At 72.1% G+C, this 447,795-nt stretch carries 426 protein-coding genes and 8 pseudogenes (2 of these 434 running past the window's edge); 180 read left to right on the plus strand and 254 right to left on the minus strand.

Features of this window, described 5'->3' with window-relative positions; genetic code table 11:
* A protein-coding gene (locus B4N89_RS00280; RefSeq protein ID WP_078973854.1) for a dihydrofolate reductase family protein crosses the window boundary here: on the plus strand, positions 1-546 show its 3' portion. The gene continues 60 nt to the left of window position 1, outside the view; 546 of the gene's 606 nt are visible here — the last part of the coding sequence; the start codon falls outside the window, past its left edge; its stop codon occupies positions 544-546.
* A 19-nt stretch (positions 547-565) separates the two neighbouring features.
* Here the strand turns inward: B4N89_RS00280 and B4N89_RS00285 are convergent, their stop codons facing one another.
* Positions 566-2,083, minus strand: coding sequence for a carboxylesterase/lipase family protein (locus B4N89_RS00285; protein WP_078973855.1), 1,518 nt, complete (start codon positions 2,081-2,083; stop codon positions 566-568).
* Between the two features lie 282 nt (positions 2,084-2,365).
* On the opposite strand from B4N89_RS00285, the gene B4N89_RS00290 reads away from it, so the two are divergent.
* Positions 2,366-3,712 (plus strand): salicylate synthase, encoded by a 1,347-nt coding sequence (locus tag B4N89_RS00290; protein WP_078973856.1) that lies wholly within the window; start codon positions 2,366-2,368, stop codon positions 3,710-3,712.
* An 80-nt stretch (positions 3,713-3,792) separates the two neighbouring features.
* Here B4N89_RS00290 and B4N89_RS00295 read toward each other — a convergent pair whose 3' ends face one another.
* The 10 genes from B4N89_RS00295 to B4N89_RS00340 all read right to left on the minus strand — a co-directional run bounded on the left by B4N89_RS00295 (position 3,793) and on the right by B4N89_RS00340 (position 13,806).
* Positions 3,793-4,854, minus strand: coding sequence for a methyltransferase (locus B4N89_RS00295; RefSeq protein ID WP_078973857.1), 1,062 nt, complete (start codon positions 4,852-4,854; stop codon positions 3,793-3,795).
* Between the two features lie 52 nt (positions 4,855-4,906).
* Positions 4,907-5,767, minus strand: a complete 861-nt coding sequence (locus B4N89_RS00300; RefSeq protein WP_078973858.1) for a tryptophan 2,3-dioxygenase — start codon at positions 5,765-5,767, stop codon at positions 4,907-4,909.
* Complete coding sequence (locus B4N89_RS00305; RefSeq protein ID WP_078973859.1) at positions 5,764-7,320, minus strand: amidohydrolase family protein; 1,557 nt, start codon at positions 7,318-7,320, stop codon at positions 5,764-5,766. Before B4N89_RS00305 ends, B4N89_RS00300 begins: the two co-directional genes overlap by 4 nt.
* Entirely contained in the window at positions 7,317-7,634 is a 318-nt protein-coding gene (locus B4N89_RS00310; RefSeq protein WP_078973860.1) for a phosphopantetheine-binding protein, read from the minus strand. Before B4N89_RS00310 ends, B4N89_RS00305 begins: the two co-directional genes overlap by 4 nt.
* Positions 7,635-7,717: 83 nt before the next feature.
* A complete protein-coding gene (locus B4N89_RS00315) occupies positions 7,718-9,307 on the minus strand; it encodes a (2,3-dihydroxybenzoyl)adenylate synthase (protein WP_078979014.1) in 1,590 nt (529 codons plus the stop codon).
* Positions 9,307-10,344 (minus strand): ketoacyl-ACP synthase III family protein, encoded by a 1,038-nt coding sequence (locus B4N89_RS00320; protein WP_078973861.1) that lies wholly within the window; start codon positions 10,342-10,344, stop codon positions 9,307-9,309. The genes B4N89_RS00315 and B4N89_RS00320 overlap by 1 nt, the downstream gene beginning before the upstream one ends.
* A 22-nt stretch (positions 10,345-10,366) precedes the next feature.
* On the minus strand, positions 10,367-11,032 hold the full coding sequence (locus tag B4N89_RS00325; RefSeq protein ID WP_078973862.1) for a DUF6875 domain-containing protein: 666 nt from the start codon (positions 11,030-11,032) through the stop codon (positions 10,367-10,369).
* Positions 11,029-11,622: a hypothetical protein gene (locus B4N89_RS00330; RefSeq protein WP_078973863.1), complete on the minus strand. Its 594-nt coding sequence runs from the start codon at positions 11,620-11,622 to the stop codon at positions 11,029-11,031. Before B4N89_RS00330 ends, B4N89_RS00325 begins: the two co-directional genes overlap by 4 nt.
* A 1-nt stretch (position 11,623) precedes the next feature.
* On the minus strand, positions 11,624-12,685 hold the full coding sequence (gene aroF / locus B4N89_RS00335; protein WP_235618405.1) for a 3-deoxy-7-phosphoheptulonate synthase: 1,062 nt from the start codon (positions 12,683-12,685) through the stop codon (positions 11,624-11,626).
* A gap of 233 nt (positions 12,686-12,918) precedes the next feature.
* On the minus strand, positions 12,919-13,806 hold the full coding sequence (locus B4N89_RS00340) for an SAM-dependent methyltransferase (RefSeq protein WP_078973865.1): 888 nt from the start codon (positions 13,804-13,806) through the stop codon (positions 12,919-12,921).
* 159 nt (positions 13,807-13,965) lie between these two features.
* Between B4N89_RS00340 and B4N89_RS00345 the strand changes: the two genes are divergently transcribed.
* Positions 13,966-14,976, plus strand: coding sequence for an Lrp/AsnC family transcriptional regulator (locus tag B4N89_RS00345; RefSeq protein ID WP_078973866.1), 1,011 nt, complete (start codon positions 13,966-13,968; stop codon positions 14,974-14,976).
* A gap of 224 nt (positions 14,977-15,200) precedes the next feature.
* The gene (locus B4N89_RS00350; protein ID WP_078973867.1) at positions 15,201-16,736 is read left to right on the plus strand and encodes an MFS transporter; all 1,536 of its coding nucleotides are present in this window, start codon (positions 15,201-15,203) and stop codon (positions 16,734-16,736) included.
* 138 nt (positions 16,737-16,874) lie between these two features.
* On the opposite strand, the gene B4N89_RS00355 is transcribed toward B4N89_RS00350, so the two are convergent.
* The 8 genes from B4N89_RS00355 to B4N89_RS00390 form a co-directional block, all read right to left on the minus strand.
* Entirely contained in the window at positions 16,875-17,738 is an 864-nt protein-coding gene (locus B4N89_RS00355; RefSeq protein ID WP_078973868.1) for an alpha/beta hydrolase, read from the minus strand.
* Between the two features lie 77 nt (positions 17,739-17,815).
* Complete coding sequence (locus B4N89_RS00360) at positions 17,816-21,199, minus strand: AfsR/SARP family transcriptional regulator (protein WP_143657791.1); 3,384 nt, start codon at positions 21,197-21,199, stop codon at positions 17,816-17,818.
* A 114-nt stretch (positions 21,200-21,313) separates the two neighbouring features.
* Complete coding sequence (locus tag B4N89_RS00365; RefSeq protein ID WP_078973870.1) at positions 21,314-22,846, minus strand: tryptophan halogenase family protein; 1,533 nt, start codon at positions 22,844-22,846, stop codon at positions 21,314-21,316.
* Entirely contained in the window at positions 22,764-24,332 is a 1,569-nt protein-coding gene (locus B4N89_RS00370; RefSeq protein ID WP_078973871.1) for a cation:proton antiporter, read from the minus strand. Before B4N89_RS00370 ends, B4N89_RS00365 begins: the two co-directional genes overlap by 83 nt.
* 95 nt (positions 24,333-24,427) lie before the next feature.
* Complete coding sequence (locus B4N89_RS00375; protein WP_235618406.1) at positions 24,428-24,979, minus strand: flavin reductase family protein; 552 nt, start codon at positions 24,977-24,979, stop codon at positions 24,428-24,430.
* 31 nt (positions 24,980-25,010) lie between these two features.
* Positions 25,011-26,600 (minus strand): tryptophan halogenase family protein, encoded by a 1,590-nt coding sequence (locus tag B4N89_RS00380; protein WP_078973872.1) that lies wholly within the window; start codon positions 26,598-26,600, stop codon positions 25,011-25,013.
* A 137-nt stretch (positions 26,601-26,737) separates the two neighbouring features.
* Positions 26,738-27,973, minus strand: a complete 1,236-nt coding sequence (locus tag B4N89_RS00385) for a kynureninase (protein WP_078973873.1) — start codon at positions 27,971-27,973, stop codon at positions 26,738-26,740.
* Complete coding sequence (locus B4N89_RS00390; protein ID WP_078973874.1) at positions 27,948-30,203, minus strand: AfsR/SARP family transcriptional regulator; 2,256 nt, start codon at positions 30,201-30,203, stop codon at positions 27,948-27,950. The genes B4N89_RS00385 and B4N89_RS00390 overlap by 26 nt, the downstream gene beginning before the upstream one ends.
* Before the next feature lie 610 nt (positions 30,204-30,813).
* Between B4N89_RS00390 and B4N89_RS00395 the strand changes: the two genes are divergently transcribed.
* Positions 30,814-31,119: a hypothetical protein gene (locus B4N89_RS00395; protein ID WP_143657792.1), complete on the plus strand. Its 306-nt coding sequence runs from the start codon at positions 30,814-30,816 to the stop codon at positions 31,117-31,119.
* A 947-nt stretch (positions 31,120-32,066) separates the two neighbouring features.
* On the opposite strand, the gene B4N89_RS50590 is transcribed toward B4N89_RS00395, so the two are convergent.
* The 3 genes from B4N89_RS50590 to B4N89_RS00410 all read right to left on the minus strand — a co-directional run bounded on the left by B4N89_RS50590 (position 32,067) and on the right by B4N89_RS00410 (position 33,749).
* Positions 32,067-32,312: a flavodoxin gene (locus B4N89_RS50590; RefSeq protein ID WP_268812534.1), complete on the minus strand. Its 246-nt coding sequence runs from the start codon at positions 32,310-32,312 to the stop codon at positions 32,067-32,069.
* Positions 32,313-32,333: 21 nt separating this feature from the next.
* Positions 32,334-32,669, minus strand: a complete 336-nt coding sequence (locus B4N89_RS50595) for a hypothetical protein (protein WP_201260762.1) — start codon at positions 32,667-32,669, stop codon at positions 32,334-32,336.
* 216 nt (positions 32,670-32,885) lie between these two features.
* Positions 32,886-33,749: an aldo/keto reductase gene (locus B4N89_RS00410; RefSeq protein ID WP_201260763.1), complete on the minus strand. Its 864-nt coding sequence runs from the start codon at positions 33,747-33,749 to the stop codon at positions 32,886-32,888.
* Between the two features lie 190 nt (positions 33,750-33,939).
* Here B4N89_RS00410 and B4N89_RS00415 point away from each other — a divergent pair.
* A pseudogene (locus tag B4N89_RS00415) lies at positions 33,940-34,113 on the plus strand (transcriptional regulator); the annotation flags it as partial.
* A gap of 42 nt (positions 34,114-34,155) precedes the next feature.
* Here the strand turns inward: B4N89_RS00415 and B4N89_RS00420 are convergent.
* The 4 genes from B4N89_RS00420 to B4N89_RS00435 all read right to left on the minus strand — a co-directional run bounded on the left by B4N89_RS00420 (position 34,156) and on the right by B4N89_RS00435 (position 38,498).
* Complete coding sequence (locus B4N89_RS00420; protein ID WP_078973877.1) at positions 34,156-34,848, minus strand: hypothetical protein; 693 nt, start codon at positions 34,846-34,848, stop codon at positions 34,156-34,158.
* 126 nt (positions 34,849-34,974) lie between these two features.
* On the minus strand, positions 34,975-35,733 hold the full coding sequence (locus B4N89_RS00425; protein WP_078973878.1) for a DUF6193 family natural product biosynthesis protein: 759 nt from the start codon (positions 35,731-35,733) through the stop codon (positions 34,975-34,977).
* Positions 35,730-36,323, minus strand: coding sequence for a hypothetical protein (locus B4N89_RS00430; RefSeq protein WP_235618408.1), 594 nt, complete (start codon positions 36,321-36,323; stop codon positions 35,730-35,732). The genes B4N89_RS00425 and B4N89_RS00430 overlap by 4 nt, the downstream gene beginning before the upstream one ends.
* A gap of 507 nt (positions 36,324-36,830) precedes the next feature.
* Positions 36,831-38,498, minus strand: a complete 1,668-nt coding sequence (locus tag B4N89_RS00435) for a carboxylesterase/lipase family protein (protein WP_078973879.1) — start codon at positions 38,496-38,498, stop codon at positions 36,831-36,833.
* A gap of 124 nt (positions 38,499-38,622) precedes the next feature.
* Between B4N89_RS00435 and B4N89_RS00440 the strand changes: the two genes are divergently transcribed.
* Positions 38,623-39,411, plus strand: a complete 789-nt coding sequence (locus B4N89_RS00440) for a TetR/AcrR family transcriptional regulator (protein WP_078973880.1) — start codon at positions 38,623-38,625, stop codon at positions 39,409-39,411.
* A gap of 130 nt (positions 39,412-39,541) precedes the next feature.
* Here the strand turns inward: B4N89_RS00440 and B4N89_RS00445 are convergent, their stop codons facing one another.
* The 4 genes from B4N89_RS00445 to B4N89_RS00460 all read right to left on the minus strand — a co-directional run bounded on the left by B4N89_RS00445 (position 39,542) and on the right by B4N89_RS00460 (position 42,695).
* Complete coding sequence (locus tag B4N89_RS00445; protein WP_078973881.1) at positions 39,542-40,267, minus strand: hypothetical protein; 726 nt, start codon at positions 40,265-40,267, stop codon at positions 39,542-39,544.
* Positions 40,264-40,806, minus strand: coding sequence for a SigE family RNA polymerase sigma factor (locus B4N89_RS00450; protein ID WP_235618409.1), 543 nt, complete (start codon positions 40,804-40,806; stop codon positions 40,264-40,266). The genes B4N89_RS00445 and B4N89_RS00450 overlap by 4 nt, the downstream gene beginning before the upstream one ends.
* 571 nt (positions 40,807-41,377) lie before the next feature.
* Complete coding sequence (locus B4N89_RS00455; RefSeq protein WP_235618410.1) at positions 41,378-41,764, minus strand: recombinase family protein; 387 nt, start codon at positions 41,762-41,764, stop codon at positions 41,378-41,380.
* Between the two features lie 82 nt (positions 41,765-41,846).
* On the minus strand, positions 41,847-42,695 hold the full coding sequence (locus B4N89_RS00460; RefSeq protein WP_078973883.1) for a helix-turn-helix transcriptional regulator: 849 nt from the start codon (positions 42,693-42,695) through the stop codon (positions 41,847-41,849).
* Between the two features lie 139 nt (positions 42,696-42,834).
* On the opposite strand from B4N89_RS00460, the gene B4N89_RS00465 reads away from it, so the two are divergent.
* The 3 genes from B4N89_RS00465 (at position 42,835) to B4N89_RS00475 (ending at position 44,904) form a co-directional block, all read left to right on the plus strand.
* Entirely contained in the window at positions 42,835-43,101 is a 267-nt protein-coding gene (locus B4N89_RS00465) for an Atu4866 domain-containing protein (RefSeq protein WP_078973884.1), read from the plus strand.
* 118 nt (positions 43,102-43,219) lie between these two features.
* Complete coding sequence (locus B4N89_RS00470) at positions 43,220-43,978, plus strand: SDR family NAD(P)-dependent oxidoreductase (RefSeq protein WP_078973885.1); 759 nt, start codon at positions 43,220-43,222, stop codon at positions 43,976-43,978.
* 149 nt (positions 43,979-44,127) lie between these two features.
* The gene (locus tag B4N89_RS00475; RefSeq protein ID WP_078973886.1) at positions 44,128-44,904 is read left to right on the plus strand and encodes an SDR family NAD(P)-dependent oxidoreductase; all 777 of its coding nucleotides are present in this window, start codon (positions 44,128-44,130) and stop codon (positions 44,902-44,904) included.
* A gap of 160 nt (positions 44,905-45,064) precedes the next feature.
* Here B4N89_RS00475 and B4N89_RS00480 read toward each other — a convergent pair.
* From B4N89_RS00480 to B4N89_RS49515, 4 genes and pseudogenes are all read right to left on the minus strand, one after another.
* Positions 45,065-45,743, minus strand: a pseudogene (locus B4N89_RS00480) (Tn3 family transposase).
* Positions 45,744-46,007: 264 nt separating this feature from the next.
* Positions 46,008-46,403: a hypothetical protein gene (locus tag B4N89_RS00485; protein ID WP_235618411.1), complete on the minus strand. Its 396-nt coding sequence runs from the start codon at positions 46,401-46,403 to the stop codon at positions 46,008-46,010.
* A gap of 117 nt (positions 46,404-46,520) precedes the next feature.
* Complete coding sequence (locus B4N89_RS00490; protein WP_143657793.1) at positions 46,521-46,928, minus strand: hypothetical protein; 408 nt, start codon at positions 46,926-46,928, stop codon at positions 46,521-46,523.
* Between the two features lie 355 nt (positions 46,929-47,283).
* A complete protein-coding gene (locus B4N89_RS49515; protein ID WP_161500576.1) occupies positions 47,284-47,454 on the minus strand; it encodes a hypothetical protein in 171 nt (56 codons plus the stop codon).
* Between the two features lie 272 nt (positions 47,455-47,726).
* Here B4N89_RS49515 and B4N89_RS00495 point away from each other — a divergent pair, with 272 nt between their 5' ends.
* The 4 genes from B4N89_RS00495 to B4N89_RS00510 all read left to right on the plus strand — a co-directional run bounded on the left by B4N89_RS00495 (position 47,727) and on the right by B4N89_RS00510 (position 50,247).
* A complete protein-coding gene (locus B4N89_RS00495; protein ID WP_078973888.1) occupies positions 47,727-48,068 on the plus strand; it encodes an ArsR/SmtB family transcription factor in 342 nt (113 codons plus the stop codon).
* A 3-nt stretch (positions 48,069-48,071) separates the two neighbouring features.
* Entirely contained in the window at positions 48,072-48,578 is a 507-nt protein-coding gene (locus B4N89_RS00500; RefSeq protein ID WP_078973889.1) for an SRPBCC family protein, read from the plus strand.
* Positions 48,578-49,198 (plus strand): dihydrofolate reductase family protein, encoded by a 621-nt coding sequence (locus tag B4N89_RS00505; protein ID WP_078973890.1) that lies wholly within the window; start codon positions 48,578-48,580, stop codon positions 49,196-49,198. The genes B4N89_RS00500 and B4N89_RS00505 overlap by 1 nt, the downstream gene beginning before the upstream one ends.
* Positions 49,199-49,335: 137 nt before the next feature.
* Positions 49,336-50,247 (plus strand): phenylalanine 4-monooxygenase, encoded by a 912-nt coding sequence (locus B4N89_RS00510; protein WP_078979017.1) that lies wholly within the window; start codon positions 49,336-49,338, stop codon positions 50,245-50,247.
* A 126-nt stretch (positions 50,248-50,373) separates the two neighbouring features.
* On the opposite strand, the gene B4N89_RS00515 is transcribed toward B4N89_RS00510, so the two are convergent.
* From B4N89_RS00515 to B4N89_RS00535, 5 genes are read right to left on the minus strand one after another with little or no spacing between them, the layout of a single operon-like run.
* Positions 50,374-51,303, minus strand: coding sequence for a PDR/VanB family oxidoreductase (locus tag B4N89_RS00515; RefSeq protein ID WP_078973891.1), 930 nt, complete (start codon positions 51,301-51,303; stop codon positions 50,374-50,376).
* 36 nt (positions 51,304-51,339) lie between these two features.
* A complete protein-coding gene (locus B4N89_RS00520; protein ID WP_078973892.1) occupies positions 51,340-52,206 on the minus strand; it encodes an alpha/beta fold hydrolase in 867 nt (288 codons plus the stop codon).
* Between the two features lie 50 nt (positions 52,207-52,256).
* Positions 52,257-53,132 carry a VOC family protein gene (locus tag B4N89_RS00525; protein WP_078973893.1) on the minus strand — a complete coding sequence of 292 codons (876 nt, stop codon included), beginning with the start codon at positions 53,130-53,132 and terminating at the stop codon, positions 52,257-52,259.
* Between the two features lie 21 nt (positions 53,133-53,153).
* Positions 53,154-53,690, minus strand: a complete 537-nt coding sequence (locus B4N89_RS00530) for an aromatic-ring-hydroxylating dioxygenase subunit beta (protein ID WP_078973894.1) — start codon at positions 53,688-53,690, stop codon at positions 53,154-53,156.
* Positions 53,683-54,981 carry an aromatic ring-hydroxylating oxygenase subunit alpha gene (locus B4N89_RS00535; protein WP_078973895.1) on the minus strand — a complete coding sequence of 433 codons (1,299 nt, stop codon included), beginning with the start codon at positions 54,979-54,981 and terminating at the stop codon, positions 53,683-53,685. The genes B4N89_RS00530 and B4N89_RS00535 overlap by 8 nt, the downstream gene beginning before the upstream one ends.
* Before the next feature lie 339 nt (positions 54,982-55,320).
* On the opposite strand from B4N89_RS00535, the gene B4N89_RS49520 reads away from it, so the two are divergent.
* A complete protein-coding gene (locus B4N89_RS49520; RefSeq protein ID WP_161500577.1) occupies positions 55,321-56,184 on the plus strand; it encodes a helix-turn-helix transcriptional regulator in 864 nt (287 codons plus the stop codon).
* 98 nt (positions 56,185-56,282) lie between these two features.
* On the opposite strand, the gene B4N89_RS00545 is transcribed toward B4N89_RS49520, so the two are convergent.
* Positions 56,283-57,176 carry a DUF4437 domain-containing protein gene (locus tag B4N89_RS00545; protein ID WP_078973897.1) on the minus strand — a complete coding sequence of 298 codons (894 nt, stop codon included), beginning with the start codon at positions 57,174-57,176 and terminating at the stop codon, positions 56,283-56,285.
* 79 nt (positions 57,177-57,255) lie between these two features.
* Here B4N89_RS00545 and B4N89_RS00550 point away from each other — a divergent pair, with 79 nt between their 5' ends.
* A complete protein-coding gene (locus B4N89_RS00550; protein WP_078973898.1) occupies positions 57,256-57,816 on the plus strand; it encodes a TetR/AcrR family transcriptional regulator C-terminal ligand-binding domain-containing protein in 561 nt (186 codons plus the stop codon).
* On the plus strand, positions 57,813-58,556 hold the full coding sequence (locus B4N89_RS00555; protein ID WP_078973899.1) for a maleate cis-trans isomerase family protein: 744 nt from the start codon (positions 57,813-57,815) through the stop codon (positions 58,554-58,556). Before B4N89_RS00550 ends, B4N89_RS00555 begins: the two co-directional genes overlap by 4 nt.
* Positions 58,557-58,638: 82 nt before the next feature.
* On the opposite strand, the gene B4N89_RS00560 is transcribed toward B4N89_RS00555, so the two are convergent.
* From B4N89_RS00560 to B4N89_RS00600, 9 genes are all read right to left on the minus strand, one after another.
* The gene (locus B4N89_RS00560) at positions 58,639-59,382 is read right to left on the minus strand and encodes an ABC transporter ATP-binding protein (protein WP_078973900.1); all 744 of its coding nucleotides are present in this window, start codon (positions 59,380-59,382) and stop codon (positions 58,639-58,641) included.
* Positions 59,379-61,304 (minus strand): ABC transporter permease subunit, encoded by a 1,926-nt coding sequence (locus B4N89_RS00565; protein WP_078973901.1) that lies wholly within the window; start codon positions 61,302-61,304, stop codon positions 59,379-59,381. The genes B4N89_RS00560 and B4N89_RS00565 overlap by 4 nt, the downstream gene beginning before the upstream one ends.
* Positions 61,304-62,158: a branched-chain amino acid ABC transporter permease gene (locus tag B4N89_RS00570; protein ID WP_078973902.1), complete on the minus strand. Its 855-nt coding sequence runs from the start codon at positions 62,156-62,158 to the stop codon at positions 61,304-61,306. Before B4N89_RS00570 ends, B4N89_RS00565 begins: the two co-directional genes overlap by 1 nt.
* A gap of 49 nt (positions 62,159-62,207) precedes the next feature.
* Positions 62,208-63,470 (minus strand): ABC transporter substrate-binding protein, encoded by a 1,263-nt coding sequence (locus B4N89_RS00575; protein ID WP_078973903.1) that lies wholly within the window; start codon positions 63,468-63,470, stop codon positions 62,208-62,210.
* A 192-nt stretch (positions 63,471-63,662) separates the two neighbouring features.
* Positions 63,663-64,286: an isochorismatase family protein gene (locus B4N89_RS00580; RefSeq protein ID WP_078973904.1), complete on the minus strand. Its 624-nt coding sequence runs from the start codon at positions 64,284-64,286 to the stop codon at positions 63,663-63,665.
* Positions 64,283-66,169, minus strand: coding sequence for a hydantoinase B/oxoprolinase family protein (locus tag B4N89_RS51100; protein ID WP_078979018.1), 1,887 nt, complete (start codon positions 66,167-66,169; stop codon positions 64,283-64,285). The genes B4N89_RS00580 and B4N89_RS51100 overlap by 4 nt, the downstream gene beginning before the upstream one ends.
* A 3-nt stretch (positions 66,170-66,172) precedes the next feature.
* Positions 66,173-68,272, minus strand: coding sequence for a hydantoinase/oxoprolinase family protein (locus B4N89_RS00590; RefSeq protein ID WP_078973905.1), 2,100 nt, complete (start codon positions 68,270-68,272; stop codon positions 66,173-66,175).
* 42 nt (positions 68,273-68,314) lie between these two features.
* Positions 68,315-69,547, minus strand: a complete 1,233-nt coding sequence (locus B4N89_RS00595; protein ID WP_078973906.1) for a CaiB/BaiF CoA transferase family protein — start codon at positions 69,545-69,547, stop codon at positions 68,315-68,317.
* A 51-nt stretch (positions 69,548-69,598) separates the two neighbouring features.
* Entirely contained in the window at positions 69,599-70,246 is a 648-nt protein-coding gene (locus tag B4N89_RS00600) for a GntR family transcriptional regulator (protein ID WP_078973907.1), read from the minus strand.
* 126 nt (positions 70,247-70,372) lie between these two features.
* Between B4N89_RS00600 and B4N89_RS00605 the strand changes: the two genes are divergently transcribed.
* Positions 70,373-71,263, plus strand: a complete 891-nt coding sequence (locus tag B4N89_RS00605) for a hydroxymethylglutaryl-CoA lyase (RefSeq protein ID WP_078973908.1) — start codon at positions 70,373-70,375, stop codon at positions 71,261-71,263.
* Positions 71,264-71,310: 47 nt separating this feature from the next.
* Here the strand turns inward: B4N89_RS00605 and B4N89_RS00610 are convergent, their stop codons facing one another.
* Complete coding sequence (locus B4N89_RS00610; protein ID WP_235618412.1) at positions 71,311-71,988, minus strand: GntR family transcriptional regulator; 678 nt, start codon at positions 71,986-71,988, stop codon at positions 71,311-71,313.
* A 339-nt stretch (positions 71,989-72,327) separates the two neighbouring features.
* On the opposite strand from B4N89_RS00610, the gene B4N89_RS00615 reads away from it, so the two are divergent.
* Together B4N89_RS00615 and B4N89_RS00620 are read left to right on the plus strand one after the other, a co-directional pair.
* Positions 72,328-73,368: a DUF1838 family protein gene (locus tag B4N89_RS00615; RefSeq protein ID WP_078973910.1), complete on the plus strand. Its 1,041-nt coding sequence runs from the start codon at positions 72,328-72,330 to the stop codon at positions 73,366-73,368.
* 97 nt (positions 73,369-73,465) lie between these two features.
* Positions 73,466-74,434, plus strand: coding sequence for a GlxA family transcriptional regulator (locus B4N89_RS00620; protein WP_078973911.1), 969 nt, complete (start codon positions 73,466-73,468; stop codon positions 74,432-74,434).
* Between the two features lie 65 nt (positions 74,435-74,499).
* Here B4N89_RS00620 and B4N89_RS00625 read toward each other — a convergent pair whose 3' ends face one another.
* The 3 genes from B4N89_RS00625 to B4N89_RS00635 all read right to left on the minus strand — a co-directional run bounded on the left by B4N89_RS00625 (position 74,500) and on the right by B4N89_RS00635 (position 77,249).
* On the minus strand, positions 74,500-75,948 hold the full coding sequence (locus B4N89_RS00625) for a dihydroorotase (RefSeq protein WP_078973912.1): 1,449 nt from the start codon (positions 75,946-75,948) through the stop codon (positions 74,500-74,502).
* A gap of 82 nt (positions 75,949-76,030) precedes the next feature.
* A complete protein-coding gene (locus B4N89_RS00630; RefSeq protein ID WP_235618413.1) occupies positions 76,031-76,912 on the minus strand; it encodes an IclR family transcriptional regulator in 882 nt (293 codons plus the stop codon).
* Positions 76,902-77,249 (minus strand): hypothetical protein, encoded by a 348-nt coding sequence (locus tag B4N89_RS00635; protein ID WP_078979020.1) that lies wholly within the window; start codon positions 77,247-77,249, stop codon positions 76,902-76,904. Before B4N89_RS00635 ends, B4N89_RS00630 begins: the two co-directional genes overlap by 11 nt.
* A gap of 194 nt (positions 77,250-77,443) precedes the next feature.
* Between B4N89_RS00635 and B4N89_RS00640 the strand changes: the two genes are divergently transcribed.
* The 3 genes from B4N89_RS00640 to B4N89_RS00650 all read left to right on the plus strand — a co-directional run bounded on the left by B4N89_RS00640 (position 77,444) and on the right by B4N89_RS00650 (position 80,883).
* A complete protein-coding gene (locus B4N89_RS00640; RefSeq protein WP_078973913.1) occupies positions 77,444-78,640 on the plus strand; it encodes a CaiB/BaiF CoA transferase family protein in 1,197 nt (398 codons plus the stop codon).
* Positions 78,641-78,740: 100 nt separating this feature from the next.
* Positions 78,741-79,445 (plus strand): cyclase family protein, encoded by a 705-nt coding sequence (locus tag B4N89_RS00645; RefSeq protein WP_235618414.1) that lies wholly within the window; start codon positions 78,741-78,743, stop codon positions 79,443-79,445.
* The gene (locus B4N89_RS00650; RefSeq protein WP_078973914.1) at positions 79,438-80,883 is read left to right on the plus strand and encodes an MmgE/PrpD family protein; all 1,446 of its coding nucleotides are present in this window, start codon (positions 79,438-79,440) and stop codon (positions 80,881-80,883) included. The genes B4N89_RS00645 and B4N89_RS00650 overlap by 8 nt, the downstream gene beginning before the upstream one ends.
* Before the next feature lie 89 nt (positions 80,884-80,972).
* Here B4N89_RS00650 and B4N89_RS00655 read toward each other — a convergent pair whose 3' ends face one another.
* Positions 80,973-81,833: an HpcH/HpaI aldolase/citrate lyase family protein gene (locus B4N89_RS00655; RefSeq protein WP_101896957.1), complete on the minus strand. Its 861-nt coding sequence runs from the start codon at positions 81,831-81,833 to the stop codon at positions 80,973-80,975.
* A 381-nt stretch (positions 81,834-82,214) separates the two neighbouring features.
* On the opposite strand from B4N89_RS00655, the gene B4N89_RS00665 reads away from it, so the two are divergent.
* The 3 genes from B4N89_RS00665 to B4N89_RS00675 all read left to right on the plus strand — a co-directional run bounded on the left by B4N89_RS00665 (position 82,215) and on the right by B4N89_RS00675 (position 85,240).
* Entirely contained in the window at positions 82,215-83,258 is a 1,044-nt protein-coding gene (locus tag B4N89_RS00665; protein WP_078973916.1) for a nitrilase-related carbon-nitrogen hydrolase, read from the plus strand.
* A complete protein-coding gene (locus tag B4N89_RS00670) occupies positions 83,255-84,712 on the plus strand; it encodes an aldehyde dehydrogenase family protein (RefSeq protein ID WP_078973917.1) in 1,458 nt (485 codons plus the stop codon). The genes B4N89_RS00665 and B4N89_RS00670 overlap by 4 nt, the downstream gene beginning before the upstream one ends.
* Before the next feature lie 81 nt (positions 84,713-84,793).
* Complete coding sequence (locus B4N89_RS00675; protein WP_078973918.1) at positions 84,794-85,240, plus strand: DUF3598 domain-containing protein; 447 nt, start codon at positions 84,794-84,796, stop codon at positions 85,238-85,240.
* Positions 85,241-85,448: 208 nt separating this feature from the next.
* On the opposite strand, the gene B4N89_RS00680 is transcribed toward B4N89_RS00675, so the two are convergent.
* Together B4N89_RS00680 and B4N89_RS00685 are read right to left on the minus strand one after the other, a co-directional pair.
* Positions 85,449-86,807 (minus strand): MFS transporter, encoded by a 1,359-nt coding sequence (locus B4N89_RS00680; protein WP_078973919.1) that lies wholly within the window; start codon positions 86,805-86,807, stop codon positions 85,449-85,451.
* 59 nt (positions 86,808-86,866) lie between these two features.
* Entirely contained in the window at positions 86,867-87,847 is a 981-nt protein-coding gene (locus B4N89_RS00685; protein ID WP_078973920.1) for an alpha/beta hydrolase family protein, read from the minus strand.
* A 255-nt stretch (positions 87,848-88,102) separates the two neighbouring features.
* Between B4N89_RS00685 and B4N89_RS00690 the strand changes: the two genes are divergently transcribed.
* Positions 88,103-89,950 carry a neocarzinostatin apoprotein domain-containing protein gene (locus B4N89_RS00690; RefSeq protein ID WP_078973921.1) on the plus strand — a complete coding sequence of 616 codons (1,848 nt, stop codon included), beginning with the start codon at positions 88,103-88,105 and terminating at the stop codon, positions 89,948-89,950.
* Between the two features lie 58 nt (positions 89,951-90,008).
* The gene (locus tag B4N89_RS00695; protein ID WP_078973922.1) at positions 90,009-90,701 is read left to right on the plus strand and encodes a hypothetical protein; all 693 of its coding nucleotides are present in this window, start codon (positions 90,009-90,011) and stop codon (positions 90,699-90,701) included.
* 75 nt (positions 90,702-90,776) lie between these two features.
* On the opposite strand, the gene B4N89_RS00700 is transcribed toward B4N89_RS00695, so the two are convergent.
* The 16 genes from B4N89_RS00700 to B4N89_RS00780 form a co-directional block, all read right to left on the minus strand.
* Positions 90,777-91,586, minus strand: coding sequence for an IclR family transcriptional regulator (locus B4N89_RS00700; protein ID WP_201260766.1), 810 nt, complete (start codon positions 91,584-91,586; stop codon positions 90,777-90,779).
* A gap of 137 nt (positions 91,587-91,723) precedes the next feature.
* The gene (locus tag B4N89_RS00705; protein WP_078973924.1) at positions 91,724-92,386 is read right to left on the minus strand and encodes an LPXTG cell wall anchor domain-containing protein; all 663 of its coding nucleotides are present in this window, start codon (positions 92,384-92,386) and stop codon (positions 91,724-91,726) included.
* 72 nt (positions 92,387-92,458) lie between these two features.
* Positions 92,459-93,202, minus strand: coding sequence for a maleate cis-trans isomerase family protein (locus B4N89_RS00710; RefSeq protein WP_078973925.1), 744 nt, complete (start codon positions 93,200-93,202; stop codon positions 92,459-92,461).
* Positions 93,199-93,939, minus strand: a complete 741-nt coding sequence (locus B4N89_RS00715; protein WP_078973926.1) for a hypothetical protein — start codon at positions 93,937-93,939, stop codon at positions 93,199-93,201. Before B4N89_RS00715 ends, B4N89_RS00710 begins: the two co-directional genes overlap by 4 nt.
* A complete protein-coding gene (locus B4N89_RS00720) occupies positions 93,936-94,781 on the minus strand; it encodes an SDR family oxidoreductase (protein ID WP_078973927.1) in 846 nt (281 codons plus the stop codon). Before B4N89_RS00720 ends, B4N89_RS00715 begins: the two co-directional genes overlap by 4 nt.
* The gene (locus B4N89_RS00725; protein ID WP_078973928.1) at positions 94,778-95,767 is read right to left on the minus strand and encodes a hypothetical protein; all 990 of its coding nucleotides are present in this window, start codon (positions 95,765-95,767) and stop codon (positions 94,778-94,780) included. Before B4N89_RS00725 ends, B4N89_RS00720 begins: the two co-directional genes overlap by 4 nt.
* The gene (locus B4N89_RS00730; protein WP_101896958.1) at positions 95,764-96,573 is read right to left on the minus strand and encodes a hypothetical protein; all 810 of its coding nucleotides are present in this window, start codon (positions 96,571-96,573) and stop codon (positions 95,764-95,766) included. Before B4N89_RS00730 ends, B4N89_RS00725 begins: the two co-directional genes overlap by 4 nt.
* Entirely contained in the window at positions 96,570-97,805 is a 1,236-nt protein-coding gene (locus B4N89_RS00735; RefSeq protein ID WP_078973929.1) for an aromatic ring-hydroxylating oxygenase subunit alpha, read from the minus strand. The genes B4N89_RS00730 and B4N89_RS00735 overlap by 4 nt, the downstream gene beginning before the upstream one ends.
* 72 nt (positions 97,806-97,877) lie before the next feature.
* A complete protein-coding gene (locus B4N89_RS00740; protein ID WP_078973930.1) occupies positions 97,878-98,891 on the minus strand; it encodes an alpha/beta hydrolase family protein in 1,014 nt (337 codons plus the stop codon).
* Positions 98,888-99,700: an oxidoreductase gene (locus B4N89_RS00745; RefSeq protein ID WP_078973931.1), complete on the minus strand. Its 813-nt coding sequence runs from the start codon at positions 99,698-99,700 to the stop codon at positions 98,888-98,890. Before B4N89_RS00745 ends, B4N89_RS00740 begins: the two co-directional genes overlap by 4 nt.
* Positions 99,697-101,481: a carbon-nitrogen hydrolase family protein gene (locus tag B4N89_RS00750; protein WP_078973932.1), complete on the minus strand. Its 1,785-nt coding sequence runs from the start codon at positions 101,479-101,481 to the stop codon at positions 99,697-99,699. The genes B4N89_RS00745 and B4N89_RS00750 overlap by 4 nt, the downstream gene beginning before the upstream one ends.
* A gap of 446 nt (positions 101,482-101,927) precedes the next feature.
* The gene (locus B4N89_RS00760; RefSeq protein WP_078973934.1) at positions 101,928-103,403 is read right to left on the minus strand and encodes an aldehyde dehydrogenase family protein; all 1,476 of its coding nucleotides are present in this window, start codon (positions 103,401-103,403) and stop codon (positions 101,928-101,930) included.
* The gene (locus B4N89_RS00765; RefSeq protein ID WP_078973935.1) at positions 103,400-104,578 is read right to left on the minus strand and encodes an FAD-dependent oxidoreductase; all 1,179 of its coding nucleotides are present in this window, start codon (positions 104,576-104,578) and stop codon (positions 103,400-103,402) included. Before B4N89_RS00765 ends, B4N89_RS00760 begins: the two co-directional genes overlap by 4 nt.
* The gene (locus tag B4N89_RS00770) at positions 104,575-106,119 is read right to left on the minus strand and encodes an aldehyde dehydrogenase family protein (RefSeq protein WP_078973936.1); all 1,545 of its coding nucleotides are present in this window, start codon (positions 106,117-106,119) and stop codon (positions 104,575-104,577) included. Before B4N89_RS00770 ends, B4N89_RS00765 begins: the two co-directional genes overlap by 4 nt.
* Complete coding sequence (locus tag B4N89_RS52505; protein ID WP_078973937.1) at positions 106,116-107,462, minus strand: acyl-CoA dehydrogenase family protein; 1,347 nt, start codon at positions 107,460-107,462, stop codon at positions 106,116-106,118. The genes B4N89_RS00770 and B4N89_RS52505 overlap by 4 nt, the downstream gene beginning before the upstream one ends.
* 33 nt (positions 107,463-107,495) lie before the next feature.
* The gene (locus B4N89_RS00780; RefSeq protein ID WP_078973938.1) at positions 107,496-108,788 is read right to left on the minus strand and encodes a flavin reductase; all 1,293 of its coding nucleotides are present in this window, start codon (positions 108,786-108,788) and stop codon (positions 107,496-107,498) included.
* A 303-nt stretch (positions 108,789-109,091) separates the two neighbouring features.
* On the opposite strand from B4N89_RS00780, the gene B4N89_RS00785 reads away from it, so the two are divergent.
* Both B4N89_RS00785 and B4N89_RS51115 read left to right on the plus strand, forming a co-directional pair.
* A complete protein-coding gene (locus B4N89_RS00785) occupies positions 109,092-110,093 on the plus strand; it encodes an alpha/beta hydrolase (RefSeq protein ID WP_078973939.1) in 1,002 nt (333 codons plus the stop codon).
* 44 nt (positions 110,094-110,137) lie between these two features.
* Positions 110,138-110,611: pseudogene (locus B4N89_RS51115) on the plus strand (alcohol dehydrogenase catalytic domain-containing protein); the annotation flags it as partial.
* A gap of 266 nt (positions 110,612-110,877) precedes the next feature.
* Here B4N89_RS51115 and B4N89_RS47460 read toward each other — a convergent pair.
* The 3 genes from B4N89_RS47460 to B4N89_RS00805 all read right to left on the minus strand — a co-directional run bounded on the left by B4N89_RS47460 (position 110,878) and on the right by B4N89_RS00805 (position 113,757).
* On the minus strand, positions 110,878-111,558 hold the full coding sequence (locus tag B4N89_RS47460) for a hypothetical protein (RefSeq protein ID WP_101896959.1): 681 nt from the start codon (positions 111,556-111,558) through the stop codon (positions 110,878-110,880).
* Between the two features lie 511 nt (positions 111,559-112,069).
* Positions 112,070-112,582 (minus strand): GNAT family N-acetyltransferase, encoded by a 513-nt coding sequence (locus tag B4N89_RS00800; RefSeq protein WP_078979022.1) that lies wholly within the window; start codon positions 112,580-112,582, stop codon positions 112,070-112,072.
* A gap of 218 nt (positions 112,583-112,800) precedes the next feature.
* Positions 112,801-113,757 carry a TIGR03557 family F420-dependent LLM class oxidoreductase gene (locus tag B4N89_RS00805; protein ID WP_078973941.1) on the minus strand — a complete coding sequence of 319 codons (957 nt, stop codon included), beginning with the start codon at positions 113,755-113,757 and terminating at the stop codon, positions 112,801-112,803.
* Positions 113,758-114,108: 351 nt separating this feature from the next.
* Between B4N89_RS00805 and B4N89_RS00810 the strand changes: the two genes are divergently transcribed.
* Positions 114,109-115,413, plus strand: a complete 1,305-nt coding sequence (locus B4N89_RS00810; RefSeq protein WP_201260767.1) for a cytochrome P450 — start codon at positions 114,109-114,111, stop codon at positions 115,411-115,413.
* Between the two features lie 45 nt (positions 115,414-115,458).
* Here the strand turns inward: B4N89_RS00810 and B4N89_RS00815 are convergent, their stop codons facing one another.
* A complete protein-coding gene (locus B4N89_RS00815) occupies positions 115,459-116,064 on the minus strand; it encodes a flavodoxin family protein (protein WP_078973943.1) in 606 nt (201 codons plus the stop codon).
* A 293-nt stretch (positions 116,065-116,357) separates the two neighbouring features.
* On the opposite strand from B4N89_RS00815, the gene B4N89_RS00820 reads away from it, so the two are divergent.
* Both B4N89_RS00820 and B4N89_RS00825 read left to right on the plus strand, forming a co-directional pair.
* Entirely contained in the window at positions 116,358-118,826 is a 2,469-nt protein-coding gene (locus tag B4N89_RS00820) for a molybdopterin oxidoreductase family protein (protein WP_078973944.1), read from the plus strand.
* The gene (locus B4N89_RS00825) at positions 118,823-119,305 is read left to right on the plus strand and encodes a hypothetical protein (protein WP_078973945.1); all 483 of its coding nucleotides are present in this window, start codon (positions 118,823-118,825) and stop codon (positions 119,303-119,305) included. The genes B4N89_RS00820 and B4N89_RS00825 overlap by 4 nt, the downstream gene beginning before the upstream one ends.
* A 99-nt stretch (positions 119,306-119,404) precedes the next feature.
* Here the strand turns inward: B4N89_RS00825 and B4N89_RS00830 are convergent, their stop codons facing one another.
* On the minus strand, positions 119,405-120,022 hold the full coding sequence (locus B4N89_RS00830; RefSeq protein WP_078973946.1) for an acetoacetate decarboxylase family protein: 618 nt from the start codon (positions 120,020-120,022) through the stop codon (positions 119,405-119,407).
* Between the two features lie 556 nt (positions 120,023-120,578).
* On the opposite strand from B4N89_RS00830, the gene B4N89_RS00835 reads away from it, so the two are divergent.
* The 4 genes from B4N89_RS00835 (at position 120,579) to B4N89_RS00850 (ending at position 124,790) form a co-directional block, all read left to right on the plus strand.
* On the plus strand, positions 120,579-121,388 hold the full coding sequence (locus B4N89_RS00835; RefSeq protein WP_161500578.1) for a sigma-70 family RNA polymerase sigma factor: 810 nt from the start codon (positions 120,579-120,581) through the stop codon (positions 121,386-121,388).
* Between the two features lie 135 nt (positions 121,389-121,523).
* Positions 121,524-122,468, plus strand: coding sequence for an RNA polymerase sigma factor SigJ (gene sigJ / locus B4N89_RS00840; protein ID WP_078973948.1), 945 nt, complete (start codon positions 121,524-121,526; stop codon positions 122,466-122,468).
* An 86-nt stretch (positions 122,469-122,554) separates the two neighbouring features.
* On the plus strand, positions 122,555-123,769 hold the full coding sequence (locus B4N89_RS00845; RefSeq protein ID WP_078973949.1) for an NAD(P)/FAD-dependent oxidoreductase: 1,215 nt from the start codon (positions 122,555-122,557) through the stop codon (positions 123,767-123,769).
* A gap of 280 nt (positions 123,770-124,049) precedes the next feature.
* Positions 124,050-124,790: a class I SAM-dependent methyltransferase gene (locus B4N89_RS00850; RefSeq protein WP_078973950.1), complete on the plus strand. Its 741-nt coding sequence runs from the start codon at positions 124,050-124,052 to the stop codon at positions 124,788-124,790.
* A gap of 177 nt (positions 124,791-124,967) precedes the next feature.
* On the opposite strand, the gene B4N89_RS00855 is transcribed toward B4N89_RS00850, so the two are convergent.
* Complete coding sequence (locus tag B4N89_RS00855; protein WP_078973951.1) at positions 124,968-125,462, minus strand: hemerythrin domain-containing protein; 495 nt, start codon at positions 125,460-125,462, stop codon at positions 124,968-124,970.
* A 151-nt stretch (positions 125,463-125,613) separates the two neighbouring features.
* Between B4N89_RS00855 and B4N89_RS00860 the strand changes: the two genes are divergently transcribed.
* Positions 125,614-126,219 carry a hypothetical protein gene (locus B4N89_RS00860; protein ID WP_143657794.1) on the plus strand — a complete coding sequence of 202 codons (606 nt, stop codon included), beginning with the start codon at positions 125,614-125,616 and terminating at the stop codon, positions 126,217-126,219.
* 121 nt (positions 126,220-126,340) lie between these two features.
* Here B4N89_RS00860 and B4N89_RS51120 read toward each other — a convergent pair whose 3' ends face one another.
* A complete protein-coding gene (locus B4N89_RS51120; RefSeq protein WP_235618415.1) occupies positions 126,341-129,313 on the minus strand; it encodes a hypothetical protein in 2,973 nt (990 codons plus the stop codon).
* Here B4N89_RS51120 and B4N89_RS50605 point away from each other — a divergent pair.
* Positions 129,306-129,461 carry a hypothetical protein gene (locus B4N89_RS50605; protein ID WP_201261028.1) on the plus strand — a complete coding sequence of 52 codons (156 nt, stop codon included), beginning with the start codon at positions 129,306-129,308 and terminating at the stop codon, positions 129,459-129,461. The genes B4N89_RS51120 and B4N89_RS50605 overlap by 8 nt on opposite strands.
* A 158-nt stretch (positions 129,462-129,619) precedes the next feature.
* On the opposite strand, the gene B4N89_RS52940 is transcribed toward B4N89_RS50605, so the two are convergent.
* Both B4N89_RS52940 and ctaD read right to left on the minus strand, forming a co-directional pair.
* Complete coding sequence (locus B4N89_RS52940) at positions 129,620-130,567, minus strand: MSMEG_6728 family protein (RefSeq protein WP_201260768.1); 948 nt, start codon at positions 130,565-130,567, stop codon at positions 129,620-129,622.
* Positions 130,568-130,709: 142 nt separating this feature from the next.
* On the minus strand, positions 130,710-132,395 hold the full coding sequence (ctaD, locus tag B4N89_RS00875; protein WP_235618866.1) for a cytochrome c oxidase subunit I: 1,686 nt from the start codon (positions 132,393-132,395) through the stop codon (positions 130,710-130,712).
* Positions 132,396-133,219: 824 nt separating this feature from the next.
* On the opposite strand from ctaD, the gene B4N89_RS00880 reads away from it, so the two are divergent.
* Complete coding sequence (locus B4N89_RS00880) at positions 133,220-134,470, plus strand: MFS transporter (RefSeq protein ID WP_078979023.1); 1,251 nt, start codon at positions 133,220-133,222, stop codon at positions 134,468-134,470.
* Between the two features lie 17 nt (positions 134,471-134,487).
* Here B4N89_RS00880 and B4N89_RS00885 read toward each other — a convergent pair whose 3' ends face one another.
* From B4N89_RS00885 to B4N89_RS00920, 9 genes are read right to left on the minus strand one after another with little or no spacing between them, the layout of a single operon-like run.
* Positions 134,488-135,498 (minus strand): glycosyltransferase family 9 protein, encoded by a 1,011-nt coding sequence (locus B4N89_RS00885; RefSeq protein WP_078973954.1) that lies wholly within the window; start codon positions 135,496-135,498, stop codon positions 134,488-134,490.
* A complete protein-coding gene (rfaE2, locus tag B4N89_RS47470; protein ID WP_235618416.1) occupies positions 135,495-136,880 on the minus strand; it encodes a D-glycero-beta-D-manno-heptose 1-phosphate adenylyltransferase in 1,386 nt (461 codons plus the stop codon). Before rfaE2 ends, B4N89_RS00885 begins: the two co-directional genes overlap by 4 nt.
* 44 nt (positions 136,881-136,924) lie before the next feature.
* On the minus strand, positions 136,925-137,704 hold the full coding sequence (locus B4N89_RS47475; protein WP_101896961.1) for a D-sedoheptulose-7-phosphate isomerase: 780 nt from the start codon (positions 137,702-137,704) through the stop codon (positions 136,925-136,927).
* Positions 137,701-138,918 carry a glycosyltransferase gene (locus B4N89_RS00895; protein WP_078973956.1) on the minus strand — a complete coding sequence of 406 codons (1,218 nt, stop codon included), beginning with the start codon at positions 138,916-138,918 and terminating at the stop codon, positions 137,701-137,703. Before B4N89_RS00895 ends, B4N89_RS47475 begins: the two co-directional genes overlap by 4 nt.
* On the minus strand, positions 138,915-139,880 hold the full coding sequence (locus B4N89_RS00900) for a glycosyltransferase (RefSeq protein ID WP_078973957.1): 966 nt from the start codon (positions 139,878-139,880) through the stop codon (positions 138,915-138,917). Before B4N89_RS00900 ends, B4N89_RS00895 begins: the two co-directional genes overlap by 4 nt.
* Positions 139,877-140,911 carry a glycosyltransferase family 9 protein gene (locus B4N89_RS00905; protein ID WP_078973958.1) on the minus strand — a complete coding sequence of 345 codons (1,035 nt, stop codon included), beginning with the start codon at positions 140,909-140,911 and terminating at the stop codon, positions 139,877-139,879. Before B4N89_RS00905 ends, B4N89_RS00900 begins: the two co-directional genes overlap by 4 nt.
* Positions 140,908-142,434, minus strand: a complete 1,527-nt coding sequence (locus B4N89_RS52945; RefSeq protein ID WP_321170669.1) for an HAD-IIIA family hydrolase — start codon at positions 142,432-142,434, stop codon at positions 140,908-140,910. Before B4N89_RS52945 ends, B4N89_RS00905 begins: the two co-directional genes overlap by 4 nt.
* Positions 142,431-144,089: a carbamoyltransferase family protein gene (locus tag B4N89_RS00915; protein WP_078973959.1), complete on the minus strand. Its 1,659-nt coding sequence runs from the start codon at positions 144,087-144,089 to the stop codon at positions 142,431-142,433. The genes B4N89_RS52945 and B4N89_RS00915 overlap by 4 nt, the downstream gene beginning before the upstream one ends.
* A 58-nt stretch (positions 144,090-144,147) precedes the next feature.
* Positions 144,148-145,155, minus strand: coding sequence for a UDP-glucuronic acid decarboxylase family protein (locus B4N89_RS00920; RefSeq protein WP_078973960.1), 1,008 nt, complete (start codon positions 145,153-145,155; stop codon positions 144,148-144,150).
* Positions 145,156-145,605: 450 nt separating this feature from the next.
* Between B4N89_RS00920 and B4N89_RS00925 the strand changes: the two genes are divergently transcribed.
* The 3 genes from B4N89_RS00925 to B4N89_RS00935 all read left to right on the plus strand — a co-directional run bounded on the left by B4N89_RS00925 (position 145,606) and on the right by B4N89_RS00935 (position 148,861).
* A complete protein-coding gene (locus B4N89_RS00925) occupies positions 145,606-145,923 on the plus strand; it encodes a DUF2795 domain-containing protein (RefSeq protein WP_078973961.1) in 318 nt (105 codons plus the stop codon).
* Positions 145,924-146,067: 144 nt separating this feature from the next.
* Positions 146,068-147,723 (plus strand): phytoene desaturase family protein, encoded by a 1,656-nt coding sequence (locus B4N89_RS00930; protein ID WP_078973962.1) that lies wholly within the window; start codon positions 146,068-146,070, stop codon positions 147,721-147,723.
* Positions 147,724-148,063: 340 nt separating this feature from the next.
* Positions 148,064-148,861: a sigma-70 family RNA polymerase sigma factor gene (locus B4N89_RS00935; RefSeq protein ID WP_078973963.1), complete on the plus strand. Its 798-nt coding sequence runs from the start codon at positions 148,064-148,066 to the stop codon at positions 148,859-148,861.
* Between the two features lie 50 nt (positions 148,862-148,911).
* Here the strand turns inward: B4N89_RS00935 and B4N89_RS00940 are convergent, their stop codons facing one another.
* The 3 genes from B4N89_RS00940 to B4N89_RS00955 form a co-directional block, all read right to left on the minus strand.
* Positions 148,912-149,829: an SDR family NAD(P)-dependent oxidoreductase gene (locus B4N89_RS00940; protein WP_078979025.1), complete on the minus strand. Its 918-nt coding sequence runs from the start codon at positions 149,827-149,829 to the stop codon at positions 148,912-148,914.
* A gap of 774 nt (positions 149,830-150,603) precedes the next feature.
* Positions 150,604-150,915, minus strand: coding sequence for a chaplin (locus B4N89_RS00950; protein ID WP_078973964.1), 312 nt, complete (start codon positions 150,913-150,915; stop codon positions 150,604-150,606).
* 245 nt (positions 150,916-151,160) lie between these two features.
* Positions 151,161-153,419 carry a catalase gene (locus B4N89_RS00955; protein ID WP_078973965.1) on the minus strand — a complete coding sequence of 753 codons (2,259 nt, stop codon included), beginning with the start codon at positions 153,417-153,419 and terminating at the stop codon, positions 151,161-151,163.
* Positions 153,420-153,805: 386 nt separating this feature from the next.
* Between B4N89_RS00955 and B4N89_RS00960 the strand changes: the two genes are divergently transcribed.
* From B4N89_RS00960 to B4N89_RS00975, 4 genes are all read left to right on the plus strand, one after another.
* Positions 153,806-154,678: an SDR family oxidoreductase gene (locus tag B4N89_RS00960; protein ID WP_201260769.1), complete on the plus strand. Its 873-nt coding sequence runs from the start codon at positions 153,806-153,808 to the stop codon at positions 154,676-154,678.
* A 213-nt stretch (positions 154,679-154,891) separates the two neighbouring features.
* Positions 154,892-155,821 (plus strand): SDR family NAD(P)-dependent oxidoreductase, encoded by a 930-nt coding sequence (locus tag B4N89_RS00965; RefSeq protein WP_235618417.1) that lies wholly within the window; start codon positions 154,892-154,894, stop codon positions 155,819-155,821.
* A 170-nt stretch (positions 155,822-155,991) separates the two neighbouring features.
* Positions 155,992-157,173 (plus strand): zinc-dependent alcohol dehydrogenase, encoded by a 1,182-nt coding sequence (locus B4N89_RS00970; protein ID WP_078973967.1) that lies wholly within the window; start codon positions 155,992-155,994, stop codon positions 157,171-157,173.
* Positions 157,174-157,425: 252 nt separating this feature from the next.
* Entirely contained in the window at positions 157,426-158,268 is an 843-nt protein-coding gene (locus B4N89_RS00975) for a carbohydrate-binding protein (protein ID WP_078979027.1), read from the plus strand.
* A 92-nt stretch (positions 158,269-158,360) separates the two neighbouring features.
* Here B4N89_RS00975 and B4N89_RS51140 read toward each other — a convergent pair.
* The 8 genes and pseudogenes from B4N89_RS51140 to B4N89_RS52950 all read right to left on the minus strand — a co-directional run.
* A pseudogene (locus tag B4N89_RS51140) lies at positions 158,361-158,507 on the minus strand (VOC family protein); the annotation flags it as partial.
* Positions 158,508-158,528: 21 nt separating this feature from the next.
* Positions 158,529-159,146, minus strand: coding sequence for a TOPRIM nucleotidyl transferase/hydrolase domain-containing protein (locus B4N89_RS00985; protein ID WP_078973968.1), 618 nt, complete (start codon positions 159,144-159,146; stop codon positions 158,529-158,531).
* 331 nt (positions 159,147-159,477) lie between these two features.
* Positions 159,478-161,148, minus strand: a complete 1,671-nt coding sequence (locus tag B4N89_RS00990; protein ID WP_078973969.1) for an N-acyl-D-amino-acid deacylase family protein — start codon at positions 161,146-161,148, stop codon at positions 159,478-159,480.
* A 257-nt stretch (positions 161,149-161,405) separates the two neighbouring features.
* Positions 161,406-162,023, minus strand: coding sequence for a TetR family transcriptional regulator (locus tag B4N89_RS00995; protein ID WP_078973970.1), 618 nt, complete (start codon positions 162,021-162,023; stop codon positions 161,406-161,408).
* On the minus strand, positions 161,948-162,478 hold the full coding sequence (locus B4N89_RS53285) for a nuclear transport factor 2 family protein (protein ID WP_143657795.1): 531 nt from the start codon (positions 162,476-162,478) through the stop codon (positions 161,948-161,950). The genes B4N89_RS00995 and B4N89_RS53285 overlap by 76 nt, the downstream gene beginning before the upstream one ends.
* 232 nt (positions 162,479-162,710) lie before the next feature.
* Positions 162,711-162,872, minus strand: coding sequence for a CstA-like transporter-associated (seleno)protein (locus B4N89_RS01000; RefSeq protein WP_201260770.1), 162 nt, complete (start codon positions 162,870-162,872; stop codon positions 162,711-162,713).
* Between the two features lie 50 nt (positions 162,873-162,922).
* On the minus strand, positions 162,923-165,037 hold the full coding sequence (locus B4N89_RS01005) for a carbon starvation CstA family protein (protein WP_201260947.1): 2,115 nt from the start codon (positions 165,035-165,037) through the stop codon (positions 162,923-162,925).
* A 149-nt stretch (positions 165,038-165,186) separates the two neighbouring features.
* Positions 165,187-165,504: a DUF3311 domain-containing protein gene (locus B4N89_RS52950; protein WP_078973973.1), complete on the minus strand. Its 318-nt coding sequence runs from the start codon at positions 165,502-165,504 to the stop codon at positions 165,187-165,189.
* A 111-nt stretch (positions 165,505-165,615) separates the two neighbouring features.
* Between B4N89_RS52950 and B4N89_RS01015 the strand changes: the two genes are divergently transcribed.
* The 6 genes from B4N89_RS01015 (at position 165,616) to B4N89_RS01040 (ending at position 172,279) form a co-directional block, all read left to right on the plus strand.
* A complete protein-coding gene (locus B4N89_RS01015; protein ID WP_078973974.1) occupies positions 165,616-167,190 on the plus strand; it encodes a sodium:solute symporter family protein in 1,575 nt (524 codons plus the stop codon).
* Positions 167,187-167,828 (plus strand): sigma-70 family RNA polymerase sigma factor, encoded by a 642-nt coding sequence (locus tag B4N89_RS01020; RefSeq protein WP_078979028.1) that lies wholly within the window; start codon positions 167,187-167,189, stop codon positions 167,826-167,828. The genes B4N89_RS01015 and B4N89_RS01020 overlap by 4 nt, the downstream gene beginning before the upstream one ends.
* Positions 167,825-168,106, plus strand: coding sequence for a hypothetical protein (locus tag B4N89_RS01025; RefSeq protein WP_078973975.1), 282 nt, complete (start codon positions 167,825-167,827; stop codon positions 168,104-168,106). The genes B4N89_RS01020 and B4N89_RS01025 overlap by 4 nt, the downstream gene beginning before the upstream one ends.
* Before the next feature lie 248 nt (positions 168,107-168,354).
* Positions 168,355-170,001 (plus strand): discoidin domain-containing protein, encoded by a 1,647-nt coding sequence (locus B4N89_RS01030; RefSeq protein WP_101896962.1) that lies wholly within the window; start codon positions 168,355-168,357, stop codon positions 169,999-170,001.
* 29 nt (positions 170,002-170,030) lie between these two features.
* Positions 170,031-171,323 (plus strand): MFS transporter, encoded by a 1,293-nt coding sequence (locus B4N89_RS01035; protein ID WP_078973977.1) that lies wholly within the window; start codon positions 170,031-170,033, stop codon positions 171,321-171,323.
* Positions 171,320-172,279: a hypothetical protein gene (locus tag B4N89_RS01040; RefSeq protein WP_078973978.1), complete on the plus strand. Its 960-nt coding sequence runs from the start codon at positions 171,320-171,322 to the stop codon at positions 172,277-172,279. Before B4N89_RS01035 ends, B4N89_RS01040 begins: the two co-directional genes overlap by 4 nt.
* A gap of 17 nt (positions 172,280-172,296) precedes the next feature.
* Here B4N89_RS01040 and B4N89_RS01045 read toward each other — a convergent pair whose 3' ends face one another.
* On the minus strand, positions 172,297-172,977 hold the full coding sequence (locus tag B4N89_RS01045) for a class I SAM-dependent methyltransferase (RefSeq protein WP_235618872.1): 681 nt from the start codon (positions 172,975-172,977) through the stop codon (positions 172,297-172,299).
* A gap of 82 nt (positions 172,978-173,059) precedes the next feature.
* A complete protein-coding gene (locus B4N89_RS01050; protein ID WP_078973980.1) occupies positions 173,060-174,049 on the minus strand; it encodes an ArsR/SmtB family transcription factor in 990 nt (329 codons plus the stop codon).
* A gap of 181 nt (positions 174,050-174,230) precedes the next feature.
* Here B4N89_RS01050 and B4N89_RS01055 point away from each other — a divergent pair, with 181 nt between their 5' ends.
* Positions 174,231-175,487, plus strand: coding sequence for an alpha/beta hydrolase (locus B4N89_RS01055; protein ID WP_078973981.1), 1,257 nt, complete (start codon positions 174,231-174,233; stop codon positions 175,485-175,487).
* Between the two features lie 170 nt (positions 175,488-175,657).
* Here B4N89_RS01055 and glpK read toward each other — a convergent pair whose 3' ends face one another.
* Both glpK and B4N89_RS01065 read right to left on the minus strand, forming a co-directional pair.
* The gene (gene glpK, locus B4N89_RS01060; RefSeq protein WP_078973982.1) at positions 175,658-177,184 is read right to left on the minus strand and encodes a glycerol kinase GlpK; all 1,527 of its coding nucleotides are present in this window, start codon (positions 177,182-177,184) and stop codon (positions 175,658-175,660) included.
* Between the two features lie 59 nt (positions 177,185-177,243).
* Entirely contained in the window at positions 177,244-177,954 is a 711-nt protein-coding gene (locus B4N89_RS01065; protein WP_078973983.1) for an MIP/aquaporin family protein, read from the minus strand.
* A gap of 401 nt (positions 177,955-178,355) precedes the next feature.
* Between B4N89_RS01065 and B4N89_RS01070 the strand changes: the two genes are divergently transcribed.
* The 3 genes from B4N89_RS01070 to B4N89_RS01080 all read left to right on the plus strand — a co-directional run bounded on the left by B4N89_RS01070 (position 178,356) and on the right by B4N89_RS01080 (position 181,336).
* Entirely contained in the window at positions 178,356-179,123 is a 768-nt protein-coding gene (locus B4N89_RS01070) for an IclR family transcriptional regulator (protein ID WP_078973984.1), read from the plus strand.
* A gap of 200 nt (positions 179,124-179,323) precedes the next feature.
* Complete coding sequence (locus B4N89_RS01075; protein ID WP_101896963.1) at positions 179,324-180,898, plus strand: glycerol-3-phosphate dehydrogenase/oxidase; 1,575 nt, start codon at positions 179,324-179,326, stop codon at positions 180,896-180,898.
* Positions 180,899-180,922: 24 nt separating this feature from the next.
* A complete protein-coding gene (locus B4N89_RS01080) occupies positions 180,923-181,336 on the plus strand; it encodes a CAP domain-containing protein (RefSeq protein WP_078973986.1) in 414 nt (137 codons plus the stop codon).
* A gap of 33 nt (positions 181,337-181,369) precedes the next feature.
* Here the strand turns inward: B4N89_RS01080 and B4N89_RS01085 are convergent, their stop codons facing one another.
* Complete coding sequence (locus B4N89_RS01085) at positions 181,370-181,981, minus strand: TetR/AcrR family transcriptional regulator (protein ID WP_078973987.1); 612 nt, start codon at positions 181,979-181,981, stop codon at positions 181,370-181,372.
* Positions 181,982-182,072: 91 nt separating this feature from the next.
* Between B4N89_RS01085 and B4N89_RS01090 the strand changes: the two genes are divergently transcribed.
* The 3 genes from B4N89_RS01090 (at position 182,073) to B4N89_RS01100 (ending at position 184,686) form a co-directional block, all read left to right on the plus strand.
* A complete protein-coding gene (locus B4N89_RS01090; RefSeq protein WP_101896964.1) occupies positions 182,073-183,314 on the plus strand; it encodes an MFS transporter in 1,242 nt (413 codons plus the stop codon).
* A gap of 80 nt (positions 183,315-183,394) precedes the next feature.
* Positions 183,395-183,583: a DUF1059 domain-containing protein gene (locus tag B4N89_RS01095; RefSeq protein ID WP_078973989.1), complete on the plus strand. Its 189-nt coding sequence runs from the start codon at positions 183,395-183,397 to the stop codon at positions 183,581-183,583.
* 59 nt (positions 183,584-183,642) lie between these two features.
* Positions 183,643-184,686 (plus strand): PHP domain-containing protein, encoded by a 1,044-nt coding sequence (locus B4N89_RS01100; RefSeq protein ID WP_078973990.1) that lies wholly within the window; start codon positions 183,643-183,645, stop codon positions 184,684-184,686.
* Positions 184,687-184,690: 4 nt separating this feature from the next.
* Here B4N89_RS01100 and B4N89_RS01105 read toward each other — a convergent pair whose 3' ends face one another.
* Together B4N89_RS01105 and ligD are read right to left on the minus strand one after the other, a co-directional pair.
* Positions 184,691-185,278, minus strand: a complete 588-nt coding sequence (locus tag B4N89_RS01105) for a DoxX family protein (RefSeq protein ID WP_078973991.1) — start codon at positions 185,276-185,278, stop codon at positions 184,691-184,693.
* Between the two features lie 94 nt (positions 185,279-185,372).
* Entirely contained in the window at positions 185,373-186,380 is a 1,008-nt protein-coding gene (gene ligD, locus B4N89_RS01110) for a non-homologous end-joining DNA ligase (protein WP_078973992.1), read from the minus strand.
* A gap of 135 nt (positions 186,381-186,515) precedes the next feature.
* Here ligD and B4N89_RS01115 point away from each other — a divergent pair, with 135 nt between their 5' ends.
* Positions 186,516-187,580, plus strand: coding sequence for an ATP-dependent DNA ligase (locus B4N89_RS01115; protein WP_078979029.1), 1,065 nt, complete (start codon positions 186,516-186,518; stop codon positions 187,578-187,580).
* A gap of 26 nt (positions 187,581-187,606) precedes the next feature.
* Here B4N89_RS01115 and B4N89_RS01120 read toward each other — a convergent pair whose 3' ends face one another.
* A complete protein-coding gene (locus B4N89_RS01120) occupies positions 187,607-190,327 on the minus strand; it encodes a helix-turn-helix transcriptional regulator (RefSeq protein WP_078973993.1) in 2,721 nt (906 codons plus the stop codon).
* 231 nt (positions 190,328-190,558) lie between these two features.
* Between B4N89_RS01120 and B4N89_RS01125 the strand changes: the two genes are divergently transcribed.
* Together B4N89_RS01125 and B4N89_RS01130 are read left to right on the plus strand one after the other, a co-directional pair.
* Positions 190,559-191,134, plus strand: coding sequence for a hypothetical protein (locus tag B4N89_RS01125; protein WP_078973994.1), 576 nt, complete (start codon positions 190,559-190,561; stop codon positions 191,132-191,134).
* A gap of 12 nt (positions 191,135-191,146) precedes the next feature.
* On the plus strand, positions 191,147-191,800 hold the full coding sequence (locus B4N89_RS01130) for a hypothetical protein (protein ID WP_078973995.1): 654 nt from the start codon (positions 191,147-191,149) through the stop codon (positions 191,798-191,800).
* Positions 191,801-191,872: 72 nt separating this feature from the next.
* On the opposite strand, the gene B4N89_RS01135 is transcribed toward B4N89_RS01130, so the two are convergent.
* From B4N89_RS01135 to B4N89_RS01175, 9 genes are all read right to left on the minus strand, one after another.
* Positions 191,873-193,495, minus strand: coding sequence for an amylo-alpha-1,6-glucosidase (locus B4N89_RS01135; RefSeq protein ID WP_078973996.1), 1,623 nt, complete (start codon positions 193,493-193,495; stop codon positions 191,873-191,875).
* 1 nt (position 193,496) lies between these two features.
* Positions 193,497-194,336, minus strand: coding sequence for a carbohydrate ABC transporter permease (locus tag B4N89_RS01140; protein ID WP_078973997.1), 840 nt, complete (start codon positions 194,334-194,336; stop codon positions 193,497-193,499).
* 15 nt (positions 194,337-194,351) lie between these two features.
* A complete protein-coding gene (locus B4N89_RS01145; RefSeq protein ID WP_078973998.1) occupies positions 194,352-195,314 on the minus strand; it encodes a carbohydrate ABC transporter permease in 963 nt (320 codons plus the stop codon).
* Positions 195,315-195,326: 12 nt separating this feature from the next.
* Positions 195,327-196,613, minus strand: a complete 1,287-nt coding sequence (locus B4N89_RS01150) for an ABC transporter substrate-binding protein (protein WP_235618418.1) — start codon at positions 196,611-196,613, stop codon at positions 195,327-195,329.
* A gap of 81 nt (positions 196,614-196,694) precedes the next feature.
* A complete protein-coding gene (locus B4N89_RS01155; protein ID WP_078973999.1) occupies positions 196,695-197,462 on the minus strand; it encodes an SDR family NAD(P)-dependent oxidoreductase in 768 nt (255 codons plus the stop codon).
* Entirely contained in the window at positions 197,459-198,565 is a 1,107-nt protein-coding gene (locus tag B4N89_RS01160) for an ATP-NAD kinase family protein (protein ID WP_078974000.1), read from the minus strand. The genes B4N89_RS01155 and B4N89_RS01160 overlap by 4 nt, the downstream gene beginning before the upstream one ends.
* Positions 198,562-200,118, minus strand: coding sequence for an aminomethyl-transferring glycine dehydrogenase subunit GcvPB (gene gcvPB, locus B4N89_RS01165; protein ID WP_078974001.1), 1,557 nt, complete (start codon positions 200,116-200,118; stop codon positions 198,562-198,564). Before gcvPB ends, B4N89_RS01160 begins: the two co-directional genes overlap by 4 nt.
* Positions 200,118-201,452, minus strand: a complete 1,335-nt coding sequence (gene gcvPA / locus B4N89_RS01170; RefSeq protein ID WP_078974002.1) for an aminomethyl-transferring glycine dehydrogenase subunit GcvPA — start codon at positions 201,450-201,452, stop codon at positions 200,118-200,120. Before gcvPA ends, gcvPB begins: the two co-directional genes overlap by 1 nt.
* Positions 201,449-203,437, minus strand: coding sequence for a beta-galactosidase (locus B4N89_RS01175; protein ID WP_235618419.1), 1,989 nt, complete (start codon positions 203,435-203,437; stop codon positions 201,449-201,451). Before B4N89_RS01175 ends, gcvPA begins: the two co-directional genes overlap by 4 nt.
* Positions 203,438-203,542: 105 nt before the next feature.
* Between B4N89_RS01175 and B4N89_RS01180 the strand changes: the two genes are divergently transcribed.
* Complete coding sequence (locus B4N89_RS01180) at positions 203,543-204,199, plus strand: GntR family transcriptional regulator (protein WP_078974004.1); 657 nt, start codon at positions 203,543-203,545, stop codon at positions 204,197-204,199.
* Positions 204,200-204,480: 281 nt separating this feature from the next.
* Here B4N89_RS01180 and B4N89_RS48835 read toward each other — a convergent pair whose 3' ends face one another.
* Positions 204,481-205,410, minus strand: coding sequence for a hypothetical protein (locus B4N89_RS48835; protein ID WP_143657796.1), 930 nt, complete (start codon positions 205,408-205,410; stop codon positions 204,481-204,483).
* 261 nt (positions 205,411-205,671) lie between these two features.
* Between B4N89_RS48835 and B4N89_RS01195 the strand changes: the two genes are divergently transcribed.
* Both B4N89_RS01195 and B4N89_RS01200 read left to right on the plus strand, forming a co-directional pair.
* Positions 205,672-205,974: a hypothetical protein gene (locus B4N89_RS01195; RefSeq protein ID WP_078974007.1), complete on the plus strand. Its 303-nt coding sequence runs from the start codon at positions 205,672-205,674 to the stop codon at positions 205,972-205,974.
* Between the two features lie 347 nt (positions 205,975-206,321).
* On the plus strand, positions 206,322-207,941 hold the full coding sequence (locus B4N89_RS01200; RefSeq protein ID WP_078974008.1) for a PQQ-binding-like beta-propeller repeat protein: 1,620 nt from the start codon (positions 206,322-206,324) through the stop codon (positions 207,939-207,941).
* Positions 207,942-208,503: 562 nt separating this feature from the next.
* Here B4N89_RS01200 and B4N89_RS01205 read toward each other — a convergent pair.
* The 5 genes from B4N89_RS01205 to B4N89_RS01225 all read right to left on the minus strand — a co-directional run bounded on the left by B4N89_RS01205 (position 208,504) and on the right by B4N89_RS01225 (position 214,557).
* A complete protein-coding gene (locus B4N89_RS01205; protein WP_143657797.1) occupies positions 208,504-209,487 on the minus strand; it encodes a hypothetical protein in 984 nt (327 codons plus the stop codon).
* A gap of 103 nt (positions 209,488-209,590) precedes the next feature.
* Positions 209,591-210,625, minus strand: a complete 1,035-nt coding sequence (locus B4N89_RS01210; RefSeq protein WP_078974011.1) for an MsnO8 family LLM class oxidoreductase — start codon at positions 210,623-210,625, stop codon at positions 209,591-209,593.
* Positions 210,626-210,892: 267 nt separating this feature from the next.
* Complete coding sequence (locus tag B4N89_RS01215) at positions 210,893-211,912, minus strand: acetamidase/formamidase family protein (RefSeq protein ID WP_078974013.1); 1,020 nt, start codon at positions 211,910-211,912, stop codon at positions 210,893-210,895.
* Positions 211,909-213,363 (minus strand): APC family permease, encoded by a 1,455-nt coding sequence (locus tag B4N89_RS01220; RefSeq protein ID WP_201260771.1) that lies wholly within the window; start codon positions 213,361-213,363, stop codon positions 211,909-211,911. The genes B4N89_RS01215 and B4N89_RS01220 overlap by 4 nt, the downstream gene beginning before the upstream one ends.
* Positions 213,364-213,417: 54 nt before the next feature.
* On the minus strand, positions 213,418-214,557 hold the full coding sequence (locus B4N89_RS01225; RefSeq protein WP_078974014.1) for a substrate-binding domain-containing protein: 1,140 nt from the start codon (positions 214,555-214,557) through the stop codon (positions 213,418-213,420).
* 50 nt (positions 214,558-214,607) lie between these two features.
* On the opposite strand from B4N89_RS01225, the gene B4N89_RS01230 reads away from it, so the two are divergent.
* Positions 214,608-215,048: a MarR family winged helix-turn-helix transcriptional regulator gene (locus B4N89_RS01230; protein ID WP_235618420.1), complete on the plus strand. Its 441-nt coding sequence runs from the start codon at positions 214,608-214,610 to the stop codon at positions 215,046-215,048.
* A 43-nt stretch (positions 215,049-215,091) separates the two neighbouring features.
* On the opposite strand, the gene B4N89_RS01235 is transcribed toward B4N89_RS01230, so the two are convergent.
* Positions 215,092-217,506, minus strand: a complete 2,415-nt coding sequence (locus tag B4N89_RS01235; protein WP_078974015.1) for an excinuclease ABC subunit UvrA — start codon at positions 217,504-217,506, stop codon at positions 215,092-215,094.
* Between the two features lie 164 nt (positions 217,507-217,670).
* Between B4N89_RS01235 and B4N89_RS01240 the strand changes: the two genes are divergently transcribed.
* The 3 genes from B4N89_RS01240 (at position 217,671) to B4N89_RS01255 (ending at position 220,087) form a co-directional block, all read left to right on the plus strand.
* On the plus strand, positions 217,671-219,137 hold the full coding sequence (locus B4N89_RS01240) for a hypothetical protein (protein ID WP_078974016.1): 1,467 nt from the start codon (positions 217,671-217,673) through the stop codon (positions 219,135-219,137).
* A 384-nt stretch (positions 219,138-219,521) separates the two neighbouring features.
* Positions 219,522-219,842 (plus strand): DUF6247 family protein, encoded by a 321-nt coding sequence (locus B4N89_RS01250; protein ID WP_078974018.1) that lies wholly within the window; start codon positions 219,522-219,524, stop codon positions 219,840-219,842.
* Positions 219,839-220,087 carry a hypothetical protein gene (locus B4N89_RS01255; RefSeq protein ID WP_078974019.1) on the plus strand — a complete coding sequence of 83 codons (249 nt, stop codon included), beginning with the start codon at positions 219,839-219,841 and terminating at the stop codon, positions 220,085-220,087. The genes B4N89_RS01250 and B4N89_RS01255 overlap by 4 nt, the downstream gene beginning before the upstream one ends.
* A 57-nt stretch (positions 220,088-220,144) precedes the next feature.
* Here B4N89_RS01255 and B4N89_RS01260 read toward each other — a convergent pair whose 3' ends face one another.
* Complete coding sequence (locus B4N89_RS01260; RefSeq protein WP_078974020.1) at positions 220,145-221,359, minus strand: acyl-CoA dehydrogenase family protein; 1,215 nt, start codon at positions 221,357-221,359, stop codon at positions 220,145-220,147.
* A 143-nt stretch (positions 221,360-221,502) separates the two neighbouring features.
* Positions 221,503-221,898 (minus strand): VOC family protein, encoded by a 396-nt coding sequence (locus B4N89_RS01265; protein ID WP_078974021.1) that lies wholly within the window; start codon positions 221,896-221,898, stop codon positions 221,503-221,505.
* Positions 221,899-223,035: 1,137 nt separating this feature from the next.
* On the opposite strand from B4N89_RS01265, the gene B4N89_RS01270 reads away from it, so the two are divergent.
* From B4N89_RS01270 to B4N89_RS01310, 9 genes are all read left to right on the plus strand, one after another.
* Complete coding sequence (locus B4N89_RS01270) at positions 223,036-224,055, plus strand: ADP-ribosylglycohydrolase family protein (protein ID WP_078974022.1); 1,020 nt, start codon at positions 223,036-223,038, stop codon at positions 224,053-224,055.
* Between the two features lie 80 nt (positions 224,056-224,135).
* Positions 224,136-225,623, plus strand: a complete 1,488-nt coding sequence (locus B4N89_RS01275) for a phosphatase PAP2 family protein (protein ID WP_078974023.1) — start codon at positions 224,136-224,138, stop codon at positions 225,621-225,623.
* A gap of 269 nt (positions 225,624-225,892) precedes the next feature.
* Positions 225,893-226,324, plus strand: a complete 432-nt coding sequence (locus tag B4N89_RS01280) for a hypothetical protein (protein ID WP_078974024.1) — start codon at positions 225,893-225,895, stop codon at positions 226,322-226,324.
* 153 nt (positions 226,325-226,477) lie between these two features.
* Positions 226,478-226,852, plus strand: coding sequence for a VOC family protein (locus B4N89_RS01285; RefSeq protein WP_078974025.1), 375 nt, complete (start codon positions 226,478-226,480; stop codon positions 226,850-226,852).
* 125 nt (positions 226,853-226,977) lie between these two features.
* Entirely contained in the window at positions 226,978-227,169 is a 192-nt protein-coding gene (locus tag B4N89_RS01290) for a hypothetical protein (protein WP_161500579.1), read from the plus strand.
* A gap of 251 nt (positions 227,170-227,420) precedes the next feature.
* On the plus strand, positions 227,421-227,708 hold the full coding sequence (locus B4N89_RS01295; RefSeq protein ID WP_078974027.1) for a hypothetical protein: 288 nt from the start codon (positions 227,421-227,423) through the stop codon (positions 227,706-227,708).
* Positions 227,709-227,807: 99 nt separating this feature from the next.
* A complete protein-coding gene (locus tag B4N89_RS01300; protein ID WP_078974028.1) occupies positions 227,808-228,488 on the plus strand; it encodes a uracil-DNA glycosylase in 681 nt (226 codons plus the stop codon).
* A gap of 269 nt (positions 228,489-228,757) precedes the next feature.
* On the plus strand, positions 228,758-230,047 hold the full coding sequence (locus tag B4N89_RS01305; RefSeq protein WP_078974029.1) for a MurT ligase domain-containing protein: 1,290 nt from the start codon (positions 228,758-228,760) through the stop codon (positions 230,045-230,047).
* A complete protein-coding gene (locus B4N89_RS01310) occupies positions 230,047-230,781 on the plus strand; it encodes a type 1 glutamine amidotransferase (RefSeq protein ID WP_078979033.1) in 735 nt (244 codons plus the stop codon). The genes B4N89_RS01305 and B4N89_RS01310 overlap by 1 nt, the downstream gene beginning before the upstream one ends.
* A gap of 79 nt (positions 230,782-230,860) precedes the next feature.
* On the opposite strand, the gene B4N89_RS01315 is transcribed toward B4N89_RS01310, so the two are convergent.
* Positions 230,861-231,928, minus strand: a complete 1,068-nt coding sequence (locus B4N89_RS01315; protein ID WP_078974030.1) for a cation diffusion facilitator family transporter — start codon at positions 231,926-231,928, stop codon at positions 230,861-230,863.
* Positions 231,925-232,311, minus strand: a complete 387-nt coding sequence (locus B4N89_RS01320) for an ArsR/SmtB family transcription factor (RefSeq protein ID WP_078974031.1) — start codon at positions 232,309-232,311, stop codon at positions 231,925-231,927. The genes B4N89_RS01315 and B4N89_RS01320 overlap by 4 nt, the downstream gene beginning before the upstream one ends.
* A gap of 294 nt (positions 232,312-232,605) precedes the next feature.
* Between B4N89_RS01320 and B4N89_RS01325 the strand changes: the two genes are divergently transcribed.
* The 3 genes from B4N89_RS01325 (at position 232,606) to B4N89_RS01335 (ending at position 236,029) form a co-directional block, all read left to right on the plus strand.
* The gene (locus tag B4N89_RS01325; protein ID WP_078974032.1) at positions 232,606-234,030 is read left to right on the plus strand and encodes a S41 family peptidase; all 1,425 of its coding nucleotides are present in this window, start codon (positions 232,606-232,608) and stop codon (positions 234,028-234,030) included.
* Positions 234,031-234,192: 162 nt separating this feature from the next.
* Entirely contained in the window at positions 234,193-234,948 is a 756-nt protein-coding gene (locus tag B4N89_RS01330) for a VOC family protein (protein WP_078974033.1), read from the plus strand.
* A gap of 10 nt (positions 234,949-234,958) precedes the next feature.
* Positions 234,959-236,029 carry a hypothetical protein gene (locus B4N89_RS01335; protein ID WP_078974034.1) on the plus strand — a complete coding sequence of 357 codons (1,071 nt, stop codon included), beginning with the start codon at positions 234,959-234,961 and terminating at the stop codon, positions 236,027-236,029.
* Between the two features lie 36 nt (positions 236,030-236,065).
* On the opposite strand, the gene B4N89_RS01340 is transcribed toward B4N89_RS01335, so the two are convergent.
* A complete protein-coding gene (locus B4N89_RS01340; protein WP_078974035.1) occupies positions 236,066-236,980 on the minus strand; it encodes a PaaX family transcriptional regulator C-terminal domain-containing protein in 915 nt (304 codons plus the stop codon).
* A 65-nt stretch (positions 236,981-237,045) separates the two neighbouring features.
* Between B4N89_RS01340 and B4N89_RS01345 the strand changes: the two genes are divergently transcribed.
* From B4N89_RS01345 to B4N89_RS01360, 4 genes are all read left to right on the plus strand, one after another.
* Positions 237,046-238,212, plus strand: a complete 1,167-nt coding sequence (locus B4N89_RS01345) for an LLM class flavin-dependent oxidoreductase (RefSeq protein ID WP_078974036.1) — start codon at positions 237,046-237,048, stop codon at positions 238,210-238,212.
* Between the two features lie 73 nt (positions 238,213-238,285).
* On the plus strand, positions 238,286-239,350 hold the full coding sequence (locus B4N89_RS01350) for a zinc-binding dehydrogenase (RefSeq protein ID WP_078974037.1): 1,065 nt from the start codon (positions 238,286-238,288) through the stop codon (positions 239,348-239,350).
* A 352-nt stretch (positions 239,351-239,702) separates the two neighbouring features.
* Positions 239,703-240,131, plus strand: coding sequence for an ATP-binding protein (locus B4N89_RS49525; RefSeq protein WP_161500580.1), 429 nt, complete (start codon positions 239,703-239,705; stop codon positions 240,129-240,131).
* A 110-nt stretch (positions 240,132-240,241) separates the two neighbouring features.
* Positions 240,242-241,117, plus strand: coding sequence for a sigma-70 family RNA polymerase sigma factor (locus B4N89_RS01360; RefSeq protein WP_078974039.1), 876 nt, complete (start codon positions 240,242-240,244; stop codon positions 241,115-241,117).
* A 277-nt stretch (positions 241,118-241,394) separates the two neighbouring features.
* On the opposite strand, the gene B4N89_RS01365 is transcribed toward B4N89_RS01360, so the two are convergent.
* Both B4N89_RS01365 and B4N89_RS01370 read right to left on the minus strand, forming a co-directional pair.
* Entirely contained in the window at positions 241,395-241,637 is a 243-nt protein-coding gene (locus B4N89_RS01365) for a hypothetical protein (protein ID WP_078974040.1), read from the minus strand.
* The gene (locus tag B4N89_RS01370; RefSeq protein ID WP_235618421.1) at positions 241,634-241,927 is read right to left on the minus strand and encodes a hypothetical protein; all 294 of its coding nucleotides are present in this window, start codon (positions 241,925-241,927) and stop codon (positions 241,634-241,636) included. The genes B4N89_RS01365 and B4N89_RS01370 overlap by 4 nt, the downstream gene beginning before the upstream one ends.
* Positions 241,928-242,041: 114 nt before the next feature.
* Between B4N89_RS01370 and B4N89_RS49530 the strand changes: the two genes are divergently transcribed.
* Positions 242,042-242,200, plus strand: a complete 159-nt coding sequence (locus B4N89_RS49530) for a hypothetical protein (RefSeq protein ID WP_161500581.1) — start codon at positions 242,042-242,044, stop codon at positions 242,198-242,200.
* 81 nt (positions 242,201-242,281) lie between these two features.
* Positions 242,282-242,731 carry an RICIN domain-containing protein gene (locus tag B4N89_RS01380; RefSeq protein WP_235618422.1) on the plus strand — a complete coding sequence of 150 codons (450 nt, stop codon included), beginning with the start codon at positions 242,282-242,284 and terminating at the stop codon, positions 242,729-242,731.
* Between the two features lie 17 nt (positions 242,732-242,748).
* On the opposite strand, the gene B4N89_RS01385 is transcribed toward B4N89_RS01380, so the two are convergent.
* On the minus strand, positions 242,749-243,261 hold the full coding sequence (locus tag B4N89_RS01385) for a GtrA family protein (protein ID WP_101896967.1): 513 nt from the start codon (positions 243,259-243,261) through the stop codon (positions 242,749-242,751).
* Positions 243,262-243,491: 230 nt separating this feature from the next.
* Positions 243,492-244,715: a beta-ketoacyl-[acyl-carrier-protein] synthase family protein gene (locus B4N89_RS01390; protein WP_078974043.1), complete on the minus strand. Its 1,224-nt coding sequence runs from the start codon at positions 244,713-244,715 to the stop codon at positions 243,492-243,494.
* A 420-nt stretch (positions 244,716-245,135) separates the two neighbouring features.
* Here B4N89_RS01390 and B4N89_RS01395 point away from each other — a divergent pair, with 420 nt between their 5' ends.
* Complete coding sequence (locus B4N89_RS01395; RefSeq protein WP_101896968.1) at positions 245,136-245,975, plus strand: N-acetylmuramoyl-L-alanine amidase; 840 nt, start codon at positions 245,136-245,138, stop codon at positions 245,973-245,975.
* An 87-nt stretch (positions 245,976-246,062) separates the two neighbouring features.
* On the opposite strand, the gene B4N89_RS49535 is transcribed toward B4N89_RS01395, so the two are convergent.
* The 3 genes from B4N89_RS49535 to B4N89_RS01410 all read right to left on the minus strand — a co-directional run bounded on the left by B4N89_RS49535 (position 246,063) and on the right by B4N89_RS01410 (position 247,598).
* Positions 246,063-246,236: a hypothetical protein gene (locus tag B4N89_RS49535; protein ID WP_160161587.1), complete on the minus strand. Its 174-nt coding sequence runs from the start codon at positions 246,234-246,236 to the stop codon at positions 246,063-246,065.
* 136 nt (positions 246,237-246,372) lie between these two features.
* Positions 246,373-246,765 carry a DUF3037 domain-containing protein gene (locus B4N89_RS01405; RefSeq protein WP_078974045.1) on the minus strand — a complete coding sequence of 131 codons (393 nt, stop codon included), beginning with the start codon at positions 246,763-246,765 and terminating at the stop codon, positions 246,373-246,375.
* On the minus strand, positions 246,765-247,598 hold the full coding sequence (locus B4N89_RS01410) for a HipA family kinase (protein ID WP_235618423.1): 834 nt from the start codon (positions 247,596-247,598) through the stop codon (positions 246,765-246,767). The genes B4N89_RS01405 and B4N89_RS01410 overlap by 1 nt, the downstream gene beginning before the upstream one ends.
* 74 nt (positions 247,599-247,672) lie before the next feature.
* Between B4N89_RS01410 and B4N89_RS01415 the strand changes: the two genes are divergently transcribed.
* The 6 genes and pseudogenes from B4N89_RS01415 (at position 247,673) to B4N89_RS49540 (ending at position 251,022) form a co-directional block, all read left to right on the plus strand.
* Positions 247,673-248,476, plus strand: coding sequence for an ATP-grasp domain-containing protein (locus B4N89_RS01415; protein ID WP_078974047.1), 804 nt, complete (start codon positions 247,673-247,675; stop codon positions 248,474-248,476).
* Between the two features lie 109 nt (positions 248,477-248,585).
* Complete coding sequence (locus B4N89_RS01420) at positions 248,586-249,080, plus strand: MarR family winged helix-turn-helix transcriptional regulator (protein WP_101896969.1); 495 nt, start codon at positions 248,586-248,588, stop codon at positions 249,078-249,080.
* Between the two features lie 78 nt (positions 249,081-249,158).
* Positions 249,159-250,144, plus strand: a pseudogene (locus tag B4N89_RS01425) (SDR family oxidoreductase).
* A 155-nt stretch (positions 250,145-250,299) separates the two neighbouring features.
* The gene (locus B4N89_RS01430) at positions 250,300-250,554 is read left to right on the plus strand and encodes a hypothetical protein (protein ID WP_078974049.1); all 255 of its coding nucleotides are present in this window, start codon (positions 250,300-250,302) and stop codon (positions 250,552-250,554) included.
* Between the two features lie 16 nt (positions 250,555-250,570).
* Positions 250,571-250,849 (plus strand): hypothetical protein, encoded by a 279-nt coding sequence (locus B4N89_RS01435; RefSeq protein ID WP_078974050.1) that lies wholly within the window; start codon positions 250,571-250,573, stop codon positions 250,847-250,849.
* The gene (locus B4N89_RS49540) at positions 250,846-251,022 is read left to right on the plus strand and encodes a hypothetical protein (RefSeq protein WP_161500582.1); all 177 of its coding nucleotides are present in this window, start codon (positions 250,846-250,848) and stop codon (positions 251,020-251,022) included. Before B4N89_RS01435 ends, B4N89_RS49540 begins: the two co-directional genes overlap by 4 nt.
* A 263-nt stretch (positions 251,023-251,285) precedes the next feature.
* Here B4N89_RS49540 and B4N89_RS01440 read toward each other — a convergent pair whose 3' ends face one another.
* Together B4N89_RS01440 and B4N89_RS01445 are read right to left on the minus strand one after the other, a co-directional pair.
* Positions 251,286-252,524 (minus strand): cytochrome P450, encoded by a 1,239-nt coding sequence (locus tag B4N89_RS01440; protein WP_078974051.1) that lies wholly within the window; start codon positions 252,522-252,524, stop codon positions 251,286-251,288.
* A 167-nt stretch (positions 252,525-252,691) separates the two neighbouring features.
* Positions 252,692-253,270, minus strand: a complete 579-nt coding sequence (locus B4N89_RS01445) for a TetR/AcrR family transcriptional regulator (protein ID WP_078974052.1) — start codon at positions 253,268-253,270, stop codon at positions 252,692-252,694.
* Positions 253,271-253,513: 243 nt separating this feature from the next.
* Here B4N89_RS01445 and B4N89_RS01450 point away from each other — a divergent pair, with 243 nt between their 5' ends.
* Positions 253,514-254,101 (plus strand): hypothetical protein, encoded by a 588-nt coding sequence (locus tag B4N89_RS01450; RefSeq protein WP_078974053.1) that lies wholly within the window; start codon positions 253,514-253,516, stop codon positions 254,099-254,101.
* A 16-nt stretch (positions 254,102-254,117) separates the two neighbouring features.
* Here the strand turns inward: B4N89_RS01450 and B4N89_RS01455 are convergent, their stop codons facing one another.
* Both B4N89_RS01455 and B4N89_RS01460 read right to left on the minus strand, forming a co-directional pair.
* Positions 254,118-254,600 carry an NUDIX domain-containing protein gene (locus B4N89_RS01455; protein WP_078974054.1) on the minus strand — a complete coding sequence of 161 codons (483 nt, stop codon included), beginning with the start codon at positions 254,598-254,600 and terminating at the stop codon, positions 254,118-254,120.
* Between the two features lie 55 nt (positions 254,601-254,655).
* Positions 254,656-255,222 (minus strand): TetR/AcrR family transcriptional regulator, encoded by a 567-nt coding sequence (locus B4N89_RS01460; RefSeq protein ID WP_078974055.1) that lies wholly within the window; start codon positions 255,220-255,222, stop codon positions 254,656-254,658.
* A gap of 182 nt (positions 255,223-255,404) precedes the next feature.
* Between B4N89_RS01460 and B4N89_RS01465 the strand changes: the two genes are divergently transcribed.
* Positions 255,405-256,319, plus strand: coding sequence for a TIGR03620 family F420-dependent LLM class oxidoreductase (locus B4N89_RS01465; RefSeq protein ID WP_078974056.1), 915 nt, complete (start codon positions 255,405-255,407; stop codon positions 256,317-256,319).
* Between the two features lie 30 nt (positions 256,320-256,349).
* Here B4N89_RS01465 and B4N89_RS01470 read toward each other — a convergent pair whose 3' ends face one another.
* On the minus strand, positions 256,350-256,865 hold the full coding sequence (locus tag B4N89_RS01470) for a twin-arginine translocation pathway signal protein (RefSeq protein ID WP_078974057.1): 516 nt from the start codon (positions 256,863-256,865) through the stop codon (positions 256,350-256,352).
* Positions 256,866-257,195: 330 nt separating this feature from the next.
* Here B4N89_RS01470 and B4N89_RS49545 point away from each other — a divergent pair, with 330 nt between their 5' ends.
* On the plus strand, positions 257,196-257,369 hold the full coding sequence (locus tag B4N89_RS49545) for a hypothetical protein (RefSeq protein WP_161500583.1): 174 nt from the start codon (positions 257,196-257,198) through the stop codon (positions 257,367-257,369).
* Positions 257,370-257,556: 187 nt separating this feature from the next.
* Here B4N89_RS49545 and B4N89_RS01485 read toward each other — a convergent pair whose 3' ends face one another.
* Complete coding sequence (locus tag B4N89_RS01485) at positions 257,557-258,273, minus strand: 2OG-Fe(II) oxygenase (protein WP_078974059.1); 717 nt, start codon at positions 258,271-258,273, stop codon at positions 257,557-257,559.
* Positions 258,270-258,776 (minus strand): methylated-DNA--[protein]-cysteine S-methyltransferase, encoded by a 507-nt coding sequence (locus B4N89_RS01490; RefSeq protein WP_078979036.1) that lies wholly within the window; start codon positions 258,774-258,776, stop codon positions 258,270-258,272. The genes B4N89_RS01485 and B4N89_RS01490 overlap by 4 nt, the downstream gene beginning before the upstream one ends.
* A 271-nt stretch (positions 258,777-259,047) precedes the next feature.
* On the opposite strand from B4N89_RS01490, the gene B4N89_RS01495 reads away from it, so the two are divergent.
* Positions 259,048-259,599, plus strand: coding sequence for a GNAT family N-acetyltransferase (locus B4N89_RS01495; RefSeq protein WP_078974060.1), 552 nt, complete (start codon positions 259,048-259,050; stop codon positions 259,597-259,599).
* A 113-nt stretch (positions 259,600-259,712) separates the two neighbouring features.
* Here B4N89_RS01495 and B4N89_RS01500 read toward each other — a convergent pair whose 3' ends face one another.
* Entirely contained in the window at positions 259,713-260,048 is a 336-nt protein-coding gene (locus B4N89_RS01500; protein ID WP_078974061.1) for a VOC family protein, read from the minus strand.
* 486 nt (positions 260,049-260,534) lie between these two features.
* On the opposite strand from B4N89_RS01500, the gene B4N89_RS01505 reads away from it, so the two are divergent.
* Complete coding sequence (locus B4N89_RS01505; protein WP_078974062.1) at positions 260,535-260,918, plus strand: DUF488 domain-containing protein; 384 nt, start codon at positions 260,535-260,537, stop codon at positions 260,916-260,918.
* Positions 260,919-260,928: 10 nt separating this feature from the next.
* Here the strand turns inward: B4N89_RS01505 and B4N89_RS01510 are convergent, their stop codons facing one another.
* Complete coding sequence (locus B4N89_RS01510) at positions 260,929-262,119, minus strand: amidohydrolase family protein (protein ID WP_078979037.1); 1,191 nt, start codon at positions 262,117-262,119, stop codon at positions 260,929-260,931.
* A 103-nt stretch (positions 262,120-262,222) separates the two neighbouring features.
* Positions 262,223-262,852, minus strand: coding sequence for an NADPH-dependent F420 reductase (locus B4N89_RS01515; RefSeq protein ID WP_078974063.1), 630 nt, complete (start codon positions 262,850-262,852; stop codon positions 262,223-262,225).
* A 128-nt stretch (positions 262,853-262,980) separates the two neighbouring features.
* Here B4N89_RS01515 and B4N89_RS01520 point away from each other — a divergent pair, with 128 nt between their 5' ends.
* Positions 262,981-263,352 (plus strand): winged helix-turn-helix transcriptional regulator, encoded by a 372-nt coding sequence (locus tag B4N89_RS01520; protein ID WP_078974064.1) that lies wholly within the window; start codon positions 262,981-262,983, stop codon positions 263,350-263,352.
* Between the two features lie 65 nt (positions 263,353-263,417).
* Here the strand turns inward: B4N89_RS01520 and B4N89_RS01525 are convergent, their stop codons facing one another.
* A complete protein-coding gene (locus tag B4N89_RS01525; protein ID WP_078974065.1) occupies positions 263,418-264,794 on the minus strand; it encodes an MFS transporter in 1,377 nt (458 codons plus the stop codon).
* A gap of 101 nt (positions 264,795-264,895) precedes the next feature.
* Here B4N89_RS01525 and B4N89_RS01530 point away from each other — a divergent pair, with 101 nt between their 5' ends.
* Positions 264,896-265,852, plus strand: coding sequence for a helix-turn-helix transcriptional regulator (locus B4N89_RS01530; protein ID WP_078974066.1), 957 nt, complete (start codon positions 264,896-264,898; stop codon positions 265,850-265,852).
* A 63-nt stretch (positions 265,853-265,915) separates the two neighbouring features.
* Here B4N89_RS01530 and B4N89_RS01535 read toward each other — a convergent pair whose 3' ends face one another.
* Both B4N89_RS01535 and B4N89_RS01540 read right to left on the minus strand, forming a co-directional pair.
* The gene (locus tag B4N89_RS01535) at positions 265,916-266,713 is read right to left on the minus strand and encodes an exodeoxyribonuclease III (protein ID WP_078974067.1); all 798 of its coding nucleotides are present in this window, start codon (positions 266,711-266,713) and stop codon (positions 265,916-265,918) included.
* Between the two features lie 113 nt (positions 266,714-266,826).
* Positions 266,827-267,342 (minus strand): NUDIX hydrolase, encoded by a 516-nt coding sequence (locus tag B4N89_RS01540; RefSeq protein ID WP_078979038.1) that lies wholly within the window; start codon positions 267,340-267,342, stop codon positions 266,827-266,829.
* 114 nt (positions 267,343-267,456) lie between these two features.
* Between B4N89_RS01540 and B4N89_RS01545 the strand changes: the two genes are divergently transcribed.
* From B4N89_RS01545 to B4N89_RS01555, 3 genes are all read left to right on the plus strand, one after another.
* Positions 267,457-268,758, plus strand: a complete 1,302-nt coding sequence (locus B4N89_RS01545) for a VWA domain-containing protein (RefSeq protein WP_161500584.1) — start codon at positions 267,457-267,459, stop codon at positions 268,756-268,758.
* A 264-nt stretch (positions 268,759-269,022) separates the two neighbouring features.
* Positions 269,023-269,229 (plus strand): hypothetical protein, encoded by a 207-nt coding sequence (locus B4N89_RS01550; RefSeq protein ID WP_078974069.1) that lies wholly within the window; start codon positions 269,023-269,025, stop codon positions 269,227-269,229.
* A gap of 274 nt (positions 269,230-269,503) precedes the next feature.
* Positions 269,504-270,496 carry an asparaginase gene (locus B4N89_RS01555; protein WP_078979039.1) on the plus strand — a complete coding sequence of 331 codons (993 nt, stop codon included), beginning with the start codon at positions 269,504-269,506 and terminating at the stop codon, positions 270,494-270,496.
* A 56-nt stretch (positions 270,497-270,552) separates the two neighbouring features.
* On the opposite strand, the gene B4N89_RS01560 is transcribed toward B4N89_RS01555, so the two are convergent.
* The 3 genes and pseudogenes from B4N89_RS01560 to B4N89_RS01570 all read right to left on the minus strand — a co-directional run bounded on the left by B4N89_RS01560 (position 270,553) and on the right by B4N89_RS01570 (position 273,591).
* A complete protein-coding gene (locus tag B4N89_RS01560; protein ID WP_235618425.1) occupies positions 270,553-271,068 on the minus strand; it encodes a DUF6228 family protein in 516 nt (171 codons plus the stop codon).
* Between the two features lie 133 nt (positions 271,069-271,201).
* Positions 271,202-271,705: pseudogene (locus tag B4N89_RS01565) on the minus strand (S1 RNA-binding domain-containing protein); the annotation flags it as partial.
* A 200-nt stretch (positions 271,706-271,905) separates the two neighbouring features.
* Positions 271,906-273,591 (minus strand): ABC-F family ATP-binding cassette domain-containing protein, encoded by a 1,686-nt coding sequence (locus tag B4N89_RS01570; protein ID WP_078974071.1) that lies wholly within the window; start codon positions 273,589-273,591, stop codon positions 271,906-271,908.
* Between the two features lie 337 nt (positions 273,592-273,928).
* Here B4N89_RS01570 and B4N89_RS01575 point away from each other — a divergent pair, with 337 nt between their 5' ends.
* Positions 273,929-275,140: an LLM class flavin-dependent oxidoreductase gene (locus B4N89_RS01575; RefSeq protein ID WP_078974072.1), complete on the plus strand. Its 1,212-nt coding sequence runs from the start codon at positions 273,929-273,931 to the stop codon at positions 275,138-275,140.
* A complete protein-coding gene (locus B4N89_RS01580; protein ID WP_078974073.1) occupies positions 275,137-275,970 on the plus strand; it encodes an SDR family NAD(P)-dependent oxidoreductase in 834 nt (277 codons plus the stop codon). Before B4N89_RS01575 ends, B4N89_RS01580 begins: the two co-directional genes overlap by 4 nt.
* Before the next feature lie 450 nt (positions 275,971-276,420).
* On the opposite strand, the gene B4N89_RS01585 is transcribed toward B4N89_RS01580, so the two are convergent.
* Together B4N89_RS01585 and B4N89_RS01590 are read right to left on the minus strand one after the other, a co-directional pair.
* Positions 276,421-277,914: an MFS transporter gene (locus tag B4N89_RS01585; RefSeq protein WP_161500585.1), complete on the minus strand. Its 1,494-nt coding sequence runs from the start codon at positions 277,912-277,914 to the stop codon at positions 276,421-276,423.
* 206 nt (positions 277,915-278,120) lie between these two features.
* Entirely contained in the window at positions 278,121-278,951 is an 831-nt protein-coding gene (locus B4N89_RS01590) for a histidine phosphatase family protein (RefSeq protein ID WP_101896972.1), read from the minus strand.
* A 207-nt stretch (positions 278,952-279,158) separates the two neighbouring features.
* On the opposite strand from B4N89_RS01590, the gene B4N89_RS01595 reads away from it, so the two are divergent.
* From B4N89_RS01595 to B4N89_RS01605, 3 genes are all read left to right on the plus strand, one after another.
* On the plus strand, positions 279,159-280,034 hold the full coding sequence (locus tag B4N89_RS01595; RefSeq protein WP_078974075.1) for an ATP-grasp domain-containing protein: 876 nt from the start codon (positions 279,159-279,161) through the stop codon (positions 280,032-280,034).
* A gap of 153 nt (positions 280,035-280,187) precedes the next feature.
* Positions 280,188-280,562, plus strand: a complete 375-nt coding sequence (locus B4N89_RS01600; RefSeq protein WP_078974076.1) for a hypothetical protein — start codon at positions 280,188-280,190, stop codon at positions 280,560-280,562.
* An 82-nt stretch (positions 280,563-280,644) separates the two neighbouring features.
* Positions 280,645-281,466, plus strand: coding sequence for a hypothetical protein (locus B4N89_RS01605; protein ID WP_078974077.1), 822 nt, complete (start codon positions 280,645-280,647; stop codon positions 281,464-281,466).
* 45 nt (positions 281,467-281,511) lie between these two features.
* Here B4N89_RS01605 and B4N89_RS01610 read toward each other — a convergent pair whose 3' ends face one another.
* The 3 genes from B4N89_RS01610 to B4N89_RS01620 form a co-directional block, all read right to left on the minus strand.
* A complete protein-coding gene (locus B4N89_RS01610; RefSeq protein ID WP_078974078.1) occupies positions 281,512-282,090 on the minus strand; it encodes a dihydrofolate reductase family protein in 579 nt (192 codons plus the stop codon).
* Positions 282,091-282,198: 108 nt separating this feature from the next.
* Positions 282,199-283,242, minus strand: coding sequence for a phosphotransferase (locus tag B4N89_RS01615; protein ID WP_078974079.1), 1,044 nt, complete (start codon positions 283,240-283,242; stop codon positions 282,199-282,201).
* Between the two features lie 62 nt (positions 283,243-283,304).
* Positions 283,305-283,799: a hypothetical protein gene (locus B4N89_RS01620; RefSeq protein WP_078974080.1), complete on the minus strand. Its 495-nt coding sequence runs from the start codon at positions 283,797-283,799 to the stop codon at positions 283,305-283,307.
* 254 nt (positions 283,800-284,053) lie between these two features.
* Between B4N89_RS01620 and B4N89_RS01625 the strand changes: the two genes are divergently transcribed.
* Positions 284,054-285,349 carry an MFS transporter gene (locus tag B4N89_RS01625; RefSeq protein ID WP_078974081.1) on the plus strand — a complete coding sequence of 432 codons (1,296 nt, stop codon included), beginning with the start codon at positions 284,054-284,056 and terminating at the stop codon, positions 285,347-285,349.
* A 179-nt stretch (positions 285,350-285,528) separates the two neighbouring features.
* Positions 285,529-286,884 (plus strand): NAD(P)/FAD-dependent oxidoreductase, encoded by a 1,356-nt coding sequence (locus tag B4N89_RS01630; protein ID WP_078974082.1) that lies wholly within the window; start codon positions 285,529-285,531, stop codon positions 286,882-286,884.
* A gap of 36 nt (positions 286,885-286,920) precedes the next feature.
* Here B4N89_RS01630 and B4N89_RS01635 read toward each other — a convergent pair whose 3' ends face one another.
* Complete coding sequence (locus B4N89_RS01635; protein ID WP_078979042.1) at positions 286,921-287,340, minus strand: SRPBCC family protein; 420 nt, start codon at positions 287,338-287,340, stop codon at positions 286,921-286,923.
* Positions 287,341-287,506: 166 nt separating this feature from the next.
* On the opposite strand from B4N89_RS01635, the gene B4N89_RS01640 reads away from it, so the two are divergent.
* A complete protein-coding gene (locus tag B4N89_RS01640; protein ID WP_161500586.1) occupies positions 287,507-288,643 on the plus strand; it encodes a methyltransferase domain-containing protein in 1,137 nt (378 codons plus the stop codon).
* A gap of 35 nt (positions 288,644-288,678) precedes the next feature.
* On the opposite strand, the gene B4N89_RS01645 is transcribed toward B4N89_RS01640, so the two are convergent.
* Positions 288,679-289,377 carry a hypothetical protein gene (locus B4N89_RS01645; protein WP_078974084.1) on the minus strand — a complete coding sequence of 233 codons (699 nt, stop codon included), beginning with the start codon at positions 289,375-289,377 and terminating at the stop codon, positions 288,679-288,681.
* Between the two features lie 246 nt (positions 289,378-289,623).
* Complete coding sequence (locus B4N89_RS01650; protein WP_078974085.1) at positions 289,624-290,391, minus strand: SDR family oxidoreductase; 768 nt, start codon at positions 290,389-290,391, stop codon at positions 289,624-289,626.
* Between the two features lie 163 nt (positions 290,392-290,554).
* On the opposite strand from B4N89_RS01650, the gene B4N89_RS01655 reads away from it, so the two are divergent.
* Positions 290,555-291,397: a helix-turn-helix transcriptional regulator gene (locus B4N89_RS01655; RefSeq protein WP_078974086.1), complete on the plus strand. Its 843-nt coding sequence runs from the start codon at positions 290,555-290,557 to the stop codon at positions 291,395-291,397.
* Between the two features lie 46 nt (positions 291,398-291,443).
* Here B4N89_RS01655 and B4N89_RS01660 read toward each other — a convergent pair whose 3' ends face one another.
* Positions 291,444-292,613 carry a winged helix DNA-binding domain-containing protein gene (locus B4N89_RS01660; RefSeq protein ID WP_078974087.1) on the minus strand — a complete coding sequence of 390 codons (1,170 nt, stop codon included), beginning with the start codon at positions 292,611-292,613 and terminating at the stop codon, positions 291,444-291,446.
* A gap of 255 nt (positions 292,614-292,868) precedes the next feature.
* Here B4N89_RS01660 and B4N89_RS01665 point away from each other — a divergent pair, with 255 nt between their 5' ends.
* On the plus strand, positions 292,869-293,309 hold the full coding sequence (locus B4N89_RS01665) for a hypothetical protein (protein WP_078974088.1): 441 nt from the start codon (positions 292,869-292,871) through the stop codon (positions 293,307-293,309).
* Here the strand turns inward: B4N89_RS01665 and B4N89_RS01670 are convergent.
* The 4 genes from B4N89_RS01670 to B4N89_RS01685 all read right to left on the minus strand — a co-directional run bounded on the left by B4N89_RS01670 (position 293,246) and on the right by B4N89_RS01685 (position 298,219).
* Positions 293,246-294,619 (minus strand): acyltransferase, encoded by a 1,374-nt coding sequence (locus B4N89_RS01670; RefSeq protein WP_078974089.1) that lies wholly within the window; start codon positions 294,617-294,619, stop codon positions 293,246-293,248. The two genes, B4N89_RS01665 and B4N89_RS01670, sit on opposite strands and share 64 nt — an antisense overlap.
* Positions 294,620-294,918: 299 nt before the next feature.
* Positions 294,919-295,968 (minus strand): terpene synthase family protein, encoded by a 1,050-nt coding sequence (locus B4N89_RS01675; protein WP_078974090.1) that lies wholly within the window; start codon positions 295,966-295,968, stop codon positions 294,919-294,921.
* Complete coding sequence (locus tag B4N89_RS01680) at positions 295,965-297,659, minus strand: prenyltransferase/squalene oxidase repeat-containing protein (RefSeq protein WP_101896973.1); 1,695 nt, start codon at positions 297,657-297,659, stop codon at positions 295,965-295,967. The genes B4N89_RS01675 and B4N89_RS01680 overlap by 4 nt, the downstream gene beginning before the upstream one ends.
* 266 nt (positions 297,660-297,925) lie before the next feature.
* Entirely contained in the window at positions 297,926-298,219 is a 294-nt protein-coding gene (locus B4N89_RS01685; RefSeq protein WP_078979043.1) for a YciI family protein, read from the minus strand.
* Positions 298,220-298,755: 536 nt separating this feature from the next.
* On the opposite strand from B4N89_RS01685, the gene B4N89_RS01690 reads away from it, so the two are divergent.
* The gene (locus tag B4N89_RS01690; protein WP_143657800.1) at positions 298,756-299,028 is read left to right on the plus strand and encodes a hypothetical protein; all 273 of its coding nucleotides are present in this window, start codon (positions 298,756-298,758) and stop codon (positions 299,026-299,028) included.
* Between the two features lie 131 nt (positions 299,029-299,159).
* Positions 299,160-299,693 (plus strand): DinB family protein, encoded by a 534-nt coding sequence (locus B4N89_RS01695; RefSeq protein ID WP_078974092.1) that lies wholly within the window; start codon positions 299,160-299,162, stop codon positions 299,691-299,693.
* On the opposite strand, the gene lipB is transcribed toward B4N89_RS01695, so the two are convergent.
* Positions 299,671-300,453, minus strand: coding sequence for a lipoyl(octanoyl) transferase LipB (gene lipB, locus B4N89_RS01700; RefSeq protein ID WP_235618426.1), 783 nt, complete (start codon positions 300,451-300,453; stop codon positions 299,671-299,673). The two genes, B4N89_RS01695 and lipB, sit on opposite strands and share 23 nt — an antisense overlap.
* Before the next feature lie 16 nt (positions 300,454-300,469).
* Complete coding sequence (locus B4N89_RS01705) at positions 300,470-301,183, minus strand: class I SAM-dependent methyltransferase (RefSeq protein WP_161500587.1); 714 nt, start codon at positions 301,181-301,183, stop codon at positions 300,470-300,472.
* Between the two features lie 282 nt (positions 301,184-301,465).
* Between B4N89_RS01705 and B4N89_RS01710 the strand changes: the two genes are divergently transcribed.
* The 6 genes from B4N89_RS01710 to B4N89_RS01735 all read left to right on the plus strand — a co-directional run bounded on the left by B4N89_RS01710 (position 301,466) and on the right by B4N89_RS01735 (position 310,154).
* Positions 301,466-302,269, plus strand: coding sequence for an enoyl-CoA hydratase (locus B4N89_RS01710; protein WP_078974094.1), 804 nt, complete (start codon positions 301,466-301,468; stop codon positions 302,267-302,269).
* A 268-nt stretch (positions 302,270-302,537) separates the two neighbouring features.
* Positions 302,538-305,555, plus strand: a complete 3,018-nt coding sequence (locus B4N89_RS01715; RefSeq protein ID WP_161500588.1) for an AAA family ATPase — start codon at positions 302,538-302,540, stop codon at positions 305,553-305,555.
* Between the two features lie 599 nt (positions 305,556-306,154).
* The gene (locus B4N89_RS50615) at positions 306,155-307,057 is read left to right on the plus strand and encodes a hypothetical protein (protein ID WP_201260772.1); all 903 of its coding nucleotides are present in this window, start codon (positions 306,155-306,157) and stop codon (positions 307,055-307,057) included.
* Positions 307,058-307,320: 263 nt separating this feature from the next.
* Positions 307,321-308,064 carry a response regulator transcription factor gene (locus tag B4N89_RS01725; protein ID WP_078974096.1) on the plus strand — a complete coding sequence of 248 codons (744 nt, stop codon included), beginning with the start codon at positions 307,321-307,323 and terminating at the stop codon, positions 308,062-308,064.
* Complete coding sequence (locus tag B4N89_RS01730) at positions 308,061-309,644, plus strand: sensor histidine kinase (protein ID WP_078974097.1); 1,584 nt, start codon at positions 308,061-308,063, stop codon at positions 309,642-309,644. Before B4N89_RS01725 ends, B4N89_RS01730 begins: the two co-directional genes overlap by 4 nt.
* A gap of 264 nt (positions 309,645-309,908) precedes the next feature.
* Complete coding sequence (locus B4N89_RS01735) at positions 309,909-310,154, plus strand: hypothetical protein (protein ID WP_078974098.1); 246 nt, start codon at positions 309,909-309,911, stop codon at positions 310,152-310,154.
* A 115-nt stretch (positions 310,155-310,269) separates the two neighbouring features.
* On the opposite strand, the gene B4N89_RS01740 is transcribed toward B4N89_RS01735, so the two are convergent.
* From B4N89_RS01740 to B4N89_RS01750, 3 genes are all read right to left on the minus strand, one after another.
* Positions 310,270-310,914 carry a response regulator transcription factor gene (locus B4N89_RS01740; RefSeq protein ID WP_078974099.1) on the minus strand — a complete coding sequence of 215 codons (645 nt, stop codon included), beginning with the start codon at positions 310,912-310,914 and terminating at the stop codon, positions 310,270-310,272.
* A 44-nt stretch (positions 310,915-310,958) separates the two neighbouring features.
* A complete protein-coding gene (locus B4N89_RS01745; protein ID WP_235618427.1) occupies positions 310,959-312,251 on the minus strand; it encodes a sensor histidine kinase in 1,293 nt (430 codons plus the stop codon).
* Positions 312,252-312,445: 194 nt separating this feature from the next.
* Entirely contained in the window at positions 312,446-313,753 is a 1,308-nt protein-coding gene (locus B4N89_RS01750) for an aminotransferase class I/II-fold pyridoxal phosphate-dependent enzyme (protein WP_078974101.1), read from the minus strand.
* A 119-nt stretch (positions 313,754-313,872) separates the two neighbouring features.
* Here B4N89_RS01750 and B4N89_RS01755 point away from each other — a divergent pair, with 119 nt between their 5' ends.
* Entirely contained in the window at positions 313,873-314,532 is a 660-nt protein-coding gene (locus B4N89_RS01755; RefSeq protein WP_078974102.1) for a pyridoxamine 5'-phosphate oxidase family protein, read from the plus strand.
* A gap of 40 nt (positions 314,533-314,572) precedes the next feature.
* On the opposite strand, the gene B4N89_RS01760 is transcribed toward B4N89_RS01755, so the two are convergent.
* The 7 genes and pseudogenes from B4N89_RS01760 to B4N89_RS01785 form a co-directional block, all read right to left on the minus strand.
* On the minus strand, positions 314,573-315,250 hold the full coding sequence (locus tag B4N89_RS01760; RefSeq protein ID WP_078974103.1) for a hypothetical protein: 678 nt from the start codon (positions 315,248-315,250) through the stop codon (positions 314,573-314,575).
* Complete coding sequence (locus B4N89_RS01765) at positions 315,247-316,074, minus strand: ATP-binding cassette domain-containing protein (RefSeq protein WP_078974104.1); 828 nt, start codon at positions 316,072-316,074, stop codon at positions 315,247-315,249. The genes B4N89_RS01760 and B4N89_RS01765 overlap by 4 nt, the downstream gene beginning before the upstream one ends.
* Positions 316,075-316,249: 175 nt before the next feature.
* Positions 316,250-317,644: an alpha/beta hydrolase gene (locus B4N89_RS01770; RefSeq protein ID WP_414646403.1), complete on the minus strand. Its 1,395-nt coding sequence runs from the start codon at positions 317,642-317,644 to the stop codon at positions 316,250-316,252.
* 510 nt (positions 317,645-318,154) lie between these two features.
* Positions 318,155-318,916 (minus strand): group II truncated hemoglobin, encoded by a 762-nt coding sequence (locus B4N89_RS01775; protein ID WP_078974106.1) that lies wholly within the window; start codon positions 318,914-318,916, stop codon positions 318,155-318,157.
* A 425-nt stretch (positions 318,917-319,341) separates the two neighbouring features.
* Positions 319,342-319,737, minus strand: coding sequence for a dienelactone hydrolase family protein (locus B4N89_RS51150; protein ID WP_268812536.1), 396 nt, complete (start codon positions 319,735-319,737; stop codon positions 319,342-319,344).
* A gap of 144 nt (positions 319,738-319,881) precedes the next feature.
* Positions 319,882-321,564: pseudogene (locus B4N89_RS01780) on the minus strand (amidohydrolase); the annotation flags it as partial.
* Positions 321,561-323,102 (minus strand): APC family permease, encoded by a 1,542-nt coding sequence (locus B4N89_RS01785; protein ID WP_078974108.1) that lies wholly within the window; start codon positions 323,100-323,102, stop codon positions 321,561-321,563. The gene B4N89_RS01785 and the pseudogene B4N89_RS01780, both read right to left, overlap by 4 nt.
* A gap of 262 nt (positions 323,103-323,364) precedes the next feature.
* On the opposite strand from B4N89_RS01785, the gene B4N89_RS01790 reads away from it, so the two are divergent.
* Together B4N89_RS01790 and B4N89_RS01795 are read left to right on the plus strand one after the other, a co-directional pair.
* Positions 323,365-323,991: a TetR/AcrR family transcriptional regulator gene (locus B4N89_RS01790; protein ID WP_321170671.1), complete on the plus strand. Its 627-nt coding sequence runs from the start codon at positions 323,365-323,367 to the stop codon at positions 323,989-323,991.
* Between the two features lie 200 nt (positions 323,992-324,191).
* Entirely contained in the window at positions 324,192-324,866 is a 675-nt protein-coding gene (locus B4N89_RS01795) for a lysophospholipid acyltransferase family protein (protein ID WP_235618428.1), read from the plus strand.
* Between the two features lie 81 nt (positions 324,867-324,947).
* Here the strand turns inward: B4N89_RS01795 and B4N89_RS01800 are convergent, their stop codons facing one another.
* Positions 324,948-325,565 carry a hypothetical protein gene (locus B4N89_RS01800; protein ID WP_078979046.1) on the minus strand — a complete coding sequence of 206 codons (618 nt, stop codon included), beginning with the start codon at positions 325,563-325,565 and terminating at the stop codon, positions 324,948-324,950.
* 59 nt (positions 325,566-325,624) lie between these two features.
* Positions 325,625-326,521: an NAD(P)-dependent oxidoreductase gene (locus B4N89_RS01805; protein WP_349679006.1), complete on the minus strand. Its 897-nt coding sequence runs from the start codon at positions 326,519-326,521 to the stop codon at positions 325,625-325,627.
* A gap of 237 nt (positions 326,522-326,758) precedes the next feature.
* On the opposite strand from B4N89_RS01805, the gene B4N89_RS01810 reads away from it, so the two are divergent.
* A complete protein-coding gene (locus B4N89_RS01810) occupies positions 326,759-327,742 on the plus strand; it encodes a GlxA family transcriptional regulator (protein WP_414646404.1) in 984 nt (327 codons plus the stop codon).
* 66 nt (positions 327,743-327,808) lie between these two features.
* On the opposite strand, the gene B4N89_RS01815 is transcribed toward B4N89_RS01810, so the two are convergent.
* On the minus strand, positions 327,809-328,681 hold the full coding sequence (locus B4N89_RS01815; RefSeq protein WP_078974112.1) for a spermidine synthase: 873 nt from the start codon (positions 328,679-328,681) through the stop codon (positions 327,809-327,811).
* A 155-nt stretch (positions 328,682-328,836) separates the two neighbouring features.
* On the opposite strand from B4N89_RS01815, the gene B4N89_RS01820 reads away from it, so the two are divergent.
* From B4N89_RS01820 to B4N89_RS01830, 3 genes are all read left to right on the plus strand, one after another.
* Positions 328,837-329,493: an MBL fold metallo-hydrolase gene (locus tag B4N89_RS01820; RefSeq protein ID WP_078974113.1), complete on the plus strand. Its 657-nt coding sequence runs from the start codon at positions 328,837-328,839 to the stop codon at positions 329,491-329,493.
* 83 nt (positions 329,494-329,576) lie between these two features.
* Positions 329,577-329,966, plus strand: coding sequence for a hypothetical protein (locus tag B4N89_RS01825; protein WP_078974114.1), 390 nt, complete (start codon positions 329,577-329,579; stop codon positions 329,964-329,966).
* 96 nt (positions 329,967-330,062) lie between these two features.
* Positions 330,063-331,055, plus strand: coding sequence for a hypothetical protein (locus B4N89_RS01830; protein WP_078974115.1), 993 nt, complete (start codon positions 330,063-330,065; stop codon positions 331,053-331,055).
* On the opposite strand, the gene B4N89_RS01835 is transcribed toward B4N89_RS01830, so the two are convergent.
* Positions 331,021-332,163, minus strand: a complete 1,143-nt coding sequence (locus B4N89_RS01835; RefSeq protein WP_078974116.1) for a winged helix DNA-binding domain-containing protein — start codon at positions 332,161-332,163, stop codon at positions 331,021-331,023. The genes B4N89_RS01830 and B4N89_RS01835 overlap by 35 nt on opposite strands.
* A 115-nt stretch (positions 332,164-332,278) precedes the next feature.
* Here B4N89_RS01835 and B4N89_RS01840 point away from each other — a divergent pair, with 115 nt between their 5' ends.
* The 3 genes from B4N89_RS01840 (at position 332,279) to B4N89_RS01850 (ending at position 335,332) form a co-directional block, all read left to right on the plus strand.
* On the plus strand, positions 332,279-332,863 hold the full coding sequence (locus B4N89_RS01840; RefSeq protein ID WP_078974117.1) for a TetR/AcrR family transcriptional regulator: 585 nt from the start codon (positions 332,279-332,281) through the stop codon (positions 332,861-332,863).
* 137 nt (positions 332,864-333,000) lie between these two features.
* The gene (locus B4N89_RS01845) at positions 333,001-334,500 is read left to right on the plus strand and encodes an MFS transporter (RefSeq protein WP_078974118.1); all 1,500 of its coding nucleotides are present in this window, start codon (positions 333,001-333,003) and stop codon (positions 334,498-334,500) included.
* Positions 334,501-334,570: 70 nt separating this feature from the next.
* Positions 334,571-335,332 (plus strand): SDR family NAD(P)-dependent oxidoreductase, encoded by a 762-nt coding sequence (locus tag B4N89_RS01850; RefSeq protein ID WP_078974119.1) that lies wholly within the window; start codon positions 334,571-334,573, stop codon positions 335,330-335,332.
* 94 nt (positions 335,333-335,426) lie between these two features.
* On the opposite strand, the gene B4N89_RS01855 is transcribed toward B4N89_RS01850, so the two are convergent.
* A complete protein-coding gene (locus tag B4N89_RS01855; protein ID WP_078974120.1) occupies positions 335,427-336,047 on the minus strand; it encodes a TetR/AcrR family transcriptional regulator in 621 nt (206 codons plus the stop codon).
* A 132-nt stretch (positions 336,048-336,179) separates the two neighbouring features.
* On the opposite strand from B4N89_RS01855, the gene B4N89_RS01860 reads away from it, so the two are divergent.
* Positions 336,180-337,130, plus strand: coding sequence for a zinc-binding dehydrogenase (locus B4N89_RS01860; RefSeq protein ID WP_078974121.1), 951 nt, complete (start codon positions 336,180-336,182; stop codon positions 337,128-337,130).
* 90 nt (positions 337,131-337,220) lie between these two features.
* Here B4N89_RS01860 and B4N89_RS01865 read toward each other — a convergent pair whose 3' ends face one another.
* Positions 337,221-338,033 carry an alpha/beta fold hydrolase gene (locus tag B4N89_RS01865; RefSeq protein WP_078974122.1) on the minus strand — a complete coding sequence of 271 codons (813 nt, stop codon included), beginning with the start codon at positions 338,031-338,033 and terminating at the stop codon, positions 337,221-337,223.
* Positions 338,034-338,060: 27 nt separating this feature from the next.
* Positions 338,061-338,924, minus strand: a complete 864-nt coding sequence (locus B4N89_RS01870; protein WP_078974123.1) for a helix-turn-helix transcriptional regulator — start codon at positions 338,922-338,924, stop codon at positions 338,061-338,063.
* A gap of 145 nt (positions 338,925-339,069) precedes the next feature.
* Between B4N89_RS01870 and B4N89_RS01875 the strand changes: the two genes are divergently transcribed.
* Positions 339,070-339,546, plus strand: coding sequence for a VOC family protein (locus B4N89_RS01875; protein ID WP_235618429.1), 477 nt, complete (start codon positions 339,070-339,072; stop codon positions 339,544-339,546).
* Between the two features lie 8 nt (positions 339,547-339,554).
* On the opposite strand, the gene B4N89_RS01880 is transcribed toward B4N89_RS01875, so the two are convergent.
* Positions 339,555-340,088, minus strand: a complete 534-nt coding sequence (locus tag B4N89_RS01880) for a DUF6817 domain-containing protein (protein ID WP_078974124.1) — start codon at positions 340,086-340,088, stop codon at positions 339,555-339,557.
* Between the two features lie 247 nt (positions 340,089-340,335).
* Between B4N89_RS01880 and B4N89_RS01885 the strand changes: the two genes are divergently transcribed.
* Positions 340,336-340,881 carry a hypothetical protein gene (locus B4N89_RS01885; protein WP_321170672.1) on the plus strand — a complete coding sequence of 182 codons (546 nt, stop codon included), beginning with the start codon at positions 340,336-340,338 and terminating at the stop codon, positions 340,879-340,881.
* 40 nt (positions 340,882-340,921) lie between these two features.
* Here B4N89_RS01885 and B4N89_RS01890 read toward each other — a convergent pair whose 3' ends face one another.
* The 3 genes from B4N89_RS01890 to B4N89_RS01900 all read right to left on the minus strand — a co-directional run bounded on the left by B4N89_RS01890 (position 340,922) and on the right by B4N89_RS01900 (position 343,446).
* A complete protein-coding gene (locus B4N89_RS01890; RefSeq protein WP_143657801.1) occupies positions 340,922-341,344 on the minus strand; it encodes a hypothetical protein in 423 nt (140 codons plus the stop codon).
* A 171-nt stretch (positions 341,345-341,515) separates the two neighbouring features.
* Complete coding sequence (locus tag B4N89_RS01895; protein WP_078974126.1) at positions 341,516-342,187, minus strand: response regulator; 672 nt, start codon at positions 342,185-342,187, stop codon at positions 341,516-341,518.
* Complete coding sequence (locus B4N89_RS01900; protein ID WP_235618430.1) at positions 342,184-343,446, minus strand: sensor histidine kinase; 1,263 nt, start codon at positions 343,444-343,446, stop codon at positions 342,184-342,186. Before B4N89_RS01900 ends, B4N89_RS01895 begins: the two co-directional genes overlap by 4 nt.
* Before the next feature lie 328 nt (positions 343,447-343,774).
* Here B4N89_RS01900 and B4N89_RS49550 point away from each other — a divergent pair, with 328 nt between their 5' ends.
* Complete coding sequence (locus B4N89_RS49550) at positions 343,775-344,092, plus strand: type II toxin-antitoxin system PemK/MazF family toxin (protein ID WP_078974127.1); 318 nt, start codon at positions 343,775-343,777, stop codon at positions 344,090-344,092.
* Positions 344,093-344,180: 88 nt separating this feature from the next.
* Here the strand turns inward: B4N89_RS49550 and B4N89_RS01910 are convergent, their stop codons facing one another.
* A complete protein-coding gene (locus B4N89_RS01910; protein WP_078974128.1) occupies positions 344,181-345,071 on the minus strand; it encodes a helix-turn-helix domain-containing protein in 891 nt (296 codons plus the stop codon).
* A 128-nt stretch (positions 345,072-345,199) separates the two neighbouring features.
* On the opposite strand from B4N89_RS01910, the gene B4N89_RS01915 reads away from it, so the two are divergent.
* Entirely contained in the window at positions 345,200-346,537 is a 1,338-nt protein-coding gene (locus B4N89_RS01915; protein WP_078974129.1) for a cytochrome P450, read from the plus strand.
* Here the strand turns inward: B4N89_RS01915 and B4N89_RS01920 are convergent.
* A complete protein-coding gene (locus B4N89_RS01920) occupies positions 346,521-347,939 on the minus strand; it encodes an ATP-binding protein (protein WP_078974130.1) in 1,419 nt (472 codons plus the stop codon). The two genes, B4N89_RS01915 and B4N89_RS01920, sit on opposite strands and share 17 nt — an antisense overlap.
* Positions 347,936-349,684, minus strand: a complete 1,749-nt coding sequence (locus B4N89_RS01925) for an FAD-dependent oxidoreductase (protein WP_414646350.1) — start codon at positions 349,682-349,684, stop codon at positions 347,936-347,938. Before B4N89_RS01925 ends, B4N89_RS01920 begins: the two co-directional genes overlap by 4 nt.
* Before the next feature lie 208 nt (positions 349,685-349,892).
* Between B4N89_RS01925 and B4N89_RS01930 the strand changes: the two genes are divergently transcribed.
* The 3 genes from B4N89_RS01930 to B4N89_RS01940 all read left to right on the plus strand — a co-directional run bounded on the left by B4N89_RS01930 (position 349,893) and on the right by B4N89_RS01940 (position 352,147).
* Entirely contained in the window at positions 349,893-350,090 is a 198-nt protein-coding gene (locus tag B4N89_RS01930) for a hypothetical protein (RefSeq protein WP_078974131.1), read from the plus strand.
* Positions 350,091-350,195: 105 nt separating this feature from the next.
* A complete protein-coding gene (locus B4N89_RS01935; protein ID WP_235618431.1) occupies positions 350,196-350,870 on the plus strand; it encodes an ArsR/SmtB family transcription factor in 675 nt (224 codons plus the stop codon).
* A complete protein-coding gene (locus B4N89_RS01940; protein ID WP_078974132.1) occupies positions 350,867-352,147 on the plus strand; it encodes an MFS transporter in 1,281 nt (426 codons plus the stop codon). The genes B4N89_RS01935 and B4N89_RS01940 overlap by 4 nt, the downstream gene beginning before the upstream one ends.
* An 80-nt stretch (positions 352,148-352,227) precedes the next feature.
* On the opposite strand, the gene B4N89_RS01945 is transcribed toward B4N89_RS01940, so the two are convergent.
* Entirely contained in the window at positions 352,228-353,538 is a 1,311-nt protein-coding gene (locus B4N89_RS01945; RefSeq protein WP_078974133.1) for a nitrate/nitrite transporter, read from the minus strand.
* A 319-nt stretch (positions 353,539-353,857) separates the two neighbouring features.
* Between B4N89_RS01945 and B4N89_RS01950 the strand changes: the two genes are divergently transcribed.
* Positions 353,858-355,285: an FAD-binding oxidoreductase gene (locus B4N89_RS01950; protein ID WP_235618432.1), complete on the plus strand. Its 1,428-nt coding sequence runs from the start codon at positions 353,858-353,860 to the stop codon at positions 355,283-355,285.
* 52 nt (positions 355,286-355,337) lie between these two features.
* On the opposite strand, the gene nirD is transcribed toward B4N89_RS01950, so the two are convergent.
* Complete coding sequence (gene nirD / locus B4N89_RS01955; protein WP_078979052.1) at positions 355,338-355,709, minus strand: nitrite reductase small subunit NirD; 372 nt, start codon at positions 355,707-355,709, stop codon at positions 355,338-355,340.
* 79 nt (positions 355,710-355,788) lie between these two features.
* On the minus strand, positions 355,789-358,299 hold the full coding sequence (gene nirB / locus B4N89_RS01960) for a nitrite reductase large subunit NirB (RefSeq protein WP_101897229.1): 2,511 nt from the start codon (positions 358,297-358,299) through the stop codon (positions 355,789-355,791).
* Between the two features lie 279 nt (positions 358,300-358,578).
* On the opposite strand from nirB, the gene B4N89_RS01965 reads away from it, so the two are divergent.
* Both B4N89_RS01965 and B4N89_RS01970 read left to right on the plus strand, forming a co-directional pair.
* Positions 358,579-359,706 carry a uroporphyrinogen-III synthase gene (locus B4N89_RS01965; RefSeq protein WP_078974135.1) on the plus strand — a complete coding sequence of 376 codons (1,128 nt, stop codon included), beginning with the start codon at positions 358,579-358,581 and terminating at the stop codon, positions 359,704-359,706.
* A gap of 273 nt (positions 359,707-359,979) precedes the next feature.
* Positions 359,980-361,620: a helix-turn-helix domain-containing protein gene (locus B4N89_RS01970; RefSeq protein WP_161500589.1), complete on the plus strand. Its 1,641-nt coding sequence runs from the start codon at positions 359,980-359,982 to the stop codon at positions 361,618-361,620.
* Positions 361,621-361,649: 29 nt separating this feature from the next.
* Here the strand turns inward: B4N89_RS01970 and B4N89_RS01975 are convergent, their stop codons facing one another.
* The 3 genes from B4N89_RS01975 to B4N89_RS01985 all read right to left on the minus strand — a co-directional run bounded on the left by B4N89_RS01975 (position 361,650) and on the right by B4N89_RS01985 (position 363,881).
* On the minus strand, positions 361,650-361,874 hold the full coding sequence (locus B4N89_RS01975) for a hypothetical protein (protein ID WP_078974137.1): 225 nt from the start codon (positions 361,872-361,874) through the stop codon (positions 361,650-361,652).
* 400 nt (positions 361,875-362,274) lie between these two features.
* Positions 362,275-363,120: a DUF4097 family beta strand repeat-containing protein gene (locus B4N89_RS01980; RefSeq protein ID WP_078974138.1), complete on the minus strand. Its 846-nt coding sequence runs from the start codon at positions 363,118-363,120 to the stop codon at positions 362,275-362,277.
* Between the two features lie 218 nt (positions 363,121-363,338).
* Positions 363,339-363,881, minus strand: coding sequence for a hypothetical protein (locus tag B4N89_RS01985; protein WP_078974139.1), 543 nt, complete (start codon positions 363,879-363,881; stop codon positions 363,339-363,341).
* A gap of 1,871 nt (positions 363,882-365,752) precedes the next feature.
* On the opposite strand from B4N89_RS01985, the gene B4N89_RS01990 reads away from it, so the two are divergent.
* Positions 365,753-366,601: a helix-turn-helix domain-containing protein gene (locus B4N89_RS01990; protein WP_078974140.1), complete on the plus strand. Its 849-nt coding sequence runs from the start codon at positions 365,753-365,755 to the stop codon at positions 366,599-366,601.
* A 48-nt stretch (positions 366,602-366,649) separates the two neighbouring features.
* On the opposite strand, the gene B4N89_RS01995 is transcribed toward B4N89_RS01990, so the two are convergent.
* The 3 genes from B4N89_RS01995 to B4N89_RS02005 form a co-directional block, all read right to left on the minus strand.
* Positions 366,650-367,333 carry a L,D-transpeptidase family protein gene (locus B4N89_RS01995; protein ID WP_078974141.1) on the minus strand — a complete coding sequence of 228 codons (684 nt, stop codon included), beginning with the start codon at positions 367,331-367,333 and terminating at the stop codon, positions 366,650-366,652.
* A 201-nt stretch (positions 367,334-367,534) separates the two neighbouring features.
* Positions 367,535-368,974 carry an MFS transporter gene (locus tag B4N89_RS02000; protein WP_078974142.1) on the minus strand — a complete coding sequence of 480 codons (1,440 nt, stop codon included), beginning with the start codon at positions 368,972-368,974 and terminating at the stop codon, positions 367,535-367,537.
* Between the two features lie 47 nt (positions 368,975-369,021).
* The gene (locus tag B4N89_RS02005; RefSeq protein WP_078974143.1) at positions 369,022-369,423 is read right to left on the minus strand and encodes a cupin domain-containing protein; all 402 of its coding nucleotides are present in this window, start codon (positions 369,421-369,423) and stop codon (positions 369,022-369,024) included.
* Positions 369,424-369,546: 123 nt separating this feature from the next.
* Between B4N89_RS02005 and B4N89_RS02010 the strand changes: the two genes are divergently transcribed.
* The 3 genes from B4N89_RS02010 (at position 369,547) to B4N89_RS02020 (ending at position 373,488) form a co-directional block, all read left to right on the plus strand.
* A complete protein-coding gene (locus tag B4N89_RS02010; protein ID WP_078974144.1) occupies positions 369,547-370,251 on the plus strand; it encodes a TetR/AcrR family transcriptional regulator in 705 nt (234 codons plus the stop codon).
* A 466-nt stretch (positions 370,252-370,717) separates the two neighbouring features.
* Positions 370,718-372,490 (plus strand): LCP family protein, encoded by a 1,773-nt coding sequence (locus tag B4N89_RS02015; RefSeq protein ID WP_078974145.1) that lies wholly within the window; start codon positions 370,718-370,720, stop codon positions 372,488-372,490.
* Between the two features lie 614 nt (positions 372,491-373,104).
* Positions 373,105-373,488 (plus strand): CBS domain-containing protein, encoded by a 384-nt coding sequence (locus B4N89_RS02020; protein WP_078974146.1) that lies wholly within the window; start codon positions 373,105-373,107, stop codon positions 373,486-373,488.
* A gap of 187 nt (positions 373,489-373,675) precedes the next feature.
* Here the strand turns inward: B4N89_RS02020 and B4N89_RS02025 are convergent.
* The 3 genes from B4N89_RS02025 to B4N89_RS02035 all read right to left on the minus strand — a co-directional run bounded on the left by B4N89_RS02025 (position 373,676) and on the right by B4N89_RS02035 (position 376,243).
* A protein-coding gene (locus tag B4N89_RS02025; RefSeq protein ID WP_414646351.1) for an IS5 family transposase occupies positions 373,676-374,580 on the minus strand; the annotation gives its coding sequence in 2 pieces (ribosomal slippage) (positions 373,676-374,233 and positions 374,236-374,580; 903 coding nt in all).
* A gap of 24 nt (positions 374,581-374,604) precedes the next feature.
* Positions 374,605-375,720: an alkene reductase gene (locus B4N89_RS02030; protein WP_078974147.1), complete on the minus strand. Its 1,116-nt coding sequence runs from the start codon at positions 375,718-375,720 to the stop codon at positions 374,605-374,607.
* Between the two features lie 49 nt (positions 375,721-375,769).
* Positions 375,770-376,243 (minus strand): RidA family protein, encoded by a 474-nt coding sequence (locus tag B4N89_RS02035; RefSeq protein WP_235618435.1) that lies wholly within the window; start codon positions 376,241-376,243, stop codon positions 375,770-375,772.
* Positions 376,244-376,375: 132 nt separating this feature from the next.
* Here B4N89_RS02035 and B4N89_RS02040 point away from each other — a divergent pair, with 132 nt between their 5' ends.
* Positions 376,376-376,801 carry a MarR family winged helix-turn-helix transcriptional regulator gene (locus B4N89_RS02040; RefSeq protein ID WP_078974149.1) on the plus strand — a complete coding sequence of 142 codons (426 nt, stop codon included), beginning with the start codon at positions 376,376-376,378 and terminating at the stop codon, positions 376,799-376,801.
* A gap of 87 nt (positions 376,802-376,888) precedes the next feature.
* On the opposite strand, the gene B4N89_RS02045 is transcribed toward B4N89_RS02040, so the two are convergent.
* Positions 376,889-377,929 (minus strand): alpha/beta hydrolase family protein, encoded by a 1,041-nt coding sequence (locus B4N89_RS02045; RefSeq protein ID WP_078974150.1) that lies wholly within the window; start codon positions 377,927-377,929, stop codon positions 376,889-376,891.
* 163 nt (positions 377,930-378,092) lie between these two features.
* On the opposite strand from B4N89_RS02045, the gene B4N89_RS02050 reads away from it, so the two are divergent.
* The 8 genes from B4N89_RS02050 to B4N89_RS02085 all read left to right on the plus strand — a co-directional run bounded on the left by B4N89_RS02050 (position 378,093) and on the right by B4N89_RS02085 (position 387,379).
* Complete coding sequence (locus B4N89_RS02050) at positions 378,093-378,770, plus strand: GNAT family N-acetyltransferase (RefSeq protein WP_078974151.1); 678 nt, start codon at positions 378,093-378,095, stop codon at positions 378,768-378,770.
* Positions 378,771-378,808: 38 nt separating this feature from the next.
* The gene (locus tag B4N89_RS02055) at positions 378,809-379,678 is read left to right on the plus strand and encodes a PaaX family transcriptional regulator C-terminal domain-containing protein (protein WP_078974152.1); all 870 of its coding nucleotides are present in this window, start codon (positions 378,809-378,811) and stop codon (positions 379,676-379,678) included.
* Positions 379,679-379,780: 102 nt separating this feature from the next.
* On the plus strand, positions 379,781-380,353 hold the full coding sequence (locus B4N89_RS02060) for a GNAT family N-acetyltransferase (protein WP_078979053.1): 573 nt from the start codon (positions 379,781-379,783) through the stop codon (positions 380,351-380,353).
* A 27-nt stretch (positions 380,354-380,380) separates the two neighbouring features.
* Positions 380,381-381,763: a PLP-dependent aminotransferase family protein gene (locus B4N89_RS02065; RefSeq protein ID WP_143657802.1), complete on the plus strand. Its 1,383-nt coding sequence runs from the start codon at positions 380,381-380,383 to the stop codon at positions 381,761-381,763.
* Between the two features lie 244 nt (positions 381,764-382,007).
* A complete protein-coding gene (locus tag B4N89_RS02070) occupies positions 382,008-382,925 on the plus strand; it encodes a branched-chain amino acid transaminase (RefSeq protein ID WP_078974154.1) in 918 nt (305 codons plus the stop codon).
* Positions 382,926-383,048: 123 nt separating this feature from the next.
* Positions 383,049-383,252: a hypothetical protein gene (locus B4N89_RS02075; RefSeq protein WP_078974155.1), complete on the plus strand. Its 204-nt coding sequence runs from the start codon at positions 383,049-383,051 to the stop codon at positions 383,250-383,252.
* 477 nt (positions 383,253-383,729) lie between these two features.
* Complete coding sequence (locus B4N89_RS02080; RefSeq protein ID WP_161500590.1) at positions 383,730-385,463, plus strand: ABC transporter ATP-binding protein; 1,734 nt, start codon at positions 383,730-383,732, stop codon at positions 385,461-385,463.
* The gene (locus tag B4N89_RS02085; protein ID WP_078974156.1) at positions 385,460-387,379 is read left to right on the plus strand and encodes an ABC transporter ATP-binding protein; all 1,920 of its coding nucleotides are present in this window, start codon (positions 385,460-385,462) and stop codon (positions 387,377-387,379) included. Before B4N89_RS02080 ends, B4N89_RS02085 begins: the two co-directional genes overlap by 4 nt.
* A gap of 27 nt (positions 387,380-387,406) precedes the next feature.
* Here B4N89_RS02085 and B4N89_RS02090 read toward each other — a convergent pair whose 3' ends face one another.
* Positions 387,407-388,684: an MFS transporter gene (locus B4N89_RS02090; RefSeq protein WP_161500591.1), complete on the minus strand. Its 1,278-nt coding sequence runs from the start codon at positions 388,682-388,684 to the stop codon at positions 387,407-387,409.
* A gap of 161 nt (positions 388,685-388,845) precedes the next feature.
* Here B4N89_RS02090 and B4N89_RS02095 point away from each other — a divergent pair, with 161 nt between their 5' ends.
* Positions 388,846-389,586: a FadR/GntR family transcriptional regulator gene (locus B4N89_RS02095; protein ID WP_078974158.1), complete on the plus strand. Its 741-nt coding sequence runs from the start codon at positions 388,846-388,848 to the stop codon at positions 389,584-389,586.
* A gap of 11 nt (positions 389,587-389,597) precedes the next feature.
* On the plus strand, positions 389,598-390,839 hold the full coding sequence (locus tag B4N89_RS02100) for a threonine synthase (RefSeq protein WP_078974159.1): 1,242 nt from the start codon (positions 389,598-389,600) through the stop codon (positions 390,837-390,839).
* A 22-nt stretch (positions 390,840-390,861) separates the two neighbouring features.
* On the opposite strand, the gene B4N89_RS02105 is transcribed toward B4N89_RS02100, so the two are convergent.
* The 3 genes from B4N89_RS02105 to B4N89_RS02115 form a co-directional block, all read right to left on the minus strand.
* Positions 390,862-391,476 carry a DJ-1/PfpI family protein gene (locus tag B4N89_RS02105; RefSeq protein ID WP_078974160.1) on the minus strand — a complete coding sequence of 205 codons (615 nt, stop codon included), beginning with the start codon at positions 391,474-391,476 and terminating at the stop codon, positions 390,862-390,864.
* 106 nt (positions 391,477-391,582) lie between these two features.
* Positions 391,583-391,984 (minus strand): pyridoxamine 5'-phosphate oxidase family protein, encoded by a 402-nt coding sequence (locus B4N89_RS02110; RefSeq protein ID WP_078979055.1) that lies wholly within the window; start codon positions 391,982-391,984, stop codon positions 391,583-391,585.
* Between the two features lie 129 nt (positions 391,985-392,113).
* The gene (locus B4N89_RS02115; protein WP_078974161.1) at positions 392,114-392,941 is read right to left on the minus strand and encodes an isocitrate lyase/PEP mutase family protein; all 828 of its coding nucleotides are present in this window, start codon (positions 392,939-392,941) and stop codon (positions 392,114-392,116) included.
* 210 nt (positions 392,942-393,151) lie between these two features.
* Between B4N89_RS02115 and B4N89_RS02120 the strand changes: the two genes are divergently transcribed.
* Positions 393,152-394,765 carry a class I adenylate-forming enzyme family protein gene (locus B4N89_RS02120; RefSeq protein ID WP_078974162.1) on the plus strand — a complete coding sequence of 538 codons (1,614 nt, stop codon included), beginning with the start codon at positions 393,152-393,154 and terminating at the stop codon, positions 394,763-394,765.
* A 1-nt stretch (position 394,766) separates the two neighbouring features.
* Here the strand turns inward: B4N89_RS02120 and B4N89_RS02125 are convergent, their stop codons facing one another.
* Both B4N89_RS02125 and B4N89_RS02130 read right to left on the minus strand, forming a co-directional pair.
* Entirely contained in the window at positions 394,767-395,468 is a 702-nt protein-coding gene (locus B4N89_RS02125; protein WP_078974163.1) for a helix-turn-helix transcriptional regulator, read from the minus strand.
* Between the two features lie 107 nt (positions 395,469-395,575).
* Positions 395,576-396,184, minus strand: a complete 609-nt coding sequence (locus tag B4N89_RS02130) for a superoxide dismutase (protein ID WP_078974164.1) — start codon at positions 396,182-396,184, stop codon at positions 395,576-395,578.
* Between the two features lie 138 nt (positions 396,185-396,322).
* On the opposite strand from B4N89_RS02130, the gene B4N89_RS02135 reads away from it, so the two are divergent.
* The 3 genes from B4N89_RS02135 to B4N89_RS02145 all read left to right on the plus strand — a co-directional run bounded on the left by B4N89_RS02135 (position 396,323) and on the right by B4N89_RS02145 (position 398,574).
* Complete coding sequence (locus tag B4N89_RS02135) at positions 396,323-397,372, plus strand: questin oxidase family protein (RefSeq protein WP_078974165.1); 1,050 nt, start codon at positions 396,323-396,325, stop codon at positions 397,370-397,372.
* 131 nt (positions 397,373-397,503) lie between these two features.
* Entirely contained in the window at positions 397,504-397,782 is a 279-nt protein-coding gene (locus B4N89_RS02140; RefSeq protein WP_078974166.1) for a hypothetical protein, read from the plus strand.
* A 150-nt stretch (positions 397,783-397,932) separates the two neighbouring features.
* Positions 397,933-398,574, plus strand: coding sequence for a uridine kinase (locus B4N89_RS02145; RefSeq protein ID WP_078974167.1), 642 nt, complete (start codon positions 397,933-397,935; stop codon positions 398,572-398,574).
* Between the two features lie 28 nt (positions 398,575-398,602).
* Here the strand turns inward: B4N89_RS02145 and B4N89_RS02150 are convergent, their stop codons facing one another.
* Both B4N89_RS02150 and B4N89_RS02155 read right to left on the minus strand, forming a co-directional pair.
* The gene (locus tag B4N89_RS02150; protein ID WP_078974168.1) at positions 398,603-399,436 is read right to left on the minus strand and encodes an aldo/keto reductase; all 834 of its coding nucleotides are present in this window, start codon (positions 399,434-399,436) and stop codon (positions 398,603-398,605) included.
* Between the two features lie 53 nt (positions 399,437-399,489).
* On the minus strand, positions 399,490-400,761 hold the full coding sequence (locus tag B4N89_RS02155) for an MFS transporter (protein WP_078974169.1): 1,272 nt from the start codon (positions 400,759-400,761) through the stop codon (positions 399,490-399,492).
* A gap of 141 nt (positions 400,762-400,902) precedes the next feature.
* Between B4N89_RS02155 and B4N89_RS02160 the strand changes: the two genes are divergently transcribed.
* On the plus strand, positions 400,903-401,349 hold the full coding sequence (locus B4N89_RS02160) for a MarR family winged helix-turn-helix transcriptional regulator (RefSeq protein ID WP_078974170.1): 447 nt from the start codon (positions 400,903-400,905) through the stop codon (positions 401,347-401,349).
* Between the two features lie 97 nt (positions 401,350-401,446).
* Here the strand turns inward: B4N89_RS02160 and B4N89_RS02165 are convergent, their stop codons facing one another.
* Together B4N89_RS02165 and B4N89_RS02170 are read right to left on the minus strand one after the other, a co-directional pair.
* Positions 401,447-402,496: a lactonase family protein gene (locus tag B4N89_RS02165; protein WP_161500592.1), complete on the minus strand. Its 1,050-nt coding sequence runs from the start codon at positions 402,494-402,496 to the stop codon at positions 401,447-401,449.
* Positions 402,497-402,673: 177 nt separating this feature from the next.
* The gene (locus B4N89_RS02170; RefSeq protein ID WP_078974172.1) at positions 402,674-403,330 is read right to left on the minus strand and encodes a TetR/AcrR family transcriptional regulator; all 657 of its coding nucleotides are present in this window, start codon (positions 403,328-403,330) and stop codon (positions 402,674-402,676) included.
* A gap of 79 nt (positions 403,331-403,409) precedes the next feature.
* Between B4N89_RS02170 and B4N89_RS02175 the strand changes: the two genes are divergently transcribed.
* Both B4N89_RS02175 and B4N89_RS02180 read left to right on the plus strand, forming a co-directional pair.
* Positions 403,410-404,195 carry an ABC transporter ATP-binding protein gene (locus tag B4N89_RS02175; protein ID WP_078974173.1) on the plus strand — a complete coding sequence of 262 codons (786 nt, stop codon included), beginning with the start codon at positions 403,410-403,412 and terminating at the stop codon, positions 404,193-404,195.
* Positions 404,196-404,210: 15 nt separating this feature from the next.
* Positions 404,211-405,041, plus strand: coding sequence for an ABC transporter permease (locus B4N89_RS02180; RefSeq protein ID WP_078979056.1), 831 nt, complete (start codon positions 404,211-404,213; stop codon positions 405,039-405,041).
* A gap of 42 nt (positions 405,042-405,083) precedes the next feature.
* Here B4N89_RS02180 and B4N89_RS02185 read toward each other — a convergent pair whose 3' ends face one another.
* The gene (locus B4N89_RS02185) at positions 405,084-406,061 is read right to left on the minus strand and encodes a helix-turn-helix transcriptional regulator (RefSeq protein WP_078974174.1); all 978 of its coding nucleotides are present in this window, start codon (positions 406,059-406,061) and stop codon (positions 405,084-405,086) included.
* A 169-nt stretch (positions 406,062-406,230) separates the two neighbouring features.
* On the opposite strand from B4N89_RS02185, the gene B4N89_RS02190 reads away from it, so the two are divergent.
* A complete protein-coding gene (locus B4N89_RS02190; protein ID WP_078974175.1) occupies positions 406,231-406,464 on the plus strand; it encodes a hypothetical protein in 234 nt (77 codons plus the stop codon).
* Positions 406,465-406,554: 90 nt separating this feature from the next.
* Here the strand turns inward: B4N89_RS02190 and B4N89_RS02195 are convergent, their stop codons facing one another.
* Positions 406,555-407,295 (minus strand): DedA family protein, encoded by a 741-nt coding sequence (locus tag B4N89_RS02195; protein ID WP_161500593.1) that lies wholly within the window; start codon positions 407,293-407,295, stop codon positions 406,555-406,557.
* 189 nt (positions 407,296-407,484) lie between these two features.
* Between B4N89_RS02195 and B4N89_RS02200 the strand changes: the two genes are divergently transcribed.
* Complete coding sequence (locus tag B4N89_RS02200; protein WP_078974177.1) at positions 407,485-407,958, plus strand: GNAT family N-acetyltransferase; 474 nt, start codon at positions 407,485-407,487, stop codon at positions 407,956-407,958.
* Between the two features lie 802 nt (positions 407,959-408,760).
* Here B4N89_RS02200 and B4N89_RS02205 read toward each other — a convergent pair.
* Positions 408,761-409,165 (minus strand): PPOX class F420-dependent oxidoreductase, encoded by a 405-nt coding sequence (locus B4N89_RS02205; protein WP_078979057.1) that lies wholly within the window; start codon positions 409,163-409,165, stop codon positions 408,761-408,763.
* Between the two features lie 114 nt (positions 409,166-409,279).
* On the opposite strand from B4N89_RS02205, the gene B4N89_RS02210 reads away from it, so the two are divergent.
* The gene (locus tag B4N89_RS02210; RefSeq protein WP_078974178.1) at positions 409,280-409,795 is read left to right on the plus strand and encodes a GNAT family N-acetyltransferase; all 516 of its coding nucleotides are present in this window, start codon (positions 409,280-409,282) and stop codon (positions 409,793-409,795) included.
* Here the strand turns inward: B4N89_RS02210 and B4N89_RS02215 are convergent.
* Positions 409,779-410,450 carry an SDR family oxidoreductase gene (locus tag B4N89_RS02215; RefSeq protein WP_078974179.1) on the minus strand — a complete coding sequence of 224 codons (672 nt, stop codon included), beginning with the start codon at positions 410,448-410,450 and terminating at the stop codon, positions 409,779-409,781. The two genes, B4N89_RS02210 and B4N89_RS02215, sit on opposite strands and share 17 nt — an antisense overlap.
* A gap of 98 nt (positions 410,451-410,548) precedes the next feature.
* Here B4N89_RS02215 and B4N89_RS02220 point away from each other — a divergent pair, with 98 nt between their 5' ends.
* Positions 410,549-411,052: a GNAT family N-acetyltransferase gene (locus B4N89_RS02220; protein WP_078974180.1), complete on the plus strand. Its 504-nt coding sequence runs from the start codon at positions 410,549-410,551 to the stop codon at positions 411,050-411,052.
* A gap of 245 nt (positions 411,053-411,297) precedes the next feature.
* Positions 411,298-412,620 (plus strand): hypothetical protein, encoded by a 1,323-nt coding sequence (locus B4N89_RS02225; RefSeq protein WP_078974181.1) that lies wholly within the window; start codon positions 411,298-411,300, stop codon positions 412,618-412,620.
* A 41-nt stretch (positions 412,621-412,661) separates the two neighbouring features.
* Here the strand turns inward: B4N89_RS02225 and B4N89_RS02230 are convergent, their stop codons facing one another.
* Positions 412,662-413,984, minus strand: coding sequence for a bifunctional folylpolyglutamate synthase/dihydrofolate synthase (locus tag B4N89_RS02230; protein ID WP_078974182.1), 1,323 nt, complete (start codon positions 413,982-413,984; stop codon positions 412,662-412,664).
* A 978-nt stretch (positions 413,985-414,962) separates the two neighbouring features.
* On the opposite strand from B4N89_RS02230, the gene B4N89_RS02235 reads away from it, so the two are divergent.
* From B4N89_RS02235 to B4N89_RS02245, 3 genes are read left to right on the plus strand one after another with little or no spacing between them, the layout of a single operon-like run.
* A complete protein-coding gene (locus B4N89_RS02235; RefSeq protein ID WP_078974183.1) occupies positions 414,963-415,211 on the plus strand; it encodes a hypothetical protein in 249 nt (82 codons plus the stop codon).
* Positions 415,208-416,089: a polyprenol monophosphomannose synthase gene (locus B4N89_RS02240; RefSeq protein ID WP_078974184.1), complete on the plus strand. Its 882-nt coding sequence runs from the start codon at positions 415,208-415,210 to the stop codon at positions 416,087-416,089. The genes B4N89_RS02235 and B4N89_RS02240 overlap by 4 nt, the downstream gene beginning before the upstream one ends.
* Before the next feature lie 4 nt (positions 416,090-416,093).
* The gene (locus B4N89_RS02245) at positions 416,094-416,654 is read left to right on the plus strand and encodes an FxsA family protein (RefSeq protein ID WP_161500594.1); all 561 of its coding nucleotides are present in this window, start codon (positions 416,094-416,096) and stop codon (positions 416,652-416,654) included.
* A 144-nt stretch (positions 416,655-416,798) separates the two neighbouring features.
* On the opposite strand, the gene B4N89_RS02250 is transcribed toward B4N89_RS02245, so the two are convergent.
* The 5 genes from B4N89_RS02250 to B4N89_RS02270 all read right to left on the minus strand — a co-directional run bounded on the left by B4N89_RS02250 (position 416,799) and on the right by B4N89_RS02270 (position 422,539).
* Entirely contained in the window at positions 416,799-417,173 is a 375-nt protein-coding gene (locus tag B4N89_RS02250; protein WP_078979058.1) for an RNA polymerase-binding protein RbpA, read from the minus strand.
* A gap of 266 nt (positions 417,174-417,439) precedes the next feature.
* A complete protein-coding gene (locus tag B4N89_RS02255; protein ID WP_078974186.1) occupies positions 417,440-419,959 on the minus strand; it encodes an ATP-binding SpoIIE family protein phosphatase in 2,520 nt (839 codons plus the stop codon).
* Between the two features lie 183 nt (positions 419,960-420,142).
* Positions 420,143-421,726 carry an ATP-binding protein gene (locus B4N89_RS02260; RefSeq protein WP_078974187.1) on the minus strand — a complete coding sequence of 528 codons (1,584 nt, stop codon included), beginning with the start codon at positions 421,724-421,726 and terminating at the stop codon, positions 420,143-420,145.
* Positions 421,727-421,949: 223 nt separating this feature from the next.
* The gene (locus B4N89_RS02265; protein WP_078974188.1) at positions 421,950-422,144 is read right to left on the minus strand and encodes a DUF2304 domain-containing protein; all 195 of its coding nucleotides are present in this window, start codon (positions 422,142-422,144) and stop codon (positions 421,950-421,952) included.
* A 23-nt stretch (positions 422,145-422,167) separates the two neighbouring features.
* Positions 422,168-422,539, minus strand: coding sequence for a hypothetical protein (locus B4N89_RS02270; protein WP_078974189.1), 372 nt, complete (start codon positions 422,537-422,539; stop codon positions 422,168-422,170).
* Positions 422,540-422,774: 235 nt separating this feature from the next.
* Between B4N89_RS02270 and B4N89_RS02275 the strand changes: the two are divergent.
* From B4N89_RS02275 to B4N89_RS02295, 5 genes and pseudogenes are all read left to right on the plus strand, one after another.
* Positions 422,775-422,999 (plus strand): annotated as a pseudogene (locus B4N89_RS02275) (flavodoxin family protein); the annotation flags it as partial.
* Positions 423,000-423,309: 310 nt separating this feature from the next.
* A complete protein-coding gene (locus B4N89_RS02280) occupies positions 423,310-424,512 on the plus strand; it encodes a helix-turn-helix domain-containing protein (protein WP_161500595.1) in 1,203 nt (400 codons plus the stop codon).
* Positions 424,513-424,599: 87 nt separating this feature from the next.
* Positions 424,600-424,788: a hypothetical protein gene (locus B4N89_RS02285; RefSeq protein WP_078974191.1), complete on the plus strand. Its 189-nt coding sequence runs from the start codon at positions 424,600-424,602 to the stop codon at positions 424,786-424,788.
* 117 nt (positions 424,789-424,905) lie between these two features.
* Complete coding sequence (locus B4N89_RS02290) at positions 424,906-425,502, plus strand: hypothetical protein (protein ID WP_078974192.1); 597 nt, start codon at positions 424,906-424,908, stop codon at positions 425,500-425,502.
* Positions 425,503-425,513: 11 nt separating this feature from the next.
* Complete coding sequence (locus B4N89_RS02295) at positions 425,514-426,206, plus strand: hypothetical protein (RefSeq protein ID WP_143657803.1); 693 nt, start codon at positions 425,514-425,516, stop codon at positions 426,204-426,206.
* Positions 426,207-426,260: 54 nt separating this feature from the next.
* On the opposite strand, the gene B4N89_RS02300 is transcribed toward B4N89_RS02295, so the two are convergent.
* The 23 genes from B4N89_RS02300 to B4N89_RS02405 all read right to left on the minus strand — a co-directional run bounded on the left by B4N89_RS02300 (position 426,261) and on the right by B4N89_RS02405 (position 444,424).
* A complete protein-coding gene (locus tag B4N89_RS02300) occupies positions 426,261-426,956 on the minus strand; it encodes a collagen-like protein (protein WP_143657804.1) in 696 nt (231 codons plus the stop codon).
* A complete protein-coding gene (locus tag B4N89_RS02305; RefSeq protein WP_078974194.1) occupies positions 426,953-427,240 on the minus strand; it encodes a hypothetical protein in 288 nt (95 codons plus the stop codon). The genes B4N89_RS02300 and B4N89_RS02305 overlap by 4 nt, the downstream gene beginning before the upstream one ends.
* Before the next feature lie 30 nt (positions 427,241-427,270).
* Positions 427,271-427,522 (minus strand): hypothetical protein, encoded by a 252-nt coding sequence (locus B4N89_RS02310; RefSeq protein ID WP_078974195.1) that lies wholly within the window; start codon positions 427,520-427,522, stop codon positions 427,271-427,273.
* On the minus strand, positions 427,522-428,247 hold the full coding sequence (locus B4N89_RS02315; protein WP_078974196.1) for a peptidoglycan recognition protein family protein: 726 nt from the start codon (positions 428,245-428,247) through the stop codon (positions 427,522-427,524). Before B4N89_RS02315 ends, B4N89_RS02310 begins: the two co-directional genes overlap by 1 nt.
* Positions 428,248-428,404: 157 nt before the next feature.
* On the minus strand, positions 428,405-429,130 hold the full coding sequence (locus B4N89_RS02320; protein WP_078974197.1) for a hypothetical protein: 726 nt from the start codon (positions 429,128-429,130) through the stop codon (positions 428,405-428,407).
* On the minus strand, positions 429,130-430,218 hold the full coding sequence (locus B4N89_RS02325; protein ID WP_078974198.1) for a hypothetical protein: 1,089 nt from the start codon (positions 430,216-430,218) through the stop codon (positions 429,130-429,132). The genes B4N89_RS02320 and B4N89_RS02325 overlap by 1 nt, the downstream gene beginning before the upstream one ends.
* Entirely contained in the window at positions 430,215-431,315 is a 1,101-nt protein-coding gene (locus B4N89_RS02330) for a hypothetical protein (RefSeq protein WP_078974199.1), read from the minus strand. The genes B4N89_RS02325 and B4N89_RS02330 overlap by 4 nt, the downstream gene beginning before the upstream one ends.
* A gap of 13 nt (positions 431,316-431,328) precedes the next feature.
* Positions 431,329-432,210, minus strand: coding sequence for a phage distal tail protein (locus B4N89_RS02335; protein ID WP_078974200.1), 882 nt, complete (start codon positions 432,208-432,210; stop codon positions 431,329-431,331).
* A 4-nt stretch (positions 432,211-432,214) separates the two neighbouring features.
* Positions 432,215-434,053: a hypothetical protein gene (locus tag B4N89_RS02340; protein WP_161500596.1), complete on the minus strand. Its 1,839-nt coding sequence runs from the start codon at positions 434,051-434,053 to the stop codon at positions 432,215-432,217.
* A gap of 244 nt (positions 434,054-434,297) precedes the next feature.
* Positions 434,298-434,423 (minus strand): hypothetical protein, encoded by a 126-nt coding sequence (locus B4N89_RS52510; RefSeq protein ID WP_268812456.1) that lies wholly within the window; start codon positions 434,421-434,423, stop codon positions 434,298-434,300.
* A gap of 14 nt (positions 434,424-434,437) precedes the next feature.
* Positions 434,438-435,022: a hypothetical protein gene (locus B4N89_RS02345; RefSeq protein ID WP_078974202.1), complete on the minus strand. Its 585-nt coding sequence runs from the start codon at positions 435,020-435,022 to the stop codon at positions 434,438-434,440.
* 83 nt (positions 435,023-435,105) lie between these two features.
* Positions 435,106-435,684, minus strand: coding sequence for a phage tail protein (locus B4N89_RS02350; protein WP_078974203.1), 579 nt, complete (start codon positions 435,682-435,684; stop codon positions 435,106-435,108).
* A gap of 21 nt (positions 435,685-435,705) precedes the next feature.
* Positions 435,706-436,134: a hypothetical protein gene (locus tag B4N89_RS02355; protein ID WP_078974204.1), complete on the minus strand. Its 429-nt coding sequence runs from the start codon at positions 436,132-436,134 to the stop codon at positions 435,706-435,708.
* Positions 436,134-436,565, minus strand: coding sequence for an HK97-gp10 family putative phage morphogenesis protein (locus tag B4N89_RS02360; protein ID WP_078979060.1), 432 nt, complete (start codon positions 436,563-436,565; stop codon positions 436,134-436,136). The genes B4N89_RS02355 and B4N89_RS02360 overlap by 1 nt, the downstream gene beginning before the upstream one ends.
* Before the next feature lie 10 nt (positions 436,566-436,575).
* On the minus strand, positions 436,576-437,277 hold the full coding sequence (locus B4N89_RS02365) for a hypothetical protein (protein ID WP_078974205.1): 702 nt from the start codon (positions 437,275-437,277) through the stop codon (positions 436,576-436,578).
* Position 437,278: 1 nt separating this feature from the next.
* Positions 437,279-437,563 carry a hypothetical protein gene (locus B4N89_RS02370; RefSeq protein WP_078974206.1) on the minus strand — a complete coding sequence of 95 codons (285 nt, stop codon included), beginning with the start codon at positions 437,561-437,563 and terminating at the stop codon, positions 437,279-437,281.
* Positions 437,563-437,790, minus strand: a complete 228-nt coding sequence (locus tag B4N89_RS02375) for a hypothetical protein (RefSeq protein ID WP_078974207.1) — start codon at positions 437,788-437,790, stop codon at positions 437,563-437,565. Before B4N89_RS02375 ends, B4N89_RS02370 begins: the two co-directional genes overlap by 1 nt.
* Before the next feature lie 12 nt (positions 437,791-437,802).
* Positions 437,803-439,026 (minus strand): phage major capsid protein, encoded by a 1,224-nt coding sequence (locus B4N89_RS02380; protein ID WP_201260774.1) that lies wholly within the window; start codon positions 439,024-439,026, stop codon positions 437,803-437,805.
* Between the two features lie 189 nt (positions 439,027-439,215).
* Entirely contained in the window at positions 439,216-439,863 is a 648-nt protein-coding gene (locus tag B4N89_RS02385; RefSeq protein ID WP_161500597.1) for an HK97 family phage prohead protease, read from the minus strand.
* Positions 439,864-439,945: 82 nt separating this feature from the next.
* The gene (locus B4N89_RS02390) at positions 439,946-440,305 is read right to left on the minus strand and encodes a hypothetical protein (protein WP_078974210.1); all 360 of its coding nucleotides are present in this window, start codon (positions 440,303-440,305) and stop codon (positions 439,946-439,948) included.
* Positions 440,302-442,626 (minus strand): phage portal protein, encoded by a 2,325-nt coding sequence (locus tag B4N89_RS02395; RefSeq protein WP_078974211.1) that lies wholly within the window; start codon positions 442,624-442,626, stop codon positions 440,302-440,304. The genes B4N89_RS02390 and B4N89_RS02395 overlap by 4 nt, the downstream gene beginning before the upstream one ends.
* A gap of 11 nt (positions 442,627-442,637) precedes the next feature.
* The gene (locus B4N89_RS02400; RefSeq protein ID WP_078974212.1) at positions 442,638-443,987 is read right to left on the minus strand and encodes a terminase large subunit domain-containing protein; all 1,350 of its coding nucleotides are present in this window, start codon (positions 443,985-443,987) and stop codon (positions 442,638-442,640) included.
* Positions 443,984-444,424: a hypothetical protein gene (locus B4N89_RS02405; RefSeq protein WP_143657805.1), complete on the minus strand. Its 441-nt coding sequence runs from the start codon at positions 444,422-444,424 to the stop codon at positions 443,984-443,986. Before B4N89_RS02405 ends, B4N89_RS02400 begins: the two co-directional genes overlap by 4 nt.
* Before the next feature lie 83 nt (positions 444,425-444,507).
* On the opposite strand from B4N89_RS02405, the gene B4N89_RS02410 reads away from it, so the two are divergent.
* On the plus strand, positions 444,508-444,702 hold the full coding sequence (locus B4N89_RS02410) for a hypothetical protein (RefSeq protein ID WP_078974214.1): 195 nt from the start codon (positions 444,508-444,510) through the stop codon (positions 444,700-444,702).
* A 98-nt stretch (positions 444,703-444,800) separates the two neighbouring features.
* Here the strand turns inward: B4N89_RS02410 and B4N89_RS02415 are convergent, their stop codons facing one another.
* The 6 genes from B4N89_RS02415 to B4N89_RS02440 all read right to left on the minus strand — a co-directional run.
* A complete protein-coding gene (locus B4N89_RS02415; RefSeq protein ID WP_078974215.1) occupies positions 444,801-445,229 on the minus strand; it encodes a hypothetical protein in 429 nt (142 codons plus the stop codon).
* A gap of 93 nt (positions 445,230-445,322) precedes the next feature.
* Positions 445,323-446,117: a DUF2637 domain-containing protein gene (locus B4N89_RS02420; protein ID WP_078974216.1), complete on the minus strand. Its 795-nt coding sequence runs from the start codon at positions 446,115-446,117 to the stop codon at positions 445,323-445,325.
* A 190-nt stretch (positions 446,118-446,307) separates the two neighbouring features.
* Entirely contained in the window at positions 446,308-446,535 is a 228-nt protein-coding gene (locus tag B4N89_RS02425; RefSeq protein ID WP_078974217.1) for a hypothetical protein, read from the minus strand.
* Between the two features lie 38 nt (positions 446,536-446,573).
* The gene (locus B4N89_RS02430) at positions 446,574-447,056 is read right to left on the minus strand and encodes a DUF4429 domain-containing protein (protein WP_078974218.1); all 483 of its coding nucleotides are present in this window, start codon (positions 447,054-447,056) and stop codon (positions 446,574-446,576) included.
* Between the two features lie 298 nt (positions 447,057-447,354).
* Positions 447,355-447,774: a hypothetical protein gene (locus B4N89_RS02435; protein WP_078974219.1), complete on the minus strand. Its 420-nt coding sequence runs from the start codon at positions 447,772-447,774 to the stop codon at positions 447,355-447,357.
* Positions 447,771-447,795 carry the 3' portion of a hypothetical protein gene (locus B4N89_RS02440; RefSeq protein ID WP_078974220.1) on the minus strand. 188 nt of this gene lie beyond the right edge of the window, so the window shows 25 of its 213 coding nt (coding positions 189-213); its start codon lies off the right edge, out of view; it ends in the stop codon at positions 447,771-447,773. Before B4N89_RS02440 ends, B4N89_RS02435 begins: the two co-directional genes overlap by 4 nt.

Raw genomic sequence — 447,795 nt, forward strand, 5'->3', positions numbered from 1 at the left:
TGGCCCGGGTTCTGGGGTCTGGAGGGCCCGGAGTACCTCGCTTGGCTCGGTGAGCAGCCCGAGGTCACCTACCTGATGGGCGCGAACACCTATCGCCTGATGTCGGGCTTCGCCGCAGGCGCGGTCCCGAACGGCCAGGACGGGTTCAGGCCCGAGGAAGAGGCGTCCGTCGACGAACTCACGCGGGCGGCCAAGGTGGTGTTCTCCTCCTCGCTCGAGGAGCCGCTGACGTGGGCCAACTCCACGCTCGTCCGCGACGACGCCGTCGAGACGGTCCGCGCGATGAAGTCGAGCGGCTCGGGGCTTCTCGGAACGATCGGCAGCCTGAGCCTGTGTCGGTCCCTGCTGCGCGCCGGACTCGTCGACCGCTTCCGGGTCGTGATGTTCCCGGTGATCACCGGGGCCACGGGCGAAGAACGCATCTACGACGGCTACCCGGACGTCGCCCTCGAGATGATCGAGCACCGCACCTTCGACGGCCGCATCCAACTGGTCGAGTACAAGCCCCGCGTGCTCGAACATCCGCCGCTCGGCGCCCCCGCGTGACGTCGGGGTGGGGGCGCGGTCACCTGAAGAACATCGTTTCCGCGCTCTTGGGGCTGTGGGGACTCCAGGTGGGCAGGCCGGGCCCGTTCGGCGACCCGGTCGCCACGAAGGCGGCCAGTGCCCCGCCGAACGTGGCGAACAGTTCGGTGGCGGCCGCCCGGTCCACGCCGCGCAGCATCAGGCTTTCCGCGAAGGCGTCGAACGTGCCGAACAGGTACGGAAGTTCGGCGCAGTGCGGTGCGCCCAGACCGAGCTCGGGGGCGGCGATCGGCCGGTCGAAGCGATACAGGTAGGCCGGGTGGCCCTGCCAGGCGCGGGCCCGGGCCACGTCGTGCGTACCGGCGTGAAAGATCCGATCGCTCATCACCTCGGTGAACACCTGCCCCGGGGTGGCCTCGGGGCGACGCGTCGCGTATCGCTCGTAGACGCGTCCGCCTTCGTCGCGCATCATCCGCAGCACGTCCACCCGACCGGCCTCGCGTACCGCCGGGTTGAGCCCGAAGAACGCCGCGGCCTCCTCCCTGGTGGTACCGATCAGGACGTCCTTGTCGGCCAGGGCACCTTCGCGCACCGATTCGCGCAGCCCCCGGCGCACGCCGAAGCCGCCGAGGACCGGATACATCGGCGGGGCCACGCTCGCGGTCGCCGCCATGTCCCGGCCCAGGCCCGCGTACGTGCGCAACAGGTGCTCCACCGGAAGCGCGCGCAGGCCCCCGGCGGGGTCGTCGCCGGGAATCAGCCCGAGCAGGGCCAGGTAGTGCACCGCCGCGGCGCGTGCGGCGTCCCGGGTCTGTTCCGGCAGGCCCAACGGCGCGCTCTGCACCAGCACCCGGCGGATCAGCGGCCCGGTCTCCGGGTCGACCGCGAGCAGCAGCGCGGTCCAGGCACCCGCCGATTGCCCGCCCACCGTGATCGTGCGCGGGTCGCCGCCGAAGGCCGCGATGTTGTCGTGCACCCACCGCAGTACCGCGCCCTGGTCCCGCAGGCCGAGGTTGTCCGCGCCCATCTCGGGCCGGTACAGGAAGCCCAGCGGGCCGAGCCGGTAGTTGGCGGTGACCACCACGATGTCGCCGAGCAGGGCGAGTCGGGCGCCGTCGTACCAGTCCCAGCCGCCGCATCCGCTGGTGAAGCCGCCACCGTGGAACCACACGAGCACCGGTCGCGGAGCGCCGCTCGTGCGCGGGGCCCACACGTTGAGGGTCAGGCAGTTCGCCTCGGACCAGTCGGGCGTGCGCGGCCCCACCAGACGTTCGAGCCGTGCGGGGCCCTGCGGCACCGACGGGCCGGAGCGCACGGTGTCGCGGATGCCCGCCCAGTACGGGTGCGGCCGAGGCGGCGCGAAGCGCAGATCGCCCACCGGCGAGGCGGCGTACGGGATGCCCCGGAAGGATCGCACCGGGCCCTCGTCCTCGCCCCGGATCCGCCCGCGATCCGTGGTCACCACGGTCGAGCGGTGGGGCTGGGTACCCGGCCCGGCGCCTTCGGTGGGCCGGCCGTGCTCGCGGCGACGGTTGTCATCGTTCCACTCGTTGCTCATCGACGTTCCCCCTGGAGGCGGTTCGGGAAAGGGTGCGCGCACGGATGGCTCATGCCTGCCAGTGGTTGTACGACCCGTGCGAACGACTCACCAGTCAGCGGCCCTGAACTGCCGGAACACCACGTCGGGAAGCGGCGGATTGCCGATCTGCGTCACCTGTGGCGGTGACGCAATGGGAGCGAAAGCGCGGCGCAAGACACGGCTGCGAGGGTGGCCCGCCGGTGTCGGAGCGGCCGACTGCTCCGGTACCCACAGGCCCGATTCCCGGTCGAAAGGGAAGCCATGGCACAGCGTCAGTATCCGCACGAGCTGAGAATCCATACCGCTGTCGATCCCCCCGCCGCCGCCGCGTGCCTGGCCCGCTCGGCCACGTTCGGCAGCTTCGTCGTCTACGAGCGGCACGGAGTGTGGACGTTCGCCGGCGGCGCCGCCGGTGAGGTGATCCTGGATCGGGCCGGCTTTCGGGTGCGCTGGGGCGCCTACGAGCGGTTGTTGCCGGTAGGCCACGATCCCAGTCGCGACCTGGCAAAAATCATGGCCGACGCCCCGGTGGAGGACTGGAGCCTGTACGGCTGGGCCGGTTTCGAATTCGCGTACGCGCAGGCGGGCATGCGCGATCTGCTCGACGACGGGACGCTGCTGCACATGGTGGTGCCCCAGGTCGAGATCAAGATGTCGGCGAACCACGTGGTGTTGCGGGGCAGCGACCACCGACTGTTGCAGATCCTCGCCGACGTGGTGCAGAACGCGCCCGCCGACCCGTATCCCGAGCCGTCGCCGGTATCGGTCGAGGAGATCGGCGCCGACGCCTACCGGGAGGCGGTCGCCTCCGTGGTGCGCGACATCGACGACGGCAAGCTGCGCAAGGCGATCGTCTCGCGCACGGTGCCCGTCGCGTTCGATGTGGACCTGGTCGCGACCTATCTGGTGGGGCGCCGGCACAACACGCCCTCGCGCTCGTTCCTGCTGCGTCTGGGCGAGCTGACGGCGGCCGGGTTCAGCCCGGAAACCGTGGTCGAGGTGGACCCGGACGGCGCGGTGCGCAGCCACCCGTTGGCCGGTACGCGCGCGTTTTTCCCCCTCGACCGGGCCCGCACCGCCCGGCTCAGGGCCGACCTGCTGGGCGATCCCAAGGAGGTGTTCGAACACGCGATCTCGGTTCAGCTCGCCTGCGAGGAGTTGGCCCGGATCTGCGCTCCGGGCTCGGTGCGGGTCGAGGAGTTCATGAACGTTCTCGAACGCGGCTCGGTCCAGCATCTGGCCTCGGCGGTGGGCGGTCGTCTGGCGGTCGGCATGGACTCCTGGGACGCGTTCGCCGCGTTGTTCCCGGCGGTGACCGCCTCCGGGATCCCCAAGCGCGCGGCGTTCGAGGCGATCCACCGGTACGAACCGGGTCCGCGGGGCCTGTACAGCGGGACGGTCCTGACCGCGGACGCGCGGGGCGGCCTGGACGCAGCGCTCGTTTTGCGAACGGTCTTCCAGCGCGAGGGCCGTACCTGGCTGCAGGCGGGCGCGGGCATCGTGGCGGGATCCACGCCGGACCGCGAACTGGAGGAGACCTGCGAGAAGATGCGCAGCGTCGCCCGGTTCCTGGTGCCCGAGTCGGCCACCGCGATGGCGGCCGGCTGATCTCTCCCGGCATGCGCGAAGTCCCCCGCATCGCGAGGATGTGGGGGATTTCGCGCGTCGTGACGGGGCGGGCTCGCGGATCAGTCGGACGGGGTGGCCGCGGTGGGATACGCCTCGACGACTCCGTGCGGTGTCCAGCCGCCGATGGTGATCCGGCGGTGCGCCGCGTAGCCGCACTCGTCGAGCCAGCCCTCGTAGGCCCGCCAGGGATAGATCGTGCTGCTCTCGAAGGGGAGCGTGGTGAAGTACACCCCGTCCAGGGCCGTGTACAGCGGTCCGGCGCCGTCGTCGTCGGAGAACGCGTTGAAGATCAGCACTCGGCCGGTGGGGTCGACCGCGCGCAACGCCTTGGCCAGCAGTGCCCGGTTCTGCGCGGCGGACCAGATCACCAACTGGTGGGCGAACAACACGCAGTCGTAGCCAGGCGGGTACTCGTCGTCGAAGATGTCGGCCGCGTGGGTGTCGATGCGATCCGTCAGGCCGGCTTCGCGAATGTTGTGTTCGGCCACTTCCAGGGCTCCCGGCCGGTCCAGCACGGTGACCCGCAGGTGCGGGTGTGCGGTGACCAGTGCGATGGCGTTCAGGCCGCCTCCGCCGCCGATGTCCAGGATGCGGCGGACGCCGCCGTAGTCGACGCCGTCGATCAGCACCGGGTTGGAGATTCGCGACCAGGAGTTCATCCCCTTGTAGAACAGCTCTTCCAGGCCGGGCGTACCCGCCAGGCGGCTGTACAGATCGCGGGTTCGCCCCGGGAAGTGCCGCAGTCCCAGGTTCTCCCCCGCGCGCAGCGACGCGGTGTACTCGGCGGCGGGCGCGTAGGCGATCCGGGCCTGGAACTCGACGATGTCGCGCAGGTGGGTCCAGGTTCCGTCGTCGAAGGCGGCCTCCACGACGAAGGCGTTGGCGTATCCGTCGCCCTGTTTGACGGTCAGCCGCAGCGACGTGGTGCCCAGCAGGAGCACGGCCGCCGAGCGCTCGGGCAGTTCCAGTTCCTTGGCGATCTCCTCCCGGGTGCTGCCCGGTCGTTCGTGCAGGAGTTCGGGAAGTCGCAGCTCGCAGGCCGCGTTCAGCTGCTGGAACGCGGCGTGGCCGAAGAGCAGCGGCACCAGGTCGGCCATGGTCAGGTGCGGGGTCGCGGTCATGGGGTACCTCCGGTCGACGGCGGATCAAGCCTGGCGGGGCCGGGCGCACGTGTCACAACAGCGTGCGCACCGACCACAGTTCGGGGAAGAACCGGTGCTCGTTGATGGTGCGCAGCCACTCCAGGCCGGTGGTGCCCCCGGTGCCCGACTTGCCGCCGAGCATGCGTTCCACCACCAGCAGGTGGGTGGAGCGCCAGACCGAGAAGCGGAACGAGACGTCGCTCAGCGCCTCGGCGAGGCGGTGCTCCACGGGTCGGCCCGCCGGGTCGAGGTAGATCTCCAACCAGGCCTGCTCCACCAGCGGGTGCGGCTCGTGACGTCGTGTCACGTCCCGTTCCAGGAGTTCCGCGGGCAGCTCCGCGCCCTGTCGGGCCAGGTATCGAATCGCCTCGTCGTACACGCTCGGCGCCCGCAACTCGGCCCGGAGCATGGGGTATCGCTCCAGTTCGGCCTTCCAGGCCCGGACCGTGTCCGGGTCCTTGTTGCCCATCGTGAACTCGAGTGCGCGGTACATGAACGACTGGGTGCCGGATGCCTCGCCCAGGATGTCGCGGAACTCCAGGAACTCGTCGGGGGCCATCGCGCTGAGCACTTCCCAGGACGTCAGCAGCGCCTGTTGGGACCGGGTCGCTCGTTGCAGATGCTCGCAGGCGACGGAGATCTCGTCCTGCCGGATCGCGGTCCGGGCCTGGTCCAGTTCGATGTGGATGGTGCGGAACAGGATCTCCTTGACGTGGCTGATCAGGATGAAGGTCAGCTCGCACGGCGAATCGGTGAGCGGTCGGGCCAGTTCGTGCAGCTCGTCCATGCGCGCGTAGGACACGTACGGGGCGGGCCCGCCCCGGTCGGCACCCGCGCCGAATGGGCAGCGCGCGGGGGGCGGGACGGTGTCGGCGGCCGACTGGTCCCTCATCGAAGCCTCCTCGTGGGGTGTGCGCCGCGAGCGCGGCGCAGTCGGGGGTTGTCGTCCAGAAGTGGGCGCAGCACCTTCTCGTCGATGCCCAACCGGCGGGCGGAGAAGGAGTGCAACGCGTCGAGGTAGTCCTCCAGGAGCTGCCGCTCGTCCAGCAGTTCGGCCTGCCCGGCGCGGACCAGGACGCGGCCGGCCACGATGACGGTGTCGACGTCGATGGAGCCGCCCAGGTGCAGGAACGCCTCCAGGGGGCGGGGGTTGAGCACGTAGCGCCAGTCGTCGGTGGACACCAGCACCAGGTCGGCTCGTTTGCCCGTCTCCAGGCTGCCGATCTCGTCGTCCCAGCGCAGCCCGCGCGCCGGTAGCCGGGTGGCCATGGCCAGCACGTCGGTGGGCGGCAGGAAGCTCTGGTCGGCCGAGAGTTCGTTGTGCGCCTGCCAGGCCGCGCGCATGTTCTCCGCCATGCCGCCGAGCGGGTAGACGACGCCGTCGGTGGACACCGACACGTCCAGACCGGCGCGGATCAGTTCGGTGATCAGCCGGGTCTCGGTCAGCGCGGATTCGCCGGTGCTGCCGTACTTGGCGGGCGAGTGGCTGATGTGCACGCGGTTGTCGATCAGCAGGGACCGCTCGTACTCGTCGGCGAACGCACAGTGCACCGCCATCAACCGGTCGTCGAGCAGGCCGAGTTCGTGCAGGCGGCGCAGCGGTGTGGTGTCGAAGCACGCGCGCGTCGCCCGGTCCTCGTGCCGCAGCGCCCCCACGTGGGTGGCGAAGGTCGTGTCGTATCGCTTGGTCAACTCGGCCAGCCCGCGCCCGAGTTCGTCAGACATGTTGCCCGGGTACACGGCCGTGGGCCGGCCGCGCAGCAGGCCGCTGCGGTCCTGGGCACAGCGGCGCAGCACGTCCTCCAGCGGGCCCAGTACGGCTTCCGGCTCACGGGTGCGTCGAAAGGCGTTCTGCTCGGGGACGGCGACTCCGTCGGTGGCCCAGGTGCCGAGTACGCAGCGCAGTCCGATCCGCAGTGCGGCGTCGGCGAGCGAGTGCGGCAGCGTGAACGATCCGACGTCGGCGATGGTGGTGGTGCCGGATCGCAGTTGGGTCCACAGCGAGTAGGCGGCGATCGCCTCGGCCTCGTCGGGGGCGAGTTGCCCGGCGAGGTCGTGGAACGAGTCGAACATGGTGGAGATCCGGGCCATGTCTCCGCCGCAGGCCATGAATCCGGGTTCGTCGGCCCGGTCGTCGGCGGACCGCAGCGCGCCCTTGAACGGGATGCGCATCGCGTACATTTCGTGCCAGTGCGCGTTGACGAAGCCGGGCAGCACCATCATCGAGCGCGCGTCGACGGTGCGCAGGGCGGCTCGCACGGCCGGCTCGCAGGCGGCGACCGCCTCGTCCACGTCGGCGGCGGCGCCGACCGCGACGATCGTGTCGCCGACGACGAGCACCGACCCCGGGTCGTACACCCGTGCGTCGGCGGCCGCGCTGTAGACCACGCCGTCCCGGATCAGCAGCCCGGTGGGCGCGGGGGCGTTCGCGCTCGCGCCGGTCATCGCCCGGCCTCGCGGTCCGCGGGGTGGGTGTCCTCGGTGGCGGCGCGTTGGGCGGCGTCGATCCGTTGCCACCAGGCGTCGAGTGTGGGTCGGGCGGCCAGGTCCTGGAACGCGACGCGCAGGCCGAGCCGACGCCATTGGTTGACCAGTCGCATCATCTCCAGTGATCCGAGTCCGAGCAGGACCAGGTTCTGGTCGCCTCGGAGGTTGTCGGGGTCGGTGCCGATCACGGCGGCGACGGCTTCCCGCAGTCGCGGTGGGGTCAGTGAGGCGGCCGCCGCGTCGGCGGCATCCGGGTCGGTGCGCGGTTCCATCCTCGGTTTCCTTCCTGCTGGGTGACCCCGGGACCGGCCCGGAGGGTTTCGGGTCCGGTCCCGGGTGTCCGTCGCCGATGTGGTCAGGAGAACCGGGCGACCAGTGCCTTCTTGTCGACCTTGCCCAGGGGGGTGCGCGGCAGGTCGGCGAGGATCTCCAGGCGATCCGGGAGCTTGTAGTCGGCCAGTCCCTCGTCCTGCAGTGCCGTGCGCAGGTCGAGCAGTTCGGGCGCGTGGCCGTGCGCGACCACGCACGCGCAGGTGCGCTCGCCGAGGATCGGGTCGGGGACCCCGATCAGGGCGACCTGGTGAACCCCCGGCAGGGCGAGCAGGTGTTCCTCGATCTCGGGTGCGGAGATCTTGTCGCCGCCGCGGATGACCACGTCCTTGATCCGGCCCTCGATCACCAGGTGACCGTCGGGGGTGCGGGTGACCACGTCCCCGGTGCGGTAGAAGCCGTCCTCGGTGAAGGCCCGCTCGTTGTGTTCGGGGGCGCGGTAGTAGCCGCGCAGTGTGTACGGCCCGCGCACGAGCATCTCGCCGGCCGCGCCGGGGGCCACCGGATCGCCGTGCTCGTCGACGATCCGCACCTCGTCCGCCGGGGACAGGGGCAGGCCCTGGGTGGTGTACGCGGTCTCCTCGTCGTCGTCTTCGCGGACGTAGGACAACATGCCTTCGGCCATTCCGAAGACCTGTTGCAGTCGGCAGCCGAACGCGGGCGGGATGCGGCGGGCCGTCTCCGCCGGCAGTTTGGCCCCGCCGACCTGGACGAAGCGCAGACTCGACAGGTCGTGTGCGCTCCACTCCACCTCTTCCAGCCACAGATGCGCGATGGCGGGCACCAGCGAGGTGAAGGTCACCCGTTCCCGGGCGATCAGCGCGAAACACTCGTCGGCGCCGGCGTCCGCGGCCAGTACGACCGTGCCGCCGGCGGAGAGGGTGCCGAGTACGCCGGGACATCCCCAGGGGAAGTTGAACTCGATCGGGAGCACCACGAGGTACACGTCCTGCCGGGTGAGTCGGCACAGTTCGCTGCCGGCGCGCACCTGGTAGGCGTAGTCGTCGTGGGTGCGCGGGATCAGTTTGGGCAGCGCGGTGGTTCCGCCGGAGAGCAGGAAGAAGGCGACGTCGGCCGGGTCCACCCGGACCGGTTCGAGGCCACGCTCGGATGTGCCCGGGTCGGTGAAGTCGTCCGGGCCGCCCACGACCAGGATCGTGCGCAGGGTGGGTACGTCGGCCTGGATCCGTTTGGCCAGCGCCGGGTAGTCGTAGCCGACCCGGCCGTCGGGCACGATGTAGGCGACCGCCTCGGAGATGCGGCACAGGTGCCGGATCTCGTTGCCGCGATGCGCGGCGAGGGCGAACACCGGGTGGGCGCCGAGTCGAAACAGCGCGAAACATACGGCGACGAACTCGGGGATGTTCGGCAGGTGCACCACGACCCGGTCGCCCGCGGTGATGCCTTCGGCGTTCAGCCGGATCGCCACCCGGTCGGCCCACAGGTCGAGTTCGCGGTAGCTCAGCCGGCGTTCCCGGTGCACCAGTGCGACGCGGTCGTCGTATCGGCGCGCCCAGTCGTGCAGGAGGTCGCCCAGGGTGCGGCCCTGCCAGTATCCCGATTCGCGGTAGCGCTCGGCCCATTCGTCGGGCCAGGGGGTGCAGCCGGCGAGCATCATCGGCCTCCGGCCGCGTCCGCGGTGATCCGCACGATCGCGCAGGCCACCTCGAAGCCCGGGGTGCCGCCGAGCAGGAGCACGTGGTCGCCGGTGCGAACCGCGCCGGTGGTCCACAGGTGTTCGAGCCCCGCGACGTGGTCGGAGGGGCCGGCGTGCCCGGTGCGCCGGACGAACTCCCAGGTGCCGCGCGCCTCGTCGATCCCGATCGGGTCCAGGAAGGTGTCCCGCAGCGCGTCTTGGGCGAAGCTGACGTGGGCGACCCGGGTGATGTCGTCCATGGTGAGTTCGGCCTCGGCCACCGTCTCGTGCACCACCTCGGCCACCAGGTCGCCGAGGTGCCCCATCGGCGGCGGGCTGCCGGCGGCCCACTGCTGGGCCCAGTAGGTGCGCCGGCGTTCCAGGTCGAGCGGTTCGCCGCGGGTGATGCCCGGCGGGAACATCTGCTCGCCGCCGCGGTGCAGTTCCTCCATGCGCGGGATGGACCGGGCGCCGGTGGCCACGAGTCGGGCGAATCCGGGTCGGGTGGACAACACGATCGCGCCGGCCCCGTCGGCGAGTACGAACAGTTTGGAGACCGTCCAGCGGTCGACCGTGGGGGTGTTGAAGTTGTCCGCGGTGGTCAGCAGGACGGCGGTCCGGCTCGGGTCGGCCAGCAGGTGGTTGGCGCCCAGTTCCAGCGATTCGATGATGCCCAGGCAACCGTGCCGGACCTCGATCGCCGAGATCGGCTGGTCGACGGTGTTGCGCACGATGTAGTGCGGCGCGGACCACACGTCCGGTCCCTGGTAGTGCACGGTGCTGTGGAACAGCTTGCAGATCTCGGCGGCCTCGTGGTCGGCCTGCTTGAGCGCCGCGTTCGCGGCGCGGATCGCCATGTCGGGGGCGGGCAGGTCGCCGGCGTCGCCGATCGACAGCAGCCCGCTGCTCTCGCGTTCGGCCGCGGGGTAGCGGCCGGCCGCGACCGCGTCCTCGGTGCTCACCCGGTCCGGCAGGTGGGTGCCGATACCGGCCAGGTGGATTCCGTCGAATCTCATGGTTGCTCTCCTCGGCGCCGGATTATCGGGACCGGTCGGCACGACCGGACAGGACGGGGACGGCGTGCTCGTCCGCCGCGCGCACGGCGGATGCGTACAGGCCGGCGAACCGCGGGTCGATCCGGGCGCCGCTGTCGTAGTAACGCGCGTACCGTTCGCGGTAGTTGGAGAACCAGCCGGGGTGGTCGTGCAGGAAGAGGATGTCGTGGAAGGCCATGTTCCTGATCGCGATCATCGGCCAGGGGGCCCGGTTGACGGGGAACAGCGGGTTGCGCGCCGCCGGGGCCCGGCAGTCCGGGTGGAACTGGCCGAGCATCAAACCCTCGGCCACCGCCCGGTCCTTGGTCGCCCGATGGCCCTCGTCGATCAGCCACCAGCCCTCCTCGGGCAGGTCGGTGACCAGCACGACGAGCGCGTGCAGTTGGGGATTGCGCGCCTTCCAGTCGATGGACCGGAACATCCGGGTGGCGTCCTCGATCATCCGCACCATCCGGGGCAGGTGCGGTGGGCCCTCCCAGCGATGGCCCACCGCGATCAGCGAATCGGCGCGCAACGAGGGTTCGACGAAGGGGCAGACCGGGCCGTCGCGGCCGAGTTCGGGGTGCGGTTGGGCGATGTAGTCGCCGAGCCAGGTGTGCAACTCCCGGTCGTGCTCGGCGTCCAGGGTGACGAACGGATATTTCCTCATCGGATGCCCTCGTCCCGGATCACGGAGCAGTTCGTGGCGCGAGGCGGCCAGTACGCGCCGGGCGCGGAACACTCCAGGGTGGCGGTTTGGCTGAGCGGAATCGGGTCCGCGGTGCTCGCGGAGAGCGTGCGGCGGATCTGCCGGGGGGCGCCGCCGGTGCGGATGCCGCTCTCCCACGAGGGACGCGGGTACGCCGCTGCCTCCTGACGGGCGAGTTCGGCGGCGGCGGGGTCGGCGCCCGCGTGTGGTCGGCCCCGGGGCTCGGCCCAGCGCCACGTCTGGGCGTCGAGCGCGGCCCAGGTGCGCACACCCTCGGCGCCGAAGCACTGGGCGAAGTAGCCCCGGATGAGCGTCAACGCGCGCAGGCACACGCAGCGCCAACCCTCGGTGTCGGTCTCGTCGGGCTCGGGTCGGCCGTCGTCCAGTCGGGACAGGATCGCCGTCCACGCGTCGTAGCCGCCGGCGCCCAGTTGTTCGAGCGCGTTGGCCATGCTCACTTCGGCGGCGAAGAGTCGATGCCGCCAGACCGTCGCGTCGTCGCCGTCGGTGTCGGGACCGCCGTTGCGGGGTCCCTCTGCGGGAGAGGTCACATCAGACCCCTTCCGTCGCCAGCGCGCGCGGACGTGCCGGCATCGGACGCGGCGGCGGCACCGCCAGGACCCGACCCGTCGCGGTCAGCAACCGGCCGAGATCGGCGGTCAGTTCGGCCAGTTCCTTGGGATGCAGCGCCTGCCCCGCGTCGCACAGCGCGGTGGCCGCGTCGGGGTGGATGTCGATCATGATGCCGTCGGCGCCGACCGCGGCGGCGGCCAGTGCGAGCGGCCGGACCAGGTCGGTGCGCCCGGCCGCGTGGCTGGGGTCGACGATCACCGGCAGGTGGCTGATCCGTCGCACCGCGGCGACGGCGGACAGGTCGAGGGTGAAGCGGGTCGCCGGCTCGAACGTGCGGATGCCGCGTTCGCACAACACCACGTCGGGGTTGCCCTCGGACAGGATGTACTCGGCCGCGAGCAGCCATTCCTCGATCGTGGCCGCCATCCCGCGTTTGAGCAGCACCGGCCGGCCGCTGCGCCCGATCGCGCGCAGCAGGGTCGCGTTGCTCATGTTCCGGGTGCCGACCTGGAGGATGTCCGCGACCTCCAGGACGTCGTCCAGGTCGGCGACGTCGAGCACCTCGGTGATGATCGGCAACCCGGTGACCTCGCGCTGTTCGGCGAGCAGGCGCAGTCCGGCGCGTCCCAGGCCCTGGAAGCTGTACGGCGAGGTCCGGGGCTTGTAGGCACCACCGCGCAGGATGGCGCCCCCGGCGAGCGCGACGCCGTGCGCGGAGTCGCCCATCTGGGCCCGGTTCTCCACCGCGCACGGGCCCGCGACGACCACGAACGCCGGGCCGCCGATCGGCACTCCGGCCACGTCGACGACGGTGTCGGCGCGTTGGTAGGCGCGTCCGGTGAAGCGCAATGCGTCCTCGGTGTCGACCACCGATTCCACACCGGGCAACGGTCGGATGCGTTCGGCCAGGCCCCGCGGAGCGGTCCCGGTCGAGATCAGGTGGGCGCGGCCGTGGCATCGGCTGCGCAGTACCTGCATGTCCTCCGCACGAAGCGCCGCAGCCACGTCTTCGGCAAGCTCCGGAGCGGAAGTCTGATCCATCACCACGATCATCGGCGTAGTCCCCCAGCGTCCTGATGGCGCGACCCGAACCCCCGTCCAGGCCGAATCGGACACTGGCAGGGCGCACTTGCGCACCCCTGTCGTGTCTCTTGCGTGCGCGGGGCGGGAGTCGGGCGGGGCGTGGAGGGCGACGAAAGGCTGCGTCCGGCGGGTCCGGGCCGGGCATTGGTGCGACCGGTTCGCCCGCTCGCACCGGGCGCTCGGCCCCCTTTTCAGCGTCGCGCCGAGACCAGCCACAGGCGTTGGGCCAACCGCTGGTCGGCGGCGAGCACGGGCGGTACCGGCCGGCCCAGGCCGGCGGCGTACGACTCGACGTCGACCAGAGTGGCCTGCCAGCCGAAGCCGGCCAGCCACTGCAGCGGGTCGTCGATCGAGGACCGCCAGGCCACCCCGACCCGGGCGAGCTCGTGCGCCATGTGGGCGAACTCCTCGGTCTGCATCATCGCCGCGTTGACGTGGTCCAGAACCAGCCGGCTGCCCGGCTGCGACAGTGCGCCGACGCGCGCGAGCAGCCCGTCGCAGTCGGCCCGACCGAGGTAGAGCAGCAATCCCTCGGCCACCCACACGGTGGGCAGCGTGGGGTCGAATCCGGCCGAACACAGCGCCGCCGCCCACTCGTCGGCGAGGTCGACCGGCACCGGCACGCGGTGACATCGCGCCCGCGCCCGCGCCCGCGCCAGCACCTCCGCCTTGTAACGCAGCACGTCCTGTCGGTCGAGCTCGAACACCCGCACCCCCGCCGGCCAGGGCAGCCGGAAGGCGCGGGTGTCCAGTCCGGCCCCGAGCAGCACCATCTGGCGCCCGCCGACGCGGGCGGCGGCGAGCAGTTCGTCGTCGAACAGGCGGGTGCGCAGCCCGATGAATCCGTGCATCCCGGACCAGCGTGCGCCCAGCGACCTCCTCGGCCGGAATCCGGCCGGCGGCGCCGCGCGGGACGCGTCCAGTGGGGCCAGGAAGGCCGCCGCGAGGTGGTCGTCGAAGAGTCGATCGGGACGACGGCTCTCCAGGTTGCGTTCGGCGGCGATGCTCAACGCGGTCAGGCCGGCTCCCGACAGCGGGAAATCCTGGTGGTCGCGGGGTTGGTGGCTCGGCTCGGTCATCACTGTCCCTCCCACTCCGACGACGATCCCGGCACCTTCGGGCACCGTGCGTCGTCGGGCGATTACGGTTCGCTGTCACCACATTGCCGGGGGGCGAAACGGAAATACCAGCCAGTTGTCCTCTGGCGCCGGATATCGGCTTTCAAGTAGCGTCGTGGGGTGGATTCCACCAGGCTCGACCGGCTGGAACGGCAATTGGTACATGCGCTCCAGATCGACGGGCGCGCGCCTTTGAGTCGAGTGGCCGCGGTCCTGGACGTATCCGATCAGACCGTGGCCCGCCGCTATCGCAAGCTGCATAACTCCGGTGCCATGCGGGTGCTGGGCCTGCCCGACGTCAGCCGCTTCGGTCAGGTCGAGTGGCTGGTCCGGATCCAGTGCAGCCCCGACGCGGCGGCCGGCGTCGCCGCCGCCCTGGCCCGGCGCGACGACACCTCCTGGGTCAGCCTGACCGCCGGCGGCACCGAGATCGTCTGCGTCACCCGCAGCGGGCCGCGTACCGACGGCGATTCGCTGCTCCTGCAGAAGTTACCGCGCACTCCACGCGTGGTCGGGGTCACCGCGCACAACATCCTGCACGCGTTCTCCGGCGGCCCGACCGGCTGGCACGGCAAGGCCGACTCGCTGACCCCCGACCAGATCCGCGAACTCGACGCGGGGCTGGGCGATCCCCCCACGCGGCGCGAGCGACTGGAGATGTTCGAGGGCGACGGCAAACTCCTGGCCATGCTCGCCCTGGACGGTCGGGCCGGCTACGCCAAACTGGCCGAGGTGACCGGCTGGTCCGAATCGACCGCCAAGCGCCGGTTGGAGCGGCTGCGCCGGGCCCGGGCGCTGTTCTTCGACGTGGAGATCGATTCGGCGCTGCTCGGCTACGAGGCCGAGATGATGTTGTGGCTCTCCGTGCCCCCGGCGGCCCTGGTCGCGGTCGGTGAGGCGCTGGCCGAGCATCACGAGGTCGCCTTCGCCGCCGCCGTCACCGGCTCGGCGAATCTGGTCGCGATGGTCGCCTGCCACGACACCGACGACTTCTACCACTACCTGACCACGCGGATCGCCACCTTGACCCAGGTGGTGGCGATGGAGACGGCTCCGGTCATCCGCTCGGTCAAGCGCGCCGGCAGCGTACCCAAGTCGTTGTCCGCCGGGAGCGGTCCGCCCCGGCGCTGACGGACCCCGCGCGTTCGTCGACGGTGGGACCACGCACGCCCGCGTCGGCGGTGGAACCGTCGGCCGTCTCGTCCGGCGCGTCTCGACGATTTCCCACCTCGTCGGCGGTCGTGATGTCGAAAACAAGCAATGCGGGCCCCCTGCGTGGCGCGGTCCGGCCGATCGCCACGAAGGTTTCGGTGACCGGGTTCTCGACATCGACCCCCGCCGCCGAGAGGAAACTCATGCGTAAGTGGCCGCCCCTTGTGGCGATCTGCCTGGGTACGTTCATGCTGCTCGTGGACGTGACCATCGTGACCGTGGCCCTGCCGGACATGGCTACCGATCTGGACACCGAGCTGTCCGATCTGGAGTGGGTCGTCGACATCTACGCGCTGGCGCTGGCCGCGCTGCTGCTCGGCATCGGATCGACCGCGGACCTCCTGGGTCGCAAGGCCACCTACCTGGTCGGCCTGGTGGTCTTCGCGATCGCCTCACTGGTGTGTGCGCTGGCCCCCGACGCCGGCGTGCTGATCGCGGCCCGCGGTGTCCAGGGCATCGGCGCGGCCGGCATGTTCGGCACCACCATCGCCCTGTTGGGCTCGCACTACCGGGGCAAGGACCGCGCCGTCGCGTTCGCCGTGTGGGGTGCCACGAACGCGGTGGCCGCGGCGGCGGGACCGGTGGTCGGCGGTCTGTTGACCGAATACCTGGACTGGCGTTGGATCTTCTACGTCAACCTGCCGGTGAGCGTGATCGCGGTCGTGCTGAGCGTGCGGGTGCTCGAGGAGGAGCGCCCCGCGGAGCGCCACCGCATCGACCTCCCGGGCATCGTCGCGTTCACCGTCGCCGCCGGGTCGGTCACCTTCGCGCTGATCCGGGCCCACGTCGACGGCTGGACGTCGGTGAACACGCTGGGCATGCTCGGGCTCGGCCTGGTCGCGCTGATCGTGTTCATCGTGGTGGAGCGCCGGCACCCGTACCCGATCCTGGACCTCACGCTCTTTCGGAGCCGGGCGTTCGTGGGCATCATGTCGGCCGGCCTGTTGATGCAGGCCGCGGCGTTCGCCTATCTGCTGTTCACGTCCCTGTGGTTGCAGACCGTTCTGGGCTACGGGCCGATCAAGGCGGGCCTGTACATCCTGCCGCTGAGCATCTCGGCGTTCGTACTCTCCGCCCTGGTGGGCCGACTGGGACCGTGGGCCCCCAAACCCGCGATCGGCATCGGCATGCTCTTCATCGCGGCGGGCGCGGCGTTGCAGGCGTTCGTCGAGGCCGGCTCGTCGGGCACGGTGATCATCGGCGGCCTGCTGGTGGCCGGCGTCGGGGTGGGTCTGGTCACGCCGACCCTGTCCGGTGCCGCGTTGGCCTCGGTTCCGGCGGCTCGTGGCGGCATGGCCGGCGGTGCGGTCAACACCTTCCGCCAACTCGGCTTCGCCCTGGGCATCGCCGTGTTCGGCGTCATCTTCCAGGCCCGGGTCCAGGACGTGCTCACCGACAAGGGCCGGTTGGCCAACGCCCACGACGTGGCCGGGGCCCTGACCGGCGGTCAGGCGCAGGGCGTGATCGCCCGCACCCCCGAACCCGAGCGGGCCTCGATGGATCATCTGGTCCGGGAAGCCTTCGCCTCGGGCCTGAATGTGACGCTGTGGGTCGCCGCGGGCATGGCCGTCCTGGCCGCGCTCGTGGTCTTCGTCCTGGTCGACACGCCCGCGTCCCGGGAATCGAGCGACGAGGAGCCCGACTCGGCGGAGGCGACCTCGGCGGTGGGACACGTGTGACCTCCCGCCCGGCGACCCTCCCGGGACCGGCCCGCCCGGTGCCGTCGTCGGGCCACGGGGCGCGCCGGTCGGGTCCTGCCACACACACGCGCCGGTCGGACCGAAGCCTGCGGTCCGACCGGCGCGCGCGTGTGGTGTTCAGGGCCGGGCGGCGGGTGGCGACAGGCCCATCTGTGCCAGCACCGCGTCACCGACCGAGGTCCCGACCCGACCGAGATCGAACGGCAGGTCGAAGTGATTGCGTCCGACCACCACCAGATCGCGAACCGGGTGCCCCCCGCCCCGCAGCATCTGGACGAACTCCCTTTGCTGCCGGGCGTATTCGAAGGTCTCGTCGGCTCCTCGGGCGATGATCACCGATCGTGCGGCGAGGGTTCCCGCCCGCAGCGGACTGTAGCGCTCCGCGGTTTCCCGATCCAGTCCCAGCGCGTCGTTGACGTAGCTCGACCGGATCGGTTGCAGGTCGTACACCCCGCTGAGCAGGCACACCCCGGGCACTCGCGGCCCCGCCTCGGGTCCGCTGAGCGCCGCCGCGACGAGATGGGCGCCGGCCGAACTCCCGCCCGCGTACACCGCGTCGCCCGCGTGTCCGAGCGCGTCGGCGTGCTCGCACAACCAGCGCAGCGCGCGCCGCACCGACGCGACCATCTCGGCCAGCGAGTTGCCCGGCGCCAGTCCGTATCCCAGCGCCGCGAACGCCGCCCCGGAACTCACGAACCGGGGTGCGGCGAAGGCGGATTCCTCCTTGCTGCACTGCTGCCAGTGGCCGCCGTGGACGAACACGAACAGCGGTGCGCCGGGCCGGGTCGCGGGGAAGTAGTCGAGCCGCTCGGCCGGATCGGGTCCGTATCGCACGTCCGGGCGGCAGGCCAGGTCGGCGCGTGCCTGCCGGCTGCGATCCGCGGCCTGGTCCAGGGTCCGCAGAAAGTCGGGCGCGCGGGAACTCGGCGAGTACTCCCGGTCGAGCGCGGCTCGATCGAACGCGCCGTAGACGATGGTCATGGGTCCTCCACATTCGGTCGACGCCGCGGCACCGGCGTTCGATGTTCGACGGTTGCGGGGTTCGTCGGCGACGCGTCTCAGGCGCTGTCCTCCAGCGCCTCCCGCTCCCCCGTCTCGCGCCGGGTGGCATCGCGACACGTTCGCCTCGTGCGCCCCGGCCCGATCAACGCGGGCGCCGACGCCTCCTGTTGCCGAAACGCGGGCGGTGCGGGCAGTCTGCGCGGCGGGGCCGGCTCCGTCCTGTCCGCCTGCACCACGAACACGCATGCGCGCGAGACCGTTTCGGCGCGCCGCGGCCGGGTTGCGCCCGTCGCGCTCGACGCCGTCGAGACCGCGTGCAGGGTGTGGCAGGCACGCGCGTAGATCAGCGGGTGACCGGCACGGACGGCCGTGCCGACCGCCGCCCGGGCGTGCCACCTCGCCGGCCGGAGCAGACGCGCGTCGCGTTCCGCGAGCAGCACCAGCACCAGACCGGTCCGGGCCTCGCATTCGCCCCGCGTCGAGCCGACCCGGCGGGCCAGCCTCAGCGCGACCGTGTGATGCCGAAACGCGAGGTCGCGTTGCCCCTGCGCCCGGGCTATCTCGCCGAGCACGTTCAAGGCGTGTGCCCGACACCGCGCGTCGCCGCCGGCACACGCCAGCCGCAGGGCCTCGCCGCCGTGCCGGGCCGCGGTGCCCAGTCCCCCGCGTTCGAGGTAGGTCCGGGCCAACACGGCCTCGATCGCGGCCTGGTCGTGGGCCGTACCGCCGGATGCCAACGCCTGGGCGAGGTAGCTGACGGCCCGCTCGGCCCGGCCCTGGTCGTGCGAGACCAGGCCCAGCCGCCACAACGTTCGGGCGATACCGGGGCCGGATTCGCCCGGCTCGACGAGGCGGGCGTCGCGCAGCGCGACCAGCAACTCCTCGCGGGCCTCGTCCAGCCGGCCCGCCCGGTGCAACTCGGCCGCCAGATCCCGTCGCACGCACGCCGCCGCCCGCAGTCCGCCGAGCCGGTCGGCCAGGTCGCGCGCGGTGGTCAGCACCTCGACGGCCCTCGCGCCGTGCCGCTCCACGCCGATCGCGAGCCCGAGGCCGCGCAGGGCGGCCAACCGTTGCCAGGGCTCGCTCGTCGCGATGTCGCGTTCGAGCGCCCGGGTGAAGTACAGCCGTGCCCGGGTCGAACGCCCCAGGCCCAGATGGGCGAAACCAAGCCCGATCAAGGTGGCCGCGGACCACCCGCGCCCGGCGCGTTGTTCGGCCGCCCGTGCGGCCAGGGCGCAGCGCAGCGCCTGCTCGTGGTGTCCGCCGTCGGTCAGGTAGGGACCGAGCAACGCGGCCAACTCGATCGCCGGGCATTCGGTGTCACCGGCCTCCACCAGGGCCACCAGTGTCGCCCGCTCGGCGTCGAGCCAGGCCGAGGCGGCGCGGGCCTCGGCGAAACGCGCCGGCGCGTCGCCCGATCCGGGGAGCTCCGGGAAGGTGCCCAGGCCGAGCCGGCGCACCGCCTCCCGCACGCCCGCGAACAGCCATTCGTTCATGCGGCGCGCGGCCCGGGTCCGCTCGTCCGGGGCATCCGCGGTGCGCGACAACTCGGTGGCGTACGCGCGCGTGAGTCCGCGCAGCCGGAACCGGCCGGGGCCGCTGGGGGCGACCAGGTGGCCGGCGGCGAGCCGGTCGAGGATCTCCTGGGCCCGTCCGTCGTCGGCCAGGCCCGCCAACACCCGGACGGTGGCGGTGCCGAAATCGGGTCCGGGAGTCAGCGGCAACAGCCGATACACCCGCGCGGCCTGGGGCGAGAGCAGCGCGGCCGCGGCCCGGAAGGCGTCGCGCACGCCGGCCCGGGGGCCGTGTCCCAGGGTGAGCCGACTCAGCGGGTCCCCCTCGCGCAACCGGGCCACGTAGTCCGCGACGCGGCACCGGGGATCGGCGGCGAGCGTCGCCGCGGCGATCCGCAGGGCCAGCGGCAGGCGGTCGCACAGCCTTGCCAACTCCGCCGCGGCCTCGGGCTCCGCGGCGAGCCGGGCCCTACCCAGCACGCCTTCGAGCAGGGCGGCCGATTCGCTCTCGGTCAGTTCGTCCGACAGCGCGAACAGTCGGGCACCGCAGGACGCGCTCAGTTCCGGAAGCTCCACGCGGCTGGTCACCAGGACCGTCGAGCCCGCGGTGCCCGGCAGCAGCAGCGTGACCTGCTCGGCGCGGGTGACGTCGTCGAGGAGCAACAGCACGCGGCGGTCCGCCAGTTGGGCGCGCAGCGCGGCCGCCCGTGCCTCCAGGCCGGGCGGCACCCGGCAGGAACCGCACGCGCTCAGGAGTTCCGCCAACACCTCGGCCGGATCGCGGGGGCTGTCGTCGGTGCCGCTGAGCCGCACGTACCACTGGCCGTCCGGAAACTGTCCGCGCAACCGGTGCGCGGCCCGCAGCGCGGTCGCCGTCTTCCCCGCTCCCGGGCCGCCCGAGAGCACCACGACCGGCGACGCGGGCAGCCCGTGGTGCGGCGTGGCGGCCTCGACGATGCATCCGAGTACCGCCTCGCGCCCCACGAAATCGCGCTCGTCCCTGGGCAGTTGGTACAGCGAGGTCCACGAGCCGCGGGTGTCGGCCGGCGCCGTGCGGTGTTTGGCGGCGGACTCGGCGGGCAGGGCCGGCGCACCGCTGAGGATCGCCCGTTGCAGACGCACCAGCCGTTCACCGGGATCGATGCCCAGTTCCTCGTTCAGCCGGTCGCGGACCTCGGCGTAGGCGGCCAGCGCCTCCGCCTGCCTGTCGCAGCGGTACAGCGTGAGGATCAGCTGGTACCAGAACCGTTCGCGGTAGGGGTGTTCGGCGGTCATCTCGCGCAGCGGGGCCAGGATCCGGTCCTGCCGGCCCAGGAAGAGGCCGACGTCGAAGTATCGTTCGGCGGCGCGCAACCGGCGTTCGGTCAGCACGGGCACCGCCTCCCGTTGCAGGGCCTCCGCGGGTACGTCGTCCAGCGCGGGGCCGCGCCACAGGGCCAGGGCGGCGGCGAGCAGATCCGCCTCCTCCCGGGGCCGATCGGCCTGACGCGCCCGTTCGGCGCGCTCGACCAGGTCGTCGAAGCGGTTCAGGTCCAGCGCCGACGCGGCGATCGAGATGCGATACCCCTCGGGCACGGTGTGGATCAGCCGTTCACCGCCCGCCCGTTCCAATGTCTGGCGCAGCCGGTTCATGTGCACGTGCAGGGCGTTGCGGCCGCTGGCCGGAGGGTTTCCCTCCCAGAGGTGGCCGAGCAGCTTCTCGACCCCCACCGTTTGTCCGGCGTGCAGCAACAGGCAGGCCAGCAGGCTGCGTTGTTTGGGCGCCCGGAGGGGAACGGACCGATGGTCGACGACCACTTCCAGGGGTCCGAGGATCAGGAAGTCCGCGCGATCGGGTGAGCCGCGGTCCGGGTCGGGCGACGTCGCACCGTCTCCGCCCCCGCGGACCGCCGGTGAGCGGTACACCGGAAAGGATGCTGTGGTCACTGGTTTCTCCAAGAACAGGGGATACCGGTCGCCGATCGGCGACCGGTATCCGCGAATGCCGCCGACCCGGCGGCGATCCCGGGCCCGGGGCGGGTCCGGCGGACGGGCCCCGGGTCAGCCGTGCAGTCGGCTCACGTACTCCCGGCAGCTGGGCAGTTCGGCGACGAGTCGTTCGGCCTGCCTGCGGATCGCCGCGAACTCGGCCATCGCGCCGCTGGGGTCCAGGCCGGCCAGGGCCGGTCGGGGCCGGGCGGGCGCCTTGCCGAGCCCGATCAGCATCACCTTCCAGTTGTAGGCCTCGAAGCCGTGGAAGCGCGGGTAGATGGTGTCCGGCTCGGGCAGCAGTGTGCGCCAGGACTCCAGCCGCTCGGCCAACCCCTCGGGCAGCGCGCGGGACTTGGCCGCCTTCCAGTACGGGGTGTCCTCGCGTCCGGCCGCGCAGTAGTGCAGGACCAGGAACTCCTTCACGCCGTCGATCACCTCGGCGACGCTGCGGTTGTAGCGCACCGCCAGTGCCGGGTCCCAATCGCGGTCGGGGAAGTAGTTCACCAACTGCTCGATGCCGTGCTGGATGAAGAAGATCCCGGTCGACTCGAGCGGCTCGACGAAGCCGCTGGACAGGCCGATCGCCACGCAGTTCTTCACCCAGGAGTTGCGGTTGCGACCGATCCGCATCCGGATGTGGTTCGCCTCCAGATCGGGCCGATCGGGTGCGGCGAATCGGCGCAGCGTGCGCTCGGCCTCGGCCGGGTCGCAGAACTCGTCCGAGTAGACGTACCCGGTACCGACGCGCTCGTACAGCGGGATGGTCCAGATCCACCCGGCCTCGGCCGCGGTGGCGGAGGTGTAGGGCGCCATCTCGCGCCCGGGGTCGGCGGGCACCCGCAGGGCCACCGCGCGGTTGTTGGGCAGCACGTCCTCGAACGACTCGAACGGCTCCTCCAGCACCCCGTTGATCAGCAGCCCGCGGAAGCCGGTGCAGTCGACGAACAGATCGCCGGGGATGTCGCCGTGTTCGGTGGTGACCAGGTGATCGATCCAGCCGCGCTCGTCGCGGCGCACCTCGACCACGTCGTCCACCACGTGGCGCACGCCGCGTTCGACGCCGAACGTGGTCAGGAACTTGGCGAGCAGGTCGGCGTCGAAGTGGTAGGCGTAGGGGAACTGGGTGCGCTGCTCGTTGGCGTTGCCGATCTCGCGATCGAGGAGCGTGGTGAACAGGCTGCCGTCGAGCAGGCGCGGCGAGCGGTTCGCCTCGCACAACGCGGACAGCAGCAGGCAGGACGTGTCGAAGTTCTCCACGTCGCCGTCCAGGTGCAACCACCAGTCGTCCAGGGTGAATCCGTCGAGTACCGGGAGCCGCTCGAAGGGGTGGTAGAAGTAGGTGCCGACCTCGCGCCAGTTGGCGTACCGGATACCGAGCTTGTACGAGCCGGCGCAGCTCGGCATCCAATCCCGCTCCTCGAGGCCGAGATAGGCGAAGAAGTGGCGGATGGTGCTGAACGTCGCCTCGCCGACGCCGACGGTGCCCACTCGCTCCGACTCCACGACGGTGACGGACACCTCATCCCTGAAGGTCTGCTTCAGGTAGGTGGCGGTCATCCAGCCCGCCGTGCCGCCGCCCACGATCACCACGTTGCGGATCATTGTCGTCCTTTCGGTTGCGTCGGGAGTTCGCCAGGCGATCGATCAGGGTGAGGACCGGCGAGGTCATCACGGTGGAAACGAGTGCCATGGTCACGAACATCGTGAAGAGAGTGGGTGTGATCACCTTGAGGTCCAGACCCACGTTGAGCACGATCAACTCGGTCAGGCCGCGGCAGTTCATCAGCGTGCCCAGGGCCAGCGCCTCGCCGCCGGGGATGCCCAGGCCGCGGGCGGCCGCGACGGTGCTGCCCCACTTGCCGATCACGGCCACCGCGGTGATGGTCACACACCAGGACCACAACCGCAGGTCGGAGCCGAACAGGCCGAACTCGGTGCGCAGGCCGGAGTACACGAAGAACAGCGGCAGCAGCAGCGTGACGGTCAGGTCCCGCATCCGTGCCGAGGCGACCTCGACCGTGACCGAACCGCGCGGGGCGATCACTCCCAGCAGGAAGGCGCCGAAGATCGCGTGGATGCCGATCCGGTCGGTGGCCAGCGCGGCGAGCATGATCGCCGCGAGCAGTGCGGGCAGGACCGCCGCGTCCGAGAGCCTGCGTGGTCGCGACTCGCGCCCGGCGCCTTCGAGGCGGGCCAACGCGGGACGAATTCCGCCCCACATCACCGCGCTGAACACGAGGGTGCTGAGCAGGGTTCGGGCCACTCCGAAGCCGGAGGAGTGACCGGTGGTGGCCACCACGACCGTCAGCAGACACCACGCGGTGACATCGCCGACCGCGGCGCAGGCCAGCGCCAGCGCGCCGAGGCGGGTACGTTCCATCCGGCGGTCGATCAGGATGCGGGCCAGCACCGGGAAGGCGGTGATGCTCATGGACACCGCGAAGAACAGCGCGAAGGGCACGAATCCCACACCGCGGGGAGCCAGCGAGGAGTATCCGACCAGGGCCAGCAGCACGCCGCTGAGCATCGGTACCGCGATTCCCACGTGGCTGATCATCAATACGATCCGGCCGCGACCGCGCACCTGGCGCAGGTCCAGTTCGTAGCCGACCAGGAACATGAAGAAGATCAGACCCAGTTGGGCCAGCACGTTGATCGACCCGTTGAGCGATTCGGGCAACAGCCAGTGGTATCCGGTGGGCCACGACAGGCCGAGCAGGGATGGTCCGAGCAGGATGCCCACGCAGATCTCGCCGATCACCCCGGGCTGCGCCATGCGTTGGAACAGCCGGGACATCAGGTGGCACAGCAGCAATACGATCGGCAGCGCCAACAGCAGGTGGGCGAAGGTGTCCGCGGCGGTCGTTCGCACACCGCCGGTGGTGTGCGTGGCGTGTCCGCCGTAGTGGCGCACGCCCGACCACAGGCCCGCCAGGATGAGCGCCGCCGACAGCCCGACGACGACCGCGTAGAGCAGGATCTGTCTGCCGCGGGACACCGGCGGGTCGGCTGCGGGCGGGTTCTCGCGCTCGAGGACCGGCCGCGGGTCGGTCCCGCTCCCTGTCGGTGGGTTCTCACGGATGGACATCGCGACCTCCTCTGGGCGGGGCGAGCACGGCGCCGGCGTGGACGTGGGGACCGCGGCGCGCCGCCGACGGGGGGCGGCCGGCGCACCGCGGGGTCTCAGGGCTGCCCCGGCCAGGCGGCATAGCCACGCAGGCCGTACAGCAGCGGATCGGGCAGTGAGCGATGGGCCGTGCCCAGCACTTCGCCGAAGATCACCGCGTGATCGCCGACGACGTCGTCGCGCACCACCTTGCAGTCGGCGACCCCGTGCGCGGCCTCGGCCAGATGCGGGCCGCCGGCGCCGGCGGGCAGACACCAGGGGGTGCGCGCGAACCGGTCGGGAGCGCCGGAGGCGAACAACTCGGCCGTGCTCCTGGCGTGTCCGCTCAGCAGGTTGAGCGCGAAGGTGCCGCCGGCCCGGACCGCTTCCAGCGTGGGACTGCCCTGGCGCAGGCAGACCAGGAGGGTGGGCGGCGACAGCGTCACGCAGCTGATCGAGGTGCAGGTCATGCCCCACGGGTGGTTTCCCGCGTCGAGCGTGGTGAGCACGCCGACACCGGTGGGAAAGCCGGCCATGAAGGCTCGCAGTCGGTCGGCCCGGTCGGTCGGCTCCGCGGGGTGGTCGACCCGGACGTCGTCGTGTACGTCGGCGCGGACGGAATGCGTCACGAATTACTCCAGAAGTCCCGGTCGAGCGAGGTCATTTACCGTGGAGTTGGCGCAGGAATTCGTACGTGGTGGGCAGCTCGGCCAGCAGGTGTCGCCGCCGGGACTCGACCTCGGCGAACAGGTTCTCGACACTTTCGATGGAGGCCGGCTTGTATTCCAGGGCGGGCAACACACGATCCGGGAGGTGGCCGAGGCCGGCAAAGATGCACCAGTAGTTGGTGTTGTTCCAGAAATTCTTGTTGTCCACTTCGGAATTGCCGTAGTACACTCGCTCGCCGGCCTGCGAGGTGTTCACCGGGAATCCGGCCCGATACAGCGAGATCTTCTCCCGGACGTCGTCGCCGAGCGGAAGCTCCTTGTTGGCCCGCCAAAACTCCGTGTCCGTGCGCGGCGAGAAGTAGAAGTGCGTCTGGATGAAGTCGCGGGTGAAGTCGAACATGCTCTCCACCTCGCGATTGAAGTGGTCGACCAGGGTCGGGTCGAAGCGCTTGTCCGGAAAGTGCTTGGCGAGTTGGTGCACCGCGGAGTAGATGAAGTAGATGCCGGTCGACTCGAGCGGTTCGACGAAGCACGAGGCGAGTCCGATGCTCACCACGTTGCGCACCCAGGCCCGACGGTTGCGGCCGACCCGGAAGCGTACGTGGTTGAACGGGGTGCGGTCGGGGTTCAGACCCCACAGGTCGCAGAACTCGCGCGTGGCCTCGTCCTGGCCGGTGAACTTGCTCGAGTAGACGTAGCCGGTGCCGAAGCGGGTCAGCATCGGGATCTTCCAGGTCCAGCCGGAACTCATCGCGATCGCCGAGGTGAACGGCTCGACGCCGTTGGCGGCGTCGTCGTGCGGGACCGCGGTCGCCACGGCGCTGTCGCACAGCAGTTGGTCGGACATGTCCAGGAACGGCTCTTCCATCGCCTGGTTGATCAACAGGCCGCGGAAGCCCGAGCAGTCCACGAACAGGTCGCCTTCGAGGAGTCGGCCCTCCTTCGTGCGCAGCGCGGTGATGTGGCCCCGCTCGTCGAGGACCGCCTCGGTCATCTCGTCCTGGACGTGCCGCACACCCTGCTTCTCGGTGGCGAACCGGCGCAGGAAGTCCGCGACCAGGTTGGCGTCGAAGTGCCAGGCGTAGCCGGTGGCCTGGCTGCCGTCGCGGTAGCGCGGGCCCTTCTTGGCGTCGAGCACCTCGGCTTCGGCGAAACACGCGTAGTCGAAGGGCACGTCGGTCTCGCCCCGCAGGGTGCGCAGGTGCCAGTAGTGCGAGAGCGGGATCCCGTCGTGCTCGGGGAGGTTGGCGAAGTGATGGTAGAAGTGGTCGACGCCGCCGTCGAGCGCGCGTGGTTGTGCCGCGCCGTTGCCGGGGGTGCGCCAGTTGACGAACCGGATGCCCGCCTTGAAGCTCGCGTTGCACTCGCGCATCCATTCGTCCTCGGGAATACCGAGGTAGTCGAAGAACGCGGACTGCAGGTTCGGCACGGTGGCTTCGCCGACACCTATTCGGGGAATGGTGGGCGCCTCCAGGACCGTGATGTCCACGGCACCCTGGAGGGCCTTCCCCAGATACGAGGCGGTCATCCACCCCGCCGTCCCGCCGCCGAGAACGACCAGCCTCTTGATGCGATGGTCCACGAGTCTCTCCTTCGGCCTGCGGCCGCGGGGTTCGATCCCCGCGGCCGACCCTGGAGAGCATCCTGGGAGACGGCTCTATATTTTTCCTATGAGCCGGCCCGGGCCGATGTGCGATCGCTCACCGACGAGGCAATTGGCTAACCGTAGGCGCTGGTTCGGGCGAATCGTGGATCGGTGTACTGTTTGGTTTCCGCGACCCGCCACAAGCGTTCGACGCTTTCCCGGACGTCTTGATGCGAGACATATAGCGGATGGAATCCGAAACGGAGCAGATCCGGCGGCCTACTGTCCGCGACGACGCCCTGCGGCATCAGGGCGCGAATCATCCCGTAGGCGTGTTCGTGCCGCAGCGAGACGTGCCCACCGCGTCGTTCGGCGGCACGTGGGGTGACCACCTCGAACGCCGGTTCGTCCGGTAGTTCGTCCACACAGCGGACGAAGAACGCGGTGAGCGAGAGGCTCTTGTCGCGCAGTTGCTCGACCGTGACGTCGCGATACACGTCCAGCGCGGCGTCCAGGGCGACCAACGACAGGATCGCGGGTGTCCCGACCACGGCCCGGGCGATGCCGGGGGCCGGCAGGTACGGGCCACCGGTGGCGAACGGGGTGACGTGTCCGAGCCAGCCGGCCAGCGGCAGGTCCAGGGCTTCGTGGTGGCGTTCGGCGACGTACACGAAGGCCGGTGAACCGGGGCCGCCGGACAGGTACTTGTAGGTACAACCCACCGCCAGGTCGACGTCGTGGCGCTCCAATTCGAGCGGCAGCACGCCCACGCCGTGACAGACGTCCCACAGGACGACCGCGCCCGCGTCGTGCGCCGCCGCGGTGATGCCCGCGATGTCCCACAGCTCGCCGGTGCGGTAGTCCACCACCGGGTACGCGGCCACCGCCACGTCGCGGCCGTTTCGGGCCAACCACCCGGCCGCCTCCCCCGCGGGCACCTCGACCACCCGCAGGCCCAGCAGCCTGGCCGCCGACTCGGCCATGTAGCGGTCGGTGGGAAAGTGTCGCGGATCGGTCAACAGCATCTGCCGGCCCGGCCGCAGGCGGGCCGCCCCGATCAGCGTGTTGAACAACTGCACCGAGGTGGAGTCGCCCACCGCGACCTGTCCCGGGCCGACCCCGAGCAGGGCGCCGATCCGATCCCCCACCCGGGTGGGCAGTTCCATCCAGTCCACCCAGGAGCGCACCAGGTCCTCGCGCCATTGTCGATGGATGGTCTCGTGCACCGCGGGGGCGACCGAGGTCGGCAGCGGCCCGAGCGAGTTTCCGTCCAGGTAGATCAACCCCGGCGGCAGCGCGAACCGCTCCCGGACGCCGGCCAACACGTCTTTTGCGTCCAAGCGTTCAGCGTCGGTGCGCGTCGTGGACATGTGCCTGCCTCCGTCGATTCCGGGGTGCGATGCGTACCGCGCCCAGTGCCGGTGCGACCGGGAGCACCCGGTCCTCGGAATAGGCGCAGCGGTCCAGGAAACGGGCCATGTTCTGGCCCAACTCCCAGGCGCAGGAAGATTTTCCGGCCCCTCGTGCCTGTCGGAACAGGGCGATCAGGGCGCTCTTCTCGTCCTCCAACCAGTGTTCGCCCTCGCGCACGGGGGCGGCTTGCGCCGCGTACCCGCGGTGCACCCAGGCGGTCAACGCCCGGTCCAGGACGGCGGTGAGCTCCGGCGCGGTGGCCACTTCGAGGTCGCCGGCCTCACGGCCGAATATCCGCACCAGACGGTGCAGCCGATAGCGCGTCGTGGTCCCGCCCGCGCCGGGGACGAAGGACAGCAGTCGGGCGTCCACCAACGTCTCCAGGACGTCCTCGACCTGGTCGTGGGGCAGCCGCAGGATCTCGGCGGCGGCCCACGACGGGAAGTCGGGCACGTCCAGGTGGGAGAGCAGGCACAGGGCCCGCCGCGCGTGCGGAGGCAGCCCGCGATAGCTCTGCCGGATCCCCGATCGAACGTCCAGGTCCGATGTGCGCAACTCGTCCAGCCGGCCGCGCTCCGCGGCCAGCCGGACCACGAGCGAGGCCACTTGCCAGTGCGGTCTCGCGTGCAGGCGAACGGCCGCGATCCGCACCGCGAGTGGCAGACCGCCGCACAACTCGACCAGTCGTCGGGCCATTTCGCGCTCGGCCCGGATCCGGGCCCGCCCCGAGACCCGGGACAGCAGTTCCAGTCCCTCGTCCACGGACAGCGGGCCCGGTTCGATCAGGCTGACTCCGTCCAGGGCGGTCGGCGAGTGACGACTGGTGATCAGTACCCGGCAGCCGGTGGCGCCGGGTAACAGTGGTCGGATCTGGCTCTCGTCCCGCGCGTTGTCGAGCAGGATCAGCATCCGTCGGCCGGCGAGCCTGCTGCGGTAGAGCTGGACGCGTTCCTCGATCGAATCGGGGATCGCCCAGTCGTCGATGCGCAGCGCCCGCAGGAACCAGCCGAGAACCTGCCTCGGATCCTTGGGGCGTTCGTCGAGACCGCCGAGATCCACTTGGAGTTGACCGTCGGGGAAGAGGTCCAGGCACCGGTAGGCGGCCCGCATCGCGAGCGCGGTCTTGCCGATGCCGGCCATCCCGGTGATCGCCACCGGTCTGCTCGGCGCACGGGCCGTCCGGTGCGCGTGGTCCGACTCCCCGGAGGCCGCGGAGCCCGGGGAACCCGCTCGCAACAGGGCCTCGATCACTTGGAGTTCGCTGTTTCGGCCGGTGAAGTCGGCGATGTCGGGCGCCAGCATGGCGGGCCGCAGCCGACTCCACGCGCTGGTGGTGACCACCCGTGCGCCGGCCCCGCCCGCGGCGCGCCCGAGTGTGGGATCGCCGTCCAGAATCCCCCGAAAGACGGTGTTCATCGCTTGGCCCGGGTCCACCCCGAGTTGCTCGGCCAGCACGTGCCGGCCCTGCTGGTAGATCTCCAGTGCGTCGGCCTGTCGATCGCTGCGGTAGAGCGCGATCATCAGGTAGGTGCGCATGCGCTCGCGCACCGGATGGCCCTCCACCAGTGCGGTCAGCTCGGGCACGAGCCGCGCGTGCAGGCCGAGTTCGATGTCGGCCTCGATCCGGGCCTCCAGCGCCCGCATCCGTGCCTCTTCCAGCCACGGGCCGTCGTTGGCGGCCAGGAACTCGGTCACGTTCGCCAGGGCCGGGCCGCGCCACAGCCGCAAGGCGGCCGACAGATGCCGTGAGGCGTCCTCGAACCGCCGGTCGGTCAGGGCCGCTTGGCCCACTCGGCTCAGTCGCTCGAACTCCTCGTGGTCGCAGCGGGCCGGACCCAGCGAAAGCGCGTAGCCGGGTTGGCGCCGCACGATGTAGGTACCGGCCGGGCCGAGCAGTTTGCGCAGCCGCGAGATGTACGTGTAGATCTGTGAACTCGCGGTGGCGGGCGGTCGGTCGCCCCAGAGGTAGCTGCTCATCCGGGCGTCGGACAGCACCGTCCCGTGGGCCAGGAGCAGGGCCGCCAAAGCGGTGCTGGGTTTGGTTCCGTCGAACGTGGTCTCGATTCCCCCCCTGTACATCGTCACCGGCCCGAGGATTCGAATTTCCATCCGGTCCTCGGGGTCGCATCCCGTGCTGTGCGAGATCGTCCCCGTCGTCTCGTAATAATTCTTCGAGAGATCAAGCATGCCTAGCCTCCCCGCAGACTTTCAGCGTCAGCAGCTTGGCACGCTATGGACGGGACCCCCGGCGCACCAGTCGATATTCGCCGACTGACCGATTTCGACACGGCCGCCGGCCCCGACGACGGATAGCACTCAAACGCCTTGGAGTTTCCGTGACAAAATGAAAATCAGGTTCATTCACCCACAAATATCAACGAACCACCCGACCCTCGCATGGCGAATTTCCCCCACGGATCCCACCGGTTCACCCTGCGGCATCGCGAATCTCCAACCTGCCAGGGGGAGTTACCACCTCTTCCCACCCCCGGCCGGCCGACTTCATCCGGGCCCTCCGCACCGCCACCGGTATGCCCCCGGCGCCAACCGCGCCGCCGCACCAGGGCTGCGTGCGGTTGAGTATGTCCGCCGATTCGCATGTTCGCCGTCGGGCAGTGCGCCCCGTGCCAACAACAGGGCGTTCCCCGCCAACGACTCGCGCGGGACGAGGTACCAGTGTGGGAGGCGGCCCACACCGAAGGCGTCGTCGAAAGCGCCGCCAGGGCCATCGATCGGCTTCCAACCATCGGAATCAACGATGAGCACCAGCAACCGACGACAGAAAAAGGGACACATCATGCGCACTCGACGTGCACTGGTCGGCTTGACCCTGGGCGCCACGCTCGCCCTCCTGGGCATGGGCGCGACGGCCCAGGCGGCGGAACCCGCCGACTCGGCGACCACCTACGCCACCTCGGCGCCGGTGACCCGCCCCATCGGCGCCGACCAGCAACAGGTCAAGGCAAGCTGGCACTTCTACCACGCCTACTGGACGAAAGGCACGTGCGCCGGCGTGGGCATCGATTCCGGCAAGGATTGGCTGTGCCAGTACAAGAAGGGAAACGACGGCAAGATGAAGTGGTTCCTGTACCTCTGGTACTGATCCCACGAGTCGTGGATCGCACGGCCGGCGAGGCGGTCCACGGAACGCCGCCGTCCATCCGGGTGAGCCCCGGGTACGCGCCCCCGGATACCTCGGGTCGTTGAGGAATCGAGCGCCGGCGGCTTCGGTGGGTTCGAAGCCGCCGGCGCTCGACGCGTACCGCACGTGTGGGCGATCCGGGTTCTGCCACTCAGGGCCGGGGGGCACAAGGTGGCGTAGTCGTCCTCGCCGGGGGCGTCGAGGTGGATGCCGGCGGCTGCCGCGACGCCGGCGGTGGTGAGGGGCTCGTCGTCGGGACGGCCTCGACGAACACGCGTCGCCCACCGCGATGGTGCGCGGGTCATCCGGCTGCCGGGGAGGCGTCGGCGTGCCGCCCGTCGCCGACCGGCGGTCAGGACCCGTGGTTCTCCGGGGCCGGGTCGTGGCGTTGCAGGAGCTCAACCCAATAGCAGGTCCATCGGTGGAGCAGGTCGAGCATGGGGCCTCCCCCGGAGTGCCGGGTCGCTGCCGGGGATGGCGGCGACCGGGCGTTGATCGTTGCGCCAAGTCTCCCATGTCCGGGCCGGGCAAGGGACCCTGCGTGGGCGGGAGTTGGTCAGCCTCCGTAGGGCGATGTGACGACGACGCCATATACAGCCTGGTAATGGTGAAATCTGATGGGCTCTCGTGTTGTTCAACCGTCGTCGGTTCCCCGGGGAACCCGGCCCGCCGATCACCATGTGTGATCTCCGGTGGCGTATCGGCTCGGGTTCCGCCGGTCTCTTCTCCGTGATTCGCTCGCGGGGAGCCACGAAAACCTCGCCGCCGACTCCCCCGCCTCGGCGCGCCTTCATTACATCCTTAACTGCACCAAGAGGAGTACGTCCAGTGCTATCGCCTCGTGCTCGCTGATGTCCTTCGTGCGCCTTCAGGGAGACTCGGAAGCGCTGAACACGACGGCGGGAGTGTCAGGCGGGGGTGAGTTCGATGTGGCGTAGCCAGGCCTCGACGGCGGTGTCGGCGTCGGCGACTTCTTCGCCGCGTACGGCGAGTCCTTCGGCGATGGTGGCGCCGGGGCAGGATGCGGTGTAGTCGCGTTCGGTGATGCCCAGGCCGCTCATGGCGGGGCTGGTGACCGGGTGCACGGTCTTGCCGCGGAAGTCAAGGGCTTCGGTGAACGTCGTCATGATCATGGGTGCGCGGACGTTCCAGATGGGTTGCCCAGCAGCACGGTGTCATACCCGTCGAGGGACGGCAGGGCGGCCGGCGATGGCCGGGCGTGCGTTGGCGTCCTGTTCGCGGACGTTGCGCTGAACGGTCTCCTCGTAGTCCTCCGGGTAGGGGTCGGCGGCGAGGATGCGGTGGACGTCGCAGGCGGTACGGTCGGCGATTTTCCCGGCCAGGACTGCAGTGTTTCCGGCGGTGCGGGTTGTGCGTCCGCCGTAGTGGTGGTTCTCGCCCGGTCGGGAGAAGTAGGCCGGCGGGACCGACGCCTCGCGCCGGCCGCCGCTCGCGGCAGGCGCGAGGGAGGCTCCGGGATTGGACCCGTCTCGTGTGGGTGGCCGCGCCACCACCGCCGGACGTGCATCCGGCCGCGGTCAGGACGGCGATTCCCGCCGCGAGCGTGCCGCGAAGTACGGTGCGACGCCCCACCCCGGTGTGCATTGCGGCTTGGAGCTTCATGGTCTCGCCTTCGGCTCGGGCCGCCCCGGCCACTGCGGTCTGGCGGCGCTGTGTGAGGAGGGGTGCCACGCCATCGGGCGCGGCGCCCCCCGGGCGGCCGCGGGTCAGTTCTCCAGGCGCCGTTTGGCGAGCCAGGCGACCATTTTTTCGGGCTCGTGGTGGTCGAAGAACAGCGTGGTGCCGGTGTCGAGGGCGGCGATCTCGGCCATCTGGTCGTCGGTGAGTGCGAAGTCGAAGACGTCGATGTTCTCGGCCATGCGTTCGGCGCGGACGGATTTCGGGATGGTGACGATGTCGCGCTGAACGAGCCAGCGCAGCACGACTTGGGCGACGGACTTGCCGTGCTGCGCGCCGATGGCGGCCAGTACGGGGTGGGTGAACAGGTTGTTCTTGCCTTCGGCGGTCGGCTCCAAGCGGTCGGCGGCGGTGTTCTCCTCGACGCGGTGGACGCGCTTGGTGCCGGGGATGGCACGATGTCGTCGCCCTGGGCGAGCAGCCAGGCGAGCGCGACCTGCGCGGGCGTGGCGCCGGCCTGGTCGGCGGCGACTGCGTCGGCGATGCGCAGGTTGCGTTGGAAGTTCTCGCCGGTGAAGCGCGGGTTGCCGTGCAGATAGTCGCCTTCCTCGAACGCGGTTTCGTCGCGGACCTTCGACGGCGGTACGGATGTTGGCCGGAGTGCTGTCGAGGTTCCACGGCCCACCACCGGCGTGTGAGGCCAGGCCGAACTTCGTCGCCAGGACCACCCGGTCCCGGCGGCCCTTGAGGGCCCGGCCGAGCAGTTCCTCGTTCGTGTAGGGCCCGTAGATCTCGGCGTTGTCGATGAACGTGACACCCGGCTCAAGAGCCCGGTGCAGAGTCCGGACCGACCCTTCCCCATCGGTCCCCGAGTCGGTGTAGCCGTGGAACATCCCCATCGCCCCGAGCCCGATCCGGGACGCCTCCAGGTCACCCGGCCTGACGTAGCGCATGGTCCTCCGTTGCGTCCCCGAGACGAGTGAATCCGCAGGCACCCGCGGGACGGCCGACCGCGGCTGTCCCGGGTGCCGTCATCCACCGTCGCGCGGTTCGCGCCCGTGTGGCAGGGCGGGCTCTTCGGGGGTAACGGCAGCGCCCCTCACCGTGCTGCCGTGCAGGTCAGCGCGGTGTGACACTGAAGGCATGGCACCTGAGCACGCCCCGGGCGACAGCACCGGCCAGGAACTGGGCCGGTTCCTGCGCGCCCAACGCACCCAGACCAGCCCCGAACAGGTCGGCCTCACCGTCGGCACCGGCCTGCGCCGCACCCCGGGGCTGCGCCGCGAGGAACTGGCGACGCCGGCCGGCGGCTCCGTCAGGGCGGATGGTCGTTCGTCGCTTGACGCTCAGGTCTTGCTTTCAGGCGCGGGCCAGGGCCGGTGACAGTTGCAGCGGGTCGATGCCGGACGACAGTTCCTCGATCCGCGCCCAGAAGAGTCCCGCGAGGGTGCGCGAGATCGCGTCGAGGATGGCGAAGTCCAGCGATGGCTGCCGTTCGCGCAGGTGCTCCACGAGCAGGTCCCGGATCGCGCGGCGGCGGATCGGGTAGCGGTCCACCAGTTCTTCGATGCTGAGCCGGCCAAGGGCCTGTTCGCATGCGCGGATCGTTGCGGGGACGTCTTCGGGGAACGTTCCCAGGGCCCGAAGGCGCGGGTAGAAGTCGACCTTGTGCTGCCCGCCGCGGACATGGACTCGGCGCTGGGTGTCGAACGGTTCCACGCAGTCCCCGACGGTGATGTCACGGATGAGCCCACCTTCGCAGGCCGGCACCGTCGCAATCCGGGTCGCGGCAATCTGAGCATCTTTCCCCGAATGCGTCTGGGAGACGGCCAGTTCGGCCAGTCGGGCGAATCCTTCCGGGTCTCGGGCCTCGGCCGCGACCGATGCCGCACAACGATGGGTTCGGGTGAGCACCCACGGCGGGCCGGGGCGGATCACATCTCCGCAGATCAGCATGAGCAGCCCGGAGGACAAGTCGGTGCGCTCATGCGACGGCGGCTCGGGCTGGTGGCGCGTGCGCAGGGGAAGCTCGGTCCATCCGGCGCCGGGCACTTCCTCGGCGCTGCCGGCCTTCCACCGTTCCTGCCATGCGACGCGCCGGATCCAGCGGGAACGGGTTGAGCAGCGGCCCGGTTCCGGCGTCGTGATGCAGGTCGTAGAACCTGCGCAGCACCGCCTTCATGTGGAATCTGAGTCGTCAAGGTCTTCGGCGGTGCCGACAACCGCCGGCCCACAGTTGTGGGGCAGATGGGCGACGACCAAGGCGACGGCGTCGTCAGGGGTGTCGGCGTCTCCGATCCCCGCCGGTCCGTGCGGTGACCGGGTGTGCCACCAGGTCACTCGGTAGCTTCCGTTCGCGGGGGTGATCACCGGGATGTCGTGGGTGTAGGGGAATCCGGTGCAGCGGCTGAAGTTCAGCGTCCGATGGCTGTGGAAAGGAAAAAGGGCTCGCAGCTGCGGCTGGGCGTATGCAGCCTCGATGAGTTCATGGTCGACGTGCCGTGCCGTGGTGCGCCGGTAGCTCGTCCATTTGGCCTCGACGGCGTCACCACGCTCGTGGGCCTCGGCGAGCGGGCTGTAGTCGACGAATGGGCATGCGGACTTCAGGCGTGCCAAGGTGGCGCCGGACAGCCAAGCGCCGATTGCCGACACAACCGCGTCCAAGCTGGTCGTCGTGCCTTTGGCCATCGTGACGCCGCGTTCCCGGAAGTTCACGATGAAGACGCGCTCAGCGATGCCGAGGAGGACGTTGGTCGTCCGACTGTCACCCTCTGCTCGGGCTCCGCAGCGCCACCAGCCCGGGGCGCGTTCAGGGAGCACATCCAGCCCGTATCCAGCTTGGTGAACGGCTGTCTGCAGGATGTCCTGGAGCGTTTGGTTCAGGCCGAGTTCGGGATAGAGGCCGGCCAGGTCGTCCGTGGCGGGGTCAGGCGTCACGATTCCCCCTCTTGCCGACGCACTTCGGGTGTGGTCGGCCCTTTGACACTTCCCGACCGCGGCTCGCCGCGTCGGACTACGACGAGAGGAAGCAGCGTGGAGTGTGCTGGTATTCCGAGCCGGCGGGGCGTCGGGCCCGCCGAGGTGGGGGTGTGGGCAATGTGGTCGAGGAGCTTGTCCAAGGCGGTTTGGCCGTCATCGACGGCATGGCGTTCGTCGTCGGTCAGCGGGATGGTGGCGAGCATGCGCCGAAGGTTGCCTTTGGCCTCCGAGATCGGGCTCTCGGTGGAATCCTTCGGGGTGTAGGAGTCGCATTTGGCGCAGGCCATGCGGTGCCGGCACTGCTCGGAGAAGGTGTAGGTGCAGTAGCCGTGGCCGAGGTCGTAGTACTGCCACGGCTCGCTGGCGGCTGCGGCGCCGGAGGCGACCGCGTCGCGGTCGACGAGCACTTCGATGGTGCGGACGTTGCGGGCGAAGTAGCCGGCGTCGTTGTATGCCTTCGCCAGGGTGGTCGGCGCGATCTTGGCGTAGTGCCGAGTGGCCGCTGGAGATCGGTGGCCGAGCCAGGCCTGCAGCTCGAAGAGCGTCATCGGCTCCTTCGCGTTGTAGAGCTTCGATCGGGTGCAGGCGACCGATGGGCTGGGCGTAGACGTCGGCGTGCTCGACGTTCAGGCCCGCCCGCAGCAGCTTGGCCCAGACGTCGTCGGCGATCACGCGTGATCCACGCCGCCACCGGCCCCACGGGCTCACCAGCAGCGCCAAGGAGGATGTACGGCTGGTTCTCCAGGTCGGTACCGACAACGCGGCCGACGCGTAGCGGGTCAACACGTCCTGACAGCAACTCACTTCGATCGACAAGCACGCGTTGGAGCCTTCCGCATCGGCCACCGCACCACGGCCTACCGACGGGTTGGTGCAGTCAACCAACCAGCACCGCGTCGGGGTGTCGGCCGGGGTCACCGTGCCGGCGTATGTGCCCGGCGGGTGGGTCGGGCGGGCGCCGCGACGGCTGCCGTCGGGAGGGCAACGGGCAATCGCCGTCCGCCGTGGGCACTTCGCGGCATCCTCTGGTCAATCGACGTCAGGGGCTCGTCGGGTCATGGATCGATGGTCTTCCAGAAGGCGCACTGGTGTTCCGCGTTGCGGTCGGTCGGGCCGATCGTGGTGGTTGCGAGTGATTGCACCCAACCGTCGCCCCGGAACGGCATCCAGCGGGGTTGTCCGCTGCTGTTGGGGTTTCCGGTGGCGGCGAATCGGGTCCAGTAGCTGATCATGGTCGTGGACAGTTGTGGCTGGGCAGGTGTCTGCGGGCCGGGGAGTTGCTTGTCGTCGAACAGGTATTGCAGTTCGGCTCCGTGGAACGCGCCGGTGGGGAAGTCGGGTCTGGGCAGGGTGGCGAACCACGGCGCCGTCTCGTCCGCGAACTCGTAGGCGTAGACCGGAGTGTGCGCGGCGAGTGCGCGGTCCCGGTCCTGGGCGGTGCATCCCCAGGCCCAGTCCGTCACGACCTCGGACAGTGCCTCGCCTGGGGAGTGGAACTCGGCGACCGGATACCGGGCCAGGACTCGCTGCAGGTCGGCCGGGCCGAACACGGCGGCAAGTTGCTCGCGATAGCTGTCCGCAGTGGTGACCTCTCCGGTGGCGACCTCGATCGCCGCGGTGAACAGGCGGTGTTCGTCCCGAGTGGTTCCCTGCATGACGGGGACACGATTGAAGCGACCGGTCGCGAAGGCGCGCTCCGGGCCGAGTGGCAGGAAACCCCCGCCGACGGTGGGACCCGACCCGATGCCGACGTCGGACCACTTGGCCAGTTCGCCGGCGGGCTTGGCGCGCAGGCAGGCTGCGGCGGTCGCCGGGTTGGCGCAGCCGACGTTGGCCGCCACCTCGAGACCGTTCTTCCGACGGTCGGCGCGGGGCAGCGGGAACCAGGTCGCGGGCCCCGGCGACCACTTCTCACCGGTGCACTGCGCGCTCTGCACGATCGCCCGATGGAACAGTCCCGCCGATGACGGCGCGGCGAGTTGGGCGCAGACGCTGGTCCCACCCGCGGACTCGCCGAAGATCGTGACGTTGCCGGGGTCACCGCCGAACGCCGCGGCGTTGCGCTGCACCCAGCGCAGTGCGGCCTGCTGGTCTTCGAGACCGAAGTTCCCGGACAGGTTCCGGGCCTTGCCGTGGTCGAGTGCCGGGTGGGCCAGGAATCCGAAGACTCCGAGCCGGTAGTTCGGGCTGACCACGATCACGTCGCCGTCGGCGGCCATCCGCTGCGCGCCGTACAGGGCGGCGGCGCCGCTGATGAACCCGTTGCCGTGGATCCAGACCATCACCGGCAGTTTGCGTTTGCCGGTGGCGCGCGGCGTGGTGACGTTGAGGAAGAGGCAGTCCTCGGTCGTGCTGGGCTCGTCGATCAGCCCGGCGGCCTGGGCGCAGCGGTTGCCGGGCTTGCCGGCGTCTCGCACTCCCCGCCACGGCTCGGCCCGTTGCGGCGAGGCCCAGCGCAGGTCGCCCACCGGTGGCGCGGCGTACGGGATCCCCTGGAACACCCTGGCGGTCGAATCGGCCCTGCCGCGGACGGCGCCGGCGTCGGTTCGAACCACGGTGGCGGAGGCTGCGGGGCTGTTGTCGCCGCGGTCCGGTGACAGCGCGCCGGCCGTCCCGCCACCGACGATCGACGTCGAGAGTAACGCCGCGATCAGCAGCACGACCAGACCGACGAGCCGTCTGGTGCGCCTGCTCGACGCGTGGCGTGGATGCAGCGGTCCCATGTCGCACTCCCTCTGCCGATCATTATTTGTGTGTGGGTCACACGAATCTAAGTGTGGGGCATACACGAAGTCAAGGTAGAGTCGGCCGCACAGGGATCCCCGCTCGAGCAGAGGAGGCCACCGGATGCCGATCGGGGAGGACTCCGAACTGCCGCCGGGACTGGCCTTGGCGTGGCGCCTCCCCGTCAAGACGACCAGGCTCGGACGTAAGCCGTCCCAGAGCATCGAGCAGATCGTCGGCGCGGCCGTCGAACTGGCCGACGCGGACGGATTCGATGCCCTGTCGATGCCCAAGATCGCCCAGCGGCTCGGGCTGACCGCCAACGCGATCTACCGGTATGTGAGGTCCCGGGACGAGTTGCTGGTTCTGGTCGCCGAGGCCGCCTGGGGCACCGCGCCGGACCTGGCGTCCGGGGTGGGCCTGGCGTCCGGGGCGGGAGACTGGCGCGATGCGGCGAACATGTGGACGCGGGCGATGATCGACCGGTGCGACGTCCACCCCTGGCTGTGCGATCTCCCCGTCCGCGGAGCCCCGGTGACGCCGAACCTGCTGGACTGGACGGAGGCGATCCTGAAAGTGCTGACCGGTGCCGGACTGACCTCCACCGAGGCCTTGAGGTGCGCGTTCGTACTGGACGGCTATGCGCGGCAGATCGGCGGCATGCGTCGCGACCTGCGGTACAGCACCGCGACTCCGACGCAGTCGGACACCGTGACCAGATTCCTCCTGCCCCGGCTGCACGAACGCGGTCACTCGGTCCTGGCGTCCATGATGAACGGCAACGACTACACCGACGACGTCGACGACGATGACGTGACCTTCGGGCTCGACCGGATCCTGGACGGGATCGACGTACTGGTCACCGCGAAACGTGCCGCGGACGCGCGTCGGGTGCTCGACGGCGGCGCGTGAGGCGGAGCAGCCTCGAACCCCCACCGTCCGACGGCGCGACGTGGTTCCGGTCGACCCGCCGCCGGAGGGAACCGGTGAGCGGGGCCCGGCTTGTACCAGGCCCCGCCGATGGGGCACGCGACGGCGGGCGTTACTCGGGTGGGTCGATGCTCCCGAACGGCAGCCCGTTGGCGTCCAACGGGACCAGTTCGAACTTCGGCGATCCCGCCTCCGCGGTGATCATCGCGGAGAAGGCGTTCTTGTCCTTCGTCATCGGCGCCGCAGTCAGCATGACGGGTTCCCTGGCGCCCTTCCAGGTCAGCCGCACCCGGGCGACGTCGGCAGCCGTGGTGCCCATGACCTCGTACGACCAGGTGCCGTCGTGGTTGTCGGTACTGATTCCGGACCAGTTGACCTTGAGCACGTCGGGGACGACCACGCCGTCGCGCATCGGCGGACCGGCACAGGCACCCGCACCTGGCGCGTTGGTGACCGGGTCCAGGTCGAGGTGGCAGACCTTTCCGTCGGGGTGGACCTCGGTGCGGGTGCGCCAGACCTGTCCCCGGGTGACACCCTCGATGATTACGACGCCGGGTTCGGCGCCGGGTACTGGTCGGCCCGCGTCCACCGCGATGATCGCGGACGACTCGCCGTCCTCGTCCAGCACCGACGACGCGATCACCGTGCCCCCGCCGGCAACCGCCAGCACGAACGCGGTGGCGGACACGCCCAAGGTGAATCTGCGGCGACGCTTGGACCCGGCCCCACGCACCACCTCCTCGACGCTCGGCGGGGTCATCTCCGTTTCCTGGATCTCCTTCATGAAAATCTCCTTCAAAGCGGCCGTCTCGTACGCGGTGTCGTCTTCGTCGATCACGACCGTGCCTCCGTCGTCCGCTGTGCGGGAGCCGGTCGACGCGTGATCAGATCGGCCATGTGCGGGTCCTCGCGCAGCCGTGCCAGTCCCCGCGCGGCCCGACTGCGGACCGTGCCGACCGGTTTGCCGAGGATCTGTGCGACCTCGACATCCGGGCGGCCCTCCCAATACCGCAGCACCACCACGGTCCGCTGCGTGATCGGCAGGCGGGCCAGTGCGGCCATCAGCACACTGCGGCCGGCGAGCGCCGCGGTGGAGTCGAGCCCGGCCCGGTCCGGCAGACGGTCCGTCAGGAACTCGGACACCCGCCGTCTCCGGGCGCGCGAGTGATGGGTGTTCACGAGTACCCGGCGTACGTACCCGTCGGGGTTGTCCGCCTCGCTCACGCGACCCCACGCGGTGTAGACCTTGATCAGCGTCGCCTGCGTAAGGTCCTCGGCGTCGTGGCGGTCCCCGCACAGCAGATACGCGGTACGCAGCAGTGCGCCGCGTCGGTCCTCGACGAACGCCCGGAAGCGTGCCTCGTCCTGGGTTCGCAATTGGCCCCCTCTCACCCGACAAGACGCCGGCGAGAGCGGCCCGCTATCCATTCCGCTCGAACGCCTTTGCGCCGGGCGGGGTATCGACCGATTTGCCGGCGGATGGGTAAGCGGAACCCGGACCGGGAGGCCGACTGGCAATCGATCGACCGGCCAGGGCGCCCGCGGAAGGCGGAAGGCGCGCCGGGTGGGTCATGCCGCGTCGTGCCGTGCGGAGGGGCTCTGCGTGCCGGGGCGGGTTGCGAGTGTGCAACGAACGCCTACCCGGGCGGAGTTGCGGGCCACGATGGGCGCAACAAGCCGAAGCCCGCGCCGGGACCCGTCGACGCGGCCGGCGACTCCGGCCCAACGCGCGCGCTGCGCCCCGGGTCGGATCGAACGCGAAATTCCTGCCGTGGCGGTCGCGCTGCTCGACGACATCGGCAAGGGCGCCCCGTCACAACGAACGTGGCGGCACCCGGCATCCGAGTTCCCCACCATTGCCCTCGCCGGAGCCGCCCGCGCTTCGCGGGCCGCGTGGTGAAGGCCCCGGAGTCCTGGCTCAGACACCAGCGGCAAACCGGCCCGATGATCACGCGCTCGCCGCCGTGGCGGCCTGTTCGTCGCGTTCGCGCAGCATCCGCATGACGGTGGCGGGTAAGGGGTGCCGGCCCTTCTTCGCGCCCGTGGTGATGACGAGACGCTTGGCGATGTCGCGCAGACTCGTCTCCTGGCTACGCAGGTGGAGAGCCATGGAGAGCATGGACTCGTCGGTGACGCCGGCGCCGCCGATGGTCTTGCCTCGCCTGCGGGCGGACTCTTGACCTTCGAGGGTGCGGTCGCGCATGTACTCGCGCTCCATGCCGGGCATCGCGGCGAGCACGGCGAACACGATGCCGGGCGGGTCGTGCGAGCCCTTCAGCTCCCCGGTGAGGAACTCCAGGCCGACGCCGCTCGCCTTCAGTTCCTCGGCGAGCATGGCGAGCGACCACCTATGAAACACGCGGGGGCGAAATCGACCGGGCACTATTGCCGACCTATTCCCATGTTCCGTCGGCTGATCAGCGGTGGGGGCGGGGGTCGGGCCGGCGCCGGGTGGCGTGGAGGGAACCGAGCAGATTGAGGGAGTGGGCACTGGGGCTGCCTGGTTCGGCGTGGTAGATGACGAGTTGCCGGCCGGGGGCGTCGCGTACGTCGAAAGCCTGGTAGGTGAGGGTGAGGGGGCCGACGTCCGGGTGGAGGAAGTTCTTGGCGTCCTGGGTCTTGCCGCGCACGGCGTGGGCGTTCCAGAGGCGGGTGAAGTCCGCGCTGTGCTCGGTGAGGGTGCGGACGAGTTCGCGCAGCCGTGGGTTGTCCGGGTCGAATCCGGTTGCCTCGCGAAGGTTGGCGACGGTGGCCTGTGCTGCCCGGTCCCAGTCCGTGTAGAAGGTGCGGCCCGCGGGGTCGAGGAAGGTCATGCGGGCCAGGTTGTCCGCCGGCTCGAACGGGGCGTAGAGGGCATCGGCCAGGGCGTTGACGGCGAGGAGGTCCAGGGTCCGGCTCATGACGAACGCTGGAGTGTTCGGGTAGCCGTCCATGAGCTGTCGCAGCGAGGGGCTGACCCGCTCGTCGGCGTGGACGGAGGGCCGGTCGTTCGGTGTGGCCCCGGCCAGCCGGTACAAGTGCGCGCGTGCGTCCGCGTCGAGGCGCAGCGCGCGGCTGAGCGCGTCGACCACCTGGGGTGAGGGGTTGCGCTCGCGGCCCTGTTCCAGGCGGGTGTAGTAGTCGGCGTTCACTCCGGCCAGGACGGCGACCTCCTCGCGGCGCAGTCCGGCGACCCTGCGGGCCCCGTAGCTCGCCATGCCGACGTCCTCCGGCCGCAGGCCGGCGCGGCGTGCGCGCAGGAAGTCTCCCAGGTGGTTGTCGTTCATGTGGTCAGGCTAGGCGGCGGCCCGGTGTGTTGCCTGGGTGTGCCGCACCCAGGCAGTGCGCGTCCTGGTTGATGGGCGCTGACCTGCCCAGACTCGGTGCAGCGGGAAGGACCACACCATTCGAGGAGAGGAGTCCGCCATGGCCGGGACCGTTGAGGGCGACCACGTTGACGTGGTGGGGATGTGGGTGACCGCGGATGGTCACATCCGTCAGGAGCTGCTGCCCGACGGCCGCTACGACGAAGCCCGCGGCGGGCGGCGCGGCGCGTACACCGGCCGGTACACGGTGACCGGCAGCCACCTGGACTACGTCGACGACACCGGGTTCACCGCCACGGGCGACATCCGGGACGGAGTGCTCTATCACGAGCACCTCGTGCTCTACCGGGAGCAGAAGTCGTCGTAGAGAGGCCGGGCCACGGCCGCCCTGGCACCGGGGGCGAATCCGCCGTCGGCGGACCAAGAAATCCCGGCACAGCAGTCAGCCAGTCAGCCGGCAGCAACGAGAATCAAGGACCATACCCATGACAGGACAACGACTTGCCGGCAAGGTCGCGCTGATCACGGGCGCCACCGGCGGCCTCGGCACAGCGACCGCCGAACTCTTCGCCCGCGAAGGCGCCCGGCTGGTGATCACCGATATCGCCGACGGCCCCCTGCGGGAGCTGTCCCACCGGATCGGGGCACAAGGCGCGGAGGTCGTCGCTGCCCGCCTCGATGTCTCCTCCGCGCGGGAGTGGGACGAAGTGATCACCGTCGTACGCGACCGGTTCGGAACGCTGGACGTGCTCGTGAACCTCGCCGGCATCCTGGACTGGCCAGGTATCGAGGACACGCGGGAAGAGGCGTGGGACCGCGTCATCGACGTGAACCAGAAGGGCACATGGCTCGGCATGAAGGCGGCGATGCCGCTCCTGCGCGCGAGCGGCAACGCGTCGGTGATCAATACGTCGTCGGTACTCGGCCTGGTGGGAAGCGGTGCCGCTGCCGCCTACCAGGCGTCCAAGGGGGCCGTGCGCCTGTTGAGCAAGACCGCCGCGGTCGAGTACGCCCGGCAGGGAGTACGGATCAACTCGGTGCATCCCGGCGTGATCGCCACGCCGATGATCCAGGACCTCCTGGACGACCAGGGCAACCAGCAGCCGGACGTCCAACGCACCCCCATGCGCCGAGCCGGCCGCGCCGACGAGGTCGCACCCGCGATCCTCTTCCTGGCCTGCGACGACTCCTCGTTCGTCACCGGCGCGGAACTGGTGGTCGACGGCGGGCTCACCGCGCACTGAACAACCCAGCCGTACGACGTCCACGTGGGCCTGCCGTGGATGCGTCGACGGCGCGGCCCACCCGGTCCGCGCACCGCACCACCGCACAGCACTTCAGGTGCCCTGCACCGGCGCCCGCAGTCACACTCACCTTCTCCAGGGACCGCACCATGACACCTGCAACCGCATCCGCCGCAACATCCGAATCCACCGAGTTCGCTGGGAAGATCGCCCTCGTCACCGGAGCCGCGCGAGGGGTGGGCCGGGAGACCGTGGCGCTCCTCCACGCCCGCGGCGCCCGGGTCGTCGCCCTCGACCTCCGCCCCGACGTCACGAACCTGGCGGAAGAGTTTCCCGGCGTCGTCGCGACAAACGGTGACATCACCCATGAGGAGACCGCCCACCACGCGGTGGCAACGGCCCTGGACGCCTTCGGCGGACTGGACATCCTCGTGAACAATGCCGGGCGCACCCGGAACAAACCCGTCACCGAAACCACGGCCGAGGACTGGGACACCGTGATGGCGGTCAACGCCCGCGGCTCCTTCTTCTGCGCCCGCGAGGCGTTCCGGGCCATGAGGAGCCGCGGCGGCGGCGCCATCGTCAGCACCGGCTCGTACGCCTCCACCGTCGCCCTGCCCGAAGGCGTCGCCTACAGTGCGTCGAAGGGCGCTCTGGCCCAACTGACCAAGGTGCTCGCCGTCGAGGGCGGCCCGCTGGGCATCCGCGCCAACCTCGTGGCCGCGGGCGTCATCGAGACGGACTTCCTCGACACGATCCGCCCCGACAGCCGCGCCTACTTGGCCTCCTTCGCCGCCGCGCAGCCCCTGGGACGTGTGGCGCAGCCCGAGGAGATCGCCGAAGTCCTGTGCTTCCTCGTCTCGCCCCGCTCCAGCTTCGTCACGGGAGCCGTGGTCGCCGCTGACGGCGGTTTCACCGCAATCTAGCGACGCATCAGACAGCACATGTCCGTCGACCACGGCCCGCAGGCCCTGGTCGACGGCACTTCCACCGGATGATGTAACCGGGAGGTGCCCGAGTCGCGCAACGCCATAGTCGGGCGCCCTGACCGTAGCCGTCGGCTCCGGCACTCCACGACAGGGATCGCTACCGGCGGTATCGCGCACCGTTTTCCGCTGTCGCGTCTTCGCGGCCGAGCGGTCGGCCGTATCCGCTGCTGTGCGGGGGCGAGGCACGGCTGCGGCGGCTGACGCCAGGTCGAGGCGCTTTTTCCATGTCCAGGCGAAAGGTGCCGTACGGGTTGACGTTCGACCAGAACAGCGCGGACTGGAGCAGGTGCAGGGCGAGCATCGACGTCTCGGCGTGCTCCTTGTCGGGGCCGGTCAGAGCACCGTCCTTGCCGTAGTGGAGCACGGTGTTCGCGCTGTTCCGGTTCTCCACGACCTGGAGCCCGCCGTGGATCTCGCGGCGCAGGCTGGGGCCGGCCAGGTAGTCGCATGCGAAGATCGTGCGCTCGGCCCGGCCGAGTTCTTCGAGGGCCTGGTAGGTGGGGTGCTTGGGGCCACCCCGGGTGAAGCGCCGCAGCACCTGCTCCGCCTCCGCCGTCCCGAGCCGAAGCGCGGTCGCGTACTTCACCATCTGGCCGTACCGTTGCTCGACCAGCTCCCGGCGGATCGGCCGCGTCAGCAAGGCACCGAGCGCCGGCCGGCCGGTACAAGCGGATGCTGCCGATGTTCTTCAACCGGGGCAGCAGCCGGAAGTTGAGCAGCTCGGTAAAGGCGAACCCGACGACGCTTGCGCCGTGGGTGTCGACGTAGGCCGACACGATCTCGGCGTCCGTGCGGTGCCGCAGCAGGCCCTCGATCAGCGCGGGACGGGCCTACGGCGAGGGTATCGCCACGATGGATCCACGCACCGAGGTCGGGGAGTTTCCCGGCTCGCGTCGGGCCCGGACATTCGGGCGCTGTATTCGCACTGAAGCACGACCCGGCCTCGGCCCCGGACCCGGTGGGAGCCGATGATTCGGCGCCCCGGGCACGCTGTGTCGCGTTGTCGGCCCACCGATGAAAGGGTTCCACCGCAGGCGTTGTCAGGTCTGGTAGGGATAGAGGGCGACGCTGTCCACTGCGACGCTGATTTCCACCCAGGGGCCGTCGGTGCCCGCCGGGATTGGTGATGCAAGATCGAACAGAATCGGTGAGTCGCCCATGTGAAGGTACGCGGCATCGTCCTCGGTCACATGGAGCCGCCCGCGCATGACCACCCGGTCGCCCTCCTGCCGGAGCCCTGGCTCGGTACGTGAAGTCGGCCGCGTGTTCTGCCCCCAGAGGATGTCCTCATCGACGGTCCACTCGACGAGGTGGTGGCCATCGGCCATTTGCGGATCACCCTGCCAGAGCGCCTCGGCAACTCCGACGGGTGTGTGGACCCGAACTCTCGTCGGCCGCCGCGGAATCGGCGGCATCTTCTCCGTGCGCACCAGCATCCCCCCATCATCCAGGACGCCGCCCATGACGAAGCCGGGCCCACTGCCCTGCGGCTGCGGCAGTATGGTCGACCTGCTCGCGCGGGACAGAGGGAAGTTGGCGGCGCGCCTTTGGGGTCAGGTGCGGGAGGCCACGACGATTCCTATCACCGCGAGCACGAAGGCGACGATGAAGCCTGTCAGTTGCTTTTGAATGGAGTCGGTGGACAGGTCGGCTTGGGCAATGATGCTTCCGATCGCGATGCCGGACAGGCCGGCGGGTACAAAGAGGAGTTGGGCCAGGCGGCCGCCGTCGCCGTCGCCCTTCAGCAACCACCATCCGTTGCGCAACATCGCCACGCCGAGCGCGATGACGAAGGGGCACAGGAGGGCGAGCCAGCCCACCTCGCCGAAGTCGCCGATCCCCCACAGCATCCCGGCCACCCCGGCGCCGCCGATGATCAACCCGTAGGTGAATCCGAGCACTCCCGCAGCCGTTTCGGTGCCGGAGCGGGACCGCGGGGGGCGACGGTACGGCTGCGGCATGGCGGAACCTCCGGTGCTGAGAAAGCGTTTGGCGGGTCCCGCAAGGTATCCGCCGCCACCCGGCAATAACCGAGGGACTTGCCCCACGCTTCGCGGGCGTGGCGGGGTCGAGGCGCGGTCATGCTTCCATCATGCGGGGCGGCTCGGGACGAAACCGTGTCGGCGAGCCACGCCTACCCGCGGCGGACGTGCCCGTGCCGTGCGGGCCTGTGGCCCAGTACGCGAATGTCATCCGAGCCGGGGTCGTCGATGCGCGGCTCGGTCCCGGATCCATGGCCCCCGCGTCGCGCCGTTCGTGGGCGGCGGCGGGGGGCTTTGTTGCGTTCGGGTTCGGTCGGTGGTGGCCCGACGGATGTCAGAAGCTGCGGATTATCAGCCAGATGGCAAGCACCAGCACCGCCAAGTACCCGCCGACGGAGATTGTCTTACCAATGCCTTCACGCCCGGAGTTCTCGATCACTCGGCCGGCGACACCGACCAGCGGTGCCCCGAAAACGATCAGGATGATGCCGATCAAGAAGTCCATGAGTTTCCCCCCTCGGGATCACTCCCCATGATCCAAAGGGGCAATCCTAGGTCACGGGGGTGGGCCCGGCTGACCGCCATGCTCTCCTCACGGGCCGCCCGATCCTCCACCCGTGCGGGGTCTGTCCGAGGCGGTGGGCTTTCGCCGACCGACACACCCGCCACGTCGAGAGCTCCAGTCTCGGAGCCCCCGAACGCCGGCGGCCGCGGCCTGCGGCCGTCATTCCTTGGCGCCCGGCTTGACGTATGCCGATATCGGCATACGATCGATTCATGGCACGAGCAGCGACGACGTCGGACGTCTTCAACGCGATCGCCGAGCCGCAGCGCCGGGAGATCCTGGTACTGCTGCGGGCGGGTGAGCGGTCGGTGACGGAGTTGGCCCAGGAGTTGGAGATGACCCAGCCGGGGGCGTCCAAACACCTGCGGGTGCTCCGGGAGGTCGGGTTGGTGCGCGACCGCAAGGCCGGCAAGCAGCGTCTGTACGGCCTTGACGCCGGCGCGCTGCGGTCCGTCCACGAGTGGACCGGCGGTTTCGAGCGGTTCTGGAACGAGAGCTTCGACCGACTGGACGCCTACGTGCAGGACCTGAAGCAGACAAGGAAAGCGGAGTAACCGATGAGCACGACAGAACGAGGAACGTCGGCGCGGTCGGCGACGGCCGACCGCGAGATCGTCATCTCCCGGATCATCGACGCCCCACGGGAGCTGGTGTTCGAGGCGTTCACCGACGTCCGACACCTGTCGGGATGGTGGGGGCCGGAAGGGTTCACCACTACCACCCGGGCGTTCGATTTCCGCGTCGGCGGGGCGTGGGACTTCGTGATGCACGGACCGGACGGGACGGACTACCAGGAGTGGATCACCTGGACCGAACTCGTCCCGCCGGCACGGATCGCGATGCTCCACGGTGAAAGGCGCGACGACCCGAACGCCTTCGAGTCGGTCCTGACGTTCGAGCCCGACGGCACGGCGACCCGGATCGAGATGCACACGCTGTTCCCCACCAGGGAGCAGCGTGACGAGGCGGTCGAGAAGTACCACGCGATCGAGGCCGGCCGGCAGACGCTGAACAACCTGGCCGCGTATGTCACCGAGATGGTTCGCAAGGGAGCGGAGGACTGATGGCCGGCAAGGTGTTCTTCAGCGTGTCGATGTCGTTGGACGGGTTCATCGCACCCGAGTCCTCCGAGGACTTGATGGGGCGGCAGTGGATGGAACTGCAGCAGTGGGTCTTCCCGCTGCGGTTCTTCCGGGAGAACCTGAAGCTCGGCGGGGGTGGCAAGGAAGGACGCGACAACGACATCGTGCGGGAGACGTTCGAGCGCACCGGCGCGAGCGTGATGGGCAAGCGCATGTTCGACGCCGGCGAGAGGATGTGGCCGGAGGAGGCGCCGTTCCATACGCCGGTGTTCGTCGTGACGCACGAGAAGCGTGACCCCTGGGAGCGGCCCGGCGGGACCACCTTCCACTTCGTCGACGACGGCATCGAGAGCGCGCTCGACCAGGCCCGCGAGGCCGCCGGTGACCGCGACGTCCGTATCGCGGGCGGCGGCGCGACGATCCTGGAGTACGTGAACGCGGGCCTGGTCGACGAGTTCTCGATCGCGCTGTCACCCGTGCTGTTCGGCGCCGGGATCCGTCTGTTCGAGGGTGTGGACGCGGGCCGCGTGGCTCTGGAGCAGGTCCGCGCGGAGACCTCCGCGAACGTGACGCACCTGACCTACGCCGTCCGGGAGCGGTAGCCGTCCCGAGCTCGGCGCGTTCTCACCGAAGTTGGTCCACCGTCTCCGGCCCGCCGAGCCCGAGCCGCCCGTGCGCTCTCGCCCGTGTGGGCGAGGGGCAGGTGTGGTCGGCTCCCGTCCGGTGCACGATCTGGTTCATGATCGATTGGACGAGCCTGACTCCGCTGGACCCGGGCGGGGTCACGGTGGGCCCGGCCGAGGCGCATCCCGCGTTCGCGGACCCGGACTACGTCCGCCGCAGGAACCTGATCGCCGACCGGGCGCGCGGTCACCGGGTGGGCGAGCCGTCTCCCCCGGTGCGCTATACCGAGGCCGAGCACGCCACCTGGCGGAAGGTGCACCGCACGTTGCTGCGGGCGCAGGACGGCCGCATCTGCCCGCAGCTCCTGCGCGCCCGGGAGGCGGCGCCGATTCCCACCGACGGCGTGCCCCAGCATGAGGAGGTCTCCGACGCGCTCCAGGGCCTGACCGGGTTCCGATTCACCCTGGCGGGCGGAATCGTACCGAACGAGCGCTTCCTCGGCACGATGGCCGAGGGGTACTTCCACGCCGTGCAGTACGTGCGGCATCCCTCGATGCCGCTCTACACTCCCGAACCCGACGTCCTGCACGACGTGTTCGGGCACGGAATCCACCTCACGGACCCGTCCCTCGCCGACCTGTACCGTACGGTGGGCCGGGCCGCGACCCGCGTGCACAGCGCCGACGCGCTCGACCTGATCAGCCGCGTGTACTGGTTCACCCTCGAATACGGCACCGTCCTCGCCCGCCGCGGACCCATGGCGTACGGAGCGGCCCTGCTGTCGTCCTTCGGCGAACTCGCCCGCTTCGCCCACGCGGAACTGCGCCCGTTCGACCTCGCCGACATGGCCCGCATGCCCTACCAGGTCGCCGGCTACCAACCGGTCCTGTTCACCGTCGACTCCCTGGCCCACCTCGCCGACCTCCTCCACGCCTTCCTCGACGACTTCGACGAGGACACCCGCGACCGCCACCACCTCCCCGCCCTCGACGAACGGGGCTCCCTGGCCCACCCGCCTCGGCCATGACGCCGCCCGAGTCGTCCGACACGTCGCGACCGGCCGCGGTCGGGTAGCCGAAGTGGCGCCCGGGCCACAGGCGTTCCGGCGTACCACACCGGTCCGGAGCGGGCGGCGTGGCCGATGGGTTCGATCTCAGATGTCGAGGACGATCCGTGGGGTGCAGGCGCGCGAGACGCAGATCATGATGTACTCGCCGCCTGCTTTTTCCTCTTCCGTGAGGACGTGATCGCGGTGATCGGGCCTGCCCTCCACCACGAGCGTCTCGCAAGCCCCGCATATCCCTTCGGAGCAGGAGCTCAGCGTGCTCACGCCGGCGTCGTCGAGTGCCTTGAGGATCGTCCCGTCGGCGGGCACCGTCACCGTGACACCGCTGCGTTTGGCCACGACCTCGAACGGTACGTCGCCGGCTACGGGCACGGTGGCCGGCGGAGCCGAAAAGCGCTCCAGGTGGAGCGTGCCCTGCGGCCAGGAGGAGGCTCGCTCCTGGATGGCGTCGAGGAGCGAGCCCGGGCCGCAGGTGTAGACCGCGGTGTCCTGGCAGGGGTCACCGAGTGCCGTGTCGAGGTCGATCGGCCCGGCCTCGTCGGCGGCATGCACACGTACCCGCGAGGAGTCGAGTTCGTCGAGAAACGCCATCGAGGCCCGGCTGCGACCGCCGTAGGTGAGCTTCCAGTCCAGTCCTCGGTACTCCGCTTCCCGAATCATCGGTATCAGCGGGGTGATGCCGATGCCGCCGGCCACGAAGCGGACGCGGGAAGGCGGGTCGAACGGGAAGTGGTTGCGGGGGCCCGCGACGTCGATCAGTGCGCCGACGCGCAACCGGTCGTGGATGAACCGGGAACCGCCTCGGCCGTCGGCCTCCCGCAGGACGCCGATGCGATAGGACTTCCGGTCGTCCGGGTCACCGCACAGCGAATACTGCCGGACCGAGCCGTCGCCGACCGTCAGGTCGATGTGGGCCCCGGGTCGCCATCCGGGCAGGTCCTGCCCGATCGGATCCACCAGGATGAGGGAGACGACTCCCGCGGCCTCCCATCGCACCTGTCTCACCAGCAACTGCATGGATTGTTCCTCCTCGGGAACCGTCGAGCGCGGTGGTCAGGCGCGGAGGAAGTCGGTGACGAGCGAGTCGTGCTCCTCGGGCTTCTCCCACTGGGGCCAGTGACCGGCGTCCGCGATGCAGGAGTACTGCGCATCGGGGATGAGGGAGGCGAGCTTGCGGCCGAACTGCGGACCGGTGCCGGGGTTGTGGTCGCTCCAGAGCACCAGGGTCGGCTGTCGGATCCGGCCGAGCATCTGCGGGGTGATGCGGTGTGGCGAGTCGGACCGAAAGCTGTTCCGCATGACGTTGACAAGGCTGTCGCGGGTCTCGGGGCGCCGGTAGAAGAACTGCCGCAGCGTGACGAGTTCCTCGGTGACGCGGTCCGGCTCGGCCATCAGCCACTCGAGCCGTTTGCGGACCGTCTCCCGGGTCGGGTCGCCGATCGCGGCGAGCGAGCGCTCCCGAAGGCTGTCGCCGGCCGCGAGTTGCTCCGGCGTGACGTGCCCTTCCTCGACCACGGCACCGGCGGTGGTGTTGAGGATGATCCTGCCGACGCGGTCGGGATGGTGCAGTGCCGTCCACATGCTCACCCAGCCGCCCAGGGACTCGCCCTCGAGGTGGGCGGTGTCGGCGCCGATCGAGTCCATCAGGTCGACGACCTGTTCGGCGTAGGTCGGCACCATCTCGGTGGTGAACGGTCGGCCCGAGGAGAAGCCGTGCCACAGCAGGTCGATGGCGATGACGTGGAAATGCCTGCTCAACCGCATGATGTTGCGGCTGTACGCCTCGGCGTGGCCGCCGTTCCCGTGCATCAGGATGAGCGGCTCCCCCTCGCCGGCCTCGATGACGCGGGTCTTGAACTCGGTGCCCCGGTACCCGACCGAGGCACCGACGAGATCGTTCCAGATGCTGTTCACGGACATCGGTCCGCCTCCCTTGCTGCGAGAATTCGGTGATCGACGCGCCGAGTCGGTCAGTAGCGCTGGTGTCCCCACACCTTGTCGCCCGTGTGGTTGGTGGCGATGTGCGTCGCGGGGTCGATCAGCAGGCCGCCGGCGCCGTACTCGAGCCTGAAGCCGGACGGCGTGTCGAGGTAGCAGGAGATCATCCGGTCGTTGACGTGCCGACCGAGTCCCACCGGCGGCTGGGCACCCGAGGCGTGTACGCGATCCATCGCTCGGCCGACCATGTCGACGTGCGTCGGCTCGAGCATCAGGTGGCTGACCGAGGGCGCGGCGGGGTCACCCTGGATCAGGGCGAGACTGTGATGACGCTCGTTGACGTGCAGAAAGTTGATCAGCCGCGGCGGCATGATCAGGTAGTCACTGAGCCCGAATCCGAGGACGTCGCGGTAGAACTCGTTGCAGGCATCGAACTCGACGGTGCGGAGCACGATGTGGCCCACCCCGAGCGCGCCGGCGACGAACTCCACTCCCGCGGGCGAGTGGAACGGATTCGGATCGGCGCTCGGACCCCAGTAGAACTCCATCCGGTTGCCGTCCGGGTCGTGGCTGCTGTAAAGCTCCGCGACCCCACGCTGCCGGGCCGAATTCGGCGGCTCCTCGACCACGTCGAAGCCGTGCCTCGTGAGGTGGTCGACCAGCGCCGCGAGTGCGTCGGGTGACGCGGTCTCCCAGCCGAGGTACGCGAGCCCCTCCTCGGCGCCCGCCGCGACGGCGATCCGCCACGAGCGCTCGTCCATGCGCAGGCGCAGTTCCGTCTCCGCCGCGTCGGCGGTGGATACGTCCTGGAGTCCGAGAATGCCTGTTCCGAATGTTCGCCAGTCCTCGAGTCGGGCACTGGTGAATCCCACGTAACCGAGCGCGCGGATATACCGGTCCTGTTTCATGACGAGTCCCCTATCCAGCGATCAGACGATGTCGGTCATGTCATAGGGCTGCACATCGGCGTCGAGCACCACCGCATGGCGGAGAATCTCGAAGCCCTCGCCCTTCCCGGCCAAGAGGTCGTCGTATGTGCCCGCGGCGTGGACCTCGGAGTGTCCGTCGAGGCCGGTGCGAACCAACACCGCACTCGCCTTCACGTTGAGCGTGCCGTCGCTCTCGACGAAGACGCGCAGGTTGCCGATGAGATGGACCCGGGGCTTGCGCTGCATGCGCCAGTATCCGGAGAGGTAGGCCGCACGCACCTGAAGCGCGACGATCCCTCGCTCCTTCGTCAGGTACAGGCCCGTGTCGGCGTTCTCCCGATCCGTCACGGAGTACTCGGCGTCCTTGTGGAAAAAGCCCAGCCAATCGCGGTAGCGGTCCTCGTCCAGGCACGCCGCCCAATCGGCGTAGAAGGCGCGCACCCGCTCCATGAGGGCCGGATCGTATGTGCGGGTTCCACTGGTCGGCGCCGTCCGCTGCTGCACGACCTCGTGCTCGAATACGTGCTGCTCACTCATGAACGAGCCCCTTCTCCAACACGATCGGCTCTTCGTTGATGTAGGAATTCCAGAGCTTGTGGAAGCACCGCAGCGAGTATTCGTCGAACTTGTCGCCGACCTTGCCCGGCTTGAGACCGCGACCCATGTGGGAGGTGGCGAGGCTGGTGCCCCGCAGTCCGCTCTGGGCACGTACCGACGCCTCGAGGTCGTCGGCGGTGATCTTGCCCCAGGAGCCCTGGGAATCGGCGCCGGTCTCCAGGCGCCGCTTGCGCTCCGCCGCCGACTCGCCGACCTTGCCCAGGATGATGAGTTCCACGACCGTGCGATCCAGGTCGAGGGGCGTCGCGACCTCCAGGAAGATGCTGGTGCCGTCCGCGTCGTATTGCAGGTCGAAGTTCGGGAAGACCGCGAAGATGGTGTTGCCGTGACGGACGTCGCGCTCCCACGCCGCGAGTCGGGCTTCCTGTTCCTGCGCGGTATGGCCGCGACTGGCGGAGTCCTCGACCGTCAGCGTGAGGTTCTCGCCCAGCTCTGCGGAGAGGCCGGCGGCGTACTTCTCGATGTTGAACCCGCCGTACGCCGGGAACGTCAGCATCGAGTGGCCGCTGGCCAGTTCGTAGTTCCTGCCGGGTTGCATGCCGCCGCGGCCGTCGGCGATCATCCGGTGCAGGAACTGCGGGTGGTAGTTGTCCCGGAAGTTGTCGGTCCAGAGCTTCCAATTGCCCGGGTAGTCCCATCGGGCGCGACCGATCACCTCGGTATCGGCCATGAATTCCCGCAGGTATCGCGCCGCCTCGCCCAGGTAGTCCTCGAAGTTCTCGACGGCCGGGTCGATGGCGGCGAAAACGAGGCCGGCGAACTCCGCGACCTTCACCGGCGTCAAGCCGTACTCGGATTTGTCGAGGCCCTCACCATAGGCCCGCGGGAACGGCACCCCGATGAGGTCGCCTTTGTCGCTGAAGGCCCAGGCGTGGTACATGCACTTCACCGAACCCGGACACGTGCCCTTGGCGCCGAGGAGTACCTCGACTCCGCGGTGCGTGCACGCGTTGTGGAAACCGCGGATGACCCCGTCGGTGCCGCGCCACACCGCAACCGGTTCTCCGGCGATCCTGGCCGTTCGGTAGCTGCCCGCCTCGGGGAGTTCGGAGGTATGGCAGACGAGTTGCCAGGTACGCCGGAAGATCTTGACCCGCTCCTCCTCGTAGAGGCCGGGATCGGTGTAGTTCCTCCGGGGCACCAGCATGGGCGAGGTGCGCGTGTGCTCGTCGCGGGACGGCGTCGGAGGTTCTTCTGCCTGCGCGGTCATCGGTTTGTCTCCCTTCGAGACACTCGCATCGGGACGTGTACTCACTTCGAGATCGCGCTCGGCGAATACGTGCTGTTTCCTTGCGCCGAAAATCCGGGATGGCTTCGATCGTTGTGCGGATTGCGTGGACCTCGGTCGGCGCCCGGATCTCGCACGCAGAGGGATGTCGTCGGCTCGGGTTTCGAGGCGGTTGGAATTGCCGCACCGGAATCACCGGGAACCGGGTGGATTCAGTGTGCGGGAATTGCCCGCCCCCGCGGCAGAGCCGGTCGATACGCGGTCCAGGTAACGCGTACCGGCAGTACGTGTCGGGCCGTCCCGGGCGTACAGTTTCGGACCATGGCACCTGAAGACAATGAGCTGGGAGATTTCCTCCGCTCTCGCCGTGCACGCGTGAACCCGACGAGCTTCGGCGGCGCGCCCGGCATCGGGCGGCGCGTACCCGGCCTTCGGCGGGAAGAGGTGGCCGCGCTCGCCGGCATCAGCGTCGAGTACTACGCCCGCCTCGAACGCGGTCGGAAAGTGCGTGTCTCCGAGACGGTGTTGGGCGCCATCGCCCGCGCCCTGGGCCTGAACGATCTCGAGACCGCGCACCTGCGCGACCTCGCGCACTCCGTGGAGAAGGTTCCGCCGGCCGCCGAGGCGCGTGATCATGCCGGCGATGCCGTACGCCCGGAGCTACAGGTGATCACCGATGCGCTCGGTCCACTGCCGGCGTGGATCACCAACTACCGGATGGACTTCCTTGCCGGGAACCGCGAGGCCCGCGCAATCTACGCGCCCCTCCTCGCCAACCCCGAAGACAGGGGCAACCGGGCGCGCTTCCTCTTCCTCAACCCGGCCGGCAGGGCCTTCGAGTGCCGATGGGAGCGTGTCGCCGACGAGGCGGTGGGCGCGCTCCGGTGGTACGCCACACGTCATCCCGACGATCGCGAACTCTCCAGGCTCATCCTCGATCTCAACGCGCGCAGCGCGGAGTTCAGGTCCCGCTGGGGCGATCACAACATCAGTCACCATCGCTCGGGCGACGTGCACGTGAACCATCCGACCATCGGCGAACTCGACCTGCCCTACGAGCGCCTCGACGTCACTCACGACCCGGGCTTGAGCCTGTTCATCCACGTGGTGGAACCCGGTTCGACTCTCGCGCGCAGGCTAGCCGCCCTGGTCGCCGACGGCTCCTCGGCGACCCCGCGGGTGTAGGTCGCGGACACGGGAGCGCGGCCGGGCCGGCGGCCGTGTTCGGGTCGTTGCCCGCCCGCGCCGTCGTCGCTCGACGGCGTGGGCGAGGCGATGGGCGGCTACTGGTAGGACGGGTCCTGCCAGGGGCCGATGCTGCGGGAGCGGACGGGTTCGACGAAGCGGGGCCCGACGGTGTTGGGGTGGTCCGGGCCCCAGTTGGTGGCCTCGCCCTGCATGACCACGCGCGCGTTGTCGGTGTACCAGTCGACGAGGTCGCTGTCGGAGCGCAGCAGCCAGGTGCAGCCGTGTTCGGGGTCGGCGGTGAAGTCGCCGTGGCGGATGAGGGCGGGGCGCCAGAAGTAGGTGCCGGGCCACATCTTTCCGTAGTTGTAGTCGAAGGCGCCGTCGAGGCAGTAGGACTCCTCGGTGCAGGGGTGGTGCGCCATCGGCTCCTCCCGCCAGCCGGGCTTGGCCTTGATCAGGCGGGTGTAGAAGCCGGTCTTGGCGTCGCGGTGCAGCAGTTTGATGTAGAGGCCGGGGACGGGTGTGCCACCGAGGTCGAAGCGCATCGGGCTGCCGTCCTTGACGTCGATCCACGGCATGGCGGACGAGTCGAGGACCACGAGTTTCTGGTCTTCGCGGACGGTGGGCCGGTCGCGGTCGCCGGGTTCGAAGGTCCAGTCGCCGTATTCGCGGAACAGGAGGATCTCCGTACCGGCGGTGACGGTGACGGGTGGCGTCAGTACGCCGGCGGGGGTGGTCCAGTAGCCCTCGGGGCCCAGGGTGGTGTCCCCGATGGTGACGGAGCCGGACAGGACGTACCACTCGGTGTCGGCCTGGTGGGTGCCGGCGGGTCGGGTCCAGTCGCTGGTGAAGCGGACCTTGAGGGAGGCGGAGCCGTCTTCCTCGTCGTAGCTGAGGTTGAGCTGTTCGGCGGTGCCGGTCGCGTGTCGGAACTCGGCGGGGTGCCAGATGAGGTCGCGTTCGTCGATGAGTTCTACGTGGGGTCGCACGGTGTCTCCTCCGCATCGATTTTCCGATGCAGAATGTATCTCTTACTTAAACCCAGGACAAGATGTATCGTTAATTGTCGTGACCAGACCCGGCCGCCCTGCGGGGCCCACCGACGACACCACGACGGTCGTGCTGACCGCCGCACTGGAACTCCTGTTGACCGAGGGCGCGGTGGCGCTGACCCCCCAACGGCTGCACGCCGTGACGGGGGTCTCGCGCTCGACCGTGTATCGGCACTGGCCCACCCCTCGCGACTTCCTCGAGGCCCTCATCGCCGTCGCGCCGCTGCCGCCGCGCACGTCGAGCGGAGACCTCGCCCGAGACCTGCACACCGAGGTCGACCTGCTGTGCAACCGCCTGCGGGACAAGCCCGTCGGCGGATTCCTCCAGGCGCTGGTGGCGGCGGCGTCCGCCGACCCCTCCACCGCCGACCTGCGGCGCCGCTACGTCGGGGACCTGCTCGCCCCCTTCCACGACACCCTGCGGACCGCGGGCGTCAAGGCGAGCGCGCGCGAGGACGCGGTCGCGGCGATCGTCTCCCCCCTGCTGGTGGACGCCCTCCTGTTGGATCGACCCACCGCACGGGCACGGGCCCACCGCACCGTGGACGAGACGGTCGCGAGGGTGGTGCGGGCATGACGAACGCCGTCGGGCCGCGGGCCGTGTTCGGGGTGGTCGTCCCGAGCACCAACACCGTGGTGGAACACGACTATTGGAAGGCCGGGGTGGACGGCGTCGCCTTCCGCGCCGGGTCGATGCACATCACCGATCCGGCCATCGCCGACGATCGCGACTTCGAGGCCCTGTTGGTCCAGATCCGCGCCTCGATCGACACCGCGGTGCGCGACGTGCTCACCGCGGAGCCGGACCGCCTGGTGATGGGGATGTCGGCGGAGACGTTCTGGGGCGGCGTGGCGGGCAACGCGGCGTTCGAGCGGCGGCTGCGCGAGCGCACCGGCCTGCCGGTGACCACCGGCGCCGCCTCCTGCCGGGCGGCACTAAAGGAGTTGGGCTGCCGGCGCATCGTGGTCTTCTCCCCGTACCAGCCGATCGCCGACCGCGAGGTGGGCCGGTTCTTCACCGAGGCGGGCTTCGACGTCGCCGCGATCACGGGCCTGCGCTGTCCGACCGCGATGGACATCGCCCGGGTGCCCGACGAGCGACTGCGAGATGTCGTGGCCGAGTTGGACGCGCCGGATGTCGACGCCGTCGTCCAGGTGGGCACGAATCTGTCGTTCGTGGCCCTGGCCGGCGAGCTCGAGGCGGAGTTGGGGAAGCCGGTGATCGCCATCAACACCGCGACACTGTGGCACGCGTTGCGCGAGCACGGGATCGACGATCGGTTCCCGGACGCGGGCGTGCTGCTGCGCGAGCACTGAGTGGTCGCCCTCCCCCGAGGGAGGGCGACCACGTGCCGACGGCGGCCGTACTCCGGCCGCCGTCGCGTGTGTCCGCGTGGTTCTACACCGCGTCCGCCGACGCGGGCGCGCCCAGGTAGGCGTGCCGCACCCTGGGGTCGGCGGCCAGTTCCGCCGCCGTGCCGGCCAGGGCCACCGTGCCCCGGTCCAGCACCCAACCCCGGTCGGCGTACGCGAGCGCGACCCGTGCCTGCTGCTCCACGAGCAGCACGGTCAATCCCTGCTCACGGTGCAGTCGCGCGAGGTATTCGAACATCTCGGCGACGCGACGCGGGTCCAGGCCCAGGCTGGGCTCGTCCAGCATGAGCAGGCGGGGTCGGCTCATCAACGCCCGTGCCACGGCGAGGGCTTGGGCCTCCCCACCCGACAGGGTGCCCGCCCGCTGGGTGCGGCGTTCCCCCAGTCGTGGGAACAGGTCGTACATCTCGCGCAGGCTCGCCCGCACGCCCGAGCGGTCGCGTCGCCGGGCGAAGGCGCCGAGGAGCAGGTTCTCCTCGACGGTGTGCTCGGGCAGGATGCGTCGACCCTCGGGCACATGGCCGACACCGCGGGCGGTGCGGCGTGCGGGTGTCGCCCGGGTGATGTCGCCGCCGTCGAGTTCGATCCGGCCCGATGCGGGGCGGACGAGGCCGGACACCGCACGCAGGGTCGTGGTCTTGCCCGCGCCGTTGGCGCCGAGCAGGACCGCGAACTCCCCCTGCCGTATGGACAGCGACAGTTCCGCGCACGCGGTCACGGCGCCGTACCGAACGGTGAGCGCTTCGATTCGCAGGACGGTCGGATTCATCCGGGGTTCTCCGTGTGTTCGGCCGGGCGTGCGGTATCCGGGGCTCCGACTCTCGCGGCGACGCGGTCGTCGTGGCCGGGCGGCATGTCGCCGAGGTAGGCGCGCAGGACCGCCGGGTCGTCGCGGACCTGCGCGGGGGTGCCCTCGGCGATGACCCGGCCGCCGTCCAGGACGGTGATCACGTCGCACACGCGCATGACGAACTCGACGTTGTGCTCGATCAGTACGACGGCCAACCCCCGCTCCCGCAGCGCCCGCACCAGGCGGGCGAGCGCGTCCACCTCGACGGCCGTCAGTCCGGTCGCCGGCTCGTCCAGGATGAGCACCCGGGGGCGGGTGGCGACCGCGCGGGCCACCTCCAGCAGGCGTTTTTGGCCGTGGGAGAGCGCGTCGGCGGGCCAGTCCGCGCGGCCGCCGAGCCCGGCGAACGCCAGCAGGTCACGGGCCTCTTCGCGCTGCGTCCGGTCCTCGCGTCGATGGCCGGGGGTACGGGCCACCGCGGCCGCCCACGTGTGCCGGCTGCGCAGGTACATGCCCGTGAGCACGTTGTCCAGCGCGGAGACCTGGGCGAACAGGTGGGGTATCTGGAAGACGCGGGTGACGCCCGCCGCGGCGACCGCGGCCGGGGTGCGCGGCGCGGGCCGGCCGTCGACGAGCACCGTGCCCTCGTCGGCGCGCAGGTGGTGGGTCAGGCACGACATCAGGGTGGACTTCCCGGAACCGTTCGGCCCCATCACGCCGTGCACGGTGCCCGCGCGCACGGCCAGGTCCACCCCGGCCAGGGCCGTCAGGCCGCCGAACCGCTTGACGATCCCGCGCGCGGCGAGCACGGGCCCCTCCCCCGGCTCGGGTCCGGCCCCCGGGTCGGCGAGCCCGGGCACCTCGTCGGGTACGGGCACGTCGTCGGGTTCGCCCACCACCTCGCGTCCCAACGGCGTGACCCGCCAGGTGCCGACGATTCCGCGCGGCATGACCATCATCGCGACCAGGAGCACACAGCCCATGATCAACGTGCGGTAGGTGCCCTGGTCGCGGGTGTAGTAGTCGATGGTCTGGGCGAGGGCGACCCCGAGGATGGGCCCGCTGAGGGTGCCGATGCCGCCGAGCATGAGTCCGACGAACAGGACCAGCCCGTTGTCCATGGCGCCCACGCCCGGGCTGACGAAGGTGTTCTGCACGGCGTACAGACCGCCCGCGAACCCGCCCAGGGCACCGGCGAGGGTGAACACCCGCAGCTTCGCCGCCCACGGCCGGATGCCGAGCGCGGACGCGGTCTCCGCGGACTCCCGCACCGCCATGGTGGCCCGTCCGGCGCCGCTGCGCACGAAGTTGCGCTGGACGACGTACGCCAGCGCGACCGCGCCCAGCGCGACGTAGTAGAAGGTGTCGGTGGACACGTCCGAGGGGGCGGGGATGTCGGTGATGCCGTTGACGCCGCCGGTGACCGAGTCCCACTGTCCGGCGATCTCGATCAGCAGCAGGTTCGCGGCGAGGGTGATCATCCCGAAGTACAGTGCCGTGGCTCTGAGGCTGACCAGGACCACCAGCGCCGCCGAGGCCGCTCCGGTGCAGATCGCCAGGACCAGGCCGATCCACGGGCTCCATCCGGCCTCGACGGCCGCGGCTCCGACCGCGTAGGCGCCCACCGCGAGCAGGCCGGTGTGCATCATGGACATCAGTCCGCCGTAGCCCATGCACAGGTTGAGGGACACGACGAGCACGGCGCTGACCGCGGCGCCGGTGAAGAGTTTGACGTAGTACTCGGATTGCCACGAGTAGAACGCGATCACGTGCGGCCAGGCGAGCAGGAAGAGCACGCCGAGCAGCGTCAGCGCGGCCATCGCGTAGGGGCGGGCCGTGTACCAGGCGGCGAGTGTGCCCTTGCCGGGCCGCGTGGTGGACGCGGGGGTGGGGTCGGCCATCAGTGTCCCTCCATCGGCTTGCCGAACAGCCCTGCGGGAAAGGCGACGAGGATCGCGCCCAGCGCCAGGTAGACGACGATGCTGCCGGTGGCGGCGCCGACGTTGGCGGCCACGAGCGAGTCGAGCAGCCCCACCACCAGGCCGCCGGCGAGCGCTCCGCGCGGCGAGCCGATCCCGCCGATGACCGCGGCGATGAAGCCCTTGACGGCGAACAGCAGGCCGTCGGCGGGGCCGACGAACAGCACGGGCGCGGCGATGAGCCCCGCGACGGTGGTGATGCAGCACGAGATGGCGAAGCTCGCGACGACGACGCGGCGCACCGGGATCGCCAACAGGGAGGCGGTGTCCGGGTCGTGGGCCGCGGCCCGGATCGCCCGCCCGTGCCAGGTGCGGTGCAGGAAGAGGTCGTAGCCCGCGACGATGGCGAGCGCGACGGCGATGACGAGGATCTTCTGCCATGCCACGCCGTGCACGGACCCGGAGATCATCGCCGCGGGTCGGAGCACGTCCCCGGAGAAGTTGATCAGGTACAACGACTGGGCGACCATGGCGACGGCCAGGGTGGCGATGATCCACGCGAAGCGGGATCCGGACAGCCGCACCGGGAGCATGATCAGGCGCTCCTGGGCCACGCCCATCGCCAGGCCCGCGACGGCGGCCAGCACGAGTGCCGCGGCCCATCCCCAGCCCTGGACGGACAGCACCTCGTAGCCCACGATCGCGCCGAGGACCAGGGCCTCGCCCTGGGCGAAGTTCACCACGCGCGTGGGTTGGTGGACGATGGCCAGGCCCAGGGCGATCAGGGCGTAGACGGAGCCCGCGTACAGCCCGTCGGTCCACGTGGTCAGATCCATGGCGCACCCGCCTCCGTGGCAAAGACGGCGAAGACGGCGACGACGGCTGTCACTTCTGGTCCTCGGTGACGTCGGTGGTGTACCAGCCCTGCGCGTCCTTGTTCCAGCGGTACAGGCGCACGTCCTCGGGCCGGTACATCTCGTGGGCGGGGGTGACGGCTATGCGGTTGCCGGAAGGTGTGCGGTCGGCGGGCACGTCCAGGCGGGACCAGGCGGCGGCGACGGCGTCGGGGTCGACGCTGCGGGCCTGTCCGGCCGCGGTGGTGTAGGCGAAGACGCAGTCGGCGGCCATCGCGACGCCCTTGGGCGAGGTGGCGCCGACGGCGCGTTGTCCGGTGTTGCGCCCGTAGCGCTGGACCACCAGGTCGGTGTGCGCGCGGTAGCCGGGCTGCCAGCCCGCGGGGTCGGTGCGGCCGGGGAAGGGGTAGTACATGTCGGCGAACACCGCGCCGTTCGCGGCGTCTTCGCTCGCCTCCAGGAATCCGATGTTCTGCAGTCCGGAGCCGGAGACGACCTTGCCGGTGTATCCGGCCTCCTTGATCGCGGCGAGGCTCTTGGGGCCGCCCGGGACGTTGCTGGAGATCCACAGCGCGCCCGCGTCGCGGACGTTGTTGACGTAGGGCAGGTGTGTCTGGTCGTCGGGGCGGGTGAACTGCGCGCCCCGGTACTGGAGTCCGTACTCGGGGGCGAGCCGCTTGAGGGCGGTGTCGAGCGATTTCCCGGTGTCGTCCTGCTCGTAGACGGTGGCGATGGACGTCACGCCCTGTCTGCGCAGCCAACCCAGGTTCGCCCGGGCGTCGGCCTCGTAGGAGTCCTGGCCGCGGAAGGCGTACTTCTGGTCGGCGAAACTGCCTCCGGCCACGCCGGGTTGGCAGTTGAGCTTCTTGTTGGTGTCCAGGGTCTTCTTGGCGGCGTCCCAGAACGCGGTCAGGGACGGGCCCACGACCAGGCGCACAGAGGGGTCCGTGGCGAGTTCCTGGGTGGCCTGGACCGCTTTGGCGGGGTCCAACGCCGAGTCGCGGGCGACCAGTTCGAGTTGGGCGCCGCCCACGCCGCCGGCGGCGTTGACTCTGTCGATCTCCACGCGCAGCGAGTTCTGCTGGGATTGGCCCAGGATGGCGAAGGGGCCCGTGAGCGGCGCGATCAGGCCGACCTTGATCTTGTTGGTTCCGGCGCTCCAGCCGCCTCCGGCGCCCTGGGAGGTGGTCGAGGACGAGGGTCGCGCGCCCTTGCCGGAACAGCCCGTCGCGGCGACCAGCGCCAGCAGCACGGATCCGGCTGCGGCGAACGATCGAAGGGTGCAATTGCGCATGGCGCCTCCACGGCACGAGGGGAATCGGAGGATCCGTCGGGGCGGGAGCGCGGCCGACGGTCGTAGCCGATGAAAGGGGGCGGCCCCGGGACAGGGGGCCGGACATCACGAAACGGAATATTCGATTCCGCTTTGATCACACGCGTCGACGAAGCGGGATCGACGCGGGGGTACGCCCGGCGGCGTCGCGGATCAGGAACGGCGCAGGTGCGCCTCGGCGTCGGCGAGGTCGATCACATCGGCGTATTTCGCCTCCAGGTCGAGCAGGTTGGCGTTGTGGACCCGGGAGTTGCGGTCGCCGCACGCGTCGGCGACGACGAGCGGTCGGAAGCCGTGTTGCAGGGCGTCGGTCGCCGAGGCGCGTACGCAGCCGCTGGTGGTGAGTCCGCAGATGTAGAGGGTGTCGACGTCCAGGCCGCGCAGCGTGGAGGCGAGCGAGGTGCCGAAGAAGGCGCTGGCGTACTGCTTGACCACCACGATGTCGCCGTCGACGGGTGCGGGGTGCTCGACGAACGCCCCGAGGGGGTTGCCCGGTTCGAACGCCGCGAGTGCCGGGACCTTGCGTCGGAACAGTCCGGCGTCGACACCTCCGGGGGCCAGGCGCACCGTGGTGAACACCACCGGTACTCCCCCGGCGCGGGCGCCGGCGACCAGGCGCGCCGCGGCGGCCACGGCGTCCTCCACCGGTGCCCGCAGCGGCGACGCGTCGTCCAGGTAGGCGCGGACGAGGTCGATGGCCAGCACCGCCGGGCTGCGTCCCGGGCCCAGTCGGACGCCGAATCCGGCCGAGCGGTATTCCTCGCGCAGGTCGTTCACGGCGCCGCCTTTCGCACGTCGACCGGCGGGGTGGGGGCGGGCAGGCCGGTTTCGGCTTCGCACCGTCGCAGGATGGTGGCCAGGGGCGGGCCCATGTCGAAGACGGGGACCTCCCCGCGTTCGGCGATCCGGTGTGCCCGCAGGTGGGCGGTCGCCGGTCCGTCGACGGCGCCCTGGTCGTCGCACACGACGCCGTAGCCCGCGCGGGCGCCGTCGGCGCTGACCAGGCCGCGCCGCACCTCCAGGCCGACGAGTTCGGGGTCGCGCCGGTAGGGGTCGCCCCATCCGCCGCCGCCCCAGGTGACGAAGTGCAGTACGTCGCCGGGTTCCACCGGCACGTCGTGGCACTTGCTCGGCAGCACCTGGGTCTCGCCGTCGGCGCGGTCGATCCATTTGCGGCCCCGGGCGCCGGGCCTGCCGCCGTTGACGCCCCACGGGTAGGTGAGCCAGCGGTCGTCGTGGATGGCGATGGTGCCCGCCTCCCCGAAGCGGTAGGCCACGTCGACGGCGTTGCCGCCGCGGTGCAGGCCGGGGCCGCCCGAGTCGGTGACGGTTTCCCAGCGTTCGACGCGCAGGGGGTAGTAGGACTCCAGGTATTCGCAGGGGATGTTGACGAACGAGGGCCACAGCGAGTGGCCGTCGGGGCCGTCGCCGATCGGGCGGCCGGGGATTCCGCCGAATCCGATCGAGTAGAGCTGGAACCACTCGCCGGCGCGCTCTCCCGAGGTGTGGTGGCCGGAGTACATGAAGTGCGGCGACGAGGAGAATCCGGCCGCGTTGAGGATGTCGGGGTTCTTTTGCCCGAGCAGGCCGCCGAAGAGGTCGAAGACGCGGCCGATGCCGTGGTTGCGGGCGTTGAGCGCCGCGGGGCGGCGCGGCTTCCAGAAGGAGTCCTCCGGGATGGTGACGTCGATGAGCGGGTAGAACCCGTCGTTCCACAGGATCTGCGGGTCGGCCACGGTGATCACGTAGATGCCGAAGAACATCCGGACGAGGTTCTCGTTGATGTAGTAGTTCACGGGACCGACCGCCTGCGGGGCGGCCCGGCCGAAGTCCAGGTGGATCTTGTCGCCGCGGCGGGTCAGCGACACGCTCAGCTCGTACGGCCCGTAGCCGCAACCGTCGTCGCAGATCCAGTCGGTGAACTCGAGGGTCTCGCCGTCCTCGAACAAGGTGGCCAGCAGCGCCTTCATCGCCCGGTGATTGCGCTCCAACAGGGCGTCGAGCGCCGACAGGTACACGGCGACGCCGAAGCGGTCGCACAGTTCCCCGATGCGTCGTGCGGCGGTGCGGCAGGCGGCCACGAGACCGTTGAGGTCGGCCCGGTTCCAGTCCGGCATGCGGACCTGGTTGAGGATGATGTCGAGCGCGTCCCGGTTGAGCACGCCCTGGTCGTAGAGCTTGAAGGGCGGGATCACCACGCCCTCCTCGTAGATGGTGCGCGCGTCCGAGGGCATCGAGGACGGCGTCTTGCCGCCGACGTCGGACATGTGGCCGAACATCGAGGCCCAGCCCACAAGTCGACCGGCGTGGAAGATCGGGAGCACGATCAGCCAGTCGTTGGCGTGGCTGATCGCGGCGCCGCACGCGTACGGGTCGGACGTCAGCAGGACGTCGCCCTCGCGGATGGTGCCCGCGAAGCCGGCCAGGAAGTCGGGCACCGACAGGCCGAACTGTCCGACGACCATCCTGCCGTCGGGGTCGGCGATCAGCGGGAACTCGTCGTGCTGCTCGCGGATGCCCGGGGACAGCGCGCTGCGGAAGAGGACTTCGTCCATCTCGTGGCGGGCGTTGCGCAGGGCGTTCTCGATGATGTCGAGCGTCACGGGATCCACGCTCGTCCGGGCGACGGGCGTCGGGTCGCTTTGCAGGATGCGGGCCATCACTCACTCCGGGGTGTCGGCGGGGTCTGCGGGATCGAAGCGGTGGTCCGCGCGCGGCCGGATCAGCAGGCACCCGCCGGCGTCGACGGTGGCGGCGTGGCCGGGCAGGACGAGGGTCGTGGAGTCCATTTCGGTGATCACCGCCGGTCCGACGACGACGTCTTCGGCGAGGAGCCGGTCGCGGTCGTAGATGGCCGCGTCGGCGAACGCCCCGTCGACCCAGATCTCGGTGCGCCGCACCAGCGCGTGACGAGGCGAGCCGGTGCCGACGGGCAGTGTCCGGGCGGCCACCCGGGGCCGGGGGCCGGTGACGGTCGCGCGCAGGTTGATGATCTCCTTCTCGTTGGTCAGCAGGAAGGAGAACAACCGCTGGTGCTCGGCGTCGAACGCCGCCCCCAGCAACCCGAGCGGATCCTCGTCCGCCAAGGTCTCGGGGCTCACCGTGATCGGGATCTCGAAGCCCTGGCCGTGGTAGCGGATGTCGACCTCGTAGCGGGTCTCCTGCGTCGCGGCGTCGACGCCTTCGGCGACCAGGCGCTCCCGGGCGCCGGCGGCGAGTTCGTCCAGCATCGCGCGCAGGTCGTCGGCGTCGATCAGGGCGAAGCGGCGGGCGAGGGTGCGGGCGCTCTCGTCGCGCGCGCTGGTGGTGGCGTCCCCGTACGCGCACAGCACGCCCGGCGACGGCGGCACGATCACCGGCCACGCGCCGGTCAGTCGGCCCAGCGCGTTCGCGTGCAGCGGGCCCGCGCCGCCGAACGCCACCAGGGCGAAGTCCCGGGGATCGAAGCCTTGTTGCACGCTCACCAGGCGCAGCGCGCCGAACATGTTCTCGTTGACGATGTCGACGATTCCGGCGGCGGCCTCCTGCGCGCTGCCCAGTCCCATGGCCTTGGCGATCGTGTCGACCGCGGCGTGCGCGGCGGCGCGGTCGAGGCGGATCTCGCCGCCGGCGAGTGCGTCGGGGAGGTAGCCGAGGACGACGTTGGCGTCGGTGACGGTCGGTGCGATGCCGCCGTGCCCGTAGGCGGCGGGCCCGGGTCGCGCTCCGGCGGATTGTGGGCCGACCCGCAGGGCCTTGGTGAGTTCGGGGACGTGGGCGATGGAGCCGCCGCCCGCACCGACCGTGCGCACGTCCACGCTGGAGGCGCGCACGGTGAGGTCGGCGACGGTGGTCTCGCGGCCGATGCGCGGTGTCCCGTCGAGGACGAGGGCGACGTCGGTGGAGGTTCCGCCCATGTCGAAGGTCAGCAGGTCGGTGTGTCCGGCCTGGCCGGCGAACCACACCGCGCCGGTGACGCCGCCGGCGGGTCCGGACAGCAGCAGCGACACCGGGTTCTCGGCGGCCTTGTCGGCCGAGGTCAGGCCGCCGTCGCTGCGCAGGATCGACAGGGGTGCGCGCAGGTGGTGGCCGCGCAGGGTGTCGTCGAGGTTGCGGACGTAGCGGGCGACCTCGGGCTGTACGTAGCTGTTGGCGACGGTGGTGACGGTGCGTTCGTACTCGCGCATCTCGGGCAGGACGCGGCTGGAGAGCGAGATGGGAATGCCCGGGAGCTCCTCGGCGGCCAGCGCGCCGAGCGCGACCTCGTGGGCGTCGTTGGCGTACGCGTTGATGAGCGCGATGGTCAGTGCCTGGACGTCGTTGTCCGCGAGTCGGCGCAGGGCGGTTCGGGCGGCATCGGGGTCGAGGGGTTCGACCTCGCTGCCGTCGGCGGCGATGCGCCCGCCGACCTCGACGGTGTTCTCCAGTGCGGCCAGGGGTTCCGGCTTGGGCCAGATGATCCAGCCGGCGAGGCCACCGGGCACGTAGGAGCGGGCGATCTGCAGGACCTGCCGAAAGCCGGTGGTGGTCACCAGTCCGACGCGGGCGCCGCGGCCCTCCAGGATGGCGTTGGTGGCGACGGTCGTTCCGTGCAGGACCCGGTCGATCTCGGACAGGTCGATGCCGGCCTCGAGGCACACCTTGCGCACGCCGGCGAGGACGCCGAGCGACTGGTCGTGGGGGGTGGACGGCGTCTTGGCGCGGTGCGTCGCGCCGCTGTCCTGGTCGACGAGCAGCACGTCGGTGAACGTGCCGCCGACGTCGACGCCGAGGCGGTATCCCATCGTGGTCCTCCGGGATGTGGGAGCGGGTCGGTGGAGGCGGGGTCAGACGACGCCGCGCGCGGCGAGGTCGTCGATCCGATCGCGGGTGAGGCCGAGGAGGTCGCGGTAGACCTCGGTGTTGTGTTCGCCCAGTTCCGGACCGAGCCGGCGGACCGCGCCGGGGGTGGCGCTGAGTTTGGGGAAGACGTTGTGCATCGGGAACGCGCCCAGTTCGGGGTGGGCGAGGGTGACGATCGCCTCGCGCGCGGCGAAGTGCGGGTCGGCGAACATGTCGCGGGCGGTGTAGATGCGGCCGGCCGGCACCCCGGCGTCGTTGAGGCTGTGCAGCAGGTCGGCGGCGGGCAGGTTCGCGGTCCACCGCGCGATCACGTCGTCGAGTTCGGCCATGTGCGCGCCGCGCGCGGCGTGGGTGGCGTAGCGCGCGTCCTGGGCGAGGTCGGGGCGGTTCATCGCGGTTGCCAGACGGTGGAAGACGGTGTCCTGGTTGGCGGCGATCAGGACCATGTCCGCGTCCTTGGTGGGGTACACGTTGCTCGGTGAGACGTTGGGCAGGACGGGGCCGGTGCGTTCGCGCTGGTATCCGCCGACCGCCCATTCGGGGAGCAGGGATTCCATCATCGCCAGGACCGCCTCGTAGATCGCGGAGTCGACGACCTGCCCGTTCCCGGTGCGTTGGCGGTGGTGCAGTGCGGCCAGCGCGCCGATGGTGGCGAATACGGCGGCGAGGGAGTCGCCGATGGAGATTCCGGTGCGTGAGGGGTTCTTGTCCGGGTCGCCGGTGACGTGTCGCAGGCCGCCCATGGCCTCTCCGATGGACCCGTATCCGGCCTGGGGGGCGTAGGGGCCGGTCTGGCCGAATCCGGTGACGCGGACGACGATCAGGCCGGGGTTGGTGCGTGCCAGGTCCTTGGGGTCCAGTCCCCAGCGTTCCAGGGTGCCGGGGCGGAAGTTCTCCACGAGGATGTCGGCGCGGTCGATGATCTCCCGGGCGAGCCGTTGGCCCTCGGGGTCGCGCAGGTTGCAGGTCACCGACTTCTTGTTGCGGGCGACGACCGGCCACCACAGGGATTTGCCGTAGGGGCGTTCGCGGCCCCACTGGCGCATCGGGTCGCCGGTGCCCGGCGGTTCCAGTTTGATCACCTCGGCACCGAAGTCGCCCATGAGTTGGCCGCAGAACGGTCCCGCGAGGAGTTGGCCCATCTCGACCACGCGCAGTCCGGCCAGCGGTCCGGCGGTGGGCGCCGTGTCGCCGGCATTGTTCTCGTGGATGGTCATCAAGACTCCCGGGGTCCGTTGGTCGAAGGTGGTCTCGGCGGGCGGTGCGCGTCACGTCCGGGGGCGGACGTCACGCAGGAGGGCGGCCTTGGCCGCGGCGACGTGCGAACTCATCACCGCTCGGGCCCAGGGGCCGTCGCGGGCGCGCAGCGCGTCGACGAGTTCGCGGTGGTGGGCCGCGCTGCGAACGAGGTCCGCGGGGCCGTAGCGGTGGTAGGTGCTCATCACCAGGGGCGTGTGCACGACGGAGGCGAACAGTGCCGCGAGCCGCGGTCCGGTGGCCGCGCCGCGGACGCGGCCGTGGAATTCGGCGTTGAGCCGCGCCACGTGCTCCAGGTCCGGTCGGCGGCGCCGGACGGCCTCCTCCATCCGGGTCGCCAGTTCGGCCATCGCGCACAGGTCGGTGTGTCCCATGCGCGTGGCCGCGCGTTCGGCGGTGAACGCCTCCAGTTCGCGGCGGAGCTCGTAGATCTGTTCGAGATCCTCCGGTGTCCAACTGGCGACGCGGGCGCCCTTGTGAGGCGCGGTCTCCACCAGCCCTTCCGCCGCGAGGCGGCGCAGCGCCTCCCGGATCGGGGTCCGGCTCGCCCCCAGTTCCTCGGCGATCTCGGCTTCCGCCAGGCGGGTTCCACCGCGACGGGTGCCGTCGAGGATCGCGGTCCGCAGCGCCTCGTACGCACGATCCGCTGTGCGGGCCATGAGGCGATCCCCTCGTCAAGTTGTATGCAATCTAGGCGGGCGTGATCGCTTGACACAAGACTTGTGGCGGGTAAACCTCAAATCACCACGAGTAAGCGACCTTCATTGCATACGATCGGAGTCGGTATGGAGATCCTTGAGGTGGGTCCGCGCGACGGCCTGCAGAACGAGTCCGCGATCGTGTCGACCCCCGACAAGGTCCGGTTGATCACCCGCGCGGTACAGGCGGGTGTGCGGCGCGTGGAGGCGGTCAGCTTCGTCAATCCGCGCCTGGTGCCGCAGATGGCCGACGCCGCCGAGGTCATGGAGCGGGTGCCTCGCGTCGAGGGGGTCGCCTACGCCGGGCTGGTCCTGAACCGTCGCGGCCTCGAACGCGCCGTCGCCGCCGGGGTCGACGAGGTGAACGTGGTCGTCGTCGCGAGCGAGACGTTCAGTCGCCGCAACCAGAACTGCGGGATCGACGACATGCTCGACACGTGGGGTGCGATCGCCGCGGACGCCCGCTCCGCGGGCCTGCGCACCACGGTGACCATCGCGGCGGCCTTCGGATGCCCCTTCGAGGGCGAGGTCGCGCCCGACCGCGTCGAGGAGATCGCCCGCCGCGCCGCCGCACACGGCCCGGACGAGATCGCCCTCGCCGACACCATCGGCGTCGGCACCCCCGACCGGGTCGAGGTCCTGCTCGACGCCCTGACCCGGGCGGCGCCGGGTGCGCGCCGTCGCTGCCACTTCCACAACACGCGCAACACCGGATACGCCAACGCGCTGGCCGCGGTGGCGGCGGGCGTGGACACGCTCGACGCGAGCGTCGGCGGATTCGGCGGCTGTCCCTTCGCCCCCGCCGCGACCGGCAACATCGCCACCGAGGACCTGATCTACGCCCTCGACCGCATGGGCGTGCCCACCGGCGTCGACCTGGCGTCGATCATCGACGCGGCGAACTGGCTGGCGGTGCGCCTGGACAAGCCGGTACCCGCGCTGCTGGGCCGGGCCGGCATCTTTCCCGGGACGCCGTGACCCCGACGCCCGCGCGGCGGCGCGAGCGCGCGGCCGCGCTCGGCGCGTCAGTCCCGCTGGGCGCTCTCGTCCCGCGCCGGGGTCGCGAACGACGCCAGCAGGACCGCCTTCGCCGCCGCGACGTGGGAACGCATCACCGCCTGGGCCCACTGGCCGTCGCGGGCCCGCAGGGCGTCGACGAGCTCGCGGTGATGGCCGGCGCTGCGCACCAGGTCGTCCGGGCTGTAGCGGTGGAACGTGCTCAACACCAGGGGCATCTGCACCACGGCGTTGAGCATGGTCAACAACCGCGAACTGGCCGAGGCCGCGCGGATGACGACGTGGAACTCGGTGTTCAGTTCGGCCAGTCGCTCCAGGTTCTGTCCCGGGCCCGGACGTGCGGCGGCCTCCATGGCGTCGCACAGCTTCCGGAGGTGTTCCACGTCGGCGTCGCTCACCCTGGTGGCCGCGCGCTGTGCCGCGAAGGACTCCAGGACCAGCCGCAGGTCGTAGATCTCCTCGACGTCGGCGCGGGACCACTGGGTCACCCGGGCCCCGCGGTGCGGTGCGACCTCGACCAGGCCCTCGACCTCGAGTCGGCGCAGCGCCTCGCGCACCGGGGTGCGGCTGCCGCCGATCGTCTCGGCGAGTTCCGCCTCGCCCAGGCGCTCGCCCGGTCGGTAGTGTCCCTCGAGGATGCCTGCCCGCAACATCTCGTACGCACGGTCCGCGGCGCGTGCCCTCACTCGCCCACCTCCTACCCGCATGCTACGGACCCCGGCCGCGGTGGTCGTCGACGGGACGCGTCGATGCCGTGCGAAGGTCTCGCACGAGGGCCGGGGCCGGGGCGGTTTGCCGGATGCGACGAGCCCGAGCGCGGTCGCGCCGCTCGATCCCGCCCGTGGCCGCCGGTACCCGGGGCCGGGCCCCGCCGCGACCGCCGTCGGCGCGGTGACGGTTTCGGCAGGTCCGCCCCTCGGCCCGTGTTCCGCCTCGTGGAATGTCGTTGACACTGAAGGAACACGGGCCCGACGCTGCGGGGGCTCGGGTTCGAAGGGCTCGGCCCCGTCGGAAGGACACGCACCATGGCGCGTAAACCCCGTTCCACCGTTCGTGCGGCTCTGGCCGCTTCCGTGGCGACGCTCGCCGTCGCGGCCACACTGTCCGGCTCCGCCCAGGCGCACCCGGCGCCAGCACCGACCGATCCGGGGTCGCTGTTCGCGTCGCTCTCCGACCCGAACGCGCGACTGTTCCTGCAGACCCTGGGACGCCCCGACGGGCGGGACATGGTGTTCCGGATCAGCGGAAGCGTCCTCGACCAGGTCTCGGGCAACGCCTACGGCGCGGCCCTGCCGCACGGCGCCAAGCTGTTCGGGTTCGAGGGTTACAACATCCGGCGCCTGTACCGGCAGCCGGGTACCGACGACGTCTACCAGTTGTCCCGGGAGATCGTCTTCTACACCGACCCGGTCACCGGCAAGCGCCTGACCGAGTGGACGAATCCCCTCGACGGCCGCACCCGGCCACTGCCGCCGGTGAACAACGAGCACGTCAACGGCCATTACCGGATCAAGGGCGGCAAGCTCTACTCGGTCCTGGGTACCGCCGAGGTCCCGCTCGACACCGCGGTCGTGCCCAAAACGATCCACGACCAGCTCGTGTGGACCACCGACGCCGCGCCGCTGTACGACCTGCGTACGCGCTACCGGATCCCCGAGACGTTCGGCCTGGTCGACAACACCTATGCCTCGTGGGAACTGTTCGACTTCTACGTGGACCGCGACGAGGCGCGTGCCCGCGACAACGCCCGCCAGGTCCCCAAGGGGGCGATGGAGGTCACCAACTCCTGGACCCGCAACGGCCCCTACATCCCCGCGATGTGCATCGCGGAGACCGGCAGCCCCGGCAATCTCGTCTACCATGCCCGCAGTTGGTCGCTGGACTCGTTCGACGCGCTCGAGCCGTGGCTCAAGGACATCGTCCGCGCCGAGTACCCGCTGTACCGGCACGCCCCGGACGCGGTGGACCCGGCGCCCAACGACACCACGTGGACGTCGTTCTACCGGCAGGAGTTGGCCCCGAAGAATGTGACCTGGAAGCAGTGGTGCGACAACGGCGGCCGGTAGGCATCGCCCGCCGGCCTCGTGCCGGGGCCTGACGGAGTGACCTGGGGTGTCCGGCGGCACGAGCGGCCGGACACCCCAGGTGTGGAAGGGAAATGCCATGACGTCGACCGTCGTCCTCGCGCCGCCCCGCGCGTTGGCCTCCAGCGTGGTCACCGCTCGCGATCTGCTGTGGGCCGCGGCCCGGGGCGGGCGTGGCGGCGCGGGTCACCGGGTGCTGACCGTCAGCCTGGACGGGCGCCCCGTGGCGTGCCAGGGCGGGGTGGTCATCGACGCGGACGCCGCCCTGGTCGACGTGCGCGCGTGTGAGTTGGCGTTCGTGGCGGCGTTCACCGGGGACGCGGACGAGGCCGTCGCCGCGTGCGCGCCGATGTTGCGCCGGCTCGGCGAATTCCACCGCGACGGCACGCTGTTGGCCTCCGGCGGCACCGGGTCGATGCTGCTGGCCGCGTCCGGGGTCGTGGACGGCGGCGAGGTGACCACGTTCCCGCCGTACGCCGTCGAGTTCCGCCGGATGTTCCCGCGGGTGCGGCTGCATCCCACCCGCGCGATCGTACGCTGCGGACGCGTCGCCTCGGCGCACGGTCTGGTCTCCAGCATGGAGTTGCTGGCCGAACTGGCCGGACGGGTGTACGGCGGGCCGTCCGCCGCGCGCGTGGCGAGTCGGTTCGTGTTCGACGTGCCCGAGGAGCGGCGGGCCCTGCCGGCCGAGGCCGCGCACGTCGGCGACGGCCGCCGGGCGCCGGCGCCCGCCACCGATCCGGTGGTGGTGGCCGCGCAGTTCTGGCTGGAGGAACACCTCGCGGAGGCAGTGACGGTGTCCGAACTGTCGCGTCACCTCGGGATGACCGCCCGAACCGTCGAGCGCCGTTTCCTCGCCGCGTTGGGCATCGGTCCCCGCCGCTACCTTCGCCAGGTACGGATGGCCCAGGCGGAACTGCTATTGGCCGAATCGACGGCGAGCATCGCCGAGGTGGCCGGGCGGGTGGGCTACGGCGACGTCTCCGCGTTCCACCGCGCGTTCGCCGCCACGACCGGCCGCCGCCCCGGCGACGCGCGTCGCCGCTGAATCCCGTCGCACGCACGCAAGGGCCGCCGCGAGTGTTCGCGGCGGCCCCCGCGCGTGCGGTGTGCTCAGCCGCGGGGGACGTACCTGCCCGACGGTTCGCCGACGACCTCGCCGTCACGGTAGGCCACGCGCCCGCCGACGACGGTCGTCCGGGGCCAGCCTCGCAGTTCCACGCCCTCGAAGGGGCAGTGGTCCTGGCCGGACAGCAGCAGGTCGGTGGACACCGTCTGGCGCCGGTCGGGGTCGATCACCACGAGGTCGGCGTCCGCGCCGACCATCAGCGACCCCTTGCGGCCGAGGCCGTAGGCGCGGGCGGGGTTGGCCGAGACCAACTCGGCCACCCGCCGCAGGGACAGTCCGCGACGGTGGTGCCCCTCCGACAGCAGCACCGGATACAGCAGTGCCGTGCCGCCGAACCCGGGCAGTGCCGGCCACAGTTCGTCGCCCTTGTGCTCCTCCATGCAGCACGCGTGATCCGAGGCGATCCAGTCGACGCTGCCGTCCAGCACGCCGGCCCACAGCGCCTCGTTGTCGGCACGCGTGCGGATCGGCGGGTTGACCTTGGCGCCCAAGCCGGCGCCGGCGGCGTCCAGGGACTCGTGGTCCAGGCACAGGTGATGCAGGGTGACCTCGGCGCGGACGTCGAGTTCGGGGTGGTTGCGGCGGGCCGCGTTGGCCGCGTCCAGCGCGTCCGCGCTGGACAGGTGCAACAGGTTGACCGAGCAGCGGGCCGCCTGGGCCAGGGTCGTCGCCTCCCCGATCGCGACGCGTTCGGTCAGCGGGGGCCTGCCGCGGTGGTACGCCTCCAGGGTCTGCGGATCGCCGTTTTTGCGCACCCGGTCGATGAACAACCGCATCAGTTCGGACTGCTCGCAGTGCAGCGACAGCGAGATGCGCCGGTCCGGGTCGGCCGCGTTCGCCGCCGCGACGCCTTCCATCAGCTCGAACAGGTGGCCCAGGTCGTATTCCTGGCCGTCCTCGGCCATCCGGAACGCCTTGGTGTCGCGGGAACTGGCGGCCAGGTTGAAGCCCTTGTAGAACATGTAGTACTTGAACGAGGTGACGCCGTGGTCGGCGATCAGCGCCGGGATCTCGCCGATCTGGTCGGTCGTCATCGGGGCCAGGTGGAATCCGTAGTCGGTGAACGCGCGCCCGGCCACTGCGTTCAGGACCTCCGGGAAGATCTTCTCGTACGGACCGGTGCGGTTGAGGTAGTGCTCGCCGGTGCGGAAGTAGGACAGCACCGTGGTGACGCCGCCGACGAGCGAGGAGCGGGTCTCCTCGTAGGCGTCCAGGGCCAGGTCGCGGTAGATGCCGAGGTGGTAGTGGGCGTCCACGGCGCCGGGCAGGACCACCTGTCCGGCGGCGTCGAGGACTTCGTCGGCGTCGGCGGCCGGCAGGTTCTCGCCCAGGGCCGCGATGACGCCGTCCTTGACGGCGAGGTCGGCGCGGATCTCGCCGACGTAGGGCTGTACGAGTGTGCCGTTCTTGACGATCAGGTCGTAGCGTGCCATGTGTTCGGGCCGCCGTACGGAGGCCCGCACCCCCTTCGGTGCGTGGTTCGGGAGAATCGGTCGGGGCGCCCTCGACAAGGGCTCAGCGATGGGACGGCGTGGGGGAACGCGCGGGCGGCGCACCCATACATTCGGACAGGCGCCGGCCGGCGCGCAGCAGGTGTGCCAGGCAGTCTTCGGCGACCCCGGAGAAACGTTCGGCGGGCCCGCACACGCTGATCACGGCGATGGGCCGGCCCTCGTGGTCGAACACGGGGACGGCGACCGAGCCCGCCCCCGCCTGGCGTTCGCCCGACGAGCGCGCCCATCCGCGGGCGCGGATCTCGGCCAGTTCCTCGGTCATCCGGCGCACCGCGGGGCCGGGTTCGGCCGGTGCCGCCCGACCGCGTCCCTCGCCCGCGCGGGCCGGGCCGTCCGCCAGCAGGCGGGCCAGGGCACGGACGTCCCGCGCCTCCGGCAGGAAGGCCAGGAGCGCCTTGGAGGAGGCGCCCACGCACAGCGGGTAGGGCGCGCCGAGCGTCACGGACATGATCACCTCGCGGTGGGGGGTGACCTGGTCGACGTAGACGCGGGTGTCGCCCACGCGCACCGACAAGGTGGCCGTCTCCCCGGTGTCCGCGGACAACCCGTGCAGTTCGGGTGCCGCGGCGACGCGCACGTCGAGCCGGTCCAGGTAGGCCAGTCCCAGGCGCATCGCCCCCGGCCCCAGGCGGTAGCGCCGGGTGTCGGGGTCGAGGTCGACCAGGCCGCGGGTGCGCAGCGAGGCCAGCAGTCGGTGCACCACGGCCTTCGACATGCCCAGGGCTTCGGAGATCTCGGTGATGCCCAGGTCGGGTCGGTGCGCGTCGCAGAAGTACATCAGGACGTCGGCGGCGCGTTCCACCGTGGCGACGGTCTGTCCGCCCGGCGGGCTCGCGCGCGCCGTGGGGACGGGAGCCTCGGACGGCACGGCGTCAGTCGGCACGGCGCAGTCCCACGCGCACCGGTGGATCGGCGACGATGCGGGTGTCCAGGAACTCCCACCAGTCGTCCTGCGACACGCGCCGATGCTCCCAGTCGCGGTCGCCCTTGAGGCCGGCCAGTGCCTTGCGGTAGGCGCCCCACGCGGCCTCGTCCTCGAAGGCCGCCCAGTTCTCCAGGGTGTACACGTCGCCGATCACGCTGTAGTACCAGCGCACTTCCCGGACCATCGGCAGGTCGCGGTAGAACCAACTCTCGCGGTCCTCGAGCCACGTCCAGAACGCCTTCTGGTCGCGTCGGGAGCGCTCGGTGAGTTTCATGCGGTAGACGAGGTAGATCACGGGATTCCTCTCGAACGACGCGAGGCGATCGCGGTGTCCGGCACGCCGGCCGACACCGCCCCGGCCCCCGGAAGACTGTTCCACAGGAACAAACAATGTTTCACTTCCGAGCGGGGATGCCTCATGCTAACTTCCGGGATCGTGTTCCACAACGAGGAACAACATTTCATCCCGTGGAATCGAGAGGCGGCATCATGCCCGACGAACCCCTACGGGGCGTCACCGTGCTCGACTGCGCGACACTCTTCGCCGGCCCCCTGGCCGCGACCATCCTCGGCGACTTCGGCGCCGAGGTCGTCAAGATCGAACACCCTCGCAAACCCGACCCGGCGCGCACCCACGGCCCCGCCAAGGACGGCGTCGGCCTGTGGTGGAAGATGCTCGGCCGCAACAAGCACACCGTCACCGCCGACCTCGGCCGGCCCGGCGGGGCGGACCTGCTGCTGCGCATGGTCGAGGAAGCCGACGTGCTCATCGAGAACTTCCGCCCCGGCACGCTGGAGCGCTGGGGCCTGGGTCCGGAGGTGCTGCATCGGGTCAACCCGCGACTGGTGCTCGCCCGCGTCACCGGATTCGGCCAGTTCGGCCCGTACGCCAACCGGCCCGGGTTCGGCACCCTCGCCGAGTCGATGAGCGGCTTCGCGGCGGTCACGGGCGAACCCGACGGCCCGCCCACACTGCCCCCGTTCGGCCTCGCCGACGGCGTCGCCGCACTCACCCTGGCCGGCGCCGTACAGACCGCGCTCTACCACCGCGACGTGCACGGCGCGCCCGGCCAGGTCGTGGACCTGGCCATCATCGAACCGCTGCTGACCCTGCTCGGCCCCCAGGCCACCGCCTACGACCAGTTGGGCCTGGTACCCGAGCGCACCGGGAACCGCTCGGTCAACAACGCCCCGCGCAACACCTACCGCACCCGGGACGGCAGATGGCTGGCCGTCAGCACCTCCGCCCAGTCCGTCGCCGAGCGTGTCATGACCCTCGTCGGCCGGCCCGAGGTGATCGACGAACCCTGGTTCGCCACCGGATCGGGCCGGGCCGAGCACGCCGACCTCCTCGACGAGCAGGTCGGCGGTTGGATCGCGGCCCGCGACCATGCCGAGGTGATCCGGGAGTTCGAGAACGCCCAGGCCGCCGTCGCCCCCGTGTACGACATCCGCGACATCTTCGCCGACCCCCAGTACCGGGCCCTCGACTCGCTCACCACCGTCGAGGACGCCGACCTGGGCCCCATCCGCATGCAGAACGTCCTCTTCCGCCTCTCCGGCTCCCCCGGCGCGATCCGTTGGACCGGACGCGCCCACGGCGCGGACACCGAGGCGATCCTGTCCGGTCGTTTCGGCCTGAGCGCCGACGACCTGGCCGCACTCCGCGAGGAAGGTGCCATTTGACCAGCCCCCTGTGGGAGACGACCGCCCGCGCCGACGTGTTCGACCTGGCGCAGCCGATGCGACGCGGCATGCCGCAATCGCCCAACCACCCCCGTACCGCATGCTGTTGGAACGCCGCCACGGCGACATGGTCCGCGCCGACGGCGGCTCGGCGGCCAACGAACTCATCGTCACCGGCGGCCACGTCGGCACGCACGTCGATGCCCTCGCCCACGTGTCCCACGACGGGCGCGTGCACGGGGGCGCTCCGGCCGCGTCCCTGCAGAGCCACAACGGGTTCAGTGCCCTGGGCATCGACACGTTCACGCCCTACGTGGGGCGGGCCGTCCTGCTCGACGTCGCCCGACTGCACGGCGTCGCAACGCTGCCGGCCGGACACGAGGTCACCGCCGACGAACTGCGCGCGGCCGAACGCGACTCCGCCCCGGTGCGCGCCGGCGACGCCGTCCTCGTCGGCACCGGCTGGTCCCGCCACTGGCACGACCCCGACACCTTCGTCGGGGCCACCGACGGAGCACCCGGACCGGGTGAGGACGCCGCACACTGGCTGGTCGAACGCGGCGTACGCGTCGCCGGCGGCGAGACCATCGCCTTCGAGCGCATCGCACCCGGGCGGGGCCACGCCACCCTGCCCGTACACCGCATCCTCCTGGTCGAGGAGGGCATCCACATCGTCGAGACGATGCGCCTGAACGAACTCGCCGACGCGGGTGCCACCGAGTTCCTGCTCGTCCTCGCCCCGCTGCCGCTGGTGGGCGCCACCGGCGCCCCCGCCCGACCGCTCGCGGTGGTGGACCGTGGCTGAACCGCCCGGCACCGACGCCCCCTACGCACACCGACTCGCGGCGTTCGCCGCGGCGTGCCGCGACCGCCCCCTGCCCGAGGTCGTCCTCGACGACGTCACCGGCCGGATCCTGGACACCGTCGGCAACTGCCTCGCGGCCCTCGACCTCGACGACCCCGCCGAGCCGCATGTCGCGATCGCCCGCATCGCACACCGCTCGGGCGGGGCCCGCGAGGCGTCCATTCCGGGATCCGCCGACCGGCTGCCGGCCGATCGCGCCGCGCTGATCACCGGGACGCTCGCGCACGCCCTGGACTTCGACGACACCCACCTGCCGTCGGTGCTCCACCCCTCGGCGTCCGTCGTGCCCGCCGCGCTCGCCGCCGGCGAGGCCGCCGGCGCCGACGGCGCGGCCCTGCTGGCGGCGGTGGCGGCGGGCAACGAGGTGTGCGTGCGGTTGGGCGCCGCCTCGTACGACCCGGCGCTGCGCAATTCGGTCTTCTTCGAGAAGGGTTTCCACGCCACCTCGATCTGCGGCACCGTCGGCTCCGCCGTCGCCGCGGGGATCCTGTACGGCCTGACCGAGCGGCAACTCGCCGATGCGATCGGAATCGCCTGCTCCATGGGCGCCGGCGTCATCGAGGCGAACCGCACCGGGGGAACCGTCAAACGTATCCACTGCGGATGGGCGGCCCACGCCGGGATCTCCGCCGCCCAGCTCGCCGCCGAGGGCGTCACCGGGCCCCCGACGGTCCTCGAAGGCAGGTTCGGATTCCTGCGCGCCTACCTGGACGACGCCTGGCACGCCGACCCGCTGCTGGCGGGCCTCGACCGCATGGACGACCCGGACCACTGGGAACTGCTGCGGACCGTCTACAAGCCGTACCCCTCCAACCACTTCACCCACCCCGGGATCGACTGCGCCCTCGCCCTGCGGGCCGACGGACTCGACCCCGACACCGTGGAATCCGCGGAACTGGGCGTGGCGGCCGCGCCGCTGCGCACCATCGGCGAACCGCGCGAGCACAAGATCAGACCCACGACGCCCTATCACGCGAAGTTCTCCGGGCCCTACACGGTGGCCTCCGCGCTGCTGGGCGGCGGCGGCCTGGGGCTGCACCTGGACGACTTCTCCCCGACGGCGTTCGCCGACCCGCGGCGCCTGGCCCTGGCCGCCAGGGTCACCGTCGTGCCGGACGCGGTGTGCGACGACGAATTCCCCCGCGCGTTCAGCGCGGTCCTGCGGGTGCGGACCCGGGACGGCGCACGGCTGGAGCATCGGGTCCACTCGTCCAGGGGCGGCCCGGGACGGCCCCTGAGTCTGGAGGAGTTGGAGACCAAGTACCGGCTCAACGCGACCCGGGTCCTGTCCGGCGCCGACGCCGACGCCCTCGCCGCGCGCATCCGGGGCCTGCGCGACCGCCCCGCGCTCACCGGGCTGCTGCCCGGTATCCGGTAGCCGATCGGGTGCGGCCCGCCCTCGGGGAGCGGGCCCCACCCCTGTCACGACGCGCCGCCCCTACACGCGGCGAACGGCCGGTGGCCGGCTCAGGTCGCGCCGGCCGCGGCCAGGATCCGGCGGGCGTTGCGGACCACCGCCTCGTCGATCATCCTGCCGTCCTCGTCGGTGCCCACCGCCTGTCCCGCGGCCAGCCCCGCCTCGAAGCGCGCGACCAGCCGTCGGGCACGCTCGACGGACGCCGCCGACGGCGTGAAGACGTCGTGCACGACATCGAGTTGATCGGGATGGATGCACGCGCGCGAGCGATAGCCCAGGCGGCGCAACCGCTCCGTGGAACGCCGCAGCGACACCTGATCACGGTAGTCGGTACACACCGGCCCCACGGGGGGATCCAGGCCGGCGGCCGCCGACGCCAGTACCAACCGGGTGCGGATCGCCAGGAGTTCCGTCTCGTCGTCGCCGGGTTCGATGCCCAGTTCCGCGCACAGGTCCGCCTCGCCGATCTGGAGCTGCACCACCCGGGGCGCTCGCGCGATGGCGGGTGCGTCGAGGATGGCGGCCGCGCTTTCCAACAGCGGGGACACGCGGGTGTGCCCCACCTCGACTCCGGCCTCCTGTTCCCGCTCGGTGAGCACGCCGTGCAGGGTGAGCAGGTCGTCGGGGCCCTCGCACTTGGCCCGGCACACCCCGCGCAGGGCGGGCGCGACGACGGCGCGGGCGTCCGCCAGGCCCGGTGCGCCCGGGTTGACGCGGACCCAGATGGCGCAGTCGCCGTCCGGATCCTGCCCGGCCACCCATCGTGCGACCCGGTCCCGGGCGGCGGATTTGGCCGCCATCGGCACGGCGTCCTCGAGGTCCACGATGACGGCGTCCGCGCCGCGGGACAGCGCCTTGTCGAGCATCGCGGGCCGGTCGCCGGGAACGTACAGCCAGGAGCGGGCGCTCACGCGTGCCCCCGGTCCGCGCGTGCGGCGCCCCGCTCGCGACGATCCGTGGCCGGGACGACGCCACGGGTTGCCGGGATGGTGCCGATGACTTCCATGTGACTCCTCGATGCGCCCGTCGCGGGCGCGGTGCGCGGTCGTGGGGCGGGATGCCTCGTCACCCTAGGCGCGGCCGCCGGCGGGATCAAGATTTCGTTTCGCTGTGCGTACCCACGTTTCGTTTCGAGCGCTCTTCGGCGCGGCAGATATGGCCGAACGCGACAACGACGAGGTCGGAACGTCGCGTTCGGCACCTGCACCAACCCGGGGAACGCTGTTAATTTCCTGGGGCGGAACGCCGTTCCGACTGATGGCGCCGGATGGCCCGAGGAACCGGGAGAGCGGATGAACCGAGACGAACAGGCGCCCGCCTACCGGGCGTTGGCCCTGCAAACCGCGTGCCGGGCGGTCAACGCGCTGAACGACACCGACGCGCGGACCGCGATCATGGGCGCGATCGACCGCATCGACGCGCAGATCGGCGCAAGCATCGCGTTCCTGGGGCCGGACGTGCGCCTGGTCGTGCTGCCCGAGTACGTCCTCACCGGATTCCCGATGGGCGAACCGGTCGACGCCTGGGCCCGCAAAGCGGCACTCGCGCCCGACGGCGCCGAATACACCGCGCTCGCGGCCGTCGCCTCCCGCCACGGGATCTTCCTGGCGGCCAGCGCCTACGAGAGCGACCCGCACTTCCCCGGCCTGTACTTCCAGGCGAGCACCGTGCACGACCCGTCGGGAACGTGCGTGCTGCGCTACCGCCGACTCCACTCGCTGTACTCCCCCACCCCGTACGACGTATGGGACCGCTATCTGGAGGTCCACGGACCGGACGCCGTCCTGCCCGTGGCCCGCACCGCCATCGGCGCCCTCGCCGCGATCGCCTCCGAGGAGATCCTGTACCCGGAACTCGCCCGCGCGCTCGCCCTGCGCGGGGCCGAGGTCTTCGTACACTCCTCCGCGGAGGCCGGCAGTCCCCTGGCCACGCCCAAGGACATCGCCAAATCCGCCCGCGCGATCGAGAACCTCGCCTACGTCGTCTCGGCGAACACCGGCGGCCACACCGGAACCGCGATCCCGGCCGCCTCCACGGACGGCCTGTCCAAGATCGTCGCGTTCACCGGGCAGGTCCTGGCCGCCGCCGGGCCGGGCGAATCGATGGTCGCCAACGCCGAGATCGACCTCGCCGCGCTGCGCCGATACCGGGCACGCCCGGGCATGGGAAACCTGCTCGCCCGCGTCAAGTGCGGCCTGTGGGCCGCCGAGTACGCACGCCACGACGTCGAACGCCCGCGCGACCTGGGCGGCGCGATCCCCGACCGCGGGTACTTCGCCGAGCGCCATCGCGAGAGCCTGGACCGCCTGCGCGAGGCGGGAGTCGTGCCCCGATGACGCCCACCCCGCGCGGCGCGGACAACCGGGTCCCGCTCGATGCCGCCGCACCCGTACGCAACCCGCGCACCGGCGAGTTCGACCACGTCCTCGCCGCCCCGACGCACGACGAACTCGCCGCGTCCTGTGCGCGTCTGCGCACGGCCCAGCCGGCCTGGCTGGCACGCGGCCCGGCCGGACGGGCATCGGTCCTCGAACGCTTCGCCGACCGGCTCGAAGCACACCGCGACTCGATCGTCGACGCGCTCACCGTCGACACCGGCCGGGTCGTGGAGTCCCGCCTCGAAGTCGAGATCACCGTCGCCGGACTGCGGCGGTGGGCGGCCCAGGCCCCGGCACTCCTGGAGCCGGGTCCTTCGCGCCGTTCGCAGGTCCCGTGGATCGCCATCCGCCCCGCCCACCGGCCCCATCCGCTCGTGGGTGTGATCAGCCCCTGGAACTTTCCGCTGCTGCTCGCGCTCATCGACGCGATCCCGGCGCTGGCGGCCGGCTGCGCCGTGCTCGTCAAACCCAGTGAGGTCACCCCTCGGTTCGTCGCCGCCACCCGCGCCGTGCTGAGCCTGGAACCGGAACTGGCGAGCGTCCTGGAGATCGTCGAGGGCGCCGCCGGAACCGGTCAGGCAGTCATCGCACAGGTCGACGCCGTCGCGTTCACCGGCAGCGTGCCCACCGGACGCGTCGTCGCCCACGCCGCGGCGGAGCGGCTGATCCCCGCGTTCCTCGAACTCGGCGGCAAGGACGCGGCGGTGGTCTGCGCCGACGCGGACCTCGACCACGCCACGTCCGCGATCCTGTGGGGCGGGACGGCGAACGCCGGGCAGTCGTGCCTGTCCATCGAACGCGTCTACGTCCAGCGTGGGGTCTTCGACGCGTTCACCGCGCTGCTCGCCGACAAGGCCCGCCGGGTGGGACTGGCCCACCCGGACCCGTCCGCCGGCGGCCTCGGGCCGATCATCGACCCCGCGCAGGCCGACATCATCGACGCCCACCTCGCGGACGCCTACGCCAGGGGCGCCACGGCCCTGACCGGCGGGGCGTTCGAAACCCACGACGGAGGCACCTACCTCCGCGCGACCGTGCTGACCGACGTGGATCACCGCATGCGCGTGATGACCGAGGAGACCTTCGGCCCCGTCCTGCCGGTGATGCCGTTCGACACCGTCGAGGACGCCGTGGCCCTCGCCGACGACAGCCCCTACGGCCTGTCGGCCGCCGTGTTCGCCGCCGACGTCGACGCCGCCGCGGCCCTGGGCGGCCGACTCGCGGCGGGAGCGATCAGCGTCAACGACGCCGCGCTCACCGCCGTGCTGCACGAAGGCGAGAAAAACGCGTTCAAGCAGTCCGGCGTGGGCGGCTCGCGCATGGGACCGGCCTCCATCGACCGTTTCCTGCGCCGCCAGTCACTGCTCGTGCACGAACCCACGACGGTCGATCCCTGGTGGCACTCCCTCTGATCGGCAGGCGACGCTCCGCGGTCCGCGGCGCCGTACCACGTACCCGCAACTCATCCAGCTCCGAGAAAGGACCACGTTCGCATGGGAATCCGCGAAGAGATGACCACCCTCGTCCGACACGAGGGCGAGTGGGAAGGCACCTACGTCTACATCGACGAGGACGGCACCGTGACCGACCGGCATCACGCGCACCTGACGTGCGCGTTCCCCGGGGAAGGGGCCTACCCGTACATGCAGACGAACCGCTATCGCTGGGACGACGGCCGTCGAGAGGAGTTCCGGTTCCCGGCCTCCTACGCGGACGGGCGGATCCTGTTCGACACGGAACGCATGAGCGGCCACGCGTGGGACGTGGACGAGCGGATCACCGTGCTGACGTGGACGTACAAGCACGACCCCTCGGGCTACTTCTACGAGATGATCCACCTCTCCGAGGACGGCAACGCGCGTTGTCGCACCTGGCACTTCATCCAGGACGGTCGATGCACCCGACGCGTCGTCATCAACGAACGCCGCGTGCCCGCCTGAACGACGGCGATCCATCCACCTCCCGGCGCGGGCCCGGGCGACGGGGCGGCCGGCGATGAGTGCGACCGCTTCGAGCACTGCGATGGTGCGGCCGGCATCGACGGTATGGAAGTAACTGCCCCTGCTCAAAAGGTGGTTCTCCTTCTCGGCTGCGAAGGCGGCGGACGCGCGCTGCCGTTCGCACGCGAAGAAGGCGGTGGTCGCGGCACTACGTGTGGTCGGGGGCTTGGGCGACGTCGACGGTGGTCTCCTCGCGCGGGACGACGCGGCGGCGCACGAGTACGCCGAACACACACGCGGCCAGTCCGAACGATCCGACGAGGGCGAAGGGCGCCGCCGGACGCCAGTGGTCGTACAGGTAGCCGCCCGCGAGGGACACGACCAGGATTCCGGAGCTGCCGCAGAACGCGAAGACGCCGTAGGCCGAACCGCGTACGTCGCGCGGCGCCTGTTGGGCGAGCAGAGGGCCGCTCGCGGTGATGCCGGCGACCTCGCCCAGGCCGATGGCGATCGCGACGGGGATCATGCCGGGTCCGAGCGGGTCGTGGATCGACAGGGCGCTCAGATAGGCGGTACCGGACATCCCCAACGCCAGGATCACGGCGTCCTGGCGGCGCAGGCGGTCGCTGACGCGGCCGAACACCGGGGCGCCGATCAGCGCGGCGGTCTGCGCGATGGCCACGACCAGGCCCGCTCGTGCCACCGCGTCCGCGCTGCTCATCCCGCGAGCCTGCTCGGCGTGGTCGCTCACCCACAGGGCCAGGAAACTTCCGACGATCGCCAGGTCGGCCCGGGAGACGAAGGCGGCCGCGTAGGCGAGCGCGACTCCCGGGTCCCTGCCCGCCTTCACCCCTTCGCGGATGAGAACCGTCAGGGGCACATGCCTGCCGACGCGGCTGACCCGCCGTGGCGACAGTCGACGGTGCAAGACCGCGGCCAAGGCGAGGATGAGACCCGCGACGAGCGCGAAGGCGACGCGGGTGGCGGCGACGGGGGAAAGACCGGTGTGCTCGAGGATGCTCGGAAGACGGACCAGCAGCAGCACCGAGCACAGGGCGCCGAGACCGTTCATGACGCCGTTGAGCCCTCCCGCCCGGCCGCGGAACGCCGGCGCCGCGTAGTCCGCGACGATGATGCCGATCATCCCGGTGAGCCCCGCGGCGCCGAGCGCGAACACGATGCGAAACGCCAGCAGTACGCCGAACGATCCGGCGAAGGGCATCAGGACCAGTCCGACCGCGCACACGACGAATCCGGCCACCAGGACGGGGCGCCGACCCCGGCGATCGGCGACTGCTCCGTAGACGGTCATCGTGGCGAGCAGCACCGCTTCGGCGGCGACGTTCAGCCAACCGACGACCGAGCCGCGGTCGTCGTCCGCGTATCCCAGCAACTCGGTGAGCAGGTGGGGGGTGATCGCGGGCACGAAGGTGAGGGTGGCCACGACCGCCAACGAGGCCAGGAAGCAGGCGGCCATGTGGGCGCGGGTGATGCCTTCGGCGAGGACCAGGCCCCCGTATCGGGGTGGGCGGGTGTCGTGGTCGTCGGCGGGGGGCGCTGGTTCCATGGACACGATGCCTCCGATGGGTGGGCGGAGTCGCCGCGGGGCGGCCCGCGGCGACGGGGTCAACCGCCGTGCTGGAGACGGACGTTCGCATCGACGAGGTCGCCGACCACGTAGACGTAGAAACCGGCCGCGGCGTCGCCGAGGCGGGCGCGCAGCCACATGGCGCTCCACTTGGCGGCCGTGTCGACGGACACCTCCTGGGGCAGGGTGGGGATGTTGGCGTCCGGCAGCGCGCCGACGGGGTTCTGCGTGTCGGTCACGCCGTAGTGGTTCGCGCCGTCGAGCACGATCAACGCCTTGCCTCCGCCGCTCATCGCGTCGTAGGTGGCCTGCCCGGCCGCGAGGGAGGCGCGTCCGTCCAGGGAACCCTGGATCAGGGCGACGGGTACGCCGGCGGTCTCGATCGGGTCCGCGCCGGGCACACCCGGGGCGGCGGAGTTGGTCCCGTACAACGCGGCCGCGCGCAGTTGCGGGGGCCTAGCGTCGGTGGGGTCGACGCAGAACGGCGGTTTGCACGTGCCCTCGACGGCGTACAGCGCGGCGACGCCGCCCGCCGAGTGGCCCAGCAGAACCAGATTCGCGGTGTCGACGCCGCCGGCGACGGGTGAGCCCGCCCGCCCGTCCTCCGCCGCCATCCACGCCGCCGCGTCGTCGACCTGCCTCTCCTCGGCGAACAGCATCGGTCGGCCGAAGACGATGCGTTCGTGGTCGGGCACGACCACGATGAAGCCGTACGAGGCCACGGTTCTCGCATAGCGGGCGTATGCGGCGCGCGGGACGTCGGCGCCCTGCAGCAGCAGGGCGACCGGATATCGGCGGCCTCGGGTGTGCTGCGGGTGGTAGACCGTGGCGGGGTCGCCCGCCACGGTCGCCTCGTATTCCCCGACGACGTCGACGCGTTCCACGACGGCGGCGGGTGGGTTCGCGGCCCGGGCGGGCGCGACGCCGGCGGTGGCCGGAGCGGCGGCGAGCGCGCCGGCGGTGACGACGGAGGCGAGACAGACGACGAGCGCGTGTCTCGCGCGAAGACGCAGTGCCATGGAGTCCTCCCGGCGACGGCGGAACGAGGCCACGACGAGCGGGCCATGATGTTTCCCCTATGGAGACATTGTTCCGCTTTCAATCAGGAGTATTAAGCGCCCGTCGACGGCGTGCGTCAAGGCCGCCGGCCGGGAATCGACAGTGCCGACTCTTGTTTCGGCATGTACCACACAGTAAAACTGTGTTTCCCTCTCGGGAATACGTGAGGCGCAGGCGGAGCTGCCGAACCAGCAGTGCCGGAAGGGCGGTTGGTCATGATCCATCCCGTCGAACCCCCGCACGACCCCATGCACGACGACGCCGGGCGGCCGGGACCGCCTGCAGTCGAGACCGGGCCGGCCGTCGAGACCGCGGGGACGGTCGCCGCACCGGTGATCGCCGCGTTCGCCGCGGGGCTGCCCGTCGGTGCCCTGGTCCTGCTGGGCGACGCCCTGGGCGGTGTCGTCGGCATGCCCGTCAAGGCGGTGCGCTACATGCTGCTGACGACCGTGCTGCTCACGGCGCTCGCCGCGGCGGCATCCCACCGTTGGCCGCGTGCCGGGGATGCGCGCCGTCCCGGCACGGTCTCCGGCGTCCTCGCGTGCGCCCTCCTGGTCGTCGCGGCGCTGGTGCCCACCGTGACCGTGTTCGGTGCGGCGCTGCTCGCGGTCGGACTGCCGGCCGGCCGCGCGGTGGCCGCGGCTCGGCGATCCCCCGTTCTCGGCGGGCGGGCCGCGACGTGGTGGTACGTGGCCGTCCTGTCGGGTCTCGCGTCCGCCGGTGTGGTGTGCGCGCTGTTGCCCGACGATCCCGAGAGCGCGCTCGCGATCTGCGCGGGCGTCGCGGGAGCGCTGCACCTGCTCGTCGCCGTCGGCGGAACCGGGCGGCGGACGACATCGACGCTCGCCGCCGGCGTGGTGTCCCCTCGTCGGAGGGCGGCCGTCCCCCGCACGCTTGCGGCCGGCTACGCGGGCGCGGCGTTCGCGTTCGTCGGGGCGAGCGTCGTCCTGACGGACCTGCTCCTGTTTCGATGGACGATCCTGGGACCGGGCGTTCCGTGGCGGTACACGGCAGCCCTGACCGCCGCCGCCCTCGTGCTCGCCCTGTCGACCGTGGGCGCTCGCCGCCCATCCGCCGCGGGGAGCGCGCCGGTTCTCCTGATGGCGGCCTCGACCGGCCCCGTCCTGGTCGCCACCGCCCCCGGGGACCTGACGTCGGTGGCGGGCCTGACCGTCGCGGCCGCGGCGAGCGCGCTCGCGGCGATCGGCCTCGACTCTCGGATCCGGGCACTCGATCCCGACATGCGCGGAGCCGGTCCCATCTCCTGGGCGTTCCTCGGCGCGGTCGCCGCCGTCGTCTGCCGTTGGGGACTGAGCCGCCTGCTGTCCGCCGAGGACGCCTCGGTGCTGCTCGCCGCGCCCGTCGCGATGGCGGCCGTGGCCACCGCGTACGGCATGCGCTCCACTCGCGGGCGGACGGCCGCCGTCGGTATCCGCGCGTCCGGGAAGAGCGCGGCGATCGTGGTCGGCGCCGCCGTACTCGCAACCGGCCTCCTCGGCCCGGGAAGTGCCCCGATCGCCCACGCGGCCGAGGTACCCACCGTCGAGGTCACCGCGACCAACGCGCTGAGCGCGGGGCAGAAGGTGACCGTCACCGGACACGGATTCCGGGCCGGTCTCAGGGCCGTCGCGGTCGGGCAGTGCTCCGAGGGCTACACCGGTCCCCACCAGTGCGCCCTGACCGCGGGCGCGACCTTCGTCAACGTCGACTCGCACGGCCGGCTGCCCAAGGTCGTGCTGACGATGGTGACTTCCGTACACGAGGTCGACTGCCTCACCCGCCAGTGCGTGATCGGCGTGGGCCCCCTGCCCGGTTCGAATCCGCGGGCACTGGTGGACGCCAACACGGTCGACGTCCGTCTCGGGTTCACCGGCGGCGCCGTCCAGGGCGACACCCGCACGAGCATCCCCTCCGCCGGCGGCACCGCCGCGACCGAACCTGCGGGCACCGGCGACATCTCTCCCCTGCTCTGGTCACTCACGCTCGGGTTCCTCGTCGTGTGCCTCGGAGTCGTCCTGCGGCTCCACCACGCCCGACCCACCCGGTCCACCGACACCGCGTGACCACCGTCCGTCCACCGCACGACACGGCCGCCGGCGCGGCCGGAAAGGGATCGAATCCATGGGTTCTCACGAACACGGCTGGTGGATCCTCCTGCACGTGGTGCTGTTCGTCTTCTGGCTCGGCGGTGACCTGGGAGTGTTCTGGTCGAGCCGCTACGTCCTGCGATCGGAGCTGACCCCCGCGGCGCGGCACACCGCGCTGCAGATCATGCTCGGCCTCGACCTCGCCCCACGCGTCTGCCTCGTCCTGTTCCTGCCGAGCGGAGTCACCCTCATGGCGCTGGAACCGCACGGGGCGGACGTGTTCACGTGGTGGAACGTCACGCTCGTGTGGTTGTTCGCCCTCTTGTGGCTAGCGCTCACCGTGCACGAGCACGTACGCCACGGCAGCCGGCCCCTCGTCCCGCGCGTCGACCGCTGGATCAGATTCGCCGTCGTGGGCGCCATGTTCGCCGCCGGTCTGTACACCGTCGCCGCGCACGAACCCTTCGGCGTCACCACCGATCCGCGCTGGCTCGGCGCCAAGGTCATGCTGTACGCCACCGCGATCGCCTGCGGCCTCGGCATCCGGATGCGACTGCGCCCCTTCGGCCCCGCCTTCGCGGAACTGATGTCCAAGGGTTCGAACATCGACGTCGAACGACGCCTCGAACGATCGATCGAGGGCTGCCTGCCGTTCGTGTTCGGCATCTGGATCTCGATCCTGGCCGCCGCGGCCCTCGGCATCCTCAAGCCGGGTGCACACCTCTGACGCGCGAGCCCGCATGGGCGCCCGTACCCGGATCCGAGCCGACACCCGGTTCGGATCACCCGCCCACGCGTCGTTTCAGGCGCCGGGGTCGTAGCCGAACTCGGCCGACAGGCGTGTGGCGGCGGCCACGACCGCGGGGGCGCAGTCGCCCAGTCGGGTGCGGAAGCGGGTTTGCGGACCGGCGACGCTCAGGGAGGCGATGACGACCCCGTCGTGGTCGAGCACGGGGGCGGCCACGGCCACCGCGCCGTCCTGGCGTTCGCCCACCGACATCGCGTATCCGCGCTTGCGGATCGCGGCAAGCTCCCTGCGGAGTTTGTCCACCTGCGTGATGGTCTTGGCGGTCAGTGCCTCGAGTTCGCGCTGTGCGAGGTATCCGTCGATCTCGCCGTCGCTCAGGAACGCCAGCATCGCCTTGGAGGAGGCTCCCGCGTGCAGCGGGTAAGGGGTGCCCAGGATGACCTCGATGCGCAACTCCTGTGCGGGAACCACCTGATCGACGTACAACCGCGCGTCGCCTCGACGCACCGACAGCGTCGCGGTCTCGCCGCACTCGTCCGCCAGGCCGCGGAGTTCGGGGGCGGCGAGCAGGCGCAGGTCGGTGCGGGCCAGATAGGCGCGGCCCAGCGCGACCGCCGCGGGCCCGAGGGCGTAGCGCCGGGTGGTGGGGTCGGCGCTGATCAGGCGACGGGTGCGCAGGGCGGTGAGGATCCGATGGACGGCGGCCTTCGTCAGGTTGAGTTCGGTGGCGATCTCCGTGATGCCGAGGTCGGGCCTTCCGCTGCGCCCGAACAGGAGCAGGACGTCCATCGCGCGTTCGACGGCGGCGATGGATCTGCTGCTCGCTTCCTCGACGTCCAGGGTTGTCGTCGAACGGCCGTCCACGCTTTCCTCCTTCGAACCGGATGTCGAGTGTACCGCGTGGCGTCGCATGGTTTCCCCATGTGGAACGCCGTACGTATTCGGGGGCGATTCGTCCCGGGGCAGGCGAATGCCCCGCTCCGGCGGAGCGGGGCACGGCGTCAGGATGTGGCGTGGGTGCGTCGTCGTCGCCATGCCAGGAACCCGGCGCCCGTGACGACCACCACGGCACCCGCCGCGCCCAGCACGATCGCCGTCGTGTGGCCGGTGCCGTCGCCTTGCGCCTCGGTGTTCGTGCCGCCCAGGACGAGGACCGTGGCCGGGTCGCGGGGTTCGCACGGCACCTGGATCGTGCGTCCCTTGTAGGCGACGTCGAGGACGAAACGCCCGGGGGTGACGGTGGTGCGTCCGGTGGCGGTGAGGGTGGTCCTGCCGGTCATCTCGCCGATGGGCACGGGACTGCCGGGCGCGACGGCGGGGTTCTTGCGGGGGCTGGTCATGGTGACCGTGCCGTTGTGGGCTCCGGCGAGGGCGAGGGTGCCGGTGGTCTGCATGGAGTCGGTGTCGTAGGGGGCCGGTCCGGCGAGTTGCGGTACGGGTTCGGAGGTCCAGGTGAACGTCACCTCCTGTCCGGTGGCGGGTGCCTCGGGGGTGGCGGTGAGGGAGAGGGTCACCGGGGCGGGCGTGTCGCCGGCGAAGGGGACCTGGCAGGTGTATTGGACGGTGCCGTGGGCGGCGTGGGCGGAGGGTGCGGTCGCGAGTGTGATCCCGAGGCCGGCGAGGGCGCACAGTGTCGTGGCGGCGAGGGTGGGTCGAGGTCTCATGGCGGCTCCCGGGGAGCGGCCGGCCGGTGGGCCGGGCGTGGGGACGTCGAGGGCGCGAGCTGGTGTCGGGGTTCAGTGGTCGCGCAGGAGGCTTCCGGCGCCGTGGACGGTGTCGGTGATGCCGTTGCTGCGCAGGGCCAGCCACCAGGTGGCGGCGTTGATGGCGATGACGGGTTTGCCGAGCCAACGTTCGGCTTCGTCGGCGAGGCGGATCATGGACAGGTTGGTGCCGCATTGCACGATGGCGTCCACGTCCGGGGCGTTCACCGTGATGAGGGCGGTGCGCAGGGTGTCCTCGTCCACGTGGGCGATGGATACGGCGGTGGGACAGCGCAGGCCGTGGACGCCGACCACGTCGAAGCCGAGTTCGGTGAAGAACTGGTACACGTTCGCGTCGCCGACCGGCTGGTACGGGGTGACGACGGCGATGCGCTTGGCTTCGTGGAGTTCCAGTGCCCGCCGGCAGGCCTCGGCGCCGGTGGTGACCGGCAGGCCGGTGATCCGGGAGATGTGGTCGACGAAGGCGCGGTTGCCTTCGACGCCGCCCCAGAACGTCTCGGCGGACATGCCCATAACGACGGCGTCCGGCTCGCAGGTGAGGACACGTTCGCAGGCCGCGGCGATGCCGGCGCGGATCTGTTCGAGGAGGTGGTTCATGCCCTCGTCGCCGTTCATGTCCTGGTCGTGGATGTGGATGCGGCCGAAGTGCGCGGTGACACCGGGCACGGACATGGCGTGGAAGTCGGGTTCCACGATGGTGTTGGTACTCGGGGCGATCACCGCCAGTTTGCGGCGCCAACCGAGCGCGTCGGTCATGTCGTCGACTTCCTCTCGGTGCGCGTGCCGGTGCGGCGGGACGATCCTGCGAAGGGCGCCTTCGGATGCGCGTCGGTGCGGCGGTGTCGGCGGGCCAGGCGCGCGCAGGCCCAGGCGAAGGCCGCCTGCGTGAGGGTGTTGCAGGACTGTTCGATCCATTGGAGGGTCACGGACTGGTCCGGCCGGGAGGCCAGGGGGCCGAGGGCGAACATGCCCAGGAGCCAGGTGCCCAGGAGGGCCGCCGAGGGGATGTCGTCGTCGGCACGGGCCAGGATGATCAGGCGCACGGCCGTCAGCGCGCTCATGGCCACCGTCAGCAGCAGGAGCGGCCAGGTGCCGCGCACGGCGGCCGCGGCCGCGCCGGCGACTGCGGCCGGGGCGAGGAACGCCCACAGTGGCGGCGGCCGGGAGGCGACCTCCTCGGTGCGGGTGGACGGTGTTCCCGGGTTGGCCCGTGCCGTGAGCGCGGCATGCGCGAGCAGGGCGAATCCGACGCCCAGGCAGGGGAACAACGCCTTCTCCAGCCAGCGCAGATCCGGGCCGTCGAGGGCGACGGTCAGTTTCCAGCCGGCCTTGGCCAGCCCGCCCGCGAAGATCAGGCACGTCCCCGTCGCGGCGCGTTGGGCGGCCCGGGGTGCGCGGTGCGCGAGGTAGGGCACCAGGAGCGCCGCTCCGCCCGCGGTCAGCAGTACCGGGACGAAGTCCTCCACGGCGAGCGAGAGGGGGTAGTCGGTCATGGGCGGCCTCCGGTGCCGGCGTCGACGCCGGCGGCCGGCGCGGTGAAGGGGTCGCGCCGGCGGATCGGTGCCAGGGCGAATCGGCCGAGCGCCTTGCGGCGGGTCAGCCAGGCGACCCGGCCGCCGTTGGGGACGTCGGCGAGCACACGGTCGGCCAGCCAGGGGGCGACGGTCTCCACGCGGTCGGCGAGCAGCGACAAGACCTTGCGTGAGCGGGCGAGTTCGCGGTCGGTGTAGCCGTGGGTGAGGAGGTCGGTGACGACCATGCCGGGTGACAGGTGGGCCACGCGGACGTCGCCGAGATCGGCGGCGGCCACTTCCTCGGCGAGTGCGTCGGTGAGGTAGGTGACGGCGCGTTTGCTCGCCCCGTAGCCGCTCAGGCCCGGCATGCGGCGGCCGTCGGAGCCGAAGCCCTCCATGTTCCACAGCCGGCCCGACCGCTGTTCGGCGAAGCCCGCCAGGGCGACGGCGGATCCGTGCGCGACGCCGAGGAGGTTGACGGTGACGACCGTGTCGATCTCGGCGGCGGGCAGGTCCCACAGCGGTCGACGGTGGGTCGTGGTGCCCGCGTTGTTGATCCACACGTCGACGGTGCCGAAGGTGTCGGCCGTGCGGTCCCACAGGCCCTGGATCCGGGTACGGTCGGCCACGTCCGCGGTCACGGCGAGCAGGCGTTCGGGAGGCGCGGACAGGGCCCGCGCGGCGTCGGCGGTGGATGCGGTGCCGCGCCCGCACAGCGCCACGCGGCAGCCCCGGTCCAGGAATGCGCGGGCGAGTCCGAGGCCGATGCCCCGGGTGCCGCCGGTCACGACGACGACCGGCCCCGCGGGGCCTGATGTCACGGGGTGTCCTCGCGGGTGAGGGTGCCGTGCAGGACGCCGGTGAGTCGGTTGCCGTCGAAGAGTTCGTAGGCGACGGCGAGGACGCGGCCGGCGTTCATGCCGGGTCGGGTGTCGATGACGAACTCGCGGCCCTTGACCTCGGTCGCGCTGTGGGTGAAGTGCCAGCGGGAGAAGCTCGCCCGGCCGAACGCCTGGGCGTTGCCCCAGGCGTCGGGACCCTCGATGAAGGAGCGGGTGCCGTCGCGGCGGCGTTCGACGGTGAACCGCCGGTCCACCGCCCCGGACCACGTGGTGTGCAGGCGGCTGCGCAGCAGGTCCAGCGGTTCGACGTCGATGCCCACCCGCACGTCGCCGACGAACTCCTGCCGCGCCGACCACAGTTGGCACTCGCCGGCGTAGCGGGTGGCCTCCTTGGTGGGCAGGATGAAGGACACCGGGCCGTTGGTGGTCTCCTCGTCGAGGAAGGCGGCGACGGCGGTACGCGTCACGCTGTTGGTGTCGAAGTCGTCGGTGCGCCGGTAGACGCCGTTGAAGCAGCCGACCACGGCCCAGCCCTGGTAGAGGACCGAGGAGTAGACCTGGGTGTCGCCGTCGGCCAGGACCTGGTTCCAGGTGTTGAGCGCGACCTGCCAGCCGGGTCCGTAGTAGCGGGCGTCGACGAAGGATCCGTACGGTTGACCGCTGCCGTGGAAGTCGGGTCCGGTGTAGAGGCGGTCGGCGTCGGAGTCGACGACGCCGAACGCGAAGGGGGCGCCCAGGCGCAGGCGGCCGGCCAGCGGGCCGCCCGCGGTGAGGCTGCCGTCCATGAGGTAGGTGGTGGTGCCGTCCTCGTGGACGGAGGAGCGTCGGGTGTCCTCGTAGCCGCACCAGGTTCCGTCTGCGTCGAACAGGGAGGGGCGGCCGTGCCATTCGCCGGTGATCCGGCGTTGCCACACGCTCGGGCCGGGGGTGTCGGCGGTCGTGGGTGCGGTGTCGGTGGTGGTCATGGGCGGGGGTCCTCCGCTCGGTGGGGTGGCTCGTGGTCGGGTCCGTACCGGAGCAGGCGGCGCACGAGGTGGGCGTCGTGGTCGCCGACGAGTCGGGCGACCTGGTGCCATACGGGGTCGACGTCGGGGTCGAACAGGGCGGCGCGCAGCGCGTGGTCGCGGGCGATCGGGTCGGTGTCGGCGAGGGTGGCCGCCACGGGGGCGGGCAGGTCGGCGTCGACGAGGTGCAGCCAGTGGTCGAGGTACGCGTGGACGATCGGGTCCAGGGCGCGGAAGGCGTCCTCGGTGGCGCGGTGGACGAGCATCCACGGGGACATCAGGGCGCGTTGACGCGGTCCGATGGCGGCCTCGCTCAGGCCGGGGATGGCGCGGCCGCGTTCGAACCATGGCATCAGCGGCGCGTGGGTGTGGTCCATGTAGGTCAGGTGCGCGGCCAGGTCGACGCGCGGGACGAGGTCGAGGTGGAAGGCGTACCTGCCCTCTGCGGCGACGGAATCCAGGGTGAAATGCGGCAGGGCGGTCGCGGCCGGGCCGAACGCGAAGACCATGTGGCTGTCCAGGCCGATCGCCGGGGCGGTGAGGCCGATGTAGACGGCGTGCGCCACACGGGTGCCGCGGAACACGCGTACGGTGCCCACCGGTTCGGGGAAGGCGGGGCTGTACAGGATGTGCGGGGGGTGCCCCGGCGTGGTGTCGGGTGTCGTGGCTTCGGTGAGGTCGGTGGCCTCGACCAGGCGCCGCAGCACGTCCAGGCACAGGCGGGCGGTGAGTGTGGGCGCGGTGGCGGTGTGGCGGTCGGCGCTCATGTGCGCTCCGTGAGGTGGTCGGAGTCCGGGGTGCGCGGCGCGTCGGCCGTCGCCGGCGGGTCGGCGGGGCCGGTCTCGTCGCCGGTCGCCGGCAGGGCGTCGGGGCGTTTGCGGGCCCATGCGCGGCCCAACTCCGGGACCTGTCGGCGTCCGGGTGAGGGGATGACGGTGGCCGTGGTGCGCGCGTGGTCGTCGCCGACGACGGTGTCCTCGGGACCGACGAGCCAACCCTTGGCGGCGAGTTCGCGGCGTCTGCGTCGGTAGGCGACGGAGACCAGGTCGGATTTGAGGTGGAGTTCGGCGCCGAGGTCGGCGGGCAGCAGTTCGGGGCGGACGGCGTCGACGACGGGCGCGTCCTCGCCGAAGATGCGCATGACGCGTTTGCGGGCGTTGTTGTCCGCCCACGTGCCGGTGAAGAAGTCCCGCAGGGCGATGAACTTCACCAGGGTGGTGGTCTCGTCCACGGGGATGTTGGTGTCGTAGATGATCATGTTGCCGAGCGGCAGTCGCACGTGGAGCTTGATCAGGTTGGGCAGCATCCAGCCGGCGGTGACCGCGACGGGCGGTCGTTCGGCGAGGTCGGCGGAGCGTTTGTACAGCCGCGACCACAGGCCCTTGGCGGCGGGCGGGTGCAGGTTCACGGTGGCGAACGCGGACCATTCGTCGGGTTCTTCGAGGGTGTACTCCTCGACGTCCGGGCGTTGCGGGTTGCCGAAGGACCCGGCGTGCACGAAGGGGGTGTGGGCGATGTCGCAGCCGTTTTCGAGGATCCGCTCGTAGTTGCTGTGCCACAGGAACTCGCCGTGGACGGCGCGGAATCGTCCGCCGCCCTGGACGAGGTCGTCGAATTCGGGCCAGTGCGGGATGGGCGGGCGCTCCTGCTCGGGGAGGTCGCCGAGGAAGACCCACAGCAGTCCGTAGCGTTCGACGGTGGGGTACGCGTCGACGCGCGCCTTGGGCGGGATGCCGCGGCCGGGCTGGTTCGCGGGGATCCTGGTGGTGGCGCCGTCGGGTCGGTACTCCCAGCCGTGGTAGGGGCAGACCACGCAGTCCCCCGCGAGCCATCCGCCGGACAGGGCGGCGCCGCGGTGTGCGCACAGGTCGGACAGGCATACCGGCCGGCCGGCCGTGTCGCGGTAGATCACCAGGCGCTGGCCCAGGCACACGATCCGTCGTGGTGCGCGGTCGACGCGGTCGGTGAACTCGACCGCGTACCAGAAGTTCTTGAACACCGGTTGCCTCCTCGGCTCGGGTGCGGTCGCGGGGCCGCGCGGCGGCCTTTTCCGTCGTGTGTGGTGGGGGGTTCAGCGGCGGCCGGCCACGCGGACGTGGGCGTGCCACGCGGGATCGGCGGGCGCGTGGAGGCGGGCCCGCGCCCGGGCGTCGTCGCGCAGGTGTGCCAGACAGAAGGTGCCGATCAGGGCGGCGAGCGGGGCGCGGATCGCGGCGGGGTCGACGTCGGTTCGCGGGGTTTCCAGGAAGCCCCGTGCGGTGGTGTCGTCGTCCGAGTCGGTGATGGCGAAGTGTCCGGCGCCGCGCACGACCGCGTACATGTGCTCGCCGGCGGCGTCGGTCAGGGAGTGGGCGAAGGTGGCGGCCACCGGGTCGGGCAGCGACCCGGCGTAGCGGTCCGCGCTGGCGGCGATGACGTCGTCGTGTTCGCCGGCGATCAGCAGGACCGGGGCGTCGGTGTGCGCGGGCAGGAGCGTGTCGGGGGGCCAACCCAGGATCGCGGCGGGCCGCAGGTGTGCGCCGTAGGCGACGACCGCGCGTATCCCGGGCAGGAACCGCGCGGATTGCAGGGCCAGCGTGCCTCCGGCGGAGTGTCCCGCCAGGGCGATGCGGTCGAGGTCGAGGCGGCCGGCCAGTGGGGTGGCGGAGTCCGCCGCCGCGATCTTGCGCAGCGCGTGCAGCAGTGCGCCGGGCAGCGGGGTGGTGGGGCCGTGGCCGTAGCCGCCGGGCACGATCGACGCGGGGTCGAGGCCGGGCCCGGTGCCGTGGCTTCCTCCGGGTAACACGCCGACGAAGTCGGCGGTCACCGCGACGAGTCCGTCCTGTGCCAGGCGGGTCGCGAGCCATCGGTAGGCGTCCTGGGCGACGTTGACGCCGGACAGGAGGATCACGACCGGGTACGGGGCGCCGGCGGGGTCGGCGGGGAGGATGTTGGTGCGGCGTTCGGTGTCGTCGTCGCGCGGCGACGCGGGGTAGTAGACGCGCAGGTGTGCGGTGTCCAGGGGCGGGGTCGCGCCCGGCACCCGGACGGCGTCCCACAGCGACCGCACCGGGCCGGGGGTCGGCGGTGCGTCGGAGGTGTTCATGTGCCGGGCCGGCGCAGTCGGCGATCCCCGCCCCACAGGGCGCGGACCAGGCGGTCGGTGGTGTCCTGGCCGAAGTAGCGCACTCCCATGACGTTGGCGGGGTCGCGCTCGGCGATGTTGCGGCGCATGGCCAGGTCCCGGGCGGCGAGTTCGGCGCGTTCGCCGTCGGGTACGCGCGGTGCCCGGTCCACCCAGCCGAGCCAGCGGTCGACGTGTGCGTGGGTGAGTCGGGACACCAGGTCGATGTGCTCGGGGGTGGTGGGCATCGAGTAGCAGTAGGCGGTGGGCGACAGGCTCGTGCGGATGAATCCGGCGCGGCTGGTGAACCAGCTCAGGTGCGCGTACTCGTCGCGGACCTTGAGCCACTCGTCCTCGAGCGGGGCGTAGTAGCGGTCGAAGTAGTCGCCGTCGGCGACGAGTTGGGTGCGCGGGAGGGAGTCGAGGTAGAACCAGCCCTGGGGCCAGACCAGCAGCGCGATGCCCAGGTGGGGGACGCGGATGTGGGGTCCGAGCCATACGGTCAGGTGCAGGTTGGCGAATCCCTGGGTCGGGTTGCCGAGCCACGAGTGCACCATCCAGTCCACGTAGGGGCCGGTGTAGGCGGCGATGCTGCCACCGGGCCCGTCGGGGGGATTCCCGTAGGTTTCCAGGTCGAGGGTGGAGGGGTCGCGGACGAGGGTGAAGCGGGCGTCGATCTTGGCCTTGAGTTCGTCCAGGAGTGCCTTCCACACCAGGAACGTCTCCGTCACGTCCACGACGGGCGAGTCGTCCAGCATGTCCTCGACGCGGCGTACCGTCTCGGGCGTCATCGCGGGGATCCTTTCTCGACGCGTGCGGGGTGTGCGTTCGACGGCGGGGTCACCAGCGCGTTCAGGAGGTGTCGGGGGCGGCCGTCGACCAGGTCGGTGCCGCGGGAGACCAGGCGGTGGGCGGCGAGCGCGGGCCGGATCTCGGCGGTGGTGGCTCGCCCGGTCTGCGGCGTGACGACGGGGTGGCTGATCCGGCCGGTGAACGGTTCGGTGCGGGTGGTCCACAGGCCGAAGTCGGGTGGGAGGGCGAAGATTGCGCCGGGTGGCGTCGGCAGGGCGGGTCGCTCGCGTCCGGCGGCGACGAGGTTGATCCGGTTCTCGGCGGCGCGTTCGGGCAGGCCGAGGGTGAACTCCCAGGGCAGCGCGGGCGTGTACGGCGCGGCGACGACCTCGGCGCCGGCGATGGCGGCCAGGCGGGCGGTCTCGGGGTAGAGCAGGTCGTCCCCGACGAGTACGGCCAGTCGGCCGAACGGAAGGTCGACGACGCCGAGGGTGTCGCCGGGCTCGCGGGTGGTCCAGGTCCGGTGGCGGGCGCTGTGGTGCAACCGGGGTTGGATGTGGACGCTCCCCTCGGGGCCGATGACGTGACCCAGGTGTGCGTCGCCCTCGGGTGCGGGGAGGCTGAGGACGGCGTGCGTACGGCCCCCGCGCAGGGCCCGGGTGACGGTCGTGCGGGCGAACGCCGCGAGGGCCGTGGCGCGGGCGGGCGTGCCGGTCGCGACGGGGTCGTCGTCGGGTGGGGGAAGGAAGAAGAGTTCGGGCAGGACCACCAGGTCGATGCCGTCGGCGACGGCTTCGCGCAGCAGTTCGGCGGCGTCGGTCACGGCTTCGCGGCCGGTGCCGGCCGGGTGGATGATCCGGGCGAGCGCGCGGTCGGCACCGGGCGTTCGGTGAGTGTGGGGGCCGCCGGCGGCGAGCGGGGCGTACACCCGGGGCCGCCGGGTGGCGAACACGTCGGTGCCGTCGGGGCGGCGCTTGTCGTCGGCCAGGGCGAGGTCGATGTGCGCGACGATCACCGCGGCGCCGGTCGCGGGGGCGCGGGCCACCACGCTCCCGTCGGGTGCCACGATCCGGCTCTCGCCGGCGCCGTGGAGGCGGTCGCGGGGGATGCCGAGTCCGGCGGCGACGGCGGCGGCCGTGTCGGCGGGGACGAGCGGGCCGATCTTGTTGGCGGCGACCACCCACACGCGGTTCTCCGCGGCGCGCACGGGCACGTGCAGCGATGCCTCGTCGGTGGCGAAGGAGTTGAGGCTGTTGAGGAGCAGGCGGGCTCCGCGCACGGCGAGGCAGCGGGCGGGTTCGGTGATGACGCCTTCCATGCAGGCGTACAGGCCCACCGGCCCGTAGGGGGTGGGGACGACGGGGGACGGGGTGACGGCGGGGTCGAGGAAGTCGTTCTCGGAGCCCATGAGGATCTGCTTGTCCGCGAGGGCCAGGACGCGGCCGTCCGGTCCGTGCAGGACGCCGGTTCCGCAGGTGCGGCCGTCGGGGTGCGCGTAGGTGACACCGGTCTTGACGTACATGGCGTGGCGGGCGGCGCGTTCGGCGAGCGCGGTGAGGAACGCGTCTCCTTCGCGGCAGGCGAGTCGCCGGGCCGCGGCCCGGTCGGGGTACCAGGACAGGTGGTTGCAGAACTCGGGGAGCACGACGATGCGCGCGCCTCGCCCGGCGGCCTCGTCGATGGCGCGCAGGCAGGCTTTCAGGTTCTCCTCCCGGTCCGTGCCGACCGCGAACTGGGCGGCCGCGACGGTGACCGTGGATGCCGTGCCGTGCTCGTGCATGGAGCCCCCTGGCTGGCGTTCCGAACCGGATCCGGCCGGTTCCTCTGGCGAAACAGTGTTTCCCGAAGTTTTCCGAACATACACTCGCGGCCGTCCGGCGCAACAGACCGCCGGGGACTTGCGAGAAGGAATCGCGAGGATCGTCCACACCGTGCCGATCCGGCTCGCCGACCCACAGGACGCCGAAGCCGACCGGCAGTTGCTCGTGGACATGGCCGGGCGCGTCGAGCCCATCGACGCGATGAGGGTCGCCGTGAACCGCTCGACCCGCGACGGCGCGGACGCGCCGCCGCCCACCCATCTGCGGATGACCCTCACCGCGGGGGCCGACCGGCTACCGCGAGGACCTGGCGCACCGCGTCGTCGGTGCGTGGCCGTGTGGCCGTGGGGCCGCGCCCGAGGTCGACCGACCGCGCGGTCGTCGCGGCGCGAACGCTGACGCGCCCTCAGCCGGCCGGCGTCGCCGATGTCGGCGGATACGCGTTCGCCGGCGCGCCGCAGCCCCCCGGGCGAAACGCGGCGGCCGCGTACACGGCGCACGTCCGGGTGTACTCGACCAGGCCCTCGTCGCCGTACTCCCGGCCGTGGCCGCTGCGTTTGACGCCGCCGAACGGCACCGACAGCGACAGCCCGGTGCGATTGTGCGTGTTGACGAAGACGAATCCGGCCTCGAGACGGCGACCGAACGCGAACGCCCGCTCCTCGTCCGCGCTCCACACCGACGCGCCCAGCCCCAACTCCCCCGCGTTCGCCCGCGCGAGGACCTCCTCCTCCCCGTCGTACGCCAGCACCGGAACCGTCGGTCCGAACTGCTCCTCGACCACCACCGGCGCCCGCTCCCCGGCGCCCGAGACCAGGGTGGGGGTCACGAAGTAGCCCGCGTCCGGGTCCGCGTCCGGATGCACGCGGCCCAGCGGGAGCACCTCGGCGCCGCCGCGTCGGGCGTCGCGGACCAGGCTCTCGATCCGGTCCCGGGCGGCGGCGGTGGCCACCGGGCCGAGGGTGACGCCGGCCGTCAGCGGATCTCCGAGCACCAGGGTGCGCCGGGCGGCGTCGACGTAGGCCGCGGTGAACTCCGCGAGTCGCGCCCGGGGCACGTACAGGCGCTTGGCGGCCATGCAGACCTGCCCGGACGTGGCGAAACTCGCCATGACGAGCCGGTTGAAGTCGGCCGGGGCGAGCGCGGCGTCGTCGAGCAGGACCACGGGGTCGTTGCCGCCCAGTTCCATCAGGGTCGGCGTCAACGCGCCGCCGGCCGCCCGACCGACCGCGCGGCCGGCGGCGTCTCCCCCGGTGAACGCCACCTTGGCGACGAGGGGGTGGGAGACGAGACACGCGGTGGTGTCCGCGCCGCCGTGCAGCACCCCGAGCACGTGCGCGGGCAGATGGGACGCGAGAGACGCGACCCACCCGTCCACGACCGCCGGCGCCAGCGGCGAGGGTTTCACCAGCACGGTATTGCCCGCGACCAGCGCCGGGGCGACCTTGAGGGCGGCGAGCACCACGGGGGCGTTCCACGGTGTGACCGCCGCCACCACCCCGAAGGGCGCGCGGCGCAGCAGCAGTCGCCCCTCGACATCGTCGCGGCCGGCGTCCGCGAGCACGACCGGCGCGCGGTCGGCGTACCACCGCAACACGGCCGCCGCGAAGCCCAGTTCGCCGTGGGCGTCGGCGAGGACCTTGCCGGTCTCGCGGCTGAGCAGCACGGCGAGGGCCTGGTGTTCGGCCTCGACGGCGTCGGCCGCACGGCGCAGCGCCGCGCACCGGTCCGCGACCGGGACGAGCCGCCAGTGCCGCCAGGCGTCGTGGGCCCGACGGGCGGCGGCGTCGACGGACGCGGCGTCGGCGGCGGGGACCCGGGAGACGATCTCGCGATGGCGCGCCGGATTCTCCCGCACGATCTCCGCGCGCCGGGCGCTCACGCCGACTCCCTCAGTGACGCGATCATGGACGTGTGCAGGAGGTGGGCGCGGGCGCGTTCGGGATCGGCCGCCAGGGCACGCAGCTCGGCGTGGTGTTCGGCCCGCCGCAACGGGTCGGTGGTGCGCAGTCGTTCGCGGTTGCGGTGCGCGCTCTCGCCCACGAATCGGGTCGCGATGATGCGGCGGCGTTCGGCCGCCCGGTCCAGCACCGTTTCCGGTTCGCCGTCGAGCAGCCGGGTCAGTGCCGACGTCAGGGCGATGGCATCGTGGATGCCGCTGTTCATGCCCAGGCCGCCCAGGGGGTTGTTGACGTGGGCGGCGTCGCCCGCGAACAGGACGCGATCGGCGCGAAATCGCGACGCGACGCGTTGGTGGACCGGGTACACACCGGTGTCCACGACGCGCCACTCGCGGCCGAGGTCCGCGACGCCGCGCAGGCGTTCCCGGACCCATGCCGCGTCCGGATCGGGCCGCCCCCGCGGGTGGTCGGTGGTGCCGGGGAGGGGGACGAGCACCCGCCAGTGGTCGGGGGTGCGCAGGAGGACGAGCCATTCGACCGGGTCCATGACGTAGGTGACGCACGCGAGGTCGGGCAGGGCGGCGGTGAGGTCCTCGTCGACCGAGACCACCAGGAACCGCTCGGGATAGGTGCGGCCCTCGAACGGCAGGCGCAGGGAGTGTCGGACGGCGGAGTGCGCGCCGTCGGCGGCGATCAGCCAGTCGGCGCTCACGCGTGCGCCGTCGGCCAGGTGGACGTGTACGCCGCCGGGCACGGGTGTGACGCCGGTGACGCGGTGGTCGAAGCGCATATCCGTGCCCGGGAGTCGGCCGAGCGCGTCGAGCAGGAGTGGGGTGAGCTTGCTCTGTTCGCACTGGAGTCGGTACGGGTAGGGCGTGTCGTCGGCGAGCAGGCCGAGGTCGAGGTTCGCGACCATTCCCTCGGTCCGGTCCCGGTATTGGAACACCGGTGCCCGCAGGCCGCGTTCGTGCAGGGCGTCGGCGACGCCGAGGTCGGCGAGCATCTCCAGGGTCGGCGGGTGGAAGGTGGACGCGCGGGACTGGGCGGACAGCGTCGGTCCGGCCTCCAGCACGGTGACGGGTATGCCGCGTCGGGCCAGCGCGAGCGCCGCGGTGAGCCCGACGGGGCCGGCCCCGACGATCGAGATCGGCCTCATGGTCGCCCTCCCGTGGTCGGGCCGCGCCGGTGCAGCGCGTGGCCGCCCTCGACGCCGACGACCTGTGCGCCGGTGAAGAACAGCAGGGTCTCGTCGGTGCCCTCGTCGCCGAGTCCGGACCGGCCCCACGCCGGGCGCGGGGCGTCGGGGTGCAGGCTCAGCACGCTCGATCCGTTGACCTTGGTCTCGCCGGTGCGGATCTCGCGAGCCGCGGACAGCGCCCATGGTTCGTCGGTGCCCCACACATACCCTTCAAGCCCGTAAGGCCCGGCGTCGGCCAGCGCGATGCCGTGTGCCGTCGACGCGCGGTCCCCCGGGCCCGTGCAGGGATAGGTGTGGACGGTGGCGACCGGACCGAAGACCTCCCGGAGTGCGGCTTCGGACGGCACGCCGGTGATCAGCGTCGGCGCCAGGTGGTTGCCGTGCTCGGGCACCTCGGTCCAGCTGTGCGCGGTGCCGCCGGCGTCGGTCAGCCCCGCGATGGCGGCGCGGAGCCGGTCGCGGTGGGCGCTGTGCACGAGCGGTCCGAAGTCGGTGTCCGTGTCGAGCGGCGCGCCGACACGCAGGCCCGCGAGTTCGTCGGCCACGGCCCGCATCAGGGGCCCGTCCAGGTGGCTGGGCACGATCAGGCGCCCCAGGGCCCGGCACCACTGGCCGTTGAGCGTCGTCAACAGGTCGACGACCGCGCGGGCGGCGGCGTCGACGTCGGCGTCCGGCATGATCAACAGCGGGTTGCAGCCGCCCAGTTCGAGCTGGGCGGGGGCAAAGCGGCCCGCGCACGCGGTGGCGACGCTGCGCCCGGCGGCCGTGCCGCCGGTGAAGGACACGGCGGCGACGCGCGCGTCCTCGGCCAGGGCGGCGCCGGTGCGCGCGTCGCCGTGCAGCAGTTGGAACGTCGCGGGCGGCGCGCCGTGGTCGGCGAGGACACCGGCCAGCACCTCGGCGAGCAACTGGGTCCCGTACGGCGCGAATTCGCTCGGTTTCACCATCACGGGGCAGCCCGCCCCGAGCGCGCTCGCGGCCTTGTGGGCCGCCATCGGCGCGGGCGCGTTCCACGGCACCAGGCACAGCGCCGGCCCCCGGGGTCTGCGGTGGATCTCGACGGCGCGCCCGGCGGGCCCGGGGTGTTCGCCGCGCAGGACGCCCGCGCGCAGGCGGGCGGCGGCCAGCCGGAAGGAGCCGGTGACGATCATGCCCAGCGGCGTGGTCTGGGTGATGGGCACGCCGGTGGCGAACGCCTCAAGGGCCGTGATCTCGGGCAGCGCCGGCTCCAGCGCGTCGGCGACGGCGTCCAGGATGTCCGCTCGTGTCCCGGCGGCGGCCCACTCCCCCGTCGAGGCGAGCGCGGCGGCAGCGGCGAGCGCGTCCTCGACGCGTTCGGGGCTGCTGCCGCGCGCCGGCCGCAGCGGTCGCCCGGTCGCCGGGTCCTCCAGTACGAGGTCGATGTCGCCGGTGCAGGCGCGCCAGGCTCCGGCGACCAGGTCACGTGTCGGCGCGGGGGTCGACCCGAGGTCGGATGCGCCGTGGCCGGGGCCGGTCACGGGGCGACCACTGCGAACAGGTCGTTCTCCGCCGCGGTGGTCACCATTCGGGCCGCCTCCAGGCGTCCGCGTTCGGCGGGGAAGGTCATGACCAGGCCCATGGCCAGGTCGCGGAAGGTGCGGCCGATGACGCCGTCGAGGGTGGCGCCGGAGGTTCCGCACGCCTTGAGCGCGCCCAGCGCGACCGCGAACGCGGACTCGCACACGGTGCCCTTGCCGAGTCGCCATTGGCGGTGCTCCTCGGCCTTGGTGCGCAGCGGTGGTTCGGAGGTCTCCAGTTCGAGTTGGCGGCGCACCCACAGGTAGGCGGTCTCCAGGTGCTGCGTCATGTCGCCGATGATCACCTGGTGCATGGGGCTGGAGGCGACCGGGCGGCCGCTGTCGGCGAAGGTCTTGGTCGTGGTGCGGCGCAGCGTCTCGTCGTAGACGCTCTGGGCGGCGCCCACGTAGACGGCGGAGATGGCGAGTTGGTTGCCGACGAAGCTGCCTCGGCCGACGCGCAGCATGCGGGTGAACGCGCCGGGGACGGTGAGGGCTTCGTCGGCGGGCACGAACGCGTCGCGCAGGGTGATGCCGTGGTTGGCCGAGCCGCGCATGCCCAGGCCGTTCCACGGGGGGCGGGCACTGACGCCGGGGGTGTCGCGGGGGACGAGGAACAGGGCGAGGCCGTCGGCGGTTTCGTCGCCGGCGATGCGCGCGGTGACCAGGTAGGTGTCGGCGACGCCGGTGGCGCAGCCGAAGGACTTCTCGCCGCTCAACTGCCAACCGCCGGCGACGGGACGGGCGGTGGTGGCGATGGCGATGTTGGCGCCGGCGCTCTTGGCGGACTCGCTGGCGAAATTGGCCAGCCAGGTGCCGGCGGCCATGCGGGTGAGGATCTTGCCGGCGAACGCCGCGACGGCGGGCGCCTCGTCGTCGGTGAAGTGGCCCGCGTCGATGGCCGCCAGCGGCAACAGGCCGCGCGAGGCGCTGGTGTTGTGGAAGAAGAACGCGAGTGCGGTGGCCGGGCAGGCGGTACCCATGGCGAAGGTGGCGGCGGCCAGGTCGCGCAGTGTTCCGCCGAGGCCGCCGTGGGCGCGCGGCACGACCAGGCCGAGCAGTCCGGCGTCGCGCAGGAAGTCGACGTGCCCGACGGGGAAGGCGCCGGTGGCGTCGGCGCGGGCCGCCGCGTCCCGCAGCGCGGGCAGGACGGCCTCGACGCGGGTGGCGCGTTCACGTTCGTCGGGCGAGAGGGTGTCGATCAGGAGTTCGGCGGTCAGTACGGGCGGCGAGGCCTGCGAAATCTGCGAGGTCTGCGGGGTCTGCGCGGCCTGCGACACGGGGGGCGTCTGTGGGTGGGACATCGCGTGGGGTTCCTTCCGTGGGCGGGCGCGCGGTCAGCAGGCGGTGCGGTAGGTGCGTGCGGGTAGCTCCGTGCCCCACACCCGCTCCAGGTCGGCGGCGGCCTCCAGCAGCGCGGGCCGGTCGGCCGGGGCGGGTACGTCCAGGCGGTGTGCCAGGTAGAGGAGGTCTTCGGCGGACAGCCGTCCGTCGATGCCGCCCAGGGTGGTGTCGAACAGGCGGACGCCGCTCTTCATCGCGGTCAGGGCGTTGACCAGTCCGAGCCCGTGCTGTTCGCGCAGCCCCACCCGCACGGCGGCCGGGCCCGCCGCACCGAGCGCCTCCTGGAGGAGCAGGCGCACGACCACGGGAGAGGCGGGGTGCCGGCCCTCGTCGAGGCACACCTCCTCGCAGCCCAGCGACGCGGCGCGCGCCACGTGGGCCAGGACGGCGCCGCGCGCCGAGGGAGCGAACGCGTCGGCGGCACGCAGGGCCACCGCCAGTCCCCGCGTGTGGGCGGCGTCGGCGATGTCCGCGAGGGTGCGGTCGCTCTCGCGCGGGGTTTCCCGTCCTCGGAACGGCACTTCGACGGTCCCGGCGTCGCGTCGCGCGGCGGCGGCGACCTGGTCGGGGGCGTCGACCAGGACGGACGTGGTCTCGCGCAGGCGTGCCGCCGCATCGCTCGCCCGGGGTCCGCCCGGGGTCGTGCGTCGGCCGTCGGGCGGATGCGGCGCGAGCCGGACCCGCACCCCCGCCTCGCACAGGGCGCGGGTGAGGCGGGTGATGTCCGCCTCGCCGGTACCACTCGCCGCCAGTCGGTCGGCGAGGCCGACGTCCGCGAGTTCGATCCGCTCGGGCAGGCGGTCCGCCAACTGGCCCCAGTCCCGGGAGTGGTACAGCAGCGGAGGGACGGGGCGCGGTGTGGCGCACGCGTGGATCCGGCCGACGAAGATCGTGTGGTCCCCGCCGGGATAGGCGTGTTCGATGGTGCAGTCGAGCCAGGCGACGCAGTCGGCCAGCACCGGCGCGCCGGTGGCGGCGACCACCCAGTCCGCGCCGAGGAAGCGATCCGCGACGCGCCGTCCCATACCGGCGAAGCGTCTCCCGAGCAGCACCTGGTCACGGCCGAGCACGTTGACCGCGAACACGCCGCCGGCGCGGACCATGTGATGGCTGTGCAACGCGGTGCCCAGACACACCGACACCAGCGGGGGATCCAGGCTCACGCTCGTGACCGAACTGGCGGTCATGCCGTGGCGTGCCCCGTCGACGACGGTGGTGACCACGGCGACCCCACTGGGCCACTGGGCGAACACCCGCCGCAGTTCCTCGATCTCGACGCCGTGCACAAGGCCCCCTCATGCGGTCCGACGAACCGATCCGACTCTTCGATAGGTGTTTCATGGAAGGAAACTTCGTTTCGTTGAATGTAACGACGCGGTCGAAGTGATGTCAACGGCGCACGACGACGCGGGCCCCCGGATCCCGGCGAATCGGCCGCCCCCATCCTCTTGACGCCGGGACCTCGTGGACCCATCAATATGCGTAGACGAAACTCCGTTCGCTCCAGAGAAACTCGATCGACCGACTCCTCCGGTACGTGCGCAGCCCTCAGTCGCCTCCCGGCGCCCGCCGCCCCACCAGGAGCCCCAGTGAACATCACCGCACGGTTGCGCACCCGCGTCCTCCACACCGTCACCGCCGCCGCCGTCGCGGCGACCGCGGGAGTCCTCGCCGCGCCGCACGCCGCCGCCGACGACCTGCCCCCGGGTGTCACCAAGGTCGCCAACAGCGTCGACGTACGATGCGCCGCGTTCGTCTACCACCGCAGCAGCGACTGGTACTTCCCCACCGGCGCCGCCAAGGGCCTGGTCTGGCTCCAACACGGCTTCAGCCGCTCCAACGGCCAACTGGGCGACCTCGCCGGGCGATACGCCGCGGCGGGCTTCTTGGTCTTCGCCCCCACCCTGCCCTCGGCCGACCTGTTCGGCTGTACCGTCTCCAACCTCGGCAACAACACCGCGTTCCTGGACCACGTCGCCGACCTGTTCGGCAAGGCGAGCGACCCCGCCGACAAGCTCGCCCGCAGCTTCGCCGACGCCCGCACCCGCGCGGGCCGCCCCGATCTGGCGCTGCCGGAGGGATTCGTCTTCGCCGGCCACTCCGCGGGCGGCGAGGCCGTCGCCTACACGGCCAACCGCCTGCGCACCACCTATCCCGCCGCGTTCGCGAGGCTGCGCGGACTCGTACTGCTCGACCCCGTCAACTCCTTCACCGGCCTGAACATGGCCAACGCCCTCAACGGCCTCGCCCCCACCCCCCTGCCCATGACGGCGATCTCCTCGCCCCCCTACACCGCGAACGGCAACGCCTCGGGGACCGTCGAACTGACCACCGACGTACACCGCCCCTTCCTCGGCGTGCGCCTGACCACCGGCTCGCACTGCGACGCCGAGGGCGGCAGCACCGACAGTCTGTGCACGCTGCTCAACGGCACGCCGCAGGCACGCAACGTCGCCACGCTGCAGACCCTCGCCGTGCGGTGGGCCCTCGACGACGTCGACGGCACACACACCGCGTCCCACTACCCCGGCGGCTCCGTCTACGAGGCGCTCCGCACGGACGGGGTCGTCCAAACGCTGACCGGAAGCTGAAAGCACGTCGATCGACCCACGTCCCCCGGGGAGGCGAGACAACGATGCGGATACGGGGAGCGGTACTGACGACGACGGGCGGCCCGGTGCCGTACCGCGACCGCGAGCCGCGGGTGGTCGAAGAGCTCGAACTCGCCGAGCCCGGGCCGACCGAGCTGCTGGTACGGATCGAGGCGGCGGGCGTCTGTCACTCGGACCTGTCGGTCGTCGACGGGAGCCGCCCGCGCCCGCTCCCGATGCTGCTCGGACACGAGGCCACCGGCCGGGTCCTGGCCGGCGGCGACGCCGAGGGCCGGGCGCTCGTCGGACACCGCGTGGTGACGACGTTCCTGCCGCGGTGCGGGCGGTGTCCGGCGTGTGCCACCGACGGCCGGCTGCCGTGCGCGCGGGGCTCGGCCGCCAACACGGCGGGCGAACTGCTGTCCGGTGCCGGCAGGCTCTCCCGAGCCGACGTCGAAGTCGCCCACCACCTGGGCGTGTCGGCGTTCGCCACCCACGCGGTCGTCGACCGCCGCTCGGTCGTACCCATGGGCGACGACGTACCCGCCGACGTCGCGGCCCTGCTCGGCTGTGCGGTCCTCACCGGCGGCGGGGCGGTGCTGAACGCCGCACGTCCCACCGCAGGCCAGACCCTCGCGATCGTCGGTCTCGGCGGTGTCGGAATGGCGGCCCTCCTCGTCGCCGGGAGCGTCCCGGACGTACCCGGCGGATCGACTCGGCGTCGCACGCCGGGTACGACGCCGACTCCGGCACACGACCGGCCGCCTCGGCGCCGTCCCGGGGGTCAGCGGCGGTCGCCCTTCTCCTCGATCCAACCGTGGTCGAGCGATTCGGCGTCGTCGAAGACGACGAACTCCCGCTCGATCGAGACGATGTGCCGCCCGCTCGCCGTCAACGCCTCGGTGAGCGAGGCGAGTTCGCGGGCGGCCGTGCCGTCGCCGACGCCGCGGCAGCGCTGGGTGACGAAGCGCTCCAGTCGGCCGTCGTCCCGGCGCCGGCGCGCGTTGTGCGACAGGTGCGCGTCGTGCCGCGTGGCAAGGGCGACGAGGCCGGCCGGCGCTGCGCCGTCGGGGCCCGGATCGAGCAGGAGCTTGACGTGGTGCTCGAAGTAGTAGGTATCGCCCAGTGCGGCGGCGGCCGCGTCGGTGCTCGGCACGGCGTCGTGCCACGGCGCCGCCTCGATCTTGACGCGCACGGCCCGGAAGCCGCGTGCTCCCGCCGCCGTCGCGAGCCGCGCGGCCGCCGTGCGGGCGGCGCCGAGCGTCGTACGGGCGCTCAGCGTCAACATCGGCTGCGAGGGCGTACGCCCGCGGCCGAGCACGATGTGCGTCATGCCGGCACCGCGCTCGCGGCCCCAGGCCGTCAACGCGTCGATGTCGGCATCGGCGCAGCGGAAGGTCACGTGCGTCTCGAAGTCCCCGGGGGCATCCTCGGGGAAGTGGACATGGGGGGTGGTCGTCGGCACACGCCGAGCGTTCCAGACGACGCCGACAGCCCGGATCCCGGGTCCCGCGTACGCGCGGTGTGCGGCCCGGCAGTGCGGTGGCCGCCGCCCGGCCGCGTTCGCGATTGCGACGACCAGGTGCCGGCCCCATGGGTCGCGAACAGTGCGGATCGGGCCGGAAACATCTCATACCGGATGGATGAGTGACATGTGAGACTCGGGTCAAGGCATGCGGGGCAGTTCGCCCTCATGGGTACCGAGGCCGGATACAGGGGGCGAATGGTGACCAGCGACGGCGGACCGGCACGGTGCGTTCGCCGAGTACGTGGCGGTTCCCGCCGGCGTGGTGCACCGACTGCCGGATCGGCTGTCGTTCCGGGCCGGAGCCCGGCGTCACCTACAGCGCCAACTGAAGTAGCACAACGCCAACCGCCCCACGGATTGCCGGAGGCCATATCGCCGACGGCTCGCGGGGCTCGGGCAAACGAGTCCCCGCCGAGGGTGTTCCGGCCTCGGGGCACCGCGGGAGGGGTCAGACGCCGAACGCGGCGGGGTACCGGATGGTGCCGGCGGGGACCGTGCGGGTGTTGTCGAGGGCCAGGGCCATCATGGCCTCGTCCGGTACCTCGAAGGGTGCGCGGATATCGAAGCGGGAGGCCGGCGTGAAGCCGAACCGCGGGTAGTAGTCGGCGTGTCCCAGGACGAGGACGAGGTTTTCGGCCATGGCCCGGGCGGCGTCGAGTGCCGCGCGGATGGCGGCGGAACCGGCGCCGGTGCGCTGGGCCGAAGGCAGCACCGCGCAGGGTGCCAGGGCGAGGGCGGGTGCGCCGTCGACGTGACAGCGGGTGAGCAGCGCATAGCCGGTCGCGGTGCCGTCCTCGGGGGCCGCGGCGACCATGGACAGTCCGTCGATCCACGCCTTCGGGTCGGCGCGCAGGGCGTCGACGATGTCGGCCTCCAGGGCGGTGGGAAAGGCCGCGAGGAGGATGTCACGGATGGCGGGGATGTCCTCGGAGGTCTCGGAACCGACGGTCCAGGTGTTCATGGTGGTCATGCTTCCGTTCTCGGTGGCGTCGGGGGTGGGGTCGTGGGGGGTGTAGACGGTATCGAGAAGACGCCGGCCCCGGACGACGTGGGCCACACGAGATCGCCATGACGGGTAGCCCTGGAAGCGCCTCCGCGTGGTAGGTGACCCGGGCGCCGGTCGTGCTCACACCGCCCTCGGTGCCGAAGTGGCCGACCCCTTCGTCGCCACGGCCCGCGTCATGTGCGCAGGGCGGGCAGGACGTGGTGTCGGTAGGCGTCGAAGAAGACCTCGTGTTGTGCCCCGATCTGGCCCACGTAGACCTCGTCGAAGCCCGCCTCGGCGTAGGCCCGCACGGTTCGTACGTGCTCGTTCGCGTCGTCGCCGCAGGTGACGGCGTCGGCGACCATGTCGCGGGTGACGAGTTCGGCGGCCTGCTCGAAGTGGGCGGGCGTGGGCAGGATCTGGGCGAGTTCGCCCGGCAGCAGTTCGCTGGGCCACAGGCGGTGCACCGTGTCGACGGCCTTGTCCCGGTCGGCGTCCCAGCACACCTTGACGCCGCCGATCACCGGCTTGCCGGCGCCGCCGCCGGAGCGGAACGCGCGCACCAGGTCGACGTCGGGGGTCATGGTCACGAAGCCGTCCCCGATCCGCCCGGCGAGTTCGGCCGCGTTCGGCCCGAACCCGGACACGTAGATCGGCAGGGGCGCCCGGGGCGGGGTGTACAGGCGGGCGTTGTCGACCGTGTAGTGCCGACCCCGGTGGTTGACGAGGCGACCGGTGAACAATTCCCGCATGACCTCGACGGCTTCCTCCAGCATGTCGGCCCGTTCCGCGAAGGCGGGCCAGGGGTCGCCGTTGACGTGCTCGTTCAACGCCTCCCCCGTGCCGACGCCGAGCACGAAGCGCCCGCCGAGCAGGACGGCGGAGGTGGCGGCGGCCTGCGCGGTGACGGTGGGATGCAGACGGACGGTGGGGCAGGTGACCAGGGTGGTCACCGGCAGGTCGGTGGCCTGCGACAGCGCGCCGATCATCGACCACACGAACGGGCTGCTGCCCTGGGCGTCGTTCCACGGATGGTAGTGGTCGGAGATGGCCAGTCGGGTGAAGCCCGCGCGCTCGGCCCGCCGGGCCTGGTCGAGCAACTCCTCGGGCGTGAACTCCTCGCAGGACAGGAAATAGCCGTATTCGGTCATCGTCTCGCACTCCCTCGTGGCTGGTCCGACTCTCGGGACGCCGGTACCCGACCACGCTCCGCGAATGCGCCCACACGACTCGACGGGCGAGCGGGTGTTCGTGCACGGGCCGACCGGGGTGCCCATACCGGCTTCGCCCTGGTGGGGTGTTCGCGCGGTGCGGAATGTCGACCCCGACACAGGCACGCGTGGGTTGCGACCCGACGGGCAGAGGTAGCAGCCGATCACGTGTCGTCCCCGACGGAGGTAGCACCCATGCCGGATTCCCTCGGCTCCACAGCCCGTTCGATTCGGCTTCCGCAGTCGAAACCGCCGAGTCGTCGCCGGGCCCGGGCGGTGGATACGGCGCGGGTGTGTGCCGAGGTGTTCGCGCCGATCGTCGCGCAGGGCGTGATCGTGCGCCGGCCGGGCATGCTGAAGCTCGCCGGCCGGTACGACGTCGCACGGCGTGGGAATGCCCTGATGACACGATTGCGCGCCGAGTACGGGCCGGAACCGCTGGAGGTGAACGTCTTCGGGCGGCGCGTCGTACTACCGCTCACCGCCGCGGACGCGCGCGAGGTATTGGAACGGTCACCGAACCCGTTCACTCCCGCCAACAAGGAGAAGACCGCCGCACTCGCGCATTTCGAGCCGCAGGCCTCCCTGATCACGCGCGGCCCCCGGCGCGCCGCACGCCGACGGTTCAGCGAGGACGTCCTGGAGACACCCCAGGCGGCCCACCACCTGTCCGGGGTCTTTCTGGACGTGATCCGGCAGGACATCCGCGCCCTGCTCGCGAACGCGAACGGAAACACGAACGGAAGCACGAACACGAACACGACACTGGACTGGGACACCTTCCACGGTCGGTTCCTGCGGAGCGTACGCCGGATCGTCCTCGGCGAGGGCGCCGCGGACGACACCGCCCTGACCGGACAGCTGGACGCGCTGCGCGCCGACGCCAACTGGGCCTTCGCCCACCGCCGGCGCGGCGGCGTCCACGACCGGTTCACCAGCCGCCTGAACGCCCACCTGGCCCGCGCCGAGCCGGGCAGCCTGGCCGCGTGCGCGGCGAACACCGCGCGCGCCGACGGTGTGGATCCGGCCGGGCAGGTACCACACTGGCTGTTCGCCTACGACGCGGCGGCCATCGCCGCCTACAACGCGCTGACCCTGCTCGCCGCGCATCCCGCATACGCCGACCGCGCCCGGAACGAGCAGGCCCGCCGGGACCCGGCGGACCCGCAGGGCATCGCCGCCGCACAGGAACTGCGCGCGTGCGTACTGGAGTCGCTCCGCCTGTGGCCGACAACGCTGGTGATCCTGCGCGACGCCACGCACGGCGACCGGCTCGCCCCCGGAGGCGCGGCGGTGGCCGTGATCAGCTCCTTCTTCCATCGGGACGCGCAAACCCTGGAGTTCGCCGACCGTTTCGCCCCCGAGGCGTGGTCGAACGGCCTGGCCGAACCGGCCCGCGGCATCGTCCCCTTCAGCGCCGGGCCGGCGGCCTGCCCGGGACGCAACCTGGTGCTGTTCACGGTGAGCGCCGTACTGGACACCGTACTGCGGGAAACAACCGAACTGCGTCCGGCCGGCCACACCGCGCTCGACCCCGGCCGCCCGCTGCCGCACACGTGGAATCACACCGAGGTACGGCTCACGGCAGGCCGCTGACCCGATCGCGCCGTCGGCCGAGCGCGGGCAGTGGGCCCGCTCCGATCATTCCGGCGGCGCGGACAGGGGGCGGGCGTCGAGGGCTCGGGCGACGCCGACCAGGTTGGCGGCCATCGCGCGGCCGGTCTTGTGGGCCCAGGCGTGCCCCCGGTCGTCGTCGAGGTAGTCGGCCCCCGGTCCGGGGCCCAGATGCCAGTAGGTCCATGCCTGACCGGGAATCGTGTACCCGATGTCGCCGAGGGCGCCGGTGATTTCGCTGATGACGTGGTGGGCGCCGTCCTCGTTGCCGGTCACCACCACGCCCGCGACGCGGTTGTACGCGATCGGTACGCCGTCGTCGTCGGTCTGCGCGATCAGCGCGTCCAGGCGTTCCAGGACGCGCTGCGCGACCGAGGAGGGTCGCCCCAGCCAGGTCGGCGACGCCACCACGAGGATCCGCGCGGCGAGGACCTTTTCCAGGATCGGCGGCCACTGGTCTCCGGGACCCATGTCCGATTCCACGCCGGGTTTGATGTCGAAGTCCACGGCCCGGACCTCGTCCACCTCCACGCCGTGTCCGCGGAGCGCGTCGAGCACCACGGACGCGAGGGCGTGGGTGTTGGAATCCTGCGGGGACGGCTTCAGGGTGCAATTGATCACGAGTGCGCGCATTCCGAACCGGTACCCGGTGCACGGCAATCCATGGCGCTTTTGATCAAGCGCCTGGCGAGCCGGCGGCCACGGTCTCCCCACCGGCCGCATCCGGGCGCCCTGGCGCCCCGGGTGCGGCTGCGCGGGTCGACGTGACGGCGCAGCGTCGGCAATCCCCGGACGGCGGTACGGGCCACGCGTTTCGGGCCGGGCCGGCCGGGCAACGGCAGTGCGTTCGCCGTTGACGAATCCCCGGTGCGACGCTTCGTCGGGTCGCGACCGAATGCCCGGCGCCGGGCACCAGGGAGGCAGACGTGACACGCAGGGATCGCATCGCCGAACCGTGGGGAGCCCGCACTCCGTACGGGCCGGGGCAAACCTGGCCGACTCGCGTCGACTCCTTCCTCGCCGAGGGCGTCACCGCGGACGGCGTCGACCGCTGGGTGCCGAGCGCCTCGATCCTGCACTCCAACGGCGACGCGATGGACATCGCCGTCAAGGACGGCCGGATCGTGGGGGTGCGCGGGCGGGCCGGCGACCGGGTCAACCACGGACGGTTGGGGCCGAAGGATCTGTTCGGCTGGCAGGCCAACGGCTCGGTCGACCGGCTGACCCGCCCGCTGGTGCGCTCGGGCGGGCGTCTGGTGGAGTGCGACTGGGACACCGCGATGGACACGATCGTTCGGCGCACCCGCGAACTTCTCGCCGAACAGGGCCCCAGCGCGCTGGGTTTCTACACCACCGGTCAACTCTTCGCCGAGGAGTACTACACACTCGGTGTGATCGCCCGCGGCGGCTTGGGCACCAATCACCTGGACGGCAACACCCGGTTGTGCACGGCCACGGCGGCGGCCGCCCTGAAGGAGTCCTTCGGCTGCGACGGCCAGCCCGGTTCCTACACCGACATCGACCACGCCGACACGATCGCCCTGTTCGGCCACAACATGGCCGAGACCCAGACCGTGCTGTGGGCGCGGGTACTGGATCGCCTGGCGGGTCCCGACGCGCCCCGCATCGTGTGCGTCGACCCCCGGCCCACACCGGTCGCACGCGCCGCCACCGTCCACTTGGCGCCACGCCCGGGCACCAACGTCGCGCTGATGAACGCGCTGCTGCACGAGGTACTCGACAACGACTGGATCGATCACGACTACCTCGACGCACACGCGGTCGGCTTCGACCAGTTGGAAAAGCGCGTCGCCGAGTATCCGCCCGAACTCGTCGCGCGGATCTGCGATGTCCCCGCGGAGCGCATCCGCTCCGCCGCCGAGATCCTCGGCACCGCCGACCGACTGGTGTCCACGGTCTTGCAGGGCTTCTACCAATCCCACCAGGCCACGGCGGCGTCCGTACAGGTGAACAACCTGCACCTGGTCCGAGGCATGCTCGGCAGGCCCGGATGCGGCGTCCTGCAGATGAACGGCCAACCCAGCGCGCAGAACACCCGGGAATGCGGCGCCGACGGCGATCTGCCGGGATTTCGCAACTGGGCCAACGACGCGCACGTGGCCGATCTCGCGCGACTGTGGAACGTCGAGCCGCAACGGATTCCGCACTACGCGCCGCCCACCCACGCGATGCAGATGTTGCGCTACGTCGAGGAAGGCTCGATCCGGCTGCTGTGGGTCAGCGGCACCAATCCCGCCGTGTCCCTGCCCGAACTCGCGCGCGTACGATCGGTGTTGGCTCAGGACCGCTTGTTTCTTGTGGTGCAGGACCTCTTCCTCACCGAGACCGCGGACCTCGCCGACGTCGTCCTGCCGGCCGCGACCTGGGGCGAGAAGACCGGCACGTTCACCAACGCCGACCGCACCGTCCATCTCTCCGAGAAAGCCGTCGACCCGCCCGGAGCGGCGCGCCCCGACCTCGACATCTTCCTCGACTACGCCCGACGCCTGGAACTGGCCGACAAGGACGGGCGACCCCTGATCACCTGGCACGATCCCGAGTCGGCGTTCGAGGCGTGGAAGGAATGCAGCCGGGGCCGCCCGTGCGACTACACCGGCATCGACTACGCCATGCTCCGCGAGCGCGGCGGCGTCCAGTGGCCGTGCACCGACGAACACCCGCACGGCACCGAACGCCTCTACGTCAACGGCGAGTTCCGAAGCGCCCCGGACGACTGCGAAAGCTACGGACGCGACCTGAGCACGGGCGCGCCGGTCGAGCCGGTGGAATACCGAGCCCTGAATCCTTCCGGGAAAGCGGTGATCAAGGCGGCGGAATACCTGCCGCCCCACGAACAACCCGACGACGACCACCCGTATTCGCTGATCACCGGACGCACTCTCTACCACTTCCACACCCGCACCAAGACCGCCCGCGCGCCCCAACTCCGGGACGCCGCTCCCCGGGTCTGGGTGGAGTTGTCCCCTCACGACGCGTCCGCCGAGGACATCCACGAAGGCGACTCGGTCGAGATCCGCACGCCGCGCGGCACCGTTCGCGCCGCCGCACGCGTCACCGACATCCGTCGGGGGGTGATCTTCCTGCCGTTCCACTACGGCTACTGGGACACCGAGACCCACACCGAACCGGGCACCGACGGCGGTCGGGCGGCCAACGAACTCACCCCCACCGACTGGGATCCCGCCTCCAAACAACCGATCTTCAAAACCGCCGCCGCCGCGCTGCGTCGGATCGCGCGGGGCACCGGCCCGGCCCCCGCCCCCACCGTCGGCGCCTGCGCTCCGGTCGGGCCCGATGTCGCCCCCACCCGAGGAGGACGTGCGGCCGAGGCGGAGGAGGATCCCGAATCCGGAATCGAGGAGAGGCAGCCGTGAGGATCGGCCTCGTGTTGCGCGAACTCCAGCACGACGAGCAGAAGTTGGCGTACGAGCTGCTGCGCGCGTCCGAACGCCACCGCGTCGACCACGAGATCCACCACCTCGGCCGCGACCTGGCCCGCTGGTCCCAGCGCCACGTCCGGGACATTGCCGACATCGGCGACCGATTCGGCGTCGATCTCGATCCGCGGCCCACCGGCGAACCCGCCCTGTCGAAGCTGGTCCGGGAGAAGGCGGGCGGGTTGGTCGGCCGGCACACCGACGCGAGCCTGCTGATGCTGCGCGACCTGCGCGGGATCCACGTCCAGGCGTCCGGGGTGTCCGTCGACTGGGTGATGATCGCCCAAGCCGCCCAGGCACTCCGGGACACCGAACTGTTGGACCTCGCCCAACGCTGCCACCCCGACACGTTGCGGCAACTGCGCTGGGCCAACGCCAAACTCGAGGAATCCTGCACCCAGATCCTCGTCACCTGACCCCACCCGCGCGAACCCCCGCCGGGGCGGCATCGGGCGACGCCGGTGCGGGTCACCGCAGTTGCCGCCGGCCGCGCCTTCGGCGACGAGAGCCGCCGGTCAGCCGCCGAAGCGCAGGCGGAAATCGGACAGCGACAGCGACATCAGGGGACGACGGCCGGACAGGAAGGCCAAGGGGCCGTCGGGCGGGAAATCCCAGCGGGCGGAGGCGACCCACAGGTCGGCGTGCATCCGGGCACGGCTCGTTTTGGGCCGGCCGTCGAGGGTCTGGACGATGCGGCCGGTGAGGGACCACCGTCCGGGTATCCGCATGCGTGGGGTGAACCGGGCGCGGGCGATGTGGTGTGTGGTTTTCGCCGTCGCGTTCACCCGTGCGTTCGTATCCCGCCGGATGTCGATGCCGGCCATCTCCTTGGGGATGCCCCACAGCGCGCGGCCACCGTCGCGGGCGACGGGATGGTCCACCCAGATGTCGCTGATGTGGGCCCTCGGACGCGGCCCTTCGCGCACCGGCGACACGACGAGGAGTTCGCGGTATGCGAGCACACCCCCGGGCTCGTAGACGACCCACGCCACCCCGACCGGGTATCGTCCCGCAATCACGACCGGCCGGATCCCCGTCGGCAAAACGGCGGAGAACCTGCGCCTGGGAACGGCGAACAGCGACAGGTGGAGATGCCCGCGCAGTTCCCACGGCTCGGGGGGATGGACCGTCATGCGCAGTCCCCTCTCATCACGAATGGACGGCCGAACCCGCGCCCTCGAACAACACACGCGGGCCGAGCACCGTCACCGGTACCCGTCCACCGTGCCATCGTCACCCACGCGGACTCGGCGCCTGCGGCGGATCCACGACCCGATCGGCGTAGCCCGAGGCGTCGCGCGGACCGCCCACACCGCTCGGCATGCACCTCGATCGATGCGCAGGGCCACGGCCAGGTGTCTCGCGGGATGCGAGCGCGAGGATCCGAGGTCGGGGCGCCGTGTCGCCGAGAATTGCTGATTTGTCTGTGTTTACCTTGACTTGTCCCTTGTGTTCACTCGGTCGATCGGGCAACGTGACACGGCGGCGCCCTGCCGGGTGTCGACGTGTATGGGCCCGTTCCCGCCGGTCGCGTGGCGCCGGACGCCGCCCATCCACCCCCGAACAAAGGTGTGGGTGGGCCTCGATGTGGAAGGGATCCGTGCACGGCCCCGCCCCGGGCCCGCAGCGCCCGCCCATACCCAGGGCCCCCGGCGTCCGACGCACCCCCGTTCGGAGGCCCGTTCCACCATGACCGCCCCTCACACCAAATCTCCCGACGCCCTCGCCCGTCTGCGCGCGAAGACCGACGCCGACCTCACCCGCCTCGCGACCCTGGAGCCGGGCACCCACGCCCACGCCGCGCTGCGCAACGAGATCGTCGAGGACAATCTCAACCTCGCCATCGGCGCCTGCACCCGCTACGCACACCGCGCCGACCTGAGAGAAGACCTGCGCCAGGTCGCCGCGATCGGGCTGATCAAGGCCGTCGACGGCTACCGCCCCGAACGCAGCACCGACGCCGGATTCCTCTCCTACGCCATCCCCACCATCACCGGCGAACTCAAACGCTACTTCCGCGACCACACCTGGGCCGTCCACGTCAACAGGGGCGAACAGGAGCACTACCTGCGTCTCGTGCGCGCCCGCGACGACCTCGGCACCACGCTCGGCCGCCAACCCACCGACGCCGAACTCGCCCGCCGGCTCGACACCGACGAGGACACGGTCCGCACCGGGTTGGCGGCGGGCGCGGCGCTGCGGACGGATTCCCTGGACGCGCCCGCCCCCGAGACCGAGCGCGGCGCCGAGCGCGGCTCGCGGCTCGACCGACGAGGCGCTCCCGACCCCGGACTCGACCTGGTCGTCGACCGCGAATCGCTGCGCCCGCTGATCGCCGGACTCGGCGAGCGCGATCAGCGGGTCCTCAAGCTGCGGTTCTGGGACGACCTCACCCAGTCCGAGATCGGCGACGTGCTGGGCCTGTCCCAGATGCACGTCTCCCGCCTGCTGACGCGCGCCTTCACCACCCTGCGAGCGGGCATGCTCGCCACCACGTGATCCGCACACCCGTACACCCCCTCCGCGTCCTTCACACGGCCCGCAGCCGGCAAAGCGCCCCGGTGTTCGAAGGGGCACCGCCCCCGGACGGAGGCCGGTCGCGGGCGGCTCGGGGCCATGGCGGAAGATGGCGGCATGCCGCTCAGTGCGTACGAGGTCGACCTGTTCGAGAGCTCCAGGGGCCGGTTGGAGGCCATCGCCTACCGACTCCTGGGGTCCGCGGGCGACGCCGAGGACGCGGTGCAGGACACCTATCTGCGGTGGCACGCGGCGGACCGGTCGCACATCGAGAAGCCCGTGGCATGGCTGACGAAGGTGCTGACCAACCTGTGCCTCAACCAGCTCACATCGGCGCGCGCCCGGCGCGAGACGTACATCGGCCAGTGGCTCCCGGAGCCGCTCCTGGCGGGAGACCCGATGCTGGGTCCGGCCGACACGTTCGAGCAGCGCGAGTCGGTGTCCATCGCGCTCCTGACCCTCATGGAGCGCCTGTCGCCCAATGAGCGCGTGGTGTACGTGCTGCGCGAGGCATTCGGGTACGCGCATCGCGAGATCGCCGAGATGCTCGACCTCACCGAGTCGAACTGCCAGCAGATCCACCGGCGCGCCCGGCAACACGTCGCCTCCGAGCGAACCCGGACCGAAGTCGACGCGGTCACCGCGGCGCGAATCGTCGAACAGTTCCTGGCCGCGGCTCTCAGCGGCGACACCGAGCCGCTGATCCGCCTGCTCGCCGACGACGCGGTCACCGTGCCCGACGGCGGCGGCCGGATCGCGGCCCGCCGGACGCCGGTCCACGGCGCGCTCGCCATCGCCCGCTACCTACGCGGACTGTTCCGGCCGAACGAGCACAAGCGGGCCCTCATCGGCGGCGCGCCCGCCTTCCACGCCGACCTCGTCAACGGTGCCCCGTCCGTCCTGATCGAGGTCGACGGCCGGATCGTCGGCATCCTCTCCCTCGATGTGACCCCGGACGGCATCTCGGCCATCCACGTCCTGGTCAACCCCGACAAGCTGCGGCACATCACCGGCACATGGGCCGCCACCGGCCCCCACGCGCCGCTCGCCGTGGAGTGGTGACCCAGGTCACATTCGAATTCCGTCAGGGATCGCGCGGCTGTCCGGTTCAGGAGGTGCAAGCAACCGGAGCCGGACAGGAGCACCCCATGAACCGCACCAGCCGTACCAGCACCAAGCACCGCGTCGTCGTCCTCGGAGCGGGGTACGCGGGCGCCATCACCGCCGGCCGCCTCGCCAAGCGCGTGCACGGCGACGACGTCGAGATCACCCTGGTCAACGCCGAACCCGACTTCGTCGAACGTATCCGCCTGCACCAACTCGCCGCAGGCCAGGACCTCCCCCGTCGCCCCCTGCGGGACATCTACGCGAACACCGACGTGCGCGTCCGCATAGCGCGGGTCGCCTCCGTCGACGCGGACCGCAAGACCGTCGAACTCATCGACGAGAACGGCACCGAGTCCCTCGGCTACGACACCCTCGTGTACGCCCTCGGCAGCACCGCCGCCGCGAGCGAGGTCCCCGGTGTCGCCGAGTACGCCCACAGCGTCTCCGGCCGGCAGGGCGCACTGCGCCTGCGAGCGCGCCTGGCCGAAGCGGCCCCCGACACCACCGTGTTGATCGTGGGCGGCGGCCTGACCGGCATCGAGGCGGCCGCCGAAATCGCCGAGGCGTACCCGACGTTGCGCGTCGCGCTCGCCACCCGAGCAGGCCTGGGCGACTGGCTGGGCGAGAAGGCCCGGCACCATCTGCGCGGCGCGTTCGCCCGGTTCGGCATCACGGTCCACGAGGACACCGACGTCACCGCCGTCGAGGAGGACCACGTCCTGACCCGCTCCGGCGAGAGGATCCCGGCCCGAATCACCGTGTGGGCCAACGGATTCGCCGTACACCCGATCGCGGCCGCCGGCACCCTCGACGTCACCGACACCGGTCGGATCGTCGTCGACGCGACGCTGCGCTCGGTCTCCCACCCCGACGTCTACGCGGTGGGCGACGCCGCCTACGCGATCGGCGCGGGCGGCAAGCCGCTGCGCATGTCCTGCGCCGCGGCGAACCCCATGGCCTGGCTCGCCGCCGACGGCCTCGCCGCCCGCCTGACCGGCCGCAAGGCCCCGCAGACCGAGATCGGCTACAGGTTCCAGTGCATCAGCCTCGGCCGCCACGACGCGATCGTCCAGCACGTCACCCCCGACGACCGGCCCAAGCCCAAGGCGATGACCGGCCGAAACGCCGCTCGCTTCAAGGAGATGATCTGCTCCGCCACCACATGGAGCCTCGGCCACCCGACCAACCTCATGCCGTCCCGCCGCCACCGCGTCACAACCCCCACCACAACACACCCCGAACCCGCCACCGCATAACCCACCACGAGGCCTCCGCCTCCCAGGATGTCTGCTCCGCGACGCTGCCCCATCGTGGCGGGGCGGGCCGGCTTCCGGAACGGCCCACCCCGACGGCACGCCGGCTCGGTCTCGCATTCGTACACATCGCGTCGGGCGGCGCGCCGACCGCCGTGGGACAGGCCCGTCGCCGGCGCGGCTCGAACATGGTGTGAAGGATGCGGTCGCGGAGTTTGGGGCGGAGCGGGCGTCGGTAGGGAAGCCGGTACGCACCTGCCACGAACACGGGAGAGACCTGCCGATGAGCACGTCGGAGCGCTACATGCGCGCCTGGGAGGGCTTTTGGGCCGAGAACACGGGCGAGCCGGGCGAGGCGTTCTGGGACGCGGACGCGGCGCTGACGGCGGCTCCGCACATCGAGTTGTTCGCGGCCCACGTCGATCCGACCCTGCCGATCGTCGACCTCGGCTGCGGCAACGGCACCCAGACCCGGTACCTGGCCGGGCGGTTTCCCCGCGCGATGGGCGTGGACCTGTCTCCGTCGGCCGTGGCACACGCCCGCCGGGCGGACCGCGACGCGGTGGCCGAGTTCGAACAACTGGATCTCACCGAACCGGCAGGCGTGCGCGGGCTCCGCGACCGGCTCGGCGAGGCGAACGTCTACCTGCGGGCCGTGCTCCACCAGAGCGATCCGGCCGACCGGGCAGCGGTCGCGGCGGCCGTCGCCCTGCTGCTCGGCAGGCGCGGACGGGGCTTCGTGGTCGAGCCGACCGCCGCTGCGAAGGAGGTGCTCCAAAAGGTCGCCGAACGGCCCGGAGGGGCACCGGAGAAGCTTCGCCGGGTTCGCGAACACGACCTGCGCCCGGCCGAGGTCGCCCCGGGGGAACTGCCCGACCTGCTGCGCGGCGCCGGACTGGAGATCCTCGACCGGGGCCGGACCGACCTCGTCATGAGTGAGCGCCATCCGGACCTCAGCCCCGTCGTGCTGCCTGCCGAATGGTTCGTGGTCGCCGTGGCCGAAGGCACCCGGTCGGTCGGCTGAGCGGGGCGGGCGGCTCCGCCCCGCAGCCGTCGACCTCCGCCCGTCAGGACCACCTCGAGAACCGGTCGTGTGCCGTGCCGGCCGTCCGTGACGGTGCCGGCCTCGATCGGGAGGTCGGGCGAGTCGTCCATGCCGCCTTCACCGCGGTCGGAAGCATCGGCGCGGCGCACCCGTTCCCTACGTGCCGTCCACGATCGACCGGACGTTGTCGATGGCTCCGCAGTCGGCCTCGAGGTACTTGCCGCGGGCCCGGACAAACGCGGTGCCCAGTTCCTCGCGGCGGCCCATCGCGACATTCTCCCGGGCGCCGTTGAGGATGGTGCGCTCCTCCTCGTCGGCATGGTGGGTGACCTTTTCGACCAGTTCCTCCAGCTTCTCGTCCCACTCGTCCGAGCCGACCCGGTCGACTTCGAGCAGGGCGAGAAGCGCCCTGTTGCCTTCTTCGTGTTCCTCCTCGCCGTGTTCGACTTCTTCGTCGTCGATGTGCTTGTAGCGCTTGAGCGCCGGGTAGACCTCGGCTTCCTCCGCGAGACCGTGCGCGATGAGCAGGTCGGCGAACTCGGCCAGGGCGGCGGCCCGGTCGGCTTCGACGCTGCGCATGCGCCGGAAGAGGTCTTCCATCCGCCGATGGTCTTCGAGAATCAGTTCGACGACGTCGCTCTTGACGGCCACGATGGGTTCCTTACCTTGCGGACGGGTTGATCCCGGTCACTCGTTGAGACAACGCAGGACTACCCGCCGAGGCGTGGCACATGCGGGGCGAATCCGGGGCGGAATCGCTTCCGAGCAGGCTGTCGCCGGGGGTGGATATGCTCCCGGCGGTGTGCCGGTCGGTGTCGGTGTCGGTTTTGCTTTCGGGGGTGTGATGAAGCGCTGGGCTGCTCGTGGTGCGGTTGCTGTCGTGGGGATACTGGCCCTGGCCGGGTGCTCCGACTCGGACGAGGCCAAGAAGGTGAGGATCGGGGAGACCGCGACTGTCGACGCCGACAAGGGTGGAAAGATCGACGTCACCGTCGTCGCGGTGGAGGCGGGCTCCGACGCCGACCTCGCCACTTTGGCGAACCCCGCGAAGTACGTCGGGAAGACGCCGTATTACCTGCGCTACCGCCTCACCAAGACCGGGGACAAGGGCGACAGCAGCACGAAGTTCGTGGTGTCCGCCGGGGATCATCGGCTCACCTCGCTGCACGTGGCTCCGTCCTTCGAGCATTCGGTGAATCCCGACGATGCGAAGAACCCGGTGTCCGTCGATGTTCGTACTTTCGAGAAGTGCACCGACAAGGGGCAGATGAGCATCGACGACTTCGCGAAGGCGCCGAAGGGGACGACGTACCAGGGCTGCACCATCTATCTCTCGAACGCGGGAGAGGGTGCCCCGTCCAGGGTCGAATGGGTGCCGGACAAGGACGCCGTCGTCGTCTGGAAGTAACCGACACGAGCGGCACGGCCCATCCCGGACACACCGCGGTGGAGGCCGTAACGCCACCCGCTCCCACCGGTCGTCCGAAGGGGCGGGTCCGGGCGCGGCCCGGACCCGCCCCTCACGGTGATCAGGCCTTCGTCGTGGACCCGCCGTCGGACGACGCATCGGACTTGCCGTCGGCACCGCCCTTGCCGCCCTGGTTCAACATGCCGCCGAGTGCGCTCAGGTTGCCGGCGCCGCCGGTCACGGCCGGTGCCACCTTGCCGGCGGCGTCGACCGCGATCCGGGCCATCTTCTGCAGGTGTTCGGTGGCGGTCTTCATGGCTTCCTGGGCACGTTCGCCGGCGGCCTTGTCGTTGCCGGCGGCGGCTTCGATGCCCTTCGTGAGCACCTGGCTCATGGTGTTGAGGCCGCTCATGTCGCGGAACAGGTTCGCGGTGGTGATGGCCTGCGCCGCTTGCAGGGCAACCGGGTCGGGCATCGCCGCGAGCGGCGTGAACTTCGCCTGGGAGGCGCCCATGCCGGCCGCCGTGGTGTCGGGGTCCTTCGCTCGCGTCCCGGTGGAGACCGGCGCGATGTCGGCCGGGGTGATCTGGATGGGCGAGTCCTTCCAGTTCCAGAAACGGGTGAGGTCGATCTTCTCGGCCGAGTTGGCCCGGCCGAGTACCGCCTCGGCGAAGACGCCCTTGGTGGCGATGGCGATGGTGTTGGTCACCGGTGCCCCGAACGTGTTGTCACCGGGCTGGCGGGCCTTGGTCCAGTCCTGTCGTTCCTGCTCGCTGCCGAAGTTCCAGCGGAACCCGAGGTAGTTGCCGGTGGCGGCGATCGGCTTCGGGTCGAGCAGCGTGCCGAGCAGGACCGGCGCGGCGTTCGAACCCGCCGGTGTGTAGGAGTAGTTGGCGAGAATGCGGCTGAGCGTCAACTCGTCGGCGTTGGCCCACACGGCCTGGCTGTAGTGCCGGCGGTTGTCGTTCAGGTGGTCCAGGACCGCCTGCGGTACGTTCCCGCCGCGCACGTGGAAACCGAGCGACGCGAGGTAGGTGCGGGTGCCGGACTTCACCGTGGAGCCGAACAGCCCGCAGATGGCCGCGCCGCCGGCGTCGGCGGTCAGGTCCGGCGCGACGGTGGTGGTCGTGGCGATCCCGAAGTTGGCCACGCCCGAGGTCATCGTCAGGCGCAGCCCGGCGAGGCTGCCGCGGGCGGCGGTACCGAACCAGGCGTCGACGGAGAGCAGCTTGTCGCCGCCCGCGAAGGTATGGGACGCGCGCTGCTGCACGCCGGAGCCGCCGGTGTCGCCGCACCGGAAGGTGTGGCCGGGGAAGACCACCTGAACGCTGCGGATTCCGAACTCGTCGTGCCAGACGTCGATCTTGGACGCGTAGGGAGAGTCGGCCTTCGAGGGGACGTCGAAGGGTATCGGCGCCTCCCGCGCCGCGGTGAGCAGCCGAAGGACGTGGCCGGTGGTCAACAGCGCCCAGTAGTCCCCACCGGTGGAGGAGACGACATCCAGGATCCCGGGGACTCCGGAGAAGTACTTGGGAGCGGTCCAGGTTGTCGCACCGGCCTCCACCACGAGGGCCTTGCCGTCGGCGGTGACACCCCAGAGTGTGCCGTCGAGGCCGGCGGACAGGCGCTTCACGTTCGGCGCCGGGGTCCGCTCGGTCCAGCCGGTGCCGCCGCGCTCGAAGGTCCGGCCGTCTCGGCAGTACCACACCTTGTCCCGGCCGACGACGGCGACGTCGTCGGCCTGGACGCCCATGTTGTCGATTGTGCCGTCCGCGGCACGCCGGCCGAGTGAGCTGTCCATGCCGACGACGTAGAGCGTGCCGTCCTGGCCGCATGCGAGGGACGTGGCCCGCCAGGTCTGCGGGTGGTTTCGCCAGACGGTCCCGTCGAAGTGCACGAGCATGTTGTCGGTCCCGAGCGCCCACACGGTGTCCCTGCCCGGTGCGATGCGGGCCAGGTCGCCGTTCAGTCCGCTGGTGGGCAGCGGATTCCACTGCCGGCCCACCGGATCGAACCGGACCGGGCTGCCGTCGTATCTGCGCACCCCGTACACACCCATGGCCGAAGCGGCGATGTCGACCAGATCGACCCCGTCGAAGACCTGGCCGGTCGACGGCGCCTCTGGTGCCGTACACGCGTCGAGCTTGCGCACGGCGGTGTCGAACGGGTTCGCGGCCCGGATCTTCGCCGCCCAGTCGGCCGGCGCCACCGACGCGAGCACCTCCTTGTACCGCTGCAGGCTGGTGTAGTTGAAGTTGAGTTCCTGCAGCGGGATGAACAGACAACGTTCCAGCTTGGTCGGCTTGGTCGTCACGTTGTAGACCTGAACGACCTCGTAGTACTGCACCGACATCGCGTGCATGTGGTTGTAGTTGGTGACGACCCGGGTGAGGACCTGCTCCTTCTCCAACTGCGTCGTCTCGCGCACGACCGTCATGTTCCGGCTGCGGGCCGAGGTCGCCAGTTGCTGCGTCCGCGCGCTGATGCGCTGCGTCGCCTCCTCCGCGACCGACTTCACGCCGGTCGAGCGCGACACCGCGGTCGCGAATCCCGAGTTCGACGACTCGCCCCAGTTGCCGCCGCCGCCGATGCCGAAGATCGCGACGCCGATGCTGCCGCCGGAGCTGGACGACTTGCTGGAGTGGGACGCCTGGGACGTGCCGAACTGCTCCTCGCGGGCGATCGCGTTCGCGACTTCGCTGATCGACCGGTTCTGGTCGGTGGTACCGGACAGGGACTCGGCCTCGGAAGCCGCCTCGGTGCCGGTGGCCTTGGTGGTGCGCTGCCAGTCCACGACCGCGACCTTGGTGCTCTCGCCGGGCGCGAGCGCGAGGCTGTGCAGCAGCCGGCCGAGCGTGACGCCCTGGGCCGACCAGCTCTGCTCCGTCGTGACGATCATGCCCTCGGCCGGGCGGTCGTAGAACGGCAGGTTCTCCTCGCCGAGGTCGATGGCGCCGGTCAACTTTCGCCCCGGTTTGGCTCCGGGGATGTCGGTGAGCACCACCGAGCGGTATCGAACGATCTCCACCGGGTAGTTGCCGGTGGTCGGAAGCAGGTCCTTCGGCGTCGCGCCGTCGAGCATGGCCTTGTCCACTTCGAATTTCGGCGTCGTGCTCGTCGAAGTCGTGGTGCTTGCCGGGGTGTTGGCAGATGTTCCGGTGCTCGGGTTGGTCATCACGGTTCCCGTCTGCGAAGGGAGCGAGGAAGAGGCCGACATGGCCGCCAGAACATGGAGCGCCTGACCCGCCGGCGAAGGACGCCCACCGGATCGCTCGAAAAGCTACACATCCTGATCAGAACAAAGGCACACTTTGCAGAACTTGGCCGGATTCAGTACCCGGACAGCGCCGGGGTCAAAGACCGGATTTCGACCGCCCGCCCGGACACGATCCGTACGGGATCACGGACGCAGTCGCAACCTGGGCACGCCCCGCAGGCGGCCGGCCCGAACCGGCTCGGCATCGTGTTGCACCACGAGGAGTCCCGGTTTGCCCCATCGGGCGAGGATCGGCTGCCCGGGGCGCAGAAAACGCACTCGTACCGGCGCCGTCGCCTCGTCCTGCACGGCGCGGCGCGTGGCCGGGTCCGGAGTGCGTGCGATCGACGTTTCGGCGGCCACCATGTCGCGGGGGACGGAGGAACGGGTGCCGTCCGTGGCCGCGTTCGCGTCGGGAAGCGGGGCACCCGTGAACCACAGCGTGGGCCCCGCCCGGCCCAGGCCCGCGAGCAGCGCGAGGTCTCGCATCGCCGTGCCCGATCCCTCGGCCTCGAAGTCGCGTCCCCCGGCGATCGCCCGGAACGCCTCCTGTTCCAGGTCGGTCGCCCGATCGCGCTTCAACGCGTGCAGCGCGGGGGCCCACTCCAGCGCGGTCGCCGCCCCGCCCGGCATCGGCCACCGTGGATAGCACGGGAGGGGCCACACATACGACAGGTCGGCAGGCAGATCCGGGCCGAATTGCCGCCGGTAGTACTCCTCGTCCTTGGCCACCAGTTTCGAGCGATGGCTGATGTGCAGGGCTTCGTCGCCCAACCACGGCGGGAGCATGCCGTCACGGTACAAACGGGGCCGGTGCGGGACGCGACCGGCGGTGAAGTCGAGCAGTTGCGCGGCAACCGTGTCCCGAAACCCCCGGCGGGTCCATTCGGAGCACATCGCAAGGCCGTAGCAGACCAGTGCGGGAACGAACCCTCGCCACATCGCCACCGCCGGATGATGCTTCCAACCATAGGTCGGCCACACCAGCGCCCGCAGGATCTGGAAGGTCTCCACCCGCTGCTTGCCGAGCCTGCGGTCGTCGAGTGATCGCGCGGTCGCCTCGAAGCCGGGGTCGGGCAGGAACGTCTGCACATCGGCTCCTTCGTGCGGATCGAGTCCGATCGGCCGTCCGGCCCGGCACTGCCATGGCCTACCGGATGCCCGTGGACGCACGCTCCGAACCACTTCGACGGCTTCGGCCGGGACGACCCCGGCCGAAGCCCGCGCGCGGTGGTCACTTCTCGAGTTCGGTCTCGGCTCCGTCCAGGATTCCGGTACCCCGCTGGGCGGCTTCGTCGATGACCGCGATTTCGGGGTGGTGAAGGTCGAACGCCGGGGATTCCGAGCGCACCCGGGGCTGTCGGATGAAGTTGTGCCGCGGCGGTGGGCAGGCGGTGGCCCACTCCAGGGAGCGGCCGTAGCCCCATGGGTCGTCCACGATCACCGTGCGGCCGTACCTGTGGGTCTTCCACACGTTGTACAGGAACGGCAGCGTGGACAGCCCGAGCAGGAACGAGCCGATGCTGGAAATCGTGTGCAGCGCGGTGAAGCCGTCGGCGTCGAGGTAGTCGGCGTAGCGGCGGGGCATGCCTTCCGCGCCGAGCCAGTGTTGCACGAGGAAGGTGGTGTGGAAGCCGACGAACAGGGTCCAGAAGTGGATCTTGCCGAGTCGTTCGTCGAGCATCTTCCCGGTGAATTTGGGCCACCAGAAGTGGAATCCGGCGAACATCGCGAAGACGACCGTGCCGAAGACGACGTAGTGGAAGTGGGCGACGACGAAGTAGGTGTCGGTGACGTGGAAGTCGAGCGGGGGCGAGGCGAGGATGACGCCGGTGAGGCCGCCGAACAGGAAGGTGACCAGGAAGCCGATGGACCACAGCATGGGTGTCTCGAAGGAGAGGGACCCGTGCCACATGGTGCCGATCCAGTTGAAGAACTTCACGCCCGTGGGCACCGCGATCAGGAAGGTCATGAAGGAGAAGAACGGCAGTGTGACGGCGCCGGTGGGGAACATGTGGTGGGCCCACACGGTGACCGAGAGGCCGGCGATGGCGATCGTGGCGGCGATCAGACCCTTGTAGCCGAACACGGGGTTGCGGGAGAAGACGGGCAGGATCTCGGTGACGATGCCGAAGAACGGCAGCGCGATGATGTAGACCTCGGGATGCCCGAAGAACCAGAACAGGTGCTGCCACAACAGGGCGCCGCCGTTGGCCGGGTCGAAGACGTGGGTGCCGAATTTGCGGTCGGCCTCCAGGGCGAACAGGGCCGCCGCCAGGACCGGGAAAGCCATGATCACCAGGACCGACGTGAGCAGCACGTTCCAGCAGAAGATGGGCAGGCGGAACATCGTCATCCCGGGCGTGCGCATGCAGATGATCGTGGTGATGAAGTTGACCGCGCCCAGGATGGTGCCGAAGCCGGACATGGCCAACCCCATGATCCACATGTCACCGCCGATCGAGGGCGAGCGCACCACTCCGCTGAGGGGGGTATAGGCGAACCAGCCGAAGTCGGCGGCGCCCTGGGGAGTGACGAAGCCGGCGACCGCGATCAGGGAGCCGAACAGGTACAGCCAGTACGCGAGCATGTTCAACCGCGGGAACGCCACGTCGGGCGCGCCGATCTGCAGCGGCATGATCCAGTTCGTGAAGCCGGCGAACAGGGGCGTGGCGAACATCAGCAGCATGATCGCGCCGTGCATGGTGAACGCCTGGTTGTACTGCTCGTTCGACAGGAACTGGGTTCCGGGACGGGCCAGTTCGAGCCGGATTGCCAGCGCGAGCACGCCGCCGAAGAGGAAGAAGAGAAACGAGGTGACGAAGTAGAGGTTGCCGATCGTCTTGTGATCGGTGGTGGTCATCCACTTCACCACGATCGTGCCTCGACGCGCCGAGCGCGGAACCGTCGCCGCCGGCATGGCGTTCGGGCTCAGCGCCCGGATATCGGTCATGTACGACTCCATGGATCGGGGTTGTCGGCCGAAGACCGCCGCGTCGGGACGACGTCGCGGTGAGCGCGCGCCACGTACCCCCGAACCGGCCCCACACACGGCCACGGGCCCGGGTTCATCCGAACGGCCCTGGACCCTGCCACGGACGCGTCAAGGCCCTTCCGAGCGGACGTGGCCGGCCCGTGCGGGTGCGGCTGCATCCAGGGCCCTGATGCGGTGTCCCGGCGAGCCGGAGCGCGGACGCTCTTCCCATACCCACTCCTCTCAATCTGTGACGATGGCCACATTCCATCCCCGAATATCTACGCAAAACGGACAAGTTTTGCTCTGTGTCATGGAAGAGCGCGTTTGCGTCGGCGAGTGCTCCATGCGGGTTTGTGAGACTTGCCGGGCACCTCGGCGGAGTACCCGGCGTTCAGCGTCCGGTCAACGCTGCCGCCGTCAGAAACCGAGGATCCCGACCGACGCCGGTCCGCCCGGTCGGGGCCCGCCTCGTTCGGGTCGACCGCGCCCTCGGCAACCGTCCGCCCTCGGGCCGGACGGAAGTCACCTGCGTCGGCGGCTACCTCACACGACCGATCAGGGTTCCTCTTTTGCTCGCCGGCACTCTCCAAGACACCGACACCGCGACTGGCACGACCGACACGACCGACACGACCGACACGACCGGTACCACCGGCACGACCGCCACCATCACGACCACCGTCACCACCGCCGTGGGCGCCGCCTCCGGCGGGCGCCGCCACGGCCGCGGAGACCGCTCTCCCTGGCGCTGCCTGCGTCACGTCCCCATGCGTTGGTGGTCTCTCGGCAACCTGGTTTCCAACCTCGGCACCTGGATGCAACTGACCGTGCAGAACCTGCTCGTTCTGCACCTCACCGGCTCTGCCGCGGCCACGGGCCTGTCGCTCTCCGTCCAGGCCGCGCCGGGATTGTTGTTCGGAGTGGTCGGCGGCCGCGCCGTGGATGCGTGGCCGCGCAAATGGACCGCCGGTGTCAGTCAGGCGGCCTTGGCCATGATCGCCTTCAGCACCGCGCTCCTGTTCACGTTCGGCCTGCTGAGCGTGCCGGCCCTGTTGATCCTGGCGGCGCTCACCGGCCTGATCGCCACCGTGGACGGCCCCGCCTGTGCGCTGCTCGGCAACGACCTGGTGCCTCGCGAGGACGTCCCGTCCGCGATCGCCCTCGGCGCCGTCGTACACAGCGTGGGCCGCCTTGCCGGCACGGCGCTCGCGGGCGTGACGGTCGCCTTCTTCGGCATGGGCGCCGCCTACGTCGCGAACGGTGTGTCGTTCCTCTTCGTGTCCGCGATCGTCCCCTTCCTCAAGCCGATCCACGTCCCGAAGCCCGGCCCCGAGTCCGTCCGAGCCCCGGGCGATCGTCCCCGCCGAGGGTCGGCCCGAAGCGCCGCCTCCGGCTCCGCCCGCGAAGGCCTGGCCTTCTTCGCCGGTCGCCCGCGCCTGGTCGCGCTGGCGGCGATCGCCGGGCTCGGCTCGACGCTCGGCCGCAACTACGGCCTGACGCTGGCGGTTCTGGTCACCGGTCCGCTCGGCGGCGGACCCGGCGCCTTCGGCGTCGTCTCCACCATGCTGGCCGTCGGCGGCATCCTCGGGGCACTTCTCGCGGGTCGCCTGCGCCGGCCCTCCGTGCGCACGGTCGCGTTCACCGCCGCCGCCGGCGGCGCGCTGCAGATCGCGGCCGGCCTCACTCCGACGCTGTTCGTCCTGGCCCTGCTCGTGGTGCCGATGGCACTGGCGGAATCGATCTCGGACACCGCCACCACCGCCATCCTCCAAACCGACCCTCCGGAGCACATGCGCGGGCGGGTCCTGGGTGTCTGGAACACCGTCGGCACCGGCTGGCAGTTGCTGGGACCACCGACACTGGGTCTGCTCCTGCAATGCGCCGGCGCCCGAGGGGCGCTGGTGCTGGGCGGCGTGGTGATCGCGGGCGTGATCGCCGCCGCCGGACTCGCCCACGACCGCCGTACGGCCCGCACCGCCCGCACCGTCGCTCTGCCCCGCGTCTCCACTTCGCCCTAGCTTCGGCGCGCGGTCGATCACGAGAGGGCGCGTCGCCCACCGGTGTCCGACGAACGGCAGGGCACGGACGGCGATGCGGGAGGGCCGGCCAAGGCTCGCCGAACGGCGCGGGCGACCTCCTCGACCTCGATCGCGGCCAGGACCGGATCCACCGTCCGCCCGTGCGGATCACCGCGATACTCGGCCGACGCGGGCCACAGGACGCGATGCCGCGGGTCGGCCGGCGGCCCCCAGTGGGCCGGCGGGGTGGGGCCGAAGAGGGTCACGGAGGGCCGGGCGAACGCCGCCGCCAGATGCGCGACGCCCGTATCCCCACTGACGACCACGCGCGCGGCGGCGATCAGCGCGGCCAACCGCGCGAGGTCGGTCCGCCCCGCGACCGTCCCCACCGCACCCGCGACCAGGGCCACCCTCGCGTCGTCGTCCGCGCCACCGGTCACCACGACCCGATGACCGTCGTCCGCGAGCACGCGGACCAGCGCCGCGAAGCGTTCCGGCGGCCACCGGCGCGCGGGCGACGCCGCCCCGGGATGCACCACGCTCGCGCCCACCAGGGCACGCGGGAGCGGGTGGTTCGGCGTGGCCAGAATCAGGTCGTGCGGGTCGGCGGGTATCCCGGACTCGGCCAACAGGCGGCACCAGCGGACCCGTTCGTGTTCGTCCGCGCGCCAGCGCGGGCCGGGGTATCCACCGCCGCCGGCCCCGCCGAAGACCACGAGCCGGCGGGGCGACAGCGCGGCCACCAGATCGTGGCTGGCGGGCCCACACCCGTGCAGGTCGACCCCCACATCCGGCGGCGCCCCCCGCCACGGCACCGGTCGCAACTCGCCCACCGGCACCAGCGCGTCGATCGCCCCCGTCAGCGGCACCAGCGGTGCCAACACCCGCGGCGCGGCCAACACCACCTCGTGCGCCGGAAACGCCCGGCGCAGAGCCCGATACGCCGGTACACCGGCCAGGAAGTCACCCAGCCCCAGCGCTCGAAGGGCCAGCACGGAGGGACGCGGCACGGAGCCGATGGCGCTCATCGGACCGCGTCCGCCGCGGCCGAGGCGATGCGCGTGGTGGACCGGCCGGCCAGATAGGGAACGGTCACGGCCTGACCGCCATAGGAGGCGACCAGCGCCGCCTCGGGCAACCGGTCGGCCGCGTAGTCACCCCCCTTGACCCACACGTCCGGGCGAAGCCTGCCGATCACCGCCTCCGGAGTGTCCTCCTCGAACACCACCACCTCGTCGACACACTCCAGCGCGGCCAAGACCTCGGAGCGGTCCTCGGCCGAGTGGAACGGGCGGGAGGGACCCTTGAGCGAGCGCACCGACGCGTCGGAGTTCAGGCAGACCACCAGGCAGTCCCCCAGGGCCCGCGCCGCGCGCAGGGTTCGGATGTGACCGGCGTGCAGCAGGTCGAAACAACCACCGGTGGCCACCACGGTTCCGCCGGCCGCGCGCACCTGTTCGCTGCGCGACGATCCCGACCCGCCGCACTCGTCCTCCCGGCGCCGACCGCCTCGACCACCGCCTCCGTCGAGGTCGCGGGCGACCTCCGTCGCGCCGCCGGCGGCCAGGAAGTCGGCCGTCGCCCGCACGGCCCCCGCGATCGCCTCGGGCACCGCACGCCCGTCGGCGAGCCCGCCGGTGACGCAGACGGCGAAGCGGTCCCCCGCCCCGCACGGATCGTTCACCCGTACCGGCGGCGCCGGCACCACAAACGGCTCGGCGCCGCGCGACAGCAGCGCGCCGCGGGAACCGAGCGTGACGCACACCGCTCGCGCCGACCACGTGCGACACAGCGCGGCGGCCGCCTCCGCGGCGACCCGCATCGCGTCCGCCGCGTCGTCGTGCCCGACGGCGATGCCCGCGGCCTGCAGGGCCTCCGCCCGGTTGGGGGTGACCAGGGTGAGATCCGGCAGCGGATCACCGCCTCGTGGATGGGGGTCCCACACCACCGGAACGCGACCCGCCCGAGCGGCGATCGCCGCGCGCAGCGCCGAACCGGCGGTGACCCCGTTGCCGTAGTCGGAGACCAGGATCGCGGCGGCCGACGCCAGCGCTTGGAGCGCGTCCGGGCCGGGCGGGCCGATCGGTCCCCGAGCGGGGCGATCCAGCCGCAGCAGGGAGCGCTCGCCCGCCAGCACCCGGGACTTCTCCGCCGGTCGGCCCCGGCACGGAAGTTCGATCACATCGAGCCGCGACCGCAGCAACGTCCGCAGCAGGTCCGCCTCGGCGCCCACGCCCAGCGCCGTGATCAGCACCACCGGACGCCCCTCCCGGGCGGCCAGCAGCGCCGCGAGACCCGCGCCTCCGGGGCGGACGTGCTCGATCGGGTCGTCCAGCACCGGCGCCGGCGCGTCCGGGCACAGCCGCCTCGCGGTGCCGACCAGATCACGGTCCAGCAGGGTGTCACCCACGACGACAAGGGGCCGCCGCACACCGTTCGCCTTCCTCGTACCGCTCACGCCAGGGCCTCCCGTACGGGTGCCAGACGCGTGCGAAGCCCGGGTGTCGCCCCGGCGCTCAGGACCGCGTCGATGCCCTCGCACAGCAGGTGGGCCGCCAACAGATGGACCTCCTGGACCGTGGCGGTGTTGTCCGCCTCCACGCACAGCGCGTCGTCGGCCAGCGAGGCCAGCTCGTTGGGCGCCGGGCCGGTCAGTGCCCAGACACGCAGTCCGAGCGCGCGGGCGCGGCGGGCCGCGCACAGGACATTGGTGCTCGATCCGCTCGTGGACAACAACAACACCGTGTCGCCGATGCGCCCGTGTGCCTCGATCTGCCGGGCGAACACCTCGTCCGCGCCGTAGTCGTTGACGATGGCGGTGACGCTGGAGGTCTCGGCGTGCAGGGCCAGCGCGGACAGTGGTCGGCGCTCGTCGCGGTAGCGCCCCACCAATTCCGCGGTCAGGTGCTGCGCCTCGGCCGCGCTGCCTCCGTTGCCCGCGACCAAAAGCCGCGCGCCCGCGGCGAGTTCCGGTGCCAGTCGGTTCCCCCACCGGGCGGCCCGGCCCGGATCGCACAGTGGATTGCGCAGGGCGCCCACCAGGGCGTCCACGTGTTCGCGGGCCAGCGCGTCCACGCCGCCGGCGACTCTCGCCCGCCGCCGGCCGGACGAGTCGTGCCGATCGTTGCCCGAAAGCTGCCCGCGGGCCGACCCGGCCGTACCGTCCCTGCCGCCGACCCGGTGTCGTCGCTCGCCGCCGGACGGCACGACGTGTCGCCATCGGCGCGTACTCATCCCGTCACCACCTTGTTCCGACCCGGAACGTCCTCGACGATCAGGCTCCGATAGATCTCCGCGGTCTCCCGGGCCACCCGTTCCCAGGAGTAGCGCGTCCCGGCCCGGCGCACGCCGGCCCGGCCCAACTCCCTTGCCCACTCGGGCCGGTCCAGGAGTTCGCGCAGCGCCCGGGTCAACGCCTCGACGTCACGCGGGGGCACGAGCAATCCATTGACGCCGTCCACGACGGTGTCCCGCAGTCCGCCGACGGCGGCGGCCACCACGGGAGTGCCGCAGGCCATGGCCTCCAGGGGAACGATGCCGAACGGTTCGTACCACGGCACGCACACCACCGCGTCCGCGCTGCGCAGCAGAGCGGGCAGTTCGTCGCGGGCCACGCTGCCGAGGAAGTCGACGCGCTCGCGCACACCGACCTCGGTCGCGACCTCGATCAGGTGCCGGACCTGGGGATCGGCTTCCACCGGCCCCTCCTGCGGACCGCCCGCGATCAGCAGTTCGGCGTCCGGCAACGCGGCCAGGGCCCGCACGACCGCGTCGATGCCCTTGCGTTCGACCAGTCGGCCCACGACCAACAGCCGCGGTCGTTCGGTGCGGCGAGCGACCGGTCCGTGGGGCACGAAGTGGGTGGTGTCCACGCCGCACGGCACGACGCTGATCCGGTCCGGGTCCAAACCCATGCGCACGAGTTCCGAGACCTCGTCGGTACACGTGGCCACGATGCGCGCGGCGCGGCGACCGACCGTCACCTCGGCGGCGATCCGCGCCGCGGGGCTGGAGTCGCCGGCTCCGAGGTGGCGCCGCTTGACCGAGCCCAGCGCGTGATACGTCTGGACCACCGGAACGCCGCACGGTTGTGCGCCGCGCAGCGCGGCGAGCCCCGACATCCAGAAGTGGCCGTGCACGACCGCCGGCCGGCGCAGCAGGAAGCGGTCGGCGAGTTTGTCGCCGAACTCGTCCATGAAGGGCAGCAGTTCGTCCTTGGGGATCGGTTCGGCGGGCCCGGCCTCGACGAGGGTCACCGTGACTCCCCGGCACAGGCGGCTGGTGGCGGGCGCGTCCTTGTTGTCTCTGCGGGTGTACACACTGACCCGGTGGCCCAGTCGGGCGAGCGCCGTGGACAACGCCGCCACGTGCACGTTCTGCCCACCGGCGTCCACGCCGCCGAGGACGGCCATCGGATTGGCGTGTTCGGACACCATGGCGATCCTCATGACACGACCTCCTTCAGTACGGCGTCCCAGTCCTGAAGGAAGCGCCTCGCTCCGTAACGGGCCAGCACGCTCTCCCGGGCGGCCAGGCCGGCGTCGCGCGCGGCGCTCGGATCGTTCGCGTAGCGGCGTACCGCCTCGCGCAGTTCGGCCGGGGACGCGCTCACCACGCCGGCGCCGGGCGGCACCGCGCGGGCGGCCTCGGTGCCGGCCACCACGACCACGGGCATGGCCAGGTGCATCGCCTCCAACAGCGCCAAACCCAGCGAGGTCCAGCGCATCGGATGGAAGTACACGGCCCGGCGCGCGAGTTCGGTGTGCATCCGGTCCTGGGGCAGGTCCTCGTGGGCACGGCAGCGTGCTTCGGGCAGACCCACGTGTGCGGCGAGCCCTTCGACCTTCATGCCGAACACGTCCAGCGGCGCCGCGTCGGCGATCCCGGGCAACAGGTCGGTGCCGGTGTATCTGCCGCGGCGCACGGGTTCGTTCACCACCACGCCGCAGCGGCGGAGTTCTCCCGTCCACCGCGCTCCCGGGTCCAGGATGCCGTGTTCGACGACGGTGGTGGAACCGCCGCCGCAGTCCCACATGAGCGCGTTGAAGTGGGTGACGTGCACGATGGGCAGGTTGGGTCGGTCGGCCATCGGGTGGCGGGTCAGCGGCACGTCGCCGTCCGGCGCGTTGTGTTCGAGGTAGACGGCGGGCACGTCCACGCCCGGGGTCGACCCCAACCACCGTTTCACCAACTCGTATTCGTGCGGGCGTTGGAGCACCACCACGTCCACTCGTCGATCGCGCAACCGCTCGGGAGCGACCTCGACCACGTTCGCCGGCCAGTCCCAGGTACGCGCCCGGCCCACGCCGTCGGGTCCGCGGTCGGGCAGGACCGGCACCACGTAGTGGTGGTCGCCCTGGACGAACGTGGTCGCCCAGGATCCGTGTACGTGCCACAACAGGATGTTCATCGTGCGCTTCCCTTCACCAGCAGTTCGTCCACGGCGACCACCACGTCCTCGGCCTCGACCGACTCCAGACACGGATGGCCGGGAACGGGGCAGTGCCGAGCCCTGGTCCCGGCGCATGCGGCGTTGCGATCGCCCAGCACGACGGTCGGCACTCCGTACGGGGCCCACCGCTCGGCCGGCACGACCGGCGCGAAAAGGCTGACCACCGGGGTGCCGACGGCCGCGGCCAAGTGCGCGGGGCCGGTGTTGGGGGCGATCACCACGCGGGCCTGTGCCAGGACCGCCGCGAGCCGGGGCAGGTCGGTACGCCCGCCCAGGTCGCCGGCTCCCCCGAGCTCGGCCACCCGGGCGGTCGTCGGGGCGTCGGCGGACGACCCGGTGACCAGGACCCGGTGCCCCGCCGCGCGCAGCGCGCGCACGATGCGGCCCCAGGTGTGGACCGAGGGGGAACGCGCGGGCACCGAGGCGACCGGATGCACCACCACGTAGGGCCCCTCCCCGGTCTGCGCCCGCACATCCGGCAGCGGTCGGCGCACGGCGAGAGCGCCGTCGTCGTCGGCCGGCAACGGGTATCCGGCGACGGCGGCCAACTCCAGGGCGCGCAGAGGCTCGGGGACGTGCCGCCGCTCGTCGACCCGGTGGCGCGCGTCGAGGAGCGAGCCGGGATAGTCGTTGCTGATCGCGCTGATCCTGCGGACGCCCGCCAGGCGCAGCAACAGGGCCGTGGGCAGCGACGATTGGTGGAAAGAGGTGAACACCACCGCCTCGTCCACCCGCAGGCCGGCCACGTGCTCGATCAACTCGCGCACCGCCTCGGCGGTGACGGGCGCGGGAGCGAAGCCGACCCACGGCGCGTCCCACTCCACCACCGCGTCGACCCCCGGCAGGAGGTTCGCGGCGCCCGACCCGGCGGGGCCCACCAGGGCGGTCACGGTACGCGCGCCCGCCGCCAGCGCCCGGATCGCGGGACCGCACACGAGCACGTCGCCCATCGCGTCCAGGCGCACGGCCAGTACATGCGGGGCGCTCATCGCAGCCCTCGCAGCACGAGCCGGACCGCGTCGCCCAGGTCGCCGGCGACCCGGGCCCCGGCCAGTTCGCCGGCTCGCGTGGTGTCGGTGGGCACCAGCACGCTGCGGGCGCCCGCGGCCCGCGCCGCGGCCACGTCGGCGCCGATGTCGCCGATCACCACACATTCGTCGGGCCGCACCCCCAGTCGCCGCGCCGCGTCCTCGATCAGGCCCGGCCGGGGCTTGCGGCACGGGCAGTCGTCCTCCGGCCGGTGCACGCAGCACTCCCACACCTCGAAGGGACCGAAGACGGCGTCGACGCGGGCGTTGACCCGCCGCAGCGCCTCGGGGGAGATCAGGCCGCGGCCGACTCCGGACTGGTTGCTGACCACGGCCGTGCGGATACCGGCGGCGCGCAGCATGCGCACGGCCTCGACCGCGCCCGGCATCGGTTCCACCTTGTCGGGTTGGTCGTTGTAGGGCACGTCGCGCACCAGCGTGCCGTCCCGGTCGAAGAGCACCGCCTTGGGACGGACGCCGGTGGGCCCGACGCCCCGGTGTCGCCACTGCCCGCGCAGCCAGTGCGCGGTCGCCGCAGGGGGGATGAGCACACTCGTGGCGATCATCGTGGTGACCTCGTGTCGGTCGCGAGGTCCGGGCCGAATGCGCGCGGCGGCGAATTCGACGGTTCCCACCAGCCAGCCCGCCGCCGCCGCGATCGCCACGCGCCGGCGCCCGGCCGGCGCCGCGACCCCCGCCACCACGGCCAGCGCGGTCAGCGCCATGTGCAGGCGGCGCCGGCCCCGGGGAGCGGCCGCCCGGCGGTACCAGTCCCCGCCGTGCAGCCGCGTCATCAGCACGTCGTCCGCGTTGCCGGCCTGGACGCGAACGCTGACCCAGCGATCGGTGGGGCGCACCGGGTGTCGGGTCCGGCGGTCGCCCCGGGTGAGGATCCACCCGGCCTCCTCGCTACGCAGCGCCAGGTCGGCGTCCTCGCGGAAGGCTCGCCGGAAGCGGGGATCGAAACCGCCGGTCTCCACCAGCACGTCCCGCCGATAGGCCATGTCGGCGGTGGCCCACGCCGCGTCCGCCAGGCCGCGCGTGCCGCGTTCCCAGTCGGTGGGCCGGCGGTCGCGGGGCAACGGCACGTCGAGCCGGCCCTGGACCGCGCCCACGTCGGGTCCGGCCGCACGCAGATCGGCGACCAGGTCCGCGCGCCATGTCGGGCTCACCTCGACGTCGTCGTCCAGGAACGCGATCCAGCCCACTGCCGGCGGCACCGCTCGCCATCCCATGTTGCGCGCACCCGCGGGCCCTCCTCCCCCGGTAGCGAGCACCAGGGTCCGCGCGGCGAGTTCGGGGGGCACGTGCAGGGGCAGCGGATCGGGCGTCCCGGGGCGGTCGTCGACCACCACGACGACCTCCGGCGCGGGGCCGGTCGCGGCGGCCAACGCCGCGACGCAGCGGTCGAGTTCGGGGCGGCCCATCGTCGGCACGACGACCGCGTACGCGAGGGCGGGTGCGGATGCCTCGTCGATGCTCACACCGACCCCGATCCGTCGCCCATGGCCGGACGACGCACCACGAAGGGGCCCAGGGCCAGCAGATCCACGGGGGCGGACCCGAAGCACTCCAAGGCGTCGCGCGGATCGTCGACCATGGGGCGACCCGCGGTGTTCAGGCTGGTGTTGACCACCACGGGCAATCCGGTGATCTGCTCGAAGATGCCGAGCATCCGGGCCAGCAGGGGCTGGTCGGCGGCCTCGACGGTCTGGATGCGGGCGGTGCCGTCGACGTGCACGACCGCCGGAATCCGCTCGCGCCAGTGCGCCGCGACGCGGTGCGTGAAGAGCATGTAGCGACTGGGCATGGGGCCCTCGAAGAGTTCGGCGGCCCGCTCGGCGAGCACCATGGGCGCCACCGGACGGAACTGCTCGCGGCCCTTGACGTCGTTGAGGCGTTCGAGGTTGGCCGCACGGCCGGGGTGGGCGAGCAGACTGCGATGGCCCAGCGCCCGGGGGCCGAACTCGCTGCGGCCCTGGAACCACGCCACCACGTTGTCCGACGCCAGCGCCTGCGCGACCACCGCCGCCAGATCGGCCGGGCGCGCGTACGGCACCCGGGCCCGAAGCAGCCACGCCTCCAGTTCGTCGTCGTCCCAGGAACGCCCCAGGTCGGCGCCGGCCATGGGTGAGGTGCGGTCGCCCATGGCCTCCGCCACGTGGAGTGCTCCGCCCAGTGCGGTACCGGCGTCGCCCGCGGCCGGTTGTACCCAGATGTGCTCGAAGGGCCCCTCGGCGGCGATCCGGGAATTGGCCACGCAGTTGAGCGCGACGCCGCCGGCCATCGACAGGTGCCGGTCGCCGGTGCGCCCGTGCAGCCAGCGCACCAGATCGAGCAGGACCTCCTCCGTGACGGCCTGGACCGAAGCGGCCAGATCCGCCTGCTCCGGGGTCCACTCCTCGTGGGGTCGACGGGCCTTGACCAGTGCGGCCAGGTCGATCGGCAGGGTCCGAAACGATCCGTCGCCCGTGGAGTGCACGGCGGTACGCAGTTCGTTCAGGAAGCGCGGTCTGCCGTAGGAGGCCAGTGCCATCACCTTGAACTCGTCACAGGAGCGGAGGAAGCCGAGGTGCGCGGTGACCTCCTCGTAGAACAGTCCCAGGGAGTGCGGCAGCGACGTACGGGCCAAGACCTCCGGCCGGCCGTCGTGGTAGCGCGCGGACAGGTGGCTGGTGGCCTCCCCGCGCCCGTCGGCGACGAGCACACTCGCGTCCCGGTAGGGCACGGGCGCGGCCAGGGCGGCCGAGGCGGCGTGCGCGATGTGGTGGGGCACGTAGCGGAACACACCGGGGTCCAGACCCGGAAGGGCCTCGGCGGCGAAGTCGGGGGCCTCGCGGGCGTACGTCTGCCGCAACTCGTCCCAGGGATCGTTCAGTCCCAGGCTCTCCTGCGGCATCGCCAGGCGCGGATCGAACGAATAGGTGACGGCGTCGAGTTCGTCGGCCCGAAGCCCGGCCTTGGCCAGGCACCAGCGCGCGGACAGTTCGGGCAGTTCCCAGGCCGAGAACGGCACCGGGCGCTTTCCGTGCTTGCGCCGGGAAAACCGCTCCTCCTCCGCCGCGGCGACCACTTCACCATCCACGACCAATGCCGCGGCGGGGTCGTGGAAGATGGCGTTGAGTCCGAGAATGCGCATGCGGAAACTCCACTCGAAGGCGAAAGGGCGGCATCGTCGGAGCCGAATCCCCAAGGGCTCAGGCCGCGTCGTGGATGCCCGGTTGAGCCGCGAACCAGTCGATGGTGGTTCGCAACCCCTCGCGCCAATGCACGCGGGGCTCCCATCCCAGCAGTTCGCGGGCCAGGGTGATGTCGGGTCGGCGGGTGGTGGGATCGTCGACCGGACGCTCGACGAACTCGATGTCGGCGTCCGAGCCGGTGAGGTCGAGAATGCGGCGAGCGAGTTCCAACACGCTCATCTCGTCCGGATTTCCGATGTTGACCGGACCCGAGTGCGCGGATGCCGCCAGCGCCAGGATCCCCGCCACCGTGTCGTCCACGTGGGAGATCGAACGGGTCTGGGAACCGTCCCCGTGTACCCGCAGCGGCTCTCCGCGCAGCGCGGCACACGTGAACGCGGGAATCGCCCGACCGTCGTCGGGACGCATCCTGGGGCCGTAGGTGTTGAAGATCCGCACGATGGCCGCGTCCAGTCCGCGCGCGTTGCGATAGGCCATCGCCAGGGCCTCGGAGAATCGTTTGGCCTCGTCGTAGACGCCTCGTGGGCCGATCGGGTTGACGTTGCCCCAGTAGTCCTCCGGTTGCGGATGCACCAGCGGGTCGCCGTACACCTCGGAGGTCGAGGCCAGCACGAACCTGGCGTTCTTCTCGCCGGCCAGTCCCAGGGCGTGCAGGGTGCCCAGGCTGCCCACCTTGAGCGTGTGGATCGGGTACTCCAGGTAGTCCAGCGGCGACGCGGGCGAGGCGAAGTGCAGCACGAGGTCCACGTCACCGGGCACGTGCACGAATTCGCTGACGTCACAGCGGACCAACCGGAACGCGGGATCGGGCAGCAGGTGCGCGACGTTGGCCGGCGCCCCGGTGAGGAAGTTGTCCAGGCACACCACCTCCGCGCCGTCGTTCAGCAGTCGCTCGCACAGATGCGAACCGAGGAAGCCGGCCCCTCCGGTGACGACCGCCCGGGCGAAGCGGCGCGCGGGCCCGTGCGCCGGCGGCTCGCCGGTGGGGTCGACGGCAATGCCCATGGGTGGGGTCGGCTCCCGGCCGGCCGCGCCGGCGGGGGCGTGGACGGGGTTCGGCTCGGACGTGCGATCATCCCGGCTCGAACGTCGCCGAACTGCTTCGGACGGCATGACAAATCCTCCGGTGGACGGCGCGGGGGAACGAGTCGCCGGTACCCGGTCGCAACTTGGACAAACGACGCGAACCCCTCGGACGTGCGTGTGTTCGATCGCTCGGGTCGGCCGGCGGACCCCGGATCGCGCGTGTCGCAAGCCGGACGGTACGACGGGGTCGACGTGACCCGGCCGGCACACGCGGGATGCCGGTGGCTCGGGTGCGGCGGCGTTCGGCACGGGTTTCGAGTCGCGTGTCCCGGGCAGCGGCCTGTGCGTTCGCCTCCGCGAATCGACGAGACGAGCGGAGCCGCCTCGGCGCGGTGAACCCACCGTCCATCGGCAAGGAGATCAACGATCATGGCCACGCATTCGGACGACGCACCCCGGCAGACTTCGGCCGACTCCACGGACGCGGGCAATGGCGCTCGCGTCGGCGGCACGCCGCCCGGGATGACGCCCGGGGATGTGGAACTGCGCAGCGAATTGGCCCGTCATCTGGGCCGGGACGTCTACCCGGCCACGCGCGACTCGCTGCTGGCCACGCTTCGGGACAACAACGCGTCCGACGATCTGGTGCGGATCGCCACGGGCCTGCCCGACGACGACACCCGCTACGCGAACATGCAGGACGTCGCCCGGGCGCTGGGGCTGGGCACGGAGGAACACCGCACCTGACCGCCGGTGTCCGATCCGCCTCGGTGCCGCCCCGAGTCTCGTTCCGAGTGCCGCTCCGATCGCCGTCTCGAATGCCGTCCCCAGTGCCGTCCCCAGTGCCGTCCCCATTGCCGTCCCCATTGCCGTCCGAGGAAGGACTGTTCGATGTCCGACGCCGACGCGGTCGTCATCGGGGCGGGGCCCAATGGTCTGGTCGCCGCCAACGTTCTCGCGGACGCCGGTTGGCGGGTCGTGGTGTTGGAGGCGCAGGACACGCCCGGCGGGGCGGTGCGCAGTGATCGGGGTGTGCGTCCCGACTTCGTCAACGACCTGTTCAGTTCGTTCCATCCGTTGGCGGTCGCGTCGCCCGCGATCGGGGCGCTGGGTCTGCACGAGTGGGGTCTGCGCTGGGCACAGGCCCCGACGGTGTTGTCCCATCCGTTGTCCGACGGCCGGGCGGCGGTGCTGCGGCGCGGATTCGAGGGCACCGCGGACGGTCTCGCGGACGACTTCGGGGCGGCGGACGCCGCGGCCTGGACACGTTTGTCGGGGCTGTGGGATCGGCTGGATCCGTACCTGGTGGACGCGTTGTTCGCGCCGTTCCCGCCCGTGCGCGCGGGGTTGGGCCTGGTCGGGCGGGTACGCGCGGGAGGCGGGCTGCGGCTCCTGCGGATGGCGGCGCTTTCGGTGCGGCGGTTGTGCGAGGAGGAGTTCGTCGATGTGGGCGCGCCGATGCTGCTCGCGGGGTGTGCGCTGCATGCGGACCTGTCCCCCGAGGCGCCCGGGAGTGCGGCGTTCGGCTGGTTGATGGCGATGCTGGGGCAGCGGTTCGGGTGGCCGGCCCCCGTCGGCGGGGCGGGCGCGTTGACCGAGGCGCTCGTGTGTCGGCTGGAATCGCTGGGCGGGCGGGTGGTGTGCGGGACACGGGTCGACGAGGTTGTGGTGCGCGGCGGCCGGGCGTTGGGGGTGGTCACCGCCGGCGGCGACGCGGTGCGGGCGACGCGGGCGGTTGTGGCGGATGTGCCCGCGCCCATGCTGTACGGGGGTCTGGTGGCGTGGGACGCGCTGCCGGCGCGGTTGCGGGACGACATGCGCCGATTCCAGTGGGACCTGGCCACCGTCAAGGTGGACTGGGCGTTGAGCGGGCCGATTCCCTGGTCGGATCCGCACAGCGCGCGAGCCGGGACGGTGCATCTGGCCGGGGACCTGACCGAACTGTCGGACTTCGCGGTGCAGGTCGCGTCCGGTCGACTGCCGCGGGACCCGTTCGTCCTGCTGGGGCAGATGACCACGACCGATGCGACCCGCTCCCCGGCGGGCACGGAATCCGCGTGGGCCTACTCGCATGTGCCGCAGCGGGTGGTGGACGACCTCGGCGCGGACGGTCGAGCCGGTTCCGGCGAGGTCCTGACCGGCCGGTGGGACGAGGGCGACGCGGCCGCGTACGCGGACCGGATCGAACGTCGGGTGGAGCGCTTCGCCCCGGGATTCCGCGATCGCGTCCTGGCCCGACGCGTACTCGGCCCGCCCGCGCTGGAGCGGCTCGACGCCAACCTCGTCGGCGGCGCGATCAACGGCGGCACGGCCGCGATCTCCCAGCAACTGGTGCTGCGTCCGGTGCCCGGTACCGGGCGGCCCGAGACACCGGTGGCTCGCCTGTACCTGGCCTCGTCCTCCGCACACCCCGGCGGCGGGGTCCACGGCGCCTGCGGCTCGAACGCCGCCCGGGCGGCGCTGCGCGGCCACCACGCCGCGTCCGGACGCCTGCTCGCCCCCGGACTGGCGGCCGCACAGCGCCTGCTCAGCGGCCCGCGACCCTAGGACCGGCTGCGGTCGCGGGATCGGCGGTGTGTCCGTCGTGCCGCACCACGTCACCGAGAAGTCGGTGTTCACCTGTGTTTATCTGTAATTGTCCCTTGCGTTCGCAACCGGCGGGCGGCACGACGTGGCGAGGCCCGCTGTACGGCGGTGCCCCGCGGCGCGGGCCGTCGTTCGCCGGCCGTGTGGCGTCGGACGCCGTCCACGCCCCGCCCTCGCGGGGTGTGGACGGGCCGTGAGGTGGAAGGGATGCGGATGGCCCCGCCCCGGGCCGCCACCCGACGTCCACCGCCCGCCGGGCCCCGGCGCCCGACACACGCACCGTTCGGAGGCCCATCCCGCGATGACCACCGCCACCGGCAACCCCGACATCACCCGTCTTCGTGCCGCCACCGACCGCAACCTCACCCGCCTGGCCACCCTGGAGGCCGGCACCCGCGCGCACGCCGCGCTGCGCAACGCCATCGTCCAGGACAACCTCAACCTCGCCACCAGCGCCTGCGCGCGCTACACCCGCCGCACCGACCTGCGCGAGGACCTGCGCCAAGTCGCCGCGATCGGATTGATCAAGGCCGTCGACGGCTACCGCCCCGACCGGGGCTCCGGGTTCCTCGCCTACGCCATACCCACCATCGCCGGCGAGCTGAAGCGCTACTTCCGCGACCACACCTGGGCCGTGCACGCCCGCAGAGGCGAACAGGAGCAGTACCTGCGCCTCGTCCGCGCCCGCGACGACCTCGCCGCCCGGCTCGGACGCGAACCCGACCACGCCGAACTCGCCGCTCGGCTCGACACCGACGAGGACACCGTCCGCGTCGGCCTGGAGGCCGGGGCGGCGCTGCGCACCGACTCCCTCGACGCGACCACCCCCGGCACCGACCGGGGCGACGGCCGAAGCTCCTGGCACGAACTGCACGGTGCCCCGGACCCGGCCCTGGACCTCGTGGTCGACCGCGAATCGCTGCGCCCACTGATCGCCGAACTCGGCGAACGCGACCGCCGCATCCTCAAACTCCGCTTCTGGGACGACCTCACCCAGTCCGAGATCGGCGACCGCCTCGGCCTGTCCCAGATGCACGTCTCGCGCCTGCTCACCCGCGCCTTCAGCACCCTGCGCGCCGGCATGCTCGCCACCACCTGACCCCCACCGCACGCACGGCGCCCGAGGCCGTCGCAGCGACCGCGGCCGGGCTATCGCGGGACCGTTCCGCCGCTTTCGGGGCCGCCGAGTCCGGGGCTTGTTCGCGGCCGGTTTCGCCGGGCCGGTTCAGGGTGCACATCCCAGCCCATCGGCAGCAGACGTTTCGCGACGCGCTCCGCCAACGGCTCCACGCCCGCGCCGAGGAGCCGCCGCCCGAGATCGATCAGCACCGCGTCCGGGCCCACCCGCAGCCGGCGCGGGCCCCGCCCGAGACGGCCCGCGATCACCGCCGCCGCACGCTCCGGAGAGGTGAGCGCGATACGGGCGCTGACGCTCGTCAACGCGTCGCCGTCCACGCTCGCCGACTTTCGGGCGGAACCGGCGAAGCCGGTACGGATGCCACCGGGCAGCACCGTCGTCACGCGCACGTTCGCCCGGGACAGCCGCATCTCGTGCCGCAACGCCTCGGTGAATCCCATGACCGCGTACTTCGAGGCGCAATAGGTGCTCATGGCCGGCACCCCGATGAGGCCGAACACGCTCGCGACGTTGACCAGGTGCGCCGCGGAGGATCGGTGCAGGTGCGGGAGGAACGCCCGGCAGCAGTACACGACCCCCCAGAAGTTGCTGCGCATCAACCATTCGAAGTTCTCCAGGCTCGTCTCCTCGAAAGGAGCGACCAGGCCCACTCCGGCGTTGTTGATCACCACATCGACGCCGCCCAGGCGCGCCGCGGTCTCGTCCGCCCACGCCCGCACCGCGTCACGGTCGGCCACGTCCAGGCCGGTGGCACGTGGTCGGTGTCCGCAGGTGGCGGCGACGCGTTCACCGGTGTCGGCCAAGGCCCCCTCGTCGGCGTCGGCCAGCGCCAGCCGGGCCCCGCGTCGGGCGAATTCCAGTGCCAACGCCCGGCCGAGCCCCGAGCCCGCCCCGGTGAGCGCCACCACCCTGTCGTCCCAGTTCCGCATCGACGCCACTCCCGCCCGGATCCGCGTAGGTACCGGTCGAAACGGCCCGGTGAACGCTGCGGATACCCTTCCGGTCCCGTTCGACTCCCGTTCCGCCGTCCCCCGCGAATCCCGTGTCCGGGGTGTGGGCGCCCGCAAGCGGGTAGTCGCCGAACATGGCGCGACGACAGCAGCTGATCAACGCGACTCCGGCACGGGTCTGGGAAGTGCTCGCCGATGCGCGGCGCTACGCCGAATGGGTGGTGGGCACCCGCCGCATCCAAGAGGCCGACGACTCATGGCCGCAGCCGGGATCGCGTCTGGTGTACGAAGTCGGCTTCGGGCCGATCACGTTCCGGGACGAATGCATCGTCCGGGTCTGCACTCCGGGCAGCCGTCTGGAACTGGAGGCCGTGGCCTCGCCGCTGGGGACGGCGCGGATCGGCATCGAACTACTGCCGTGGGACACCGACACCGTGGTCCTGGTGGACGAGCACCCGCTGCGCGGACCGGCCGCCCGTTTCCATGGGCCCCGGGCGAAGCCCTCCTGCATCTGCGCAACCGCAAGATGTTGCGCAATCTCGCCCGGGTGGCCGACCAGCGGTCGACCTGAACACCGAGCGGGCCGCCCGGCGCAGATCGTGACGACCCCGTGCGCGTCACGCCATCGCCGAGGTCTGCGACCGGCGCGGTCGTGGCCGGGAACGAGGTCCGGCCCTCGCGGGATGCTCGCGAGGGCCGGATCTGCTTGGCGCCGTGATGCTCGGACGTGGAGGAACGGCCGAATCGGTGGGGTCAGCCCCGGTGGTCGCCGTGCTGCGGCGCGTGCTGCTCGCCGTGGTGCTTGCCGTGGTCGTCGTCGCTGTCGTCGACGTTCAGGCAGACGTTGCCGAACGCCGGGTTCAGGACGGCGATCACGTCGATCGTGTTCCCGCACAGGTTGACCGGGATGTGGATCGGCACCTGGATGTTGTTGCCGGAGATCACACCGGGAGAGTCGACGGCCGCGCCGTTCGACTCGGCCTCGGCGTGGGCCGCGCCCGCGCCCGCCAGCACCACGGCCGCGCTGCCGGCCATCAACACGCTGACCTTCTTGAACGTGCTCACACACACTCCCGTTCCTCGCGGGCTCCGCCTCTCGCGAAGCCCTGCCCCCGGACCAACGACACCGATGGCCAATGGGTGCGGCCACGCGCGACGGATCATCCATTCGCCACGTCGGGACCCGCCCTGGCCGTGGATCGCCGACCGGTTCCGAAGGGGGTTCCGCCGCGGCGAGGGCCGGTTCGCACGGGCCCCGAACCGTCACCTCGTCCGCGCGCGCGGCGGCTCCCCCTTCGAAACGCCGACGATCAGCCGGCGTCGGCCGCGGCGGCGGGGAAACGCTCCCACACCCGGTGCGCGCCCAGGAGTTCGACCACGTCGGCCAGGACGCCGCCCGCTTCCTCGGCCAGGATCACTCCCGGGGAGTCGGTCGGGATGCCGGCCGCCGTCAGGCAGTCCTCGCTGCCCGCCCAGCCGCCGATGGGCTTGGCGTGGCGGTATGCCTCGGCGAGCATGAGCACGATGCGCGGGTCGGTGGCCGACGCGGGCGTGCCGTTGCCCGCCTTGGCGTCCCGCGCGCCGTACGCGTCCTTGCCCGGCGCGGGGGTGCCCGCGAGCAGGATCGCGTCGAACTCGACGGAACGCGCGGTGGTGAAGGTGCGCTGGACGGGGATGGGCGCGGCGTCGCCGTCGGCGCCGAGTTCGCCTCCGGTGGGAGCGATGACCAGCGGCACCATGCCGGCGTCGAACACCGCCTGCCGCACCGCGCGTACACCGTCCAGGTCCGCGGTGAGACCGGCGACGATGCCGATCACGCGGCCGTCGACCGGCCACGTCCCGCGGATCTGGGACAGCGCGGGGCTGGGCTGGACCGAGGGCAGCGGCTCGGAGGGCGCGGGAGCCGGCAGCCCCAGGCCCTCCGCGACCCGGGCGCACAGCACCGGGTCGATGTCGGCCAGGACGCGCAGGTTGCGCTCCTTGATCGCCGGTTCGTGGCACTTGCCGAGCTCGAACGTGTAGGCGGCGGTGACGTGTTCGCGTTCGATCGGGGTCAGGCTGAGCCAGAACAGCCGGGGCTGGCTCGTGTGGTCGGCGAAGGACGCGGGCGCCTCGCGGACCTTGGTCGCCGCCGGCAGCGGGACCGGTACCTCGACGTAGCCGCCGAGGTCGGCGCCGGCCGTGAACGGGCAGCCGCCGTCCAGCGAGTTCGGCCGGTAGGGGGCGACGCCGCTGTGTACGGCGTCCTGGTGCAGGCCGTCCCGGAGCATGTCGTTGACCGGGGCGTGCGGCCGGTTGATCGGGATCTGCGCGAAGTTGGGCCCGCCGAGCCTGCTGATCTGCGTGTCGAGGTAGGAGAACAACCGGCCCGCGAGCAGTGGGTCGTCGGTGACGTCGATGCCCGGGACGAGATGGCCGGGGTGGAACGCGACCTGTTCCGTCTCGGCGAAGTAGTTGCTCGGGTTGGCGTTGAGGGTGAGCAGGCCGATCGGCCGCACGGGCGCGAGTTCCTCGGGCACGATCTTGGTGGGGTCGAGCAGGTCGATGCCCTCGAACGTCTGGTCGGCGGTGTCGGGGAAGGTTTGGATGCCCAACTCCCACTGCGGGAACGCCCCGGCCTCGATCGCGTCGGCGAGGTCGCGCCGGTGGAAGTCGGGATCCATCCCGCTGATGAGCTGCGCCTCCTCCCACACCAGGGAGTGCACGCCCGCCTTCGGCTTCCAGTGGAACTTCACCAGCGTCGTGCCGCCGTCCGCGGCCACGAGCCGGAAGGTATGGATCCCGAAACCCTCCATCGTGCGGAACGAGCGCGGGATGGCGCGGTCGGACATGTTCCAGATGGTGTGGTGGGTGGCCTCGGTGTGCAGCGACACGAAGTCCCAGAAGGTGTCGTGGGCGCTCTGGGCCTGCGGGATCTCCCGATCGGGATGCGGCTTCCCGGCGTGGATGATGTCCGGGAACTTGATCGCGTCCTGGATGAAGAACACGGGGATGTTGTTGCCGACCAGGTCGAAGACGCCCTCGGTGGTGTAGAACTTGGTCGCGAATCCCCTCGTGTCCCGCACCGTGTCGGCGGAGCCGCGCGAGCCCAGCACGGTGGAGAAGCGCACGAACACCGGCGTCTCGACGTCCTTGTCGAGGAATGCCGCCTTGGTCACGTTCGCCGCGTTGCCGTAGCCGACGAACACGCCGTGGGCCGCGGCGCCCCTGGCGTGCACGACGCGCTCGGGGATGCGTTCGTGGTCGAAGTGGGTGATCTTCTCCCGCAGATGGTGGTCCTGGAGCAGGACCGGTCCGCGCGGGCCGGCCTTGAGCGAGTGATCGGTGTCCGGCAGGCGCAGTCCCTGGGCGGTGGTCAGGTACGCGCCACCCTGCGCCACTGTCGCCTGGTCCGCGCCCGTGGGCTGTCCGGTCGGGCTCACCGTGTCCGGGCCGCTCTGGTCCGGCTTGGGCGGAAGGGGCTCATGCGGCCGGGTCGGCTCGTCGAGCGGGGCCGGTTCGCTGCCGGGACTGCCGGGGATGACGCCGGCGGGGTCGGGCTTGCGGCTCGCGGGCTCGGACTTGGCCATGCTTCCTCCGGGGAGACGGGGTTTCCGAAGACGGGGGTTATGGGAGATCAGGAGTTCCGGAGCGGTGCACAAGTGCCGACCGGCGGAACTCCTTTCGGGCCGGATGCCTCCGACGCGGACGGGGCCGAATCGGTCGTGACCTCCGCGCTACCCGCGCGCCGCGGATCCAATCGCCCTCCTCGGCGTGGCGCCGGGCCCCGCGTCCGATCGAGGGGGAGCCCGCCGGAGTCTCGCCGCGCGCCGCGCCACGCGCGCACGCATGCTCGGCCCGCGGCCCCGCGCGTCGGGAGGGGCATGCACCCGAGAACCGCGGGTAGCGGCCCGATCCCGCACCGGCGACGGCGGTGGCCCGGCCACCGTGTCATCGACCCGCGAAAGGACCCGCGATGAGTACACCGTCCGAGGAGACTCCCCCGCCCCCGCAGCAGCAGAGTGCCCCGGGTACGACCGAGGAGATGGCGCCGCCTCCCCGGGACGAGATGGCCGACTACCGGGGCAGCGGGCTCCTCGACGGGAAACGCGCGCTGATCACCGGCGGCGACTCGGGTATCGGGCGCGCGGTGGCCGTCGCGTTCGCCAAGGAGGGCGCCGACGTCGCCATCGCGTACCTGTCCGACCAGGAGGACCGGGACGCCGCGCACACGCGCCGGCTCGTGGAGGCGGCGGGGCGCAGGTGCGTGGTCCACCGCGCCGACCTGTCGATCGAGGACAACTGCCGGGTGATGGTCGAGCACGCCGCGACCGAACTCGGCGGGCTCGACATCCTCGTCAACAACTGCGGCACGCAGAACCCGGTCGACGACCTCGAGCACCTCGACAGCGCCCAATGGGAGTACACGTTCCGGGTGAACATCCACAGCTTCTTCTGGACCACCAAGGCCGCGCTCGCGCACCTCCCGTCGGGTGGCAGCGTGATCAACACGTCGTCGATCAACGGTCTGCGCGGGAACAAGACCCTGATCGACTATTCCGCGACCAAGGGCGCGATCCTGGCGCTCACCTATTCGCTGGCCCAGTCCTTCCAGGAACGCGGCATCCGGGTCAACGCCGTCGCCCCCGGACCGGTCTGGACCCCGCTCATCCCGGCCACGTTCCCGCCGGAAAAGGTCGCCTCGTTCGGGCAGCAGACGCCCATGGGACGCGCCGCACATCCCGACGAGATCGCCCCGTCCTACGTCTTCTTCGCCTCCGGTCGCCTCTCCGGCTACTACTCGGGCGAGGTCCTGGCCCCGATCGGCGGCGAAACCCTTCCCGGCTGAGGCGGCCGACGAGGGACGGCTGCGTCCGGTGCGGTGATTGTCGGGCGCCCGCGTGGGCAGCGGTGTCGGCAGTGCCGTCGGGGGCGCACGCGTATCGGGTCCGCACGGAGCGGCCACCGCCCGAGGAAGGGACATGTCGTGACCGACACCCCACAAACCGGTACCGGAAGGCGCCTGCGGACTCGTTCGCGGGCGGATGTGTGGGGGCGAACCGTGCTGGTCACGGGGGGCTCGCGCGGTCTGGGCCTGCTGATCGCGCGCGAGTTCGCCCGGCTGGGGGCGCGGGTGACGATCTGCGCCCGGGACGAGGAGGAGCTCGTTCGCGCCGCGGCGCTCATCCGCGACGACACCGGCCGCTCGGTGGCCTGGGAACAATGCGATCTGAGCGACGCACAGGCCGTCGACGCCCTGGTCGCGGCGGTGACGAAGCGGCACGGCCCGGTGGAGGTCCTGGTCAACAACGCCGGGATCATCACCGTGGGCCCCCTCGCGACGCTGGACGTGGACGCCTTCCGCCGGGCGATCGAGGTCATGTTCATGGCACCGGTACGGCTGACCCTGGCGGTGTTGCCGGGGATGCGCGAGCGCGGCGACGGCAGGGTGATCAACGTGACCTCGATCGGCGGCCGGATCGCGGCGCCCCATCTGCTGCCCTACGACTGCGCGAAGTTCGCCGCGACGGGGTTCTCCGAGGGCCTGCGTGCCGAACTGGCCGGTTCGGGCGTCAGCGTGACCACCGCGGTGCCCGGACTCATGCGTACGGGCTCGCATCGGGCCGCGCGCTTCACGGGACGGCGTTCGCGCGAGTACGCCTGGTTCGCCGCCGCCGCGTCGCTGCCCCTGGTGTCGATGGACGCGGAGCGGGCGGCGCGGCTGATCGTCCGCGCCGGGATCCGGCGCAGGCCGGAACTGGTGTTGACGGCGGTGGCCAAGGTGGCCGTCCGCGCCCACGGACTCGCCCCGGCGACCACGACCCGGGTGCTCTCCCTCGCCGCGCGGCTGTTGCCCTCGGCGGATTCCTCGGCGACGTCGCGCGAGACGTCGGGGTCGAGCGAGCACGCGAAGGGAACCCCGTGGACCGACCGTGTCGCGGCACTGGGCGAACGGGCCGCGCACCGTTGGAACGAGCCCGGCACGTCCTGAACGACGCCGGACGCGTGCCGGGTGTGCACCCGGCGGATGCGCCGGACCGGGTTTGCGAGGGCGTCCGCCGGTAAGCGGAAGCATGCCACGCCCGCGTGGGCCGAGGCCGCCCACGCTCCGCCACCTGCGGCCCCCGCTTCGGGGGTCGCGAGGACAGGGAGCTCATCGTTATGAAGGCACTGACCTGGCACGGCCGCCGCGACGTCCGCGTGGACACCGTGCCCGACCCCGTGATCAAGGATCCGGACGATGTGATCGTCAAGGTCACCTCCTCCGGGATTTGTGGCTCGGACCTGCACCTGTACGAGGTCCTGGGGCCCTTCCTGACCGAGGGCGACATCCTGGGACACGAGCCCATGGGCATCGTCGAGGAGGTCGGCCCGGGCGTCACGGAGCTGCGGCCGGGCGATCGTGTGGTGGTTCCGTTCAATGTCTCGTGCGGCGACTGCCACACCTGCGGTCAGGGCCTGCACTCACAGTGCGAGACCACCCGGGTGCACGAGTACGGGATGGGTGGATCGTTGTTCGGCTACACCAAGTTGTACGGGCAAGTTCCCGGCGGGCAGGCGGAGTTCCTTCGGGTGCCGTTCGGCAACCGGCTCCCCGTCAAGGTTCCCGACGGGCCGCCGGACGACCGTTTCGTGTACCTGTCGGACGTACTGCCCACCGCCTGGCAGGCCGTGGAATACGCGGCCGTCCCACCCGGCGGCAGCGTGGCCGTCCTGGGCCTGGGGCCGATCGGCGACATGGCCTGCCGCATCGCCCTGCATCGCGGCGCCGGAACCGTCATCGGCATCGACCTGGTCCCCGAGCGACTGCGCCGCGCGCACGAACGCGGCGTGACCGTACTGGACTGGAACGCGCACGACGACATCGCCGAGGCCGTCCGCGACCTCACCGGCGGACGCGGCCCCGACGCGGTGATCGACGCGGTCGGGATGGAGGCGCACGGCGCGCCCGTGGCCAAGTTCGCCCAGCAGGTGACCGGACTGCTGCCGGACGCGGTCGCCGCGAAGCTGATGCGCACCACCGGCGTCGACCGGCTCAGCGCGCTCCACGCGGCCATCGCGATCGTGCGCCGCGGCGGCACGATCTCGCTGTCCGGGGTCTACGGCGGCATGGCCGACCCGATGCCCCTGCTGACCATGTTCGACAAGCAGATCCAACTGCGCATGGGGCAGGCCAACGTGCACCGCTGGGTCCCCGACCTCCTCCCCCTGCTCGGCGACGACGACCCGCTGGGTACCGACGACTTCGCCACCCACCGGATCCCCCTCGCCGACGCGCCCGGAGCCTACGAGCGCTTCCAGAAGAAGCAGGACGGCACCGTGAAGGTGCTCCTGCGCCCATAACCGGTCCCGGCCGTGTGCCGCGCGTCGGACCGCTCCGGCGCCGGCATGTGCGCATCGACGATCACCACGTCGGGAGACCGGCGCGAGGACATCCGCGCAAAGTACTACGACGGCTGTGTTCTGTGCATCGACCCACCCGATCGGCACGCATAGGTTCGAACCGATCGCGGGCGGTGACCTTGTCCGGTGTCGGTGGAAGTCGACGCCGTGGAACCGACGCGCCCGTGCCCGCCGCCGACGAGGAAGGTCGACGTGGACATCGACGACACGGACATCGACAAGCCGTACAGCGAAGGACCGGAGGACACCGCGTCGCGCGGCATCACCCGGAAGAACCTGTTGAAGGCCGCGCTCGTGGCGGCGCCGCTGCCGTTCCTGATCGGCGGCGTCCCCGCACTGGCCCGCTCGGCCCGCGACTCGGGTGCCGACCTGGAGCCGACGCCGTTCTGCCATGACGGCGACGCGCCCACCATCGAGCAGACCGAGGGGCCGTACTTCAAGCCCAATTCGCCGCTGCGCACGGTACTCGCGACGTCGAGCACCCCGGGCATCCCCCTCACCGTGACCGGCTTCGTCTTCGGCCGGCAGTGCCAACCACTGGCCAACGTGCTGCTGGACTTCTGGCAGGCGGACACCAACGGCGAGTACGACAACGTCGGATACACCTTCCGCGGCCACCAGTTCACCAACGCGCAGGGCGCGTACACGCTCACCACGATCGTGCCCGGCCTGTACCCGGGCCGCACCCGACACCTTCACGTGAAGGTCCAGGCGCCGAACAAGCCGATCCTCACCACCCAGACGTACTTCCCGAACGAACCGCGCAACAACACCGACACCATCTTCGACCCCCGCCTGCTCATGACGGTTCGTCAGGTGGGCTCGGGGCGCGAGGCGTCGTTCGACTTCGTGCTGAACATCAACGGCACGCCGCCGACGACCCCGCCCACCGGCCGCCCCTGGAAGGCCGGTACGAACTACGCCGTGGGCGACCAGGTCACCTACGGCGGCGCGACCTACCGCTGCCTCGTGGCCCACCTGTCCCGCCCCGGCTGGGAACCACCGAACTACACGTTCCTGTGGCGACGCCTCTGACCCCCGCCAAACCCGACCCCGGCCGGCCCCGGCCCACATCCCGGGACCGGCCGGCGCCGAACGGCGAAACCCCGGACGCACGGGAGCTTTTCCCCGTCGTCCACCGAGTCGTCCTCCGGCAGGTCGAAACTCGCGTGCCACTCCTCGCGGGTTTCGAACGGAGCGGGCGGCGGCTCGTCGATGTAACCCAGTGCCGTTTTCCAGAAGTCGCCGAGTAGTTTCGCGTCCGTGCAGTCCATCGGGCGGCCGGCCGTCGGGTTTTACAGGCTTTCCAATAGGTCGGTGAGGGGCGCGGGGATCCGGGTGGGGGTGAGGGCCCTGGTCAGCAGGTGGGCGTAGCGGATTTTGCGGCCCTTCTTGGTGCCGAGGAAGCGGCGCATGCGTTGGGGTGGGAGCCGGTTTTGTTGGGCGGGTTGGCGTACGAAGGTCTGCCAGGCTCGGAGGTCGCCCTCGGAGTGGATGATCTCCTCGATCCGTGGCACGCCGAGGGCGCGGACGAGTTCGTCCTCGAGGTCGGCCGTACACACGAACAGCCCGGCACGAGAGGCGTGTACGCGGTCGAAGCCGCGATCGTAGAAGGGCTTCTCGGCCTCGTCGCACAGTCCGACCAGGCGTAGGCGCAATCCCGGCGACCCCAGGAGGCCGGCGTAGCGGCCGATGCTCATTGCGCCGCCCATCGCCAGGACGCACACCCCCTCGGAGGCGAGGTCGCGGCCACCGAGCGCGGCGAGGGTTTCGACGGCCGCGACATCGCTCGGGCCTTCCAGCAGCACCGCCGTCCGCACCCCCAGTTCCTCGGCCAACTCCCCCGCCGACTCCCCGGAGCCGCCTGCCACCCAGCCTGTGACCGCATCCCGAAACGCACCCATATCCGCCATGCGGGGATTCTCCCCCGCGCGTCCTGACGCGGCACCCGGATTCCATCCGACGCACTCCGCAACCCGCCGGAGACCGAAACCGTCCGGTGAGACCCCAAACCGGATCCCGAGGCACTCGAAACACTTGTCACAGCCCTGACCTGCGGTCTTCCCTCGCACCGAGCCTCCGGCACCCCAGGCGATCCGGGTTCGTGAACCTTCGTCACCCACAACTCGTCGGGTCGTCGAAGGACTTGGGCTTCCTGGCGGGTGTCGTCGGGGAGGGCGGTGGTGACGCGTCCGGCTCCGGGGTTCGGATCGGCTGGACGACCTGCGGCGGGTTCTGGGCGGGTCAGGGGTTGTTGCGGTGGAGGGCTCGGCCGGGGAGGGCGTTGGTGGGGGTGCCGTCGCGAAGTGCCGGGATGCCGTTGATCAGGACGTGGCGCATGCCTCGGGCGTAGCTCTTGGGGTTGGCGTAGGTGGCCGTGTCGGTGACGTCGGCAAGGCGGAAGATCGCCACGTCGGCGTACGCGCCGGGGGCGAGGAGGCCGCGGTCGCGTAGGCGCAGGTTTGAGGCGGGCAGGGAGGTCATTCGGCGGATGGCCTCCTCCGGGGTGACGATGGCCTCGTCCCGGGCGTAGCGGCCGAGCACGCGGGCGAAGGTGCCGAAGGCCCGGGGGTGGACCGGGTGGTCGGCGAAACGTTCGTCGGCGGCGGGGGCGTCGGAGTCCGAGCCGACCGAGACCCAGTCGTGGGCGAACGCCAGCCGGGTGTTGTCCTCGTCGCCGATGAAGTAGGCGGCGTCGGCGTGCGGGGCGGCCACGACGATGTCGAGGAGGGTGGTGATCGGGTCGGCGTCGCCTCGGGCCTCGGCGATGTCGGCGATGGTGGATCCGGCCGGGACGTCGATGTCCGGATGGTGGGACAGGACCACGACGCCGGGGGCGCCGCCGCTCATCCGCCACAGGCTTTCCCAGTCGCCGCCGTCGCGGATCGCGGCCGTGATGGTCGCGCGATCGGCGGGGTTGCCCAGGCGCTCCCGGAGCCGGTCGGCGCCGCCGAGGTGGAACGGCGGGGGGATGGCGGAGGCCAGCAGGGTGCTGCCGGCGGCGTAGGGGTAGATGTCGGCGGTGACCTCGATGCCGGCCGCCCGGGCGGACTCGATCCGCTCCAGCACTTGGCGCATCTTGGGTCGGTTGTCCCGGCCGGCGGTCTTGAGGTGATAGATCTCGGCGCGGGCGCCGGAGTCCCGGGCGATGTCGAGGAGTTCGTCGACGGCCTCCAGGAGGCGGTCGCCCTCGTTGCGCAGGTGTGAGATGTACAGCGCGTCGTGCCGGGCCAACACCCGGGCGTAGGCGGTGAGTTCACAGGTGTCGGCGTAGGTTCCCGGCGGGTAGATCAGGGCCGAGCCGACGCCGAGCGCGCCGTCCGCCAACTCCCGGTCGAGCAGGGCGCACGCGCGGGCGAGTTCGTCGTCGTCGAGCGGGCGGCCCTCGGTGCCGGCGACGGACATCCGCAGGTTGTCGGCGCCGACGAAACTGGCGACGTTCTGGCCGACGCCCGTCGATTCGAGGTGCGTCAGGAAGTCGCGCAGGCGCGGCCAGGCGGCGCGGGCGCCCTCGGGAAGTGCCCCGAAGAGTTCGATCATGGGCTCGGTCATCGCCTCGGTCACCGGGCCGAGCGAGACGCCCTCGCCGAAGATCTGGGTGGTCACGCCCTGGTACAGGTCGGACAGGCCGCGGGGGTCCTGTTGGAGGGTGAAGTAGGCGTGGCTCAGCACGTTGACGAAGCCCGGGCACACCACACAGCCCTGTGCGTCGATCTCGTCACGCCCCGCGACGGCGCCGATGTCACCGATCGCGACGATCCGCCCGCCGTCGATCGCGAGGTCGCCGTCGTACGCGGGGGATCCGCTGCCGTCGACGAGGGAACCGGCACGCACGACGAGGTCGACGAGCCGGTCGGCGGCGTACTCGTTCACAGGTGCCGCGACGGTCGCGTCGGGTTGCGTATCGGGCTGCATGTGGAACCTCTCGGGTATGGGGAACCCGCCGCCTCCCCGAGGCTCCCCGACGTTTCCCGAGTATCGCCCGCGGTCCGGTCCGGAGCCTCGGATCCGTACACGAGTGACGTGCCGAAGATGTGTCCGTGCGGACGAAGACCCGTCACCACCCGGCGGTGCGGAGGCATCGGCGGTTTCCGGATCGGCCGGGTGGATCGATGCGATGGCCGGTCCGGCGACGGTGACCAACCTACGCACCGGCGCGCCCGCGCGGTGTGTCAGTCGGTGGGCGTGGCCGGCGTCGGGAGCAGGGCGCGGAAGGCGTCCGCCCACTCGTGCATCGGGCCCGGGTCGATGCCGTCGATCACCCGGCGGCGGGTCATCGCCGCGACCAGGGCGCCGAGCGCGTGGGGGCGCAGGTCCACGGCCGGGTCGACCCCGAGGCGGGTGGCGGCGATGGTGACGATGCGGTGGGCGACCGTGTCGATCAGGGCCACGCCGTGGTCGTGTACCGAGCGCACGCCCAAAAAGCGGCGGCGCAGCGCGTGTCGGCGGGCGGTTTGTTCGGCGTGGTCCTCGAAGTTGCCCTGGCTGACCGTCATCGCGTGTTCGAGGGCGGGGATCAGGTCGAGGTCGGCGGGGGCGGCGGCGAAGGCGTTCAGGATGAGATCGCCGAAGTCCCAGCCGAACAGCAGCGATTCCTTCGTCGGGAAGTAGCGGAAGAAGGTGCGGTGGGCCACGTCGGCGCGGCGGCAGATCATGTCGACGGTGGTCTGTTCGAAGCCCTGGTCCTCGAACAGGTCGAACGCGACCGTGGAGATCACCTGCCGGGTGCGCGCCTTCTTGCGCTCGCGCAGGCCCGTGGGTGCCTTCGTCTCCCCCGCCGGTCCGTCCATGTCGCCGCACCCCTGTCGCTCGTGGCCCGGCGCCGCCCGCCGACCCCCGGAGATGGTACGCAACCACGACCGGCCCGGGGCCGCGACGGGAGACGCACAGCCGACATCGACTGTTCGGCGGCGCGTAACACTCGCCGGTCACGACCGAGCGGGGACCGCCGACAAAACCCGCACGACCCGGGCCGGGCCCGCGCCTCGGGCGCGGGAGTGAACGCGTACGTCGCGTCCTCGCTGAACAGGTCGCCGAGTCCGGTGTAGTCGCCCGCGTCGTAGAGCAGGCTGTACGCGGCGACGAGATCCTGGTTCGCGGCCCGGTGTACCAGGAACCGCGCGTCGAGATGGTCGACGGAGTCGGGTTGCGGATATCGCGGGTCGGTCATCGTGCAGTGGTCGCCCTCCACCTCGGCGGCGGTGTGCGGGTACGGCCAGGTGGAACGCCACTCCTCGCCCGTCATCGGCTCCTCCGGCGAGCCCGGGACGCAGCGCGAGTCCCACACCACGACCCGTCGGCGAGGTCGAACGTGCCCGCTCGCGACGAACGTTCACATGTCGCGTACATCGGTCACAGGTGCAACAGGCACGGAAGCGCATCGATTCGGACGAATTTTCCTCGCCGGAGCCGGCTCGCACACCCGAAAGGGCGGCGTCGACGCGTGTCGACACCGCCCTCTCACCACCGTGGGCGCCTCAGCAGCAGCGTGTCTGCGGCCGCTCCTCCCGTCGGCGGGTCCGCCAGGACTCGTACTCGCGTCGGGTCGGCGCCGGGCGGTCCGGATGCTCCCGCAGGTGTCGCCGGCAGTGCCGCTCGTAGTCCGCGTCGCCGGAGATCTCCCGCAGGTACCACCGCACCCACCCGAACACCCGCCCGGGCGCGTGCCGAAGACCCCGCGCCCTCTGCGTCACGAGCGTCCCGCCGCGTCCCCGGCCCCGGCGCCGGCGAGGGCCCGACCCCCGGCCGCGCCGTCCGCCCCGAGGTCCAGGGTGGACTCGACCCACGGCGTCTCGGTGGTGGGCAGCGATCCCCCGGCGCGGATCGCCCGCACGCACACCACCGCCGCGTTGGCCATCACCACCGCGATCAGCACCAGGAAGATCGCGATCAGCACGCCGTCGACGGTGGAGTTCAGCACCACCGTGTGCATGTCGTCCATGTTCTTGGCCGGGCCGAGCACCTTGCCCGCGTCGATCGCGTCGGCGTAGCGGTCGCGTTGCGCGAAGAAGCCGATCCGGGGGTCGTCGGAGAAGATCTTCTCCAGGCCGGCGGTGTACGTCACCGCGACGTCCCAGGCCAGCGGGATGCCGGTGACCCAGGCCCAGCGCAGCTTCCCGGACTTGATCAGCACGGTGGTGGCGACGGTGAGCGCGACGGCCGCCAGCAGTTGGTTCGCGATGCCGAAGAGCGGGAAGAGCTGGTTGATCCCGCCGAGCGGGTCGGTGGCGCCGGCGTACAGGAAGTAGCCCCACAGGCCGACCACCGCGGCGCTGGTGATCCAGATGCCGGGCTTCCAGTCGACCCGGCCGATCGGCTTCCAGACGTTGCCGAGCATGTCCTGGAGCATGAACCGGCCGACTCGGGTGCCGGCGTCCACCGTGGTCAGGATGAACAGCGCCTCGAACATGATCGCGAAGTGGTACCAGAACGCCTTCATCCCCGAGCCGCCGAACACGTCGGCGAAGATCTCCGACATCCCGACGGCGAGCGTGGGCGCCCCGCCGGAGCGGGCGATCAGGGTCTTCTCCTCGACCGCGTGCGCCGCCGCGCGCAGGTCGTCGGGGGTGATCGTGAAGCCGAGACCGGCGACCGCGTGGGACGCGCTCTCCGCGGTGGCGCCGAGCACGCCGGCCGGCGCGTTCATCGCGTAGTACAGGCCCGGGTCGATCACACACGCGGCGATCAGCGCCATGATCGCGACGAACGACTCCATCAGCATCGCGCCGTAGCCGATCATCCGGAACTGCGACTCCTTGCGGATCAACTTCGGCGTGGTGCCGGAGGCGACCAGCGCGTGGAATCCGGAGAGCGCGCCGCAGGCGATGGTGATGAACAGGAACGGGAACATCGTCCCGGCGAACACCGGCCCGGAGCCGGAGCCGGCGAACGGGCTGACCGCGTCCGTCTTCATGGTCGGCGCGGCCACGAGCACGCCGATCGCCAGCAGCACGATCGTGCCCACCTTCATGAATGTGGACAGGTAGTCGCGCGGGGCGAGCAGCAGCCACACCGGCAGCACAGAGGCGACGAAGCCGTAGCCGATCAGGCAGAACACCAGTGTGGTCGGGCTCCAGGTGAACGCGTCGCCGAGCGCGGTGTCCTCGATCCGCCCGCCGCCGACGATCGCGGCCAGCAGCAGCGCCACCCCGATGACGCTGGTCTCCAGGACCCGCCCCGGGCGCAGGTAGCGCAGGTACACGCCCATGAACAGCGCGATCGGCACGGTCAACGTGACCGAGAAGGTCCCCCAGGGCGAGTCGGCCAGCGCGTTGACCACGACCAGGGCCAGCACCGCGAGCAGGATGATCATGATCGCGAACACCGCGATCAGCGCCGCCGCGCCGCCGACCCGGCCGATCTCCTCGCGGGCCATCTGGCCCAGGCTCTTCCCGTCCCGACGCATCGACAGGAACAGCACGACCATGTCCTGCACGGCACCGGCGAAGATCACCCCCACGACGATCCAGATGGTGCCGGGCAGGTAGCCCATCTGCGCGGCGAGCACCGGGCCCACCAGCGGGCCGGCGCCGGCGATCGCGGCGAAGTGGTGGCCGAACAGGACCCGGTGGTCGGTGGGTTGGTAGTCCACGCCGTCGTCGAGGCGTTCGGCCGGGGTGGCGCGGGTGTCGTCGGGCTCCAGGACCCGGCGGGCGATGAAGCGCGAGTAGAAGCGATAGGCGATCGCGTACGAGGCGACCGCGGCGAAGATCAGCCAGACGGCCGAGATCTCCTCGCCGCGGGCCAGCGCGACCACGCCCCAGCCGGCCGCCCCGATCAGGGCGACGACGGTCCAGATCAGGATGGTCCTGGCGTTGTATGCGGAACTGCCGGAGTCGTTGGGGTCGTCGGAGTCGTCCGGGCGGGGGCTGCGGGTCTCGGTGGCGGACACGCGTACTCCTGTTCGAGCGGGGGAGGGACGGGCGAACGAGCCGGCGGCGACGCCGGACCGGGTCAGGAGTGGTCCCGGTCGGGGCGGCGGCGGAGCAGCAGATGGGCGCAGAACATGGCGATCGCGCAGCCGGGTACCCAGACGAGCTGATACCAGTAGAAGAACGGGACACCGGCCAACTCCGGTCCCCGACGCGCGTACCAGGGCACCCACAGCAGCGCCGTGACCGGTGCCGCGAGGAGGGCGCCGGCCGCGATCCGGCGGGTCGCGCCGGTGCGTCCGACGGCGCGCGGGGGTTCTCCCCGGTCATGTCGCCTCCTGTGGTCGATACCGCGGCCGACGGATCGTCGGTCTGTGGAAGAGTTGCGCGGACCGGCCATTCGGTTGACAGCCGATGTCCGGCGGATTCGCGCGCGGTCGCCGATCCCCGGTCCGGTACGCTCGCGCAACCTGTGGGCAGGGCGCCCACGTGCCGAGGCGGACGGTGACGGATGATCGACGGGGCCACGACCGCGGCCTTCCTGATCGTCGTCGGCGGCGCGTCGCTACTGGCCGTGACCGCCCCGAGGCTGCACCGCAACGACGACCTGCCGTCACTGGAGCGGTGGGCGCTGGCCGATCGCGGCCTGGGCCCGGTGTGGACCTGGTTCCTGCTCGGCGGCACGATCTTCACCGCGTACACCTTCACCGCCGTGCCGGGCCAGGTGTACGGGCGCGGGGCGAGCGCGTTCTTCGCGCTGCCGTACACGGTGATCGTCTGCCCGCTGGCCTTCGTACTGCTGCCCCGGTTGTGGGCGGTGGCCCGGCAACACGGCTATGTGACGGTGGCGGACTTCGTCCGGGGCCGGTACGGCTCGCCGGCGTTGGCCCTGGTGGTCGCGTCGACCGGGATCCTGGCCACGATGCCGTACCTGGCCCTGCAGGTCCTGGGCATCCGCGCGGTGCTCGCGGCGGCCGGGTTGCAGGCGCGCGGGGTGGCCGGGGACGCGGCGATGGTGGCGCTGTTCGCCGGGCTGGCGATCGCCACCTACCGGCACGGTTTGCGGGCGCCGACGGTGATTTCGGCGCTGAAGGGGCCGGCCGTGTTCGTTTCCGCCGCGGTGGCGGTGGGGTTCGTGCTGGCCCGGTTCGGCGGTCCCGGGCCGATGTTCGAGGCGGCCGATCGGCGGCTGGCCCGGTCGGGTCCGGGTGATGCCTCGTTGGTGCTGAGTCCGCATCAGCAGGGCGGGTTCGCCACCCTGGCGCTCGGTTCGGCACTGGCCCTGCTGCTGTACCCGCACGTGCTGACCGCCGGTTTCGCCGCCGCCGGTCCGCGCACGCTGCGCCGGGTGTGCGTGGTGCTGCCCGCCTGGACGGCGGTGCTCGCGATGTTCGGGGTGCTGGGCATCGCCGCGCTGGCGATGGCGGTGGACGCGCCGCCGGGTGCCGCCGAGGCGGCGGTTCCGCTGCTGGTGGACCGGCTGTTGCCGGCCTTCCCGGCCGGGCTGGTCTTCGGCGCGATCATCGTGGGCGCGCTGGTGCCGGCGGCGGTGATGTCGATCGCGGCGGCGACCTCGTTCACCCGCAACGTCTACGTCGCGTACTTCCAACCCACCGCCACCCCCAAGCGGCAGACCCGGGTGGCGCAGGCGGTGTCGCTGACCGCGAAGGCGGGCGCGGTGGCGTTCGTCTTCGGGCTGCGCGACCAGGCCGCGATCAACCTGCAACTGCTCGGCGGGGTATGGATCCTGCAGATCTTCCCGGCCGTGGTGATCGGCCTGTTCACCCGGCGCCTGCATCATCGGGCGCTGCTCGTCGGCTGGGCGGTCGGCATGCTGGCCGGCACCGTCGCGGTGGTCCGGGAGGGCTTCGTCTCGCTGGTGCGCGTCGAGGTGGGCGGTCACGGCGGGCAGGTGTACGCGGGGCTCGGGGCCCTTGCGCTCAACCTCGCGGTCACCCTGGTCCTGACCGGGGTGTACGACCGGTTCGGCGCGGCGCGCGGCGCGGACACCACGGCGCTGCCCGCGCGCTTGGCCGTACGTTCGGCCCTGTGGCGGGCCCCGGGGAAGGGGGCGAACGGTTCGTGAAACGTATCCGGCGCGAGACCTCCGACGCCGCGCCGCCGGCGCACGTCCCGGCGCGGGAGGCCGCACCCTCGGCGCCTCCCGTCGCCTCGGCGCAACCGGGCGCTTCGACCCGACCGGCCCCCTCGACCCAACCGGTCGCGGATCCGGCCGGGTCGGATCGTGAGGTCCAGGTGGCGCGCCTGTTCGACCTGCACTACCCCTCGATGCTCCGGCTCGCCACGCTCCTCGGCGCGGACGACCCGGAGAACATCGTGGCCGAGGCCTACTACGAGATCTACCGCAAGTACCGGAAACTGCGCACCCCCGAAGCCGCCGCGGCCTATCTGCGGTCGGTGGTCTGCAACCTGACCCGGATGCGAATACGCCACCTCCAGGTCGTCCGCCGACACGTCGAGGACCGGATCGACACGGTGGCCTCGGCGGAGACCTCGGCCCTGCTGCGCGACGACCAGCGGGCGCTGATCCGCGCACTGCGCGCCCTGCCCGCCCGCCAGCGCGAGGCATTGGTGCTGCGCCACTGGTTGTGCCTGAAGGAGAAGGAGATCGCGGCGACCATGGGCATCTCGGTCGGCTCGGTCAAGACGCACACCGCGCGTGGGCTGGCCGCGCTCACGCACGCGATGGAGGTACGGCGATGAGCAACTCCCCCGGCGCCGACGGCCGTACGGCCGATTCGCCCGACACCGAGCACCTCCTGCGCGAGGCCCTGGAGACGCTGGCCGGCGAGGTGCGCCCGGCCCCCGACGCGTATCGCGCCGCACACGGCGACTGGCAGCGCCGCGAGCGCCGCCGTCGGCTGATCCTGGCGAGCCTGATCGTCGTCGTCTTCGCCCTGGCCGTCGTCCTGGGCCTGCTGGTCCTCAACCACGCCCCCACCGGCCCGGGGCCCGTCCCCCACCAACCGCCGTCCCCGTAGCCGGTATCCGGCGCGCGAGCAGACGATCCGTCGCCGGCTCGCGACCGACCGAAGTCTTGTTAGTAAAGTTTCCTAACAAGTATTGACGCGGCGCGCGGCACCTTGGGATCGTCGGGCCGACGGTCGGGCCGGAGCCCGCGTCGGCACCCCACGACGGCGCACCCGCGTCGTGTTCCGGCCCGAACGAGCGCACCACCCTGCCCGGTTCAGGCTCGACGACGATCGGCTCCTCACCACCGGAGGACGACGTGCACCTGCCCCAAGCCCTGCGCCCCACCCGCCGAAGGCCGCCATCCCGGGCCTTCCGACACGCCCTGCCCAGGCCCTCTCGTGCCCGCGGACTCTCCGCGATCGCGGCGGTCCTGGCCCTGCTCGCCGCCGTGCTCACGTTCGGCGAAACCGCTTCCGCCGCCGAGGTGTTGCTCTCGCGCGGCAAACCCGCCACCACCTCCTCGACGGAAAGCTCCTCCTACGGCGCGGCCAAGGCCGTCGACGGAAAGTCCGACACCCGTTGGGCGAGCAAGGAGGGATCCGGCGCCCAGTGGCTGAGCGTCGATCTCGGCTCCGACGTCCCGATCTCCCGGGTGCGGCTGAGCTGGGAGGACGCCTACGCCAAGGCCTACCGCATCGAGGTCTCGCCCGACGGCGCGTCCTGGACCAAGGTCTACTCGACCTCGGCCGGCGACGGCGGTACCGACGACGTCGGTTCCCTGGCCACCCACGGCCGCCACGTGCGTGTGTACGCCACGTCGCGCGGCACCGACTACGGCTACTCCCTCTGGGAGTTCGAGGTGTTCGGCGGCACGAGCGGCCCCGACACCACCGCACCGAGCGCACCCACCTCGCCCAAGGTCACCGGCACCACGCCCACCGGCGTCTCGCTGGGCTGGACCGCCTCCACCGACAACGTCGGCGTGACCGGATACGACATCCTGCGCGACGGCGTCGCGGTCGGCACCAGCGTCGGCACCACCTACACCGACACCGGCCTGACCACGGGCGTCTCCTACTCCTACACGATCCGCGCCAAGGACGCGGCCGGCAACCTCTCCGCGCCCAGCGCGGCGGTGATCGGCACGCCCCAGGCCGGGAGTTCGTCCTTCACCGTGGTCGCGGCCGGGGACATCTCCGACCCGGGCTGCACCGCGAGCCAGGAGTGCGGCGCCCAGCAGACCGCACGCCGGGTCGAGGCGATCAACCCGGACGAGGTGATCACCCTGGGGGACAACCAATACGACACCGGCAGCCTGTCCGACTACCGCAAGTACTACGACACCACCTGGGGCCGGTTCAAGGCCAAGACCCGGCCCTCGCCGGGCAACCACGAGGCCGACGACAGCACCCCGGAAGCCGGATACAAGGCATACTTCGGCGACCGAGCCACCCCCGACGGCACCACCTGGTACAGCTGGAACCGTGGCGGCTGGCACTTCATCGCCCTCGACACCGAACAGTCCATGTCCTCGACCTCGGCGCAGATCAAGTGGCTCAAGGCCGATTTGGCGAACAACACGCAAGGTTGCGTGGCCGCCTACTGGCACAGGCCGCTGTACAGTTCCGGCCCGCAGGCGGACAAGGTCAGCCAGACCGCGTGGCAGGTGCTCTACGACGCGCACGCCGACCTGATCCTGAACGGGCACGACCACCTGTACGAGCGCTACTCGCCGCAAAACGCCAAGGCCAAGGCCGACCCCGCCGGCGTGCGTGAACTGCTCGTCGGCACCGGCGGCGCCGATCCCTACGACTTCGAATCCCCGCAGCCCAACAGCGAGAAGCGGGTGACCGGTTCGCCCGCCGTGCTGAAGCTGACCCTCACCGACGGCACCTACTCCGGCCAACTCGTCCGCTACGACGGCACCCAACTCGACTCCTTCGGTCCGGTCACCTGCCACTGACCCATCCGCCCGGCCTCGGAGGATCGCCCGTGTACATCGCCGCCACCCGGCGCGCGGATCAGGCCGGTGGGCGCACGGCGGTCGGGACGTCGCGGGGATTCACCCGCAACGTCCCGGCCAACGTGCTCGCCCTCGGCACCGTCAGCCTGGTCACCGACATCTCCGCCGAGATGGTCACCGCCGTACTGCCCACCTACCTCGTCCTGACCCTGGGGCTGAGCCCGCTGCAATACGGCCTCCTGGACGGCGGCTGGTTCGGCGTCACCGCCATGGTCCGCCTGCTCGGCGGCCAGATCGCCGACCGCACCCGGCGCCGCAAACTGGTCGCGGGCACCGGGTACGGACTGTCCGCCGTGTGCAAACTCGGCCTGCCGCTGGTCGGTTCCTCCGTCGCCGGGCTCGGCCTGGTCCTGGCGGCGGACCGTACCGGCAAGGGTCTGCGCACCGCGCCACGCGACGCGCTGATCACGTTGAGCACGCCGACCCCGCACCTGGGCCGGGCGTTCGGCGTGCATCGCGCGATGGACACCGTCGGCGCCTTCCTCGGCCCGCTCGCCGCGTTCGCCGTGTTGTGGACCACCCACGACGCCTACGACGCGGTGTTCGTGGTCTCCTTCTGCGTCGCCACGTTCGGCGTGCTGCTGTTGATGCTGTACGTCCGCGACCATCGCGAACCGGCGCCGCCTCGGCGCTCGGCCTCGCTCCGGGCCGCGTTCGGCCTGCTGCGCCTGGCGCCGTTCCGCCGCACCTGCGTGGCCGCCGCGCTGCTCGGCCTGCTCACCGTCGGCGACACGTTCGTCTACCTCGTCCTGCAACGCGGATTCGACATCCCGCTGCGCTACTTCCCGCTGCTGCCGCTGGGCACCGCCGGGGCGTTCCTGTTGCTCGCCGTGCCGATCGGCCGGCTCGCCGACCGCGTGGGCCGCTTCCGGGTCTTCCTCGGCGGCCACCTCGCGCTGCTCGCCGCCTACCTGGTCGCCGCCGCGCCCACCGGCGGACACGCGTCCGGGACCGCGTCGCGGTGGGCGGTGCTGCTCCTCGTGCTCGGCCTTCAGGGCCTGTTCTACGCGGCCACCGACGGTGTGCTGATGGCCGCGGCCGGGCCGCTGTTGCCGGTGCATCTGCGGACCAGCGGGCTGGCCCTGCTGCAGACCGGACAGGCCGGTGCCCGGCTGTTGTCCTCGGTGGTCTTCGGCGCGGCCTGGACCCTGTGGGGCGCGGGCCCCGCGCTGTACGCCATGGGCGCCGGACTGGCCGGCTGCCTGCTCCTGGCCCGGCGGCTGCTGCCGTCGGCCCCGCTCGACCCGGAGGTGACCGGATGAAGCGCGCGCTCGCCCTGGCCCTGGGGCTGTTGGTCCTGGTCGGTGTGGCGGTCGGCTACTCGACCTTCGCGGCCGACCGCAACGAGGAGGCGACGGTCGAACGGCGACCGCTCGACCTCACCGCACGCGGACGGTTGGTGTTCGTCGACACCAACCGCGCCGGCGGACACCGCACCGTGGCCGACACCGGCCTGGACACCCCCGCCGCCGCCCGCGTCGACAGCGGCCTGCGCTGCGAACGTTTCGCCGTCGGCGCGGGCACCGGCGTCTGCCTCCAGACCCGGGGCGGCCCGCTGCCCGGCACCGACGCGTTGATCGTCGACGCGAACACCAACGTCAAGCGCCGCATCGAACTCGCCGGCACCCCCAGCCGGGCCCGGGTGTCCGCGAGCGGGAACATGGTGTCGTGGACGGTGTTCGTCACCGGCGAGTCGTACAACAAGACCGGCTTCTCCACCTGGACCGGCATCCTGGACACCCGCACCGACTACACGCTGATCAACATCGAGGCCATCCCGTTGACCGTGGACGGCAAGCCCTACCACTCCGCCGACGTCAACTATTGGGGCGTCACCTTCGCCGCCGACGACAACCGCTTCTACGCCACGGTCGGCACGAAGGGCCACACCTATCTGGTCGAGGGCGACTACGCCAACTGGGAGGCGCACACCATCCGCGACGGTGTCGAATGCCCGTCCCTGTCCCCGGACGGCACCCGCATCGCCTTCAAGAAGCGCTCCGGCAAGTCCACCTGGCGGCTGCACGTCCTGGACCTGGCCACGATGCGCGAAACCCCGTTGGCCGAACACGCGAACGTCGACGACCAGGCCGCCTGGCTCGACGACAACACCGTGATGTACGGCCGGGACCGCAACGTGTACGCCGTCCCGGCCGACGGTACGGGCGCCCCGCGCCTGCTCGTCACGAAGGGGGCGTCACCGACACTGGTGCGCTGACGGGTGGCCGGGGTCGGTCACGACGCCGGCAACACCCGCGCCCAGGTCCGGTGTTCGTCCAGGTAGGCGTCCACCATCAGGTCGGACTCGGCGAGGATCGCCACGAACTCCGGGTCCGTGAGCGGCCGGGAGCGGAACTCGTGCGCCCAGCGCATGCCGTCGAACTCGTACTCGATCCGCATCGCGTTGACCCCGTTGCCGATCGGTTCGGCGGCGAGGATGCGCACGGCGCCCCGGGGGTGTTCGTTGACCCGGGGCAACTCGTCGTGCCAGTCCCGGCCTTCGCGCTGGATCAGCACCACCCCGTCGGCCGCCACATGCCTGCGACAGGTGTCGAGCATCGCCTTGCGAGCCTCGGCCTCGGCCTGGTGCACGAGGTAGGAGCCCAGCAACACGACGTCGAAACGCTCGTCGAGTCGCAGCTCCTCGATCGTGGACAACACGGTCTCGGCGCCGCGCACCCGATCGAGCATTTCCGGCGACTCGTCCACCGCCGTCACCTCCCACCCGCGCTCGACCATGGCATGGGTCACCCGCCCGGCCCCGCATCCGAGCTCGAGCAGTGTGCGGGCTCCGTCCCGAGCCCCGAGCGCGATCATGTCCGGCTCCTCGCGCACCGGCAGGATCCCGTACATCTCCACGGCACACCCGTCCGGCGTGAACGCCCCGGGCCCCTCGCCGCGAAATCCCTCACGAATACGCGCCACGACCGATCCCCTTCCCCGAACGGCCTTTCGGCCGCACCCGAAACGGACACCAACCCGCCCACCCAAACCGCTGTCACCCGGGGCTGTCAACGCTTTGCAGACCGTGCCGGCCGATCAACAGCGTTCCGATCGGCGTGCGTTCGTGGCGGACCGCGCGACCGATGCGGGTGGTGGTGATCAGGCCGGCGGCGCGGAGGGCCGCGGTATGTTCGGAGACGGTGGCGTTGCTCAGCCGCAGCCGGCGGGCGAGGTCGCCGGTGGTGTGTCCGGCGGCCAGCAGGCACAGGATGTCGGTTCGGGTTCGGCCTAGCACCGCCGCGAGGGCGTCGGCGGTGTCGGCCGGGCCGGTGGGAGTCGGCGGCAGGCCGGGGCCGGCGGGGTAGGTGACGGCCACCGGGCGGTCGGGCAGGTCGGAGATCAACGGATGTCCGCTCCAGTGGAAGATGGGCTGGAGCAGCAGGCCGCGCCCGCGCAGCGGGATCTCCCGGGCGGTGGGACCGGCGACTTCCCAGACGTCCTCGCGCAGCCGGCTGCCGGAGACGAGGTCGGCGAGGGTCGGGCCGAGGCCGTGTTCGGCCATGCCCAGGGCGTGGCGGGTGAACTCGGCCCGGTGCAGGTCCTGGACCACGGACCACACCGGGGCCAACACCGCCTCGTAGGCCCCGAGTTGGGCCCGACGCAGGATCCGCCAGGAGTGCTCGTCGCCGCGGTGCAGATCGCGGATCCACGCCGGGGCGGCGGTCGGGTGCGGGGCGTAGACCCGTTCCAGTTCGGCCCGCACCTCCTCGGGACGGGTGGCGCGCATCGTGTCCAGGCCCTCGGTCAGCGAGTCGGCGAACTCGTCGAGGAAATGCGGTGCCACCGGACCCGGCACCAGGTCCCCGAACGGCTCGGCCGCCGCCGGCAGGGCGCGGAGCAGGCGTTGCCGCCAGGTGCCGAGCAGGAGCGCGTCGTCCGGGCGGAACATCCGCGTCAGCGCCACGTTCAGCTCCAGCAGCGGGGCGGGTCGCGGCGCGAACCTGATCCGGCCGAAGTCCGCGGCGGTGAATCGGATCCGGAGCATTACCCCTCCTGTCGGTGCGGCGCCATCCTTTCGGCCTCGGCCGCAAACCTCGTGTGCGGCCGCCGCCGGATGCCAACCTTCGGGTCCTGCCCCGTATTCGGCCAGAAGCTCGCCGAAGCCGCAAGGGTGCGGGTCACCGGGTGCTCCGGGCGACCCGGGCGGGGCGAGACGAGGAGGATCCATGGTGCACGAAGCAGGTCCCACGATCGGTCGGCGAAGCATCCTCGGGGCGGCGATACCGGCCGCCGCGCTGCTCTTCGCGGGCGGCGTGGTCCGGGCCCGACCCGCGCGGGCACGGTCGGGCGGCGCGGACCCGTCGGTGCCCGGCCGGCTGCGACTGCCCGCGCCGACCGGCCCGCACCCGGTCGGCACCACCACGCTGTATCTGGTCGACCGGTCCCGGACCGACCCGTGGGAGCCGATCGCGGTCCGGGAGGTGATGGTCACCGTGTACTACCCGGCGCGCGGAGTGGCCGGTCGGACCCTCGCGCCGCAGCTGCCCGCGGCCGCCGCGCGGGAGTTCGCCGAGGCGGGTCCGCTGAGCCATCCGCAGTTGCCGTCGACGGGGGTGGACTGGGCGGCCACCCGCACCCACTCCCACGTCGACGCGCCCGCGCAGACCACGCGGCGTCCCGTGCTGCTGTACAGCCCCGGCGGCGGCGATCCGCGCGGGATGGGTACCGCGCTCGCCGAGGAACTGGCCGGCCGGGGCTACGTGGTGGTGGCCATGGATCATCCGGGGGACGCCGCGGTGGTCGAGTTCCCGGTCGACCTGACGGGGCGGGACCGGGTGCGGTGGACGGTGTTCCGGTTCGACCCCCGCAACGATCCCACGATCGCCGACACGATGATCGACACGCGGATCGCGGACACGAAGTTCGTCCTGGACCAGGTGACGGTGCTTGCCGCCGGCGGCAACCCGGACCCGACCGGACGCCCGCTCCCGGCGGATCTGCACCGGGTGTTGGATCCGCGACGGGTGGGTGTGTACGGCCACTCGGCGGGCGGCACCACCGCGGCCGAGACGATGGCCGAGGATCACCGCATCTCGGCCGCGATCAACATGGAGGGCTATCTGGACCACCCGCCCCGGGTGCCCGGACGGGTGGGCGAGTTGTACCCGATCGCCCGCGACGGGGCCGATCGGCCGCTGTTGCTGATCGACACCGACGGCTTCCCGGAGCACGCCGTGTTGGAGCGTTCCTGGTCGGCGCTGATCGCCCACTCCCGCCATCGGGTTTCCCGGCTGCGGATGCGGTCGGCCGCGCACGCGGTGTTCACCGACTACGCGGCCATCGCACCCCGGTTGGTGGCGTCGGGTCTGATGAGGCCGGCCGACCGCGACACGCTGATCGGCGCGATCGCCCCGACCCGCTCGATCCCCACGGTCCGCCGATACGTGCACGGGTTCTTCGCCCGACACCTGCCGACACACTGACGCCGCACGTCCACCGACGCACCGACGCACCGATGCCCGGCGCCTGCCGGCCCGCCGAGGCGTGTCGGTGCGACGACCCCGGCGCCGGATCACGCGCCGGGGTCGCCACGCCCGGGCCGGCCACACACCGGCCCGGGTCGTTCACTGCCCCGCGATCGATCGGAAGCCGTTCACGACCTGCCGGGACGGGCGTCCGACTCCTCGACCCAGTCCATCGTCCGGTCCACCGCCTTGCGCCAGTTGCGGTAGCCGCGCTCGCGCGTGGCCTCGTCCATCCGCGAGGTCCACTCCGCCGCGCGGTGCCAGTTCGCCCGCAGCGAGTCGAGGTCGGGCCAGTAGCCGACCGCGAGGCCGGCGGCGTACGCGGCGCCGAGCGCGGTGGTCTCGGCCACGAACGGGCGGGCGACGGGAGCGTCGAGCACGTCCGCGATGGTCTGCATGAGCAGGTTGTTGGCGGTCATCCCGCCGTCCACCTTGAGCGTGGCCAACTCGACGCCCGAGTCGCGCTCCATCGCGTCCACCACCTCCCGGGTCTGCCACGCGGTAGCCTCCAGGACGGCGCGGGCGATGTGCCCCTTGTTCACGTAGGCGGTCAGCCCCGCGATCACCCCGCGCGCGTCCGAGCGCCAGTACGGCGCGAACAGCCCGGAGAAGGCGGGTACGAAGTAGGCGCCGCCGTTGTCCTCCACGGTCAGCGCCAGCGTCTCGATCTCCGCCGCGGTGGCGATCAGCCCCATCTGGTCGCGCATCCACTGCACCAGAGAGCCGGTGACCGCGATCGAGCCTTCGAGCGCGTAGACGGGGGCGTCCTTGCCCAGCCGGTAGCCGACCGTGCTGAGCAGCCCGTGGTGCGACTGCACGATCCGCGGCCCCGTGTTGATCAGCAGGAAACTCCCGGTGCCGTAGGTGCTCTTGGCCTCGCCGGGTTCGAAGCAGGTCTGGCCGAACAGCGCGGCCTGCTGGTCGCCGAGCGCGGAGGCGACGGGCACGCCCTCCAGAACGCCCTTCGCGGTGCCGTACACCTCGGCGGAGGAGCGGATCTCGGCCAGCACCGAGCGCGGCACGTCCATCGCGCGCAGGATCCGGTCGTCCCAGTCCAGCGTCTCCAGGTTCATCAGCATCGTGCGCGAGGCGTTGGTGACGTCCGTGACGTGCACCCCGCCGTCCGGGCCGCCGGTGAGGTTCCACACCACCCACGACTCCATCGTGCCGAACAGGATGTCGCCGCGTTCGGCCCGCTCCCGCAGCCCCTCGACGTGGTCGAGGAGCCAGCGGATCTTGGGGCCGGCGAAGTAGCTCGCCAGCGGGAGTCCGGTCTCCACCCGGAAGCGGTCCTGGCCGACGTTGCCGCCCAGTTCGCGACACAGCGCGTCGGTGCGGGTGTCCTGCCACACGATGGCGTTGTGCACCGGGACCCCGGTATGGCGATCCCACAGCACGGTCGTCTCGCGCTGGTTGGTGATGCCGAGCGCGCGGATCTGGTCCCGCCGCAGGCCGGCCCGGTCCAGCGCGCCGGCGACGACCGCCTGCACCACGCTCCAGATCTCGGCGGCGTCGTGCTCGACCCACCCCGGGCGCGGGAAGATCTGCCGGTGCTCGCGCTGGTCGACGGCGACGATCCGGCCGTCGGCGCCGAAGATGATGCAGCGGCTGGACGTGGTGCCCTGGTCGATCGCGGCGATGTACGTGTCGGACATGGCTCCTCTTCCGAAGGATCCGAGCGTGGGAGTCGGGGTGGGGCGGGATGGGGTCGGGGTCAGAAGGCGAGACGGTACAGGCCGCCGGCCGCGAGCCCGCCCAGCGTCGGGCCGACCACCGGCACCCACGCGTAGGACCAGTCCGAGCCGCCCTTGCCGGGGATCGGCAGGAACGAGTGGGCCAGGCGCGGCCCGAGGTCGCGGACCGGGTTGATCGCGTAGCCGGTCGGGCCGCCCAGGGACAGCCCGATGCCGACCACCAGGAGCGCGGTGATCAGTACGCCGGTGCCGGACAGCGCGAGCCCGTCGGTCAGGCCCTGGGTGAGGATGACGATGACCAGCACCATGGTGGCGATCGTCTCGGTGATCACGTTCTGGATCGGGTGGCGGATCTCCGGCGAGGTGGCGAACACCCCGAGTACCGGCTCGCCGTGTTCGCGGAACTGCCCGAGGTAGGTCGCCCAGGCCAGCACGGCGCCGATCACCGCCCCGGTGAACTGCCCGGCCAGATACAGCGGCACCTTGTCCCACTCCCCCGTCTTGACCGCGATCCCGAGCGTGACCGCGGGATTGAGATGCGCACCGGACAGGGACACGCTCGCATACGCGCCGGCCAGAACCGCGAAGCCCCAGCCGAAGGTGATCGCCAACCAGCCGGCGTGCTGTGCCTTGGACCGGTTGAGCGTCACCGCGGCGCACACGCCGACGCCCAGCAGCACCAGAATGGATGTACCCAAGGTCTCGCCGACGAAGATGTCGCCGTTCGTCATTCCTGAGCCCCTTCGTGAATGACACCGGTTGGCCGGCGGCGGGATGCGACGCCGGAATGGGACGCGGCGCCGGACGGGACACGGCGCGCCTCCGGGAGCGTGCCGGTCACAGCGGATCGGCCGTCCCGGTTCGGTCTGCGGGATGACTACGACTGGTGATCGGGGCCGGTACTCGACCGGTCCTCGACGGGTATGCCACTGATATTCGACTGGTATTCGACATTGACGACCGCTGTCCGGCAGTGTTCTCTGCGGGTTGCGCCGCCGTCAAGAGTCGGTGAACATCTCGTCTCCGGCCCGAGCGACGGGTGCCGCGGCGCACGGGGCGGGCCCGGACCCGGCCGGCATGTTCACGACCGCTGTTCTACATTGCCAACCTGATCTTCGACGGAGGAGTCGGTATGCCCGGTCCCATCCAGTCGCTGGAACGCGCAGCGGCGATCCTGCGGTTGCTCGCCGGCGGCGAACGGCGCTTCGGCCTGAGCGAGGTCGCGACCACGCTGGGGCTGGCGAAGGGCACCGCGCACGGCATCCTGCGCACGCTCCACCAGGAGGGGTTCGTGGAGCAGGACCCCAAGAGCGGCAAGTACCAGCTCGGCGCCGAACTGCTGCGGCTGAGCAGTTCCTACCTGGACGTGCACGAGTTGCGCGCCCGGGCCCTGGTCTGGGCGGACGATCTGGCCCGCGGCACCGGGGAGAGTGTGCGCATCGGCGTGTTGCACAAGGGCGGCGTGCTGGTGATCCACCACGTCTTCCGGCCGGACGACAGCCGCCAGGTGCTGGAGATAGGCGCCATGCTGCCGCTGCATTCCACCGCGTGGGGCAAGGTTCTGCTCGCCCTCGATCCGGCCGCGCGCGCGGAGTTGGACGAGACCGACGCGGTCGCCTTCACCGCCCGCACGATCACCGACCCGGCCGCGATGGACGCGGAGAGCGTCACGGTGCGCGAACGCGGTTGGGCGGGCGACGTCGAGGAGTCGGTCCTGGGCCTGGCCGGCATCGCCGCCCCGATCCGCGACCGACGCGGCACCCCGGTGGGCGCGGTGGGCATCAGCGGCGCCGTCGAGCGCATCGTCGCCGACGGCGCCCCGCGACCCACCCTCGTCGCCGCGGTCCGCGACGCGGCGCGCGCCATCTCGCGCGACCTCGGCGCGTCCTTCCCCTACTGAGCCGGCGCGCACGGCCCGCGCGGCGCGACCCGGCTTCGGCGCGCCCGTTCGGTGCGCCGTTTCGGCCGGCTGTACTTGACGCTGCCCGGCCCGGCCGGAAAACTGTCGTTCGGCGTTCGACAATGCCGACCGCATAGGTTGGGTTCGGGACCCGTCCCGCCCGCACCGTAGTAGCCGGCCGAGTGGAAATGAGACGCGTGATGAGCACCGCCACGGATCCGACCGTCCCCGCACGCGCCCACAGCCGGGCCGAACTCTCGCGCGGCACCCACGACCTGCTCGTCATCGGCGGCGGCATCCTCGGCACGGCGGTGGCCTGGACCGCGGCCCAGACCGGCCTCCGAGTGGCCATGGTCGACGCCGGCGACTTCGCCGGCGCCACCTCGTCGGCGTCCTCCAAGCTGGTCCACGGCGGCCTGCGCTACCTCCAGACCGGCAACCTCAAGCTGGTCGCCGAGAACCACCGCGAACGCCGCACCCTGGCCCGCGACGTCGCCCCGCACCTGGTGCGCCCGCTGTCCTTCCTGGTCCCGGTCTACAAGGACGGCCCGCACGGCTCGGCCAAACTGGGCGCCGGCGTCTTCCTCTACTCGGCCCTGTCCGCGTTCGGCGATGGCATGGGCAAGGTGATCGGCCCCGACAACGCGCTCGAACTGGTCCCGGCCCTGCGCAAGGAGGGCCTGCGCCGCGCCGCGGTGTACGGCGACCACCAGATGAACGACAGCCGGGTCGCGGTGACCACCGTCCGCGCCGCGGTCGAGGCGGGCGCGACGGTGCTCAACCACGCCGAGGTGGTCGCCCTGCGCAAGGACGCCGGCGGCCGGGTCACCGGCGCCGAACTGCGCGACCGCCTCGACGGCGCCGAGTTCGGGGTGAACGCGCGCGTCGTGCTCAACGCCACCGGCCCGTGGGTGGACCACCTGCGCCGGATGGAGGACCCCGCCGCCGAGCCGAGCATCCGGCTGTCCAAGGGCGTACACCTCGTCCTGCGCCAACAGCAGCCGTGGCGCGCGGCGTTGACCATCCCGATCGACAAGTACCGGGTGTCCTTCGCCATCCCGTGGGAGGAGCACCTGCTGCTCGGCACCACCGACGAGGCGTACGAGGGCGATCCCGGCAAGGTCTCGCCGACCGAGGCCGACATCGCGCAGATCCTGGACGAGGCGGGCAACGCCGTCGACCCGGACCAACTGCGCCGCGAGGACATCACCTACGCCTTCGCCGGCCTGCGGGTGCTCCCGGGCGGGGCCGGCGCCACCAGCGAGGCCAAGCGCGAGACGGTGGTCAGCGAGGGGCGCGGCGGCATGCTGTCGGTGGCGGGCGGCAAGTGGACCACCTACCGGCACATCGGCCGCACCGTGATGGACAAGCTGGCCAAGGCCGGCGTGGTGGCGCTGGAGCAGGACATGGCCACTCCGCTGCGTCGGGTGGCGCTGCCGGGTTCGGCCAACCCCGAGGCGGTGGCCCACCGACTGCTCGGCGAGGCCGGCGCCGAGGACGGCGTCGATCCGGCGGTGGCCCGGCACCTGGCCTCGCACTACGGCAACCTGGCCTACGACCTGGCCGCGATGGTGCGCGCCGACCGCTCCCTCGGCGAGCGCATCCACCCGGACGGGCCGGACATCTGGGCCCAGGCCGCCTACGCCCGCGACCACGAGTGGGCGATGACGGTGGACGACGTGCTGCGCCGGCGGACCACGGTGACCATCCGCGGCCTGGACACCCCCGAGGTGCGGGCCCGGGTCGAGGACCTGTTGGCGACCAGGCCACACTGATCCGCGTCCGGGGCCGACCCCACCGTGCGCGGCAACCGCCCGCCCTCGCAGTCGATCACCGACGCCGAGGCGATGTCGCCGGAACTGCTCAACATCGAACGGGCGAAGGTCGGCCTGCCGCCGCTGCGCGCGAGCGCCGACCCGGGCGCCTTCGCCCGCACCCGGGCCGAGCACATGCGCCGCAACGGCTTCGCCCATTCAGCTCGCGGGGCCAACTCGCTGGTCACCGGCCGGCATACCGCGGTGGCCGGGAACATCGTCATGTGGGGCGACCCGGCCCCGGCCGCCCGCCGGGCGGCCGAGAAGTTCCAGGACATGCGGCGGCACAGCCCCGGCCACCACCGCAACCGGACCGACCCCGCGCACACCGAGGCGGGCATCGGCATCTTCCACGACGAGAGCGGCGGGTGGGGCGTGCACGAGTTCGCCGACGGCTGAGCCCCCGGCCCCGCGAGATCCGACCGCCCCGACTCACCCCGTCGCGGCGCGCCCCGGCCGGAAGTCCGGGTGGTCGAGGAGGTCGGCCGCCAGCGCCCGCGCGTACGCCTCGTCCGTGTGCGGGATCGAGAAGACCACCCGGAAGTACAGCGGGGCGATGATGCGATCGATGACCTGTTGCCGAGTGGGCACCACCCGGCCGCGCTCGGCCGCCTTGGCCAACAGCGCGTCGATCCGCACGGCGCATCGGTCCAGGCACCTCGCCAGCCCGGCCCGCCGGTCGTCGGGGTCGGGCGCCACCTCGGCCCGGAAGAACGCGATGCCGCCCGGCCGGGAGAAGTCGGCCAGCGCCCACGCCGCGTAGCCGGCCAGGTCCTCGTCCAGCGCGCCGGTGGGCTCGGGCGGCCGGTCGGTGTCGTGCCGGACCAGCGCCACGTCCGCCAACAGCCCGGCCACCGTGCCCCAACGCCGGTACACCGTGGTCGGGTTGACCCCCGCCCGAGCCGCGACGGCGGGCATGGTCACCCGATCGGCGCCGAGTTCGCAGACCAGTTCGGTGGCCGCCCGATGCACCGCGGCCTGCACCCGGGCGCTGCGACCGCCCGGTCGGCTGGGACCTGGTACCCGGTCCGGGGCTGCGTTCATGAGGTCATCTTAATGCAAAGAGTTTTGCTATAGGGCCATCCCTATGGTTAACCTCACCCTAAAGCCAAGTCTTTTGCTTTAGGGGATCCTCGTGACAACCGCCGCACCCGCGACCCGGTCGCACCCACAGACCGCTCCGACACCCGGGCGCATATCCCACCGCGCCGCGTTCTGGACGCTCGCCGCAATCCTGTTCGCGTTCATGTGCGCCGCGGCGGCACCGTCCCCGCTCTACGTCGTCTACCAATCCCGATGGCACTTCTCCGCGACCACCCTGACCGTGGTCTTCGCGCTCTACGCGCTGGCGCTGCTGATCGCGCTGATGGTGGTCGGCGCACTGTCCGACCACGTCGGCCGCCGCCCGGTACTGATCGCCGCGCTCGCCGCCGAGGCCGTCGCGATGGCGCTGTTCGTGGTCGCCGACGGAGTCCCGTGGCTGCTCGCCGCCCGCGCGGTACAGGGCCTGGCCACCGGCGCGGCCACGGGCGCGATCAGCGCCGGCGTGATGGACCTCCAGTCCGGCCGCCGCCCGGGTCTGGCCACCCTGGTCAACAGCGCGGGCCCCGGCATCGGGCTCGGCGCCGGCGCCCTCGGCTCGGGCCTGCTGGTGGAGTACGCCCCCGCGCCTCGCGCACTGGTCTTCGTGATCCTCGGTGTGCTGTTCCTGATCGGCATCGTCGCCGTCGCGGTGACGCCGGAGACCGCCCGGCCGCACCCCGGCGCGCTGGCCTCGCTGCGCCCCCGGGTCGGCGTCCCGGCCGGTGCCCGGGGCCGGTTCCTCGCCGTCGTCCCGACCCTGGTCGCCACCTGGGCGGTCGCCGGCCTGTACCTGTCCCTCGGCCCGTCGCTCGCCGCTGGCATCCTGGGCGTGCGCAGCCACCTGATCGGCGGCCTGGTCGTCTTCGCCCTGATGATCGCGACCGCGACCGCGTCGATCGTGCTCGGCGGCCGCGGCTCACCCGTCCTGATGACCGGCGGCTCGCTGACCCTCGCATTCGGCCTCGGGATCACCCTGGTCGCCCTGCACACCGGCTCCGTGGCGCTGTTCTTCGTCGGCACCGTGATCGCGGGCCTCGGCTTCGGCAGCGCCTTCCTCGGCGCCTTCGGAATCCTCGCCGGACTGGCCGAACCGAGCCGCCGGGCCGAGTTGTTCGCCACCGTGTACACGGTCAACTACCTGGCCTTCAGCCTCCCGGCCGTGGCCGCCGGCATGGCGGTGTCCCCGCTCGGCCTGAGCCGCACCGCCGACATCTACGCGAGCGCCGTGATCGCCATCGCCCTGGCCTCCGCGCTTGGCTCGATCATGACCCGAAAAGCCCGCGAAACGTCCTAAAATTGGACCATGGCCTCGTGCCACCGCACCCGGGGCCATGGCCCTCGGAAACTCGGGGACGAGCCGTCCGGGAGGACGCCATGCGCAAGGTCGTCGACTGCCGGGACTTCCCCAGCGAATCGAATTGCACTCTCACCATCGCCGGCAAGGAAGAAGAGGTCGTCGTGGCCGCCGCCCAGCACGCCCAGGCGGTGCACGGCCACACCGACAATCCCGAACTCCGCGAGGAGATCCGCAAGTCCCTCAAGGACGAGGAACCCGGCCGCTGACCGCCCCCGGGGAAGCGGCCCGCCGGTTTACCGCCGCCCCGCGCGGCCACAGTCCACCCATGCCCCCACACCACACGACCCCATCCGCGCCGGACCCCGTGGCCGCGCTGGATCGCATCGCCTTCCTCCTCGAACGCGACCAGGCGCCCACGTACCGGGTCAAGGCCTTCCGCACCGCGTCCGCGGTGATCGCCGAACTCGATCCGGCGGAGCTGCGCACCCGGGTCGCCCGACACACGCTGGGCGAGCTCAAGGGCATCGGCCCCAAGACGGCGGACGTGATCGAGCAGGCGCAGGCCGGCCGCGTCCCGGGCTATCTCGCCGACCTGGAGGCCCGTCCGTCGCCGCTGCCCACCGCCGGCGCCGCGCTGCTCGCCGCCCAACGCGGCGATTGCCACATGCACTCGGACTGGTCCGACGGCGGCAGCCCGATCGACGTGATGGCCCGTACCGCACGGGACCTGGGCCACGAGTGGAGCGTGCTCACCGACCACTCGCCCCGGCTGACCGTGGCCCGGGGGCTGACCGCGGACCGGCTGCGCGCGCAACTCGACGTGGTCGCCGAACTCGCCACCGAACTGGCCCCGTTCCGCCTGCTCACCGGCATCGAGTGCGACATCCTCGACGACGGTTCGCTGGACCAGGAACCCGAACTCCTGGCCCGCCTCGACGTGGTCGTCGCCTCGGTGCACTCCAAACTGCGCATGGACGCCCCCGCGATGACCCACCGCCTGCTGACCGCCGTCCGCAACCCCCGGGTGAACGTGCTGGGGCACTGTACGGGCCGGCTCATCCAGGGCAAGGGCCGCCCGGAGTCCACCTTCGACGCCGAGGCGGTGTTCGCGGCCTGTGCCGAGTCGGACACCGCCGTGGAGATCAACTGCCGCCCCGAACGCCGGGACCCCCCGACCCGACTGATCCACCGCGCGCTGGCCGCGGGCGTGTACTTCTCCATCGACACCGACGCTCACGCCCCCGGCCAACTCGACTGGCAGGCGCACGGCTGCGCCCGGGCCGAGGAGTGCGAGGTACCGGCGGAACGGGTGATCACCACATGGCCGGTGGACCGACTGCTCGCCTGGACGCGCCCGGCGGGGGACTGACCCGCTACTCCCCCGCGTCCGCGTCCGACCCGGAATCCGCGTCGCCCTGCTCCCGGGTGGCCGCCTGGCGCCGCCCGATCACCGCGGCCGCCGCCGCGGCGCTGCCGGTGAACGCGAGGCCCACCACCCACGGCCGGTCCAGCACGTGGCAGGTCGCGTGGTCGACGGAGAACCGCCCGGGCCCGGCGAGCCCGATCCCGGCCGCGACGAAGCCCAGGAAGGCCGGATACTCGAAGCCGCCCGACTGGGCGAAGAACCCGGCGGGCGCGTGCACCGAGACCGCGCCGGCCATCGCGCCGGCCGCCGCCGCCCCGGCCGCCGGGGTGGCCAGGCCGAGCGCGAGCAGTACACCGCCGCCGGCCTCGCCCAGCCCGGCCGCCAGCGCGCTCTGCCGACCCGGGCGAAAGCCCATGCCTTCCATCGCCGAGCCGGTGCCGCTCAGACCGTGACCGCCGAACCAGCCGAACAACTTCTGCGCGCCGTGCGCGAACAGGACACCGCCGGTGCCGACGCGCAGCGCCAGCAGGCCTACGTCCTTGCGAACCGACAGCCGGGTACGCCTCACCAGCCGGGCGGGGAGCGACAGGAACATGGGAAGGGCCTTTCCTGGGGGTGGGTCCCCCCAGTGTCGGCTCGCCGCCGACGCCCCCGCCGGCGCTGCTGCGCCGTCGGGGGGACGGCCGGCTTCAGTGTTCGCGTGCCCGGCTGGGCTGTACCCGAGGCGGCTCGCCCGGCATCTTGGGGTGATCCGGCGGGTACGGCAGGTCGCCGACGCCGTGGTCCCGGGCCTGGCGGTCGGCCAGTTCGAGGACCGGGCGCAGGTCGAAGGCGTGCTCCGCCATGTCCGCGTGCACGTCGCCGAGGCGGGCGTAGCGCGCCGGCATGCTGCCCAGGTCGAAGTCGTCGGGGTGCGCGTCGTCCACCTCGTCCCAGGTCAGCGGCGCGGAGACGGTCGCCCGGACGGTGGGGCGCGGCGAGTAGGCGGCGGCGATGGTGCGGTCGCGGGCCATCTGGTTGTAGTCGACGAAGATGCGCTCGCCGCGCTCCTCCTTCCACCAGGCGGTGGTCACCCGATCGGGCATCCGCGCCTCCAGTTCGCGGGCCAGCGCGATCACCGCGCGCCGTACCTCGGTGAACTGCCGGTCGGGGCGGATCGGCACGTACAGGTGCAGGCCGCGACCGCCGGAGGTCTTCGGCCAGGCGGTCAGTCCGTACTCGTCCAGCACCTCGCGCATCGCGTGTGCGGCGTGGATCGCGTCGGCGAAGTCGGTGCCGGGTTGCGGGTCCAGGTCGATGCGCAGTTCGTCGGGGTGTTCGGTGTCGGTGCGGCGGACCGGCCAGGGGTGGAAGGTCAGGGTGCCGAGGTTGGCCGCCCAGACCAGCGCGGCCACGGTGTCGGGGGCCATCTCGTCGGCGAACCGGCCGCTGGGGAAGGTGATCCGGGCGGTGGGGATCCATTCGGGCAGGTTCTTGGGCACCCGCTTCTGGAAGAACGACTCGCCCGTGACGCCGTGCACGAAGCGTTGCAACGTGGTGGGCCGGTCGCGCAGGCCCCGGAGCATGCCGCCACCGACCGCGATCAGGTAGCGGACCAGGTCGCCCTTGGTGAATCCGCGCTCGGGGTAGTAGACCTTGTCGACGCTGCTCACCCGGACGGATCTGCCGTCGATCTCGAATTCCTCGGCCTCGCTCATGCCTCAGAGTAGGCGGATTCGTACACTTTCGTCCGCTTTGACGCTGCCCGCGTCCGGCCGGGTTTCGACCCGGTGGCTCCGGTCCGCCGACCGCTGCGGAGGCGACCGCTCCGGGCCCCGCGCACACTGGGCCGCATGCGCCTTCCCGTGATGCCCCCGGTCAAGCCGATGCTCGCCAAGGCCGCCGCGCGGATTCCCCCCGGCCTGCACTACGAGGCCAAATGGGACGGGTTTCGGGCGATCGTCTTCCGGGACGGCGACGAGGTGCTGATCGGCAGCCGCAACACCAAGCCGCTGGATCGCTACTTCCCCGACGTGGTCGAGGCGGCGCTGCGGCTGCTTCCGCCGCGCTGCGTGCTGGACGGGGAGTTGGTCATCGCGCTGGACGGGCGGCTCGACTTCGATCGGCTCCAGGACCGGATCCATCCGGCCGCCTCGCGCGTTCGGCATCTGGCCGAGACCACGCCGGCCTCCTTCGTGGCGTTCGACCTGCTGGCGCTCGGCGACCAGTCGTATCTGACCCGCCCGCTGACCGAACGGCGGGCCGCTTTGGAGGCGGCGCTCGCCGACGCGGTGCCGCCGATCCACGTCGCGCCGGCCACCACCGACCCGGCCGTGGCGCGGGACTGGTTCGACCGCTTCGAGGGCGCCGGCCTGGACGGGATCGTGGCCAAGGACCCGGCCGGTCCGTACCTGCCGGACGAGCGGGCGATGGTCAAGATCAAGCACGAGCGCACCGCGGACTGCGTGGTGGCCGGATACCGCGAGCACAAGTCGGGTCCGGTGGTGGGTTCGCTGCTGCTCGGGCTGTACGACGACCGGGGTCGGCTTCAGCACGTGGGGGTGAGCGCGGCGTTCACCGCGGCCCGGCGGGCCGAGTTGGTCGAGGAGTTGGCGCCGTACCGGATGACCGACCCGACCGGGCACCCGTGGGCGCATTGGGCCGAGGCCGAGGCGCACGAGGCCGACCGGTTGCCGGGCGCGGTCACCCGCTGGTCGGGCGGCCGGCTCTCGGACTGGGTGCCGCTGCGGCCGGAGTCGGTCTGCGAGGTGGCCTACGACCACGTCCAGGGCGACCGCTTCCGGCACACCACGCGCTTTCGCCGGTGGCGTACCGACAAGGACCCGGCCGAGTGCACCTACGAACAACTCGCCGAGCCGACCCGCTACGACCTGGCCGACGTGCTCGGCGCCCGATAGCGCTCGCGTGTGGATCCCGAAGCGGCCTACCCCGCGGCCCGCTCGTCGGGGTCCTCCCGCGCGGTCGTCAGGATCGAGCGCAGGCCCTGGCGGTCGCGGACGCCCGTCTTGCGGTAGGCCCGGCCCAGCGTGTTGTCGACGGTGCGGATCGACAGGCCGCACTGCCGGGCGATCTCCCTGCTGGTGTGCCCGTCGGCGGCCATCAGCGCGATCTGGTGTTCCCGCGCGCTGAGCGCCCCGGCGGCGGACAGGGACACCAGGCCCGGAGTGGCGGCACCCTCGCACCGCGTCACCAGGAGCAGGGCTCGCGCCTGGGCACGCCGCGCCGCCGCCTCCCGGTTCGGCCGGTGCCCGGCGCGCCGCAGTCGGGCGGCCTCGGCCAGGCATTCGGCGGCGAGCAGTGTCGCGCCGAGCGCGGCCCACGCGTCGGAGGCCGCGTCCAGCGCGACGGGGTCGGCGTCGACGACCGCACGGGCGTGTGCCGTGCGGGCCGCCTCGTGGGCGCCCTGGGCCCGGTCGGTCATCGCGGCCAGTCGGCGCGCCGCGGCCGGGTCGCCCCAGCGGACCAGGTCGTGTTCGAGCACGCGGGCGCCGGTCGAGTTCCCGCGGAGGTGGGCGGTCCCGGCGGTGTCGCGCAGGAGCGCGTGGGCCTGGTCCGCGTGCCCCCGGCAGCGCAGTGCCCAGGCGTGCGCGCGCAGGGTGTCCCATCCGCACAGCGCGGGGTCGGCGGCGGCGACGGTGTCCGCGAGGTGCGCCGCCTCGGGCCCGACGTGGCCGGCGTACGCGTGGGCCAGCACCAGGCCCGCGAGGGCGCGGTGTTCGGCGAAGCCGTGACCCTGTACATGGGCCTGGGCCCGGGCCTCGGCGAACAGCGAGGCGGCCTGTCGTACCCGACCGCGTTCCAGGGCGATCCGGCCGTGCACCCACCCGAACCAGACGACCAGAGCCGGCACCGGTGCCCGCAGCAACTCGTCCAGGTTCTCCTCGAGGACCTGCTCGGCGGCGTCGAGCGGGCCCGCTTCGAGGAGCGCCCAGGCGAGCAGGTAGGCACTGCGGGCCGGATAGAACACCTCGGTGCGGTCGGTCAGTTCACGGTGCGCGGCGTGTGCGGTGCGGGCCGTGCGGATCGCGTCCAGGGGCCGTGAGGTCGCGAGTTCGACGCGCAGCCTGGCCTGGAGGTACAGCACCAGTTCCGGCGAGGCCCGGTCCTCGGCGAGGGCGACGGCGGCGAGGGCCGCGCGGGCCTGCTCGACCCGGCCGGTCGCGCCCAGGATGATCGAGGTCCACGCGGACAGCGCGGGCGAGGGGCCGGCCCGGTGCGCGGCCTCGCGCAGCACGGCCAACGCCCGGGGGAGGTCGCCGGGGCCGTAGAAGTGGTGGACGGCCAGGGTCAGGGCGACCGAGTGCACCTCCGCCCGCCCGGCCGCGGCGAACGCCTCCTCAAGCACGGGAATGCCCTCGGCGAACGCGCCCCGCTGTCCGAGCGCTTCGCCGAGCAGGACCCCGGCCCGCGCGTTCGGCCCGTGTCGCAGGGCCGCGCGGGCCAGTCGGCACATGGTGTCCACGTCGCCCGTACCCAGGGCCTCCTCGGCGCCGCGCAGCAGGAGTTCGGGGTCGGCGGTTCCGGTGGCGGCCAACTCCCAGCGGGCCAGGTCGAGATGGTCGCCGACCCGATGGGCCCCGTGCGCGCGGACCCGCGCGACCTGGCCCAACAGCAGTGCGCGAGCCCGCAGTCGGCCCACCCCGGCACGCAGCACGGGTCCGTGGGCGGGCTGCGCGAGGGCCAGGCGCTCGCGGCGGTCGTACCGGCGCAGGTCGAGCAGTCGCCGCTCCTCCAAGTCGGCCAACACCTCCGCCGTCGTCTCCGCCGGCACGTCGCGCAGCCCGATCGGACCGCACAGCGCGAGCAGTTCGAGCAGGGCGCGCCGATCGGGCGACAGCCGGTCGATGCGCGCGTCGAAGGAGACTCCGTCGAGGGTGTCGGCCAGGGGCCGCTTCAGACACCAGACCCCGTGCACCGGCCCGACGCGGTCGTCGGCGATCGCGGCGCGCAATGCCTCGCGCATGTGCAGAGGGTTGCCGTGGCCCGCGGTCCACAGCGCCCGGGCGGCCAGGCCGGCGATCGGCGCGTCCAGCGCGGCGGCGAGCAGGGCCCGGGCGCGCTCCGGGTCCAGCGCGAGCAGCGGCAGGTGTCGCACCGCGCCGCGCCGCCACCACGCGCGCAGCGGGTCGGGCCAGTCCACGCCGTCGGGCAGCGTGGCGAGCACGAAGGCCGCCTCCTCGGCCAACAACAGCGCGAGCAGGGCCGAGGAGGTCGCGTCCAGCAGGTGCACGTCGTCCACGGCGACGACGGTGCGGCGTTCGCCGGCCGCCCGGCGGGCGGCCAGGTGCTCGCGCACCAGCGCGAAGAACGCGCCGGGCGTCTCCGGGCGGGCCCCGCCGGGCAGCAGCGGGGTCAGCGCCGACAGGGCCACGGAGGTCGACGCACGCGTGGCCCGTACGCGAACGACGTGTCGGGCGCGGTCTGCGCGGGCCGCTCGCGCGGATCCACCGGGCGCCCCCTTCCCCGTCACGCCGGCCAGGAATTCCTCCACGAGTCGACTCCTGCCGATCCCGCCCGCACCGGTGACCACGACGCCGACGCAGGCCGACGCGCGTAGCGCCCGGTCGAGTTCGGCCAGTTCCGCGTCCCGACCCACGAACGGCAAACGTGCGTGCGCCGGCGCTATCCCCGGTGCGTTCCCCATCGTGCCCCCCTACGGCGATCCCGGCAGCATGCCAGTCCCGCGCCGCTGCCACGCGGGTTCGCCGGGGCGGCGGTCGACGCGGAGGTGCACGAACGCACGGCCCGATGGAGTACCGCAGGGCGCGCGATGGAGTAACGGGCCACTCTGTGCCGCCCCGCCGAGCCGGGGAAGAGTGGGCCGGGCAACGGGCGGGCCGAGGGGACGGTCCGCCCTCGGAGGGGGGACACGATCATGAACACCAGGCGGTTGCGCCGTCGACTGGCGCCGCTGGCACTGATCACCGTGCTCGCGGCCGGCACGGTCACGGTCGGCACGGCGTCGGCGGAACGGTGCCAGGACTGCGAACCGGGCGGTGGCGGTGGTGGTACCGGCGGCGGAGGCACCGGTGGCGGCACCGGCCCGAACGTGCCCACGCGGCACGTCACACTGACCGGCTCCGTCGCGATGAAGGACGCCGAGGGCATGTTCAACGACGACAAGTTCTGCTCCGACGCGTTCACCTACGAACTGGCCGCCCCCATCGGGCAGTGGACGGTGAGCCGGCGGGACAGCTTCTGCGGCGGCGAGGTGCGGGTGGAGACGTACATGGACGTCTTCCCGGCGACCGACGGGACGATGCAGGCCGTGCTGCGGGTGAAGTTGTTCGAGGGGACGGATTATCGGACCCGGGATCTCGACGGCGAGGGCAGCGCGATCCTGCCGACCCTCGCGGCGGGCGGTTCCGCCGCCAGGCAGGTCTCGGTACTCAGCGAGGAAGCGGGTGCGAGCGACTACGGCAGCTCCTCCGTCACCTTCACCAACGCATAGGGGGTCGAACACATGCGCAACACGCTGTGGCGCCGGACGCGCAGGGCCGCGACACTCGCCGCGAGCACCACGCTGGTCCTCGGCGCACTCACCGTCGGCTCCGCGTCGGCGCAGCGCTGCGAGGACTGTGAGCCGGGTGGCGGTGGCGGTGGCACGGGCGGCGGTCCGACCACTCCGGTGGTCTACCGACACGTCGCCCTGGAGGGCTGGCTGAACCTGTACGACCACGAGGGAGGCAATGGTTACACCCGTTGCGAGGGCAGCGGCGGCGACTACTTTTGGTACGACCTGCAGGCACCGGTCGGGCAGTGGACCACCAGTCGCCGGGACAGCTTCTGCGGGGGCGAGGTTCGGCTGGAGACCAGGATCGCGGTCCGGCCGAACGCGGACGGCACTCTGGACTATCGCGGCGAGCAGTTGTTGTACGAGGGCACCACCACGCACAGCGGCGACCTCGACGGCAAGGCGACCATCACGGAGAGCACGGTGGCGCCGGGAGCCACCACGGGGTTGGACGTCTCGGCGCTCAACGGCAACGAACAGGGCCACCTGGTGTTCAACTTCGGCCAGGTCGACGACACGTTCAGGGTTTCGCTCGCCTGGGTCCACGACACGAGCGACCCCACCGACTACACGATCTCCCGCTTCCGGATCCACAACGTCTGACCGATCGTGCGATCGATCGATCCCGGCACGCCGACGGCTTCCCGCGCCCACCCGCGCGGGAAGCCGTCGGGCTCAGGTGCGGGCCAGGTCCACGAACAGGGCGCTGGACCAGCCGAAGCCGGAGGTGGCCCGGCCGGCTCGGGCGCCGGTGAGCGGGTTCCAGTACTCGTACAGGCCCCCGCCCTCGGCCACCATCCGCACCGTGCGCTCGGTCAACTCGTCGGCCACGTCCGGGTATCCGGATCGGCGCAGGCCCTCGATCAGCAGGTAGTTGACGTTGAGCCAGACCGGCCCGCGCCACATCGCGTCGGGGTCGAAGTCCGGGTCGTCGAACGCGACGGTGGGCACCGGGCGTTCGCCCCAAAAGCTTGCCGAGCGCAGGTCGGCGACCAGTCGGTCGGCGATGGCGCGCGGCAGCCGGCCGGTAAGCAGCGGCAGCAGTTCCAGCGGGGTGCGGGTGGCCACCGCGCGGCCCGCCGAGACGGTGCCGAAGCGCTCGCCGTCCCAGCGGCGCGCGATCAGCAACTCGGTGTGCGCGGCGGCGCGTTCGCGCCAGTCGGCGGCCTCGTCCGCCCGGCCGAGCGCCTCGGCGATGTCGCCGAGGACGTCGAACTGGAGCGCCAGGTAGGAGTTCAGGTCCGGCGGTTCGGCACGCGGGCCGTAGTCCCAGACGGGGCTGTCGTCCAGGCCGCTGGAGTACGGGTGCAGGTATTCGGCCAGGCCGTCCCCGTCGGGGTCGGAGGAGGTGAGCCACCACTGCTGGGAGCGCGCGAGCGGCTCGTAGACCTCGGCCAGGAAGTCGAGGTCGGGGGCGGCCCGGTGGATCTTCCACACCGCCCACGCGGTCAGCGGCGGCTTGGTCACCGGGACCACCTCGCCCGCCGAGGCATTCGACGCGGCGGCGGCCTCCTCCTCCCCCAGGGCGCTGCCGACGTGCTCGGCCAGCCGGGCCCGGTCGGAGCGGGGCAGGTCGGTGGTCTCGGCCAGCACGCCCTCGTCGTGCACGACGTCGGGGATCAGCCCGTCGGGGCGCTGGTGGGCGAGCAGGATCCGGATCTGGTCACGGGCCAGTTCGGCATCACCGTGGCGCAGCGCGATGGCGTGGAAGTACGCGTCCCAGTTCCACACTCCGACGTAGCCGAAGCGGGACGGGACCAGGCCCTCGCGCCCGCCCGCGTGCCGAATCGGCAGCAGGTTGATCCCGAGCGTCCACCAGGCGAGCGCCGCCCGCTCGCGCAGGTCGGCGCGCACGGCCGGCATGCGCTCGAACCAGGTCGTCCAGCGCGCGCGGGCCGCGCCCAGGACGGTCGGCGCGTCCGGCGCGTCCTTGCCGACCAGCACCAGCCGCCCGTCGATCGCGGCGCCGTGCGCGATGCCGTCCGCGTCGAGCCATTCGGCCCGCGCGCCGGTGCCGGTGAGCACGAGGGTGTCGGCGTCGGCGAAGGCCAGGTGTACCCCGCCCGCGAAGGCGATCCGGTCCGGGCGCGCGGCCCGGATCGGCAGCGCCGCGCCGTCGGCCGCGCGGATCCGCAGCGCGGTGAGCACGGTCGTCTCGGTCAGCCGCGTCTCGTACTCGGACCGGGCGACCCACAGGTCGCCGTCGTCCGCGGCGAGTACGAGCAGGCGCGATCCCCGGTCGGTGAACGGGCGTTCACGCAGGTCCAGCGCCACCAGGTCGAGTAGGGGCGTGGGCATGTCAGCGTCCTCCCATGCCGGATGCCGCCATGCTGTTGATGATCTTCCGCTGGCCGATCACGAAGGCGATCAGCATCGGCACCACGGAGATCGTCGACGCGGCGAGCAGCAGGCCGTAGTCCAGTCCGCCGTGCTGGCCCTTGAACGAGGCGAGCAACATCGGAACGGTGAATTTGTCCTCCGAGTTCAGGAAGATCAGCGGGTAGATGAAGCTGTTCCAGCTGCCCAGGAAGACGATGATGCCCAGCGCCGCCATGCCCGGCTTGATGTTGGGCAGCACGATGCGGGTGAAGATCGTCCACCGGTTCGCACCGTCGAGGCGGGCGGCCTCCTCCAGTTCGATCGGCACCGCGCGAATGAACTGGCGCATCATGAACACCGCGAACGGGTTGGCGATGGCGGGCAGGATCAGCGCCATGTGGGTGTCGATCCAGCCGAAGTGCGACAACATCACGTACAGCGGCACCAGGGTGACCTGGGTGGGCACCATCTGGGTGAGCAGGAAGACCACGAACAGCGAACGCGAGAACGGGAAGTCGATCCGGCTGAACGCGTAGGCCGCCATCGAGGCGGTGAGCAGGGTGGCCACGACGGTGATCGCGGCGATGTAGAAGCTGTTCCAGTAGGCGCGCCCGAACGGCATCGCGTCCAGGGCGTCGGGGAAGTTGCTCGCCCGCCAGGGATCCGGGATCCAGGACAGCGGATCCTGGATCATCTGCCCCTCGCCCTTGAACGCGGTGAGCAGCATCCAGATGAACGGGAACACCATCAGCAGCCCGCCCACGACGAGCAGGGTGTGCAATGCGACGGTGCCGATACGACGGCGGATGGCCGTGACCATCACGACCCTCCTCTCCTACGACTCGTAGTGGACGAAGCGCTTTTGCGCGCGGAACTGGACGAGGGTCACCACGATCGTCATCAGCGTCAGGAGCAGGGCGGCGGCGCTGCTGGCGCCGAACTCGAACTTCTTGAAGCCCAGGTCGTAGACCTGGTACACGATCGTGCGCGCGCCCTCGTTGTGGTCGGGGTCGACGAGTACGTAGATCTGGTCGAACGCCTGGAACGAGCTGATCACCGCGACCACGAAGGAGAAGAAGATGGTCGGCGACAGCAGCGGCAGCGTCACGTGTCGGAAGATGCGCAGCGGGCCCGCGCCGTCGATCCGGGCCACCTCGGTCAGGTGTGCCGGGATGGACTGGAGGCCGGCCAGGAAGATCACCACGTTCAGCCCGAGCGAGGACCAGATGGTCACCGCCGCGATGGCGACCATCACCCAGTCGGGGTCGTTGAGCCAGTCGGGCAGGGTGATCCCGAACCAGTCGTGCACGGTGTTGTTGAGCATGCCCAGGTCGCCGCTGGCGAGGAGCATCTGCCAGATCACCGCGACCGCGACCGAACTGGTGACCACGGGCAGGAAGTAGACCACCCGGTAGAAGGTCTTGCCGCGCACGTTGTTCAGCGCCATCGCGATCAACAACGCCAGCGCCAGGCCCACGGGCACCGTGATCAGGCCCAGGGTCAGCGTGTTCAGGACCGCGTCGCGGAACGTGGGGTCGGACAGCTGGGTCTGGAAGTTGTCGAAGCCGACCCAGGACTTCTCACCCAGGCCGTCCCACTTCATGAACGCCAGTACGACCGCGAAGCCGAGCGGGATCAGGGTGAACAGCAGCAGGAAGGCCAGTTGCGGCCCGAGGAAGAGGGCGGCCCACCACCGTTCCCGGCGCCGCCGGCCCCGAAGGGACCGGCGGCGCTCGGAGGTTTCCTCGGTGGTCGGGCGCCGTGTGTCGGTGGTGCGGCTGAGCGTGGACGTGGTCACGGCGGCCCCCGGTCAGTGCAGTTTGGCGGAGACGAGCGAGCCGAGTTCGTTCATCGCCTGGTCGAAGCCGATCTTGCCGGTCCACAGCTTCAGCAGGTGGTCGTTGATCTCGGCGGTCAGCGAGGGCACGCCGGCCTCCTCGGGGTAGTTGGCGAAGCCGCCGTCACGGGCGTCGATGAAGGTCTGCGCGTGCGCGGGGTAGCCCTCCATCACCACGCTCTCCGCGCCCTTGACCGAGGGCACCGCGTTGCCGCCGCCCTTCAGGCGCAGCGTCTGACCGTCCTTGGAGACGAACTCGGACATGAACGTCCAGGCCGCCGCGGCCTTCTTGGTGTCCTTGTTCATCGCGAGGAAGGAGGTGCCCACCGTTTGCGGCATCAGCACGCCGGTCTGCGACGGGAAGGGCACGATGTCGTAGTTGTCCTGCTGCCCCTTCTTGACCGTGTCGATCATCCACCGGCCACCCGCGGCGAAGCCCACCTTGTGCTTGATGAACTGCACGTCGGCGCCGTTGCCCTCGGGCAGGACGTCGGCGACCAGGAACGTCTTGTCCTGGTAGCCGTCGGCCAGCGTCTTCAATGCCTCACGCGACTTGGGGTCGGTGTTGCCGACGAACTTGCCGCCGTCGTACACCTTGCCGCCGAAGCCGTTGATCATGCTGTAGGTCGAGCCGTACCAGTTGTAGAAGACCGAGCCGGCCTTGTCGGCGGCCTTCAGCTTGCGGTTCATGTCCAGGAACGTGGCCATCGTCCACTTGCCCTGGGCGTTCAGCGCGGCCGGGTCCTCGGTGATCCCGGCGTCCTTGAGCGTCTGCTTGTCGTACCAGAGCACTTCGGGGTTGGCGTCGTTGGGGATGCCGTAGATCTGGCCGTCCTTCTTGGCGCCGCCGTACAGACCGTCGAAGAAGTCCTCGGGCTTGGCCTTGCTGTCGGGGGCGGCCATCTTGTCGTTGAGCGGCGCGAGCACCCCGGCGGAGACGAACTTCCCGGCGAAGTCGTCGCCCACGTAGAAGACGTCGGGCGCGGTCTTGGAGGAGAGCTGGGTGAGCAGCTTGGCGTGGTAGTCGCTGTAGGACGGCACCGCCTGGAGCTTCAGGTTGATGTCCGGGTGCCGCTTGGCGAAGTCCTTCTCGAATGCCTTGAACCGGGCGAGCTCTTCCGGGTTGCCCCAGGTCGACCAGGTGATGGTGGTCTTGGAGCCGGAACCGGAACCGCTGCTGCCGCCACAACCGCTGGTGGCGACGAGCGCGGCGCCGGCGGCCAGCACGGCCACGGTCTTCGCGGCGCGGGAGATTGACACGATGTGCCTCCGGGGGGATGAGTGCGGGACGTGCACGTGCGGGGAAGGGGCCTGCCGCCCTCGGGAGCGGCGGGGCCCGGACTAGGCGAGGCCGCCGCCGTCCACGACCAGGGCGGTACCGGTGATGTAGCTCGCCGCGTCGGAGGCGAGGAACAGGACCGCGCGGGCGATCTCGTCGGGCCGGCCGGCGCGGCCCATCGGGCGGTCGGCCGCGTCGGCCTCGAACGCCGCCCACTCCTCGGACAGCTGCCGGGCCTCCTCGCGGAGCATCGGGGTGTCGGTGTCCCCGGGGTTGACCGAGTTGACCCGGATGCCCGCCGCGGCGTGGTCGATCGCCAGGGCCCGGGTCATGTTGACCACCGCGGCCTTGGACGCGCAGTAGGAGATCGCGTTGCCGCCGCCCTTGAGGCCCCAGCCGGAGCCGGTGTTGACGATCGAGCCGCCGTCGGTCATCGCGGGCACGGCGTGCTTGCACATCAGGAACACCGAGCGCACGTTGACCGCCATCACGCGGTCCCACTCGTCGACGGAGGTGCCGATCGCGTCGGCGCGCCGGATGATGCCCGCGTTGTTGAACAGCACGTGCAGTCCGCCGAAGGTCTCCACCGCCGCGGCGACCACGCCCACGCAGTCCGCCTCGGCCGAGACGTCGGCCTTGACCGCCACCGCCCGGCCGCCCTGCGCCGAGATCTCCTCGGCGACGCGGGTCGCGGCCGCGGCGTCGATGTCGGCGATCACCACGTCGGCGCCCTCCGCGCCGAACATCAGCGCGGTGGCGCGGCCGATGCCCGAGCCGCCGCCGGTGACGATGGCGACCTTGCCGTGCAGGGATCCAGTCATCCCGTTCATCCGACGCTCTCCTCACTAGCAGGAACAATTCGATAGGGGACACTCTCGCGGTAGCCCGTGACCACCCGGACATAGCCCCCGAGTCGGGCGTCGGTGGCCGGGTCCCCGGTGTCGGCCAGGAGCGGCCGGCCACCGAGCGCGGCGAGCTTCTCCCGGGTTGCCAGCACGGTCAGTTCGTCCACCCGGGCCAGGACCCGGGGGCTGATCTGCTGGTTGCCCCGGCCGAGCACGAAGCCCTGGCCGCCGATCACGGACACCACCGCGGCCACCTCGTGCCCGTCCACCAGGTCGAGCAGGGCCCGCTCGCTCACGTCGGTCCCGATCGGCACGCCGTCGGCGACCACGTCCACCCCGAGCAGGGTGCCCTCGCTGCCCAGGGCCCGGCCCACCGCGCGCGTGGTGCTGCCGGGGCCCAGGATGTAGCGCACGCCGGGACGCATCCGGGCGACCACCTCGCGGGCGATGCCCTCGACCGTGGCCGGCGCCGCCGTGGTGGAGCCGGTCTTGCGGCCGGAGAGCCGGACCCGGGCGGCCGGCACGGTGAGTGTGCCGTACAGCCGGGGGCTGACCCGGCCCTCGCGGTAGGCCTGCTCGTCCAGGTCCACCACCTCGGCCTCGGTGGTGTTCCCGGCGAACTCGACGGCCGCCAGGCCCGCCGCCGCCGGACCGACCGCGAAGCAGCCGGAGTAGACCTTGACCCCGGCCGGGATGCCGAGCACGGGCCCGCCCGGCGCGGCGTCGAGCACGTCGCGGGCGGTGCCGTCGCCACCCGCGAACAGCAGCACGTCCACCGCCGCGAGCGCGCGGACCGCGGCCCGGGTGTCGCCCGCCGAGGACGGCTCGCCCGGGGCGAAGGCGACGAGTTCGGGCTCGGCGCCGCCCGCCCGCGCGGCGGCCTCGCCCATCGGACCCGGCACGGTGACCACCGTGGCGTCCGGGCGGGCGGCGAGCAGCGCGCGCACCGCGGCCGCCGCGCGCTCGCCGGCCCGGGCGGTGGCACCTCGGGCCAGCGCCTCGCGCTGGACCTCGGTGCCGTCGCTGCCCTTGAGCCCGGCCGCGCCGCCGAGGCCGGCGACCGGGTTGACGATCAGGCCGATTCTCACGACAGGTGCTTACGGACGTAGGCCCGCCAGGTCGGCGCCCACTGCTCCGGGTCGTCGAGGCAGGTCGGGTCGATCTTGTGCACGGTCTGGTTGTAGGGCGCGCCCTTGACGAACTCCGGGTCGGTGCGCGCCTCCTCGGCGACGTGGGCGAGGATCGCGGCGTACTCGTCCAGGTCCTCCTTGGAGTACGACTCGGTGGGCTCCAGGGTGAACGGCTCGGGCACCAGGTACGGGTGGTGGCTGGTCCAGTAGTGCACGCCGAAGTCGGCCGCACGCACCCCGATGTCCTCCGAGTGCACGCCGGTCTCCTCGTACAGCTCCTCCCACGAGTAGCGCACCTGTTCGAGTCGGCGCCTGCCCCACGGCGCGGAGGCGCCGCGGATCTGCAGGATCTTGTGCTGGAGGTAGTTGTTGTTCAGCACCGCCGTCTCGGCGACCTGCCGCAGGCCCTCGGCGCCCAGCGCCATGATCCAGGCGTAGGCGCGCACCACGTTCTGGGTGACTCCCAGGTACGGCCGGACCTTGCCGATCGACTGCGGCCGGTCGGCGTCGAGGAAGTAGCGCTCGCCGTCGAACTCGACGGTGGGGCCGGGCAGGAACGGCACCAGCTTCTCCGCGACACCGCTGGCGCCCGCGGCCGGCCCGCCGCACATGTGCGGGGTGGAGAAGGTCTTGTGCAGGTTGAAGTGGCACAGGTCGAACCCGGCCTCGGCGGCCCGGGTGATGCCCAGGATGCCGTTCGCGTTGGCCTGGTCGTAGCAGGCCAACCCGCCCACGCCGTGCACGAGTTCGACGAACTCGGCGATCCGCGGGTTGTAGATCCCGGTGTCCTCCGGGTTGGTGATCATCAGCGCCGCGGTGCGCGGGCCGACCGCCGCGCGCAGTGCCTCGATGTCCGGGTGGCCGTCGGCGTCCGGCATCAGGGTGATGACCTCGTACCCGGCGAGCTTGGCGCAGGCCGCGTTCGAGGGGTGCGAGAACATCGTGGTGATCACCTGGTCGCGCTGTTCGCCCTCGCCCCGGGAGGCGTGGTAGGCGCGGATCATCGCGATGTTGGTGTAGATGGCCGCCGAGCCGGAGTTGGGCTGAAGGCTGACCCGGTGCAGACCGGAGATCTCCGCGAGCATGCGCTCCATGCGCCAGTAGATCTCCAGCACGCCCTGCACGCTGTCCTCGGGCTGGGCCGGGTGCAGTTCGGCGATCCGCGTGTCGCTGACGAAGCGGTCGTTGACCTTGGGGCTGTACTTCATCGTGCAGGTGCCCTGGCCGACGGCGATGTTGACGTCGACGCCCAGCGTCTCCTGGGACAGCCGTACGTAGTGGCGCAGCACGTGCAGCTGGGACATCTCCGGCAGCGCGGGCGGTGCCTGGCGGCGTACCGCGGCCGGCAGCTCGACGGCGGGCACGCCCGCCTCGGGCACCCCGATGCCGCGCCGGCCGGGGCTGGACAGCTCGAAGATGATCGGCTCGTCCCAGCGCGCCTGGTGGAACCGGCGCAGCGGCGGCTTGGCCTCGATCGGCAACTTCGCGAAGGATTCTCCGACGGCACCCATCAGCCCTGCACCTCTCGTACCGCTCGCACCAGCGTGTCGATGTCGTCCTTGGAGTGCCGCTCGGTCACGCAGACCAGCAGCGTGCCGGCGTCCAGGCGGACACCGGCGAAGATGCCGTGCGCGCGCAGCGCGGTGAGCAGCGCGTCGGCGTCGGCCACCTCGACGGCGAACTCGCGGAAGTGCACACCCTCGGGGTGCAGCACCCGCACGCCGGGTACGGCGCCGAGTTCGTCCATCGCGTAGCGGGTCCTGGCCAGGACGGTCTCGCCCAGCTCGCGCATGCCCTCCGGGCCCATCAGGGCCAGGTAGACGCCGGCGGTGATGCCCCACAGGGAGGCCGCGGTGCCGACCCATTCCTTGCCCTCCTCGCGCAGCGCGAAGGAGGTGCGGTCGTAGAAGACGTCGCCGAAGCCGTATTCGCCGGGCACCGCGGTGGGCGCGATGCCGAACAGGCGGGAGGGGAACTCGGCGACCAGGCGCGGTTCGTCGCGGGTGGCGATGTAGCCGGCGTGGCCGCCGCCGTAGCTCTGGTGCATGCCGAGCGACTGGATGTCGCCGCAGACGATGTCCGCGCCGAGCGTCGCGGGCGGGGCGAGCACGCCGAGCGCGATCGGGTCGGCGCTCACCACGAGCAACGCACCCTGGGCGTGCGCGAGTTCGGCGATCTCGGCCATCCGGGTCTCGACCACGCCGTACGCGTTGGGGTATTCGAGGTAGACCGCGGCGACGCTGTCGTCGACGGTGAACGCGGCGGCCTCGCCGGTCTCGGTGACCGGGATCATGGCGATCTCGATGTCGGGCGCGAGGAAGTCGTGCAGCTTGCTCAGCTTGTCCGCGCCGATCGCGGCGGTGACCAGGACGGTGGAGCGGCCGGTGTAGCGGGCGGCCATGCGCAGCGCGGTGCCGGACGCCTGGAAGCCGTCGTAGGTGGGGACGTTGACGACGTCCATTTCCAGGAGTTCGGCCATCATGCTGACGTACTCGAAGATCGCCTGGAAGCGGCCGTGGTCCTCGTACGGCTCGCCCGCGTAGGCGGTCAGGAATTCGCCGCGCGTGTTGACCTCGTCGCACACCGCGGGCACGTGGTGCGGGTAGCAGCCGCCGCCCAGGAAGCTCAGCACTTCGGTGGTGTCGGTGTTGCGTCCCAGCAACGCGCCCATGTGCCGGACGAGTTCGTGCTCCGAGGTGATCGGCGCGGGCAGGTCGAGCGGGCGGTTCAGGCGCAGCGCGGCAGGGATGTCGGCGTAGAAGTCCTCGACGGACTCGACCCCGATGGCGGCCAGCATCTCGGCCCGTACGGCCGGCTCGGCGTTGGGTATATAGGGGTGGGTCACTTCTCTCCCTCGTGTGCGGTGCGCAGCACCACGGCGTCCCTGGGTCCGATCTCGATCGAGCCGTGCAGGTCGCGCCCGGTCAGCAGGTCCGTGCCGGGGGCGCGCAGGGTCAGTGCCGCGGTGGTCGTGCCGTGGTTGAGCAGGAACAGGTAGTCGGCGTCGGGGCCGGTTCGCAGCCCGGCCTCGACGCCGGGGGGCAGGTCGGCGACCGGGCGTATGCCGGCGCGAGTCAGCGCGTCGGTGAGTACGGGAGTGACGTCCTCCAGGGCGCAGCCGACGTAGGTGACGCGGTCCAGGCGGGTGATCGCGGGTTGTCCGGCGAGGTCGCCGTCGGCGTATTCGGCGACGGTGGCGGCACCTTCGGTACGGATCCACTCGGCCCAGCGGGTCGCGGTGCCCGAGGTGCCGTCGGCGTAGCGCACGCCCTGCTCGACGCCGTCGGCCAGCGGCCAGAATTCGTCGACGCGCAGTCCGAGCAGTTCGCGCAGCGGGCCGGGGGCGCCGCCGGGGTGGATCCGGTCGGCCGCGTCGACCACGCCGCTGAACGGGCCGACGACCAGTTCGCCGGGGTAGGCGCGCAGGTGGGCCGCGCTCTCCTCGGTGCACAGGTACAGGTTGGGCGCGATCACCAGGCGGTAGTCGGACAGGTCGCGGTCGGGCGGGGTCAGGTCGACGGGAATGCCGAGCGCGTGCAGCGGTTCGTACCAGGTGCGCATCAGGCGCAGCAGGGCCAGGCGCTTGGTGGGCATCGACTCGGGGGCTTCCAGGCCCCACCACGAGTCCCAGTCCAGGACGAGCGCGACGTCGGCGCGGCCGGAGGTGCCGGCGATCTCGGCGAGCTTGCCCAGATCGCCGCCCAGGCGCAGCGTGTCCTGCCATCCTCGGGTTTGCACACCGCCGTGCGGCAGGAGCGCGGAGTGGAACTTCTCGGGACCGTAGTGGGCCTGGCGCCATTGGAAGAACATCACGCCGTCGGCGCCGTGGGCGAGTGCCTGGAGGCTGTCCAGGCGCATCTTGCCGGGCGGCTTGGGCACGTTGACCTCGCGCCAGCTGACCGCGCTCGGCGCCTGTTCGAGCAGCAGCCACGGGCGCCGCTTGAGCGAGCGCATCAGGTCGTAGCTGAGCGCGATGCCGGTGTGCGAGGTCGGGTCGGCGGGGTCGGGGTAGGCGTCGTCGCTGACGAAGTCCTCGGCGGCGGCCCACTTCCAGTAGTCCAGGCCGTGCAGGATGCTCATGAAGTTGGTGGTCACCGGGATCTCGGGGGTGACCTCGCGCAGCACGGCCTTCTCCGCCTCGAAGCACTCCAGGAGCGCGTCGGAGCAAAAGCGCCGCCAGTCGAGCACCTGGGCCGGGTTGATCGGTCCCGGCGCCACGCGCGGCGGGTTGATCTGGCCGAAGTCGGTGTAGTGCTGGCCCCAGCAGGAGGTGCCCCAGGCGGCGTTGAGGCCGTCGATGTCGGCGTACCGGTCGGTCAGCCACCGGCGGAAGTGCCGGGCCGACTCGTCGCAGAAGCACTCCAGCGTGTGGTCCGCGTACTCGTTGCCGATGTGCCACATCGCCAGCGCCGGGTGGCTGCCGTAACGCTCCGCCATCGCCCGGGCGAGCCGGACGGTGGCCGCGCGGAAGATCGGCGAGCTGGGGCAGTAGCCCTGCCGCGAGCCGAATTCGAGCCGCGTGCCGTGCGCGTCGACCGGCATCACCTCGGGGTGCTCCCGCACCAGCCAGGGCGGCGGGGTGGCGGTCGCGGTGGCCAGATCGGCGGCGATGCCGTGCTCGTGCAGCAGGTCGAGCACCCGGTCCAACCAGCCGAAGTCGTACTCCCCGGGCCGGGGTTCCAGACGTGACCAGGAGAAGACCGCGACGGTCGCCATGTTCACGCCGGCCTCGACCATCAGCTTGGCGTCCTCGGCCCAGACCTCCTCCGGCCACTGCTCGGGGTTGTAGTCACCTCCGAACAGCAATCCCGGCACTCGCGTCAACCGCACGTTGATCTCCGTTCATGTATTCTGTATTCATAATTCAAGGTGGCTACGGTGTGACATGTCAAGCACCAGATATCGGCGACGATCGACACGAGGAGTAACCGACACATGGGTATCCAGCGGCGACCTCTGCGGGAGCAGATCCGCGAGGAGTTGCTTCTGCGCCTCGACCGGGGCGACTTCGCGGCGGGCAAGGACATCAACGAGGTGGTGCTCGCCGCCGAGCTGGGCGTGAGCCGCACTCCCCTGCGCGAAGCCCTGATCACCCTCGCCGGCGAAGGTGTCCTGGAGAGCAATCAGGGGCGCGGCTTCCGGTTCGCGCCGGTCAGCAGCAAGGAGTTCCGCGAGCTGTGCGAGATCGTCGCGGGCCTGGAGTCACTCGCCCTGGAGCTCTCCGACCCGGAGGAACTCCGGGAGATGGCACCGGAGTTGCTGCGTCTGGCCCGGGGCTTCCCGGATCCGGTGGCGGAGCAGTCGGAGATCGAGTGGCACGACGACGAGTGGCACGACCTGCTGCTCGGCCGGTGCCCGAACGAGCGGCTGCTCGATCTGGTGACCAGCGTGAAGGCGGGAATGCGCCGCTACACCCACCTGATCGCGGGCGAGGACACCTTGCTGGAGCGCGAGGCCGAGGAGCACTGCCGGATCGCCGAACACCTGCGCGCCGGCGACGTCCCGGCGGCCACGGCGGCGCTGCGCGACAACTGGATCAGCGGGATGGAGCGCATGACGAGCCGGATCCCGGCGGCCCCGGGTACGGCCTGACCGACCCCGCTCCCCCGACGGGCCGCCTCCGGCCTGGTCGGGGCCGGGCTCGTCGGAGCCGGCCCGCCCGGGGCGGTTCCGCGAAACCCGGCCCGTCCGCACCGACGCCGCCCGCCGCCGTCGGTCGCGTCGGCATGTCCGGACGCGGCACGAGTACGCGGGCGGACGACGACGCCCCGACGACGGCGGGCGTCGTCGGGGCGTACGGAGTATGCGAAGTGCCCGGCGCGCCGGGCCCGTGGGCCCGGCCGGGAGATCGGCGGTCGCGTGCTACCCCTCGATCACTTCTCCAGGTCCGGGCGCAGCCGCAGGGTCTGCGCCGCGGTCTCGTCCAGCGTCTTGTCGTTGATCCCGTACACGACGCCCACGGTGTCCGCGTCGGCCCACACGCAGGTCGGCAGCGCCTTGCCGCCGGACTTGATGGTGGTGCAGCGCAACACGCCGCCCATCGAACCGGCGCCCATCTCGCGGACGGCCCCCAGGTCGGCCGACTTCTCGTCGGCGCCCTCCCGCATGCCGGCGATGATCTGATCCATCGTCGTCATCGGCGACTGGCCCGGGGCCGGGTTGGCCATCACCATGACCACCGCGCTCGGCGTGGTCGAGCCCGAGGCGCCGTACGCGGCGACCTTGGAGCCGGGCCTCGCCCCGTCCCGGAGCGACTTCTGCGCCGGATACGCGTCGTCGCTCATCTTGTTCAGCCCACCCGCCCTGTCGGGCGTGTCCACGGTGCGCTTGGGCGCCGACGTGGTGCTCGGCGGGCGGGTGGTGGGCAGGTCCGGCGGCGCCGGCGCGGGCGAGGTGGGCCGCGTGGTCGGCGGGCCCGAGGTCTGCGACGACGAGGTGGGCTTGGCCACCGGGTCCTTGTCGTCGGACGAGAACGCGCCGGTGGCACCCAGCACCGCGACGGTGCCCACGGCGATGACGCCCACCACGGCCGCGACGATGATCGCGACCTTGCGCTTGGGCTGCCCGGGCGGCGGCGGGCCGCCGTATCCGGGCCCGTAGCCCCACTGGCCCGGTGGCGGCGGGGCCCCGTAGGGATGATGGGCGCCGGGCTGCGCCGTGTGCGGCGGGCCGGGTGGGCCGTAGGGGCCACTGTATGGCTGACCGGGAGGCGGCGGCGCCCCGTACGGACCGGGCGGCGGACCATACGGCCCACCCGGGGGCTGCTGCGGCTGCTCGCCGCCCGGCGATTGCTGAAACGACACGGATCCACTTCCCCGTTGCGACTTACGATGCGTCGCCGACTACGGCCGACGACGCCCGGACCACATCCTCTCCCATCACGGCACCGCCGCGACGGGGGCCCGACGCCGGTCCGACGCACGTGCGGCCCGGGCGGATCCCTCGGTCGTGGCGGGTCCACCCTCGAACCGGCCCGGATTGTCGGCGGCGGGCGGCCGGGGTCGGTACGGTAATCGACGCGGCACGGGGTGAACAGGTAACGGGACACGGGGGGCACGATCGTCATGACGCAGTCATCGCCACCGCGGCGACAGGCCGCCGGACCGACGCCGACGCCGTGGGGCGCGCCGCCGGAGCCCGCTCCGGCCCGCGGGCCGGCCGCACCGCGCAAGCTCCTGGTGATCGTGGTGGGCGTACTGATCACCGCCGCCTCCGCCGCGGTGATCACCTTCCTCGTGTTGTGGCTGCACAACGTCGGCCAGTCGGTCGGACACGTGGACCGCCGCGACCTCAAGGACCTGCCGGGCCCGCACGAGGTCGGCCTCGGCGCCCCGGTGATACCCGGCACTTCGGGAGCCGCCGCGTGAGCACCCCGCAGAACCCGACCGATCCGCAGGACCCGTGGGACGAGCACCGGCGTGCCCGAGCGGCCTCGTCCGAGCAACCACCGTTCGCCCCGCCGCAGCCGACCCCGGCCGAACCACCGCCGTTCGCGCCCCCGCAGCCGACACCCTCCGGCCCGCCGCCGTTCGGGCCGCCCGGATCGAACACGTCGGGCCGCCCCGGCTTCGCCCCACCGCGGTCGACATCCCCGCAGCCGGCCTTGTCGAGCCGCCCCGGCTTCGCCCCACCCCCGGCACCCGGACCAGCGCAACCACACGGTCAGGCACCTGCGCAGCCGCACGCCCCGGCCCACGGGCACCCGCAGCCGCACGTGCCGCATCAGGCGCAGCCGCAGTCGCACACCCGCCCGGCGCCGTATCCCCCTTCCTCCGGCGGCGGCGGTTTCGTCGCGAACCCCAACCTGCCGCTGTACGAGACCCACCCCCCGGCCGGCCCGCACACCTACCCGCCGCACGGCGGCCCCGGCGGCCCGGCCGGCCCGGGTCCGTTGCCGCCCCACGGCCCCGGCGGCCCCGGCGGCCCGACACCCCCGTCGTCCCCGATGCCGCTGCAACCGGCGCCCTCGGACCACCACTTCGTCTTCGGCCCGCCGCTCGACCCCACCCGCATCCGGGTGCGGCGGGATCGCCCGGTCCTGCTCCGCAGCGCGCTCCTGGCCCTGGCCGTGCTCGCGGTGGCCGGCGTCGGCGCGGTGCGGCAGGCGGTCAAGGACGCCAACGACTACGACAACTCCGGCCAACACGTCGCGGTCTCCTGGGCGTTGAAGGAGGGCCGGGACGGTCCGAAGCCCCCGGCGAGCGCGGCCAAGGACCCCCGTACCCTCGAGGGCACCTGGTTCCAGGGCGACACCGTGGTCCGCTCGGAGCGTGCCCGCGTGGTGGCGTACCGCGTCGACAGCGGGGCCACCGCCTGGGAGAAGCCGCTTCCGGGCGGCGCCTCGATGTGCGCCGCCGGCGCCGAGACCGACGGGACGATCGCGGTGATCGTCTACGGCGTCGGCACCGCCTGCGACCGCGTCGCGGGCGTCGACGTCACCTCCGGCACCGAGGTCTGGAGCAAGCCGCGCACCGCCAGGGACACCCCGGCCCAGGAGCGGGTGGCCGTCTCGCACGGCGTGGCGGTCAGCGGCGACACCGCGTTCCGGATCCGGGACGGCGCCCAGCTCTGGACCGCGAACACCGTGGCGGCCGGCTGCCGGGTCACCGGATTCCGCGGCGGCGCGGCGCTGGTCGCCAACGGACAGTGCGCCGGCGCCGACACGGTCTGGGCCCTGGACCCCGCCACCGGCAAACCGGCCTGGACACACACCCTGCCCAAGGGCGGCCCGCCCGGCGCCTCCCCGGTCGTGGCCACCTCCCCGGTCATCGTCAACGAGCCGACCGGCTCGGGCGGCGCGATCCGACCGACGGTGCTGACCGATCGCGGCGAGCCCGCGTACCCGATCGACACCGGCAATCCCCTGGTCGGCGACGCCCGCGGCACCGCCCCGCGCCTGCTCGCCGACGAGCGCACCATCTACGTGCCCGGCAACAACGGCCGGTCCGTGCACGCCTCGTCCTCCCCCGGCGCCAACCAGATCATCGCGATCGACCGGGCGAGCGGCCGGGTGCGCTGGATCTCCGAGTTGCCCGCCGCGGTCAAGGTGGTCGGCCTGAGCGTGGACAGCAAGGCCGCCCCGATCGCGGTCGAGCCGGACGGCGCCCTGCGCGTGTGGGTCAACGCCCGGGGCAGCAAGCCGCCGCGCCTGGTCCGCTTCGACCCGGACGACGGCCACATCACCGTCCTCGACGAATACCCGCTGCGCCTGGGCGTCTCGCTCGCGGAGGCGATGCCCAAGCCCTTCGAACACGACGGCCGGCTGTTCCTCGTCGACGAAACCACCACCGGCCTGGGCTACCGCCTGATCGCCGGCGCCCGAAGAAACACCTGAAGCCGACACCCCGGGTTGCGCCGCCGCCTTGGCCGACACCGGTCGGGTGCACCCACCACGCCACCCGATGTCTCACCCACACGCGCTGCGGTGCGCAGGCACCGGGCACGACCCGACTCCGCCGCGCACGCAAGCTGCGGCAACACCTCAGTCGACTCGACCCGGTGCACCCACCGGCCCCACCCGACGCCTCACCCACACACGCACTGACGTTCGAAAGCATCGGACACGACCCACCGGGCCCCGCAGCCAACCGACATCACCACCTCGCGGCGCGTCAGCGCCCCCGACCCGGGCCGCCCACGCGATCGACGCGCGAAGCGCGGAGAGCGGCGGAGCCGCGGTTGTGTGGGTCGGATGGCCCGGAGCGAAGCGGAGGGACAGCCGACCCCGAGCGAGGGGCCGCTTTTTCTCGGAGGAGCGAAGCGGGGGAGAGAAAAAGCGGTGCCTCGCGAGCCGGCGCGAAGCGCCCAACAAAAAGCCCCCGCCGCCGACACGACACCACCACACCGACCCGCCCACCCCCCGACCCACCCCCCGACCCGACCCCCACCCCCTCACCTCACGCCCCCGCCGCCCCCCGACTCTGCGGCGACCGCGACCCCCACGGCCCGCTGCGCCACGTGATGCCGTTCCAGCGCCCCAACCGGCGGATCTCCCACACGCTCAACGCGGTGATGATCAGCGATCCGCCCACGCCCACCGGAAGTTTGATGTTGTCCGGCACGATGTCGGAGCCGGCGAACAGCGGGTTGTCCGTCTTGATCAGCAGATCGGTCAGGGTGAAGGCCCAGGCCAGCCACATCGCCATCAGCGCGGGCAACATGGGGTGGCCGTCGGCCGCCGAGAACAGGTGCTGGGCCACCTGCCAGATGGCCACCACGGCGAAGCCGAACACCCAGATGCCGACGACCATGGACACCCACGACAGGACCAGTTGCACCATGGTGCCGTCGGTGCGCAGCGTGTTGGTGTTGCTCCCCAGGCCCGCGCCCCTGCGGCAGCCCCAGGCCACCGCGACGCCGATCACCGGGACCACCAGGAACAACCCGACCGAGCGGACCGGGTGGATCAACTGACGCATGGTCAGCGAGCGCAGGTGCGGCCGGGCGAAGAGCACCAGGAGGCAGCCGATCAACACGATGCCGATCATCCCGTACACCGGCAGCAGGACCATCCGACGCACCATCGCCGACGCCACCTCGGCCACCACCTGAGCGCCCTGGATCCGGGTCGTGGTGGCCGACTGGCCGGAGCCGTGCGTGCGCTCCTGGTACAGGCCGCGCAGGAACACCGCCAGCACGATCATCAGTCCGAGCCACGCGCGCACCCGGTTGAGGTTGCCCATCAGCCCGTCGGGCTTGCCGATCCGGTGCGCAGGCCGCAACATCCGGTGCGCGAGCACGCCCGGGACCACCACGGAGGCGACGTAGGCGATCCAGCGCCGCTCGATCTGCGCGGCGGTCTCCACCGGCGCGTGACCGGGCCCGGTCCCGGGTGTGTTCGGGTGTGGACGTACGTCCGGCTGCCGGCCGACATGGGCCATCGCTCGAAACCTCCCCGCGGAACGACCACTCGAGCCGCACCACGGTAGCAACGCCCGCCGGCTGCCGCCGGGGGTCCGGGGCGGGCGAGGCGAATCCCCCGATTCAGCGCGTCGCGCCCGCGCCGATCCGGGGCGCGATGCCCACGAGTTCGGCCAGGCGCCGGGCCGAGTCCGCGCGGCCGATCCGGTCGTGGCTGCTCGTGGTGACCAGGAACTCGTCCGCGTCGGTGCGGGCGAACAGCGCCGCCAGGTCCGCCGCGACGGTCTGCGCGGTACCGGCGATCCGGTCGCGCCGCGCGGCGTCCAGGTGGTCGCGCTCGCGTGCGGTGAGCGCGGCGGCGCGGATCTCCTCGGCCGGGATCAGCGGCGGGAAGGTGCCGCGAGTGCGCGAATAGGCGGCCGCCCACGCCTCGGGCAGCAGCAGGTCGTCGGCCGCCTCGGCGGTGTCCGCGACGGCGACCGTGCCGGCGAGCACCACGTAGGGTCGCGCCGCCCAGGTGGACGGCCGGAACGCGGTCCGGTAGCGCTCGATCGCGCGCAGCATGCGCTCCTCGCCGATCGCCGCGGCCACCACCAGCGGTACGCCCGCCGCGGCCGCGTAAGCCGCGCCCGCCCCGGTGGCCAGCACGAACGGCGCCGGACGCAGCCCTTCGGCGGGGCGCGCGTGGACGCCCGGGTGCGCGTCCTGGGTGCCCAGGAAGTAGCCGAGCAGTTCGGCCAGCCGCTCCGGGAAGTCCTCCGCCGCGTCCTTGTCCCGCCCCAGCGCCGCGCGGATCCCGTCGGTGAACCCCACGGAACGCCCCACGCCCATGTCGATCCGCCCCGGGTACAGCGCCTCCAGCACCCCGAACTGCTCGGCCACCACGAGCGGTTGGTGGTTGGGCAACATCACCCCGCCGGTGCCGACCCGGATCCGCTCGGTCGCCGCCGCCACCGCGGCGGCCAGCACGGTCGGCGCCGAGCCGGCCACCCCCGGAACGCTGTGATGCTCCGCGACCCAGAAGCGGGAATACCCCAGCCGCTCCACCTCCCGGGCGAACGCCACCGCGTGCCGCAGCGCCGAGGCGGGGTGCTCGCCGCGAAGCGTCAACGATCGATCGAGGACGGAGAACCGGACCTGCGGCGAGAACACGTTCACACGAGTGGCAACACGTCGGCGCCCGAGGAATTCCCGATCGACGGGGGCGTCCACGTTCCCGGCGGGAAGCCGGCTGCCCCCGCCCCCTGGGACATCCCCGGGCCCCGGGGGGACGCGCGTCGGCGGACGCGATTCGCCCGGGGATGTCCCCCTCCCACCCGGCGCGGGGGCGGCACGCCGCCGGGTGCCGGGACCGTGGCCTCTCCGGTCCCGGAGTCGATGTCGAGGCGCGCTCCCCCGCGGGTGCGGGAGCCGCGCCCCGGCCCCTCAGCGCTCCCGCAGGTACGCCCCCGCGACCGCGCGCAGGTGGTCGTGCCGCCCCTCGTAGGCCCGCTGCCGACCCAGCGTCGCCTTCGGGAGCTTGGCCACCATCGTGTAGTTCGTGTCGCACACGTTGGCGGCCGGGGCCAGGCCGGCCTGGCTGACCAGCTGGTAGGCGTCGAGCAGGTCCAGGTCCAGCAGGCCCGCCGTCCAGTCGACCAGGTCGCGCTGGCTGATCCGGTAGGCGTCCTCCAGCGGGCGGGCCGAGCCCGTGGTCATCAGGTAGCGGTCGTTCTCCAGGCGCGGCGACACCGGTGCGCCGCCCTTGATCAGGTCGACCACGATCACCGTGCGCATCGCGGCCTCCACCGCCGTCCCGCATACCTCCCCCTCGCCCTGCCGGGCGTGGCCGTCGCCGATCGAGAGCATGCCGCCCGCGACGTTGACGCCGAAGTACGCGGTGGTGCCGGCGCGCATCTCGGGGGTGTCCATGTTGCCGCCGTGCGCCCCCGGGGTGATCGACATCAGCGTCTCGCCGCCGGCCGGTGCCACCCCGACGGTGCCGTGCATCGGGTCGAGCGGCAACTCGACCGAGAAGTCGCTCTTGCGGGCCCGGAAGCGGCAGACGCCCGCCTCGACGTCCAGGTCGTAGACCCAGACCCGCTCCTCCAGCGGCGCGTGCAGCATCGCCGTGGTGTGTGTCGCGGTCAGCGCGCCGAAGTGCGGGAAGGTGCTGGAGACACCCCAGTCCCGGGCGGGCGAGATGTCCACGAAGTGCACCGCGAGGGTGTCCCCGACCTCGGCGCCCTCGACCGCGATCGGTCCGGTGACGGGATTGAGATAGGGGAACTCGCAGACCGCGCTGGGCAGATCGTCGAAGCCCCTGACGTTGCCGCCGAAGCAGTCCTCGGTGGACAGCTCGACGATGGTGCCCGGGCGCACCGTCACCAGGGGCCGACGACCGCCGAAGGTGTAGGCGTACTGGTGGTAGGTCGGCCGTAGCGAGACGACTTCGAGCAGGGTCATACGGGTTCCTCGATCGGATCGATGGCGGAGATCTTGGGCCGGCGGCCCGCCAGGACCAGACCGGAGAGCAGGGCAAGACCGATCGCGAACCAGATCATGCCCAGGCGCTGCGCGTCGTCGTCGGCCTTGTAGACGACGTACGCCAGGATCGCGAAGCCGATCGAGGGCGCGATCAGGTGTCGCCAGTAGTCGCGGCTCTTGTGCCGGACGAGGTAGTGCACGACGACCGAGACGTGCAGGACGAGGAAGGTGGTCAGCGCGCCGATGTTGACCAGGCTGCTCAGCTTGGTGATGCCGTCGTCGCGGGTGCTGGTGTACAGGCCGAGCGCGAGCGAGACGGCGGCGGTGAGCAGCGTGGCGTTGACCGGCACCCGATGCTTGGGGTGCACCTTGGCCAGGATGGACGGCAGTTGCCGGTCGCGGGCCATCGCGTAGAGCAGGCGCGAGGTGGCCGCCTGGGCGACCAGCGAGTTGGCGAAGCCCCAGGCGACCGCGGTGGCCACGGCGGTGAGCTTGGCCAGCCAGCCGCCGGCCGCGACCCGGGCCGCGTCGTAGAACGCGGTGCCGTCCGGGTCGCCGTTGGCGATCAGCGCCTTGGGGTCCTCCACCAGGAGCGAGGCCACCCAGGTCTGCACGATGAACAGGGTGCCGGCGAGCAGCAGCGCGGCGACCATCGAGCGGCCGATGGCCTTGGCCGAGTCCTTGTTCTCCTCGGACAGCATGGAGATGCCGTCGAAGCCGAGGAAGCTCAGCGCCGCGATCGAGACGGCGCCGAAGGCCAGGCTCCAGGAGAAGGTGTCGCCGTTGTACAGCGGGGTGAAGTCGAAACCCCGGCCCTTGCCGTCCATCAGCGCGACCACGCCGACGACCACGAACAGCAGCAGGACGATCAACTCGCCGATCAGCATGATCTTGTTGACCTTGGCGGTCATCTCCACGCCCAGGTAGTTCACCGCCGTGTTCAGCAGCACGAAGCCGACCACCCACATCCACACCGGGATCGAGCCGACCAGCGAGTTCATCGCCACGGCGGCGATCAGGTAGAGCAGGCCGGGGACGAGGATGTAGTCGAGCAGGATCATCCAGCCGGCCAGGAAGCCCACGGGGGCGGCGATGCCGCGACCGGCGTAGGAGTACACGGATCCGGCCATCGGGAAGGCCTGGGACATCTGCGCGTAGGACAGCGCGGTGAACATCATCGCGACCATGCCGATGATGTACGTGAGCGCGACCATGCCGCCGGAGCCCTGGAACACGCCGCCGAAGATGCCGAACGGCGCGATCGGGACCATGAAGACCAGGCCGTAGACGAGCAGGTCGCGAAAGCTCAGCGAGCGGCGGAGCTCTTGCTTGTAGCCGTACTTCTCGATCGACTCGGCTCCACCGGTCGGGTCGGGTCTGCCGGTGGACCCGGGTCTCGCGGCGGATTCGGGCGCGGGGACTTCGCTCATGGGAATCTCTCCTCGGGACGACCCCGAGGGGTCTCGGAGAGACCCTAGATCCAGTTATTTCCAAATGGAAGTACTTTCGCGGTGCGGAAGCACGGCGAATTCCAGCCCCTCCGCCCGCGCGAGGAACACCTGCCGGCGCGGCGGGCCCAACGGCGACCGAGCCCAGGCCGCACGGGTGCCCTCCGGGTCCCCGTCGAGCAGGCGGTGTACCGCCGCCGCCAACCCGTTGGGGCCCAGCGCGTTCCACGACGCGAGTGCCGCGACCAGGTGCAGCCCGTCGTACAGCCCCTCCGCGTAGGCGTCCAGAACCGGCGCCTCCGGTCCGAACAGCGCCCGGTGCCGCTCGGCCAGCCCCAGCCGGCGATCGTCGGTCTGCGACGCGAACGACTGCATCACCGCGTACATCCCGCCGGTGTCGTCGCCGCCGTAGGCCAGCAGGCCGTTCTCCTCCAGGGATCCGGACAGCCGCACCAGGATCCGGTCCAGACCGGCGTGCCGCAGCGCCCGGTTGAAGTCCACCAGGTCCCGCCCGATCAGACTGAGCAGCAGCGCGTCGGCACCGGTCGTCCGCAGCCCCGCGAACAACTCGTCCAGCCCCTCGCGCACCGCGCCGAAGGCGACCCGCCGCTCGTACACCACACTGCTGCGCGCCTCGGCGATCAGCCGGGCCGCCGCACGGTGCGTGGCCTGCGGCCAGATGTAGTCGTTGCCGATCAACGCCCAACGGCGCAGCCGGTGTTGTCGGGTCAGCCAGCCGATCGAGTCGCGCAGCTGCCGCATCGGGTCGACCCCGGTGCACACCACGCCCGGCAGCCGGAGGCCGCCCTCGTGCGGCGGGGTGAAGATGTACGGCACCCGCCCGGTCACCACCGGCTCGATCGCGCGGTGCACGTCGCTGGTGTGGAAGCCGACCAGCGCCTCCACCGCCCCGGCGTCGGCGAGCTGTCGGACCTGCGCGGCGACCGCGGCGGGTGCGGCGCCGGCGTCCACGAGCACCAGTTCGAGCCGGCGGTCGCGCACCCCGCAGGCGGAGTTGATCTCGTGCGCCGCGAGCAGCGCGGCATCCACGGCGGAGGGGCCGATGATGCCGAGCGCACCGGACTGGGGCACCACGAGGCCCACTCGAAGCACCTGGGGATTCCGATCGGAATACAGCGCGTCGAGCGGCTCGATCAGGACTGTCTCGACGCTCATCAGGCGAGTAAGTATGCTCCTGGGAACGGTCCGGTGAAGGGGTGATCAGCATGTCCGCCGGCGAACTTGCCGAACGCGCCGTCGCACCGCCGCTTCTGGTCGAGGCGCTGACCGTCGCGCAGCGCCGACTCACCCGCACGCTGACCGTCGCCCTGACCGAGGAGGACTGCACCCTCGACCAGTGGCTGGTGTTGCGCACCCTGGGCGACGGCACCGGGCGGTCGATGGGCGAACTGGCCCGCGCGCTGGTGATCCCGCAGGCCACGCTGACCCGGATCGTGGACGCGCTGGTGGACGGCGGCCACATCTACCGCCGCCAGTCCGGGGCCGACCGCCGCCGGATCACGGTCCACGTGTCCCGGCGCGGTACGGACCGGCTCGCTCGGCTGAACGCGCTGGCCGAGGCACACGAGGCGGCCGTGCGCGCGGCGTGCGCGAGCGAGGACCCGGCGGCCCTGCTGGCGTTTCTGGCCGGCCCCGACACCGCCTGACCGCACCGGGAGCGAGCCGGCGTCCGGCCGGCCGTCGGGCCCCTCACCCCCCGCCGAGAAACCGCGCCGTCACCCCCGCCCCCCGCGCCGCCACGTCCCCCGGCACGCCGCTCGCCACGATCCGCCCGCCGTGCACGCCGCCGCCCGGACCCAGGTCGATCAGCCAGTCGGCGCCGGCGATCACGTCCAGGTCGTGCTCGACCACCACCACCGTGTTGCCGGCGTCGACCAGACCGTGCAACTGGCGCATCAGCAACTCCACATCCGCCGGATGCAGACCCGCCGTCGGCTCGTCCAGGACATAGAGGGTGTGGCCGCGCCGGGCCCGCTGCAACTCGCTCGCCAGTTTGATCCGCTGCGCCTCGCCGCCGGAGAGTTCGGTCGCGGGTTGGCCCAGGCGCAGATAGCCCAGGCCCACCTCGCGCAGCGTGGTCAGACTGCGCGCGGCGGCGGGCACGTCGGCCAGGAAGTCGGCCGCGTCGTCCACGGTCAGCCCGAGCACGTCCGCCACGTTCAGCCCGCGATAGGCGACCTCGAGGGTGGCCGGGTCGTACCGGGCGCCGTGGCAGGTCGGACACGGCGCGTACGTGCCCGGCAGGAACAACAGCTCGACCGCGACGAAGCCCTCCCCCGCACAGGTCTCGCAGCGCCCCTCGGCCACGTTGAACGAGAACCGACTCGCGGTCCACCCGCGCGCCCGGGCCGCGTCGGTCTCCGCGAACAACCGGCGCACGGTGTCGAACAGCCCGGTGTAGGTGGCCAGGTTCGAGCGCGGCGTGCGCCCGATCGGCTTCTGGTCCACCCGCACCAGGCGGTCGATCGCCGCCAGTCCCTCGACCGCGCGCACCTCGCCCGACACCGGGCCGCCGTCCTCGTCCGGCTCCGCCCCGGTGCCCAGGTGCGCCGCCGTCACCTCGGCCAGCACCCCGCCGACCAGGCTGGACTTGCCCGACCCCGACACACCGGTCACCACGGTGAACACGCCCAGCGGGAACGCCACATCCAGGTCGCGCAGATTGTGCAGGGTGACCCCGGTCAACGTCAGCCACGCGCCGGCCGGCCGCGGTTCGCGCACCGGCGGCGGGCCGGCCGGGAACAGGAAGCGGCGGGTCGCCGAGTCGGCCACCTCGCGCAGCCCCGCCGGCGGGCCGCTGTACAGGATCCGGCCGCCGCCCTCGCCCGCGCCCGGCCCCACGTCCACCAGCCACCCGGCCCGCCGGGCGACGGCCATCCGGTGTTCCACCACGAACAGCGAGTTCCCGGCCGCCCGCAGCCGGTCGAGCACCACGAGCAGCGCCTCGGTGTCCGCCGCGTGCAACCCGGCCGACGGCTCGTCGAGCACGTACACCACCCCGAACAACCCGGACCTCAACTGGGTGGCCAGGCGCAACCGCTGCAACTCGCCCGAGGACAACGTCGGCGTCTCGCGCGCCATGGCCAGATAGCCGAGCCCCAACTCGACCAGCACCGCGATCCGCGCCCCCAGGTCCGCGCAGATCGTCGCGGCCGCCTCCCCGTCCGGCTTCGCCTCCGCCAGCACCCGGGCCGCCTCGGTCAACGGCAACGCGACGAGCGCGGCGATGTCGTACCCGGCGAATGTGACCGCCAGCGAGGCCGGCCGCAACCGCCGACCGTGGCAGATCGGACACGGCCCGCTGCGCAGGAAACGCTCCACCCGCTTGCGCTGCGTCGCACTCTTGGAGGTCGCGAAGGTCTTCAGCACGATCCGCCGGGCGCTGCTGTACGTGCCCTGGTAGTCGCGTTGGATCCGGCTCGCGTCGCGCACCGGGTGCACGGTGACCACCGGCTGGTCCTCGGTGAACAGGATCCAGTCGCGCTCGGCCTTCGGCAGTTCGCGCCACGGCCGGTCCACGTCGTAGCCGAGCGTGGCCAGGATGTCCCGCAGATTCTTCCCGTACCACGCGCCCGGCCAGGCGGCGATCGCCCCGTCCCGGATCGACAGGTCCGGATCCGGGACCAGCGACGCCTCGTCGACGTCGTGCACCCTCCCGAGCCCGGAACAGTTCGGACAGGCCCCGGCGGCGGTGTTCGGGGAGAACGCGTCCGAGTCCAACCTCGGCGCGCCCGGCGGATACTCCCCGGCGCGGGAGAACAACATCCGCAGCGAGTTCGACAACGTGGTCAGCGTGCCCACCGTCGACCGCGACGTGGGTGCGGACCGCTGCTGCCGCAGGGCGATGGCCGGCGGCAATCCCTCGATCCCGTCCACGTGCGGAGCGCCGACCTGCTGGATCAACCGGCGCGCGTAGGGCGCGATCGACTCGAAGTAGCGGCGTTGCGCCTCCGCGTACAGCGTGCCGAACGCGAGCGAGGACTTGCCCGACCCGGACACCCCGGTGAACACGACGAACGTGTCGCGCGGGATGTCCACGTCCACGTCCCGCAGATTGTGCTCCCGCGCCCCCCGCACCCGGACATACGGATCGTGCTCGCTCATCCACCCGCTCCTCGCCGCACCGCTTCTGGCCACACCCACCGGAAGGTTGTCGTATGCCCGCGCCGGCGGACAGCCGAACCGGTCGGGCCGTGCCGCTGGGAATCGTTCGGGTTCGCCGCTAGCGTCGGCGCGCGCCGGGTGGCGGCGCGTGTGAGGGGGCGTCGATGGGGTTGGACGGGATCGATCCGCGCACGCCGGTGCTGGTCGGGGTCGGGGTGGCGGATCAGCGCCTGGCCGAGGCCGGGGCCGGGGTGGGCGAGTTGGAGTTGATGGCGCGGGCCGTCGAGGACGCGGCCGAGGGGCTCGGCGGGCTGCTCGGGGCCGTGCGGCGGGTCCTGGTGCCGCGCGGGACCTGGCGGCACGGCGATCCGGGGCGGTGGGTGGCCGAGCGCTTCAAGCTCGTGGACGCGCACAGCACGTTGGCCGAACTGGGTGTGCTGCAACAGTCCTTGCTCACCCGCGCGAGCGTCGACATCGCGGCCGGCCGGGTGGACGCGGTCCTGGTGGTGGGCGGCGAGGCGGCGCATCGGCGGCTGCGCGCCCGGATCGCCGGGGTCGAGGTGGCGGATCCGGTCGCGGACGGGGTGCCGGACACGGTGTGGGCGCCGGGCGCGGACATCCTGGCCCGGGTCGAGATCGATCGCCATCTGGCGGTGCCGGCCCGGCAGTACGCGGTCCTGGAGTCGGCGATCGGCGCCGCACGCGGGGTGTCGCCGGCGCGGGACGCCCGGGAGATCGCGGCGCTGTACGCGCAGTTCGCCGCCGTCGCCGCCGAGGGCGGGCGGTCGATCCGCGGCCGTGCGGTGTCCGAGGACGAGTTGCTGGCCCCGGTCGGGCGCAACGCGTGGTTGGCGAGCCCCTATACCAAGTGGCACTGCTCGCAGATGAACGTCGACCAGGCCGCCGCGCTGGTGCTGTGCTCGGTCGAGACGGCGCGGCGCTTCGGCGTCGCGCGCGAGCGGTGGGTGTTCCCGACGGTGGCGGCCGAGTCGAACACGATGGTGCCGCTGGTGGCCCGGCCGGACCCGGCCCGCTCGCCGGGCTTCGCGGCGGTCGGTGTGGCGCTCGGCCCCGGCGCGGCCGACGCGGCGCATGTGGACCTGTACAGCTGTTTCCCGGCGGCGGTCCGGATCCAGCGGCGCGAACTGGGCCTGACCGGGCGCGCCGATCGGGAGCTGACCACGACCGGGGGCATGGCCTTCGCGGGCGGTCCGCTCAACACGTACGCGCTGCACGCCACCGTCGAGGTGGCCCGGCGGGTGCGCGAGGGCGGGGACGGACTGGTCACCAGCGTGTCGGGCATGGTGACCAAGCAGGCCGGGGCACTGTGGTCGGCGCGCCCCGCCGCCGGCGGCTTTCGCGCGGTGGACGTGAGCGCCGAGTTGCCCGCCCGGCCGGTGGACCCGGACTACGCCGGCCCGGCGCGGGTGGTGGGCTGCACGGTGGCCTTCGACGGGGGCGAACCGGCGGTGGCGATCGCGGTGGTCGAGGGCGAGAGCGAGGGCGGGGCCGGCGGCGGGGTGCGCTCGGTGGCCTCCTCGACCGACGCGGACGTCCTGGCGTCGATGCGCACGGACGCGTGGGTCGGCCGGGCGGTGCGGGTGGCCGGGGCGGCGTTCGAGCCGGCGTAGGCCCGGTCCGGTGGATCCTGGTGGATCGGGCCGCGTCGTCCGGGTGTTCGCCGTGTCGGGAGATGGGATCGGTCGTGGCGGGTATCCGGGTGGCGACGCCGCGACCGCGACGTGTTGCCTGCTTGGAGGTCGCCGTGACCGACCCGTGGCCCGATCCACTGCCGCCGGTGCCGCCGATGCCCCTGCCCCACCCGCTGCCCGAACCCGGCCCGGAACCCCTGCCGCCCGACCCGGGCACACCTGCGCCCCCCGACGAGCCGGAACCGGCCCCCCGGCCGGGCCCGGCGTCCTGAACCGGCGCACGGGCGGCGCCTCGCCGGGGCCTATGGCCGACCCTCGCGCGCCGACTGTCGGCCGACCCGGCGAAGCCGGCACGCTGGGGGCATGGACTCGACGATCCCCGAACCACGCACACCCGACCTGGTGATCCGGGTCGGGGGCGGCCGGTGGCCGTCGCCGGCCGAGATCCGAGCCGAGTTGCCCGAGGACGTACGCGCCGAGTTCGAGCGGGACTTCGCCGCGGCCCTCGCCCACGCCCACGACACCGGACAGTTGGCCATGCTCGCCGACCTGCTCGCCGGGTGGCAGCGGCACCTGATCCTGCGCCGCACCGGCGACTACGAACGGATCCTCGAACGGGCGGCCCGGCTGCACGCGGGCGAGGAACTGGAAACGGTGCCCGCCGCCGAGACGAGGCGCACATGAGCTACCTCGTGGTGTACGACGCGCCCGCCGCCCGGCAGAAGGCGGGCCTGCCGCGGCCCGCGGTCGCCGCGCTCAACAATCTGGAGAGTGCGCTGGAGCGTGATCCGTGGAGCGTCGGCGGCCGGATGCACAGCGGTCTCAAGACGATGCGCGAAGCCGCGTTCGGAGCCTTCGGTTTCATCACCTTCGTGATCGAGGACAACCGCGTCCGGGTCACCGTGATGAACGTGGTCTGGACCGGCTGAGCCCGGACATCCCGACGCCCCGCCCGACAACGCGGCGCGCGGCCGCCGCGACGCGGATCAGCGAATCGGCACGTCCGCCAACGTGCGGGCGATGACCAGGCGTTGGATCTCGCTGGTGCCCTCGAAGATGGTGTAGATCGCGCTGTCGCGGTGCATGCGCTCGACCGGGTACTCGCGGGTGTAGCCGTTGCCGCCGAGGATCTGCATCGCCGCCGAGGTCACCCACTTGGCGGTCTCGCCCGCGTACAGCTTCGACATCGAGCCCTCGGCCGCGGTGAACGGCTGCTTCGTCGCGGCCATCCACGAGGCGCGCCAGGTGAGCAGGCGGGCCGCGTCGATCCGGGTGCGCATGTCGGCGATGGTGAACGCGACGCCCTGGTTGTCGATGATGGGCCGGCCGAACTGCTCGCGGACCTGGGCGTATTCCAGCGCCACCTCGTAGGCGGCGCGCGCGATGCCGACCGCCTGGGCGGCGACCGCCGGGCGGGACGACTCGAAGGTGGCCATCGCCGCGTTCGAACGCGCGGAGGTGCCGGACCTGGCCCGCGCGATCCGCTCGTCGAGCTTGTCCTTGCCGCCGAGCAGGCAGTCGCCGGGCACCCGTACGTTGTCCAGGATCACCTCGGCGGTGTGCGACGCGCGGATCCCGTGCTTCTTGAACTTCTGCCCCTGGGACAGTCCCGGCGTGTTCGGCGGGATCACGAAACTGGCCTGCCCCCGTGAGCCGAGCGCGGGGTCGGTGGTGGCGACCACGACGTGCACGTGTGCGATACCGCCGTTGGTGGCCCAGGTCTTGACCCCGTTGAGGATCCAGTCGCCGGTCGCCTCGTCGTGGTCGGCCCGGGTGCGCATCGAGGAGACGTCGGAGCCGGCGTTCGGCTCGGACGAGCAGAACGCGGCGACGCGGACGTCGTCGGGCGTGCCGAACAACTCCGGCGCCCAGGTCACGATCTGCTCCTGGGTGCCGTTGGCCACCAGGCCCGCCGCGGCGAGCGCGGTGCCGGACAGTGCCAGGCCCAACCCGGCGTCGCCCCAGAACAGTTCCTCCATGATCAGCGGAATGCTCAGGCCGGTGGGGTCGAAGGCCTGGGTGCTGAAGAAGTCCAGCGAGTAGAGTCCGATCTTGGCGGCCTCCTGGATGATCGGCCAGGGGGTCTCCTCGCGCTCGTCCCACTCCGCGGCGGCCGGCCGCATGGTCTCCGCGGCGAAGGTGTGCACCCAGTCGCGGATGGTGGTCTGGTCCTCGTTCAGGGCGAGGCTGAAGGCGGTCATGGGTGGCGGGCCCCCGGGACATCGTCGAATTGTTACCGGCTGGTAGCTTGAGTGTGTCGCCGTCGCCGTGGGGCCGTCAAGGGGCGTCGAGAGGTGTCGACGAATCCGCCCGGCCCGATGGATCCGACCGAGGTGCCCGACGGTCAGATGCCGGGCCGATAGCGGATCGGATGCTCGTCCGGGACCTGCACCACACAGATGCGTACACCGTCGGGATCGGCGATCCACATCTCGTCGAGTCCCCACTCCTCGCGGCGCGGTGCGCGCAGCACGGTGGCGCCCCGGTCCACGAGTTCGCGGTGGGTGGCCGGCAGGTCCCGCACCTGGAGCCACAGCCGCAGATCCTCGCCCCCGGGCCCGCCGCCGGTCGCGGTGCCGGAGACCTCGAGAAAGCCGCCGCCGAGGAAGAACACCGTCCCGCGATGGATCCCGGTCCCGAACTCGCGGGCGATCGCGAGGCCGAGCACGTCGCGATAGAAGACCAGCGAACGCTCGGGATCGACGGGGCGCAGCAGGATACGACCGGAAAGTACGTCCATCCTCCGAGTTTCGCCCCGATGCCCCCATTTCCAACCCTCACCCCCTCAGAACCCGTCGCCCACCCTCGCGCGGGGCGCAGGTGAGGTCGGGGCGCAGGTGAGGTCGGGGCGCTGGCGGGGGCGAGGGGCGGACGGGGTCGGGGCGCTGGCGAGGTCGGGACGCAGGCGGGGCGCCGGCGGGTCGAGGGGCGGACGGAGTCGGGACGCAGGCGGGGTCGGGACGCAGGCGGGGCGCCGGCGGGTCGAGGTCAGGCGGGCCGAGACCGGGCACGGCACCGGCGGGGCGGGGGGCGGGGGGCAGGCGGGCCGAGACCGGGCACGGCACCGGCGGGGCGGGGGGCGGGGGGCAGGCGGGCCGAGACCGGGCGCGACACCGGCGGGGCGGGGGCGGGGGGCAGGCGGGCCGAGACCGGGCGCGACACCGGCGGGGCGGGGGGCGGGGGCAGGCGGGCCGAGACCGGGCGCGACACCGCCGGGGCGGGGGGCGGGGGCAGGCGGGCCGAGACCGGGCACGGCACCGGCGGGGCGGGGGGCGGGGGGCAGGCGGGCCGAGACCGGGCACGGCACCGGCGGGGCGGGGGGCGGGGGGCAGGCGGGCCGAGACCGGGCACGGCACCGGCGGGGCGGGGGGCGGGGGCAGGCGGGCCGAGACCGGGCGCGACACCGCCGGGGCGGGGGGCGGGGGGCAGGCGGGCCGAGACCGGGCGGCACCGCGGGGCGGGGGGGGGGGCAGGCGGGCCGAGACCGGGCACGGCACCGGCGGGGCGGGGGGCGGGGGGCAGGCGGGCCGAGACCGGGCACGGCACCGGCGGGGCGGGGGCGGGGGGCAGGCGGGCCGAGACCGGGCACGGCACCGGCGGGGCGGGGGGCGGGGGGCAGGCGGGCCGAGACCGGGCGCGACACCGCCGGGGCGGGGGGCGGGGGCAGGCGGGCCGAGACCGGGCGCGACACCGCCGGGGCGGGGGGCGGGGGCAGGCGGGCCGAGACCGGGCAGGGCACCGGGGGGGGTGGGGGTGGGCGCGCCGATGGTGTTGCTTGGTCGGGCAGTTGGGTGCGCGGGTGGACAGGTGGCGGGAAATGGCCGGCTGTCGGTGTTCCGGGCCGGCAGGGTGGGCCGTCGACGAAGGGTGGCATCGCATGGTGGGGAACGCGGAGCGGGTGCGCGGGAGCATGTTCGGGTTGGCGTACGGGGACGCGTTGGGCGCGCCGACGGAGTTTCTGTCGTACGCGCAGATCGTGCGCCGGTACGACCTGCCCGGACCGATGGACCTGGAGGGCACGCCGGCCGAGGTCACCGACGACACCCAGATGGGCCTGGCGGTGGCCCGGGCGGTGATCGACGCACGCGCCGACGCCGGGGCGTTCACCGCCGAGCGGCTGACCCCGCTCCTGGTGAACCGGTTCCTGGCCTGGTGGGACTCCCCCGAGAACACCCGCGCGCCGGGCCACACATGCATGTCCGCATGCGCGGAACTGGCCGCCGGCCGAGCGTGGCCCGACGCCACCCGGCGCGGCTCCAAGGGCTGCGGCGCCAACATGCGGGTCACCCCGCTGGGCCTGCTCGACGGCGTCGACGAGGCCGACCGGTGCGGCGCGGCCCAACTCCAGGCCGCGATCACCCACGGGCACCCCACCGCGCTGGCCGCCTCGGACCTGACCGCGACCGCCGTACACGCGCTGCGCACCGGCGCGCCGATCCCCGAACTCCCCGGCCTGCTGCGCGCGCACGCCGAGGCGCAGCGCGAGGTGTACCGGGGCGACTGGCTCGGCGACGACCTGTGGCGCGGCCCGTTCGCCGACACCCCGGAGGGGTTCGTCGCGCGCGGTTGGGACGAGTGCCTGGCCGTGCTCGACCGGTTGGACCAGGCCGTGGCGGAGGGCGACCGCCGCGCCGACCCGTGTCGGATCACCGGCGCGGGGTGGATCGCCGAGGAGGCACTGGCCACGGCGGTGTTGTGCGTCCTGCTGTACCGGGACGACCCGCGCTCGGCCGTCGCCCGGGCGGCCGCCTCCTCCGGCGACTCGGACTCGATCGCCGCGTTGGCCGGCGCGATGATCGGCGCCGCACACGGCATCGACGCCTGGCCCGTCGCGTGGTCCGAGCGCATCGAATACCGCGCCGAACTCGCCGAGACGTCGGCGGCGCTGGCCGGGTAGACCCGAGCCGGCGGCGGCTTCGAACACCGAATCGGCTCCCGCCTTGCGTATCCGTCGGGATTCTTTGCGAAGATTCACGGATGGGAAAGATCCATGCCGCCGACCGGGCGGCCTTCGCGTGGGTGGCATCGCATCATGTGCCGTGGGCGAACAAGGCGTTGCCGGCCTTGTCGCGAGCGGCCAACCATTCGCGCCTGTGGGCGGTGACCGGTGCGGGGATGGCGCTTTCCGGCGGGCGCAGCGGGCGCCGGGCGGCGTTGCGCGGTCTGGGTTCGGTGGCGCTGGCGTCGACGGTGAGCAATGTGCTGCTCAAGAGCTGGGTGCGCCGGCCGCGTCCGGTGATCGACGCGGTGCCCATGGCGCGTCGGCTGAGCCGGCAGCCGTGGACCACCTCGTTCCCGTCCGGGCATGCCGCCTCGGCGGCCGCGTTCGCCACCGGCGTCGCGCTGGAGTCGCGCCCGCTGGGCGTGGCGGCCGGCGCGCTGGCCGGCTCCGTGGCCTTCTCCCGGGTGTACACGGGTGTGCACTACCCGGGTGACGTGCTCGCGGGCGCGGCGCTCGGCGCGGGCCTGGCGGCGGTGACGCTGCGCTGGTGGCCGACTCGGCCGGTGGAGGCCGCGACCGCGCCGCAACCGCGCGGCAAGGTGCCGTCGCTGGTCGACGGCGACGGCCTGGTGGTCGTGGTGAACGCCTCGGCCGGCCCCGAGGGCGACACCGCGCAGCGGCTGCGCGAACTGCTGCCCGCCGCGAAGGTGGTCGAGCGCGGTCAGGACGGCGACCTGGTCGCGCTGCTGTGCGAGGCGGCCCGGGAGGCCCAGGTGCTCGGTGTCGCGGGCGGCGACGGCAGTGTGAACTGCGCGGCGCGGATCGCGCTGGACCGCGGCATGCCGCTCGCCGTCTTCCCGGCGGGCACGCTCAACCACTTCGCGGGCGACCTGGGGCTGACCCGGCTCGACGACACCGCGCAGGCGCTCACCGCGGGCGAGGCCGTCCTGGTGGACGTCGCCGAACTCCAGCGCGACCACTCGCACCCGTTCTCCGACGACGGCGAGGAGTTGGGCCCGGAGTTGTTCCTGAACACGTTCTCGCTCGGCGTGTATCCCGATCTGGTGCGCTTCCGCGAAGAGTTGGAGCGGAAGATCGGCAAGTGGCCGGCCATGCTGGTCGGCCTGGTCCGGGTGCTGCGGGACGCGGGCCCGGTGAAGATGCGGGTCAACGGTCGGCCGAGGTCGTTGTGGCTGATCTTCCTCGGCAACGGGGAGTACGCCCCGGAGGGCTTCGCGCCCACGTATCGCCCCGACCTCACCGACGGCCTCCTCGACGTACGCATCGTCGACGCCTCCCGCCCGCTGGCCCGTACCCGACTGGTCGCCGCCGTACTGTCCGGCACACTCGGCACCTCGCGGGTCTACGAGGCGTCCACGGCGCGCACGATGCACCTGTCCGAGATCCAGGAGGGCGCCGAACTCGCGGTGGACGGCGAGGTGCGTCCCGGCGCCTCCCAACTCCGCGTCGCCAAGGGCCGCCGCCTGATGGTCTACCGCCCGGAGGGCGCCCTCCGCGACTGAGCACGACCGAGCGTGGGCCCGCGTGAGCCGCGGCCGGCCGGGCGGCCGTCGCGGCGCATCGAAGTGAGGGCCTTCCCGATAGCGGACGCGGGGGTCCGTGGGGGCTAATGGTGCGGGCGGGGGCGCCTGTGCGGGTCGCGGGGGCCTCGGTGGAAACCGGTGGGCGGGTTCCGTGCGTGGTGGGGGTGCGGGGCCCGAATCGGGGCACCGCTACGGTGTGGGCCGCCGGTCGATGGGCCGGGGGTACGGGCAGGTTTCGATCGGGGGCAGTGGTGGTGGTTTCGGGCGCGATATCCGGGTCGGCCGGACGCGTGGCGACGGTGTTGGCGGCCGGCCGAGTGGCCGCGGGGGTGGTGTCGTTGGTGGCGCCGCGCGGCGGGGTGTGGTTGCGGCCCACGGCGGCCCGGGAGGCGGCGCTGCTCGGCCGCGGTCTGGGCGCGCGCGACGTGCTGTTGGGCGCGGGTGTACTGCGGGCGCTGGCCTCCGGGCGCGGCACCGCCGAGTGGGGCTGGTTCGCGGTGGCGTCGGATCTGGTCGACGGGGCGGGCGGGGCGCTCGAATGGCGGCGTCTGACCCCGGCGGAACGCACGTGGGTGGGCGCGGTGTTCGCGCTGGCCGCGTGCGAGGCGGCGGTGGCACTGTCCCTGGCCGGCGCGGACTCCGAGGCCGCGCGGGGGATCCTCCCCGTCGTCCCCGAGTAGGCCGCCGGGCCCGACACCCGCAACCGCCCGCGTCGCGTCGACGTCCCACGTACCGCATCCACCACGCCGGGATCTCCTCCCGAACGGCCGCCGTCCACAACGCGGTCGGCCGCCCATCGGACGGATCCCGGCTCGACCCCGGGAGACCCCGCCGTGGCCGTCAGCCTCAACCACACCATCGTCCCCGCGATCGACCACCGCGCCGCGGCCCGGTTCTTCGCCACCGTGATGGGCCTGGAGGAACTGCCCCCGTCGGGCGCCGCCGGGCACTTCGCCCCTGTACGCGTCAACGAGCAGCTCACACTCGACTTCATGACCGTGCCCGCCGCCGAGGGGCACCATCTGGCCTTCGACGTCGACCCCGACACGTTCGACGCGATCCTGGCCCGCATCCGCGCGGCCGGGATCCCGTACGGCAGCAACCCTCGCGACCGGACCAACGGCCGCATCGACCACCCCCTGTGCCCGCGCGGCCTGTTCTTCGCCGACGACTCGGGCAACCTGTACGAGGTGATGTCCCCGGCCTGACCGACCGAACCGGACCGATCCGCCTCGACCCCGGCCCTTGCGGTGCGATGCAAACCTTTCGACCGGGGCGGTGGGGTCGCTAGCGTGGCGTGGGGCCGTTGCGGTTGGCCGATCGACTCGACCCGATGTGGGAGATCGCGTTCACTCTGCATCTCCCGCAGAGCCGGGAGCCGGACCTCGAATTCGCCGCGTGGCGACAGGAGGTGTGCGCCGCGCTGGAGACGGCCGGCCTGACCCGGGCGGTTCGGGAACTCGCCCGGCTCTACCCCTGCTCCGAGCCCTTTCCCGACTTCCTGGGCCCCGGGTACGGCGGGTGACCTGGACACCGGCATCGACCGGGTGCCGGCCACCCCGTCCGCCACGATCGCCGCCGAACCGGCCCGACTGACCAACGGCGACGCGACCGGTCTGCGGCTCTTCGGCCGACTGCTGCGCGCCTACCACACGGTCGCGGTCGCGCCGTACGCCTCCCGGGCCGCGACCGCGTTCGAGGCGGATCGGGCGCAGCGGGCGGAGGCGGTGCTCCAGCGGGGCCCGCGGCCTGCTCGACAGCTTCCCGCCGCAACTGATGTCCTGGCACGACGACATCCTGAGCACGCCGTGTCCGATCGACGCCGACGTCCGCGCCGACGGCCGGTCCATCGTGATGGTGCCGTCGTTCTTCTGCGGCCCGAACCTGTTCGCCGCGGTGCAGCCCGAACTCCCCATCGTGCCGTCGGTTGACCACCGCGAGCCGCCACGCGAGCGTGCTGCGCGAGGCGGCCTGGTCTCCTCCGAACGCCGCGGCCAGTCGATGGTGCACGTGCGTACCCGTCTGGGGACCGCGCTGCTCGACGGCCGGGTCCCCCGGACCTGACCGGCTCCGACGGTCGGCGGCGGCACCCGTCGCGGGCGGTCGCCCATCGGAACGTCGGCGTGCGGGTCGTGTCACCCGTTTGCCCTATGCTCAACTCCCATGGTGGCGCGGCCGTTGGGCGAAATTGTCGAGGCAGGATGGGCCAAGGCCCTGGAACCGGTGGCGGGTCGCATCGCCGCCATGGGCGACTTCCTGCGAGGAGAGATCGCCGCGGGGCGACGTTACGTACCCGCGGGCGCGAACGTACTGCGGGCGTTCATGCAGCCGTTCGCGGACGTGCGCGTGTTGATCGTCGGCCAGGATCCCTACCCGGGCCCCGGGCACGCGGTGGGCCTGAGCTTCGCCGTCGCCCCCGAGGTGTGGCCGCTGCCGCCGTCGCTGATCAACATCTTCACCGAGATGAACCGCGACCTGGACCTGCCCCTGCCGACCAACGGCGACCTGACCCCGTGGACCACGCAGGGCGTACTGCTGCTCAACCGATCCCTGACCACCGCTCCCGGGCGCTCCAACGCACACCGGGGCAAGGGCTGGGAGGAGGTCACCGAGCAGGCGATCCGGGCGCTCGCCGAGCGCGGCACGCCGCTGGTGAGCATCCTGTGGGGCCGCGAGGCGCGCAACGCCCGGCCGCTGCTCGGTCCGGGCGCGGCGGTGGTGGAGTCGACCCACCCGTCCCCGAAGTCGGCCGACTACGGCTTCTTCGGCTCGCGCCCGTTCTCCCGCACCAACGACCTCCTGGTCGCCCAGGGAGCACAGCCCATCGACTGGCGCCTGCCGTAGGGACGCCGGCGGAGCACGCGGCGGGCCGCCGGGGCCCGGCCCGAGGCGGGGCGCGCGGCCGACCGTCCGGCCGACCGTGGCGAAACACCCACCCCGCCGACCGGCCCGACCGCAACCGCGACGACCTGCCCGGGCGTCCCCTCTCATACACATCCCGTACACACCGTCGCCGGCGACGGAAGGGCGGATGATCTCGATAGGGTGGCGGCCGGTACACCCGGTCATGGGCCACCGCCGGTCGGGGCCGTCGCTTGGAGGAACCTTCTTCGATGTCAGGCAATAGCGTTCCCGGCCAGGGGGCCGCGCCGCGGCGCTCCCCCGAGGCGTTGCCGCCGCGTTCCAAATTGGCGATCACCGCGAGTCGGGTGACCGCGGCCATCTCGCGGCGCGCCGGCAAGGGCAGCGGTTCGGTCATCGGCGGCAAGCTCGCGCTGCGGCTCGCCCCGGACCTGCTCGCGCAGTTGTCGGTGGGGTTGCAGGTGGTGCTGATCTCCGGCACCAACGGCAAGACCACCACCACGCGTCTGGTCGCCGAGGCGATGCGCGCCGCGGGTCCCGTGGTGTCCAACGCGCTGGGCGCGAACATGCCCGCGGGAATCACCTCCGCGCTGGCGGGCGCGGGTGACGAGGCGCGCTACGGCGTGATCGAGGTCGACGAGAAGTACCTGGCCGGCGTCGCCCGCGACTCCGACCCGGTGGCCATCGCGCTGCTCAACCTCTCCCGCGACCAGCTCGACCGGGCCGCCGAGACCCGCATGCTCGCCGAGAAGTGGCGCGAGGGCCTGCGCGGGCGCGACGCCATCGTGGTCGCCAACGCCGACGACCCGCTGATCGTGTGGGCCGCTTCGTCCAGCAAGGACGTGCTGTGGGTCGCCGCCGGGCAGACCTGGCAGGAGGACTCCTGGTCCTGCCCGCAGTGCGGTGGCGTGATGCAGCGTCCGGGCGACGACTGGTTCTGCTCGCAGTGCGACTTCCGCCGCCCCTCCCCCACGTGGTCGCTCGCCGGGGATCAAATGGTCGACCCCGACGGGCGGATCTGGCCGCTGCACCTGCAACTGCCGGGCCGGGCCAACCGGGCCAACGCGGTCACCGCGGCGGCCATCGCGTCGTTGTTCGGCGTGCCCGTCGAGGCGGCCCTGGAGCGGATGAAGCACGTCACGGCCGTGGCCGGTCGCTACGACGTGGTCGACTACATGGGCCGCAAGCTGCGGCTGCTCCTTGCCAAGAACCCGGCCGGCTGGGTCGAGACGTTCTCCCTGATCAACCCGCCGCCGACGCCGGTCATCCTGTCCGTCAACGCGCTGGACGCGGACGGCAAGGACACCTCGTGGATCTGGGACGTCGACTTCACCCAGCTCGCCGGCCGTCCGCTGTTCGTCCTCGGTCAGCGCCGCCTCGACCTGGCGGTCCGCCTGGAGGTCGCGGGCCTGCAGTTCCAGGTCTTCGAGACGGCCGCCCAGGCGGTGGCGGCCTGCCCGCCGGGCCAGATCGAGGTCATCGCCAACTACACGGCGTTCCAACAGCTCCGCAAGACGATCAAGGAAGCGGCACAGGCATGATCGGTGAGAGCAGGCTGCGCCTGGTCTGGATCTACCCGGACCTGCTCAGCACATATGGCGACCAGGGCAACGCGTTGATCGTGGAGCGGCGCGCGCTGATGCGCGGCATCGAGGTCGAGCGCGTCGACGTACGCTCCGACCAGCCCGTGCCCACCTCCGGCGACATCTACCTGATCGGCGGCGGCGAGGACCGGCCGCAGCGCCTGGCCGCGGAGCGGCTGCGGCGTGACCCGGGCCTGGCCACCGCGGTGGGCGCGGGCGCCGCGCTGCTCGCGGTCTGCGCGGGCTACCAGATCATCGGTACCGAGTTCATCGACGACCTGGACCAGCCCGAGGCGGGCCTGGGGCTGCTCGACGTGCGCTCCGGCCGCGGTGCGCCGGGCAAACGCTGCGTCGGCGAGGTGCTGGCCGAGGTCGATCCGGCGCTCGGGCTGCCGGTGTTGTCCGGCTTCGAGAACCACCAGGGCGTCACGTACGTGGGCCCCGGCGCCAAGCCGCTGGCCAGGGTCACCCACGGCAACGGCAACGGCACGGGCGACGGCACCGAGGGTGCGTACGCGGGTCGGGTGATCGGCACGTACATGCACGGTCCGGTGATGTCCCGCAACCCGGCGCTGGCCGACCTGCTGCTCACCTGGGCCACCGGTGTGCCGCTGACCCCGCTGGGCGACCACTGGCACGAGCAGCTGCGCTCGGAGCGCCTGCGCACCGTGCGCGCCGCCGCCGCGAACTGACTCGCCTGCGCCTGCGTCGGGCCCGCATACCTCGACGGTATGCGGGCCCGACGGTGTCTCACCCTCGGCGGACGCCCGCTCAGCGCGTGTGCACCGCCCCGTGTGGGTCCTCGCAGTGGGCGCGCCTGGCGCCGATGGACAACACCGGCGGGTCGGCGTGGTCGACCTGGAGCGTGGTGTGGGTGATCGCGTACCGCTCGCGCAGCCGTTCCTGGAGCCGGTCGCGGACCCGGTGGCAGTCGTCGCCGGGCTCGACCAGGACGTGTGCGGACAGCGCCGGGAAGCCCGACGTGATGGTCCAGATGTGCAGGTCGTGGATCTCGGTGACGCCCTCGACCGAGGCCAGGTCGGCGCCGACCGCGTCCGGGTCGATGCCCGCGGGGGCGGCCTCCAGGAAGATCCGCCACGACTCGCCGACCAGCGTGATGCCGGACTTGAGCATCAGCCCCGCCACGATCAGCGACGCGATCGCGTCCGCGCGGGCGAAGCCGGTGGTGAGCACCACGATGCCGGAGACGAGGGTGGCGATGAATGCCCACAGGTCGTTGAGGATGTGCTGGTAGGCGCCCTCGACGTTGAGGCTGGAGCGGTTGGCCTTGGAGATCAGCCAGGCCGCGATGACGTTGATCACGATGCCGACCGCGGCGGTGACGATGACCAGGCCGCCCTCGACGTCGGGCGGCGCGATCAGCCGGCGCACCGCCTCGTAGGTGAACCACACCGCGAGCACCAGGAACGTGATGCCGTTGACCTGCGCGGACAGGATCTCCGCCCGCTTGAAGCCGTACGTCCACCGCCCTCGCGCGGGCCGCGCCGCGAGGCGCATCGCCACCAGCGCCAGGCCGATCGCGAACGCGTCGGTGACCATGTGGCCGGCGTCGGTGATCAGGGCCAGCGAACCGGCCAGGATGCCGACCGTGACCTCGACGACGATGAACGCGCCGATCAGGACGAGGGCGGCGGTCAGGTAGCGCCGGTCGGCGTCGGCGGCGACGCCGTGCGAGTGCCCGGCATGGCTGCCGCCGCCGTGGCCGTGCCCGGCGTGCGCCGCGTGGTCGTGGTCGCCGGAGCCGGCCACCGGGCCGCGGGCCGGCTCGGGAGTCCCGGTGCCGCCCGGGGCGCCGTGGTCGCAATCGCGGGTGGTCATCGCGCCCCTCCGGGGATCTCGGTCGCGCAGCCGATGTGGTCGGTGGCCGGGGCGTGGCCGATGTGCGCCAACGCGACGTCCAAAAGCAGACGCACGTGGGCGTCCGCGAGGCGGTAGTAGGCCAGCCGCCCCTCCCGGCGCACCGTCACCACCTGGTGTGCGCGCAGCAGCCGCAACTGGTGCGACACGGCCGATTCGCCCTGACCGCACGCGGCCGCCAGGTCGCGTACGCACAACTCGCCCTCCAGGAGCGCGACCAGCAGGGTCAACCGCCCCGGGTCGCCGAGCAGCGCGAACACGTCGGCCGTCTCGGCCAGGTGCGCGCCGTCGGGCAGTCGCGACCGCACCGAGTCCACCAGATCGGCGTTCACCGGCTGCGCCATCGGGCCACCTCCGTCGTCATTCCCATATGCCACCTCGGGTCGGCTTCGACATCGTAACGTCTGAATAGATCTTCATACGAATGCCTGAACAAAACATAGGGGTCGGGGGTATGTGCTCGCAAGCGGGACGGGGCCGATCGGGGGTTACCCCCACCCGAGAGAGACCGGCTCGCGCGATGTCGCGCCGGCCCGGAGCCGGCCGATTCTGGTGCACGCAAGGAAGCACCGATTCGATTGCCCGACCGAAGCTCGTACCGCAACCGAAGCTCGTACCGCATCGGAACAGGAACCACGATGACCAAGCTGTTCGGCACCTGTGCGACGGTGGCCGCCGCCACCCTGCTCGCGACCACCACCGGCATCGCGTCGGCCACGGCCGACACCGCGCCTCGCGAGCGCCCGTCACCCCGCCAGGACGGCGTCTGGCAGGTGGACGGCTACGGCACCGTGCTGACCATCGAGAACGGCACACTGCAGCAGTACGACACCACCGCGATCAGCTGCCTCGAGGGCTCGACCGCGACCCGCGCGACGGTGGACGGCGACACGATCGGCTACCGGGCCGACAACAGCCGCGTCCTCGCCGTACGGGTGAATCCGAACCGCAGGCAGGCCACGCTGCAGTTCACCGACGCGCCGGACCACCGCAACCTGCGCCGCGTCGCGGCCCTGCCGGCGGCCTGCTCCCGCCCCCTGCCCGGGGACCCGCGCACCACGTTCGACGTCTTTTGGCAAACCTTCGCCGAGAACTACCCGTTCTTCGCCGCCAAGGGCGTCGACTGGCGGTCCGTCGGCGATCGATACCGGCCCCGGGTCGGTCCGAACACCACCGACGACGAACTCTTCGCGATCTTCCGGGAGATGCTGGACCCGCTCGACGACGCGCACCTGTACCTGAGCGGCGGCCCGAACCGCTTCTTCGCCGAGGCCCGCCCCGGCACGACCGCCCCGACGCCCGAACTCGACGCGAGGATCAAGGCGTACATCCAGGAGCGCGACCTGGGCGCCGACCACCCGCTGACCGAATACGGCCAGGGCCGCGTCAGCTACACGGACCTGCCCGGCGGCCGGGGCTACCTGCGCGTCTCCGGGTTCCTCGGCTACGTCGAGGACCCCAAGGGCGGCTATGCCGTCAACGCCGCCGAACTCGACCGGGCGCTGGACTCCATCCTCACCACCGAACGCGTGCGGCGACTGCGCGGGTTGATCGTCGACCTGCGCGTCAACGGCGGCGGCGCGGACAACCTCGGCCTGAACCTGGCCGCGCGCCTGACCGACCGCCCCTACTTCGCCTACGCCAAGCAGGCCCGCAACGATCCCCTCGACCCCACCCGCTTCACCCGCGCCCAGCCCATCCGGGTCCGCCCGGCCCCGGGCGTGCCCCACTACACCGGCCCGCTCGCGGTCCTCACCGGCGGCTCGACGGTCAGCGCCGGCGAGACCTTCACCCAGTCCCTGATGAACCGCCCCGGCCGCACCGTCCGCATCGGCGAGGCGACCCAGGGCGTCTTCTCCGACGTGCTCGACCGGGCCCTCCCCAACGGCTGGCAGTTCGGCCTCCCCAACGAGGTCTTCCGCACCCGCGACGGCCACACCTTCGACGGCACGGGAATCCCCCCACACATCACCGAACCGGTCTTCACCGACGAGGAGTTCGCCCAGCACAAGGACTCCGCCTTCGACCGCGCGGTGGCGGAACTCCACGCCCGAACGAGCTGACCCCACCCTCCCCCTTCGGGACCTGCGCGGCGTGGCCCGCCGCGCGGGTCCCGGGGTCCGTCCGAAACTCGGGTGCGAGGGTCGGGCGTCGCGCCTACGCTGCACGTTTTGGGCTTGGGCGGGCGTCGAGGCGACGGCCGATGGATCGGAGATGCACGGAGTATGACCAGTCGACTGTTCGCCGTCTGCTTCGGCGCGACCGACCCGGCGGGCCTGGCGCGGTTCTGGTCCGAGATCCTGGGATGGGAGATCGCCGCCGACGGCAGGGGCGACGACGTCGCGATCCTGCCGCCCGATCCCGCCGGGTTTCGGGTGCGTTTCCTGCCGAGTCGGGAGCCGAGGATCGGTCGCAATCGGGTGCACTTCGACCTGACGAGCGCCTCCCCGCAGGTTCAGCGGCAGACCGTGGCCCGGGCGCTGGAGCTGGGCGGCCGGCACCTCGACGTGGGCCAACTCCCGGAGGAGACCCACGTGGTGCTCGCCGATCCGGACGGCAACGAGTTCTGCGTCATCGCGGCGGGCAACAGGTTCCTCGCCGACACCGGCCCCGGCCGCATCGGCGCACTCTCCTGCGACGGTACGCGGGAGGTCGGCTACTTCTGGAGCAAGGCGCTGGGGTGGCCGCTGGTCTGGGACCAGGACGAGGAGACGGCGATCCAATCCCCGGACGGCGGCCCGAAGATCACGTGGGGCGGCCCCCCGGTGGCGCCCAAGACGGGCCCGAACCGGCTGTACCTCGATCTGGCGCTGCCCGCCGACGCCGACCGCGAAGCGGAGATCGCCCGGCTGATCTCGCTCGGCGCGACGCGCCCGGACGCCGCCGAGGACGCTGCCGGCGGGGTGTTGTTGATCGACCCCGACGGCAACGAATTCACCCTGCGCCGGCCCCGTTGGCCGCCTGTCGTCGGCGTTCGCTAGCTTTCCGGGCATGTCGATCACCGCACATCTGCGCAACTCCGCCCGACTGTCGGGGGATGCTCCGGTCGACCACCATGCCGTGGACAAGCGTGCGAACGGATCACGCCTCCTGGTTCGGCGCGGGCACCGGCTGGACGTCCACGACGTGGACGAGTTCTTCGCGGGCACGCTCGCCCCGATGGCGACGTTCCCTGTTCCGTGTCCCGAGTGGAACAACGGCGTCGATACGCTGAGCCCCGACGCGTCGTTCGTGGTGTTCTCCGGTCAGCGTGCCGTGACGGCCGTGGGCGCCGACGGCGAGCGGTTGTGGGAGTACCGGCACAGCTGTTGGGGACCGGTGTTCGGTCACACCCACACAGGCGACGAACAGCAGGTGTGCTACGGCTTCGAAAGCGGCTCCTGCCACGTCTCCGACGACGGCCGACACGTCTGGGCCCACGTCGTGGTCGGCGGACACGACGTGGAGTGGGACGACTGGCACGAGTGCTGGGTGGTCCTGGACGCCCGCGACGGTCGGGAACTCGCCCGCATGCGGCTGGACAGCGCGGCCGGCGGCTCACACCAACTCGCCCACCCGGACGGGATCCACGTCGGCTTGTGCATCGGCATGGGTCAGGACGGCGTCCTGCTGCACTGGGCCCGGCTGGACGGCGACACGCTGACCGGGTGGGACCTGAACGACGACATGGACCGCATCCTGATGGACGTGCACGCGGGACACGCCGGCTTCCTCACCATCGAAAACGACGGCGCCGACCTGCGTCTGCACGCCCTGGACGGCACGGTGCTCGCCAAGGCGGACCCGGAGCCGAACGACGACGAGTCCCCGTCCTGGTGGGACCACACCAGCGGCTTCGTGGACGCCGACACGGTCGTCGCCACCACGATCGATGCCGACGAAGACGCGGATCGCCCGGTCCGGCACTGGCTGTTGGACGCGCGGACCCTCACCCTCCGCGGCCCGGTCACGTACCCCACCGGCCCCATCACCGCCTACCCACGCCCTCTCGGTGACGGGACCTGGCTGACCTACGACAGCGCCAACAGGACGTTCGACCGCTGGAGCGAAACACCGTCCTGACAGCGGAGGGCGGGACTTCGGCCCGGGAGGACGGCGTCAGGGCAGTCTCGGGTCGCGGTCCAGCGCGGCCCACCAGCGGGCGGCCGGGGTGTGGATCCGCCGCCACGTGGTGATGAACAGGTCGTTCGCGGTGATGCCGGGCCAGTCGACCGGGAGCAGCGCGGCCGGCAGGCGTGGGTCGCGTTCGAAGGTTTGGCGCCACGCGTGCACCATGCGGGTGCGCAGGACGAAGGCCGCTTCGTCGGAGGCGGCGCGCGCGTCGGCGAAGCGGGTCACGAAGTCGTCCAGGATCGTGCGCACCGCGGCCAGGTCCCACGCCTGTTCGACCAGCGCCCGTTCCCGGGCGGCGTCGCACACCGTCGACGTCATCCACGTCGCGTACGCGGTCAGGCCCTGCTCGGCGATCAGCGCGCGCAGTGCGTCCACCCCACCCGGGTCGGCCGCGATCCACACCCCCCGGCCCAGATCGCCGAAGCCCTCGAAGGCGAGTTGTTCCTCGACCACCGCCCGCGCCTCGCGCAGCGCCGCCGGTGGGCGGAACAGGAGTTGTTGCCACTGCCCCGACCAGGGCGTCTCCCGGGTCGCCCGGGCCAGCCGCTCGGTCCAGCCGGTCAGCAGGCGGTACAGCGACGGCGCGAGGGTCAGCCGGGTGTAGCGCCCCTCGGAGCGGGCCGACAGCCACCCCTCCCGGGTCAGCCGGGTGATCGCCCGCCGGGTCGCCGCCTCCGGCACCCCGAGCGCGTCGAGCGCGGCCACCACCGCGGGCGACCACACCCCGTCGTGCCCCGGCCAGCGCACGTACTCCCCCAGCACGGTCAGCACCAGCGTGCGCGCGCTCGGGCCGCCGTCGGCGGTGCGCCGGGTGCGCGGACCGGTCGAGGTGCCCGGGGCCGGCCCGGGCGACGTCCCGCTCGCGCCCCTTGTTTCCTCGCCATCCTCCATGTAGGACATAACTCATCCAAGCACGTTCTTGTGTCCTACGAAAGTGCGCCACACGTCCGACGAAAGGCCCGCCCGTGTCAGAGGCCGCCCCACCGACCCGCTTCGGCGCGTTCATCGCGCCCTACCACGGCATCGACGGCAACCCCGCGCTGCAACTGCGCCGCGACCTCGACCTCGTCGGGCACCTGGACGCCCTCGGCTTCGAGGAGGCGTGGATCGGCGAACACCACTCGGCCGGCTACGAAACCATCGCCTCCCCCGAGGTGTTCATCGCCGCCGCCGCCGAGCGCACCACCCGGATCCGGCTCGGCACCGGCGTCAACTCGCTGCCGTACCACCACCCGCTGGTCCTCGCCGACCGCATCGTGCAGCTCGACCAACAGTCGCGCGGGCGGGTGATGTTCGGCTCCGGGCCCGGCCAACTGGCCTCGGACGCCTTCATGATGGGCATCGACCCGATGCGTCAGCGGAGCATGATGGCCGAGGCGCTGGCCGCGATCGTCCCGCTGCTGCGCGGCGAGACGGTGACCATGAAGACCGACTGGTTCACCCTCGACCAGGCCCGGCTGCACCTGGGCCCGTACACCCGCGCGGGCATCGAGACCGTGTGCGCCTCCACCGTCTCCCCGTCGGGATCGGTCCAGGCCGGCACCCACGGCATGGGCCTGCTCTCGCTCGCCGCCGCCGACCCGTCGGGCTTCGCCGCGCTGGCGACGAACTGGGACGTGTATGCCAAGACGTGCGCCGAGCACGGCCATGTCGCCGACCGCGAACGCTGGCGCCTGGTCGTGCCGATGCACCTGGCCGAGACCGTCGAGGCGGCGCGCGAGCAGGCCGAGTACGGGGTGCACCACCTCGTCGACTACATCCAGGGCCTGTCCGGGATGACCATGCCGTGGGGGGCGACGCCCGAGGCGGCGATCGCGCAGTGGACCGGGGAGGGCTTCCCCACCTTCGGCGTCGCGATGATCGGCACTCCCGCGCAGGCGATCGAGCGCATCACCGCGATGGCGGAGCGCTCCGGCGGCTTCGGCACGTTGCTGCTGCTCGACCTGCCGATCGCCCGGCCCGCCGACAAGTGGCGCAGCTACGAGCTGTTCGCTGAGTACGTGGTGCCGCACTTCACCGGCGCCAACCGCCCCCGGCAGGCCTCGATGGCCTGGGCGAACGAGAACAGCGAACGTTTCATCGGCGCCCTGCGCCAGGCGGTGGTGGCGGCGATGACCCCGCCGGCGTCCTGACCGGTCGTCACACCCGCACCCCGGCTCCACCCGAAACCGATCCACCCGAAGCCCAGGCAGGGAGACGCCCATCATGCGAGCAGCGGTACTGCGCGGCGGCACGTTCACCGTCGAGGACATCGCGGCCCCCGAACCCGGCGAGGGTCAGGTCCTCGTGGAGACGGTGGCCTGCGGGATCTGCGGCTCGGATCTGTCCGCGTACAGGCACACCGCGGAATTCCTCCGGGCCTCGATCGACTCGGACACCCCCTCGTTCGTCTTCGACCCGGACGCCGACCTGGTCATGGGCCACGAACTCGCCGCGCGGGTGGTGCGCCCGGGCCCGGGGGTGACCGGGTTCGAGCCGGGCGAGGTGGTGGTCGGACTGCCGTGGGCGCTCGACGGCGGCGGTGTACTGCGCACCATCGGCTTCTCCAACACCTTCCCCGGCGGCTTCGGCGAGCGCATGGTGATGCAGGCCGCGGCGCTGGTCAAGGTGCCCGCACACGTGCCGCCGCACGTCGCGGCGCTGACCGAGCCGCTGGCCGTCGGCATCGGCAACGTGGCCCGTTCCGGTGCCGAACGCGGCGGCGCGGCGATCGTCATCGGCGCCGGCCCGATCGGCCTGGGCGCGATCGCCGGTCTGCTCGAACGCGGCGTCGCGCCCGTCGTGGTCTCCGAGCCCTCGCCGCGCCGGCGCGCACTCGCCCGTGCGTTCGGCGCGCACGTGGTGGTCGACCCGGCCGAGCGCGATCCGTTCGACGCGTGGCGCGAGAGCGTCGAGCCGGGGCAGCCGCTGACCATCTTCGAGTGCTCCGGCAAGGCCGGCATGTTCGACCGGATCACCTACGCCGCACCCCGCGGCGCCACGGTGCTGCTGATCGGGGTGTGCATGACCGAGGACACCTTCCGACCGGTGGTGGGGATCTACAAGGACCTCACGGTGAAGATGTGCCTGACCTATCCGCCGGAGGAGTATCCGAAGACCCTCGCCCGGATCGCCGCCGGCAGTGTCGACGCCGCATCGCTGATCACCGGTCAGGTCGGCTTCGAGGGGGTGGTGGCGGCGATCGACACCCTCGGCCGCCCCGACGAACACGTCAAGGTCCTGGTCCGCCCGCACCTGACCGGCACGGACGTTCATCCACCCACCGCGTAACGCACGCCGACCACCGGGTGCCCGGCTCGCCCCCCTTGGCCCCGGAGCGGTGGGCGCGCGAAACACGAGTCACGCGTACGGGTGGACCCGGTTCGACCGCCCCTGGCGCGCAATGTGCGCGGGCGGCGCGCTCGCCAGGGCGTTTTGCCGACGCGCGCCCCCGAACGCCCCGCCGAGGGGGTGTGGAAGTGTCGCAAACTGGACGCGGCGGGCGTCGGAATCGGTACGCTCCGAGGGAATTCCCTCGGAAGATCCGTACACCCGCCATCGGGGACATCATGAGCCACACCAGGCGCCGCAGCGGCGCCGTGTCCGTCCGTCACGTGACCGCCACCGGCTCGGGAGGCGCGGCATGACCGTGCTCAACGATGCCCATCCGGTGTGTCGATTCGACCTGCCGCCGCACGAGGCGGAGGTGTCCGCGGCCCGTCGCAAGGTGGTCGCGATCGCCGTCGAGTGGGGCATGCCCGCCCACGGCGATCTTGTGGACACCCTGCGACTGGTGGTCTCCGAATTGGTGACCAACGCGGTCCGACACGCGGGCGTACTGACCCCCGCCATCGTGGTGACCGTGCGCGGCACGGCCCAGGGGGCGCTCGAGGTCGGCGTGCACGACCGACATCCGTTCTGCCCCAAGGCCCTGGTGGAGACGGTCGACGACGACAGCGGGCGCGGCCTGCTGATCGTCAAGACCCTGGTCGCGGAGGCCGGCGGTTACGCGGGTATCCAGCCGGACGCGACCGGCGGCAAGACCGTGTGGGTGTGCCTGCCGCTGCGCTGAGCACCCGGGCCGGCCGGGGCCGCGCCGGTCGGCTCGATCGTCCGTTCCGTCACATCGCCTCGCTCCCATCGGTCATGTCCGTGACACGACACCACGGAGATGTGAGACCGATGGACGAGAACGACTTCCTTGCCGGCCGCTTCGAGGAACACCGCTCCCACCTGCGTGCGGTGGCGTACCGCATGCTCGGTTCGTTCAGCGAGGCCGACGACGCGGTCCAGGACACGTGGATCCGGCTCAGCCGTACGGACGTGCGCGACATCGACAACCTGGGCGGCTGGCTGACCACGGTGGTCGCCCGGGTGTCGCTGAACATGCTGCGTTCGCGCCGGACCCGTCGCGAGGATCCGTTGGAGGCGTTCGTCGCGGACCCCGCGGTCTGCACGGCCGAGGGAAACGATCCCGAGCACGAGGCGGTGCTGGCCGACTCGGTCGGCATGGCGCTGCTCGTCGTCCTGGAGACCCTCGCCCCGGCCGAACGGCTCGCCTTCGTGCTGCACGACATGTTCGCCCTGCCGTTCGACGAGATCGCGCCCATCGTGGACCGCACGCCCACCGCGACCCGGCAGTTGGCCAGTCGGGCACGGCGCCGGGTCCAGGGCTCGCCCGGCGACCTCGAGGTGGACCCCATCCGACAGCGGGAGGTCGTCGGCGCCTTCCTGGCCGCGTCGCGCGGCGGCGACTTCCAGGCGCTGCTGGCCCTGCTCGACCCGGACGTGGTGCTGCGCGCGGACTCGGCGGCGGTCGCGGTCGGCGCCATGGCCGAGGTACGCGGCGCGGCGGCGGTGGCGGAGACCTTCTCCGGCCGGGCCCGGGGCGCCCGGCCCGCCCTGCTCGACGGCATCGCCGGCCTGGCCTGGGCGCCGGGCGGCGAACCCAGGGTCGTGTTCGGATTCGTGATCGCGAGCGGCCGCATCGTCGGCATCGACCTGCTGTCCGACCCGGACTACCTGCGCGACACGGACGTACAACTGCTGGACGGGTAACGCCGGCGGCCCGAGCACGTGCCGGGAGTCGGTACCGAACGGAGGTCACCGCCCCCGCTCCGACCGCCCTCCGCTCACCACTTCAGATCGAACCGCTGCTCCACGACGTCGATCCCCCACGTGCGGGCGGGGCGCTCCCGAACGTGTGGAAGCCGCCTGGAAAACCTTCCTCACCGAAACCTTCCCGGCCCCCTGACCATCCCCACCTCGCCCGAGACCAAGATCCCACCCGTCCTGTCGCCACCCGGCACGGTCGCAACGGGCAGCGTCCGCGGGGTCAGATCCCGACGACCTTGAGCATGGTGACCACCAGGACGTCGCGGCTGATCTCGTACTCGGTGATCACCCCCGCGAGGCACGCCGAACGCCGGTCCTTGTTTCCTCGGATGGCGGCGCCGTGGGCATAGGGGTCGCGGGCCACGCCGACCACCGCATGGTCGAAGTGGCGGCGGGTCGCGGCGGACAGGGCGGCGTATTCGCTGCGGGCCCGGTCGGAGTACTGCACGTAGTAGCCGCTCATGGCTCCACCGGGTTCCCGTCGGTGTCGACGACGCCGGTGAGGTCGCCGGAGCGAATGCGCTCGGCGTCGGCGTCGATGCGGGCGTGCTCCTCCTGGGGGATGGCCCAGTGGACGGCAATGGCGGCCAGGTCCTTGAGGGGGGCGTTGCCGATTTCCTTGTCGAAGGCGTCGCGTCGGTCTTCGGGGAGGGCGGCGCGGATGTCGACGAGGGTGCCGGGGAGTTCGGTGGGGACGCCGTCGATGGTGGTGGTGATAGTCGGCCGGTCGGGGTCGCGGAAGTTGTCGTCCATGCCGTCAGGGTGGCATCGAGCCCGGCGTAACCGGTAGCCGGCGCACTCGAGTGAGACCCGCGCCGGGGGGTGCGCTTCGCGGCTCCGACCGCCACCGTCCTGGGCTGGTCACGCATGCTCGGACTCGACGTCACCACGGCGGCCCCCGAGCCGACCATGGCGCCCGACGTCCCGGCCGTGGTCGAACTCGTCCCGCGGCACGAGAAGTCCCTGGCCGCAGCCCGCGAACAGGTCGGCCGGCCGGCCGCGGCCTTCGCCGGCCGTGCCGCCTGAGCCATGCCGCGTGGAGGGTGTCGGTGGAGCGTGGGAAGGTGGTTGGTTCAAGATCGTTTGTTCGGCGTCCGGGAGCGCGGCGTGGGTGGAATCGGCGACGGTGTGTACGTGGTGCGCAATGTGCACAGTGGGCTCGTGCTCGAGGTCGAGGGGGGTCGAACGGGAGGCGGGGCCCGGGTGGTGCAGGGGGCCGACGACGGTACGACCGCGCAGCATTGGCGGGTCTCGGCGGTCCACGCCGGTGGGGCCGTGTATCACCTGGAGCACGTGGTCGCCGGGAAGCGACTGGACGTGATCGGGGCCTCCGTGGAGAACGGGGCCCACGTACAGCTCTGGCGGGCCAACAACTTCGGTGCGCAGGAATGGATTCTGGAGGAGCACGCGGAGGAGGCCGGGCGGGTCACGCTGATCAACTACGTCAGCGGGCTGCTGCTCGAGGTCGCCGACGGCAGTACGGAGGTCGGCGGGACCGTACGGCAGTGGGAGGACACCGACCACCCGTCGCAGTGGTGGACGCTCGAACCACGCTGAGCCGCGCCCGACACGCCCTACGCCGCGGCCACCACCTGGGCGCGTGCCAGCGCGGGCGCGGCCGGGCGGGGCCGGGCGTCGGGGCGGGCGAAGACGAACAGCCGCAGCAGCACGAAGCGGCCGATCCCGGCCAGGCCGGACGCGCCCAGGTAGACGCCCTGTTCGACCAGGACGCCCGCGCCCGGGGCCGCCGCGTGCAGGCCCAGCATCGCGGCAGTGGTGACCAGGTACGCGGCCAGCGCGCTGAGCGCGGACTGCCCGTGCGCGCGCAGCCCGGCCCGGCCGCCGCCGAAGGTGAACCGGCTGTGCAGCTCGGTGGCGGCCACCGTGGAGACCACGGTCACGAACGCGTTGGCGACCGCGATCGGCATCGTGCCGGAGAGGACGACCAGCGCACCGGAGGAGGCGATTCCGGTGCCGCCGCCGAAGAGCACGAAGCGCGCGAACGCGGCGATCGGACCGGGCTTCCCGGTCTCGCCGCCCGCCGCCTCGCCGCTGGTGTCCGCGCTGCTCTTCCCCGTGGTCTTCATAGGCTTCAGCCTAGAAACGAATGAGGCAAACGAGCTTCCTGATTCGCTCGATGCACGCGGGATTCCCGATAAAAACACGGAACCAAGCCTGGCGGAAGACACAGCCCCGACGCACCGGGTTTTTCACCGCCGACGCCACGCCCACAACACGCCCGTCGCCGGCATCCCGCCGCCCGGGTGCGCCCCGACCGCAGCCGATCGGAGCGCTCGTTCCCTGGGCGTCGCCGGCGCTAGTCGGCCGACGTGAAGACCAGCGTCGCGTTGTGTCCGCCGAAGCCGAAGGCGTTGGCCACGGCGACGTTGAGCGGGCCGACCCTGGGTTCCTTGGCGACCACGTCGAGGTCGATGTCCGGGTCCTGGGAGTCCAGGTTGATCGTGGCCGGGACGACCCCGTCGCGCAGCGCCGACACCGCCGCGACCGCGGCGATCGCGCCGGCGCCGCCGCACAGGTGGCCGAGCATCGACTTGATCGCGGTGACCGCCGCGTGTGTACCGATCGCCTCGGTGATCGACGCGGCCTCCAACACGTCGCCGGCCGGCGTCGAGGTCGCGTGCGCCTGGATGTGGTCCACGTCGGCGCCGGTGACGCCCGCCTCGGCCATGGCCAGCCGCAGTGCCCGGACCTGGCCGGGCCCGTAGCCGGCGGTGATGTGGTTCGCGTCCGAGGTGACCCCGGCGCCCGCCAGGTACGCGTGTACGAACGCACCGCGCGCCGCCGCGAATTCGGCCCGCTCCAGGACCACCAGCGCGGCCCCCTCGCTCATCACGAAGCCGTTGCGCGTGACGTCGAACGGACGCGACGCGGTGGCGGGGTCGCCGTCGTGCGTGGACAACGCGCGGGCCTGTGCGAAGCCGGCGATGGGCAGCGCGCCTATCGTCGCCTCCGCACCGCCCGCGACCACCACGTCGGCCCGGCCGAGGCGGATCAGGTCCAGGCCGTAGGCGATCGCCTCGGAGCCCGACGCGCACGCGCTCACGGGGGTGTACGCGCCGGCCCGGGCGCCCAGTTCCATGCTCACCTGCGCGGCCGGCCCGTTGGGCATCAGCATCGGCACGGTATGCGGGGACACCCGGCGCACCCCGGACTCGGCCAGCAGGTCGTGCTGCGCGAGCATCGTCATGGCGCCGCCCATGCCGGTGCCGACCACGACGGCGAACCGTTCCGGCTCGACCGCCGGCGCGCCCGCGTCGCGCCACGCCTCGCGCGCGGCCACGAGCGCGGCCTGCTGACACCGGTCCAGCCGTCGGGCCCGGACCCGGTCGAGCACCGTCTCGGGGCAGACCTTCATCCGCCCGGCGATCCGCACCGGCAGGTCGGCCGCCCAGGGATCCGTCAGCGGGCCGATTCCCGACTCGCCCGCCAGCAGGGCCGCCCACGTCGAGGGCACATCCCCGCCCAACGGCGTGGTCGCACCCATCCCCGTCACCACCACATCGGTCCTGCCGAGCGACATACAACGCACCCCAGCTCAGTCGAAGCCTTGTCAAAACGCGACACAGACGACCGGCGCACGATCATGAGCCGGTCACTTGTCTCGCAACGCTGTCAGGGATACGTCGGCACCGGGGTATCGACACCGATAAAGAGGACGTCCTAATACTTGTGGAGACTCGACAACCGACCGGTAACCGACCCAGCGCCGCAAATCCCGCACAAAGCCCCGATACCGGCATAAGTCGAATGCGCGCGGCCGGCATCTTCGGCCGATACGGGACACATATCGAGCCGGCGCCGGAGGCGAGTCCCGCCGGCGGGCATTATCGCCGAATCATGGACGGTTGACCCGATTTTCCCGAAGATCGACTAAAACCGGGCGAAGCATCGCGACCATGGCCATTCGCGACTTTCCCGCAGTCGATCCCAGGGGGACGCCATGGCCTGGTACTCCGGAGCCACCAAACGTGAACTACAACCCGAATCCGACTCCCAACCCGCCATCCGCCCCACCCAGTTGATCCTCCACTCGATCGCCGCGCCGTGGTCCGGGGAACGGATGTACGAGTACTGGCGCGACTCGACCAACCTGGAGTCGCACTTCGGCTGCGCGTACGACGGCAGCCTGTTCCAGTTCATCGGCACCGAGACCCGCGCCGACGCCAACGCCTCGGCGAACCGGCGGGCCGACGGCACCGGAGCGGTCAGCTGCGAGAGCGCGAGCAACCTGGAGCACACCGATCCGTGGACCGACGCCCAGATCGCGAGCCTGGTCCGGCTGGGCGTCTGGCTGCACGAACGGCACGGCCTGCCGCTGCGGGTGTGCCGCACCTGGGACGACCCGGGCTACGGGTACCACCGGATGTTCGCCCAGTGGTCGCTGGGCGGCACCGCCTGCCCCGGCGATGCGCGGGTGCGCCAGTTCACCGAGCTGGTCTTCCCCGGGATCGTGGCCGCCGCCACGGGTGGCCCCGCCGTCGAGATCCCGGCCCAGCGGCCCGCCGTGGACCTGGCCGAACTGATCGCGGCGGCGCGCTCGGACCCGGAGCGGGCCGGGACGCCCGTCACCTACATGGGGACACGCATGGTGGAGAACGCGCTGGTCGCGGAGGGGTTGCTGGCGGAGGGCCTGGCCGACGGGCACTACGGCACCGCGACGGTGCGGGCGTACGCGGAGTGGCAGCGCAGGCTCGGCTACAGCGGCTCCGACGCCGACGGCATCCCGGGTCGCCGCTCGCTGGCCCGGCTGGGCGACAGGCACGGGTTCACGGTGGCGTGAGCGAACCGCGAACCGCGAACCGTGAGCCGCGAACCACGGGTCCGCCCGGGCCTCGGGGCGCGGCGCCGTACCCCCCGATCGGCGTCGCTATACGCCTCGATCGGTGGCCACGAGCAGGCCGGTGACGATCGCCAGGAGCGACCACACCAGCCACGTCCACGCGACCGCTTCGTAGACCGCGCTGTACAGGCCGAGGATGGTCAGCAGCACGAGCGTGCAGACCACCATGCCGCGACTCTGCGGACCGTAGGTACGGATCATCGTCGCCTCCTCCGTCGGAGTCCGGGAACGCACCCGTGCGAGCCACGGTAGCGCAGCGCGTTCGATCACCGACAGATCACGACCGGTTCCGAACCTGCGGCATGAAGGGCCGGCATCCGAGGGATGGCCGCATCCGTCACAACACCAGGAGGTCGAACAGCCGATCCAGGTCCGCCGCCGGATTCGCGGTCAACCCGCCGTGTACCGGGCCCGGTTGCACGATCGTGCTGCGCGGCGCGGTGAGCCAGCGAAAGCGCCGGCCGAGCGGCTCCGCGCCCGGCGCGCCGGCCGACTCGCTGCCCGCGCACACCAGCTCCCACGCGGCCAGCACCGCCCGGGCCTGCGTCGGGTCGGCCTCCGGGTCGAGCGCGCACAACCGGGACTGCTCGACGTGCGTCCGCGCGCCCAGGAAGTCGAAGGCCTGGCTGTACAGGGCCACCCCGACGTTCAGGCACTCCCCGCGCTCCACGCGCGGCACCAGCCGGATGATCGAGTACTCGAAGAACTCCCGCTGCACGGCCATCGTCATCACTTCAGCCAATCCGGACGGTTCGACGGCTGCGCGGCGCCCTGGCGCGCGGACACCTCGGGCGCGATCTCCGGCAACCACGCGCGCGGGGCGGCGGCGCGGGCCAGCAGGTGCGCGATGTACGCCTCGCGCAGTGCGTCGGGGCCGTCCAGGCCGAGGGCCCGCTCCGCGTCGCCCGGTTCCAGCCACTCGTCCGGGACCAGGGCCAGCACTTCGGTCAGCAGTTCGCGGGTGATCCTCGGGGCCAGCTCGGCGTCCGCCTTGAGCAGGCCCGGACCGCCGAGCGCGGCCAACACGTGGTCGCTCGCGTCGAACGCGCGCGTGGCGGCGGACGCGGCGGCCTGCCACGCGTGGTGGAACCACAACGAGGCGCCGTGGTCGATCAGCCACAACCGGCCGTGCCAGACCAACAGGTTCGGGTTGCGCCAGGAACGGTCCACGTTCGAGGTCAGCGCGTCCAGCCACAACACGCGCGCGGCCAGGTCGGGATCCGGCTCCCAGGTGGCGGGGGTGAAGTCGGCCGAGCCCGGCAGGAAGTCCATCCCGAGGTTCAGCCCGGCACTGGCCCGCACCAGCTCCTGTACCTCCTGGTCCGGTTCGCCGCGCGCGATCACCGGATCGACCTCGACCCGCACCAGCGCCGGCACCGGCAGTCCGAGCCGACGCGCGAGTTCGCCCACCACGACCTCGGCGACCAGCACCTTGGGCCCCTGCCCGGCACTGCGGAACTTGACGACGTACGTCCCGAGGTCGTCGGCCTCGACGAGCCCGGGCAACGAGCCGCCCTCACGCATGGGCGTGACGTAACGAATGGCATGGACCAGGGGAAGCATGCCCGAAACAATGCCACGCCCTCGACGCCGAAAAACACTCGCCCCGCCGCGCCGGTTCCCGACACCCTGGGCCGATGACCCACACCGACCGCGTCCTGGTCCTGTCTCCGCGCGGCACCGACACCGACCGGGCCCTGACGAGCGCCGCCCACCGCCGCGACCTGCCGGTACGCCGCCTGCACACCTGGCAGGCGCCCGCCGACCTGATGGGCGTGCGGGCGCACCTGTACGCGGGTCCGCTGTTCGCCGACGCGACCGCGCGCGACCTGGACCTGGGCCTGTTGGAGGCGCCGGAGGACTGGTTGGCACGGCTGCCGGTCGAGTTGACCCGTCGGGAGATCACCGCGACCACGTTGGCGCACGCATGGACCCTGCGCCGGCCGATGTTCGTCAAGCCGCCGAACGACAAGTCGTTCCCGGCCCGGGTGTACCGGGACGGCACCCAACTGCCGGGCAGTGACGCGGCGGACCCGGACACCGCGGTGCTGCTCAGCGAGACCGTCGTGTTCCGGGCGGAGTACCGGCTGTTCTGCCTGGACGGGGCGGTGCACACGGCGTCGCGCTACGCCGTCGACGGCGACCTCGACGTCGCGCCGATCGCGGCGTGCCGGCGCGGTCCGGACGCGCTCGCGTTCGGCGCCGACGTGCTGGCCGCGGCCGGGGCGGACCTGCCCTCGGCGGTCGTGGTGGACGTGGGGCGCACCGACGCGGGCTGGGCGGTCGTCGAGGCCAACGCCGCCTGGGCCTCGGGGGGCTACGCGGGTGAGATCGACCGGGTGCTGGACGTGGTGCTGCGCGCCGGTGGGCCGCGTCGGGAACTCGCGGCACGGGACGCGGCGTTTGTTCGGCACGCCCCCGTCGTTCGGGACCGGGGGTGACGGTTCGGAGCCGGCGGGCGACCCGGGGATGGGGGGCCGTGCGACGGGTCCGGCGACAATGGGTGTACCCGGGTCCATCAGGATCCCCGCTCCTCGGGACGTGACACGCGTGAGCTCGCCGCAATCCAGTTCGGCGCCGATCGGCGACCTGTTCATGCGCCTGGCCAAGCGCATCCGGATCCGCGCCGGCCGCGAACTCGCCCCGTTGGGCCTGACCCCCGCCCAGGCGCACGCGATGAAGGTGCTCGCGCACGCCGGGAAGCCGCTGCGGATGGCGGACCTCGCCGCGCGCCTGGAGATCGTGCCCCGTTCGGCGACGACGGTGGTCGACGACCTGGCGGCGCGCGGATTGGTCCGGCGCAGCGCCTCGGCGGTGGATCGGCGGGCGACGCTGGTCGAGCCGACGGAGGAGGGGCGCGCCGAGGTGCGTCGGATCCGGGCGATCCGTCAGGGCGCGGGGGCGGCCGTGTTCGACCGGCTCGGCGAGGCGGACCGGGCCGAGTTGCTGCGGCTGTTGCGCCTGCTGGATCGGGAACTGGCCGAGCAGGAGTCGGTGGACCGCGACGGGGCGGGGCATCCGTGTGCGCGCGGGTCGGCGAGGTGAGTGGGTTCGGCGTCCGGGGAATTCCGCCGAGAGCAGAGGGTCCTTCCCGTGGCGGGCGTACGCGGGCAGAGTCGGATCATGAGAACTTTGATCCTGGGTGGTTCCGAATTCGTCGGCCGGGCCCTGACCGACGCCGCGCTCGCCAGGGGCTGGGACGTCACCGTGTTCAACCGCGGCCGTTACGAACTCCCGCCCGAGGCACGCCCGTTGGTCGGCGATCGCACCGTCGAGGGCGGTCTGGCGGCGCTGGCCGGCGGGGAGTGGGACGTGGTCCTGGACACCTGGAGTGCCGCGCCCAGGGCGGTGCGGGACACGGCCGATCTGCTGGCCGACCGGGTCGGGCGCTATGTGTACATCTCCTCGTGTTCGGTATACGCGGACCCGACGCCTATCGGGCTGGGCGAGGAGGCGCCGTTGGTCGAGGGTTCGCCCGACGACGACGGCGACGTGGCGTATCCCATCGCCAAGCGCGGTGCGGAGATCGCCGTCGAGCGGGCCTTCGGCGACCGATATGTGCACGCGCGCGCCGGTCTGATCCTGGGCCCGCGCGAGAACATCGGCCGCCTGCCATGGTGGCTCAACCGGATCGCCCGAGGCGGCCCGGTGGTCGCGCCCGGCCCGCGCGAGTCCCCGCTGCAGTTCATCGACGCGCGCGACCTGGCCGAGTGGTCGGTGCACGCCGCCGAGGCGGGCCTGAGCGGCCCGTACAACCTGATCTCGCCGACGGGTCACACCACGATGGGCGAACTGCTCGACCTGTGCGTGCGGGTCACCGGTTCCACCGCCGAACTGCGCTGGATCGACCCCGAGACGATCCTGGCCGCCGACGTCCAGCCGTGGATCGAACTGCCGGTGTGGGTTCCGGCGGGCGCGGACTACGACAGCATCCACCGCCGCGACGTGGGCAAGGCCCTGGCCGCCGGCCTCCGGATCCGCCCGGCGGCGGAAACCGTGGCCGATACGTGGGCCTGGCTGTGTGCCCTGGGCGGCGTGGCCCCCCAACGCCCCGACCGCCCGGTGGTCGGCCTGCCCCGGAAAAGGAAGCCGCACTGCTCAAGGCCTGACGGGGCCAGGCGCCGTCGGCCAACCCGACGGCGCCCACCGGGTACACGAGCCCACCCCGCGCCCCGAGTCCAAGCGGTGCACCGATCCGGCCCGGGCCGGATACGCAGCCCTCACCGCGAGCCGGCGGTGCGCCTTCGACGCGGACGTCGCCGCCATGGCCCGTGACCCCTACGCCTGGGGCGATCCCATCCGCGGCGACCGTGACCGCCGATCGGCCGCCCTCGGCGGCGTCATCGCCGAGTACGAGATCAGCGCGGGCATCCTCACCGTCACGATGCCGAAAGTCGTCGGGATCCGAACCCGAACGCGACTGGTCAACGATGATCAGCCGCCTGCTCGCCCACGCCCCGGGCGCATGGCCGGCGCGTGCTCCACCGTGTGCGCCGGCTACCGGGCACCACCGCGGTGATGCCACCCTGGACCGCATGAGCGATCGACCCGTCATCCGCGCCCACCACGACGGCCGGACCATCGAACTGCCGGGGACCCTTCACGACATTCGCATCGCCCTCCCCGAGCACGAACGCGCCCAGTTCGACCACGACATCGCCCACGCCCACATCGACAACCTCCCCGCCGTCGCCTCCGCGTGGGCCAAAACTCCCGAGATGCGCGCCCACGACGACGCCATCGCGGCCCGAGTCGCCGCGGGCGACAACACCGGCCTGTTCAACGCCGACGGCACACCGGCAGGTGAGACGTGACCAAATATGGGGTCCAGTACACCGACGCCGCGCTCACCGGCTACAACGCCCTGTCCCCCGGAACCCGGCAGGCTTTCGACCGGGCCGTCGACGCCATGTCCTACTCCCCGCGCACGCACGGCGATGCCATACGCAACAACCCGGACCGGCGCACCGCCGTCCTGGCCGGGTGATCACCGAGTACGAGGTCAGCTCCGGCGTCCTCGTCGTCACCATGCTCCACGTGCGCGGATACTGACCCGCACCCCGGCGTTCACCCGCCCCCGCACCCCCGCGCCCACACGTGCACGGCGTCGGGCCGGCGAGCGACCTTGCGCGGAGGCGCGACGGGTGCATGCCTCATTTGGATCCCGGGCCCGTCGCGGGCCGGGAAAGGCGCCGCCCGCTGCTCCCGGGAGCGGGCGGCGCCTGCTTCGGTGGCCGCAGCCGGGCCCGGCTACTTGCCCGTGTAGTGGACCTGGAGTTCCTTGATGCCGTTGATCCATGCGTGGCGGAGGCGCCTCGGGTCGGCGGCCTTCGTGATGTCGGGCATCGCGTCGGCGATGGCGTTGAACATCAGGTTGATCTCCATGCGCGCGAGCGAGGCGCCGAGGCAGAAGTGCGGGCCGCCGCCGCCGAAGCCCAGGTGCGGGTTGGGGCTGCGGGTGATGTCGAACTTCGTCGGGTTCTCGAACACGTCCGCGTCGAAGTTGGCCGAGCTGTAGAAGATGCCGACCCGTTGGCCCGCCTTGATCTCCTGGCCGCCGAGCACGGTGTCCTGGGTGGCGGTGCGCTGGAAGGACATCACCGGCGAGGAGTAGCGCACGATCTCGTCCGCCGTGGTCTCCGGGCGCTCCGCCTTGTACAGCTCCCACTGGTCGGGGTTGTCGAAGAACGCCAGCATCCCGTGCGTGATCGCGTTGCGCGTGGTCTCGTTGCCGGCCACGGCCAACAGCAGGACGAAGAAGCCGAATTCGTCGGAGGACAGGCTGCCGTCGGATTCGGCGGTGATCAGCCGGGTGACGATGTCCTGCGCCGGGCACGCCTTGCGCTCCTCGGCCATGCCCATCGAGTACAGCATCAGCTCGGCGGCGGCCTGCGCGCCCGCCTCCTGCGACTCCGCGTACTCGGGGTCGTCGTAGCCGAGCATCTTGTTCGACCACTCGAAGATCTTCCGGCGGTCCTCCTGCGGTACGCCGATCAGCTCCGCGATGGCCTGCAGGGGCAGTTCGCAGGCGACCTCGGTGACGAAGTCGCCCGAGCCCTTGGCCTTGGCGTCCGCCACGATCTGCGCGGCGCGTTCGGTCAGCGCGGCCTGGAGGGCGTTGATCGCCCGGGGGGTGAAGCCGCGCTGGACGATGCTGCGCAGCCGGGTGTGCTCCGGCGGGTCTATGTTGATCATGATGAGCTTCTGCGCATCGATGTTGGACATGTCCATGCCCTCGGCGAAACGGATGATCGCCGTGTTCTTGTTCGTCGAGTAGATCTCCGGCTTGGTGGAGACCTCCTTGACGTCCGCGTGCCGGGTGACCAGCCAGTAGCCGTCGTCGCCGAAGTTGGACACCTCGGGCGTCTGCGGGACCCACACCACCGGGGACGTCTTGCGCAGCAGCGCGAACTCGTCGAGCGGGATGCGCGTGGTGTACAGGTCGGGGTCGGTGGGGTCGAAGCCGTGGTCGAGGACCGGACACGTCATGGTGGAACTCCCGTTGCCGGAGGGTGTGCGAGGTCGCCGCGGGATCCGGCCGGGGACGGGTGCCGAACGTCGCGGTGGTGCGGTGGTGCGGTGAACTGTCGTGCTGGTATCGAGCCCGCGGAGGTCTTGCGGGAGGCGGGGCGGGGCGGGGCGGGGCGCGTGCTCGGTCAGACCCCGGCGACCGTGCCCGGCGCCCTGCGGCGCGGGCCCAGGAGCTTGCGGACCACACCGCGCAGGATGCGACCCAGCTCGTCGTCGGGCAGTTCGGGGAAGGCGGCGACGGCGGAGTAGATGCCACCCATCGCCACCGCCGTCGACACGCGGTAGTCGATCGAGTCGTCGACGTCGTCGAGGACCTCGCGCACCCGCGCGGTGATCGAGGCGAGTCGGGGCTGAATGGCGGGGTGGCGGCCTATCGCGACGTCTCGGTCGAGGATGACGGCGAGGGTGCGATACCGGATGAGGAAGTCGACGTAGCCCTCGAACAGCAGGCGTTGGCGAGCGGTGGTGCCGCGCCTGCTCTCGGCGACCTCCAACACCCGGTCCAGATCGTTCAGGGCCGGGCGCAGCAGGGCGTCGAGCAGTTCGTCCTTGGTCCGGAAGTGGTAGTACAGCGCCGCCTTGGTCACTCCGACGCGGTCGGCGATGGCCTGCAACGACGTGCCGGCGAAGCCGTGTTCGCCGAACAGTTCCTCTGCCGCCAGGAGCACCCGGTCGTAGGTGTCCTCCGGTGCCGGAATCGCCACGGGTCCCCCTTCCTGTTGGCCATGAACATACGTCGACCTTTGCCAATCGACAAGGCTGATGGGCCGTCAATTTTGCTCCGGGAACGGTTGTTCGCAAGGAAACCGGCTTGCCGCTCGGCCAGGGAGCAGACCCCGATGCGCTGACGATCGGGCCGGGCCGGTGAGCGCATCCGAACCGCGCCCCGAGCACGCCGGCCCGCCCGAACCGGCCCACCGCCCGCAAGGCGCCGGTAGGTTGCCGCCATGAGCGACTTCGAGGCCCGCATCGAGGCCGAGCGCCGGCGGTCGGCCGGCTCGACCCCGGCCGCGCGTCGACCCGCCGACTGGGCCGCGATCGCCGAGCGCGTCGAGGCGCTTCTGACCGCGACGGCGGCGGAGTTCGACCGCCGGGGCATCGCGGCACTGCCCGTACTCGGCTACCCGCCGCCCGGAGTGCGGTCGCGGCTCACCGGCCGTCGACCGACCGTCGTGGCGCACCGCAGACCGGTCCCGGGTCTGTTCTCGCTCGACCACGCGGGTCGCCCGTTCCTGGAGCGCGACCCGTTCCCGGCCCGGCAGATCTGGCTGCGCACGTCGCATCCGGGCCGGGCCAGGACCCTGGAGGCAGCCGTACTGCGCGCCGGCCTGACCCCGGACACCCTGATCCTCGACGAGGGCCCACCCATCCCCCTCGACCCGGACGAGGCCGCCCGCAACGGCCGACTGGGCGGCCGCTTCGACATCACGGCCGACGGCACCCTGCTGGTGTACCCGGCGGCGGACGCCCCGCCCATCCCGCTGGTCGAAGCGCTGACGGCGGCCGTGACTGGCGGCGGCGGCACGCACCCTTAGCCCGCGCTCGCCCCATTCACTCCACGCCCTCCACGTACATCCCCCCGCCACCCGCCCGCGCCCGCAGCGCCGCTCGCAGTCGTGCGGCCCGTTCCGCCGGCATCGCCGCCGCGCCCTGATCCGGCGTCAGCAGGTGCCACGCCCGCAACTCGTCGGCCTGGAGCCGGATTTGCCCGATTCGCTCGGCCGTCAACACGCCTCCGTCGAACAGCCAGCGCATACCGCCGCGATGCCCGCCGGTCGGTGCCACCCACTGCGCCACGAGCAGGTTCGGCGCACCGTCGAGCACGATCCCCAACTCCTCCCGCACCTCCCGGACGCAGCCCTCCCACGGCGACTCCCCCGGCTCCAGGATCCCCCCGGGAAACTCCAACCCCGGCTTGTAGTCCGGCTCGACCAGCAGCACCCGCCCCTCGGCATCGAAGAACAACGCCCCCGCGGCGCCGGTGATCCGCACGTCCGCCGCCTCTTCCGCACACCCATTCGCCTGGCTGTCCATGCCCGCAGTCTGGACGAGCCGACCGCACGCACGCCGAGCGGGTCACGGCGCGTACTCAGCCGCGCGTCGCCAGCCCGAAGACCACCACGTCGAGCAGCCGGGGCAACCGCTCCGGATCGTCCACCCCACGCTGCTCGTGCGCCCACGCGATCCCGTGCGCGAGGGTGAACAACCCGTCCGTGTCGATGTCGGCGCGCACCTCCCCCACCGCCTGCGCGCGGGTGAGCAGATCGGCGCCGGCCTCGCGCATCGCATGGCAGGAGGCGTACAACTCCGACGTCTCGTCGGCGAGCGTGGCCATCAGCGTCGTGCTCATCCCCTGGAACGTACCGGCCCCCTCGATCAGCAGCCGCAGCCACGTGGCCAGCGCGTCGCGCGCGGATTCGGCGTCGCGCAACGCCTCGGCCCGCGCGGTGAGACCGTCGTACCGATCCCGCACCACCGCCTCGACCAGCGCGTCGCGGGTCGGGAAATGCCGGTACAGCGTCCCGATCCCGACCCCGGCCCGCCGGGCCAACTCCTCGAGCGACGCGTCGACCCCCTGCTCGCCGAACACCACCCGGGCCTCGGCGAGCAGGCGCTCGTAGTTGCGCCGCGCATCGGCGCGCATCGGCCGGCTCATCGGCGGCACTCCCTCACGAACGACTCCATGATTGTCAAACGGAGCCTGCCTCCATATGGTGGCGGAGGCAAACCGGAGGACCCCTCCGGAACACCGGGCGGAGCCCTGCCCGTCGGCGGAGCCGTGCCCGCGGCGCACCGCCGGCCCCACCCGCACACCCCGACGAACCGAAACGGAACCCGATGACGCACGACAAGACCGCCCTCGGCCGACTCGGCCTGTGGACCTTCGCGTTCGACGGTCGACCCGCCGGCGCGGTACGCGACGCGGCGGCCGAGATCGAGGCCCTCGGCTACGGCGGCCTGTGGATCGGCGAGGGCATCGGCCGCGAGGCCACCACGCATGCCCAACTCCTGCTGTCGGCGACGCGTACGCTCCCGGTCGCCACCGGCATCGCGATCATGTCCGAGCGCACCCCGCGCCTGATGGCCGCCGCGGAGGCCACGCTCAACGAGGCGTATCCGGGCCGCTTCGTGCTGGGCCTGGGCGGCCACCGCGCGGCCGGGCAGGCGGACATCCCCGGCATGCCCAAGGCGAACACCGCCCCCGCCGTCGCGGGCGTCGGCGCGTACCTCGACGAGATGGACGCCGCCGTACTCGTCGGCGACCCGCCCGAGCGCCCCGGCCGCCGAGTGCTCGCCGCCCTCGGCCCCGGGATGCTCGCCCTCGCCGGCCGCCGGACCTGGGGCGCACACACCTACCTGGTGACGGTGGACCACACCGCGCTCGCCCGGGAGACGATGGGCCCGGACCCGTACCTGTCCGTGGCGCTGACCGTGGTCCCCTCCCCGGCCGCCGATCGGCCCCGGGCCCTGGAGGTGGCGCGCGGCTTCGTGGCCGGCTACCAGGCCGCCCGACACCAGGTGAACAACCTGCGCCGACTCGGCTTCAGCCAGGCCGAACTCGACGGCGAGGGCACGCGCCTGGTCGACTCCCTGTTCGCGATCGGCGACACCGAGACCATCGCGAAGCGCGTCCGCGAACACCTCGACGCGGGCGCCGACCACGTCTGCCTCCAGGTCCTCACCCCGGACCAGGGCCGCATCCCGCTCGACGAATGGCGCGAACTGGCGGCTTTGATACCGGAGTTCGCCTGAGAAGGCAGCCGGGCGCCGGGCGAATCGCCCCTACCGGGCGGCGTAGACCACGTGCTCGAAGGGCCACCGGGCGGCGAGCCACGCGGACACCTCGGAATGGAGCGGAGCATCGAGGTCGGCCCGGTCGGCCCGCACCCACGAGCGCACGGTGGTGATCGACGGATCGTCTCGATCGGGGTAGATGTAGACGCACCCGATGACGTCCTCGACCTTCTCGACCCCCTCGACGCCCCCGGCGTCTTCGGCACTCCCGGCGTTCTCGCCGCCCCCGGCGGCAAGCACCGTATAGGTGAAGCCCACCCGCCGAGTGAAGTCGTCCGCGTGCTTGACCAGATCGCGCAGGTTGTCCGCCGGGGCCATGCCCTCCGGCGGCGGCCAGTGGCGTCCGGCGAAACCCGGTGTGGCGCGGATGTGGTCGATGCTCGACGTCCACGCGGCGAGGTCGGCCTCGTTGTGCCGGGCCGCCAGGGGCTCCAGCCGGAAGGACGGCGTGCTCGGCGGCGAGGGGATGACGAAGTCGTCGGGGACGAAAGCGCGTTCAGCCATGATCGGAGCGTACGACGCGAAGCCGGTGGTCGCGCCCTACTCCTCTCCCGCGTCCCCGATCGCATCCGCCAACGACGCGAACCCGTACGTGCGTTCCGGATCCCAATCGGTGCTCCGCAACAACCGCTCCCGCATCCCCGCCCACCCCGCGCCGCGCCCGCCACCACCCAGGCGTCCGGCGCCTGGGCGGTCAGCCGCAGTGCCGGGCGCAGCCACGAGGCGGCCTGCTCGGGCCAGGAGACGACGCTGACCACCTCGCCCGGCCAGGCCGCCGCGAGCGCGTGCGCGGCGGCGGTGGACGCGCGGTCCCGGCCGTGTCCGATCGCCAGCGTGCGCCGACCGGCCAACTTCCGCAGCAGGTCGGCCAGTTCCGCGTCGGTGTGCGGCGCGGGCGGGCAGCCCTTCCAGCGGGCGTACTCGGCCGGCAGGCACACCGCGCAGGGCCGGAACCCCGCCGCCACCGCGTCCGCCTCGGTCGCGAAGAAGACCCGGCTCGCCACGTAGCCGCCGCGCGCGATCGCCCGCAACGCGCTGCGGCAGTCCAGCCGCCCGTACAGCCGGCCGTTCGTGGTCCCGCCCAGGGTGCCGGGGGTCCCGCTGCGGTAGGGCCGCCCGTCCGGCCCGATCAGCGTGTACCCGTCACCCGCGCCACCGGCGCCGCCGTTCACGACACCCATGTCACCCACGTCACTCACGCCGCGTCGTGGAAGACGAGGCCGAGGGTGCGGCGCCGGCCGGAGTGGACCGTGCTGACCCCGTGCCGGATCGGGGCGGCCGACCAGCCCCGCGCCGAGCGGATCGGCCGGTCCCGGGTGGTGAAGACCAGCCCGTGCCCCTGCGGCAGGCTGATCGCGGTCCCGCGCGACTGCGCCCGGAACCGCTGTTCGGCCAGCAGGAATTCGCCGCCCGTGTAGTCGACGCCGGGCTCGTCGAGGCCGATCACCACCTGGAGCGGGAAGACCAGGTCGCCGTACAGGTCGCGGTGCAACGCGTTCCAGTCCCCCGGCCCGTAGCGCAGCAGGATCGGCGTGGGCCGGGTCTGGCCCGCCGCATGACACATCGTCAGCCATTCGTCCAGGGTGTCCGGCCAGGGCGCCGGACGGCCCAGCCGCTCCGCCCACGCGCGGGCGATCGGCAGCAGGTGCGGGTAGCAGGACGCGCGCAGCGCCGCGATCGGCTCCGGGACGGGAGCGGCGAAGTAGCGGTACTGCCCGGCGCCGAACCGGTGGCGGGCCATGTCGATCGTGGCTCGGAACAGTTCGGGTCGGTCGTACAGGTCCGCGATCTCGCGGCAGGTGTCCGGGTCCAGGATCCGGTGGGTCAGCGCGTGGCCGTGCTCGTCGAGACGCGCGGCGAGGTCGGCGCCGGTCGCCGGTTCGGCGGCGAAGAGGGTGTCCACGGCGCTCACCCCAGCCGCGCGGGCAGCGCGCCCTCGTGGTCGAGCAGGTACTCCTTGCGGTCGAGCCCGCCGGCGTAGCCGCGCAGCGCGCCGTCCGCGCCGATCACCCGGTGGCACGGGCGGATCAGCAGCAGCGGGTTGGCGCCGATCGCGGTGCCCACCGCGCGCACACCCGCCCGCGAGGTGCCCACCCGTTGGGCGATCGCGCCGTACGTGGTCGTGGTGCCGTACGGGATCGCGTCGACCGCGGCCCAGATCCGCTCCTGGAAAGCCGAGCCGCGCGGGGCCAAGGGGAGGTCGAAGTCACGCAGTTCGCCCGCGAAGTAGGCGCCGAGTTGGCGCACCGGCTCGGCGAACACGGTCGCGTCGGCACGCGAGTCGGCGGGCACCCGGGCCCCGCCATTTTGACCCGGTACGGACAGCGAGGTCAGCGCGACCGTGCCGTCGGGGCGCTCCTCGCCGATCAGCAGCAGCTCGCCGAGCGGGCTGTCGAGGGTGGTGTGGACGGTCATCATGGCACCTTTCGCCAAGTCCGCGACCGCAGGCCGCGAGTACCGATCCCGGTACGACACCGGGGCTTCCACCACCCACTGTGCGCGATCCGCGGCGCACCGTCCGGCGGGAATCGGACATGGCGTTGACGGCCGAAGGGATGTCGCGCCGAGGGCCGAAGGCACGTCGCGTCGAGGGCCGAGGGAACATCGCGCGGCGGGCCGGTCCGGCCGCGTGCGGACCCGAAAACGGCACTCCCCGACCTGTCGTCGGATCATGCACGATGGTTCCATGATCGAAACCGACCGCCTCCTGCTCCGCCGCTGGCACGACGACGACCTGCCCGCCCTCACCGCGATGTACGCCGACCCCGAGGTGATGCGCTACGTCGGCGACGGGCTGCCGCGTACCTCCGAAGAGAGCGCCGCGGCTCTGGCCGGCTACGAACGCGACTGGGAGGCACGCGGGTTCGGCCTGTTCGCGATCGAACTGCGCACGTCCGACCCGGGTCCGGTCGGCACGGTCGCCGGCTGGGCGGGCCTGGCCGTACCGGAGTTCCTGCCGGAGATCCTGCCCGCCGTCGAGATCGGCTGGCGACTGGCCCGGCCGTACTGGGGTCACGGCATCGCCACCGAGGCCGCCGTCGAGGTGCTGCGCTTCGCGTTCGAGTACGCCCGCGTCCCGCGCCTGGTGAGCGTGTGCCACGTCGACAACGCCGCCTCGGCCAACGTCATGACGAAACTCGGCATGACCGAGGAGCGCCGCACCGTCGTCCCGGGCCGCGACAAACCGGTCATCGTCACCGAACTCTCCCGGGGCCGCTACCTGCGCGGCCGGACCTGACCGCCCGCCGCCCACGCCGCCCGGCCGCGGCGGTGTGGCACGCGAGCCACGCGGGCCGCCGTGCCGGGCCGGGCGTGCGCTTGGGCCAGGGCTGAAGCCGGGCGCCGCCGCGCCTACCCCGAGACGCAGAACTCGTTGCCGTCCGGGTCCTGCATGGTGGTCCAATGCAGCCCGGGCGCGCTGCGATCCCCCACCACCGTGGCGCCGAGCCCGACCAGCCGCTCGACCGCCGTGACACGATCGGGGGCGGAGAAGTCGATGTGCAGCCGGTTCTTGCCGACCCGCGGCTCCGGCACCTGCTGGAAGCCGAGGACCAGCGGCTCGGCCGCGACCATGACGAACTCGCCGAAGTCCTGAGCGATCTCCACGCCCAGCGCGTCCGCCCACCAGGCGGCGAGCCGGCCCGCGTCGGCGCAGTCGATCGTGATCATGTGAGGTGTCAGTTCCATGCGCGCACGATATGAGCCCGGTCCGACATCGCGGGCGCACCTCCGCTGCCCGGAGTGTCGCAGCCCGCGCCGACATCGGGTGCGGGCGGTGCTCGCGGCGCATTCGGCCGCGATGGCCGACACGGGGGTGTGGCGCCGGGTGACGATCGGCGCCGCGCCGGTGGGCCCGACGCCGTCCGAGGACTCGATCGCCGTCCGCAGGGGCCTGACCCCGATCCTGCGCTCGATGCTCGAGGACGTTTATACCGACCGGGCGGCGATGGAGGCCGAACTCGCCCGCAGCGACACCGACCGGACCGCGACGCGACCACCGAAGCCGACCGAGGCGGCCGCCGATACTCGCGGTCGTCGACGCCCCCCGCGATGTACCGCCAACCGGTCGGCACCGCGTACCGACCACGCGCACGCGCGTCCCGAGGGTGGGACCGCCCGGCGGCGGGGTACACGGGGGCATCCGGCACCGACCCCCATCCGGAGGCAGCTCCCATGGCCCACCGCACCATGGCCGGCGGACCCACCATCGGCGTCCGCCGCGTCTACGACCCCGTCGACCCGGACGACGGCCTGCGCGTGCTGGTCGACCGCCTGTGGCCGCGCGGCATCACCAAGGCCGACGCCCGTCTCGACGACTGGGCCAAGGAGTTGACCCCGTCCACCGAGCTGCGCCGCGCCCTGCACGGCGGCACCCTCACCGAGGCCGAGTTCCGCACCCGCTACCGGGCCGAACTCGACTCCCCGACCGCCGAATCCGCCCGCACCGCGCTACTGGCCCGGGCCGGCACCGGGCGGGTGACCCTGCTCACCGCCGTCCGCGACCCATCCCACAGCCACGTCCCGATCCTGATCGCATACCTGACCGAAAAGACCTAGGTGTATTCACCTAGGACAGGTCCGCCCAGGTCCCGCCGACCATGACCGCCGTGACGGCCGTGAGTGCCCCGATGTGCGTGACGGGGTCGCCCTCGCACAGCAGCAGGTCGGCGTCGTGGCCCGCGCGGAGGCGGCCCTTGCGGGTGCCGAGGCCGACCGCGTCGGCGGCGAGGGAGGTGGCCGATGCGAGGGCGTCGGTCGTGCTGACACCGCCGCAGACCAGGTCGGCGACGGCCGCCGGCAGGCTTCCGTGCGGTTTGGCGGCGCTGATTCCCGAGTCGGCTCCGGAGACGATGCGGACCCCGGCCCGGTGTGTGCGGACCACCAGGGCGAGCCGGGCCTCTCGGGTCGCTCCGATGCGTTCCAGCAACTCCCGTGCCGCCGGTGGCGCGGGCGCGTCGGGGTCGGTGCCGAGCGTGGGGCACACGGGAATGCCCCGTGCCGCGAGCCGGTGCAGCAGGTCGTCGGAGATCCGCACCCCCTGCTCGGTCAGGCACGTGCAGTGCTCGATGCCGTCGGCGTGCGCGGCGAGGGCCTGTTCGACGGCGGGCAGGTTGTGGGCGTGCACCGTCACCGGCAAGCCGGCGGCGTGTGCCTCGTCCACGATCAGGCGCAGCTCCGCCTCGCTGAACTGACAGCTCATCAGATCGGTGCCCGGCGTCATGGTGCCGCCGCTGCCCATCACCTTGACCACGTCCACCCCGCGCTCGGCCCGCTCCCGCACCGCCGCACGCAGCTGCTCCGGCCCGACGGCCTGGGTGGCGAATCGCCAACAGTGGCCCCCGGCACTGGTGATCGGCGGCCCCGCGGCCAGGATCGTCGGCACGGGCCGCCCGTCCGGCGCCCGATCGCGCCGCCGCAGCACCGACCAGTCGCGGTCGCCGAGATCGCGCACCACGGTCACCCCCACGGCCAGTTCGCGCCGCAGCGAGTCGTCGATCACCGCGTCGAGCTCGGCGGCGGAGTACTCGGGCAAGCGGTCCAACGCACCGTCGCGACCGTCGCCGCCGAGGTGGCTGTGCAGGTCGAACAGGCCGGGGAGGATGGTCGCCGCGGGGTGGTCGGCCACCTGCCAACCGTCCGGCACGTGGGCCTCGCCCGGCTCCACACCGACGATCCGACCGTCCGCGACGAAGACCGATACCGGCCCGGGCACCGCGTGTTCGCCGTCGAAGGCGCGTGCGGCTCGGATCACCAGCATGTCGTTCACGTCCCTTCGGGCCGGTCCCTGACACCGCAAACCCTAGCCGGGACACGGCCGGAAGAGACCGGAACGGCGACCCTGAAGGAACGAAACGGTCGCACTACCCGTGGGCGTTCTCCGGCAGCGGCAACATCGTCCTCGGGTCCTGGCCCGCGAACCACATGCCGATCACGATCGCCGCGGTCGCCTCCAGGTAGCCCGCGCGGTCCAGACCGCCGACCGGCAGCGGTACCGATCCGATGTCGGCGACCAGGGTGTGTGCCGCGGCCAGCGCCGTCGGGTCGTCACCGCACAGCGGTACGCCGAGGCCGTCGGCGTGCGGGCCCGCCCACACCTCGGCCGCGCCCAGGTGGAACGCCTTGACCACGTGCGCCCCGGGAGCCGCCGCCGCGAGCGCCGCGGCCGCCGCCGGGCCGCCGTCCGTGGTCAACATCAGGCCGCCCGGCCCCGGCACGATGGGGTTCGAGCAGTCGAGGAGGACCTTGCCGGCCAGGCTCGGCGCCAGCGGCGGGACCACCTCCCCGACCGCCGCGTGCCCGACCGCCACCAGCACCGCCTCCCCGTGCCCGGCGGCCTCGGCGAACGTGCCCGCCCGCGCCCCGATCCGCTCGGCGAGCGCCGCGGCCCGCTCCGCCGACCGGGCCCCGATCAGCACGTCGTGTCCGGCCCCGACCCACTTGGCCCCCAGCGCCGCCGCCATGTTGCCCGCGCCCAATATTCCGATTCGCATCGCGCTTCTCCCCATACGACATACGACATACGACATACGACATACGACGTGTGTCTTTCCGACGCCACGACGCTAGGCGCGTCGATCCGCACCGTTCGGTAAGTAACGGCCGGGCGAGAATGGGTGCCATGACCGAGCACGAAGGCGAATACGTCGCCGACTGCCGCGCCCGCGTCGCCTTCGACCTGCTCACCAACCGCTGGAACAGCGTGGTCGTCTACGCGCTGGCCGACGGCCCGATGCGGCCGGGCGCCCTGGCCGCGCGCATCGGCGGGATCAGCGCGAAGGTCCTTACCGAGACGCTGCGCCGACTCGAACACCACGGCCTGGTCGACCGCCGTACCTACGCCGAGGCGCCACCGCGCGTCGAGTACGCGCTGACCGACCTGGGCGAATCCCTCCTGGTCCCGTTCCGGGCGCTGGGCGAGTGGTCGCTCGAATACGGCCACCGCGTCCTGGCCGCCCAGGACGCGGCGGAGGCCGCGGCGAACACCGGATGACACCCGCCACTTGAGCTTGAGCGCGTCGACGCACACCGAGGGGCACCCCCGCGACCCCCCGACCCTCACCGACGCAGTCGCGCCGCCGGCACGGTGGTGAGCAACACCGTCGCCGCGATCCACAGCGCCGTCACCTCGCCCGCGTGGTGGAAGTCGCCACCGACCGACAGGTACAGCGTGCCGAACACGGCCACCCCGAGCACCTGCCCGAGTTGGATCATCGTCACCATCAGGCCGGACGCGTCCGACACCTGCGGCAGCGGCACCCGACGCAGCGCCAGCGTCATCACCGGGCTGTACGCCACACCCAGCCCGAAGCTGCCCGCCGCCATCGTGGCGAGCAGCACCGGCAGCGGCTGCCCGGTGCGAAACGTCCACGCGTTGGCCGCGAAGCCGAGCGCACCGATCGGCATCCCGATCATCGGCAACCGCGGATGCCACGCGGCGGGCAACACCTGCCAGCGCAGCGACACCGTCGCGAACACCAGCGAGGCCGGGATGAAGGTCAACCCCGCCTCCAGCGCCGAGTAGCCCAGGCCGCCCTGGACGTACAGCGCGGTGGAGAACATCAGCCCGCCGAACGCCGTCATCGCCAGCAGCAGCGTCACCGCCCCCGGCAGCACCCCGGGCACCCGCAACAACGCCGCCGGGATCAGCGGGTGCGACGCGCGCCGTTCGACGAACCCGAACAGCACGAACAACACGACACATCCGGCCAGGCTCACCCACCCCCAGGTCGGCCAGTCCAACTCGTGCCCCATCACCAGCGGGACGACCAGGGCCAGAAGGGCGGGGGCGAGCAGGGCCAGACCGGGCAGGTCCAGGCCGCGCGCCGAGGGGACCCCGCCGTCGGGCAACACCCGGCGGGCGAGCACGTACAGCACGATCCCGACCGGGAGGTTGATCAGGAACACCGGCCGCCAGGAAAGCCCGAACAGGTCGGCGCTGACCAGGAGTCCGCCGAGTACCTGCCCGGCGACCATGCCGCCGGCGATGGTCGCGGCGTAGCGCCCCATCGCCCGGGCCCGGTCGGCGCCGGCGTAGGTCGCCTGGATCAGATTGAGCACCTGGGGCACCATCAGCGCGGCGCCGCCGCCCTGGACGGCGCGGGCCGCGATCAGCGACGTCTCGTCCCAGGCGAGCCCGCACGCCAGCGACGCGGCGGTGAAGACGACCAGTCCGACGCCGAAGATCCGCCGGAAACCGTGCCGCCCGCCGAGCCGGGAGCCGGTGACGATGAGCATCGCGTAGACGATGGTGTAGCCGGAGACGACCAGTTGCAGACCCGCGCCGCCGGTGTCCAGATCGGTGCGGATGGTGGGGCCGGCGACGTTGACGACCGACGTGTCGAGCAGGGCCATGAACTGTGCGGTCAGCAACGCCGTCAGCAGGAGCGGATGGGCGCGCCGCGCCGTGGCCGGCGCGGCTGTTGTCGTGGTCATGCGAGGAGCGTGCGGGGCCGGCGATCCTGTTGCCGAGAGCCTGTCGATCCTGGTACCGAGAGCACCTGGCAGCCCGGCGGGAGAGCGGCGAGGATGGCCGCATGAGCACCAACACCGCCAGCCGGCGCACCGAGTTGGGCGCGTTCCTGCGCAGTCGGCGCGAGCGCCGCACTCCGGAGGAGGTCGGCCTGCCCCCGGGCCTGCGCCGACGTACGCCGGGACTGCGCCGCGAGGAGGTGGCGCTGCTCGCCGGGGTGGGGGTGACCTGGTACACCTGGCTCGAACAGGGTCGGCCGATCAACGCGAGCATCCAGGTGCTGGACGCGGTCGCGCGCACCCTGGGCCTGGATCCGGCCGAGCGCGCCCATCTGTACCGCCTCGCGCAGGTGCCCTGGGAGGTCGCTTCGCCTCCGGGGGCGACGCTGCCGGCGGAGATCCAGGAGATCCTGGACACGCTGGTCCCGCATCCGGCGGCGGTGTACAACGCCCGCTACGACGTGTTGGCGTGGAACGGCGCGTACTCCAGGTTGTTTCCGAGCCTGGCCGACATGCCGATCGAGGAACGCAACGCGATCTGGGCCACGTTCACGTCGCGCGAGACGTGCAATCCGTTCATCGACCGGGCCTATGAGGAACCGCGCATGGTCGCCGAGTTGCAGACCGCGTTCGCCCGGCACGTCGGTGAGCCGGAGTGGGAGTCGTTCGTGAGCCGACTGACCGACGCCAGCCCGGAGTTCGCCCGGCTGTGGGCCCGCCGCGAGGTCGCTTCGGGCAGTCGGCACATCAAACGGCTCCTGCACGTCACGGTGGGCCGGCTGGACCTCACGGCCACCCGGTTGCAGTTGAACGTCCCGGAGACCCGGATGATGGTCTACACCCCGGCCGACGACACGACCCGCGCCCGGATGGCCGAGTTGATGGCGATGCCCGCCACTCCATGGTGCTGCGACGAATGCCATACGAAGGCCATGCGGCGGCGCCGCGCGACGCTGCACGGCACGCCGAACGCACCCGGCACGGACTCCGGCCCGATTCCGGAGCCGGCCCGGATGTCATAGGGCCGCCCCCGCGCGGACACCGTGGAGCCGGCCCGCGCGGACACCGCGGGGACCCGCCCCCGCTCAGATGTCGTACGTCACCGTCACCGGCGCGTGATCGGACCAGCGCGTGTCGTAGCTGTCCGCACGCTCGGTCACCGCCGTGAGCGCGACGTCGGCCAGTTCCGGGGTCGCGACGTGGTAGTCGATCCGCCAGCCGGCGTCGGTGTCGAACGCCTTGCCCCGATACGACCACCACGAGTACGGACCGGGGCCTTCGGGGTGGATCCGGCGGACCACGTCGTGCCAGTCGGCCGCGCCGAACAGGTCGGTGAGCCAGGCCCGCTCCTCGGGCAGGAACCCGGACTTCTTGACGTTGCCCTTCCAGTTCTTGATGTCGTGCTCGGTGTGCGCGATGTTCCAGTCCCCGCACACCAGCGACTCGCGCCCGCCGATCGCGGCCGTCGCGCGCATCACCTTCAGGTGCGCGAGCAGGTCGGCCATGAACCGGTTCTTCTCCTCCTGCTTGGGCGTCTCCGCCTCGCCGGTGGGCAGGTACAGGCTGGCCACGGTCACCTTGGGGAGGTCGACCTCGATCCACCGCCCGGCCGCGTCGAACTCGGCCGACCCGAAGCCGATCCGGACCGCGCTCGGCCGGATCCGGCTGTACACCGCGACGCCGGCTCGGCCCTTGGCGGTGGCGGGGGCGTAGTAGGCGTACCAGCCCTCGGGGTCGCGGACCTCGTCGCTGAGCTGGTCGGGCGTGGCCCGTACCTCCTGGAGGCACACCACGTCGGCCTCGGTGGCGCCCAGCCACTCGGTGAAGCCCTTGCCGGCCGCGGCCCGCAGCCCGTTCACGTTGGCGGTGGAGACGGTGATCATCGGTGCAGATTAGCCCGTTTCGGTCCGGCGGTGCGGCGGGGGGTGGGCGGGCCCGACCGTGGGACGCGGCGCGGTGGTGGGCCCATCTCGACCGTCGCGCGCAGCCGCCCCGGTCAGCCGACCAACGTCGCGTGCAGCGGCAGCCAGGCGGCGCCCGGACACCGGGCGGCGACCTCGGCCGGCCCGACCCACTCGGCCGCCCCGCACTCCGAGCCCGGCTCGGGGCGGGAGGGCGTACCCGGGTCCGGCAGGCGCACGGCGTGGAAGGCCTGAAACGCCCGGGCCGGATACCGGTAGCCGGCCGGCGGCGGGTCCGACAGCGTGATGCGCTGGCCGCCGAGCAGCGTCAACCGGCCGGCGTCCAAGCGCAGCCCCGTCTCCTCGGCCAGCTCCCGCGCGGCCGCCACGGCCGGCGTCTCGCCCGGATCCAGGTGCCCACCCGGCACCTCCCAGCCGCGCCCCGGCCGATCCACCCGGGTGAGCAACGTACGCCCCAGCGCGTCCACGGCGAACACGAATCCGGTGGTCACGGTGTAGCCGGCGGGCACCTCGTCGCAACGCAGCAGCTCCATGCGATGCGCGACGGGGATCCATCCCACGGTGAGCGATGCCAACACGATCGACGCCATGGCCCCATCCTGGCGGACCGCCTTTCGCCCGAGGCCGGCGGCACGGCTCCGGTCCGTCCGTACCGAACTCGCCCGAACCGCACCGCGGCTCGGGAGCTGTGGCACGGTGAGGGGATGACGAAGCTCGCCAAGGGCGCGAACGTCCCGCTGTCGACCGGGAATCTGCACGCCACCCTCACCTGGCGACCGGGTCCGGGCGTGCCGGACGTCGACGTGTCGGCACTGCTCCTGAACGGCGAGCGCCGGGTGGGCGGCGACGCGGACATGGTCTTCTACAACCAGCCGGACCACCCCTCCGGCGCGGTCGGCCACCGGGGCAAGCGGCCCGGCTCCGACACCGTGGCCCTCGACCTGGACGGGCCGCCCGACGACCTGGCGGCGGTGGTTCTGGCGGCCTCGGCGGACGGCGGCGCGTTCGGCCGGGTACCGGAACTGCGGCTGGAGTTGACCGACGCGGCCACCGGCGCCCCGGTGGTCTCGTTCGACATCGACGACGCCACGACGGAGACCGCTTTCGTATTCGGCGAGGTGTACCGCCGGTCCGGCGGGTGGCGGTTTCGCGCGGTCGGGCAGGGCTACGACTCCGGACTGGCGGGCCTGGCCACGGACTTCGGGATCAGCGTGGCCGCGGAGGAGTCCGCGCCTTCGGCGCCCGTGGTCGGCCCCGAGAAGCAGCGGCTGATCTCGATGGAGAAACGGCTCGCCCGCGACGGCCACGACACACTGCTCGCGCTGACCAGGAAGGCCGCGATCGGTCTGGAGAAGCACGGTCTGGCCGAGCACACCGCGCGCGTCGCGCTGGTCTTGGACATGTCCATCTCGATGGACGAGATGTACGAAAGCGGCCGGGTGCAGGCGCTGGCCGAGCGGGTGTTGTCGCTGGCGCTGCGCTTCGACGACGACGGCGAGGTGGACGTGTTCCCGTTCGCTGCCTTCGCCCGGCGGTTCGGCGGCATGGACCCGGACAACTATCGCGGGCGGGTGGCGACGGTGTACGCCGAGGCCGACGTGGGCCCGTGGACCGACTACGGCGAGGCGATGCGCGCGGTGCGGGAGTACTACTTCGGCTCCGGCGACCCACGATCGACGCCGCTGCCCGCGGCCGTGCCGCCCGAGCCGCCGGTGTTCGTGATGTTCGTGACCGACGGCGCGACGAGCGAGGAGGACGCGGCCCGCGAGCACATCCGCTCCTCCGGATACGAGCCGGTGTTCTGGCAGTTCATGGCCATCGGCGAACCGGACGAGTTCGAGTTCCTGGCCGAGTTGGACGACCTGTCCGGCCGCTTCCTCGACAACACGGCCTATTTCACCGTCGCCGACCTGAACAGCCTCGGCGACGACGAACTCTTCGAGCGACTCGTGGGCCAGTACCCGCAATGGCTCGCCGCGGCCCGGAACCGGGGCCTCGTCCGCTGACTCCGGCCGAGAATCTTGCCCGCCTCGCGTTTGCCCAGGTCGGGGCGTCGTCGCGGGTTCCTCGACGGGCCCGCCTCAGTGGGCCTCAGAAGATCTTGGACCGCCTTACGGCGGCTTAGGCCGACTCCGAACGGCTTAGGTACCCGTAGGGCGACGGATCCCCGGATAGATGCGGCATCCGCCTCATGCCCCGACCCCCACTGGGGCGCGAAGCTGTTACCACGAGCCGGGGAGACCGGGTCGAAGTAGCAGAAGGTGGACACAGTGATCGAGTACGAGCTTTACAAGAACCGTCAGCAGGAGCTTCTCACCGTCGCCCGTCGGGACCGGATGGTCGTGGCGGCCCTGCGCAGTCGGCGCGCCGCCGCCAAGGCCCGTCGGGTCGAGCGGGTGCGGCAGGAGGCGGTACAGAGCGCCGCGGCGATCGAGTCGCTGCGCATGCGTCGGAACCTGCAACTGCTCACCCGGTGACGGCGGCGATGACCCCCGACCCGCAGGCCGGTCCGACCGCACGATGTCGAATCCGGCCCGACGAACGGCACCGTCGCACGACGGCACCGAAAAGCGCCTGGCGACCCCGAGTGGACATACGTCCCTCGGGGTCGTTTCACGTGTGCCCTCGATCGCCGAGACCTCCGCCGACGGGTGGTCCGGCGGTGCCGTGCCGTGCGGGCGGGGCGGGTCCTCGGATCGGGCGGATACCGTGTCCGGGTCCATCGCAGTGATCCACGGGAAGGTCCGACCGATGCACGTCGCGCTGTTCACGCTCGGGGGCACGATCGCCATGGCGGGCAGCGACGGGTCCGCCACCGGCCCGGTGGTGAACCGGCTCACCGGCGCCGACCTGACGGCCGCAGTCCCCGGCCTGACCGAGTCGGGCGTGCGGTTGCGCGTACAGGACGTCCGGGCCGTACCAAGCGCGGACCTGACCTTCGCCCGGATCCTCGACGTGGTCGCCGCCGGATCGCGCGCGGTCGCCGAGGGCGCTGCGGGCGTCGTGGTCACCCAGGGCACCGACACCCTGGAGGAGACCGCCTACCTGGTCGACCTCGTGTGGCCGCACCCGGAGCCGTTCGTCCTCACCGGGGCGATGCGCAACCCGACCCTGGCGGGCCCCGACGGGCCGGCGAACCTGCTCGCCGCGGTGCGGGTCGCGGCGGCCGAACCGGCGCGCGGGCTCGGCGCGTTGGTGGTCCTGGGCGACGAGATCCACGCCGCGCGCCGGGTCCGCAAGACGCACAGCAGCAGCACGAGCGCGTTCGCCTCGCCCGACACCGGGCCGCTGGGCCGGGTGGTCGAGGAGCGGGTCCGGATCCTGACCGCTCCCCCGCGACACACCCCGCTGCCGACGCCCTCGACCGCCGCACTGGCCGAGGCCCGAGTGGCGCTGTATCCGGCCACGTTCGACGACGATGGCGCGCTGCTCGCGGGCCTCCCGGGCGGCCATCGGGGGCTGGTGGTGGCCGGGTTCGGCGTCGGCCACGTCTCGTCGGCGCTCGCCCCGACCCTGGGTGCGCTCGCCGAACGCATCCCGGTCGTGCTGACCTCGCGCACGGGGGCCGGACCCGTGCTGCGCCACACCTACGGCGCGATCGGTTCGGAAACCGACCTGCAACGCCGCGGCCTGCTGGGCGGCGGCCTGCTCGACCCGTACAAGGCCCGCGTACTGCTGCGCCTGCTCCTCGCGTCGGGCGCGGACCGCGCGACGATCACGGCGGCCTTCGCCGAACACGGGTGAGCGGGGCGGGCGGGCACGGCGGTGCGTTCGGCGCGGGCGCGGCAGGCGCGGCGCCGTCACCCTTCCGCGCCGGCGAGGAAGTGCCTGACATCGGCCGCCAGCACCGACAACTGCTCCCCCGCCGCCAACACCGTCGTCGCCGAGGCGGTCCACCGGCCGTCGGCGGTACGCCACGGCCGCAGTTCCCAGGTGAGTTCGACCCGGCCCCCCGACCGGAACACCGCCTTGACGGTCAGGTCCCGATCGTCCGTACGCCAGGTCCGCTCACCGTCCCACCCGCCGAAGTCCCGGGCGAGGTCCGTCAAGAAGCCGTCGATCTCGGTCGCCTCACCGCTCCAGCCCACCACCCGATCCAGGCGCGCGGCCAGCCCGCGCCCGCACAACTCGACCGTGTAGTTCACCAGTCGCGACGCCGGGGAGTGCGCGACGGCGACCTCGTCGTCCGGACTGAACGCGTCCCGAAGACATATTCGGGTATCCCGGTCGTCGGCACACCGAACAACCACGTCGCGCGCGGCGCTCGACTCGTCCGGCTCGTTCGTTTCATTCGCCGCGTCGAAGTGGGGATGCATCCGCCGAACCGTAGGGCAGAGCAGCCTCCCCCGTCATTCCGGTTACCCCGAAGCCCGCCCCGGGCGGGGGACCTCACCGCCGTGCCGCGTGGGCGCGGCGGCCCCGACGAGCGGACCGCCGCGCCCACGCGGATTACCGGGGTTGTGCATCACCTGCCGACGTGGGGCCAGGGGTCCCGGGCAACGTCAGTGCGACGCGGCGACGGACCGGGTCCATGTCCAGGATCTCGACCCGCAACACGTCGCCTTCGCGACGGATGGAATCCGGCGCATCGGCCGCGTGTTCCGGGAGTTCCACGTTGTGCAGCAGACCCTCGATGCCGTCGGCGATGCGGACGAACGCGCCGAACGGGACCACCTTGGTCACCAACCCCGACAGGGTCCGGCCTCGGGTATGGGTTGCCGCGAACTCTTGCCATGGATCGGGCAGGAGTGCCTTCAGCGACAGGGAGACGCGTTGCCGGTCGAGGTCGACGTCCAGGATTTCGACGCTGAGTTCGTCGCCGACCGAGGCGATCTCCGAGGGATGGGAAACGTGTTTCCAGGTGAGTTCGGCGACGCTGATCACGCCGTCCACTCCGCCGATGTCGACGAAGACGCCGAAGTTCACGATCGCGGAAACGATGCCGGTCCTGATCTCGCCCCGGCGCAGACCGCGCAGGACGTGGAGCCGGGTTGCCTCACTGATTTCTTCTCGGTTGTGGCCCGTCATCTACCGGGCTCGCAGGGAATCATCACGTCGGGGACCGTACCCCGAGCAGTCACGATTCGTCCACCGTCGACCGGGGCGGGCCGGCAACTCCGTTGCCCGCCCCGGGACTTGGCATATCCGTCGGCTCAGGTTCGGGCGCGGTCCACTCGGCCCTCGTCCCATACCGGGCCGTCCGTTTCGCGGACGTGGCCGTCCTGGCCGAAGACCATGAAGCGGTCGAACGACGAGGCGAACCAGCGGTCGTGGGTGACTGCCAGGACCGTGCCGTCGAAGGCCTCCAGCGCGTCCTGAAGGGCCTCCGCCGAGACCAGGTCCAGGTTGTCCGTCGGCTCGTCGAGCAGCAGTAGGTTGGCGCCGGAGAGTTCGAGCAACAGCACCTGGAATCGGGCCTGTTGGCCGCCGGACAGGGTGTCGAACGGCTGCTCCGCGCCGTAGGCCAGCTCGTACCGGTCGAGCACCCTGGCCGCACCCTCCCGGCCCAGGCCGCTGCGATGTTCGTCGCCCCGGCCGAGGATGTCGACCAGGGTCTTGCCCGCGAACTCCGGATGGTCGTGCGTCTGCGCGAACCACCCGGGCCGCACCCGCGCGCCGAGCCGGGCCCGGCCCGTGTGCGCGACCGGCGCGATCACCGTGTCGCCGACCGGCTCGTGCTCGGCCTCGGGATCCGTGCCGCCGGCCGCCAGCAGCCGCAGGAAGTGCGACTTGCCCGAGCCGTTGGAGCCCAGCACCGCCACCCGGTCGCCGTACCAGATCTCCGTGTCGAACGGCTTCATCAGACCGCTCAGTTCCAGCGCTTCCGCGACCACCGCCCGCTTGCCGGTGCGCGACCCGCGCAACCGCATCTTCACGTCCTGCTCACGCGGGATGTTCTGCGGCGGGCCGATCTCCTCGAACTTGCGCAGTCGGGTCCGGGCGGCCTGCAACCGCGAGGCCAGGCCGTCGTTGTACGCCGCCTTGGTCTTGTACATCAGGACCAAGGCCTTGAGCTTGGCGTGCTCTTCGTCCCACCGGCGGCCCAACTCCTCGAAGCGCTCGAACCGCGCGCGCCGGGCCTCGTGGTAGGTGGCGAACGAACCCCCGTGGATCCAGACCGTATTGCCCGCCGCGCCGAGTTCGATCGTGACGATGCGGTCGGCCGCGCGCGCGAGCAGTTCGCGGTCGTGCGAGACCAGCAGGACCGACTTCTGGCTCTCCCGCAGCGACTGCTCCAACCAGCGTTTGCCGGGTACGTCGAGGTAGTTGTCCGGCTCGTCGAGGATCAGCACCTCGTCCGGCCCGCGCAGCAGCGCCTCCAGGGCCAGCCGCTTCTGCTCGCCGCCGGACAGCGTGCGCACCTCGCGCCACTTGGCGATGTCGTAGGTGGTGCCGAGCGCCGCCTGGCAACACTGGTCCCACGCCGGCTCGATGTCGTAGCCGCCGGCATCCCCGAACTCGGCCAGCGCACCGGCGTAGCGCATCTGGTGCTTCTCGTCGTCGTGCTCCATCAGCGCGAGTTCGGCGTCGTCGACCGCGCGCATCGCGTCGCGGATCCGCGGCGGGGCCAGCGAGACCAGCAGGTCGCGCACGGTGGACGCGTCCCGGATCCGGCCGACGAACTGCGGCATGATGCCGAGCCCGCCCGTGCGGGCCACCGCGCCGCTGTCCGGTTTCAACTCGCCCGTGATGATCCGCAGCAGCGTGGTCTTGCCCGCGCCGTTCGCGCCGATCAGCGCCACGGTACTGCCGTCACCGACCCGAAAGCTCACGTCATCGAGCAACAAACGTCCATCCGGCAGGGTCAATGAGATGGCGTTGACATCGATGTAGCCCATGGTGTGCGCGCGTCCTTCGTCCTGCGGTCGGGGTGGAGCGATCGGAGGTGAGCGGTCGGGAGTGGATCCGAGGGTGACATCCCTTACTACCGGCTCGGCGCCGGACGGGCCAACATATTTCGGGCTCCGTCACCACCGTGGCGCCTCGATGCCGCGCTCCGTACCCGATCGAGCGACCCGCCCGCCCGCCGACCGACCCCGCCAACCGGCGGCCGACCCACGACACCCCTTTTCGCATAGTGCGTCTCTTGCTTCGCGCATCGCGCCATGGAACGTTGACGGCCGATCGGTTTCCGGCCGGTCGTCCGCTCCCATGCCGTCCCATCAAGGAGTCGCAGTGGCGCACACGGAAGCGCAGCACATCGCCCGGCAGGTGGCCCTCGGCGAGCGCGATCCGCTGAGGTTCGGGGTGTTCCTGGCCCCGTTCCATCAGGCGGGGCGCAATCCGACCCTGCTGCTCGAACAGGACCTCGCCCTGGTCGAACATCTGGACCGGCTCGGCTACGCCGAGGCGTGGATCGGCGAGCACCACTCGGGCGGCTGGGAGATCGTCGCCTCCCCCGAACTGTTCATCGCGAGCGCCGCGGCCCGAACCCGGCACATCCGCCTCGGCACCGGCGTGGTCTCGCTGCCGTACCATCACCCGCTGCACGTCGCGGACCGCATGGTCCTGCTCGACCACCTCACCCGCGGCCGGGTCATGCTCGGCGTCGGCCCGGGCCAACTCGCCTCCGACGCGCACATGCTCGGCATCGACACCGCGCGCCAGCGGGCCATGATGGAGGAATCCCTCGAAGCGATCGTGGCCCTGCTCGCGGGCCGCGAGCCGGTGACCAGGGAGAGCGACTGGTTCACCCTGCGCGACGCCCGGCTACAACTGCGGCCCTATACACACCCGTCGTTCGAGATCGCCGTCGCCGCGACCTTCTCCCCCGCCGGACCGCGCACCGCCGGCCGGTTCGGCGCCGGCATGCTCTCGATCGCCGCGAGCCAGGAGGGCGGCTTCGACGCACTCGGTTCGCACTGGGGCATCGCGAACGAGGTGGCCGCGCGCCACGGGCGGACCATGGACCGGTCCGCGTGGCGGCTGATGGGCATGATGCACATCGCCGAGACCGAGGAGCAGGCGCGCCGCGAGGTCGCGTACGGCCTCGAAGGCATCCAGAACTATCAGGCGAAGGTGCTGCCGATCCCGCTCGACGCGGACGCCCCGCTCGCGCAGCGCATCGATCGGGGCAATGCGACCGGTTCGTTCATCTGCGGCACGCCGGAGATGGCGATTCGACAGATCGAGCGGTTGTGGCAGAAGTCCGGCGGTTTCGGCACCTACCTGTTCATGGGTGCCGACTTCGCCGATCCGGCGGCTACCAGGCGGTCGTACGAACTGATCGCGCGCGAGGTGATCCCGTACTTCACCGGCGCCGCACACGGCCCGATCGCGTCCCAGGACTGGCAGGTCGGCCTGTCCGAGACCTGGCGGGACCGGACCGCGCAGGCGGTCGGCGGGGCCGTGAAGGACTACGAGAGCACGAAGGGGGCCTCGACGTGAGCGGGCGGGCGAACGCGGCCGGGTCGGCCGGTGCGGGTCGGATCGAGGGCAGGGTCGCGCTGGTGACCGGCGCCGCGGCGGGCATCGGGCGTGCCGTCGCGCGCCGGTTCGTGACCGAGGGCGCCGTGGTGGTGGCCGGGGACGTGGATGCGGACGGACTGGCCGCGCTCGCCGAGGAGTTGGGCCCGGAGCGCTGCCGCACCCGGTTGTGCGACGTGACGGTCGAGGACGACGTGGCCGCGCTGGTACGGGCCGCCGTGGACGACTTCGGCGGCCTGGACATCGCCGTGGCCAACGCGGGCGGCGGCACCGCGGCCGAACTGGCCGACCACGACTACGCGGCCTGGCGCCGGGTCGTCGACCTGTGCCTGAACGGCGCGTTCCTGACCGTCAAGCACGCCGGCCGCGCGATGCGCGCGCGGCCTGACGGGGGCGGCTCGATCGTCACCATGGCCTCGCTCAACGCGGTCCAGCCCGGTCGGGGTATGGCCGCGTACTGCGCGGCCAAGGCCGGCGTGGTCGCGCTGACCGAGGTGGCGGCGCTGGAGTTGGGGCCGGCGGGCATCCGGGTGAACGCGGTGGCGCCGGGCCTGGTCCGCACGCAGGCCACCGCCGGCATGTGGCATGTCCCGGGCGTGGTCGAGGAGTACGTGGCCAACGCCCCGCTGGGCCGCTTCGCCGAACCGGAGGAGGTGGCCGCCGTGGTCCTGTTCCTGGCCTCCGACGAGGCGGGCTTCGTCTCGGGCAGCACGTACGGGGTGGACGGCGGCGCCCGGACCCGCCGCTACCCGGACCTGATCGCGGCATTGGAGCGGCTGTCGGGGACGTGAGCCGGGACGAGGGCGGGCCGAGGACCGGCCCAGGCCGAGCGAGCGCCGACCGGGCGCCCATGGAGGGCGATCCGACCGGCGCGCACCCTCCCCGCCGTTCCGTGATCAAGCGGCTGATCAGGGATGAAACGAATCCCGGGGTTCCCGTTCCGGTTGCTGACGCAGCGTCAAGTTTCTGATCGGTAATGGCGCTATCGCCTTCGAATGGTCGTCCGCGCGATCGGTTGGCGGCCTGGTCCGGCCGGGTTCGACCTCTTCGATCGGAGGCGGTTTTCCGGCCTCGAACCCGGGCAACCCATGGGCACCGAACGGGAACGGGAGGGGACCTGACACCCCCGATGCGCGACGGCGCACCCCCCATCCCGTGGGTATGAAGGGCGCCGACGGCCGGGTCCACTCCCCCGTGCCCGGCCGTCGGCCGCCGGCTCTCGACGAAACGCCCACGCGGCGTCACGGCCCCGACGATTCGGTCCGCGTGGCGGTCGGCACACGGCCGGTCACCGCTACCGTCCGGGAGCCGGCCGCGCCGCGCCGACGATGCAGGGCGGCGAGCACGGCGACCCCCAGGCCGAACAGCACCAGGACCCCGACGCTCCCGCGGAAGGCGATCTCCCAACGGGCGTCCGCCCGTTCGTCGCCGAGCAGGGCGAAGAAGACCGAGGTCGCGGACGCACCGCCGAGCACGCCGCCCATCTCCTGCGCCGTACCGATCACCCCGGACGCGGCGGCCACCCGCCCCGGACCGACTCCCACGAGTACCGCCGAGGTCAACGGAGCCAACACCAGGCCCATCCCGGCACCGGCGACCAGCAGGCCCATCGACAACACCGCGACCGTCCCCGTCGCGGTCGCGCACCCGGCGGCCCCGATCCCCGCCGCCAGCAACAGCGCCCCGGCGGTCGGCAGTCGATCGCCGAACCGGCCACAGCACCGCCCGGTCCCGGCCGCCGCGCCCAAAAAGCCGACGTTGATCGACGCGGCCACCGCACCGGATGCCAACGGCCCGTATCCACACCCGAGTTGGAGGTACAGCGGCAGGATCGTGGACAACGCCGCCGAAGTCCCGAACAACAACCCGAGCGCGGCCACCCCCGCCGGAAACCCCCGCTGCCGAAACACCGTCGGGTCCACCAGTGGCCGCCGCCCCGCCCGTACCCGCCCCCGCTGCTGTCGCGCCAAAACCACCGCCGCACCGATCGCCCCCAGGATGCACGGCAGTTGCCCCGACACCGCGCCGCCGCGCAGCAACGCCCAAGCGGCGCAACCCAGTCCCACCGCGATCAGCAACGCACCCACGGGGTCGAGCGCCCCTCGACTGCGGACGGCCGGCCCCGGCGCCGGAACCGAACGCGGCGTCGACACCAGAGCCGCCACCCCGAGCGGCAGATTGACCAGGAAGCAGGCCCGCCACCCGAGTCCGACCGGATCGGCGGCGATCAGCAGCCCGCCCACCACCTGACCGCTGACCCCCGCCAGCCCGACGGTCGCCCCGTATCTCCCGAACGCCCGCGCCCGTTCGGCGCCCGCCGGGTACAACACACCGATCAGCACCAGCACCTGGGGCGCCATCAACGCCGCCGCCCCACCCTGCGCAACCCGGAAGCCGACCAGCCACGCCGCGTCCGCGGCCAGCCCACAACCCGCCGAGGCGGCCGTGAACAGGGCCACGCCGACCAGGAACACCCGCCGCTGACCGTAGAGTTCGCCCAGTCGCGCGGCGGTGATCAGCCCGGCGGCGTAGGCCAGTCCGTACCCGGCGACGACCATCCTCAGCGCACCGGCCCCCGCGTCGAGGTCGCGTTCGATCGCGGGCAGCGCCGCGTTCACCACGAAGAAGTCGAGCGTGGTGACGAGTACCGCGCTCAGCAGCACCGGCAGCGCCCACCGCGAACGCCCCGGCGCAGGCGGATGAGGGTTCCCCGGGCCGGGGACGACGGTAGACACGAGAGGCTCCACTTTCGACGTGCACGCACGGCACGAGCGACACCGGCTGCACGGGCGGTAGGACGACGGCGATCGCGTGACGCAACCGCGCACCTCGATGCAACCGCTCGGCACGCCCCCGTGCCGGCGCATATCGGCCATCACGTTGCCACCCCGGCCGATCCGGCCCGACCCCCCGAACTCCGGGCCTCGCCGCCCGACCGCCCTCAGTGCACGTCGATCCCCCGGAGGTGCCGCATGTCGTTGTAGCGGATCCCCCGCAGCCGCCCGTCCCGGACCCGCCAGCGGGAAATGGACGCGTTGCCCACCGGGTCGGTCCGCACCAGCCGGTCGACGTCGGTCTCGGTCAGCCCCTCCAGGACATAACGCAACATCAGGACGGTCGCGTCGTGCCCCACGATCAGCACATGCGCACCCGGCGCCTCGTGCCGGAGGTCGGTCAGCAGCGTGCGCAGCCGCAGCGCGACATCGGCCAACGATTCGCCGCCGGGCGGACGGTAGTAGAGGTCGCCGACGCGCCGCCGCCGCTCGGCCTCCTCCGGGTACAGCCGTTCGATGGCGGCGGCCGTACGCAGTTCCAGCACGCCCATCTCCCGGTCGCGCAACCGCTCGTCGCGTCGGGGTGGGGGCAACAGCAGGCCCATCCGGGCGGCTTCGCGGGCGATGATCCGCATCGTCGAACGGGCCCGGCGGTACGGCGAGACCAGGACCACGTCCGGGGTCTCCCCCCTGAGCGCCAGCCGCCGCCCGACCGCGCCGGCCTGATCCTCGCCGCGCGCGCTGAGCGCGATGTCGGCGTCGCGGCCGACCACCGACGGATCGAACTCGCCGGCCCCGTCCGGCTCCTCCGCCTCCCACCCGTCCACCGAATCCGCCGCGCCGCCGCCGGACCCGGCGGCGGCGGAGCGGGCGGCGGCGGAGCGGGCGGCGGAGCGGGCCGCCGCCGCGGCGAAGGCGGCGTTCGCCGTGCTTTCACCGTGACGTACGGCGACGATTTCGGCCGGCCCGAAGGGCGCGGTGTCCGATGTGCCGACCACGGTGCCCCCTGAGCCTCGTCCCTGTCATCGTTCTCACCGCCGGGGCGGCCCCGAAACGCGCCGGCCCGTCAAACGACCACGCCGCGGGGCCGATCACCCCCGACTCCCGCTCCCATCCGCCCCGACCGCACGCCCGGTCGGGTCATCCCATGTGACACCGCCCGACTTATGTGATCATCAATCCGGGTGTCCGGATAATCTGACGCCATGATCGAACCCCGCGTCGCCCTCGTCACCTGCGCCGAGCTGCCCGATCTCGACCCGGACGACCGTCTGCTCATCGCCCCGCTGGCCGCGCACGGCATCCGCGCCGAGAGCGCCGTATGGAGCGACCCGGCGGTGGACTGGGACGCGTACGACCTCGTGGTGCTGCGCTCGGTGTGGGACTACCCGCCGCACCGCAAGGAGTTCGTCGAGTGGGCCGCGCGTGTGCCGCGCCTGGCCAACCCGGCGGCGATCGTGACCTGGAACACCGACAAGACCTACCTGCGCGACCTCACCCGGGCCGGCCTGCCCGTGGTCGAGACGATGTGGCTGGAGCCCGACTCGACCGTGACGCTCCCCACCTCCGGGGTGCACGTGGTCAAGCCGGCCATAAGCGCCGGGTCGCGCGACACCGAGCGGTACGACCTGGCCTCCCCCGAGGAACGCGCGCTCGCCGCCGGGCACGCCACCGCCCTGCTCGCCGACGGCCGCACCGTCATGGTCCAGCCGTACCTGGAGGCCGTCGACACCGTCGGGGAGACCGCGCTCGTCTACTTCGACGGCGTCTTCAGCCATGCCGTCCGCAAGGGCCCCATCCTCGACGGCACCGGCGAGTTGATCGACGGCCTGTACAGGGCGGAGACGATCGAGCCGCGCGAGCCCTCCGCCGCCGAACTCGCGGTCGGGGCCCGGGTCCTGACCGAGATCCCGATCTCCCCGCCGCTCTACGCGCGCGTCGACCTGATCCCCGCCGCCGACGGCACGCCGACCCTGCTGGAACTGGAGTTGACCGAGCCGTCGCTGTTCCTGTCCCACGCCGAGGGTGCCGCCGACCGCCTGGCCGCCGCGATCGTGGCCGCGCTGCACACAGACGCGTAGCCCCGCACCGGCCGCACGTACCCGCGGGCCCGATCACGCCGGTCGGGCCCGCCGAAAATCCGTCGCCGCCCGCCCCCGACCTGCGTAGCGTCGGGATCGGCGGTCGAGGTCACCGCCCGAAACCGACGTACGCGGCGACGGAAAGGCGACGTGATGGATCGGCGGACTCCGCAGGAGCGCAAGCGCCTGAGCTATCTCAAGGACCGGCGCAACAGCTACGGCGAGAACGACAAAAGCTCCCGCCGCAACATCCGCCGCAACAAGGCGGCGGTCCACAGCGCCAACCGCCGCCACGAACACCTGGTGCTCGCCGCCCTGGTCGGCGCACGCGACACCGGCGGGGCCGAGGCCATCGCGGATCGCCTCTACGTCAAGCGCCCCAAGCGGTGGAGCAAGGCGGCGGACCAACCACTCGCCGAGGCCGTCGAGTACGTCCTGGAACGCCGCGTCCGCCTCGGCATCGACGACGCCGCCCGGGCCCGGCAGCGCATCCACCGCATCCACCGCCGCCTGACCCGCCCGCACTGAGCAGAACCCCGGACCGCGCAGCCGCGCCGTCCCCGGCCTGTCGAAACCGGTACGCCCGCGTCGGCCGAGGGACGATGGGGCCATGAAGCACGACATTTCCCTTGAATGGGACAGTGACCCGCGCGCCGACCTGCGGGCCGCGACCGAGGTGTACGCCGCCGTCGGCCTCCCGGCCCCGACGGCGTCCGCCGATGCCGCCACCCCCGCCGATCCCGGCCACCGCATCGGCACGGTCCGCGCCCGCCGCGACGGGCGGCTGCTCGGCTGGGTGAGCCTGTACGGGAACGGCGAGGCGGGTGTCACCGCCCAGGGCGAGCGCGCGGACCGGCTCGCCCGCCGCCTGGTCCACGGCTCCTACGGCGCGAATCCCGGCGTCACCACCGAGGAGCGGGCCGCATTCGTGTCGATGTACCGGCGAGCCGCCGAGCGGGCCCGCGCCGGCGGCGCGTCCATGCTGCACTGGAGCGGTACCGACACCGGCCCGGAAGGCGACGCCGCCCGCGCCCTCGGAGCCCGCGCCACCGGCGAGATCGCCCGGATCTGGACCGTGGACCCGCGCGGCTGGTGGGCCCCGGGCGGCCTGCCCGCGATCCGCGTCCGCACCCTCTCGCCGCCGCTCGTGGGGCTGATCGGCGAGGGCGCCGAACTCACCGTCGACGTCGCCGACGACCTGGCCTATCTCAACGCCGGCGAGGCGATCACCGCCCCCGGCGTCGCCCCCGACATCCTCGGCGCACTGGTGGCCGCGCTGGTGGACCTGCTGCGCCGGGAGCGGCCCGACGTCCGCGAGTTGGCCGTGTTCGAATTCGACGGCGACACCGAGGGCGCGGTCCGCCTGGCCCTGCCCCTCGCCGGCCTGCGCATCGCGCACCGCGTGGTGGACTTCGAACTCCCGCTCACGTAGCTCCCGTCCGCCCGAGGATCGAACCGCGCCCGGCCGCCTCCACCGTCACGTGCGACGGTACGTCGCCACCGACGTCCCTCCGGCAAGCACCGTCCCACCCGTGTGGGTGAACGCGTGTGCCCCGAACACACCCGACATCATGGGGATTCCACTGCCGATCAGGACCGGGTAGGTCTTGATCACCAACTCGTCGATCTCGTCGATCAGGCTGCCCGCCAGACGCCCCCCGCCGGCCAGCCAGATGCCCTTGCCGCCCGGTTCGGCCTTCAACTCGCGCACCTTGGCGATCGGGTCGCCGGCGATCAGGGTCACCGCGGGGTCGGGGCTTTCGGTGATCGTCTCGGTGACCACATAGCTCCGGAGATGGCCGTACGGGTTGGCGAAGCCCTCCCGCATGCCCGGCTCGTAGGTGGCCCGACCCATCACGACCGTGTCGAAGTGCCGGAACTCCGTGTCCGGGCCGACCCCCATGTGCGGAGCGAGGTGCGTCGGCAACGTCTCCGGATATTCGGCGACCAGGTGTGCCACCACATCCTCCCCGACCGGGAAGAAGTCGTAGCCGCCGTCCCGGTCGGCGATGAAGCCGTCGATGGTGGCGCCGATGAAGTAGGTGAGCTTTCGCATGCGGTCTCTTTCCATGGTGCGTTCCGAGCCGGGCGACGGCTCAGCAAGATGACTACAGTTATAGTACTTCACCTGTAGTGGTGCAACCCTCGAGCCGGGAAAGTTCTCTCACCAGGGGCGTGAGTCCGGCCCCGGCAGCGGACGCAGTCCCGGCCAGGACGCCAGCAGACGTCCGCGCAACTCCCGTGCCAAAAGCCCCAGTTCGTGCAACGGCTCGGTCGCGGTGTCGGCGACCACGCCGAGCCGGTGCACCAGCCGCTCACGGGCCGAGATGTAGCCCCACTCGAAGTCCTGCACCGGCACCCGGTCCAGGTGGTCCACGCTGTCCCGGTGCGCCCGCTCGACCAGCGCGTCGCCCCGGATCAGCCAGCCCGCGCAGGCATCGGCGACGGACGCCCGCGGGTCGAGGTCGCGGCCGGTCTGCGCCCGCCAGGTCGCCGCGTAGACCGCCTCCGCCTCGGCCGACTGCGGTCCGGGCAGCGACATCGCACACCAACAGGTGGGGAATCCGATCCGCAGATAGGCCAATTCGATCAACCCGTCGCCCAGGGCGGCCTGCTCGAAGTCGACGAACCGCACCCCGTCGCCGGTCCGCAGGTCGTTGCCCGGACACGGATCGCCGTGCAACAGCGCGTACGAGCCGGCCGGGTCGAGCCGGGTCAGCAGGGCGGCCAACTCGGCGGCCACGCCCGCCGGGATCGGTACCTCCAAGGTCGCGGCCAACCGCAGGAACGACTCGGCGTCGGCGGCGGTCGGCGCCCGCCAGGCCGGCAGCGCGTCCGCGTCCTCCGGCCCGGTGAGCGCATGCAGCCGGGCCAACGACTCCGCGTAGCCGGGCAACCAGTCGTCGGTGGGCCCGAGATCGTCCAGATACTCCAGCACCATCACGCACGCGTCGGGATCGGCGGCCAGTACCCGAGGTCCCAGCGGCCCCCGCTCGGCCAACCGCAACCCGGCCACCTCACGGGCGAAGCGCTCCGACGCGCCGTCCCGGTTGTCGCCTCCGTCGGTGATCCGCTTGACGATCGCCCGCTCGCCGCCGAACTCCACCCGCCACACCCGCGAACGCGGGCTGCTGTCCAACAACTTCACCCGCTTCGGCGCACCCAGGCTCGCCCGCAATTCGTCACCGATCGGCACCCTGAATCTCATGAGTCACACCCTTACCCAGGCAACACCCCACCTCACCCGACCCGACCGAGGGGCCGGCGCCCTCACGGGTAGTCGAAGAACCGGATCCACCAGGTCGGCGCGTCCTCGACCGTGTAGTGGTCGGCGAGCCGGCTCGCCCCGTCGTACGTGGTCCGCAGCAGGTCCTCCGGCACGACGGTGTAGCCGAGGTCGTCGAGCGCGGCGGCGACCCGTTCCGTCTCCTCCGGCGCCACGTACGCGGGCGCCGCGCCGACGGGGTGGTCGTCCGGCGCGTCGACCCCGATCACCGCCAGGTCGCCGAAGTTGCTCACCACCAGGGTGATCCGCCCGGTGCCGGACAGCGCCGCCGCGGGCACCACGATCGCCCCGTGCCGACTCGCCGCCCCCGCCTCGCCCTCGACCGGACACCGGCAATCGAAGTCCGCGTCCAGACGCGCCACGAGCCGGTCGAACCGCTCGCGCGCGGCGTCGGGGTCGTAGTCCGCCGGGGCGGTCAGGTGGTCCGGGTCGTCCAGGGCACGCAACAGCGCCCAGGCGTGCTCGTCGTCCAGTGTCATCCTCAGCCGATCCGTATCCGATGCGCGGCGCCTGCCCGTACCCGACTCCCGGATCCCGCACACCCGGGCCCGTCCGACCGCTCGGTCGCCGCCCATACCCACGCGGGAGCGCCGGTGCGATGATCTTCCTCCGCAGCGGTATACACCCCGCCCGAACCGGTTCGCGAGCGCCCTGCCCGGGGCGGGCCGGGCTCGTGCGGCACGCTGTGGGTCCGTGCACCTCGTCCGCTCTCCGATCTGGTGGTGAATCCGGCATGACCGCCCTGGACCCGGCCATACCCGAGTCGGCCGGCCCCGAGTCCGCCGACCCCGCGCGAGTCGACCGCTCGGATCTGCAACGGCGGACCGTTCGTACCCTGATCGCCGCGCAGGTCGTCGGCGGCGTGGGCATGGGTTCGGCGCTGACCGTCGGCGGACTGCTGGCCGAGGACCTGTCCGGGTCCAAGAGTTGGTCCGGCGTGGCCACCACCGCGATCACCCTGGGCGCGGCGTTGTTCGCGCTGCCGATGTCGCGCGCCGCGACCCGGTACGGACGTCGCTTCGCGCTCACCGCCGGCTGGGCGGTCGCGGCGATCGCGGCCGGCGGGGTGATCCTGGCGGCGGTGCTCGGGTGGTTCCCGCTGCTGATCGCCGCGCTGCTCGTGTTCGGCGCCGGGACCGCCGCCAACCTCCAGTCGCGCTACGCCGCGACCGACCTCGCCGACGACGCCGGCCGGGCGCGGGCACTGTCGGTCGTGGTCTGGTCGACCACCGTCGGCGCGGTCCTGGGCCCCAACCTGAACGAGCCGGGCGCCGTGGTCGGCCGCGCCCTCGGCCTGCCGGAGTTGGCCGGTCCGTTCCTGTTCTCGATCGCCTCGTTCGCCGGTGCCGGGATCATCCTGTGGGTGGCGCTGCGCCCGGACCCGCTGCTCGTCGCGCGCGCCGACCTGGGCGACCGGGTGCCGCCCCGGGCCGGCCTGCGCGGGGCGTTCGCGGTGATCCGCCGGGCGCCGCGCGCGCTGCTCGGCCTGGCGACTGTGGCGTTCGGACACGTGGTGATGGTGTCGGTGATGGCGATGACACCCGTACACATGAAGGACCACGGCACCGCGTTGACCCTGGTCGGGCTGACCATCAGTCTGCACATCGCGGGGATGTACGCGCTGTCCCCCGTGGTCGGCTGGGCGGCCGACCGGTTCGGCCGGATCCCGGTGATCCTGGGCGGCCAGCTCGTGCTGCTGCTCGCGGTGTTCACGGCCGGTACCTCGGGCCACTCCACGTGGCGCACCATGGTCGGCCTGGTCCTGCTCGGCCTCGGCTGGTCGTGCTGCCTGGTCGCCGGCTCGGCGCTGCTCGCCGAGTCGGTGCCGGCGGGTGAGCGGCCCGGCGTGCAGGGAGTGTCGGACCTGCTGATGAACCTGGCCGGCGCGGCGGGCGGCGCGGTCTCCGGATCGGTCCTGGGCATGGCCGGCTACGGCGGCCTCAACCTGGTCGCGGGCCTGCTCACCGCCCCGGTCCTGTGTGTCGCGGCCGGCTTCGCGCTCGGTCGCGGTCGCCGCCGAACCGCCTGAGCCCGCATCCGCCCGAGGCCACACCCGCCGGCGCCCGCCGGCGCTCTCGCGCACCCGCCGCTGTTCCGCCCCCGGATGGCCCGTCCCGCTCGTGGCCTCCCCCGCTCGGCCATATGTTTGGACAAAATGTGCCAAATGGTCGCGGGTTTCCTGCCCGGGCCTTCCCGGAAGGGGCAGCCATGGTGCAGCGGGTGGTGGTCGTCGGAGCAGGGTTCGCGGGGTTCGAGACGGTGCGCAGGTTGGAACGGTCCCTCGGTCCCCGCGAGGCCGAGCTGGTGCTGGTCAGTCCGATGGACTACATGGTGTACCGCCCGCTGCTGCCGCAGGTCGCGGCCGGGGTGTTGTCCTCGCGCACGACGGCGGTGCCGCTGCACCGGATGTTCGACCGCACGCACGTGCTCCCCGGTGGCGTGATCGGCGTGGACCTGGCCGCGAAGGTCTGCGTGGTGCGCAAGATCTCCGGCGACATCGGCAACGAGCACTACGACAAGCTGGTCCTGGCCCCGGGCAGCGTCACCCGCACCTTCGACATCCCCGGCCTGACCACCTACGGCCACGGAATGAAGAACCTGGCCGAGGCGGTGTACCTGCGCGACCACGTGATCGCCCAGTTGGAGATCGCCAACTCCAGCACCGATCCGGCCGAGCGCGCCTCGCGCTGCCAGTTCATCGTGGTCGGCGGCGGCTACGCGGGCGTGGAGACCGCCGCGTGCCTGGAGATGTTGACCACCAAGGCGCTGCGGCACTTCCCGCGCCTGGACCCGGCGCAGGTGCGCTGGATGATCGTCGACATCGCGCCGCGCCTGCTGCCCGAACTCGGCGAGAACCTGGGCAAGGCCACCTTGCAGATGCTGGCCAAGCGCGGCGTGGACGTACGGCTCGGGGTCAGCGTGCAGGAGATCACCGAGGACTCGGTCACCCTGACCACCGGCGAGAAGTTGCCGTGCCGCACCCTGGTCTGGACGGCGGGCGTCACCGCGAGCCCGCTGGTCGGCACGCTGGGCACCGAGTTGGTGCGCGGCCGGTTGGCGGTCGCCGCCGATCTGGCCGTACCCGGGCATCCCGACGTGTTCGCGCTCGGCGACGCCGCGGCGGTACCGGACCTGGCCAAGGGCGACGGCGCGATCTGCCCGCCCACCGCGCAGTACGCGCACCGCCAGGCGAAGGTCGCCGCCGCCAACGTGGTGGCCGCGCTGCGCGGCCAACCGCTGAGCCCGTTCCGGCACAAGGACCTGGGCCTGGTCGTCGACCTCGGGGGCACCCAGGCGGTGGCCCGCCCGCTCGGTTACGAGATGCGCGGCCTGCCCGCCCAGGCCATCACGCGCGGCTACCACCTGCTGACGGTGCCGTCGATCCGGGCCCGCACCCGGGTGTTGTCCAACTGGATCCAGCACGCCTTCGCCGGCGACGACCTGGTCCGGCTCGGCTTCATGTCGGACCAGGACGGCCGGATGGGCAATCTGGAGAAGACCGACGCGTATCTGTCCGGCGACGAGATCACCGCCCGCACCGGCTCCCGCGCCGCGCACCCGTAGGCGGGGCGCGGCAGGCGGCGCCCGCCGCGGCCCCGGTCAGGTGTCGCGTTCGGCCCGCTCCTTCAGACCCTCCGCCTCCATCCGCAGATAGCGCCGGGTCAGATTGCCCGCGACCAGGCCGATCAGCGGAGTGAGCAGGCCGCTCTGGCGCAGGATCAGCTCCACCGTGACGCCCTCGTCGACCCGGATGCGGTGGTCGGCGAGGGACGTCACCCCGCCGCCGCGCGACGTCCAGGTGAACGATCGTCCCGGTTCGCATTCGGTGACCACCCATTGCGTGGTGGGCAGCCGGGGCTGCTTGACCCGGACCCGGCTGCCGACGCCGAACGGCTCCCGGTCCAGCCGGCGCACCTCGCTCATGGACGCGGTCCAAGTGGGCCAGCGCTCGACGTCCGTCAGGATCTCCCAGATCCGCTCGGCCGTCGCCTCGATGCGAATGCTCTCGTGGTACGTCACCGTGTCCCCATTCCGCCGGCGAACGCGCCGGTCACCGTCGGCCCATGGTCCCCACGAGGGGGAGGTGGGACAAGAGGGAGGCGTGTGGCTTCGAAGGGGGCGCGCATCGAGCGGACCGGGCACCGTGCGGGGTGCCGAGGGGTGCCGAGGTGGGTACACGGGGGCCATGAACGACGAGCGCACGGCGGCCCGGCTGCGCAACGCGCTGGTGGAGCGATTGCGGCTGGGCGGGAGTGTCCGCACCGAGGCGGTCGCGAGTGCGATGGCCGAGGTGCCGCGCGAGGTGTTCATGCCCGGCGGCACCTCGTCGGCGCGTGCGTACGAGGACCGGGTGGTGGTGTTGTCCATCGACGCGCGCGGGTTGCCGGACAGTACGGTCAGCCAGCCGGCGATGATCGCGCTGATGCTCGAACAGCTGGCCGTGCGGCCCGGGATGCGGGTGCTGGAGATCGGCACGGGCAGCGGCTACAACGCGGCGCTGCTGGCGCATCTGGTCGGGGCGACGGGCGAGGTGGTCAGCGTCGAGGTGTCCGCCGAGTTGGCGAGCGCGGCGGCGCGGCGGTTGGCCGGGCTCGGCACGCATGTGGACGTGCGGGCCGGGGACGGCTGGGCCGGCGTCGCGGACCGGGCGCCGTTCGACCGGATCGAGGCCACGGTGGGTGTGCCGGATCTGCCACCGGCGTGGGTGGAGCAGTTGGCCCCGGGCGGGGTGCTGGTCGCGCCGATGTGGTTGCGGCCCGGGTTGGAGTTGGCGGTCGCCTGGGAGCGGACCGAGGGTGCGGTGCTGACCAGCGTGTCGGTCGCGCGCTGCGGATTCCTGCAGTTGCGCGGACCGCACGCCGGGCCGGGGCGCACCCACGCGCTGACCGGCGATCTCGCGGTGATCGGCGAGGATCTGCCGCCGGCCGCGTTGGACGTGTTGCGCGACCTGATCGATCACGGCGCGGTGGACGCGGGTCCGGTGCTCGGCCCGGTGGACTCGCGGCTGACCGGGTTCGCGCTGGCGGAGCCGCGCTCGGTGTTGTTCCTGGGGCATCCGGGTGACGGCACGACGTGGGGGCTGTTCGACCCGGATCGGCCGGCGCTGGCCGTGTTGGTGCGCGATCGCATTCTGGTCTACGGCGATCGGGACGCGGCGGTCGAGTTGTACTACGGGGTGGCGGGCGCGCCGGTGGTGGACGCCGAGCGACTGCGGATCGAGGCGGTTCCGGCGGGTACCGCCTTCCCGCCCGCACCGCACCCGGACGGGCGGTCGTGGACGGTGGAGCGGGAGCGGTACCACTATCGGCTGACCGAGGTGTAGGCCCGCGCGCCGGGCGGCACGGGCGATGTGCGCGGCTACTGCTGCGGAAGCGCGCGAACGACCTGGCCGAAGCGGGCGGATCCGGTCAGGCTCGCGTGTTCGGGGCCCTTCCACTCGACCTCGAGTTCTTCCAGGATGCCCTCGTGCCACCAGAACATCCCGGCGGACAGGGGCTGTTGGTCCCGGGTCAGGGCCTGGGCGGTCTTCAGTACGAATCCGGCCATGCCCACCGTGCGCTGCGAGTTGAGCGGCAGCGCGAGCAGACAGTTGTCCACCGGCGCGCACACCAGGGCGCCGGCGCGCAGCGGGTCGCCGATCGCCTCGCCGAGGCGGAACAGTTGCGACGAGCCGGGCCAGCTCTGGCCGAGCAGCGAGTGCAGCGTGGCGCCCGGGGAGATCTCCATCGGCGTGCCGCCGAAGCCCTCCATGCGCAGGTTGGTCGCGGCCTGGAGCCACACGTCCTCGAGGGCCATCCCCCACTGCTGCAGCATCGGCGTCTCGATCGTGACCGCGGTGTCGTCCGGTCCCTTCACGCACGCCACGGCGACGATCTCGCCGCGCACACCCAGCGGCCACACCACGCTCCGCGCATCGAGGTGCGGGCCGGGGCGGCCGATCATCAGCCGCAGATTCTGCCTGATCCGCTCCGGCGGCGTGCTCATCAGGACACCGCGCACATCCTGTCCCCAGGCGGTGTTCTGCTGGCTGCGCGACTGGCGACGAAACAACGCCACGAAAAACTCCTAGCAAGGGGGTGCCGACCGGCCCTGACAAGTCATAGTCAACACCCGCCCCTCGACGCAACATCACCCGCACGCCCCCGCCTGTCGGCCATCGGCCCTGTACAGGGGACGCGACGGGTGACGGCCGGCCTACGGGGTGGGCGGCGCGCGGCGGGCGGCGGCGTGGCGGCGGCCGGTGGCCGGGCGGCGTGGCCGTGGTGTTGCCCGCGAGGCGGGTGGGGCGTGGGGGCCGGTGGGTCAGGCCTGGTGGGTGGGGAGGATGACCAGGTGGCGCAGGTTGACGTGGCGGGGGCGGGAGGTGGTGTAGACGATCAGGTCGGCCACGTCGGTCGGGGACAGGGCGCCGATCGTGTCGAACATGGTGCCGAGTTGGCCGGCCTCGCCCAGGGCGGCGTTGTCGATGTGCGAGCCGAGTTCGGTGTCGGTCAGTCCGGGCTCGATGTTGGTGACCCGGACGTCGCGCGGGCCCAGTTCGCTGCGCAGGGACGCCGACAGGTGGGTGAGCGCGGCCTTGGTCGCGCCGTAGACGGCGTAGTTCGGGAAGGTCACGTGCGCGCCGATCGAGGACACGTCGACCAGGTCCGCGGTGCCGCCGGCGGCCGCCGCGGCGACCAGGTCGGCGGTGAACGCCCGGATGATCCGCAGCGCGCCGGTGACGTTGGTGTCGATCATCCGGGTCCATTCGTCGATCCGGCCGTCGTCGAGCGGGTTGGGCAACATCACCCCGGCCGCGTTGACGACCAGGTCGACGCGGCCCAGCTCGGCCCGGATCCGGGCCGCGCCGGCGTCCACCGAGTCCTGGTCGGTGACGTCGACCGCGACGGCGAGCGCCGTACCGCCGCCGGCCTCGATCTCGGCGGCGAGGTCCTTCAACCGGTCCGCTCGGCGGGCGAGCAGGGCGACCCGCGCGCCGTTCGCGGCGAGCCGCCGGGCGGTCTCGGCGCCGATGCCGCTGGCGGCCCCGGTGACGACGGCGGTGCGGCCGGTGAGTGCGGTGTGGTTCATGAGGGGGTCTCCCGGGTTGATCCGTACTGCGTGACCTGCTGACTCGGACCACTGTGCCGCCGGCCCGCACGCACACCCAGAGCACTCGTTTACCTGGGTCCGGCCGTACCACCTTCGCGCCCGGTCGCCGCGTCGGCCGAGGGCCCGGCAGTAGAGTCCGATCATGAACGCCACGTCCACCGACACGTCCTTCGAGCAGCTGGGCGGGTTTCTGCGTGCCTGCCGCGCCCGGGTCGGGCCCGAGGAGGTCGGCCTGCCCGTGTTCGGCCGCAAGCGCCGGGTCGCGGGCCTGCGGCGCGAGGAGGTGGCGCAGCTCGCCGGTGTGAGCGTGGACTACTACGTGCGCCTGGAACAGGGCCGCGGACAGCACGTCTCGGACGCCGTGCTGGACGCGATCGGGCGGGTGCTGCGGCTGGATCCGACCGAGTACGCGCACATGTGGGATCTGGCCCGGCCGACCCGGGTGAGCGTGCGCCGGCCCGCGCCCTCGACCGCGCGGCCGGGCGTACAGGTGCTCCTGGACCGGATCGACGCGCCGACGTTCGTACTGGGCCGCTGCATGGACGTGGTGGCGTGGAACGCGCTCGCCGACGCGTTGATGGGGTTGAGCGCGATGGCACCGCACGCGCGCAACATGGCGCGGCACGCGTTCCTGGCCCCCGACGCGCACACCTTCTACCCCGAGTGGGAGGAGGTCGCCGCCGACACCGTCGGGTATCTGCGGCTGGACGCCGCGCGGCATCCCGGGGACACCCGAATGGCCGCCTTCGTCGAGGAGTTGTCCGCCGGCAACCCGCGTTTCCGCCCACTGTGGGACGCCCATCAGGTGGCCGAGAAGACGCACGGCACCAAGCGCCTGCGCCCCGCCGGCGGCGACCCCGTGGACATCACCTACGAGACGTTGTCCCTGCCCGGGGATCCGGATCTGCTGCTCGTCGTCTACACCACCGGGCCGCGCGCCGAGCCGGTCCACGCGAAGGCCGGCGCGGCGCTCGGGCGGGTCTGACCGCCGGCCCCGGCCCCGGCCCCGGCCCCGCCCGCCTCGGCGCGACCTACGCGCTCAATGCGCGATCCAGCGGGACGCGGAACCTCGGGGTGATGTGGGTGCCCTCCAACCACGAGGCGTGCCGGGCCACTTCCGCCTCGATCGCCTTGGTCGCCTCCGGGTCGAGGTCGACCAGGGCACGCCAGGCGAGGTCGCCGTCGGGGCGGGTGGACCAGCCGCCCACCACGCGGCCGTTCCACCAGACGGTCGGGCCGATGTTGCCCATGCGGTCGAACAGGTGCTCGCGCAGGGCGGGGGTGATGTACCAGTCGCGGGCCTTCCAGCCCATGGGGGTGGAGTCGAGTGCGGGCAGCAGGGCCGCCCAGGGCTCCGGGGCCGGTTCGGGCTCCTCGTCGCCGGGCAGCACCCAGCCGGTCGTGCCGTCGTCGAGCCCCACCTCGACGGCTCGGACCGCGGCCAGGGCATGCCGTACGTCGGCGGCCGTCCAACCCGTCCACCATTTGAGGTCGTCGGCCGTGCCGGGCCCGAACACGGCCAGCCAGCCGCGCACCAACTCGGCCTTCGCCTCGGTTTTTCCGATCTCGGGCAGCGGCGGCATGGTCGTGTAGCGGAAGCGGCTGGAGAGCCACGATCCCTGCGGCTCGGCCCGGACGATCCGGCCCTCGCAGGAGAGGGTGAACAACAACCGCGTGGACACCCCCTGGTTCGCCTCGTACGGCTTGCCCACCGCGACCCGGATCTGGGTGCGCAACAGCGGTACGCGCGCGCCCATTTCGATCGCCGTGGCCTCTCCCGCCTCGGCCAGCGCGGCCACCGTGTCCGCCTCGACCCGCTCCAGCCACGCCTCGTCGTAGCCGCCGGACGCGAGGAATTGCAGCAGCACCCGGCGCTGTGTGACCGCGACCGCGTCGGTGCTGGAGCGCTGGACCACGTGGACGAGTTCGCGCGGGACCACATAGACGGTGCGCCGCATGCCGGGCATCCGCACCAGGCTGCGGTCGGTGTACAACGCCCGCCGGACCTCGGCGACGGACGGTTCGGCCAGGCGCGCACAGGTGGACACGTACACCGTCGCCGGGTCGGTGGCGTGCAGCAGGAGCACGGACCGGACCGCGTCCTCCGCGTGCGCGGCGCGCGCGCCGGCCGCCAGTCGGTGCCGAGTGCCCAAACGCGCTCGTCGCTGGTCGTCGGTGATCCGTGGCAACGCAGAGGTCATGCGCCGACCATAGGGGTCCGGCATGACATGTGGCCGGGAATCGTACGGCGCGGCGATTCCCGATCGCCTTACCGTGACGGGGTCGGGACACGAAAGAATCAGGCGTCGAGTTTTTCCGGTATCACCGCACGTCCGTGTGAAGGAGTCACCATGCCGTCTGCGGGGTCGTCCCGATTCGATTGGCGTCGTCTGACGCTCGCCCGTCGGGCATCGAGCGCGGGAGGTCCGCCCCCACCGAAATCCGGGAACGGTCTGGTGATCGGGGCGGTGATCGTCGGGGTGATCGTGATCCTGGTGTGGTGGGTGGTCTCCAGCGGCGGCGACGACAAGAACGACAAGAAGAAGAACGCGTCGAGCACCGTGTCGCCCGGCGCGTCCGGGTCGGCGAACCCGTCGGCGAGCGGGACTGCCGTGCCCTCGCCCACCTCGACGGTGAAGATGGCGGTGATCGCGCGCCAGGCGATCGGGCTGGAAATACGCGAGAGGCCGGGCAAGGGCAAGACCGTCACCGAGGTGACCGCCGGCACCCAACTGACCGCGACCTGCCGGGCCAAGGGCGTGGCCACCGTCTACGGCTGGCGCGGTGGCAAGAGCGACCAGTGGGTGCTGGTGACCACGAGCCAGGGCGCGGGTTACGCGCCCGAGGCGTGGTTGGAGACCACGGGGTCGGTGAAGGACCTGCTGCCCATGTGCTGACCGTCGGGGCGCCGGTGTGGGCCGGCCGGTGTCGACCGCCGTATGGTCACCGATGCCGGCCGGCCACCGCGCATACGCTCGCGGCCGATCACCCAGGGGGCGACCGGGGTTCGCGCGACCAGCCAGGCGAACCCGGCCGACCCGGTGGCGACCACCGCCACGAGCACGATGGTGTCCACCGCCGGCGACCACGGCAACGCGGCGGCGAATCCGCTCAGTTCCAGCAGTCGCAGGATCATCGGGTGCGCGAGGTAGACGCCGAAGGCCAGTTGCGCCCCCAGCGCGGCGGCCCGACGGCCGGGCACGGGTCGGCGGGCCCGTTCCCAGCGGGTGGCCAGGGCGTACAGCGCGATCACCGCGACCGGGCCCCACAGCAGGCTCACCGGCTGGGTGGCCATCGACGCGGTCGCGGTGTCCCGGCCGCCGGCGACGGTGTGCCGGTACCACAGCCAGGTCAGGGCGAGCATGCCGAGCGTGCCGGCCCAGACCGTCCGGGTGTGCCCGACGATCCACGCGTGGAAGGCGTCCGGGTGCACCGCGGCCAGCGCGCCGGACAGGACGAAGAACCCGTAGGTCGGCAGCATCATCCCGCCGTGCGTCCGGTACCACTCCAGCGGACCGCTCAGCGGCGTGGGATGGAACAGCACCACCAGCGCCGCGAGTTGCACCGCGGCGGCGACCACGAGCAGCGGCAGGTGCCGGCCGGCGGTGACGCGGACCAGCTTGAGGAGGAGCGGGAACAGCACCGCGATCTGGAGCGAGACGAGCAGGAAGTACAGGTGGTACCAGGACCCGCCCCAGACGATGCCGCCGCGCAGATCGCCCAGCGCGCCGGGCAGGTCGTCGCGGATCCGCGCGTGGTCGCCCAGCGCCCAGTAGGCGGTGGACCACAGCAGATACGGCACGCCGAGCAGCTTGAACCGCCGGCGGAGGAAGGCGCCCACGCGCAGCGGCCGGTGGTACGCGCTGTGGAAGAGCACAAAGGTGCTGACGAAGAAGAACACCGCGCGGGTCGCGTGCAGGACCAGTTGGGTGAAGGCGGGGCCCTCGCCGGGGAACGGGTAGGTCACGCCGATGACATGCACCACGATCACGCACAGGAAGGCGATGTCGCGGATCAGGTCGACCCGGTGCAGGTGGGGTCGGCGGCCGGTCGCGGGGGCCTCGGTCGGGCCGGCCGGGTCGGCTGCCGGCCGCGCGTCCGGAGTCGGGCGGTCCGGGGTCGGGTGGTCCGGGGTCGGGTGGTCCGGGACGCACGTCGGCCGGGCGGGTCGGGTGCGCTTGTCGAAGGTGCCGAAGGAGACCGACATCACCGGACACCCGCCCCGACCACGCCCATCCGCTCACCGCCTGCCCGACGTTTGCCCCGGGGCGCGACCGGCGGTCGCGCCCTCCCCACCGGGTGCGAGCCGGATCGAACCGCAGGACGCGGGGTGCCACTACGCGGAAAGTCCATGTAGGCAGCATGGACGTGCTTCATGAGTGAATGATTAAAGCCGTCCGAGGGCGGCCTTGACTTTGCGTCAGGTTCGGGCAAAGCCGCCGACGCGCCGCGAGGACGATCCGCGGCGCGCCGGGATACTCGGCGATGCGTTCGGGCCGTCTCCGGTCAACCGCCCGGGGTCGGATCCGGGACGAACACGGCCCGGTCCCGGTGGAAGGTCATGGTGCCGGCGGTGGAGCCGTCCCAGCCCAGGCCGCCGGGTTCGTAGCGCTTGCTGACGGTGGCCCACCACAGGTTGGACGTCATCACGTGCCCGACCTCGTCGAGATACGCGCGCATCCCCGGCTCCCCGCCGTGCGGGCCGGCCATGATCCGGTCGCGCAGGTCGAGGAACTTGCGTTCGGTGGCGTCGATCAGGCCGCAGATCTTGTTCATCGCCCCTTCGAGATCGAGCCCTTCGGCCTCGCCGAGGTAGTAGACCAGGTTCACCCGGTCGTCCATGACCAGTTCCTTGCGATAGGAGACCAGGTCGTTGATCAGCGTGTAGCCGTCGATCGCGGTGTCGTGGATGGCCACCATGTCGGCGGTCCGGAACGCCTCCTGGGACAGCGCCACGCCGGGCACGCCCTCCTCGGCAAAGCCGAACAACCAGCGCACTCCCAGGCTGTGCCGGCGGTCGTCCATGTACGTGTCGTAGTCGGATATCCCGGCGTCGCGCCAGTTCTCCAACTCGGTGGTGAACCCGTGTGCGAAGTCCTCCATGTAGGAGACGAATCGGATCCAACGCGCGGGCGGCATGCGCTCGCGCAACCAGGAGAAGTCCTCGCGCAGGGGGGTCGAGCCGTCCCCCCAGCCGAGCAGGTCGGCCATGAAGCGGCCGAAGACGTTGCGGGTCGCGAACGAACTGCCGCCCAGGCCCGCCTTGTCCACGAGGCTGTTCTCGATGCCGATCAGATAGTTCATCACCTTGGCGGTGGTCAACGCGAGTTCGTAGTCGGCGTGCGGAACGGACAACGACACCAGCAGTGTTCCGTCCACGTTCTTGTCGATCCGGGCGGCGTCGCCCGCGTATGCGAAGCCGAGGTGGCGGTGGGCCCACCAGCGGGACTCGCGCATCAGCCGGTCCGTTTCCGGATGGAACGTCATCGGCAACAGGTTCGCGAGCTTCGGCAGGTGGAAGCTGATCGGGAGGTCGACGACGGTCGGTGTGCTCACGCCGGGCTCCTTTCGCCGGACTGCGTCGGGGTGTTCCTGCCCCCACCGCGCGATCCGGTGGAACCGGGCGCGGGGGCACGCAGGGCTGAGGGGTACGCCGACCGCGCGCCGGGGGCCCGCGGGCCGCTCGGGCGGCGCGTCCGGGCGGCCAGCCGATTGCCCAGGTGGCCGAGGGCGAGCAGGGTGAAGTGATCGGCCAGGCTGGGGATCACGTACAGGAACGGCCGGGTGCCCAGCATGTCCGGCACCGAGTCGATCCCGCCGTCGGCGCGTTGTGCGCTCAGCAGATACTCGAGGCCACGCGCCGCGGGGCGGGGGTCGCCCTGGCGGCACAGCGCCATCAGCGCGTACGCGGTGCTGATCGCGTCGCTGGGGTCGCCGGGTTGTTGGCCCCAGCCGCCGTCGCGGTTCTGCCCCTCGCGCACCGCGGTCAGTGCCCGCTTGACGGTGGCCCGGTAGGCGTCGGGGCCGCACGCGTCGGTGGCGAGCAGGGCGCGGAAGATCGCGTGGTAGCGGCTGCGGCTCCAGTCCGGGTCGAAGGTGCCGTCGACGTGCTGCGCGGAGGCCAGGAATCGGCGTGCGGCGGTGATGCGTTGCACGTGCCGGGGCGCGCGTACGCTCAGCGCGTTGACCGCGGCCGCGGTCATGCACGCCTCCGAGGGCGCACCCGCGATGTACGTGGGGAACCCGCCGTCGGCACCCTGGTAGGACCACAGGGCGCGTAGGCCGCAGTCGATCGTGCGCCGGTAGCGCAGCGGGTCGGTGGCGTGCAGGAACTCGATCGCCACCGAGGTGTCGTCGACGTCGGCGAGCGCCGCGGCGTCGGTGTACGACCAGCCGCCGTCCATCCCTTGGCGGGCCGCGAGGTGGTCGCCGATGCGGCGGCGGACCTCCATCGGGGCGCCCGACGCGTCCAGCGCGACGCCCGCGGTGACCGCGCACCAGGTGTCCGTGTCGGTCACGAACGGCACCCCGCCGTCCACTCGTTGGTGGGCCAGCGCCTTGGCCACGCCGTTGACCAGCACACCGTCCAGGTGCGGCCGACCGACCAGCGCGTGCAGCACCAGGAGGTGCACGAGCAGATTGCCCTCCCAGACCCCCGACGCCTGCTGGGTGTCCACCAGCATGCCCACCTCGGACGCGTCGATCTTGTCGCCGTGACCGGTCAGATCGGCCGACGCGACCTTGAGCGCGATGGTCTGTACGTGTGCCCACGGGTGCAGGTTCCCGGTGTCGAACGCGCTCGGATCGAACGGACGCCGGAGCGCGCGCCGGGGCGGCCCGAGCAGAGCCAGCACCGTTTCGAGCAGGACCCGCTTGCGCGCGTTCAGGAACGCCGGCGCCTGCTGCAGGAAACGGTCGAGCAGGACGCCCGTATCGTGTTCGGCAACGTCGTCGGGGTGGCGTAAAGCGATCGTCGCGAGCAGCCGATCGAGCGGTTCGGCGCGATCGAGGCGATCGGCGAGGAACCGGGCGACCCGGCGGTGGTGGTCGGATTCGATCCCGGTGCGCTCCAGCAGGCGCAGCAGCAGCGCCGATTCGAGCACGCGGCTGCGGCACGGGCTGCGCACCGCCCCGTCGGGTTGCACCGACTCCGCGACCCTGCGACGCAGCCGCGCGGTGGCCACGGGGAGCTCCGGCACGAACATGTCCGCAGGCCAGCCCGGCATCCGGGTATCTCGCACGCGCATCGGTCAGCGCCTCCCCCATACGTCCTGTCGCAAGCTGTGCCGTTGTGTCGGTAGGGCGCCGAGCGGGGGTTGGGGTGACGCGATCGGGGTACTCGGCGCGGAATGCACGCCCCGGCGGATGAGCGCCCCCCATCGCCCGGTCCGGGTGTGTTCCCAACACGAAATCACCCGAAGGTGTGAATGCGGAAGCCTGTACTCGTTTGTTGTCTGAATTGGTGAGTAATCGCCATCAAATGTGCTGGAAATGAACGGGTATTGACGGCACTTCAGGTGGCCGGGAGCAGTCCCTCGAGCCCGGGAGCGGTCCGGGAGGGTGCGAATTCGACAACGTCGTAGCCGGCCGCGCCCGCCTTGTGGAACGGGTCCTCCGCGAGCACCGCGTCGAGCGCGGCCCGGTCGTCGGCGCGGGCCAGGATCACCCCGCCGGTGCGCGGGACGCGGCGCCCGGAGGCGAGCAGGGTGCCGTCCGCGTAGTACCGGTCGAGCCATTCGAGGTGGCCGGGCATGAGCGCGTCGATGTCCTCGACGGGGACGACGTAGGTCAGCGTGATCACGAACATGGCTCGATCGTAGGGCGTGGCGAGAGGCCGGGTGCGGGCTACCGCGGAAGAGGGTGGCGCGGGATTCGAACGGACGCGGGAGGGGATGTCGGGGCGAGGAGGGGCATATTGCGGGCCATTCCGGGGTGTTTCGACACGGTGGCACCGACTCGGGACGCGGGGTGGAAGTTCCGCGCGGGGAAGGGAATGCCGGGCGGGGGGCGCGGGTTGTAGGGGGCGGTCGGTGAGATCGGTGCCCCCGGGCCCACTCATAGCCACTGCGGACTACCGTTCGGCTGGAGCCGCAGTGAGCCTTTCGCCGCGAGGCGGCCCGTCTCACCGACCGTTGACGCGAGGGCCCCCGTCGGCGTACCGACGGGGGCCCGGGTGTGTTTTCCGGGGCGGTCGACGGGGGCGCACTCGAACTCGGATCCGGGCTCCGGTTCGGTCGGCGCGACGAAGGTCGCGGCCCTCGGCGCCCGGGGCTCGACTTTGGTCGATCGGGATTGGCCGCTCGGCCGTTTCGAAGATCAGGAGGCGTCGATAATGTGACGGTCATGCGCAAGTTCCTGGACATTTTCGGATTGTTCCTGGTCCTCCAGGGCGTCGGTGGGATCGTTCACCACTTCGTCGGTTGGTTCCGGGCCTGGGGGCTACTCGCCCGGCAAGCCTTTTTGCACGGCTATCAGTTGCCGGCGAGCTTCGCCCTGATCGTGCTCGGGTTCGTGGTGTGGGTGCTCGGTGAAACGCTTTTGCCCACCGAGAAGGAGAAGCAGAAAAAGGCATCCTCGAAATCCGCCGTCACGGATGTAGGGCGGAAGAAGGACTGATAAAGGGATCGACTCGCGGGGCGGGTGTGATGCGGTGGGCCGGATGCGGCGGTGTGCGCCGAGGTCGCGGGCGCGGGGACTTCGGGGGAAACGCCTTGTTGGGGCGGGGGTGCGTGGGCCATCCTCGGCGCATGATCATTCCCGAGACCAAGAGTTGGACGTGGGTACTGGACACGTCCTGTCCCGACTGCGGCCTGGACACCCCGGCCGTTCCGCTCGCCCGGATCCCCGCGCTCACCCGCGCGAACGCCGCCGCGTGGCACGAAGTGCTCGTCTCCGGCGGCGACGAGCTGCGGAGCCGGCCGAATCCGGACACATGGTCCCCGCTCGAATACGCGTGCCACGTCCGCGACGTCTTCGTCCTGTTCGACGAGCGGCTGCGGCTGATGTTGACCCGGGACGCCCCGGACTTCGCGAACTGGGACCAGGACGCGACGGCGGTCGAGTCGCGCTACGCCGAGCAGGACCCCGTACGGGTGGCGGCCGATCTCGCGGCGGCGGGCGGCACCTTGGCCGACGCGTTCGCGGCGGTGGCCGACGACCAGTGGTCGCGTACCGGCAACCGCAGCGACGGCACCGTCTTCACGGTGGAGTCCTTCGCCCGCTACTTCATCCACGACCCGGTGCATCACCTGTGGGACGTCACGGGCGTGCGGGCGGATTGAGCGGCCGCTGTCCGCGCGGGCTGTCCGCCTGCGTGCGCGGGGTGGACGGGTTCGCGGGGAGTCGGCGGGTGAGTTCGCGGAGCAGGGCGTCGGCCACCGCGTCGCGGACCGCCGCCTCGGTCGGGGCGGGGCGACCGGCCTCGGCGGCGAGTCGGGCCAGTGAGGTCATCGTCGTGTCCGGGAGCGCACACGCCGTGAAGGTGGTGAACGCGCTCAGGTCGGGGTCGATGTTGAGCGCGAAGCCGTGGCTGCTGACGCCCCGTCGGATCCGCATGCCGATCGACGCGATCTTGCGGTGGTCCGGCGTCCAGATCCCGACCAGGCTCGGCGCACCCGCCGGGGTCTCGCGCCGCACCGCCGGGAAGCCCAGCGCGTCGAGCGCGGCGAGCAGGCCGTTCTCCACCCGGCGCACCAGGTCGCCCGGGCCCAGCGCGCGCACGTTCACCACCAGGTAGCCGATCAGCTGGCCCGGCCCGTGGTAGGTGGCGTGTCCGCCCCGGTCCACCTCGACCAGCGGAATCGGCGAGGCCGAATCCGGCAGGTCCGCGGCGGGGGTGCGGGCGCCGTAGGTGATCACCGGCGGGTGGGTGAGCAGGAACAGCCGGTCCGGCGCGGCGCCCCGCTGCCGCTCGGCGACCCAGCGCGCCATCTCGGTCTGCGCGAACGGGTAGGCGAGTCGACCCAGGTCGACGCGCACCGGTGCGCCGTCCTCGTGTGCCTGCGGCGACGTCGGCATGCGATCCGCCGTATCGATCGACATCCGTGGTCTCCGATCGTTACCGGGTGTGGGCGGGCCGGTCGTCGGCCCGCCGGCGCCAGCGCATCGCGGTCGCGTCGGCCAGGTCGATGAAGTCGGCGTCCGGGAAGACCTCGGTGTAGCGGGCGCGGTACTGCGCGCGGGTGAGGTAGTGGTCGGACATCAGGTGGTCCAGCCAGGCCCTGCCGGTGCGGAAGCGGTACAGCCACCAGGCGTCCCGGACGCGCAGCCGGCGCAGGTCCCGGGCCAGTTCGCGGACCGCGAAGAGCACGTGCTGCCGGCGCGTCGCGGCCGGCTCGGTGGCCACGTCGTCGACCAGGACGAGTTCGCCGCCGGGTCGGACCAGCGACCCGAGATGGGTGAGCGCGGCGGTCAGGTCCGGAAGATGGTGCAGTGTGCCGATGCTCAGGACCAGGTCGAAGCCCTCGGTGTGGTGTACGTCCAGCAGCGAGGCGACTTCGTAGCGGACCCGCTCGTGCGGCCGGCGGACCCGCGCGACCTCGATCAGCGGCGCGCTGACATCGGCGGCCACCACCTCGGTGTAGGAGCCGGCCAGGGCGAGCGCGTGCCGGCCGGAGCCGCACCCGGCGTCCAGGGCACGCTCTCCGGCGAGTTCGAGATCGGCCAGCCACTCGCCGAGGGGGTCGCACAATCCGGCATATCGGTCGTAGTCGCCCGCGAACGCGTCGAACGACCGGGGGTCGGCCTTGAGCAGTTTCGTTGACTTGGTCAAGAATGGCTTGCGTGTCCCGAACCACGTACGGGTTCCGAACCATCCGTGGGCCCCGATCCGATCGCGCACCGCCGACCGGATCCGCGCCCCGAACCACCGACGCGCCGGCGGACGTTCCTCCGCGACCGGTGGGCGCCCGCCCGCCCGATCGGCGACCGGACGCGCCACGCCGATCGTCGGCGCCGGAATCGGATCAGCGCTCTCGGCTACCCCGGTCGCCCGGTCGGACGCCGTGCGACTCGCAGTGCTTCGCCCCTCCATCATGCCGAGGATGACGCCCCCATGTCTTTCGTACTTGTCGACAAGCCCCGCCCCCACGTCACGCTCATCACCCTCAATCGACCGGACCGCATGAACGCCATGGCCTTCGACGTCATGGTCCCCTTCCGTGAGGCTCTGGAAGCGGTGAGTTCCGACAACGATACGCGTGTCGTCATATTGACCGGCGCGGGGAGGGGGTTCTGTTCCGGTGCGGACCTGGAGAATTCCGGACGCATCCCCGGGATCAAGGGTCTGACCCGGACGAGCATCGCGCGCCGCTCGATGGAGATCCTGGACGACGTGATCCTCGGACTGCGCCGGCTGCACCAGCCCGTGATCGGTGCGATCAACGGCCCCGCGATCGGCGGCGGTTTCTGCCTCGCCACCGCCACCGACATCCGAATCGCCTCCGACACGGCGTACTTCAGGGCCGCCGGCATCAACAACGGCCTGACCGCGAGCGAGCTCGGAATCAGCTATTTGCTCCCCCGGGCGATCGGGTCGTCTCGGGCATTCGAGATCATGTTGTCCGGGCGGGACGTGGACGCGACCGAGGCCGAGCGGATCGGACTGGTGTCGCGCGTGGTGCCGGGCGAGAAGTTGCTCGACGACGCGTACCGACTCGCCGAGCGCATCATCGGGTTCAGTCGAGTGGGGGTGGAGGTGACGAAACGGTTGCTGTGGTCGGGCCTGGAGGCCGGCAGCATGCACTCGCACATGGACCACGAGGGGCATGCCCAGTTGTACGTCCGGCTGACGACCGAGAACTTCGAGGAGGCCATCCGGGCTCGCCGGGACGGACGGCGACCGGAGTACCGGGATTGAGGCGGGAGTCGAGGCGGGATCGAGCGCCGAAACGGCGATCCAACCGAGAAGTCGGAGGATGTTCGGCCCAGCGCGGGCGTGTGGTCGACCCCATGTCGATGTCACATGTCGGTAATTGGATGGTGCGGACTTCACACGTTGAGTGAATGTTGAACATGTGTTGACCGGGAACGGGCAAGCTCAGGCTCATAGTGCGGCGGCCCGGTCGGATCCGGCGGGGCCGCCGGGCACACCACGGGGGTGTGAGCGAGAAGCGAGGAGATTTTCCGTGCCACACGGAAGGAACGACGAACTGGCCGCCGTCACGGCACTGCTGCAACGGACGCGCGCCGGTGACGGCGGAGCCGTCGTGCTGCGCGGGGCCGCGGGGACGGGCAAGACGACGCTCCTGGCCGAGGCGGTGTGGGCGGCCAAGGGGATGACCGTTCTGCGTACGAGCGGCCCGCGCGGCGGCGGCGCCCTCCCCTACACCGGACTGCGCCAACTCCTCGCCACGCTGCACCCGCGCATCGGCCGCCTGCCGCACACCAGGGCCCAGGCGCTGCGCACCGCGCTCGGCCTGGCCCCCGGCGCCGCCGACCGCACCGTGGTCGCCGCCGCCGCATGCTCCCTGATCGCCATCGCGGCCCGCGAACAACCGATCCTGGTCCTGGTCGACGACGCCCACTGGCTCGACACGGCCTCGGCCGCGGTGGTGGCGTACATCGCGGCCCGCGCGGAGGGGCTGCCGATCGCGGTGCTGCGCGCCACGCGGGAAGGGGCGGGCGCCGCAACGGAGGGTGCCGAGCCGGGTACGGGAGTCGCCGGGGCGGACGATGCCGCGCGGGCCGGGCTCGCCGAAGCGGACGGACAGCGGTCGGAGCGGGCCGAAGCGGGGGCGCCCGGTGGGGCGTTCCGAATGGGTGCAGCCGAGTGGGTGATCGGCTCGGAGGCACGCGGCGCGGAGAAGGCCGTCGGCGACGACCTCGCCACCACACGAGCGGCCGAGCACGTGGCCGCCGCCGAGTCCGCGGCCGGCCCGGCCGATGCGCGGGATGCGAGCACGGACGAGGCGACTCGTCCGGCCGAGCGGGCGACCGACGACGAATCCACGACCACCCACGACGGGGCCGCCCGGGCCACGTGTGACGCGGGTAGCACGTCCCGAGTGGCGGCGGAGGCCACCCGGGACGAACTGCGCGAGGACGTTCGGCAGTCGAGCCGGGCGGGGCGGGGCGACAGCGTCGGGGCGCGGACCCGTGACCGGGAGGGTGACGCCGAGGCGGGGAACGCGGCCCGGGGGCGCGGCGACGTCCTGACGGGCGCGGGCGACGGGGCGGCGGCGGCCACGGATGGTCGACGGGGCGAATCGGCCGAGGCCGTCGACGGTGATGTGCGGACGGGTCGTCGTACACGGGTCGGGGCCGGCGGTGGGGACGGCGTGTTCGCGGCGTCGTCCGCGCGGCGTACGACGGACGGGTCCCGTCCGGGTGCCGGCTTCGGGGCGAACGAGGCCGCCGAACGGGAGACTTCGCGCTCGGGTTCCGGCGTCGCCGGCCGGTCGGGGCGGGCCACCGGTACCGACGTCTTCTGGGGCGGCGGCCTCGGGGCCGGCACCGACGCGGACGCCCGGAGCACGGGTGGCGGCACCGGTCCCGGGGTCGGGAACGACCACCGGCCCGATTCCGCGCGGGCCACCCGATCCGGCGGCGACCGCGACCACGATCGCGTGACGGCGGGTACCTCTTCCGGGGCGACTGCCCGCAGCGGCGACCGATCGGATGCCGGCCGCGTCGCGAACGGCGGCGGGCCGTCGGCCGGCCTGCCCGAGCAGGCGCGTCGGTTGCTCGCCCTGGCGGCGCTCGAACCGGCCGCCGACCTCGACCAGTTGGCCGTCGCCGGACGGCGCATCGGTATCGGGCGCGGCGCGCGACTCGCACTCCTGCGGGCCGACCTCGTCGACACCACCGAGCACCGGGTGCGCTTTCGCAACGCGTCGGCGCGCGAGGAGGTACGCCGTTCGCTCAGCGCGGCCGAGCGCCGCTCCCTGCACGGAGCACTGGTCTACGCCGCGAGCGGCGCCCTCGCGTACCGGCGGCCCTGGCACCTGGCCGCGCTCGCCACCGGGCCCGACGCCGAGCTCGCCGCGGCTCTGGAGGCCGGCGCGGGCCGTACCCGCCGCGAACTCGGCGCCGGCGCCGCCGCGGCGACGTGGGAGCAGGCCGCTCGGCTCACCGCCGACCGCCCGACCGCCCGCCGCCGCTTCGTCGCCGCCGCGTACGCCGCGTGGGAGGCCGGCTTCCCGGTCCGCGCCCGCACCCTGCTCGACACCGCCGACGCCACCGACGTCGAGGGCGTCGCCGACGAGGGCTCGTCGGCGCACTCCTCCGGTACCGCGATCCGGCTCCGCGCGGCCCTGCGGCATGCGGAAGGGCATCGCTCCGAGGCGGGCGCGCTGCTCCTGGACGCGGCCCACGGTCGCGCCGCGCTTCTGCTCGCCGCCACCGGCGCCGCGTGGGAGGCGGGCGACCGCGCCCGCACCACCGAGGCCCGGACCGCCCTGGCCGCTCTCCCGCTCGCCTCCGACGACCCGCTGCGCACCGTGGTCGCCGCGCTCGGCGCCGACGGCGTCTCCCCCGCGATGGTCGCCCCGGCCACTCGGGCCCGGCTGTACGGCCTGGGCATCGCGCTCTGGGAGGTGACCCCGCTCGCGGTCCACGCCGCGGCGACCGACCAGGCGGCGTACGAGGTCCTGCTGGACGAGGCCGCCGTGCTGCGCACCCACGGCGCCCGGGGCGCACTCGCCGCGGCGCTGATGCCGCTCGCGGTCGCGGGCGCGCTGTCCGGCCGGGCCGTCGAGGCCGAGACCCACGCCGCCGAGGGCCTGCGGCTGGCCCGCTCCACCGGCCAGGGCACGCTGGCCGCCTGGTTCCTGGCCGCGCTGTCCATGGCCGCGACCACCCAGGGCCGCATCGCCGAGGCCCGCGACGGCGCCTGGCAGGCCCTGCGCCTGACCGGCACCCAGGGCCTGACCCCGGTCGGCGCCTACGCCCTGTACGCCCTCGCCGTCGTCGAACGCGCCGAGGGGCGCACCGAGGCCGCCTGCGAACTCCTGGCCACCGCCCTGGCCGCTCCCGCCGGCGCCCTGATGGAGGTCCGCATCCGGGCCGAGTTGGCCACCGCCGGTCCCAACCGCACCGGCCTCGCCGCCCTGCCGCCCCGCCCCGCCCACCCCCAGCTCCCGGGCCTGACCCTGACCGGCCGCATCCCCAGAACCCCGCAACTGGCCGCCGGCAACGGCGCCTGACCCCGCCCCGAACCCGCCCGGCCACCCGGCGGTTCGGCCGGCTCCCGACGCGGGGCCCGTCTAGAGGTGGGCGCTCACGGGCACGCACCGCATCGCGGGGGCACCGCCGGCGCGGGTGATCGAGCGGCACCGGCTCCGGGGCCGCCGGCCGGTGCGGATGTGCGCCGAGGCGGCAGCCCGACCGCGAACAGGGCGCGTCTTCGTCCTCGAAGGCGCTCGGGTCGGCACCCGGAACACCGGCACCGACCGGGCGGGCGGGCGAACGGCCGATGCGGGTCGTCAAGGGGATCGTCGGTCACCGCGCCGCCCTCGGCGCATCCGGTGCGACCACGGGCCGACCGTCCCGCGGCGGCGCGTCCGATGGGCGACCGCCGCCGCTCGGCGACCCGCCGCGCCGACCTCCCACCACGCGGGCGATCCGCTCGTAGGGTGGGGGCGCAGCGATTTCGCGCGACCTCGATTGCGCCCGGTCCCCGAGGAGAGCGAGAACCAGGCATGCGCGACGCGACAGCGACGTCTCGTCGGATTTCGTGGCGAGTTCCGTCCGCCGGGTGCGGCCGGGCGGACTTGTTCGCCGGCCACGTGGGTAGATCGTCGGCGTGACCGAACGAGGCGCGATCGAGGACTGGGACACCCGGCTGGGTTGGATGAGCGCGCTCGTTTCGGACGACGAGGTCGCCCATCGCCGCGCACTGGACCGGTATCTGCGCGTGACGCGCGACATGCGCGAGGCGCGCGAGGCCTACGACACCATCGTGTTGCGGGTCCCGCGCTCGGTCTCCGCCGAGGAGGGCGCGTGGCGGCGATTTCGCGAAGCGTGGCTGCTCACCCCCGACGCCGCGCTGCTCGCCGGGTCGCCCCCGCCGGCCGAGGTGCCGGACTGGGGCGGGTTGCCGTACGCGCTGACCTATCTCGAATGGGAGGCCCGATTCCCCGCCGAGTGGACCCGGCACGCCAAGGTCTGGAGCACCAAGCAGCGCTTGATCCGGCTGCTCGCCGTCCCCGGCCACCACGGCCCGGCCCGGGCCCGGCTGCTCGACCTGGTCGAACTCGTCGTCTACCGGCGACACCGCTGCAAGGACCGCGACTACTCCCGGATCGCCCGCGTGGTCGACGGTGACGACCTCCGCGCCCGACTGGAGAAGGCCCGCGTCTCGGGTGAGTCGTGGACCCGCGACCAGGCGGGCCACGTGTTGTGGCTGCTGCGCAATCCGCAGGTCCCGATCAACCGGACGAACTGGTTCCGGTGGTTGTCCGCGAAGGCCGGCGCGGGCGACCCGCTCGACATCGGGGCGGAGGGCTTCATCGGACACCCGGAACAATCGCGGCCCCGCGAACACCCGGAGCACCCCGGACACGCGCAAGGCCCCGAACACCCGGACACCCCGCCCCCGAACGCACCTTCGGACCTCCCGTCGAACACGCCTTCGGACCCGACCACGAACCCGCCCGACGCCCCACCGAATCCCCCGCCCACCACCCTTCCCCCCACGCACAGCTGACGAGCCGTCATTCTCGGTACACGGAGCGGCTTCCCGCCATAGGTTGTGCTGCAACATCGGCAACAACCATTCGGGGGCGACATGGGTCGAGCCGACCCACGCGCGACGCGCCGCGTCGTGATCCACGACGAAGGTGCGTCCACCGAGACCACCGCGCGAACACCGATTCCGGGCAACCCCCCTTATTCGCACCCGAATTCGTCCCCCCATCCGTACCCGGAGCCCCGCGAATCGGGGACTCCCGAAACGGAGGCCGCGATCCGGTGACCGAGGCTCCCGCAACCCCCACCCCGACCCCCACCCCACCCCACGTCCTGGTCGTCGACGACGACCCCTCCATCCGCCGAGCCCTGGAACGCGGCCTGCGCCTGGCCGGATATCACGTCACCCTCGCCGCCGACGGCACCCGCGCACTGGACCTGATCGAGCCGGCCGTGCCCGCCGCCGCCCCCCAGGTCGTGGTCCTGGACGTGGCCATGCCGGGGATCAGCGGCATCGAGGTCTGCGCCGAACTGCGCGCCCGGGGCACCGCGACCCCCGTGCTGATGTTGTCCGCCCGCGACGAGACCGCCGATCGCATCGCGGGCCTGGAGAGCGGCGCGGACGACTACCTGGTGAAACCCTTCGATCTGCGCGAACTCGACCTGCGGCTGCGGGCGTTGCTGCGGCGCAGACCCCCCGGTGCGGTGGGCGAGGCGCCGCTGCGGGTCGGTCCGGTCGCGGTGGACGTGTCCGCGCACATCGCCACCTGCGCCGGCGTCCCGCTCGACCTGACCCGTCGCGAGTTCGCCCTCCTGGAGGTCTTCACCCGCAATCCCGGCCTGGTGCTGACCCGCGATCAACTCCTCGACCGCGTCTGGGGTTACGACTTCGACGTACGCACCGACGTGGTCGACACCTTCGTCAGCTACCTGCGCCGCAAGCTGGAGGCGGACGGCCGGCCGCGCGTGCTGCACACCGTTCGCGGCGTGGGCTTCGTCCTGCGGGCCGGCGGCGGTCCCGGATGAAGCTCTCCACGCGCGTCGCACTGTCGGTCGCCGTCCTGGTGCCGCTGCTCGTGCTGGGCGCAGGCACCCTCGTGGTGCACTGGGTCCGCGCCGACCTGTTGGCACGTCAGGATCAGCAACTCCAGCAACGTGCCGAGCGGTTGACCCCGCCCGCCCGCGCGCTGCTGCGGACCGACCTGGATGTGCGCCAACAGGCCCTGCGCACCCGGCAGTACCGCGTGCTCAGCATGGCGCTCGACGTCGGCGTGCGGGTGGACACCCCGGACGGGCCGCTGATGGTCGGCCCGCAACCACCGCAGACCACGACGCTGCCCGCCCGCGCGCCGAATCCGGTGACCGTACACGCCGGTCGGCTCTCGTGGCGGATGGTCACCCGGCCGCTGCCGACCGGGCCGATGTACGTGTTCCTGCCCTCGGGCGAACCCGAGGCGCAGGCCGCGCTGTTGCGTCGGCGGGTCTATGTGGTGACGGTGTTCACCGTACCGCTGTCCGCACTCGCCGGGCTGGCCGCCGGGACCGCGGCCACCCGGTCGCTGCGCGCGCTGCGCCGGCGCGCGGCCCGGCTGGATCCGGACGACGGCACGCACGAGGCGGTACACGTACCGTCGGGCGTGGTCGAGGTGGACGAACTCGGCCGCACCCTCGACGACGTGCTCGGCCGGTACGCCGAGCAGACCGCGCGCACCCGTGAAGCCCTGGAGACCGCGCGCTCGTTCGCGGCGACCGTCGACCACGAACTGCGCGGCCCGCTGACCGGGATGCGCACCGACCTGGAGGTGCTGACCACCTATCCGGACCTGGCCGCGGCCGAGCGTGAGGACGTGCTCGCCGACCTGTGGGTGGGCCACGAGCGGGTGTTGTCCGTCCTGGCCGCGCTGCGCGCCCTCGCGCAGGGCGACCTGGCGGACGCGACGGCGTTCGAGGCGGTGGAACTCGGCGAGGTGGCGCACGCGTCCGCCCGGGGCGCGCCCGCCCACCGGCCCGGCGTCGAACTCCCGGTGGAGATAAGGGTGGAGGCGCCGCACGAGGTGGTCGTGTACGGACTCGCCGCGGGACTGCGGCTGTTGGTGGACAACCTGGTGTGCAACGCACTGGTGCACGGCGCGAGTCGGGTCCTGGTGAAGGTGCTTCCCGGGCTGGACTGCGGCGTGGTGTGCGTGGACGACGACGGGCCCGGGATCGCACCGGAGTTGCGCGACGTCGTGTTCGAGCGTTTCCATCGCGGCCCCGGCAGCGGTGGTGCCGGACTGGGTCTGACCCTGGTCGCACAACAGGTGGCGCTGCACGGCGGACGGGTCACGGTGGGCGTCCCGCCGACCGGCCGAGGCACCCGGATCGAGGTCGTGCTGCCCCTGCGCGCCGACCCGGCCGCCGCCCGCGAACGCGCCTGGCTCGGCGTCCTGGGCCGCATGCGCGACGAAAGCCGAACGGCGGACCGGGAGAAACCCGAATCCGCGAGCCCGCCCCGCGCCGCTCTCACCGCCCCCGCCGTGCCGCAAACCCGATCCGCATCCGCATCCGCCGGAAATTCCCGCTCCCCGACGGCCCGTTCACAGGAAACCCACAAGGAACGCCCCTAGCCTCCTGCTACGCCGTGCCCGCCCGGGGTGGGGCGGGCCCGGCGTTTCGGGGAGGCCGCGGATGCCTGAACCCCACCGCAGGCGAGGAACCTTCCTCGCCGCCTCGACAACCTCGGGGGCGTTGTGCACCTCGCCCCCCGCGTATGCGGCAACGCCCGGTGGCGGCGGCCACCGGACGACCGCGCAGCCCTCGTGGCACCCGTGCGAGACCGACCTCGGGGCGGTCTCGACACGGTGTGCCGAACGAGCGGTGAGTCCGGCCGGGTGAGTCGCGGCCTGGCGCTGCCCGGGACGGCGGCGTGCATGCTCGCGGCAGTGATCCTGACCGTCATCGGACTGACCGCGTGTGGCGACGCGACCAAAGGTGGTCCGGGCACGCTCGAGTTGGGGACCACGGGGCCCGCGGCCGCCCCCCGATCCGTCCTGCCGTCCACGTTCGCCTCGCTCGTGTCCGGCCCACGGTACGTCGTCCGCCCCGCACCCGCGGCGGCGGAGATCCCGACGCCCTGAACCTACGGACGGTCCCGTGGGCCGGTGTGGGAACGCGCGGATCCCGGAGGGGGAGATCCGCCCGTCCCGCACCGGCCCTGCCCGTCTCAGACCGGCCCTGCCCGTCCGGCGACGGTCACAGCTGCAGGTAGCGCAATACCGCCATCACCCTTCGGTGATCGGTGTCCGAGGGCGGCAGGTCCAGTTTGGTGAAGATGTTCCCGACGTGCTTCTCCACCGCCCGCTCGGTCACCACCAGCTTCTTCGCGATCGCCGCGTTGGTGCGCCCCTCGGCCATCAGGCCCAGGACCTCGTGCTCGCGCGGGGTCAGCGTGTTCAGCCCGCCGCTGCGCAGGCCCGCGCCGAACAACTGGGTGACCACCTCGGGGTCGAGCGCGGTGCCACCGGCCGCGACCCGCTCCAGCGCGTCGGTGAAGTCGCGGGTGTCCACCACCCGTTCCTTGAGCAGATAGCCCACCCCCGCCGCGTTGCCGCCGAGCAGTTGGGCGGCGTAGCGGGTCTCGATGTACTGCGAGAAGACCAGCACGCCGATTCCGGGATGCTCGCGCCGGATGTCGATCGCGGCCCGCAGTCCCTCGTCGGTGTGCGTGGGCGGCATCCGGATGTCGACCACGCACACATCGGGTTTGTGCTCGGCCACCGCCGCCCGCAGCGCGTCGGCGTCGGGGACGGCCGCGGCCACCTCGTGGTCGCGGTCGAGAAGCAGTTGGACGAGGCCGTCCCGCAGGATGGCGGCGTCCTCGGCGATGACGATGCGCATGGGCTCGATCGTCCCATGCCCGGGCCGGTCCTCCGGCGGCCGGCTCAGCTGCGGATCGGCAGGTCCACCGTCACCTGGGTCGGCCCGCCGATCGGACTGTCGATGCGCAGTACCCCGTCCACCGTGCGGGCCCGCTCGACCAGTCCGGTGAGGCCACTGCCCTTGCCCGCGTGCGCGCCGCCGCGCCCGTTGTCGGTGACCGACAACCGCAGCAGGCCGTCGCGCACACTCACGTCGACGATCGCGGCGGTCGCGCCCGAGTGGTGCGCGACGTTGGTGAGCAGTTCGGCGGCGCAGAAGTACGCGATGGTCTCGATCGTGGCGGGCGGCCGGACCGGGATGTCGGTGCGCACCTCCACGGGCACCGCGCTGCACGCCGCCAGGGTGGCCAGCGCGGCGTCCAGGCCCTGGTCGAGCACCGGCGGGTGGATCCCCCGGGCGAGGTCGCGCAGTTCCACGATCGCCTCCCGGGCGTTGCCGAGCGCGGTGTCCACGAGGGTGCGGGCGCGGTCCACGTCCATCGGGCGCTCGGTGTCCTCGGCGTCGAGCTTCTCCCTGGCCAGGCTCAGGTTCATCGCGAGGGCGACGAGTCGGGCCTGGGCGCCGTCGTGCAGGTCGCGCTCGATCCGGCGCAGCGTGGCGGCCGAGTCGTCGACGGCGATCGCGCGGGTCTCCTCCAGGTCGGCCATGCGCTGGGCGGCCTTGCTGGGTCCGAGCAGGGCGGGGATGAGCAGGCGGTCGAGCAGTACGACGCCTCGGACCGCCCACGGCGCGAGCAGCAGGATCAGTACGCCCGCCACGGACACGACCAGTTGCAGCGGCAGGGTGTCGAAGTACAGGTCGTTGATCTGGATCCCCGAGTGGTGCACGACGCCGTCGGAGTCGGTGACGTGCGGGTCGAAGGCGGCCATGAGCAGCGGATAGACCAGCAGGACCAGCCCGTTGCCCCAGAACATGCCGGTGACCATCACGATGACCACGCCCAGCGGGAGCTTGAGCACGGTGTACGCGACCGCCCGCCAGCCCTCGGTGTTGCCGAGCGCGGATCCGAGCAGCCCGAGCGGGCCGGGCCGGCGCCGGAAGCGGCGCAGCGGCGGTACCTGGACGCCGAGCATGGCCCGGGCCAGGCCGCGGTGCACGCCGCCCCACGCGCGGGCGCCCATCACGAGCAGGGCGAGGAGGGGCAGGCCGATCAGGGTGACGGTCAGGAGGATCCCGAACGCGGCGAGCATGAAGGCGACGCCGAAACCGAACACCGCGAGCGGGAAGGTGAGGATGGCGTAGCCGAACTCGGCCCATGTTCGTCGGGTGAACGGGGCCTTCAGGAAGGTGGGCATCGGCATCCTCGGGGTGCTGCGGACGTGACGGTGGAGTGTGCCCATGCTCTCCGGCACGGGGACGCGGATGCGAGGGTGACAGCCCCCGACGTCACGGTTCGGTTTGCCCCACCTCCCATCACGGACATTGTGCCGCGCACTCCGGCGGCGACCGGTCGCCGCGTCCCCGAGGGCCGCGCCGTGCCGGGTTTCGTTCACCGCCCGGCGCGGGCCGCTCCCGTGCGTACCGCCTCGGCGACCGCGTCGGCCAGGGGGCCGGTCTCCTCGGCGGTGAGGGTGGCCACGGTGATCCGAAGGCCGGGCGGCGAGGTGATCCGGTAGCGCGCGCCGGGGGCCACGACCCACCCTCGGGCGAGCAGGCCGGCGACGGCGGCGGTCTCGTCCCGGACCTCGATCCACACGTTGAACCCGGTGTCGCCCACCGCCCGCACGCCCCGCTCGCGCAGCGCCTCGATCAGCCCGGTCCGGCGCGTCCGGTACGCCTCCCGGGCCGCGCGGATGTGTGCGGCGACCTCGGCGGAGGTCCACGCGTGGGCGACCGCGTGCTGGAGCGCGTGGCTGACCCAGCCGGGGCCGAGCCGCTGCCGGCCGATGATCCGGTCGATCGTGATCGCGTCGCCGGCCACCGCGGCGCAGCGCAGGTCCGGCCCGTACGCCTTGGAGGCGGAGCGGATGTGCGCCCAGTGGGTGGTGATGCCGGCGAGGGTGTGCAGGTCGCGGCCGCAGATGTCGTTGCCGTGGTCGTCCTCCAGGAGCACGACTCGCGGGTGCGCGGCCAGGATCGGGCGCAGCGCGGCGGCGCGTTCGGCGGACACGGAGGTGCCGGTGGGGTTGTGCGCGCGGGCGGTGACCACGAACGCGCGGGCACCGGCGCGCAGCGCGTCCTCGGTCGCGGCGGGATCGGGCCCCTGGTCGTCGACGGGGATCGGGCGCGGGGTCAGGTTGAGTGCGCCGAGCAGGTCGAGCAGGTTGCCCCAGCTCGGGTCCTCGACCGCGACCAGGTCGCCGGGGCGCAGGTGTGCGGTGAGCGAACGCTCCATGCCGTCGAGCGCGCCGGAGGTGGCGGCCAGGTGGTCGGTGGGCACGCCCACCGCGTCGAGCACGGTGCGGGCGGCGTCCTCGAACGGCGGGTACAGCGCGCCGTGGACGTACAGGGGTCGCCAGTGGCCGGGCTCGGGGAAGACCGGCGAGGGCAGCAGCGCGGGGTCGGGCTCGCCGCTTGCCAGGTCGCGCGCGCCGGGCGGCACGCTCGGGCCCAGGGTGGTGCGCTGCGTGGTGGCCGGGCGGGCCCGGATGCGGGTGCCGGCTCGGCCGTGGGTCTCCACGATGCCGCGTTCGCGCAGGGTCCGGTAGGCGGCGGCGACGGTGTTGGCGTTCACGCCGAGTTCGGCCGCGAGCGTGCGTACGGGTGGCAGCGCGTCGCCGGGGGCGATCTCGCGCGCGTGCAGGTCGCGCTCGACGGATGCGGCGATGTCGGCGGCGGTACGACCGGTGGTGGCCATGCTTCTCCTGCGTCCTGGGCACATTCCGGGAGGAGGTTATGCCGTTGACAGCCTCCCCAGGTCCGGCTTTATTGTACTACTCCAAAGAGGGTTTTGAACTAGTACAAAGGATCTTCGCGATGGCCGAGTATCCCGTCACCGCCGCCACCTCCCCGAAGCGTCACCGCGACCGCATGCGCTACGACGCCGACACGGTGCACGCGATCCTGGACGCCGGCTTCATGGCGCACGTCTCGTTCACCGTCGGCGGCCGGCCCCAGTTGATCCCGCTCGCGTTCGGACGCGACGGGGAGCGCCTGTACCTGCACACCTCCAGCGGCGGGCAACTCGCCCTCGCGGCCCGGGCGAGCGGCGCCGAGGGTGTGCCGGTGGCGATCTCGGTCACCCACATCGACTCGGTGGTGCTCTCCCGCTCGGCGATGCACCACTCGGTGGACTACCGCTGCGTGATCGCGCACGGCCCGCTCGTGCACGTCACCGACCCCGACGAACAGCTGCACGCCTACCGGGTGATCATCGACCACCTGGTCCCCGGCCGCGCCGACGACGTACGCGCGCCGAGCCCGAAGGAGAACGCGCAGACCACGGTGTTGCGCCTGGACCTGGACCAGGTGGCCGCGAAGGTCCGCGACCACGGCCTGGCCGAGGACCCCGACGACCTCGACCTCCCGCACTACGCGGGCGTGGTCCCCCTCACCACCACCCGGGGCCCCATCCGCCCCGACCGCGCCGACCAGGACGTCCCGCCCTACCTGGCCACCTGGCTCGGAGCCTCCTGACCGGTGCGCGGTGCGGGCCGACGCCGCCGTCGGCGCCCCGTCAGTCGTGTTCCACCCGGGCGGCGATGCGGCAGGTCAGGGCGATGGCGACGACGAACACACCTGCGGTGACCGCGAGTTGCGTGGTGGGAAGGTCGATCCTGTCGTGGCGGGCGGCGTCGGTGAGCACCTTCAGCACGCGTGCCGCCGGGCTGCCGGGGGTGACCAGGGCGGCGAGGGTGAGCAGCGCCGCGATCGGGACGGCGTACGCGGCTCGGCGCAGCACCGGACGGTTCGTCAGCGCGCCGATCGCGACGCCCGCCAGGATGGTGACGAACTGGGCCATCGCGCCGGCGGCGAGCGCCTCGCCCCGGCTGACGCCGTGCGTGGCACGGTTGGCGATGTCGTTGGTGCCGGCGGCGAGCGCGCCGGTGCAGATCGCGGCGAGCAGGCAGGTCAGGGTCAACGCGACGAGCAGCCCGGCCAGGTGCGCGCGCCCGGGCCCGACCGCCGCCGAGGCGGTGTGCCGGGCCGCCGCGGGCTCGACCGTGACGGCCACGCGCGTCAGCCACACCGCGACCGGCATGATCGCGGCCGCCGCCCACGCGAACGAGGACAGCAGCGGATCGCCGCCCGCCACGCCGATGCCCATCACGGCGGCGTAGAGCAGGACCGGCGGCACCCACCGATACGAGAGCAGCAGCAGCGCCGCCTGATAGCGCACCACGGCGGAGATCACGCGCCGTCTCCTTCCCGATGGACCGCCCGGACGCTGATCCCGGGCACGGCGGTGAGCAGATGCCGCAGCAGCGCGTCGGAGTGCGCGGTACTGCTGTGCAACCGCACCACGCCGGGCCTGCTCTGCTCGCGGACGGGATCGCCCGGGAGTCGGTCCAGTTCGGGGCTCGGCCCGGTGTCGATGTCGATCAGCACCCGGATCGCCTGGGCCTCGGGAATCGCCGCGACGACCGCGCCCGCCTCGACCCGATAGGTCTCGTACACCTCGTCGGCGAGCCGTCGGGGGTCGTGGTCGACGAAGACCACGGTGGCGCCCGCTTCGACGCGTTCGACCACGCAGCCGTCCAGGACGTCGCGCGAGGGCTGGTCGAGCCCGGTCCACGCCTCGTCCAGGACCAGCAGATCCGGTTCGGCCAGGAACGCCTGAGCCACCGCCACCTTTTGGCAGGTGCCCTTGGACAACCCGCGCAGCGGCGCGCGTATCTTGTCGGCGAAGCCGAGGCGTTCGGCCCACTCGTCCGCGCGGCGCCGGCTCTCCCGGCCGGTGAGGCCGTGCAGTCGGCCCAGGTGGGTCAGGTATCGCCGGGCGGTGAACGGCAGTTCGGGCGGGAAGCGCTCGGGGACGTAGGCGGCCGTGCCGCGTTCGGTGACGCTGCCCGTGGTCGGCTCGCACACGCCGGCCACCACCCGCAGGAGAGTGGACTTGCCGCCGCCGTTGCCGCCTTCGACCCGGATCAGCGCGCCGCGCGGCAGCTGCAGGTCCACCGCGCGCAACACCCACGGGCCGCGCAGGCCGTATCGCTTGCCGACACCCGTCAGGTGCACCGCCGTCCCCCTTCGCCGAACCTCGGCAGCAGACCTTACGGCAGCACGGGGGCCGGCACACCCCGCGGCCGGCCGGGCAAGGGAGCCAACTGCCTTGGCCGGCAGGGGCCGACGCGCGAACGGGCCCGTCGCCGAGGCGACGGGCCCGTTCTGGTGAACTCCGGTGCGCGGTGCCCTACAGGTCGGTCTTGGAGACCTTCGGGGCCTCCGCCTTCAGCTTGGCCCCGGCCGCGTTGGGGACCGGGTCGGGCTGCTTTTGGCAGACCGCGTCGGCCGGCCCGTGGCCGTTGCCCTTCGGGGTCTTCCCGGTGATCAGGTACTCGTTCAGGTAGTTGTCCAGGCAGGTGCTGCCGCTGAGCGAGATGCCGTGGTTGCGCCCGCCCTGCTCGACCACGAGGGCCGAGTCGCGCAGCAGGCGGTGCATGGTGACGCCACCCTCGTACGGGGTCGCGGCGTCGTTGGTCGCCTGGAACAGCAGCGTCTTGGGCAGCTTGTCGTTGGCGACGTTCACCGGCTTGAGGCTGCTGGTGGGCCAGAACGCGCACGCCGCGTTGAACCAGACGTTGTTCCAGGTCAGGAACGGCGCCTTGGCGTAGGTCTTGACCGCGTCCCGGTGCCAGGTGGCCCAGTCCTTGGGCCACGCCGCGTCCCGGCACTGGGTGGCCAGGTAGCCGCTGTTGATGTTGTCGTTGCCGGGACTGGCCGCCGCCAGGTCCTCGTAGGCGGTACGCAGCGGACCGGTGACGTGGTCGACCGCGTAGCCCGAGAAGCCCTCGGCCAACTCGGCCCAGAAGGCGTCGTTGTAACCGCCCTGCGCGAACGCGTCCTCGAGTTCGGAGGCGCCGACGACACCCTCGGCCGGCGTCTTCTCCAGTGACGCGCGCATCGCGTACCAGGCCTTCTCGACCTGGGCCGGGTCGGTGCCCAGGCGGTAGTTCGCGTCGTACTTGGCGACCCAGGCGAAGAACGCCTTCATGTTGGCGTCGAACGCCACGTCCTGGGTCAACTGGCCGCCGTACCAGACGCTGTCCCTGCTCGGGTCGACGATGCTGTCCAGTACCAGGCGCTTGACCCGGCTCGGGAACAGCTTGGCGTAGACCGAGCCGAGGTAGGTGCCGTACGAGTAACCGAAGTAGCTGATCTGCTTGGCCCCGAGCGCGGCGCGGATCGAGTCCATGTCCGCGGCCTGGGCCGGCGTGTTCATGTACTTCAGGAAGTCGCCGTACTTCTCACCGCACGCCTTGGCGAAGGTGTACACCCGCTTGATGTTGGCGAATTCGTCGCCGAAGTCGTTCGGGACGGTGCTCGGACGGACCGGGTTGTTGAAGCCGGGGACGCAGTCCAGGTGCGGTTCGCTCGCGCCGGCGCCGCGGGGATCGAAGCCGATCACGTCGAACTGCGCGGCCACCTCGGGACGCAGGTTCTTCGCGACGTAGCCGGCCAGACCGCGGCCGGGCGCGCCGGGACCGCCGGGGTTGACCAGGAGCGGGCCGAGCGACTTGGCGGCGGTGTGCGGAATCCGCGACACCGCGATCGTGATCTTCTGCCCGCCGGGACGACTGTGGTCCATCGGGACCTGCAACGAACCGCATTCCAGCGTCGGATAATTCGAGCTGCCGCAGCTCTTCCAGGCGATGGGGGTGGACGCGGACTCCGCCGAGGGTGCCGGGGAGTCGTCCGCCAGGGCCGGTGGGGCGAGGGTCAGGAGCCCGCCCACCAGTGTCGTGGCGGCTGCGAACGCGACGAGAGTGTGTCTCTTCACGTGGGTGTTCCTCCATGTGACGGAGCTGTCACGAGTGACATCGACGCCGCAGATGCTGCCGTGCGGAGGACCGATGCGACGAGGGGACGGTCGGTACGGAACGGAAATCCTTGCCAAGGAGAGTGGTTACCGTTACCCAAATTTTGGGTTTGAACCGCGATACGTCCGTTTGGCCGCTTATATCGGCTACCTGACGGGCAGTCAGCCGCGTGCGGACCGTATCCGACGCGCGTAGCGGCGCCGGTGGTCGGCTCCCGTCCGGGCGCGGGACGGGCCCTCGTCGGGCCCGACCCGCGATCCGCCGGCCGTGCGGGTGAATCAGCCCCGATACGGCGGCGTCTGGCCCCAGTCCCAGCGCGGCATGGGTGTTTCGGGCAGGGGCGGCGGGTTGGGGCCGGAGTAGATGATCGCCATCCGGGTGCCCCACTCGAGGTAGTAGGCCAGCACCCCCCGGAACTCCGGGTCGGCGGGCAACTCCACGTCGTCGGCCGTCTCCAGGAGCAGCGCCACCCAGCGTCGCCGCTGTGTCTCGTCGATCCCCCGGCCCAGGTGCTTCGAGGCCATGTGCCGGTGCCCGCCCGACTCGGTGCTGTAGCGCGCCGGGCCGCCGAACACCTCGGCCAGCCACGACGCCACGTGCTCGGCGTGGTGCGCGTCCATGCCGGCGAACACCGGGGCCAGGATCTCGTCCTTCGCCACCCGCTCGTAGAACGTGGTGAACAACTTCTCGAACGCGGGCGCGCCGCCCGCCCATTCGTACAGCGTCGGCGTCGACCCGCCCCGGCCGGCCACCTCGGTCACCGCGTAGTGCCGCATCTCCTCGATCGCGGCCACGTACGGCCGGATCGCGGCGAGGAAGGCGGCGAAGTGCGGGCCCTCGCGGAAGCCGTTCAGGTGCTCGTCGGTCGAGGTCCAGCGGATGCGCAGGATGTACGCGGACGGCTCCTCCGCGCATCGGCTCAACTCGTAGTCCACACACTCCGGCGCGGCCGCCAGCGACTCGGCCGCGCGGGCGTAGGCGGCCTCGAATGCCCCGGCCTCCGCCTCGGCGATCGTGTAGCGGATGTATTCGACGATCATGAACGGTCCCCCATGCCACGCGCTGGTTCGATCGCGTCAACCATAGGCAGGATCACCGGCGCGGTGATCATCGACGCGACCCGATTTCGCGGACCGCGTATGGGTGCAGCACGCACGCCGGGCACCGTGAAGCGCCGAAACCCGTCCCCCGGTCCCGCCGGGCGCGACGCGGCGGGATCGGGACGGACGGGTCCCGGGCCGGCCCGGGTTGGCGGGCCGACTGCGGGGTGCGGCGGATCGGACGATGCGCCCCGCAGAGTTCGGCGACGATCTTTTCATACTTACTCGACGCTGCGCCGGTTGCTCCCGCACCGGGTTTGCGGCACCGGCCCGCGGGTGCCGTGGCGCGGTCGATATCGGCACAGCCACCGCAAAGGATGCACTATCCGAAACGCCCCATCCAACCGGTGTGATCGAAGGGATGGTCATCCGCGCGCCGACGTCTCCCGCAGCAGTGCCATCGTCCGCGACCACGCGTCGGCCGCCGCCTCCGGCCGGTACGTGTCGCGCTCGTCGCGGAAGAACCCGTGCGGGGTGTCCGGGTACAGCACCACCTCGTGCCGCGTGCCCGACTCGGCCGACTCGCGGGCGATCCCGGCGCGGTCCTCGCCCGTGTACAGGTGGTCGCCCTCGCCGTTCAGCACCAACACCGGCGTACCGTGCCCCGCGACGCGCGGCGTCAGCCCGATCGTCGGCTCCGGCCGGCCCAGCGCGATCTCGCCCGTGGTCAACCACCCCGGATAGAACGCCACGAGCGCCGCCAACGGCATCTCCGTCGCCGCGTAGTACGCGATGTGCCCGCCCGCGCTCAACCCCACCATCGCCGTGGGCACATCCCCCTCCGGGCCGAACCGTCGGCCCGGATGCGCAATCGCCGCCTCGACATCGGCCCGCACCCCGCCCCGGCCGAGCCCTCCGACCAGCGCGAGCCCGCGGGCCCGTCCCTCTCGCGGCCCGACGGCAGGGGCCGTCCTACCCCCGAACACCCGCTCCCCACCCACAAACGTCTCCGCCACCCGCGTCGACCCGATCTCCCCCACCGCCCCCGCGAACGGATCCCGGTCCAGCACCACCAGGTCCGCGTGGTTTCCCACCACGATGCTCCCGGTGTCGTCGAGGTGGTTCACGTACGCGCTGCCCGCCGTATACGCCGCCAGCGCCGCGTGCAGATCCAACCGCTGCTCCGGGAGGAACGCCGGGGCGTCCGACCCGAGCACCCGCCGGTTCACCGCCACGTGGATCCCGTGCAGCGGATCGGGGCTGGACACCGGCCAGTCGCTGCCGGCGGCCAAGGTCGCGCCGCTGCGCGCCAGTTCGCCGAACGGGTACTGCCACGCGGCCCGCTCCGCGCCCAGGAACGGAATGGTCAGCGTGTCCATCTGCGGCTCGTGCGCGGCCCACAGCGGCTGCATGTTGGCGCTCGCCCCGAGTGCGCGAAAGCGCGGGATGTCGTCCGGGTGCACCACCTGGAGGTGGGCGAGGTGCGGCCGGGTGTCCTTCCAGCCGTTCGCCGCCCGCATCGCCGCGACCGCGTCCAGCGCCTCCCGCACCGCGCGGTCGCCCAGCGCGTGGAAGTGCACCTGGAAGTCGTGCGCGTCCAGGGCCGTGACGTAGCCGCGCAGCGCCCGCGGATCGATGAAGCTGATCCCGCTGTTGTCCGAGGCGCAGCCGCACGAGGTGAGGTAGGGACTGAGCATCGCGGCGGTGAAGTTCTCCGCGATCCCGTCCTGCATGATCTTGACCGTCCGGCAGGACAACCGCCCCCGGGTACCCGCCGCACGCCGCGCGAGCAGGTCCTCGATCTGCTCGGCCCCACGATCGCGCTCCCACCACAGCGCGCCGACCACCCGGGCGGTGAGTTGCCCTCGGTCCACGGCCGTCAGGTACGCGGCGCTCGCGTCGGTGACGTTGGCGTGTGCGCCCAGGAGCGCGTCCTGCCACGCGGTGATGCCGAGCGAGTGCAGGACCGCCTGCGCCCGCAGCAGCCCGGCGACCTGGTCCTCGGTGGTCGGCGGGGGCAGCAGTCGGCCGACCAGGTTCGCCGCCCCCTCCTGGAGCACGCCGGTCGGCTCGCCGTCGGCATCGCGCTCGATCCGCCCGTCGACCGGATCGGCGGTGTCGCGGGTGATGCCCGCGAGGCGCAGTGCGAGGTTGTTCGCCCAGGCGCCGTGGTGGTCGCGGTTGGGCAGGTACACCGGCCGGTCGGGGACGATGTCGTCGAGCATCGACCGGTGCGGCAGCCCGCCGGGGAATGCCTCCATCGACCAGCCGCCGCCGGTGATCCACTCGACCCCGGGATTGCTCTCGGCGTACTCCCGGATCACCCGCCGGTAGTCGGCGACCGTCTCGTGCTCGGACAGGTCGCACTGCCCCATCTCGATGCCGCCGCCCACGGGGTGCACGTGCGCGTCCTGGAAGCCGGGGATCAGCAGCCGGCCCGCGAGGTCCACCACCTCGGTCGCGGCTCCGATCAGTTCGCGCACCTCGTCGTGCCCGACCGCGACGATGCGCCCCTCCCGCACGGCGACCGAACTCGCCCGTCCCCGCGCGCCGTCGACGACGTACACCGGCCCACCGGTGAAGACCAGGTCGGCGGCCACCGAGGCCGACGCCGGACGAGTGTTGACGGTGGTGGTGGTGGTGCTCATGCGTTTCCCCTGGTCTTGAATGCGTCGAAATCGGCGGCGTCGTGGTAGCGGTCCATCGGCAGTTCGATCGCGTCGGCGTCGGTGCCGCGACCGGTCTCGAAGTAGGGCGACTTGCGGACGTATTTGGCGTAGGCCGCGAAGCCCAGCCCGGCGAGGATCACCGCCATCGGTACGGAGAACATGAACCAGCCGTTGTCGGGGCTGAGTTCGAAGCCGTCGCTCATGGTCAGATAGTCGTAGGAGAGGTATGCCCCGACCCCGAGCAGCGCGAGGCCGCTGAGCGCGGGGATGACCACCGCCCGCACTCCCTCGCGCGGATCGGTGCGCAGCGTCGGCCCGAAGCGCACGGCGCACGCGATGGCGGTGAGGCCGTAGTAGAAGGCGACGATCAGGCCGATCGAGTTGACCGCGGCCAGGATCATGTCGTTGAGCTTGGGGATGCCGATCGCCAGGACGGCGGTGCCGGCGGCGATCGCCATGATCAGCACCGTGCCGATCGCGGGCGAGCCGTAGGTCGGGTGGATGCGGGTCCACACCTTGCCGAGCGTCTGGTCCCGGCCCATCGCCAGCATGCCGCGCGCGGTCGGGATGACCCCGGACTGGAGCGAGGCGATCGCGGAGAAGATCAGCGCCAGCAGCGGCAGGCTCGCCCACGGGTCGGCGGCGAGGTGGGCGCCGAGGAAGGTCAGGCCCTGCGGGCCGTTCTCGGTCATCTCGGGCACGGTCATCACCCGCTGGAAGGCGATCGCGCCGAGCAGGAACATGCCGAGCATCACGAACAGCGCGATCAGTCCGCCCCGGGCCGAGTCCTCGGGGTTCTTGGTCTCCTCGGTGACGCTGAAGGCCGCGTCCCAGCCCCAGAAGAAGAAGACCGCGAGCACCAGGCCCTGCGCGAAGTGCGGCGCCGAGTCGATCTCGAAGGGGTCGAACCAGGAGAACGAGAACGGCTGCTCGCCGACCGCGATGGCCCAGCAGCAGAAGACCAGCAGCACGCTGTACTCGAAGACGAGCAGGAAGGTCTGGAGCCGGGTGGCCTGGTGCACGCCGGTGACCGCGAGCACGGTGACCACCACGAGTACGACCAGCCCCAGCACCGTGCTCAGCTTGGTCGAGTTCGGATCCAGGGCCGGCCCGACGAACTCGTGCCACCCGGCCTTGTTGGCGAACTGGAGCAGCACCGAGCCGGTGATCGCGCTGGTGTAGGCGAGGAAGATGATCGACCCGGCCAGGGCGACCCAGCCGGTGAGGAAGCCGGACCACGGGCCGATCGACTTGCCGACCCAGACATAGCCGCTGCCGCAGTTGGGCTCGACCCGGTTCAGGCGGGCGTACGCGCCGGCGATACCGAGCATGGGCAGGAACGCGATCAGGATGATCACCGGGGTGCTCGACCCGACGGTGGCGGCCAGGCTGCCCATGCCGACGCCGATGCTGGTGGTGGCGGCCGTGCTGGACGCGGCGACCGCGACACCGTCGACGACACCGAGCGACTTGCGCAGCGCGGGTGGGCCGTCGTCCCGGGGCGGGTTCGTTGACATCGGCGCTCCAAGGAGGGCGAAAGCTGGTGGAGGGGTGGACGCCGATGAAACAGCTTGCGTCAGAATTACGTCAATGGTGTTGACGTAAGGTGGATCCCGAATGGCGGGCGCGGCTTCGGAGGAGCGAATGGACCGGACAGCCGAGACGAATGCATCGAACAGGGCAAAGCAAACACAATCGAACACGACAGGGCAACCAACTCGGACAAATCGCGTCGCGGGCGAGCGCCGTCGCCGCAGGCCGACCAAGTCCGGGAGCATTTTGTCCGAGGATGTCATCGTCGAGTGCGCCGTACGGCTGATCGGTCACCACGGCGCGGAGGCCCTGACCGTCCGCAGGCTCGGCGCCGCCCTCGGGTGCGACCCGACCGCCGTCTACCGTTATTTCCGCAACACCGACGATCTGCTCCTGGCCATCGCCGACTTCCTGATCGGCGAGACCTTGACCGGCTACCGACCCGGCCCCGACTGGGTGGCGTCACTGCGCGAACTGGGCCTGCGGGTCCGGGACGGCCACCTGCGTCATCCGCGCGTGGCCATCGTCGCCGCGGCGCGGGTCACCCGGCGGCACAACGAGTTCCGGGCGGTGGAACTGGGCGTCTCCCTGTTGCTCTCGGCCGGCTTCTCCCCCGCCGACGCGGCCCGCTACTACCACGTGTTCATCGACACCGTGTTGGCCCACGCGGCGTTGGAGGCGTCCTATGCCGCGCTGGCCCCCGAGGTGCGCGAGGCCGACGACCGGTCGTGGGAGGAGACGTACCGGATGTTGCCCGCCGCCGACTACCCGGCCATCGGCGCGGTACGTCCGCACCTGGCGGCGGGGATGTCGGGCAGCCCCTTCGAGGACGTCCTGGACCTGCTGCTCGAATCGCTCGCCCGCCGGGTGTGAATCGGCCCGCGCCGACCCGGCCGCCCGCGCCGCAGGCTGCGCCGCTCGGCGACAACGGCGGCGGGAAGTGCCACCACCCGTACCGTGATCACCAGCAGACCCTGTGTCAACAGCACAGGCGGGTACACGCGTCGTGGGGGTGCCGCAGACTCGATAAGGTGGCGCGTGTTTTCAGACTTCACCACTCCCACGGGGGATCCGTGCTGATCGAGAAGTTCATGCATGGCGTCGTGGCGCCCACCGCGAAGGCGATCTACCGCCCGCGCACCGAGGGCCGCGAGAATGTACCGATGACCGGCCCGGTCATCATCGCCAGCAACCACCTGTCGTTCGTCGACAGCGTCGCGATCCCCGTGGTGATGCCACGCAAGGTGTCGTTCCTCGCCAAGGCCGAATACTTCGACGGCCCAGGACTCAAGGGCCGGGTCAGCAAGGCCTTCTTCACCGGCATCGGCGCCGTCCCCGTGCCCCGAGGCGCACACACCGCGGCGAAGGCCGCCCTGGAGACGGCCCTTTCGGTACTGGAGCGCGGTGACGCGTTCGGCATCTACCCCGAGGGCACCCGCTCGCGCGACGGCCGGCTGTACCGGGGCCGGACCGGCGTCGCGTGGCTGGCCCTGGCCGCGCGGTGCCCGGTGGTCCCGGTCGGGATCATCGGCACCGACCGGGTCCAGCCGATCGGCTCGAACATCCCCAAGCTGTCCCCGCGCGTGCTCGCCCGCTTCGGCGAACCGCTCGACTTCTCCCGCCACTACGGGCGGACCGACGTGGCCCGGGCCCGGCGCGAGATCACCGACGAGATCATGGAGGCGATCCAGAAGTTGTCGGGGCAGGACTACGCGGGCGTCTACAACGAGACGGCCGCCGAGGTCTGAGCCGCCGGGCGCCCCGTGCCCACCCGGACCGGGAGGCGCGGGGCGTTGCGGACCAAAGCGCCGACCGGGTCCGCGGGCGGCTCAGCGCACGCGGCCGTCCCAGCTCCACGCACCGGCCGACACCCGTGGCCTGCCGGGCAGTTCGCCCCGGCCCGTGCACCACAGCAGGGTCGCCGCCGGCGCCGCCCCCGGCGGGGCGTCGGGGAACAACCGGGTCAGCGCGGGGCCGGCGATGTCGTCCGGGGGCGTCCAGGCGATCCCGAGGGCCCGGGTGATGTCGTGTGTGTGCATCAGCAGTTCGACCACACCCATCGCGGCGAAGCCGGTGCGATCCGCGTGTCCCCACGGGTGCCACGCGCGCGCCTCGGGCGGGGCCTCGCGCACCGTCGTGGCGAGCAGGGTGCCGGCGATCCGCAGTCCGTCCAGGCACGCGCCGATCGGCGCCCGCGGGTCGAGCGACGCGAACAGCGTGATGTAGCGGTCGGTCGGTCGGGCGATCAACAGGCCGGTATAGCCGACCAGACCGAGTGCGAGGTGGTCGAGCAGTTGCCGGGACGAGCGTTGCTCGTCCGCGGGGCGATGCCAGGCGGACGGGTCGGCGGTGGGTGTGGTCGCGGCCGCTCGGGCCAGTACGTCGAGGCAGGTCGCGGTGGCCCGGGTGACCGCGTCGGACCAGGTGGGCGCCTCGGTCGCGGGCACCCCACGCCCCGCGTCTTGCGTCGCGGAGGCCGTCGTCGCGACCGCCGTCGTCCCGGGGCTCACCCGCGCAGCCCTTCGATCACCCGCGCGTATCCGTCGGCGCCGTGCCCGGCGGTGATCGCCCGCTCGGTGTAGGCGCGGTACAACTCCGGCAGCGCCGTGTCGACGCCGCGGTCCCGGCTCGCGTGGACCAGGTGGTCCATCGTGGCCAGGTGCACGTCCAAGGTGGCGTCGTCGCCGGGGTAGGCGCCGGCGTCCACCTGGGCGGCGTAGTGCCCGATGAAGCCGGTCACCGCGTGTGCCGGCCAGCGGTTGGCGATCGGCGTGAAGTCCGCCGCCTTCACCCCGTCGGCGCCGACCACGGCCGAACCGTGCAGCCAGCCGGTCAGGGTCGCCCACATCACGCCGAGCAGGGCGGTGTCGTACAGGCTCGCCACGCCCGCGTCCGGCCCCAGGTCGAGCGGGTCGCCGAGGGCCCGGAGCGTGTCGACGTGCCGGGCGAACGCGGCGGCGTCGCCGCTGTACAGCAGCATCGACTCGGGCCGGCCGATCCCGGGCGGCGTGGACATGATCGCGCCGTCGACGTAGGCGGCTCCGAGTCGGGCCGCCCACACCGCGGCCTCGCGGGCCTGTTCGGGCGAGCCGGAGCCGAGGTTGACGACGGTCCGGCCCGCGAGCGCGGCCTCGTCCGCGGCCAGGGTCGTGTACATCGCGTCGTGGTCGAGCACGCAGACCACGATCAGCGGGCTCGCCGCGATCGCGTCGGCCACGGTCTCGGCCCGAACCGCACCCCGCGCGACCAGGTCCGCGGCCTTCGCCGGGGAGCGGTTCCACACCGTGGTGGGGTGCCCCGCCGCCCGGAATGCCTCGGCGAGCGCCCGGCCCATCGATCCCATCCCGATGACCGTCACGGCTTCGTGGTTCATGTGCGTCCTTCGTGCTTCGTCGTTCGGCAGTCGTCGTCGTCGATCGGTCGGTGGGTGGGTCGGTCATCAGGTCCATGCGCGGCCCCGATCCGCCCCCCGTTCGCCCGATCCGGACCACCCTCGCAGCGCCGAAACCGCGCCGACAGTGGCAGGAATGCCTACGATCGCAAAATTCCTGCCGCCGACGGGCTAGGCTGTCCCGTCATGAACGACGACCGTCCGCCGACCCCCGCCCGCCCCGTGAAGCGGGGGTCGGGTCCGGGATCCGTGGCCGTCGCGGTGGTCGACGACGCCGCCATCCCGACCTGGGACGTCTACGAACTCGCGATCGCCTGCGCCGTGTTCGGCACCCCGCAGCCGGAACTCACGGACACCTGGTACGACTTCCGCGTCTGCGCGGAGAGCCCCGATCCCGCGCCCGAGGCATCGGTGACCGAGGCGCCCGGCTTCTCCTTCGGCATCCGCACGCCCTACGGCTGGGATGCCCTGGCCGGCGCGGACACCGTGATCGTGGCGGCCGTCCCGCAGGAGTGCGTCGACCACGACGTCGACCTGCCCGCCCCGTTCCTGACCGCACTGCGGGCCGCCGCCGACGCCGGCGCGCGCATGGTCTCGCTGTGCACCGGCGCCTTCGCCCTCGCCGCCGCCGGCATCCTGGACGGCCGCCGGGCCACCGCACACTGGGCGCACACCGAGCAACTGGCCCGGCGCCACCCGGAGGTCACCGTCGACGACAGCGTCCTGTACGTGGACGACGGCTCGGTGCTGACCAGCGCCGGCATGACCGCCGGCCTCGACCTGTGCCTGCACATCGTGCGCACCGACCTGGGCGCGCACATCGCCAACCAGCTCGCCCGCCGCCTGGTGGTGCAGGCGCACCGTCCGGGCGGACAGGCCCAGTTCGTGGACCTGTCCGTCCCGGCCGGCGACGACGAGGGCTTGGCCCCGGTACTGCACTGGGCCGGCAGGCACCTCGACCGCCCGCTCACCGTCGACGACCTCGCCCGCCGGGCCCGGATGAGCCCCCGCACCTTCTTCCGCCGGCTCCAGGCCGCCACCGGCACCACCCCGCTGCAATGGCTGCTCAACCAGCGCCTCGCCCGCGCCCAGTCCCTCCTGGAGACCACCGACCTCCCGATCGAACAGATCGGCGAGCACAGTGGCCTCGGCACCGCCGCCAATCTCCGCCACCACTTCGCCGCGCGCCTCGGCACGTCCCCCGCGGACTACCGCCGAGCCTTCCGACCGTGAACCGCGCCCGCGACGGACGCCTTCCGGGCGCGATCACCTCCCGCGCCGATGTCCGCGCCAAACCCGTCACCCGATGCGAAACGTCCCCCCGGGCGGCGCCGGCGATACCGTGGCCGTCTCGTCGGTGACCGGCGCCCCGTCCCGCGAGAACACCCGCGCCTCGATGCCGGACAACACCCGGGCCGGCATCTCGTCGCCCGCGGTCCGCCGGGCCAGCGAGGACACCGGCAGCGGCGCCGTGGACGCGACCACGACGAGGTTGCCGAAGCGCCTGCCGCGCAGCACACCCGGCTCGGCCATCAGCGCCACCTCGGGGAACACCGAGCGCAGGGTGGCCACTTGCGCCCGGGCGAAGTCGAGCTCGCCACCGTCGGCGATATTGGCCGCGTACACCCCACCCTGCCGCAGCACCCGGGCCACCTCGACGGCGAACTCGCGCGAGGTGAGGTGCGCGGGCACCTGCGCGCCGCCGAAGACGTCGGCGATGATCAGATCGGCCGAGTCCTCGGGGCGCGCGGTCAACTCCTCGCGGGCGTCGCCCGTGCGTACGTCCACCGCCGCCCCGGCCGGCAGTGGCAGGTGTTCCAGGACCAGCGCGACGAGTTCGCCGTCGAGTTCGGCCACCGTCTGCAACGAGCCGGGCCGGGTGGCCGCGACGTAGCGGGGCAGGGTCAGGCCGCCGCCGCCCAGGTGCAGCGCGGCGAGCGGTTCGCCCGGCGCGGCGGCGAGGTCGACGACGTGCCCGAGCCGTCGGGTGTACTCGAATTCCAGGTGCTCGGGCCGGTCGAGATCCACGTACGACTGCGGCGAATCGTTCAGCGTGAGCAACCACGCGCGAGGCCGGTCGATGTCGGGCATCAGCAACGCCGCGCCGAGATCGGTCGCCCGCCCCACCGGGATCGACTCCGGGGCTTCCTGCTGGTCCTGATCGTCGTACATGGATCGATTCTCTCGCAGCCGGGACACCCCACCCGCCGCACGCGGGCGCCGTACTTGGCATGATCGAGGAAGGCCGCGGCACGAAGCGTCGGGGACGTATCGCGGCGCCGACCGTGCGACCCGCGGCAGGCCCACCGACCCGGGAGAGCAGAGCCATGCAATTCACCAAGCTCGGTCACGCGTGTGTACGCCTGGTCACGCCGCACGGCACCGTCGTGATCGACCCGGGGGCGCTCAGCGACCCCGACGCGATGGTCGGCGCGGACGTGGTACTGGTCACCCACGAGCACTTCGACCACGTCGTCCCCGAAACGCTACGGGCGGCCGCGGCGGCGAACCCGGACCTGGAAGTGTGGACCAACCCGGCCGTGGCCGCGCAGTTCCCCGACCTGGCCGGTCGGATCCACGCGGTCACCCACGGCGACACGTTCGAGATCGGCGGCGCGCAGGGCGTGTCGGTGCACGTGTACGGCGAGCGGCACGCGGTGATCCACCGCGACATCGAGGTCATCGACAACGTCGGCTTCCTGATCGCGGGCGAGGTCTTCCACCCGGGCGACGCGCTCACCATTCCGGAGGAGAGCACGCCCACCCTCCTGGTCCCGGCCGGCGGCCCCTGGCTCGCGCTGCGCGACGCGGCCGACTTCATCCGGGAGGTGGATCCCGCCCGTGCCCTGCTGATCCACGACGGCGTGTTCAACGACACCGGGCTCGCCATGACCGAGCGCCTGCTGGGCCAACTCGCGGGGACCGACAGCCGCTCCGTACGGCGCCCGGTCGACGGCGAGGGCATCGAGCTCGCGACGGGCTGATCCGGGCGCGATCGGTGTATCCGCTTCGTCGCGGTGCCGTCACACTCTGGTACCCGCCCGGGCCCGCCACTACCGTGACGAACATGACCGCCGACGACGGCAGACCCGAGAACCAATGGCCGGTACCCCCGCCGTGGATGTGGGGTTGCCCGGAGTGTGTGCGCCTGTACCGCCGGATGAAACGGGTCCAGGAGGAGACCGACGAGCGGCGCCGGAGCGGCGATCGCGGCGTCGATCACGACCCGCTGGACAGCATGATCGGATCCCGGATCCGCCTGGCCCGGCACCTGGTCACGGGCCACCGCGAGCATCTGCCGGACTGGACTCCGGGCTGCGAGCGTTGCGCCTGGCACCATCGCATCCTGGACACGAGCCCCGAACCGCGCCATCCGGGCGGCGCCGCCGCGATGGTGGCCGCGGAGCATCGGGCCTTCCACCTGTTCGTCCCGCCCCGGGTGGTCGGACTGATGTAGGCACCCGTCACCGCGCCGTCCGCCGTGTCCGCCGTAGGGTCGTGGGGTCACGGTGGGCGGGTCGCGGGTGGGGAGAGATCGACGGAGCACGGGGGCGTGGATCAGGGACACCCTGTCGGGGTCCGGGCCGAGGTGGAATCGGACCTGCCCGGCGGGCATTTCGGGCCGGCGGGGCCCGGGCGGCGGCAGGACGCCGCCGAGGCGTGGCGGTTGCGGGAGCACACCGCGCGACTGGTCGCCCTGGACACCCGGTTCGGCGCCGGTGAGCTGCTCGGGCCGGCCGTCCGCGCGGCCGACGCGGCGGGGCGGGCCGTCCTGGGCGCGGCCCCGTCCCGGGACCGGCTCGCCGCCGTGGCGGAGGCGGATCAGCTCGCCGGGTGGCTGGCGTACGACGCCGACCGGCAGCCGCTCGCCCGGCGGCTCACCGCACGGGCGGTGCGGATCGCGCGCCTGGCGGGCGACCGCTCCGCCGAGCACTTCGCGCTGTCCCAGCTCGCCATGCAGGCCATCCACCTGCGCCGGCCCGACGTGGCGCTGCGCATCTGCGACGACGTATTGCGGGACGAACTGCCGCCAGGCGTGCGGGCGTTGTTCGGAATGCGCCGGGCCCGCGCGGTCAACCAGTACGGCGAACACGCCGCGGCCCGCCGGCTGATCGCCGAGACGTACAGCCGCCATCTCCAGGGCCCCGGAACCCGCGATCCGGCCTGGGCGTGGTGGCTGGACGCCGCCGAGATCACCTGGCACCACGCGATGCTGCATGCCGACAACGGGGACTGGACGCGCGCGATCCCCCTGTTCGAACAGGCCGCGGCGGGGCGGATCCCGGGCAGTCGCACCGCGCACAACGACCACGCGTACCTGCTGCACGCCTTTGCCCACACCCGCGCCTGGTCCGACGCCGCCGACCTGCTGACCACGCGTGTACTGCCGGCGCAGCCGGGCGTCTCATCGGCCCGGATCACCCACCTCCTGGCCGACTCCGCCCGGCTGTTGCACGTCCCGGGTCGCCGTACGGCCGGCCGCGACCTGGCCCACGAGCTGCGGGCCGGGCTCACCCGAAGCGCACCTCGGACGGGTGGGGGGTGACGAACGTGAGCAACCGGGCCGCCTCCGCCTCCAGCGCCTCGCGCGAGGCGGCGTCGATCGGCCGGAACGGTTGCAGTTCGAGGACCAGCGGCGTTCCCGACGTGGCGCCCGCGGCGGCCGAACCGGCCGTCACCGGCTTGCCGCCCCGGGTGAGCCGCCACATGCCCGCGACGAAACCGTCCACCAGGAACGTGGCGCGGACGATGCCGTTGACCGTGAACAGCCGCTTGCGATCCGGCTCCGAGACGATCCGCGTACGTTCCGCGTGGGACAGCAGCACGTTGTCGAACTCCGGCAGGAAGCGCGGCGGCGCGGGCGTGTCCTCGGCCGGCAGCGGCGCGTCCGGGATGTCGTACAACACCCGGCCGGCCTCATCGCGGTGGGCCACCAGGTTCGGCAGCAGCCGCTCGACCACCTCGCGCAACCGGCCGAGCCCGGACCAGGCCTGTACGTCGGCGACGGTGGCCGGACCGAACGCCGCCAGGTAGCGCAACACCATCGCGTCGGGCGCGGTGTCCGTACCGAGCGGGCGGCCGAGCCAGTGCTCGGCGGTGGTGCACGCGGACTGCCCGCTGCGCCCCCACAGGGCGCGCGGCGGCACCTGGACCAGCGCCGCCCGACTGCGCAGCGCATGCGCCAGCGCCGCCGGGTTCTCGTCGGGGAACCGTTCGCCGAGCGCGAGCCCGAGTTCCTTGGCGGTGAGCGCTCGCTCGACCATCAACTCGCGGCCGGCGGCGACGAGTCGACCGACGTCGATGGTGGACTCGCCCAGCCCGTGGAGGGGTTTCCGGTACAGGTCCGCGTCGTAGATCGGCTGCACCACCGGCCGCAGTGCCAGGCAGTCGGCGGCCGTCACGAGGTGCACCGTGCCGCGCATCAGACCGACCCGGACCACCCGGCGATCGGTCAGCGCGTCGGCCAGGTCGGCGGGGTAGAACTCGGCGAGCCGGGTCCACAGTCCGACGTAGGGCGGATGTGGGGCCTGCGCCTGCATGCCGACCAGGTGGGTGATCGCCGCCTCGGCCGAGATCGGATGCCGCCGCGCCAACAACTGGCGCTCCAGCAGGGCGCGGTTGAGCCGACGGACGCTGAGCGTGGTGATCTCCATGCCCGCAGACTAGAAGCGAATGCGGACGAAAGCCTGCCGCAATGTCCTCACTACCGAGGGCCGCCGAGCCGATCTTTCTTGACTGATCATTCTCGAACGTCCTAGAGTCACATCCGTGGCCAGGACCAAGGAATTCGATCCCGACGCCGCCTTGCAGTCCGCGCTCGAACTGTTCTGGGAGCGCGGCTACGAGGCGACCTCCATGGCGGACCTCGTGGCGCGCCTGGGCATCGCCCGGGCGAGCATCTACGCGACGTTCGGCAACAAACACGACCTCTACCTCGCGGCTCTCGACCGCTACCGCGAGGCGCGCAATCCCGAGCTGTTCGAGGAGTTGTCCCGGCCCGGTCCGGTGTTGCCGGCCGTACGGGCGCTGGTCGAGCGGTTCGCCCGCCAGGCGTCCGAGGAGCCGACCCGGCTGCGGGGTTGCTTCCTGACCAACACCGCCGCCGAACTGGGCGCGCACGACCCGGGCGCGGCGCGGATCGTCGAGCACGGCTGGAGTCAGATGGAGACCAATCTGACCCTGGCGCTCACCCGGGCGAGGGCCCAGGGCGAGCTCGGCCCGGATCGGGATCCGCAGGCCCTGGCCCGCTTCCTGCTGGTGGTTCTCCAGGGGATGCGCGTGGTCGGCAAGGCCGGCCCCGACGCGCACCGCCTGCGCGACGCGACCCGGCAGGCGCTGAGCCTGCTCGGCTGATCCGGGCGGGGCGCGGGGAGTCCTGTCGGCCCCCGCCCGAGTCCTGCCCGCCGCCAGAACTCCGTCATGCGCCGCACCCTGCTCTCAATCAAGAACGATCGATCCGAAAATACTGTCGGCAGTGAGGGGGACGCGACATGACGAGCACCGGGATCGGCACCGAACCCGACCGCGCGCTCGGCGGCTCGACCGACCGAGCGCCCGGCGCCGGGGGCGGCGGGGCCTCGGCCGCCGGGGCCTTCGCGCTGCTCGGCACCGTGCAGGCCACGCTGATCTTCACGATCACCATCATCGGCGTGCCGCTGCCCGACATAGGCCGCGAGTTCGGTCTCGGTTCGGCCGATCTGGTGTTGCTCAGCGCCGCCTACGGGCTGCCGTTCAGCGGGTTGTTGCTGTTCGGCGGGCGGCTCGCGGACCGGTACGGCGGGCGCCCGATGTTCACCGCCGGCCTGGTCGTCTTCGGTCTGACCTCGGCGGTCGCCGCGTTCGCGCCGGACTTCGCGGTTCTGGTCGCGGTGCGCTTCGGGCAGGGGCTCGGGGCGGCGCTCACCGCGCCCGCCGCGATGACCGTGCTGCGCGCGGTACATCCCGAACCGATCGCGTACCGGCGGGCGATGGCGACCTGGGGCGGCCTGTCCGTCCTCGGCGCCGCCACCGGCAACCTGGCCTCGGGCGTGCTCACCACGTGGGTGTCCTGGCGCTGGATGTTCGCCGTACCGGTCGCCGTCGCCGCGCTCGGTCTGCTCCTCGCACCCTCGCGGCTGCCCCGCGCGTCCGCGCCGGCGTCGCGACGCCGCCCCGGCCTCGATCCGCTCGGCGCGGTCCTGGCCACGATCGGCATCACGCTCGCGGGCTACGGGCTGACCGTCACGGGCGACCACGCCTGGACGTCGACCGTCGTCCTCGCCCCGCTCGGCGCGGGCGTGGTCCTGCTCGCCGCGTTCCTCGCGGTGGAGCGCCGGGTGGCCGATCCGCTGCTGCCCCCGGGGTTCGTCCGGGATCGGCGTCGGATCCTCGGTCTGGTCGGGGTGTTGCTCGCGGCCACGAGCACGGGTTTGCTCAGCTTCCTGATCTCGCTCTACCTCCAGCAGCAACACGGCTGGTCACCGCTCGCGACGGCCGGCGCGTTCGTCCCGTTCACCCTCGCCCTGATCGGGGCGGGCCGGGCGGCCGGACCGCTGATCGGGCGGTACGGTCCGGTCCGCGCCACCGTGGCCGGGCTGGTCGTGGGCGCCGCCGGGTTGCTCCTGCTCGCCCGGATCGACCATCCGAGCCGCTACGCCGTCGACCTGCTGCCGGGCCTGGTACTGCTCCCGATCGGCGCCGCGCTCGTCTTCGCGGGCACCGCCGTGCTGACCACCAGGGACGTACCCGCCCACCGGGCGGGGCTGGCCGGCGGCGTCCTCAACACCGCGATGGAACTCGGCCCCACCGTCGGCCTGGCCGCGCTGATGTCGGTGGCCGCCACGCGAACCGACCCGATCCGCGGCTATGCCTGGGCCTTCGGCACCGCCGGAGTCGCCTTTGTGCTGACCGCGGTGGCGGCGGCGGTCCTGGTCCGGGACGGGGGTCCGGACCGGGACCGAGACCGTGACCGGGACGGCGAGCAGGCCCGAATCCCCGACCGCGCACCGTAGTTCACCACCGAACCGACCATCCCCACCGACCCACCGTCACCACACCACCACACACCTCGGGAGACACCCCATGTCCGCACGTTTCACCGCCAAGACCGTCCTCGTCACCGGCGCCGGCTCGGGTGCCGGTCGGGCGATCGCGCTCGCCTTCGCCCGCGAGGGTGCCGCGGTCGTGGTCGCGGGCCGCGGCGCCGCGCCGCTGGAGGAGACCGTCCGGCTGATCGAGGCGGACGGCGGACGCGGTGCGGCCGTCACCGCCGACGTGACCGACGCGGCGAGCGTGGCCGCGCTCGTCGCCCGCACCGTCGAACTCTTCGGCGGCCTCGACGTCGCGGTCAACAACGCCGGCGCGATCGTCGGCGTGGGTCCGGTCGCCGACCTCGACGAGGCCGACTTCCGGGCCACCCTGGACATCAACGTGACCGGCACGTGGTTGTCCATGAAGCACGAGATCGGCCACATGCGGGCCAACGGCGGCGGCGCGATCGTCAACATCGCGTCCAACCTCGGCGCGCACGGCCGGCTGGCCAACCTCGGCGCCTACGTCACGTCGAAGGCCGCGGTCAGCGCGCTCACCCGCAACGCCGCGCTGGACCACATCGGCGACGGCGTCCGGATCAACGCGGTCAGCCCCGGCCCGCTGGCCACCACGATGTCGCTGCGCAGCGGCGAGACCGAGGCCGAGCGGTCGGACCGGATGAAGGAGCAGAACCCGTCCGGCCGGGTCGGCGACCTCGCCGAGCTTGCCGCCGCCGTGCTGTACCTGGCCTCGGACGAGGCGGGCTTCGCGGTGGGCACCGACCTGGTCCTCGACGGCGGCGCCACCGCCTGACCGGCGGAGTTGCCCCACCCCCCGGCCCGGCCGCCGTCCTTCGACGTGCGCCCGGGCCGGCTCGGCGCGGTGACGCCCGACGATCGCGCCGGGTTCAGGCCGGGGAGGTCGGGATCACCAGTTCCAGACTCGCGGGGATCGCCGCGAAGGCCCGCTCCAGATGCCCGGCCAGCCCCGGCCCGGCGCCCCGCGCGGTCCACTCCCGCTGCGCCCAGTGCCACGCCGCGAGCATCGTGTCGAGCGGCAGATGCAACAGGATCCGGTCCGGCGCGCCCGGACCGAGCCGGTCGGCGAGCGTATCCACCACCGCATCGGTGGTGTCCGCGCAGAACCGCAGGCTGAGCGCGTTCAGCGCGGGGGTGGCGTCGGCGATCCGCCGACTGGCGGCGAAACGGTCCGCCCAGTCCGCCGGCATGGCTCCGAGGGTCTCCGTCAGGGCGTCCTGATAGATCGTCAGGACACGTCCGGCCAACGGGCGTTCGGCCAGGTCGACGAGATAGGCGGTCCACAGCTCGCGCTCGGGGGCGAGGGCCACGTCCTCCTTGGACGCGAAGGTGCGAAAGAACGTGCGCTTGGAGACCTCCACCGCGCCGACGATCTCGTCGAGCGTCGTCGCGTCGAAGCCCTTGGTCGTGAACAACTCCAGGGCGGCCGCGGCCAACGCCTGCCGCGTGCGCAGCTTCTTGCGTTCCCGCAGCGGCAGTTCGGTGGTCATGATCCCACTCTACCCACACGTGCCCATCAGCCGCCAAAGCCCCTTGTAAGCAAATGCCACTCAGTGGCACAGTGGTCGCGGCGAGCCCCACACTCGGGCTCGACAATCCAGCCGCACCAGCCCGGAGCTCCCATGCGTGCCCTTGTCATCGACCACGCCGTCGCGTCCCACCTCACCCTCGCCGAGGTGCCCGACCCCGATCCCGCGCCGGACGAGGCACTGGTCCGGGTCCGGGCGATCTCGATCAACGCGGGTGAGGTGCACTTCGCGGTGCCGTCCGGGGCGAACGGCACGATCCCCGGCTGGGACGCGGCCGGCGTCGTGGAGCGCGCCGCCGCGGACGGGTCGGGCCCCCCGGCGGGCACCCCCGTGACCACGCTCGGCGGGGACGGCGCCTGGGCCGAACTGCGTGCCGTGCCGACCCGGCAGCTGGGCGTGGTGCCCGCCGGCCTGCCCATGGCATCGGCCGCGGCACTGCCCGTGGCGGCCCTGTCCGCCCTGCGCGCCCTGCGTCGGATCGGCCCGATCCTGGGTCGGCGCGTGCTGATCACCGGCGCGGGCGGCGGGGTGGGCCGGTTCGCCGTACAACTGGCCGCGCGCGGCGGCGCCGAGGTGGTCGCGGCCACCGGGGATCCCGCCCGGGTCGACGAACTGCGGGCGCTGGGCGCGACCGAGGTGCTGACGGACGGCCCGCCGTACGAAACCGCCCCCGTGTTCGGCGTCCTGGACAACGTCGGCGGCCCGCATCTGCCCGCCGCCCACGACCTGTTGGCCCCCGGCGGCACGCTCGTCGCACTCGGCCATTCCGCGGGCGTGGGCGAGCGGTTCGCGTTCGGCGCGCTGTTCGGCGACGCGGGCCGGCACAACCGCTCGATCGTCACCTATTTCCTGCTCGACGACCTGGCGGGCATCGACACCGACCTCACCTGGCTCGCCACCCGAACCGCGCACGGCGACCTCGACCCACAGATCGCGTGGCGCGGCTCGTGGACCGACATCGCCGAAGCCGCCGCCCTGCTGAGCGACCGCAAACTCGGCGGCAAGGCGGTGTTGACCGTCACCGACGACCCGACGAAGGCGTGAACAGCCGCACATCGAGCGGCCCCCGCCCGGGCGAAACGAACCGTGTGGTCCTTTGCCCGGGCAGGGCCCACTCCCGTCCCGGTCGGGCCGCTACGCCACGTCCAGGACCTCGAACAACGCGTCGGCGAATTCGTCCGGCCGCATGATGTGGCCCACGTGGTCGGCCGGGAATTCGGCGAGGGAGAGATCCAGGCGCTCGGCGAGCACCGCGGCGGTGCGGTACAGCGGGGTGTGTGCTCCCTCGTCGCCGGCCACCAGGCGCAGCGGCGCGCCGCGCAGTGCGGCGAGGTCGGGTTCGTAACGGCTGAAGGACCGTATTTCGTAGGCCAGGTTGAAGTCCACGTTGGCGAACACCCGGTCGAGCATCTCGCGCGCCGAGTCGGACAGTTCGGCCGGCTCCACGGTCGGGACGGACACGTCGAACAGCCGGATCAACTCCTCCGTCGCGGCCTCCCGTCCGCTGCGCAGGAAGAGGTCGTGGATCTCGTCGAAGGTCTCGCGCCAGTACTTCGCATCGGGCAGCACGCCCGGCAGGAACGGCTCGTGGGCGACCAACAGGCGGACCTGTCGGGGGTGTCGGGCCAGCAGATCGAGCCCGATCGTGGCCCCGGTCCCGTTGCCGAAGACGGTCGCCGGTTCGTCGGTGAGGGCGGCAAGGAGGCGGTGCGCGTCGTCGGCGTGCTCCTCGATCCGCTGCTCGGTGGGCGGTTCGGTGAGTCGGCTGTGCGAGTTGCCGCGCCGGTCGTAGGTGACGACGGTGTGATGGGCCGCGAGTCGTTCGGCCAGGGTCGTGTACAGGCCGGTGTCGGCATTGCCGCCGCTGATCAGCAGCAGCACGGGGCCCGACCCGTGCACCTGGTAGTACAACTCGGCCCCGGGTACGGCCAGGGTGGCGGAATCCATGAGTTTCTGCCTTCCCGTCGGAAGTCGCTACTCCTCCACGCTACGGACCCCGAGGACGTCGTGTCCGCCGAATCCGGCTTCCGTTCCCGCCCGGCCGGCCATGTGCGCGATCGTCTCGGCGTCGACGGGCGTGCCCACCAGCACGGTCGCGTCCGGCGCCGCCGCGGGGGTCAGCAGGGACACCGCGAACCGCGGCGACACGCCTCGCATCGGCCGGGTCGCCACCGTCCTGGGCGCGAACACCGCGACCGCCCGGCACTGCCACCACGCCGCCAAGTCGGGCCGTGCCAACCGCAGTTCGGCGGCGATCTCGACGCCGCGCGGGTGGTCGGCGCGGGTGCGCAGGTGGCGCACCAGGTCGAGGGCGATCGCCTCGTGCGCGGGGAAGTGCGCACGGTACGCGGGGTCGGTCAGCAACATCGACAGCAGGTTGCGGCGCTCGGCCGGCACCTCGGCCGGGTCCGGCGCGATCACCCGCCAGGCGTGGTTCCAGGCCACCAGGTCCATCGCGGGATCCAACACCAGGGCCGGGCTGATCGGCCAGCCATCGACCAGCGCCCGCAGTGCGTCGACCGGCATCGGGCCCGACGCGGCCGGTACGTGGAAGCCGGCCAGTTCCAGGAGGTGCCGGTGGGCGTCGGCGTCCAGGCGCAGCGTGCGCGCGACCGCTTCGAGCACCTGCCGCGAGGTGTCCACCCGGCCCTGCTCCAGCCACGTGTACCAGGCCACACCCACCCCGGACAGCGCGGCGACCTCCTCGCGGCGCAGCCCGGGGGTGCGGCGGCGCGGCGAGCGGGGCAGCCCGATGTCCTCGGGGGCGAGCAGTTCGCGATGCGCGCGCAGGAACGCGCCCAACTCGTGCCGGTGGTCGTGCTCGTCGCGAATGCCCATCGGCCCAGCCTATGACCGCCGCTCACCGTATGAGCCGGAGCCTGGCTCGACGCCGGCGGCGGGGCGAGGGTGGCGGATGTACCGACGAACACCGCCGGCGGCGCCGCCGAGGGCCGCCGGCCGGCCGCAAAGGAACCCGTTCCCGATGACCGAGACACCCGTCACCACTCCCGCATGGGCCCAGGGCGCGCCCACCGACCCCGCCGCGGACATCATGTGGCGCCGCAGCAACGACTCGTCCACGCTTGCCACACCCCGCGCTTTCATTCGCGTGTTCGTCGAGCCCGGTGGCCTGGAGGCGGCCGCCGGGTTCTACGAGGAGCTCCAGGGTGTGGAGCGCGACATGTGGTTCACCTTCCGCGAGTTCGGCATCGCCCTCGCCGCGGTGGGCGGCTTCCTGCTGATCGAGGGCGAGCCGGCCACGGTGGAGCGGTTCCGATCCACCACCGGCACGCTCCTGGTGCCCGAACTGGCGCCCTACCTCGACCGCCTGGCCTCGGCCGGGGCCGAGATCACCGAGCCGCCGCGCCGCGTCCCGACCGGATCCGGGTTCACCGCGCGGCATGCCGACGGCACCGTGGTGGAGTACGTCGAGCACCGCCCGACGGCGGAAGGCCGCTGACGCGTCCGCTAGCCGGTGTGCGCGGCGCGGTCGCCGAGCACCCGCTCGCACTCGTCCCGGGCGGCGGTGCTGAGCAGGGGGCGAAAGCCCGCCAGCAGGTCCCGGAGGCCCGCGCCGTAGCGGTCGCGGGCCTCCGGACTGACCCGGACGATGTCGAGTTCGTTGGCCGCGGTCAGTTCGGCGAAGTCGCGGCGTTCGGTCTCGGCGGGCAGGTAGGTCCGGCCGGTGAAGCGGTCCCGGAAGGGGCCGTCGACCAGGGTGGGATAGGTGGCGGCCCGGTCGCAGCCGGCGTAGAAGTAGACGATGCGCTCGGCGTCCACGCCGATCCGGCCGGCCAGTTCCGCGCGGCGGTCCAGCGGGAGCAACCGGGGGGCGAAGCCGTCCGTGCCGTAGAACGCGTGACACAGGCCGGCCGTACGCAGTTCCGGTCGCGCGCCCCAGGAGTCGAGCAGCGCCTCGACCCGGGTCAGGTGGGCCAGCAGGGTTCCGCCGGGATGTTCGATGCGGTCCGCGCCGAGCATCCGGATGTAGTCGACGATCATGTGCACCCCTTGCCATGTAATGGGTCGGCGCCGGCTGTCCGGTGGCCGCCCGATGACGTCGGGGAAACGATAGCGCTGACGGACCGTCAGATCACAGCACCTCGGTCATACACCTTGCGAGGGAGCGCCCGGGCCGCGTCCCACGACCCCACGAACGATCGACCTGCCGGGAATGCCTGCGCGGGCGTGCGCTTTGTGGATAGGGATGGATCGCAAGCGGTAACGAACGAGTACGGAGATCTGCATCGTGGGACCCGATCAGTTCTGTCTGGTGTTGTTGCGGCGCATGGGCGATTACCAGCCCGATCTGGTCGCCGACGCCATCCGCGAGTTGGAGTTCACCCGGACCCGGATGCGCGAGGTGAACGCGCAATGGCAGCGCATGGTGCGCAGCCGGGCGATCGGCGGCCCCGGGCGCGCCTATCGGGCCGCACTGGGCGAACCGCACGGGCGCACCCAACGCGCGATCGGGGATCTCACCGCCGAGGCGCGGTGGTGGACGTTGCCGCTGTGGCCGGAGCTGCGTTTCGAGGTCCTGACCGGCCCCGACGGACGGGTCTGGCAGGAGTGGCTGGTCCGCGCCGATCCGACCACGACCCCGCCCGCCGAGACGGTGGCGGACCTGCGCCCCTGGCACTTCGTGGTCGCCGACGTCGCCGCGGCCTTCCCGACCCTGCGCCACACCGAGGGCTCCGCCCCCGGTCGCTGGGCGAGCGTGGTCACCGAGAACGGCATCGAGCACCGCGTCGACTTCACCTGGGGCCTGCTCCAGAACGTCACCCGCCTCGACTGAGCGGACGCACGGCACGCCGGCGGCGCGCACCGCCCCCGCGCTACAGGCGCGGGAGGCGCATCCGGGTGAGGCGGCCGCCCTCCACGGGGGCGTCGTCGGTGGTGCGCACGGCCAGGCAGCGGTAGGTGCCGGGGACCGTGGCCACCCAGAAGCGGTCGGCGAAGATCGTCGCGGGCGCCTGGAGCACGAAGCGGCCCCGGCGGAACTCGACCCGCGGCGGCACACCGTCGTCGGGCAGCACGCCCCACGCCAGGGCCCAGGCCGGCTCGCGACGGGCCGAGCGCAGCGCGCCGCGCAGCAGGGTCGGCGCCAGGGTGGAACCGGCCACGGCCACGTCGATCAGGCGGTAGCCCGCGTACACCTCCAGCGCCGGGCGGCCCCGCGAGCCCCTGCCCACGCGCATCGTGCAGTCGCTCAACCGCAGATACAGTTCGGCGGTCGTGTGCTGCATAACGTCGCTCATGGCGCCCCCGTTCGAAGCCCCCGACGGGTCAGTCCCCTCGGGCCACACCAGGATTCGCCTTCGGGGTACTTCGCCGCATCGGCTGTACGAACCGTTTCCGCACCACCGCATACTCCCCCTGTAGGACGGAGATCTTGCTCGCCACTCCCTCGAACGAGCGAGGCGCGAGGTTCAGGCGGCGCCCGGCACGGCCAGCCCGGTCTCGTAGGCGCAGATCACCGCATGCACCCGGTCGCGCAGGCCGAGCTTGCCCAGGATGCTGCTGACGTGCGTCTTCACCGTATGTTCGCTGACCACCAGGGCCTCGGCGATCTCGGCGTTGGACATCCCGAGCGCCAGACAGCGCATCGTCTCCCGCTCGCGCGTGGTCAACACGGCCAATCGCTCGGAGGGTTGGGCGGGCTGCTCCGTACGTGGTAGTCGACGCGTGTAATCGGCGATCAGTCGCCGGGTCACCGACGGCGCGAGCAGCGCCTCGCCGCTCGCCACCATGCGCACCGCGTGCACCAGGTCGTCGCGTCGTACGTCCTTGAGCAGGAACCCGGCCGCGCCCGCGTAGAGCGCGTCGTAGACGTACTCGTCGACGTCGAACGTGGTCAGCATGACGATCCGACACGCCGGCGCCTCGGCGGACACCACCCGGGCCGCCTCGATGCCGTCCATCCTCGGCATCCGGATGTCCAGGAGCAGTACGTCGGGCCGGTGCGCGCGCACCGCCTCGATCGCCGCCACTCCGTCGCCGGCCTCGGCCACCACCGAGATGTCCGCCTGCGCGTCCAGGATCATCGCGAAGCCGCTGCGTACCAGGCCCTGATCGTCGGCGACCACCACCTTGATCGTCATCGGACCACCCGCGTCGCGTCGAGCGGGATGCGCAGCGCGACCTCGAATCCGGGCCCGGTCACCCGCGGTCCGACCACCACACTGCCCCCGCACGCGCTGGCCCGCTCCCGGATGCCGATCAACCCGTGGCCCCCGCCCGGACGCGGCCGACCGCCCCGCCCGTCGTCGGTGATGGTGATCCCCATCGTGTCCTCGCCCCATTCGAGTCGTACGGTCACCGTCGTGGCCTGCGCGTGCCTGACCGCGTTGGTCAGCGCCTCCTGGACCACACGGTACGCGGCGATTTCCGCGTCGGAGCGCAGCGGTCGGCGCTCGCCGACGCTCTCGTACACCACCTTCAGATCCGTCCGCCCGACCTCGGCGACCAGGTCGGCGATATTGGCCACGGTGGGCTGCGGCGCCCGGGCCCCGGCCTCCGCGTCGTCCTTGAGCGTGCCCAGGATGCGCCGGAGTTGCACCATCGCGTCGCGCCCGGCGTCGGCGATCGCGTCGAAGGCCGCCTCCGCGCGGGCCGGATCGCTGCGCACCACCACCGGCCCGGCCTCCGCCTGTACGGTCATCAGGCTCACCGCGTGCGCCAGGATGTCGTGCATGTCGCGGGCGATCCGGGCCCGTTCGCGGGCGGCGGCCCGGGCCACCTCGGCGTCGGCGCGGCGGATCTCCAGGTCGCGCTCGTGCTCCAGCCGCCGGGTGCGCTCCTCGATCTCGGCGATGTAGGCGGTGCGGTGCCGGGTGGCCAGTCCGAAGGCGGCCGCGGCGGTCAGCGTCAGGATGTCCAGGGTCGCCTGTTGCGGCGGCTGGTCCTTGGCGAACTCCACCATCAGCGTGATCGGCAGGGCCAGCACCGCGACGGCGATCCGCTCCCAGCGCCGACCGAGCGAGAAGACCGTGTAGATGGCGATCGTCATGCCGAACTGGAAGGACTGGCCGGGCCGATGGTGCAGCGAGGCCGGTACCGCGAAGAGCGCGACCACACACGCGACCGCGAACGGCTGCCGACGCCGCCAGATCAGCGGGATCGCGGTCCCGCTGAGCAGGAGGAACCCGAGCCGGTACGGCGACCGCAGGTAGATCAGGAACGGCAGCGACACCAGGAACTGCACCAGCAGCGCGATCATGACGTCGAGGAGTCGCGGATCGATCCGCCGCATCAGGTCGCGGGTGTGCCGGGCGCGGTCGCGGACGTGGCGGTCCGCGTCGTGCGCGGCGTGGTGATCGGCGCAGCGGTCGGCGTCGCGCGCGGCGAGGTGGTCGGACATACGGCGTACTCCTGGGTGGGCGTCCCCGACAGTGTCGCGGTTGCGCGTTCGGCGGCGCTTCGCTCTCGCGGGGGATCCGCCCACCCGGGGTGGGGTGGCGCGGTGGGGCGTGGGGCCGCTCGGGTCACGATCGAATCCGTGCGCCGGCGGCGAACGCGCGCCCTGTTGGCGATTCGGGTGCCGTCGCGTCTGGTACGACTGGTGGCATGGCTACCGGCAACCGCTTCGTCCCCGACCGCGACCGTTCGACGCCGGCGGCCCGGTGCGGCCGGCCGGCGGGTGCGGTCGCGCGCACATTCGGCCGCCGAAAAGGAGCGGGGGCGCAGCCGTGCGGCCACTGAGGCGGGGCCAGGTGTGGACGATCCCCACCGTCGGCCGCGAACGCACCTTCATGATCGTGCAGAACGACTCCGTCGCCGCGCTGCATCCGGGCGCGGCGTTGTGCGCGCTGGTGGACACCATCGGCGACCGCCGCGAGTCGCTGGTCACGGTCCGGATCACCAGCCCGGTCGAGGGTGTGGTGCTCGCTCCGGACCTGTACACGTCGCGGCATCACCGGTTCGAGCAGGGGAGGTATCTGGGCGACGTCGACCCGGAGGAAATGGAGCGGGTGGACGTGGCGTTGCGGGCCGTGCTGGGGTTGTGAGCAGGCGGGCGCGTGGGCCGGTCGGGGAACCGCACGGTCGGGGTCGGCCGGGTCGCCCGGTCCGGCGCCGACGCCGAGTTTCCCGTGCTCAGTCGGACCCGGACGCCGGACCCGGTCGTGACGGGGTCGGGCCGGCGGCCGACAGACGCTGCGCGGCGGCGCGCAACTCGGTGATGTAGTCGTGGCGTTCGCTCGGGCCGACGGCCGACCTGAGCGGACCGATCTGGAGTTCGTGGGTGGGCCGACCACGCGAGTCCCATACCGGCGCGGCCAGATGGCTCAGTGGCAGGGTGCGATCCGAGGTCAATTCGGCGTCGGTGTAGGCGTGCGCGCTGATCGCGGCGAGCTGGTCGAGCACCCGGGCGCGCAGCTCGGCCCGTCCGGGGTGTTCGTCCAACAGGCCCACCACGTCCCGCAGTACCGGCAACAACTCGGCCGAGTCGCGGCGCGGTCGCCACGCGGCCACGCCGTGCGCGCGGATCGTGTCCAGCACCGGGGCCGACTCGGGTGCGTGGGCGAGCCAGGCGGCGCGTTCGGCGGCCGGCCGCCAGGGCATCACCGCGGCGCCGGCGGGCGGACGCAGCGGCAATCGGGTGCCCACCCCGATCCCGGCCGGCACCCGACCCGGTCCCGGCTCGACCGCGACGAACACCAGCTGATCGACGCCGACGAGCGACAGGGCCACCCCGCATCCGACCCGCGCCGCGAGTTCGGCCAACACCTCCGCCGCGGCGGCCGGCAGCCGTACCCGGGCCCGGACCGCATCGGCGACGGCCAGCAGCCCGGCGCCGAGCGTGTACAGCCGATCCGGCCCGCGCAACACCCAGCCGGGTGCCTCCAGCGCGGCGAGCACCGCGGTCGCGGTGGACCGGTTCAGATCGAGCCGGGCCGCCACCTCGGACACGCTCAACCCGCGCGGCGCGGCGGCCAGCAACTCGACGACGGCCACGACCCGTTCGGTGGGCGGTGACGCGACCATGGGCACCCCTTGCTCCGGTCGGACGGCATCCCTAGAGTCAACGAATATACGTCACTTCGACGACGAATATTCGTCACCTGGTCGCATCGATGGGGTGTCGTCGTCGGAGCTTCGGCCGAGGAGGCTGTATGACCCGAGGAATCGAGGCCGACGAGACGGCGGAGCCGGCGGCCGCCGCGCCCGACGCCTCCGCACGGCCGCACACCCCCGCGCCCCTCGACCCGTTCGACCCCCGCGCGCCCTTCGACATCGAAGGCCACGACTTCGCCTTCGACGACATCCCCGACCTGCACGACGTGCTCGCCGCCGCACGGGCGCGCAAGCCGTACGCCGTCGTGCCGTTCCTGGGGACCAGGGCGCTGCTGTTCCTGACCCACGACCTGGTGACCGCCGCGTTCAAGGACGAGGAGGCCTTTCCCGCGTCCGCGATCTACGCCGCCACCACCGAACCCGTGCTCGGGCACACCATCCAGTGCATGCGCGGCGCGGAGCACCGGATCAACCGCAAGCTCGTGGTGCCGGCCTTCCGGCGTCGGGTGGTCACCGAGCAGGTCGAGGCGATCCTGGAACCGCTCGCCCACGAGTTGGTCGACGGCTTCGCGGCGCGCGGTGAGACCGACCTGGTCGCCGAGTTCACCCACGTCTACCCGGTCCGGGTGATCACCCGGCTGCTCGGGCTGCCGATGGACGACGAGGATCGATTCCGGCGCTGGGCGGTCGACCTGTTCCACTTCCCGATGGCGCCGGAGGCGGCCGAGCGCGCGTCCCGCGAGTTCACCGAGTATGTGACGCCGATCGTCGCACGTCGTCGCCGGGATCCCGGCCACGACCTGCTCTCCTCCCTCGCGCACACCGAGGCGGAGGGGCGTCGGCTCACCGACGAGGAGATCCTGTCCTTCCTGCGGCTGCTCTTCCCCGCGGGCGCCGACACCACCTATCTGGGCCTGGGCAACGCCCTGTTCGCCCTGCTCACCCATTCCGAACAGTTGTCCCAAGCGCTGGCGGACCCGGATACCGAACTCGAGTGGGTGGTCGAGGAGGCGCTGCGCTGGGAGCCTCCGGTGGGCCTGCTGCCGAGGATGTGCCCCGCTCCGGTATCCGACTGGCAGGGACTCGGCCTCGACATCCCGGCGGAGACCCCGCTGATCTTCGCGATCACCGCCGCGAATCGGGACCCGGCCCGGTATCCCGATCCCGACGTGTTCGACATCGGCCGCCGGGCGCGCGCGACGCTCGCCTTCGGCGACGGCCCGCACGTGTGCCCGGGCACGTGGTTGGCGCTCGCCGAGATCCGGGCCGCGCTGAAGGTCCTGCTCGAACGCCTGCCGGAGCTGCGACTGAGCGCTCCCGCCCGGGTACGCGGCCTGCTCGGCACCGCGCTGCGCGGCCCGGAGTCCCTACCGGTCCGATTCGGACTCCGAGCCGGCGACGTGACGAAGCCGGCCCGCCCTAGCGCGGCAGGGTGATCCGGAAGGTGGTGCGGCCCGGTTCGGAGTCCACGGTGAGCGTGCCGTCGTGGCGCTGCACGATGATGCGGTACGAGATGTCGAGGCCCAGGCCGGTGCCCTCGCCCAGGGCCTTGGTGGTGAAGAACGGCTCGAAGATCCGGTCCTGGATGTCGGGCGCTATGCCGGGGCCGCTGTCCTCGATCTCGACCAGGACCGACGCGGCATCGGCGCGGGCGCGCAGGGTCAGCGTGCCCTTGCCGCCCATCGCGTCGGCCGCGTTGTCGATCAGGTTGGTCCACACCTGGTTCAACTCGGCCGGATAGGCCTGGATCTTCGGCAGGTCCTCGGCGTACTCGCGCTCGATCCGGATGTCACGCAGCGGGCCGGCCAGCATGGCCACCGTGCTGTCCAGGCCCTTGCGCAGGTCGGTCTCCTGGTAGGGGGCCCGGTCCATCTGGGTGTACTGCCCGGCGGCGGCGAGCAGATCGGTGATCCGGCCCAGCGCGTCGGCGACCTCGTCGAGCAGCGCCTCGCCCTCGAGGTTGGCCGCGAGCCAGGTCAATCCGGGGCGCGCCGCCGCGCCGAGGGCCGCGCCCGCGTCCCGGGCCCAGTCCTCGTACAGGCCGACGTTGACGAACGAGGGCGCCGTCTCGTACGCGTCCGGCAGGTCCAAGTCCTCGAAGATCTCGGCCACTTCGTCGGTGCGGTCGGCGAACTCCAGCGGGCGCAACCGGGGCGGCTCCACCTCCCGCCGGGCCAACACCTCGGCCTGGAGCCGGTCCAGCGCCTCCAACGCGCCGGCACCGGCGCCGCAGCGGGCCAGTTCGGCCCGGGCCCGGCGCAACTCCCCCAGCCGGGAGCGCAGGTTCGCCGCGGCCCGCTCGGCCGCCGCGGCCGGGTTGCCCAGTTCGTGGGTGAGCCCGGCGGTGAGCGTGCCGAGCGCCACCATGCGCTCGCGCTGCCCGACCGCCGAACCGGTCCGGCGCCCGCCCAGGAACATGCCCGCGACCAGGTGTGCGGCCATCGGGAACCACTCGGTGAAGGCCTGCGCCAACTGGGCGGCCGGCAGCACGAAGAAGGTCGAATCGACGTGCGTGCGTGCGGTGTTGCCGTACGCGTGCACCGCCGGGGTCGCGCCCTCGCCGTCCAGGGCCAGTGCCGCGCCGACGTAGGCGCCGCGCATCGACGAGCGGTGCACCTCCAACTCGCCGCCGCGCACCGTGCGGTTCATCGTGACCTCGCCGGTGAGCAGCACGAAGAAGCACTCGCCGGGATCGCCCTCGTGGTAGAGCGTGGTGTTCGCCGGGAACGCCTTGACCTTGCCGTGCGCGCACAGCCAGTTCAGGTGTTCGTCGGGCAACTTCTCGAACAGGAACAGGGTGCGCAGTTCCTCCGGCGGCAACACGTCGCACACGCTCATCGCGATCCCTCCGTCGCCGGGGTGCGGGTGTCGGCCGGGGTCCGCGCATCGCCCGGCCCGCCCGGATCGTCGCCCGGCTTCCGGGTGTCCAGGGTGTCCAGATAGCGGTGCACGAGCATCACCGTCATCGCGCCCTCCCCGACCGCCGAGGCGACCCGCTTGACCGAGGCCGCGCGCGAGTCGCCCGCGGCGAACACCCCGGGCACCGCCGTCTCCTGGACGAACGGCGGGCGGCTCCAGCCGTCGAGTTCGCCGTCGCAGTCGTCCAGCAGTTCACCGCCGGTGAGGATGTAGCCGTCGCGGTCGCGCCGCACGCCGCTGCCGTCCAGCCACGCGGTGCGCGGGCTGGCGCCGATGAAGACGAACAACCACGACGCGGGTACCGTCTCCTCCGTGCCCGAGTCCCGATCGCGCAGGGTGAGTTCGCGCAGTCGCCCGGTGCCGTGCGCCCCGGAGACCTCGGTGCGGACGCGGACCTCGACGTTGGGGATCTGCTCCAACTGCTCGATCAGGTAGTGCGACATGGACGCCTCCAGGCCCGCGCCGCGCACCAGGATGATCACCCGGCGGGCGTAGCGGGAGAAGAACACCGCCGCCTGCCCGGCCGAGTTGGCCGCGCCGACGATGTACACGTCCTGGTCGCGGGTGTCGGGCCCGGTGGTCAGCGCGGCGCCGTAGTACACACCGCGGTCGGTCAGCTCGGCCAGTCCCGGCGCGTCCAGGGTGCGGTAGGACACACCGGTGGCGAGCACGACCGCGTGTCCCCGGGCGACGATGTCGCCGTCGCAGGAGATGGTGCGTACGTCGCCGTCCACGTGCAGGCCGGTCACGTCGCGCGTACTGACTATCTCCGCGCCGAACTTGAGCGCCTGGCGGCGGGCGCGGCCGATGAACTGCGAGCCGGAGATGCCGTCGGGGAAGCCGAGGTAGTTCTCGATCCGCGAACTCTGCCCGGCCTGCCCGCCGGTGGCCTGCCGCTCCACGAGCAGTGTGCGCAGCCCCTCGCTGGCCGCGTACACCGCGGCCCCCAGGCCGGCCGGGCCGCCGCCGACGATCACCACGTCGTACAGGTCGTCGGACGCGGTCACTGACAGGCCGACGTACTCGGCCAGTTCGCCCTTGGACGGGCCGCGCAGCACGGTCGAGTCGGGGGCGATCACCACCGGCACGTCGGCCTCGGTGGTGCCGGTCTCGCGCAGCAGCCGGCGCGCCTCGGCCTGACCGACGTCGTACCAGCGATACGGCACGCCGTTGTTGGCGAGGAAGTCGCGCAGCTCGAACGACGGCGCGGAAAAACGCGCGCCGATCACCGTGGCCCAGCTCTCGTCCGGCACCGGCGCGGTCTCCCACGCGGTGATCAGCGAGTCGAGCACGGGGTAGAGCCGTTCCTCCGGTGGATCCCACGGCTTGAGCAGGTAGTGGTCGATGTCCACGTCGTTGATCGCCCGGATCGCGGCCCCGGTGTCCGCGTAGGCGGTGAGCAGCACCCGTTTCGCGCGTGGGTACCGGTGCGCGGCCTGTTCCAGGAAGGCCACGCCGTCCATCTGTGGCATGCGCTGGTCGGCGATCAGCACCGCGACCTGCTCGCCGCGCTCGTGCAGCTCGGCCAGCGCCTCCAGGGCCTGCGCGCCGGATTCGGCGCGGACCACCCGGTGCCGGTCGCCGTACTGTCGCCGCAGGTCGCGGGCGACCGCACGGGAAACGGCCGGGTCGTCGTCGACGGTCAGCAGGACGGGCTTGTCCACGGTTTTCCTCACGGGCCTGGAGTGGTGCACAGAAGGGGACGACTGCCCGGTACCGGCCTCCACCATGCGCCGGGCAGCGCGTGCGCCACGTTATCCCGTCTCCGAAATCCGCAGCCGGGGAGTTCGGGGCCGGCCCCGGCGGCGACACCTTCGGCGAAGTCGGGCACTTTGCCTGTCGGACTCCCGCGAACATGCCTAACGTGGCGCTATGTCCGAGAATCGACGCCGTCCGCAGCGCGAGACCGTGCAGGCCCTCGTCGGGGTGACGGTGATCGTGATCGGCCTGCTGGTGACCCTCGTCCTGCACCTGACCCACGACGGGCACAACCCCGAGCCGAGCCCGAGCCCGCTCCGGACCGCCACCGCGCAACCGGTGTCCCCGTCGGCGGCGGCGGCCGGAGGTTAGGCGCGACACTCGGGGAAACAGGCGGGACAGATTTCGCAGAGACTTCTCTGCAAAGAATGCAGAGAACTCTTTGCAGAGAACTCTCTGCGTAATACGGTGGGGGATGTGACCCACTCCCGCCGGCGGATCAACGCCCGCAGCCTCCGCGCTCTCGCCCACCCCCTACGCATGCGTCTACTCGAGATGCTGCGCCTCGACGGCCCCTCGACGGGCACCCTCCTGGCCGCCCGCGTCGGCGAGAGCACCGGGACGGTCAGCTGGCACCTGCGCCACCTCGCCGAGCACGGTTTCATCGAGGACGTGCCCGACCGCGGCACCCGCCGCGAGCGCTGGTGGCGCGCCGAGGTCGACCCGAGCGACCTGCGCACCAGCGATTTCCGCGAGGACCCGGAGACCCGGGGCGCACTCGACGTCTACATGCGCGAGTCCTTCCGCCAACAGGGCGAGCGCCTGATGGAGTCGTTCACCGACGCCGACGAGATGGGCCCGGAGTGGGTGAACGCCCGCACCGCCTCGGACTGGAGCGGTGCGCGGCTGACCGCCGAGCAGCTGGCCGAGCTCAATCGCCGGGTCGTCGACCTGATCTCCCAGGCCACCCGCGGTCCGGAACAACCGGGCGCCGCCACGATCGTGCTCCAGTTCCACTCGTTCCCGCATCTCCCGAAGAACGCGGCGGACCCGGCGAAGTCGGCCGGATCGCCGAGGACACCGAGGCCGGCGGAGCCGACCGAGACCACCGCCCCGGATCACCCCACCGAACCCGACGAGGACTCCTCATGAGCGGCCTGCTGCACCGCCACCGCGACTTCCGCCTGCTGTGGTTCGGCGAGACCACCGGCAAGTTCGGCGCCTCCGTGACCGGCGTGGCGATGCCGCTGATCGCGATCTCGACCCTGGACGCGAGCACGTTCGAGATCGGCCTGCTCGGCGCGGCGGCCTGGCTGCCGTGGTTGCTGATCGGTCTGCCGGTCGGCGTCTGGGTGGACCGGATGGCCCGCCGCCCGATCATGCTCGCCGCCGCCGCCACCTCGTGTGCCCTGTTCCTGGCGGTACCGCTGGCACACCGGGCGGGCCTGCTGAGTATCGGTCTGCTGCTGACCGTCACGCTGGCGACGGGGGTGTCCGCGGTGTTCTTCCAGACCGCGTACACCGCCTACCTGCCCGGCATCCTGCTTCCCGCCGACCAGGCCGAGGGCAACAGCAAGCTGCACGGCAGCGCGTCCGCGGCGCAGATCGCCGGGGTCGGTGCGGGCGGCTTGATCGCACAGCTCGCCGGCGCCGTGAACGGCATGTTCGTCAACGCCGGCACGTTCTTGACCTCGTTCGTCTGCCTGTTCCGCATCCGCCACCGCGAGCCCGAGTCGCGGCCCGCGCCCGAGGAGCGCGCCGAGCGCTCGCTGATCGGCGAGATCGGCGAGGGCCTGCGGCTGGTCGCGCACGACCCCTGGCTGCGGGCGTTCGCCCTCTTCGGCGGGGCGTCCAACCTCGGCCTGGTCGGCCTCCAGTCGCTGCAACTGGTGTTCCTGATCCGCACGGTCGGCGTCGACGAGGGCCTGGCCGGCGCACTGATCGCGGGCGGCGCCGTCGGCGGCGTGGCGGGTGCGTTCGTTTCCCGCCGGGTGTCCTCCCGGATCGGCACCGCGCGCGCGTTCCTCCTCTTCGAGCCCGGCGTGTCGAGCCTGGTCCTGCTCATCCCCCTGACCACCGCCGGTCCGGGTCTGTCGGTGTTCGTCTGCGGTTCGTTCGCGATGTCGGCGGGAGTGGTGGCGAGCAATGTGATCAAGTCGAGCTTCCAACAGCGATACTGCCCACCGCAGTTGCTCGGCCGGATCACCGCGAGCATGCAGTTCGTCAACTACGGCACCATCCCGCTCGGCGCGGTCCTGGCCGGCGCGCTGGGTTCGGCGTTCGGGGTCCGCCCGGCCCTGTGGGTGATGGCCGCGGCCATTTCGGCCTCCGGCCTGATCCTGATCCTGTCCCCGGTGGGCCGCTGCCGCGACCTGCCGACCACCGTGCGACCCGTCGCCGTGTCCAGGGCACCGCGCACGGTGGCCTGAGCCGCCGGCGCCGGCCCGACGAGGCGGCCGACACCGGGAGTTCCCGGCGTTCGGCCGCCCGCGGCCGCCCGGGATCCGGGTCAGATCCGCGCCGACCGACGCGCCGCCGACCGCAGATACACCGCCCACGTGAGCACCAGGCAAAACGCGTAGTAACCCAGGAACGCCAGATAGGCGGCGTCCCCGCGGCCGGAATCGAGAAACGACTCGCGAAACGCGATGTTGACCAGAACCCCGCCCAACGCGCCGACCGCTCCCGCGATACCCATCAGCGCCCCCGAAGCCCGCCGCGCGGCCGGTCCCGGGCCGAGCCTGACCGCGAATATCGCGGGGATCATCTTGTACGCCGAGCCGTTGCCCAAACCGCTGAACACGAACAACAGCACGAATCCGAACAGGAACAGACCGAGCGATTCCTGCCGCGAGGCGAGATAGACCACGAACGCGGCGCCGGCCATCGCGACGAAATTCCAGAACGTCACCCGCGCCCCGCCCCACCGGTCGGCCAGCAACCCGCCGACCGGACGCACCAGCGACCCGAGCAGCGGTCCGAGAAAGGTCAGATAGGCGGCCTTGACCGGCGTCGCGAACTCGGCGTGGAACTGCACCTGCAATACCTGCCCGAAGGCGAACCCGAATCCGATGAACGACCCGAACGTGCCGATATACAGCAGCGACATCACCCAGGTGTGCGGATCCCGGGTCACCTCCCGCATCGCGCCCTTGTCGTTGCGCAACGACGGGAGGTTGTCCATGTACCGCGCGGAGAGCACCGCGGCGACCACGATCAGCGGGATGTACACCGCGAGCAGCAGTCGAGGATGCTCGGCGCCGGCCGTCGCCAGCACGGCCAGGCCGACCAGTTGCACGGCGGGCACGCCGAGATTGCCGCCACCGGCGTTGACGCCCAGCGCCCACCCCTTCAACCGCTGCGGATAGAACGCGTTGATATTGGCCATCGACGAGGCGAAGTTGCCGCCCCCGACCCCGGCCACCGCCGCGACCAGGAGCAGCGTGTGATAGGAGACACCGGGCTCCAGCACGATGGCGATCGACGTCGTCGGCGCCAGCAACAACAGGGCGCTGACCACGGTCCAGTTCCGCCCGCCGAAGCGAGCGACCGCGAAGGTGTAGGGAATCCGCATCGCCGCGCCGACGAGCGTGGGTACGGCGGTCAGCGTGAACTTCTGCGCGGGGTCGAAGCCGTACTCGGGCCCGAGGAAGAGCACGATGACCGACCACAAACTCCATACGGAAAAGCCGATATGCTCCGACAGCACCGAGAACACCAGGTTGCGCCGGGCGATTCGAGCGCCCACCCGATCCCAGAATTCCCCGTCCTCGGGCCGCCAGTCGTCGAGCGGCCGATCGCCCCGGGCCGGCGCACTCACCGTTGTCGCCGTTGTCGCCGCCGTCGTCGTCGTTGTCGTCACGGGAACCTACCTGTCCGAAAGGGCATGAGAACCGACGTCCCGTGACGGTAGAAACCCCAGGTTTCCGCACAGCGCGCCCACCGCCTCAACGAGGCTACATCTCGCTCAAGACCCCGATCCCGGGCTGTGAGAATCCTTTCGAGCAACCCTTGCGGATCGGCCGGCGTCCACCGCCCGCACCCGCCTACCTGACACTCACCCGACTACTTGACGGTCACTCGGCCGGTTTCGGGAGAGAGTGGGACGCGCATCGGCCGCCCGAGATCAGGAGTTCCCCGTGACCGCGACCAACGCCCCCTCCCCCGCCCCCGAGCACGACCCGGAGTTCGGCGTCGCGGTCAAGGCCCTGAACACGCACCTGTCCGGAACCGCGCTCACCCCCGAGGATCCCGGCTACGACACCGAACGCACCGGATTCCAGACGGCCTTCCGACAGCGACCGGCCCTGATCGTGGCCGCCGACTCCGCCGAGGACGTGCGGCTCGCCGTCGAGTTCGCCCGCGCACACGCGCTGCGCGTGTCGGTCCAAGCCACCGGACACGCGCCCGCCGACGCCGCACCCGGGGGCCTGCTGATCTCCACCCGCCGGATGGCCGAGGTACACGTCGACCCGACCGCCCGGACCGCCCGGGCCCAGGCCGGCGCGCGCTGGGAGGCGGTGGTGGCCGCGAGCACCCCGCACGGGCTGGCCCCGCTCAACGGCTCGGCGCCGCACGTCGGCGTCGTCGCCTACACCCTCGGCGGCGGCCTGAGCCTGCTCGCCCGGAAGTACGGTTACGCGGCCGACCACGTCCGCGCCATCGACGTCGTCACCGCCGACGCCACGCTGCGCCACGTCACCGCCGAGAGCGACCCGGACCTGTTCTGGGCGCTGCGCGGCGGGCGGGACAACTTCGGCGTCGTCACCTCGATCGAGGTGGACCTGGTGCCCGTGGCGCGGGTGTACGGCGGCTCGCTGATCTTCGACGCCGACCTGGTCGAGGCGGCGACCGCGGCGTATCTGGCCTGGACCGAGACCGTCCCGGAGGAGATGACCTCCTCGATCCTGTTCATCGGCCTGCCCGACATCGAGCAGGTGCCGCCGCCGCTGCGGGGCCGGCACACCGCGGCGATCAAGATCGTGTACAGCGGCGACGCCGCCGACGGGGAGCGCCTGGTGGCCCCGCTGCGGGCGATCGGCCCGCGCCTGGTGGACAACCTGGCCGACCTGCCGTACGCCGACTCGCACACGATCCACGCCGACCCGACCCACCCGCACGCCTACCTCGGCGACAACGCCCTGGTCCGCGACCTGGACGCCGCCGTGGTGGGCAAGGTGTACGCACTGACCGGTCCCAACGCGCCGATGATGGTCGTGCACGAGGTGCGCCACCTCGGCGGCGCGCTGTCCCGGCAGCCCGCGGTACCCAACGCGGTCGGCGGGCGGGACGCGGGCTACCTCGTGCGCGTGGTGGCGATGGTCGAGGGCCCGGGCCCGGACGCCGCACGCGCGCTGCTGGCCGACGTACACGCCGTCCTCGACCCGCTGTCCGTCGGGCGCAACCTCAACTTCGTCTACGGCGACGGCGTGCCCAGCGACCCGGACCGGGTCACGTCGATGTACGACCCGCGGAGCTGGGCACGGCTGCGCGACCTCAAGGCGGCGCACGACCCGGGCAACCTGTTCACCGGCAACCACAACATCGCGCCCGCCGACGGGTCGTGACCTCGGGCCGCCGGGCGAGGGCGCGACGCTGCGGCCCTCGCCCGGCGGCGGTTCAGGAGCGGGCCCGCACCCGCCAGGTCGGCAGCGCCGCAGGCGTCCCGTCCGGCGTGGTCGCCTCGTCCAGGCACTCGCCCGTGCGCAGGTCGAACGCCTGCTGGTACATCGGCGACGTGACGATCGGCACCTCGCCGCGCCGCCCCACGATGCCGCGCGACATGACGTAGGCGCCGCTGAACGGGTCGCGGTTGCCCAGCGCGTACAACTCGCCCGCACGCGTGCGGAAGACGGCGACCTGCTCGCCCTCGATCAGCGCCGCCACGCCCCGCCCTGGGGTCAGCCGGTCGTACGGGCAGATCGTGACCCACCCCGTCCCGGTGGCGATCTCCACCGTCGTCTCGACGGCGGTCCCGGTCGTACTCGTCACGCGCACACCTCCCCTGTCTCGAACACCACGGATCCGACCCGCTTCCGCTCGGCCGCGCACCACACGTTTCCGGGCCCGCTCATCGCCCACGCACCTCCAACCTCTCGAACAACACCGGCTTGATCTGCTCGCGCTCCGCGGTGAACCGCACGGTCGGGTCCGGCACGCCCGGCGCGTTGGCGAACGACACGAAGCGGCGCACCCGTTCGGGATCGGCCAGGGTCGCGGCCCATTCGTCCTCGTAGGTCTCCACGTGCCGGCCCATCAACTCGTCCAGGTCGGCGCAGATCCCCAGCGCGTCGTCCATGACCACCGCGCGCACGTGGTCGAGGCCGCCCTCGATCCGGGTCAGCCACGTCGCGGTGCGCTCCAGGCGGTCGGCGGTGCGGATGTAGAGCATCAGGAAGCGGTCGATGGTGCGGATCAGCGTGTCGTGGTCGAGGTCGCTCGCGAGCAGTTCGGCGTGGCGGGGGGTGGTGCCGCCGTTGCCGCCGACGTACAGGTTCCAGCCCTCGGCGGTGGCGATCACCCCGAAGTCCTTGCTCTGCGCCTCCGCGCACTCCCGGGTGCAGCCGCTCACCGCCGACTTGAGCTTGTGCGGCGAGCGCAGGCCCCGGTAGCGCAGTTCCAACTCGATCGCGAGCGCCACGGAGTCCTGCACGCCGTAGCGGCACCAGGTCTGCCCCACACACGACTTCACCGTGCGCAGCGCCTTGCCGTACGCGTGGCCCGACTCGAATCCGGCCGCCACCAGGCGCTGCCAGATGCTCGGGAGCTGGTCGACGGTGGCGCCGAACATGTCGATGCGCTGGCCGCCGGTGATCTTGGTGTAGAGGCCGAAGTCGCGGGCGATCTCACCGATGGTGATCAGCCCCTCGGGAGTGACCTCGCCGCCGGGGATGCGCGGCACCACCGAATAGGAGCCGTTGCGCTGGAGGTTGGCGAGGAAGTGGTCGTTGGTGTCCTGGAGCGCGGCCTGTTCACCGTCCAGGATGTGCCCGCCGGACAGGCTCGCCAGGATCGAGCCGACGGCGGGCTTGCAGACCTCGCAGCCGTCCGCGTCGGGCCCCTCGGCGCTGCCGTGTTCGTCGATCAGCCGGGCGAAGCTGCCGATTCCCTTGACCCGGACGATCTCGTACAGCTCGGCCCGGGTGTAGCGGGCGAAGTGCTCGCACAGGCCGCGCCGGGTCTCGATGCCCGCCGCGGCAAGTTCCTCGGTGACGATCTTGCCGATCAGCTTCACACAACCGCCGCAGCCGGTACCGGCCTTGGTGCAGCGTTTGACGCCGGGTACGTCGACCACGTCGTGCTCGGTGACCGCGGCCCGGATGGTGCCCTTGGCGACCCCGTGGCAGGAGCAGACCACGGCCGTGTCGGGCAGCGCGAGTTGCCCGCGCGGGCCGGCGGCGGCGGGCAGCACCAGCTGTTCGGGCGGGACGGGCAGCGGGCTGCCGGTGAGCGGGCGCAGTTGGGCGTACGCTTCGGCGTCGCCGACCAGGACGCCGCCGAGCAGCCGGCCGTCGGCGCCGATCACCAGCTTCTTGTAGACGCCGGCGAGCGGGTCCGAGTACAGCACCTCCACGCAGTCCTCGGCGACCCCGTGCGCGTCGCCGAAGCCGGCCACGTCCACGCCGAGCAGTTTGAGGCTGGTGGACAGGTCGGCGCCGGTGAACGTGCGGTCCGGGTCGGGCGGGCCGGCGACGAGTTGCCGGGCGGCCACCTCGGCCATCGCGTAGCCGGGCGCGACCAGGCCGTACACCCGCCCGTCGACGGCCAGCGCGCATTCCCCGATGGCCAGCACGTGCGGGTCGTCGGTGCGGCAGTACTCGTCCACCACGATCCCGCCGCGTTCGCCGACCGCCAGGCCGGCCGCGCGGGCGAGTCGGTCGCGGGGGCGTACCCCGGCGGAGAAGACCACCAGGTCGGTGGCCAGTTCGGTGCCGTCGGACAGCACCATGCCGGCGACCCGGCCGGCGCGGTCCACGATCGCCCGGGTACCGGCGTCGGTGTGTACCGTCACGCCCAGGTCCTGGATCTTGCGGCGCAGCACCCGGCCGCCGCCGTCGTCGATCTGCAACGCCATCAGGCGTGGCGCGAACTCGACCACGTGGGTGTCCAGGCCCATCGCGGTCAGTGCCCCGGCGGCCTCCAGGCCGAGCAGCCCGCCGCCGACCACCACGCCGACGCGGGCCCGCTCGGCGGCGGCCTTGATCGCCTCCAGGTCCTCGATCGTGCGGTAGACGAAGCAGCCGGGGGTGTCGTGGCCGGGCACCGGCGGTACGAACGGGTAGGAGCCGGTGGCCAGGACGAGCGTGTCGTAGCCGACGGTGTGGCCGGCCCGGGTGGTCACGGTGCGGGCGGCGCGGTCGATCGTCTCGACCGGGTCGCCGAGGCGGATGTCGATCCCGTGCTCGGCGGCGAACGCGTCGTCGCACAGGGACAGCTCCTCGGCCGTGGTGCCGGAGAACCACGAGGTCAGGTGCACCCGGTCGTAGGCGCGCCGGGGCTCCTCGGCCAACACCGTGATGCGCAGGCCCGGCGGTCGCGGCTCGGCCTCGGTCAGCGCTTCGAGGAAGCGCTGACCGACCATGCCGTGGCCGACCAGGACCACGTGCGTCTGTTGGGCGTCGGTCACGGATGGACTCCTTCGGGGCGGGGGCGGGGCGGGCGACTGCTGCTCACCGAAGCGTCCCGAGTCGCTGTTACGGGTCCTGGTCCCCGATGTTGCGCGAGCGGTACGGCCGGCTCACCCGGGGCGCCGGCGACGGTGAGAAGGCCGACACGATCGGGTGCCTTTCGGGCACGAGCCCTTACGCCCGGGTGATCGCCCGGCAATACGTCCGTAACACCGGTCCGTCAATCTCACGACATGGTTACTCGTACAGGTGCGGCCGAACCCCTCGTCGGGCTCACGGTCGGCGTCACGGCGGCCCGGCGGCGCGACGAACTCGTCGCGCTCCTGGAGCGCCGGGGCGCGAAGGTCGTGGGCACGCCGACGATGAGCATCGTGCCGCTGCGGGAGGACCGGGAGCTGCGGCGGGCGACCGAGCGCTGCCTGGTCGAGCCGCTGGACTACGTGGTGGCCACCACCGGGGTCGGTTGGCGCGGGTGGATGAACGCCGCGGAGGGGTGGGGGCGTTCCGCCGAGGTGCGGCGGGTGTGCGCGGCGGCGACGGTGATCAGCCGAGGGCCCAAGGCCACCGGCGCGGTGCGCGCGTCCGGGTTGCGCGAGATGTACTCGCCGGGTTCGGAGGCCAACGACGAGCTGCTGCACTGGTTGTTGGCGCGCGATCTGCGCGGGAGGCGGATCGCGGTGCAGGAACACGGCGCGCCGCTGGAGGGCTTCGCGACCGCGCTGCGCGAGCGCGGTGCCGAGGTGATCGAGCTGCCGGTGTATCGGTGGGGGCCGCCGGAGGATCCGGCGGCCGTGCGACGTCTGGTCGAGCAGGTGGTCCGGGGCGAGGTGCACGCGATGACGTTCACCAGCGCGCCGGCGATCGACGCGTTCTTGGCGGCGGCGGGCGAGGCGGGACGGCGCGAACAGGTACTGGCCGCGCTGCGCGCCGACGTGTTGCCGGTGTGCATCGGCGCGATCTGCGCGAAGCCGCTCGGGGAGGAGGGCGTGCCGGCGTTGTGGCCGGAGCGCGGACGGCTGGGGTCGATGGTGCGCACGGTCACCGAGACGCTGCCGGCCCGGGTGCGGCGCGAACTGGACACCGGGACGGACCGGCTGGTGCTGCAGGGCAACGCGGTGCTGGTCCGGGGCGGGGTGATCGCACTGTCCCCGGTGCCGGCCGCGGTGTTGCGCGCGCTGGCGGAAAAGCCGGGATGGGTGCTGAGCCGCGCCGAACTGCTGCGCCGGGTCTGGCAGGGCGCGAGCGCGGACGAACACGCGGTCGAGGCGGCGGTGGCCCGGCTGCGGAGCGCCCTGGGGCCGCACAAGGGGCTGGTCAAGACGGTGACGAAGCGGGGATATCGGTTGGCCGTGCCGGTGTGATCGGGTGCGGGGCCGGCGTGTCGCGGGGGCGGAATTCGGCCATCGCCTGGAGTGGGCGCAGTCGTCGACGACACGCCGCATGACCTCGGAGGCACGGCCACGAGCGGTACGAGAACCGCCTGCCGTCCCCGCCGAGGCAGCCGTCGGCATCGGCCGGATCCGGCCGAAGGGTGGAACGTCCCTATCCGGAGCGCCGCGTGTTCATACGATCATTCGAACGATATGGACGACGGGCTTGGGGGCACGGCGGTGCGGGTCGAGGATTTGTTGGGCATGCCCGAGCTGCGACTGGCCCTGCTGGCGGGTACGGGGCGGCTCGGCCGCGAGGTGCGACGCGTGTCGGCGTACGATCCGACCGGCCCGGGCCGGGATCTGGCCGGCGGCGAACTCGTGGTGGCCGGCGAAGTGCCCGCGTCCCCCGCCGAGTCGGCACACCTCGTCCGCGCCCTCACCACGCACGGCGCGGCGGCCCTGGTGCTCTCGCCCCGGCCGCCGGTGGCCGAGCCCGATCCCGACGATGTGCCCTATCCCCTGGTCGAGGCCTGTGGCCGGGCCGGCCTGCCGCTGCTCCTGGCACCGCACTCGATCCCGGCGGTCCGCATCGCCGAGGTGGTCGCCCACCGCATGGCCAGGGAGACCGACCCCACCACCGAGCACTCCCCCAGCCGCCACACCCGCCTGCTCACAGCCCTGACCAACGGCGCCGACACCCAGGCCCTACTCACCGAACTGGCCACCGAGCTGGCGTGCCCCTGCCACGTGATCACCCCGGCAGGCCGCCTCATGGCGACCGCGACCCCGACACGGGAGGGGGCGGCGGAGTGGGGCGGGGCCGGCGCGGAGGTGGGGGTGCGCGTGGTGGGTTGCCCGGGTGCGGCTGCTCGGTCGGAGGGGGCGGTGCCCGGTGATGGGCCGTCAGGCGGCCGTTCCGGCGGGTCGAATTGCGGAAAGGTGGCTCGGGTCATGGCTCGGGGAGGTGACCGGTTGCCGCTTCTGGTGGGCGGGGACACGGTGTTCGCCGTGGGGCGCGGGGCCGGCCTGGTCGGGTATCTGGTCTGCGGTGGGGATCGCCGGACCGACGAGGCGCTGGCGCGCGTGGCCGACCTGTTCGTACTCGGCGACGCGCGGCGCGCCGAGCGGGCAGCCGTGGAGCGGGCCCACGCGTGGGAGTTGGTCGACCTCGTCGAGTCGGATGCGGCCCCGGACACGGTTCGGGCCCGCCTGGGCGCGGCCGGCCTCCCACCCGACGCGGCGCCGATCGTCTGCTCCGCCGCGGGCCACGGCGCCGACGCGGCGACCGCACGCCTGGTTGTCGACCTGATCGAGCACGCACTGGACGAGGAGCCGACGGCACGGTGGGTGGTGGCCGTCGGCAAGGCCGAGGTGGTCGTGTTCGCCTCGGCCGGAACCGGACCCGGCGGCGCGACGCGCGTCGCTCGCGCGCTGGAGCGGGCGGCCGAGTGGTGGGAGCCGCTCCTCGGGGCCGAGCGCCTGGCGATCGGCATTGCCGGGACGTCACCCACGTGGGCTACGGCATTGGCCGAGGCCAGGGGCGCGCGGGACCTCGCTTGGACGCGCCCCGGCCGGCTCACCGTGGCCGAAGGCCCCGAGATCGACGCATATCCGGCACTGCTCACCGCGGTCCCCCCGCCCGTACGCGCCGCGTTCGCGGAACGGGTACTGGGCGGGCTGCGGGCGTACGACGCCGAACACGGCACCGACCTGATCGACACCCTGGCCGCGTTCCTGGCCGCCAACGGCGCCTGGCAGCGCTGCGCCGGGACGCTCGGCGTACACGTCAGCGCATTGCACCAACGCATGGGCCGGGTACGGGATCTGACGGGCCGTGACCTGTTCTCCGCCCGGGACCGGGTGGATCTGCTCCTGGCCCTGGAAACCGACCCGGCCGGTTGACCCCCGGTCCGAGCGGCCGCGCCCGGCGGCTACTTGGCGCCGCTGTCCTGGAGGTCGGCGAGCGACGCGGCCCAGCGGAAGTACTTGTTGCGGCCCAGGTCGCCGATCGTGGTGATCTTCAGCGACGCCAGGTGCTCGGCGTGCGCGTCGGTGATCCCGGCCAGTCCGGCGACCGGCGCGGCCAGGACCTCGCTGAGCGTCTTGTTCTCGTAGGCCTTGTCGAGCAGCTTGTCGAGGTCGGCGGTCACGGGCATGAGTACTCCCTGCGGGTTCGTAGCGGCCGTTCGCCGCGATTCGCCCCCATGTTCCGTCGGAATTGTCGATGATTCCGACATTTGCCCGATCACGCGTGTCGCACATCGAGCACCGGACCGGGTAGCGGATCGAGCGCCCGCTCGCGCGCCCGACCGCATGGCGCCACATGGCACGGCGGACCGGACAGCGGCCGGCGCGACCTCCCGACCGGCGAGTCGATCGGCGCGACGCTGCGCGATCTCCCGCTGCCGACGCCACCGTTCCAACGGCGCGAGGGCCGCCAGGATCAGTACCGCGCACAGCAGCGGCGTCGGCACCGGATGCGGTAACGGCCAGACGCCGCCGGACACTTCGGGTGCGGCCCACATGAGCTGTCCTCTCCGCTGCGTGCTTCGGACGTCAGGACCGACGGATCACGATGTCGCCCGAAAGCGTGCGGGCCCGCACGTCGACCGTGTCGTCGCTCGGCGCCGGGCCGTCGACCGAGGGCAACGAGGTATGCACCTTGCCGGCCATGGAGTTCAGGTCGAGCCAGGCGGCGGTACCCTCCCGGATCCCCACCTCCAGCTCGCCGGACGCGGTCTCCAGCCGGATCGCGCCGTGCACCACCTCGCCGATCCGGACGCTGCCGGACACGGTCTTGGCGCCGACGGTGGTCAGCGCCCGATCCACGGTGATGTCGCCGAGCGTGCTGTTCAGGCGCAGGTCGCCGCTGACCGCGCCGAGCGAGATGCCGCCGGCGGTGTTGCGGACCACCGCCGTACCGTCGATCTTGCCGACCCGGATCTCGCCCGCCGCCGCGCTGATGTCGGTGTGGCCCACCGAGTGCGCCACCGAGACGTCACCGGAGGTGGAGTTCAGCCGCAGCGCGCCGGTGCGATCCAGTCGGATGTCGCCCGAGGCGACCGAGAGCCGGGTCTCGCCGACCCGCCCCTCGACGTGGATGTCCGCGGCGGCCGCCTGTCCCTCGATCCGGGAGCCGGTGGGCAACTCGATCGTCACGTCCACCGAGGCACTGCGCCCGAAGAACGAACGGCTCCTGTTCCTGGGCACGCGCACCGACAGCCGCCCCGAGGAGCAGGTGACCGACGTCTGCTCGGCGGCCTGCACGGACGCGGTGTGCGACGGGTCGGTGGGACGCACCTCGACGACCGTGTCGACGCGGTCGCTCGCGCTGATCCGAAGGCTGCCGACGACCAGATCGACGGTGGCGAAGATCGGCTTGGGGGTTTCGAAAGTAGGCATGACATCCCGTCCTGGGAGGTGAGGGTCGTACTACTACGTAGGGGCGTACTCCGTCGCGCACCCACACGCCGCCCGCGGGCCACGCATGCGGCGCGGGCCGATCGCGCGCGTCTCGCTACAGCCGCCGAAGGCTCGGGTGCCGCGCTCCGAGTTCGCTCGGATTCCGCCGCCGGGTGCTCCCTGCCGGCGCATCCCGGGTTCGCCGGCCGCGCACCGGGTCACCGCACCCAGCCGGTGTACCGCTGCCTGCCGCGCGACGTGCCGCGCCGTTCGCGCCCGCGCTCCTCGACGGGGTCGAGCGCGGCGGCCACCGTACGGGTCAGCCAGGCGTTGACGGACAGGCCCGCCCGACCGGCGGCCTGTTCGATCCGAGGCTTGATGTGCTCGGCGAGCCGGAGCGTGATCCGCGCCGTACCGCCCTCCTCGGGCTCCGGCACGGACGCGGCGGGCGGCGGCCCGGGGCGCTCGTCCGGCTCGTCGTCGAAGGCACCTCCGCCGCCCTCCTCGAACGAGCGAGCGGCCGCCGACGACACCACGAAGTCCGGGTCGAGCCCCCGCAGCCGCATGTCGACCGACCCCGGCGCCAGGTCGCGGCTGATCTCGTCGGCGGCGGCGGACAACGCACTCAGCAGCGCAAGCCTGGTCGCCGATTCGAGCGGCCCGATCAACCGCTCGGCAAGCGCCCGCGCCTCCGCACCATTCGCCTCGGCGGCAACCGCCAGTTCACGACAGAGCTTGTCGACATACGGCGTGAGGTCCATGACGTCATCATGACGCCACAATGACGTCATGGCAAGCCCAACACCCCCACCCTTCGACGCCACATGACGTCACCCAACAGGAACCAGCGCCACGACAACCCAAAACCCCCGCCCCGCTCACCGCACCCCCAACCCGGCCCACCCCACAACTCCGACGCACCACCCCACCGACGACCGCGAAGCCACGATCACCTCACCAGCGGCGGGCAGGGGGCAGGTTGGGCCGGGTTCCCGAGGGACCTTCCCGAGTGGCCCGGATGTCCCCGACGAACGTCGCGCTTGTGGTTGCGGGTGGCCGGTGCGGGGCCGGTCCGAGTCGGTGGTGGGCCGCCGCCAGCGTTCGGGGCTCCAAGACTTGAAGCCCCCGACGAGACGTGCGTGTTGCTCGGCGAAAACCGGCTGGCAACGGGGGCAGGCAGGGCGGCCGGGTCGAGTCCCCCGGGGCGCCTTCCCGAGTGGGTCGGGCGTTTTCGCCGGGCGGTGCGCTTGTGGTTGCGGGTGGCCGGTGCGGGGTGTGTCCGAGTCGGTGATGGGCCGCCGCCGGCGTTCGGGGCTCCGAGATGTGGGGCTCCCGACGAGACGGACGTGTTGGTCGGCGAAAACCGGCTGGCAGCGGGGGGCAGGGAGGGCGCTCGGGTCGAGTCCTCCGAGGAGCCTTCCCGGCTGGGTCGGGTGGTTTCGGGAGTGCGGTGGGCGTGTGGGTGACGAGGGTTCACGAACCCGGACCGCGTGAAGAGCTGTTGCCTCGGCGTGAGGGAAAACCGCAGGTCAGTGCCATCGGGTGGCTGCTTCGGGCGCCTCGCGATCCGGTTTCGGCGCCTACTGGGCGCTTTTGGTCTTCGCGACGGCCTATGAGGGGTCGGAGCACCCGAAGCCGGCTCCGAACGGGCGGTTTCAGTCTCCGCACGGGCGTCGAGGGGTCAGAGCATACGAAACCGGCACTCGACGCCTGACTTTCCGCCCCGGCCACGCAAAATCGCAGGTCACCGAAGCTCGAAGCCCACATCCACCCATCGCGATCGGTTTCGAACCTCAGCCCCTCCCAACGGCCCCCGAAACCACCCGACCCACTCGGGAAGGCTCTCCGGAGGACTCGACCCGGCCGCCCTCCCTGCCCCCCGCTGCCAGCCGGTTTTCGCCGAGCAACACGCCCGTCTCGTCGGGAACTCCATGTCTAGGAGCCCCGAACGCTGGCGGCGGCCCATCACCGACTCGGACAAGCCCCGCACCGGCCACCCGCAACCACAAGCACACCGCCCGGCGAAAGCACCCGACCCACCCGGAAAGGCGCCCCGGAGGACTCGACCCGAGCGCCCTCCCTGCCCCCGTTGCCAGCCGGTTTTCGGTGAGCAACACGTCCGCCTCGTCGGGAACCCCACATCTCGGAGCCCCGAACGCCGGCGGCGGCCCACCACCGACTCGGACACACCCCGCACCGGCCACCCGCAACCACAAGCACACCGCCCGGCGAAAACGCCCGACCCACTCGGGAAGGCGCCCCTGACAAACTCGACGACTCCAACGCCCTTACCGGCTCATCGCCGTCTCGACCGCCCGACCCCGCCTCGCCTGCCCACCGCACAACTCCGACGCACCACACCGCTCGACCTCACGACTCCGGCACCCGACTCCCTTGCTCCCTCGCTCGCTTACCTTGCTCGCTTCGCCACGGCACCCGCGCCCCGACCGACTCACCGCCACCCCGAGCCTGCCTCCACTCACCCCGCAACTCCCGTGCACAACACCCCCGTCCGATCTCGCCGCGGCCCCGCCCGTCCCACGCGACCCACCGCGCGCCCCAGTCCCACCCCGCGAGCGGTCGGCGACGAGCGGCGGTCGGTCCGGTGTCGGGGCGGCTTAGACTTCGGGCCGTGAGTGAGAACGAGCTTGGTGGCTTCCTCCGTGACCGGCGCGCGGCGGTCACGCCTGCCGAAGTCGGGCTGCCCGACGGGCCCCGGCGCCGTGGCCCGGGGCTGCGGCGGTCCGAGTTGGCGGGCCTGGCGGGGGTCAGCGTGGAATACCTGGCGCGGTTGGAGCAGGGGCGCGACCGACGTCCCTCCGGCCAGGTACTGGCGGCGCTCGCCGACGCGCTCCGGTTGACCCCGGAGGAGCGGGTCCACGTGCGTCTGCTCGCCAGGGCCGCCACCGGCAACGCGTTCTCGTACGCGGCGGTCGAGCCGCCCACGCGCGGAATCCGGCCCACCGTTCGCGCCCTGCTCGACCGGCTCGAACCGGCCCCCGCGCTGCTGGTCGACCGGCTCGGCGACGTCCTGGCGTTCACCAACGGCTACGAGCGGCTGGCCCGCCCCCTCGGCATCCTCGACCCGGACCAACCCAACCTGGCGCGCTACGTGTTCACCGATCCCCGGGCCCGCGCCGCCTACCCAGACTGGGAGCAAATAGCCGACGAACACGCCGCGATCCTGCGCACGGCCGCCTCGTTCGCCGATCCCTACGTCCAGGACTTCCTGGACGGCCTCGCGATCATCGCCGGCACGGTGTTCAGCCGCCGGCTTGCCGCGCCGGCCACCCCGCCGCGCCGGGTCGGCGTGGAGCGGCTGGCCCACCCGGAGGCGGGCGAACTGCGCCTGGAACGCGAGATCCTGGACCTCGCCGACGTCGACCAGACGCTGGTCGTCTACCTCCCCTGCGACGAACCCACCTCCGCCGCACTCGACCACCTCACCGGCCGCCACCCGGGCGCGCTGCGCGCGGTCTGACCGTCGCCGCCTTCCCCGCCGACGCCCGGGGGTGGCGCAACTCGGCGATCAGGTGCCGGACTTGCGGCCGTACACGTACACCTCGTCGCCGGTGTGCAGCAGATCCCAGTAGGCCTTCGCGTCCGCCGGCCGCATGTTGACGCAGCCGTGCGAGCCGGGCGGCGAGGTGACCGAGCCGTCGATCGCGTGGAACGCGATGCCGCCGTCGAAGAACTGGCTGTACGGCATCGCCACGTCGTAGAGCGTCGACCAGTGGTTCAGCGCCCGGTAGTAGACCTTGTGCAGCCCGGTGCGGGTGGCGAAGTCGGCCCGCCCCGAACGGATCTGCACCGGCCCGTACACCCGCTTCGCGCCGTCCTGGATCCAGCTGACCTGCCGGCCGAGGTCCACACACGCGATTCGTCCGACATCGGTCGGACATCCGCCCTCCCCGCCGGCGGACCGCCGCTTGAGCGCCGCATACGTGACCGGGCCGGCGTAACCGGCCGCCGGGCGAATGCCGTTGTCGGCCTGGTACGTGCGGATGGCCCGGCAGTCGGCCGCGGACTCCCGCCCGTCCACCGGCAGTCCGAGGGCCGCCTCCACCTGCCGCTGATAGGGCCCGGTCCGCGAGGTACAGGCCGCAGGCGCCGCACTCGTCGGCGCCGCGACCACCACCCCCAGCGGCACCACGACCCCGGCCGCGACCACCACCGTCCCCACCCGCCGACACACCCGCCCGAGCACACCCATCGCCGCCCCCTTCGCAGTCGACTCCGCGCGCCCGCACCGCCGTTGGACCCACGGACGCCCCGTTACCGGCAGGTACGCGACCTGCCACACTCCGTCAATCCTGCCCGCGCCCGACGGTTCCGCACACCCACCAACGGGTCTTTTCCCCACGACGCGGCACGACCGCGCAACCCGACGACCCGGCCCGAAGCCCCAAGCCCCCTATGTCACTGCTGACTTCGTCGGCACCAGCAGCACCGCGACGACCGCTGCGACCAGCAACAACCCACCCGCCGCACCGAGCGATACCGCGTAGCCGTGGGCGAGTTCCCGCTTCGACGCGCCCTCCTCGGGTCCGGTCACCGAGGCGGCCAGGGTGACCAGCGCGGCCAGGCCGATCGAACCGCCGATCTGGCGCGAGCTGTTGATCAATCCGCCGGCCATGCCCGCCTCGTGCGCGGCCACGCCGGAGGTGGCCGCGGTGCCCAGCGGAACGAAGCACAGGCCCGCGCCGATGCTCGCGACCAGCGACGGTCCCAGGATCGAGCGCAGGAACGTACCGTCCACGTCGAAGGCCAGCCCGAACCACCCGAAACCGGCCCCCACCAGCACCCCGCCCAGCGCGAGCAACCGCCCGAGCCCGACCCGGGCCACCACCTTGGTGGCCAGCACCGAGCCGATCAACACCCCGAGCGAGAAGGGCAGGAACGCCACCCCGGCGGCGGCCGGACCGTAGCCGAGCACCTGCTGGAGGTACAGCGAGGTGAAGTAGAACGCGGCGAACTGCCCGGAGAACAACAACATCATGAACAGGTTCGCGCCGACCACCGGCCGCCGGCGCAGCAGTCCCATCCGCAACAGCGGTGTGGCAACCCGCAGTTCGACCAGAACGAAGGCGACAAGCAACACCACCGCGGCGGTGAGCGTACCGATCGTGACCGCCGAGCCCCAGCCCTGCCGTTCGGCCCGCACCACGCCGAGGACCAGCGTGGTCGCCCCGGCGGTGACCAGCAGCGCACCCGCCGGATCGAGCCCGCCGCCGGTGCCCCGCGCGGGCCGGTCGCCGGGCAGTCGCCGGGCGGCGAGCAGCGCGAAGGCCACGATCGGCACATTGATCAACATCACCGCCTGCCACCCCGCCGACTCGGTCAGCAGTCCGCCGACCAGCACCCCGCACGCACCTCCGGCCGCCGCCGTCGCACCCCACAGGCCGAGCGCCCGGGAGCGGGCCGGCCCGGCCGGGAAGGTCACCGTGATCAGCGCGAACGCCACCGGCGCCAGCGCCGCGGCCCCGACCCCCTGTACCGCGCGGGCCGCGATCAGCGCCCCGGGCGACGAGGCGAAGCCGCCCGCCAGCCCGGCCAGGCCGAACACGGTGAGGCCGCCGATCAGCGTGCGCCGCCGACCCACCAGGTCGCCGACGCGCCCGCCGAGCATCAACAACCCGCCGAAGCTCAGCGCATACGCGTTGACCACCCACGGCAACCCGTCGACGCCGAAGCCCAGGTCGTCACGGATGTCCGGGAGTGCCACATTGACCACCGACATGTCCAACGCGACGGTGAACTGCACGGTCAACACGACCAGCAGCAACAGTCGAGTACCCGGCCGCCCCCGGCCCGCCTCAACCGAAGCCGCGATCGTCCCGGTCGGCCCGGTCATCCCGGCCGTCCCCGCCGCCCCGGCCGTCGTCCCGCCCCTCGTCCCGGTCATCCCCGCACCCCGACCCCGTCGGCGCGCGGCTCCAGGTGTGTGCCGGTGCGCACCCCGATGGACATCACCTCGACGGGCCCGTCCGCCTCGAGCCGGTGCCACCGCCCACGGGGCACCACGAACGCCCCGCCGGGCCCGAGCGCCACCGGCGGCCCCTCGCCGTCACCGACCGCATCGCGCAGCACGATCCGCAGACCTCCCGACCACACGCACACCACCTCGTCGGAGGACGGGTGCATCTCCCAGAGATCGGCATGCAATTCGGCGTCGGTCTCCACCCGGAAGACGGCCACCTGCCAGCCCGGCGCGTCCCCGACCATCCGGCGCTCCCCGACCTCGATCCGGCCACCGACTTCGGCCAATCGCACCGCGGATTGGAACAGGTCGACATACGTCATCGAAAAACTCCTTGCCACAGGAAAAAGCACGCCGGGAGACACACCGGCAGCGCGTTGACGTACTCTGTACGTGAACAGCTTCAGTCGAACACGTACGCCGTACGTACGTCAAGGAGGAGCAGCATGCCCGCGCCCCGAAAGTTCAGCCGCGAACAACTGCGCACCGCGGCGCTGACCCTGGTCGACACGCACGGCCTGGCCGCACTGACCATGCGCAGCCTCGCGGCGGCGCTCGGCACCGGGGCGATGACCATCTACAACTACGTGGACGGGCGCGAGGGCCTGGAGGGACTGCTCGTCGAGGCCGTCCTGGCCGACGCGCTCCCCGCGACCGGACCCGGCACCGAGGCGGGCGACTGGCAGGCCGAGGTGCGTCGGCTCGCCGAGGCGAACTGGCGTGCCATCCGCGCCCACCCGGACGTGATTCCGCTGATCCTCACCCGCCGGATCACCGACGAGGCGACCCTCGTACACGGCGAGGCGCTGCTGCGCGCCCTGGCCCGAAGCGGTCGCCGCGGTGTCGAGCTGCTGTACGCCTTCCGCACCGTGACCGGCTTCGTCACCGGCTTCGCCCAGGCCGAACTCGCCGGCCCGCTCTCGATCGCCCCCGACGAGGACGTGCGGTCCATCACCGACCGGGCCCGGGCGCTGCCCGCCGACCGCTTCCCGTACCTGATCGAGATCGCCGGCGCGGCGGCCGAGAGCTCACCGTCCGACGAGTTCCGGGCGGGCCTCGACCTGCTGCTCGCCGGCTTGGAGCAACTCCCGACCGGACCGGGCGCCGGCCGACCCGGCCCCGGCGCCGCCTCGGGCTTCGGCACCCCATAGGGCATCGGCACCGCACAGGGCCTCGGCCTCGCCGCCGAATACGCGCCGAAATCGCCGGGAATGACCCCGGCGGCTCGTTCGTTGTACGGAGCAGTCGGTGAGCGGGTGTCCCCGGGCCCAATCATTGCCGCCGCGAATTACCGTTCGGCTGGAATCGCGGCGTGCCACCCGCCGAGAGGTGATCCCGTTCACCGACCCGAAGACGACGGCGTCGCCCCCTCCCCCGAGGGCGGCGCCGTCCCTCGTCTTTTCGCCCCTCGCCACCGGCGCCCGGGCCGACCCCCGGCATCCGGGACAATCCGCACTGCAACCGTCCCGCGCCGGAGACCGTCCGTCTTCCCGAAGGCCGCCGGCGCAATGATCCGCGTCCGGTACATGTACGGTCCGTTCCGGCCGCCCGATACGGTGTCGAGCCAGTCCGCGCCAACGCGACGTCGGTCCGACGACAGCACTCTCGGGGGTTGGTTTGAATTCCGTTCCGGAGCACGGCGGGCGCCGCCGGCGTACTCCCGGGTCCGCCTCCCCCGACCTGGCCCCACCCACCGATCTCCCGGTCGAGGGCGGCCCCGAGGCGGCCGGGGGCGACGACACCGGCGTGGGCGTACCGCGCCCCCGACGCGCCGACGGCCGGGGCCGCTCCCGCTCCGGACGCAGGGCCAAGCCCACCGGCCACGGCAAGCCGCGCCGCTTCCGCAAGCTCAAGATCACCGCGATGGTGTTGTCGTTGGCGCTGGTCGCGATCGGGATCACCGGCTTCGTGATCTATCGGAAGCTGAACGGCAACATAAGGCACAGCAAGCTCAACATCAGCGATGTGGACGTGCCCAAGGAGGGCCCCGACGCGTTCGGCCGCACCCCGATGAACATCCTGATGCTCGGCTCGGACGGCCGCGACAACCCGACCGACTGCAAACTCGGCGGCGCGTGCGACGGCGGACCTCCGCGCGCGGACGTGCAGATGTTGCTGCACGTGTCCGCGGACCGGAGCAACGCGTCGGTGATCAGCATCCCGCGCGACACCCGGGTCCAGATCCCGACCTGCGTCGACCCGAAGACCAAGCAGAAGTTCAACCCGATCAACACCACGATCAACGAGGCGCTGGGCCGCGGCGGGCCCGGCTGCGTGGTCGGGGCCTGGCAGTTGCTCACCAAGATCCACATCGATCACTTCATGATGGTGACCTTCTCCGGCGTGGTCTCGATGGCCGACGCGGTCGGCGGGGTCGAGGTGTGCGTGCAGTCCAACATCCAGGACGAGCAGATCGAGTACCGCGACGGTGTGCGGCACGAGATCGGCTCGCACCTGAAGTTGACCGCCGGCAAGCACAACATCCAGGGCGAGGACGCGCTGAAGTGGCTGCGCACCCGGCACGCCTTCGAGGACGGCGGCGACGTCGGCCGCACGCACGCGCAGCACATGTACCTCAACTCGATGGTGCGCACGCTCAAGTCCAACAGCACGATCACCAACCCGATCAAGCTGTTCAAGGTCGCCGAGGCGGCCACCAAGGCGCTGACCGTGGACGACGGGCTCAACGGCATCCCGAAGCTGACCTCGCTCGCGACCACGCTGAACAAGGTGAACACCAACCGGATCACCATGACGACGATGCCGAACGTGCCGGACCCGCAGGCGCCGAACGAGCACCTGGTCCCGGCCACGTCCGCGGAAACCCTGTTCAAGATGGTGCGTTCCGACGTCGCCTTCGACAAGAACGGCCCGCCGCCCGGTACCGAGACCAACCCGCCGACCACACCCGATCCGCCGGCCGCCCCGCCCCTGGACAAGGCCGCGGTCCGGGTCACGGTGGCCAACGGCACGACCAGGACGAGCCTGCCGGGCCTGGTCACCGACCGGCTGATCGCGCAGGGCTTCACCAAGGCCGTCCGGGACTCGGCCCCGCTCAAGCGGCAGACCACTACGGTGATCCACCCGGCCGACGCCAAGGACCAGGCCCAAGCCGTCGCGGACTCGCTCGGCCTGCCGGCGAGCGCGCTGTCCGCGCAGCCGAACGCGACGCACATCACCGTCCAGATCGGCACCGACTGGGGCTCGGAGGCGACCTTCAAGGGCGGCAAGGGCAGCACCACCTCCGCGCCTCCGTCCGCCCCGCCGCCTCCGCCGGCGGGCGAACTCCCCAAGGATTCGGCCGCCTTGAACGGCGCCGACGACGGCGCGTGCATGAAGGTCTACACCGAGGCCAAGGACCGCAACGGAAAGCCGATCTACACCTGGTGATCCGGCGACCCCGGTAACCCGACGGGCCGGCGGCGAACCGCCGCCGGCCCGATCACGAGTCCCCGAACCGCCCGGTCACGAGCGGCCATCCGGCCAGGCCCGGCCCCACCCCCGCCCGCCCCGGCCGCAGTCCCGGCCCGGCCGGCCCACCGGCCCGATCGCGCCACTTCTTCGTTCGCCATCCCGAACACGGCGGGAAATAAAGCCGGTTCGGGATGATATGTACCGACGCCATGTCGGCCTCCCGTCGAAATGACGGTAAGGTGGCTGTACCGAAGACATTCCATACGTCGGCTTCCTTGTCGACGCCGTCCTCGGTGGGCGACGACGCCGGTCATGCCGGCGGGTCCGAAGGCGAGTGCACCGGCTGTCCGTGCAGCCCGCCTTGCGTCCGCCGATCAGCGCACAGCGCCATCACCCGGCGCGGGCCCGGCCGCCCGCATCGAGCCCCGTAATCTCGCCGCCTCTTCGGCCCCGCGCGCCATCGCGCGGCCGCGCGACGAAACACGGGCCCGGGTGCCCCGCCACCCGACTCCGGTTCCACCGGACGACTCGAAACCAGGTGCATACCCGATGACCAACCTTCCTCACCATCCCCCACCGTCGCCGACGCCATGCGCCCTGCCGAGGTGCGGATCGACGCGAACACGATGGTCGACAAGGCGATCGACCTCGTCCACGCGGCCGACGCCGACCACGCGATCCTGCACGCCGAGGACGGCCGCTGCCTGGGCATCGTGCGTCGGGCGCAATTCGCGCCGTACCAGAACCGTTCCTGGTACACCGCCCGTACGCCGATCCGGAACATCACCCACGAACGCGGCCCCTTCGCCCGGCCCACGACACCGGCCGCCGAGGCGTTGGCCACCATGCGCGCCCGCGGCCTGCGGGTATGGGCGGTGACCGACCCGGCGGGCCGAGCCGTCGGCGTACTGACCCTCGAGTCCCTGCGCGCCGTGCTCGTCGACACCGCACGCCCGCTCGGCGCTGCGGCGTAACTCCCCCGCACCCGAAGACGGTTCGTTCGATACGGGTCCGGTACCGGCCGAACCCCCGGCCCGCCGCACCGCGATCCGCCATCGACGCGCGCATCGCTCCCGCGCAATTCGCCGTTGCGGACCCCGAACCGGACCCGACCCGCCGGCCGAACCCCGAACCCGGCCCTAGGGCCTGTCTGACAAACGATCATGGTTGTGGTTCGCGGAGCCACAGGATCAGTGAGGCCAGGACGACGCCCGCCGTGTAGCGGGCGGCGAGCTTGTCAAAGCGCGTGGCGATCGCCCGGAACTGCTTCAGGCGGGCGAAACACCGCTCGACGACGTTGCGTTCGCGGTACGCCTCCCGGTCGAACGCCGGTGGGCGCCCGCCGGCTCGACCCCGACGGCGACGATTCGCCCGCTGATCGGCCCGTTCGGGGATCACCACCCGCACCCCCGCCGCCCGCAACCGGGCACGGATCGCCCGCGAGGAGTACGCCCGATCCGCGATCAGCCGGGTCGGCCGCACCCGCGGCCGACCCGGACCCGGCCGCGGCACACGAATCCCGGCGAGCACCGCGTCCAACGCCGGCGCGTCCCCCGCCTGCCCCGGGGTGACCACGATCGACAACGGCAACCCCCGCCCGTCCACCGCGAGATGCAGCTTCGTCGTCAACCCGCCCCGTGAACGGCCGAGACCCTCGCGGCCCGCAGGCGTCGGGCCCGGCGCCGCACGCCCCACGCCGCCCGGTTCGTCCCCGTCCGCAACCCCCTTTTCCGCGCCCCGGCCGCGTGTTGATGCGCGCGGACGATGGTGGAGTCCACCGACACCGACCAGTCGACCCGACCGACCGCGTCGTCCCGCACCCGCACGTGTTCGAGCAGTGCGGCCCACGTCCCGTCCGCCTCCCACCGCACGAACCGCTCGTACACCGTCTGCCAAGGTCCGTACCGCGCCGGAACGTCCCGCCACGGAGCACCGGTCCGCAACCGCCACAACACCCCGTCGATCACCTGCCGATGATCACGCCACGGCCGACCACGACCATCCACCACCGGCAACAAGGGCTCGATCCGAACCCACGCCGCATCCGTCAACCCACCCCGAGACACCACAAGATCATTATCAGACAGGCCTTAGACCCGCTCCGGGACGGTGATCGCCGGATAGTCCACGTAGCCGCGCGCACCGCCGCCGTACACATCCGCCACCGGCGGCGGGGCCGGCGGCAATCCCCGGGCGATCCGCTCCGGCAGGTCGGGGTTGGTGATGAACAACCGGCCGAACGCCACCACGTCGGCGAGGCCGTCGGCGATCAGTCGCTCGCCGGTGGCCGGATCGACCGGGGTCGGGCCGTTGTGGTTCGCGATCAACATGCCGGACCAGCGCGGCCGCAGGTCGGCGAGCGCCGCGTACGCGCCGCGTTCGAGGACGTGCAGGTAGGCCAGGCCGATCGGGTCGAGCGTGTCGACCAGCGCCCGGTAGGTGCCACGCGCGTCCGGCTCCACGAGTTGGTTCTCCGGGTTGTCCGGCGAGATCCGCAGCCCCACCCGGTCCGCGCCGATCTCCGCCGCCACCGCCTCCACCACCTCGAACACGAAACGCAGCCGGTTCTCCCGCGAACCGCCGTAGCGGTCGGTGCGCAGGTTGCTGTTCTCGGCCAGGAACTGCTGGAAAAGGTAGCCGTTGGCGCCGTGGATCTCGACGCCGTCGAACCCGGCCTCGATCGCGCGGCGCGCGGCGCGGGCGAACGCGGCGACCACCCCGGCGATTTCGGCGACGGTGAGCGCACGCGGGACGACGTGCGGGAGCAGGCCGTCGCGGGTGTGGATGGGCGCCTCGGTGATCCGCACCGCCGACGGCGCGGTGGGCGTCTCGCCGTCCAGGGTCACCGGATGGGTCATCCGCCCGACGTGCCACAGCTGGGCGAAGATCCGCCCGCCCACGTCGTGCACGGCGGTGGTGATCTCGCGCCACCGCACCACCTGTTCGTCCGTGCGCAGTGCCGGAATGCCCGGTCCGGCCTTGCCGAGCGGGTGCACCGAGATGCCCTCGGTGATCAACAGCCCGGCGCCCGCCCGCTGTCGGTAGTAGGTGGCGGCGAAATCGCTCGGCACGCCGGTGGCGTCGTCGGCGCGACCTCGGGTCATCGGGGCCATCGCGATCCGGTTGGGCAGATCCAGACGGCCGTGGCGATAGGGGGCGAGCAGCGGATTGGCGGTGCGGGTCGGGGAAGTCAACACGGTATCCATCCCTGTGGTGGTCGGGGTCGGGCGCGCCGGTGGCGACGGTTTCGCGGACTCAGCGGTCCAGCGCGGTGACCTCGACCTCGATCAGCCAGTCGGGCCGGGCCAGGGAGGAGACCTCGACGAGGGTGTCCGCCGGGTACGGCAGGGACAGGAACTCCTCGCGCAGCCGGATCACGTCGTCCAGGTTCTCGGCCATGTTCCGGACGTAGATGCCGACCTTGACCACGTCGGCGAAGGTCGCCCCCGCCTCGGCGAGCACCCGCTCCACGTTGCGGAAGGCCTGCCGGCCCTGGGCGAGAAAGCCGCCGTCGACGGTGCCTCCGCCCTCGTCGAACCCGGCCTGCCCGGAGACGAAGATCAGGCCGCCGGCCCGGATGGCCTGGGAGATCCGGTACGGCTCGTACCAGTCGGGGGTGGTCGCGACGCGCTCGATCCGGGCACGGGCGGTGTCGGTGGTGGTGTCGGTGGCAGCGGCGTTGGTGGTGGTGACGGTCATCGGATGCTCCCGGGTCAAAAGAATCTGCATGCACATGCATGATTTGCTTGCGCATGCATAATCTGGCACTGCATGTAATCTGCTGTCAACAGCGGATCGATCCGCGCTCGGTCCACCAACGGCCGGACACGGGTTCGACCGGGCCGGAGAAAGGACGGGGTCATGGACGCGAAGCTCTGGGAGCAGGTCGTCGTGCTGCACGCGCGCGTCGAGCACGACCTCGGCCGGACACTTCAGCGGCGACACGGGATCGGCCTGTCCGAGTACCGCGCACTGTCCCGACTCGCGGTGGCTCCCGACGGCGAATTGCGTATGCAGGAGCTGGCCGACTCGATCGGGCTCAACCAGAGTTCGGTCAGCCGCCTCGCGGTCCGCCTGGAGACCGACGGCCTCACCCGACGCGACCTGTGTCCCAAGGACCGCCGAGGGGTGTACACGGTCATCACCGACGACGGCCGCGCCCGGCTCACCGAGGCGGCCCGAACCTACGACCAGGCCCTGACCACGGCACTGGAAAAGGCCGCCGGCGACCCCCAACTGGCAGAGGTGGCAACGGCACTGGGCGCCATCCCGACCCCGGTGGGCTGAGCAGCGTACGACACGGGTCCCAAAGCGCGGCCGAAGCACGAGCCGATCACCGGCCGACCCACCTCCACGCTCGGCCCGGCGGCCCGCTCAGCGTCCGGCCAGGAATCGCCGCTGGTCGGCGAGATAGCCGTCGACGAACAGGTCGCGCGGTGCGAAGACCGCGGTGAAGAAGGTCTTCGTCTCCGAACCCTCGATGTCCGCGTCGACCATCGAGTGCGCCGCGTCCGGGTAGTGACGTACCGTCAGTTCGGCTCGTCCGGCGAGTAGTTTGCGATACTCCGCCTCGGTCTCGACCACGTCCACGTTCACGTCGTGCCCCCCGAGCATCAGCAGCACCGGCACCCGCACCTCGGCCAGATCCGCGCTCGCGTCGGCCCCGGCGTTCTTGCGCACGAAGTTCCACCGGTCCGCCGACATCGTCGCCGCCGAACCCAACGCGGCGCGGTACTGCTCGTACCCGGCGCCCTGCGCGATCAGCCGCCGAACCTCGTCGCTGCGCCGGACCTCGGTGTCGATCCGGGCCTGCGACGCGTGTTCCGCGCGCAGTTCGGCGAGCAGGTTGAACCGGCCCTGGCGCAGCCAGTTGATCGCCGGCGACACGGCGATCACGAACTTCACGTCGGGCGTGCGCGCGGCCACTCTCGGAAGCACCCAGCCCGCCTGGCTGGCACCCCAGAGCCCGACCCGCGCATGGTCCACGTCCGGCCGGGACCGGCTCCAGGCGATCGCCGCCTCGGTCTCCCGGGCCCGATCCTCCATGCTCTGGTCGAGCCAGTTGCCCGGCGACCCCGACACGCCCGGCTTGTTCCAGGACAGCGTGGCGTAGCCGGCCCGGGCGTACGCCTCCATCTGCGGCCGATAGAAGCCGTCGTTGGTGGCGTTCCGGGCTCCGTCGCCGTGCACGAGGAGCACCAGGCCGTACGGTCCCCGCCCGTGCGTGGGCTTGGCCAGCACGCCGTCCAGCCGCCGCGCGCCGTCGTGGAACACGATCCGCTCCTCCTTCAGGTCGTAGGTGTTGGCGTGGTCCGCGTACAGCAGCGCACCCAGTCCCGCCGTGAGCAGCAGGGCGAGGACCGCCCCGCAGATGGTCAGCACCCGATGGCGTCGAACGAACCCGCGGATCCCCATGTGGTCATCTCCCTTGGAACATCGTTTGCGATATCGAATCTATCAAACTGAAATCGCTCGTAGCTCTAACGAACGTTTTTACTTCTGCATATACTGGCCTCGGACGGCCCGGCCGCAGTTCCCCGCGCCCGCCGGGCGCCACCCACCGGCCACGGAGGCGGCAATGGACCAGGAACAGGCACCACACCCCCACGACAGCCCGCAGTCCCCCGACCCCGACCGCCGACGCCCCGGCCCCCCGGCAATCGGCCGCGGGCTGCCGGAAGGCACACGGCGGCGGGCCGCCGAGCTGTACTGGGAGGCGTTCGGTCGCAAGTTGGGCGCCGGCCTGGGCCCCGCCGAGGCCGGGATCGCATTCCTGGCCGAACACCTGCACCCGGACCGCGCCGTGGTCGCGACCCGGGACGGCGAACTGGTCGGCCTGGCCGGCTACGCCCACGGTGGCCGCGGGCTGACCGGCGGAACCGCGGGCGACGTGCTGCGCGCCTATGGCGGAATCCGCGCGCTGCCCCGGCTGGCCGTCCTGGCCCTGTTCGAACGTCGCCCGGGGCATGGGGAGTTGGTGATGGACGGCATCTGCGTCGATGCCGCGCAGCGCGGCACGGGCGTCGGCGGCCTGCTGCTCGACGAGGTCGCCGCCGTGGCCCGCGAGCTCGGCTGTCGGCGGATCCGGCTCGATGTGATCGACGTCAACCCGCGGGCCCGGGCGCTCTACGAGCGGCACGGCTTCGTGACGACCTCGACCCAGCGAACCCCCTTTCTGCGCGGGCTGATGGGCTTCGGCGCGGTGACCACGATGGTCCGCCGGGTCGAGCCCGCGCGTCCGGGCGGGCACGGGTGAACGCGGGGGCACGGGTACGGCGCTCGTATGCTCGGGACATGCCAGGAACGCCGGACACGGCCCGCGTCGAGATCCCCACCCGCACCCTCGTACACGCGCTCGTGCACGGCGACGGCAGCGTCGACACCGGGGAGTTGTACACCGTCGCGGGCGCGCTCGGCATGTCCGACCAGCAGGTGCGGCTGTGCGTCAAGCGCCTGGTCGCCGAGGGCCGCTTCACCCACGAGGGGCGCGGACGCAAGGCGGTGCTCAGGGCGACCGAGGACGCCCGACGCACGCTCGAACCCAACGTCGAATTCGTACGGCACGCGTTTCGCCAGGACCGGGGCGAGGCGCCGTGGGACGGCGCATGGCGGCTGGTGGCGTTCGCGATCCCGGAATCCGCACGATCGGCACGCGACGCGCTGCGCGACACGATCGTGTGGCTGGGCGGGGCGGCACTACACGGCGGGTTGTACGCGTGTGCCAACGACTGGACGGAGCTGATCTCGGCCGAGGCACACCGCCTCGGCGTCTCCGCCGCGGTCACCCAGCTCACCAGCCGCGACCTGCGCATCGGCGCGATCGACCAACCACGCGCGCTGGCCGCCAAGTTGTGGCCACTGGACGAAATCGCCGGGCGCTACGCCCGGTTGCTCGAAGTCGTCCGCCCCCGGTTGACCCGCCTGGAGTCCGGCACCGACTTCACCGATGTCGAACTACTCACCATCGGCGTCGAGTTGGGTGTCGAATTCAGCCGCGCGATCGAACCGGATCCCCTCCTCCCCCCGGAACTCCTACCCACCCCATGGCCCGGCCGCCAGGCCCGCGCCCTACTCACCCGGACCTGGTCGACACTGTCCAAGCAGGATCGAACCAACACGACGAACCGGCTCTACCGCCTGTACGAGAACCTGTCCCACCCCTGACGCACCACGCGCTTCGTGGTCGTCGAGTCCATGTCCGGCAACGGCCCCCCGGGGGCGGATATTCGGGGTCTGTGCGTCTCGTGAGGACGCAAGATGATGCGCATGACTTTGGCCACCCCCGTACTGCATACCGCTCGCCTGCGGCTGCGTCCGTTCACCGACGCCGACACCGACTCCCTCTTCGCGCTGCACAGCAGCACCCACGTGATGCGCTACTGGGACTCCCCGCCGTGGACCGAACGGGCCCGCGCCCGGCGATTCGTCGAGATGTGCCGAACGATGGCGGACGACGGCACCGGGGCCCGGGTGGCCATCGACCGGGCTTTCGACGGGGCCTTCGTCGGCTGGTGCGGTCTGACCGCATGGGACGAGGAGCGTCGCAGCGCGTCGTTGGGCTACTGTCTCGGCGATGCGATGTGGGGCCACGGCTTCGCGACGGAGGCCGCGCACGCCGTGCTGCGGTGGGCGTTCGACACGCTGGACCTGAATCGGGTGCAGGCCGAGACCGATACGCGCAACGTGGCATCCGCCCGGGTCCTGGAGAAGATGGGATTCGTGCGGGAAGGGACGCTGCGGGAGGACTGCGTCGTGAACGGCGAGGTGTCCGACTCGTGGATATTCGGGCTGCTCAGGCGAGAGTGGCAACCGTCGGCCGTGCAACCATCGAGGCCGTGAGGCCCCGGTGCAGAGGGAGTAGTGGTCGTGGACGTCGAGCAGTTCGCCGTGGTGCTCGGGGAGCGGATGGGGCGTCCACGACGCAACGAGCGCCGGTCCCGTGGTGAACGGCTGTCCGACGCGCTGCGCGACCTGGTCGAGGGCGGCGAGTTGCTGGCCGACACCCGCCTGCCGTCCGAGCGTGCGCTCGCCGACGCCCTCGGGTTCAGCCGAGGCACCGTCGCGACCGCCTACCTCTCGCTGCACCGGATCGGCCTGGTCGAGCGCCGCCACGGCAGCGGGTCCTACGTACGTGCCGGCGACCGGCCGACCTTCGCCCGCTGGCTGCGCGAGGGCACCATCGTCGTCGACCTGGCCAAGGCGGTCGTACCCGACACCACGCTTCTGCCGCACACCGCGCTGCGCGTCGAGGACCTGCTCGACTCGCGTCCCCCGGACGGCTACGGGCCGACCGGCGACCCGCGGCTGCGCGAGCTGATCGCGGCGCACGAATTGCCCGCCGGCCTCACCGCCGACGACGTCGTGGTGACTTCGGGAGCGCAGCAGGCGATCCACCTGGTCGCCGACGCGCTGCTCGTGCCCGGCGACCGGGTCCTGGTCGAGCCGACCACGTATCCCGGGATGCTCGCGGCGGTGTACCGCTTCGGCGCCGAGGCGATCCCGGTCCCGGTCGACCGCCACGGCTTCGACCCGGAGGCGCTGCGCGCGGCGATCCGCCGGTACCGGCCCGCCTACGTGTTCTCGCTGCCGGTGCACAACCCGACCGGCGCGGTGGTCTCGGCCCGACGGGCGAAGGCGATCGCCCGGGTCGCCGCCGAGGAGGGCGGGCTCCTGGTCGAGGACCGCACGCTCGCGAGCCTGGCCGACGGGCCGGTGGCCTCGGCGATCGAGCACGTGGCGGACCGTACGATCTGCCTGGGCTCGTTGTCCAAGACCACGTGGGGCGGCCTGCGCCTGGGCTGGATCGCCGCGCCCCCGGGCGTGCGCTCGCTCCTCGTCGAGGCCAAACAACGTACCGACCTGGCCACGTCGACCCTGGACCAGCAACTGGCGATCCACCTGCTGCGCGATCCGGGCCGTCCGGCCCGGGTCGGCGAGTGGTTCGCCGATCTGACCCGGCGCCGCGACCACTTCACCGCCGAACTCGCCGCGCGCCTGCCCGAATGGGAGTGGACGATGCCCCGCGGCGGCCTGTCGTTGTGGGCCCGACTGCCCGGCGTGGACGGCGAGGACTTCGTCGCCACCGCCCTGCGCCACGGCGTCGCGGTCTCCCCCGGCGCGGTCTTCGCCCCCGCACCGCACACCGCCGGCGACCGCATCCGCCTCGGCTACGCCTGGCCCGAGCCGGTCCTGTCCCAGGCGGTGGACCTCCTCGAAGCCGCCTGGCGCGAGACCCCGAAGAACGCCTGACCCGCTCGCCCACCCCGGTGCAAACCACGAACGCCCCCACCCCCGGGGTTTCTTCGGCCTGCCCCGAGCCGAATCGGCGCCCACCCGTCCGATCCGTGAACACCCCCTAGTGGACCAATATCGATGCGGCTAATGTGCCACTCGGCAAGTGGCACATCGACACACTCGCCAATGATCCACTTTCTCGACATCGCATCGAACGCATCGAGTCGATCCGAGTCGAGCGACCACGGTGGGAGCAGCCATGGCACTGATCGAAGCGGACCGGATCTGGATGAACGGCGCGCTCGTGCCGTGGGCCGACGCCAAGGTGCACGTACTCAGCAACGGTCTGCACTACGGCACGGGCGTGCTCGAGGGCACCCGCGCGCACGCCACCGCGCGCGGCCCCGCCGTGTTCCGCCTGGACGATCACCTGCGCCGGTTCCGCGAAAGCGCGCACATCCTGGGCTTCGAACTGCCCTACGACCCGGCCGCGTTGCGCACCGCGACGCTGGAACTGATCGCGGCCAACGGGCACGACGAGTGCTATCTGCGCCACCTCGCGCACCTGGGCTACGGCGAGATGGGTCCGGGCTTTCGCCCCGGGCTGCCGGTCGAGGTGAGCATCGCGGGCTGGGAGTGGCACACCTACCTCGGCGACGGCGCCGAGCGCGGCATCCGGCTCGCCACCAGTTCGTGGCGGCGCAACGATCCCAACGCGATGCCGCCGGCGGCCAAGGCCACGGCCGGCTACCTCAACTCGGCACTGGCCAAGACCGCCGCACTGCGCGCCGGTTACGACGAGGCGCTGCTGTTGAACGCGGACGGGTACGTCAGCGAGTGCAGCGCGGCCAACGTGTTCGCGGTGCGCGAGGGCGTGCTCTGCACTCCGCCGCCGAGCGCCGGCGCGCTGCGCGGGATCACCCAGGACACAGTGCTCACCCTGGCCGGCGACCTGGGCCTCGAGGTGCGGGTGCAAAACCTGCTGCGAACCGATCTGTACACCGCGGAGGAGGTGTTGGTCACCGGCACCGCCGCCGGCGTGATCCCGGTGGCGTCGCTGGACGACCGCGAGGTGGGCAGCGGCCCGATCACCCGCAAGCTCCAGGCCGCGTACACCGCCGCGGTCACCGGACGGGACGAGCGATACGCACACTGGCTCACCCTCGTGGACCAGTGACGGCGGCCGAACGGGTCGCACCCGACGGCCGACACACCCCCAAACAGGCGAAATCTCCCATGATGTGCAGTTTTCCGGATATTCGTAGCTCGTCCTGCTCACGCACACTCCATGGGAGATGACATGCGCATCCGTGCCACCCTGGTCGCCGTCGCCGGCGCCACCGTCTTCGCCTTCGCCGGTGCCGGTACCGCCCAGGCCCACGAAGGCGGCGTCGAGGTCGACCACACCACCGCCTCCGGCGTGCTCATCGCACACGGCCACGGTTGCCATGGCGGCAAGCTCGCCGCGTTCCACCTCTCGCGCACCCACGTCTCGATCCGCTGACGTACGCCGGCAGCGAACGCGGAAGGCGGCCCGTCCACCCCCGGGGTGGGCGGGCCGCTTTGCTGTGTACCGTGCACAAGGGCCGGCGACGACCCCAGGGCATCGACGCATCCCGGTCGCCCGCGCCTTGACTTCAAGTCGACTTGAAGTCCTACGGTTCGAACCGAAGTCTCCACGGTTTCGACGTGTCGCCCGGGCACCGTCGCCGGCCCGCGTCCGGCACCTTGGACCACTCACGGGGAGATCCGCCATGCACAGCCCGCCGTCCACCGACGTCCGCCCGCGCCGCCACCCGGCCGGCCCGCACAATCCGATCGACCGTGCCGGCCGCGAGCACTACCGTCGGGAGCAGGACCCGCCCCGACGACGCGCGCCCGACCCGCGCCCCGGACCGGCGCCCCGCACGAGCCCCGGCCCGAGGCCGCTCCCGGCCGGCGCCTCCTGTCGGCCGCGCTCCTCCGACCCGAAGAGGACATCGTGCTGATCCGACTGCTGCGCGCACATCTGCGCCCCTACGCCAAGCCGATCGGCCTGGTGGTGGTGCTGCAACTGATCCAGACCCTCGCCACCCTGTATCTGCCGACCCTCAACGCCGATCTGATCAACCACGGCGTGATCGAGGGCGACACCGGCTACATCCTGCGCGTCGGCGGCACGATGATCGGCGTCACCCTGGTCCAGATCGTCTGCGCCGCGTTCGCCGTGTACTTCGGTGCCCGTATCGCCATGGGCGTGGGCCGCGACATCCGCTCCGCCGTGTTCGACCGGGTGCAGACCTTCTCCGCCCGCGAGGTCGGCCGGTTCGGCGCCCCGTCGTTGATCACCCGCACCACCAACGACGTGCAACAGGTCCAGATGCTGGCGCTGTTGACGCTGACCCTGATGGTGTCCGCGCCGATCATGTGCTTCGGCGGCATCCTGATGGCGGTCAACCAGGACGTCCCGATGTCCCTGCTGTTCCTGCTGATCGTGCCCGCGCTGATCCTGGCCGTGGGTTGGATCGTCCGGGCGATGCCGCCGCTGTTTCGCACGCTCCAGGGCCGGATCGACAACGTGAACCGGATCATGCGCGAGCAGATCACCGGGATCCGGGTGATCCGCGCGTTCGGCCGCGACGGCCACGAACAGGCCCGCTACGCGGACGCCAACGCGGACATCCGCGACGTGTCGCTCTCCGTCGGCCGACTGATGGCGTTCATGTACCCGTCGGTCCTGCTGGTGTGGGAGACCTCGGCGATCGTCATCGTGTGGATCGGCGGGCACCGGATCGGCGACGGGTCGATGGACATCGGCGCCCTGGTCGCCTTCCTCAGCTACCTGATGCAGATCCTGACCTCGGTCATGATGGCCACCTTCATGACCATGATGATCCCGCGTGCGGCGGTGTGCGCCGACCGGATCACCGAGGTCCTGGACACCGAGACGAGCCTGACCGTGTCGAAGGCACCGGTGACCGCGCTGCACGCGCACGGCCGGCTCGAGCTGCGCGACGTGAGCTTTTGCTATCCGGGCGCGGAGGAGCCGGTCCTGCGCGGGATCGACCTGATCGCCCGGCCCGGCGAGACCACCGCGGTGATCGGCAGCACCGGTGCGGGCAAGACCACGCTGCTGGGCCTGATTCCGCGCCTGCTGGACGTGACCGGCGGCTCGGTGCTGATCGGCGGCGTGGACACCCGCGAGATCGAGGCCGGGCTGCTGTCGCGCACGGTGGGCCTGGTCCCGCAGAAGCCGTACCTGTTCTCCGGCACCGTCGCCTCCAACCTGCGCTACGGCAATCCGGACGCCACCGACGAGGAGTTGTGGCGGGCCCTGGAGATCGCCCAGGCCCGCGACTTCGTCGAGGCCCTGCCCGAGAAGCTGGACGCGCCGATCGCCCAGGGCGGCGGCAACGTCTCCGGCGGCCAGCGGCAGCGCCTGGCGATCGCCCGGCTACTGGTGGTCAAACCGGAGATCTACCTGTTCGACGACTCGTTCTCCGCGCTGGACTACGCCACCGACGCGGCACTGCGCGCGGCGCTGCTCGCGGAGACCGCCGAGGCCACCGTGGTGATCGTGGCGCAGCGGGTGGCCACCATCCGGCACGCGGACCGGATCGTGGTGCTGGACGAGGGCCGTGTCGTCGGCACCGGCACACACACCGAGTTGATGGCCGGCAACGACACCTACCGCGAGATCGTGCTGTCCCAGCTCACCGAGGAGGAGGCGGCGTGACCACCACCGACGAGGGCGCCGGCCCGCGCGAGACCGAGACCGGGAACGATACCGAGACCGAGGCCGCCGTCCCCGCCCGCCGCCCGGGACCGCCGGCCGGCGGTGGACCGATGACGCGGATGATCGGCGGCCCGCCCGTCGAGAAGTCGATGCACTTCAAGGCCAGCAGTCGGCGACTGCTGCGCATGATGGCCCCCGAGCGCACCCGGCTGTACGCCCTGCTGTTCTGCGGCATCGCGGGTGTCGGCCTGTCGGTGCTCACCCCCCGGCTGCTCGGCAAGGCCACCGACGCGATCTTCACCGGCGTGGGCGGCGGCGGGAGTATCGACTACGACCACGTCCGCGACATCCTGCTCGTCACCTTCGCGGTGGTGGCCGGCTCGGTGCTGTTCGCCTTCGTCCAGGGTCGCCTGACCGCGACCATCGTGCAGCGCACCACCTACCGGCTGCGCGAGCAGGCCGAGACCAAGCTGTCCCGGCTGCCGCTGAACTACTTCGACAAGCAGCCCCGGGGCGAGGTGCTCTCGCGCACCACCAACGACATCGACAACATCGCCCAGACCCTCCAGCAGGCGATGGGCCAGATCGTGCGCTCGCTGCTGACCATCGTCGGCGTGCTGGTGATGATGTTCTGGATCTCCCCGCTGCTCGCGCTGGTCGCACTGATCAGCGTGCCCACCTCGATCCTGGTCACCGTGGTTATCGGCAAGCGCGCCCAGCCGCAGTTCGTCAAGCAGTGGTCGAGCACCGGCAAGCTCAACGCGCACATCGAGGAGATGTACACCGGTCACGCGCTGGTCAAGGTGTTCGGTCGGCAGAAGGAGTCCGCCGAGGTCTTCGACAAGCACAACGAGGCGCTGTACACGGCCGGGTTCAAGGCCCAGTTCATCTCCGGCCTGATCCAGCCGGCGATGTCCTTCGTGGGCAACCTCAACTACGTGCTGGTCGCGGTGATCGGCGGGCTGCGGGTGTCCTCGGGCGCGATGACGCTCGGCGACATCCAGGCGTTCATCCAGTACTCGTACGAGTTCAACGGACCCGTCACCCAGGTCGCCGCGATGTCCAACCTGCTCCAGTCCGGGGTGGCCTCGGCGGAGCGGGTGTTCGCGCTGCTCGACGCCAAGGAGCAGTCCCCGGACCCGGAGCCGGCCGTACGCCTGGACAAGGTGACCGGGCACGTCGCCTTCGAGGGCGTCACCTTCCGCTACGAGCCGACCAAGCCGCTGATCGAGAACCTGGACCTGGAGGTGCACCCGGGCCAGACGGTGGCCATCGTCGGCCCGACCGGCGCGGGCAAGACCACGCTGGTGAACCTGCTGATGCGGTTCTACGAGGTCACCGAGGGGCGAATCACCGTCGACGGTGTGGACATCGCCACGATGACCCGCGAGGACCTGCGCGCGCCGATCGGGATGGTGCTCCAGGACACGTGGCTGATCGGCGGCACGATCGCGGACAACATCGCGTACGGCGTCGGCGACGTCTCGCGCGAGCGCGTCGTCGCGGCGGCCCGGGCCACCCACGCCGACCGCTTCGTGCGCACCCTGCCCGACGGATACGACACCGTGCTCGACGACGAGGCCGGCAACCTCAGCGCCGGCGAGAAGCAACTGCTCACCATCGCCCGGGCGTTCCTGACCGAGCCGCAGATCCTGGTGCTCGACGAGGCGACCAGTTCGGTGGACACCCGTACCGAGGTGCTGATCCAGAAGGCGATGAACTCGCTGCGCAAGGGCCGGACCAGCTTCGTGATCGCGCACCGGTTGTCCACGATCCGCGACGCGGATGTGATCCTGGTGATGGAGTCCGGTTCGATCGTCGAACAGGGCACGCACGAGGCGCTGTTGGCCTCGGACGGTGCCTATGCCCGGCTGTACGCCTCGCAGTTCGCCCAGCCGGCGGCGGAAGTCCTGTAGCCCGATGGGCGGTCCGGCGTCCGGGGGTCAGGCGCCGGGCCGCCGGGCGGGTTCGGGGGCGGCGTCGGGTTCGGCGGCCCCGGCCGCGCCGCGGCCGCCGGACAGCACCAGGCCGACCAGGAGTTGGCCGACGGCGGTGACCACGAGGGCGGCCATCGGCACCGTCCACCCGCCGGTGGCACCGTGCATCAGGCCCAGCGCGAACGGGCCGGTCGCGGCGACCCCGTAGCCGAGCGACTGGGCCAGCGTGGACAGCGCGGTCGTCTCGGCGGCGCCGGCACCACTGCCGCCGATCACCGAGAGCACCAGCGGGAACGAGCAAAAGCCCACGCCGACCGCCACCGCCCACAGCACCGGCGCCGCGACCGGCGCGACCAGCAGTCCGGTGAAGCCGATCAGCATGCTCACCGAGACCAGGACGAACGCCGGCCGCAGTCGCCCGGTGGCCCGCACGAACGCGAGCAGCGCGAACGTGGCCGGGATACCCGCACCCTGGGTGATCGCCAGCATCGCGCCCGCGCCGCCGTGGCTCATCCCCCGGTCCGACAGCAGCGTGGGCAACCACCCCACCAGCGCGTAGCAGTTCAACGCCTGAAGCGCGAAGTAGGCGGTGACCAGGCGGCCCAGGCGGGTGCGCGCCATCGCCCACGGCGACACGTGCCCCGCGGCGCCGGTGCCGCCGGCCGCCGCGTGCGGGGCCCGGACCAGCGACCACACGAGCAGCGCCGCCACCGCCGGGATCGCCCACACGGCCAGGCCCAGCGAGGGCGAGTCGAACCCGTCGGCCACCGGCACGGCCACCGCCGCGGCCAGCGTCGCGCCCAGCGCCATCACCGTGGTGTACACCCCGGTCAGCACCGACACGCGGTGCGGGAAGTGCCCGCGCAGCAGGGCGGGCAGCAGCACGTTGCCCACCGCCAGCCCCGACATGCCCACGACGGTGCCGGTCAGCAGCGCCCAGGTGGCCGGCACCATCCGCAGGCCCAGCCCGGCGGCGAGCGCGACCAGCGCCACCAGAACCGCACGCTCGGTGCCGAACCGGCGGGCCAGCGGCGAGGCGGTCAGCCCGGCGGCGGCGAAGCACAGGGTCGGCAGGGTGGGCAGCAGCGACGCGGTCACCGAGCCGAAGCCCAGCGTGTCGCGCAGCGCCTCCAGGAGCGCCGCCGCGCTGCTGATGCCGAGCCGCAGGTTGAACGCGATCAGCACGATGCCCACACCGGCCAACCACGCGGCCCGCCGGCGGGCGGCCGGATCGGCGACGGTCGGCACCGCGGGCGAGGTGGGGGCGGGGGCGGCGGAAGTCATGGATAAAAGGTAAGACGTCTGATGAATCCTGTCCAGATGACGTCCGATCATCGGACGTGTGCGGAGGTATCCTGAGATCCCGCGACGGTTCCGGGGCCCGTCGTTCGAATTCCGCGGCCGCTCCGGCCGCCCCGACGTCCCAGGTCAGGAGCCCGCGCGCGATGAGCAGCCTCGAATCCGTGCGCCGGCCGGCGCTGTCCGCCGAGGTGATCGCCCGGCTGCGCGAGCGGATCACCTCCGGCGACTGGCCGGTGGGCGGCCGCATCCCGCCGGAGCCCGAACTGATGACACAGCTCCAGGTGGCCCGGGGCACGCTGCGCGAGGCGGTGCGCGCGCTCGCCCACGCGGGCCTGCTCGATGTGCGCCAGGGCGACGGCACCTACGTCCGCGCGGTCAGCGAACTCTCCGGCGCGGTGGAACGCCTCTACGGCGGCAGCGACATCGGCCAGGTCCTGGAGGTCCGCCAGGCACTCGACCTCCAGGCCGCCCGGCTCGCCGCGATCCGCGCCGAGGAGAGCGACCTGGCCGCGCTCGACGACGCGCTGCGCCGGCGCCGGGCGGCGTGGGACGCGCGGGACTTCGACGCGTGGATCGCCGCCGACTGGGAGTTCCACCTGGGCGTCGCCGACGCGGCGCACAATCCGCTGCTGGCCGAGCTGTACCGCAACCTGTCCGGCCCGGTGCGGGCCTCGGTGGCCGACTCCTGGACCGATCCGGGCTACCAGGGCGCGGCACCCGCGGGCCACGAGGACCTGCTCCGCGCGCTGCGCGAGCGCGACCCGGCCGAGGCCGCGCGCCAGGCCGATGCCAACCTGACCGACACGCACGACTGGCACGCGGTGCGCTCGGCGAACCACCCGGCGCCGCAGGCGAGTCGCCCGAAAGGGGAGCCGCGGCGTTAGGCTCGGCGGTCATGATCTCCGAAGACTCCTCGCCCGCGTCGAACCCGTCCGGCCCGGGGGAATCGCTGGCCACGGTGCAGCGTTCGCTGGGCGATCCCAGTGTCGAGTTTCCGCTGTGGCCGCCGCTGGTGTCCGGGTGTCCGGTGACGAGCACCGACGAGGTCGCCTATCCGGTCGAGGTGGACTACGCCTACGACCGGGTCGAGCCGGAAGTGTTCGCGCCGGGTCGGCCGCGCACCGGACCGGCCCGCTGGGCGCCGCTGTTGCCACCGCTGCTCGGGCCGGGTCTGGGCGAGGGCGACACGCCGCTGATCGAGTTCGGCGGCGGGGTGTACATCAAGGACGAGTCGCGCAACCCCACCTGGAGCCACAAGGACCGGATCAACCGGGTCACGGTCTCCGCCGCGCTCGCGGTGGGCGCGCCCGGCGTCGTGGTGTCCTCCTCCGGCAACCACGGGGCGTCGGCGGCGGCCTTCGCCGCCCGGGCCGGGCTGCCGGCGGTGGTGTTGGCGTCCTCGGACGCGCCGCCGGCGGTGCACTCGTTCCTGGAGGCGTACGGCGCGACCGTGCTGCCCGTACCGGCCGAGGCGCGGTGGGCGCTGATGCGCGAGATCGTCGACCGGCTCGGCTTCCACCCGCTGAGCAACCTCACCCCCACGCACACCGGCCACGCCTTCGGCCCCGAGGGCTACAAGACCATCGCGTACGAGATCCACGCCGAACTCGGCGTCCCGGCCGCGGTGTTCGTCCCCACCGGCTACGGCGAGCTGCTGTTCGGGGTGTGGAAGGGCTTCGCCGAACTGCGCCGCCTCGGCCTGACCGACCGCGTCCCGCGGCTGTTCTCGTGCGAGCCGGCTGCCGGCGGACCCCTGGCCGCGGCGGTGCGCGCGGGTCGGCCGGCCGCACACGTCCCGGTCGGCCGGACCACCGCGTACGCGATCGATTGCCCCGTCGGCGGCTACCGGGGCGTCCTCGCCCTGGAGCGCGACGAACGCCGGGCGCTGCTCCTGACCGACGCCCAACTGGCGGCGGCCCGCGCCGAGTTGAGCCGCCAGGGCATCTGGGTGGAAACCTCGGCCGCGGCGGGCCTGGCGGGCCTGCGCGCACACGGGCCGATCGAGGGCCCGGTGGTCTGCGTGGCCACGTCCAGCGGCTTCAAGGACCTCGACGTCGGCACCCACCGGCCGAAACCGGTCGAGCCGACGTGGGCGGGGGTCGAGGCGCGCCTGCGGGCGGCGGGCATCGCGGCGTAGCGGCGGCGTTGCCGGCGCCCGATCAGCCCGTCGTCACGCGCTCCCCCGCGCGCAGGACCCCGAACACGTGTTCCACGGTGGACTGCTTCTCGCCGACCGGCGCCACGTAGTCGATCGCCGCCCGGGCCGCCGCCTCGCCCAATGTGCGGGTGATCGTCCAGGCGGCCAGATACTGCGAGGCCATGCAGCCGCCGGCCGTGGCGATCGGGCCGGACGCGTGGAACGGGGCGTCCAGGACCTCGACCCCGGCCGCCTCGACCCACGGCCGGGAGGTGGCGTCGGTACAGGCGGGCAGGTGGGCCAGCAGGCCGAGTCGGGCCAGGACCAGGGCGCCGGAGCACTGGGAGCCGACGAGTTGCCGGCCGGGGTCGAGCGGCAGGCTCGCGAGCAGCGTGTCGTCGGCGACCACGTCGCGGGTCCTGATGCCGCTGCCGATCAACACCACGTCGGCCTCGGGGATGAAGTCGAGCCCGCGTTGTCCGGTGATCTCCACGCCGTTCATCGAGGTGACGGTCGGCGTGGGCGTGGTGATGTACGCCGTCAGACCGTCGCGCCGACAGCGGTTGACGATGGCCGCCGCCACGAAGCTGTCCAGTTCGTTGAAGCCGTCGAAGGTGACCACGGCAACCTGCGTCATCGACCCATCCCCGTTCGAATCGGTGTATTCACACTTTCCCGGCAGGCTACGCCTCGGCGGCGCGGACGATCTCACGACCCCACGGCAGTCGGGCGCGGCCCCGCCCCTACACCGTCCCCATCCGCCGCGTCACCGCGATCTCGATCACCACCCGCTCCGGGTTCACCCTCGGCTCGCGGTAGCGCTCGGTGTATCGCCGCACCGCCTCGGCGACGGCCTGCGGATCGCGGTTGACCGTCGCGATCCCCTCCAGCGTGGACCAGCGCCGCCCGGCCACCTGGGACAGTGCGACGCGGGCGCCCGGAGCCGCCGCGAGCACGTTGCGGACCTTCTTGCTCGCACCGTGCGAGATGACCCGGGCGATCCCGGACACGTCGTCGTACGTGGCGCCGACGGGCACCTGGTGCGGCGTGCCGTCCGGGCGGTGGGTGACCAGCAGGCACAGGTGCCGTTCCTGCCAGAAGTCCCGGAAGTCCGCGGTGATGGTCGGCGGAACGTGCAACGTCATCGAGATCAGGTCTTTCACGATCGAGCCGGCCGAATCCGGCGAAGCCGTCCCGGCCCCGCCGCTCAGCAGTATGCCGCCCGCCGGGCGGGCCCGCGCCGAGGGTTGGGCCCGTACGGCCACGCCTCGGCCTCAGTCCGCCCAGTAGACCTCCGACATCGCCTGCGCCTGCGCATACGTCGGCACGTCGCCCGCCGTCGCCTCGCCGTCGTGCGCGACCGCCCACGCCAGGTCCACCGCGCTCTGCACCGCGACCCGGAACAGCAGCGACCCCGTGCTGATCCGGCGCACGCCCAGTTGCGCGAGGCGGGCCCGGGACAGTCCGGTGGGGCTGTACAGGATGTTCAGCGGCGCGTCGGTGGCGTCCACCAGCGTCTCGATCGCGGTCTCGTCCTGGACGCCCGGTACGAACACGCCGTCGGCCCCCGCCGCCCGGTAGGCCCGGATCCGCCGCACCGTCTCGTCGAGCGAGGCGCCCGCCCCGCCCGCCCAGTACGTGTCCGTGCGCGCGTTGACGAACAGCGTCGGCGCGGCCTCCTTGATCGCGGCGATCACCGCGACCTGGTGGTCCGCGTCGGTCAGCGTCCCGTCGGCCCGCCCGTCCTCGATGTTGATCCCCGCCACCCCGGCCCGCGCCAATTCGGCGCCCAACGCCGCGACGTCCCGCGGGCGCTCGGCGAAACCGCCCTCGACGTCGACGCTGATCGGCACCGGCAGCCGCGCGATCCCGACCCCCAGGCGCACCGTCTCCTCGCGCGTGCCGCCGACCCCGTCCGGCTTGCCCACCGCGATCGCGACGCCGAGGCTCGTGGTCCCGATCGCCGGGAACCCGCGCTCGACCAGCGCCGCAGCCGAGGCGTGATCCCACGCGTTCGGCAACACCAGTGGCGTCCCGGCCCGATGCAGGGCCAGGAATTCCGCGAAACGATCGGCGTTGGCGGCCTGGTTCACAGTACTCATCGAGCATGCCCTCCGGATCGACGGCGACCGCCCGATCGCGGCCGGCCCCGACGATCCTCCCCCACCGCCACCGGTCCCGACAGCCGAAATCCCGGCGGCCCCTCGAAGATCCGAGACCGCGCCCCTTCGGCGCGACCGGCAGCGGGCTCCCCCCTCGAAGAGCCCGCCGCCCACCTGCGGTAGCGTCCGGGCGAGAAGGTCGGAGGCCCCATGCTGCTGCACGAGATCCTGGTCGCCGCGGCTCGGGAGGTACCCGACCGCACCGCGCTGATCGTCCCCGGACACCCGTTCCGCACCCGACCGGCCGCAGCGGTCGCCGACCCGTCCTCCGGGCCCGCCGACCCGTCCACGACGTCGTGGACGTTCGCCGAATTGGCCGCCCGCTCCCGAGCCCTGGCCGCGACCGTGGCCGAGCGCACCTCGCCCGGCGCCCGGGTCGGGATCCTCGCGCACAATCGGGCCGAGTACGTCGCCGCCTACTACGGCGTCCCGTGGGCCGGGCGCGTCCTGGTCCCGCTCAACCCCCGGCTGCACCCGCGCGAGTGGGCGGACCAACTCGCCCGCTCCGGCGCGGAACTGCTCCTCGGCGACACCGACCTGCTCGGCGCGCTCGCCTGGCCGGGCGGCCCGAGCCTGGAACTGGGCGCGGCCGTCACCGCCGAGCACACCGACGCCGGGTGGAGCGCCGACGATCCGTGGTCCGGCACCACCTTCGACCCCGCCGCCGACGAATCCGCCCTGACCTGGCTGCTGTTCACCTCCGGCACCACCGGCCGGCCCAAGGGTGTCCGGCTCACCCACCGCAGCCTGACCGCGGCCATGCGCGCCTCGCTGGCCTGCCGCCCGGTCGACCCGGACACCGTCGTACTGACCCCCTTCCCGCTCGCGCACGTGGCCGGCTACCAGGTGTTGGCACACCATCTGGCCCGCCGCCCGGTGGTCGTGCTGCGCCGCTATCTCCCGTCCGAACTGGCGGCCGTGGCCCGCGAGTACGAGGTGACCAGCCTGTCCCTGGCGCCGACCATGATCGACGCGCTCCTCGACCACGTGCGCGAGGGCGACGGGTTGCGCGAGCGCATCCGCTCGATCAGCTACGGCGCCTCGCCGATCACCCCCGAGTTGATCCGCCGGGTCGACGGGCTGCTCGGCTGCGGCCTCGGCCAGGGCTACGGGATGACCGAGTTGTCGGGCAACGCGGTGTTCCTGACCGCCGCCGACCACCGCAACGCCGCGACCGATCGCCCGCACCTGTACTCCGCCGCCGGGCGCCCCGGCCCGGGGGTGGAGATCCGGATCGTCGACGACGCGGGCCGGCCGCTGCCCGTCGGCGCCGCCGGCGAGATCGCGGTCCGGTCCGAACAGGTCGCGGACGGCTACTGGCAGGTGGACACCGGCGAGTTCGCGACGGGCTGGTTCCGCACGGGCGACCTGGGCCGACTCGACGCCGAGGGCTATCTGTACGTCCTGGATCGCAAGAAGGACGTGATCATCACCGGCGGCGAGAACGTCAGCGCCCGCGAGGTGGAGGCGGTCCTGCGCGAACACCCCGGCGTACGCGAGGTCGCGGTGGTCGGCGAACCCGACACCCGGTGGGGCGAGCGGGTGGTCGCCGTGGTGGTCCCCACCGCCGGACACACCCTCGACCCGGACGAGTTGGTCACGCTGTGCCGCGCGCACCTGGCCGGCTTCAAGGTCCCGCGCCGCGTGGTGTTCACCGACGCGCTGCCGGTCACCGGCACCGGCAAGGTCAGCAAGCCCGCCCTCCGCGAACGCGTTGTGGAATCGAGCCGCGCCGACTCCGGGGACGCACGCACGCGCTCCTGAACTACTCCGCGTCCGGCAACCCCGCGTCGGCCGGCGTCGACCCCGGCTCGGGCCGGGTCCCGCGCGGCCGGATCTCGTACGCGCAGTGCGGCGCGCCGGCCACCATGTGGCTCACCCGCCGCACCTCGGTGTCCGGCAACGCCTCGCGCAGGAACGCCAGTTCCGAAGAGCACGCGGTGCCGCAGCGGATCGCCACATCGAAGATCGCGCAGTTCTGCTCGACGATCAGCCAGCCGCCGCCGTCGGCCAGCGGTCGCGCGGCGGCCAGGTAGCCGTCCTCGTCGAGGATGGCGGCGATCGCGGCCACCCGATCGGCGAGGTCGGGTGCGGTGGTCCGGGTCCGGGCGCGCTCCAGCCGCCGTTCCCGGCGCCGGTCGAACAGGCGGTCCACGAAGCCGGGTTCCTCGGCCTGCGCGGTCTCCAGGAGGTCCCCGACCAGGTCGCCGTAGCGCCGGGGGAACAGGTTCTCGCCGGCCGTGGTCAGCCGGTACACGTGCTTGGGCCGGCCCGGCCCCAATCGGGCCTGCCGGTGGGTCACATACCCCTCGGCGACCAGCCCGGCCAACTGCTGGCGCATGCCGCTCGCGGTCATCCCGACCGCCTCGGCCAACTCCTCCGCCCGCAGTTCGCCCGCGCCCTTGAGGCGCCGCAATATCTCCCGCCGGGTCTCGGGCAACAGTGCGAACGCGTCCTGCTCGCTCACCCCGCTCGCCTCCCTCGTTCGTCCCGAGTACCCCGAGTGCGTGTCCACACCCACCGGACAGGGCCGCACGGGGAGCCCCCGCGCGGCCCTGGACCGGACGTCGTTGCTCAGGCGCCCTTGGCGGCCGAGAGGCGCGCGGCGACGTCGTCCCAGTTGAAGACGTTCCACACGGCCTTGAAGAAGTCCGCCTTGACGTTCTTGTACTGGAGGTAGAACGCGTGCTCCCACGCGTCGATCGCAAGCAGCGGCACGGTGCCCTGCGGGATGTTGCCCTGGTGGTCGTAGACCTGGGTGACCACGATGCGCTGGGACAGCGGCTCCCACGCGGCGACGGACCAGCCCGACCCCTGCACGGTCATCGCGGTCTGCGTCATGTGCGCGCGGAACTGCTCGAAGCCGCCGAAGTCGACGCCGATCTGCTCGGCCAGGTCGCCGGTGGGCTCGCCGTTGCCGGTCGGGCCCAGGTTGGTCCAGAACAGGCTGTGCAGCACGTGGCCCGAGACGTGGAAGGCCAGGTCCTTCTCCAGCTTGGAGATGGTGCCGTAGGCCTCCTTGTCGCGGGCGTCGGCGAGCTGCTCGAGGGCGGTGTTGGCACCGGCCACGTACGCCGCGTGGTGCTTGTCGTGGTGCAGCTCCATGATGGCGCCGCTGATGTGCGGCTCCAGGGCGGCGTAGTCGTAGGTCAGGTCGGGGAGCGTGTAGACCTTGTCGGCCACGGGAGTTCCTCCTGCGCAGTGGTTGCGGTGACAGAGCCGACCCTATGCTTCTCCCGGGAATACCGGCAAGTTAGGCAAGACTTAACTGTCCCAACCGGAAGTCCCCGGTCCACACTCGGCACACGAAGGAAACGAACGATGCGACAACAAGCCGCCGAAGCCTTGGACGAAGCATTCGCACGTCTGCACCGCACCGGCTCCGAATTCGACGACAAGCTGTCCAATCACGGACCGATGGCCGTCGAAGCCCTCGTGCACGCGGGCCAGTGGGAAGCCGTGCCCGCTTGGCTCGACTCCTACACCCGCCGGCTCGAACCGGTTCTGCGCCCCACCGAGCGCATCGGCCGCGACGCGTGGCGCGAGGCGCTGGGCGACCGCGCCCGGGACGGCGACTGGATCGCCCTGTTCACCGACGAGATCGCCGAACGGCCGTGGCGCGAGGTGCTCGCGCTGTGGTGGCCCAGGCTGCTCCCGGGACTGCCCGGCGGCGCCACCCACGGGGTGATCCGGGTCGGACACGCGGTCCGCGCCCTGCTGGACCTCGGCGAGAGCCCGGTCCGGCTCGCCGAGTTCGCCCACGCGATGGCCTACTTCGCGTCGAGCAACCAGGCCCTGCCCGAACTGCCGCGGCTCGCGGGGGGCCGCACGCCGTTCGAGGCACTGGACGCGGTCCCACCCCTGCCGATCGACGAGAAGGACCACATCAGCCGCCGGCTGGACTTCCTGGCCGGGTGGGACGCGTGGCTGACCCCGACCCTGTCGGTGCAGGAGGCCACGACTCCCGAGCGGGCACAGGCGCTGCTCGCCGACACGGTGCATGCGGCCACCCTGCGCTACCTGCGCCGCGGACACGGCAGCGGGGTGATGAACGTGCACGCGGTGACCGCCCCGAGCGCGGTGTTGCGGGTGTTGCCGGCGCTGCCGCGCGAGCAGTGGATCCCCTCGTACACCACGGCCTGGGCCACCAGCAGCGCGGTCTTCGCGGTCTACTCGGGCCGCGAGGACGCGACCGGGACGCCCGCTCCCGCGCCCGATCCCGTCGAGGCCGGACTGCGCGCCCTCGCCCACGGCGACGAACACGTGATCAAGCTCGTGGACACCGCGGTGGACGTGTTCGCCCGCTCCGGCGACACCCGCGCACTGGCCGCCGGCACGCTCGCGGCGGAGTTGATCGCGCCGGAGCACTGACCGGTCGCGCCGGGCAAGGCGACACGCCCTCGAACGGGTGAGATTCCCCCACTCGGCGCAGCCGATCGCGTTCGCTGGTGCCGCGCACACGCCGTGCGGCACCAGCGAACCATCCAGTGAACGGAGCCCCCATGCGCATCGCCCCGCTGCTCACCGCCGCGACGGTCGGCGCCCTGCTCGCGCTGACCCCGGCCGCCCCCGCGCTCGCCGACGGCAACGCGGACACCATCACGAGCGAGACCGATCAGGTCGGCCCGGTCGGCCAGGTCGGCATGATCAGCGAGGACGACGTGCTCCACGACCTGCGTCCCGCCGTGGTGGGTGTGCACCAGGGCATCTCCGGCGGCTTCGTGGAGGTGCCCCCGCCGGTGGTCCGGGCCCCGCAGATGCCGCCCATGCCCTCCTTCTGACACCGGCCCGCCTTCCCGTCTGCGGACCACCGCCCTCACCCGGGCCGCGGCAGGCCGGCACACCACGGCCCGGGGCGGGCGCACCCGCTCGGTCGGCGCGGTCGACAATGGCCGCATGACCGCACCGAACGCCTCCCGCCCGGCCCGCCGATGGTGAACGTGCGACCGATCACCCCGACCGCCCTGGTGGACGAACTGGTCGAGGCGATCGTCCGACGCGCCGCCGACCGGCCGTGGACCCGGGTGGCCCTCGACGGCGCGGACGCCGCCGAACCGGGCGCGCTCGCCGACGCGTTGGTGGCGCCGCTGCGCCTGCGCGGGCATCCGGTGGTGCGGGTGCGGGCCCGCGACTTCCTGCGGCCGGCGTCGGTGCGCCTGGAGTACGGGCACACCGACGCCGAGTCGTACCTGTGGGGCTGGCTGGACGACGCGGGGCTGCGCCGCGAGGTGTTGGAACCGCTGGCGGCCGGCGGCACCGGGCGGGTGTTGCCGAGCCTGTGGGACGCGGCCCGGGACCGGGCCACCCGCGCCGACTACACCGTGCTGCCCGAGGGCGGAGTGCTGCTCCTGGACGGGCCGCTGCTGCTCGGCAAGGGCCTGCCGCTGGAGCTGACGGTGCATCTGTGGTTGTCCCCGGGGGCGCTGCGCCGGCGCACTCCGGCCGAAGACGCCTGGACCATCGAGGCGCTGACCCGCTACGCCGAGGAGATCGGGCCCACGACCGAGGCGGACCTGACCGTGCGCTACGACCATCCCGCGCATCCTGCGCTGGTCGAGCCGCAAGGCCGCTGACCGTCGGCTCGGTCGGTCCCGGCCGGCCTCAGTCGACCTCGTCCGGGTCCGGGCCGAGCCGCTCGCCCCGGTCGAGCCGGCCGATCGCGTCCAGCTCGGCCGCCTCCAGGTCGAAGTCGAACACCTCGAAGTTCTCCCGGATCCGCGCGGGTGTGACCGACTTGGGGATGACGATGTTCCCCAGGTGCAGGTGCCAGCGCAGCACCACCTGGGCGGGCGACCTGCCGTGCGCGCGGGCCACCTCGGTGATCACCGGGTCCGCCAGCAGCGCGCCGCCCTTGCCCAGCGGGCTCCACGCCTCGGTCGCGATCGCGTGCGCCCGGTCGAAGGCGCGGACCCGGCCCTGCTGGAGGTAGGGGTGCAGTTCGACCTGGTTGACCGAGGGCACCACGGCGGTGTGTTCGAGCAGTCGGGTCAGGTGCTCGGGCTGGAAGTTGGACACCCCGATCGTGCGCACCCGGCCGTCCGCGAGCAGCTTCTCGAACGCGCGCCAGGTGTCCAGGTAGCGGTCCCGGCTCGCCGCCGGCCAGTGGATCAGGTACATGTCCACGTAGTCCAGGCCGAGCAGCCGCGCGCTCTCGTCGAACGCGGCGAGCGTCGAGTCGTAGCCCTGTTCGGTGTTCCACAACTTCGTGGTGACGAACAGTTCCTCGCGCGGGACGGAGGAGGCGGCCAGGGCTCGGCCCACACCCGCCTCGTTGCCGTAGATCGCGGCGGTGTCGATGCTGCGATATCCCACCTCGATGGCGTTCGTCACGGCGGCGGTGGCCTCGTCGTCGCCGACCTGGAAGACCCCGAAGCCGAGCTGCGGGATGGTGACGCCGTTGTTGAGGGCGACGTCGGGTACGGGGGTGGAACTCATGGGGGGACGGTCCTTCGTGGTGAGGGGTCGGATGGGGGATGGCGGTCTCGGGGTCAGCCGGGAAGCCGGACGGGCCGAGGGGTCGCCGACTCCGGCACGCCGGAGTCACCCTGCCCGCTCTGCCCGCCGACGGCCTCGGCCACACCGGGGAGGTGTCCGGCGACCATGCGCGAACGGGTGGGCGTACGCCGCTCCAGCGCCAGGGCCAGCGCCGCGAGGGCCAGTGCGCCGAGCGCCAGCCCGGCGCCGACCCAGTTCGCCGACGCGTAGCCGTGGCCCGCGTCGATCACCAGCCCGCCCAGCCAGGCCGCGACCGCGTTGCCCAGGTTGAACGCGCCGATGTTGACCGCGGAGGCCAGGGTCGGCGCGCCGGCGGCGTTGTCCATCACCCGCTTTTGCAGCGGCGGCACGGTGGCGAAGCCGAGTGCGCCGATCAGGAACAGGGTGAGCACCGATCCGACCCGGTCGTGCGCCGTCACGGTGAACAGCGCCAGGACGCCGGCGAGGGCGATCAGCGAGGCGAACAGCAGCGGCATCGGGTACCGGTCGGCCAGCCGGCCGCCGACCGCGTTGCCGACCATCATGCCCAGGCCGACCACCACGAGCAGCCAGGTGACGGCGCCCTCCGAGAAGCCCGCGACGTCGGTCATCATCGGCTTGACGTAGGTGAGCGCGGCGAAGACCCCGCCGAAGCCGAGCACGGTCATGCCCATCGCGAGCAGCACCTGGACGTTGCGGAACACCGCGAGTTCGTGCCGCAGGTGTACGCCCTCGGGCCGGGGCCGTTCGGGTACCAGGCGGGCGATGCCCGCGGCGCCGAGCACACCGATCGCGGCGACCAGGACGAAGGTCAGCCGCCAGCTCACCGACTGCCCGACCAGCGTGCCCAGCGGCACGCCCACCACGTTGGCCAGCGTCAGTCCGGTGAACATGGTGGACAGCGCCGCCGCCTTGCGATCCGGGGCGACCAGGTCGGCGGCGACCACCGAGCCGATCCCGAAGAACGCGCCGTGGGTGAAGGACGCGACCACCCGGCCGAGCAGGATCACCCCGAAGGCCGGGGCGAGCGCGGTCAGCACGTTGCCGAGCACGAACAGGCCCATCAGCAGGATCAGCATGCGTTTGCGGGAGACGCGGGTGCCCAGGACGGTCATCAGCGGAGCACCCAGGAGTACGCCGATCGCGTATCCGCTGACCAGGAGTCCCGCGGTGGGAATCGAGACCTCGAAGGCGCCGGCGACCTCGGGCAGCAGGCCCAGGATGACGAACTCGGTGGTTCCGATGCCGAAGGCTCCGATGGCCAGGGCCAACAGTGCGAGTGGCACGACGTACCCCTTTCCGGGGAGGGCTTGCCGGAGCAGACCGGCGGCGAACGTTTGCAGAGACGACTTACAGGCGTCGACAATATTTGCAGACGCCGATCAATGCAAACGCGGGCTATTTCGTTTCGGAGGTACCCTCGGGCCATGGGACAACAGAGGCAGGCGATCCAACCGAGACTGGCGCAGGGCTGGTGCGCGCTCGCCGCGCTGCACAATCGACTCGAAGCGCACATCGAGCGCGCGCTGCAGAGCGAACACGACCTGAGCGTGCGGGAGTTCTCGGTCCTGGACGTGCTCGACCGGCAGGACGGCTTCCACCTGCGGATGAACGAGCTCTCGGACGCGGTGGTACTGAGCCAGAGCGCGACCACGCGCCTGGTCACCCGGCTCGAGGAGCGCGGCCTGCTCTCGCGCTACCTGTGCGACACCGACCGTCGGGGCATCTACACCGAGGTCACTCCCGCGGGCTGCACACTGCTCACCGCCGCCCGCCCCACCCACGACCGAGCCCTGCGCGAAGCCCTCGCCAGGGCCGAGGAACACACCGAACTGGCCCCGCTGGTCGACGTGGTCAAGTCACTCGGCGCATAGGGCGTGCAGACCGGGCGCGGCGCGGAACCCAGGGCATCCGGCCGCCGCCGGACGGATCGAGGCGACCCGTCCGGCGGGCAGGCGGGCCCGGGAGCGGCTACGCGAGCACGCTGGTCGGGCTCCCGGTCGCGAGCGCGACGCCGAGGGCGGTGAGCCGGCCGGAGCCCGGGTCGCAGCGGAATCCGGTGATCGTGTCGCCGCGCTGGTTGGCCACGTACAACACTTCGCCGACCAGGGCCAGATCACGCGGCCAGGCCCCGCCCGTCGCAATCTCCTCGACCAGGGACAACTCCGCGCCGTCGACGGCGAGCACCGAGATCGTGTCCGGTCCCCGGTTGGCCGCGTACACGAAGCGTCCGTCCGCCGAGGCCACGATCCCCGACGGGGCGCCCTCGCCGCCGGACAACACGAACGGCTTGCCCGCCACGGTCAGCGCCCCCGTACGCGGGTCGCCGCGCAGCGGGGTGACCGTCGCGTTCAACTCCCCCGCCAGCCAGGCCAGGTCCTTCGGCCCGTACGCGATGTGCCGCGGCCCCGTCCCCGGCGGCAGGGTCACCTTCGGCCCCTCGGCGATGGTCCCCGCCTCGGCGTCGAAGTTCAGGTGGTACACGGTGTCCGAACCCAGGTCGCACACCACCAGCCACCCGCCGCCGGCGGCGAACGTCACCTGGTGCGCGTGCGAGGCCGCCTGCCGGTCCGCCACCGGCCCGGACCCGGTCAGCCGTACGTGCGTGGCGGCCTCGCCGAGCGTGCCGTCGTCGGCGATCGGGTGCACGGTCACACTGCCGCCGCCGTAATTGGCCACCACCACGAACCGCCCCGTGGGATCGGCCGCCAGATGACACGGTCCGGCGCCGAGCGTGGAGACCTCGCCCAGCGGCACGAGCCGTTCGTCCTGCACCGAGTACGCGCCGACCGCGCCCTCGCCGGCCCGCTCGCTGACCGCGTACAGGAAGCGGCCCGAGGGGTGCCGGGTCAGATACGACGGCGAGATCGCGGGGATGGCCGCGGACGGCGTACCGAGCAGGCCGCTGTCCGGGTCCTGCCGGCACACGGTGATGCCGGTGCCGTGACCCTCCATGTCGGGGGTGTACGAGCCCACGTACACCAGCGGTCCGCGTCGGTCGGAAGCATTTGGTGAGGTCACACGGTTCTCCTGTGGTCCGGCCGGTGACGGCCGATCATCGGTCGACTCCTGATCCATCGACCGAGCCGGCGACGCCGACCACGCAGATCATCGCGGATCGAACGCGCCGCCGCGGCCGATGTCATGCTCCTCCCCGACCCCGCCGCCGGCACACCCCGCCGAAGCGCCGGGGCCGGCTCACTCGGACCCGCGGATCGCGTAGCCCAGCACCTCGGCGCTCAACAACGTTTCGACCGCGTCCAGTTGCTCCAACGCACGGTCGGCCGTCTCGCCCGGATCGACGCCGTCGGCCAGGCGGCGGCCGATCCCCCGGAAGACGGCCTGCTGGATTCCGGCGAGCTGGCCGGCGATCAACTCCGGTACCGGGTCGGTGGGCGCCACCCCGGCCTCCTCGGCGAGGGTCCGCGCCAACGCGTCGGCGCCGGCCTGCTGCATCCGCCACAACCGGCCCACCAGCGCCGGCGACTCCAGCATCACCCGCGCCCAGCGCTCGTAGCCCGGGACCAGACCGGAGTACGGCGACCGCTCCTCCACGTCGCGGCGCAGCACCGCCAGCACCGCGCCCGTCGCCGACTCGCCCACCGCGCGCTCGCGCACGATCCGGGACAGGCGGTCCACCAGCTCCGATTCGCGGTCGAAGAACAGGTCCTCCTTGGTCGGGAAGTAGTTGTAGACGGTGTTCACCGAGACCTCGGCCAGTTCGGCGATCTGCGCGATGGTGACCGCGTCGAACCCGCGTTCCATGAACATCCCCGTCGCGATGTCCGAGATGTGCGTCCGGGTGCGGCGCTTCTTGCGCTCGCGCAGACCCTCGGCGGGTGCGATCTCCGTCATGTCGCCATTGTAGTCAACTTGGGGTCACTTAAACTTTGGGGTCGTTGCAAAAATTAAGCGACTGTGTTTCGGTGGTCCCATGACACCGGTCATCCACACCACCGGGCTCGCCCGGACCTTCCACACCAAGCGCGGCACGGTCGAGGCCGTCCGCGGCATCGACCTGACCGTCCCCGCCGGCGAGATCCTGGGTTTCCTCGGGCCCAACGGCGCCGGCAAGACCACCACGCTGCGCATGCTCACCACGCTGCTCGCCCCCACCGGCGGCAGCGCCACGGTGGCCGGGCACGACCTGCTGCGCGATCCGGCGGGCGTGCGCCGACGGATCGGCTACGTCGCCCAGTCCGGCGGCCTCGACCCGGGCGTGTCCATGCGCGAGGAACTCACCACCCAGGCCCGGCTGTACCGCCTCGACCGGGCCGCCGCCCGGGCGCGCACCGCCGAACTGGCCGCCGAACTGGGCCTGGCCGACCTGCTGGACCGCCCGTGCGCCGCGCTCTCCGGCGGCCAGCGGCGCCGACTCGACATCGCGATGGGGCTGCTCCACCGCCCCGACGTGCTGTTCCTGGACGAGCCGACCACCGGCCTGGACCCGGGCAGCCGGGTCGACCTGTGGGACCTGGTCCGGCGGATCCGCGACGAGTGGGGCACCACGGTCTTCCTGACCACGCACTATCTCGACGAGGCGGACGCGCTCGCCGACCGCCTCGTGGTCGTCGACTCCGGCCGGGTCGTCGCCGAGGGCACCGCACACGCGCTCAAGACCGAGTACGCCGGCTCCCCCGACGCCTCGCTCCAGGACGCCTTCATCGCCATCACCGGCCGGCGCGCCCCCGCGCCCGCCGGGACTCCGATCGCCGTCTGACCGGCCGAGGTGACCATGTCCACGCCATCCGCGCCCTCCGCGGCGTCCACGCCGGCGGCGCCGGCCACTCCCGCCCCGAGCACCCCGTCCGCGTCGGCCACGCTCCTGACCGACACCCTGCTGATCTTCGGCCGCTACCTGCGCCAGACCCTGGCCGCCCGGATCGGGTTGGTGTTCGGGCTGCTGCAACCCCTGCTGTTCCTGGTCCTGTTCGGGCCGCTCCTGCGCGAGGTCCCGCTCGGCGGGAGGGGCGACTCCTGGCAGACCCTCGTCCCCGGCCTGCTGGTGCAACTCGGGCTGTTCAGCGCCGCGTTCGCCGGTTTCGGCATCCTGATCGAAAAGCAGCAGGGCATCCTGGAGCGGATGCGGGTGACCCCGGTGAGCCGCGTGGCGCTGCTGCTCGGCCGGGTGCTCAAGGACATCGTGCAACTGCTGGTCCAGTCGCTGCTGCTGGTCCTGGTCGGGGTGGCCTTCGGGCTGCGCGCGCCGATCCCGGGGATGCTGGTCGGATTCGGCTTCGTCGCACTGATGACCGCGTCGATCGCGTCGCTGTCCTACGCGTTGGCGATGCGGGTGGACTCCCCGCAGGAGTTCGCCCCGGTGGTGAACTCGGTCAACCTGCCGGTGATGCTGCTGTCCGGGATCCTGCTGCCGATGTCGCTCGCCCCGGACTGGCTGGACGGGCTCTCCCGGGCCAACCCGCTGCGGTACGTGGTCCTGGCGGTGCGCTCGGCGTTCGTCGGGGACTACGGGGCGACGGTCGGCACGGGGGCGACGGCGGCCCTCGGCCTGACCGCGGTGTCGATCCTGGCGGCGGTACGGCTGTTCCGGCGGGCCGGGGCATAGCCGTCGGCCGGCCCGGGGGCCTCGGCGGCGCGGCGCGGGTGCCTACCCGTACCGCGCCGCCGTCGCGCGTGCGGTGGCGGCGATCGCGGCGCGCAGTTCGGGCGGGCCCAGGACCTCCACCCCCGGCCCCAGTCGCAGCAGTTCGGCCACCCCCACCTCGACCGTCTCGATCGGGAGCCGGGCCCGCACCCGACCGTCGGGCCGCGGCTCCCCCGCGCTCGCCTCCACGACGTCGGCGACGTGCGCGCCGAACATGGGCCGCACCAGCCGCCGCGCGTCCTCGGTCAGCAACACCTCGGTGTCGATGGGGCGCAACTGCTCGGCGAACTCCCGCGACCAGTCCTCCCAGTAGGCCGCCAGATCGAAGTCCGGATCACGCTCGAACACCTCGTCGAGCACGTGCAGCTCCTCGATCCGCACCACCCGATAGGTGCGGTCGCGACGCTCCCCCGCCCCGGCGATGCGCGCCACCAGGTACCACTGCCCCGCCTTGAGCACGAGGCCGTACGGTTCCACCTCGCGGGTGACCTCGCCGGCCCAGCGCCGGTAGTGCACCCGGATCCGCCGGTCGGTCCACACCGCGCCCGCGATCCGGGACAGCTCGGGCGAGCGGTCCGCCTCCCGGTACCACCCCGGCGCGTCCAGGTGGAAGCGCGGTCGGGCCCGCTCGATGCGCTCGCGCAGTTCGGCGGGCAGTCCGGCCCGAACCTTGAGCTGCGCGGACGCGACCACCGCGCCCAGACCCAGTTCCGCCGCCGGGCCCGGCAGCCCGGCCAGGGACAGTGCGTCGGCCTCGTCGTTGGTCAGCCCGTTGATCCGGGTCCGAAAGCCCTCCAGGAGCCGATAGCCGCCCGCCGGCCCGCGCTCGGCGAGGACCGGCACCCCGGCCGCCGCCAACGCCTCCACGTCCCGGTAGACGGTCCGGACGGACACCTCCAACTGCTCGGCCAACTCGGTCGCGGTGACGAGCCCCCGGTTCTGCAGGGTCAGCAGGATGGTCAACAACCGACTCGCGCGCATGATCGCCAGTGTGGCGGAGCGGGCCCGGCGGCGCCGAACGGGTGAAATGCCCGGCCGAACCGGTGCACTCGGCTTCGGGATCCTCGTTCGCGCGCCGTTCGTTGATCGAATATCGAGGGGACTCTGCACAAGGGAATCTCGGGGCCGGAACGAAACGGAGAACGGCGCCATGAGCGGCTTCCTCGACAAGGCCAGGAAGATGGCCGAGGACACGATGAACACCGGCAAGCAGAAGGTCGAAGAGGTCCAGGTCGGCCGGGACGCGTCGGCACTGCTGAAGAAGTTGGGCGCCGCGTACTGGAAGGAGCAGCGCGGCGGCGGTCCGCACGAGGAGGTCACCAGGGCCTTGGCCGCGCTCGACGAGCACGTGGCCAAGCACGGCGACGCGGCGCTGCGCGACTGAACCGCCGCCCCGACCGGGCCCGGGCACAGCAAAGCGGGCCGGGTCCACGACCCCGCCCCCGCATCTTTGTCGCGCAGGCCCGCCGGGCGATCAGGCGACGCTGTCCTCCCGGGTCGCCGACGTGGCCCCCGCGAAGTCGCGGCGCGCCGCGTCACCCGACGCGGCGTCGGCGTTGGGGTCCGCGAACGCCGAGGAGCCGTCCTCCTCGGCCTTGCGCCGCCGCCGGCGCCGAATGAGGGTGACCGTCCCGGCGACGATCCCGATCGCCACGATCGCGGCCCCTATCCAACCGGGCACGCTCGCCGCCGACGGGTAGGCGCTGCCCGCGAGCCGGCCCAGCATGATCGAGCCCGGCACCCACACCAGGATGCCGACCGCGTTCCACGGGGCGAACCGTCGATAGGGCATCCCCGCCGCCCCGGCCAGTCGCGGCAGCAGCGTGCGGGCGAAAGCGACCCACCGACCGAGCATCACCGTCACGCCGCCGGCGCCCCGCCCGCGGGTGAACATCTCCTCCGCCCGTTCCCACCGATGCTCGCCCACCGTGCGCCCGAGGCGCCCGGTTCGTATCCGTTCGCTGCGATGTCTGCCGGAGAGGTAACCGAGAGTGTCCCCGGCGAGCGCGGCCGAGGTCGCGATGATCAGTACCGGCACCAGCGCCAGGTGTCCGGTCGAGGTGAGCAGTCCCCCGAGCAGGAGCACCGGTTCCGCGGGGGCGAAGACGCCGAGCAGCAGACCCGTCTCGATGATGGCGACCAGTGCGATCACGACATAGGCGTATAGCGGCGGGAGATCTCCCAGCCGGTCCACCCACTCGTGCACGGCATCCACGTGGAACCTCCCCGTTAGGCCGCTTGCCATGTGGCTTGACAAGCATCCGCCTTCAATGGTGTCAACGGATCCTGCGCGCGGCCGAATTCCCGCCTACTCCCCTGGCGGTATGGACCTGACAAAAGTCATCCGGCCCCGCGCGGGGACCGGAGAGATGGCTTCCGACCGTCGCCGTCTACGTTGGGCACCATGAACGACATCCAAATCCGGCCGGCGAACCGCGACGACCTCGCCGCCATAGTCGGCCTCCTGATGGACGACGCCCTGGGTTCGGGACGGGAGTCGCAGGAGGACATGACCCCCTACCTGGCCGCCTTCGACCGCCTGTCGGCCGATCCGAACCAGGAACTGGTGGTGATGACCCGCCCGGACCCGGAAACCGGCGCTCCGAAGGTGATCGGCACTCTCCAACTCACCATCGTCCCGGGCCTGTCCCAACGCGGCACGACCCGGGCCCTGGTGGAGGCGGTCCGCATCCGAAGCACCGAACGCGGCAACGGCCTCGGCACGACCTTGATGCACTGGACCATCCAACGCGCCCGAGAACGAGGCGCCACCCTGATCCAACTAACCTCCAACAACACCCGAGAAAACGCCCACCGCTTCTACCGCACCCTGGGCTTCACAGACTCCCACGTAGGCTTCAAACTCACCCTGCAATAACCCCCACAAAACCCAACACAACCCCCACCCCGACCGCCACCCGAAGCCCCTCACCCTGCCCCACCCTCAAGCCCAAGCAGCCCAACCCACACACGAGCCCAAGCAACCCGACCAACACCAGAAGCCAAACAGCCCAACCGACCCACGAAGCCACCCGACCCGACCAACGCATGAGCCCAAGCAGCCCGGCCGGCGCTTGAGGCCACCCAGCCCGACCGACGCATGAGCCCAAGCAGCCCGGCCGGCGCTTGAGGCCAAGCAGCCCGGCCAACGCCAGAAGCCAAACAGCCCAACCGGCACATGAAGCCACCCGGCCCGACCAACGCATGAGCCCAAGCAGCCCGGCCGGCGCTTGAGGCCACCCAGCCTGGCCGGCGCTTGAGGCCAAATAGCCCGGCCGGCGCTTGAGGCCAAATAGCCCGGCCGGCGCTTGAGGCCAAGCAGCCCGGCCGGCGCTTGAGGCCACCCAGCCTGGCCGGCGCTTGAGGCCAACCAGCCCGGCCGGCGCTTGAGGCCACCCAGCCTGGCCGGCGCTTGAGGCCAACCAGCCCGGCCGGCGCTTGAGGCCACCCAGCCTGGCCGGCGCATGAGGCCAACCAGCCCGGCCGGCGCATGAGGCCAAGCAGCCCGGCCGGCGCTTGAGGCCACCCAGCCCGGCCGGCGCATGAGGCCAAATAGCCCGGCCGGCGCATGAGGCCAAGCAGCCCGGCCGGCGCTTGAGGCCAAGCAGCCCGGCCGGCGCTTGAGGCCACCCAGCCTGGCCGGCGCATGAGGCCAACCCGGGTGCCACCAGGCTCGGGCGCTACCCGCGCTCCCCAAGCACAACCCGCACACCCACCGTCCCCCCAACCCCCCGCCGCACCCGGCTCCCCAGCAGCGTCACCCACCCCACCACGCCGAACTTGCGCCGAATCAACCCCCGATACCGCTCCGTCCCGGCCGCATCCAACACCGACGCGACCCCCGGCACCGCCACCCCCCGCACACGCCCCCGCGCATCACACTCGGCGACCGTGACCCGCCCGCTGTTACGAATCCGCTTCACCTTCCCGGACGACCGCGCCGTCCACACCCCGAGCGCATCGCCGTCGCGGAACACCCACACCGGCGTGCCCACCGCCCGCCCGTCCCGGCGAAACGTGGTCAGCAGGACGTATTTGCCCGCCGCGAGTCGATCCAGATCCTCGGGCGTCCCGGGCGAAGTCATGCGCGCGAGTCTAGGGCGCACGCGCGGCGCGGAGGCGGCGCACACGAAGCCGTGATCAAGATCGTCCGCCGCCCGACCTGCCCGGCGCGCCGTCGTGGATGGGACGATGATCGGATGTCGCGCACATCGGAGGAAACCCGCGTCCAGGTCCGCCCCGCCGTCGAGGCCGACGGGACCAGTCTTGCCGAGATAGACCACCTCACGTGGTCCCCCGACGTCACCCCCGCCCCCCGCTGGGCGGTCGACAAGGTCTTCTTCCGCGACGCCGACCACGTGCGCGACACCCTCGTCGCCCACGAGGACGACCTCGTCGTCGGCTATCTGCAACTCGAACGCTCGACCCTGTGCCCGGCCTCCGGCCACGTACAGATCATCAACGGCCTCGCGGTGCACCCCGACCACCAGGGCCGCCGGATCGGCCGACTGCTGCTGACCGCGGCCGAGGCCGAGGCGCGCCGGCGCGGTGCCCGCCGCATCACCCTGCGGGTGCTCGGCGGCAACACGTCCGCGCGCGCCCTGTACGCGGCCTGCGGCTATCGGATCGAGGGGGTCCTGGAGGGGGAGTTCCTGCTCGCCGGGCGCTATGTCGACGACGTGCTGATGGCGCTCGATCTCACGAACGAGACCTAGCCGCCGCGTACTTGACCGCCTCGGCGACCGGCACGTCACCGCCGACCACCTCAAGGGTACGACCGATCGTGCCGGGTTCGGCGATCAGTTCGGCCAGGATCGCCGCCACGTCGTCCCGGCGGATCGCGCCGCCGCCCTCGCGTTCGGACAGCGCGATCAGTCCGGTGCCCGGATCGTCGGTGAGCCGGCCCGGACGCAGGATGGTCAGGTCCAGCGCGCCGCGCGAGCGCAGGTCCTCGTCGGCCTCGCCCTTGGCGGTCAGGTAGAGCGCGAAGTCCGGGTCGGTATCGGCCGGCGGCGCGGTCGAGGCGCCCATCGACGAGACGATCACGTAGCGCCGCACCCCCGCGTCCTCGGCCGCGTCCGCCAGCAGGACCGCGCCGCCGTAGTCGACGGTCATGGTGCGCTCACGGGTGCTGCCCGGGCCCGCGCCGGCCGCGAACACCACCGCGTCCGCGCCCGCCAGGTGCTCGGCGACCTCCTCCACCGAGGCCCGCTCCAGATCGCACACGACGGGCTCGGCACCGGCCGCGACCAGGTCGTTCGCGTGATCGGGGTTGCGAATGAACCCGACCACCGTGTGTCCGCGATCGGCGAGCAGGCGCTCCAGCCGAAGGGCGATCTTTCCGTGTCCACCCGCGATGACAATGCGCATGTATGACACGTTAAATTCACGAACCGGGACATCGGCGCCCGCCGACCCGCGACACGTCCAGGTTCCACTGATCGGCCGCGCCCCTACAGTCACATGGCATGACGATCACCCCGGGCCCGACCATCGACACCGACCTTGCGCACACCCGCGACCTGCTCTTCGCGTACTACAACGCGACCGCCGAGGAGGTCGGCCACGCCGGCTGGGCGTCCCCCGACCTGTTGCCCGAGTGGTGCCGCACCGACCACGACGACCCGGCCGACTACTACGCGCACCCCGGCGCCTACTTCACCGCGCATCTGGCCGGCCGGCCCGCGGGCGGCGTCGGCGTACACCTGCTCGACCCGGGCACGGCGGAGGTCAAGCGCCTGTACGTGCTCCCGCACGCCCGGGGCCACGGCACGGCCCGTGCGCTGATGACCCGCCTGCACGCACACGCCCGCGCCGTCGGCGCCGACCGCTGCGTCCTGGACTGCCTCCCGCAGCGCACCGGCGCGATCGCCCTGTACGAAGCGCTCGGCTACCGCCCCATCCCGCCGTACCGGGAATACACCGGCCACGCGCCGCTGTCCTGCTTCGAACTGCGCCTCGACACGATCTAACCACCGGCATCCAAAGCCGCACGATCATGCGAGGGCACGGCCGGCCGCCGGCGAGACTCATGGTGAACCCGACTTCACATCGACGCACGGACGCTGCCGAAGTCGCCCATGATCCCCCATTTGCCGTAACCTGCCACGTCGCTTCCCCGCACGATCGGGCGCATTTCGCCCTTTGGCCTCCCCCGCGCCTCGCAGCCGTTCTATCGTCGCCCCGTTCGGTGTCACCCGTACGGAAGGGGCCGGTCGTGACCCGAGGAGGCATCGGTGCGGCGCGCGTCGGCAAGGCACTGGGGCTCGTCCCCCGCCAGGTCCGCCTCGCCGCCCGGACAGGACTGCTCGCCCAACACCAGGACGGCACCTTCGACGCGGACGCCGTCGCCCGTGCCGCCGCCGACCCGGGCCCCTTCCTCACCGCCCTGCAACGCGAGGAACCGCTCACCGCCACCGAGGCCGCGCATCGCCTCGGCATCAGCCGCGAGCGTTTTCGCCGGGTCGCCCGGGCCGCCGGGCTGGCCGTCGTCGACCGGGTGCGGGTCTCGCGCTACGGCCGCGACCTGGAGGTGCGCTACTACCGCACGGCCGACGTGGACACCCTGCACCCGCACATCGCCGCCGACCGCGAACTGCGCGAGGCGGCCCGTACCGTGTCCCGCTCGCTGGCCGCCACCAAGGCCGCCGCCACCCGCGCCCACAATCGCGAACGGGCGGCCAACGCGCGCCGCTACCTGGCCACGCTGGCCCCCGACCGGCAGACCGACCCGGCCGACGTGATCGCCTTCGCGTGCGCGCTGGCCCGCCTGCACGGCACCGCGCCCGCCCGGCTGCGCCGCTTCATGGCCGACCCGCGCGTGCGCGACATCGCCGAGATCGCCGACCAGTGCCGCTACAAACCGGACGAGATCGCGGACCTGCTCACCACCTCCACCCCGCGCGCGATCGCCGCGCTGCGTGCCCTCGCCCGACCGCACCGGGTCTGGGCCACGCTCGGCGTGCCCGCCGAGGACATCGCCCACCGGGTCCCCTCGATCGACCACCACATCAGCACCGACCTGCTGCACGAACTGGCCACCGACCCCCCGCGCTGGCTGCTCGAACTGCACGCCGACCGCGAGCTCGAACACGCCTCCGCGGCGGTCACCCGCTGGTTGGACCGGGAGTGGCACGCCCAACAGCGGCGCGCCGAGGCGGTGTGTCGGGCGGCCGAGGCGGTGATCGACCAGCTCGCCGACGACGCGGTCGCCGAACTGTTCGCGCTGCCGGTGGAGGTGGTCGTGGAACTGCGCCCGCGCAGCAACAAGTGGACGACCGCGTACGTCGAGGAGCTGCTGCACACCCGCCCGCTGTGGTTGCGCAGCCTGGCCCTGGCCCGTGCCGAGATCGCCCGCCGCGCCGCCGCCCGCACACGCCGCGAGACGGCGCGCAGCCAACGCCGCCTCAACTGGCGCCGCACCTGGGCCAGGGCCCTGTCGGTCCCGCTGGACACCGTGCCCGACACGGTGGAACGCCCCACACCGGCGGCCCTGCACACCGCGCAGACCGACCCCCCGCCCTGGGCCCGCCCCCACTGACCGACCCGGAGCCGGGCCGGACCGTCGCGAGCCGTCGCGGTTCAGGCGGGGGCCAGGCCCAGCGCGGTGCGGGCCTCGCCGACCAGTTTGTGCGAGCCCAAAACCACCACCAGGCCGCCCTCCCCGGCCAGCTTCCCGGCGCGGCCCAGCGCCGCCGTCACGTCCGGCTCGACGCAGTCGGAGCGCGTCGAGCCGGCCTCCGCACGCAGCGCGAACAGCGCCGCCGGATCGGCCGCGTCGCCGGACCCGCTCCGGGTCATCACCACGGGCCACTCGACCGGCAGCGCGGCCAACATCCGCGCCGCGGGCTTCTCGCGCATGACGCCGAAGACGACCACCGGCGGCACCCGATCCGCGGCCCGTGCGTGCCGGGCGATCTCCGGCGCGACGGTGGCCAGCCCCTGGACGTTCGTCGCCCCGTCCAGCAACACCCGCCCCGACCAGTGCCCCACGCGCGCCGACGCGACCAGTTCGAGCCGCCCGGGCCAGCGGGTCGTGGCCAACCCCGCCCGCAAGCGCTCGTCGTGGTACGCGGGCACATGGCCGCGCTGTACGAGGGCGTCCACGCCGGCCACCGCGAGCGCGAGATTGTCGTACTGGTGCGCGCCCGGCAACGTGCACACCAGGTCGCGATGCACCCCCAGGGGCGTCCGTACCTCGAGGAGCGGCGTGCCGCCCGGGCCGCCGTCCCGTGCCTGGACCAGGATCTCCCGCCCCAGCCGCCACACGGTCAGCCCCGCATGCCCGGCCAATACCTCCTCGGCCGCCTCGGCCGCCTCCGCCGACAGGCGGCCGAGCAGCACATGGTCCCCGTCCGCGGCCGCGCCGACCTTGGCCCGGGCGATCTCCGCCTCGCTCCCGCCCAGCCGCTCGGTGTGGTCCAGGCCGACTCCGGTGAGCACCTTCACATCGAGTCCGAACTTGCGCACCACCGTCCGCTGTCCGCCGATGTTGGCCTCGGCCGCGACCAGTTCGACCTCCGCCCGCCGAAAGTGCGCCGCCGCCGCGGCGGCGTGCAACGACGAGGCGTTGTAGGCCAGTCCGGTCGCCCGGATCGCGTCCAGCACCTCCGTACAGGCGGCCGCGTACTGCTCTTCGGACACCGGCACCCCGTCGACCCGGATCCGCTCGCGCGGCTCCTGCAGATGCGGACTCGGCATGCTCCCCACCCGCAGCCCCATCCCGTTCAACGCCGCGACCGCGAACGCGCACGTGGACCCCTTGCCGTTGGTCCCCACCACCTGCATCCCGCGCAACGCCCGCTCCGGATGCCCCAACGCCGCCAACAACTCCGGAAAGTGCCGCCCGTTCCCCCGCACGCGGTGATACTCCTCGACCACGTGCACACATTCGCGATAGTCCATGACCCCCGATCGTGTCACCCCGAGCCACCTTTCGACCACCCACCGTCGCGGCACTCGCCCGAACCGCAACGGCCGGTGCCCGTGCGACGGTTGCCCACGGCTCGCGGCCCGGTGCGCGCGTTTTCGCGTGCGCTCGTGGCGTGACGCCGGGTGAGCGGCCGGCCGGACCGCCGCGCGCTTCCGGGGCTCCTCGTCGGCGTGGCGACGGAGGGAGGCCGCTCGCGTGGTGGGGCCTCGTACGTGTACAACTCCTACAGCACCCCCCTGCGACCCGCGCGCACGACACGCCGCGCCTCGGGACGAGCGCGGCGCCGCGCCGCAACGCGTCGAAGCGGTGTCGTCGGCGGGGGCGAAATGGTGCGACGCGACCCATTGGGGGAACGATTGCGCCACCCGGCGGGCGCACACCACCCACACCCGTGCCGCACCACCCCGGGCCTGACCTGCACCGATACCACGTTTGCCCAGGTCAGTGCGTTGTTGACACCGCGCCCGCATCGCCCAGTACGTTCGACCCGGTCCACCGCAGGACGACCGGCAGGAGAACACCCTCCCCGAGCACGCGCACGCCTCCGGGCCACAGGTGGCACAGCCACCGGGCGCCAGGTCCGGAACCGACGTGACACGCGCCCGGGAGGCCGCCCCACGCGGCCACGAACGGCAGAGCGGCACCCGTGCAGCCGCCCCGCCGGACGCGAGCACACCCCACGCCGGAAGGTGAGACCGCGGCAGAGCCCGGTCGCCCAGTAGACAACGACCACCGCGACCGACAGCCAGCCGGTCCGGGGCCGGCCCGAAGGGTGACCGGGTTCCCGCTGCCGTCCACCCGCACCGTCGAGCGGGCCGCGGGTCCGTCGCCAGGGCGAAACCGAATGGCCGGCTCGTCCGTTGTACCGTCACTGCATCACCCGCCCGGCGCATACACCGTGTCGAGCGCGACCGCAGCGATCCACGACGACCCGGCGAGGGGGCCACACGGTGCCGCAGTTCGACCGCGACGCGGCGCCCCGCGCCGGCCACGCGGTCGGCCGCACCCGCGTGTTCCGCCCGCGTACCCCGCTTCCCGCCACCGCGCCGCGCGCCGGGCGCACCCGCGCAGGCCGGCTCGGTTCGGCTCCCGGGGCGATCCTGACTATCGTCGGACACCGCGCCCGCGCCGATGCCGGACCCGGAGCCCACACCATCGACAACGCCATCGAAGCCAACGCCATCAAGGAGATGATGTGACCGACCGCGAGCAGACCAGCTTCGCCGATCTCGGCAAGGTGCTCGTCATCATCCCCACCTACAACGAATCGGAGAACATCGAGCCGATCGTTGCGCGCCTGCGCGCCGCGGTGCCCGACGTCGACGTGCTCATCGCCGACGACAACAGCCCCGACGGCACCGGCGACATCGCCGACACCCTCGCCGAGCACGACCCGCACGTCCAGGTCATGCACCGCGCGGGCAAGGAGGGGTTGGGCGCCGCCTACATCGCCGGCTTCCGCTGGGGCATCGATCGCGGTTACGACGTCCTGGTGGAGATGGACGCCGACGGGTCGCACCAGCCCGAGCAGTTGCCCCGACTGCTCGAAGCGGTCCGGGACGCGGACCTGGTGCTCGGCTCGCGCTGGGTGCCGGGCGGCGGCGCGGTCAACTGGCCCGGCCACCGCAAGCTGATCTCCCGGGGCGGCAGCACCTACTCGCGGTTGATGCTCGGCGTCGACATCCACGACGTCACCGGCGGCTTCCGGGCGTTTCGCCGGGACACCCTGCTGGGCATCGGCCTGGACGAGGTCGCCTCGCAGGGCTACTGCTTCCAGGTCGACCTGGCCTGGCGCGCGATCCGCAAGGGCTACCGCGTGCTCGAGGTGCCGATCACCTTCATCGAGCGCGAACGCGGCAACAGCAAGATGAGCAACACCATCGTCGCCGAGGCGCTGTGGCGGGTCACCGCGTGGGGCGTCGGCCGCCGGGTCGGCAAGTACGCGGACAAGCCCACCCCGGAACTCGCCCCGAGCAAGCCCGCCGATCGGACCCCGGACGCCGCCCCCGCCCCGGGCGACGCCGACCCCACCGCCACCTCCGGCACCACCACCGGTGCCACCCCGCCGAGGACGTGATCTCGTGAGTACCGCGCTGCGCCGGGCGGTCAAGCTCCTGCCGATCGTCGCTCTGCCGCTGGCCGAGATCTACGTGATCACCCTGGTGGGCGGCGCCATCGGCGCGGGCGAGACCTTCCTGCTGATCCTGGCCGGCATCGTGGCGGGCTCGCTGGTGATCCGGTACGAGGGCCGCCGGGTGCTGAACCGGCTGCGCGCGCTGGGCGAACGGGCGCAGCGCGAGGGCCGGTCCGACCCGGTCGAGATCGCGGCCCAGGGCAAGGAGGCGACCAAGGCCGCCGCCGACGCGGGTGTGGTCATCCTGGGCGGCGTGCTGCTGATCATCCCCGGCTTCATCAGCGACGCGCTCGGGTTGTTGTGCGTCCTGCCGTTCACCCGGCCGCTGGTGCGCCGGTTGATCGGCACCGTGGTGGCGGCGAAGGTGGCGGGCAGCGCCCGGTTGAGCGGCATGACCCGGCAGGCCCGGATCCATCGCCCCGACGGCAAGGTCATCCAGGGCGAGGTGATCGACCCGGACCCGCGGCGGGACGACGAACCACCGCCACCGCCACGCCCGCTGCCCTGAGCGTGCCCCGGGCGGTCGGCCGTCGATCGTGCCCAGCACGACGCCCGGGGCGCCACGACCGTGAAGGTCGTCGACGCCCCGGGCGTCGGTGCCACCTGTCGACGGGATCCGCACGGGCCCGGAGCGGGCTCGCGCGGTGATCGCTCAGGCGCTCTTGCGGTTGTCGCGTGGGTCGTGGTGGAGGTTGATCCCACCCGACCGCAATACGGCGAGGCGCTCGGCGAGCACCTCTTCCAGCTCTTCCCTGGTCCGCCGCTCCATGAGCATGTCCCAGTGCGTGCGAGTCGCTTTGTTCTTCTTCTCCTCGGGCGGCGCGCCGTCCACCAGCTGCGCCACGGCGCCGCAGCTGCGGCACTCCCAGTTCGACGGGATCTCCGCCTCGACGGAGAACGGCATCTCGAAGCGGTGCCCCCGGGGGCATTCGTATTCCACGGTACGACGCGGCGCCAGATCGATACCGCGATCGGTCTCGTAGCTGGTGGCGCCAAGGCGTGTGCCGCGGAGAGCTCGCTCACTCATGAATCGTGCCTCCTGGCTGGTAACCCACATCGACAGGTCTTGCTGTCTCGTCCGATTGCAGAACGCGTGACGGGCCCCGAAGATTCCCGACCGAGCGGTCGACGGGGACGGCTCGGGGTCCGTGACGGTGAGTAGCTACCCGAAAACGGATGATTCATCCCATCCCGGGGAGAAAGTGACATAGAACTCGCCCGATCAACCGGAATCGTCCCGAAGACGAGCCGTCGACGCCGTGTGCCGCCACGCGGCGAAACCCCCGCGGGGCGTCACCGGTCGCGGATTTCCGCCCAGACGATCTTCCCGGTGTCGGTGGGCCGCACTCCCCAATCGGTGGTGAGGCCGGCCACGATGCTCAACCCGCGGTGCCGTTCGTCGTGACCGGGAGAGGCGATCTCCTTGGGCAGTCGCCCGTCGTGGTCGACCACCTCCACGATCAGCCGGCCCGGATGGTGGCGCAGCCGCAACTCCATGGGCGTGCGGGCGTGTTCGGCGGCGTTGGAGACGAGTTCGGTGACCACCGAGCAGGTGGTGTCGCTGTGGTCGACCAGGTTCCAGCGGGCCAGCGTGGCGCGGACGAAGTCGCGGGCCTCGCGGGCCGAGCGCGGGGTGGGCGGCAGGTCGAGGCCGGCGGTGCGCTCGACGCTGTGCCGGGCGCGCACAAGGAGCAGCGCGACGTCGTCGGGCTCCTGGCCGGTGAGCATCGTCTTGGCCAGCAGGTCGGCCACGTCGGCGACGGTGCAGGTGCCGCCGGTGGTGCCGTCGATGTGCTCGGTGAGTTCCTGGAGCCGGTCGGTGAGCGAGGCGTCGTGCGATTCGACCAGGCCGTCGGTGTACAGCAGCAGCTGATCACCGGCGTCGAAGCCGACCATCGCGTCCTCGAAGGTGGTGCCGTCCAGCCCCAGCGGGACGCCGAGGTCGTCCTCCAGGAGTTCGACCTTGCCGTCCGCGCTGATCAGCGCGGGCGGCAGGTGTCCGGCGTTGGACCAGTGCACGGTGGCGTCGCCGGGGTCGTAGACGGCGTAGACGCAGGTGATGATCTGGTCCTCGCCGCCGAGCCCGGTCACCAGCCGGTTCAGATGCCGCATCACCCGCGCCGGCGGCAGGTCCATGACCGCGTACGCCCGGACCGCGGCACGCAGTTGGCCCATCACGGCGGCGGCCTGCAGACCCCGGCCCATCACGTCGCCGACCACCAGGGCGATCCGCCCGGCGGACAGCGGGATCACGTCGAACCAGTCGCCGCCGACCTGCTGGCCCTTGGCCCCGGGCAGGTAGCGAAAGGCGATGTCCAACTCGTCCAGGTCGGGCGGGACCTGCGGGAGCAGGCTGCGCTGGAGTTCCACGGCGGTGTCGCGGACGCTGCGGAACAACCGGGCGTTCTCGATCGCGGTGGCGGCTTGGGCGGCGATGCCGAGGGCGAGTTGTTCGTCGCGTTCGGTGAACACGTCGGCTCGGGTGTGGCAGAAGGAGAACGCGCCCAGGTCCTCGCCGGTGGCGGTGGTCACCGGGATGGTCAGCAGGCTGCGGACCGGCGGTTGCCCGGCGGTGCTGACCCGGTAGGGCAGCAGTTCGGCCGCGCCCGGCTCCTCGGTGAGGTCGCCGCGACGCACGGTGGTCGGCGGGACGACGGTGGTCTGCGGGCGGGTCCGCGCCGCGAAGGTGGGGCGCGGGCGCGGAAGGCGGTCGATCAGGGTGGGGTCGGCGCTGGTGACGGCGTAGCGGGTGTCGGCGACGCCGCCGGTGTCGTAGTCGATGTAGCGGAAGATGCCGTGCTCGGCGGCGATCACCGAGGTGGCGGCGTCGGTGGCGGCCTGGACCAGGCGTTCGAGGTTGAGTTCGCGGGTGAGCTTTTGGCCGACGCGGTAGAGCGTCTCGACGATCCGGGTCTCCTGGTCGAGCCGGCGCTGTTTGTAGGCGAGTTGTTCCTGCTGCGAGCGCACCCGGTCGCGGGCGTCGGCGGCGACCAGGGCCGCCTGCGCGGAGGTGCCCTCGTGGGCGGCCAGGAGTTGTTCGAGCGCGTCCAGGCGGGCTGCGGCGAGGTGCCTGACGGGGGTGTGCCGTCCCGGGCCGCCGGCGAACAGGGGCGCGGTGTTGAGCGGGAGCAGGGCCAACCGGGTGGAGACGGCGACGGTGCGGAAGAGTTCGGCGATCCGGGCCGGGACGTACACGCGGGTGAACATCAGGACGGTGAACAGTTCGCCGTCGGGAAGCTTGCCGGCGTAGCCGATCACGGATTTTATGCCGTGGGCCCGGATGAACTCCTTGTCCGGGACGGCGCTGCCGGCGAGCGCGTCGGGGATGTGGGTGATGTCGTGCCGGTCCCACTCGGTGTCCCCGCTCAGCGGCCCGGCCACGATCTCCTCGGCGGTGACCCCGAGTTGGTCCAGCATGGCGCTGATCATCGGCGCTCGGCGGACCGCCTGGACGCTGGGGAAGGCGACCACCTGGTGCCGGCGCGAGCGGGTGCGGTCGCGCCAGTCGGGGTGGTCGCCGGTGGTGGCGAGGAGGGTGAGGCAGCGCAGGTCGGGGTGCGGGACGAGGTCGGGTTGCCGACGCAGGGCGCACTGTTCCAGGTCCGGGGTGAGGTTGCGCCAGGGCATGGTCTGGAACAGGCGGGTGAGGACGAGTTGCGACCGTCCGGTGTCCGGGTCGCGAAAGGTGGTGCGCAGGTGCTGCACGATCGCACGGGCGGCGTCCTCGGTGGTGGCCGATTCGGCGGTGACCCGGCGCAGTTCGGAACTGCACACCACCATGTCGCTGACGGTGAAGTTGGCGAGGTCGAACACAGGGCGTCCACGTCCTCCGTGGGGGTGCGGGGCACCATCATGGCGCGCCGGTGCGGGTGAAGTGATGCGTTTTGTGTATTTGGTGGCATGCCGGGCGAGGACCGGGCACACGTCGAGGCCCTCCGAGTGCGGTGGCTCGGAGGGCCTTCGAGGGCGTGGGGGCGGCGGGGGCGCGCCGTGCGGTCAGGCGGTCGGTTCGGGCTCTCGCCGGCGCTCCTTGGCGAGCGAGATGGTGGGGTCCTCGACGGCGAGCGCGTCGGTGTGGTGCGGCAGCAGGGCGAGCAGGCGCCGGCGTTCCGCCTCGGGGGTGTCCTCTTCGAGCGGATCCGGGGTGTGCGGGATCTGGATGCGCACCACCGGGCCGTTGCCGATCCGTACGTAGCCGCGCCCGGGCGGCATGTCCTCGCCGCCGGAGACGCCGGGGCCGGTGCCCAGGACGGTCCGGATGGTCTCGGGCTCCAGCGGACCGAGGACGACGCGCGTGTGCGTGTCGGCGATCAGCGCGGGGCGCAGCCGGTCCAGGTGGGTGGGGCGGGTGCTGGTGATCACGCCGATGTGGGCGGCGCGCCCCAGGCGCAGGGGCAGGTCGAGCAGTTCCTGGGGGTCGGTGGTGCCCTGGCCGGCGGCGAGGTCGGTCAGTTCGGTGATCTCGTCCAGGATCACCCACAGCGGACGGCGGGCGTTGTCCGGAACCGGCGTGCCGTGTTGTTTGGCGTGGGTGACGGCGGCGATCCGGCGCTCCGTCTCGTGCCGCAGCCAGGTCAGCGTCTCCAGGGCGCCGTGGTAGCCGGTCTCGACGCGCAGGATGTTGCGGCGCCCGGCCAGGCAGGCGTAGTCGCCGGAGCCGCTGCCGTCGATCACCACGATGTCGCCGTCGCGGGCGGCCTGGAGGGCGATGGTGCGCAGCAGGTTCGACTTGCCCGCGCCGGGGGCGGCGACGGCGAGCAGGTGCGGGTCGGTGCTGCGGTTGCCGGTGCGCCAGATGACCGGCGGGAGTTGGTGGGTGGCCCCGTCGACCCGGATCGGGGTGCGGCGGTTGGTGCTGTCGGCGTCGGTGATGCCGAGCAGGATCTCGCACGGCGCGGTGACGAACTGCTGGGCCGGGACGGCGGCGGGCAGCGGGGGCAGTGCGGCGACGGTGAGGCGGTTGTGCTCGGTGTCCCAGTCGTGGAAGTACTCGCGGCCGCGGCCGATCTTGGCCTGGAGCACCCGTTCGATCCGGGCTCGGGCGCCGGGGTCGTCGTCGGTGAAGTAGGGGCTGTAGGTGAGTTCGAGGCGGGTGATCCGGTCGCCGTCGAGTTCCCAGTCGCGGAAGGCGTCGCGGTAGGTGCCGCCCGGATGGAAGAGCCTGGCCGGGTCGTGGTCGTCGGCGAGGTGCGGTACGAGGCCGTTGTAGACGGCCTGGAGCCGCAGTTCCGTGGGGTCGGGGCCGGGCTCGGGGGCGGGGGGCTTCTCCGCGCGGCCGAGCCAGGCGGCGGCGGCCAGGATCAGCAGCAGGGCGATCAGCGGGGCGTACGGCAGGAAGTACAGGGCGAGCAGCGCGCCGGCGACGACCGCGGCCCCGATCTTGCGCTTGTCCGCGGAGGCGTTCTTCCACCAGGCCCGGGCCCAGGCGAGTTGCCGGTTCAGGCCGCGGCCGAGGGTGAGCACGGGCGAGAAGGTGTCGCGCGTGTGCTGCTGGATCCGCGTGGCGCGCGAGCGGGTGTTGCCGAGGCCGTCCTTGGCGCGCTGGGCGATGGCGGCGAGGGATGCGGGGCCGGGGGACATGCGGTCTCCGTGGGGGGTCGGCGCGGGTAGGCGGGAGGCCCCGGTTCGGGGGACGATCCGGGGCCTGTGCGTGAGATTCGAGGAGCGCACCGCCCGCCGCGCTCGCCTCGGCGCACCGGTGAGGTACTCGAAGGCAACGCCTGTGCGAGGACTTCGCCGGTACGCCGAGGCGGGGCGCCGAGGGTGCGGGCGCGGCGGCGTGACGGGGCGGCGGGGCGGCGGTTCAGAAGGTGATGCCGCTGAGGAGGTTGGCGATGCTGTTGCTGCTCGCGGTGATGTGGGGGGCGATCGAACTGCCCGCCAGGTAGAAGCCGAAGAGGGCGCAGACGAGGGCGTGCGGGATGCGCAGACCGTCCTTGCGGAACAGGACGTAGGCGATGACGCCGAGCAACAGGACGCCGGAGATGGACAGAACCATGGGTACTCCTTCGGGCGGTGCACTCAGTGCGTGGGGGGTGGGGTGAGGATCCCGGTCCGGGCGATCCCGTAGAGGACCAGAACGGTGACGCCGAGGCGGCCGGGGGTGGACAACGCCCAGAGGGCGAGGTGCAACGCGATCACCAGCGGAAGCGTGGCGATCGCGTAGACGGTGTGGAACGCGCGGGTCTGCGTGTTCGTGGCCTGGACGGCCGGGGCGAGCGTGCGGCGGACGACCGAGACGAGGGTGGGCGCCGCGGGCGCGGCGGGGACGGGCGGGGGGACGGGGATGGGAGCCGGCCCGGGGGTGTGGCCGGCGGTCTCGGGCGTTGGGTCGGCGGGGGGCTTGGTGCGGGGGTCGGGCAGTAGTCGTTGCCGCAGGGGGGTGAGGCGCATGTGGGTGGTTTCTCCCCGAGGTGGCGGGCGGTTGGCCTATCTACGTATTACTTAAAGTGCTCTTATCGTCACAAATGGTGCGTATGTGTCAAAGCATCAAACGGGTGGAATCGCCATCTTTTCCTTGATGGATCACCCGTATGGAGGACGCGCGGAAGCACTGGACGCGGGGACGCGGCGGCACGCGGCGCGGGGCATGCCCGCCGGCGCGGCCCACTTCTGGCAGCGTGAGGCCATGGCCATCCTGCTCGTGGTGCACCACACGCCCTCCCCCACGCTCGCCGAGATGCTGGAGGCGACCCTCGCGGGCGCCCGGGATCCGGAGATCGAGGGGGTGGAGGTACGGGTGCGGGCCGCCCTCACCTGCTCGCCGGTGGAGGTCCTGGAGGCGGACGGCTACCTGCTCGGCACACCCGCGAACCTGGGCTACATGTCGGGGGCACTCAAGCACTTCTTTGACCTGAGTTGTCGTTAGTCACCACTCACGGCGGGTTGTACGAACCCCACAACGAGAAGCGCGGCCCGGCCCTGGGTGGGGACCGGGCCGCGTGCCCGCCGCCCGAGGGCGGACACAACCGGGCAACCCGGCTGTCGGCAGCATGAACGGTTGGGCTGACACGACAACGGCCCCGAACCGGTGACGAACCGGATACGGGGCCATATACCGCCGGCAAGCCGTAGCCTGGCCGGGACAGAACTCACAGACAGGGTACCGCTCCCGCCCCGCTCCACAGGGAGCACCGCCCACTGCACAGGCAGGGGACAACACAGTGGCTGACGACCACGACATCCGCAGCATCGGCCAGAGAATCCACGACATCCGCCGCCGGGAGGGCATCTCCCGCGCCGACCTCGCCGCCGTTGCCGACCGCAGCACCGACTGGCTCAAGTCGGTGGAGTTGGGCCGCCGGCAGCTCGACCGCATCGGCCCGCTCATGGCCATCGCCGACCGGCTCGGCGTCGACCTCGCCGAGCTGATCGGCGTGGCGCCGCGGGACGACCGCAGCCCGCGCACCGGCTACGACGCCGTGCCCCAGATCCGCCGGTCGCTGCTGCGGCACCAGCTCGGGCAGCCCACCGGCCACCCGCGGCCGCTCGCCGACCTGCGTCTCGACGCGCACACCGCTCACCGCCACCGGCAGGCCGCGCGGTTCGGCGATCTCGGCGCGCTCCTCCCTGGGCTGATCGATGACGCGTCGACCGCCGCCGCTGCCCACGACGGCGACGAGCAGCAGCAGACCCACGGGCTGCTGTCGGCGGTGCTGTGCGATACGGCGATGCTGGTCAAACGGCTCGGGCAGATCGACCTGGCGACCGTCTCGGCTCGGCAGGCCGTTGATGCAGCCGTGGCCGCTGGTGATCCCCTGCTGGAGATCGCTGCGATGTGGACCCAGGCGGAGGTGTGCGTGTCCGCCGGTGCGCGGGTCGAGGGTCTGGGCATCGTGCGGGCCGGACTCGATCGACTCGACACGCTGCTGAGCGACGACGACATGCCCGCCTGGAGTCTGTGGGGGACCATGCACCTGGTTGCGGCGGTCCAGGCCGCGCAGTGGTCGGACCGGGCGACTGTCGAGGACCACATCCGGGAGGCCACAGCCGCGGCCGAGCGGACCGGTGATCGCAACGACCACGGGACCTGCTTCGGTCCGGCGAACGCGGCGTTGATGGAGCTGTCGTCCCGCCTCGAACTCGGAGACGGGCGGGCAGCCCTGGAGGCGACTCAGGGCGTCGACCTGTCTGCACTCCCCACGGAGCGGCGCGCTCGGCATCTCATCGACGTTGGCCGGGCCCACGCCCAGGCCCGCGACGACGCCGCGTCGATGCGGTCGCTGCTGGAGGCCGATCGTCTGGCGCCGGAGTATGTGCACTCGCATGCGATGGTGCGCGACATGGTCGTGACCGCGCGCCGACGGGACCTGCTGACGTCGCGTGAACCAGTGCACCGCATGGCCCGCCGCATCGGCGTGAGTTAGCCGCTGACCTCTTCGCTTTACCTTCTCTTGACGGACCGGGTACACCCTGTACCCGGTCCGTTGCTATGCGGCCATCACGCTGGATGCATGGCCGATGACACCGTGCGCGTAGAGAGCAGCGGCGATCCCGACGAACAGGTGCGGATACACCTCCCTGGACGCACCATCCCGGACATCACCCGTGACGAGGCCGCCGCCCTGTACCGGCAGCTCGGCGCATACCTGATCCGGACCATCCCCGCCCAGCCGCTGCGCGCTCCGACCAGCCGCGGCTGACCCACGATCCGGGCGGGCCCGGCTGGGGTGCTGGCCACCCTCCGTCCCCCACGCCGTACCGAGCGGCGCCGGGCCCGCCCGTTCTACCCACCTGTGCTCACACCTGCTGGAGCCCGCATGACCGACGTCGAGGCGGTCCCTACGACCGTCGTGTCCCTGGCCGCCTGGAGCATTCACCTCGAATTCGTCGACCACCCCCGGCCATGGCGCCTGGACGCGTTCGCCGCCGTCCCCGCCAGCCCGACGGCCGCCGTTGCGGTGGCGGTCCCCGCCTACGAGCGTGCAGAGTTCCACCTCACTGACGCCGATGTCGCGGTGCTCGCTGCCACGCTCCTCCGGCCGCCGCGCCCGCAGGACCGCCCGCCGGGCCGAGCCCGGCTACTCCGGGAGGGCACCGCCCTCCGGTTGCGGCTGTACATCTCCGCCATCGACGGCGACCAGCCCGAGCCACGCGGGGTGATCAACCTCCAGGAACATCATCGCCAGGTCCTGCTGGACGACATCGCCCGGCACCGCCTCGACCTCATCCCCACAGTCGACGTGCCCGAGCCGCGGTTGCACCTCGACCCGATGCCCGTCACCGGCCTCGGCATCGACCAGGTCGCCCAGCTGCGCGACCGGTGCAACCGGTGGCTCGACAGCGAGGGCATCCGGGCCGCCCTCGCCGACCGCGAGATCGCGCGGCACATCGCGACCCGGACAACCGGCCCGTGAAGGACACCACTGTGAGCACCGACAAACCCGAACCCGCGTCGTCCGATGCCCCAACCCTGGAACCCCTGCGCGCCGCGGCTGCCGAGCGCGACCGGCTCCGGGCGATCCCGCGCCACGCCACGCCGACCGTCGCCGAACAGCTCGCCCACCGGCGCCGGCTCCGGGCCGCCCGATACGCAGTCCACGCCGAGGTCATGGCCGCCTACACCGCCGGCGTCGACATCGAGACCATCGCCCGGGCCGCCGGCCTCAGCCCCAAGTACACGCGGACCGTCCTCCGCCAAGAGGGAGCCACCGGGCTGCCGTCCCGGCCCGCCGGTCCGCGCCCGTACGCTGCCCAACCGCCGCCGCCCCAGCACGCCGCCGCGCTCGCGGCCATCACTGCCGAGGTCCGGCGGTCGGACCGGCAGTCGGGCCCGCTCGGCGACGCCACCCGGGCGGCGGTGGTCGAGGCCGCCCGGGTCGGCGTGCCCCGGATCGCCATCGCCGACGCGGCCGGGGTCACGCCACAGACCATCAGGGTCGTACTGCGCGCCGCAGGTACCCCCATGCGGCGCGACGCGCAGCCGTCGCCCGCCGAGGTGGGTGCGATGCGCGACGCGCTGCTCGACGCGGTCCACGCCGGAGCGGCCGACGGCGAAGCCGCTGAACGCAGGGCCTACCGGCGCCTGGTCGAAGCCGACGACCAGGCGCCGGACCTGTAGCCGGACACGACGAAGCCGGCCCGCCCCCGATGTGGGGGGCGGGCCGTTGGTCGTTCATCGCCGCCGGGTCGCCGGCTCGGTGCTCGGCGGCAGCGTCGGCGGCGTGGTCGGTGCGGGCGCGCCGTCGCGGCGGCACACCAGCGCCGCCGGATCCCACGCCGGCGCCGCCAGGGTGTAGCCGGTCGGGCATGTCGGGCCGGGCGCGCCGTCCCGGCCGTCCGCTCCTGCAGGACCCGCCGGACCGGCCTCACCTGCAGGGCCCGCCGGACCGGCAGGACCCGCAGGCCCTGCAGCGCCGTCGACCCCCGGAGCACCGGCAGCGCCGTCGACACCTGCCGGACCGGCCGGACCGGCAACCGATTCACCCGGCGCACCCGGCTGCCCGCCCGGCCCGGCCGGCCCCGGGATCGAGTCGCCGTCCCGGCCGGGCGGCCCTGCAGGACCAGGCGGACCGGCCGGGCCGCGTTCGCCCGCACGCGCCGGCAGGTCCGGCACCGACGCGCCCGGGTCCGGCACCACCGGCGTGCCGCCGGTCGCCTGCACCTGGGCGCGCATCGCCCGGACGTCGTCCGCCAGCACGGCGACCGCGGCCGCCCGGCGCCCGGACTCCGCCGCGATCCGGTCCGCGCGGCCCGACTCGGCCGACACCCGGATCCACACCAGCAGCATTGCGCCGGCCAGGGTCAACAGCACGGCGACGAGCGCCCACCACCGCCACTGGCGTGCGAGCACGCGCTGTGTCCGGGTCACTGTGCACCGCCCAACGCCGCCAGCTGCGCGCGCAACAGCGAGCACTCTGCCTCGAGGGCGGCCTTCGCCGACCGCTCGGCGGCCAGCTCGCGCCGCAGATCCTGGACCTGCTGGCGGAGATCACCGCGCTCCTCTTGGAGCTGATCCGTGAGGCTGTTGTAACCGCCGATCACTCCGCCCTCCCGTTGCGCGCGCCCGGACTGCCGCGATCCGTACATGGCCGCCGCCGCAGCCAACGGCGCGCCCACCAGTGCGGCGATCGCCGTGACCATGGCAGCGTCCATGCACGTACCTCCATCACGCTGGCATGCCGATCAGGCGTCGCGGTCGAGCGCGGGCCGTATGTCGGCGCGCGGGTCGACCGCCCGCAGCCACGACGGCAGCAGCCGATCGACCGCCGGCAGCGCCATGACCCGGGTCAGGCCGGCGGCCACCGCCAGGCCGAGCGCGAGGCCCGGCGTTGCCTCCGGCAGGCCGGACGCGCCGACGATCAACGGCGCTGCGGCAGCCGCGCTGACCACCCACTGCACCGTCGAACGGATCGTCCGGCGGGCGCCGTCGGACATCACTTCGCACCGCCCGCGCGCAGCTGCTTGACCTCGGCCGCGAGCGCGGCGACCGCGTCGGCGAGCTGCTGCACGGTGGCGTCGGTGTCCATGACGACCTGGTAGACGTCGCGGTCGGACATGGCCTCGTTGCGGTAGCTCCACAGGTCGATGGCACTGGGCATGTCGTTCTCCTCATGACTGGTAGGGATGCCGCCGCCCTCGATCGCGGCGACGATGCCGGGGAACAGCACCTCGCGGAACTGCTTCACGCGGGCGTCGCCGGGGCAGGCGGTGCCGCCCAGGGACCACTCGGGGAACATCCGGTGGTAGCCGTAGCCCGGGTCGTCCCAGGTGCGGCAGATCCGCAGCGGCAGGCCGTGCCGTTCGTGCAGCCAGACGCCCAGCCGGATCAGGCTCGCGATCTGGGCGTCGGTCCACGGGTCGGTGTGCTCCAGGTTGCTCGCGCTCTCGCAGCTGACTGCTCCGGTGCCGTCGGCTCGCCGGTTCGCCGAGGCGTTGGCGTCGGCGCGGGTCTCGGTGCCGATGAACTGCATCAGCCCGCCGTCGTATTGGCAGCCGAAGTGCGAGTCCAGGTTGGTCGAGTCGCGCCAGTACTCGTACATCCTTTGGTTGGTCCACGGCGCGGCGATCGAGTGGAAGATCAGTTGAGTGGGGCGGATGGCGGGCTGGGAGTCGGATTCGGGTTGCAGCTCGCGTTTCGTAGCGCCGGAATACCAGGCCATTGGGGTGCCTCCAGTACGGAGTCGGGGGGATCGGACGCCGAGGGAACCTCGGGCGTGTCCAGTGGCGCGCCGCAGCCGGCGCGGGGATCGGGATGCGCGGTCGGTACAGCGCGCGGGACAGCCGGCCGAGGATCGATATCCGGCTCGGGCTCTGTGGTCACGAGTTCACTCCGTACAGTTCGGACAGGTGGGCGTACACCGAGCCGCCGCCGCCGGTGCGCTGGCACTGGACCTCGATCGTGAGCAGATCGCCCCAGGCGCCCGCGCCGAGCGGGCCGCGCCAATCCAGCGACCCGAACCCGCCGCTGGGCACCGCCACGGTGGGTCCGTATTGGCTGCCGTTGATGACCAGTCGCATCTGGCCGGTCGTACCGGCATCGGCGTAGGCACTCCCGAACACGACGATGTGTGAGTGCTGCCGGGGCGCGTACGACCTGGACACCGCCCCCCACGAACCGCCCGTAGTGGACGGCCAGTCGGTCGCGAACACGCTCGTCGGCAGCGGGTACGGGATCCACGGCCGGCCCAGCCACCCGTCATCGAACGCGTCGTCCATCACGATCGCCTCGTGACCCGCCGGCCGGGGAAAGATGCGGATCATCTGCCGGACCTCGGCATCCTCGCCGCCGATCACCAGGGCCGCCCCGCTGCCGTCGGATCGGCCCGCATACACGCCGTATTTGCCGGCCGCATACAGGCCCGTGGCCAATACGGGCTCGCCGCTGGGTGCCTCCACCCACAGCGTGCCGCCCTCGCCGATCCGGACCCGGCCGGCCAGGATCTCGTCCAACGCCGGCCTGATGTTCGCTCGGCCGGCCAGCAGGCGGAGGCCTTCCTCGATGCGCCTCAGCCTGTCCTCGGTGTTCTGCGGTAGCGCCGGCATCAGGCCGCCTCCAGGGTCAGGCGCGCAGTGACGGGGGCGCCCTGCGCGCTGGTCGACACGGACACACCGACGACGCGGTGCCGCACGGTCATCACGTCCGGCCACACGTCCCGGATCCGGATCCGCACCCACGACCCGAGCGGCGGCAGAGCCCGAGCAGCGAGCGAGATCGTCACCTCCGGGATGACCTCCGGCTCCCGGGCCCGGGCGATGTCGGCGGCGGCGTGCGAGTCGAGGACGTCGAGCGTCTCGACGGTCGAGTGGTCCGACGAGCCGTCGAGCAGCGGCCACCCGTCGGCCACCCGGTCGGGATAGGTCATCAGCGACGACATCAGCGGAGTCGACGCCTCAGCCTGGTTGCGGTTGGTCGCCGCGCCGCGGCTCTGCCACCTGTTCGCCTCGGTGGTGCCGTCCTCCGGCAGCGCGTAGTCGGTGATCACGCCCGGGTAGTCGAGGACCACGTCCGTCGACCCCGCGCTGATCCTGGGGTGGCCGAGCACCAGCGCTTTGGCGCGGCTGCCGTCGCCGTCCCGGTAGCTGCCGATTCGCCACTCGAACCCGTCGATCACGTTCGAGAGTTGGTCGAGCAGCGTCCGCACTTTGGGGAGGTCGTACCGGCTGTACGTCCGATCACGCACCACCCCGGACGTCTGGGACCAGTCGAGGCGGATCCCGATGTCCCCGCCCGTCTCGGCCTGGGCGATGTCGACGAGCTGGCGGGCGATGTCGAGCTGATCCACGCCGCCCGGCCCGGTCTCCCACGTGGAGAACAGGATCCGGTGGTCGAGGTAGCTCTCCCAGCCGGCGCACTGGATCGCCATCGACGCGCCACCGCTGTCCCGCGCGCGGACCCGCGTCCACATGATCCCGCCCCACTCGATCACCCGGTCCCGCTCCAGCCACACCGCGGTCCGGGCCGGCAGCATCCGAGACGCACGCGCCGCCATGTCCGCATCGACCACCGGGATGGTCCCGCGCAGAGTCCCCGTTTTGCCGATCCAGTCGTCCCACGCGAGGTTGGTCAGCGGCAGCACGTCGAGCAGCTGGTCGCTGCGGAGGTCGCAGAACAGCACGCGGTACGGCGTCACGACGCGGCCTCGTAGGCGTACGACAGCCACAGGCTGTCCGTCGTGCCGGGCGTGGTGCTCGGGAACGGCGTGTTGAGCGTGGTCCCCCAGTTGAAGCCGCTGCCCCCCTCGATCACGGACACCTTGCTCGTCGCGGGGTTCAGCAACACGGTGCCGCCGTAATACGCGGCCCCGCTCCGGATCGCGCCGGCTGAGCCGGCCGCGTACTCGGCGCTGTCCGGCGTCGTCGCGGCGGGCACCGGAATGGACCACGTCCACTGCGAGTTCGTCGAGCCCGAGCTGGTGGTCGAGCCGAACTTCAGCCTGACTCGGACCTGGATCAGGCGCCCGATCCGGCACCACCGCTGGTACAGCGTGCCGTTGCCGATGGTGCACGCCGCGCCGTCGGCCTGCCACGTCGGCGTGCTCTGCGTCCACGCCCCCCAGGTGCTCGGCGAGATCGTCGACGGCAACGAGAACTCCGACCAGGCGGTGCCGTCCCACTGGACCAGGCGGCCGGACACAATCCGCACCTGGCCCACGTAGGACCCGGCGGCATTGCCCGCGTCGACCGGCAGGACACCACCGGCAGCAATCGTGTACACCCTCAGATCGGTGACCGCTGTACCCCAGTTGATCGGGCTGCCCGCGCTCGCCCCAGCCGGCACCAACACCCGCGCCAGCGGCAGCCACACCGCGCCGACCGGCGGCGTCGGGTCGACCGGCGACGGCGCCGGGGTACCCGCCAGACGCTCGACCTTCGCGATCGTCTGCCCCGACGCGTCGATCGGGTTGTTGTAGACGCGGATACCGATCAGGTCCCGACGCGGGTTGGCCGCGTCGCCGTTGGGGATCGTCACCGGCTCGGCCGCCGTCACCGCTACCGCGTACGCGCCGGCCGCCGCCGACCCCTGGAGGATCGCCCGGCCGACCGCGACCGACGCCGTCATGCCCGTGCCGGTCACCAGGCACGGGGACCCGCCCGGGATCAGGCCGGACCGCGAGGTGAGTTCGGCCGTCGGCCACCAGGTGCCAATCGGCGTGAGACGGGTGGCGGCGCGGGTCTGCCCGCCGGCAGCGTCGCCCCTGTTGGTCAGCCATGCGGCTACGACTGTCACGATCTCTGTCCTCTCACCACATGGCCGATCGCCAGCGCACCGTCACGGTGCCGCCGGTCGGGCCGGAGTCGTCGCCCCTGAAGGCAAGGTCTGATGTGCCGGGCGGCAGCGTGAACGCGGACTCCGGCACGCTCCGCGCGGTGATCGTGTACAGCCGGTCCTGCCCACCGAGGCGCACCGTCCCGGCCGCCGTGTCGACGACCAGGACGTCACCGGCCGCGAGCAGGAGGTCGTACTCCAGGACGTCACCGGTCGCGAGGTTCGTCAGGCTCGGCCGGGCGACCGGGCCGGCGAACTCGATCGTCGGATGCGTCGCGGCGTCGCCGCTGTTGGCCACCGAGATGCCGCCGGTCGACCCGGCCGCCCCCCAGTCCAGGCCCTCCGGCGCGGTGCCCCAATCCAGGCCCTCCGGTGACGACCCCCAGTCGATGCCCGGCTCGTTCACCGGCAGCCCCGTGCTCGCGGACTGCTCGACCACGTCGTACACACGCGGGTCCGGACACACCCACTCCAGCGCGGCCGTACCGATCCGCCACAGCGCCCCGGCCTCATACGGGATCGAGCGGCGCCGCAGCCGGGCGGTCACCTGGACACCCCAGTCGACGAACACCAGCGGCCCGGTAGCGCCAACACCCGTCGCCCGCTTGAGCGCCTGGACCAGGCCGCGGAGCCCGTCCGGGTCGTCGCCCCGCAGGCCGAGGGACAGCGTCGGGTGCCGCGGCTCGGCATAGTCGGTGCCGAGGTAGTCGCCGTGGTCGCCGACCCGCGCGACGTCCTGCAGGCGGAGCGCCGGCAGGTCGTCGACACCGGCTACCTCGGTCACGTGATACCTCGACCCGGGTCCGAACTGGAGCCCGCCCCAGGTGATGCGGCCGATGCGCTGCTGATCGAACATCGGGTCAGCCGACCTTTCCGGCCCACGCCAGCTCGCGCGAGATCCCGCCGACGGTGGCGTCCGACCCGTAGAGGTTGATGGTTGGCGCGATCGTCCGGGCCGGGGCCGCGCTGCCCGCGTACGCCGACGTGAGCGAGGCCGCCGACGGCACCGCCGCCGCGACGTTCAGCCCGGACATCGCGCCCTGCGCACCGGCCAGCGCCGCCGACGCGGCGGCCCGCACCGCTGGCGCTCCCGCGCGCATCCCCGCTGCGAGGCCGGTCATGATCGCCTCACCCGAGTACGTCGTCCAGCCCCGGCCGGAGAACGGACCTTCCTTCGCGGGCGAACTCGGGAACAGATTGCGGGCCTTGGACAGGATCCCGCCGACGCTGTCGACCATCGACTGCGCCTTCGACTTGAGGCCGTCAATCAGGCCCTGCACGATCGACGCCCCCGCGTTGTACAGCATCCGGCCGGTGTCGCCGAGCGCGCCGACGATCCGCCCCGGGATGCCGCCGGTCCACGAGATCAGGTCGCCGACCTTGTCGGATGCGGCGTCCTTCATCGACTGGAACCCGTCGCGCGCCCGGCCGGCCAGCGACGAGCCCAGGTCGGACAGGGCGTCACCCGCCCGACCGGGCAGGCCGGACAGCCACAGGGTCAGCTCGATCGCCTTGCCGATCGCGGCGTCCTTCATCTCGCCGAACCAGCCGCCGACCAGGCCCGGCAGCCCGGCGAACCAGTTGATCGAGGCTTTGATCGCGTCGACCGAAGTCGAGATCGCGGACTGCACCCACGCCCACACGGCCTGGACGATCTCGCGGAACGTCTCGGACTCGCGGTACGCGATGACGACCGCAGCGACCAGGGCGATGATCGCCAGCGTGACCAGCACAATGGGGTTGGCGCCCATCACCACGTTGAACACAGCCTGGATCGCGGTCCACGTGGCGGTCGCGGTAGCGGCGATTGCGGTGTAGATGCCCCACAGTTTCATCCCGACGCCGATGGTCGTGAGCACCGCCGCAATAGCGGTCAGGACCGGCGTCGGGATCGCCACGATCAGCCGCGCGAACGCATCGGCGAGCAAGGCCGTGGTGTTGAACAGCGGGGCGAGCGCAACCAACAGCGCCACCAGAGCGCGGCCCAGGTTCCCCAACATCCCGGCGCCGTCGCGCGCAGTCGCCAGGAACCGGGCGAACCCCTCGCTGCCCTTGAGACTCTGGCCCCAGTCGCCGAACGCGTCGGTCATGCGGACCAGGCCGCCGGTCACCCCGCCGCTCACGGGCAAGAACGCCTGCAGCAGGCCCATGAACCCGCGGCCCAAGTTGCCGATCACGGTGATGAAGTTGGTCAGCGCCGGGCCGGCGGCGGCGGTCATGTCCGCCATCCAGCTCTTGAACCCGGCGCCCTTGATGCCGGCCGAGAGCTTGTCGAACATGCCGGAGAACGCGCCGGCGGCGGCCCGAACCAGCGGCGTCAGCGACGGCAGCAGGTCGCGCATGAACTGGATGCCCTTGGTCGCGATGGGCATCGTGTCGCCGGCCAACGACTTCGACCACGACGTGTAGTCGTCCTTGAGTCCGCGCAGCGCAATAGCGGTCTGGCGGCTCGCGGGCGGCATGCCGGCGAGCTGGGCCTGATACGCGGCGTCGGCCTCCGACGCGGCCTCGGTGGCGGACTTCGCTTCGGACAGCGCCTTCTTGTAGTCGTCGCCGCCCTTCTTCGCGAGGGCTTTGGCTTCGGCCGTCTTCTTGGTCGCGACCTCGTGCGCGGTCTCTGCAGCCGAGGCGGCGTCGATCGCCTTGGTGACCTCGGTGAACTGTGGCTTGATCGCCGCGCCGAACGCGCCCGCCGCCAACCCGGCCGCGACCGCCCCGGCGGCGAGACCGCCGAGCGCGGTGGTGGCCGCTGCGATTGCGGGGAGACCGGCCGCGATCTTGGTCAACCCGAGTGCGAGCCCGCCCAGTTCGCGTTTCCCGGTTTCGCCGGCGTTGCGCAGTGCCGTGCGGGCGGCGGCCAAATCGGCCTGGAACTGGGCCGTGTTGAGCTGGAGGCTGCTCACTAGGTTCGGCAGGTTGATGTTCACGATCGGTCACCCCCTCTCATCCGAGATCGGCCGCCAGCGTCACCAGGTCCGCCGGGCTGCTGTACTGCCGGGCCGGCGCTGCGGCGGGCTGGTCGCCGCGGTCCGTGCTGGTCGCGATCCGGTGCTGTTCGGCCAGCGACATCAGCTGAGCCAGCGTCAGCAGCCAGAACTCGCGATCAGATCGGCCAAAGGCGACGAGCCCGAGGTAGTGAAGTTCGCTCCAGGGGATGAGGGAAGGTTCAGCGTCGATGCCAAAGGGCTCGGCTGGGCACCTCCCGCCGCGACCGCGGGCGCCGGCATCGCCTCCGACAGAGCCTCCGACATGAGCATCGCCACCGCCTCGAAGGTGTGCATGTCCAACAGGCTCGCCAGCTCGCGGCGGTCGCGCTGTCGCACGTACGTCACCTCGACGACCTCGCGTTCGTCGCGCTGCTCGATCGCGCCGTCCGGCGACGTGCGGCGCACGACCGTCACGCGCTCGCGGGCGTGCGGTACGAACCCGTCGTCCAGCAGACCCGCGCCGAGGATGTCGATGATGGGCGCGATCATCGGCCGGTCCATGCTCGCCGACGCCTGTTGGATCTGGTCGAACACCTCCTGCATCTGGGCGAGGGACCCGTACCGCGCCTCCAGGTGGGCCATCGACCGGAGCGAGTACCGCACGTGGGCGGTCGACCCGTCGGTGAGGGGAATGGTGCGGCCGAGCGCCGTGATGCGGGCGCCGTCGGTGGGGGTGCTCATCGGTGCTCCAGGTGGTCGGGGCCGGGTTTCGGCTCCTGCCGGGCGGTCCGGAGCAGGACGCTCCAGACCTGGGGGTCTGGGCGTCAGGGGGTTGGGGTGGTGACGATCGCCGTGGCGGTCTTGTTGATGCGGGCGCTCAGCTGCTTATTGGTCGAGATGAGCGGTACCGCGCGTGCCTCGTTCTCGATCGTGCGGTAGTCCTCCTCGGCCAACCCCAACCCGGGGAACTTGGAGAGGATGCACTTCCACGCGGTGAAGTGGACGTCGCCGCCGATGATGTCGCCGCCCGACGCGGGCGTGACGCCCTCGATCTTGAAAGCCGGCGGCTTCGAGTCGCCGGTCAGAGTCCACTCGGACGCCTCGGTCGAGCCCGTACCCGAGTCCGTGACTGCGCCGCTGGCGATGACGGTGAGCACGTCCAGGGAGAGCTTCGCGTGGGGGAACGAGACGGACACGTTCGTGAACACCGAGTCCGCGTCCAGGAGTTGGTTGTCGCCGCGGAGTTCCTTCGTTTCGACGTCGCCGGAGATCTCCATCGACTTGATCCCGGGTACGTCAACGCCGGCCCCGTAGGACGGCGTGCCGCCGGCCGGGTCGTCGAGCAGGGGGAACACCTTTGCGTCCCTGACCGCGAACAGCTTGGTCACTCGGGAGATGGGCATGTCACGTCCTTGTCGTTCGGGTCAGGTGGCGGGCAGCAGGTCGCGGTCGAGCTGGAGTTGCAACACGTGGCGGACCACGTTGTCGACGATCGGATCCCGGCCCATGGAGAGAACTCGGACGCCGTACACGTGGCCGGGTGCCTGCGTCAGCTGCGCGCCGTGCAGCCCTCGGTAGAGCAGTCCGGGCAGGTCGTACCGCTCCGTGTTGCGGCCGGCACTGTCCCGGGCCTGCTGGATCAGGTCGACCTGTACCTGCTCGGTCACGACGACCTCCGCATCCGGGTCCCCGAAGTCACCGCGACTGGACAGGGGTTGGGCGATCGAGATGCCCTCGGTCACGACTCCGTACGGCAGGGGTTGTCCAGGGCGGGGGCCGTCCCGGAACATGGGCAGGCTGAGACCGAGTGCCTCGACGTGCGCCTTGATCGCCCCGGCCGTGGTCGCCGCCATCAGCCTCTCGCCGCCCTCGGTGCCTCTTCCGCCCAGATCGCAGGCGCGCGGGCGATCGCCGGCCGCATAAACGGCTGCGGTTTGGTCCCGGGGTGGTGCACGACCGCGACCGGGTGCAGCGCGCCCGGCCAGAACAGCGCCTTCTTGTTCTTGGGCCTGATGACGTGCGGCCTCGTCCCGAATTCGACGTGAGCCGCGTAGTTCACGTTCGTACCGATCGTCACAGTCCACGACCGGCGCGATCCGGACACCGAGTGCCGGATAGAGGACCGCAGCCGGCCTGTGTCAACCGGGCACAACTCCTGTGCCTCGGAGACCATCCGCGTGCCGGTCCGGGTCATTGCGTCGCGGGCGCCGTCGGAGATGCGGCCGATCCACCGACGTAGGCCACGCTCGTACGCGCGGCCGTCAATCTGGAAATTCATGCTCATGCCGGGCACGTCACACCCCTTCCAGTCGAGGGCCGGACCGCAGGTACGGACGCAGCAGAGCGTCGGCCGCCGGGCTGCCGGTGGGCGGCCGGAGACCTGGGGCGTCGCCGTCCTCGGTGCTGGGTTTGGCCGCTGTGATCCGCACGTTGTTGCCCTCGTCGTCCACGTCCAGGCCCGGCGATCCGGCGGGCGCCTCCGGGTCGACCTGACCAGTCCGTGCCTGCTGCTGGATCCACGCCGCGACCAGCGCCGTAGCCTCGGCGACCGCCGACGGCGGCGACACCCAGCCCCACGTGCCGGTCACCTCGACCCGCTCGGCCGACCACCTGCCGAGCAGTCCGGCCCACCCGCCGTTCCACGATTCGGCGCCCGCGACCAGGTCGTCCCAGCCGCCGTGCGCACCGCACCCGAGGTGCAGCGCGTCGACATGCCCGAGGACCGCCGACGAGGTGACCCGGTACGCGGTCGCCGGGATCGGCGTGTCCGGCGTGTGGTCGAGCAGCGCGACCACTGCGGTGACCGTCTGCACCCGGCGCGGCAGCAGGGTCAGGCCATCGGCCAGCACCGACGCGGCGACCGTCGCCGACCGGGTCTCCCACCACTCCCGCGTATGGCGGTCGACCCGGTCGGCGGCCGCGGTGATGGCGGCGATCACCTCGGCGTCGCTACCGGTGGCGCCGGCGGCTCGGGCCTGGTCGACGGTGCAGTACACGTCAGTCCTCGGCCGGCTCGGTGTCGTCGTCCGGCGGGACGTCCAACAGCCGCGCCGCGTGCGGGCTGATCTGCGCGCCCTCGGCAACGATGAGCGTGCCTCGGCCGGCCGGCGCCTCGTACAGCACCGGCCCGACCGGCACGCCGTCGGTGTCGGTCGCCCGGTACGCGTTGCTCGGCGCGCGGTCGCCGACCTCCCAGCCGACGCCGCGGGCGTACTCCTGCGGCCGGATCGCCTGGTGCGGCATGTCGGCGTCGGCCGCGCGGGTTCTGGGCTGCCGGGCCATCAGGCACCCCCGATGACGCCGCGGGTCCGCAGCGCGGCGAGCAGTGCGTTGTACGCGGTGGTCGCCGCTGCGAGGTCGGCGAACGTCGCGCTGTTGTTGATCGTCGGCTTGGCGCCGGTCATCAGCGCGGCGGCCGGGACAGCGGCGGCGACGTTGCCGCGCAGGACCAGGGCGGGTGTACCCGGGTCGGCGGCGGCAGGGTCGAATGTGACGTTGATGGGCTGCATGACGCTCCCTGGTCAGGCCGCGAACGTGCCGAGCACGAACGCCCGCGGGGTGTGCACGGCGACGTTCGCGCGCATCTCGGCCAGCACAACGAGGGTGTTCGCGATGAACAGGCTGGCGTGGGAGTCGGTCATGAGGATGGTGATCCCCTGCCGCTCCCAGAGGGTGGCGCCCATACGGAACCCACCGACCAGGAAGGTCCCGGCGGTCATCGCCACGGTGCTCACCACGGCGAGGCCCCACAGCCGCGCGGGCGCCAGACCCTGAATGTTCGCCACCACCCGGAACTGCCCGGTGCCGTCCTCGTCGAGCTCCACGTCCTCCCAGTCGGACGGGTGCATCACGACACCGTCCGGCGGATACATCGCCAGCTCGGCGACGGTGCGCGCGCGGCGGATGCTGATCAGCTTCGACTCGGATGCGGCCGCGGTGTAGGTGCCGATACCGGAGGTCGTGGTGATCCCCTGCATCTGCGTGGTGCCGTTGCCGGTGAGGATCTCCCTGTCTTCTTTGTACCGCAGGCCGTAGCTCAGCCGGCCTTCGATGTAGCCCTGCAACTGGCCCTCGTCGTCGGCGGCCTGCCGCGTGATCGCGACCCAGTGCGCCAGGGTCTTCATCGACGTGGAGACCAGCTCGAACGCGAAATCCGACTGAGGCTTGTCGTTGCCCTCGGGCACGACCGCCGCCGCGTTCCATCCGCCGGCCGGCGCGGTCGCCGGGCCGGAGATGTCCCTCACGTACTCCAGGGTCTGGCCGGTCGACGTCTGCCGGTCGAGCAGGTCGGCGACGAGCAGCGGCAGATCGGGCTGCGCGGTCAGGACGCCCGGGACGCGCTGGGTCTGCGACGGGTAGGTCCCGGTGACGATCGTGCCGGCGGGTGCCGCGCGGTGGTCGAAGTCGGGGATGTCGTACCGCGTGGTGCCGGACATGCCGGCGGCGCGGTACTGCGCGAGGGCTTCGGACTGGAGGAACCGGCGGCCGATGGAGAGAGCCCGCGCGCTGTCGACCTGCGGGGCGCCCTGGACCGCGCCGGGCTGCGGGCCGGTCGGCCGCTGCGGCTCGGGCGGAGCCTGGGTGAGGAGCCGACTCCGAGCCGCGGCGCGCTCGTTGGTCTGCTGGATCTGCCCGGCGATTTCGTCGGCCTCGGCGATCAGGCGGTCGACGTCGCCGTCGAACTCCGGGTCGTCGAGCTGGGCGAGCAGCGCCGCGCGGCGCTCGGTCAGGGTGAGGGTGGGCACGGGTGGCCTCCGGCGTGAACGGGTCGGTAGCGCAGCGATGACGCGTGCGCGGTGACGAGTCCCCGTTGTTCACGGCCGGAGGGAGGCCGGCGGGTGGTGCGCCCCTTTGTTGACGACCGGCGGGCATCCGGTGCCATACACCGTAAGTCTGTGATCGTCGACCTGTCCAGCGGGAACGCCGCAGGCAGGTCAGCCGAGAGGCACCGCCATGGTCAGCCGAGCCCGCGCGGCGAGCAACTCCCGCCGCCGACTGGGCACCTGTGCGCCGGTGCGGCGTGCGCGCTCGGCCTCGACCGCCAGCAGGTCGGGTGTGTCGTCGGCGCCGTACAGATCATCCAGCGCGGACCGCACCGTCGTGAGCTTGCTGCCGGGCACCGACGCCATGCGGGCGGTGATCTGGGACACCTCGACCAGCCGGGCGCCGCGGATGTTGTCCATCACGTCTCGGTAGGCTTCCTCGCTCATCTCGACCAGCTTGTCGACGGGTGGCAGGTCGGTCCGCACGAACCCTACGGACAGTTCGGCGGCCGAGCCGGACCGGGCGCGGGTGCGGCCGGTCGCTCCGTCGGGGGTGTCGTCGTACCGGCCGCCGATCCAGAGGCCGACGTCGTCACGCTCCTCCGCGCGGAACGTGCCGAGCGGCGTGTACGGGTCGTGCATGAACAGCAGGGCGAACGAGTCGCGAGCCTTGAGCCCGCCTTTGCGGAATGCCTTCGGGTGGAACGTGGTGCCGTAGCTGTCGACCACGCCGAACCGGCAGCCCCAGCCTTCGAATGTGCCGTCCTCGCCGTCGTCGATGCGGGACTCGATGACCTCGACGGTGCGGTACTCGATCACGATGCTGACCCTCTCGTTCGGATGTGGACCGCGACGCGGACCGGGTAGCCCCGGCCGCACCGGCGGCAGTGGACACGCGTGCTCACGCCGTGCGCTGGCCGAGTGCGTGCTTGGCTCGCTCCTCGGCGACGACCTGCATCAGTCGCGGGTGCATGGGCGACAGGAGCGGCGCGTACCGGTACGTGGCGACCCTGACCCGGCGGCGGCCGGTCCCGTGCTCGGCGACCTGGTCGAGCTGGTAGACGATCTGCCCGCCCTCAAACGTCAGCACGGGCGGCGGGCTGCCGTCGGAAGTCACGCGGGTGGCGCCGCGTGCGCCGTCGTGCGGGCCGCGGCGGGCTTCGTGCAGGGGCACGCCGACCGGCAGGGCCAAGCCGCGCACCTGCCGCGGCCCGGCGGCCTGCAAAACGGTGCGGACCTCGCCGCGCAACAGGGTGGTCATGAGTCCTCCGTGGGCTCGAACTCGAACGAGAGGTAACACCTGCACTGGATCGACTGGTTCGGCGGTCCGTGCGGGTCGGCCGGGTGCTGGCACTGGGTCAGCCTGAACCGGGCGTCGATCTCCGCGCGGCTGCCGCTGGCGGCCCGGTGGCTGGGACGGGTGCGCTGGTCGTTGGTGGCGTGCCACACCTTGTGGGTGGCGCCGTTGGCGCGGGCGGCCTGGAGCGCGGCGGCCGAGTACCCGCCGACGGTCTCGGTCCTCGCCACCCTGTTCGCGCGCCAGTCCTCCAGGTCGGTGAACACCTGCTGGATCCGGGCGCGCAGCTCGGGGATGGACTCGCCCTCGGCCACGCCGTGTTGCAGGAGCCGGGCCTCCAGGATCTGGCGGGTCGTGTGCGTGACCCGCTCGGCGAGGATGCCGAGCCGGCGGTCCATCTCGACGATCACCGGGTCGTCCTCGACGAGGTCGGCCGCCGGGTCGATGCCCTGGACGGCTTCCTCGACGGTCCGCTTGAACCAGCGGCGGAACAGCTCGCCGGTCCGGCGCTTCCACCGCTTCGCGTCGAAGATCTCGGCGATCTTGATCCGGACGTCGTAGTCGTCCCACTCGGCGCCCTCGGTCGACCACCGGATCACCTCCAACGCGGTCGAGCAACGCGGGTCGGTGGACTCGTCGTCGGGTACCTCCAGGGTCAGCGCGCCCTCCCGGGCGAGCGTGACCGCCGCGGTGCGGATCTCGTCGAGCCACGCCGCCGACCGCTGGGGCTTGCTCATCAACCGGTCGAAGTCCCGGAGCACGATCTCGCGTTGCTCGCGCGCGAGCCGCCGGACGGCTGCCTCGCCGATCGCCTCCAGGTCGTCGTATGCCGCCAGGATGTCGGCGGCTGTCGGCTGGCGGCGGGTGGCGATGGCGGCGACTGGCGGCACGCTGGCGACAGCGGGCGCCGGCGCTGTCGGCAGTTGGCGATGCAGCCACACGGCGTCCCATGCGCGGTCACCGCCGGCGGCGGCGGGCCCGGCCTCGGCCGCGAACTGGGCGCGGTACGGCGTCAGCGTCATCGCGCCCTGACCGCCCGGCAGCGGGTCAAGGCCGACCTCCGCCCGGGCCTCGTCGATCATCATGATGTCGGCGTAGGTGTGCGCCCGCACCCGGTTGGCCACGCTGTCCTGCGAGTCCTGCAGCGCGTCGACAGCGGCGAGGTTCCAACCGGCGTCCTCGCTGTCGGACGGCAGCAGGACGCGGTCGATCTCGCTGGCGATGACCGTCAACTTCGGCAGGATCGTGTCGGACCAGAGAGTGCTCTTGCTGGCGGTCCGGTTCTCGTAGGTTGCCCCGCCAAGCAGGTAGTCCTTTGGGACACCGAACGCCAACATCACCTCCTGGGCGTTGGCGCCGCGCGATTCCAGGTAGTCCATCTCGGCGGGCGACAGCCCCAGCTGCAGGTACTCGGGCCGGTTGCCCTCGCCGCCGCCGGGCGGCGTGCTGACGAGCAGGTGCTTGCCGGCGTTGCGCGGGCCCTCGACGCCGGCGCGGAACGCCGCGACGGTCTTGTTGTGGGTGTCCTCGTCCATGTCGCCGAGGTAGATCACGCCGCCCGGACGCGCCCCGTTGCGGTACGACGAGGACTGCCACTCGCGGGCGTGCGCGTCCATCTCGACCGCGTGCATCGCGGCCCGCCACGGGGCCAGCGCCTCCAGCGGGCGGAACGGGTGCGGGTACCTGATCCACAACACCTCGTCCGGCAGCAGCGGCACGCGCTCGCCACTCGGCGACGTCGCGATGAACCCGACCACGTCGGCCGGGGTGGGCCGGTCGCTGGAGGCCCGGTCAACCACCGGCTGTACCTGGCCGAACAGGAGGTGCATCGCGCCCGGGTCACCGAGGCCGGTCTCCCCGCGGTCGAGGAACGCGAAGGTTTGGCCGCCGAGTTCGAGCTGTCCGAGCAGCAGGTACTTGAGCATGACCGCGCTCATGGTTGGGTTCGGCCGCTTGTTGAACAGCTCGCTGCACCAGTGCCCTTCGATCACGCCGCCGTCGGGGCGGGTGACCTGGAGGTCGACGCTGGCGCCGTTGCTGGCGATGGCTTCGATGCAGCGGTAGGCGACTGCGCTGGCGGCGTACCCGCGGGTCTCGGCGTCGAGCGCCAGCATGGACGCGCCGCCGGACAGGTACGTCGCGCTCGGGCTGTACGTCATGCCGCTCATGGCGCGCTGCTCGGGCGGGGCCTGGTCGGCGCGTCCGGCTCGGGCGGCGTCGGCGAACGTGGCGACCACCGCGCCGGCGGTGCGGGCGGCGGCGGTCAGGACGGTGGCGAGTCCCACGGGCGTACCTCCTATGCGACGGCGGCGACGTTGCCGACGGCGCGGATCATCAGGTGGGTGATCGCCCACACCAGGGCGTCGAGCCGGTCGGGGCTGTCGGTCTCGCCCGGGACCCAGGTGGTGAGCTGGTCCTCCAGATCGGGCAGCGACGAGACCAGGTGCACGGCCTGCTGCTCGAACAGCGCGGACACCGGTTCGGCGCGGGTGAGCTTGCCGCGGGTGGCGTGGACCACGCGGACCGGGACGGTGCGGTCGACCTGCCGGATCGTCGAGGCGACCATGTCGCCGCCCTGGTTGACCTCGGCGACGATGCAGTCGGCGCGGTGCAGGTGGTAGGCGTCGACCGCCCGCCGGGCCCAGTCGGTCGGCGAGTACCGGCCGGACAGGTCGTCGAGGACGTAGCCGTGCGCGCGCAGGTGCCCGGTCGTGTCGGGGGTGCGCACGCGGGCGGTGCCAGCCACCACGATGCCGGTCAGGTCCGACTCGGGGGTGTTGCTGGTCGCCGGGTCGATCGCCACGCATACCCGCGCGAGCGGCGGTGCGGCGGCCACCCGGGTGAGGTCGAGCAGGTCCCACGACCACAGCGCGCCCTCGACGGTGTCGAGGACCAGGCCGTCGAGTTCCTGGGCCTCCATGCGGGTGCCGGCGTACCGCGCGATCAGCTTGTCCCGCATGACCTGGGGCAGGTGGTGGGCGTCGCGGGTGCGGCCTCGGGTCTGGATCACATCCGGCCGGGCGATCAGGTCGCGGATCTCGCTCCGGGGCTTGGGTGTCGTGCTGGCGATGTAGTGCGGGTTCGGGCCGATGCGCAGGCCCATGGCCGAGTGGGTGAGCGCCTCGGCCAACCGCCGCATGGCCGCTGCCTCCTCCATCCACACCAGGCAGCGGTTGCCGCCGGCCCGCAGCCGCTCGACGTCGTCCGGGCCGTGCGCGCCGAACACCTTGGCTTCGGCGCCGCTCGGCCAGCGGACGTGTGTGCCGCCGGTGGTGGTCCGCAGGACGACCCGCGGGTCGTGGGCGCGCAGTCCGCTCGGGCCGTTCACGCATGCCTCGACGGCGTCGCCCTGGGTCGGCGCGACGATCGCCATCCGGTGGCCGCCGGGGATGCGCCGGTCGCACGGTGGGCCGTTGACGTGCTCGACCATGTAGCGGGCGCAGCCGTCCGTCTTGCCGGTGCCTCGTCCGCCCATCATGAGCCACATGCCGTGGGTCTCGATCTCGGCGGGCGGGACCTGCCACGGGTAGGGGGTCCAGGAGTCCCAGCGTCGGGCCCACAGTCGGGCGGCGAGTTCGTCGCGCAGCAGCGCCAGCGCGGCGGGCGGGAGCGCGGCGACGCGGTCGAGCAGGGCGGCGCGGGTCACGTGTCCCGCTCGGCGGCGGCCTGGTCGGCCTGCTCGGCGAGTTCGTCCGCGAGCTGCATCACCTGGGCGGTCAGCTCGTCGGTCACCCTCACGTCGGCTCGCACGGGCTCGTCCAGGCCGAGGAGACGGGCACGGCGCTCGCTCGCCTTCAGTGCGACCTCGATTGCCCGCGGCACCCCGGAGTGGATGCCGGCCGCTAGCCCGCGGATGCAGTGGTCGATCAGGTCCAGCTCGCGCTGGCGGAGCATGGCCCGGTCGTCCTGCTGTTCGGCGGCCCGGCGGACCAGGGCCCGGTCGACGGCCTTCTTCGCGCCGGACGCGTCGTAGTAGCCCAGCTCGTCGGCGATGGCCTCGTACGAGCGGCCGAGCACGCGCAGGTCCACGGCCCGGATCTCTCGGGCTTGGGCTGCGTTGCGTTGCCGCGCGTTCTGGGGCATGACGGCAGTGTAAGACGTCTGTCTAAAGAGTGCTATTAACTCGCCGACGTGCGGTGATGCCGACCTTGGGGTGTGCTGGAGGGATGACCGACCACCCGCTGATCCGGCTCACTGACCGACTGGTCGAGGCGTCGGGTCTGTCGCAGGCCGAGGCGTCCGCGCTGTTGCGTGAGGCGTGGGACGAGGGCGTCGCGGAGGGCACGCGGCGGATGATGCGTGATCTTGCGGCGTGCCAGCGGGAGGCGGCGGACCTGCGCCGCCAACTCGGCGAGGACTGACCGAGGCCCGCCATGTTGGGGAACGAGGGCGGGCCTCGGGAGTGCCACGTACGGGGGGACACGGACACGGTGGACTCAACGAGCGGCCGGCCGGTCGGTCACCCGGCGGTGTTGGGCTCCACGCTCAGGAACAGAACGGCCGCTCCGTCGGGCGCATCGGCAGTGTCCGCAGCGCGGGTGAGTACGGCCGTCACGACCTGGGCTCGGGTCGCGCGCGGCGCGGCCACGTACGTCCCGTCGACGGTCGTGACCCGCGTGCCGCTGGCGCTGGTCCATTGCAGGGTCACCAGCCAGTGGTACTCGCACGCGAGCGCGGCCTGGTCGGTCAGCTCGTACGTGCGGTCGGGCTGCGCGGCGAGGATGCCCTCCGCCGCGATGCTGTCGAGCATGCGTCGGGTGCGCTGGGTGTTCGGTACCCGGTCGGTGTCCGCGAACACGTCGACGGCCCGGCGCGGTGTCCAGGTGCCGCCCTCGGCGAGGATGGCCTCGCGGAGGGCGTCGAGAGGCAGGATGCGCGGCGTCGTCATGGGGTGATCCTCTCGTAGGTCGCTGCGTTCCCGGGCCGCACGGGTTCGTCGTCGAGCGCGCGGCGCCGGGCCTTGCCCGGTGAGGGGTGAGGGTCAGATCGCGGCGGGCAAGCCGCGCAGTGCGGTGTCCTGCTCGACGAGCGCGCGGAGGTTCTTCGCGGTCGACTCGGACAGGCCGGGCCAACCGGCGGCGTGGAGCGCGGCGACCATGCGGGGTGCGCTGGGCCTGGTGCCGTCGGCGTACATGGCGTGGATGACGGCGCATCGCGGGTCGGCGTAGGTCGGCGCTGCAGGCGGAGCGGGAGGCTCGGCGGGCGCGGGTGTCGGTGGTGCGACGGTCGGCCGGGCGGGCGCCGACAGCGGCGGTGGCGGCGGCAGTTCGGCGGCGGTCAGCGGCGCGCTGGCGGGCATGGCCAGGGTGGCGCCGGCGGCGGCAGCGCGGCGGCCGACCCAGCCATGGATCTGCCACATCAGGCAGCCGAAGGCCAGCAGCGACGCCACTGGCGGGACCGCCGCCACGGTGTAGTCCATCGGGCTGGCGCCGCCGCCGACTCCCGCCACGTTGAGGGCGATCGACCCGCCAGCGCCGGCGATCGTGAGGGCAACCGCCAGGGCGACGCCGCGGCGGGCGAGGCTCGCGCGGAGGATGAGGATCTCGCCGAGCACGATGAACAGATCGATCGTGGCCGGCCACGCCCAGGCGCGGGCTGTGGAGCGGCCGAGGCCGTGTGCGACGGCCACGTCGTGGAGGTGCTCGTACGACAGCCACATGGTGGCGGCGGTCAGCACGATGGTGACGGCGGCGGCCAGTAGGGCGAGGGCAAGAAGCGGGTCGCCCGCGCCGCCGGCGTGTGCCGGTGGGGGCGACGTAAGGTGTGCGTCAGCCATGTGGAGGTGATCTCTCCGTGTGGTGAGGGCCCGGTCCTGGGGGTGTGAGAGTCCCTGGAGCCGGGCCCGTTTCAGTTGTTGGCGGCTGCTGGCGGTGCTGCTGGCCGGCGAGCCGTGAGCAGCCTATCGGATGGGGCCAGCGCTGGCGGTAGTTGTCGGCGTGTCGCCAGCGCTGGCGGTGCCGCTGGCGTCAGATGTAGATGCTGACGATGGCGGCGCGCGGGATGATCGCGCGCACGCGGTCGCTGCTGCCGTCCGCGCGTTCGCCGTTGATCACGAGCTGCCCGTCCCGGGCGAGTTCGTCGGCGATGCGGCGCAGTACGTCGTCCGGCTCGGCGGGGTCAAAGTACATGAGCATCTCGGTCTTGTTGCCCGGGTCTGCGATGCAGACCGTGACCGTCGTGGTGCGAGCGGGCATGCTGGTTCTCCTTGGTTCGATGGAGGGTTCGGGTCGGGTCAGCCGAGCAGCCGGCTCTTGGCGGCGGTGAACTCGGCATCGGTCAGGACGCCAGCGGCGTGGAGTTCGCCGAGTTGCCGCAACTGCGTTGCCATGTCGGCGGGCGCCGCCGCCGGCGCGGCCTGGGCGGGCGCCTGGTGCTGCTCGGCGATGGCCTTGTCGACGGCGTCGCGGATGGCGGTGAACGCCTCTCCGCCCTTCATGAACACCACGGCGTTCTCGTTCTTGCTGTTGTCCGTGGATTGCCGTGCCGCCCGTGAGCCGCGCTCCAGGCCGCCGGCGATGGTGAACTCGATGTAGCCCAGGGTGAATCCGCTGCCCTTGAGCTGGACGGCGCTGACCTGGCCGATGTGGATCCGCTTCTCGCTCTTGCCGAACGTGCTGCGGGCGACGAAGCCTTCGCGGGTGATGGTGACGAACTCGCCGTCGAAGTGGAGTTGCCCGTTGTGCCCTTTGGCGTAGAGCGGTGGATCGATGCGCATGTGCCCCCCTGGCTGCGTTGGTTGGTGGGTGCAGCCTCGTTGATCAGGGCGGCGGGTGTCTCGGAAACGCCGCAGGTAGAGGGGTGATCACGGTCGTGTCTCGAAACGATTTGTGTGGTGCTTTTTGGACAGGTCGGGCGTAGCGTCCCTGGTCCGGCATTGGACCCCCCCAAGGCGGTGTCGGCGAGGCTCGCGCTCACCTGCCTGGCGCTCTGCGCGGGCGCGGGCCTCGTGCAGGGCGCAACCCCCAGGGCCGCGGGCCCGCGCTGATCCTCCACCGGCGCGGGCCCTCGGCATGTCAGGTACCGGTGGTGTGCGGGTTGCCATCGCTGTCGCCAGTGGTTGGCGGGTTGGCGGTGGCGTTGTCGGCGGGCTGGCGGGCGCTGGCGACGAGGGCCGCGATCTGCTCCGCGTCGAGCACCAGCCGTGGGTCGGGTGTGGGCATGGTCAGGCCGAGCGGCTGCGGGCCGGGGTCCTGGTCGGTGGTCGGCTCGGCCACAGCGGCGGCGGCGCGGACCTGGTCGTGGGCGGCGGCGAGGTGGGCGCGTGCCTCGGCGTGCGCCGCATCGCTGGTCTGGGCAATGCCGTCGCCGGGGCAGCGCCGGGTACTCGTGTCACCCCTGATGGCGGTGGCGGGGATGGTGTGGTGGCACGACCAGCGCCAGGGATAGGAACGGCTGTGGGAGTTGGTGGCGACGGTGTAGGCCGGGTCGGTCATCGGTTGGTCTCCCAGGTGTGT

Source organism: Embleya scabrispora (assembly GCF_002024165.1).
Taxonomy (GTDB): domain Bacteria; phylum Actinomycetota; class Actinomycetes; order Streptomycetales; family Streptomycetaceae; genus Embleya; species Embleya scabrispora_A.

Excerpts from the sequence above, each read along its gene's own strand:
- B4N89_RS00285 (WP_078973855.1), bottom strand. The coding sequence starts at position 2,083 with ATGAGCAACGAGTGGAACGATGACAACCGTCGCCGCGAGCACGGCCGG.
- B4N89_RS00290 (WP_078973856.1), top strand. The coding sequence starts at position 2,366 with ATGGCACAGCGTCAGTATCCGCACGAGCTGAGAATCCATACCGCTGTC.
- B4N89_RS00295 (WP_078973857.1), bottom strand. The coding sequence starts at position 4,854 with ATGACCGCGACCCCGCACCTGACCATGGCCGACCTGGTGCCGCTGCTC.
- B4N89_RS00300 (WP_078973858.1), bottom strand. The coding sequence starts at position 5,767 with ATGAGGGACCAGTCGGCCGCCGACACCGTCCCGCCCCCCGCGCGCTGC.
- B4N89_RS00305 (WP_078973859.1), bottom strand. The coding sequence starts at position 7,320 with ATGACCGGCGCGAGCGCGAACGCCCCCGCGCCCACCGGGCTGCTGATC.
- B4N89_RS00310 (WP_078973860.1), bottom strand. The coding sequence starts at position 7,634 with ATGGAACCGCGCACCGACCCGGATGCCGCCGACGCGGCGGCCGCCTCA.
- B4N89_RS00315 (WP_078979014.1), bottom strand. The coding sequence starts at position 9,307 with ATGCTCGCCGGCTGCACCCCCTGGCCCGACGAATGGGCCGAGCGCTAC.
- B4N89_RS00320 (WP_078973861.1), bottom strand. The coding sequence starts at position 10,344 with ATGAGATTCGACGGAATCCACCTGGCCGGTATCGGCACCCACCTGCCG.
- B4N89_RS00325 (WP_078973862.1), bottom strand. The coding sequence starts at position 11,032 with ATGAGGAAATATCCGTTCGTCACCCTGGACGCCGAGCACGACCGGGAG.
- aroF (WP_235618405.1), bottom strand. The coding sequence starts at position 12,685 with ATGGATCAGACTTCCGCTCCGGAGCTTGCCGAAGACGTGGCTGCGGCG.
- B4N89_RS00340 (WP_078973865.1), bottom strand. The coding sequence starts at position 13,806 with ATGACCGAGCCGAGCCACCAACCCCGCGACCACCAGGATTTCCCGCTG.
- B4N89_RS00350 (WP_078973867.1), top strand. The coding sequence starts at position 15,201 with ATGCGTAAGTGGCCGCCCCTTGTGGCGATCTGCCTGGGTACGTTCATG.
- B4N89_RS00355 (WP_078973868.1), bottom strand. The coding sequence starts at position 17,738 with ATGACCATCGTCTACGGCGCGTTCGATCGAGCCGCGCTCGACCGGGAG.
- B4N89_RS00365 (WP_078973870.1), bottom strand. The coding sequence starts at position 22,846 with ATGATCCGCAACGTGGTGATCGTGGGCGGCGGCACGGCGGGCTGGATG.
- B4N89_RS00370 (WP_078973871.1), bottom strand. The coding sequence starts at position 24,332 with ATGTCCATCCGTGAGAACCCACCGACAGGGAGCGGGACCGACCCGCGG.
- B4N89_RS00385 (WP_078973873.1), bottom strand. The coding sequence starts at position 27,973 with ATGTCCACGACGCGCACCGACGCTGAACGCTTGGACGCAAAAGACGTG.
- B4N89_RS00390 (WP_078973874.1), bottom strand. The coding sequence starts at position 30,203 with ATGCTTGATCTCTCGAAGAATTATTACGAGACGACGGGGACGATCTCG.
- B4N89_RS00395 (WP_143657792.1), top strand. The coding sequence starts at position 30,814 with ATGCGCACTCGACGTGCACTGGTCGGCTTGACCCTGGGCGCCACGCTC.
- B4N89_RS00410 (WP_201260763.1), bottom strand. The coding sequence starts at position 33,749 with ATGCGCTACGTCAGGCCGGGTGACCTGGAGGCGTCCCGGATCGGGCTC.
- B4N89_RS00430 (WP_235618408.1), bottom strand. The coding sequence starts at position 36,323 with ATGACGCTCTTCGAGCTGCAGGCCTGGCTCGGCCACCGATCTCCAGCG.
- B4N89_RS00435 (WP_078973879.1), bottom strand. The coding sequence starts at position 38,498 with ATGGGACCGCTGCATCCACGCCACGCGTCGAGCAGGCGCACCAGACGG.
- B4N89_RS00440 (WP_078973880.1), top strand. The coding sequence starts at position 38,623 with ATGCCGATCGGGGAGGACTCCGAACTGCCGCCGGGACTGGCCTTGGCG.
- B4N89_RS00455 (WP_235618410.1), bottom strand. The coding sequence starts at position 41,764 with ATGCTCGCCGAGGAACTGAAGGCGAGCGGCGTCGGCCTGGAGTTCCTC.
- B4N89_RS00460 (WP_078973883.1), bottom strand. The coding sequence starts at position 42,695 with ATGAACGACAACCACCTGGGAGACTTCCTGCGCGCACGCCGCGCCGGC.
- B4N89_RS00465 (WP_078973884.1), top strand. The coding sequence starts at position 42,835 with ATGGCCGGGACCGTTGAGGGCGACCACGTTGACGTGGTGGGGATGTGG.
- B4N89_RS00470 (WP_078973885.1), top strand. The coding sequence starts at position 43,220 with ATGACAGGACAACGACTTGCCGGCAAGGTCGCGCTGATCACGGGCGCC.
- B4N89_RS00475 (WP_078973886.1), top strand. The coding sequence starts at position 44,128 with ATGACACCTGCAACCGCATCCGCCGCAACATCCGAATCCACCGAGTTC.
- B4N89_RS00485 (WP_235618411.1), bottom strand. The coding sequence starts at position 46,403 with ATGCTGGTGCGCACGGAGAAGATGCCGCCGATTCCGCGGCGGCCGACG.
- B4N89_RS00490 (WP_143657793.1), bottom strand. The coding sequence starts at position 46,928 with ATGCCGCAGCCGTACCGTCGCCCCCCGCGGTCCCGCTCCGGCACCGAA.
- B4N89_RS49515 (WP_161500576.1), bottom strand. The coding sequence starts at position 47,454 with ATGGACTTCTTGATCGGCATCATCCTGATCGTTTTCGGGGCACCGCTG.
- B4N89_RS00495 (WP_078973888.1), top strand. The coding sequence starts at position 47,727 with ATGGCACGAGCAGCGACGACGTCGGACGTCTTCAACGCGATCGCCGAG.
- B4N89_RS00500 (WP_078973889.1), top strand. The coding sequence starts at position 48,072 with ATGAGCACGACAGAACGAGGAACGTCGGCGCGGTCGGCGACGGCCGAC.
- B4N89_RS00505 (WP_078973890.1), top strand. The coding sequence starts at position 48,578 with ATGGCCGGCAAGGTGTTCTTCAGCGTGTCGATGTCGTTGGACGGGTTC.
- B4N89_RS00510 (WP_078979017.1), top strand. The coding sequence starts at position 49,336 with ATGATCGATTGGACGAGCCTGACTCCGCTGGACCCGGGCGGGGTCACG.
- B4N89_RS00515 (WP_078973891.1), bottom strand. The coding sequence starts at position 51,303 with ATGCAGTTGCTGGTGAGACAGGTGCGATGGGAGGCCGCGGGAGTCGTC.
- B4N89_RS00520 (WP_078973892.1), bottom strand. The coding sequence starts at position 52,206 with ATGTCCGTGAACAGCATCTGGAACGATCTCGTCGGTGCCTCGGTCGGG.
- B4N89_RS00525 (WP_078973893.1), bottom strand. The coding sequence starts at position 53,132 with ATGAAACAGGACCGGTATATCCGCGCGCTCGGTTACGTGGGATTCACC.
- B4N89_RS00530 (WP_078973894.1), bottom strand. The coding sequence starts at position 53,690 with ATGAGTGAGCAGCACGTATTCGAGCACGAGGTCGTGCAGCAGCGGACG.
- B4N89_RS00535 (WP_078973895.1), bottom strand. The coding sequence starts at position 54,981 with ATGACCGCGCAGGCAGAAGAACCTCCGACGCCGTCCCGCGACGAGCAC.
- B4N89_RS49520 (WP_161500577.1), top strand. The coding sequence starts at position 55,321 with ATGGCACCTGAAGACAATGAGCTGGGAGATTTCCTCCGCTCTCGCCGT.
- B4N89_RS00555 (WP_078973899.1), top strand. The coding sequence starts at position 57,813 with ATGACGAACGCCGTCGGGCCGCGGGCCGTGTTCGGGGTGGTCGTCCCG.
- B4N89_RS00560 (WP_078973900.1), bottom strand. The coding sequence starts at position 59,382 with ATGAATCCGACCGTCCTGCGAATCGAAGCGCTCACCGTTCGGTACGGC.
- B4N89_RS00565 (WP_078973901.1), bottom strand. The coding sequence starts at position 61,304 with ATGGCCGACCCCACCCCCGCGTCCACCACGCGGCCCGGCAAGGGCACA.
- B4N89_RS00570 (WP_078973902.1), bottom strand. The coding sequence starts at position 62,158 with ATGGATCTGACCACGTGGACCGACGGGCTGTACGCGGGCTCCGTCTAC.
- B4N89_RS00575 (WP_078973903.1), bottom strand. The coding sequence starts at position 63,470 with ATGCGCAATTGCACCCTTCGATCGTTCGCCGCAGCCGGATCCGTGCTG.
- B4N89_RS51100 (WP_078979018.1), bottom strand. The coding sequence starts at position 66,169 with ATGGCCCGCATCCTGCAAAGCGACCCGACGCCCGTCGCCCGGACGAGC.
- B4N89_RS00590 (WP_078973905.1), bottom strand. The coding sequence starts at position 68,272 with ATGGGATACCGCCTCGGCGTCGACGTCGGCGGCACGTTCACCGACGTG.
- B4N89_RS00595 (WP_078973906.1), bottom strand. The coding sequence starts at position 69,547 with ATGACCATCCACGAGAACAATGCCGGCGACACGGCGCCCACCGCCGGA.
- B4N89_RS00600 (WP_078973907.1), bottom strand. The coding sequence starts at position 70,246 with ATGGCCCGCACAGCGGATCGTGCGTACGAGGCGCTGCGGACCGCGATC.
- B4N89_RS00605 (WP_078973908.1), top strand. The coding sequence starts at position 70,373 with ATGGAGATCCTTGAGGTGGGTCCGCGCGACGGCCTGCAGAACGAGTCC.
- B4N89_RS00615 (WP_078973910.1), top strand. The coding sequence starts at position 72,328 with ATGGCGCGTAAACCCCGTTCCACCGTTCGTGCGGCTCTGGCCGCTTCC.
- B4N89_RS00620 (WP_078973911.1), top strand. The coding sequence starts at position 73,466 with ATGACGTCGACCGTCGTCCTCGCGCCGCCCCGCGCGTTGGCCTCCAGC.
- B4N89_RS00625 (WP_078973912.1), bottom strand. The coding sequence starts at position 75,948 with ATGGCACGCTACGACCTGATCGTCAAGAACGGCACACTCGTACAGCCC.
- B4N89_RS00640 (WP_078973913.1), top strand. The coding sequence starts at position 77,444 with ATGCCCGACGAACCCCTACGGGGCGTCACCGTGCTCGACTGCGCGACA.
- B4N89_RS00645 (WP_235618414.1), top strand. The coding sequence starts at position 78,741 with ATGCTGTTGGAACGCCGCCACGGCGACATGGTCCGCGCCGACGGCGGC.
- B4N89_RS00665 (WP_078973916.1), top strand. The coding sequence starts at position 82,215 with ATGAACCGAGACGAACAGGCGCCCGCCTACCGGGCGTTGGCCCTGCAA.
- B4N89_RS00670 (WP_078973917.1), top strand. The coding sequence starts at position 83,255 with ATGACGCCCACCCCGCGCGGCGCGGACAACCGGGTCCCGCTCGATGCC.
- B4N89_RS00675 (WP_078973918.1), top strand. The coding sequence starts at position 84,794 with ATGGGAATCCGCGAAGAGATGACCACCCTCGTCCGACACGAGGGCGAG.
- B4N89_RS00680 (WP_078973919.1), bottom strand. The coding sequence starts at position 86,807 with ATGGAACCAGCGCCCCCCGCCGACGACCACGACACCCGCCCACCCCGA.
- B4N89_RS00685 (WP_078973920.1), bottom strand. The coding sequence starts at position 87,847 with ATGGCACTGCGTCTTCGCGCGAGACACGCGCTCGTCGTCTGTCTCGCC.
- B4N89_RS00690 (WP_078973921.1), top strand. The coding sequence starts at position 88,103 with ATGATCCATCCCGTCGAACCCCCGCACGACCCCATGCACGACGACGCC.
- B4N89_RS00695 (WP_078973922.1), top strand. The coding sequence starts at position 90,009 with ATGGGTTCTCACGAACACGGCTGGTGGATCCTCCTGCACGTGGTGCTG.
- B4N89_RS00705 (WP_078973924.1), bottom strand. The coding sequence starts at position 92,386 with ATGAGACCTCGACCCACCCTCGCCGCCACGACACTGTGCGCCCTCGCC.
- B4N89_RS00710 (WP_078973925.1), bottom strand. The coding sequence starts at position 93,202 with ATGACCGACGCGCTCGGTTGGCGCCGCAAACTGGCGGTGATCGCCCCG.
- B4N89_RS00715 (WP_078973926.1), bottom strand. The coding sequence starts at position 93,939 with ATGACCGACTACCCCCTCTCGCTCGCCGTGGAGGACTTCGTCCCGGTA.
- B4N89_RS00725 (WP_078973928.1), bottom strand. The coding sequence starts at position 95,767 with ATGACCACCACCGACACCGCACCCACGACCGCCGACACCCCCGGCCCG.
- B4N89_RS00730 (WP_101896958.1), bottom strand. The coding sequence starts at position 96,573 with ATGAGCGCCGACCGCCACACCGCCACCGCGCCCACACTCACCGCCCGC.
- B4N89_RS00740 (WP_078973930.1), bottom strand. The coding sequence starts at position 98,891 with ATGAACACCTCCGACGCACCGCCGACCCCCGGCCCGGTGCGGTCGCTG.
- B4N89_RS00745 (WP_078973931.1), bottom strand. The coding sequence starts at position 99,700 with ATGACGCCCGAGACGGTACGCCGCGTCGAGGACATGCTGGACGACTCG.
- B4N89_RS00750 (WP_078973932.1), bottom strand. The coding sequence starts at position 101,481 with ATGCACGAGCACGGCACGGCATCCACGGTCACCGTCGCGGCCGCCCAG.
- B4N89_RS00765 (WP_078973935.1), bottom strand. The coding sequence starts at position 104,578 with ATGAGGCCGATCTCGATCGTCGGGGCCGGCCCCGTCGGGCTCACCGCG.
- B4N89_RS52505 (WP_078973937.1), bottom strand. The coding sequence starts at position 107,462 with ATGTCCCACCCACAGACGCCCCCCGTGTCGCAGGCCGCGCAGACCCCG.
- B4N89_RS00800 (WP_078979022.1), bottom strand. The coding sequence starts at position 112,582 with ATGAACACCTGGACCGTCGGTTCCGAGACCTCCGAGGACATCCCCGCC.
- B4N89_RS00805 (WP_078973941.1), bottom strand. The coding sequence starts at position 113,757 with ATGACCGAATACGGCTATTTCCTGTCCTGCGAGGAGTTCACGCCCGAG.
- B4N89_RS00815 (WP_078973943.1), bottom strand. The coding sequence starts at position 116,064 with ATGCGCGCACTCGTGATCAATTGCACCCTGAAGCCGTCCCCGCAGGAT.
- B4N89_RS00830 (WP_078973946.1), bottom strand. The coding sequence starts at position 120,022 with ATGACGGTCCATCCCCCCGAGCCGTGGGAACTGCGCGGGCATCTCCAC.
- B4N89_RS00835 (WP_161500578.1), top strand. The coding sequence starts at position 120,579 with ATGACCGCCCCTCACACCAAATCTCCCGACGCCCTCGCCCGTCTGCGC.
- sigJ (WP_078973948.1), top strand. The coding sequence starts at position 121,524 with ATGCCGCTCAGTGCGTACGAGGTCGACCTGTTCGAGAGCTCCAGGGGC.
- B4N89_RS00845 (WP_078973949.1), top strand. The coding sequence starts at position 122,555 with ATGAACCGCACCAGCCGTACCAGCACCAAGCACCGCGTCGTCGTCCTC.
- B4N89_RS00850 (WP_078973950.1), top strand. The coding sequence starts at position 124,050 with ATGAGCACGTCGGAGCGCTACATGCGCGCCTGGGAGGGCTTTTGGGCC.
- ctaD (WP_235618866.1), bottom strand. The coding sequence starts at position 132,395 with ATGCCGGCGGCGACGGTTCCGCGCTCGGCGCGTCGAGGCACGATCGTG.
- B4N89_RS00880 (WP_078979023.1), top strand. The coding sequence starts at position 133,220 with ATGCGTTGGTGGTCTCTCGGCAACCTGGTTTCCAACCTCGGCACCTGG.
- B4N89_RS00885 (WP_078973954.1), bottom strand. The coding sequence starts at position 135,498 with ATGAGCGCCATCGGCTCCGTGCCGCGTCCCTCCGTGCTGGCCCTTCGA.
- B4N89_RS47475 (WP_101896961.1), bottom strand. The coding sequence starts at position 137,704 with ATGAGTACGCGCCGATGGCGACACGTCGTGCCGTCCGGCGGCGAGCGA.
- B4N89_RS00895 (WP_078973956.1), bottom strand. The coding sequence starts at position 138,918 with ATGAGGATCGCCATGGTGTCCGAACACGCCAATCCGATGGCCGTCCTC.
- B4N89_RS00900 (WP_078973957.1), bottom strand. The coding sequence starts at position 139,880 with ATGAACATCCTGTTGTGGCACGTACACGGATCCTGGGCGACCACGTTC.
- B4N89_RS00905 (WP_078973958.1), bottom strand. The coding sequence starts at position 140,911 with ATGAGCGCCCCGCATGTACTGGCCGTGCGCCTGGACGCGATGGGCGAC.
- B4N89_RS00915 (WP_078973959.1), bottom strand. The coding sequence starts at position 144,089 with ATGCGCATTCTCGGACTCAACGCCATCTTCCACGACCCCGCCGCGGCA.
- B4N89_RS00920 (WP_078973960.1), bottom strand. The coding sequence starts at position 145,155 with ATGGGCATTGCCGTCGACCCCACCGGCGAGCCGCCGGCGCACGGGCCC.
- B4N89_RS00925 (WP_078973961.1), top strand. The coding sequence starts at position 145,606 with ATGGCCACGCATTCGGACGACGCACCCCGGCAGACTTCGGCCGACTCC.
- B4N89_RS00930 (WP_078973962.1), top strand. The coding sequence starts at position 146,068 with ATGTCCGACGCCGACGCGGTCGTCATCGGGGCGGGGCCCAATGGTCTG.
- B4N89_RS00935 (WP_078973963.1), top strand. The coding sequence starts at position 148,064 with ATGACCACCGCCACCGGCAACCCCGACATCACCCGTCTTCGTGCCGCC.
- B4N89_RS00940 (WP_078979025.1), bottom strand. The coding sequence starts at position 149,829 with ATGCGGAACTGGGACGACAGGGTGGTGGCGCTCACCGGGGCGGGCTCG.
- B4N89_RS00955 (WP_078973965.1), bottom strand. The coding sequence starts at position 153,419 with ATGGCCAAGTCCGAGCCCGCGAGCCGCAAGCCCGACCCCGCCGGCGTC.
- B4N89_RS00960 (WP_201260769.1), top strand. The coding sequence starts at position 153,806 with ATGAGTACACCGTCCGAGGAGACTCCCCCGCCCCCGCAGCAGCAGAGT.
- B4N89_RS00970 (WP_078973967.1), top strand. The coding sequence starts at position 155,992 with ATGAAGGCACTGACCTGGCACGGCCGCCGCGACGTCCGCGTGGACACC.
- B4N89_RS00985 (WP_078973968.1), bottom strand. The coding sequence starts at position 159,146 with ATGGCGGATATGGGTGCGTTTCGGGATGCGGTCACAGGCTGGGTGGCA.
- B4N89_RS00990 (WP_078973969.1), bottom strand. The coding sequence starts at position 161,148 with ATGCAGCCCGATACGCAACCCGACGCGACCGTCGCGGCACCTGTGAAC.
- B4N89_RS00995 (WP_078973970.1), bottom strand. The coding sequence starts at position 162,023 with ATGGACGGACCGGCGGGGGAGACGAAGGCACCCACGGGCCTGCGCGAG.
- B4N89_RS53285 (WP_143657795.1), bottom strand. The coding sequence starts at position 162,478 with ATGACGGGCGAGGAGTGGCGTTCCACCTGGCCGTACCCGCACACCGCC.
- B4N89_RS52950 (WP_078973973.1), bottom strand. The coding sequence starts at position 165,504 with ATGGCCGGTCCGCGCAACTCTTCCACAGACCGACGATCCGTCGGCCGC.
- B4N89_RS01015 (WP_078973974.1), top strand. The coding sequence starts at position 165,616 with ATGATCGACGGGGCCACGACCGCGGCCTTCCTGATCGTCGTCGGCGGC.
- B4N89_RS01025 (WP_078973975.1), top strand. The coding sequence starts at position 167,825 with ATGAGCAACTCCCCCGGCGCCGACGGCCGTACGGCCGATTCGCCCGAC.
- B4N89_RS01040 (WP_078973978.1), top strand. The coding sequence starts at position 171,320 with ATGAAGCGCGCGCTCGCCCTGGCCCTGGGGCTGTTGGTCCTGGTCGGT.
- B4N89_RS01050 (WP_078973980.1), bottom strand. The coding sequence starts at position 174,049 with ATGCTCCGGATCCGATTCACCGCCGCGGACTTCGGCCGGATCAGGTTC.
- B4N89_RS01055 (WP_078973981.1), top strand. The coding sequence starts at position 174,231 with ATGGTGCACGAAGCAGGTCCCACGATCGGTCGGCGAAGCATCCTCGGG.
- glpK (WP_078973982.1), bottom strand. The coding sequence starts at position 177,184 with ATGTCCGACACGTACATCGCCGCGATCGACCAGGGCACCACGTCCAGC.
- B4N89_RS01065 (WP_078973983.1), bottom strand. The coding sequence starts at position 177,954 with ATGACGAACGGCGACATCTTCGTCGGCGAGACCTTGGGTACATCCATT.
- B4N89_RS01070 (WP_078973984.1), top strand. The coding sequence starts at position 178,356 with ATGCCCGGTCCCATCCAGTCGCTGGAACGCGCAGCGGCGATCCTGCGG.
- B4N89_RS01075 (WP_101896963.1), top strand. The coding sequence starts at position 179,324 with ATGAGCACCGCCACGGATCCGACCGTCCCCGCACGCGCCCACAGCCGG.
- B4N89_RS01085 (WP_078973987.1), bottom strand. The coding sequence starts at position 181,981 with ATGAACGCAGCCCCGGACCGGGTACCAGGTCCCAGCCGACCGGGCGGT.
- B4N89_RS01095 (WP_078973989.1), top strand. The coding sequence starts at position 183,395 with ATGCGCAAGGTCGTCGACTGCCGGGACTTCCCCAGCGAATCGAATTGC.
- B4N89_RS01100 (WP_078973990.1), top strand. The coding sequence starts at position 183,643 with ATGCCCCCACACCACACGACCCCATCCGCGCCGGACCCCGTGGCCGCG.
- B4N89_RS01105 (WP_078973991.1), bottom strand. The coding sequence starts at position 185,278 with ATGTTCCTGTCGCTCCCCGCCCGGCTGGTGAGGCGTACCCGGCTGTCG.
- ligD (WP_078973992.1), bottom strand. The coding sequence starts at position 186,380 with ATGAGCGAGGCCGAGGAATTCGAGATCGACGGCAGATCCGTCCGGGTG.
- B4N89_RS01115 (WP_078979029.1), top strand. The coding sequence starts at position 186,516 with ATGCGCCTTCCCGTGATGCCCCCGGTCAAGCCGATGCTCGCCAAGGCC.
- B4N89_RS01120 (WP_078973993.1), bottom strand. The coding sequence starts at position 190,327 with ATGGGGAACGCACCGGGGATAGCGCCGGCGCACGCACGTTTGCCGTTC.
- B4N89_RS01125 (WP_078973994.1), top strand. The coding sequence starts at position 190,559 with ATGAACACCAGGCGGTTGCGCCGTCGACTGGCGCCGCTGGCACTGATC.
- B4N89_RS01130 (WP_078973995.1), top strand. The coding sequence starts at position 191,147 with ATGCGCAACACGCTGTGGCGCCGGACGCGCAGGGCCGCGACACTCGCC.
- B4N89_RS01135 (WP_078973996.1), bottom strand. The coding sequence starts at position 193,495 with ATGCCCACGCCCCTACTCGACCTGGTGGCGCTGGACCTGCGTGAACGC.
- B4N89_RS01140 (WP_078973997.1), bottom strand. The coding sequence starts at position 194,336 with ATGGTCACGGCCATCCGCCGTCGTATCGGCACCGTCGCATTGCACACC.
- B4N89_RS01155 (WP_078973999.1), bottom strand. The coding sequence starts at position 197,462 with ATGAACGGGATGACTGGATCCCTGCACGGCAAGGTCGCCATCGTCACC.
- gcvPB (WP_078974001.1), bottom strand. The coding sequence starts at position 200,118 with ATGGGTGCCGTCGGAGAATCCTTCGCGAAGTTGCCGATCGAGGCCAAG.
- B4N89_RS01180 (WP_078974004.1), top strand. The coding sequence starts at position 203,543 with ATGGGTATCCAGCGGCGACCTCTGCGGGAGCAGATCCGCGAGGAGTTG.
- B4N89_RS01195 (WP_078974007.1), top strand. The coding sequence starts at position 205,672 with ATGACGCAGTCATCGCCACCGCGGCGACAGGCCGCCGGACCGACGCCG.
- B4N89_RS01205 (WP_143657797.1), bottom strand. The coding sequence starts at position 209,487 with ATGGCCCATGTCGGCCGGCAGCCGGACGTACGTCCACACCCGAACACA.
- B4N89_RS01215 (WP_078974013.1), bottom strand. The coding sequence starts at position 211,912 with ATGACCCTGCTCGAAGTCGTCTCGCTACGGCCGACCTACCACCAGTAC.
- B4N89_RS01220 (WP_201260771.1), bottom strand. The coding sequence starts at position 213,363 with ATGAGCGAAGTCCCCGCGCCCGAATCCGCCGCGAGACCCGGGTCCACC.
- B4N89_RS01225 (WP_078974014.1), bottom strand. The coding sequence starts at position 214,557 with ATGAGCGTCGAGACAGTCCTGATCGAGCCGCTCGACGCGCTGTATTCC.
- B4N89_RS01230 (WP_235618420.1), top strand. The coding sequence starts at position 214,608 with ATGTCCGCCGGCGAACTTGCCGAACGCGCCGTCGCACCGCCGCTTCTG.
- B4N89_RS01235 (WP_078974015.1), bottom strand. The coding sequence starts at position 217,506 with ATGAGCGAGCACGATCCGTATGTCCGGGTGCGGGGGGCGCGGGAGCAC.
- B4N89_RS01240 (WP_078974016.1), top strand. The coding sequence starts at position 217,671 with ATGGGGTTGGACGGGATCGATCCGCGCACGCCGGTGCTGGTCGGGGTC.
- B4N89_RS01250 (WP_078974018.1), top strand. The coding sequence starts at position 219,522 with ATGGACTCGACGATCCCCGAACCACGCACACCCGACCTGGTGATCCGG.
- B4N89_RS01255 (WP_078974019.1), top strand. The coding sequence starts at position 219,839 with ATGAGCTACCTCGTGGTGTACGACGCGCCCGCCGCCCGGCAGAAGGCG.
- B4N89_RS01260 (WP_078974020.1), bottom strand. The coding sequence starts at position 221,359 with ATGACCGCCTTCAGCCTCGCCCTGAACGAGGACCAGACCACCATCCGC.
- B4N89_RS01265 (WP_078974021.1), bottom strand. The coding sequence starts at position 221,898 with ATGGACGTACTTTCCGGTCGTATCCTGCTGCGCCCCGTCGATCCCGAG.
- B4N89_RS01270 (WP_078974022.1), top strand. The coding sequence starts at position 223,036 with ATGGTGGGGAACGCGGAGCGGGTGCGCGGGAGCATGTTCGGGTTGGCG.
- B4N89_RS01275 (WP_078974023.1), top strand. The coding sequence starts at position 224,136 with ATGGGAAAGATCCATGCCGCCGACCGGGCGGCCTTCGCGTGGGTGGCA.
- B4N89_RS01290 (WP_161500579.1), top strand. The coding sequence starts at position 226,978 with ATGTGGGAGATCGCGTTCACTCTGCATCTCCCGCAGAGCCGGGAGCCG.
- B4N89_RS01295 (WP_078974027.1), top strand. The coding sequence starts at position 227,421 with ATGTCCTGGCACGACGACATCCTGAGCACGCCGTGTCCGATCGACGCC.
- B4N89_RS01300 (WP_078974028.1), top strand. The coding sequence starts at position 227,808 with ATGGTGGCGCGGCCGTTGGGCGAAATTGTCGAGGCAGGATGGGCCAAG.
- B4N89_RS01305 (WP_078974029.1), top strand. The coding sequence starts at position 228,758 with ATGTCAGGCAATAGCGTTCCCGGCCAGGGGGCCGCGCCGCGGCGCTCC.
- B4N89_RS01315 (WP_078974030.1), bottom strand. The coding sequence starts at position 231,928 with ATGACCACCCGCGATTGCGACCACGGCGCCCCGGGCGGCACCGGGACT.
- B4N89_RS01320 (WP_078974031.1), bottom strand. The coding sequence starts at position 232,311 with ATGGCGCAGCCGGTGAACGCCGATCTGGTGGACTCGGTGCGGTCGCGA.
- B4N89_RS01325 (WP_078974032.1), top strand. The coding sequence starts at position 232,606 with ATGACCAAGCTGTTCGGCACCTGTGCGACGGTGGCCGCCGCCACCCTG.
- B4N89_RS01330 (WP_078974033.1), top strand. The coding sequence starts at position 234,193 with ATGACCAGTCGACTGTTCGCCGTCTGCTTCGGCGCGACCGACCCGGCG.
- B4N89_RS01335 (WP_078974034.1), top strand. The coding sequence starts at position 234,959 with ATGTCGATCACCGCACATCTGCGCAACTCCGCCCGACTGTCGGGGGAT.
- B4N89_RS01340 (WP_078974035.1), bottom strand. The coding sequence starts at position 236,980 with ATGTCCTACATGGAGGATGGCGAGGAAACAAGGGGCGCGAGCGGGACG.
- B4N89_RS01350 (WP_078974037.1), top strand. The coding sequence starts at position 238,286 with ATGCGAGCAGCGGTACTGCGCGGCGGCACGTTCACCGTCGAGGACATC.
- B4N89_RS49525 (WP_161500580.1), top strand. The coding sequence starts at position 239,703 with ATGACCGTGCTCAACGATGCCCATCCGGTGTGTCGATTCGACCTGCCG.
- B4N89_RS01360 (WP_078974039.1), top strand. The coding sequence starts at position 240,242 with ATGGACGAGAACGACTTCCTTGCCGGCCGCTTCGAGGAACACCGCTCC.
- B4N89_RS01365 (WP_078974040.1), bottom strand. The coding sequence starts at position 241,637 with ATGAGCGGCTACTACGTGCAGTACTCCGACCGGGCCCGCAGCGAATAC.
- B4N89_RS01370 (WP_235618421.1), bottom strand. The coding sequence starts at position 241,927 with ATGGACGACAACTTCCGCGACCCCGACCGGCCGACTATCACCACCACC.
- B4N89_RS49530 (WP_161500581.1), top strand. The coding sequence starts at position 242,042 with ATGCTCGGACTCGACGTCACCACGGCGGCCCCCGAGCCGACCATGGCG.
- B4N89_RS01385 (WP_101896967.1), bottom strand. The coding sequence starts at position 243,261 with ATGAAGACCACGGGGAAGAGCAGCGCGGACACCAGCGGCGAGGCGGCG.
- B4N89_RS01390 (WP_078974043.1), bottom strand. The coding sequence starts at position 244,715 with ATGTCGCTCGGCAGGACCGATGTGGTGGTGACGGGGATGGGTGCGACC.
- B4N89_RS01395 (WP_101896968.1), top strand. The coding sequence starts at position 245,136 with ATGGCCTGGTACTCCGGAGCCACCAAACGTGAACTACAACCCGAATCC.
- B4N89_RS49535 (WP_160161587.1), bottom strand. The coding sequence starts at position 246,236 with ATGATCCGTACCTACGGTCCGCAGAGTCGCGGCATGGTGGTCTGCACG.
- B4N89_RS01405 (WP_078974045.1), bottom strand. The coding sequence starts at position 246,765 with ATGACGATGGCCGTGCAGCGGGAGTTCTTCGAGTACTCGATCATCCGG.
- B4N89_RS01410 (WP_235618423.1), bottom strand. The coding sequence starts at position 247,598 with ATGCTTCCCCTGGTCCATGCCATTCGTTACGTCACGCCCATGCGTGAG.
- B4N89_RS01415 (WP_078974047.1), top strand. The coding sequence starts at position 247,673 with ATGACCCACACCGACCGCGTCCTGGTCCTGTCTCCGCGCGGCACCGAC.
- B4N89_RS01430 (WP_078974049.1), top strand. The coding sequence starts at position 250,300 with ATGGCCCGTGACCCCTACGCCTGGGGCGATCCCATCCGCGGCGACCGT.
- B4N89_RS01435 (WP_078974050.1), top strand. The coding sequence starts at position 250,571 with ATGAGCGATCGACCCGTCATCCGCGCCCACCACGACGGCCGGACCATC.
- B4N89_RS01440 (WP_078974051.1), bottom strand. The coding sequence starts at position 252,524 with ATGACGTGTCCGGTCCTCGACCACGGCTTCGACCCCACCGACCCCGAC.
- B4N89_RS01450 (WP_078974053.1), top strand. The coding sequence starts at position 253,514 with ATGAGCGACTTCGAGGCCCGCATCGAGGCCGAGCGCCGGCGGTCGGCC.
- B4N89_RS01455 (WP_078974054.1), bottom strand. The coding sequence starts at position 254,600 with ATGGACAGCCAGGCGAATGGGTGTGCGGAAGAGGCGGCGGACGTGCGG.
- B4N89_RS01460 (WP_078974055.1), bottom strand. The coding sequence starts at position 255,222 with ATGAGCCGGCCGATGCGCGCCGATGCGCGGCGCAACTACGAGCGCCTG.
- B4N89_RS01465 (WP_078974056.1), top strand. The coding sequence starts at position 255,405 with ATGACGCACGACAAGACCGCCCTCGGCCGACTCGGCCTGTGGACCTTC.
- B4N89_RS01470 (WP_078974057.1), bottom strand. The coding sequence starts at position 256,865 with ATGGCTGAACGCGCTTTCGTCCCCGACGACTTCGTCATCCCCTCGCCG.
- B4N89_RS01490 (WP_078979036.1), bottom strand. The coding sequence starts at position 258,776 with ATGACCGTCCACACCACCCTCGACAGCCCGCTCGGCGAGCTGCTGCTG.
- B4N89_RS01495 (WP_078974060.1), top strand. The coding sequence starts at position 259,048 with ATGATCGAAACCGACCGCCTCCTGCTCCGCCGCTGGCACGACGACGAC.
- B4N89_RS01500 (WP_078974061.1), bottom strand. The coding sequence starts at position 260,048 with ATGGAACTGACACCTCACATGATCACGATCGACTGCGCCGACGCGGGC.
- B4N89_RS01505 (WP_078974062.1), top strand. The coding sequence starts at position 260,535 with ATGGCCCACCGCACCATGGCCGGCGGACCCACCATCGGCGTCCGCCGC.
- B4N89_RS01510 (WP_078979037.1), bottom strand. The coding sequence starts at position 262,119 with ATGCTGGTGATCCGAGCCGCACGCGCCTTCGACGGCGAACACGCGGTG.
- B4N89_RS01515 (WP_078974063.1), bottom strand. The coding sequence starts at position 262,852 with ATGCGAATCGGAATATTGGGCGCGGGCAACATGGCGGCGGCGCTGGGG.
- B4N89_RS01520 (WP_078974064.1), top strand. The coding sequence starts at position 262,981 with ATGACCGAGCACGAAGGCGAATACGTCGCCGACTGCCGCGCCCGCGTC.
- B4N89_RS01525 (WP_078974065.1), bottom strand. The coding sequence starts at position 264,794 with ATGACCACGACAACAGCCGCGCCGGCCACGGCGCGGCGCGCCCATCCG.
- B4N89_RS01530 (WP_078974066.1), top strand. The coding sequence starts at position 264,896 with ATGAGCACCAACACCGCCAGCCGGCGCACCGAGTTGGGCGCGTTCCTG.
- B4N89_RS01535 (WP_078974067.1), bottom strand. The coding sequence starts at position 266,713 with ATGATCACCGTCTCCACCGCCAACGTGAACGGGCTGCGGGCCGCGGCC.
- B4N89_RS01540 (WP_078979038.1), bottom strand. The coding sequence starts at position 267,342 with ATGGCGTCGATCGTGTTGGCATCGCTCACCGTGGGATGGATCCCCGTC.
- B4N89_RS01545 (WP_161500584.1), top strand. The coding sequence starts at position 267,457 with ATGACGAAGCTCGCCAAGGGCGCGAACGTCCCGCTGTCGACCGGGAAT.
- B4N89_RS01555 (WP_078979039.1), top strand. The coding sequence starts at position 269,504 with ATGCACGTCGCGCTGTTCACGCTCGGGGGCACGATCGCCATGGCGGGC.
- B4N89_RS01560 (WP_235618425.1), bottom strand. The coding sequence starts at position 271,068 with ATGCATCCCCACTTCGACGCGGCGAATGAAACGAACGAGCCGGACGAG.
- B4N89_RS01570 (WP_078974071.1), bottom strand. The coding sequence starts at position 273,591 with ATGGGCTACATCGATGTCAACGCCATCTCATTGACCCTGCCGGATGGA.
- B4N89_RS01595 (WP_078974075.1), top strand. The coding sequence starts at position 279,159 with ATGATCGAACCCCGCGTCGCCCTCGTCACCTGCGCCGAGCTGCCCGAT.
- B4N89_RS01600 (WP_078974076.1), top strand. The coding sequence starts at position 280,188 with ATGGATCGGCGGACTCCGCAGGAGCGCAAGCGCCTGAGCTATCTCAAG.
- B4N89_RS01605 (WP_078974077.1), top strand. The coding sequence starts at position 280,645 with ATGAAGCACGACATTTCCCTTGAATGGGACAGTGACCCGCGCGCCGAC.
- B4N89_RS01610 (WP_078974078.1), bottom strand. The coding sequence starts at position 282,090 with ATGCGAAAGCTCACCTACTTCATCGGCGCCACCATCGACGGCTTCATC.
- B4N89_RS01615 (WP_078974079.1), bottom strand. The coding sequence starts at position 283,242 with ATGAGATTCAGGGTGCCGATCGGTGACGAATTGCGGGCGAGCCTGGGT.
- B4N89_RS01620 (WP_078974080.1), bottom strand. The coding sequence starts at position 283,799 with ATGACACTGGACGACGAGCACGCCTGGGCGCTGTTGCGTGCCCTGGAC.
- B4N89_RS01625 (WP_078974081.1), top strand. The coding sequence starts at position 284,054 with ATGACCGCCCTGGACCCGGCCATACCCGAGTCGGCCGGCCCCGAGTCC.
- B4N89_RS01630 (WP_078974082.1), top strand. The coding sequence starts at position 285,529 with ATGGTGCAGCGGGTGGTGGTCGTCGGAGCAGGGTTCGCGGGGTTCGAG.
- B4N89_RS01640 (WP_161500586.1), top strand. The coding sequence starts at position 287,507 with ATGAACGACGAGCGCACGGCGGCCCGGCTGCGCAACGCGCTGGTGGAG.
- B4N89_RS01650 (WP_078974085.1), bottom strand. The coding sequence starts at position 290,391 with ATGAACCACACCGCACTCACCGGCCGCACCGCCGTCGTCACCGGGGCC.
- B4N89_RS01655 (WP_078974086.1), top strand. The coding sequence starts at position 290,555 with ATGAACGCCACGTCCACCGACACGTCCTTCGAGCAGCTGGGCGGGTTT.
- B4N89_RS01660 (WP_078974087.1), bottom strand. The coding sequence starts at position 292,613 with ATGACCTCTGCGTTGCCACGGATCACCGACGACCAGCGACGAGCGCGT.
- B4N89_RS01670 (WP_078974089.1), bottom strand. The coding sequence starts at position 294,619 with ATGTCGGTCTCCTTCGGCACCTTCGACAAGCGCACCCGACCCGCCCGG.
- B4N89_RS01680 (WP_101896973.1), bottom strand. The coding sequence starts at position 297,659 with ATGCGCGTGCGAGATACCCGGATGCCGGGCTGGCCTGCGGACATGTTC.
- B4N89_RS01685 (WP_078979043.1), bottom strand. The coding sequence starts at position 298,219 with ATGTTCGTGATCACGCTGACCTACGTCGTCCCCGTCGAGGACATCGAC.
- B4N89_RS01690 (WP_143657800.1), top strand. The coding sequence starts at position 298,756 with ATGCGCAAGTTCCTGGACATTTTCGGATTGTTCCTGGTCCTCCAGGGC.
- B4N89_RS01695 (WP_078974092.1), top strand. The coding sequence starts at position 299,160 with ATGATCATTCCCGAGACCAAGAGTTGGACGTGGGTACTGGACACGTCC.
- lipB (WP_235618426.1), bottom strand. The coding sequence starts at position 300,453 with ATGTCGATCGATACGGCGGATCGCATGCCGACGTCGCCGCAGGCACAC.
- B4N89_RS01710 (WP_078974094.1), top strand. The coding sequence starts at position 301,466 with ATGTCTTTCGTACTTGTCGACAAGCCCCGCCCCCACGTCACGCTCATC.
- B4N89_RS01730 (WP_078974097.1), top strand. The coding sequence starts at position 308,061 with ATGAAGCTCTCCACGCGCGTCGCACTGTCGGTCGCCGTCCTGGTGCCG.
- B4N89_RS01740 (WP_078974099.1), bottom strand. The coding sequence starts at position 310,914 with ATGCGCATCGTCATCGCCGAGGACGCCGCCATCCTGCGGGACGGCCTC.
- B4N89_RS01745 (WP_235618427.1), bottom strand. The coding sequence starts at position 312,251 with ATGCCCACCTTCCTGAAGGCCCCGTTCACCCGACGAACATGGGCCGAG.
- B4N89_RS01750 (WP_078974101.1), bottom strand. The coding sequence starts at position 313,753 with ATGGCCACCACCGGTCGTACCGCCGCCGACATCGCCGCATCCGTCGAG.
- B4N89_RS01755 (WP_078974102.1), top strand. The coding sequence starts at position 313,873 with ATGGCCGAGTATCCCGTCACCGCCGCCACCTCCCCGAAGCGTCACCGC.
- B4N89_RS01770 (WP_414646403.1), bottom strand. The coding sequence starts at position 317,644 with ATGGACCACAGTCGTCCCGGCGGGCAGAAGATCACGATCGCGGTGTCG.
- B4N89_RS01775 (WP_078974106.1), bottom strand. The coding sequence starts at position 318,916 with ATGATCGTCGAATACATCCGCTACACGATCGCCGAGGCGGAGGCCGGG.
- B4N89_RS51150 (WP_268812536.1), bottom strand. The coding sequence starts at position 319,737 with ATGGTGGGGTTGAGCGCGGGCGGGCACATCGCGTACTACGCGGCGACG.
- B4N89_RS01785 (WP_078974108.1), bottom strand. The coding sequence starts at position 323,102 with ATGTCAACGAACCCGCCCCGGGACGACGGCCCACCCGCGCTGCGCAAG.
- B4N89_RS01815 (WP_078974112.1), bottom strand. The coding sequence starts at position 328,681 with ATGTACGACGATCAGGACCAGCAGGAAGCCCCGGAGTCGATCCCGGTG.
- B4N89_RS01820 (WP_078974113.1), top strand. The coding sequence starts at position 328,837 with ATGCAATTCACCAAGCTCGGTCACGCGTGTGTACGCCTGGTCACGCCG.
- B4N89_RS01825 (WP_078974114.1), top strand. The coding sequence starts at position 329,577 with ATGACCGCCGACGACGGCAGACCCGAGAACCAATGGCCGGTACCCCCG.
- B4N89_RS01835 (WP_078974116.1), bottom strand. The coding sequence starts at position 332,163 with ATGGAGATCACCACGCTCAGCGTCCGTCGGCTCAACCGCGCCCTGCTG.
- B4N89_RS01845 (WP_078974118.1), top strand. The coding sequence starts at position 333,001 with ATGACGAGCACCGGGATCGGCACCGAACCCGACCGCGCGCTCGGCGGC.
- B4N89_RS01850 (WP_078974119.1), top strand. The coding sequence starts at position 334,571 with ATGTCCGCACGTTTCACCGCCAAGACCGTCCTCGTCACCGGCGCCGGC.
- B4N89_RS01855 (WP_078974120.1), bottom strand. The coding sequence starts at position 336,047 with ATGACCACCGAACTGCCGCTGCGGGAACGCAAGAAGCTGCGCACGCGG.
- B4N89_RS01860 (WP_078974121.1), top strand. The coding sequence starts at position 336,180 with ATGCGTGCCCTTGTCATCGACCACGCCGTCGCGTCCCACCTCACCCTC.
- B4N89_RS01865 (WP_078974122.1), bottom strand. The coding sequence starts at position 338,033 with ATGGATTCCGCCACCCTGGCCGTACCCGGGGCCGAGTTGTACTACCAG.
- B4N89_RS01870 (WP_078974123.1), bottom strand. The coding sequence starts at position 338,924 with ATGGGCATTCGCGACGAGCACGACCACCGGCACGAGTTGGGCGCGTTC.
- B4N89_RS01875 (WP_235618429.1), top strand. The coding sequence starts at position 339,070 with ATGACCGAGACACCCGTCACCACTCCCGCATGGGCCCAGGGCGCGCCC.
- B4N89_RS01880 (WP_078974124.1), bottom strand. The coding sequence starts at position 340,088 with ATGATCGTCGACTACATCCGGATGCTCGGCGCGGACCGCATCGAACAT.
- B4N89_RS01890 (WP_143657801.1), bottom strand. The coding sequence starts at position 341,344 with ATGAGCGACGTTATGCAGCACACGACCGCCGAACTGTATCTGCGGTTG.
- B4N89_RS01895 (WP_078974126.1), bottom strand. The coding sequence starts at position 342,187 with ATGACGATCAAGGTGGTGGTCGCCGACGATCAGGGCCTGGTACGCAGC.
- B4N89_RS01900 (WP_235618430.1), bottom strand. The coding sequence starts at position 343,446 with ATGTCCGACCACCTCGCCGCGCGCGACGCCGACCGCTGCGCCGATCAC.
- B4N89_RS01910 (WP_078974128.1), bottom strand. The coding sequence starts at position 345,071 with ATGGTCGCGTCACCGCCCACCGAACGGGTCGTGGCCGTCGTCGAGTTG.
- B4N89_RS01915 (WP_078974129.1), top strand. The coding sequence starts at position 345,200 with ATGACCCGAGGAATCGAGGCCGACGAGACGGCGGAGCCGGCGGCCGCC.
- B4N89_RS01920 (WP_078974130.1), bottom strand. The coding sequence starts at position 347,939 with ATGAGCGTGTGCGACGTGTTGCCGCCGGAGGAACTGCGCACCCTGTTC.
- B4N89_RS01930 (WP_078974131.1), top strand. The coding sequence starts at position 349,893 with ATGTCCGAGAATCGACGCCGTCCGCAGCGCGAGACCGTGCAGGCCCTC.
- B4N89_RS01940 (WP_078974132.1), top strand. The coding sequence starts at position 350,867 with ATGAGCGGCCTGCTGCACCGCCACCGCGACTTCCGCCTGCTGTGGTTC.
- nirB (WP_101897229.1), bottom strand. The coding sequence starts at position 358,299 with ATGGTCGGTCAGCGCTTCCTCGAAGCGCTGACCGAGGCCGAGCCGCGA.
- B4N89_RS01965 (WP_078974135.1), top strand. The coding sequence starts at position 358,579 with ATGGTTACTCGTACAGGTGCGGCCGAACCCCTCGTCGGGCTCACGGTC.
- B4N89_RS01970 (WP_161500589.1), top strand. The coding sequence starts at position 359,980 with ATGCCCGAGCTGCGACTGGCCCTGCTGGCGGGTACGGGGCGGCTCGGC.
- B4N89_RS01975 (WP_078974137.1), bottom strand. The coding sequence starts at position 361,874 with ATGCCCGTGACCGCCGACCTCGACAAGCTGCTCGACAAGGCCTACGAG.
- B4N89_RS01980 (WP_078974138.1), bottom strand. The coding sequence starts at position 363,120 with ATGCCTACTTTCGAAACCCCCAAGCCGATCTTCGCCACCGTCGATCTG.
- B4N89_RS01985 (WP_078974139.1), bottom strand. The coding sequence starts at position 363,881 with ATGGACCTCACGCCGTATGTCGACAAGCTCTGTCGTGAACTGGCGGTT.
- B4N89_RS01995 (WP_078974141.1), bottom strand. The coding sequence starts at position 367,333 with ATGGGTGTGCTCGGGCGGGTGTGTCGGCGGGTGGGGACGGTGGTGGTC.
- B4N89_RS02000 (WP_078974142.1), bottom strand. The coding sequence starts at position 368,974 with ATGACCGGGCCGACCGGGACGATCGCGGCTTCGGTTGAGGCGGGCCGG.
- B4N89_RS02005 (WP_078974143.1), bottom strand. The coding sequence starts at position 369,423 with ATGACGTATGTCGACCTGTTCCAATCCGCGGTGCGATTGGCCGAAGTC.
- B4N89_RS02010 (WP_078974144.1), top strand. The coding sequence starts at position 369,547 with ATGCCCGCGCCCCGAAAGTTCAGCCGCGAACAACTGCGCACCGCGGCG.
- B4N89_RS02020 (WP_078974146.1), top strand. The coding sequence starts at position 373,105 with ATGCGCCCTGCCGAGGTGCGGATCGACGCGAACACGATGGTCGACAAG.
- B4N89_RS02030 (WP_078974147.1), bottom strand. The coding sequence starts at position 375,720 with ATGGATACCGTGTTGACTTCCCCGACCCGCACCGCCAATCCGCTGCTC.
- B4N89_RS02035 (WP_235618435.1), bottom strand. The coding sequence starts at position 376,243 with ATGCAGATTCTTTTGACCCGGGAGCATCCGATGACCGTCACCACCACC.
- B4N89_RS02040 (WP_078974149.1), top strand. The coding sequence starts at position 376,376 with ATGGACGCGAAGCTCTGGGAGCAGGTCGTCGTGCTGCACGCGCGCGTC.
- B4N89_RS02045 (WP_078974150.1), bottom strand. The coding sequence starts at position 377,929 with ATGGGGATCCGCGGGTTCGTTCGACGCCATCGGGTGCTGACCATCTGC.
- B4N89_RS02050 (WP_078974151.1), top strand. The coding sequence starts at position 378,093 with ATGGACCAGGAACAGGCACCACACCCCCACGACAGCCCGCAGTCCCCC.
- B4N89_RS02055 (WP_078974152.1), top strand. The coding sequence starts at position 378,809 with ATGCCAGGAACGCCGGACACGGCCCGCGTCGAGATCCCCACCCGCACC.
- B4N89_RS02060 (WP_078979053.1), top strand. The coding sequence starts at position 379,781 with ATGACTTTGGCCACCCCCGTACTGCATACCGCTCGCCTGCGGCTGCGT.
- B4N89_RS02070 (WP_078974154.1), top strand. The coding sequence starts at position 382,008 with ATGGCACTGATCGAAGCGGACCGGATCTGGATGAACGGCGCGCTCGTG.
- B4N89_RS02075 (WP_078974155.1), top strand. The coding sequence starts at position 383,049 with ATGCGCATCCGTGCCACCCTGGTCGCCGTCGCCGGCGCCACCGTCTTC.
- B4N89_RS02090 (WP_161500591.1), bottom strand. The coding sequence starts at position 388,684 with ATGACTTCCGCCGCCCCCGCCCCCACCTCGCCCGCGGTGCCGACCGTC.
- B4N89_RS02095 (WP_078974158.1), top strand. The coding sequence starts at position 388,846 with ATGAGCAGCCTCGAATCCGTGCGCCGGCCGGCGCTGTCCGCCGAGGTG.
- B4N89_RS02100 (WP_078974159.1), top strand. The coding sequence starts at position 389,598 with ATGATCTCCGAAGACTCCTCGCCCGCGTCGAACCCGTCCGGCCCGGGG.
- B4N89_RS02105 (WP_078974160.1), bottom strand. The coding sequence starts at position 391,476 with ATGACGCAGGTTGCCGTGGTCACCTTCGACGGCTTCAACGAACTGGAC.
- B4N89_RS02110 (WP_078979055.1), bottom strand. The coding sequence starts at position 391,984 with ATGACGTTGCACGTTCCGCCGACCATCACCGCGGACTTCCGGGACTTC.
- B4N89_RS02115 (WP_078974161.1), bottom strand. The coding sequence starts at position 392,941 with ATGAGTACTGTGAACCAGGCCGCCAACGCCGATCGTTTCGCGGAATTC.
- B4N89_RS02120 (WP_078974162.1), top strand. The coding sequence starts at position 393,152 with ATGCTGCTGCACGAGATCCTGGTCGCCGCGGCTCGGGAGGTACCCGAC.
- B4N89_RS02135 (WP_078974165.1), top strand. The coding sequence starts at position 396,323 with ATGCGACAACAAGCCGCCGAAGCCTTGGACGAAGCATTCGCACGTCTG.
- B4N89_RS02140 (WP_078974166.1), top strand. The coding sequence starts at position 397,504 with ATGCGCATCGCCCCGCTGCTCACCGCCGCGACGGTCGGCGCCCTGCTC.
- B4N89_RS02145 (WP_078974167.1), top strand. The coding sequence starts at position 397,933 with ATGGTGAACGTGCGACCGATCACCCCGACCGCCCTGGTGGACGAACTG.
- B4N89_RS02150 (WP_078974168.1), bottom strand. The coding sequence starts at position 399,436 with ATGAGTTCCACCCCCGTACCCGACGTCGCCCTCAACAACGGCGTCACC.
- B4N89_RS02160 (WP_078974170.1), top strand. The coding sequence starts at position 400,903 with ATGGGACAACAGAGGCAGGCGATCCAACCGAGACTGGCGCAGGGCTGG.
- B4N89_RS02170 (WP_078974172.1), bottom strand. The coding sequence starts at position 403,330 with ATGACGGAGATCGCACCCGCCGAGGGTCTGCGCGAGCGCAAGAAGCGC.
- B4N89_RS02175 (WP_078974173.1), top strand. The coding sequence starts at position 403,410 with ATGACACCGGTCATCCACACCACCGGGCTCGCCCGGACCTTCCACACC.
- B4N89_RS02180 (WP_078979056.1), top strand. The coding sequence starts at position 404,211 with ATGTCCACGCCATCCGCGCCCTCCGCGGCGTCCACGCCGGCGGCGCCG.
- B4N89_RS02185 (WP_078974174.1), bottom strand. The coding sequence starts at position 406,061 with ATGCGCGCGAGTCGGTTGTTGACCATCCTGCTGACCCTGCAGAACCGG.
- B4N89_RS02190 (WP_078974175.1), top strand. The coding sequence starts at position 406,231 with ATGAGCGGCTTCCTCGACAAGGCCAGGAAGATGGCCGAGGACACGATG.
- B4N89_RS02200 (WP_078974177.1), top strand. The coding sequence starts at position 407,485 with ATGAACGACATCCAAATCCGGCCGGCGAACCGCGACGACCTCGCCGCC.
- B4N89_RS02205 (WP_078979057.1), bottom strand. The coding sequence starts at position 409,165 with ATGACTTCGCCCGGGACGCCCGAGGATCTGGATCGACTCGCGGCGGGC.
- B4N89_RS02210 (WP_078974178.1), top strand. The coding sequence starts at position 409,280 with ATGTCGCGCACATCGGAGGAAACCCGCGTCCAGGTCCGCCCCGCCGTC.
- B4N89_RS02215 (WP_078974179.1), bottom strand. The coding sequence starts at position 410,450 with ATGCGCATTGTCATCGCGGGTGGACACGGAAAGATCGCCCTTCGGCTG.
- B4N89_RS02220 (WP_078974180.1), top strand. The coding sequence starts at position 410,549 with ATGACGATCACCCCGGGCCCGACCATCGACACCGACCTTGCGCACACC.
- B4N89_RS02230 (WP_078974182.1), bottom strand. The coding sequence starts at position 413,984 with ATGGACTATCGCGAATGTGTGCACGTGGTCGAGGAGTATCACCGCGTG.
- B4N89_RS02250 (WP_078979058.1), bottom strand. The coding sequence starts at position 417,173 with ATGAGTGAGCGAGCTCTCCGCGGCACACGCCTTGGCGCCACCAGCTAC.
- B4N89_RS02260 (WP_078974187.1), bottom strand. The coding sequence starts at position 421,726 with ATGTCCCCCGGCCCCGCATCCCTCGCCGCCATCGCCCAGCGCGCCAAG.
- B4N89_RS02265 (WP_078974188.1), bottom strand. The coding sequence starts at position 422,144 with ATGGTTCTGTCCATCTCCGGCGTCCTGTTGCTCGGCGTCATCGCCTAC.
- B4N89_RS02270 (WP_078974189.1), bottom strand. The coding sequence starts at position 422,539 with ATGCGCCTCACCCCCCTGCGGCAACGACTACTGCCCGACCCCCGCACC.
- B4N89_RS02285 (WP_078974191.1), top strand. The coding sequence starts at position 424,600 with ATGGCCGATGACACCGTGCGCGTAGAGAGCAGCGGCGATCCCGACGAA.
- B4N89_RS02290 (WP_078974192.1), top strand. The coding sequence starts at position 424,906 with ATGACCGACGTCGAGGCGGTCCCTACGACCGTCGTGTCCCTGGCCGCC.
- B4N89_RS02305 (WP_078974194.1), bottom strand. The coding sequence starts at position 427,240 with ATGGACGCTGCCATGGTCACGGCGATCGCCGCACTGGTGGGCGCGCCG.
- B4N89_RS02310 (WP_078974195.1), bottom strand. The coding sequence starts at position 427,522 with ATGTCCGACGGCGCCCGCCGGACGATCCGTTCGACGGTGCAGTGGGTG.
- B4N89_RS02315 (WP_078974196.1), bottom strand. The coding sequence starts at position 428,247 with ATGGCCTGGTATTCCGGCGCTACGAAACGCGAGCTGCAACCCGAATCC.
- B4N89_RS02320 (WP_078974197.1), bottom strand. The coding sequence starts at position 429,130 with ATGCCGGCGCTACCGCAGAACACCGAGGACAGGCTGAGGCGCATCGAG.
- B4N89_RS02335 (WP_078974200.1), bottom strand. The coding sequence starts at position 432,210 with ATGTTCGATCAGCAGCGCATCGGCCGCATCACCTGGGGCGGGCTCCAG.
- B4N89_RS52510 (WP_268812456.1), bottom strand. The coding sequence starts at position 434,423 with ATGTCGCTGGCCGAACAGCACCGGATCGCGACCAGCACGGACCGCGGC.
- B4N89_RS02345 (WP_078974202.1), bottom strand. The coding sequence starts at position 435,022 with ATGAGCACCCCCACCGACGGCGCCCGCATCACGGCGCTCGGCCGCACC.
- B4N89_RS02350 (WP_078974203.1), bottom strand. The coding sequence starts at position 435,684 with ATGCCCATCTCCCGAGTGACCAAGCTGTTCGCGGTCAGGGACGCAAAG.
- B4N89_RS02355 (WP_078974204.1), bottom strand. The coding sequence starts at position 436,134 with ATGGCGGCGACCACGGCCGGGGCGATCAAGGCGCACGTCGAGGCACTC.
- B4N89_RS02360 (WP_078979060.1), bottom strand. The coding sequence starts at position 436,565 with ATGAGCATGAATTTCCAGATTGACGGCCGCGCGTACGAGCGTGGCCTA.
- B4N89_RS02370 (WP_078974206.1), bottom strand. The coding sequence starts at position 437,563 with ATGGCCCGGCAGCCCAGAACCCGCGCGGCCGACGCCGACATGCCGCAC.
- B4N89_RS02375 (WP_078974207.1), bottom strand. The coding sequence starts at position 437,790 with ATGCAGCCCATCAACGTCACATTCGACCCTGCCGCCGCCGACCCGGGT.
- B4N89_RS02390 (WP_078974210.1), bottom strand. The coding sequence starts at position 440,305 with ATGACCACCCTGTTGCGCGGCGAGGTCCGCACCGTTTTGCAGGCCGCC.
- B4N89_RS02405 (WP_143657805.1), bottom strand. The coding sequence starts at position 444,424 with ATGCCCCAGAACGCGCGGCAACGCAACGCAGCCCAAGCCCGAGAGATC.
- B4N89_RS02410 (WP_078974214.1), top strand. The coding sequence starts at position 444,508 with ATGACCGACCACCCGCTGATCCGGCTCACTGACCGACTGGTCGAGGCG.
- B4N89_RS02415 (WP_078974215.1), bottom strand. The coding sequence starts at position 445,229 with ATGACGACGCCGCGCATCCTGCCTCTCGACGCCCTCCGCGAGGCCATC.
- B4N89_RS02420 (WP_078974216.1), bottom strand. The coding sequence starts at position 446,117 with ATGGCTGACGCACACCTTACGTCGCCCCCACCGGCACACGCCGGCGGC.
- B4N89_RS02425 (WP_078974217.1), bottom strand. The coding sequence starts at position 446,535 with ATGCCCGCTCGCACCACGACGGTCACGGTCTGCATCGCAGACCCGGGC.
- B4N89_RS02430 (WP_078974218.1), bottom strand. The coding sequence starts at position 447,056 with ATGCGCATCGATCCACCGCTCTACGCCAAAGGGCACAACGGGCAACTC.
- B4N89_RS02435 (WP_078974219.1), bottom strand. The coding sequence starts at position 447,774 with ATGACCGACCCGGCCTACACCGTCGCCACCAACTCCCACAGCCGTTCC.